Here is a 446,371-nt window from a genome sequence, read left to right on the forward strand (position 1 = left end):
TTATTCCGTGGTACGAGATTTTACTGGACACGGCATCGGCAAAGTGATGCATGAAGACCCCGCTGTTCCGCACTATGGACCTGCAGGTCGCGGCCCCCGGTTAAAAGAAGGCATGGTCATCACTATAGAACCTATGATCAATACAGGTAAATACCATTCCAAGGTCGACGAAGACGGCTGGACTGCACGTACGCGTGATGGCTCGTTGTCTGCCCAATATGAGCATACGATTGCCATTACAAAGGACGGTCCCGTGATTTTGACGGATCAGGATTGAGTGGGATAACGGAAAATATTTCCGTTATCTTTTTTATTTCGTTAGATGATGGCGGGATAACGGAAAGATTTTCCGCTATTTTTGTTTGTAAGCTATTTCAGGCAGGTTGGCCATTCCTTTAAAGGAAAATATTTCCGCTATCTGAACTATTTTTGGTGTGATCTCCCTGATAACGGAAATTTCTTCCGTTATCGTTAAAACCCCATATGATTCCCGGAAATATTGGGATAATATTAGAAAATATATCGGAGGACGAACCATGAAAATAGGAATCATTGGTGCAAGCGGGAAGGCAGGAAGGCTGATTCTAAAAGAGGCAATTGACAGAGGACATGAAGTGACTGCCATTGTTCGTGATGCATCCAAAGTTCAAAACACAAAAATTGCAGTTTTTGAAAAAAATATCTTCGATCTGACATCAGAGGATCTTAGCCAGTTTGATGTTATTGTAAATGCCTTCGGTGCACCTATGGGGCAAGAAAATCAACACGTGGAAGCCGGTAGAGTGTTGATTCGTGCACTTAAAGGGGCACCCCTGACAAGATTAGTTGTCGTTGGAGGGGCTGGAAGTCTCTATGTGGATGAACAGAAAACCATTCGCGTCATGGAAACCCCTGAATTTCCTGAGGCCTATCTAAAAACAGCTGAGAACCAAAGCAAAAACCTGTCGGAATTACAAAAGTCGACTGGTTTTCAATGGACTTTTATTAGTCCTGCAGGTTTCTTTAACCCCGAAGGAAAACGGACAGGCAGCTATCAAAAAGGGGGAGACTTCCTTACCCTCAACTTAAAAGGGGAGAGCTACATCAGCTATGCGGATTATGCCATCGCCGTTCTAGACGAAATCGAGGATCCCCATCACATCAACGAGCGTTTTTCCGTTGTGGGGGAAGCAGAATAGGGTTCAACTGCCACTCCAACAAAAGATTTTTTGGTTTGATGTCACCTAACCGTCGAAAATAGGGGGAAAATCTATTACTTTAAAATGACATTATCATATGATATTAGTGCCAAATCCAAAAAATGAGGTGAGCTATTTGGGAATTAGACCGAGAAAAGCTTGTCCTGATGAAACGTGTTTTCAAGATCTTAAGGAAATGTTGCAAGATTTGGAAGGAAGATTTATTTCAGTTGCGCTTTCAGGCAGTTTTGAAACTCTACAAGGAAAGCTGTTTCGGGTTGATGAAGGAAAAATTATACTCGTTGGGTTATTCGGTTTACGAATTATTCCAATCTGTACGATCAGTTCTATCGATCACGGTCCTTTTGCTTATGTAGCAAATAGTGCAGATGATACCGTCTCCGTAATAAATACCGCAACCAATACGGTGTTCTCTTTGATTCCTGTTGGGGACACCCCTTTCAAAATTGCCATTACACCTGACGGATCCCGTGCCTATGTGACAAATCGGAACAGCAGTACGGTATCCGTGATTGACACGGCCTTAAACGAAGTGATCGATACCATTGAATTGGATCCTGCCGCCATTCCTAGAGGTATTGCGATTACGCCTGACGGAACCCGGGCCTATACAGCAAATCAAAACAACAACACGGTGTCCGTCATCGACATCACCGCGACACCCAATACAGTCATACAGGTCATTGATCTTACAGCTGTTGCCCCTCCTGCATTATCTCCTAACGGAATAGCAATTACCCCCGATGGTTCCCGTGCCTATGTTGCTAATACAGGCAATAGTATCGTATCTGTGATTGACATTACTGTTACACCCAATGTCCTCATACAAAACCTTGATATTTCTCCTGGTGGGGTATTTCCCGCTGGCATTGCCATCAGACCAGATGGTACCCGTGCTTATACCGCAAATGTTGGCAACAATACGGTGACCGTCATTGATATCACCGTGACACCAAATGTGGTCGTCGTTAATATTCCCCTTGTCGCCAACACTCCTCGTGCCATTGCTATCACACCTGACGGAACCCGGGCCTATACAGCAAATGAAAATACCTCCTCGGTGAGCACAATCCACTTGGGTTTGAATGAGGTCATAAATACAGTTTCACTTGCTCCAGCCGGAACAATCCCCCAAGACATTGCCATCACACCTGACGGAACTCGAGCATACACAGCAAATCAAGGAACTAGCAATGTCTCTGTTATTAACACAGCAACAAACACATTAATCAACGGCCCGATTGAGGTCGGAGAATCACCTATCGGAATAGCAATTACCCCAATCCTTATATGAAAAAAGCTTATAAGCCAGGTTATTAGCTATAGATAATCCTCCTTAAGAGAAAAGAAAGGAGGATTTTTTTAATGACTAAATGAAAAATAGTTAAGTCCAGGAACAATTAAATTTATAAACGTGACAGATTTACGGATTTAACTTATTATTTAGACAGTAAGTAAAATTCGTGGGAGGTGTCACGTTTATATGAAAGTATCTCAAACTGAAACCTTAAAAGGCTTTTCTCTTGGAGATGTAATACAGCGTCCATTCACAGGGGACCAAATGATGGTAGTAAGAGGGGAGGCTCCCAAAGGAGCCATTGTTGAAAAGCACTCCCATCCACATGAGCAGATGCTTTATGTTATTTCGGGTTCGTTACGGTTTCAATTAGAAGAGGAGGAGCAGGTGCTCGGTCCAGGTGAAATTGTACACATCCCATCAGGCAAAGAACATTCATTGGTATTTCTCGAAGATTCCCTAATCCTTGATGTGTTTTCTCCGATTAGAGAAGACATGCTGAAAAAGTTGGAGCAACAACAATAGTTCAAAGGGCGAACCAGCAAAACTGGCAAGCCCTTCATTTCTTTAAGAGGTGATAAAAATGAGGTTTCTCCTCCGGATATTATTTAGTGGACTCTCTCTGTGGATTGCTGACTTGCTAATCGACAGTATCAGCTTGCGGGGATTTGGCACAGCCGTATTAGCTGCGATTATCTTAGGGTTGGTTAATTTTTTTATCAAACCCATCTTAATCTTCTTCACCTTCCCGATCACCGTTTTAAGCCTTGGACTATTTTTACTAGTCATCAATGCAATTACCTACTGGATTGCTTCATTGTTCGTTCCGGGTTTTGAGATCTATAGTTTTTGGGGAGCATTCTTGGGAGCGATCGTGACGTCGGTGGTCAATGCGCTCCTCAATAGTTTGATTAAAGACCGGGATTAAGAACAGACTCGCGAAAAACAAAAGTCGGATTAAAAATCCGACTTTACCTAAATTCTTCCCGAATCCGGTCAATATCGTAGACCACGTTATCGAGCATCATTTTGATTTTATTATTGTCTGTCGTTTGATCGACTACGGCAATCGTATCGACATCAATTTCCACGCCGGCCTCATATACATTGCCATCGCGGACAATATAAGCCCCTAAGTTACTTTGGGCAACGATTCCTTTACTGCCAAAAAATTCAGCCCTCGGCATAAGATGTGGTTTCATCTAATCCCTCCTAGATTATCAATTACTCATAGTATAAATAACGATATTTCCGATAAATCTCCTGATCCACATCGGTTTGTATGACCTGTTCGATCATAGGATTCGATGTATCTAGCCTATCTTCCGGTATATCAGCAACTTGTACTTCAGGATCTTGATTGAGCTCATTTCTTTCCATGGATAATCCCTCCAATCTGTTCATTCCTAATCTATAAGGTGCCCAAATAGAGGATATTTATTTGGTGTAAAAAATTTTTTATGTTTAACATTCATTAATAGAAGGATTTCGCACGAATTATAGGAATATTAATAATATACCGATATGATGATAGGAGTTGAAAAAGTGGAACAGGAGATTTGTTTTGCAACAGCCAGGGATCTTGCACATGCAATACAAGACCGCAAACTATCAGCGCGTGAGGTGATGGAAGCTCATTTATCCCAGGTGAAACGGGTCAATCCACAAGTGAACGCCATTGTATCATTAGATGAAGAGAAGGCTATGCAAGCAGCCATTCAAGCAGACGAGAGACTAATGCGTGGGGAAAGCGTAGGGGCTTTTCACGGTTTACCCATTGCCATCAAGGACACACACAATGCTGCTGGTTTTCTCACCACCTGTGGTTCTAAGGCATTGCGCGACAACATGGCTACAAAGGACGACCTGATTGTCGAAAGATTACGCGGAGCAGGGGCAATAGTGATAGGGAAAACGAATGTCCCGGAATTTGCCGCTGGTTCGCATACTTTTAACGAAGTGTTTGGAGTGACGCGCAATCCGTATCATCCTTTGCGCACTGCAGGGGGAAGCAGCGGCGGAGCAGCGGTGGCAGTAACTTGCGGAATGATCCCTTTTGCCGATGGCAGTGATATGGGTGGTTCTTGCCGTTACCCGGCAGCTTTTAACAATGTCGTTGGATTGAGAACTTCACCTGGACGAGTACCGACATATCCAAAAGCGGCTTTATACTCTCCGCTTTCTGTCCAAGGACCTATTACGCGAAATGTTTCCGATGCTTTGTTTATGATGTCCGTCCTAGCCGGGCCTGACGCGAGATCTCCGCTTTCCATTGAAGAACCAGGGAAGAAATTTCTTGAACCCTTGGAAGCGGACATCAAAGGACTTCGTGTTGCATACTCTGTCGATCTGGGTGGTTTGATTCCAGTCGATGCCGCGGTTAGGAAAAATTTCGCAGAGCAGATCCAAATCTTTAACGATTTAGGGTGCAAAGTGGAAGAAGTCTGTCCAGATTTCTCGGATGCAGATGCAATCTTTCAAATTTGGCGTGCCTGGGAAATGGAAATGACATACAGCGAACTATTTGATCAGTACCAAAACCTGATGAAACCAAGTTTTGTCTGGAATGTGCAAAAAGGGCGTGTATTAAACGGTGTCGATATCGGGCGGGCAGAGAGACTGCGCAGTCAGCTTTACCATCGGTTACGCGAATTTTTCTCGCAGTATGACGCGTTTATCCTTCCTGTTAGCCAAGTTCCACCATTTGACGCGAATTTCGAATATCCAACAGAAATCAATGGCAACTCCCTTACAACCTACATTGATTGGATGCGTTCTTGTTACTACATATCTGCCACCGGAAATCCTGCGTTGTCTGTTCCAAGCGGTTTTACAGAGGATGGATTGCCTTTAGGTTTGCAAATTGTCGGGCCACACCGCGGTGACTTTGAAGTGTTGAGAATAGGCTATGCCTTTGAACAAGCAACAGGATATGGCAAGCAAAGACCAAAGCTGGCTCTATAGATTTTTTATAATATGTGAAAGGGTTGAACTCAATGTTTAAGTCAATGACCTTGTTTTTTGACAGAGCCGTACAACGTTACCTGCCAGATGCTTTTTTATTTGCAATTCTATTAACTTTAGTAGTATTTGTATTAGGAATTGGCTTTACCGAAAGCACTCCATTAGACATGGTAAAGTATTGGGGTGATGGGTTCTGGAATCTGCTTGCTTTTGCTATGCAGATGTCACTCATCGTTGTAACAGGCTATGTTTTGGCGAACAGTCCTTTCTTCGAGTCCTCATTGGCAAAGTTAGCGAATCTTGCGAAAACACCAGGCCACGCAATTCTTATGGTTACTTTTGTAACCGCTGTTGCTTGTTTGATTAACTATGGATTCGGTTTAGTAATCGGCGCCTTATTTGCAAGACATTTAATCCGCGCCGTACCGAAAGTCAATTATCGACTGTTAGTTGCGAGTGCTTACAGCGGCTATTTGGTTTGGCATGGGGGTCTATCGGGTTCCATTCCGTTGACTCTAGCAACTCCCAAACATTTTCTAGAAGATAAAGTAGGCATCATCCCGATCACCGAGACGATTTTTACAAGCTACAATATTTTTATCGTAGTCGTTTTGCTGGTTACCCTTCCTTTATTAAATTGGCTTTTAATGAAAAATACAGATGATCAAGACAGAATGGCAGAACTGTTATCTGAAAAAGAAATGGCTGCAGCGATTGAGCCGCCAACGGAGCCTGCAAGAGAAATGATTACGGGTGAACCATTATCTCCTGCTGATCGTTTAGAAAACAGTAAGCTCATTTCCATGATCATTGGTCTATTAGGTCTAAGCTTTATCGTCTATCATTTTGTTACGAAAGGACTAGACCTGAATATCAATATTGTCAATTTTATCTTCTTATTTTTGGGGATTCTGTTTCACAAAACCCCTCGCCGCTTCTTAAACAGCGTCACAGAGGGTGTAAAAAATGCCGGCGGAATCATCATTCAGTTTCCTTTTTATGCGGGAATCATGGGGATGATGGGTGCTTCAGGGTTATCAGCACTCATTTCCATGTGGTTTGTCGATATTTCCAATGAAGTTACTTTCCCCTTATTTACCTTTATCAGTGCCGGCTTTGTTAACTTATTTGTTCCATCCGGTGGCGGTCAGTGGGCAGTGCAAGGACCGATCATGATCCCTGCAGCGATGGAGCTTGGTGTTGACACAGCAAAAACGGCAATGGCCATTGCCTGGGGTGACGCCTGGACGAACATGATTCAGCCGTTCTGGACCTTACCGATGCTAGCTATTGCTGGACTCAAGGTAAAAGATATTATTGGATTTTGTGTGATGACTTTGATTTGGGGATTCATTCCGATTGCTATTGGGCTTTTATTCCTTTAAAAAACCATTGATTTACGAAAAGGAGGTACTAACCTAATGGAATCAACAATTAAACTTGATAATTGGGCAAATACCATGGAGTATTTCTTTGAAAAGGGATGGACAGATGGGTTGCCGATTGTTCCTCCGACGAAAGAACTTGTGGAAGCCATGTTATCCCACACGACGAGAGATCCGGATGAGATTGTTGCCATAGTTCCCCCCAGATGGGTCGGTGCAACGGTTCGTGATGTCGCGATTAATGCGGTGATGGCTGGCTGTAAGCCGGAGTATTTGCCAGTTGTCATAGCAAGTGTGGAAGCGGCTTGTGATGAACGGTTTAATTTAAATGGAATCCAGGCGACAACGCATGTTGTGAGTCCTTTAATGATCGTAAATGGCCCAATCCGAAACGAACTATCTATTAATTCTAAATACAATGTGTTTGGTCAAGGTTTTAGAGCGAATGCAACGATTGGGAGAGCGTTTCGCCTAGTATTAATGAATTTAGGCGGCGGGATTCCCGGAGAGACGGATCAGTCCTGTTTTGGACACCCGGGGAAGTTCTCCTATTGTATCGCGGAAAACGAAGAGGAGAGTCCCTGGGAGTCCTATCATGTAGAAAAGGGTTATAACGCTGAGGATAGCACAGTGACACTGTTTGGAGGAGAGGCCCCTCACAGCTGTTCCAACCATGTAAGCAATGATCCGTATGGGATCTGTATGACCATCGCCGACACCATGGCAACTCTTGGGAATAACAATCAATTGGTGTCAGGTGAAATCGTGGTTGTGATTGGTCCGGAACATGCGGAGACGATTAAGCAAAGCGGTTGGACAAAAGAGGATATTCGCTACTATCTCTATCAAAACGCAAGAAACAATATTGAAAAATTAAGGTTTTACGGAAGATACGGCAAAACATGGAATAAAAACTGGCCAAAATGGATTGATCGAGATAATCCTGAGGAGAGGGTTCCCGTTGTTCCTAAACCAGAAAACATCCATATCCTCTATGCTGGCGGACCTGCTGGCCGATTTTCTATTGTGGTTCCTGGTTGGGGAAGAATGGGCGGGCAGGCTGTTACCAAATTGATTCGAAAATAACTAAAAAGGAAGGTGGAAAGCATGTTTGAGGTTTACATTCCTACAGGACTTGCGGAAACGAAATTAAAATTTCCATCCCCCCGTTTAGATACACTGGACGGAAAGGTCCTCGGGCTACTAGACAACGGAAAATGGAATTCGAAAAAACTTTTAAATGAAGTGCAAGATATCCTGATCAAAAACTACAACATCAAAGATGTGATCAAATGGAAAAAGCCCAATTTCTCCGCGCCAGCGAATCGGGATATGCGTGAGGAAATAGCTAAGAAATGCGATTTTGTTGTGTCAGCAATTGGTGACTGAGGGTCCTGCACTTCGTGTTGTATACACGATGGGGTTGGACTTGAAGAACTTGGTGTACCAGTTGCTGCAATTGCCACCACCGTTTTTTCCAAAGAAGCGAAGAACTCTGCAAACATTCTGAGGATGCCAGATTTTGTTACGGTAGAGATTACACATCCGTTATCAACCTTAACGCAGGAGCAAATCCGTGAACGAGCCTACGAAGCGGTGCAAAGCATTGTGCCGATCATTACGGGGCAGGAGGTTGATCTGAGGAAAGAGACTGGTGAAAAAGTTGAAAAGCTAGTAAACACAAACCATTCCGATAACAGTCAAAACGTTGAAAGCTGTGCAGATGAGTGAACGGTGTAAGTCCAAGGTGTCCGTGTGACACCTTTTTAATTTAACTAATTTTTGTCTAACCCTTTGGACAAATTAGGAAATGATTCCTAATCATTTAAAAGGGGAAATGGACGTGGAAAAAGATTTGTCCTATGGCAGTGATTACAAATATTTACCGGTTACTTCCATACGAAGTGGGCTTGGAGTAGAGGTAAGACCTGATATTTATTGTCATACCATTCAGATTGTGAATATCTGTTTGGTTGGCGATCCAAAAACAGAGGACTTTGTCTTGATCGATACAGGAATGCCAAAATCTGTAGATGAGATCATCTCTGTAGTCGAAGGGCGTTTTGGTTCGCAAAGCCGTCCCAAAGCGATTGTTTTAACACATGGTCATTTTGATCATGTTGGGGCTGTTGTTGATTTGGTCAAGGAGTGGAATGTTCCTGTCTATGCCCATGAGCTGGAGATGCCTTATTTAACAGGAAGAGAGAGCTACCCCGAACCAGACCCAACAGTAGAAGGAGGGATGGTGGCAAAGATGTCACCGATTTTCCCAATTGAACCCATCAACTTAGGAGATCACGTTAGACCCCTTCCATCTGACGGAAGTGTTCCTGAGCTGTTAGGCTTTCGCTGGATTCACACGCCAGGACACTCGCCGGGGCACATCTCTTTATTTAGAGAAGAGGATCGCTTGCTAATCGTTGGAGACGCATTTGTTACGGTGAAACAGGATTCCCTCTATAAAGTGCTAACACAAGATTTTGAGATAAATGGACCACCTAGATACCTGACCACCGATTGGCAGGCCGCTTGGAATTCGGTAAAGAATCTGCAGGCCCTAAATCCAACGGTTGCTGTTGTTGGACATGGGATGCCTATTTCCGGGGAGGTCTTATCCAATAGTTTGGAAAAACTGGTAAAGGAGTTTGATCGGATCGCCATCCCGGATTACGGAAAGTATGTGCAGTAAGGAAAAGACCATCAGTTCGAATTGCTGGTGGTCTTTTCCATGATTCCAGTTAGATTTTTTATAAACTCACGGGTTGCGGCGCTCATAAATTTTTCTTTTCGATAAACGATCCCGATTTCTTTTTGCGGGGTAGGCTCGTGAATAGGGATGATCCGTATTTGACTTTTATCAAGATTGGTTAAATATGATTTCGGTAGGATCGTCGCCGCGACGTTGCCCAACACGATGTCTACTAACGCATCTAAGGTTGTCATTTCAAAAATGGGGCGGAATAAGAAGCCGGCTTTTCTCGAGGCTTCATCAATAAGCTGCCTGACCAAGAATCTAGGAGGCAGCAGCACCATGGGGATGGTCTCTAAATCCCTTAATTCCACAGTCGAATGGCCCGCGAGTTGATGGTCAACTGAAACGGCTAAGGATAGCTCCTCTGTAAACAACGGGATCCGTTCTAATTGTCCATCCTCCAAAGGTAAAAAAACAACACCAAGGTCTAATTCGTTCTGCAAAAGTCTCCGTTTGGTCTCCTCTGTTGAGAGTTGGCTGATGGTTATTTTGATATTGGGATACTGTTTGTGAAAAAGAATAACCGCCGAGGTAAGAAGATGGTTCAACGAGCACCCAATGGTAATTTCGCCTTGCTGCAGTCCTTTCAGTTCTCCTATTGCTGCTTTTGCCTGTTCGATGGTATCGACAACCTGTGTTGCATACTTCAAAAGCACACGTCCCGCTTCGGTCATCATCACTTTTTTTCCCACCCGATCAAATAGGGGAAGTCCAAGCGCATCTTCCAATTGACGAATTTGTTGGCTTAAAGTAGGTTGCGTAATATTTAAGGTTTCCGCTGCTCGAGTAAAGTGCAACTCCTTACACACAGCGATAAAATATTCAAGTTGCCTGATCTCCACGCTTACAACCCCTTAAAATGATAGATGATATCTATCATTTTAATAAAATATTACAATTTGATCAATGATTAAAAAGGGCATAGAGTGAAAGATAGGAATTAGGAAAAAGGAGGGAACCTTTTGCATCGAGCTTATCTTTTTCTATTGTTATGTAATTTACTATGGGCGGGGAACATTATTTTCGGAAAATTAGTTACGTCTGAATTAACACCACTATGGATCACCTTTCTGCGTTGGTTTATCGCAATTCTTATTCTTGTTCCGATCACCCAGTTGCTAGAGCGGCCGAATTGGATGGGCATCTTGCGAAAGCATTGGAGGCCATTAGCTTTGATGGGGATCTTTGGAGGCATTCTTTTTAATGGCTTAACTTACATAGCGATTACGTACACGTCACCAACCAATGTTGCCTTGATTAGTGCCTTGATGCCCGCTTTTATTATGATTTTTTCTGTTTTGTTTCTTCATGAAAAGGTTGGGATAACTCAAATACTCGGTTTGGCTCTCTCCTTTTTTGGAGTGGTTTTCATCTTGACAGGCGGGGCACCTTATCAGGTTTTTCAAACCCAATATAATTTAGGCGATTTGTTGATGCTTGTGGTTGGTTTATGTTGGGCGATCTATTCTATCTTAGCAAAAAAACTTTCTCACGTGACACCCTTAACAGCGACCACGATTTCCTCTTGCTTTGCAGTCCTGTTTATGCTGCCGTTTCTCCCATTTTCTCCGGTAGATCTTGTTCAAGTCACGACAATGGGCTGGGTGGGGATCCTATACATTGGCATCTTTGCCACTGTAGGCGCCTTTGTTTTATGGAATATTTCAGTCTGTGAGCTAGGTGCGAGCAAATCCAGCATCTCCATGAACCTGGTTCCCGTTTACACAGGAATTCTAACGATTTTCCTTGGTGGACAACTGGCGGTCTCGCAGGTGATCGGTGGATTAATTGTGTTCGGAGGGATGATACTAACTACAAATTTAGTCCAGTTTGGTCTGGTACACAAGAAGACTGTCCGAAATTTACATAATAGGGTAGGGTAACCCCCAATATGGTGTGGTATTTAGAGAGGTGGGCCAATAACGGAATTTTTTTCCTTTATTGTCTAGAATCTGAGAAAAAGATGATCAATAACGGAAAATATTTCCGTTATGAGGCCGCAAATGGGAATTTTACCATAGTCACCAGCCAAATAACGGAAAATATTTCCGCTAAAACCATAACTTAAACCTCAAGTTCCCGAATAACGGAAAAATCTTCCGCTATCTCAAAACGGGCAGGTGCATAACAAAGGTCGTACCCTGTCCCACCGTACTTTCTACAGTGATGGTGCCGCCATGTGCCTGAACAATCCACTGGGCGATCGATAATCCCAGGCCAGTTCCGCCATGTTCACGGGAACGTGCTTTATCGGCCCGATAAAAACGATCAAAGATCCGTTTCTGTTGATCCGGTGCAATTCCGATTCCCGTGTCTGTGACCGCGATGCGCAATGCATTTTCACTGGCTTTCTCAACTTGAATAGAAATCTCTCCCTCTGTTGGAGTGTAACGAAGGGCATTATCCAACAGAATGTAAAATAATTGCCGCATTCGTTCCGAGTCCGCATACATCGTAAAATCCCGTTCCAGATTCAGATTCAATCGAATATTTTTCTTTGCTGCCAAGTGTTGAAAAGATCTCATCAGTGATTCAAGCAGTGGACGAGTTTCTACAGGTTCAACGACAATCTCAATTACACCGGAATCGACACGGGCCAAGGTGAGTAAATCCGTAAGCAGCTTTTCCATCCGTTCCACTTCATCTTGCAAATCATCGAGAACCTGTTGAGAGAAATCGGACATCTGTTTCTTTTCCTCAGCTGCCAGCACCTCAAGGGAAGAGTGGACCACACTCAAGGGTGTCCGCAGCTCGTGCGAAGCGTCGGCAACAAACTCTTGCTGCCTGCGGAATGCTTGCATGATCGGGTTCATTGCTTTTCCCGCCATGAAATAACTAATTAATGAAGACAGTCCAAGAAAGAGGATGGACAAGCCAAATAATATCCAAAGCAAACGATCCATAATATGTTTCTGCTCGGAAATGTCTGTACCCGCAAAGGCCGTGCCAAGAAAATCTCCGTTATCAAAAACCGGCTTGCCTGCCAGCACGAGATGGATGGTCCGATCACCGGCTTTCAAATGAACAAATTGAACATCCTCGACCTGCGTTGCTTCTTGCACCAACGTATATAACCGGGACGGTTCGAGCAAAAAGGAGGGAGCATCCGCTTTTACTAGTTCACCATCCCTGGATACGAGGAAATAAAACGAACGGGAAAACTCCGATTCATCAAATGAATCATGATCCTCGATCTTTGGTTTTTTGCGCTCCTCCCATTTCAAAAAATCTTTCGCGTGATCCTCTGCCTCCTCGTGGGCTAGCTGAAGCACCTTTTCTTTACTATCGTGATAAAGGAATTGCGAGAGGATGAAATAACTGAGTGCTGTAAAGGTGAACAGGAAAAGGGTCATCAGCGCCGTATAAATTATGGTTAGGCGTTTCTTCGTGCTTTTAAACAATGTTCACACCTCCAATTTATAACCGACACCCCGAACATTTTGAATGAAAGGTGGATCACCAGGATTTTCTAGCTTTTTGCGGAGCAACTTGATATAAGCATCAACCGTGTTGGTGTTTACCTCATTGTCAAAACCCCAAACCCGGTCAAGAATAATCTCCCTCGTCAGTACTTGTCCCGCATTTCGCATCATTAATTCCAACAGTTGAAACTCTCTTGGCGTAAGATGAATCTTTTCCCCGTTCAACATCACTGTATGTTCCGTACAATCAAGGATTAAACCTCGCACTTCAATCACATCTTTTTGGATGGACTGGCCGCTCCTTCGAGTAAGGGCACGGATCCGGGCAAAAAGCTCCTCGAAAGCAAAAGGTTTCAACAAGTAATCATCCGCACCTGCATCAAGCCCCTTTACCCTGTCATCCAACGCATCCCTTGCGGTTAGCATCAAGATTGCACCATTATAACTTTCTTTTCTAAGTTGAAGACAGACATCTATTCCATCTAGCTCCGGCATCATCCAATCGAGAATCAACAAATCATAGGTTGTCAAACTGGCATAATCATAGGCATCTTTTCCGTTAGTTACCCACTCTACGGTATGGTGCTCCTTTTTCAGCATATGGGAGATCAAAGTACCTAAACGCCGATCATCTTCAGCTAATAGGATGTGCATAACCTATTCACCTTCTTTCTATAATTCTAGTTTAGCCTCCAATTCTGAAAAAAGAATGAATGTTTCATAACATTTTTTCACCTTTTTTTCAGAAAAGGGGGGTAGATTCTAGTTAAGACAAAACGAGGAGGTTCACGATATGGCAAATAAAACATGGATCAAATGGGCTGTGGGTTTGGCAGGTGTAACATCTTTTGGTGCATTTGTAGGTGCTTTAAATCAGGAAAATGGAGTGATGCTTGCTCCTGCTGCAAATGCAAACCAAGCTTTCGATCAGACCTATGACAGTGACCCGGTTCAAGAGGAATGGATGAACGATTGGAACTACGAGGATGATGACCATAACGGCGATGAAGACGAATACTACGAAGATGATGACTATGATGAATATGAAGATAATCATCATGAAAAGAAAAACTATGATCGCCAAAAGCGAGTGTTCGCACAAAGTCAAACAAGTGGAAGAACGAGGGCATCATGAAATTCCATGCGATGAATACCACTTTTCAATTGGCTGGGTTGGAAAAAAATCAGGCAAAGCGGATTAAAAACTGGTTTTGCTATGTAGAAAATAGACTTAGCCGGTTCAAACCAGATAGCGAGCTATCCGCGCTCAATCAAAGTCAAGGGAAACGATTTCTAGCTTCAACGCTGTTGTATGAGGTGGTGGAACAAGCTGCTCGTTACTATAAGGAAACCAACCATCTCTTTCATCCCTTTCTCGGAAAAAACCTGGAATGGATCGGTTATGATCGGAGTTTTGAGCATCTGACAGTGGCGGAAGATCGGAATGAACTGGTGCCACCCATTCCAGGCAATTATCTCACCTTGCATCCTGATATGAGATCCATTTCACTAGCTCCAGGGATCTCTGTTGATCTTGGGGGAATTGCCAAGGGATGGAGTGTAGGGAAAGCCCAACAATGGCTGCAAAAAGAAGGTCTAGCAAGCGGCTTAATTGACGGTGGAGGGGATATCGCAGGATGGGGGGAGGAAGGGACTTGGACAATCGGTGTTGCTGATCCCTATCATATAGAACGTGATCTCGTTCAATTACAAATGAAAAGGACATTCGGAATCGCAACGAGCAGTACGATCAAACGGAGTTGGGTAAATTCGCGCGGTGAAAAACTACACCACCTACTTGATCCGATGACAGGGCGTCCCTCACAGTCAGATCTTGTACAAGTGACGATGGTTGCCCCTGATGTGTGCACGGCAGAAGTTTATGCCAAGACGTTCCTTTTGCTTGGTCTGGAAAAAGGAGTCCCCTTGATGAAAAAGAATAAACCCCATCTTGCATTTGTCACCGTTGATCAAAATAAAGAGGTTTTTGTTAGTGATAACATCCATGATTATGCGATAGTGAAAGGAGAAGACAAAAATGAGTGAAATTCTTTCCGTCTGGACCACAAGCCGAGCCCTTGGTTTAAGCGCCTATCTGCTCTTTTTTCTATCCATGGCGACTGGCATGATGCAAAGTATGAAAGGTTTGTTGCCCAAATACCGAGCTGCTCTCCATGTTACCCATCAAAGCGCAAGCTGGTTCGCTTGGATTTTCACCTTAGCACATGCCTGGGTTTTGATTTATGACAGTTACGTCGGTTTTACATTGCAGGATCTGTTCATCCCATTTTATAGCAAGTATGAAACCTGGGCCATGACCGCCGGGATTTTGGGTTTTTATCTCATGCTCATCCTCATCCTGTCAACGGATCTCATGAAAAAGATCGGAAAGAAATGGTGGCGTTCAATCCATTCGCTTTCCTTTCTAGGATTTGCTCTTTCTTTAGGCCATGGTCTTTTGTTTAGTGCAAAAGCAGGCACCCCGGTAAACAATCTTTATGTTTTGACATTTTCAATCTTAATCGTCATGGGACTTTATCGGTATTTCCATGCAAAGCGACTTGCTAACCAGAAATAGGAAGAAAGGGTTAAATTGTATATAATAAAACTAAAATCCAAGGAGCGGGTAATGATGACATCACAATTAACACCTTTTATTTGGATGGACGGAGAAGCAAAGGAGGCGCTAAAATTTTATGAAAAAACTTTAGAGGCTAAAATTGTCTTCAAAGAAACATTTGCGAAATCCCCAGATCCTGAAAAACAAAAACTCCCAGCTGATTTTAAGGAACGGATTGCACATGCCGTGTTGCGGGTGGGAGATTCTCAACTTTTTGTCGCTGATATGATACCTGATCAGGCTTCTGAACTAGAAGGATCGAAAACAACGATCTGTGTTACAACCTCTGATGCCGAGAAAGCAAAACAGTTTTTCGAAGCCTTACAACAAGGAGGTCAAGTGATGATTCCGTTAAATAGAACTCACTACAGTTCTGCCTATGGCGTTGTGAAGGACAAGTTCGGTGTAACGTTTCATATTTTAACTTCTCGGCGTTAGTGGTTGGGGGAAAAGTGGAGTTGGCAGGAATACAGGAATGAAAGAAGAATTTTCCGCTATAAAGAGAATTTGAGAAAAAAAGATCAAATAACGGGAAATTCCCCCTTATTTGATCTCTTTAACTGTAATATACGTTTCAACTGTACGATAACGGAACTTTTTTCCGCTAAGGCCCGAAGTTTATACTAAAAGTGCTGCATAGCGGAAATTTCCCCGCTATACACTCACTTCCTTTTTCCCCATCACCTCAAGCGGTTTGAAATCCGGCAGTCGCAGACAAACGATACTGGCTAGAATTAATAAACCCGCTGCGCCGCCAAACGCTAACATATGGGTCCCATAAACCTCAAAGCCCCATCCAGCAACAAAGACCCCTACGGCTCCGCCGATCTGGTGAATAAAATAACTCCAACCATATAACACACCCAAATGCCGCAATCCGTAAATATTTCCGAGAATTGCCGAAGAAAGAGCATTGCTTCCCGCCCAAACAAGACCTCCAACAATAGAGACGGCATATAATTGCCAGGATGACATGACAAGTACAAGGGATAGGAAGCCAAGTCCACGGAATCCATAAATAAGGGAAAGCATGTAATGTTTCGGAATACGGTCAGATAGTTCACCCAATACTAGTGTACTTCCCACGGCAACCAGTCCGATTAATCCAATACCAAAGGAAGCAGATTGTTCATGGAATCCGTGGTCGGTCAACATGGTTACCCCGTGCGAACCGAGGAGATTCATACTAAAACCGCAGACAAAAAGTCCCAAAGAAATCTGCCAATATGGACGGGTGAATAGGCCATCGGTCCATTTCTCCAGTTTAATCATTTCCGCTTGCGGCTTTTTATTGTTTTCGATTATTTGTCCGGGAAGCAGATCGGTATTCGGCGGAGCCTCATCCCGAATAACAAATAAGGCAGAGGGAACAATCAGCACCACAAATACGATCGCAAGCAGCAACAAGGTGTTTTGCCAGCCTACCCAATCAATGAGAAACGTAAAAGCCGGGGTCATAATCGCAATCCCACCCATAGAACCGGTGGCCAAGCAAAAAAGAGCCTTTCCCCTTTGCCTGGTAAACCATCTGCTAACAACGGGAGTCACAGCGATCGGACTTGTAAAAGCCAGCCCCAATGAAAGGAAAATACCATAACCAAGTGTGAAGTTAATCAGACTCGTGGTAGAAATGGTCCAGACAATCGAGCCAGTGATCAACGCCACTCCGACCAAGAGGACAAACCTTGTTCCATATTTTCCGACTAAATACCCAGCTAGTGGCATCCCGATCCCGTACACTAGCATCCCTACGGAAATAATAGAAGAAAGTACGGTTCGACTGACCCCCAAATCCTCCAGCATCGGCTTAAAAAAGGGACTTGCCCCAAGTCGTGTGCCTACTGTTAATAGGGTTATCAACGCCGTGATCACAACAATATTCCATCCAAAATACCATTTGCCCGCAAGTTTCATCTTATTTAACCACCCATCAAAATGCAAAAATGTATATATTTTTAAAAATATTATAATACGTGTAGTTCCGAAATAATAAGACATTTATGCTATGGGGGCTATAGGTATTGCTTATACCTTATATTTCATAAAATTCTATTATTTTTTGGAATATCTTGTCCATTCCTCAATAAAAAAGTCTTAGCATTAGGTCTCCGCTTATTTATCGCTATTTTAACAACTAATCAATTATAAACGGAAATTCTTCGATTATTTTTCCATTAGCCTCTTTTTATCCCTTTTCCCCAAAGGAGTGTAAGGCAGTTGATCAAGAAAGCTAATCTCTTTTGGGATTTGGTATCTAGCCACTCTAGCCCGCAACCATTGTAAAAGCTCGTCTTTTGTAAGATCAGCATTTTTTTCTAGAACAACATAGGCCCGGAGTCTTTGACCAAACAGGTCATCCGGGACTCCAATCACTGCCGCATCTTCCACCTGTGGGTGGGTAATGAGCACTTGCTCGACTTCTTTCGGATAGACATTTTCCCCCGCAGAGACAACCATGTCGTCGACACGACCGCACCAAAAATAATGCCCTTTTTCATCCCGGTACCCCAAATCCCCGGTTTTGATTGTGGAATGTTCTCGATTTTTCATTAACCATTGATTCTGGATGTAAAATTGGCCTACTTGCCCTACGTCGACTACATTCCCCGTAGAATCCACGATTTTCACGCGGACCCCTTTTATTCTTTTTCCAATGGTGCTCGCCGCATACCTTAGATCCTGTGGCGTGGCGATCATGTTTAACCCCGCTTCGGATGTACCGTAGAGGTTATATAGGACGTCTCCCAACTCGTTGAAGACTTCCTCCACCAGTTTCGGATTGAGCTCAGCACCACCGGAGGCGATGCATTTCAGTGAGCGTAGATCCACGACATCCTGTTTTAATAATTTATGAACCATGAGGGGGACTACTGTCATCACTTCAACCTGATGTTCGCATATCAACGAACAGGCTTTGGCAGGATCAAATCGGCGAGTTATTACCACCTTTTTCCCCAAAGCGATAAACAGTAACAATACCGCAAACCCATACCCATGATAGATTGGTGTAGCGATATAGGCTGTTTGGTAGTGTATGAGTTTAAGTTTAGAGACTAGTGCAAAAAAAGGATGTAGATAACTGAAGACGGATGGTTGATGCACAGCTGTTTTAGGAGATCCCGTCGTCCCGCCAGTAAACAAGACGAGTTTCCTTTGGGAGGTTCTAGGTAGTTTTTCAATAATATTGGTTTGCGGCAAGTCGTTGATGTCCTGAGAACTTAATCCATTGAAGCGACCACACTCGGTATCATACACAATAAAATCAAATCGATGGCGATCCATTAAAACGCTTAACTGTTCTTTACTCATTTCAACATTCAAAAAATAAAGATCCGCCCCTAACCGGGAAACAGCGAAAATCGCCTTGATTAACGAAGCATGGTTTCGACACAGCAAACCTACTTTTTGCCCCTGTTGGATTTGATAGTTTTCTTTTAAGGCTATAGCCAGCTTTTCTGATTGAACCCATAGTTGTTTATAGGTAAGCTCTTCTTGATCGTCTACTAGGGCAATGTGTTCCGGATACGATTTAAAGGCAAAATAGAGCAAGGCCATTAAGTTGATTCCGCATTTATAAAGGGCCAACAGCAACCGTAACAAAGAGAGAGGAGAAATCAATCTTATCAAGGTTATTTTCCTTTCTTCTTTAAAATCTGTGGAAGCGATCTCTCTAAAATTCCCCGAAATAAAATCGATGCCCACTGGCCAAAAATCAGCCACCATGGTTTATAGCTTCTGCTTTTGGTGTACATTGACTTGCCGATGATTTTTGCGACATGTTCAGGCGTCATAGCGGGAAAGCTTTGATAGGCGGCAGTTGGGAAAATCATTGGCGTCTTAACCAAGGGCAAATAGATAGATGCCGTGGTGATTCCCATCTCATTTAACTCTGGGGCAGCAGAGCGGAGCCAAGTATCAAAAGCAGATTTAGACGCCTGGTATGCTGCCCAATAAGGAAAAGGGGGTAGCATCACGTTGACTGTGGAAATGTTAATGATTTGCCCTTGATTTTTTTGAAGTTGAGGGATGATGGACAATAGCAATTGAACAGGTGCAAAATAATTGATCGCCATTGTTCGCGTAATGTCATGGTAACGGTCAAGGGAATCTTTGATCGGTCTGCGAATCGATTTCCCCGCATTGCTTACGACGATATCCAAACCATGAGGTAGCTGCAGAAGAAAATGGAGGAGTCGCTCCATTTCTTGTTGACTCCTTAGATCTGCAGCAAACACGCTCACCTTTGCGCCCTTATTTTCTATTTCTTCTTTTATAGTAAGAAGTTTCTTTTCTCTTCTCGCAACTAGAATTAGATGTACCTCACACTCTGCCAATAGATAGACCAATTGTTCCCCAATCCCAGAGCTTGCCCCCGTAATGAGAACCGCCTTTCCTTTAAGTTTGCTGGAGAGCTTATCTTTATTCAAATAGGTTGGTGGAAAAAGGACGTTTTCCAATAGACTGTACTTGTGCATAAGGGCCTCCGAAAGAGGTTTTACTTTAACATTATCATATGGAAAGGGTGGGTGGGGAATCAATATGAGAAAATTCCCCACCTTATTCTACACACCAACATCACAAAGTTAGACCTGGAAAAAATTATGGTAAAATGGACACGATAGAAAAAAATTCGGGAGTGATTAATATGAAATATCGAATCCTTGGTAAAACAAACCTGAAGGTGTCCGTCGTGGGAATTGGGACTTGGCAATTCGGGGGTGAATGGGGAAAGGATTTCAACCAGACTGAGGTAGATGCTATCCTCGGACGGGGGAAGGAACTAGGAATCAACCTCATCGATACTGCGGAATGTTACGGGGATCACCTGGCGGAGAAATTTATCGGACAGGCAACAAAAAAGGATCGTCAGGACTGGATTATTGCCAGTAAATTTGGTCATCATTTTCATGGGTACCAGAATCGTACCAATCATTGGGGTGCACAGGAGGTCCTGAAACAATTGGAAGATTCCTTACGTGCCTTGCAAACAGATTATATCGACCTCTACCAGTTTCATTCAGGGAGCAATGAGTCGTTTGACCAGGATGATCTTTGGACAATGCTGGACAAACAGGTTCAAGCGGGAAAGATTAGACATCTCGGAATTTCCATTGGTAAAAACGATAACATCCACCAGACAGATGCTGCTTCGAAGTTCAATTCGGAGGTCATTCAAGTGGTTTATAACCGTTTGGATCGGGCGCCGGAACGAGAGGTTTTGCCATCCTGTGAAAAGCAGAATTTGGGTGTGTTGGCGCGCGTTCCGTTGGCAAGCGGCATTTTGTCGGGCAAGTATAAGCCAGGGACTGTGTTCGGGGCGAACGATCAGCGTTCTAGGGTGGAACGTCAGGATATCTTAGCAAAGCAGTTAAAAGAGGCGGAAGAGATCAAGCTTAACGAGGTGCCGGAAGGGGTTGACATGGCACAGTGGGCATTGGCTTGGTGTCTAAAAAATCCTGTTGTTACCTCGGTCATCCCCGGTTGCAAAAATGTCGCCCAGGTGGAGTCGAATGCGAAAGCTGCGGATTTAGTATGAAACGTGCCTTAGTCCTATTCTTGACCCTTTTCCTTGTTGCCTGCGGGCAAGGGATAGAGCCCAATATGTCTAGAGAGGTCAACGACTTTTCGTTTACTGCGCAGGATGGGACCACAAGATCATCGCAAGACCTAAAAGGAAAATGGTGGATTGCCGATTTCATATTTACTAATTGTAAAACGGTCTGCCTTCCGATGACGGCGAACATGGCCAAGCTTCAGGACGAAGCGAGCAAACAAAATTTGCCTGTGGAGTTCATATCTTTTAGTGTAGATCCTTCGTTCGATACACCCGAGATTTTGAAGGCCTACGGTGAAAGATATGACGCTAATTTCAGCAATTGGAGTTTTTTGACCGGCTATGATTTTGAAACAATTAAAGAGTTGTCCGTGAAGTCCTTTGCCTCGTTATTGGATGCACCGCCACAAGGCTCCGATCAGGTCACGCATGGCACCAGCTTTTTCCTGGTTAATCCGGAAGGAAAGGTGATCAAACGATACAGCGGGATCGATGCCAAGGAAATGGACGTCATCCTAGAGGATCTAAAGAAAGTTCTTTAAGAGGAGGAACGAAACAGTGTCCAGAAAATACATTGACTTAAACTGTGACATGGGGGAAAGCTTTGGCGTATACAAACTGGGCATGGATGAAGAAGTCATCAAACTGATCTCTTCGGCAAACATTGCCTGTGGTTTTCATGCGGGGGATCCTAATGTAATGGACGAAACCGTGCGGAGAGCAAAAGAATATGGGGTTGGCGTGGGCGTTCACCCAGGATTTCCCGATCTCATTGGTTTTGGCCGACGAGATATGGATATTACGAAAAAAGATTTAATGAACATGATCATTTATCAAATCGGTGCTCTAAACATCTTCTGTCAAAAACATGGTGTACCGCTCCAACACATCAAGCCGCATGGAAACATGAACAATATGTGTGATCATAATAAAGAAATGGCCACACATATTGTCGATGCCGTGCTTGAAGTGAAGCCGGATCTGCCCATTTATGTAAAGCCAAATTCAGATTTGCATCGTGTCGCCGAGGAAAAGGGACTGCCTTTTGTCCTCGAAGTCTATGCGGATCGAGCGTACAACAATGACTTGACCCTTGTTTCGCGAAAAATCCCGGGGGCAGTAATAACGGATCCCCATACTGTTGCCGAGCAAGCTGTAAAAATCGTCACAGAAGGAAAGGTCACCTCGATTACAGGGGAGGAAATACCCTTACAAGGGGAAACCATTTGTGTCCATGGCGATACCCCAGCCCAAATGGAATTGATCAAACTTTTACGGTCGAAATTGGCGGATGCCGGGGTCACCATTTCCTCATTTACCAACAGAAAATAAAGAAGCGAGGGGACAGTTTTTTCCTTTTCCTTTTTCTGTCCCTTCGCTTCAGTCAGTACTGCTTTCTAAAAAGTGAAAAATCTCCACCGATCCTTCCATCCTTTGTTAGATTTTTAGGGATTTGATGAGTTTTTTCAAGGACCAAGTGAAAATCGTAATCAATTGCTTTCTTACATCTATAAAGTACAAAAACTAAAAATACAATCTGTAATACACCGATCAGTAAATTAGTTGTAAAGATGTAACCAAGGGAAAGAATCAATTGCGCCAAAAAGAGCTTTCCATCTGTTAAAAAAATCGCAACGGCAAAGGTAAGAATCGCAAAGGTCAAAATGAGTTGAGTAGATAGCATCGTTTTACGCCTCCTTATTTTTAGATGTAGTTCCGTTCCTTTTTCCCATACTCTGACTTTGTAATTGCGGATAACTTAATTCAGCTCCTAAACCACCCTCATTCACCATCCGCTCTATGCCCATATCACAACCACATTTTGTAGTGTTCGTATTGTTCATTTTGTATCCCTCCTTGGCTCTATCATCTAATAAATCAAGATCTTTCACATTGATTTAGATCAAATCCAACTTAATAATACGGAATATCTTCTTGCACTAACCTGGAATACGATACCAATATGTTGGTAATGGCTTTTGTTTCATAGATTGAAATATTCAGCTATAGGCTCCAAAATAAGGTTATCGTATCTGGTAAATAGAGGAGGCCTTCTTTATTGGAAATTTTGTTGAGATGCACCACAAGTGAGAGGAGCGGAGGAAGTGGGCGACCGATACCTAGTTGGCATTGACCTTGGTGGAACCGCGATCAAAATGGGAATCTGCACCATTGACGGTCAGATCCTTGGAGAGCTGGAGCGACCAACACCGAAAGGATCGTATGTAGATGTTTTGAAGACTTTCCGGACCATGGTGGACGAACTGTTGCAGGGGCTAGGTCTGACAAAAAATCAACTCACTGGAATAGGGGTAGGTGTACCTGCTTTTTTGGATGTTAAAAAAGGGTTTGTCTACGAGATTGTCAATCTAGGCTGGAAGAACGTCTCTTTAAAAGAAGAACTTGAAAAACTTTTCCAACTCCCTTGTTATGTTGATAACGATGCGAACACTGCAGCATTGGGAGAAATGTGGTTGGGTGCCGGTCGCGGTTCCAACGAACTGATCTGTCTCACAATTGGAACAGGGATCGGCGGCGGTTTAATTTTAAATGGACATATTTATCACGGGGCTATCGGTATGGCTGGGGAAATCGGTCACCTACCTGTTCGTCCCGTTGGTGGACGTCCTTGTAATTGTGGGGGGCATGGGTGTCTAGAAACCGAAACATCAGCCTCAGCGATGGTTTACTATGCAAAAGAAGCAGCTACTAAACCAGGACGGTTAAAGGAACTATCGGATAAAATGGGGACGATCACCGCCAAGGATGTGATTGAGCTAGCTAAACAAGGAGATCCAGCTTCTATTCAAATCCTTGATCAGGTAAGCTATTATTTGGGACTTAGTCTGGCACAGTTGGCAAATGTGCTAAATCCGCAGAAAATTATCATCGGCGGTGGCGTCTCAAAGGCTGGCCATTTCCTTTTGGATAGGGTGCGTACTCATTTTATCCATTTCGCTATTAAAAAGATTGGAGAATCAACAGAAATTGTTACGGCTGAACTTGGAAATCAGGCAGGTTGGCTTGGTGCGGCAAGGTTGGTACAACAGAGGCTGGAATAGTTGAATACAGAACAATATAGAGGACATTCTTTATTTTTAAAAGAATGTCTTTTTAAAATTAATAAAATTTATTGACTATTAATAAAAATTGGTGTATTTATATAATAATTGCTATTTTGGCTGTATGGTGTATACACCACGTAAAGAAGAATCTATTAATCTCAATTTGAAAAAGAATAGGTGGTACAACAAATTGAAACTAACAAACCCGATTAAAAAGGCGACTCCCTTATACCAACAAGCCTATAAAGAAATTAAGCATGCCATCTTAACAGGAAGAATAAAACCTGGAGAAAAAATAGCAGAAACGATTCTGGCAGATCAACTACAAATTAGCAGAACTCCCATTCGGGAAGCGTTCCGCCTTTTACAAACCGAAGGTCTTTTAATTGTTGATCATTTTAATACTTGGGTTATGGAGCTGAGCTTGGATGATTTCGAGGAACTCAGTACCTGTCGACTAATCCTGGAGAGAGAAGCCATTCAAATAGCCATTCACTGCATTTCAGAGGAGGATGTAAGAAGGTTAGAAGTATCCATTGAGCGATCGGAGGAGGCTTTAAATAAGGGGAATCATTTAGAAGCACTTGAATTTTTCAGTGAGTTCCATGCTATTTTGGATTGCGCCGTCCCTAACCGACGATTAACTCACATGTTGGAACAGATCCGATCATTTTTACTTTTATATCGAGCAAGAACCTTGGTATTTTCCGACCTGAATCATCTAATTGTCGAAGAACACCGCGTCATTTTTGAAGCAGTGAAGCAAAAAAACTTGGAGAAAGCGATGAAAGCCGTGGAATACCATCTCCGCGGTGATGTTGAACGAACCAGGGAAATATTTAATCAAATGATTTAACGCCAAAGTGGTCTGCCTACATAGTTAACAATTAAACAGCTTGAAAGGGGGTTTGATCACGAGCTCTTGCGAGCGGAGAATAGTTAAAAGATGCCATTACCTCCATCTAGAAACGGCAGAATATGCGTTTGATCTGTGTCCATAAGAATTGTAGAGAAACTAGGAGGATTGGAAATGAAAAAGTGGTTTTCCACGGTTTTAACTTTGATGCTGCTCATTCCTTTAATTGCATGCGGTGGCCAGCCATCGACAACACAGACAAGCAACACGCCACCCACACCAGAAAAGCAACAACCTGCAGAACAAAAAACAGATGAAACAAAGCCGAGTGAAGAAAAGAAACCCGGGTTCCCAGAAAAATCGATGTCGTTTATAGTCCCCTATGCAGCGGGTGGAGGAACTGATTTGATTACAAGATCGCTGGCAAAGGCAGCTGAGCCAATTATGGGTCAATCGATTGCAGTCATGAATAAACCTGGCGGTGGTGGAGCCGTGGGGATGACAGAAGGCTCCTTGGCCAAGCCCGATGGCTATACCGTTACGATGATCACGGTTGAATCTACGATTCTTCCACACCTTGGTTTGGCTCAATTTTCGTATGAAGATTTTGTCCCGATTGCCCAGGTAAGTTTTGACCCATCTGTTGTGACAGTCGCTGCCGATTCCCCATTCGAAACGATCACGGATTTTCTTAACTATGCCAAAGAAAATCCAGGCAAGGTAAAAGTCGGAAACGGGGGAGCCGGTGGGATTTGGCACCTGGCAGCAGCGTCCATTGAGCAAGCGGCAGGAGTAAAGTTTAATCATGTCCCATTTGACGGTGGCAATCCAGCAGTAACTGCCTTGCTCGGCGGTCATATAGACGCTGTTACAGTCAGTGCTGGAGAAGTATTAGAACAGGTGAAAGCCGGGAAATTAAAACCATTGGCCGTATTATCGGACGAACACATTAGTGCGTTCCCAGATTTGCCAACGTTTAAGGAATCCGGTATAGAAGCCACTCCATTGGGTTCCTGGAAAGGGATCGCCGTACCAAAGAATACACCAGATGACGCTGTGAAATTCCTCTCAGACGCTTTCCTGAAGGCAGCGGAATCCGATGAATTTAAGGATTTCATGGAAGCTGGAGGATTAGAAAGGGTAGTCAAAGATGCTGAAAAGTTTAGTGAGAAACTGAAAAGCGACGATGCCTACTTCAACAAACTGGTTCAAGACCTTGGACTAAAGAAGTAATTCGTTTTTGAAAGAACAAACCATCTTTTAATAGAAAGTAAAACCTGTGATCTACCTTTTACAGGCTCTTTCTTTCCCCAGAAGAACAGGAGGAGAAACAGATGATATTGGTAACTGGCGGATTCGGGCTCGTCGGCTCAAACTTAGCAAAGTGGATGAAACAGGAATTAGAGAAAAAGGAGGTTCAGCATGCTAAAATTAATTAAAGCGGATTATTTGTTCGACAGTATAGAAGGTGCATTCAAGCCTGATCCAATGGTTTGGGTCAATGGGGATCAAATTGAAAAGGTGAGTTTCGGAACTGAACCAGAGTTTAGCGATTATGAACAGGTTGACTTGACAGGGTGCACCCTCCTACCTGGATTTATTGATGCCCATGACCATTTATCCTTGTCTCCGCAACTAGAAAACCATCCAAAGTTGATGAATGATCCTGATCCTCTTTTAATGTTAAGAGGGATCCAGAATATGAAATACGATCTGTCCAAAGGGATTACAACTTCCAGGTGTTTAGGGGATAAAAATTTCATCGATATCTATCTTCGTGATGCTGTTGAACAGGGAATTGTCGATGGGCCGCGAATCATTACCTGCACAAGGGGGATTAAAGCCTCCCATGCACATGGTTCTGTTGGAACAGTTTTTAATGGGGTCGAAAATATCCGCCAAGCAGTACGTGAAAATTTACTGCGTGGTGCCGATTTTATCAAACTTTTTATCACCGATACCATTCGAACATCCGAATATTTCCCTTATTATATGAGCGTCGAAGAAATTAGGGTGGCTGTTGAAGAAGCGCACCGCGTGGGGAAAAAGGTAGCGGTTCATGCAATTGGTGGTGATGGTCTGACGCATTGTGTAGAGCAGGGGGTCGATGTCATTGAGCATGCCTATTTTGCTAGTGACCAACAAATAGATTTAATGCTCAAGAAAAATTCTTGGGTTGTTTTAACACCAAGCATTTTCTTTAATGACAATCGTTGGACTACGGTTCCTCAAGCCGTTGCGGAAGGCTTTTACCGGAACAGAGAAGAAGTACTAGAGCGCCATCAAGCAATCATTCGATCTGGAATGAAGTATGCGGTGGGAACCGACGCAACCCACGGGGAACTTCATGAAGACGTGATTTTCCTTGTAGAAATTGGTGAAAAGATTTCTCGTGCACTGCAGGGCATTACCATTCATGCAGCAGAACTTTGTGAACGTGAAGATCAAATTGGTTCTATCAGTCCTGGTAAAAAAGCAGACCTCGTTGCCATTAAAGGAAATCTACAAGAAAATCCCGCCGCCCTCCGTTCCATTGACTGGGTAATGAAAGGCGGAAAAACCTATCTGCAAAAGTAAAAGGACCATGATTCGGGGAAATGACCTATATGCACACTACGTCAAAGACTCCAACAGAACTTTTATATTGAAAAAATAATATAGGAGAAAGCTGGTACCACTGCAATGGGTACCGGCTTTTTGTTTTTCTATGAATAAATACCTACAACGTTTTACTGAAAATAGTAAATTATATTTATATACAGAATTTATAGATATTAGTAGAGTTAAATTATACATAACCTGTCAGACACCCTGACATTCATCGTTGCAGAAGATCAACGAAATGGAGGTATTTTCATGATTAAACAGGCACTTGAGGCGCGTGAAGCAGCAGGTAAACCGATTCAGGTTGGGTTTGTAGGTTCCGGACGGATGGGGACGGGGGCGATTGTTCAGATTGGCCTAATGAAAGGAATGCGGACAAGTATTATTGCCGACCTTAACGCAGAACGAGCAGTGCGCGCTTATGAGCTTTGCGGATATAAAGCCGATGATGTGGTTGTCACCAATCGCTTATTGGAAGCAGCAGATGCGATACGAAAAGGTAAGCCTGTGGTTACCCAAGATGCGGATTTGCTCCCCCAATTAGAGGTGGAAGTAATCGTGGATGCGACAGGGAGCCCGGAACTTGGGGCGCGGATCGCATTCAAGTCGATTCAAGCACGCAAACATATTGTTATGCTGAATGTGGAAGGCGATGTCGTGGTTGGCCCGCTTTTACATAAGATGGCAAAGAATGCAGGTGTCGTCTACACGGTTTCCTCAGGGGATGAGCCTGGCCTCATCGCTGAATACTTTGATCGCTATACAGGGCTTGGCTTTGAGGTCGTTGCTGTGGGGAAGACACCTACAAGTCTAGGTACCTTTGATCGCTACGCAACACCGGAAAGTCTCGCTGAGGAGGCCCAGGAATTAGGTGTCAATCCACACTTTCTTGTAACTTTCCGCGATGCTACGAAAACGATGATCGAGATGGCGAGTATCTCGAATTACACCGGACTTGTTCCTGATGTGCGGGGAATGCACGGCCCAGTAGCAGGGATCTATGAAATACCCGAGTTGTTCCGGTTAAAAAGTGAAGGGGGGATCCTTAATCGCCGCGGTGTCATCGATTATGCCAGACCACTTAAGACTGAGGATGGACAGATTGATTTCCTGAGAAGTGTAACGCCTGGAGTATTTTTGGTTTTACATACGGATCATCCACAAATCCAGGAGGATTTTAAATATTTCGATGTCATAGGAAAAGATGGATATTACATCATGCACACCCCTTACCATCTGGTAACGAATGAAATTCCACTTTCCATTGCTTCGGCAGCATTATTCCAACATCCAACCATTGTTCCTGAGAAAGGACTGTTGACAGAAGTTATCGCTGCCGCGAAACGCGATATGAAGGCCGGGGAGACCATCGATGGGCAGGGTGGATCAACATTATACGCTTTGAATGATCATTACCATATCGCCAAAGAGGAAAGATTAGTTCCATTTGGCCTTCTTCCAGGAGCGAAATTACGTTGTAACGTCAAAAAGGACCAAGTCATCACCTACGATATGGTCGATCTGAAGACCGATTCAATGTTATACCATTTACGCCAGCTACAAGATGCGGGACTCTAAAAGGGGGGATTGTTTATCGCCGGCCCGGAGAAAATGATCAAAAGAATTGGACGGACAACACTTGCTAGGGAAGTCGTGAGCCAGCTCGCTGAGTTAATTTTAAAAGGGGCTTGGAAAGCTGGGGAACAGATCCCTTCGGAAAAAGAGCTGGCAACAAGCTTTGGAGTGGGGCGGTCCACCATTCGGGAGGCTTTGCAATGCTTAGTGGTTATCGGAATACTCGAAACTCGACCTGGTGGACGTTCTTATATCCAAGAACCAAACTCGGAACTTCTTTCTGGCGCTTTTCACTGGGGATTACTATTAAGCCCACGCAATTTACATGATCTGACCGAGGTTCGAATCCATGTCGAGGTAGAATGTGCTGGACTGGCTGCGGCAAGACGCAATGAGCAGGATCTGGCAGCACTGCATGCTGCACACCAAAACGTGATCTCTGATAAAGCAGATGACGTCCGTTTTATGGAAGCCGATAACCTCTACCATAAGCGGATTGCCGAAGCTAGCAAAAACCTGATTTATGTCAATCTGGTCGGGACCATTCAATCCCTTGTGCGATTATGGTACCCTTCCGTCTATAAGATTGCCGATACAAAAGATTTCACTTTACTAGAACACGAAAAAATTTATGATGAAATCTGCTCCGGGAATGTACAGGGGGCACGGGAAGCGATGCATATTCATCTCGAATCCGCTGCTAAGAGACTTGGTCAAGTCCTTGCCCAGCAAGATCCCTCCTCATGACTAAGATCTCGTCCCTCAAGAGTTGAAAGATACCCATCTATTTCAATTTAGGAGGAACTAATTTTATGAAAAAATTTCTTTTAGGATCAGTAGCCATTTCTCTTTTAGGAACGGTTCTCGGATGCAGCAGCGACACCAAGCTAGCTGCCCAGCAGCAACCAGCCCAAGCCGGTTCCGCAGCTACCCCAAGCGCGCCAGACAAAACATATACTATTAAGTTAGGGCATGTTTTGGCGGAAACACATCCCTACCAAATTGGTGCAGAGAAATGGAAGGAATTAATTGAAGAAAAATCGAACGGCAAGATCAAAGTAGAACTCTATCATTCTTCCCAGTTGGGGGGAGAGCGCCAATTGCAAGAAGGAGTACAAGCCAACACTGTTCAGGCGGCTCTGATTGGATCTACCCTTGGGATGCTGGAACCTGCCTTTTTGATCAATGACCTGCCTTTTGTTTACGAAAATGCTGAAGTCGCTCGAAAAAATCTAGACGGTGAATTAGGAACAAAATTGTTCTCCCTGCTCGATGATAAAGGGATTAAAGGATTGGCTTGGTGGGAACAAGGATATCGAAATGTAACCACGACGGATAAACCCGTGCGAAAACCTGAAGATTTGCAGGGATTAAAAATCCGCGTACCAGAAATCGAAACGTATATCGATACCTTTAATACATTGGGGGCGAATGCCGTAACCATTCCCTTTGCTGAATTGTTCTCAGCGATGGAACAGGGGATTGTAGATGGCCAAGAAAACCCAGTGGCACAGATTTTCACCTCTGCTTTCTACGAAGTGCAAAAATATGTCTCGTTAACCGAGCATTTCTATGGCCCGGCTGCCCTAATTATAAGCCAGAAGTTTTATAATAATCTGCCTGAAGATTTGCAAAAGATTATCGATGAAGCATCGATTGAAGCCAGAGATTACCAAAGACAGGTTGTAACCGATCAGTCCGACCAATATGTCGCAGATCTGAAGGCAAAAGGAATGACCGTCATTGATGATGTGGATAAGGTGGCTTTTAGAGAAGCGACTAAGTCTGTTCATGAAAAGTATGCATCGAAAATTGGGCAAGATATTTTAGATTTAGTGAAACATTAAATGTCCCAAAAAGGTATTTAATCCATGTAAACAGCGCCCTAAAAAAAGGTCGCTGTTTTTATTTTGACTCCGACTAAGCCTCAAGTCTTAGTCAAAATATACCTCAAGCTCAATTATGGTGGATGGCATTTCCCGGTAAGATAAAAGCATGAAGCCGAAAGGAGCAAAAAATATGATGAAAAAATTCCTGTTATTCGTTCTAGGTTTAGTGGCTTTGGCGGTTTTGCTGGCCAACCTGGGACCGATGGTTTTGTTAGCAGTAGGGGGGTGGTTGCTCTACGTAGTCTTTAAGAAGTTCCTGAAAACAGAGTCTACTCTCAAAAAGATTGGTCTTGTGGTCATCGGGTTAATCGTAGTTTGCATCACCCTCTCCAACATCTATGCAGTAATTGGAGTCGCCGCTGCTTATGTTCTTTACATGATTTATAAAGAGTGGAAAAGAGAACCGAAAGAAAGAGAGTTTTCGGATGATCCCTTTACCAATTTTGAAAAACAGTGGGCTGAATTGAACAAATTATAATTTTAAAGGAGTGTTTTACATGGCAAACCTATTTACCAGAATAAAAGATGTGATTTCTGCTGATTTGCATGAATTAGTCGAAGAAAAAGAACGAAAGAATCCACTTGCTGCTTTAAACCAATATTTGCGCCAGAGTGAACAAGAGACTGAGAAGGTTCGTAAACTGGTAGAACGTCAATACCGCCTTCGTGAGGAATTTAACCGAGAGTATCAGGCAGCAAAAGGGATGGCTGAGAAACGCTTTAAGCAAGCGGAAATTGCTCAAAAAGCGGGAGAAGAGAGCATGTACCAATTTGCCATGAAGGAATTTGAAGAATATCAAAACCGCGCTAACCGGATGAAGAGCCTCTGTGACGAAGCCGCCCAACAACTTGAATTGCTAGAACAGAAATATGAAGAAATGAAGCATCGTCTGAAGGATATGCGATTGAAGCGGATGGAGTTGATGGGTCGGGAAAACATTGCCCGTGCTGAACATCAAATCAGCAAGGTGATGGAAGACACAGCGGATAAATCCTATTCGCGATTCGCCGAGCTTGATCGATACATCGAAGACATCGAGTTCAAAGTAAACAGCGCTTACTATCGTAGTACCTTTGACAGCAAAATCGCACAGCTGGAAAAAGAAATGAAAAACCAAGAAAAGGTTACTGTTCAGGAATAGATTTATGATATTCTAGAAAAAGGCGCAGGTTTTGCGCCTTTTTCTAGCGAAAAGAAATCCTTAAAGGGCTATTAAGCAAGATCGGAAGGAGGAGCTCACAATGTTTAATCGTCTATCAACCGAACTGGTAAATATGATTCTAATCATCGGGGTTATCCTTCTTATTATAGAAATTGCCTTTTTCCACGGAGGATTAATTTTTTCCCTCTTTTTCTTAGGTTTGATCACTTATTTCGGATGGAAAAAATACCACCGTTTTTGGGCAAAGATTATCTTCTGGATAGGAATTATCGGCCTTGTCATAACGATTCTCAATATGATGGCCGTACGGTTTATCTTGGTGGCAGCTATCATTCTTTTTTTAATGAACTATTACCGTTTAAGAAAAAATCCCGAACGGATCACGCCGCAATTCCAGGAGATGAATACCGCTGATTCCGAACCGTTATTCAAGATGAAACCGCTGTTTCGCTGGCCTTTTTTCGGTGATCAAAAAACAACGGAGTCTGTTTATTCATGGCAGGATATCAATATCCATGGGGGCTATGGAAATCGAATTATCGATTTAAGCAATACCGTACTTCCGGATGAAGCGATTATTTCGATTCGGCACTTTGTCGGAAACGTTGAGATTTATGTCCCATATGAAGTGGAGGTCAGTATTCTTCACAGTTCATTGATGGGCCGTGCACAAATCTTTGGTCATCAACAAATTAAGGTTTTTAATCAATCTTTTTTATATCAAACCGAACAATTTCACCAAAACAAACCGCGAGTAAAAATTATTACTTCGATATTGTCAGGCGATCTTGAGGTGAAAAGGATATGACCATTTTTCTCAGGCACATACTGATTGGAATTTTGGTCGCCTTTTTTACAAGTCTCATTATCCTTTTGACCACCTTTGTGACTTTCCCTTTGGAAAATTGGTCTGATTTATGGGAGAAGAATCTATTCGATTTCCCCTACATTGCTCTGACTTTGCTGTCTGTCGCGGGAGTCGGGATGTTTTTCGGCATATTTTATGGACTGTTTTGGTCAGGAAAGATCCGCATGATCAACCATCAATTAGATAGTCTGCTGAAAGGGCAGCGACTCGATCCAGAACAAACGGAACCGATCACAGAACTTAAATCAATCCACAACTTAATACACCAAATAGATGAAAAACAAATGAAGCAAGCGGAATTATCCCAGCAGCTAGCAACCAAACGGGCGGAAGAACGAGAGAAAAGCCTGCAAGAAGTCGTCGTGCAAGAACGAAACCGGTTAGCAAGGGAACTCCACGATTCTGTCAGTCAACAGTTATTTGCTGCTTCGATGATGATCTCGGCAATGAATGAAACAACCCAGCTTGGGGAACCAAGGATCAACAAACAGCTGGTGATGATAGAAAAGATGATTCACCAATCCCAACTGGAAATGCGGGCTTTACTCTTACACCTTCGTCCCGCGGCTCTAAAGGGGCGAACGCTGCAAGAAGGAATTCAGGAATTGCTAAAGGAGCTTGTGCAAAAGGTTTCGATGGAAGTGGAATGGAAGATGGAACCCATTCACCTGGAGAAAGGGATTGAAGACCACCTGTTTCGGATTTTGCAAGAGGCTGTTTCTAACACGTTACGCCACGCAAAAGCGAATGCACTGCACTTGTTGTTAATTGAACGCGACGGGTACATTATTATGCGCCTAATTGATGACGGGATTGGTTTTGATGTGAATAAAGCAAATAAACCAAGTTCATACGGATTGCAAAATATGCAGGAACGCGCCCTCGAAATTGGCGGTCAATTCAAGATTGTCAGCTTGGAAAATCAAGGGACACGGATCGAGGTAAAAGTGCCTGTGATGAAAACCAAAACCGAAATTAAAGGAGGTTAGCAAACACATGATTAAGGTATTAGTTGCCGACGACCACGAAATGGTTCGGATCGGGGTGTCTGCCTACTTGTCCGCACAACCGGATATTGAGGTCATCGCAGAGGCCGATGACGGTGACCAAGCTGTCGAGCAGGCCCTCCAGTTAAAACCGGATATCATTTTGATGGATCTGGTAATGAAAAGAATGGATGGGATTGAGGCGACTAAACAAATTATGGAAGTAAACCCGCAGGCAAAAATCATTATCGTCACCAGCTTCCTTGATGATGAAAAGGTCTATCCAGCATTAGAAGCAGGGGCAACGAGCTATATTTTAAAAACCTCCAAAGCTGATGAAATTGCCAAAGCGATCCGCGCGACACACCAAGGCCAAACCGTTTTAGAACCAGAAGTTACCGGGAAAATCATGAACAGGATGCGTCAAAAAAAGGGGAATGAACCACATACCCATTTAACTGAGCGAGAGCAGGAAATCCTTTTATTGATCGCTGAGGGTAAAAATAATCAGGAAATCGCAGACCAATTATTTATTGCTCTAAAAACCGTGAAAGTCCATGTCAGCAATATTTTAGGAAAGCTTGGTGTAAACGACCGGACCCAAGCTGCCATTTACGCATTTAAGCATGATTTGGTTGAATAATAGGCTGCCGAAATGACCGGCGGCCTATTTTTTTAGATTTTCCTGGGCAAGTCGAACCATCTCTTTGACCATATTGCCCCCAATTTTCCCGCCAATTTTCCCCGCGTCTTTGGCCTCAAGATGTCCGTTGTATCCTTTTTGTAAAGGAATACCCATTTCCTTCGCCACTTCATATTTCACTTCACTAGGCTGATCTACATCAATGCCATCCTTTTTCATTACAGCAGTTTTCCATTGATCAAGTGCTTCTCGAGCGCCAGGAACAAGCAAGCGATTGCGATTTGTCATGGTTGCCTCCTTTTTTATATTTAGAATTCCCTTTGGGGGAACAGGTATCCAGAATGTGATTTCTTCCTTTGGTTAAATTAAATAAAAATCGGTTTTGAAGGAGCGATCGACATGAAAAAAATCGCCGCAATTTCCCTCACCTTCCTCCTTTCCTTATCCTTATTGGGCTGTAATGATGATCAAGAAAAGGCAAAAGGGGAGGCTAAAAAGACTGAAAAACAAACGGTTAATGGAGCGCGTGTCACAGCAAATAAGGAGAAAGACCGTCTAGTTTTCAACCATGCTGCTTCGATTAAAATAAAAGACCAATTACAGGAAGTACCCGGCCTCGATGACCCGATTGTTGTAGTTCACGGAAAAGATGCGATTATCGCTTATCATTCCAAAGGAAATCCAAAAAAGATTGAAAAAGACGCGCAGAAAAAATTAAAAAAGGATATGCCAACATACTATCTTCACTTTGTTTCTGACCGCACTGGTTACGAAAAGGTGAAAAGGCTGTATCACGATACCATTGAGTCGGAAGGAAGACCGATCGAAAATTTAAGTGATCACTTTAATGGCATGATTCCTAAAAGGTAAGAATAAAAGCCCAGACCGGGCTTTTTATTTTGGGATGATTCCGATTTCATTTCCAAGACAAAAGAATGATTGACCGATTAAACCACCAACGGTAAGATATAACGAGCAGAGGGAAGAGGAAACAGAGTATTTGTGGCTTAAATGAACGGGGATTGAGCGGGCAGAAATACATCTGTTGTTTAATTTTGGCGAAATCAGTTGGGAAGAGTCGAAAGAATTACGAGGATGTGCCAACTATATTGAAAGCGTTATCTTGCCTAAACATGTAAAATGGAACTATAAATCTATATAGGACACGATAAACAAGTCATCCTTTTTAAATTTAATATAGAATGAATAGTGACGGAGAGTGAGATCAATTTGAAATCTATTACAGTCGGAAAGTTAGCGAAAAAGTTTTCATTAGAAGTTTTAGCAGGGGAGAATCATTTGCAACGGGAGATTACAAAATCGAAAGCACATCGTCCCGGGTTGGAATTTGTCGGGCATTTTGATTTTTTCCCAACGGAACGAGTCCAGGTGCTAGGAAAAAAAGAGATTAATTATTTACATAAGTTAACCGTTGAAGAACGAAAATTGCGCATTGGCAATATTGTTAAATACCACCCACCATGCTTTATTGTGACCGCGGAGCAAGAAGGATTGACTTACTTAAAACAATATTGCATTCAGGAAGGCATTCCATTGTTACGTACAACCGAAGCGACTTCTGTATTTATTGCAAAACTCGATGCCTACATGGTCACGGCTTTGGCCCCGGAAATTGCCATCCACGGCGTTTGTGTCAACGTCTCTGGAATTGGCATTTTACTGCGTGGGAAATCGGGTGTCGGCAAAAGCGAAACTGCTCATACTCTCGTTCGCCGGGGTCATCGATTGGTAGCTGATGATATTGTTGTGTTAAAGAAGCTCAGCCGCCAAACCTTGCTCGGCACACATAATGAGAAAAATAAAGAGTTCCTTGCCCTTCGCAGTGTAGGCTTATTAAATGTGGTAAGGCTCTATGGGATTAAGGCCTTTCAAGATGAAAGCCGTATTGCCCTCGACATTGAATTGGTCAAATGGGAGAAAGATTCTCTCTATAACGAACTGGAATTAGAACCCAAATATACCGAATACATGGACGTTCGGGTCCCACATATTCAGATCCAGCTTCAGCCCGGCCGTGATGTCGCCGGCTTAATAGAAGCTGCAGCTAACAACTGGTACCTGCAGCAACAGGGATACAGTGCCGCAGAGGAATTTATGAAACGGTTAGAATTAGAGGAGGAGTAAATGGCGAAAGTAGAATTACAACAGCAAATTCCTGAACAGTCTCGGGTCAGTATTATTCTGCTTGTTTCGGGGATCATTCTTATTGCTTCAAGTTTACGTGCGCCAATTACCGCTGTTGGTCCCTTGGTTGGGGCCATTGTGGCCGACACGAACTTATCCAATGCACTGGTAGGCCTGCTTACGACTCTGCCACTGCTAGCCTTTGCTGGACTTTCCTTGCTTGCTCCAAAAATCGCTCATCGCTATGGGATCGAATCGACATTGTTGATGGGCCTTGTCATTCTGACACTAGGGATTGTTATCCGTTCTCTGGATTCCATGGTTGCCCTGTTTTTGGGAACCGCCATTCTAGGGCTAGCCATTGCAACCGGCAATGTACTGCTACCTAGCCTGATCAAACGTGACTTTCCTTATAAGATTGGACTGATGACAGGAATCTATACCTTATGTATGAATGGTTGGGCAGCGATTGCATCAGGAGTAAGCATCCCCTTGGCAGAGGGAACAGGTCTAGGTTGGCGAGCTGCCCTCATGTGTTGGGCCCTTCTTTCGGCCATCGCTGTTATCGTTTTCTTCCCGCAGACCCGCTTTCGACACACCGTATCGATCCCAACGAGATCACAGACCGGACGCCTGTGGAAATCAAGTCTTGCTTGGCAAGTCACACTTTTTATGGGTCTGCAGTCCATTGGCTTTTTCTCCATGGTCTCTTGGCTTTCGGAGATCCTTCACGAACGAGGGATGGATATAGCCTATGCGGGCTGGTTGCTTTCTTTTATGCAAATCGTCAGCCTTCCTGCATCTTTTATTTTTCCTATCCTCGCGGCAAGGTTTACAAATCAACGATTACTTGTTGTCCTAATCGTCCTTTTCCTGCTTATTGGCTATGGGGGGATTCTTAGCGGCGGAACATCCTGGTTGCTTCTGTCGATTACACTAATGGGCTTCGCCCAGGGAGCGGGTATTAGTCTGGCACTTACTATGTTCGGACTTCGTACCTCCACACACCAGCAAGCTGCCGAATTATCCGGAATGGCCCAATCTATCGGGTATCTATTAGCATCTACCGGACCCGTCCTATTTGGATTTTTGCACGATTTGACACATAGCTGGACAGGATCCATCCTCATCCTCGTCTTCGCAGCTATATTACAGCTGATTACAGGGCTTGGGGCGGGCAGAAATGTAAAAATCCCTGTAGAGGATAAGGCGATGGGAGTTTAAGGCGTTGGTGTATACGATAGCCGTCGTTTAGGAATAATAGCTGTAAATCTCTCAAAGGAGAATTCCATGGAAGATAAAAAGCAAACAGCGGATCTTACACAGGTGTTAGAGGTTATAAACGCAAAAGGCGATCAAGACGAATTAGAGGCCATCGTAGAAGAAAAAGAAAATGTTAACAAGAAATACCAATACCCACATTCCTAAAAGTGGGTATTTTTTTTGAACTTCTATCAATCTTCCTAGCAAAATGATAATATTGAAATATCATAATCTTGTTTACGAGAAAGGTGGTATTTATTTATGGATAAACAACAAATCACCCAAGCTGCCGAGGTATTATTTGAGGCTGAACGGCAGCGCCGTGAAGTGGAGCGGGTTTCTCTTGAGCATCCATCTATGGATGTTGCAGACGCTTATACGGTAATGGAAGCATTGATTGCTAGAAAGGAAGATGTCGGGCAGAAGGTGGTAGGTTACAAGCTCGGTTATACAAGTAAGGCGATGCAGGAGCAAATGGGAGTTGATGATCCTATTTATGGACTGCTATTTGATTACATGATGATGAAAAATGGCGAGGATTTAGTATTTGAACAACTTATTCACCCAAAATTAGAAGCAGAGATCGCCTTTGTGATGAAGAAAGATTTGCAAGGTCCAGGGGTTACCCGCGAGGATGTTCTTGAAGCTACGGATTACGTGACACCTATATTAGAAGTGGTCGACAGCCGTTATTTGAATTATAAATTTAAAATGGTTGACGTTATCGCTGACAACAATTCGGGGGCCAGAGTAATTGCCTCTCAAAGCAAATTCCAGGTTCGTGACGTGAATCTGCCGGAAGCAAAAGTGGTCCTTAAGCAAAATGGGAGCGTGGTCCAAACCGGTTCGGGCACGGATGTTATGGGACATCCAGCCGATGCCATTGTGTGGTTGGCTAACTACCTGAGTGAACATGGGCGTAAAATCCAAGCAGGGGACTTTATTATTTCCGGCGGGATGACCAGAGCGATTGATCTAGCTTTACATGATCATATTGAGGCTGATTTCGGCTCGTTAGGGATTGTTGAGTTTAAGATCGTTTAGAGGAGAAAAGGGACGGGTCCACAACGGGTAAATAGGGGAGAGTTTAGACTGTCGATGAAGATCATAACGCCTCTTAGAATCCAAGTGATTGATCTTCATCCGGGTTATGAAGATCAAAAAGCATCTTAGAATCCAAGTGATTGATCTTCATCCAGGTTATGAAGATCAATACGCCTCTTAGAATCCAGGTGATTGATCTTCATCCGGGTTATGAAGATCAATACGCCTCTTAGAATCCAGGTCATTGATCTTCATCCGAATTATGAAGATCAAAACGCCCCATCTCACTCCTCATCCTTCAGCCGCTGACTCTGCAGCTTCCGAATCATCCGTGTCGTCCATTTGCGCGGGAGAAAACGGACACCGAAGGTGCTCAATTTATTTTGCAAGCCGGGAATGATTAGCGATTTTCCTGAAAGAAGACCCTCGTAAGCAAGCCTAGCGACCTGTCCCGGATTCATCAATACTCGTTGAAAAGCTTTAGTCTGACGAAATCCGGCGCGCTTTTCAAACTCGGTAGAGGTAGGGCCTGGACATAATGCGGTAACACTCACACCCGTTCCCTCCAGTTCACTGGATAAAGCCTCTGAAAAAGAGAGGACATAGGCTTTGGTAGCATAATAAACAGACAAATAGGGGCCGCCAGGCTGAAACGATCCGGTGGAGGCAACAAATAGAATGCGGCCATTGCCTTTCTTAACCATCACAGGCAACAGGCGTTTCGTAAGGGCGGTGAGGCCCACGATATTAAGCTGTATCATCTGTGCTTCCTCTTCCCAAGAGGTTGAGAGAAAAAGACCAAACACCCCAAACCCAGCATTATTGACGAGTATATCAATTTCAATACCATTTTCTGCAAGCCAACGGCATAGCTGATCTACACCGTCAAGTACTGATAAATCCAGTGGCAACACCATAATCTCCGCTTCATATTCCTTTTTTAATTGGACCGCGAGATCAAGCAACCTATTCTTCCGCCTAGCAACCAGAACAAGTCGGTAGCCATCTCTGGCAAACAGTTTTGCCAATTCTTCACCAATTCCACTGCTGGCTCCCGTGATTAAGACGATTTGTGGCATATTACATCCCCCATGAAAAATATTATCAACAAAGGATACCATTTCCACCTCCCCTTCGAGAAATCCTTCTACTTTTCTTTACAGGAAGAATATGGTACGTTTGAGGTGGAGGGAGACTAAACATGAGGCAGCTTCGTTTGTATCTGGAGTTTTCAAGGAAAGCGTTTCAACGTTCAGCCGCATATCGATTTGATGCGTGGACACGCCTGTTTTCCAATGTCATTTTTCTATTTATGTGGGGCTTCATTTGGTTTGCATTATATAGTGGAAAAGGGGATGTCGAGGGCGTCAGCTTTGAATCGATGTTGAGCTATATTGTGGTCAGTCAGATGCTGCAAGGGGTTCATGGTGCCGGCACTCCGTTGTGGGAAATTCAGGAGCGGGTGCGAACCGGAGATATCGCGATGGAGATGATGCGCCCTTACGATTACCCAACAAGAAGCCTGTTTTCAGATTTTGGCAATATTGCTTTTCACTTTCTTACGGCAGTGTTGCCGTTGTACGTCGTTTTATTCGCTCTGTTTGATCTACAAATACCAACTTCTATGTCCCAGTGGATCCTTTTCCTTCTATCAGCCGTATTGGGCTATTTGATCCGCTACAGTGTAGAGTTGACCTTTGGATTATTGACGTTTTGGCTAATGGAAACGGGTGGGGTCGAAGATATTTTCTATTTTTCCATTTCCCTATTTTCTGGTTCAGTGATTCCTCTATGGTTTTTTCCTGACTGGCTGGAGACATTGGCCTATTTTCTTCCGTTTCAAGGTATCTTTTTTGTTCCAAATTCCATTTTCGTTGGACAGCTGACAGGACAGGCGTTGATCGAGGCTATGCTGATGCAGGGGATCTGGCTTGTGGTTTCCTATGTGATTTTACGCTGGGTTTGGTCAAGAGCAGCCCTGAAAATTGTCGTCCAAGGAGGATAAATTTATGTCATTTTCGTCCTGGGTTCGCGGAACCCGGCTTTATTTTCATATGGTAGCTGCCAGCATCCGTGCGCAAATGCAATACCGGTACGGCTTTTTCATGAACATCTTAGGATGGGCAATGAGCTATGCAGGGACAGCTGTTACGATGTGGGTGATGCTCTATTCCTTTCAATCCCTTGAAGGATGGAGTTTTTGGCAATTGATCTTTCTGTTTGCCTTAGCCGTCCTTTCCTGGGGAGTTTGTGTGATCTTTTTCTTCCATTTTCGCAGTCTTGATCAATATATTTTGAACGGCACCTTTGACCGGTTCCTAGTTCGACCGATTCACCCTTTCTTTCATTTCATGGCGATGAAGTTTGATGTGGGAGCATTTGGACAGCTTCTATTTAGCATTGCTGCAGTTACACTTGCTTACATTCAGCTCGGTCTCGATTGGCCATTTTGGAAATGGGGTGTTTTTACTTCGGCGGTGATTGGCGGGACACTTATTCAGGGAGGCATTCTGGTGCTCATATCAGCTATTGCTTTTTGGACAACACGGTCGGAACGTTTTTACTGGGTTGTGATGTTCCCCGCCAAAAGCATGATGAACTATCCGCTTTCCCTTTATCCTCGCGCGATACAGTGGGTGGTTACATTTATTCTTCCGTTTGCCTTTGTGAACTACCTACCGGCCTTGCTATTACTGGATAAACCTCATCCTTCCTTTTCTTCCTATTGGGGGGCATTTAGCTTCGCGGTGGGATTGGTCTTTTTTTCGATTTGCTACCAGATCTGGATGATGGGCCTGAACCGATACAAGAGTGCAGGGTCGTAATGTTGAAAGGAGTCTTTGAATCGTGGGGATTATTGATGTAAACCATTTATCAAAGCAATACTTCATTGCCAAGCGTCAAGAGGGGATGTGGGGGGCAGTGCGTAGCCTCTTTCATCGTGAATACATAACGAAAACGGCCGTTGAAGATGTATCATTTTCCATTGAAGCGGGGGAAATGGTTGGTTATATCGGACCAAATGGGGCCGGAAAGTCAACAACGATTAAGATGCTCACTGGGATTCTAGTTCCTTCTGCTGGTGATGTGACTGTGGGTGGCCTCGTCCCGTATCGGGAACGGCAAAAAAACGCCCGCCAGATTGGAGTCGTTTTCGGCCAACGGAGCCAATTATGGTGGGATTTGCCTACGATTGAATCATTTGAACTGCTGAAACAGGTTTATGCGATTTCTGATCAACAATATCGAAAAAACATGGATACTTTCACAGAAATCCTACGTTTGGATGAATTTTATCAAACACCTGTGCGTCAGCTTTCCCTTGGGCAGCGGATGCGTGCCGATATTGCCGCATCCTTATTGCATGATCCAGCTATTCTCTTTTTGGACGAGCCAACGATCGGCTTGGATGTAGTGGCAAAAGAAAGGATGCGGACCTTTATTCAAGAGATGAATCAAGAACGGGGGATTACCGTGATCTTGACTACGCACGATATGGCTGATATTGAAAGGCTGTGCAAGCGAATGATCCTGATTGATCAAGGGCGGGTCATGTATGATGGCGGGTTGTCCAAAATTCGCGATCGTTTCGGGAAAAGCAGAATTCTGATCGTCGATTTGGAAAAGGATACGCAGTTGCAGGTGCAGGGAGCGGAATTGATCCGAAGTGAGGGGAACCGCAAGTGGCTGCGCTTTAATCGTGAGGAAATAACAGCGGCACAACTGATCCAGCAGGTGTCTATTCAGGCCGATATCCAAGACCTCTCCCTTGAAGAACCGGAAATTGACTCAATTATTCGTCAGATGTATGAAGAGGGGCTGTCAGTGGGGTAGCTAGCGGGGGGTTACCCCCCTAATTTTTTATAGATGCGATCTTTTTCCTCGGGGATAATAACTTTTTTCTCGAAGAGTTGATCAATAATCGTCTTGATATCATTCCCGTACAAATCTATCCCGGAAAAACCGATTCTTTTTATTTTCAAGCGTCTAGACACAGACAGCAAAAATTCACGAACATACTTTACCTCTTCATGCGTCAAAGGGCGACCCTCCCAATGGATCTGCTCCTGGTATGGAAAAGGAATTATTTCTCCCATCGAACTAACCTCACATATCTAGAATCTTCTATCTATAGTCTAATAGTATCCTCCCAACTTGTTCTGGTCAATCTAAGGGTGGAGGTGTTCTTTCATGCTTGAATTACAAATGATCCTTAATCGATTAAGTGAATTAGAGAGGCGTGTACAGATTCTTGAATCATCACAAAACTTTTCGCCATCCTATGGGCAGCAACAGCAGATGGCCTATCCCACCTATCAGGAGCAAATCATCGCTGTGCGGAAAAATGAGAACGGAAACATTATCGCCGTCATGACAGACCAACAGCGCATCTTGCAATATGATCAGGCACTTGCTGAGGCAAAAGCGGGAAAGCTTGCCCATGTAGACGTGTTTCATAAATATGGTCGAGATATCCTTCGTTCGGAACCAGATGGAATCAAGGAGAATAACCTGGACAATCTACCTTTGTTTTAGTTGATAACGGAAAAATATTCCGTTATCATGGGAAAACAAAGCAAATCTGAGCGATTAGCGGAAAGATGTTCCGTTATGTTTGTTTATTCTACCGTTTGGAGCCTAGTAAACCTACAATAGCGGAAATTTTTGCCGTTATCCTCCTATTTTTCAACTGAAAATGATTAATAACGGAAAATTTTTCCGCTATACAATTAATTAAACCTACAAAATGGGACAACTATCCCATCAGATTAGATAAAACAAACTGTTTAAAAAGGGATTAGATCCCTTTTTTTCAATAAAAGAGGAGACCAAACCAATGAAAGTCATTTTTCTTGACCTTGACGGAGTCATGATTACAGGATCTAATCAGAAACTTAGCAGCGAATATGATGGATATGTGTTCACACCCACAAGTGTCGAGCACCTGAAGCAGATAATCGACCAAACGGGCGCCTTCATAGTCGTTACATCTACCTATCGAAAAGCGGGGTTTTCCTATTTAAAAAAGATGTTTGAGGCAAATGGGATCACGGAAGGACTCATCGGTCAGACGCCCGTCCTCGCCTACCACTCACGGGGCAGGGAAATCCAACAGTATATCGATGAATCACAGCTGGACCCATCCTTAACGGTAGAAAAGTTTGTCATCATCGATGATCATGATGACATGGGAGAGCTCATGCCCTTTCTAGTCCAGACCAAGTGGCACAGCGGCCTTGATGAAGAAGCGAAGAACAAAGCGATACAGATGTTACTAGATTAAAAGGAAAAAGGTGTTTTCATTGCAAACCTATATTGTTGTGGGGGCGGGGATTCTCGGTGCCTCCACTGCTTATCACCTGGCAAAAGCGGGTGCACAGGTGACCTTGGTGGATCGCCAGGATGAGGGACAAGCGACGAATGCCGCTGCGGGAATTATTTGCCCATGGCTTTCGCAGCGCCGCAACAAGGCCTGGTACCAACTCGCAAAAAATGGAGCACGATACTATCAAACTCTCATGAATGATCTGCACGTGATCGGCGAAATGGATACCGGGTATAAGCAGGTAGGGGCGATCAGTTTGCATACAGATCAAGCTAAACTAGACAAGCTGGAAGAAAGGGCCTATCAGCGGCGTCAAGACGCACCGGAAATTGGAGAGATTACACGGCTAACCACAAGTGAGACAAAAAAATTATTCCCCCCACTTGCGGAAAAATTCAGTTCCGTCCATGTGAGTGGAGCCGCTCGAGTCAACGGCGGAGCGATCCGTCAGGCTTTAGTGAATGCAGCTAAAAAACACGGGGCTAATTTCCTTCGCGGGGATGCTACCTTGGTTTGCGAAGGCAGTCGGGTCATTGGCGTGCAGCTTGAGGGGGAGGTTCTGGAATCCGACCAAACCATTATCACCACAGGAGCCTGGACCAATGACTTGCTCCAACCACTTGGAATCCCGCCCTTTGTCCATTTTCAAAAAGGACAGATTGTCCATCTTCGAATGCCTCGTGCGGATACAAAAGCATGGCCTGTTGTAATCCCGCCCACTGATCAATATCTTTTGGCTTTTGAACACGGGCGTGTCGTAGTAGGAGCAACACATGAAAATGACACAGGTTTTGATTGCCGGGTAACCGCTGGCGGAATCCATGAGGTTTTTCAAAAGGCACTAGAGGTTGCCCCGGGATTGGCGAGCGCCACGGTGCTGGAAACAAGAGTGGGTTTTCGTCCGTTTACCCCTGGATTTCTTCCGGTTATTGGAGCTTTGCCAGGATATGAAGGGCTCCTCCTAGCTAACGGGTTGGGTGCATCTGGGCTGACCATGGGGCCGTATCTGGGGTCCGAACTGGCCAAACTTGCCCTCGGGGCCCCCACAGAAATCGACCTCAACTTATACGACGTAGCGGGAGCAATCGGTCCTTAACTCTCCAGCAAAGCCCTTTTCGCTAACAATTTGAGTACAGAATCGTCCATCGGCGGATTGTGCAGCCCAGCCCTTACATCGCGGTACCATCTTTCCAATGGGAGGGAACGCGACAAGCTTGCCCCTCCGACGATGCGCATGGCCGCGTCAACGATCTCAAGCGCGGTGTTGGTGGCAACTTTTTTCGCTAACGCGCGCTCCGGTTGCAGCGCGATGCGTTGGTCCGGATGTTTGTCCCACCTGTCAGCGACGGAATAGAGTAGCGTTCGCGCGGTAATCAATTTCTCTTCCATGATTCCGATTTGACTCTCAATATGCGGAAGTTCAGCGATTGGACCAGGAAGACTGTTCGGGCGATAATTCTGCGCGTAGTTCACAGCAAAATCACGTGCGGCGTAAGCTATTCCTAGGTAACAGGCGGGGATATGGAGCAACCACCCATCTCCGTCGCTTTTGGTTTCTGACTTTTTCCGAAGAAGCGCGTCACTTGGTACAAAGACATGATCAAGCAGCACATCATGGCTGCCAGTGGCCCTCATTCCAATCGTGTTCCAGGTCTCCTCGATGCTTACCCCGTCCTGTTTGCGTACAAAGAAGAGGCCGACTTCATCTTCGTCCGCCATATAAGCTGAAACGATAAATTGATCAAGTGCAGGACTTAAGGTACTAAAACTCTTCCGACCCGTAATCAGCCATCCTCCCTCCGTCTCTTCTACAACCGTTTCTGGCCTACCGCCCCGTGTGGGGCTTCCTGTTTTCGGTTCACTGGAAAAATGGTTAATCATCGCCCCCTCCGCGACAACATCCCGACAAAAGCGTTCAAACAGCTCTTCTGGCCAATCCCTGGTGTAGCGATAGTGGTGAACCAGCCCAATATGCCAACCAACCGCAAGGGCAGTAGAGCCATCTCCGCGCGCCAACCGTTCTTGTGCGAGGACCATTTCGTACAAGGAAATCTCATCACCGCCATATTTTTTCGGAACCGTCAACTTAAGATAACCTGCTTCCTTCAGCCCCGCAATATTATCAAAAGGGAAGGACCCTTCCAGATCATGTTTCGCTGCCCTGCCGGCAAATACTTCGGCTAATCGTTCAACCATAGCGACAAGTGCTGCTTCCTTTTCATTCCGCACAAAATAATCGATATTTTTCATGACTTTCTGACCACCTTTCTATAACTATTATAAACAAATTCATCCTAGCTGCAGGGGTGCATTCTCATCTAAAGGAAAATTATTCCGCTACTCTGGTAAAATAAAAAGATAACTCGTTTTGAAAAGGTGGTTTCATATGATTGCAAAACATTGTACCGTATATCCGATTATCGTACCTACACCATACAACTTAAAAAGCTTTAATTTTTATCTGGTTGAGGAAGCCGGTTCACTGAGCTTAATCGATGCTGGGGTAGATACCGTAGATGCTTGGGAACTTCTAAGGCAAACCTTAACAAAACACGGATTTGCGTTTTCAGACCTAAAGCAAATCCTCGTTACACATAACCATCATGACCATATCGGATTAATTAATCGAATTTGTGCCCAGCAGGCGGTCCCAGTCTATGCTCACGCCGAAGCAATTCCAAGGATGAAGCGGGATCCAAAGTTTCTTACGATGAGGATTAAGTTCTTCGAACAGCTTTATCGTGAAATGGGATGTGGTCCCATGGGAGAAAAGCAGATTGAGAAGTTAAAGGAAGCTGTTCATAACAATCAGCATCAGATGATTCGAACTGACATCCTCCCATTCACTGGATCCGATTCAATTGGTGATTTCCAAATCATCGAAACACCTGGGCATGCTCCTGACCATGTTTCCTTCTTTGATCCAAAGAAAAAGTGGCTTTTTGTCGGGGACCATCTTATCCAGCATATATCCAGCAATGCCATCGTTGAACCTGACCAACAAGGACAACGGATCCTTACGTTAATTCAATACAAAGAATCCCTGCAAAAATGCCTAACCATCGATGCAGAGATCATCTTTCCCGGTCATGGCGAACTGATCCGCAATCACCAAGAACTGATTCATCGGCGGTTAACCCGAATGGATCAAAAAGCAGAAAAGATGCTGGAGTTGCTTGCAAGTGGACTTTCCACTGCCAATCAGCTTGCTCAAACCTTGTACAAGGGAAAATATGAAAGTGAATTTTCCTTAGTCATGTCAGAAATCATCGGTCATCTCGATTATTTGGAGGCAAATGGCAGGATTCAAAAAGATCAAAAGGATGGGGTCTGGCAATATTCGCCATTAAATTAATGTAACCTACAGCCCCTGTTAAACGTCTACCTTATATATTAGGAGAGGGGTATCAATCCATGAAAAAGGCAATTCTAGCCTTCACTGTAATCACAAGTTTGTGTACGTCAGGTCTGCCGGCATCTGCTGTGACGGATCCTGTGACGACGATTTCCCATTTTGAAGCAAACAGCCTGATCACGTCCGATGGGTCTTACTGGGTGTGGGGCGGGCAACAATCTGTCCCGACACAAGTACACGGGATCGATGATGCCGTAGAATCGTTCGAGAGCCAACTGGTTAAAAAAGAAGATGGGTCGATCGTATTCGTCGAGCGGGACCTGTATTTGCCATCGGACATCACCGTACATCCCGTTCCAGGACTCAGTAATATAACTTCTGTCCATGCCAGTTGGAATGAACTTCTAGCGACTGATCAAGAAGGACGGGTGTTTGTCATTCCCTACTCAGGTGGACGTCCAATTGCGTCGACAATCGGTAACGTAACTCAAGTAGAAGGGATCGATCAGGTAAAAGAAATCTTCAGCTTTTACGAGGTAGATGATCATTACAATCACACCATGCGCTGGATTTTCCTGAAAAAGGACGGCACCTTGTGGAGAAATACGTCGGGGTTAGAAGGATTTGAGCAGGTCCGCTCGTTATCAGGCATCATTGAAATTGAAGAAAATCTTGCGTTAAAAGAGGATGGAACCGTTTGGTCTTTTCCCTTAAGACCCATTTCCTCCAATGACCCTGTGAAAGTCGAAGGTCTGCCAACCATCCAAAAAATTGCAACAGATGAAAGAAGTAATGCGGCGATCGATCGGGAGGGGAAGCTTTGGTTTTGGGGTGCCACGCTAACAGGTTCTTCGGATGGTACCCAAGTGCATTTTCAATCAAAACCCGTGCGGCTAACCGGTATTCGCAACGTTGCTGAAGTGTATTTTATCGAACGCACACTGATTGCTTTGACGAATGATGATCAACTGTATGCTGCTTCCATCAACCGCGAAAAGATGCCTGCCAATGCTAAGTTTGAGCAGCTTACCTCTGGCGTGACAGAACTTCAACCCAGTACACGACATTTGATCCTACGAAAGTCGGACGGCACCTTATGGGGTTGGGGAGTGAATAAAAATGCACAGTTAGGATTTGGCGATTACGAATTTATGTACAATAAGCCAGTACCCATGCAGCCTCCTGTGACGATTGTGCTCAACGAAAAGTCCGTTTCTTTAACCAATGGCGTAATTATTCGTAACGGCCAGGCCTTTATCCCGCTTCGATCCGTCTTTGAACAATTAGGGGCAATTCCAACGTGGAATGCAGCGAATCGGACGGTCACAATCGAACAGAAAAAGAATGGAACACCGCCAATTCGGATCGTCGTCAATTACACGACTGGGAAAACCCTCGTAAACGACCACCCGATCATGCTTGCTAATGATCCCTTTATTATACAGGGAATTTCTTATTTGCCACTTCGCTTCATTAGTGAATCGCTTGGAGCAAAGGTCGACTGGATCAAGGAGCAGCGAAAAATCGTGATTACAATGTGATTATGAAATATTTGTTACATAAAGATAGATTGGTAAATGATGTGAATTTCATCACATAAGAAGTGAGGCTCCTCCTTTATACTGCTAATAAACAATAGTAAAGGGGAAGGGCCCCTATGAAAAGCACAATCTTTCAATCCGCACCCGTACCAATGTTGCTTTATAAAGAGAAAATTTTATACGCCAATCCTGCCTTTATCGAATTGACTGGGTACCCCGAAAACGAAATCTATAAAATCGATTTATGGGATTTCATAGAAGAGGAATCGAGAGAAATCATTCAAGAGGCGATAAAGAATCGTGCTTTAAACCAGATGCCTAAAGCAGAGTACCAGTTTAAACTTTATACTAAGTCAAAAGATACCCGATGGATTCATTTAGTCGCTACAACCATCTTACTAAATAACGAATACATCGGGTTTGCTACTTGTTTTGATATAACGGAGCAGAAGCACCTTCAGGATCAATTGAAATTAAAAGATCTGCTTTGGACCAATATCTTTAACCAACATAGTGCGATTATGCTGCTCGTCGACCCCGAAGCAGAAGGAACCATTGTTGATGCAAACCCCGCTGCTTCACAGTTTTATGGTTACTCCATTGATCAACTGAAACAAATGAAAATCAGTGAGATTAATGTCCTGCCTATTTCACAAATAACTCACAGCTTGCAAGAGGCAAAAGAAAATCAAAAGAAAGAATTCCGCTTCAAACATCGCCTTGCCAACGGGGAGATACGGGATGTTCAAGTCTATTCCAGCACTATTCTCGGTATGGATAAAAAGCTTCTTTTTTCCATCATTCACGATATAACAGACCAAGTCATCTATGAAAATGAACTCGTTCATCTAAATAAAAAATTGAAAAAAATCTCATCACTAGATGGATTAACCGGAATTTATAATCGCCGGGCTTTCGATCAGTTTATCCTTCATAGTTGGCAGGGATGCAAGCAACTTTCTTTAATCATGGTGGATATTGATCAATTTAAAAAATACAACGATACCTATGGACACCTGCAAGGGGATGAGTGTTTGAAACAAGTCGCGGAGGCATTGGTGAGTTCAGTCCAACGATCCGCGGATTTGGTGGCAAGGTACGGAGGGGAAGAGTTTGCCGTCATTCTTCAAAATTCAAGCAAAGCGGGTGTATTGCATGTTGCCGAAAAACTGCGAGATCAGGTCGAATCACTGCGTATCCCACATTCAGCTTCCGACGTGAGTGAGTTTGTAACGATCAGCCTTGGTGTTTGTCATGCCGAATCGGCTGACTCAATTGAGGATCTGATTGTAAAAGCCGACCAGGCCCTTTACCTTGCCAAAAATAGAGGACGAAACCAGGTGGTGATGTATGAAGAAACGGGATGATTGAAATAGCGGAAAATATTTCCGTTATTTCAATCATCCCCTAGCCAGCCTTTTTTCTTAAACCACCAAAACATGCTTATCCCGATAAGCGCCATGAATGCGAGCACGAGATAGTATCCATAGTGCCAGGACAACTCGGGCATATTCACAAAGTTCATCCCATATACGCCAGCAATAAATGTTAAAGGAATGAAAATGGCCGAGATGATCGTCAAGGTCATCATAATGTTGTTCATCCGATTGGAATTCAGCGATATATAACTGTCCCGAATATCTGACGTCACATCGCGATTCGATTCAACCATCTCCGCCAGCTTTAATAAATGGTCGTAGATGTCGGCGAAATACATCTTTTGTTCTTTCGGTATCTCAATCCTTTCCGAATTTAAGATTCGATAGAGAAGGTCTCTCATTGGAAAAACACTTTTCCTTAGCCGATGCAGATCTCTTCTGATATCAAACACTTCATTCATCAAAGCCCGATTCGACTTTTGCTCCAGCTGCTGGATCTCGTCTAGTCGATCCTCGATTTTATATAGAATGGGGAAGTAATTATCGACTATTTTATCCAACAACAAATGAAAGACATTCACCGGTTTCATGTTTTCAAGGTTTTCCCCATTAAGCACCCGCTCCCAGGTTGTTTCCAATTCTGCAGATGTTTTTATATGAAAGGTTACGAGATAATTCTCCGCAAGAAATACATCCACTTCCTCTGGGCGAAGGGTAATCGGGTTGAGTCCGTCCACCACAAAAAACCGGTACCCTTCATAATAGTCCAATTTGGGGCGTTGCAGAAATTGAAAACAATCCTCAATAGCCAGTGGATGAAATTTAAAATAGGTGTGCAAAATTTTCGTTTCCACATCTGTAGGAAAATGGAAATCCACCCAATACCAAAGAATGTCGGGATTTGTTAATTTTTCAACTGGCATATCAGTGGCCAACTGGCCATTAGTACTTATTGCTAATGTCCTTATCAAGCTATGACCTCTTTTTGGAGTTTTAAAAGATAAAATTCCCATTTTCAGACAAGATATGCCTATCGAACAAAGACTCGCAAATCCTTTCTTTTTTGATCAAGCAAGATCAGATAGACGACATCAAAGAAAAACGTACTGATATAGAAAAACATCAACAAGGTAGAAGTGGGGTAGAGAGAATAGCACAAAAAGGACGCCCCGATCGTTCCGACTAGTTTAAAAATGGCAATATAGATGGATTGCCCCTTTAGGTGGTTTCTTCTAAAGAGCATCAAGATAAACAAGATTGACATCATAAGATTTAAGCCATAGGCAGAAATGGCAGTCCCAAATTCAGAAAACTCCAGTTTCATCGTATAATGTATGCCAAATGATAGAACCAAGGTGACCACCGCGGTTGGGACAAATAGTTGCTCCGAGAGCGGTTTAGGCAGTTCACTCTTTGAGTACTTGATAAATTGATAAAAAATAATCAAATCCAATCCAAACCAAATAGAATTAATATAAACCTGTCCGTAGTCGAGGGGAAACAAAAAGGAATAGATAAACTCCCATGTCGCGTTCCCGCAAAGGGCAGCAAAAGGCATACCACAGCTTTTATCTTTAAACCCTTTATAAATCAAGACCAAGTAGGTAAGAATCCAACCCATACCCATTACCATTTGTAAAAATATTTCCATTTCAAAAGGAAATACATGTGCTCTGACCACATCCTCGAACCCCTTTATATAAGGTTATAGTAGATTATACAAACCAGGACTGATTTTCATTACTTTGAATTTTTCCAAGCGAAGGTATTGCCTAAAAACAAAAAATACTATATGATATAAACAAGGTATTAACCTTGCAAAATACGTCTAAAAAGGAAGCCCCTTTACGAACCCGTATAAAGCTTGGTTACCGATTTAAAATGTAGAATTTAAAAGAAAAACTGAGAAAAATGCGAAACTCTGGGCGCTCAGAGGTTACAAGTATTTGAAGCCAGTTATATCACTCCTATTCATCATAGGGAGTGTTATGACTGGCTTTTTAAATTTCCACAAGAATATTGGAGGTAAAAAAGATGAGTACACTAATTTTGGAGAAAAAACGACCTTTCATACAAAATCAACCAGGATTTAAGATATCTACCCATCCGGAACATGATCGTTTGTACCACATCCAATTGGATGATGCTGTAGTTGCTGAATTTTTCCAGGCGACAACCGATGCCATGCCGCAAAGATTGCAGTATGTGCCCTATGCAAGATTATTGATGTCCCATAAACTCAATGAAATAGCAGGTGAGGGTTTTGCCGAAGCGCTTCGGGGGATTGTTAATGACCGGGAAAGCGGTGGATTTACCATTGGGGTGCAAAATCAGACAAGCAATCCGGATGATTTTGTCCGCTTCGGAACAGCCATCTCTCATTTGATAGGAATTCCCAACCTGGATGCCATGACGGGCACCTTTTATGCAAGATTTACGGTGAAGGATACAGACAGCAGTGATTCCTATCTACGGCAAGCATACCGTCTTTTTACTCTACACACCGATGGAACGTTTGTTGATGAACCCACCGATTGGCTATTAATGATGAAAATGCAGGAACAGCATGCAAAAGGTGGGGAATCTCGCATCCTTCATCTTGATGATTGGGAGGACCTAGAGAAGTTCTCCCGCCACCCACTGGCAACTTATAAAATGACCTATAAATCACCACCAAGTAAAAATGTCGAGCAAGTGATCCAACGCCAGACGTTCTATACACGAAACAACAAGCCTTGTATGTGTTTTATTGATCAATTCGCTCACCCAGAAACCATGGAGCAGGCCGTTTATTTAAGTGAAATGTCTGGGTCACTTGAAAACAGTCCGGCAACCAAAGCCATGCCGCTGCCGATTGGTGACTTGATTGTTCTCAACAATCATTTCTGGATGCATGGAAGGGCGCCATTTGAGAAGAATCCTGAGTTATTCCGGGAGCTCATGCGCCAGCGTGGTGTTTTTGCAACAACATAATAGTGAGGGTGCTAATTACCTTCTATCCATCAGACAATAGCGGAAATTTTTCCGCTATTTTTGATTTCCGGACAGATTCTAACCAAATAAAGGAAAATTTTTTCGTTATTAGAGAGCAATGAGAAGGTATTCATAATCTAGTTGCCAAGATACTAGCTCTCTCCTAAAATAAAAAGCAGGTAAAAAAGTAGAGGGAGCAATTCGGAATGAAAAAGGAACTGGAAAATACGATTATCCAAAATTATCAACGGGATGAAGGCATGATGATCCTTGTCTTTGCCCAGTGGTGTGTGAATCATGGGTTGAATCCTCAGGAGATATACCTCAAAGCATACCCAACACAAGGGAAAAATCAACTGTTAAGCCAAATGAATGAACTTACCGTACCAAAGGAAGAGGCCGGGGAAATTCCTGATCAAACCCTTCTCAATGTTCTTTCGATGTTTGGCAATGAGGATTTGGCTTTTGTTGTCTCCGGGATTATTGCCGAACGGAAAGAATAAGCGGGATATAGTGCCATGTCCTCTTCCTGGTGTCATATAAATAAAGGAGAAACCTATATTCCTCGCGAAATTAGTCCTTATCGATAAAATTGAAGGGAAGTGCAGCACGTGCCTCCATATACTGATCAAGAAAATGGGGTATTCCACTCGGTCTGTCCGTTGGACTGCCCGGACGCTTGTGCCCTCCATGTTACGAAGAAGGACGGAAAAATCGTCAAGGTCTCAGGAAATCCCGATCATCCGATTACAAAAGGCACCATCTGCCATAAGGTGCGGCATATGGCAGACCGAATCTATCATCCTGAACGTGTCCTTCACCCTTTGAAACGAGTAGGGCCAAAAGGAAAAGGGGAATTTCAGCGGATTTCGTGGGAGCAAGCGATCACTGAGATTGAAAATCGCTATCGAAGCATTATACAAGAACATGGTCCAGAAGCAATCCTTCCTTACAGCTATTATGGAAATATGGGGTTTGTGAACGCCGATGGGATGGATCGTAGATTTTTCCACCGCTTGGGATCAAGCCAGCTTGACCAAACGATCTGTAGTATTGCTGGAAACGTTGGCTACAGCTATACCATGGGGGTAACAGGTGGAATCAGTCCTGAAGAAACGGTCAAATCGAAGTTAATCATCGTTTGGGGCGGAAATCTGGTCAGCACAAATATGCATCAGGTCGTCCTAGCCGAACAAGCCAGGAAAAACGGCGCGAAAATCGTTGTCATCGATGTTCACAGGAACCAAACGGGAAAGTGGGCAGACTGGTTTATTCCTATCCATCCAGGAACCGATGCTGCTTTAGCGCTCGGGATGATGCACCTCCTGTTTGCTGAACATTTGGTTGACGAAGCATTCATGGAGCAATATACGTTTGGATGGAAGGAATTGCGAGAGCACGTAAAAGAATATCCACCTGAACGGGTATCCCGCATCACCGGCGTACCCGAGGAAGACATCATCAAACTGGCCAAAATGTATGGGGAGATCTCTCCTTCTTTTATTCGGATTGGAAACGGACTCCAACACCATGACAACGGCGGGATGAACGTTCGTACCATTGCTTGTCTGCCTGCCCTAACCGGACAATGGGCCCTTGAAGGTGGAGGAGCAGTGAAAAGCAATGGCTGGTACGGGCAGGTGAACTTTTCCGCCTTGCAAAGACCTGAATTAAGATCAAATAAACAGGCAAGAACAATCAATATGAACCAGATTGCTGACGCCCTATTGGACCTGAATCCCTCCATTCATGCCCTATTCGTCTATAACAGCAATCCGGCGGTAGTCGCGCCAAACACAACCAAAGTCCAACAAGGCTTAATGCGAGAAGATCTATTCACCGTGGTTCATGATCTGTTTATTACGGATACAGCTAAATACGCCGATCTAGTGCTACCAGCGACTTCCACTTTCGAGAACACCGATTTATATAAATCCTACTGGCATCACTATATGCAATTGCAGGAGCCCATCATCCCGCAGCAAGGGGAAAGTGTCTCGAACTTTCAACTATTCAAAAGCTTAGCCAAGGCGTTTGGCTTTGATGAAGAAGCATTCGATGATACAGAAGAGGACCTGATTGAACAGGCCCTGGATTTTCCATCCAATCCCTATTTGCAGGGTGTGACATTGCGAGCATTGAAAGAAAAGGGTTGGGTCAAACTACATATGGAAGCAGGAAAACCCTTCCTAAAGAAACTGCCAACAACAAGCGGAAAAATCGAGCTATATTCAGAATCGATGAAAAAAAAGGGAATGCCTCCCTTACCAACATATGTGCCACTAGAAGAAGGGTTTGATACGGAGTCAGATGTTAGAAAGGATGAACGTTATCCCCTGATGTTTGTCACGCCGCCAAACCATCAGTTTCTGAATTCAACTTTTGCCAACGTAAAAAAACATCAATATCTGGAGAAACAACCACTACTGCAAATTCATCGGGTAGATGCTGCCAAAAGGGGAATTATTGACGGTGATCTCGTTCGAATTTTCAATGATCGCGGCTACTGTGTTTTACCGGCAAAAGTATGTGAAGATATGCTGCCGGGCACACTGATTAGCCAAGGACTATGGTGGGGCGGGGAACTTCAAAACCGTGTCAACCATTTGACCTCCACCCGAGTAGCCGATATGGGTGGAGGAGCCACCTTCTTTTCTACTACGGTCCAAGCAGAGAAAACGGAGGAAACCTAGCTATGGAAAGCCGTTGAGGCTGGATTAGGAAAATCCCGAATGTTCTATACTACAAAAAATAAACAGCACGAACCCTCACCATGATTCAAATGCCCTTGACGGAAGGGCAAGAGGCCCGATGGAAGTTTGGAAACATCGTTAGGAGGGTAGCGGTCACGCACCCTCCTTTTTTAACGCAAAGAAAACATTTATCAATCAATTTAATGAGTAAGAAGAAATTTTATCGATCCTTAATTTTTAAGCACGCAATTTGCCTGCATTTTGTTATGATAGTACTGTTTCAAATCTAAAAGGAGGTGTTAGAAGTTGGAAGGCGATTTTATTGTTGGACTTTTAAAGTTGATCCTTATTAATATTGTTTTAAGCGGTGACAATGCCGTGGTTATCGCCTTAGCCTGCCGTAATTTGCCAGCCCATCAACAAAAAAAGGCCATTCTTTGGGGGAGCTTCGGGGCAATTGGGCTAAGGATTGTTTTGACTTTTATTGCGGTTTGGCTATTGCAAATTCCTTTTCTGCAAGTTGCCGGCGGGCTTTTATTGATCTGGATCGCAATTAAATTATTAAAGGGCGATGGTGAAGAGGAACATCTTAAGGCTGGGACAAGTATGGCTGCAGCGATCAAAACCATTATTGTTGCCGATTTCGTTATGAGTCTTGACAACGTATTGGCCGTAGCTGGTGCAGCCGGCGGGAACTATCTGTTAATTATCCTCGGATTGGCGATCAGTATTCCTTTGATCATATGGGGCAGCCAGCTATTGATGGCGCTCATGAGCCGCTTTCCCATCATCGTATTATTGGGTGCCGCGCTATTAGGGTACACAGCAGGTGAGATGGCATTGACAGATAAGGCCGTCGGGCATTTCATCGAAACGGCGTTCCCAATAGGGCATTACATACTTCCAATTGGTCTGGCAATTCTGGTGGTCGTCGTTGGAAAATTATTAGGCAGAAAAAATAGCACACTTGTTGATCAAAATTAAAAGCCCGAGGGGGCTTTTTTGGATTGAGAGGATTAGGTGGTTGCAAAGTTGCAGCAGCCATCTTTTTTTGCTAGTTAGGGTATAATGAAAAAAGTGATGACAAATTTAGGAAGGGCGTGAAGTAAGTGAAAAAGGTCGCGATTTTGGCAACAGGGGGTACAATTTCTAGTGCTGCAGATAGCAGAACGGAATTAATCAATTATAAATCGGGTACGTTTACAGGAGATGAAATTATAAATCAAATCCCGGAACTACGCGAAATTGCCGACGTCCACATAGAGCAGACCACCAATTTTAGCAGTATGGAAATGACCGCGAAGGAATGGACGATTTTACGGGAGAAGGCCCTCCATTACTTAAATGAGTTGGATTTTGATGGTGTGGTCATTACACATGGAACAAATACGATTGAGGAAACGGCCTATTTTTTACATCTCACCTGCAATGTCAGCAAGCCTATTGTCATCGTTGGCTCCCAGCGTCCGCTTACGGGCCTAAGTTCAGACGCCCACTTAAATGTATACAACGCAGTAAAACTGGCGGCGAGTGAGGATGCGGTCGGAAAAGGCGTATTGGTAATGATGAACGACGAAATTAATAGCGCTAGAGAAGTCACCAAAACCAACACCGTCCGTTTAGAAACTTTTCAATCGGGACAACTTGGCTTTCTTGGGTATGTAGATAATGATGGGGTTTTCTTTTATAGACAACCCACACGTATACATACGGCACAATCCCAGTTTAATGAACTTGACACACAGGAATTGGATCCAGTGGAAATCGTCTATTCTTATGCCGGTGCCGATGGCAATCTGATCCGTTGTTTGATTCCAACCGGGGTGAAAGGGATCGTCATCGCTGGAACGGGGACAGGAAGGTTTTCTTCCAAAGAACTGGAAGCCCTCGTTGAAGCGAAAAAACAGGGGATAGCCGTGGTGCGAAGCAGCCGTGTCGGCAATGGCCGCGTAATTCCCGAAGAGCAGTATGAACCATATGGTTTTGTCTCGGGAGATAATTTGTTGCCGCAAAAAGCAAGAATATTGCTCATGCTGGCGCTAAAAGTAACAAAGGATCCAGTGGAAATTCAACGGATATTTGATACTTATTAACATCCTTCAGAATAAACGTTCACAATTCCATAATTTGACCCTATAACCATCCAATTCTATAATAGAGTTGTAGTTCAATTGTCTTTAAAAGGGGTGTTAAAAGTGAGCAAAAAAGTTCTGATTGTCACTGGAGATGCGGTTGAAGCACTTGAGATTTATTATCCTTACTATCGTTGTTTAGAGGAAGGATTCGAAACGGTCATCGCTTCACCAACGAAGAAGACCCTACATACTGTTTGCCATGATTTTGTACCAGAAAGTGAAACATATACGGAAAAACCGGCGTATCTTCTTGATTCCCATATGGCCTTTGCCGATGTGAAGCCGGAGGAATTTGACGGATTAATCATCCCTGGGGGAAGAGCACCAGAATATATTCGTTTGAATGAGCATTTGAAGCCAATTGTGAGTCACTTCTTTACAGCAGGGAAGCCGGTTGCATCGATTTGCCACGGTTCCCAGGTTCTGGCACTTATTGGCGACCAGATCAAAGGAAGAGAAATGACAGCCTACCAGGCATGCCGCCCAGATGTGGAAGCATGTGGTGCAATCTATCAAACGAACACCTTGCACGTCCATGAAAATCTCGTTTCCGGGCATGCTTGGCCAGATCTTCCTGGATTTATGAGAGAATTTATTCGCCTATTAAAATAGTAATCTTAAACCCCTGATTCCCCTAGTGAATCAGGGGTTTTTTCTATTTAAATCCCAATTATAAAAGAGAATAATAGTTCCATTGTGTAGAATTCTTAGAATTGAACATACAATAAGAGTGTGATATTTTAAAGCTAAAGAATAAATGGATGAACTAACCTAAGTCGATTGATTGTAGGAAGTGATCGCATGATTGGGAATGTCAAACCTTTAAACAAGCTTGATAAACAGAAAAGCATTGAGCAAAAAACGCAGGCAGTGAAGTGGGTAGGGGTCATTTTATCAGTCGTTATATTTTTACTTCTTGTTTTTATGTTGCCTAAAGAACTCCACCGTGAAGCGAAGCTGGCCATTGCCATGACCGTTTCGGCGATTGTTTTGTTTATTACCGAGGCATTTTCATATGGGCAAATCTCATTGTTGATTATTCTATTCACGTGTTTTACTCAGATTGTTTCCATCGATACTGCCTTAAGCGGTTTTTCTTCAGGCGCGATCTTCCTCATTATCGGGGGAATGATGATTGCCAAAGCCGTCAATGACACTCCCTTAACACAAAGGATGACTTATTACGTCCTACAGAAGTTTGGCAGCACAACATCGCGGGTGTTGGCCGGAATCATCCTCATTTCCCAGGTGCAAGCATTTTTTATTCCGGCGACTGCAGTTCGAGCAACATTATTGCTGCCTGTTGTCATTTCGCTGCTCAAAACTTTTGACCATCAGTTAAATCCGAATATTCGCAGACAGTTCATGCTGGGCGTTGCATATGGTGGAAACATAAGTGGAACGGCAATTTTGCCTGCTGCAATTGGGAACGTCCTAGCCGTAGAGATTTTAAATATCTATCTCGGAACGTCGATCTCTTATTTTGGTTGGCTATTGTACGCTTTACCTATTTGGATTCTACTGATCCCAACCATCTGGTACATCATCCGGAGGGTCTATCCAGCAGAGAGCCAAGAAATTCAAGGGATTAGAAAGGAAATGAAGGAGCAATTGCAAGGGTTGGGAAAAATTAACGTAAGAGAAATCCGTTGTTTGATTATCTTAGGGATTACTGTTTTATTATGGATGACTGAATCCTTTCATCATATGCATCCAGCTATTCCAGCTATTTTTGCTGCAGTTGTCTTAAGCTTGCCGAAAATCGGGGTAACAACATGGGAGAATGTGATCAAAATCAATTTGGATACGGTCTTTGTTTTGGGTGCTACCCTTTCGTTAGGGACCATTCTGAATGAAACCGGTGCGATTCAATTTCTTGGGGGATTCTTGCAGGCTCAATGGCTAGTTGATAGTATGCGTCACTCTCTACTAGCGGTCATTTTGGTCGTTATAATCACGCAAATTTACCATTTAGGTGTGTCTAACGTCTCGACAGCGATCGTCACATTGTTGCCGGTATTGATTGGCATCGCTACACAAATTGGAGTAGATCCCGTATACATTGTCTTTGCGGCGTCCATTACCTGTCTACATGGGTTCATTCTAGTCATAGAAACAATGCCAAATATCATCTCGCAAGGAAGCGGTTATATTACCCAGAAAGAATTTATTGTTCCTGGAATATGGGCAACAGTGGCTTCTAGCCTAATCACGGTGATTGTTGCTGCAACTTGGTGGAAATGGATTGGATTTATGCCATAAAGGAGATATATTGCGGGCTTCTAGCTGCAGTCAATATCAATTTCCAGGCAAGCGGGCATAAAGAAGTTGTCCTGTAGGAGAGTAGAGGATTCAGAAAGATGTCTATGATACAAGGAAAGCCACCCCTTCATATTAAAGAAAATGGGCTGCACATGAAGTGCAGCCCTATTTTTTAACGGCTCATCGCATCCTTTATGACATCCTCACCAATGATCGGATTGTATTCGTCATACACGGGCTTTAGGAAGTCTCTAAACTTTTGGATATCCTCTTTAGATAGTTCATTAATTTCTATTTGACCACGTTCTTGAAGTTTCTTCAGGGCAGCTGCATTCAACTCCGCAGCTTGACTACGGGCAAAATCAGTCCCTACCTTTACTCCTTCTTCTACAATCTTTCTAGTCGCATCGTTCATGCTGTTCCAAAATTTTGTATTAGTCAGTAAAGCATAGTCAACACGGGTATGACCCATGATGGTCATATACTTCTGCACTTCATCAAATTTTTTCGACTCGATGTTACTAAATGTATTTTCCTGGCCATCTACTGTCCCTTGCTGAAGTGCTGTATATAATTCATTGAATGGAATGGAAACAGAACCTGCACTAAGAGTAGAGTAGAGCTTCTCTAACACCTGACCTCCTTGCGTTCTAAACTTTAAGCCGTTAAAGTCCTCAGGTGCCTTAATCGGCTTTTTGTTATTGGTAATATGCTTTGGACCATTCGGCCACATTCCCATTCCAAGGGCTCCATCTTTTTCCAAACGTTTAAAGATTTCTTGCCCTTTGGGTCCATCCCAGAAAGCATTCGCCGCTTCATCACTGGAAAAGAGGAACGGCATTGAAGGAATATTGAAGCCGGGATCGTTACCAACCAATTTTGCCATGTCAGGAATAATAAATTGGGCGTTATTGGCTACGAGATTTTGATATTCATCCTTGTCACCAAAGAGAGAACTGTTAGGGAATACCTGTACTTTGATCTTGCCCCCTGAAGCCTCTTCGATCGCTTTTTTCATCGCTAGGGCTCCTTGATGCTTAGGCGTATTTTCTGCTACCACGTGGGAGATTTTAATTGTCATTTCTTGGATATCCGCGCCCGCCTCTTTGGCAGGTTCCTTCGCGGGTTCCTTCGCGGGTTCAGGGGTAGAACCACCCGAATTTGCCGGTGGGGAAGAAGACCCACCGCCATTTGACGCTGGCTCGCTGCTGCCACCGCAGGCTGTTAAACTGGCAGCTAATGCAGCAGACATAAATAACATGGAAAACATTCTTCTCTTTTTCATTTTGAATCCCCCTTATTAAATGTGGTATAAGTTGATACAAAACGAAAGATTTCTGTATGATCCGGCTGTCCGCCTAAGTCATCTTTCGCTTGTGTATACGTGTCGTAAAGCAGCTTCATGAGTGGTGTTGAATCACCCATATGGTCCAACAACTCTTTGGCAATACCGATGTCCTTCTTGTGCAGTTCGAGGCTAAACCCGGAATTAAATTGTCCGTTAAGGATGAATTGCGGGAACTTATAATCTGTAGAAATGCTCTTCCCGGAACTGTGATTGAAGACATCAACCCCAATTTTTGGATCCACGCCAAACTGTGAAAGAATATGTACGGCTTCACAGGTAGCCAGCATGTGGGCAGCAGATAGATAATTATTTAACGCTTTAATCAAATGGCCCGAGCCGCTGGAGCCGGTATAAAAAATCTTTTCCCCCATAGTTCTTAAAAGATCATAATGATCGGTGAAAACTGTATCTGGCCCTCCTACCATAATGGTTAACTGACCATTTATGGCTTTTTTCACGCCACCGCTGACAGGTGCATCCAAGAGTTGGATTCCGAGTACAGCAAGTTCTTCGGCATTGTTTCTCGTATCCAAGGGAAAGGAGCTGCTCATGTCGATAATCGTTAAAACTTCCTTCCGATAGCGGTATGAAGAATAAATCGTTGTAAGCTGTTTAATTACTTCATTAACAATTTGAGAATGTGGCAGCATCAAGATGATGGTGTTCGATTGGTCGACAATATCTGAGAGGGTAGAGGCAATCGCTCCAAACTCCTGTAAAGAGGAGGAAGCGTTTTCATTTTTATCGTAACAACGGATCTTGTACCCATGCTCTAACAAGCGTTTGGCCATCGGAAATCCCATATTCCCTAGTCCGATGAAACCAATCGTCTTACCCATAGTTATGTAATTCCCCTTTCATTTCTGTGACAATATAATCGAATTTTCCTATTTCCAAAACATCCTCCACCTCCAATGAGAGTCACAAATCAAAAATCCAACTTAAATATACCAAATATTTAATATAATGTGAATATAAATAATAAATATAATCAACCAAAATTTCTATTTATTTATTTGTGAGAATTTAGTATATTGGTAATACGATCATTCGGTTGTCTAAAAATCAAGGGAAAGGGGTAAAGAGGATGGGGTTTAGGTGGCTTCATAAGGTTGAAGAGTATTCAGCTGGGATCCTCTTTTTAGGGGGGGTCATTGTAAGTCTGTATTCCGTATTTATGCGTTATGTATTAAATCTTCCACCTGCTTGGTCACTGGAAATTTTCGAATTATTAATGGTCTGGTCAATCTTTATTGGCTTTGGGATCGCCCTACGGGAAAATCACCATATTGTCATTGATCTGGTTTATGATAAACTTCCGTATGCGGTAAAAAGAGCTGTCTGTGTTGTAAGCAATTTCATCGGTGCAGCATATTGCATATTTATGACTGTCACAGGGATAAAAATGATAGCGCTTGCACATGAGCAACAGATTGTAACAATTGATGTAGGAATCCCGATTTGGGTTACATATCTGATTATGCCCGTTGGCATGGCCTTGTTGGCCCTCTATTTTATCTTAAAAGGAATCTATGCAATCAAAGGGGATCGAACGGAGATTATCGGTCATTTAGGACACGACATAGCCCCGGACGGAATATTGGATGACAAAGCCAAGGGAGGACTGCATCTTTAATGAACCCCACTTTCGTTCTTTTTTTTACATTTGCCATTCTATGTTTGATCCGAGTACCAATTGCAATTAGTTTAGGTTTATCTAGCATTATCGCCCTAACGTTGATTGATTTTACACTCTATCCCGTGATCCAAAAGATGTTTAGTTCCCTTAATTCAGCAACTTTGATGGCGATTCCAGGATTTGTTTTTGCCGGGATCATCATGTCAAAAGGGGGAATCTCTTATTATCTAATCGAATCCCTTAAATCGTGGGTAGGCCATATTCGCGGTGGTTTAGCCGTTGTAACAATCCTTGCCTGTATGATTTTTGCCGCGATTTCCGGATCAAGCCCAGCTACCGCTGCAGCTATTGGTAGCATCATGATCCCGGGAATGGTGAAAGCTGGGTACAGTAAAAAGTATGCCATGGGATTAGTAGCCGCCTCTGGAACCCTGGGAATCCTCATACCACCATCGATTCCACTAATCATTTATGGTTCCGTCGCCGAAGTGTCGATTGGTAAATTGTTTACAGCCGGGATTCTTCCTGGTTTGTTGTTGGGTGGCGTTTTATTAATTTCAGCGATTATTCATGCTAGAATCAACAACTATGGCCGTCTTCCAAAAGAAACAATGGAGCAGCGATGGAAGAAGTCTGGGAAAGCAATCTGGGGATTTGCGCTACCAGTTTTAATCCTCGGCGGGATCTATACAGGGATCGTGACACCTACCGAGGCTGCCTTCGTAGCCAGTTTTTACGGTGTGATCGTATCTGTCTTTATCTACAGGGAAATGAATTGGAAAAAGTTCATTGAGGTAACCAAGGAATCGATTAATATTACAGCCATGATTTTCTTAATTATTGCTTCCGCTATGATATTTGGGATGTTTCTTACAACGGAACAGATTCCACAAGATTTTACCGCGTGGGTTGAATCCCATGCAGCCAATAAATGGATTTTCATCATTGCCATCAACCTAATGTTCTTTATCCTCGGGATGTTCCTCGAGGCGATCGCTATTATTTTAATTACACTGCCGATTCTTCTGCCAGTACTTACCATGTTTGATATCAATGTGATTCATTTTGCGATTATCATGACGATTAACATGGAATTAGCGATGATCACGCCCCCCGTGGGCCTCAATCTGTTCGTCGTCAGTGGTATCTCAAAGGAAAAAGTCGGTGCTGTTGTCCGAGGAGTGCTTCCTTTCTTCGCACTTATGATTTTAGCTTTGGTGCTCGTTGTGATATTCCCAGAGATTTCGCTGTTTTTGACTAAGTAAGTGATTTTTTGAATGATGAAAATGGATAACGGAAGAATTTTCCGTTATCCATTTTTTTTGAATTTATACATCCCTCCCGCTGCAGTCTTAGTAGGATCCAGCTGGTAGGTGGTTATTGGAGGTAGGGCTCCGATTTGATTCGAACCGAGAGGACGTAAAACATGTGTTTTACGAATCGGGGGATTAGGGACAGGGTGAGCGAAAAAATAAAGGGACCTGTCTCAAATCAGGCGTATTTGAGACAGGGTGAACAGAAAAACACAGGGACCTGTCTCGATCCTGTCCGCGCCCCCAAGCTATGCTATGACTTTCTGCCCTTGGCTATCTCTTCATGGAGCCCAGCAACCACTTTCTCAACCTTCATCACACCTTGGTTTCCCTCTTTCCGTTTTCTTACCGCCAAGCTCTGATTTTCCATCTCCTTATCTCCAATCACAAGCATATAAGGGATCTTCTGCTTTTCTGCGTCTCTTATTTTCAGGCCGACCTTTTCCGCCCTGTTATCGGCTTCAACCCGTATTCCCGCTGATTGTAATCGAGCTCTTACCTGATTTGCATAAGCAGTATGGGAATCGGCGATCGGGAGGATTTTAGCTTGAACAGGGGATAGCCATAAGGGAAATTCCCCGCCATAATGTTCGATTAAGATCGCCATAAACCGCTCTACGGAACCAAAGATAGCCCGATGAATCATGACCGGTTGATGCGGCTGGTCATCTTCGCCCACATACGAACAATTAAACTTTTCCAGCATTTGAAAGTCTAGTTGAACTGTTCCGCACTGCCAGCTTCGTCCAAGAGAATCCAAAATATGAAAGTCTATTTTCGGTCCATAAAAGGCTCCGTCACCAGGATTGATTTGGTAGTCTAACCCTTTGGTCTTTAAGACTGACTCTAGCGACGCCTCAGCCTGTTCCCATATTTGCAAAGATCCCATATACTTTTCCGGCCGAGTAGAAAGTTCCACTTTATATCGAAAGCCAAAATGTGAATACAGATCATCAATTAAATCTAGGATCTTTTCAATCTCCGATTCAATTTGCTCCGGACGAACGAATAAATGCGCATCATCCTGTGTAAAAGAACGAACTCTTAACAATCCATTCAGTGACCCAGAGAGTTCATGACGGTGAACCAACCCCAGTTCGGCAAAGCGGATCGGTAATTCCCGGTAACTTCTGCGTTTGCTATTAAATATTAGGATCGCCCCAGGACAATTCATCGGTTTAATTGCATAATTCTGATCATCCACGTGGGAAAAATACATATTCTCATGATAATGATCCCAGTGACCCGATTTTTCCCATAGATCTTGCTTCATCATAATCGGAGTTTTGATCTCCGAATAACCTGCTTCCAGGTGTTTACGTCTCCAGAGACTCTCAAGCTCATTGCGAATGACCATCCCATTGGGCAAGAAGAACGGCATCCCCGGCGCCTCCTCCATTGAAATAAACAACTCCAATTCCTGACCTAATTTGCAGTGACTAAATTTTTCTGCTTCCATTCTGATTCTGCCTCCTTGTTTTCTAAAAAAAAAACCGCACACATCCCAATAGAAGGGACGAGTGCGGTCGTGGTACCACCCTAATTCAACAAAACAATCGTTTTGTGCTCGACAAGATAACGGATTGACCGATTATAGATAATCTGCTGAATCAATTCTCCATATACAAAAAACCGCACACATCCCAAAATAAGGGACGAGTGCGGTCGTGGTACCACCCTAATTCCATAAAACAAAAGTTTTATGCTTGGCAAGATAACGGATTGACCGATCATGGATAATTTGTTTCAACATTTCCCCATAATAGCTCAAAGGTGGTAAATCATTCCGTTTTCCTCAGGGTTCGCAGCCAATGACCCTGTTCTCTGAACAAGAAAACAAGAATGATTCATGTCCTTCTCATAGCTCATTATATATTGATCGTAATTTTAGTATAGGCCTTCAACAAAGTCAACAAGGAAAATCAAAAAAGGAGGAACGGGTATATGGTATTTACACCAGAAATCTTTACCGCTCCTTTTTATCTAACAAGCAAAAGGCAGTCTCAAAAATTAAGGAACAGACTTTTAATCAGCAACAATCTATATTAAAATAGATGTTAGCACTCACACACGATGAGTGCCAACACCATTACCTAATAGAACTCTTTTATCAGCCATATGGAAAGGAGCATTTTCATGGAAAAGAAGCAATTTCAAGCAGAATCAAAAAGACTACTGGAAATGATGATTAACTCCATCTACTCGCAGAAAGAGATCTTTTTAAGAGAACTGATATCAAACGCGAGTGATGCCATCGATAAAATTTATTACAAGGCCTTAACGGACGATTCATTAACTTTTGATAAAGACAGCTACTACATAAAGGTGATCGCTGACAAAGAAAACAGAACGCTAAAAATACTGGATACCGGAATTGGAATGACCCAGGACGAGCTTGAGAATAACCTTGGTGTGATAGCCAAGAGTGGATCTCTGGCCTTTAAAAAAGAAAATGAAGCGAAGGATGGTCATGATATTATCGGTCAATTCGGGGTAGGGTTTTATTCCGCTTTTATGGTGGCAGATGTGGTCACTGTGATTACCAAGGCTTTAGGCAATGATCAGGCCTACAAATGGGAATCCACTGGAACCGATGGTTACACCATTGAACCGTACGATAAGGATTCGATCGGCACTGAAATTATCCTCAAAATCAAAGAGAACACCGAAGAAGAAAACTATGATGAATACCTTGACGAATACCGTTTAAAAGCGATTATTAAAAAGTATTCAGACTTCATTCGCTACCCAATTAAGATGGATGTTACCAACCATCGCTTAAAAGAGGGAAGTGACAATGAATTTGAGGATTACAAGGAAGAACAAGTCATTAACAGCATGGTTCCGATTTGGAGAAAAAACAAGAGCGAACTGACGACTGAAGACTACGAAAACTTTTATGCAGAAAAACATTATGGTTTCGACAAACCACTCAAGCATATCCATATCAGTGTGGATGGGGCTGTAAGGTACAACGCGATTTTATATATTCCGGAGAATATTCCATTCGATTACTACACAAAAGAATTTGAAAAAGGCTTAGAGCTTTACTCAAATGGCGTATTAATCATGAACAAGTGTGCTGACTTGGTTCCTGATTACTATAGTTTTGTCAAAGGGATGGTAGACTCGGAAGATTTATCGCTCAACATTTCTAGAGAGATCTTGCAGCAGGATCGCCAATTAAAACAGATCGCCAAAAACATTAAAAACAAAATCACCAGCCAATTGCAAAGCATGTTAAAGGATGAACGTGAAAAGTATGAAACCTTCTATAAATCCTTTGGCCGACAATTAAAATATGGGGTCTACAGTGATTATGGCAGCAACAAGGATGGTTTGCAGGACCTCTTGATGTTCTACTCCTCGAAAGAGAAGAAATTGGTTACCCTTGACGAATATGTTTCTAGCATGCCGGAAGAACAAAAGTACATTTATTATGCCTCAGGGGAATCGATCGAAAGAATTGATAAAATGCCGCAGACCGAACTTGTTGCCGAAAAAGGGTATGAAATTTTATATTTCACCGAAGATATCGATGAGTTCGCGATCAAAATGTTGATGAACTATAAAGAAAAGGAGTTCAAATCAGTTTCAAGCGGTGACCTCGGGATTGATGCTGACGAAAATAAAGCGAAGACCGAAGCTGAGCAGAATGAAAACAAAGACCTTTTCGAGTATATGAAAAATATTTTATCCGGCAAGGTAACGGATGTGAGGGTCTCCAATCGGTTAAAAACCCATCCCGTTTGTTTATCAACCGAAGGAGAAGTAACGATCGAAATGGAAAAAATCCTCAAATCCATGCCTGGAAATCAGGATGTTAAAGCGAATAAGATTCTAGAAATCAACACCGACCACGGAGTATTCCAATCCCTCAAGGCAACTTTTGAAAAGGATAAAGATAAATTAAATTTATACACCAATCTTTTGTATAACCAGGCTCTTCTTATCGAAGGATTACCGATCGAGGATCCCGTTGATTTCACCAATGATATTTGCAAGATTATGGTGTAATTCATTTGAAAAGTCTCAGGCTTAAAACCTGGGGCTTTTTTACGTTAATCTATCATTTCCCTAGTCCTATTTTCGGAACAGAAGCGAGCGGCATGTAAAGAGTGAATAGCGGAAATTCTTTCCGCTATTTTTCGTATCTCGCTAAATTTACTTAATATTTGATAACGCAGTCCCTATATTATCGCCTGTGATGGACCAATGGGAAGTGTTCCAAACTGCTTTTCGATGATTTATTAAAATGAGCTGGGGTGATTCATGTTTCACTGCCAATTCATCAGCAATTTGATTCGATACCGGCCGCGACTCAATGACTTTTACAATTACATAATTGACATTGGGCACAGCATCATCGGCCACAAATCTTTGACATTCTTGCCAAGCATTTGCACTGATCGGACAGGTAGTACTATGCTTCAAAAGTAAAACAGGGTCTTGATCTGATGTCTTAATCACTTCCGACCATTCATCAAGCGTATGAATCTCTTTCCACTCTGCCATCGAAACCATTCCTTTCCTTCCAAAACCTCTCCTTCTTAAGTATAGGCTATGTTATGATATATAACAAATATTGATCATTCAATTAAGGGATTCTTATACAACCTGGAGGAGAAAATGAATTGGCTTTTACCAGCACCAAAATCGGTCAACAAAACAGGAGATGAATTTGTGCCACATCTGTGGCGATATATTCAATTCCCAAAGGAACTAACCACCGCGGTAAATGAAGTGCTGCAATTGGCTAAGGAAAAGTGGGACACTTCATTTATCAAAAAAAATCGAGGGTCAGATGATCAAATCTATACATTTTGGCTTGGTACCCTTGAAGATCCGATTGGCATGCAACAAACGAGAGAGGATAACCAGATTCCATACGACAAACAAGATGCCTATTTTCTACATGTTCAAAGGGAAGGGATCTTTGCCTACTCAGCTTCGTTGGCTGGATTATTCTATGCACTACAAACCTTGAAGCAAATAATCATACAAAATAAATGGTATGAACAAAAAATAATAGACTGGTCTGATCTTCTATGGCGGGGAGTCCATGTGGATTCAAAAGGAGAGCGTCCCGGATATGAAGGACTAAAAAAGACTATCAAAGAATGGAGTCATTATAAAATCAACTTGGTTTTATTCGAGTATGAAGCTACCTTTCCTTATATACGGCAGCCCGAAATTGTGGGGCCTGATGCCTATACAACTCACGAAATAGAGGAACTTCAACAGCTTGCAAGGGATCATTTTATAACTATAATCCCATTGGTTCAGTCAATCGGACATGTGGAGTATATCCTGCAAAATCCCCATTATGCTCTTCTTCGAGAAAACGGGGAAATTACACAGTTTTGTTCAAGTCAAGAGTACGTTTTTCAACTTATCGGTGAGTTGATTGAGGAGGTAGCAGAGGCACACCCCAACAGCCCATGGATCCACATCGGCGGAGATGAAGCGTGGTATCTTGGGGGTTGCACAGATTGTGCGGATATCGCAGCAAAACATGGGGCAGCTCGGCTTTACATTGATCATATGAATAAAGTAGTACAACTGGTAAAGGATACCGGAAAACGACCAATCATTTGGGATGATGTCCTGCGTCGCATGGAAAATCGAGAAGAGATCGAGCGACTTGACCGATCCTGCATCATTCATTATTGGGATTATCAAACCTGTGGAAATCCCTTAAATACGGATTGGATTCGGTACCTGCAATCGCTAGGATTTCAGGTCATAGGGGGAGCGGCTATGCGTGGGGCCTCCGGGATGGATTCATCTTGTCCAAACTTCAAACAAAGATACCGAAATGTAAAGGATTGGGGTTTTACTGCAAATCGTCTTGCGCTCCCGGGTGTCATCGCAACCTCGTGGGGAAGATATGGCACCTTAAAACCACTTATTGAACCGTTTGACTTAGGATGGTATGGGGCCTTAGCTGCTGGAGAGCATTTTTGGAATACTAAGGGGATCCAAAAGGACGATTTTAATCAACGCTTTGATCAGGTTTTCCTTGGTGGAACCAATCATGATTTTCCAAAATGGCTCAAACGCTTTGAAAAGGGATTGCCGTACAAATCAACTTGGTTTGATCGTAGATATGCCGTATCTGGGAGTCTCTCCGGAAACTTTTTAAGCTTGCTGGATCTCATGTGGAAATGGCGCTCAGAAGAACAATTTTTTTCCCGTAAATTGGAACTCTTGGAAGCACGCTTGTATCGAGTTGAGGAAGAATTGTTTCCAGATTGGGAACGTTGGCGGATGTCTGACAGGACCGAAGAACTAAAAGATCATATCTTAAATTTTGCTTCTGAGCTTCATCCCGCTTTAGTGGATATCGTTGGACAACGTTGGGCAAATGAGTATATCCGAGCTTTTACGCAAAAATATCTGTTTCGGGTGGAAAACCTCTTCAAATCATTTGTTCCTCCAACCCCTCGCCAGCCTGAAACCCTAGTAAAAATAGGCACAGATTATGGCTGAGATTAATGATTAGGACCTGCCGGCGGCAGGGAAGACGGATACACGAGCTGGGTTTGGCAACCTTTATGTTATAATGTCGTATGTTGGGGATTTTTCCCTTTTGAGCGGTCCCTTGATACCAACAACCGGAAGGAATAGCGGAATTCTTTTCAGTTATTTTAGAAGCCAACCAAACAGCCCCTGTGAAAACTATCACTGCACATTCGTCCAGCACCCTTTACACTAGAAAAAAAGCTTTAGAGGGTGTTTATGATGAGAAACCTTATAAGATGGACCTTGCCTTTGAGCATGATGGTCCTTTTTTTCCTATTAGTTCAGCCCAGTGTTACGTTTGCACATTCCGCCTTACTTGAATCCTATCCGTCTAAAAATAGCCATACCGATCAGTCTCCTTCAGAAATTCGCTTAAAATTTAATGAGCGGCTAGAAAAGGGGCTATATTACATTCATGTGTTTGATGGGCAAGGCAAACCTGTGACGGATCAGGAAACGAAAATGAATCAGGATCAAACAGAAATTAGTCTTGGTCTCCCGTCATTAAAGGACGGCGGTTATACCGTTTCTTATCAGGTTATTTCTGCGGACGGACATCCGATTAGTGAAGCATATCTTTTATCAGTAGGTAGCGTGGGGGATCAATATGACTCTTATCGCTATATCGATTCAACGAAACACGCCGGGCCTTTATTGGCTGTTTTTAAGGTGTTTTACTATCTTTCATTCCTAGCTTTATGCGGTTTTATTTGGTGGAAATACTTTTATCCTATCCGCGACAAGGAAAGCCTAGATCACTTTGATAAGTGGCTCAAGTATACCAGGAGAACCTATTTCTCCTTCTTAATTCTAATTGGTTTCATTCAATTCTCAAATGTGTTAGAGGAGTTTGGGGATGAAGCCTTGCTGGCCTTTTTTCAAACGGCCTTTGGTCTTGCCTGGTTAGGGGCTTTTATTTTATTGATCTTGGCAAGTTTTCTCTTAGGGAAGAATAAGGGGTTTGACTTAACCTTTGCGACTCTTTTATTGATTGCGGAGGGAATTAGCGGACACGCTGTCACTTTCGAGCCAATATGGCTTTCTGTCATTTTCGATATCGTCCATATAGGTGCCGCTTCCATCTGGGTTGGTGGATTGCTGTATCTTCTTTTCTGGGGCAAGGAACTTGGAAAAGAACGGGCGGCTTATTTACAACAACTGTCTAGACTGGCATTTTGGAGTATCGTCACTCTGATTGTCAGTGGTCTAATCATGACCTTTATCTTTATTCCAACCCCTTCCTTTTTACTGCATACGAACTGGGGAATTTTAATTCTTGCAAAAAGCATATTGGTTCTTCTGGTTATTTTCGTCGCAGCGAACATTCGCAAAGGAATGTCATCGAAAGAGGAAGGAAAACTTAATGGTTGGCTGAAATGGGATTACCGAATCCTAACGATAATCATTTTTCTTGTCGCTGTTTTGACAGATGCCAGCCCCATCCCATCGAATGACCCACTTATATGGAGAGAAAGACAGGCGGTAGCGATGGACATGGAGATTACGCCAAATAACCCAGGGGTTAATAATACATTTAACATTTCGGTAACGACACTAAAAGGAAAGTCAGTCAAAAATATCGAACTACATCTAATTCATCGTGGCGATCAAAACATCGCTCCGATTTCCGTCCCCTTGAAACATTTGGCACAAAGTAAAGCAGATTCAGACAGATATTCTTATTCAAGTGTTGGTCCATTTCTTTCTATCTCTGGGACATGGGATGTGGAGGTCAAGGTAATGGATCAAGACGATAATTGGACGGTATTCAAAAAAGACATGACGATTTATCCAGTTAAAAAAAATAACTAAAATTGCTAACAGTAATGACTCGAATTTGGACTTGCTCCATAAGGGTCATTACTTTTTTGGCTCAAATCCCTAACGCGTTGATGTTGCTTTCCTTTAAACGACTAAAGTTTTTCTTGTAAAATAAATAAAGGATGTTTAAACTAGTGACATGAGATAGATTGGGATAAAGACTTCTAAGAATAACAGAGGCGGTGGTTTTCATGTTGGAATTGTATTTAAATCGTCCAAACGAAATGGAATTACGAGATGTTGAGGATTTGACGACGCCAACAGGCGATGAAGTAAAAATCCAGTTTCGTTATGGCGGTATTTGCGGATCGGATCTACGAGTCTATCAAGGAAAACTTGCACATGCTGCCTATCCACTTCGGCCGGGTCATGAATTAGTAGGAACCATTATTGAAGCTGGTGAAACAGCTTCCTATACGGTTGGAACGAGGGTTGTTATACTGCCCAACACCTACTGTGGTGAATGTGAATGGTGTCTCAAAGGAAAAACAAACATTTGCCAGCATAAGCAATCATTGGGAGTCAATATCAATGGCGGTTTTTCGGAGCAAATGGTGATATCGTCCAAATATGTATTGCCCATTCCAGAAGACCTTCCGTTTGAACGTGCCGTGTTAATTGAGCCCTTTGCTGTGGTGGTCCATGCCTTGAAAAAGGTCAAGATTGAAAAAGACACGACCGTTGCGATATTCGGTTGCGGGAATGAAGGAATGCTCGCAGCAGCATTGACCCATCATATGGGTGCCAAAGTTACAGCAATTGATATTAACCCAGCGAAATTGGAGCTTGTCAAAAGCTTAGGGGACATTCGGGCGTTACAACCTGATGAGGTTCAAGGTGAGTGTTTTGATGTGGTGATTGAAGCCGCTGGGACAAAAATCACAGTCGAACAAGGGATCGAACTGGTGAAAGCCGGTGGCGATATGATTCTTATTGGTTTCGCTCCTGAAGCCAATTTACCCGTCATGCGCGTGGTGCGAGGGGAACTCACATTGCACGGGACGATTATTTATAATTTTCCTGCAGATTTCGAGCAAACTATCGAATATTTACGAGATCCTTCCTTTAACGTAGGACCGATAGTTTCTAAAATCCTGCCATTAGCTAAATACCAGGCGGCATATGACATGGCTCTCTCAGGAAACTACGGAAAAATACTATTTGATTTCAATAAATAAATATATAAATAGGGGATAAAGAAATGAAAAAGATTGTTAATGTACTCGTTACTGGCTGTTTGCTTGCACTTGTTGGCTGTTCATCGAATTCCACTACTCCAGCACCAAAGGCGGAGGAACCATCTGACACGAAGGAGAACCCAGAAGCTGCTGCAGCACCAACAGATGTTAAGGTAATGAAGCTCTCTGTTGTAACCTCTAAAGATCGCTCCCTCACACAGGGACTTGTTAAATTTGGAGAAATCGTTGAAAAAGAAACCAACGGGGCAATCAAAGCCGAAGTCTATCCGGACGGACAGCTCGGTGGGGACCTCGCTGTATTCGACGCCTTGAAAATCGGTACGATCCAAGGCTCCACGATGTCCACAGGACCAATTGCCACAACGGTGGAAAGCTTTAACGTATTTGATCTTCCATTCTTATTTAAAGATGAAGTAACTGCTTATAAAGTTCTCGATGGTCCAATTGGACAAGAATTATTAGATCAATTACCAGCCGTTGGGGTTATTGGTTTGAACTACTGGGAGAATGGATTCAGACACTTGACCAATAACACAAGAGAAGTGAAAAGCGTAGATGATATCTCGGGATTGAAGATTCGAACCCTAGAAAATAATCTTCACATCGATATGTGGAAGGAATTAGGTGCAACACCGACACCTATTCCATATACTGAACTTTTCACAGCACTGGAGCAACGCGTTGTTGATGGACAGGAAAACCCGGCAGGAAACGTAACTACCGCTAAATTTTACGAAGTGCAAAAATACTTAACAACAACTGGTCACGTTTATAATGCCAGTGTATTCATGCTAAGCAAGAAATTCTGGGACACTTTGACGGATGAAGAAAAAGAAATCGTGAAGAAGGCGGCTGCTGAAGCGCAAACATATCAACGTGAATTAAACCAGAAAGAAAGTGTGGAAGCCATAGACTTCCTGAAAAAAGAAGGCATGGTTGTTACCGAGCTTAGTTCGGAAGAAAAACAAAAGTTTGTTGAAAAACTGCAGCCAATCTACAAAAAGTACGCACCCACGTTTGGTGAAGATCTGGTTAACAAACTGCTAGAAGCGAATAAATAAAAGGAAGGGGCCACATTTTGGCTCCTTTTTTGTTTAGCGGAAAAAGTTTCCGTTATTCTAGGTGATTGGATCGAAATGGGACAAATAACGGAGTTTTTTTCCGTTATAGGGAATCCTTTAGTTATTGCAAACGACTTCAAAATTTAATAGCGGAAATTTTTTCCGTTATCTTAACTTTCAAACCCTAAACTTAAAAGTTAACGGAAAATTTTTCCGCTAAAATCAGTCCATGGGTTAGAAGGAAGCGCTGTAAATTTCTGCCCCTATACAAATTACAGTTAACAAAACAAACATTATGTTAGCTTTTCACTGAACATAACTACCACCTTGACCATCTATGCTTACTCCCGTATTCTGAGTGAAGGAAGGGGGATCATTTTATGACTAGCAAATCAGCTCATGTTTCGTTATGGACCAAAGAATTCATTGGGATCACAATTTCCAATTTATTTTTATTTTTGAGCTTCCAGATGTTGATTCCTACGCTGCCGGTTTATGTGGAGGAGAATGGGGGCGATGAATTAGCTATTGGTCTGGTCATTGGCATCTTTACAATATCTGCCTTATTAACTCGTCCTTTTGCGGGAAAAGGGTTGGACACGATCGGCCGCAGGAAAATCCTGACCATCGGGATGATCATTTTTGTGCTCTCGGTTGCAGGATATTATTGGTTTGCCACCGTTTTTCTAATTCTTGCTGTGCGATTTATCCATGGAATCGGATGGGGAATGGCAACGACGACGCTTGGAACGATGATTTCTGATATTATCCCCGCAGAACGGCGTGGGGAAGGAATGGGGTATTACGGTTTATCCAGCACCCTTGCTATGGCACTTGCCCCCATGGTGGGAATCTGGGTCATGAATGAATTTGGTTTTGGCGTCCTATTTTTGATTGCCACTATTTTCGGTTTGCTGTCGATTATCATTTTCTTATGGGTCCCATACCAAGAGCCGCCAATTAAAAATGAACAAGTAGTCAAATCCTCATTTTGGGAAGGGCTTGTTGATCAAAAAGCACTGTTTCCCTCTCTTCTGGTCTTGCTCTTAGGTGTCACCTATGGCGGGATTGTCAGTTTTATTACCTTGTTCGGAGCAGATGTAGGAATCAAAAACGTAGGTTGGTTCTTTTTATTTAATGCCTTAATGGTAATGATTGTTCGACCGGTAGCTGGGAAACTGTTTGACCGTAGAGGGCATAAGTGGGTGTTATATCCTGGGGCCTTTTTTACCATCACTGGATTGATTCTGCTTTCTTATACCACAACCGTTGGTACACTTATCGCTGCCTCTGTTTTTTATGGCATCGGGTTTGGCGCCATTCAGCCTTCTTTACAAGCCTGGACCATTAACCGTGTATCTCCGCAGCGGCGGGGTGTAGCCAATGGGACCTTTTTCTCCGGATTTGATCTCGGAATCGGGGTCGGTGCGATGCTTTTAGGAATTGTCGCCAGATATACCAGTTACGCGATGATGTACCGCATTTCGGTGGTCTTAATGGTCATTTATCTGCTCGTATACAGCTATCATCTCATACAGGGTAAAAATAGAGAATCCAATCAAAAGGCGTCCTGATAAAATTTTTAAAATAATATGGTAAAATGAAAAGGAAGAATCTTCAAACGGAGGGGACCCAATGTCATTTTACCAACTATTAGTACCAAACCAAATTCTATATGGGGATGGCTCTTTTCAAGAACTAGGCAAACAAGCAAGCTTGTTAGGAAAAAAGGTACTGCTGATCAGCGATCCGATCATGGATAAAATAGGGAATGTCGCACAAACCGAGGCACTTCTACAGAAAGAGGGTATTTCCTATGCGAAATATCTAGGCGTGGACACTGAACCAACGGATCTTCATGTTGAGGAAGCCTTGACACTATGCCAGAAGGAAGCATGTGATGTAATAGTTGCAGTAGGCGGAGGGAGTTGCATCGACACGGGGAAAGCCGTAGCGGTGATGATGACGAACGAAGGCAAGCTCAATGATTACGTCGGAAACAAAAAATTGTTCACGGAAAAACCACTCCCACTGATTGCCGTACCCACTACAGCAGGGACAGGCTCTGAAGCGACAAAAGTAACAGTCATTACCGATACGATAACGGAAGTTAAAATGATGATTTCCCAACCAGAATTACTGCCACGTGTAGCGATCGTTGATCCACTGCTCACCATTTCCTGCCCGCCCTCGGTGACTGCGGCAACGGGAGTAGATGCATTATGCCACGCGATCGAGGCTTACATTTCCAGACGATCACAACCTGTAACGGACACACTGGCCTTAAAATCAATTGAATTGATCATGGGAAATTTACGTTTTGCTTATAACCAACCTGACGATCTCGATGCCCGAGGTCATATGTCATTGGCTTCCATGCTTGCAGGGGCTGCATTCTCTAATGCCTCGGTAACACTCGTTCACGGGATGTCTCGCCCAGTTGGTGCGCTTTTCCATGTTCCACACGGTGTATCGAATGCGATGCTTCTGCCCGCTGTTCTCGAATATACCAAGGAGTCCGCAGTAGAGAAACTGGCAGAGATCGGCAGTCTAATTAAACCAGAATGGAAAAAACTATCCAATCAAGAGCTGGCGGATATCGTGATTTTGGAAGTGAAGAACCTTTGCCAGGATTTACATATACCAAATATGAAGACCTGGGGAATTGACAAGGAAAATTTCCTACAGGTTATAAACAAGATGGCCGCCGACGCTCTCGCCAGCGGTAGTCCTGGGAATAACCCACGGATTCCCTCGCAGGAAGAAATCGTTCAACTTTACCAGGTTTGTTATGATTATGATTTCAGTCTATGAGCAATGATGTGATATAATCAATTTCTGTAAACTTTCAACATGAGGAGCAACAAGATGAATCAAACAGAACAATGGACTTCAAAACTAGGCTTTATTCTCGCCGCTGCTGGTTCAGCGATTGGGCTCGGGGCCATCTGGAAATTCCCCTATGTAGCAGGCACAAGCGGCGGGGGAGCCTTTTTTATTATATTTTTGGTATTCACCCTATTGGTTGGGTTACCGCTATTACTGGCTGAATTCGTAATCGGGCGAAGTACTCAGCAGAATGCCATCACCGCATATAAAACAATCGCCCCTCATTCACACTGGCATTGGCTAGGATATCTTGGTATTGCTACAAGCTGTATATTGCTTTCCTTCTATAGTGTAGTAGGAGGGTGGATCGTTCTCTACCTATTGCATAGTTTGGGCGGTTTACTAGTACAAGGTACCCAATATGATCAGTTGTTTCAACAGATGATTTCCGATCCCTGGATGGCTGTTGGCGCACAATTTATTTTTCTTTTGTTAACGATTCTCGTTGTAGCGCGCGGGGTTCAGGAAGGAATTGAAAAAGCCAATAAATACATGATGCCAGCTCTATTCATTTTATTTGTGATCTTAATTTTTCGATCCCTAACATTAGAGGGGGCAATGAAAGGCGTCACCTTTTTCCTGTATCCTGACTTTGGGAAACTAACTTCGGAATCCATCTTATATGCGATGGGACAATCTTTCTTTTCCTTAAGCGTAGGTGTGTCTGTTATGGTGACATACAGTTCATATCTTGCCAAAAGCGAAAGCTTGCCGCGTTCTGCGTTGACGATCGTCGGTTTGAATCTGCTGATTTCACTATTGGCGGGGCTTGCTATCTTCCCGGCTGTCTTTTCACTTGGATTGGAACCCGCAGCAGGACCAGGGCTGTTGTTTATCGTGTTGCCATCTGTATTTGCCAAACTCCCACTGGGTGGTGTCTTTCTCACTGTTTTCCTGGTGCTCTTCCTTTTTGCGACACTAACTTCGTCTTTTTCCTTAGTGGAAATTACGGTCGCCTCTCTAACAAAAGGGGATCGAGCAAAAAGAAAGAAAATCACTTGGCTTACCGGGATGTTCATTTTCCTTTTGGGGATTCCATCAGCCCTGTCCTATGGAATTTGGAGTGATGCCACGATTTTTGGAAAGATTATTTTTGATGTTGCAGATTACTTAGTTAGTAACATCCTCCTCCCGCTTGGCGCACTGCTCATTGCGATCTTTGTTCCACTAAAGATGAAACGGGAAGTACTGCTTGAAGAAATCACCGCTGGGTCAAAAAACGGAAGACGCTTCTTTGCTTTGTGGCTCTTGCTTCTTCGCTATATTACACCGATCGCGATTATCATCGTTTTTTTGGACGTGCTCAATGTGATTTAAGAGGTTCCATTCGGCTTTGCCGATGGGACTTTTTTTGTATATAATACGGATTCAAGAAGCATAACAGGATCTAAAAAGGAGCATCAGTTTATGAAATATATTGGCTATGTCGGGACTTATACAAAAGGGGAGAGTGAAGGAATTTACTCTTTTACGCTTGATACGAAAAAGGCAATTATCTCTGAGCTAAAAGTTGCAGCAACATTAGACAACCCTACCTACCTTCATGTTGGCCAGAATAATCTATATTCCGTGGTGAAAGAAGGAGAGAGCGGGGGTGTAGCTTCTTTTTCCGTGGACCGAAAATCCGGAGAACTGACACCATTGAATCGCCAGGTAACCCCCGGTTCGCCGCCTTGTCATCTGAGTGCAGATGTCCAAAATCAATTTTTATTCAGCGCGAATTATCATAAGGGTACCGTGGAATCTTATTTGATTAAAGACGGGCAGATCCAGCCGCGTGCTGACGTTGCACACCACGAAGGGTCAGGTCCAGACCCTCGACAAGAGAAGCCACATACCCATTTTGCTGCCCTGACTCCAGATGAAAAATTTCTTGTGGTTGCAGAATTAGGAAGTGACCAATTAAATACCTATCAGGTTGGCGAAGACGGAAAATTAACCAGCGTGCATCGTTTAGCTGTTCGTCCCGGCAGTGGGCCGCGGCATTTGGCTTTCCATCCGAATGAAAAATATGCCTATCTCCTTACGGAATTAAGTTCAGAGATCATCGCGTTACACTATAAAGCAGAGGACGGAAAGTTCGTTCCGTTTCAAATACTCTCAGCCATTCCCGATGATTTTCAGGAAAACAACCAGGCAAGTGCGATTCATATGTCAAAAGACGGCCAATTTCTATACACTGCAAACCGTGGACATAACAGCATCGCCGTTTTTCGTGTTCACCCAGAAACGGGGGAATTACAATGGCTCGAACACGTTTCAACGGAAGGAGATTGGCCGAGAGATTTTGCCCTTGATCCTTCAGAAAAATTTATTGTCGCCTCCAATCAGAACTCCAACAACCTCGTCCTTTTTGCAAGGGATTCAGAAACAGGGAAATTAACCAGACTTCATTCAGACGTTTCCGTACCAGACCCTGTTTGTGTAAAATTTTTGCCGAGCACTGATGAATAGCGGAATGGTCTCCGCTATTCATTTTTTGATACAGGAATTCCAACGGAAGTCCAACCCTCCCCGTATCAATCCTTGGATAAACATGCAAGTTATACCATGAAATTGGGAACCGTAAAGAAAAACCTGTAATCCAATCGAGGGGTGTTTCTACATGTTCTTCTTTCGTAAAAAGCGGGGAGTCTCCCAAAACAAGCAATCCAGCGAATCATCCCCGGATCTAAAATACATTCCCTCATCGAAAAAAGAAATGGAAATGGTGATTAAATCCGTACTGCAAGATGATACAGACCTGGTGATTAAATCCCTGCAACACCCTGGGAAAGAACTTACCCTTTTTTATTTCTCAACCTTAACAGATCGCAAAATTATACAAAAATCTATATTGTCTGTCTTACAAAATTTACAGGCCCCATCTCCAAGCCTGGAGGAAATAGAAGCGAGCCTTCCCATAGGGGAAGTACAGGTAACTGAAAGCTTGGATCAGGTCATTCAAACTTTGCACAATGGGTGGACATTACTTCATATTGAGGGGAAGACGAACGCTCTTTTAATCAATACCTTTGGGATGAAGGAAAGGGGTTTAACTACACCCGAGAACGAATCCCATGTATTCGGTCCACAAGTCTCCTTTAATGAATCATTGGCAACGAATACCGGATTGATCCGAAAATATATCGCTAGTCCGAAACTCCATAATGAAAATTTAGAAGTTGGGAAAATCACTCGAACAAAGGTCTCCATGCTGTATATAGAAGGAGTGGCCTCAGAACAAAATGTAAATACCTTAAGACAGCGGATTACTGAATTAGAACTCGACCAATTAATCGACAGTTCAATGTTGGTCCAACTCATTGAGGATAATTCAATGAGTGTTTTTCCCCAAATGATGTTAACAGAACGGCCTGATCGGGTCAGTGCCTTTTTGTTGGAAGGGAAATTGGCTGTCCTTGTAGACGGAAGCCCTTATGCAATTGTCTGTCCAAGCACTTTCATCGAATTTTTTCAGACATCAGAAGACTATTATGTACGTTGGAATATGGCAACCTTTGTCCGTATGCTGCGGATGATCGCGATGTTCTTATCCATTTTTTTTACACCAGTTTATGTGGCGTCCTTGACCTTCCACTATGAAGTCATTCCCAGTGCCCTGCTCGTTCCGCTTGCCCAGTCGCGAGCGAAAGTACCTTTTCCGCCGTTATTCGAGGCATTATTACTGGAATTGATCATCGAATTTTTGCGTGAAGCAGGAGCACGGCTTCCTACCAAAGTAGGACAAACGATGGGTATCGTAGGCGGTATTGTTATTGGGCAAGCAGCCGTGCAAGCCGGGTTTACGAGCAATATCTTGATTATTATTGTAGCCCTTGGAGCGTTATCCTCATTTACCACACCAAGTTATATGATGGGGACTACGATCCGTATCATTCGATTTCCGATGATTCTCCTTGCTGGGATTTGGGGTGGATTTGGGATTATGTTCGGATTTTGTTTTCTTTTAATCCACCTGCTAAGACAATCCAGTCTTGGAAGCCCTTATTTGGAACCGTTTTATCCCATCCGCTTGCGCGATTTACAAAATAGTGTGGTCCGCATGCCATTCCCCTTTTTTTCTAAGCGAATGGTTCTTACTCGGGCAGAGGATAAAGGGAAATTCAATGCAAAAAGGGCAAAGCAGAAAAAAGATATAGACGAATAGGCTGGAAACCAATCAGGAGCGCACATTATGGAGATCACCGTAAAACCTAAGGCAAATCTATTATTTAGCAGCTATCTTTTACTTTTTGTGATTGTTGGAAACCAGGTGGGGATAGGGGTCATGGGTTTTCAACGGATCATCTTTAGGGAGGCGGGACATGACTCCTGGATCTCCGTGATCATCGCTGGAATTTCCACTCATTTGGTCGCCTGGGTGATGCTGAAGACGTTAGATCTCTATGGATCAACCGATCTCTATGGGATACACGAAGACGTTTACGGGAAGTGGCTAGGACGAATTTTCAGTTCTCTTTATATTGCCTTTTTGTTGATGGGTGCACTAATTGTCTTGCGCAATTACATTGAAGTGGTGCAGACTTGGATGTTTCCAGATGCGCCTGCCTGGCTGTTCGCTGTCCTCCTGCTCTTTTTAATGGTTTATGGAGTATCGGGAGGCATTCGGGTGATTGTCGGCTTCTGTTTTCTCAGTTTGTTCTTTACCATTTGGATGCTTCTTCTGCTGATATATCCTTATCAATACGCTGAATGGATCTATCTTAGCCCGGTAATGGAAGCTAGCATGATTCAACTGTTAAAAGGCGCAAAAGAAATGACTCTGACTATTGTCGGATTTGAAATCCTTTATTTTATCTTCCCCTTCCTTAAGGAAAAAGAGAAGGCAGGCCGTTATACCCATTTAGGGTTACTCCTAACTACCTGCTGTTATCTGTTAATTATGATTGTATCTACGATCTACTACAGTGAGGATCAAATCCTGCAAGCGATCTGGACAACCTTTATGATGTTCAATGTCATTCAGCTCCCCTTCCTAGAACGGTTTGAATTCGTTGGGATCTCTTTATGGATCTTAGCCATCATGCCCAACCTGCTTTTGTACACCTGGGCAGCCACACGGGGGATGAAACGAATTTTTCAGTGGAAGCAAAAGCACGCCCTTTATCTTTTTACCATCGTCCTCTTTGGTGTCTCCATATTCTTGAACACCAGGTTAAAAATCAATGCACTAAATGACTTTAGCGGTAAATTTTCTTTTTATATTGTCTACGTGTATCCATTTATTCTCTTTATCATTGCCTGGTTCCGCAAATGGCTCAAACGTAAAATTTAAAAAGGGGGGGAAGGAGGTGAAGAGCATAGGGAAACCAGGTGAACACCAAGTTTTTAGTACCTTTTTTCTTTTTTGGGTAATCATCGAATCACAGATTGGAATGGGAATTCTTCAATTTCAGAGAAAAGTAGTTCAGGTTGCCCATCATGATGCCTGGATTTCCGTTCTGATCACAGGGGGGGTTATCCATGTTGTGGTCTGGTTTATGATTCGTACATTGGCCAAGTACGAATCGGCTGATTTATACGAAATCCATCAACATGCTCTAGGGAAATGGATCGGGAACTTATTAAGCATTCTTTACATGGCATACCTACTCCTGCTAGGGACCTTGGTCCTTCGGTCCTATATTGAAGTGGTCCAAACCTGGCTTTTTCCAGAAATACCCACCTGGTTATTATCTAGTTCCGTTTTGCTCCTGACCGTGTATGGGGTACTTGGGGGAATTCGGATCATCGTTGGTGTTTGCATCCTGAGTTATCTTTTTTCAATTGCACTGTTGTTTTTTCTTGCCTATAACTTACCTTATGCCGATTGGCGATCCTTATCTCCAGTAATGGAAGCAAACTTCCAGGAATTGATCATAGGGGCCAAACAAATGGCATTTACCGTCGTTGGCTTTGAAATCATTTACTTTGTCTATCCATACCTCAAGGAAAAGAAAAAGGCAGGACGTTATACACAAATGGGAGTACTGTATACCACCCTTATTTATTGTCTGGTATTGGTCCTTTCCATTGCCTTCTTTAGCGAAGGGCAGATCAAGAAAACGGTCTGGCCGAGCCTATCTTTGTTTAAAATCGTTCAAATTCCTTTTTTAGAACGATTTGAATACGTAACTGTCTCTCTGTGGTTGTTGGTCATCGTCCCAAATCTACTACTATATTTATGGGCAGCTACACGGGGAATGAAAAAGGTTTTCCACTGGAACCAAAGAAGGTCCGTTTATCTATCAGCAGCTCTCGTCCTTGCCATTTGCCTCCTGTTGAAAACAAACCTGCAGATTAAATTCTTAGGGGAATGGGCGGGGCAGCTATCCTTATATTTAGTCTTTGTCTATCCAGTAATTCTCTACTTCATCGTTCTGATTCGAACCCGCAAGCAGAGGAAAGAGGTGAAATAAATGAAAAGAAGGATCGGTGCCGCGGGGCTTAGTCTATTTATTTCCGCGACCCTGGTGATAACAGGCTGCGCACAGCAAAAGATTTTAGACAAAATGGGGCTGTCTGTTGTTATCGGGTATGACCGCGTTGATAAGGATCGGCTCCTCGGAACCAATGTATTGCATCAATTTGATCCTATGGCTTCGGAAAGTGTTCAGATCGTTGCGAGCACAGCTTACACCAGTAAAGGAACACGGGACAAAAGCAACTTGGAAATGGCAAAAAAGGCAGTATCCGGACAGCTCCGGGTCACTTTATACAGTGAACAGCTTGCCAAAGAAGGGATTATTAATTTAGTAGATACATTGGCCCGTGACCCGACCATTGGGGCGAGGGTGTTTTTGGCCATAAGCAAGGGAAGAGCGCATGATATTTTAAAACATCGGTACCCGGAATTTGGCAATATAGGAACCTATATGTACCAAACGATCAGCCAAAATATTGAAGGAGAATCGATGATTTCTCCAACTCTGCACGATTTCATGCATGATTATTCCAGCGTCGGACGCGATACTATTCTTCCATATCTGGAGCAGCGGGGAAAAGAAGGAAATGAATTAGTGATAAGTGGGGCAGCTTTATTCCAACAGGATCGAATGGTCGGCGTGATTCCCACCAAGGAAGTTTTCTATGTCAAGCTTCTACGAGATCGATTCCAGGCGGGAAGTATTGAAATTTCCATTCCACGTGAAGTCCTGGGAAAATACATGAAGGTAAGCCAGAAAAAAAGGGGAAACGATCCCATTTTTCTTGTCCTTGATACATTATCCAGCAGCTCAACATTCAAGCTAGTTGATAAAAACAGACCGCAAATCAATACAGAGATAAAAATCACTGGAAGACTACAGGAAGTTTCCGAAGTTGTCGATTTAAGCAAACCAGAGATCATCCATAAAATTGAAAAGGCGATCAGCCAAGCCATGATGAATGAGGGCAACAAAGTGATTGCCAAATTGCAAAAACTGGAGACAGACCCCATCGGTTTTGGCGAGATCTACCGATCCTCTGTCAGACATTCCAACCTCACCCGTGATAAATGGTATGAAATGTACCGAGATGCCAAGCTTAACTTGAAAGTAGAGATGACGCTCGTTCGTACCGGCGTAATAGAATGACACCCTCGAAGATTCGAGGGTTATTTTTTATGTATTTTTACTTACCTTTATACTAAAATCAAATAATAACCAAAATATGGGGGAGTTTATGTCATGCAAGAATTAGGGAATCTTCTAAAATACATATTCTTAGGTTTATTCCAGGGTTTTACTGAGCCCATCCCTGTTTCATCAAGCGGGCACCTGGTCATTCTGCAAAAGTTCATAGATTTGAGTATTGGTTTGGATTTTTTGATCCTAGTCAATTTCGGTTCTTTAATCGCTGTACTGATTATTTATCGTGAGGATATTCTACGATTCATTCGAAATGGGCTCGGTTATCTTTTCAAGAAGGAAGAGGGGCTAAAGGAGGATTTTGACTTCATCCTTTATCTATTAATTGGAACGATCCCTGCTGGTGTCCTTGGTCTTTTGTTTGCGGATTTTATCGATGAAAAACTGGACCAAATCTGGATGATTGGGGTGACTTTAATCATCACCGGGATCGCTCTTTGGATCATTCGCAATCGGCGTGGGAGTAAAAATGACGGCCAACTTACTGTTAAGGATGCTGTCATCGTAGGTCTTGCCCAAGCGGTTGCGTTGATCCCAGGCATTAGCCGATCGGGAGCAACGATTGTCGCAGCGATGCTGCTTGGCATGAAACAGGAAACCGCCTTACGTTTTTCCTTTTTGCTTTATATTCCTATTAGCTTAGGAACGATGATTCTCTCGGTAGACACACTAATGGAAAAGAACCTTTCAGAAATTTGGCTCGGCTATTTATTGGCCCTCTTAGCCTCGATCATAGCCACCTATGTATCGTTGAAATGGTTTATGAACATCATGGCAACTGGGAATCTGAAATATTTTTCATATTATTGTTTTTTGGTAGGGGGACTTGTACTGGTATTTCTGTCAACTTGATGTATCCACAGACCGGCTATTTTAGTCGGTCTGTCTTTCGTCTTTTCAATTCATATTGCAGGAAAAAATGGAAATCTGTCGAAATTTAATTGAAACATGATATAGACATGGAGGAAATCTATGTTAGTCAATTTCAAGGACTTTTTGGTCAACATTTTTATGATCTTTTCCCCATTAGTGTTTTATCCTTATGTGTACAGAGCGAAAAACAACAGACCATTGTTTCAAATTCTCGTATACATCCTTTTCTCGTTGGCCTTATTTACAACCATGTTATTTCCTTTAAACCTGAACGGGTTAATCTATGATTTTCGTTCCATCCCGATTATTATTGGTTCCCTGTACGGCGGAGCAACCGTTTCGGTTCTATTGTTTATAACCCTCGGTTTATATCGTTTTATTTTAGGAAATCCTAACAACCTATTCTATATCCTTGCGGTCCTGCCTAGTTTATTTATGGTTCTTTATACATCGAAAAAGTATAGTACCTTACGGTTATACCAAAAAACAATCGTATCTGTAGTACTATGTACAATGATGAAATTAATGACATTCACATTCTATTTTATCATGATTCAGAACCTTGAAATCCTTGCGGAAAGCTTAACAGGGTCACTGCAAACCTATGTTACTCAGGCGATCATTATTGGTGTATTTGTGTACTTCATGGAAACTTTAAATAAATATTTTCATCTGCAAGACGAAGTATATAAAAGCGAACGAATTAAAACGGTGAGTGAAATGGCCGCTTCTGTTGCTCACGAAATCAGAAACCCGCTCACAACCGTGAAAGGATTTATTCAATTATTAGGGGAGCCAGATATAGACAAGGAAAAAAGGGAATATTATCAGAAAATATGCCTCGAAGAGCTAAATCGCGCAGAACTCATCATCACTGATTATCTCTCCATTGCAAAACCGGACCCAGAAGTGATTGAAAATATTAATGTGAACGAGGAAATAAGTTACTTATCCAGTGTGCTTCAGACCTATGCCAACTATTATAATATTAAAATGCATTTGGTATTTTCGGTGGATCCCGACCTGCACATCATGGGTGATCGTTATAAATTTCGCCAGGCCTTAATCAATATCGGCAAAAATGCTATTGAAGCGATGCAGAATGGGGGAATGTTGGAAATCAAGGCAAATCAGGTAAACAGGAACGTTGTCCTAAGTATTAGCGATACGGGAGTCGGAATGAGTCCGGAGCAAGTCAAGAGACTTGGAACACCCTATTACTCAACGAAAGAGAAGGGGACAGGTCTTGGTACCATGCTCTCATTCGTTATAATTAAGAAGATGAACGGGAAGATCGATATTAAAAGCAAAATAGGGAAGGGCACGGAATTTATATTTATCTTTCCTAAATCCTATTAAAACTGGAGAAGTAACATGGAGAAAACGATTAGGGAGCAATTATTCGATTGGGCAGATCAAGACTATCAAAAATTTTCCGCAGCATTGGTGCCAAATATAGACAATATTATAGGTGTTCGAATGCCGCAACTTCGCAAATGTGCCAAGGGAATAGCTAAAGGTGACTGGCGAGCTTATCTTGAACAGGCCGAATGTCAGTATTTTGAGGAGGTTATGCTGCAGGGGTTAGTCATCGGGTATGTGAAAACAGATGTTGAAGAAATCCTTCATTATGTAGCAGAGTTTATCCCGAAAATTGATAATTGGTCGGTTTGTGATAGCTTTTGTACAGGGCTAAAATTCACTAAATTGAACATGGAACGCGTATGGGAATTCTTGCAGCCTTATCTGACTTCTGAGAAGGAATATGAGCAGCGTTTTGGAGTTGTCATGCTTCTTGACTATTACATTAACGAAGATTACATAGACCAAGTTTTAAAATGCCTAGACACCGCCAGACATGAGGGATATTACGTAAAAATGGCGGTCGCATGGGCTATATCCATCTGTTACGTGAAGTTACCGAAACCTACGATGGCCTACTTAACAAGCAATACACTGGATGATTTCACCTATAACAAAGCTTTGCAAAAAATAACAGAGTCCTATCGCGTGGACGAGGAAACAAAAAAAATAATCCGCAGTATGAAACGGAAAAAATGACTTTTAAGTCTGGACCATGTTATGAAGGACAATTATCGAGCCTGAAGCCATACGAAATGTCCTTCATACGTCGATCTGCACCTATTATACAAACGTGCGGTTGAATTTTTTCAAAAGCTCCCCAAAGATTTTTCGTTCTTCCTCCGGCCACTCTTTTAAAAGCTCCGATATTCTTTCAAAGCGAGCCTGCTTATATGCTTTAAATTCCCTTAATCCTAGTTCTGTGATTTGCAGGGCATAGGCTCTTCCGTCCATCGGATTAGGAATACGCTCCACATAACCTTTTTGTTCGAGGGCAGCGGCTTGTCTGCTCACAGTAGAAATATCCAAATGAAATTCATCTGCCAAAGCTTTCACCCCAGATGATCCATGTGATGTGATTTGATGTAATAGGAGATAAGCGGAACGGTCCAGTTTACCGATTTTTTTTTGTGTGGAAATCGACGTCACCCGTCGAATGAGGATTGCTAGTTCAAGCTCAATCGTTTCCAAAGCCAGTTTGTCCATTTTTTAACCTCACAGTTATCCTTTTCTTACCTTATCATACCATATCGGGAAACATGGAAGCCATGAGAGAGATAACGGGAAATTTTTTGTTATTGGCAACTTGTCCTAGATAGTAAACACATTCAACATATCTTTACATTTTCTTAACATAAGCTCAACAATTCATTTACATACGGCATGTATAGTATTGTACGTAAGCTTTACACCACTCAAAAGACAAACAAATAAAGAAGGGGTTATTCCATTGAGACAAAGAAATTGGAGAACGGAAGGTTTTGGACGAGGGATTACCTTGTTCTGCGCGGCCATCTTAATACTGATTACGCTATCCATTGTCTATTTTATTGCCTCCAAAGGCTTATCTACGTTTTTCCTTAACGGAGTAAGTTTAACTGAATTTTTGACAGGCACCACCTGGAACCCGGATGCGGATCCTGGGAAATTTGGGGCTTTGCCTTTTATTATGGGTTCCTTTCTTGTAACAGTAGGTGCAGCGCTGTTAGCAGCGCCACTGGGAATTGGGGCGGCCATTTTTATGGTCGAGATTCAGCCGGGGTGGGGGCAGAAGATTTTGCAACCTGTCGTTGAGCTACTGGTTGGAATCCCATCTGTTGTCTATGGATTTGTTGGTTTAAGTGTGATTGTGCCATTCCTAAGAAATAATGTGGGCGGACTAGGATTTAGTCTCTTGGCTGGAATCTTGGTTTTAACCGTCATGATTTTGCCGACTGTGACAAGCCTTTCTACAGATGCCATACGGAGGGTTCCACGTGATTTAAAAGAAGCTTCTCTCGCTTTAGGCGCCACGAGATGGCAGACCATCTGGAAAATTATCATCCTACGTTCATCCCTGCCTGGACTGTTAATGGCCATTATTATGGGTATGGCCAGAGCGTTTGGGGAGGCATTGGCGGTGCAAATGGTCATCGGTAACACCCCATTGGTCCCGAAATCACTGCTGGAACCGGCTAATACCTTAACCAGTGCGATTACACTAAACATGGGGAATACCATTGCCGGATCAGCCTATAACAATGCACTATGGTCGATGGGATTGCTATTACTTTTAATGACGTTCGTATTTATTTTATTGATCCGCTATGTTGGACGAAAGGGACAGATGTAATATGAATCCAAAAACAACCGATCGCATCGCGACATTTGTTTTATATACTATAGCCTTTCTCATTGTTTCCGTTTTATTCGGATTACTTGCTTATATCCTTTACCACGGGTTTCAACGGATAGATCTACAGTTTATTACCAGTCCACCTGAGACGATGAAAGCAGGGGGAGGGATCGGACCACAACTATTCAATTCTCTTTATTTACTCGTTCTGACCCTAATCATCACGATCCCACTAGGACTCGGTGGAGGAATTTATCTTGCTGAATACGCTCCAAAAAACAAAGTGACGGATGCCATCCGTCTAAGTATCGAAGTCCTATCATCCCTTCCTTCCATTGTGGTTGGACTGTTTGGGCTGATGGTGTTCGTAAACGTCATGGGCTGGGGATTTTCGATTCTTTCTGGTGCTTGCGCTTTGACTGTTTTCAACCTGCCGTTGCTCGTTAGGGTCGTGGAAGAATCCCTTCGCAGTGTACCTAGAGAACAAAAAGAAGCCAGTCTTGCGATGGGAATTTCCCACTGGACAACCATTCGCAAAGTATTATTGCCCGTTGCCTTGCCAGGCATTATTACAGGGACGATTCTCGCATCTGGAAGGATCTTTGGAGAAGCGGCTGCTCTTCTTTTTACCGCCGGGATGTCTTCACCTGATCTCAATTTCTCTGATTGGAGCTTCACCACACCAGTTTCACCGCTCAATCCTTTCCGACCTGCGGAAACGTTGGCAGTCCATATCTGGAAGGTCAACAGTGAAGGGCTCATTCCGGATGCCAGAGCGGTGGCCGATGGGGCTTCAGCCATTCTTGTCTTGACCGTTTTATTCTTCAACCTGTTTGCCCGTTGGTTTGGTCGCTGGATTTATAAGCGATTAACAGCTTCTTAAGGAGGGAAAGTATGGATTCTTTACAAAAGAACGGATTAATAACGGAAGAACTCAATGTGTATTACGGAACAAACCATGCCGTTAAAGACATTAATTTAACTTTCCCTAAGCATACGGTCAGTGCGCTGATTGGCCCCTCCGGATGTGGGAAGTCGACTTATCTGCGCTCCTTAAATCGGATGAATGATTTGGTGGAAGGGACCCGGGTGACCGGAAAGATCTGGTTTGAAGGACATGACATCAATGACCAAGGAGAGGATCTTCAACAGTTGCGCCGCCGGATTGGGATGGTCTGGCAAAAACCCAATCCATTTTTTAAATCAGTCTATGAGAATGTGGCCTTTGCGCCGCGTTATCATGGGATGAAAAACCTCGATGAAATTGTGGAGAGCTGCTTGCGGAAAGCTGCGCTGTGGGATGAAGTGAAAGATCGGTTAAAGGATTCAGCCCTTGCGCTTTCCGGTGGTCAACAACAGAGATTGTGTATTGCACGGACGTTGGCATTAGGACCTTCGGTGTTATTGTTAGACGAACCAACATCAGCACTTGATCCGATTTCTACGGCAAAAATTGAAGAATTAATGTTTGATCTTAAAAAGGATTATACGATTATTATGGTGACCCATAACATGCAACAAGCGGCAAGGATCTCTGATCAGACTGCCTTCTTCCTGTTGGGTGAGTTGATTGAGGTAGATCAAACGAAGCGGCTTTTTACCAACCCGAAACAAAAAAAGACAGAAGACTATATCACCGGACGATTTGGGTAAGGGGGTCATACGATGCAGTCTACACCAGTGGTAGAAGTAAAAAATCTCAATCTATACTATGGTTTAACCCAAGCGCTATTTAATATAAATCTTTCCTTTGAAAGAAATAAAGCAACCGCACTGATCGGACCTTCCGGTTGCGGGAAGTCTACTTTCCTTCGCACCCTGAACCGAATGAATGATTTGATTCCAGGGGTGCAAATCCAAGGGGATATTCAAGTCAATGGGAATAATATATATCATTCGAATACAGATATCGTTCACCTACGAAAAAACGTGGGAATGGTATTTCAACGTCCCAATCCTTTCCCTATGTCGATTTACGATAATGTGGCATACGGATTGCGCATCCACGGATTGAAGGACCGCAAAAAAATCGATCAAATTGTTGAACAGAGTCTACAAAAAGCGGCTTTATGGAATGAGGTAAAGGACCGACTCCACACCCCGGCAAAAGGGCTTTCAGGTGGTCAGCAACAGCGTCTCGTGATCGCGCGTGTCCTTGCCGTCGAGCCAGAGATTATCCTCATGGATGAACCAACTTCTGCGCTTGATCCCATTTCAACGGCAAGTGTAGAAGAATTAATCCAGGAATTAAAGCAGAATTATACCGTGATCATCGTTACCCATAACATGCAGCAGGCAGCACGTGCCTCGGACTACACCGCCTTTTTCCTGAATGGAGAGGTAGTGGAATATGGTGCAACAGATCTGCTATTCACATCACCTAAGAATAAGCGTACGGAAGATTATATTACAGGTCGATTTGGATAAAGGGAGGAAGCGAAAATGAGCGCACGATTATCTTTTCATGAGGAATTAGAAAAACTTCATCAAAACTTGTTAAAAATGGGAACGATGGTAGAAGAGGCGATTCATTTATCTGTTAAGTCACTAGCAGAGCGAAACGAAGATCTGGCCTTACAGGTTATTCATCATGATGACGAGATTGATGGGCTATACCTTGATCTCGAAAAGGAATGTTTCCGTTTAATCGCTTTGCAGCAGCCGATGGCTGGTGACCTTCGGCGAATTGCTACGGTACTCAAAGTTGTCACGGACCTAGAGCGAATGGCAGACCACGCAGTAAGTATTGCAAAGGCCACTGTTCGTTTAAAAAACGAACAGTATGTGAAACCACTGATTGATATTCCGAAAATGGCCGGACTGGCCCAATCGATGGTACGCGATGCACTTAAAGCATACATCGATCAGGATCTTCCTAAATGTTATCAAATCGGAAAAGAAGATCATCAAGTGGACGCTCTGTACAAGGAAATATATAATGAATTGATAGGCATCATGCAAGAGAAGCCAGAAACGGTAAATCAAGGAACCCAATTTCTTTTTGTCGCCCACTATTTGGAACGAATTGGCGATCATGCGACAAATCTTGCGGAATGGGTCATTTACTTGGTAACAGGGAAATTAGAAGAATTAAATGACTAAATCAATTTAAAAACAGGGGTAATCAATCCATGGAGAAAATCCTCGTAATTGAAGACGAAGTATCGATCTCTACCTTATTAAAATTTAATTTGGAGAAATCGGGATATACCGTTGTAACAGCCATGGATGGGAAAACAGGACATGACCTGGTTTATAGTGAAAAACCCGATTTAATCCTTTTGGATCTCATGCTGCCGCAGATGGATGGGATGGAAGTTTGCAAGCAGCTGAGGATGGCAAAAAATAATACGCCGATCCTGATGCTTACAGCGAAAGATGAGGAGTTAGATAAAATTCTAGGCTTAGAATTAGGGGCAGATGATTATTTAACGAAACCATTTAGCCCAAGAGAAGTGGTGGCAAGGGTAAAAGCCATCTTGCGCCGAACCAAGCATATGACCGTCCCTGCAGAAAACGATTCAACTGAAGATACAGTGATTCAAATTGGACCACTAGAGATCCATCCTGAAAAGTATGAGGCACTCTTTCATTCAGCAAAATTAGAGTTAACACCAAAAGAATTCGAGCTGTTGCTTTATCTTGCCAGAAATCAAAATCGCGTCTTGACTAGAGAACAATTGCTTAATGCCGTATGGAATTATGATTTTCTAGGAGATTCGAGGATCGTCGATGTCCATATTTCGCATTTAAGGGAAAAGATCGAGGCGGACACGAAGCAGCCAAAATACATTAAAACCGTGCGCGGTCTAGGATATAAATTCGAGGCAGATCATGCAGAGCTTTAGTTTCCGATTAAATACCGTCATCATCTCCATCATGGTCGGGACATTGCTCGGACTGGGTATTTATGTGGGAAATTTGCTTGAGAAGGTATACTTCGAGACTGTTTCCACTCGTTTAGCCCAAGAAGCAGCCTTGATTTCTACCTTTATTGATAACCATCATCCTTTGGATTCTGCTGAGCTGCAGCCCATGGTGATTCGTTTTGCAAAAGCCGAGGATTCGCGCATTACGATTGTATCGAGGGATGGAACCGTACTGGCCGATTCAGAAGTGGATCCTAGAACAATGGAGAACCACTCAAACCGCCCTGAAATTTCAGAGGCCTTGCATAACGCAGAAGGAACTGCCGTTCGTTTTAGTTCAACATTAGGCCAGAGGATGGTTTATGTAGCACATGCTTTTGACAACCCCGGAGGTCAACGAGGGGTTGTTCGTGTTGCCCTTTCCGTTTCAAGAATTAATGGATTTATCCATCAATTATGGGTCAGTCTGACACTTGGGATGGCTGCTGCCTTGATCATCAATATCTTTGTCAGTCTGTTTGTCTCTCGTCATATCACAAGGCCTCTTCAAGAGATCACGGAAGTGGCCAGAAAAATCACGGAACGAAAATACGAAACAAGAGTCGTAGGCAAAAAGGTGGGTGGAATCGATCAGCTGGCCAAAGCGATTAATTTTATGGCATCCAGTCTGCAATCACAAATGTATGAGATCAAGGTGAATGAGGAGAAGCTTTCTGGCATATTAAAAAACATGTTCAGCGGAGTGATCCTAATTAGTGAATCCCGTAGAATTTTGCTTGCCAATGCGGCAGCACAGGAGCTATTGGGACACTCGGAAAGAACTTTGATCGGTAAACTTCATATTGAGGCTGGATTAAATTATGGGTTGAGCGAAATCATTGATCGCTGTTTTAAAACAGGGGAGAGAATCCGCGAAGAAGTCCATATCTATTATCCCGAGGAACGCATTGTCGACTGTAATTTAGCCCCCTATACTTCAGAACACGGAGAAGTGAAAGGAGTGGTTACAGTCCTGCACGATATCACCGCGATCCGTCGTTTGGAGAAAATTCGAAGTGAATTTGTCGCCAATGTTTCACACGAATTGAAAACACCAATTACCTCGATTAAAGGATTTGCAGAGACCTTACTGGACGGAGCAATGGATGATCCGCAAGTGCGTCGAAACTTTCTGGAAATCATCTATACCGAAAGCGAAAGATTGCATAGGCTTGTAAATGATCTTTTGGATCTTTCCAAGATTGAACAAAGAAAAGTCCCTCTTAGAAAAGAACAGGTTCGTATCTATGAGCTCATTTACGATATTTATCAGCATCTTCAAGAAAAAGTCAACCGAAAAAAGATTGAATTTCACTTCCCTAGCCAACACGATATAACAGTAGAAGGTGACAAAGACCGTCTTCATCAAATATTAGTTAACCTAATCGACAATGCGATCTCTTATACTTCGGAGGATGGCACTGTTTCAGTAGATGTGGTAGACCATGGAAACGAGGTCGAAATATCAGTAGCTGATACAGGTATCGGCATTCCACTAAGGGATCGGGAGCGAATTTTTGAGCGCTTTTACCGGGTAGATAAAGGCCGATCCCGTGAATCTGGAGGTACGGGATTAGGGCTTGCGATCGTCAAACATTTAGTCGATGCCCATCATGGAAGAATCATTGTGGAAAGCGAGGAAGGGAAGGGATCCCGTTTCCGCGTTTTCTTTCCTAGAAATACCAAGACCTGAATCCTCGTTAGGAGTATCAGGTCTTTTTTTAATGCGCCACAAAGAATACGCTTACAATTTTTTTACATTTAATTTACATTCACTTAACGATTGCTCAATATCCAGTCCTTATAATACAACCTTAGTATGTCATCTATTAGCTATCCCAAATAAAAACAGGGGGAATCACATTGAAAAGGTTTAAGTACATATCTATAGCAGTTTTTTCGGCTCTCAGCCTTGCGCTAACGGCTTGCGGTGGCGGGAATTCCTCAACGGGCAGTTCGAATTCGATCACAGCGGTCGGCTCTACAGCCTTACAGCCTTTAGTAGAACAAGCTGGGAAGAATTTCATGAATGAAAATCCCGGAATCTCTATCCAGGTTCAAGGTGGCGGAAGTGGAACAGGGCTATCACAGGTAGTCTCAGGTGGAGCAACGATCGGTAATTCGGATATCTTCGCCGAAGAAAAAAAAGAAATTGATGTGAATGCACTCGTTGACCATAAGGTCGCAGTGGTTGGTATGGCAGCCATTGTTAGTAAAAATGCCAAAGTAGACCAATTGAGCAAACAACAATTAATCGATATCTTTACAGGTAAAATTACAAATTGGAAAGAAGTAGGCGGAGATGACCAAAAAATCACCTTAGTAAACCGCCCCGCAAGTTCAGGAACCCGTACGACTTTCTTTTCCTATGCTTTAGATAAAAATCAGGAAGCACAAGGAATTACAGAAGACTCCTCGGGAACGGTCCGCAAGATTGTCTCAGAAACACCGGGAGCTATCGGTTATGCCGCTCTTTCCTATATCGATAATACAACAATCAAGGCGATTAAGCTGGATGGGGTTGAACCAACGGTCGAGAATATCACAACCAACAAATATCCCGTATGGGCCTATGAACATATGTACACCAAAGGAGAACCAACTGGAGATGTAAAGACCTTCCTAGACTATGTTCTTAGCGACAAATTCCAACAGGAAGTGGTGCCGCAGGCTGGATATATTCCTGTTTCGGTCATGAAAGTAGACCGTGATGCTTCAGGAAATGTTACAAATAAATAAGTAAAAAAAGGAGGATTAGCTTCAGCGATCCTCTTTTTTGTCTTTTCTGTGACAGAAATTGTGGCAAAATCTAGTCAATTAGATCTATTTATGGCTGTCAGTGATCGTTATCACATTTTTTATTTAACACCTTTATTATCATAAAAACTGTTGAAACATAAACATTTTTTAAGAGACATAGAAGAAACAGGAGAATGGAGGATTACCATTGCTTACACAAAAAACAATCGACATTATCAAATCAACAGTTCCTGTACTTGAAGTCCATGGTGAGAAAATTACTACTCGCTTTTATCAACTACTTTTTCAAAATAACCCCGAATTGCTGAATGTCTTCAATCATGCCAACCAAAAGCAAGGAAGACAGCAAACCGCATTGGCAAACGCCGTTTATGCCGCTGCAGCACATATTGATCATTTAGAAGAAATCATCGAAGATGTGAAGTTGATTGCCCACAAACACCGCAGTCTCGGAATTAAACCTGAACAATATCCGATCGTAGGGAAAAACCTGCTCGCTGCCATTAAAGATGTTTTAGGGGATGCAGCGACTGACGAGGTATTGAACGCCTGGAAAGACGCTTATCAGGTCATTGCAAATGCCTTTATTTCGTTCGAAAAGGGACTATACCAGCAAGCTCAAGAAGTCGAAGGTGGTTGGAGTGATTTCCGCAAATTTGTGGTAGATAAGAAAGTAAAAGAGAGTGAAGTCATTACTTCCTTCTATCTAAAACCGCAAGATGGGGGAGCACTTGCTTCATTTCTTCCTGGCCAATACATTAGTGTGAAAGTGCAAATAACTGGAGTGGAAAATTCCCACATCCGTCAATACAGTCTTTCGGATGCACCTAGCAAGGATTACTACCGTATCTCTGTTAAACAAGAAAGCGGGAATGATATAAAGCCCGATGGAATGGTATCAACTTATCTACACCAGCAGATTAAAGAAGGCGATATCCTTGAAATCAGCGCACCTGCTGGGGTATTTACACTTGATGAACACAACGATCGACCGGTCGTTCTACTAAGTGGCGGTGTAGGGCTAACCCCTTTAACCAGTATGGTAAACACTTTAGTAGAGAAATACCCTAAGCGCCCTGTAACTTATATTCATGCCGCAATTAACGGCAATTTCCATGCCTTTGCACAGCATATGACAGAGCTAGCATCAAAGAATAAGCAGCTTAAAAATTATTTCGTTTACGAAAGACCTACAGACAATGACCGCCGCTTCCAAAGCTTTGATAAAGAAGGGTTTATCACCATCGATTGGCTACAATCCATTCTTAAATCCAATCAGATGGATTTCTATTTCTGCGGACCAACCCCTTTTATGAAAGCTATGTATAACGGCCTAAAACAATGGGGAGTAGAGAAGGAGCACATCCATTTCGAATTCTTCGGCCCAGCAGGGGAATTGGAGGAACAAGCAGAAGCAGTTCAGGTAAGATAGTGGAGAAGGGAACGAGAAGAAACTAAAAGTGTTTCTTCTCGTTTTTTTGTGTTGTCAGATGGAGAAGTTTGGTGTATTGATTAATATATACCAATCCGGAAGGATGATCCGCCAATGCAAATCCGACACAGTACTACTAAAGATATCGAATCAATCGTAGAAATCTGGCTGAACGGGTCCATTGTTGCGCACCATTTTATCGATCCAAACTACTGGCATTCAAAAATTGATGATATGGCACAAATCTATCTCCCGATGTCTTTAACCTATGTTTTAGAAAGGGATGATAGACTTATAGGCTTCGTTTCGATGATGGATGATTATTTAGCTGCTTTATTCATAGATCTGAGCGAACAAAACAATGGCTACGGGAAATATTTATTAGAATACGTAAAAAGCATAAATCAAACCATCCAATTAAAAGTATACCAACAGAATAAGAATGCAGTTCGCTTTTATTTGAACAACGGTTTTTTTATAAAAGACGAATTGGTGGACGATCAAACGGCGGAAAAAGAATATTTGATGACATGGGCGGCCAGCGGCGGTTTGAAGTGAATTAACGGAAATTTTTCCCGCTAATTGTGATAAGTTAATTTAAATTGGTCAAATAACGGAAAAATTTTCCGTTATGATTGGTTGTAATCGTTTACGATGATGTGGTTTTGTTAAATAACGGAAAAAGTTTCCGTTATTTAAACGAGATCAACATTAAAAATTAAATAGCAGAAAATTTTTCCGTTATACCAGGCGCGAAATTCCACAGTAAAAATGCTGAAATCACCTCGAAAAGAGGGTCTCGACATAATTTCGTAAAATACGAATTTGATGAAATTATAGTAGTGATAAAAATAAAAAGCCAATAAACCTGACTTTTTCCTCAACAATATATGTAGTTGCGATTTTGTAATATGTCTATGGTGATCTTTCGGATATTCAACTAGATTTTAATATTTTCTATAATTGAAGTTTTTATCACTTCAATCGTATCTTTCACTTCACAAACAACCTGATCAAAGATCTCGTTTAATTCACTGCTTAACCCTAAATGAAAATCAATCTGAAATGGCTCGATCCCGATCATAACTCCCTTTTTTTCTTCATCAAGGGTCCTAAGGATCTCTAAAACATGTAGATTATGCTGTGAAATGCCTGGATGAATCGTTACAATCTCACTTAGCGGTATAACACTGACTTCCCCAGTCTTCTTACCAGTAAAAGCTGCATCAACTACAATAAGAAACTCTGCACCGATCATACGCTCAAGGCAGTATTCCAAATCCGTTTCACCAACTTCGTAATCCACCCATTGATCCTTTGACATTTGTTTAGCAAGTGCTTCCACAACATTAATTCCAATCCCGTCGTCCATCATCAACCGGCTGCCAATTCCTATTACGACAATGGGCTTCATCCCAATACCTGAATGGTTATCGGTTCTTTTCCTGGCTGATAGACATGTGTGGCACAAGACATACAGGGATCAAAAGACCGAAGAATTCTTCCTATTTCAACAGGGTTTTCCGAATTTTGAATGGTTGTACCCAGCAGCGCTTGCTCTGCGGTACCCGGTATGCCGCGGACATCTCGCGTGGAGAAATCCCAAGCTGACGGGGTGATAATTTGATAAAAAGATATCAATTTGTTTTCGATCTTAAGCCAATGTCCTAATGCCCCTCTAGTTGTATCCACTAATCCAGTACCTTCAGCATGGTCTGGAAGCTTCCATACCTGTTGCACCGGACCCCTGGGGTAATCTGATCCAACAATATACTTAGTATTCCGGCAATTTCCTTGGCCTCTAATGCTCTTGCAATCGTCCGATCCATCGCAGAAATCCCTCGGCGATACTCACCGCTCAACCACAACCGCGCTAGTGGGCCCACTTCAAATGGGAGATTATTATACCTTGGGGCTTTAACCCAGGAATAGGCACCTTTCTTATCCATATTCGGAGTCGACATCGTTTCAAGCGGCTTATAGGAATTCATACCAAGAATAATCGATTTCTTCTTTAATGTGATCTCTATTAAAAGGATGAACTTGCTTATTCAATTAAACAAGCGGGTCTACATAAAGCGTACCAAGGTCCTTGTAGCGGTCAAATGCACCATAGCTCATGAGATTGCCGGGACCTTTTCCCATATGAAAATAATCATCATAATACTTTGCGATGAGATAAACGTCCGGTACCATTTTTTCTTCGATAAAAGCAGTTATCGTTTGCAAAATAGACTTCATGCGTACGATCTGGTCCGCGTTTGGCGGTGTGCTTATGCCTCCTACAAACACCCCATGGTTATGAGGTGCTTTTCCTCCAATTACGGCCAACATTTGATGAGCTAATCGGCTCATTCGCAGTGACTCAAAGTAATGATTAGCCAACTGTTCATTAACTTTCTGCGGTAAGCGAAAATCCCCATGATCCACTTTAAAAATCGAGCTTACATCAGGCAGCTTGACATAATCTGGGATCGTGTATTGATAAGTATGCCGAATATGATTCTGCAGAAACTCACAACAATGAAGGGCATCTCTTAAATATCGGCCGAGTGCCGTCACCTGCACACCGAGTGCGTCCTCCAAGGCAAGCGATGACGCAACCGAATGGGCCGTCGAACAGATTCCACATATTCGCTGGGTAAGATAAATCGCATCAAAAGGGCTACGTCCAACCATCATTTGCTCAAATCCGCGAAAGATACTTCCCGTTGTTTTCACTTCAATAATTTTATTTTGTTCAAGCATAACATCAATCTCCATAAAACCACTAATCCGTGTCAATGGATTAATTACAACTCGTTTTTTCATGCTCTACTCCCTTGTTATGTCGTAGGAGATAAATGGTCCCATTTTATCGGGGAAACCAAATTGTGAACAGCCAATACAGGTACTTGCTCCAATCGGCCAATTCACATATCCATCCCACTTACGCGTAGGACAATCGACCCGAGTCACAGGTCCCCGGCAACCAAGTTTAAATAAGCAGGTGGGTTCCCCTAATGTTTTGGCGAATATTCCTTTGTCAAAAAAAGGCCTTCTCGGGCAGCGATCATGGATAAGCGTACTATAAAACAATAAGGGGCGATCCATATTATCTAACTCCGGGACGCCATTCATCAATAAATGTGCCAGCGTGCCCAAAAACCAATCAGGGTGGCAAGGACATCCTGGAAGCTTAATCATGGGACGTTTCACGATATCGGAAAGCCCCACACATTCTGCAAGGTTTGGTTTAGCTGCGGATGGTCCTCCATCGACCGCACAAGCGCCAACCGCTATCACGTGGGATGCTTTTTCGCCAAGCATTTTCGCTGCCTGTAAGGCCGTAAATGGCTTTCCCCTCCATCGGCCTATAACATTGTAGAGGCCGTTGTTTTTGGTGGCAACAGCCCCTTCGACCGCAAGAATAAACTCCTCGTCCAGGACGCTCATCAATCGTTCAATAGCCTCCTCCCCTTCAGCTGCCATCAAGCTGTTGCTATAAACAAGATCGACCATTAAAGTGAGCATATATTCCAGATTTGGGTTGAATCCATTCATCAGGGAAATGATATTTCCGGAACAGCCGGTTAGCTCTAACCAAACTAGTTTTTTCTTCTTTAATTGACCATTTTGGATACGCACATTGGCTTGCTCAGTTAATCTGCGAACGATTGCCTCATTGCTCATGTCCTCGGGTGGCAGTACATGATGCGGATCAATCATTAGACTAACCTCCCTACTGGCTTTAAGGTTGAAAGAATCCACTGCTGACCAGCATGACACGACGCAAATTCAGCAGTTAAGTCTTTACCTGCCGGCAGTCCAAAATGCGATGCCGCTGACCATGCCTTATTATTCGTGACATCATAAACGATCCCACCTACCGCTACGTAAGCGGGATTCCCATTCCTCCCTGTTGCGTTTGCTAATTGTTCACGTGTGATGGTAGGAAGATTTTGCGGCACTGTTTGAGGCGTTGTTTGATTCATATGAGAAGGAGGCGCTGGTTGGCTGGGTTGTGGTAAAGTAGGCGTAACCGTCGAAGAGATTTGCTGCTGATCCAACATGTTGGTTAGAAAGTGAAGAAGGGAAACTTTATTCCATAATTGGTTTAGCGTTAGATTTTTTGTATGATAGTCTTTTGTTGAATACAACATCCGAATTAAGTATTGAATCTCATCAAATGTAAGTTGAATCTGCCTTCTAACCAACTCTAGTTCGTTTTCATTCATATTTTCCATTCCTCCAATTGGGTGTCGATTTTCTTATGGGCTATCTTATTCGGAAGAAGGATCATGAGTGTTTTACTTAAAAGTTGTGATGGTAATGGCCGGACTGTGTTGATGATTCGCATCGACTAGTTTTGATTCAATTTGCTGGATCGATCGTCTTAGATCTGCTGCATCCATTAATGTTTGTTCAAAGTCAAGCATACAGTTCGTTACTCCCAATTTCTGCACATATTCCCCCCATTGTGTGATGGAACGCTCAATAGACTCCAATATAATCTGAAGTTGTTGCATCGCAAGACCAGCTTCAGTGAAATGCAGATTTTCTTTACACACCTTCATCATCACTCCTTCCTAACAGATTCGTGGTAGCGGTGTGCCTGAAAGCATTCCCAGATTACGCGTCCCTCCAAATGGTGTCTTAAGCCATACATTCCCGCTTCCAGTCTGAACAGTCCCAATCCTACCGGCTATCTCTTGATCTGGAAATTGGCGGAGAAAGCTAACAATCTCATCGGCCTCTTCTGAAGCAGCAATGATTAAAACCTTGCCTTCATTGGCCATATAATAAGGCTCCATCCCAAGAAGCTCCAAAGCTCCTCTCACACGCGGACGAACCGGTAGAAATTCTTCTTGGATCATCATATCCATCTTCGTTTGAAGGGCGATTTCCTTTAGTGTTGTGGCAATCCCTCCACGGGTTGGGTCCCGCATAAACCGAACACTATGAAAACGCTTTAACAAAGCGTATATCATTTTGTTCAAGGGCCGACAGTCGCTTTGTAAAACTTCCGAGAAGCCAATCCCTGCTCTTTCACTTAAAACAGCAACAGCATGTTCCGCAATCCCCCCATTAATAAGGATACAATCCCCAGGCTGGATCTGATCAAAGCCAAGCCTTCTCTCTATGGGATAATAACCAATCCCTGTTGTATTAATATAGATTCCATCCCCTTTTCCTCTTTCAACGACTTTAGTATCCCCAGCAACAATCCGAACACCTGCATCCCGAGCTGTATGTGCCATGGATTGAACGATTTTCTTCAGCCGTTCGATGGATAATCCTTCTTCCAATATAAAACCAGCAGTCAAATACTGCGGGATTGCACCACTAACGGCGAGATCATTCACTGTTCCAGCAATGGCCAATTTTCCAATGTCCCCACCCGGAAATTCCAGCGGATCGATTACAAACGTATCGGTACTAACCGCAACTCTCCCTGACATGTTTGGAAGGATTGAGGCATCTCCTTCCTCTTCCAGGAACTCGTCTTGGAAAGCGGTTCTAAAAACATCTTTTACTAGTTGATTGGTTAGGCTGCCTCCATCACCATGGGATAAGAGTATCTTCATTCTTCCCTCCGCTAATACGTTATCTTTTCTTTTCCTCGCTCAAACTGATAATAGGTAGAACAGGTTCCTTCTGAGGAAACCATGCAAGGTCCAATTGGGTTTTCGGGTGTACAGGCTTTCGCAAAAAGTGGACACCCAAATGGAGTTTCTTTACCTTTTACAATTTCACCGCAGCGGCAGCCTTTGATCCCTTTCGTTACAGGCCTATCTACAGGAAGATTAGTTAAAGCATCATAGGATTGGTACGCCGCATTCATTCTCAGACCACTGTTTGGCAGGATTCCAAACCCTCTCCACTTCACAGAGTCTACCTCAAATATTTCCTTAAGCAGTTCCTGTGCTTTTTCATTCCCATTCTCGCGGACCATTCGTGAATAATTATTCACGACAGAACGTCTCTCCTTGTTCATCTCGAGAGTCAGCAAATAAATAGAGGTCAGTAAATCTATTGGTTCAAATCCTCCAATCACTGCTGGTTCGTTCAAAGATTCTAGGAGATTCCACCCTTTTCTCCCAATGATTACGGAAACATGCCCGGGTAAAAGAAAACCATCCAACTGATGCGTTGGGTCCTGGATCAACGGTTGCAAAGCGGGAGGCGTTAATTTATGGGCGGAATAAACGAAATAATTTCTAACCTTTTCCCTCTCTGCTTTTCTAATACTTAATGCAATGCTGGGCACGGTGGTTTCAAATCCTACCCCTAAGAAGACGACCTGCTTTTGCGGGTTTTGTCTCGCAATCTCGACAGCTTGTGAAGGGGAATAAACAATTCTTACCTCTGCACCATCGGCCTTTTCCTTATAAAGATTGGAGTACGATCCTGGAACCTTCATCATATCCCCAAAAGTCGCAACAATCGTGTCGCTTCGTTTTGCAAAAGCAATCATTTGGTCCATATCGGATTGGTCTGTTACACAGACTGGGCATCCTGGACCACTTACTAAATCTACGTAATCCGCTAAGACTTCACGAACCCCTGTCTTGGAGAAGGAAACCGTGTGCGTCCCGCACACCTCCATAAATCGAAGCTTTCTTCCTAAACGCTGTTTTTTTTCTTCAAGCACAGGTAGCATCTTTTGGCACAAGCTAGCAAATATGTCCTTATCCCGATAAGCCATCCCCATCATGCTTCGTCTAGCCACCCCTTCCATATTTCAATACTTTCCTTCGCAAGTTCCTCATCAACAACTTGGATGGCTTCTCCCACATGGACGAGTACATACTGGCCAACCTCCACGCGATCTAATAATGAGATTCCAACATCAATATGACTTCCTAAATAGTCAACTTTTGCCTGCCACCCGGATGAACCGATTTCAATGATCTTCGCTGGAACGGACAAACACATGATGATGCCACCTCCACAAGGCCGAAACGGCTTGCCCAAGGGCAATTCCGCCATCTCCAGCCGGTATTTTCTGGTGGGTATATACCGTAAAGCCTACCTCCTTTAGACGTTTTTTCGCACAGGAAAGCAGATAACGGTTGTTCCAAACCCCACCACTTAAGACCACGGACCGAATTTCCGTTTTTTTATAGGCCTCAAGTACACCGAAAATAACCATCTCAACAACCGTATGATGGAATTTCTTGGCTATTTCTTCGATGGGAACCGATAACATAAGATCTCCCAAAATATCCTTAATAAGTTGACCTACTCTCCACTGGCCTGCGGAATACGCAAAAGAATAATTCCCCTTCCCTAAGCAACCTGTTGAACTCATTTCTGCCCTTTCACCCAAAAGGACAGCTGCTTCCCCATCGTATGTACTCTCTACACAAATTCCTAAGAGGGCTGCCACCGCATCAAATAGTCTTCCCGCACTGCTTACCCTTGGGCAAGGAATTCGTCCGTCTAATTGGGCCAAGAGAAACGGAAGCTGCTCTTTTACATCTGGGAAAAGTTGAAGCGCCCAATGTTTAGTAAAAAACATGTCTTGTTCAAGTTGATAAAGTAAGGACATTGCCATCATCCATGGGTAGCGAATGGCCGCTTCCCCACCAGGAAGTGCTAGTGGTTCGAGGTGGCACGCACGCTCAAATTTCAGGTAATCGCCTGTCAAGATCTCAAAGCCCCATAGATTACCGTCCCTCCCATAACCCGTACCATCTAGAATACAACCGATAACAGGTGATATAAGTCCGTGCTCTGCCATACATGCTGCCATATGCGCATGATGATGATAAATGGGAAAAAGGGGGTAATCCTGAAATTGATCAAGCGCCTGCTGAGTAACGATATAACCCGGATGTGGATCATAGGCAATGATTTCGGGTTCGACTCTAAGAAGCTCTTGAATGTGCTGTACACCTTCTCTCCAGCAGGTCAATTGTTCCTCATGCTCTATCTCTCCCAAATGTTGACTAAGAATCGCGCGGTCGCCATGCAAAATACAAGCCGTATTTTTCATCTCGGCGCCTACCGCTAATACGGTTGGAATTTCCTTAACTCCAAAGGGAGGTAACGGAAACGGAATGGATTCAGGGACATATCCACGAGAGCGGCGAATGAAGCTGATCTGTTCATCAACCACCTGACAGACCGAATCTTCAACACGAACCCCAATCTCTCTGTTATGTAGCAGGAAATAATCTGCGATTCCATCCAATTGTTGTAGGGCTTCTTCATTTGTTCTGGCAATGGGTAGCCCACTTTGATTTCCACTCGTTGCAACAAGAAAGGATAAAGAATCAGTAAATAATAGAGCGTGCATTGGTGTATAGGGCAGCATAACCCCTAGGCGTTGATAACCTGGAGCTAAACTCTCTAGGGGAAGCCATTCTTTAAGAAAGGGCTTGGGTCTAAGTAAAACAATCGGTGCTCTTCTGCTGGCAAGTAATTCTTGCTCGGCCTGTGTTAATTCAAAATTTTCTTCTACCGTCTGCAAGTCGCGCACTATAAGGGCAAATGGTTTACGCGCTCTTCGCTTCCGATTCCTGAGTTTTTCTACCACTTTACGACTCGCTGCATCGCATATCAAATGAAATCCGCCAATTCCCTTAACGGCAAGGATTTTGCCTGTAAGTAGAGCCTTTTCCACATTCCTCTTCCAGTCTCCTGACACCAAGACATTCTTGTTATTTCTTAATTCTACAATGGGACCACACGTAGGGCAGGCAATTGTTTGTGCATGAAAACGGCGGTTACTTGGATCTTCATACTCTTTTCTACACGGTTCACATAGAGAAAAATCTTTCATTGTGGTGACCGGCCGATCATATGGAATTCCTTGAATGATACTGTATCGAGGGCCGCAGTTGCTACAGCTTGTGAAGGGATAGTTGTAGTATCGTTGAGAAGGGTGTGTGAGGTCTGATATACATTCGGAACATACGGCCAAATCGGGTGGAAAGGAATAGCCTGAAATACCTTCTGCTTTACTTTCTTTAATTCGGAAACAATTGTCGTTAGCTAAAGGTAACAAACTCTGTTCTATGCTTTCAATCTTTGCAGGTTCCTTTGTTTGCACCTCCAAATCACGAATGAAACGATTGATTTGTTCTACAGTTCCTTCTACTTCAATCGAGACGATTCCTAACTGATTACAGACAGAACCTGTGATTTGATGTTTATTCGCAACCCGATATACGAGGGGACGAAAGCCAACCCCTTGAACGGTTCCACTTACAAGCAGCTGTCTTCTTTCCTTTGTAGAAGCCAACGGATCCACGATTCCATCCCCTCTCCGTTGGAAGCTGACACTTTGAAAATGGGTGCACTTGGATTGCATTTTTGAAATGTACTCAAAAACTGGTCCATATCAAAATTCACATATGGAAGCAAATCCAATTTGTTAAGGATAACAGCATCAGAGTATGCAAAAACGCTAGGATATTTCATCACTTTGTCTGCACCCTCCGTGATACTCAACAAGGAAACACGAAGGTTTTCCCCTAAATCAAATTCAGAAGGACAGACCAAATTTCCTACATTTTCGATAACCAGGAGATCCAAGTTGTTTAAATCTAAGCTTGCAAGTGCACGAGAAATCATTTGTGCATCCAGATGGCACGCCCCATGCGTATTTATCTGGGCTACATTAACACCAAATGCTGCGATCCGCTCTGCATCAAGGGTAGTAGCTACATCTCCTTCGATGACACCTATTCTTACATGTTTTTTGATATATGGAAGGGAGGATTCAAGCAAAGTCGTCTTACCTGCACCTGGCGAACTCATCAAATTAATCATAAAAACCGAGTGTTCACGCAAGATCTGACGGTTCTTGTCCGCGATGATTTTATTTCCTTGCAAGACTTGTTGTTTTAGGGTAATCTGCTTCATCCTATTCTCCTTCAAAATAATCAATAAAAAAATCTCTGCCTTCTCTTTCCTCCGTTTCGAGTACGGCCTCTTGCGCTAGAGTCTTTTGTTTAAGCTGCTCGAACGCAAAATGCAAGGCACCTGCCATTACAAGACTCTCTGTCCCGAGAACCAGCTTAATCTTGGAAACCGTCTCCATCCTATTTTCCCTTGCTGATTTTTCAATGATTGACAATATGCTGTGCATTAGGCTAATTTCGTGCATCGTATCCTTCACCCTATTCAATATATGTCTTAATTTTTCGAATTATGAGATGTGTGTTATCCTAAGCTTATCTGAATTTTAAAAAGGGTCCACAAAAACAAGGACAGACTAGAGCGGGTGATTACCGCTTTAATCTGTCCTTTTGACAAACTCTATACTTTTACTTTCTGCAATCGTAATGCATTTAAGACAACGGAAACCGAACTCAGTGCCATGGCTGCGCCAGCTACCCATGGTGCTAGCAACCCAATCGCTGCAATTGGAATACCTAAAGAATTATAGGCCAATGCCCAAAATAGGTTTTGCTTGATATTGCCCATGGTCTTTTTACTCATAGAAATCGCGTCAGGGATACTGATTAAATCGCCTCGCATGATCGTAATGTCAGCTGCTTCCATTGCTACATCGGTACCTGTACCCATCGCAATGCCGATATCAGCGGTAGCCAATGCAGGTGCATCATTAATTCCATCGCCCACCATGGCTACTCTTCTTCCTTCTGCTTGTAATTGTTTAACGACTTCTGCCTTACCTTCCGGTAGTACCTCGGCTCTCACATGATCAATGCCGACTTCTTCGGCAATCGCCTTAGCCGTACGTTCATTATCACCGGTAACCATAATGACCTGAATGCCCAATTTCTTTAATCGTTCAACCGCTTCTTTAGAAGTTTCTTTAATGGTATCTGCTACGGCCACCAAACCCGCATATTTTCCGTTAATTGCCACCAACATCGATGTTTTCCCAGACGTTTCCAACTCATCCATTTTGGCATAGGCATGTGTAGCATCTACGTTGTATTTTGCCATCAATTTACGGGTTCCAATTAACAGTTCATTTTGTTCCACGACAGCGCGAACCCCAAATCCCGGAATGGCCTCAAACTCCTCGACATCGGGAAACCCAATTCCTTTTGCTTTGATTCCTTCCACAATAGCTTCTGCTAAAGGGTGTTCAGAGTTCTTCTCGGCACTTCCGACAAGACGTAAGAAGGTATCTTGCTCCATGTTTTCTACAAACACATCCGTTAATTCAGGTTTACCTTTGGTCACCGTTCCGGTTTTATCTAAGATCATGGTATCAATCTGTTGTGTACCTTCCAAGTGCTCTCCACCCTTAAACAGGATACCTAATTCCGCCGCACGTCCAGAACCCGCCATGATTGAAGTAGGGGTTGCTAAACCAAGTGCACAAGGACATGCAATCACAAGAACGGCAATCAATTTTTCTAATGCATTGGCAAAATCACTAGGAGTCACCCAAATATACCAAATTAAAAATACGACAACGGCAATAGCTACAACAATTGGAACAAAAATCCCAGAAATCTTATCGGCTACACGTTGAATGGGGGCTTTCGAGCCCTGGGCTTCTTCGACTACTTTAATAATTTGTGCAAGAGCGGTTTCTTTACCAACCTTGGTTGCTTTGATTTTCAAGCTGCCGTTCTTGTTGATGGTTGCTCCGAACACACTGTCTCCCGGCTGTTTATCAATCGGAATACTTTCTCCAGTCAACATCGATTCATCAACCGTAGACTGACCCTCCATTACTTCTCCATCGACGGGAACTTTTTCACCTGGTTTAACTACCACAATATCGCCTAAGATCACTTCTTCAACAGGCACTACGGTTTCTACGTTATTTCTAATCACTACTGCAGTTTTTGCCTGCAATCCCATCAGGGTTTTAATCGCTTCTGATGTGCGTCCCTTAGCTAAAGCTTCAAACAATTTCCCTAACAGGATTAAAGTAATTAAGATAGCACTGGTTTCATAATACAGTCCTACACCACCATGTCCGTGCGGGTTGCCGATCGTTTGAATGGTAAGGTATAAGCTGTAAAAGTAAGCAGCAGAAGTACCAAGAGCCACGAGAACATCCATGTTCGCACTACCGTTTCGTAATGCTTTATAGGCTCCCTTGTAAAACTGAGCTCCAATAATGAATTGCACTGGTGTGGCAAGAGCAAATTGAACCCATGGGTTCATCAAGATGTCCGGCACCCAAATGAATGAGGTCCAGGAAAAATGTGCGACCATCGTCCATAATAAAGGAAGTGATAGAATAGCAGAGACAATGAATTTCCTTTTTTGTTTGGCTATCTCCTTTTCGCGGTGATCCCCTTGATTACTGCTGTCTTCTTTTAGCTCGGCTTTGTAGCCAATCTGTTCAACTTTTTGTATCAGATCTTGAACACCAACCTCTGCTGGAGAATACTCCACATAGGCGGTTTCTAGGGCAAGATTGACATTGGCCTTATGAACCCCTTTTACCTTATTTAATCCTTTTTCAATTCGATTGGCACAGGCTGCACAAGTCATGCCTGTAATTTGGAATTCTACTGTTTCCTTTACTGTGCCATACCCTAGCTGTTCAATTCTTTGTTCCAGGTCAGCAATGCTTACTTTGTCTGCATCATATTGAATGGATGCACGTTCCAAAGCTAAATTGACATTCGCTTCTGTTACCCCGTCGACTTTGTTTAATCCTTTTTCAATCCGTATCGCACAAGCTGCACAAGTCATCCCTGTAATTTGCAAGGTGGTTTCATTTGTTTTCATGATCCTTCATCTCCTCATTTCGGTCGATCACATCTTATGTAATTATAGTATACCCCCCTACCCTATATTGTCAACTATGTTTTTAAATATTTTTTAATGTTTTTTTTATTAACTTTCCTCTTTACTTATAGAAAACCCCCATCCAAGATGGGGGTCTTCGTTAAGCAACATCATATCCTTGATCTTCGATTGCCTCTTTAATCGCATCCAGTGATAATTTGCTTTCATCATAGGAAATGGAAACTGCTTTTCCAGCTAAATCAACCTTTCCTACCGCTCCTAATTTCTTAAGAGTTCCTTCAATAGCGTTTACACAATGGTTACAGGACATTCCTTCTACATGTAATGTGATTTGTTTCATCTTCCAACACTCCCTATTTCATTAATTTATTCATCGTTTTTAGTAATTCATCAATCACTTCATGATCACCAGCTTGAATTCGTTCAATGACACAGCTTTTCATATGGCTTTGCAATAACAATTTTCCTACGCCATTTAAGGCCGATTGGATCGCTGCGATTTGGTTCAGGATATCATCGCAATAAATATCCTTCTCAATCATACCCTTTACCCCGCGGATTTGACCCTCAATCCGGTTTAACCGAGTGGTTAAATTCGATTTTACTTTATCTGAATGATGACTTTGCCTATCTCCTTCAATAGAACAGCAATGATCATGATCTGCTGTCATATCCTGATGGTCTTTACCAGATTCATCAAGATATTTTTCCACATAGACCACCTCCTTAATTCTTATTATCTTTCTTTAAATTCATTTTACTATACCCCCCTATACTATGTAAAGAAAAAATAAAGGTTTTCCACTCTTTGTGGATTACCCTATTATTGTCTACTATCGGATAAAAGTGATTCCATTTGGCGTTTCTCACACTTTTTGATTCGTTATGACTTATATTCAAACCCCTTTGTACCCTACACCCCAAACCGTTTTAATGACTGAATCTACATCCACCCCATGCTTTCGGAGCTTCTCCCGAAGATTCTTGACATGTGAATCGACCGTACGAGTATCTCCCATATAGTCTGGGCCCCATATCATTTCTAACAGCAATTCACGGCTATATACTCTTCCTACGTTATTCATAAATGTATGTAGGAGCTCAAATTCCTTGGGTGTCAACTCAATGGGTTGCCCTTGATAAATGACTTTATGGGTTTCCGGGTTTACTGTAATCCCATGAGGATCGATTCTTGAATGTTCCGGTTTACTCACTCTCCGTAACAAAGCTTCCATTCGAGCTGAGAGTTCTGCTTCTTCAAATGGCTTAGTCAGATAATCATCTGCCCCCATTTTTAGCCCTTTTACCTTTTCCATTGTTTGATCACGCGCAGTTAGCATGAGGATCGGAATTTGACTAAACGATCGGATTCTTTGGCAGACCTCCCATCCATCAATCCCGGGCATCATAATATCTAAAATAACCATATCAAAGCCACCTTGTTTAAATAAAGACAGTGCCTCCTCCCCATTTGCTGCGGTTTGAACCTCATACCGGTCTTTTGTCAGGTACAATTTCAGCAGCTGACGCATGGGCGCTTCATCATCTACCACAAGGATTCGAAAGGATCCCTCCACATTATCACTCCTTTAAGTGAAGTTCTATTGCGGTAAAAAGGGCAACTGGGATTAAAGATCCAATTGCCCTTTTTATTTTACTATAGGTCTTTCATCTTGTTCCATTGAACACCATTTCCCATCATCCCTGCGGGGCCGCCATTCGAATGACAGTAGTTATACATTTCTTTATAAGATTCTTCAGACATTCCCGGATGCATTTGTTTCATAAATGGAAGCATCTCTTCAAAAAAGTTTTGGTCTGGAACATTCGGAGTTACATTCTCTGCCGCCCAAGCTGCTCCAATGCCACCCATTAACAGTAATGAAGCTACAATCCCACCGAACAAAAACTTTTTCATTTTCATTCCCTCCCCACAAAGTATCTTTGCTTACAACTTCATATTAAAATAAAAATGTGGAGAATGTGTGCAGAAGATATGAACAAATTGTGTTTCTCTGTACCTTTATCTAGGATGACTGATCACTAAATAATCTCCATTCTTCATTTTTACAACATCTGCTTTCAAAGCTTTAGCGATATCTTGAGTCATCTGCTTCTGATCTTCTTCATTAGCAGCCAAGAGAAGTAAAGGATTCCCACCTAACACCTTTTCTTTTTGCAAGGTCACAAAGGCAATGATTTCGATATTTTTACTCATAGCTCCTCCTTTTGAGGGATCCTGCATTTTTTATTCCTTTCCGACGAGATTCGTCTGCATGACCGAATGGCTCTTTTTGACACTTTCAAGTAAGGGTGTATTTTTCACCGATTCAATGAGTTTGTTGACGTCATGAATAATAGGGACAAATGTAATAATAATACGCCCTTCTGCATACTCTTTCCGGGTGAAACTATATCTTTTAACTCCTAGAGCACGAGCAGCATCAAAAAGAATAGCTTGTCTTTGTCCAAAGTTATCCAACGCAATACTAAAATGTCTTTCACGAGGGTAAATGACTACAGCTATTCCTTCCTTCTGAAATAGGTTTTGTCCATTTTCAGTTCCCAAAAGATTGGTAACATAGAGATCATCTACAAATAGTTCTGAATCCCTCACTTCAATTTTCCCTTCACGAACATCTGCAATATCTCCAATGGATTTCCCTTTCGAGTACCGTTTAATTAAATAAAATACAATAAAACCTACAATGGCCCCAATCAAAATTTCTAGCGTAACCATTTTGGTTTTCACCAACAACATCGTAATGGCGGTCATGAAAGAGACAATAAGGGAAATATAATTCCTTGCTTCAAACGTTTTGGCTATTCCGTCGATATAGGCATCCCCTCTTTTTGTGAACTCTGTGTTTTCCAGATCTTTTAAACTGTCTCGCTCTGCCTTTCGAACATCACGAAACTGTTGTATTGCCACAGTTAAGAAGGTGATTGCTGTAAAATTCTTCGTTAAAAGCGCAGGTAACGCAACGGCCCCCACCGCTGCGGCAATAAAACCAACAAAAAGATTAATCAGGTAACCATTTGGATAGGAAGGATACTGACGTAAATCTGCCTTTAATGAAAATAATCTAGCTAACGTTCCTACAATGGTCGCGGTAACGATTACAATTATGTATTCTTTCGAGAGCATTCCATCACCCATTGAATTCACCTCACAAGTCTCTGACATCCATTTTATTCCACATTGGAATGAGTTATATACCTATTAAGAGCAATGATAATTTTTTCTGTGGTGATTGGTACGCGGCCCCGTTCTTGGTCATCACTTGGTACACTTCGATTTGAAGTGCATCTTGTTGGGTTCAGGAAGTGTCTTCCATGCGAGAAGATGTTAAATCATATACAGGCGATGCTTCAATTAATGGAACCAAATCGACATCAATGAATCAGAAATTTCAACAGGTTGATTCACTAAACTTCACTCATCTTGGCATGCTTATTGTATTCCAATCTTTCAAATAGACTTTCCAATGATTATCAATTGATTATCAATGGTTCTTACTATATTATGAATAAGTAGATTTCCTATTAATTTCATCCTAAGGTTAATATAAATACACTCTCAAGGAGATGAGTTTGAAGTGGCTAAGACATCTCTTATTATTAAGTCAAAACGTGAACCAAAATTCCCAGTTAGAGCTTATACCCGTTGCGAACACTGCGGGCGTCCACATAGTGTTATTCAGAAATTCAAACTTTGTCGTATTTGCTTTAGAAATTTTGCGTATAAAGGTTGGATTCCAGGAGTTAAAAAAGCCAGTTGGTAAATTATTTCTAGGGGGTAAAATCATGAAGGTAAGACCGTCTGTTAAACCTATTTGTGAAAAATGTAAAACGATTAGAAGAAACCGAAATGTCATGATTATTTGTGAAAACCCTAAACACAAGCAACGCCAAGGTTAACCATTAAAAAAGGACAATCCGATCGCTTAAGGGTTGTCCTTTTTTTTTCTAATTACTATTCGAGGGGATTTTGTAAAGCTAATACTTTAACATAATTCAAGTTACCTCAGCGAAAAATAACTGGGTACCAACTAGGTACCAAACATTATATACGGAGGTTAACCATGCCAGTTTTAACAAACACAAAAACCCCTACCGAATTTGCTAACTGTATTGAGGCTTGTATTAGATGTGCTCAGGCATGCGAAGAATGTTTCAACGCTTGTTTAAACGAAACTGATGTACAAGCAAGAACTAGTATGCTAAAAATGCTAAATGATTGTGCTGATATCTGCTTCCAAGCAGTTTCTATGATGGCACGAAATAGTACCTTTGCTAAACAGCACTGTGAACTTTGTGCTGCTATTTGTGAGGCATGCGCTGTTGATTGTGAAAAGTTCAAAGATGCACACTGCCAAGAATGTGCACGTTTTTGTCGTGAATGCGCAGAAGCATGCCGTAAGATGGCTGGTTTAGTAGCAGTTTAATTAACCCTTATAAACATAAGGAAATCCCCCTAATAATTAATTAAGGGGGGTTCTAAAATCCCTTTTAGCAGTCTTCCTTCCCTCCATATTTTTTACCAATTCCTTTTCTGCTTTAAAATACTTCTTCTATCTCTTCATCAGCAAATCGTTCCTTTAGTACCATCAGTGGATGATTGAAAACTTTGCTCTTTTTATAAGTTGAAGATATGACGAGCTTTCTTTCCTATCCTTATGGTAATAAATATTTGTGTAGAAAGTTTTTTGGTGTTAAAAGATTTTATTGAACTTCATTTTGCCTATAGATCACCATCTATATAACTTCAACTAGGTCACCCATCTCATTATAAACATAAATATAGTTATTACCATCAAACTCCGTATCGCAATTTACACAGTACCAATGTTTAATAGCAGGAATATAATTAGTTTTTAGACGGAACCTGCAAGCAGGACAATGTTTATATTCAGCAAACCTTTTCATCTTTGACATCACCAATTCCTCCTTGTCATAGTCTTTAATCTTCCTTTTTCACACATTTATTGTAAATAAGATATATGAGGAGAAAATGAAAAAATAGTGACAGAATTGTGACTATGACAGTTAGCAAGAACAGAAAAGTAATTGAAAGCTCACCTAGCCTTATATGCTCCAATATGTATAGCTATCGCTGATCCCCCACAATATTAGAAAAATGCCAACTCCCTGTTGGATTCGTTTCCCCCATTTTTTCGCAGTCTTGATCGAAACTCGATCCAATCCAAAGCCAACATATAGCTTGATACATTGCAACACCTCCTATAGAGAATGTGTGCAGAAAATATGAACAAACTGGGGATCCTGTAAAAATACAATTCTCTCTTAGACCCAGTTAATTAATGGAAGACGGACAAAAAAAGTCGTCCCTTTTCCTTCTATACTTTCTACCCAGATCTCTCCCTTATGCATCTCTACGATTTTTTTGCAAATCGCTAAACCAAGCCCGGTTCCACCGGTTTCTAGGGAACGTGATTTTTCCACTCGATACAGTCTTTCCATGATGAAGGGCAGTTCATCTTTAGGAATGCCCGGTCCCGAGTCCCGAATTTGTACTGTAATATGGTCTACGTCTCCCCCATATCTTACCTCGATGATTCCGTTTCGTGGCGTGTATCTTCTGGCATTCTCCAAAATATTGATAAACAATTGTTCTAATCGCTGTGGGTCCCCTTCGACAATGGGTTTCGTTTTGGGCGACTGATATTCAAGTGCAATTCCCTTTTCATCCATGGAGGATTCAACAAAGGTGAGGACATTCGTTATTACCTCTTCAAGGGATAATCGTTCTTTTCGAAACGAAAAATCCCCCTGTTCCATTCGGGCTAGTTCAAACAAGTCCTGAACGAGTCGCTGTAGCCGTTTGCTCTGTTCATGAATAATCCCGATATATTCTTTTTGCTCTTCCTTGGAAAGTTGGGTTTGTAGGACAATTTCAGAATACCCCTTAAGATAGGTAAGCGGTGTTCTTAATTCGTGCCCAATATCTGCCAGAAACTCATTTCTCTGCTTCTGATAAAACTGAATTTCCTTTGACATGTGATTGATGGAAGCTGCTAATTGAGACACTTCATCTTCACCCGTAACAAGGATCCTCGATTGGTACCTTCCTTTTGCAATTTCTCCTGTTACCTTTTTCATTTCTAAAAGGGGGCGAACCACCATTCGAGAAAGAATAAATAGAATCCCCGTTACGATAATGACCGTAATCCCCCCAATCCCCAATAGCATGCCTTGTAAAATACCAATTGCCTCTCGAATGGGGGCTGTAGGACTAAATAAGACCACCGTTCCAATCTCCTTACCATCACCTAATATAGCTGATCGTGATACCAAAAAGGGCTTTGTCCTCCAATCTTGTTCTAGAGCATATTCCTCTTGTAGATTTCTTTGAGCCGCTTCTTTTAGATATGGACGGTGTAGTGGAGTAATGGTATCTGAACTTCCTAATACTTCTCCCTTCTCATCCAGGATCACAACCATAAACAAAGATCCTTGTTCCATGCGAACAACATGGTCAATGGTTAAGCGATCAAAGTGATCGCTAAGTACGGCTGCATGGCTATGTGCCCGTTGCACGAGCTCTTCTGTCGTATGTGATAGATAAAAAGTAAGAAAGAGGGAGTATAGGATGTTCCCCAACGCTAACATGACCAACAGAAAGACGGATAAGAGCAGTAGACCTAACTTTACAGCAACGTGAGTACGGATAAATTGAAATAATTTCATTATCATTAGAACTTACCCTTTCATTAAGCGATCGAGCATTCGTTCAAATTCCTCGTCATTCAATTCCCCTTTGGCGTAACGTTCACGGAGAATACGGATCGCCTCATCTTCCTGTGATTGCTTAGGAGGCTTGTCTGAATTTATCCACCTGATCATCATATAGATTCCTAAAAGCAGTAATCCCCATTGCAAAAACATCCAAAGGAACATTGGAATCCCAGTAAAGCCCATATGCATCATAAATAATCCTCCTCGTAAGTTCCCTTACATGAATTTTATTTGTCTGTGCTCAGTCCTCGTTTTTATCCATTCTATCACTCCTTTATCTTACAAAAAAAATGTGGAGAAATTATGTTGATATGAACAAATTTTAGGGAGTCGAAATGATATTATTACAAACAATTTTACTGAATATTATTTTTAAATCTTTCTCCATAATTTCTTCACAAATTTGTTTTATTATCTTTTCAAGGTTTTAAACATGAACACAGGGTTATCTTTCTACTCGGGATCCCACTTTTATTATTTTAAGTGCTAGAGTGAAATATTATAGGTAACCGTTCTCTTTCTAAAAATGTTCAATGGAGAGTGAAATGATGCAAATGAAATCCTGGATTAAAGTTTTATCCGTTGGAGCTTTATCAGCAACATTAGTTGCCTGTACGAATTCCAACACTGCACCACCTGCGCCCCAACAACAGGCAACAGCAGCATTGTCTGAGGCAACAGATGTTAACGTGGTAACGAAAAATACGTCTAGGGTTCTAGGAACCAATGCTGAAGAAATCTCTATTTCGACATCTAATATAATTTGGCCAGCTACCACGGCGGGAACGAAACCAAATGTTGTTATTGTAGCTCCACAAGACAACTGGCAAATCCAGTTGGTTTCTGTGGATTTGATTCATCATCCAAGTGATGGTCCTCTTCTCGTGACCAACCCATCTTCTATATCAGAAACGGTGATGAATGAACTGAAACGTCTAAATCCAAAAGGAGCCCAAGACGGAACCCAAGTGATTGCGGTTGGAATGGATGTGGCAGCGATTAAACAACTTTCCGAAGCAAAGTTTAGTGTGAAGGAAATTAAAGGGGACAACCCGGATCAAATCGCTACTCAAATTGATGACTATTATGCTTCGGTTAGTGGAGCACTTCCCGAGTCAGTGATCGTCTCAACGTCTGAACAAATCGAATTTGCAGCACCTGCCGGTAACTGGATTGCGCACATGCCTGAACCGCTTTTGTATGTAACGAAAGGTCAGATTCCAGCGGAAACTAATCAAGCTTTAACCAAACGAAATGGAAAAGCTAATATTTATTTACTTGGTCCTGAATCTGCCATAAGCAAGAATGTAGAAAACGATTTAGGCAAATACGGGAAAGTCACCCGGATTGCAGGCGATGATCCCTATACCAATGCTATTGCTTTTGCCAAATTCAAAGACCCGAATACAGGGTTTGGCTGGGGGATTACACAACCTGGACATGGTTTATTACTCACGAATAAGGATCAATTAAAAAATTCTATTCCCGCGGTAGCCTTTTCTCATCGTGGAAAACATGCACCAATGCTCCTTTCGGACACAGACGCAGCTCCAAAACCACTATTGACTTATCTAAAGGAATTAAAGCCATTATTCCAGAAGGAACCAACGGATGGACCATATAATCACCTATATATCGTAGGTGGAAACGATTCGATTTCTAATGACCAGCAAGGGAATTTAGATCATCTGATTGAAATTGAATCAGCTAGTGGTGAGGGTCATGGAGGGCACGGTGGACATAGTGGAGCTTCAACCGAGATGCCACCAAATCAACAAGTTCCAATGAATCATGGGAATATGGACCATGGTAGTACGATGGATCAAAGTCAGCATTAAATCGCTCCCTTTTTATAAGGGAGTTTTCTTATATATATAAATGGAAAGGTCCCCTTCTCTTGATTGATATTCTATGGTGAGCAAGCATATCTGAAGAAGGAGGTATTCGGAAATGAAATCAGCCATGATCATGGGATTAATCGGTTTTACTGCATGTGGTATCGGAATGTTTTTGGTAGATTGTAGGCATGGTTATTAAAGGGTACGAAAAAGCAGTATATTCCGCTGGTTTTTCAACATTGGGTGGTTCCTACACGTCTAACAAGGAACCACCTAACTTAAATCTTTTATCTAGGATGACTGTTCACCAGCTAATCTCCATTTTTCATTTTTTCTAATCAGATTCCAATAGATCAACAACCTGCAAGCCGCTGACACTGGTGTGCTGATAATTCCCTTCTATTAAGCGTATTATTTTTTAAAGCTTATTCCATTTGGAACGTGGCCAACAGGAATGGTAGAAACAACCTTATTGGTTTGGTTGTCAATGACACTTACCGTGTCATCAAACATATTCGTAACATATACAAATTTGTTATCTTCACTAGTAGTTACACCATGGGAACCCTTTCCCGTTTCAATGGTGGCCACTACTGTCTTTGTGGTTAAATCAATTTTGGTTACAGAGTGGGATGGTTCTTTTTCTGTTCCTTGGTTTGCAACAAAGGCAAACTTATTATCTGGTTCTATATATACTTGAGCAGGCCCTGCTCCAACAGGGATTTTTACCATTTTATTTGTTGAAAGATCTACGATAGCCATAGCGTTTTCAGCATTTAACGTAGCTACTAATGTATTACCATCGGTCGTAATCCCAGTCGTTACAGGTGCTTTACCTACTGTTATTTTCTTACTCTCATGTAATGTGAATAGATCGATCACACTTATTGAATCTTCACCCATATTGGCAATGTAAGCAAATTTACTGTCATTAGAGATTCTAAATCCGTGTGGGTTTTTTCCAGTTGGAATGGTTTTTACCACTTGGTATTTCTCTGCGTCGATAACCGATACGGTGTTGTCTTCATTGTTTGCTACCAATGCGTATTTCCCATCTTGAGTAAAGACGATATGTGCCGGGTGATTGCCAACCTCTACCCTACTAATTAGTTGGTTAGTACTTATGTCAAAAAATAAGGCAAATCCCTTCATTTCCATGGCTTGCTCGTTTGAATGACCATGGTCCATATTCCCCATGCTTGGGATTAATGTAGCTCCCAATACCTTTCCATCAGGGGAAACTTGTACATTATGGACAACTCCATTTTCCTTTATCGTATCCATTACCTTATTTGTTACCGCATCCACCCTTGAGATGCTTCCACCTTCGTTGGCGGTGAAAAAGCTTGGAACATCTTCCCTATTAGAAAATGAAATGGTATTCGCTACAGGATTAAATCTATTATCTAAACCAAATAGTTGGGAAATGATGGGTGCTGGAACCATCATACGATCTTTTATCATTTGGAAAGGGAGTTTGACCATTGTTCCATTTATTTTAATTGCCATGCTTTCTTCAAGATTCATCATGGGAACTGGAATCGCGAGCCCTTCTTTATCTATAGATACCATTTTCTCTTTGTGGTCCCAGGATACTTGGGCACCTAATCTTTCTGCAACTACTCGTAAGGGAACGATTGCCATATTTTCTTGGTTATTCCAGAGTGAATCTATTTCACTATGCACCTTCTCATTGTTCAATACCAATTGAATGTTTTTCCAATCAGCCATCATTTCTTTTTGACCTTGATGATGCTGCATACTTTGAAGCATTGTGGAAGTCCCCATATCCATGGAGCCCATTTGTTGAGCCTGGCCATTATGACCCATTTCTGCACTGGCCATTCCACTTGTACTAAGTAACGAAGCTGCTAAAAATCCAGATAAAACCAATCTATTCATTTGCTTACCTCCATCTATTATGAATTTCTTTTTTAATGTACCAGCAAGTTGTGGAGAAAATATGGAGAACAGTAAGCATATTTTACCAAATATTAAAACGGTCAATCCACATTAGGAAGCAATATGTGAAAATCCCACTTTATTAATGTCCACAGGAAAGAAAAATAGCCTATATCTTAGATTAGTAAATAAGATACAGGCTTTTCTTCCGCATAAAAGGGTCTATATATTAAATTTTTGAAGCCCTAGTTCTACATCAACTGCATAGTTGTAATACACGTTGGATCATTCTTAAAAGTAGAAAGCTCTGCCTCTACCGTTTTCCCACCGTGCTCAATTTTTGTTCGGAATTCTTTATCTCTGGGTAGCCATACATCGATAAATCCGTTAGGTTGTGATTTCAGAGTTTCATTTATAATCACGTTGCCTTCTGTGTCTTCAATGTAAACGGTGAACTCTTCACTCTTAAATTCTCCTTGACAACCTGTCAAGCTATGATTCGTTCAGTCATGGGTTTGGCTGACGTAAGGTGCAATAGAAACAAAAAACTCGTCTTCAGGCAATGCATAGACTAACTGACTTCCGTCCGTGTCTGTGACAGTGAGTTGCGCGGATGTGACTGAGGCATTCTCGGCTTTCTTGTTACCAACACTGTAATCATTCACTAGTTCTTTAACATTTTTCGTTTCAAGGATTTTTGCGGAACTTTCTTGATTTGTATTTCCACCACTACAAGCTGTCAAGGCAACGGCAGCCAATAAAGTGATAGCATAGATTTTTAATTTCATTTAGGATTCACCACCTTGTCCAATATTTGGGTATAATAACACTTTCCCGTTAAAGTTTCATTTAAATGTAACCAAAATCTCATTTCCCTAATTTCATCACTCCTTTATTTTACGTTTTATACTATCCGTGAGGTGTGAAGAAATTATGAAGAAGTGGTGAATAAAATAGGAATCTCTTCATAGAAAAAAACGGTGAACTAAATCACCGTTTAATGTATTGCAGGAGCCGACTCTATATAATTCCCTTGCGTACTTTCAGAGGTCTTTAATCTTTTTATCAAAATACGATTGATTCGGAAGTTATCAACTTCGGAAATAATAAATTCGAAACCGTCAAACTCCACTCTTTGATTAACCTTTGGAGGTGTCTCTACCTGCGAATATACCCATCCGCCAATGGTGTCGACATCTTCATTTCCAATTTTAAACCCGAAGAAATCATTGGCCTCTTCCAAAATCAGTCGACCATCGACGGAATACGAATTATTGCCTAAAGTCTCAATGGACTGACGTTCTTCATCAAATTCATCCTGGATTTCCCCCACGATCTCTTCGATGATGTCCTCAATCGTTAAAAGACCAGCTGTTCCGCCATATTCATCGATGACGATGGCCAATTGTGCCTTTTTCTTTTGCATTTGCTTTAATAATGCGCTGATCTGCATCGATTCGGGAACACGGATTACAGGCCGAATTAATTCTTTAAAGTTCTTTTTCCCTTTGGTGATGGCAGCAAATAAATCTTTAATATGGATAAAGCCGATAATATTATCTTTATCGGGATTACATACTGGATAGCGGGTCATCTGCTCTTTTAAAGCAATTTCTAAATTATCTTCAAATGAATGTTCAGCATACAAACAGACCATATCTGTACGCGGAATCATCACTTCCCTAGCATTCCGTTCAGAAAAATCAAAGATGTTATCGACTAGAGCAAGTTCTGTATTGTCGATATATCCACTCTTGTGACTTTCCTCCATTAAAATTCGAATTTCTTCTTCCGTATGTGCTGCTTCGTGTTCAGTGGCCGGCTGGATGCCAATTAATCGAAGGAACCAGTTTGCTGTTCCATTTAAAAACCAGATAAACGGATACATTATTTTATGGAAGACAATCAATAGCGGTGCCGTCCACATGGTTACGCCTTCAGATTTTTGAATCGCCATAGACTTCGGAGCCAACTCACCTAGCACAATATGAAGGAAAGTAATAATCGAAAAAGCAATGATAAAAGAAACGGTGTGAATCACTACATCTGAAAATCCAAAATTCTGCATCACCGGTTCAATTGCTTTCGCAATCGCGGGTTCTCCCACCCAACCTAGTCCAAGAGAAGCAAGGGTAATTCCCAATTGGCAAGCTGATAAATAAGCGTCAAGATTACTTGTCAGTTTTTGTGCATATTTTGCCTTTTGATTCCCTTCAAGAACTAAACTTTCCAGTCGGCTGCTTCTTACCTTCACCATCGCAAATTCTGCGGCCACAAAGAATCCATTCAATAACACAAGAAGAATCACAAGAAATAGATTAAACAACAACGGGTCAGGGTCCAAATAATTTCTATTTACCCGAATTGCTGGGTAAATAGTACACCTCCTTTAAAGGTAAGATTATAATTATATATCTTTATTTTACAGGATTTCAATTCATTCTTCAAAAGGTCATAAAACGTCAAATAAACCGATTTTGGTTCAAATCAATCGGTTTCTAAACAACTTCCTATTGGGAGGAATTATTTTAAGCCTACAAGTGGTTTCTCTTGGTATTACGCGATTGATTCTTGTACTTTATGAGATATAAAACAAGTAAATTTAAGCTGTAAAGGATGGGATAGGAAACGCCCGATAAGAAATACGTCCACCCCTTATATTTATAAACCCCGTATTTACTTAAAAACCATTCAAAAAAAAGTGTAAGCAAAGACCATCCAATCAATAAATTAAACAGTAATAATCTTTTTCTAAATCCAATAATGTCGGCGAGAAATAAAAAAATATAAACGGTTGGAGGATATAAAAACAAATAAATGAAGGCATCACCAAACGTGAATTTTGGAGATAATACATCATATAGATCGTATGGCGGCACAGATAGCAATTGGTCCACTACAACCCCTAAAAATAGATTGAAGACAAAAATATAAAAAATTTGCGGTACATTAAAGCGTAGAGGAAGAGATGCTGCGATCGTTAAAATACATAAGGAAATCCAAATGATCAACCATTCTCCCTTATCTAACTGAAAAAGAACAGTCATACGCTACCTCATTTCTTCTTTCTTTATCAGTCCGCGAAACCATCGCATAAAAATTAGACAGAGCGCAAAAATCACTCCAATTTTTATTAAAGAATATCCCTCGTTCCAATTTCGAAATTCGATAAAATGAAGAAATCGATAAATCTTCTCCAATCCAACCATCAAAACAAACCACCAAATAAAAATGATGAGTTTTTGAATGGCTCGAAATTTGGGATGGAATATGAATACCAAAACCCAAATAAGAAGGCAAGGAATAAAAATAATCCTGTTTAATTCAAGAATCCAAAACACAGTAGGTGTCTCGCTTAGGACGATCCGTTTCGTGTTTAGGGTTAGTATACTAAAACCAATGTGAAAAACCGTAGAAATAAAAAAGATATTTCCCGTTATTTCAAAGATAGAGGTATATTTTCTTAATAAAAAAATGGAAAACAGAGCTAAAACATTCAGACAAACAAGAACCACTATAATGGCTACCATATAAACCAACCCGTCGATGAGATCTTGTCCTATTTTATGTTAAGTTCGGAATGATTATCCAACGGGCGGCGGTCATAGCGAAAACTTTTCCCTCTACTTCAGTTGATGTTTCCGCTATTTCCTTTGCATGGACTACTAGCTTCGCCCCTTAATATTTTCTCCCCCCAAAGACCATTTTCTGCTACCTGTAAGCATTAGCAATACGCAAATTGAAAGTAGCGCTAAGTCAAACTCATACCCCCGCATTTGCGCATTCCCAAAAAAGCCAACATCGAGCTTGACCATGAAGATGGCTCCAAGCATGATGAGGCCAAACAGAAAAGCGGAGATTCTGACAAAGAAACCGAGAAGGAGGGATAATCCGGCAAGGGCTTCGATCATTGCAGTACCGTAGGCAATTACAGCGGGCAGTCCTAAATGCTGTGTAAAGGTCTCCACCACTTGATCCATGGTAAAGAGCTTTTGTACACCGTGAGCGAGCATGATCACAGCTAGTACTACTCTTACGAATAGCAGGCCCCATTCAGCTTTTTGCTCCATTATAAAAATCAACCCCTTTCAAGATATGGATATGTCCCATAAAGGCTGACAAGTCCTTTTTTTAATCTTGAAAGGGGAAGCTTTCTTTTAATCCACAATAAGCCGGGAATCCACAAGCCTTGGTACTACTGGTAAAATTCCTGGTTGAGCGGCATAACAGATGGCCTTACTATAACCTAGTTCCTTAAGTAGACTGGCTGTCGCAGATTTTTGAAACGAAGGGAGTATGTTATCATTCTGGCTTTGATAGAACAGATACGCTGTGCGTGCTGAATCAGACAACGTCCAATTCTCTAGGTCCGCCTTAACTAACTCAGATATTAAGTACCCGGCCCCAAGGAAATCTTCAATCGAGAAATTCCCCATGGAACCGGCGCAAATGATGACTAGTGAGCTGTCATCCGGATCATTTCTTATTTGTTTGGCAACCTCAGCACCATTAACAATGGATGAAGTATAGACACGTTTTGCTGTACTAGCTTTTTTAATTGCCACGGTTCCATTCGTTGTTGATAAGATAAGGGATTTCCCAGCAAAATCTGCTTGGATCAACTCAAGCGGGTCGGGATTGATAAAACCTTCCAAGGGGTAACCAGCGAGTTCCCCCGCTACTATACATTCGTGACCAAAGCTTTCGTAAACCGCTAATGCCTCTTCCCCATTGATCACGGGAAAGACCTCTTTTATTCCATGGTGCAGCGCTGCAGCAATAGTTGATGTTGCTAGTAGCACATCGATAACAACAGCCGTACAATGAGTAAGTTTGGAGGGATCTATTTCTTCTTTTCGTGTTAAAACTTGGATCTTTCGCATACAACCCCCTCAAATTTCCTTACTTTTACTTTTCCAAAAGATATTGCACAATAGATTCGTGTAAGGTTTCTGAGCTTTGGAAGTGTAGACGGGAAATCCGTAGTTCTTTGTACCAGCGTTCGAGTGGAACATCTCTGGTAAAACCTGCCCCCCCATGGATTTGCAGGACTCGATCCACTACTTTTGCTGCTGTTTCGCTGGCATTTAGCTTAGCAATTTTAGCAGCGTGATCACGGTCCTTTCTTTTTTGGTCCATTTTTAAGGCAGCATTCCACACGGAAAATCGGGCTGCTTGCAATTCTGCTTCAGATACAGCAAACATTGTGCGAATCGTTGGATATTCAGACAAAGGTTTTCCTCTTGTGATGCGCAAGGAGGCATAGTCAATACCAATTTCCAAAGCCTTTTGGGCAATCCCTAAATAACGGGCAGACATCAGCACCTGGGAACTCGTCAGCCATTCTTCAAGCAACTGGACTCCATCCCCTACCCCTCCAATCCGTCTTGTGTCCTCCAATTCCAACTGTTCAAAGAATAATTCGTGACTTAACTGAACATCCAGTAAAACCTGTTCTCTTTTCCCGATTGGATCTTTGCGATCTAAAAGGAATAGAGTCGGTTTGCGCTCTCCAGTTTCCGTTATACTTTGAACCAACAGGATACCAAAATCCGCATGCTCCACATTCGAGACATACGACTTTTTCCCCCGAACAAACCACTTCCCGTTCTTTTTCTCCGCGTAACAGGTTAAGTTATCAAGGTTATTGCTTTCCTCTGGCTCCCAAAGGGCGATATAGCAGCCATTGCCTGATTGAATGGATGGTTTCACATACTTTTCAAATAGTTCTGGCATGCATTCTCTTAAAAAACAGGGCAAGTCTTCTCCAAATGCCCCTGCACCTGGTTGTTGTAACCCGAATCGATGCTGCACGACCTCTTCCAGGACCACAACCTGTTGAAAATAGGATAATCCCGCCCCGCCCCATTCGCTTCGAGTACCAAACAGCCATAACCCTCTTTCCTTTGCCTTCATTTGCAGCTCGTTCACAACTGGCGTGGGCAATTGCTCGATTGTACTTCCAGCATCCTGTTCAAAAGGAACAACATACTCTCTCGTAAACGATCGCACTGTTTTACGTAACATTTTTAACTCATCAGATAGTAACAACTCTTCCATTGAAATTCCCCCTCCCGTGAGAAAAGAAGATCAACCTCCCCCAAGGTAACCTTCTCTTCTATACCAATTCCTTTTTCATAGCTTTATAGCTTTGCTCCATCAAATTTTGAACACCCACGCCCAATTTTGCGAATCTCTCATCATGAATCTCGCCTCTCCTCCATCGGGCATAAATTTGCTGTAAGACAGCAGCAACTTTGTAAAAAGCAAACGTAAGATAGTAGTCTATATGAATCAGATCTCTCCTGCTCTTTTGAGCATACAACTCAATAAATTCTCGTCGGCTGATAAAACCGGGATTTTTTGTAATCGAGGTGAGTCCGGTTTCCGCCTCACCAGTTTCCGTCCAATAAGCAAGGGCTACTCCCAAATCCATTAGTGGATCGCCAACTGTACACATCTCCCAATCAAAAACAGCGACAACTTTGCTTGGGTCGTGTGGAGATAACATCATATTATTTAATTTGAAATCGTTATGAATCATCGTAGCAGGTGGTGAGGTCGGGATGTTATCCACCAACCATTTTTCAATCATCTCTACACCAGAGAGTTCCTCAGATTTTGCTGCTTGGTAGCGTTTGATCCAACCATTGACCTGCCTTTCCAAAAAGCCTGCCGGACGGCCAATCTCTTCTAACCGTGCTTTTTGTATGTCAACGTCATGCAGCATAACAAGGGTGTCTACCACTGCTTCCGAGATCACACGACAGGTTTCAGGCTGATTAAATTGCGGGGGGAGAGTATCATCTAATACAAGCCCCTTTTTTATTTCCATAATATAAAAATGCTTCTCCATCACCTGTGGATCATCACCATATAGATAAGGCTGTGGAGCTAAAGGGTAAACAGGGTGAAGTTTTTTTAGAATTCGATATTCCCGTTCCATATCATGGGCTTTCGGTGGGACTTGGCCGAAGGGAGGACGCCTCAGAACAGCCTCCCACGAGCCGATCTGTACCTTATAGGTCAAGTTCGAATACCCGGCTGAAAATGGATGCACTTGCAATGGATCATTACTTAGCCCATTGATATGGAAGCGAAGAAAACGTTCGACCATCTCCCAGTTGATTCCGTTTCCTGCATGAATGGATACGGGCTCTTCGTGACCCATGCTGCCTACCTCCCTGCTTGATAAGCCTTAATCACTTGTCTCGCAACCACCATCCGATGAACTTCATCCGCCCCATCATAAATCCGGGCAGCTCGAGCCTCCCGGTAGAATCCTTCCAGTGGTGTATCCGCTGTAATGCCAAGTGCCCCATGTACCTGAATGGCCCTGTCAATGACATCATGTAGCACTTTTGCTCCGTAAAATTTAATAATGGAGATTTCTTTACGAGCTTGATCACCTTGGTCCATCTTCCATGCCGCATGCAAGGTCAACAGACGAGCAGCATCAATTTCGGCAGCAGAGTCAGCAATAAAGTTCTGGATGGTTTGGAAATCGGCCAACTTTTTCCCGCGAGTCTCCCTTTTTAGCGCATAATCAACCATTAAATCCAGGCTGCGTTTGGCTACGCCTATCCAACGCATAGCATGCGTGATCCGGCCTGGTCCAAGCCGATATTGAGCTAATTTAAACCCTTCGCCGCGGTTGCCTAGCATATTTTTCGCAGGTACACGACAATCGGTATAGCGGACCTCACAGTGCCCCCCGGCAAAATGATCGCCCATCACTGGGACTTCACGGACAATTTCAAAACCGGGATTGTCTGCATCCACCAGGAACATGCTGTACTGCTCGTGTTTTGGCGCGTCTGGATCGGTTCTGACCATGACAATTGAAAAAGAGGATCCTATGGCACCGGTCGTAAACCATTTATGGGCGTTGATTACCCATTCGTCGCCATCCTGCACAGCCGTAGCTTGAAGCATGGTCGGATCTGAACCCGAGACTTCCGGTTCCGTCATCGCAAAGCAAGAACTAACCTCCCCGTTTGCCAACGGGATTAAATACTTTTGCTTTTGTTCCTCCGTTGCCACCTGCCACAGGATTTCTGAATTCCCGGCGTTAGGCGCCATTGAACCGAATATATAGGGAGCAATCGGACTCCGCCCGATAATCTCCGAAAGCAGGCCAAGAGAAACAAACCCCATGCCCATTCCGCCGACTTCTTTGGGCAAATGGCCTGCCCATAATCCCAAATCTTTTATCTTTTGCTGCAAAGGCTTTAAGATATCATTTGGCAAACCGCGATGGGGTACCATATATTTTTCATTCGGATAAACATATTCGTCCATAAAAGCCGTTGCCTTCTCAATCATTTCTTGTTGCTCTCTGGATGGACTAAAATCGAACATTTTCTTCGCTCCTATCTCATATAAATTCCACCATTTATATCAATGGTTGCGCCCGTAATGTAGGAGGTGGCAGAGTCACATAAAAACATTACGGCGTTTACCACGTCTTCATTTTTTCCTACTCTCCCCATCGCCGCTGTTGACGCCATTTTATCTAAAATGTCCTTGGGGAAATCAGCAATCATCGGGGTATCAAACGGTCCCGGTGCCACCGCGTTAACCGTCACTCCATATGGAGCTAATGCTTTGGCAAACGATTTGGCTAAAGAGATGATCCCTGCCTTGGAGGCCGCATATGGTGCAGACACGGCAGCCCCGCCTGTGTGTCCAGCTATTGAACTGATATGGACAATTCGTCCATAATGCTGTTCTTTCATCAGATGCATGACTGCCTGTGAAACGAAGAAGGCCCCTTTTAAATTGATATCCAATACCCGATCCCACAGTTCTTCCGTTACCTCTTCAATCGAATCATAGGGACAAATCCCTGCCGCGTTAATAACAATATCAATCCGCTTGGCTTCCGTGGCAATCTTTTTGACCCATGTCTCTACCTGGTTTAACTGGGTAATATCCACAACTTTTGCGTGAAAGTTGGGTTCATCCCTATAAATCAGATTTAATTGTTGAATAGATTCCTGCTGATAATCTGAGGCAAAAACAATAGCGCCAGCCTTTAGAAATTGTGCGATTAAGCTTTTTCCAAGGCCGCCTGCACCGCCAGTGATAACGACTACTTGATCTGAAAAATTCCAACTTGCCATCTTTCGCCTCCCAATCAGTTTAGACTCCTAATGCAGTCAATCCCCCGTCGATCATTAAGGTATGTCCCGTCACATAATTGGCCAAATCAGATGAGAGATAAAGCACCCCACCCACGATTTCATCTGGATTCCCCAACCGTTTGCTAGGTGTTCTGGTCACAATCCGGTTTAAAAATTCTTCATTTTTCACGGCATTCGCGATCAACTCCGTAGCAATATATCCTGGTCCAATCGCATTAACCTGGATATTATATTTCGCCCACTCACAAGCCAAGACTTTGGTCATCTGAACCACTGCGCCTTTACTCGATGTATAAGGAGAGGAATTGGTGATGGCCACAAATCCGCCAATAGAAGCCATGTTGACGATTTTCCCATGGCCTTGCTTGATCATTTCCTTCCCTACTGCTTGGCACATGAAGAAATAGGATTTCTGATTGAGGTCCATGATTAGATTCCAGTCTTCTTCCGTTACCTCTTCTGCCGGCTTTCTGCGTGTAACACCGGAGTTGTTAACCAACACATCGATCTTTGCAAAGTTTTGTTTAACGGTGTCCACGACCTTTTGAATTTGCCCCAGGTCAGAAAGATCGGCAGGAATAACCAATGCCTTCCCTCCCCGGTCACGAACCAAAACAGCCGTTTCTTCTAATTGTTCCTTGTTCCGGCTCACCAAAACGACATTTGCCCCAAGCGATCCGAAGCCAAGTGCGATACTTTTCCCAATCCCCCTGCTTGCACCGGTTACGATAACCACCTTATCTGAAAAATCCAGCTGAAAGTTCATTACACCACTCCTTTTACGCAAGTTTCGAACGGAGATAACTAGCAATATCCGTCCCTTCCGCTTTGCTTTGTCTCGGTTCTTTAGCAGGCAAAGAATCTTTTTGATACGATTTCCACAGGACGCCAACAGGCATGGAAGGCGGAGTAATTACCCCGACATAATCCTGTGCATTAGATGCAGGTGTTTCAATATAGTTAATCTTTTGACGATAGAAGTCATAACCTTGCGCTTTGTTGAAAACAACACATGGACTGAAGATATTGATCAAAGAAAATCCCTCGTGTTGGACTCCCTGGGCAATTAAGTTTTCAAGATGCTTGGCATCCCCGGAAAATCCCTGAGCAACAAAAGAGGCACCCGAAGCCCATGCCAACAATAACGGATTAATTGGCAAGTCAGCATTCCCGAAAGGTGTCGTGGAAGACTGATACCCTAGCGGGCTTGTAGGGGAAGTCTGCCCTTTGGTATTTCCATAGACACCATTATCCATGACGACATAGGTAATATTTAAGTTCCTCCGCGCTGCATGAACCAGATGCCCTACACCAATTCCGTATCCATCTCCATCCCCGCCGGCTGCAATGACTGTAAGATCCGGACGGGAAGCTTTAACCCCTTGGGCGATTGGTAAGGACCTGCCATGTGTTCCATGGATGGCATATCCCCCATGGTAATGACCAATCTTTCCGCTGCAGCCAATCCCGGAAACTAAAACCGTATCCTCCGGTTGAATATTCAGGGACGCAAGAGCCCTATGCATGCACTTTAATACTGAAAAATCACCACATCCCGGACACCAAGTGATAGGGTTGCCATTCATATAATCCTTTGCAGTGACTACTGTATCTGCCATTTCCATTACCCCCTCGTTAATTCTTTTTGAGCAGACAAAATACTAGTTACCGAATCCTGGAATTCTTCCAATGTATAATGCTCTCCATTATAGCGAAGAAGAGAATGAATCTGTCTATCAACTAGGGCAGATTCAATCATCGAACGAATTTGTCCAGTCGCATTATATTCTGCAACAATCACGGTTTTTGCCTCGGAAAGTGCATTCACAATACTTTCTACAGGAACCGGGTGGAGTTGACGGAGCAGAACCCCTTTATACTGTTCTGGTTGACGTTTTACAAGATTTTCAATCAGTTCACTCATGGAACCGGTTCCAATAATCGCGACGGGTGCATCCATGTTTCCAATAATCGATAACGGTCGTTGATACTCGATTTGATCTGCCTTGTGCAGTCGTCTTAAGTGGTGGGTCTCACGCACTACCTTAAAATCCGGCTCCATAAATCCCTTTTCATCATGCTCATCCCCGCTAGCCACATAACCGCCGCCTTTGATCCCTGGAACAGTTCTTACAGGAGGTGCCCCATCTACTGAATGGAATCTTGCATAATCCTCAATTGGCAATGATTCTAATAGTGTTGGTCCGCGGTCCACGGTGACACTGCGAATCGCCTGCTCAACAGCAACCCATGGAAGGGAAACTCTGCGTACAGCAAGATCGAGGTCAAGCGCAAGAATGACCGGACATTGATAATAATCTGCTAGATTTAAAGCCTCTTGAATCACAGCGATACAGTCTAGAACATCGGTGGGTGTGAGGATGATCCGGGCAAACTCCCCGTGGCCAGCATAACGTAAATGCTGCAGATCACTTTGTTCCGTTTTCGTCGGCATCCCCGTAGATGGACCTCCACGTTGATTATCAATGATTACTAGGGGAATCTCAGTTGCGCCAAGGTAACTAAGTGCCTCTGTCATTAAAGCAATTCCTGGACCGCTACTCGCAACGAAAGTCCTCTCACCAGCATAACTAGCACCAGCCGCTGCATAAATGGCAGCCATTTCGTCCTCTACCTGCACCGTTTTACCACCGAGCGGCGGGAGCCATTTTGTAAGGTTTTCCAAGATTTCAGAAGCCGGTGTGATTGGGTATCCAAAATAATGGCGTACATCTCCAGCAATCGCTCCCAGTGATAAGGCATCGTTTCCGGAAATCGTCACAAGATCGGATAGTTTGTTGGTTACAGTGTTCCCCTTATTCTTGAACTGGCCTAAAATATATCCGCGATGTGCCAAGTTTTGATTTAATTCACCTGCAAAGTGCTGGTTGATCGAATCCTCAAGGAGGGGGAATGGGATCCCGAGGTACCCGGCAATCACCCCGAGACTCCAGACGTTAAATCCTAGTTTAGGTGTTTCCCCGCGGTTCTCCTCAGGTACCATTGTAGTGTTCATTGAACCAAACAGCATGGCTGAATCAGCCATTCTTGGTAAGTACCGTTTTGCTCCTTCGTCATCCCAAACCACAGCAATGTCGATCGTTTCGATTCTTGGAGGTGGAGCTTCCTCCCCTTTTTCAGAAATATAAATCTCAAATGCGGTGTGACCTCCTCGAATAATCGTCGAAAAATCTCTCCATGCCCGATGGGTATACCCTTGGGATCGCATGATATTAGAAAGAATTTCTCCCGCTGTTTCAATTCCTTGACCCGTCAACCCAAATAACGCAGCAGTCTTCATTTGTAGCCCCCCAATTCGTCTTCGTTTTACACCAAACTGTGCATCTGGTATCTGATACATCAGTTTTAATAAAATAAAATTACTCTCTAATACACTAAATTATAATTAAATCAAACTGGACAGTCAATAAAAACTAATTTGCCTTGATTGAATTTATAGAATATTTACGAATAGTCGGCAACTGTATACAGTTTAATCTCTTCGATATGCTCCTCCATAAGTCTTTGGGCTTGTGGGATGTCTAGTTGATACATGGCCTGCAATATCTTTTTATGCATATCATTGGCCTGTGTAGGACGATCGAAATTTTTGGCGATAATGATTCCAAACCATCTAATTTGGACTTCTAACGTATCCATAAATGTAATCAAGCGTTTATTCCCCGAGTACTTAATTATTGTTTGATGTAAATTTCGATCCGCAATGAAAAATCGCTCGCGATTTCCCTTTTGTATCTCCTCTTCGGCTTCCTCAGCTTCATCTAACAACGATTCTAGCACTTCTTTAGGGATCATCGGTGCAGCCAATTGCACAGCTGTTCTCTCCAGGGATTTGCGAACATCATAGATTTCGATGATATCATGCACTTTCGGCGTATTGACATAGGTTCCGGAGCGCGGTCTGACTTCTACGAGCCCATCTTGCTGCAAACGATTAATGGCATCCCGCAACGGTGTCTTGCTCACACCAAGCTCCTCCCGCAACCTTTCGTAGCTTATCCTAGATCCGGGAGGCAATTGGTTTTGCATAATTTTATCCCTCAAATAAAGATAGACACGTTCATGTAAATTGCTATTATCAAATTCAATGTGCTTTTCCATCCTCATCAATCCACCTACTCATTTTATGCTACTATAAAAATACCATTTTATTTTCCTTACGCATAGGTAGCAGCCTAAATTAGCGGGAAATTTTTCCGTTAAAGACCCTGTTTGAATCAAATACTCCTAAATACGCTTTTACCGGTACAATGATCCATCCCACAGATACTTTTTCATAATTTCTTCATCCAACTCCACGCCAATTCCCACTCCTCTAGGAATTGCAACATGTCCTTTCACAGGTGTGAGCGGTACAAGATGCGTAAAAGGGTTGTCCATAACATCCCATTCTACTGGTTCAATATCTTCCCCATCCATCTTGCTCCAGGGTGGTAAGCATGCATGCGAAAATAAGGTGTACAGTCGCGACAATGCCCCGTCAAACGTGTGTGGGGAGGTTCGAAGCCCGAAATCACGGGATAATTGTAAGGTATGCCTAAACCCATCAATCCCATCTTCATGAGCGATATCCGGTTGAATAATATCCATCGCCCCAGCACGCAGAAGTGGAAGAAATTCGGCAGTACTTTTCAGATTCTCTCCACCAGCTACAGCAACAGATAGGCTAGAACGCAGTTGCGCGTACTCAATAACCTCGTTCATCGGAAGCGGTTCTTCAAACCAGAGAAAGTTTGACCAACTAGAAAACGTTCGTTCCCATCTTCGAGCAGTGGCCAAATCATAGCTTTGATTTGCATCCAAAATCAGTTTGCATTGGCCTTGAAGCATGTCCTGAATATGCATAATATGTTCCAGATCCTGCTGAAACGGTCGCCCTCCCACTTTTACCTTTAGCTGACCAAATCCTTGGCCTATAGCCTGGTCCACGAGATTCGCAGAATGCTGGATCCAGTCCTTCTGCTCAGTGTAAGATTGAAAAGATGCATACACTGGCACTGTCTCTCTCCATTTTCCACCCCAGAGATCACATATAGAAAGACCCGCATACTTTGCCGTGATTTCCGACAAGGCCATGTCCACGCCTCCAGCTATCCTTTGGTGCCATTTTTTTATGTATTGAACAATTTTCCTCCGATCTGTTGCCTCTTTCCCCATCAAATAGGGAATGATCCTTTTCTCAAAGCCCAGTTTCAAAGAAGGCAGCCAGTCAGTACATTCCCCCCAACCGGAGATCCCCGACTCAGTTGTGATTCGAAATAAAAACACCGTACGATATTCTTTATAACCATTAGCATCCCCGTATGGCTGTGACAACCGATAAAATAAAGGGAATGTCTCTACTGAAACGATTTTCAAAAATTCTCCCCCCTTCTTTCCATTTTATGAAGATAGTATGAGTTCCAAGGTTTTCCTTTATGCCCGCATAAATTGTCCAACTTTTGGAATAATGGAGACGTAAACTAACTAGGGAAGGTGATCAGTTTTGGGTTGGAATGGATGGCCCCTGGATCGCGTATTTATTTTCGCATTGGGGTTAATGTTTCTTGTGATTTTTGTACAAGTCACCTTGTTTCATTATCGCCAAAATTTCCGCCATTGGTCGATGTGGATTCCAGTCACAGCCACACCGGTATTTGGCCTTTGTATGGTTCTCTTTTCTTTTTACAATGTAACATGGTTGCATTTTTTGTTGACTGTCTTGTTGTCTGTTGGGATTTTGGCAGGTGGTTACGGCTCCTACATGCACGTCCATGGCATCGGACAACGTGTAGGCGGCTATGAAATGCGCAATGTCCTAGTTGGTCCGCCGATCGCACTGCCCTCCATGATCACGGCCACCAGCTTGTTAGGGCTTATTGCGTTGTACTGGGGGGGATAAGAAAGATGTCAGAGCATAAATTACATTATCCCGACTTTAATGTGCTGAATGCGGAAGAACATTGGGATCCCCATACTCGAGAGATTGTTGATAAACGTTTAGAAACCCAAACGTTTTTCCCACCTCAGTTCTTAACAGAACAAGAAATCGAAACCTTATTCCACCTGTGTTCGGTATTGTTAGATGATCAGCGAAAACCGGTTATTGCCTTTGTTGTTCACCATTTTGACTCCACCTTAAAGGCCAGTATCGGTGAATCACAACGGAAAATTGGTGTCCCTGAACAATCTGTCCTGATTCGCGGTGGGCTGACCTTGCTTAATCAAGTCTGCAATGAACGTTATGGTGGAGCTTTCCATACGATTGACGAAAATCTTAAAATACAGGTTGTGGGCGAACTCATGCAAGGGAATTTATCTGTGCCTTCCAACGCGCAAAGTGTACCTGCAAAGGATTTTGCAGATAAAATTTTAAGTGTCTCCGTGGCCGCTTATTATTCTCATCCCACGATCTGGTCGGAAATCGGGTACGCCGGGCCGGCTTATCCTCGCGGTTATGTTCGCTCGGAGTTGGGATTAACTGATCCATGGGAGGCGAGAAGAAATGTCGAATAGCAACGATCCTGTCACACATCATATTGACCACTACCAGGACCATCGCTATAGTGACCTGAATCAGCGGAAATATAAAGATGATGCAGATGTATGCATCGTTGGGGCTGGTGCAGCTGGAGGGGTTCTCGCCTATGAGTTGAGCAAATCTGGGCTGAAGGTCGTTGTGATTGAAGCCGGGCCCTATTGGAATCCACAAACAGATTTTGCCAGTGATGAATTGGCGATGACCCATCTCGGTTGGCAAGACACACGGATCGTCAGCGGGGGGCAACCGTTGCAGCTTGGCCACAACAATTCCGGAAGAGGGATTGGCGGAGGGACAACCCACTTTACAGGGGTATTCCTGCGTTTTCATGAAAGTGATTTCCGCACCAAAACCGAAGATGGGGTTGGAGAGGACTGGCCTCTTACCTATCACGATCTTGAACCCTACTACGACAAAATCGAAAAAGAAATAGCCGTCTCCGGGCCCAAGCATTTTCCGTGGGGATCCTTTCACGGTCCCTACCCATATCCGGAACGCGAACCGCTTAGCGCCAATGCAGAAATTTTTCGTATCGGCTGTGAAAAGCTTGGAATCCGCAGTGTCGTCGCACCCCTAGCGATTAATTCGGCACCCTTTGACGGTCGTCCCCCATGTATAAACCGGGGATTTTGTAATCAGGGATGTATGCCAAATGCAAAGTTTAGCACCCTGGTCTTCCATATTCCAAAGGCCATTCAAGAGGGTGCGGAAGTCATAACCGATAGCATGGTCACGCAAATTTCGGCCAATAAAGAAGGACGAGTAACAGGCGTAACCTTTATCCACGATGGGCAGGCTTATGAACAGAAAGCACGGGTTGTTATTTTAGCTAATTTTGTGATAGAAACCCCGCGCTTATTGCTTAACTCGGCGAATGCAGCTTTTCCAAACGGGTTGGCGAATTCCAGCGGGTGGGTCGGAAAATCAATCATGGTCCACAGCAGTAACGATGTTTATGGAAAGTTTCCGGAGGAAATTCGCTTATACAAAGGCACTCCTGTATTGGCAACAACACAGGACTTTTATGAAACAGACCCAGACAGAGGATTTGCTAGGGGATACACGTTGCATGCCCATGGATCACGGCCCGTCGAGATGGCCAAGGGGATTTCCAAGGCAGCTACTTTATGGGGACAGAGCTTGCGAAAAGCGATGCTCGATTACAATTTCTATGGAAGGGTTACACTCGTCGGCGAAGTACTTCCTAATCCGCTCAATCGGGTGATTCTTTCAGAGGAAAAAGACGAATATGGCATGGCCCGGGCCCATGTTTCCTTCTCTTACGGAGACAATGACAATCAGTTGATTACACATGCCGTAGGCAAGATGAAAGAAATTATAGAGGCCGCAGGAGGCAATCCGGAATTTGTTACCGATGATACCGCACATATGATGGGGGGATGCCGCATGGGCAATGACCCAAACACGTCAGTCACAAACAGCTTTGGGCAAACCCATGATATTCCCAATCTATTTATTTGCAGTGCGAGTGTTTTTGTCACATCGGGAGGCGGAAATCCAACGAACACGGTGATGGCTTTAGCCGCTAGGAGTGCTGACTATATTATTGACCAGCTGAAACAGCAGATATTATAGAGAACGAGCTAAATTAGACGAAGAATTTTCGGTCAAGCTCCGGAAATTCTCCGTCTATCAAACCAAGCTGCTTACTCCGGTTATTTTAGAAATCACCCAATGATCTTCTCAATAAACCGTTCTAAGTTAGCAACACTCGTTATTCTCTTATTACATTCCTCACTACTTAAACACATATAATTCCCGACGGCTTTATAGTAATCCGGAGAATTCCCTATCCGGGCTTTGCTAACAGCAGAAACAAGGGCAACCTCCCCAAACCCGTTACAGAGACAACATACATCCTTCTTATTTGCAGGAGTAAGCTTGCCTTCGATACCAACAATCTCACCATGATAAGGATATACTATAAATAATTTATTCATAGAGATATCAAGCCAGCTGTAATAGGTTAGCGAATGGTAATCAATCGTCGTTAAATCAGGTACCTTAAGCTTTTTATTTTTGGAAAACTGCTTTCTAATCTGTTTTTCCGTCAACTGTGGAAATTCAATAAGATAAGGGGCTAAAGAAGCGAGATACTGCTGAAAGTCCTCTGCTAGTTTCAAAGAAGAGAATCTCTCGAGTATTTTCATTTGCTTTTCAGTTGCATCCGAGAACATTTCCATTACTTTCGATTCCGCGCTGCCTCGAACCGCTTCGACCACTTGGGGATCGCCGACAGTCTTGATGGTATGCTGCAGGATTCCTGCTTGTTTTTTAATCATATTATATTGATGATTCATAATAAATGGTTCTAACATAGCTTTCCCTCCTAACCGCTCGCTTTTATTTTAGGATAAAAGCCACCTTTTTAAAATGCAGAAAATAACTAAGAAACAAATTCGCCATATCAACGCAAAATGCACTGACAATCTTATCCCAAGATCACCAGTGCACCATCCCTTATGCTTTGATTTTCGTATACACAATTTTTTTGATTGTCTCCACCGATAGAAAATACTCATCAGCCAATTCAGGAATCGAGCAGCCATCTTGAAAGGCCAATTTTATTGCATGATTTCTCTCATCAATTGACTTTCTCCCACCAGAACGTGTGCCCCATTTTTCGTGAGAGGATTCCGGTTTGGGAATATAGATCGTTTCTCCCTGCACATACTTTTGAATTTCAAGTATCAATTTCTCAGGCAGGATTGCAGTTGCTTTCACATATTTCATTTCAGCCAGCCCCTTATTTTTTAATTAAAAGAAAATAAGGTGCAAAGCCATCATATCAGAAATAAGATCTGCTTGATTGGGCGATTTTAAAGATTATTGTTTCACCCCATGCAAAGGATCGCCTCCAATACTAGGCTTTGCATGAGTCGCTGCAGTCTCTGGCATGTTTATCTGGTTTGCCATATTGACCACCTCCATTCGTTCTCAACTGATTACAATATTATATAACAGAAATCTCCTCGTTTCATCAATCTTAGTGATAATTCCCACTCGTCACGGAAAAAATAACTTAAAGTTATGCAAAGGAGAGTGTACTAAATGTGGACTATTTTTTGGCAAGCGCTATTACTTGCTTTCGTTGGCACAATCCTAGTTCGCTTGGGTGGACGAAAATCGGTTTCCCAAATGACCACCGCCCAGCTTGCCGTATTGCTGGGGCTAGGGACCATTTTAGGATCAGAAGTGGCAGGCAAAGGATTAGCGAAAACCATATTGGCATCGGCCACGTTTATCGGTTTTCTTGCCCTTGCCGAATGGATATCTTTGCGCTCTAACCGAGCAGAAGGATTGATCAAGGGAAAAGCCATCCCAGTAATCATCAATGGAAATCTGGTTGTCAGCAACCTAAAAGCCCTGCGTATGTCTGTTGATGATTTGGAAAAACGTCTACGGATGGCCGGAATATCACGTATTGAGGATGTCAAATCAGGAACGATTGAAGATAATGGAGAGCTCGGTTATGAATTGATGCCACATGCAAGGCCCGTGACAAGAGGAGACTTGGAGAAAATTCTTAAAGCCAATTTTCCTCAAGCCATTATACCTAGTGAAACAGCGAAAGATAACATTTTTACCGAAGTAAATCAAGGATCACATGATTACGAGGTTCCCGAGCAACTTCATTAAGCGAAATGTCTCAGCCTCCTTCTTCCAATCCGCCTTTTCTGGTAAAATATAGTTTGGGACTAGTAAAGCCCATTCAGCAAATACAAAAACCACAGAAGAAGAAGGAGGTTGGCCATGGCTCGCGAATTTAGAGAACAGATCACGGAGCGTTTGGAGTCAAAATTGGATTCTCTGCCGTGGTACGTCATGGAATTTATCCATCATAAGCAACTAAAAATGTCCCCTGCTTCCCTACTCAATTACGTCCATGATTACATAATCTTTTTTGACTGGCTGGTCATAGAAGGGTTTCACCCTGGACCAAGGGAAAAAATTTCCTTAGAGGTTCTGGCCAAGCTGAAATTACAAGATATCGACAATTTCCAACGCTTTCTAATGCTCAACCGGAAGAAATCCGGCTCAAGTAAAAGCATTTCAAGCGCAACTATTAATCGCAAACTATCCTCTTTAAAAAGTCTATTTCATTATTTATCACAGATTGCCGAAGATGATCAGTTTAATCCTTATCTTAGAAGAAATGTAATGGCAAAAGTTGAAATGACAGGGGAAAAGATGACGCCGGCAGCCAAAGCAAAAAAAATTGAAGGAAAAATCTTGCGGGGCGAAGAAATGAATCAATTTCTGCAATTTGTTTCTCTTGATTACCCAAAAGCAGTTGCGGAAAATAAAAAATTGGTTTCTTTTCACGAAAAGAACAAAGAGCGTGATGTTGCAATGATCAGTCTGATCCTTGGCAGTGGGATGCGGGTATCTGAAATTGTCGGACTGGATCTTGAGGACATTGATCAGAGCTCTTGCACGGCAAGGGTCATGCGCAAAGGCAACAAGGAGGACTCTGTTCCGTTTGACAATGTCGCTTTGCAGGACCTGTTAAGTTATATCGCCGTTCGTAAAGAAAAATATAAAGTAGACAAATCGGAAAAGGCCCTCTTCCTATCCTACCCGATTGGCCCTGTTGGGGTTTCAAATAGAATGACCACAAGAGCTGTCCAGCAGATTATTAAAAAATATGCCAAGGCATTTGGAAAACCCTTGCTTTCCGTTCATAAGCTGCGTCACTCCTTTGCAACGGAACATTTCGAACGGAATCAGAACCTGCCAATTTTGTCAGAAATATTGGGCCATGAAAGTATCGAAACGACTGGCGTATATAATCATCTATCACAGACCGCCAAGCGCGAATCGGTAAATCGTCTAAATCGTTAAAACTGGGGCATTTGTCATAGCGGAATTTTTTCCGCTAACCTCCGGTTATTTAATGTACCCTCTTTGCTTTAATTTCTTAAGATGGTTCTCAACTAATTGATCGGTGTCCATCAGGTAGGTTTCCTGCAAGATATATAGCATTGTAAAGCAGCATTGTGCAATATGTAAAAGATTCAATCCACAACCAAGGTCAATTTCGTGCTGGCTATTTTGCACCTTCTCCCCGCTTGCTCCGCTAAATTTTCCTATCCATTGGGCAAAACGTCCAACAGCCATGGAAATATTCAGCACCGTACTGTCCAATGTAACGCCTGGAATCACCACACGTGGTAGACTCATCACCCGATACCCGTCTTCCGTCACATGAAAAATGACTTGTTCTCGTCGAATCTCTTCATTTAAATAATTTTTTCGTCGCAATTTTTCTAGATGATCATCCAGCAAATTTTGCAAATCTAAAGCAACTGCACTTTCTAATACAAAAGTAAGAGAGATGCAGGTCTGCGCCACGTCAATCAATTCTGCTGCGACTTCATGCAGCGCGTTACGGGCGAATGGGGTACCCTGCTGTTCTCTCCAAAGTAGGATCGCTTCACTAAGCTCTCCCTGTTCTTCAACTAACTTTCGAAAAGTAGATTCTACTGATGGTACTAAACCATTTAAACGGGGTAAAGCAATCTGAATCACCAAATGCACGCTCCATTATCCATCATTTCTCTTCGTTCTCTTTTTCTGCTTGTTCTTTTTGGGCTAACTCCATCATCTTTTTCATCAAAATATGCTGTGGCATATGCATCAATTGTTCAATCGGAACCTTCAATTGTTCAGATAGTTTGATGGCGGTCTCCGGAGAAATTTGTAAAGGTTTCATGAATTTTATCCTCCTATCATCGTGTTTCTCCATTCTATTTTATTATACCCTAATATGTTAAACCTCTGGGATGTAAATTTGCTTATTTTTTTATTGAAAGTCCAATCTTAATCATTTACCATTATCCAGCTAGACTGCCTAAGAAGGTAGCCTAGCTTCTTCTTTTTGAGTATATTTTTCCATTTTTTGGACCAGACTAGTATTGATTAATTTAAATGGTGTGAGGTGGCTTACAAATGATAGAATCGACATACCATCCAAGGGATCGATTTGTTCTGATTCCTTATAAAGAAAGCCAGTTTGTGGTCTATGATTCTTTGCTTGAACAGCCCATTGGGCAACCACATGCATCCATTCACCTGGGTCTTGATATGGCTACGCATTTAAACCGGAACTCACCTATGGAAAGATAAAAACGCTCTGTTTGTTCTAACAGGGCGTTTTTTGCTAGACAATTAACCAAAATACGAAACTCCTAACCTATGCCTAAAACATTTGTCCTCCCCCTGAATACTATAGGGATGAAACCAGAAAGGGAGGATTGCCGTGAAAAAACACGAGGCACATGCCATTTGCCGCAGGTACAAGAACTATTGGTGTACGATGAGAATGAGAGATGGGCGGGTCTACACCGGGGTTATCGATGATGTTGATCACGATCACGTTTATCTATTGGTTCCGCGTGATGATTGGATGAGGGAAAGTCCGGAGAAGAGTAAAAAAGATCAACGTCAATTTTATGATTATGGATATGGTTACGGTTATCCCTCTTATTATCCTGAGTCACCTTATTACGGTGGTTACTACCCCTACCCCCCTTACCCTTATTACCCCCGTCGCCGCTTCAGAAGAATCGCTCTTCCTTTAGCCTTCTTAACCGGAATTGCACTGGGAAGGAGATTTTTCTAGTAGGTTCAAAGGCAATAGGCGGAATTCTCCGCCTAAGCACCCAAAAATGGACAGGCTTTGGATCTGCTAAGCCTGCAAAAACTCCAATAATTGTTGGGCCGCCTCTTTCCCCTGCTGGATGCAATCTGGGATCCCCACTCCCCTGTATCCGGCACCTGCCAGGTAAACGCCAGGATACGCTTCTTTCATCTGCTGGTGGAGTAGTTCTAAGCGTTGCAGATGATTTACTTCATATTGCGGCATGGCCTTTTCCCAACGATTTACCCGGGTAAAAATCGGGTCAGCGGTAATTCCCATAATTCTTTTTACTTCTTCTCGAGCATAGGATACGAGGGCCTCATCTGAAGAATATACCTGATCCTGTTCCTTGGAATGTCCAATATAACAACGCAGTAAAACCCGATCCTTTGGGGTAGTTTGCGGCCACTTGGAAGAAGTCCAGGTACAAGCTGTAATCTTCCGCCCCTCATTACGGGGAATGACAAACCCGGATCCTGCATCAAGGGGATATTCAATATCCTCTTGTTTATAGGCCAATGCTACGTTAGCTACAGATACATAGGGGATATGGGAAAGCAGATCTTTTTCTTTTACCCCGCTTAGCATTTTTCGTGCAGCGAATGCAGGTGTTGCTACAATTACTGCATCAGCAGCAAGCACCCCATCCGCTGTCTTGATTTCATATTGTTTCCCCTTGCATACGACTTCAAGGATTTCCTGATGCAGACGAACATCCACCTCGTCCATAACCTCAACAAGGCGGTCCACCAAGGTCTCCAATCCATTTTGATAGGTTAAGAACATACTGTTTCTAGCCTTCGCCGGAAGTGTGGATGGTTTTTCAGCTACAGGCTTCCTGGGGCCAGCCTTTCGACTGAGAAGCATTCCCTTAATGATACTATGATATTTTCTTTCAATTTCTTTAAATTGAGGAAAAGTAGCTTCAAGGCTGAGATTTTGTGTGTCTCCAGCGTATATACCAGATAAAAGAGGTTCCGCGATATTTTCCGCAACTTCTTTCCCCAATCGCCGTTGCAAAAAGCCACCAAGCGATTCATCGCCCTCCTCCTTCCGCGGAGGAATCACCAAATCCATGGCTGCTCGTAATTTCCCCAACGGAGAAATTAGACCCGTTTTCACAAAGGGACCTAACTTGGTAGGAATCCCGAGAACCAATCCTGGGGGCATTAAATGCAATTTATTATGATGCATGATGTAATTTTTACGAGCTGCAGGATTAGTCCCCACCAGCTCGGATTCCAATCCAAGTTCCCGCGTTAAATCCATGATCGCCGTTTTTCTGGCAAGAAAGGAATCGGGCCCTTTCTCGATCACAAATCCATCAACATGATCTGTCTCGATTTTCCCGCCTAATCTTTCGCCCTTCTCCAACAAAATTAAGCGGAATGGCAACTTTTCTTCTTTGATTTTTTTTTGCAAATAAAATGCAGCAGTTAAACCAGTAATTCCACCACCAGCTATTACAATCCATTTCTGGTTCAGCGACATATGATCTATCCTTCTTTATTTAAGTCTTCGCCAATTCCTGCAAAATGACGTTTGACAAGCATTCTATGTAAAGCGGATCTGCGTTTAAGGAAGCCGTTCTTTCCAGATGAATCTCTAATTCCTTCGCCAGCTTCTGGCATTCAATATCGATATCATACAAAACTTCAAGATGGTCGCTCACAAAACCGATTGGACAAATCAGAACCTGTTTGACCCCTTCTTTTTGCAAGGATACCATACGTTCTAAAATATCGGGTCCAAGCCATGGTACAGCGGTTTGGCCAGCACTTTGCCAACCTGTTTCCCAGTGTTTCAAACCTACTCTTTGCGCAATAACCTCCGCAGTTTCTCTTAACTGCTGTGGATATGGATCTTTCATTTCGAGAATTTTCTCCGGCAAACTATGTGCAGTAAACAAGACCTTCACTTGCTCCTTAGCCTTACCTGGAAATCTCTGTAGAACCTCTTCCACACGGTTAACCAATGCTTGTATGAAATCAGGGTCAAGATGATAATCTTTGACTAGTGACAGCAACTCTATACCATAAGTTTCCGCAGCTTCTTTTGCTGTCTTATGATACGTTCCTACACTCATCATCGAATAATGTGGGGCCAGAACGATTCCAATCGCCTGTTTTATACCATCTTCTGCCATTCGCTTGATCGCGTCTTCTATAAAAGGTGCTGCATGTTTCATTCCCATATAGGCAACAAATTCATGGGGAGATTTTTCATTCAGCCTTTTTTCCAAGTTGTCAACCTGTGCTCTAGTAATTTCCAATAAAGGGGACAACCCGCCAATGGCTTGATAACGATCCACTAATTCCTGCAATCTTTCCGGAGTGGGAGGATTACCCCGACGAATGTGTGTATAATAGGCTTCTACATCGTCTAAACTGGCTGGCGTTCCATAGGCCATGACCAATACCCCGATCTTTTCCTTCGCCATTGTAAGATCCTCCTCTCTTATTGTTTATTTAAAACGGAATGGCTGTATTCATGAACATAGTCTGTCAATCGTTTTAACATATCACCTGGTACCTCGGGGAAAATCCCATGTCCCAGGTTAAAGACAAAGCCAGGTGCTTCGAGCCCTTGGTCAATAATCTCCTTGGCTTTGCTCTCGAGTTTCGACCAAGGGGCAAGCAACATCGTTGGATCGAGGTTACCTTGAATTGCATGGTTATTTCCAATCCGCTTTCGTCCTTCACGGATCGAAACCCGCCAGTCTATACCCATAACGTCGGCGTCCAAATCATTCCACAAAGGGAGAAGTTCCCCAGAACTGACGCCTCCAAAATAAATTTTTGGAACAGGTACCTCTTTTAGTTCCTGAAAAATTCTTTTCATCGTTGGATATACATATTGTTTATAATCTTCAGGAGCTAATGCTCCTGCCCAGCTATCAAATATTTGTACAGCACCCGCACCAGCAGATATCTGTGCTTTTAAATAGGTGACAATCATCGAACCAAGCTTCTCCATCAGCCGGTTCCAAAGTTCAGGTTGTCCATACATCATCTGCTTTGTACGAATATAATTTCGAGAAGGACCCCCTTCCACCATATAGCTAGCTAACGTAAATGGAGCACCTGTGAAACCAATCAATGGTACTTTTAATTCTCTGGCGAGGATCTGTATCGTTTCCAAAACATAGGAAAGATCCTCCTCAGGTTCAATGTTACGAAGACTTGCGATATCGTCCGCATTCCGAAAAGGGGTTTCTAATATAGGACCTCTCTTTTCAATGATGTCATATTTTACACCCATCGGCCCTAGCGGAACCATTATATCTGAAAATAGAATCGCCGCATCCACACCAAGTTGTTGAACAGGCAGAATGGTGACCTCTGCACATAACTCGGGGATCCGACAAATTTCCAATAAGGTATGCTTTTTTCGAATTTCTCTGTATTCCGCCTGGTAGCGACCTGCTTGTCGCATGTACCAAACCGGCACATGTTCAATTTCCTGCTTTAAACATGCTCGAATAAACGTATCATTAAAAGACATTCCGAACGAGCCTCTTTTCTGTCTATTTTTGTCCTTCCCCATTATGCCGTTTTTAGTATCATTTAACAAGCCTTTACCACACCTAACTGTGACAGTTTTGGTAAATTTAAGACCTGCGAAAAAGAGACGACCATGTTCCCATGGTCGCCACGTTTTGCATTTGTTATTCATAATTTCCTGTTCTTGTATCGTATGGGCCAGGATTTTTTATTACCGGAGGCTGAACTGCTGTTCGTTTGATCGTCCGGGTCTGATGCAGGTTAGTGGCAGCCGAGGCATGCGTACCAATTGCTTCTAGTTCCTGAAGGGAATCTACACGGTTGCTTGGATTGTCTTTCATTAGACCCACCCACTCCTTCAAAAGAGTATTAAGGACAGTCGTTACCTGCCTGACATTGGTCCAGTTCCAGCTCTGTTCCGGTCCATCCAATCAGTTCTAAGCTGATTGTTATTCAGGTTGTTGCCCAGCCGGCTCACTCCATCGTAATCGTAATAGTAGTTATAACGGTATAGTGAATCATCATTGGGTGTTAAATCATTTACATGACCATTATATTGATTCAAGTGATACCGGCCATTGTATTGGTTTACATCAAAATTCCGATTCGCCGTTCCACAACCTGCCAAAACTCCTATGGAAAGACAGCCCACTATAGCCAAAGGCATCAGTTTCCCTAAACAGGTACGATGTTTGGGCATCTTCAAGGCTGACAAGCCACCTTCCGTTCATGGCTACTCCAACCACTGTGGAAAACGTTTTTGGAGTGCATTTATAGAATGTGTGGCCATTAGAAATTTATGATTGTTATTGATTGGTTAATTAAGCCCCGTAATCAGCCTGTAATTTTCTCCGAACAAGATACTCAATCTTCAAATCTTGATAGGTCCGAAAACGAACGCACCTTTTATAGTCCCCTTGGCAGAATTGTTCCAACAATTCCGGTTCCTGTTTGAGATCCTCACTCGTTGCGTCACAATGGATTTGCGTCATAAAAAATTTAGTATGTTCATGATATAGAGGACAATTGGCCATCATTATTCCTCCCGCCCCAATAGTAATGACCCCATTATTGCCCAATTTTATTAAATATATACCAAAAATAAACCTAAAAATATGTTCCCATTGAACATAACCCCCTAGAAAAGATCTTAGGTTTTCGTTATAATCGGATATTGGAGGGGAAACCATGAAATACTCTTTTGTTTATGACCCGAGAATAGAAATGGATATGCCTGTCATCCATGAACCAATGGAGGAATGGACCTCTGAAGAAATGGCACACTTTAATGAGCAGGCTATGTCCATTACCGCTCAAATCCCAGCGAAAATTCTGGAATTTGATAAACGATACATGAAAAAATATGATGCACTGGAAATTGATCCAGAACGCTTCTTTGAGATTATGGATGATTTAAATGAGCTTTCAGGGAAAATTAGTGAGTTAAACGTGTTGTACCTTCGTCTTGAGGGGAAATTTCTTCAAACCGGCGGGCATTTCTAAAGTCTTGGTGCATACTCAGGGTATGCACCAAGACTTTTTTATTAATTCCCTGCTTTCCGACATATATAAATGATTCTTGGTGATTCCTCTAATTGATAGTTACTTGCATCATAATCTCCAAAAAGCTGCACGATTTCTAGCCCATTCCGTTGAAGCATATGTTTAAGTTGGTCTATTCCATACAACTTCACTTTTTCTTCATATTGTCTGGAATTCTCCCCCATTTCCTGGATAATGATCTTTTTCTCCACAAACTGTTCGTTGATCGAGCGATATTGCTTAATCATTAAGTCTCCTTGCTCCGTTTCCGAGTAGGGGTTAATATGCTGACGCAAATAACCAGGATTTAGGTAATCGAAGACGAAATACCCTCCGGGTTTAAGAGCTCTACTTGCATTTCTAAATACCTTCTCATTTTCCTCGTCCTCGGAGAAATATCCAAAACTGGTAAATAGATTAACGACGTGATCCATCTCTTCGTTAAAATGGACTTCACGAACATCCGCCCTCATATATAGGATATTCATGTTCAAAGATTGTTTGATCGCTTCGGCCAATAATACGGCTGATAAATCTACGCCAACCACTTGTAAACCAAGGGATGCCAGCCAACGGCTATGGCGTCCTTGCCCACAGCATAGATCTAGGACTTTTTGACCTTTTGAAACGGGAACAAAAGAAATTAACTTTTCCAGTTCCTGCGTCGCTTTTCTCTCATCACGGTGCGCATAGATTCTAAGATAATCCTCTTGAAAAGACCGTTCATACCATTCAGACATATCCATGTTCCTTTCTATTTTCGATCAAATTGGACAGAGCCTCAGGTAAATGAGAGTATTGAAAAGTAAAACCGTTACCTACTGCTTTCTTGGGAAACACTTTCTGTCCCTTCAAAAGCAAATCAGCCATTTCCCCCAATGCCATCCTTAATGCCAGTGCCGGTGTCCGGAGCCAATGTGGACGCTTCAATATTTGAGAAAGTTGTTCCCCAAATTCATTCATAGTGACAGGGGTTGGAGCGGTAAAATTGACGGCCCCAAATATTTTCTCTTGTTCCATGCAAAACAACAAAAGATTAACCGCATCGTCTATGTGGATCCAGGAAAGCCACTGATTTCCCTTGCCAATCGGCCCACCTATGTAAAAGCGATAAGGATTAAGCATTTTCGGCAGGGCCCCGCCTTTTAAGCCAAGAACTATCCCAAATCGCGCTTTAACAACACGAACGCCATTGACTGCCATCTGATCTGCCTCTGCTTCCCAAGTCGCAACAACTTGTGCAAGAAAATCCTGCACATCTTTTGAACCAGATGATTCCTCTGAAAAAATTTGCTTGTCTGAATGACCATAAAACCCAACAGCAGATCCGTTAATGACCGTTGGGGTTTGAATTGCGCCATTGGCAATCATTTCAGCTAGGCTACGTGTTGTTTGGATTCGACTTTGTTGAATTCTCTTTTTAGCCTGATTTGTCCACCTTTGGTTGATGGTTTCTCCAGCTAAGTTCACAACCCCATCAACGATCAAGGGGCATGAAGGATCTAGAGGTTCGAGCGTCCCTGTCCTCGTCATATACTTCAGATCCCGTGATAAAATGACCACCTCATGACCCACATGCCTGCATTTTTCACGTAATGCCGTTCCAATAAAACCAGAACCTCCAAGAATTGCAATCTTCATCCCGACACCCCTCATTAAAGCGCACTCCCCTTTATATTAAAGGATTGGTAAAAAAAAACAAAGAGGCTATCCCATATGGACGGCCCCTTTGTTGGTTTAACCTTACTCGTCATCTTCATAATCATGTGGACGTAGGAACGTATAATTCAGATAATCTTCTGGATCATCACCCTGAAAACAGAGATCACAAACTCCGCCGGACAATTCAGAAAGTGTGCCACAGCATGAACATCTATCCATTAGACATCCCCCTTGTCACGTGACCTGATCTTCTCTAGTTTATGGAGAAAAGACAGAAACAAGTAAGGTAATTTTAGGGATTAGCAATCTCTTCACTTTAACCAATCACAAGGTTTACCAAGCGGTCTGGAACAACGATAAGCTTGCGTATCTGTTTTCCTTCCAATGCTTCTTGGACACTAGCAATCTGCATAGCCTTCTCTTTCATGCTTTCTTGGTCCAAACCTTTTGGAATCAACAAGCGATCCTTGATTTTCCCGTTTACCTGAATGACGATTTCGACCTCATTATCAACAGTCATCGCCTCATCATAGGTTGGCCATGGTTCATAAGCCAAGGTATCCTGATGACCTAAACGGCCCCATACCTCTTCTGCAATATGAGGAGCTAACGGGGAAAGCATCTTAACAAAGGATTCCATCGCTTGTTTTGGCAATTGGTCTTCTTTATTCGCTTCATTCATCATGACCATTAATGCACTAATCGCTGTATTAAATCGAAGGTTCTCCATATCATGGGTAACCGCCTTGATTGTTTTGTGAAGAACACGATTAAAGGATTCACTTCCTCGGTGGTTTCCAATCTTTGTATTTAAACTGCCATCCTCTTGCATAAACATCCGCCATACACGGCTTAGAAAGCGATGCGCCCCTTCCACCCCATTATCATTCCAAGGCTTGGATGCTTCAAGTGGTCCCATAAACATTTCATAGATCCGTAACGTATCTGCACCATATTTTTCCACAATATCATCAGGATTAACAACGTTCCCCCGAGATTTGCTCATTTTCTCATTGTTTGCCCCAAGGATCATTCCCTGGTTGACAAGTTTCTGGAACGGTTCCTTTGTTTCTACGATCCCCAGATCATAGAGAACTTTGTGCCAGAATCGAGCATACAGCAAGTGCAATACGGCATGCTCAGCGCCCCCAATATAAAGGTCTACGGGCAACCAGGCTTTAGCCTTTTCCTTGGAACAGAGCTCCTGATCGTTATGCGGGTCAATATACCGAATATAATACCAGCAGCTTCCGGCCCATTGCGGCATCGTATTGGTTTCTCGTTTCGCCTTCATTCCTGTTTCCGGATCAATGGTATTGATCCATTCTTCGATATTCGCTAATGGAGATTCTCCTGTTCCGGATGGGCGAATTGCATCTGTTTCTGGAAGCAGGAGAGGTAATTGATCCTCAGACACTGGCTTCATCGTACCATCTTCTAAATGAAGTATCGGAATAGGTTCACCCCAGTAACGCTGTCTACTGAATAGCCAGTCCCGTAAACGATAGGTTATTTTCTTTTTTCCCTTCTTCGTTTCTTCCAACCAGGAAATCATTTTGCTGATCGCTTCTTTGTTCCCTAATCCGTTTAGGAAATCGGAATTCACATGTGGTCCATCACCGGTAAATGCTTCTTCTTCCACGTTTCCGCCAGCTACAACCTCGACGATTGGCAGGTCAAATTTCTTGGCAAACTCCCAGTCACGTTGGTCATGTCCTGGTACTGCCATGATTGCTCCTGTTCCGTAACTAACTAACACATAATCTGCAATCCAGATTGGCACCTTATGGCCATTCACAGGGTTTATGGCATATGCGCCTGTAAATACCCCTGTTTTATCTTTGGCAAGGTCTGTTCTTTCCAGGTCGCTCTTTCGAGCAGACATGTCGATATAATCTTTAACTGCTGCCCGCTGTCCATCTGTCGTAATTTTTTCAACCAACTTATGTTCTGGTGCCAAGACACAATAGGAAGCGCCAAACAAGGTGTCTGGGCGTGTTGTAAACACCGTTAAAGCTTGATCAGGCTGACCTTCGATAGGAAAATCAAGTTCCGCACCTTCCGATTTTCCAATCCAGTTACGCTGCATTTCCTTGATGCTTTCTGGCCAATCTAATTCCTCAAGATCCTCTAACAATCTTTCGGAGTAAGCTGTGATCTTTAGAACCCACTGTCTCATTGGTTTGCGTATAACGGGGTGTCCTCCGCGTTCACTTTTCCCATCAATGACTTCTTCATTCGCTAATACCGTTCCAAGGGCTGGGCACCAATTTACAGGAACTTCATCAACATAAGCTAGTCCCATCTTGTATAGCTGTAAAAAGATCCACTGGGTCCACTTATAATACGAAGGGTCTGTTGTGGAAATTTCCCGGTCCCAATCGTATGAAAATCCTAAAGATTTGATTTGACGACGGAAATTATTAATGTTGCGAATGGTGATATCCCTTGGGTGTTCCCCTGTATCTAGGGCATGCTGCTCCGCAGGCAGTCCAAAGGCGTCCCATCCCATCGGATGAAGAACTTGATACCCTTTCATCCTTTTATAGCGGGAAACAATATCTGTAGCTGTATATCCCTCAGGATGGCCTACGTGAAGACCTGCGCCAGATGGATAAGGAAACATATCCAACGCATAAAATTTGGGTTTTTGTGGATTTTCCACAAGTTTAAATGTTTTTTCCTCTTCCCAGTAGTTTTGCCACTTCTTTTCAATGGCTTGATGATCATAATGTTTGATCGAAGCATGTTCCGAACGCATGAAGAATCCTCCATTATTTTTAATAATTCTAAATAAAAAAACCACCCATCCCCGGCTAAACACAGCAAGGGACGAGAGGTTGTCGTTAACTCCCGCGGTACCACCCTAATTAGTACTAAAGTACTCACTTTCAAATCCTTAACGCGGACTAACGGCAGAATCATTCAGTTCGATTTCTGCAGCTCCAAGGTGAGTTCGATGCCGGGCTGGGTTGACTTGCACCATCCGTCAACTCTCTGGATCCATCCGATTCATTTACTAATCCTCTTCATCACATTTGCGCAAAATTTGGATAAAAACTAATAGCTACATTTTATGGTTTTTTATGTAGAAATGTCAATATTGTTTTCCTAGAATAGTACTTTTATCGACAGAATTTCTTGTTTTTATACGAAAGGACATGGAGGGTGTGGGATTTTGTCATCTTCTGCGCTTTCCCGGGAAAAGTGTTCTAGAGAATAGGCATTGCTCCTAATTCTTTGTTAGAATAAACAAAGATAAATTGAGAGGAGATTCGGGTTATGCATACCCTTGAAAATATTAAATCAAGTATTTTAAAAATCGAACCAGTTTTCGGAAGAGAGTTGCTTACAAGAGTAGAAATAGATTCTTTACCACATATCCTTCAGGAAAATGAAACGATCCGCGGAATTGTTACTGGCATTTTTAAAAACACGGATGGAGTGTTGGTTGCCACTGAATTCCGCCTCATTCACTTAACTCTAAATTCATGGACACACTTCCCTTATCAACGTATTGAATCAATCACATCCTCGGTAACTAAATTCAATGACGGAAAAACGCTAGATACTATTCATCTGCTTTTTGCCAAGGGGAAGGTCGAGATTCGCCATGTCCCTTACGATACCGAATCCTTTCTGAAACTTGTTAAATATTATATCGCGCTTAAGGTGCATGATCCGCGATTTGACCGACCTTCTTCAACAACCACAAAACAACAAAAACAAAATAAGCCCACAAAAAATAGAGGAAGACTCCTTCTTATTTTATCCCTAATCGTCGTAGTTTTGGGTGGTGCTTATGGTTATTTTGCGATGCAAAATGACGAAGATCGAGATGGTCTTTCCCTCGGCTTTACGCCCACACAGTTTCAGCAAAGATGGAATCAGTCGGCTGAGCAGGTTGGCAGTCATTTTAAAATGACCAATGTAAATATTGTCTCTGATCAAGAAAGCCAATCTTTCACCTATTTCATTACACCTAGTTTAAAGATTTCCGGTATTCTTGAGACAGATGAAACTATCCAGAAACTAATGTTATTAGGCCAAGGTGAAAGCGAGCTCCCCCTAGCCATTGAACAGGTTATTGCCGTAACGCAGCCAGAGTTATCTACAGAGCAGCGAACCCAAATCATCAAAAAACTAGGTGTTTCAAACACCTCAGTAGAACGGGAAGACAAACGGGTTACGCAAAACGGAATTCGGTATGCTTTGTTCTATCCTGAGAAAATTGGAATTGTTTTTGAGGCAAGCGCCGTAAAGTAGGCCAATTTTTTCGTGCTTTATGACTATTTATGCTCTTTTTTGTGGTATAATAGAGAAATAAGCACAAAGGAGTGGATATAGCTTGCTAACCTATTACTGCCTTGTATGCGGTAAGTTAAAGCAAGGCGATGCCAACCGTGTTGAAATTAATGTATGTGAAGAATGCTCTTCTGCGGATTCGGAAGAAGGAGAAGGTATAGTCAAATAACGTCCTTCTTCGGACTTGGTGAGAAGAAGTTACCCCATCCCCGGATGGGGTCATTCTTTGTATAGAAGAAAATATACATATATGACGTAAGAAAAAGGTGGTATTGAGATGTCGAATTGGTTTGCATTTTTTATCGTTTTTTGGATGATTATTTTAATCTCCCTTGTAGCCATCGGGGGGTATTTTATGTTCCGCAAATTTCTTAAATCGATGCCAAAACAAGATGGGAAATCAGACTTGGACTGGCAGGATTATTATATTGAAAATTCGCAGCATCTATGGACTGATGATACGAAAGAGCTTTTAGAAGAATTAGTCCAACCCGTTCCCGAGCTATTCCGTGATGTGGCACGTCGCAGCATCGCCGGGAAAATTGGAAAACTAGCCATTGAAGAAAACGCTCCAGAAATAACTCAAGATCTTGTGATTAAGGGCTATATTCTAGCCACCCCTGCAAGAGACCATAAATGGTTGGTTGCTCATTTGCAAGAAAAACAAATAGACTTTACTCCCTATGAAAAACATCTAAAACTTAAAATCTAAACTGAAAGCCCCTTACCGTCGCAACTGCGAGTTAAGGGGCTTTCTTCATTTCTAACGTTTATAAAACTTTTTATTAATCTTCATTTTGATTATTGAAAATCCACAAGTATTCTGCAAGCTGAAGGACACTCATTAAGGCAGCGGCCACATAAGTCAGAGCTGCTGCTCCAAGGACACGGCTGGCTCCGCGTTCTTCATTGTTGCGGATAAAGCCCAATTTGACCATGATTCCTTTGGCACGGCTACTTGCATTAAATTCTACAGGAAGGGTAATGACCTGAAATAAAACCGCAACACTAAACAAAATGATCCCTAGCATTAACAATCCCTGTATTTTAAATAAGAACCCTCCAATCAATAGCAGGGGGGCAATCCCAGAGGAAAAGTTCACGGCCGGAAAAATTCTATGTCTTGCAACCAGCATCGGATAGCTTACCTTATGCTGAATCGCATGTCCGACTTCATGGCAGGCAACAGACAGGGCGGCGATTGAATTGCCAAAATACACAGGATCTGATAAATGTACAGATTTCGTTAACGGATTGTAATGGTCTGTCAAGTTCCCCGGAACATGATAAACCGGGATATGTGACAGCCCGTTCGCATCAAGCATTCTTCTGGCTGCCTCGGCGCCAGACATTCCCGAAGACGTTGGCACCTGATCATATTTTTTAAAAGTCCCCTTTACACGAAAGGATGCCCACAGGCTTAATCCAAACGCAGCTAGTATAAGAATAGTAAACGGGGTAAAAAACATTCAAAATCCTCCTTTATCGTTTTTCGTTCCTTTATTTTAAACTTGTTCTAAAAATATTTACGAAAAAGAGCAGGAAGAGTTTCAACAAATTTTAATTATTTAGGATAAAAATGTGCTAGGCGAGTCACCATTTTGTTCCGCCCAAATATCTTATAATGTGACGTCAAACAACAGGATGATCTTAACAACGATCACCCCGTCAACATGATTAAGTTTTTAAGGAGTGGACCACATGAATGAATTTACCCCTGATTATTCTTTCACAGGGAGCCGTCAAACCCCAACTTCCCCATATGGAATGTATGGAGCGTCTGCAACGCCTCAATATCCGTATGGGATGCCTGCCTATCCGCCTATGCAACAGCAACAGCCGCAGCAACAGCCGCAACAGGTTTTCCCGCCACAGCCGAGTGGAGCATATATTCCAGGAACACCTGGAGCTTCGCAAGGTGTTCAGGTGCCTGGTATGTTGCCTATTGAACAATCCTATATCGAAAACATTTTACGCTTGAATAAAGGAAAATCTGGTACTTTTTATTTTACTTATGAAAACAACAATGAATGGAACGCCAAAGTTTACAAAGGAGTAGTAGAGGCGGCTGGAAGAGATCATATCATCCTCAGCGAACCATCCACCGGAAAACGCTACTTGTTATTAATGGTTAACTTTGATTACGCCGAGTTTGACGAACCCTTAAATTACGAATACCCCTTTGGTTCCGCTCCTCGTCCGATAAGACCTCGCTAATCAAAGCGGTTATAAACCAGCGCCTATTGAATGGTGCTGGTTTATTAAGGTTTAAGAACGACTTTTATACAATCGTCTTTCTTTTCATCAAAAATTTCATAAGCAAATTCTGCCTTTTCTAACGGCAGCCTATGTGTAATAATGTCGGTTGGATCAAATGTATTATCCTTAATCATCCGATACAACTCAGGTATGTAATGGATGACGGGTGCCTGACCCATTTTCAATGTAATGTTTCTCGCAAACAGATCCCCCAAGGGAAATCCATTATAACGGGAACCATACACCCCTACGAGTTGAATCGTTCCTCCCTTTCTTACTGCCTGAGAGGCAATTTTGATCGCCCCCATGGTTCCACCCTGAAGTTTCAGCGCGGTTTCTACTAGCTCCAACGGAGACATTTTCCCATCCATTCCTACGCAGTCAATGACAATGTCTGCCCCTCCCTGGGTCATTTCTTTAAGATGATTCCCAATGTTCTTTTCTGATGTAAAATCAACAATCTCCACTTGATTCACTTCTTTGGCATGTTCCATCCGGTACCCGATATAGTCGACAGCGATTACCCTTTTGGCCCCTTTTAACCAGGCAAACTTTTGGGCAAGTAGTCCAACCGGACCACACCCAAGAACAATCACGGTATCCCCTGGCTTTACCCCGCCATAATCCACTCCCCAATAGGCGGTGGGGATAATATCGGACAAAAATAACAGCTGTTCGTCTTCCAGTTCACAATCCTCAGGCACACGAAACGGAGTGAAATTCCCATACGGAACACGTAAAAATTCAGCTTGTCCTCCTGCGTAGCCGCCAAAGGTTTCAGAATAACCAAAATAAGCGCCAGCATCTCCATGTGGATTCGAATTATCGCATTGGCTTTCCAACTGATGTTGACAATAGAAGCATTGACCACATGCGATCGTAAAAGGTATGACCACCCGGTCACCCTTTTTTAGGCGAGTGACATCTGGCCCAACCTCCTCCACGATCCCCATGGGCTCATGGCCAATAATAAAGTTTTCCGGCATATTGGGGACATTTCCATGAATCAAATGCAGATCAGAACCGCAAATTGCGGTACTCGTGATGCGGACAATGATGTCGTCTCTTTTTTCGATGGCAGGGTCAGCTACTTCTTTTATCTTGACATCCTTTATTCCTTGATAGGTCAGTGCTTTCATCTTTTTCACTCCTTCAATTGTGCCTTAAGGCAGGTTATAGGACCTTCACCTTAGTATCTTCCATCCTTAACAGGAGATACTAACTTCAGGAACCACAAGAGCCATCTCTTGAGGAGGTAGTATTCAATATGGCAATTATCAATATTTTATTGATTGGTTTCTTAATTCTAACGACGGCATTTTTTGTGGCTGCTGAATTCTCCATCGTTAGGGTAAGATCAACCCGTATACAGCAATTGGCTGAAGAAGGAAACAAACAAGGTTTAGCCGCAATGAAAGTGATTAGCAATTTAGACGGCTATTTATCCGCATGCCAATTAGGTATAACGATTACAGCTTTAGGACTTGGATGGGTCGGTGAACCGACCATCCAACGAATTTTAGACCCACTTTTTGTCCGTTTGGGCATGTCACCGCAGCTATCTGTGTTGATTTCATTTATCATTTCCTTTAGCTTAATCACTTTTCTCCATGTTGTTATTGGGGAATTGTCACCAAAAACCCTCGCAATTCATAAAGCTGAATTAGTCAGTCTATGGACAGCCCAACCATTAATTTGGTTTTATAAGGGGCTATACCCAATTATTTGGCTCTTAAACGGTGCCGCTCGACAGTTCACTTCGCTTTTTGGGTTAAAGCCAGCCAGTGAACATGACATCGCCCATACCCAGGAAGAAATACGCACAATCCTAAATCAAAGTTATTCCAGCGGCGAAATTAATAAAGAAGAACTGCGTTATATGAATAATATTTTTCAATTTGATGACAGACTGGCGAAAGAGGTCATGGTACCGCGGACAGAAATAGCAATCCTCGATACAGACTCCAGCATGGACGAGCATATTGTAACGATCAGAGATGAAAAATACACCCGCTTTCCTGTCGCCCTGCATGGGGACCGTGACCATATTATCGGTTTGGTCAACACAAAGGAGCTTTTCCACGCGTTTATCGATGCTAAGCTGGATTCAATTGATCCTTTTGTCCATCCGGCCTTAACCGCGCCAGAGACCATTCCGATTCGGGATTTATTAAAAAAAATGCAAAAGCACGGCAACCATATGTGCATTCTTATCGATGAATATGGAGGAACCGCCGGACTCGTTACGGTGGAGGATATTCTCGAAGAGATCGTTGGGGAAATTCGAGATGAATTTGATCAAGAAGAAGAACCTTTAATAAAAAAATTGGAAGATCAGCGGTTTATTGTAGACGGAAAGGTTCTCGTTGATGATATTAATCATCTGCTGCATAGTGACCTTGACGACAGTGAAGTGGATACCATCGGCGGTTGGGTCTATACACATGCCCCAGAATTGAAGGAAGGGACAAAATTTCACGATGATGAAGTCGAGGTAACGATTCTGGACGTTGAAGCGCATCGTGTAAAAAAGGTGGAGATTCAAAAAGTCGACCGGGAATAATTAGACCTCGCCTGCTCCTTTCACAAAAATGTTTTGATGATAAAATATTAGCATTTGTAAATTTCCCCGAATCGTCTATAATTGTAATTTAGATGAAAGGTTTAGTAGATTTAAGATGGAGGATGTACCGGATGTATACAATAAAACCCAATCGCGCGAAACTTTTAATTTCATGTAATGATAGGCCAGGTATCGTTTCAGCGGTATCTCGTTTTTTGTTGGAGCACAAAGCTAATATTGTTCAATCTGACCAATACACTACAGACCCCGAAGGGGGAATATTCTTTATGCGAGTCGAATTTGACTTGCAGGATTTCGATTCTACATACCCTCTAATTGAAAAAGACTTTTCCAGCGTGGCACGCGACTTTGATATGGACTGGAAGCTCGCTAATCCAAATAAACGAAAAAGAATGGCCATTCTTGTTTCCAAAGAAGATCACTGTTTGATGGAGTTGCTTTGGAGGCAACGTGCAGGAGAAATACCCGTCGATATCCCCATGGTTATCAGTAATCATGAAGACACAAGGGCAGCCGTTGAGGCCTACGGGATCCCTTTCTACCATGTGCCTGTCACCCGTGAAACAAAGAAGGAATCCGAGCAGAAGATCCTTGAGCTATTAGAAGGAAAAGTTGATTTCATCGTCCTAGCTCGTTATATGCAGATTTTGTCATCCGAATTTGTAACACATTATCCTAACCAGATTATCAATATTCACCATTCCTTCCTCCCTGCTTTTATTGGCGCCAACCCGTATAAACGTGCCTTTGAACGCGGAGTGAAGTTGATTGGGGCAACTGCCCATTATGTCACGGATGATCTTGATGAAGGACCGATTATTGAACAGGATGTATTGCGCGTAAACCATCGTTATTCTGCTGATGAATTAAAAATTACCGGCCGCCAAGCTGAACGAATTGCTTTAGCCCGCGCAGTTTCCTGGCATATCGATGATCGTATTTTAGTCTATGGAAACAAAACTGTTATCTTTTAAATTTTTTTAGGAGACAATGTCCTGATTTTCATGATAATCTTACAGGTAGATAAGGAGTGATTCGAATGTCTACGGAGTTATCTGGAGTCCAGGGCAAGGATGTTTTCCCCTTACGAAAGTCGGAAAATATGTCCACCGTTCCTGAACCCAATGGTACCACCTCCCCGTTTCAGGAGTTAGTGGACAAGCATTTGGATGAAATTGCCCGTTCACAAGTGGCATTTGCCCAGTACAAGCAACAAGGACGTATGGATCTCGCCCAAGGAGCGCATAATTGGGCGGAAAAACAGCGGGCAGCCCTGCAATATTTAGGGGTGAATAAAGAACTTTTCAACCCTCAGATTGACTTAACAGACCGTTTTGTATCGAAGCATTCCATTCAGGATGCTGCGGTTTATGATTATACGAAAGAAGGAAATAACGTTCGTTCAGATTATAAGCAATGGATGGCAAAAGTGGGTGCAGCCTACGAATCACTCTCATTTCCAGCAGCTGCTTTAACAAGTCGAAATGAAGTTCCACAGCAAGCACCCGCTCAGGTGAAACCAAAGGAGTTGCCTGTGCCGAAGATTTGGGAATCCGTTCCGGAACGAATTAAAGGCTACCTGCAGAAGGTTGCTGAGGAAGTGGATGTGGATTTGCATTTATTGGCAGCCCTCGCCAAGCAGGAATCTGGCTTTCAAGAAAATGCCCGGAGCAGGGTTGGCGCCATTGGTCTTTTTCAACTGATGCCGAGCACCGCACGGAGTTTAGGCGTAAATCCCTATGATTCCTACCAGAACGCTTTAGGCGGTGCAAAATACATTAAAGGCAAGCTTGATAAATACAACGGCGACATCAAACTAGCATTAGCTGCCTACAATGCAGGCCCTGGCCGCGTTGACCGCGCGATTACAAAAGCCGGCACATCTGACTGGGATACCGTATCTCAACGTTTACCGAAAGAAACCCGGAATTTTGTGCCAAAGGTGTTAAGTTCTTTTACGTAGTACATAAACAGAGGATAAATTTTATTATATTTTGAAAAATCTGATTATAAAAGACTCAATAGCGGAAATTATTTCCGCTATTTTTCATATCCAATATTTTGTAAACGATTACAATTGATGATAGCGGAAAAAATTCCGTTATTCCCTCTAAATCATGCTGAAAAAATGAATAACGGAAAATTTTCCACTTAAATTGGCGGCAAGGCCCATAGGCTTCCTACCCCCTTGCAAGCCACGCTACCAAACGATGATTCCTTTGTTCTTCCGTCAACTCTGGAAAAACCCGATTTTCTTCAACCAAATCATATAATCTTTCCAAAGGTTCTCGCTTGTCCTCTTTCTTTTTCTTTTTATCCTGCAGGATCTCCCATATTTCACGGACACTATCCAAAGCATGGATGTCTTGCTTCTTAAAAAAGTGGGCCAACCGTTCTACATCTTCAAGGAATTCGCCACCAAAACGGTCTTCCAAACGATCCGCTAGTAACGCGATTTCCACTTCATACATTGGACGCTCACGATTTTTTTCCTTCCCGATCCACGGTGTTTCCAAGATCACCGGCTTGTCTTTTGCAGCTTCATGGTGCACGATATATTTTAAAGCCTCGAACCCGATCAATCCAGAGCCCACCGGGGCATGGCGATCTTTTGCTGCTCCGCGGAAATTTTTACTATCATTGATATGGAAAACAGCGATGCGATCAATCCCAATGATTCGGTCGAACTCATCTATCACCTCGTCAAAATGGTGGACAATATCATAGCCAGCATCATGTGTATGACAGGTATCAAAGCAGATGCTTAGCTTATCATTATATTTTACCTTATCAATAATTGAAGCCAGTTCTTCAAAACTTCTACCAATTTCCGTTCCCTTTCCAGCCATTGTTTCCAAGGCGATATGAACATTCTGGTCAACTTCCAGTACTTCATTCAATCCTTCCGCAATACGCTGGATGCCGTATTCCGGATCTTTATCTGTATACGCCCCTGGATGAAGGACAATGTTTTTCACGCCCATATATTCTGTTCGCTTGATTTCTTGGCGCAAAAAATTAACTGCAAGTTCAAACGTATCATCTTTATATGAACCAAGGTTAATAATGTATGGTGCATGAACCACAATCTCTGTGATCCCATTTTTCCCCATCAATTCTCTGCCTTCAGGAATAAACAGATCCTCCATCGGCTTTCTTCTCGTATTTTGCGGAGCCCCCGTATACACCATGAAGCTAGTAGATCCATAACTTAGAGCCTCTTCCGTGGCATTTAACAATCCTGTTTTAGAAAATGATACATGAGATCCTATTTTCAACATCCTACTCACCCTTCCTTCCGTTCCCTTTCTATTGTAGCAAAGATCAAAAGTTCAAACAAAAATACCCCATGCGGGGTATTTATTTTAATACATAATTGATAAAAGCCTTGGTACGTTCTGATTTCGGGTTCATGAAGATCTCTTCCGGTGTGCCGGACTCGGTAATTTCTCCCTGGTCCATGAACAGAATTTTATCTGCCACTTCTTTGGCAAACCCCATCTCATGGGTTACGATGATCATCGTAATCTGTTCTGCTGCAAGTTGTTTAATGACTTGTAAAACCTCGCCTGTCAGTTCGGGATCAAGCGCAGAAGTGGGTTCGTCAAACAGCATAATCTCCGGGTTCATCATGAGCGCCCTGGCAATGGCAACTCGCTGCTTTTGGCCGCCTGACAGCTTACTGGGATATACATTCGCCTTATCTGACAGACCGACTTTTTTCAGGAGTTCTGTACTTCTTTGTGCAATTTGGTCACCCTGTTCCCCCTTCACATATTTCGGGGCAAGCTCCAAATTTTCTTTAACCGTAAGATGGGGGAAAAGATTAAAGTGCTGAAAAACCATTCCCATCTTTGAAGTAATACGCTTTAATTCTTGATGATTAGCGTACACACCCTCTTTAACTAGGTCCTGACCGCCTACAGAAACACTGCCACCATCAATTTGTTCAAGATGGATCAGGCTCCTAAGCATCGTACTCTTCCCTGAACCAGAGGGGCCAATGACTGCTACGACCTGATTTTTCTCTATCTCAAAGGTAATATTTTTAAGAACATCAAGATCCCCAAAAGATTTTCTTAGATTGGACACTTGAACAATCGACAATTTCCCCACTCCTTTATTCGAATTTCAATCTTCTTTCCAGCTGTTTGAAAACCCATGTCAAGATGAGAGTCATCAACAAATAAATAATCCCAGCAACGAAAAAAGGAATAATGGTAAAATCGCGATTAACGGCCGTTTGGGCAAAGTGGAGTAATTCCGGGACAGCAACAGCGTAAAGCAGTGCGGTATCTTTCACAAGTGTTATCGATTCGTTGGAAACGGCCGGCAAAGCCACGCGAAACATTTGTGGGATAATGATTTTCCTCATCGTTTGCCAGCGACTGAATCCTAACACTTGTGCAGCCTCATATTGACCTTTATCGATGGCTAATAGCCCCCCACGAAAGATTTCCGCAAAATAAGCTGCGTAGTTTAAAATAAACGCTAAACAGGCTGCTACAAAACGATCTAAGACAAGGTACTCCCCAATCAGCGGAAGCATTGGCAGCCCAAAACAGAATAAGAGGAGCTGCAGTAAGAGCGGGGTTCCCCGCATGATATAAATATAAAAATTGGCTAGCCAGGCAACCGGCTTAATGGCGCTTTTGACCATTAAAGTGATTACAAATCCTAAGGGAATGGAAGCAATAACAGCGATCAAAAAAAGCAAGATCGTCATCTTTGCCCCTTCCAACATTGGGATCGTGATGGTAAACAAGTAGTCCATGCTCATCATCTTATGCTCCTAAGGTTTACTAAAAACAAAAGCGGATCAAATAGAGATCCGTTTTTGTTTTACATATTATCCTATTTATTTTACTTTAAAACCTTATCTTCGCCAAACCATTTTTCCGAAATCTTTGCCGCCGTCCCATCTTCGTTCATTTTATCAAGAGCAGCTTGTAGCTCATTCAATAAAGCTTCATTCCCTTTTTTTACACCAATCCCATACTCTTCAGGTGCAAGTGACTCATCTAAAATCTTAAATGTTCCTTCTTCTTTGGACATATAGTATCTAGCCACAACTTCGTCGATGACAACCGCATCAGTACGTCCAATTTTTAAATCGCTTAATGCCATGACGTTGTCTGCATATTCGGTTACAGATTTAATTTGTGATTTGATTTCATTGGCATCCAATGCATCAGCTGCAGAGGATAAAGATTGTAGCCCAACTACTTTACCAGCTAAATCAGCAAGCTTCGCAATTTCTGAATCGGCTAGTGTAACAACAACTTGCGAATTTTTAAGATAAGGCTTTGTGAAAAGAACTTTCTCTTTTCTTTCATCTGTTATGGTGTACCCGTTCCAAATTAAATCAATCCGACCGCTATTTAACTCTGATTCTTTTGTCTTCCAGTCAATCGGTTGGAAAACAGCTTCATAACCCATTTGTTCAGCAGCTGCTCTCGCATAATCAATATCGAAACCAACAATTTCGTTTTTCTCATCGCGGAATCCCATTGGAGCAAACTTATCGTCAATTCCAATCGTCAACTGTTTACTTTCACTGCTAGCACTTGCATCTGGTTGATCAGTATTTGCACTAGAGTTTGAATTGGAGCTAGAACATCCGGCAAATACGGAAAGAATAATCCCAAATACTAAACAAAGCATACTAAACCTTTTCACTGATGTTTCCCCCTGATCTTATCTATTTAATAACCTCCTAGATTCTATCCTTTATTACGCTAAATTGCTAATTCAATAATAGAATAAATTCTTTATCATTAACGTGTTTTTCACCTGTTTTTAATAAAATCCAACGATTATCTCTGTTTTTCTTCAATATTAAAAGGGATCTTGATTGATCCCTTATCCTTTTAATCTTTTACACCTTCATTTCTGCATGTTGCAGTTGTGCAGTTTCTACCTGAATGGTGGTATGCATAATCTTAAATTTTTCCTCGATTCTACGAATAGCTTGCTGGAGTATCACCTGTGCGTCCTTGTCATCTTCAATTAAGAGATGGCAGGTAAGGGAGTCCAGCCCCGAGGTAATCGTCCATATATGAAGATCATGAACATCACGAACCCCTTCAATTTCTTCCAATGTTTTCTTAACCTCTTCCTGATCAATGGTGATCGGTGTCCCTTCCATAAGAATGTGGACGGAATGAGTTATGATTCCCCAGGCCCCTCTTAAGATTAATAGCGAAACGAGCACACTGATAATTGGATCAGCTACATACCAGCCAAAAAGCAGCATCACTAGACCAGCCAAAATCGCCCCGATGGACCCCAGCGCATCTCCTAAAATATGAAGATACGCGCTTCGTAAATTCACGTTGTTCTTTACATCGCCTTTTCGCATCAAGGCCCAAGCGCTTATCAGGTTAGCTAGTAATCCCACAGCAGCAATCACCATCATTGACCCACTGGCTACAGTTGGTGGCTCGAGAAAACGCCCATAAGCCTCCCAAATAATGAATCCAGCAATGACAAATAGAGTCACCCCGTTGAACAATGCTGCTAAAATTTCAAAACGATAAAATCCGTATGTTTTGTTCGGAGAAGCAGGACGTGTGGCGAACCAGAAAGCAAACAGGCTTAAGGCAAGTGAGCTCGCGTCGCTTAGCATATGTCCCGAATCAGATAACAAGGCAAGGCTGTTTGTAAATAATCCCCCAAAAAATTCCAAGAGCATAATACCTGTCGTAATAATTAATGCAATAACTAGCCCCTTCTTATTCCCTTCCCTAATATGGTCATGAGCATGCCCATGATGGTGATGGTGCCCGTGATCATGTGCGTGATTGTGATCATGATGATCGTTATGATCATGATGAGAATGCATTCTTCCTCTCCCCCTAATCGTGTGTAGCGTGATGAATCATTTGTTTTAAGACTGTAATTACATGCTCGTCATCATAGGTATAGTAAAAAGTCTGCGCTTCCCTACGGTTTTTCACCAATCGCAAGTTTCGTAAAAAGGATAATTGGTGGGACACAGCCGATTGGGATAAATGCAGCACCTCTGCAATATGACCTACAGAGCATTCCTCCTGTGAGAGGAGGTACAATATTTTTATTCGAGTCGGATCTGAAAGAGCCTTAAAGGTAAGAGCAACTTCCTCAATCGTTTCTTGACTTAGAAATTCATGCTTATTCGCATCCATAACAAATTCTCCCCTCCCTCTCTCATTTATACATGAGCATCTGTTCATATATGATAACGTAAATATACCTAATTTTTTCTATTTTTTCAAGTCAAAAAAGAGAGCTACCGGATCATTGATCCAGCAACTAAAATTCCGGCAAATCAGCCAAATTGTTTCCTTCCTTATGAACTTCCCCATCATGAATCTCCCATCGCCCATCAGCATGAAGATCTGTCAATGAGTCGAGTTCACCTCCTCGAGCCATTTGTTGTGCCTCTTCCAACGTAATCATCCTATGCTCATCGGTAAGAAAATGGGTAATGAAACCATTCTCCTTTTTAACGGCAACCAGTTTTTCAGTCATGAGAAACCTCCAACTTTTGATAAGAATAAATCAAAATTAGTATACCCCCTTAAGCTTCAGCTCTTTCTTATGTTATATTGATGAAAAGCAATTACTGGAGGTACTCAATATGTCTGAAATGGATCGTTTAAAATGGGACAGCAAGTATAGGGATAAACTACTGAAGGGAATCGCCGTATCTGAACCATGTCCGCGGCTGAAACAATTATCATCATATCTTGCGGGAGGCAGTGCCTTGGAACTTGCTTGCGGAATGGGGGAAAACAGCTTTTACTTAGCACGGAAAGGTTATCGGGTAACAGCTTATGATGTCTCCCCTGTAGTTATAGATTTTATTAGAGCGCAGGCTAAAAACTTTTCTATTACCGCTGAAGTTATGGATCTAGACCATTGGAGTCCTGATTTAGAGCAGTATGACCTAGTGGTCATAACGAAGTTTTTAGACCGCCGTCTGTTCCCTATTATTAAATCAGTGATTAAACCAGACGGACTATTTTTTATGGAAACTTTCTATCATTCAACTGCTATGCGGGATGAATATAAGCTGCTGCCAAATGAATTGCAGGAGCGGTTTGGAGAATGGGAAATTCTCTTCTTTGAACAAGACCCCGGCACCGGACTACAGTCTATATTGGTGCGGAAACCCTAGTGGAATAAACTTCCGTGGTCTTTCGTTTCGTGCCCCCTGGTTGCCTATACCTTATCGCTTCTCTTTACCCACTATCCCTTTCTGTCAGATCTGCCGTGGGGATTCTTGTCGAGTACCACCGTTTGACCATACCTTCTTCCCGTTCCCTTTAACCACTATCCCACTCCTACAGGTTCTGTCAAAACGACTTTGTCGAAAAAATCTCCTTTACACAAGAACGTTTGTTTGTTATTGTTTAAATAGAATATACGTTCTTATCTAAGGAGGGGTTTTTAATGGATCAGCTCAGCCTAGACCAATTTCAAGATCGTTTTCATTCGGAGGAAGTCTGTGCCGACTACTTATTTCAAATGAAGTGGCCAAATGGGTTTGTTTGCCCCAAATGCAGCCATCGGCATTTTTATCGAATCACTACCCGCCGTCTTCCCCTCTATGAATGTGCTGAATGCCACCATCAAGCGTCTTTAACCGTGGACACGATTATGGAAGGAAGTAGGACCACCTTACAAAAGTGGTTTACTGCCATCTTTCTGTCCTCCCGCCCTGCTCCTGGGATCAATGCGGTACAACTGAAAGAGATCATCCAAGTCACCTACAAAACATCCTGGTTAATCCTTCATAAGATCCGTCGGGCCATGAGTACGTCCGATGCTTCCCATCTATTGTCCGGCATGGTACAAGTCCATGATGCCTGCTACGGCCACCCCTACAACATATATCACCAGACCCATCCCAAAGAGCATTTTCTCCTCGTTGGTACATCCCTGAATGAACAAAAACAACCCACCTATATCAAAATGAAGCTCCTGATGGAATCACCAAGAGAAAAATTTATTCCGACGGCAGAAAAAAAGTCGTTTGCAGAGAGGTATATCGAGGCAGAGAACTCTGAAGTGGAATATATTACGCAGCGACTCAAGCCGCGCAGACTCAAGATGGGATATCCTTATTTCAAAAGGGCTTCCCAGTGGATAAACGACACCTTTCATGGGATCGGCGTTCGCCATTTGCAGGCTTATTTGGACGAGTTTTGCTATCGGATCAATCAGGCACTGGAACAAGCACCTATATTCCAAGGTCTTATTCAGCTATGTGCTACAACAAAAAAGGCAAACTACTGGAAGATCACAGGAAGAAGGAGGAAAAACAAAAAGTCCAACCTCATGCAATGTGTAACTCAAAATTAATTCTCATCGACCATAAGAAAAAGAAATAAGAAGATCAAAAAAGAGGCGTTAAATAACAGACTCCCCATATACGACAAAATCAACAACCTACCAATCAAAGAGATCTTCCTGATTGAAAGGGATAATGAACAAAGGCGAGCAAATTAACATATCCACCAGCTCTATCTTCCTCCCTGATGAAAAGGGATAGTGAACACAATAAACAAAAACAATTTAGATCGTCCCCTAGGAAACACCCCATACGCTATCCCATACGCTATTACATGAGATTGGTAGCCGCTTTACCCAAAAAAAGAAAGGATAGCATCCGCTATCCTCACTGCTTATCCATGTTGTGCCATGAATTTTTTCATAAAGTCACTGAAAGCCAGACAGCTTTCATATGGTACCGCATTATAGGCGGAAGCTCGGCAACCTCCAACTGATCGGTGTCCGTTTACACCAATGAATCCTTCCTGTTTTGCTTCGACAAGGAATTGTTTCTCCAATTCTTCACCTTTTACACGGAAGGTAATATTCATTAGTGAACGGCTTCCTGACTCAGCGTGACCGATATAGAACCCACCACTTTGATCAATTACATCGTAAATCAGATTTGCTTTCTCTACATTTTGTTTGGTAATAGCCTCTACCCCACCGGACTCTTTCACCCAGGATAATACTTGTCCTAGCATATAAATACCAAAAGTTGGAGGAGTATTATACAGCGAATTATTTTTCGCATGGGTCTCATAACGTAACATGGTTGGAATATTGTTGTTTGCCTTTTCCAACAAATCCTTACGAATAATGGCTACGGTCACACCCGATGGTCCAAGATTTTTCTGAGCACCAGCATAAATCATGGAAAATTTGCTGACATCTACTGGTGTTGACAAAATATCACTGGACATATCCCCAATTAATGGCACGTCCCCAGTATTAGGATATTCCTTCCACTCCGTACCGAAAATCGTATTGTTGGAAGTCAAATGAATATAGGCATCTGAAGGTTGATACTTCAGTTCATCAATCGACGGAATACGGCGATAATTTTCTTCCTTCGTGCTTGCTGCCTCGTAGGCCTCACCAACACCTAGTATTTTCGCTTCTTTGAGCGCTTTTTCTGACCAGGATCCAGTCATGACATAAGCGGCTTTCTGTCCTTGTTGTAAAAAGTTCATGGGTATCATGGAAAATTGAAGGCTTGCACCTCCCTGAAGGAAAAGTACTTCATAGCCATCCGGAATTCCCATAAGCTCCTTCAATAAAGCGATTGCTTCATTATGCACAGCGTCATATGCTGCACTGCGATGGCTTAATTCCATCACAGACATTCCAGTTCCCCTAAAGTCAAGCAATTCAGCCTGAGCTTTTTCGAGAACAGATAGCGGCAACGCGGATGGACCTGCATTAAAGTTATGTGCACGATGTAGGGTTTGTGGCATCTCTCTCACTCCTATTATTTCTAATGGCTTATGGTATTTATCTTAACATTGTATACACCAAACAGGAAATAGTTTGGATTAAAAATTAACATTTGACAAAAATTAAGATTAAATCGTTCTGTTTTACAACTTACAAAAGGGGTGTAATATAATAATGGAAAAAACCAAAATTAGATCCACCGAGTGGCTGATCATGTTGGCGACCGTTATCCTCGGCATTATTGGCGCTTGGTTAGTTGGCACACTTTTAGCTTAGTTGCGATAGGGCTAAGCAAAAACCGATGATAGAGCAATCATCGGTTTTTTCCCCGACGCTATTTCAATCCTTGTTCTAAATCCTCTAGCAAATCTTCCACATCTTCGATTCCAATCGACACTCGCACCAATCCATCTGTAATGCCAAGCTGGGCTCGTCTTTCTGCCGGAATCGAAGCGTGGGTCATTCTAGCTGGTACCGAGATCAGGCTCTCAACAGCCCCCAAGCTCTCTGCCAAAGTGAAAATGTTGACTCGATCCAGTAATCTTTCTGCTCTTTCAGCACTGCCTACATCAAAAGAGAAAGTTCCGCCGAATCCTCTTGCCTGTTGCTTTTGGATATCATGCCCGGGATGCCCAGGTAATCCTGGATAGTAGACTTTTACGATATCCGAGCGTTCACTCAGCCACTGGGAAATCCTTCTCGCGTTTTGTTCGTGTTCTTCCATCCGTACACCAAGTGTTTTCATTCCACGAAGCAAAATAAATGAATCCTGTGGACCAAGAACCCCACCTACGGAATTTTGAATGAAGTGCAGATCTTGCCCTAATTGCTCGTCCTTGACAACCACTAAACCGGATACAACATCACTGTGTCCACCCAAATATTTGGTCGCACTGTGATAGACAATGTCTGCACCGAGGCTAAGCGGGTTTTGCCAATAAGGGGTCATGAACGTATTGTCAACAATCAACTTCAACCCCTTTGCCTGGCATACTTCGCTAATCGCCCCAATGTCGGTCACATTCATGAGTGGATTACTTGGTGTTTCCAGCATCACTGCCTTGGTATTATCCTGAATGGCTGTCTCGACTTTTGCCACATCCGTAGTATCCACAAAGGTCACCTGAATTCCTAAACGGGCAAACACCTTGCTTAGTACGCGGTAGGTTCCACCATAAACATCATCGCCGCAGACGATATGGTCGCCTTGATTAAACAGCATAATGATGGACGAAAGGGCTGCCATACCAGAGCTAAAAGCAAATCCACGAACACCGCCTTCAATATCAGCAATATATTGTTCCACGGCATTCCTAGTCGGGTTGCCTGTGCGTGAATACTCATACCCTTTGTGTTTACCGATTGTTTCTTGTTTATATGTGCTTACTTGATAGATTGGAAATACAACAGCTCCTGTTTGCGGATCTCCATCCACGCCACCGTGGATTAGCTTTGTTTTCATTCTCATGTTAGATCCCTCCTTGATAAATCTTTTTACTCAAATAACGCTCACTGCTATCTGGGAATATGGTTACAATATTCGTTCCAGGCTTCGCTTTTTGCGCTTCTTGCAGAGATGCATAAAGCGCTGATCCGGAGGAACTTCCAACAAGCAATCCTTCCTTCTTAGCAAGCTCCGCTACTAGATCAAAGGCATCTTTGTCAGAAACGGTATAAATCTCATGAAAATACTCCGTTTCCATAAACGGTGAAAGGAATTCCACCCCAATTCCTTCGGTTTTATGTGGTCCAGGTTCTCCACCTGCGAGAATAGATCCCTCCGGCTCGACAATTACTGTTTTTAATTGAGGGTTCTGTTCCTTCAAATATTTCGCTACCCCCATGAAGGTTCCACCAGATCCTGCCCCTGCTACGAACACGTCCACATTGCCATCCATTTGTTGCCAAATTTCCGGTCCTGTCGTTTTATAATGGGCCATCGGATTTGCCGGGTTAGCAAATTGCTGCGGGCAGTAGGCGCCGAGTTCCTTTTCCAATTCCTTCGCCTTTTCAATCGCCCCTTTAATCCCTTTTTCGGTCGGGGTGTTCACCACTTCAGCTCCAAGGGCACGCATTAATTCCTGCTTTTCCTGAGAGAATTTCTCAGGAACAACGAAAATAACGCGATATCCTGTCCCAACAGCTGCCAACGCAACTCCGATCCCTGTATTCCCAGCTGTTGGTTCGACGATCGTTCCGCCCGGTTTCAACAATCCTTTTTCTTCCGCGTCACGAATTAATTCTACACCCAATCGATCTTTAACACTTCCGCCCGGATTGTAAAACTCCAGCTTGGCAAACAGCCGAACTCCATCCGGAAGAGGAAATTGGGTCAATTCAATGATAGGAGTATTCCCAATTAATGATTTCACACCTTTATGTACTTGCATTTTATAACCTCTTTCAGTCCAAATTGTAAAATTTCCATATTATAGATTGCCCAAATTTACAAATCAAATTATATCACAATGAAAGCGCCTGTGAAGGCGCTTTACATTACGTAATAATTTTTTCTTAATCCGTAGGCTCTTCATGATCCCTACATGAAAAACAGGTGACTCCCTCAGGCTCAACCACTCCATTAAAAAATCCATCGGTACAATAAACCTCACGTCCGCAATCCTTACAAGTCCCAACGAGTTCTCTCACCCTGATTCCTCCTTCTTTAATGAGTCTGTGTACTATATTTTAACATATTGAAAAAAATCAAACGAGAAATATTTGGACGTGCAAGGATATGTGACCAATTCCTCTTTTCCATTTCGTTAATTTATGTATAATGAAGGGATAATAGATAAAAAAATGGATTTGAAGGGGATTTTGTTGAAGATAAAGAAAAAGATAACAAATCATCGTTTGATCATATATATAACATTGGTTATCTTGCCTTCCCTATTACTTACCCAGGCCCTGGTTTTTTGGGATAAGGAGAGGGCAAAGACTGAACTATATGAAGAAGCCCATCGTGCAGCTAGTTTACATGCCATGTATTTGCAAAGTTTTATTAGTGAAACAATTGGTAGGATGGAGTCCTTAGCCCTCCTTATCACATCGCAAAACGGGGAAATGGACCAGATCATGGGGATTATCACTAAAGTCCATCACCAAGATCCTCGTTTTTCGGGGTTTTATTGGGTTCAACCATCAGGAGAAATCCTTATTAGTTCAAATCCAATGAACAAAGAAGTAAATCTTCTGGACCGCAATTATTTCCAAAAGGTCCTAGAAACCGGTTCCACTTATGTCTCGAAGCCGCATGTAGGAAGGGTAACAGGGCGAATTATCGTATCGATCGCCACTCCTATCGTATCGGAAAATGAAATAACAGGGGTTTTAGTTGGGAGCCTTCGTTTAGATGCCATTGAACGCTACTTAAAACAGTTTGCCGGAGAAGAAACCATTCAAGTTCGGGATGAAAATGGACAATGGTTAATTATGAACTCAGACACAGCAGCGGATATCCCCACTATTAACGCGGAGGTCAACACACAGCGAGTCTCCTGGATTGTCAGGGCGGGAATTCCTGATCTGTCAAGAGAATGGTATATCCAAAGTTACCTGTTTTATTTCTTTGTTACCTTAATTTTAATCCATATACTCTATACATTAATGAAATACCAATGGTTGAAAAGGCAACTTAAACTGGAGAAATTGCAAAACGATGCGCAAAAGCTGGAGTTGATTGGAAGCTTGGCGGCGAGTACTGCCCATGAAATTCGGAATCCTTTAACAGGGATTAAAGGACTAACAACCTTATTGAGTGAAAAATATGACGACGAAAAAGACCAATTTTATTTTTCAATCATTCAGCAAGAAATCAATCGGATCAATGCCATCGTCTCTGAACTTCTCGTACTTGGAAAACCCACCATTCAAACGGTGGAAAATTATGATTTACATAGCATCCTTTCGGAGATAACGCCAATTATTGAATCGGAAGCCAATTTATATAATGTTGAGCTTCATATCCAAATGGTGGAAGAGCCATTACCGATTACCTGTTCGAAGGATCACATCAAACAAGTCCTTTTAAATATCTCAAAAAATGCTTTGGAGGCAATGCCAAACGGAGGTTGCTTGACAATCACCTCTGGGCTGCAGAAGGATCACGCAAAAGTCGAAATCTCGGATACAGGGAACGGGATTCCTCCTGAAGTAATGGAAAGGATTTTTGACCCATTCTTTACTTCGAAAAAAAATGGAACAGGCCTCGGACTTGTCGTTTGCAAAAGAATTCTGGATATGTATGGAGGAACTATTTCTATTACAGGTACTTCCGAAAAAGGAACAAGTGTTGGAATCACTTTACCGCTTACTAAAGAGAAGGATTAAAAGGACAACCCACAAACTGGCCTTTTTATCGCAGATCATAGATTTCCTGTCCACGTACCTTCTTGGGCTGTCAAATAACGGAAAAAATTTTCCCTTATTCATATTTCTAATCTTAAATATGGGCAAATAGCGGAAAATTTTTCCGTACTTATGGAAAATTCCCCTCAAAACAGTCTAATTTAACCGTTTTAACGGAAATTTTTTCCGCTATTGCATCCAATTTCCTTAGATTATTACCTTTAACGGAACTATTTTCCGTTATTCAAATTTCCCCGCCTATACCATTCAAAGATAAACCCACCAAAAATTCCCCCGACGATCACAAACTGGCTAATCATAAGCAATGATTCATCCTTATAGTAGAGCATTAGCAAAAAAGCCCCCACGGCATGCAAAACAAGAAAAGTTTGGACGGCACGGATAAAAGAGAATTTGGCTGTAATCCAAATGAAACCTAGCAAACTGATCATGACCGGCAGTAATTTTCCAAGCCAAGGGTTTTCGAACAAAGCAGCCAGCATGAACTGTGGAATCAAAAACAGAAACATTGTACCGCCGAAAAGCAACGTTCCTAAGAGTGATAGATAATCCATCACAGTCATTTTCCCACTGCCTACATCCTTCAGATTGGAATCCTCAACAACCATTAAGTCATCTTGGATTTGATCAGCCTGAAGAATTCCATCCCATTTGCTGACATAAATATCACTTTTCCCTCCAGCTAGAGTTCTATTTACTGTTTCTTGTTTTATTAACTCTCCACCGTATCGCTGGGTTAAAAGGGTGCGAAATGTGGAATCAGGCGCCAATCTTTCTTTCCCAATCAAGTAAAGAGTTAAGGGAATTGTTTTTTGGGGACTCAACCCACCCTCGCGGTTAAATGCAGCAATCTGAATGGGGTAAACCGGCTTCTCAGTTTTAAAAGTAAATTCTACAGGCTTAATCTCCCCTTCTTCTTTTTGTTCCCCTACATTCTCAACATCCATGAGGACAAAATACCACCCTTTTTGGATATAGTTCTCTATAACAAGGCTGTCCACCCAAGGAAGTGTGAACTTGTTTTCTTTTGCCCAAACCTTCAACGATTGCGTATCCTTTGCCTGTATGGTGACTGTGCGATAAATACCCACTTGCTTTTCTTGGATAACCGATACCCCGGACCCGGCAGGACTACCCTCTTTATTCCCTGTAGTCCCAGGAAAACGAGGCAATGAAGCCTTTTCCTTCAAATTCTTTTTATATTCGGTCACTCTTCCGAGCGATTCAAAAAGCGCCCAAGATGCCTCTTCAATCTTAGGGGGTGATGGAAAAGGCATGACCCAACCAAAAGAATTAACCTTCCCCTCATTGACTTGGTAGCTCATCTTCACAGCAAGTATTTCTGATCGATTGGATTGATCCCAATAAAGGGCTGCCAACATATGCTCTGATCTTACATTTGTCTCAGAATCAGAGACCAAAACACCACATGCCACGGCTTGGTTTGCCCAGATAAAAAAGGAGATGAAAATCCCCATCCATATTTTCAACTTCTCCCCTCCTTTCAAACCCGTTTAACTCTTTTGACGTATTTAAGCCCAAAGGGGTTTCAACTGAAAATAGATAAATGCAAATTCCTTAGTAACAAAAAAGGACTTCTGAAGGCAATTGCCTCCGGAAGTCCTTATCTCGCTTAATCTTCCCCTGCTCCGATAATCACAAGAAGAATAAACAGAACCAAAACGATGACGAAGAAATCATTATCAAAAACCCCTGAAAAGCTGCTCATAGATAGATTAACACTCCTTTAAATTGTTTTTACCATGTTCATATGAATGAATTAATCTTCACCAGCACCGACAATTACAAGCAGGATGAAAAGAACCAGAATGATCAAGAAACCTTCATCATTAAATAGTCCAGAAAAGCTACTCATAGTGAAACACTCCCTTTGAGTTTTTTTCTTACAAGATATACATATGTATTACCCCTCTTGTGTGGGTGGGCGTTTGCCCCATACCTGTGTAAAATGGGCTCCTGCCCGATCAAATATCGCTTGAGGAAATGGACAAACAAGTCGAATAGAGATATAATATAATCCTTATAAGGAAAATTCCTGAAAAGGTGGTTTCTTATGGAAATCAAACACTTTCAATCAGCCAGTGAAGAAAAGGAATTTCGTCAAATTAAAGAAGTGCTTCCACAAGTGAAATTGAAAGCAGACTATAACCGTGAGATTTTAGATATCGGGGTGGAGATACCATTCGGGAATCAGATCTTCATTCTGCTTAAAGGGGAACAGACTAATCATTGCTATGAATTGATTACCCCTGATTGCCGATTTTATGAGGGGTTGCGAACATTGACAGAGGTTTTGGAAAAGTTGCAGATAGAAATAAAAGGGTAATGTGTCGATATTCGTCACGAAATGACGAGTGAAAAAGGTCGAAAATAGGTGGATTTTCCGTTACTATAAACTAGTATGATGTTTATTACAGTAAAGGAAGAAGGCGTTACAGTGATATCAGAACTTAACATAGAATGTGAAATACAAAGATTAAAAGAACAGCTTGAATTGACTGCTAAAGAAAATAACTATAATTTTCAACACCCGCAAGTGATTGACCTTAGTCAAAAGTTGGACAAGCTAATCACCCTAGTCATGAGGAACCGTTGGCATAATACTTAATTGCTCCGCATTATACCAATTCTTGCCGCCCCTTTTTATAAATAAATATATTGTAACCAATAAAATAGGTGATCATCATAAAGATAAACAATCCGGAAATTGGGTCAATCATTATTGTTGGCAAGAGATCTGGATTGGGAGTTTGACCTTTCTGATATTCCAGCAAGTGGGTAAGACTTTGGATCGTTGGAATTTTCATCACTGCACGAACCAAAACAATAACAAGAATAATAAAACTGATATACGGACTATTCTTATAATAAAGCCCATCATTTTTCACATAAAACCGTGTATGTTTAACCGATAAGGTAAGAAATGCTAACCCTATAAGGCATCCCAATCCAGCAAAAAAAAGAAACTTTTGATCAAATGGACGAATGATAACGAGAACTAACATCGTGAACAGTAACAAAACCAAGCGCATGCAGATTGTGACCGGTCGATAAATCTGCATCCCAACCGCCCGTTTTACTTTTCGGTAAATCACAAAACCGAGTAAGATGAGAAACAACCAAAAGAACATTAAATCCCCTCCCCTATATAATAAGAACCAGGACGTCGAAATGATTCTTATCCTGGTCACCTCATAGATGAATTCTTATTTTTTTTCTAATCCCAACGTATACCCACCCCGCGAGAAAGAACATGCCAACTAACCATAGTAGACCTCCTTTCCCAAACCCTTGAGACCATAAAGTCACAATCGACATCGCTGTTATGTGTATTGTTAATAAAACAAACAGCGTTCTTAAAAAACCATCTTCTCTACTTCTCAATGGAAGAGGGTAGAGATGGAACCAGAAAGAATCCAATCGTGGCCATACTTGATAAAGCTGAAATCCATTAAGCAAAAGAGCTAGGACAGATATAAGCAATGAAATATAAAGCGGAACATGCCAAAACATCAAAGCTGTGCTAATCATGGTGAGTCTGATATAAGGATAGAATACCTCTTTTTCCCGGACTAACGATTTTAGATAGAAGTAAAAATAGGTAGATCTCGGTTGATATGGCAATCGAAGAAACTGAAAGCGGAGATTTCTTCTATGCGCCATTGTCGTTTGTTGCTCTGGTGTTTCCATGAACCAGTGTATGTAGGAGTAAAATGATGTTTTTTTCTTCCTTTCCACTTGGAGCAAGAAAGTCCAGTTATAGTTCTCTTCTTTTCCTTTCCTCCAAGAAAGAAAAGCAATGATGAAGAGGACAGTCAGATCCACAACCCAATAAAGTGGAATCACCTGAAAGATTTGCAAACAAACGATAAGATTCAAAAGAAAACGGATCATTTTATATCCAAACAGTAATAATGGCTGCTGAGCCCTCATTTCCTGCCTTGCAAGGATTAAATTCCACAACAAGAGAACCAAAAGTGGGATCAAAAAAGGCAGGATTTGCCCGCTACCAGCTAGGTAGATCCCTAAAAGTGGTGAAAGCAGTGCTAGGAAGGCAAGCAATTGAATGGAATAAATGAAGAAACTGTAGATCACGGCCTTGCGAAAATAGGTTCCCATTTGGTGGTGAACAGGGCGCAAGAAGATTAGGTCTGCTTCTTCAAGAAATGTCCGTGGCCGACTGCGTGCGAGTAACCAGGCAAGAAAAAACGAGAGAATCCAACCTAGCGGGAAGCTGCTAGGCAACTGTCTTGTTAAATACTGGTATAAAAAAGCCAATCCGATGAGCAACAGAATTGGAAAGTAAACATACCCCATGACAATGATCCGCAGGTAGCGCATTGCATCTTCCCAGAAGCCCCATAGGCGCTTTTTCCACAATTGATTTAAATCAGCCATTTCTTTGCACCTCTGTCACCGTTAGGAAGATATCCTCTAAAGAAGCCCTTTCCATACCTGTTTGTTGACGTAAATCAGCGAGCGTCCCCCGAAGTACGACCCTTCCTTCATGTAAAAGGATCAGCCGATCACAGTACTGCTCTGCTGTAGCTAAAATATGGGTGGACATCAAAATGCTGGCCCCTTCTCTTTTTTTCTTTTCGAGCATTTGCAGGAGCGACTGAATCCCCCTGGGATCAAGACCAACGAAAGGTTCATCGACAATATACAATGCGGGATCAGTTAAAAAAGCATTGATAATCATCAGTTTCTGCTTCATCCCTTTCGAAAAGGTGGAAGGAAACCAGTTCACCATCCTTTCCATGCGAAACTCCTGTAAAAGCTCCTTTGCCCGTTTTTCAAAATCAGACTGATTAAGCTGATAGGCCATCGCCGTTAATTCAAGATGTTCCCATAAGGTTAAATGCTCATAAAACAATGGAGTTTCAGGGATATAGGACATCCTTGAGGCATATTCCGCAGGGGAATCCTTTCGTTTCATTCCTCCCAGTAAAATCGTGCCTTCAAAGGGATCCAACAGTCCCAATATATGCTTAATCGTAGTACTCTTCCCCGCTCCATTCAGGCCAATCAGCCCTACCATTTCATGTGACTGAATATCGATCGAGACCCGGTGCAGGACAGGTTTTCCTTTCATATAACCACCGGTTATCTCCTGAACTTGCAAAACTGGATGTCCCATTCCACTCCTCTTTTCTTCTAACGATAATCTTATTGTACCTGAGGGATATTTTTTGAGCAATTCGGTCAACAGCATGAAAAGAACCCCTCATGCTAAGAGGGGTTTGTGTGCGTAGCCAATATAGTATTTTTTACAATGGTCTCACTACTACCTTCTCCACCAGTTCCCTCCATGTATTACAAAACGTCCATTTTGGAAATTTTTCCATAACCACTTAATCAAAAGAAGCTTAAATATTCCCCTTGTTGTAGGGATTAAGCACAAAAAGCCAATTAGATCTGTGAAGAATCCAGGAGTAAGCAACAGTAACCCACCAGCTAATATCACAACCCCGTCCAGCAAGGCATCACCTGGAATACCTCCGTGCTGCAGTTCTCTAATGGTACGTTGCCAGACTTGCAAACCTTGTCTCTTAGCTAACCAGGCACCTAGCATACCTGTGAAGATGATCATGAATAAAGTGGGTAACCAACCAAACGCTTTTCCAGCAGTGATCAGCCCCCAAATTTCCATGGTGGGTATGATAATTAGAATAGCAATTAATATTTTCATAGATTCTCACCCCTGTTCTTCTTTTCTTTCATCTTAACAAAGGTTAGACAAAGAAAACAATCACAGACATGAGGCATTTAGAAATAAAGGAAGATCTTTCCGTTATTCATGGTTTTGATGGTAGCTTCAACCAAATAACGGAAGAATGTTCCGTCACCCTTATTGGAAACGCTTGCATACGGTGAAATACAATTATAACGGAAAATTCCGTTATTTAGCTAGACGGCTTCCTCGGCCCGATGTAATTGGGTTGAAGCAGTAGCTAGAATCAAAGTATCGCGAATTTTAATCAAACCATTTCCAGCACAATGTTCGGCCTCGCTCAAGATGAGTTCTGTTGTCGTATTTAATAAGGCAGCAAGCTCTTCCGCTTCAACGATTCCCAAATTCCAAACAGTGTCTAAAAACTCCATTCTGAACACGTTTGATTCCTCCTAATAGCTTGTCCTATTTATTCTTAAATTTCACTATAATCGATCCGACATGAAAATGTTGTCATATTTTGCGTCATTTAAAAATTTTTTGCCTATTTTTCCTAAGATTATGTTGTTTACCCAAACCAGTCCTTTTCTTGTTCCATATAATAATTGAGCTAAAGCTTGGTTTGAAGCGAGCTCTATATTAGATCATCATGAGAGAGGATGAAGTGGAATGAATTTCAAAAACATGTTGAAGAAAATTAATGAAAAAAGCAAGAAGCCTTGGAGTATGGATAAAGTAAAGTCTATAGCCAAAGGATATTCAAAAAAGGATTTAAACAAGGGGAAAAACATTGATAGTTTAATTGAGGATGTCGCCAAAGCTGCTGGAATTAAAATTTCCGATGAAAAATTGGCCGATGTGAAGAATAAGGTCATGAAAAACTTAGGAAAAAAATAAGCCCTCCTATACCATCAGCAAAAAAAGAGGTCCTAAAAGCACAAAAGCTTGAAGGACCTCTTTTTTTATTAGCTGTACTGTGGTCTCATCTTCGAACGCTTGTTAACGTGTTGATCCGCACCCAGAGCTGCAATCGCTCCATCTGCAGCAGAAATGACTGCCTGTTTTATCGGGGTCCTACGCGCATCCCCACCAGCGAACACTCCATCAACACTGCTACGCAAATATTCGTCCACATTGACGTAACCTTCTGAATCTCGGCTAACTGAGTCTTTTAGGAAATCTGTTCCAGGTTTTAGGCCTGCCAAGTAAAGGAAGACGCCGTCGACATCCCAGGTATGTTCTTGTTTTTGGTCATCCAAAATAAATAATTTCTCAACTTTATTGCTTCCGGCAATTTCTTTTACACGGTGTTTAAAGTAGATTTTCACATTGGATTTCCGTTCTAGATCAGAGTAGTCTACTTCCCCTTTAAATTGGCTGGTTGGAACTACAACCCTCACCTCTTTACAGAATTTTGAAAGGGCTTCTGCTTCATGCACTGCTTCTTCAGTGTCACCTACAACGGCAACAACACGATCTTGGAAGAAGGCAGCATCACAAGTTGAACAATAGCTGACGCCGCGTCCAGTATATTCTTCTTCCCCTTTAATTTTATTTAACGGTGCTTTGGCCCCTACACCAATAAAGACACTTTTCGTCTTAATCGTTCCTTCAGGAACTTCAAGTTTTTTAATTTCATCATCAGAAAAATCAACACTAAGTACATTGGATCGTACAAAGGTAGTGCCAAAATCTTTAGCTTGTGCCTGCATCATCTGTAATAACTCTAACCCTGTCACTTCCCCTCTGATTCCTGGATAGTTGGCAATCTTATGGGTGATAGCCAAGGTTCCGGATGCTGGCGATTTATCGATAACGAGAGTTTTCAGTTTTCCTCGGGATGCATAAACAGCAGCTGAAGAACCAGCAGGTCCCCCTCCGATACATACAAGGTCCCATGTTTCATTAAGAATTTTTTGGTCCATTGGAGAGAAAATCTGATCTTGATTAGGTTGTTCTTCTTTTTGCTCTGCTTTAGGCTCATCAGTAATTCCCAGGTAGGCTTTCATTTTGTTTGGTCGATAACCAATAAAAGCTTCTCCGTCAATAAACGTAACGGGTGTAGAAAACATCCCTTTTTCATGTAGGTCATTAAAATACTCGGGGTTTTCCGTTACATTTCTTTCTTCATATTCAATATTCCAGGATTTCAATTCATTTTTTATTTTTTCGCAGTAAGGACATCCAGTACTACTATATACGATTGCTTTAGCCATAATCCTTCACTCCTTAAATACGTTTATCTATTACTAACTAATACTAGTTTATAATAATTACAAATAAAAATCAAGATCTTTATGTACTTTAGTGTATTCTTTTTCTCAAAAATTAAGCAGAAGAACCACACTGTGGTCTGTTCCCCTATGAAAATATTAGTAAATTGATCCCAGCCACAAGCACTATGCTGTAAGCAAGCCGTTGAATAAATTCTTTCGGCAATCGTTCAAACCACTTTAAGCCAATGGATACGCCAAAAAGAACTGCCAAGGAGCCCAGCAGGATATATAGAGAAAGTTTCGGTGTTACATCACCGTTCAGCCCATGCATAATTAACGTAAATAGATTGCTGAGGAAGAAGGTCACCTGAAGATTGGCATTATAATTGCGTTTATCCTGATAGAACATAAGAAAATACACGACAAAAAAAGGTCCACCAACCGCAAAAGCCCCACCGACAAATCCTCCCGCAAGCCCAACGAGGACCGGAAACAGCAAATGATCGGAAAACGGCAAACGGCTTAGTTCCTTTTTAGGTCTTAAAAATAAATAACCAACAAGTCCTAGCAAGACAAACCCTAGCCACTGTTTCATCATTTCTGATGTGCCAAACTGGCCGATAAAGAAAAAAGCAAAAATCCTTCCTACAAGTGCCGCGCACAGGATAGGAATTAATTCCTTCCAACATATAAAGCGATAGTATTTAATAAGAATGCGGATGGAAATCAGAATCGTCAATCCCAGAATGAGAAGAATGCTATCCTTGACAGTTAATATAAGAGAAAGCAAACCCATTGAGAAAAGTCCAAATCCAAAACCACTTGATCCCTGAATGAAGCTGCCTATAAAAAGAATGATTAGTATGTATACTAGTTCAATTGACACGTAATATCCCCCATTTACTAAACAGGTTTGTCTATTTACCTTCATTATACTACTAAATACTGGAAGCATAAATCTGTATGATTTTCTTTTTTCTTCAAAGGATAATAACAAGTCTAAGACAAGGGAGAGAAAACGATTGACGACACTTTACACGACTCTAATGATTATCATAGCTGCCGTATTGCTTGTTGGACTGATTCTCTCTATACGATACGGAAACAGACAGAAAGTACACGATCACGGTGTAGACCCAAGCATTAAAAGGAATCCTATGGCAAAAAACCCCATTGTATGGGCCTATATCTTTGGCGCTGCCCTTTTTTTTCTATTAATATGGGTGTTTAAAATGTATCATAATGCCCCATTTTAGGGAGGTGAAATCATGGATAAACAAAAATATTATATATCTGTTCAGTCAAAAGAAATATTTTCAGATCCAACCATCGATGAGTGGGAATACGAAATCGAAGCAACAGAAAATGAGGTAACTATTCTCCAGGAATTGTTTAATAAAATGCAGGAAAAGGATGGAGACACCTTTGTCCCTTTGATCACACCATATGTCCCGTATCATGACGATAAACCAAATGATGATTATAGTGACGCTTTAATCCAAACTTATCGTTTTATCCATAGGGTAGGCACACCCGAGGCAAAAGAACATATTGAAAGCATGGGAATGCTAGGTAATCAAGCGATGCCAGATAACACCTTTGGTTAAGAAAGATAAATCAAAAGGGATACCTCAAAACAATTGAGGATATCCCTTTTTGATTATACAACTTTTAGGGTTTCTTCCCGAATCAAACCTAACAGTTCATTTTTTAAATCAAGAAACTCTGGAGATTGTTTAACACTAAATTCTCTTGGGCGATCAAGGGGAACCTTGATATTCTTTTTCAGCCTTCCGGGTCTAGCTGTCATTACATAAACAGAATCACCAAGAAAAATAGCCTCTTCCACATCATGGGTAATAAATAGAATTGTCTTCCTGGATTCTTCCCATACTTTTAAGAGAATTTCCTGCATGATCGTACGAGTTTGTGCATCTAAGGCGCCAAACGGTTCGTCCATCAGCAAAATTTTCGGATCATTAGCAAGGGCGCGGGCAATCGCCACCCTTTGTTTCATTCCCCCAGATAGTTGAACAGGATAATGCTTTTCAAAGCCTTTTAACCCAATTAGGTTTAAATAATGTTGGGCTGTTTCAAGTCTTTGCTTTTTAGGAACACCCTTTAATTCCAAACCGAAAGAAATATTATCCTCAACAGTCAGCCAGGGATATAGGGTATAAGATTGGAAAACCATGCCGCGATCGGGTCCGGGTTCTTTCACTTCTTTCCCATCAAGGAGAACTCGTCCCGAAGAGGGTTGTTCAAGTCCTGCAACAATTCGTAAAATCGTTGATTTCCCACACCCGGATGGTCCAAGAATCGTAACAAACTCCCCATCTTTTATGGAGAAAGAGGTTTGGTCCAATGCAACCATTTCACCGGCTTTCGTTGGAAAAACCTTTCCCACTTGATCAATGATTAGTTTTGCATTATCCATCCTCTACCCCTCCTTTCTCATCCAAGAGAATGATGCACGGTATAAAACCTTAAATAACAAGTCGATAATCATACCTAACAAACCGATAATGATAATGCCCACAATGATCTTTTCGGGTTTTAAAAAGCGGGAAGCTTGCATGATCATGAAACCTAGTCCGCTGGTAGCCCCGACGATTTCTGCCACAACGAGGTAGGTCCAAGCCCATCCAAAAGTAATTCTTAAAGTATCAACGATTCCTGGTAATGATGCAGGCAGGATAACCTTCCTAAAGATTTGGCCTTTAGAGGCACCCAAAGTATAAGAAACCTCAATTAGGTCGTTTTGAATATTTTTCGTTACGTCCATGACCATAAGTGTCAGTTGAAAAAAGGTTCCGAAGAAGATAACGGCCATTTTTTCAGCTTCCCCTAAACCAATCCATAAAATAAATAACGGAATAAATGCAGATGCTGGCATATAACGAATAAATCCAATGATCGGTTCAAAAGCACCTTCCATAATCCTTAATGAACCCATTAGCATACCAAGCGGTACACCGACTAAAGCAGCAAAGAAAAATCCTAAAGCAACCCGGCTAAAACTAATTCCAATGTCGGATAGAATCTCTCCATCTATAAACTGGTTGATTGCGGTTTTCCATATAATATCAGGTGCAGGCAAAAACAATGGATTAACTAACCCGCCATAGCTAAGCACTGACCAGAACCCAATGAAAGCAACAAAAGAAGCAATTCCTGCCGCAATATAAATGCTTCTTGGGATCTCCTTGTTCGGCGTAAACAATTTACTAAACACCGTCTTCCTCCTCTCACTGTTTTCACTATTCATTAGTATTGAAAAAAAGATGGGCCCTTCGCAGGGCCCTCCCTATTAAAGTCCTTGCACAAATGTTGGGTTAATAATTTCTTCCGCGCTTGGTGCACTATCGATAATTTTTTGTTCTAAATAAAAATCGATATCATTTTGTGTTGATTGATAAATAGGTCCTTTGTTATCAGCTGTACCAAACGATTTTTTGTTCTCATCCAAATTGAAGAATTTTAAGCCTGAGGCAGTACCTGTGAATTCTTTTTCATCTATGTTTAAACCTTTAGCCATAATAGAAACAGCGTCTTGTTCATTTTCTTTCCAGTAATTCATTGCATCAGCCATTGCGGCAACGAAAGCTTTAATTTCATCTGGGCGTTGATCTACAATTTCTTTTCTAAAGCCAACTGTATCCACAATAATTCCAGGCAGATCCTTTGTGGTTAGCAATACCTTACCATTTGCATTAGCACCTTTGGATAACCATGGCTCCCAAGTTACTGCAGCATCTACTTTTCCTGCGGTAAAAGCAGCCCCTGCATCACCAGCAGACATTTGAACCATTTCTACATCTTTATCTGTTAAACCAGCTTGTTTAAGGGCACTAAGTAATAACAAATGACTAGTCGATCCAAATTCAAAAGCCACTTGCTTCCCTTTTAAGTCAGCGGCAGAATTTATGTCATTTTTCACAAGAATTCCGTCTCCACCATAAGAGTCATCAAGGATCCATACAACTTCCATCGGAACACCGGAAGAAGCGAGAGTAGTTTGAACATCCAAAGCAGTAGCCATACCATCAAGCTTTCCACCTGCAAGAGCTTGTTTACGTTCAGCCAACCCCTCGATAATAGATAATTCGACATCTACTCCATGTTTCTCAAAGAAACCTTTTTCTTTTGCAATAAATAAAGGTCCATACCCTGTCCATGTAGGTAAGGTTACTTTCAAAGGCTCTTTTGTTTGTTGTTCTTGCTGCGACCCATTGCTTGCCGCAGAAGAATCTTCATTTCCTCCCCCGCCACAAGCGGTTACACCTAGCAATAGTGTTGCAGATAATAAGACATGCATCCATTTTTTCATTTTTGGACTCCCCCATTTTTATATAATTTCTTTTATTGCTTGTATAAAAGCATGAATGCCTTCTTCATCCCCAATAGAAACGCGCAAGGAATGTTCCAGCCCATAACCCGTTAGTGTTCTTACGATAATTCCACGTTCAGCAAGGGAATCGAATATTTCTTGACTATCCCTGCCCATATCAACGAAAATGAAATTTCCGTTTGTATTGATGTACTTCCATCCAACTTCGGTAAACAGCTCATACAACTGTGTTTTCCCTTTTTGATTCAATGCTATTGCTTGTTCCACATGTTCTTGATCTCTCAAGGCAGCCAGCGCGCCAGCTTGGGCCACGGCATTAACATTGAATGGTGGCCGAACATGGTGGATGGCATCCACAACTCTTGCATCCCCTATACCGTAGCCGATTCGTACGGCGGCCAAAGAGTAGATCTTCGAAAAGGTTCGCACAACAAAAACAGGAAAACCTTTATCAACATATTTTACGGATGATGAATATTCTTCGGAGTCTGCGTATTCATGATAGGCTTCATCGATGATAACCAATACGTTAGACGGAACTTCTTGAAGAAATGCTTCTATTTCGCTGTCTGGAATTATCGTACCCGTTGGATTGTTAGGATTACACAAAAAAATTAATTTAGTTTTTTCTGTAATCCGCTCCAGGATAGCCTTTAAATCAATCGACAAATCAGGCTTCATCGGGGCAAAAACTGGTTTTGCACCCATTAAATGAGTTGAAGCTAAGTATTGGACAAAGGTAATTTGTGGAATGATGACCTCATCCTCAAGTTCCAAAAAAGTCTGCGCAAGAAGAACTATCAAATCATCTGCCCCATTGGATAAGAGCAATTGAGATTTATCAATCCCCTCCATGCGAGAGATTTCTTCTTTGAGTTCCTCCCCGGTTGAATCTGGATATAGGTTCAATTCCAATAGGGATTTTTGCATTGCTTCGATAACTTTTGAGGAAGGCCCTAACGGACTCTCATTAAACGAAAGCTTGTACACCTTATCCTTATTTAAAACTTTCTTTAAATCTTCAATTGGCAAGTCTGCAAGTTGACAAGTATAAGGAGTAAGGTTTGGATAAACGTTTCTGACAAGTTTCTGTAGTTGCAAATTGATTTCCTTCTTTCTCCTCATGTTTTATTTGCATTCGGTTCCTAGACTGTCTGCCTGGATAACTGCCTGAATAACCATCTCCGGGGTAACGGTAAAAGGCATGTTTGCCATATCTTCAATCTCTACAGCAACGCTTCCGAATTGTTGAAGCTGTTCTTCGGTTAAAGAAACAATCCCCATATCCTTCAAGGTGGTTGGTAGCTGAATCTGTCGGTAGAAAGAAATTAATTCTCTGATTTCAGAATCTTCCTTGCCTTCTAATACAAGTTGGGACAGGATTCCAAAGGCAACAATTTCGCCATGATAAGTCTCATGGACTTCTGGAAAGATCGTTAACCCGGAATAGATGGCGTGTGCCGCAGCGGTCCGGCAAGCATCACCACCATACCCACTCACACTGCCGCTGATTAAAATAATGGCGTCAATGACATCATTCAAAGCAGAGGTTACCTGACGATTTCGAGCAGATTCTATGGCGCTTTTACCAAATTCTAGTAGAATTAAATAGAGTTCATTCGCTATTTTTACAGCAGTTCGAACAAGTGCGGTCGGTACTGATTTTTGAGATGATGCACGGGATTCGAACCATTTCGCCAGAGTATCACCAATTCCAGCAATGAGAAATCGAACAGGCGCATGAGAGATAATTGTTGTGTCAACTAAAACCAAATCAGGTGCTTTAGAACGTCGACTAATCTCTGTAAAAATACCCTCATCATTATAAATGATTGAAATTTGAGTAGCAGCTGCACAAGTTGCTGCAATCGTTGGAACAGCAATTAACGGAAGATTAGTAGCGTAAGCTACAGCCTTCACGGTATCTAGTGCTTTCCCACCCCCAGCAGCAATTAAAAACTGTGGGCCTACTGATTCAACAAGTTGAATTAATCTATTAATTTCTGTCCAAGAGGATTCACCACCATACCATTCGGTATTGCTTACGATCCCATTTTCCTCAAGACTTCTCAACATTTTTTCTGAAATAGTGGACAAGGCTGTCTTCCCGCCAATAATTAACGCTTTTTGTCCAAACTTTTTTGCATGCTGACCTATTGTCTCAATGACATCGCGTTGGCGAATATAGCTAGCTGGTCCTACTGTTGACTGCATCCTAAAAATCACCATTTTCTTGATTAATTATAAAGTTTCTTGTCATTTTTATTCACCCTGACTATTCTATGGGAGAACATTTTAACTGTCAATGTTTATTCCCTAATAGATGTTATCATCTTGTTTAACATATTTTGCAGATGTAAATAACTGCTTTCGCAAGAAAAATCCAATCAGACAAATAACCAGAAATACAAGCACAAAATAGATGCCATACCGATGAAGGACCGTCCCAATTTCTTCGATATAATTTCCAAACAAGCGGCCCGTCATAAATAACAAAAGGGTCCATAGAAATCCAGTTGAATAGGAAATAACTGCGTATCTCCGAAAAGTCATTTTATTAATTCCAACTAAATAGGGAATAATATGTCTTACGACAGGAAAAAAATAACTGATAAATAGTGAAAGTGAACCATATTTCTCAATAAGCAACTGCGATTTAAGTAAATATTTATTGTTTTTTCTTTTAATTACCCTATCGAGAATAGGTGCTCCAAGCCAGCGACCGAGAAAATAACCAATCGACAGCCCGGAGGCTACACCTGCATAGGTAACAAGAAATGACGGGATTGGTTTTAAAAGCCCCAGAGTGGTGACAAATCCCCCAGTCATGACAATTACTTCATCAGGGATTGGCATCCCCACAATTCCAAGCCAGAGACAGAAAAATAAGGCAGGATATCCGTACTGATGAACTAGCTCAATAAGCGTGGAAGCATCCATGTCTTTTCCTCCTTTCTCGATTCTTTACTCACTTTGTACACAGATAAACAAAGGCTGGAGGAATATTTAATGGCACAAAAGAAACGTCAATATCAGAAAAGTGTTTCTCCAGTTGAGGAAGCATTTGGCGAGAATATTGAAAAGCAATAAAGGTTCCCCCAGGTCTAAGGGATTGAACAACCGCATCTATTATACGATCACGGAGGGTTTGACTGAAATTCGCAAAAGGTAAACCGGAAAGAATACAATCCACCTGTTCCAACCCTAAATCACGAATATCTTCGAACAGATTTTCAGCGGAGGAATGAAAAGACATCTCTGGAAATAATCTCTCTAACCTAAGACGCATCTCCGTATCCTGCTCATAAATAATTCCATTAGTGGAGGACTTTTTATTTTGCTGAATAAGGCGGGTGAAAGCTCCCGTTCCTGCACCCAATTCAACGATACTCTGCGTGTTTTCCCAATCAACATTTTTTAGCATTGCGTTAGCCAGAAAAATAGAACTAGGAGTGACACTGCCTACGCGCTTAGGTGATTTTAAAAATTTATAAAAAAACGTCATTTTGTCTACAATCATAGTTTTTACCTCTTTTTCAGCCTTGAGTATAGAAAATGAATGGTAATTCTGTCATTCCTCTTTATTGCTGTCCAATTTAGAGACCACATAATAAACGATAAAAGTTATTTTACCATGGAATGATAAAAACAGCTAAAAAAATTTGCAAAAAACATCGAAAAACAGAGAAGAGCAGACTGCGAAAAGTCTGCTCTTCTCCGCTATTATTCCACATAGTGAAGTTTTTCTTCCGCTTCTTGTTTTACTTCTTGATATAGGGGTAGAAAAATATTAACTGTCGTCCCTTCCCCTATTTCACTAGTAATTGCTATTTTCCCATTGTGATCAGTGATAATTTTATAACAGATCATTAGCCCTAGACCAGTACCGGTCGATTTAGTGGTAAAAAAAGGTTCTCCTAACCTTTTTAATTGTTCACTGGAAACCCCGACCCCTTCATCAACAATTTCAATATGAAGTTGTTGAGCATCCACATTGCGAACCGTTATTTTTAAATTTCCGCCATTAGGCATAGCTTCCATTCCATTTTTAATTAAGTTAATAAACACCTGTTTTAAATGATTCTCTTCACAATTAACAAAGGAAGAATTGCTATCATTATTCATCTCTATCCTTATATTCTGCATATTAGCCTGAGGATCCAGCAACGCAACGGTGCTTTCCAAAATGTTTGCGACATCCTTTCGGTCAAAATGGCGTAAATGCGGTTTCGATAGAATTAAAAATTCACTAACAATTAAATTAATGCGATCTAATTCAGATAACATGATATCATAATACTTTTGATTTCCTTTGTCTGAGCTTTGTAAAAGTTGGACGAAGCCGCGCAAGGTGGTTAACGGGTTGCGAATTTCATGGGCAACTCCAGCAGCTAACTGACCTGCCACTGATAGTTTTTCCGATTTAATCAGCAGTTCATCAGTTTTCTTTCTTTCCGTTATATCCCTCGATACAATGACAATCTTTTCTACCCTACCGCGGTCATTTAGAATTGGCATGCCACGTGATTCGAAGGTAATCCACCCACCATTCACATGCGGCACACGGTATTCCGCTTGGCCAGGCGTCTTATCTACTACAATATCTTTAAAAACCTGTTTTACCCTCTCCCAGTCTTCAGGATGGACGGAAAAATAGCTTAGGTTATTTTCCTGAAATCCGGCAATACATTGGTGCGATTGTGTTGCATACAGTATCTTCCCTTGGGGATCTGCCAAAGCAATAAAATCCGATGTGTTTTCCGTGATCAAACGGTATTTTTCCTCGCTTTCACTGAGCGCCTTCTCCATGGTTTTCCTTCGGGTGATATCCTTGGCAATTAAGTAATAGCCCATTACCTTTTTCTTAATACGAATAGGAATACATTTCACACCAATCTGTACGTGTTTGCCATTGCAGTGGATGACTGTAGCTTCAAAGTGAGAAACAGTATCTTGTTTAATAATTTCCAAGTACTCGCCAGTTATTTCCTTGTCCTCTTCACTTATAAAAGAGGAAAAAGGTTTTCCTTTAACTTCATGAGTTGTATAGCCCGTTATATCCTCTATTAACGGATTTGCATGTAAAATAAAACCCTTAAGATCAATTTCACAAATAAGTGCGGAATTTAATTCGACAATCGAATGAAGCTTATCTTTGGTCTCAACGACCCTTTTGAAAAGTGTCCATAGAAAGATCCAAGACAAGAGAAGCAAAAAGATCAAAAAGAAATACAGCATAAGAAGTCCTTTCTTCCACCTTTCAGTTTGGTCCAACTAATTTTTCCCTAATAAACTATATTCGCCTTATCATAGGTGTATTTCCTTCTGCGAAATTTGTCTATTTTTGTATTTTAATAAAGAAACAGTTTTTGTCTTTGTAACAAAATATTCACAACATTCCATCCGGCTATAAGTTTTTTGTGATATAATAAGTATAGGTTTAATAATCAATTATTTTGAATGGGGAGGCGATTAGATTGCAAGGAAGAGTCTTTTTATTTGTAGGTCCTGACGGTTCTGGACGAAATACACTTGCCAATGCAATGGGAATTACTTTCCACATTCCTCGAGTCGTCTCTTATACCACTAGGCCGAAAAGGCAATATGAAACACCAGGGAGAGATTACATTTTCGTCACGGAAAAGGAATTCACAGAGAAGGAACAAGCAGGAAACTTTATTGAAGCCGTTCGTTCTGATGGCTATTACTACGGCATTAAGAAGGAAGACTGTGAGCGCTTTTTGCGTGAGCAAGGGGGCTTCTATGCTGTTTTAAGCCCTGCAGGGTGTGAAATTTTCAAGAAATTATTCCCAAATGTCGTGACCATTTTTGTATACGCCGATCGTGATACAGTTACCGAACGACAACAACTGCGTGGTGACGACAAACAAACGATTGAGCGACATCTTCGCCATTATGATAACGTTATGAATTATCAAGGGGAGTGCGATATTGCGATTGCAAATTATGATCTGGCAAGTACAGCACAAGAGCTAACAACAAGAATTGAGAATTTCTTAGGAATTGTCCACGACCCAGACAGTAAATATTAAAACTACAAAATAAAAAGGGCACCGAATGGTGCCCTTTCATTTTTAGTTCTCGATGGTTTGAAATTCGTTAGAATAACCGAGGGTAACAGAAATTTTTCGGCCATACTCGCGGACTAGTTTCGCCGTATCTTCAAGCCTTTCCTTATTCATGCGGGTAGTCGGGCCAGACACGGAAATTGAAGCGGCTACCTTTCCTGTATAATCCCAAATGGGTGCTGCAGCACAGGAGATGCCAAGTTCATTTTCCTCTAAGTCAAAAGCATAACCCTGTTTTCTTACTTTTTCCAAATGTCTAAGAAGCTCATTTTCAGTCTTTAAAGTGTATGGTGTATGCGCATGCCATTCACATCCACTGAGAACCTTTGTCAGAGCCGCAGGTGGTAGAAAAGCAAGAATTGCTTTCCCGACACCTGTACAATGAACAGGCACACGCTTACCGATTTGACTATGCATGCGAATGGTCTGATTGCCTTCCACTTTTTCAATGTAAACCACTTCATGCCCATCGAGGACTACAAGGTGGATCACTTCCCCGGTATGATCAGCAAGATCCTGCAGGTAGGGATAGGCAACCTTGCGGATATCAAGATTGTTTAACAACCGAGATGATACCGCTAGCCATCTATAACCTAGTTTATATTTTTCAGTGTTACGATCCTGTTCCACATAACCAAGATGAACAAGGGTATTTAGGACTCGATGGACCGTGCTTTTATACATCCCGAGCTTCACTGACAATTCTGTAATCCCAATGCCGTTCTTTTCCACACTCACCTGTTCAACAATTTGAAAGGCTCGCTCCAGGGATTTAACACCTTCTTCCATCTTCTCCCCCCTTAAGAGTGCTGGAAAGGGTTTCTTAACAAACCGTAAGATTCTTGTACTTGGCTGCCAGATCTGTTATGTTCATCTGTAACCTTGCTACACCGGTTTCCAAGGCAGCTTTTGCAACGGCTAAAGCTACATTTGGCGCAACGCGTGGATCTAAACTGTTTGGAATTACGTTTTCCTCGGTAAGCTCTGCCTCTGAAACTAAATTTGCAATGGCATAAACAGCTGCAACCTTCATTTCCTCATTTATGCAGGATGCTTGAACATCTAGCGCACCGCGAAAGATACCTGGGAAAGCCAGAACATTATTAACCTGATTAGGATAGTCAGAACGCCCCGTTCCAATAACTCTAGCACCCGCAGCGATTGCATCCTCGGGAAGAATTTCAGGATCAGGGTTAGCCATGGCAAAAATAATTGGTTGGGGATTCATAGAGAGAACCATTTCCTTGGACAAAATACCAGCTGCAGAGACACCAATAAATACATCTGCCCCAACGATTACTTCTTTTAGTTGACCTTTTAATTTTTGTTTGTTTGTCATCTCCGAAATCTCAATCTTCGTTTCATTCATTCCTTCTTCTCTGCCTTCGTATATCGCGCCCTTGGTATCACACATAATAATTTGCTGTAACCCCATTGAGTGAAGCAATTTGACAACCGCTATCCCAGCAGCTCCACCGCCATTAACAACCACCTTTACTTCGTGCAAATTCTTACCAGCAAGTTTCAATGCATTTATTAGACCAGCTGCCGTAACGATTGCTGTTCCATGCTGATCATCGTGGAAAACCGGGATATTCATTTCTTCTTTTAGACGTCGCTCGATTTCAAAGCATGCTGGTGCTGCAATATCTTCTAAATTGATCCCGCCAAAAGTAGGTTCAAGCAATTTGATCGTCTCAATAAGTTTTTCCGGATCAGTTGTATTCAGGCAAATAGGAAAAGCATCAACGCCAGCAAATCGTTTGAACAAAACTGCCTTCCCTTCCATTACAGGCATGGCTGCCTCAGGACCAATATTTCCTAGTCCCAGCACTGAGGTTCCGTCACTGACCACAGCTACCAAATTCCCTTTGATCGTATAGTCATAAACGAGGTCCCTCTGCTTGAAAATTTCCCGGCAAGGTTCTGCAACACCTGGTGAATAGGCTAAACTAAGATCTCTTGCACTCTGTACAGATACTTTTGAATCAATACTAAGCTTGCCTTGAAAAGTGCGGTGAAGTTCCAATGCTTCCTCTTTCAATGCCATTGTTAAGGACACCATCCTTTTAAATTTTCATCTTGTTCCATATTACAGAACAACGTTCTATTAATTAAACTATTAATAAAATTCTATCATTTAAGCCGAGGAATGTAAACTTATTATTTCTGAAACTTTAAATTTAATTGATAATATGGATTATTGGGTTGTATTTGATTATAATGTTTAAAAAGAAAGGTGGGAAATCTTACGTGATGAATTACGATTCTTTATACTATCCATATCCCTCCCGAAGACATGCTGTCTTTGCCCGCAATGGGATGGTTGCCACTTCGCAATCCCTTGCTGCCCAAGCTGGGCTCGATATTCTCCGAAGCGGTGGCAATGCTATTGATGCTGCCATTGCTACGGCTGCATGTTTAACCGTAGTTGAACCTACTTCCAACGGGATCGGCGGTGACGCCTTTGCTATCGTGTGGACCGAAGGTAAACTGCATGGATTGAATGCAACTGGTCCTTCACCCGGATCTATTTCAATCGAAAAATTAACAAAAGCTGGCCTTAAAGAGGTTCCCAAACATGGAGTAATTCCTGTCAACGTTCCCGGTATTCCATCTGCGTGGGTGGCATTATCTGAAAGGTTCGGGAAACTCCCGCTGACACAAGTTCTACAGCCAGCTGTTGTTTACGCAGAAAAGGGGTTTCCCGTATCTCCTCATGTTCATTCCCTCTGGAAATCGTCTTTTGAGATGTTTTCTAAACTAAAAGGGGAAGTGTTCCAGCCTTGGTTTGAGGTATTCGCACCGGAAGGCAGAGCTCCTCAAATTGGAGAGATATGGAAGTCTCCAGGCCACGCAGAGACGCTCCAATCCATTGCAGAGACTAAAGGGGAGGCCTTTTATCGAGGTTATCTAGCGGAACAAATTGATTCCTTTATGCAAAAGCATGGCGGGTTTCTAAGCAAAGAAGATTTAGCAGCCTATAAGCCAGAGTGGGTGGATCCGATAAAGGTTAATTACAGAGGGTATGATGTTTGGGAGATCCCGCCAAATGGACAAGGCCTTGTTGCTCTATTAGCTTTGAATATTTTAAAAGGCTTTGAATTCCAAGAAAAGGATTCCATCGATAGCTATCACAAGCAAATTGAAGCTATGAAATTGGCGTTTGCTGATGGTTTACGATATATTACCGATCCGAGGTATATGGGAACATCAGTAGAAGCATTGATGTCCGAAAGTTATACCGAGGAAAGGCGCAGATTAATTTCTGACACAGCAAGATTACCTGAGGCTGGACGTCCTCCTGCGGGTGGAACAGTCTATTTGGCCACAGCAGATGGAGAAGGAAACATGGTCTCCTTTATCCAGAGCAACTATAATGGCTTCGGGTCAGGGATCGTCATTCCAGGGACTGGGATTAGCCTGCATAACCGTGGGAAGGATTTTTCGATGGACCCCTCTCACGCCAATGCGTTACAGCCTAATAAGAAGTCCTTCCACACCAATATTCCTGGGTTTTTAACGAAGGATAATGTCCCAATTGGTCCTTTTGGAGTAATGGGTGCTTATATGCAACCACAAGGGCATGTTCAGGTGATCATGAACACAATTGACTATGGGCTCAACCCACAGGCTGCTTTGGACAGTCCGCGTTGGCGTTGGATCGAAAACAATGTGGTTGAAGTTGAACCCCATTTCCCTGATCACATTGCCCAAGCATTAATACGGAAGGGACATCACATTGTCAAAGCATTGAATGTCATGCCATTTGGACGTGGACAGTTGATCTGGCGAGACCCGCAAACAGGTGTCCTAATTGGAGGTACAGAACCTCGAGCAGACGGAGTAGTTGCTGCATGGTAAATTAACGGAGAGTCCTTTCGGCAACAACAAAAAATTCCCGTTTAATAACGGGAATTTTTCTGTTTAATAAATCGACAGTCTGTGTCGGTCAAACCTTCTACAGGCTATTCCCCCAAAAGATAAACCTTTACATTCTGCTTGCCAAATGTCCAGGCTTTTTTCGAGGTTGTTGGGAGGAAGATGTCAATCCGATTGCCTTTTACCTTCCCACCTACATCAGAGGCAACAGCGTACATTCCACCAGAAGGTAACACATCAGAGGAATACCCTTCGATAAAAACTTTTGTTCCTAATGGAATAACTTTAGGGTCAACGGCGATTGTCCCTAATTTAAGAGGATTCCCAAAATAATCAACAGCACCCCATTTCCCATTCTCAGATGGTGCTGAAGTGTAAGCTGTTGAAATAGCAGTAATCACTTTTGAGTATTCAGGTAAGGACTTTTTACTTGCCATTGTGATTTTTGCTGTTTTATTCTGTTGTTTTTCATTTTTTTCCGGGAGGTTAATGGTTTGCCCCGGTTGTAAATTCAATGCATCCACGGTCGGATTTTCCTGTTGGAGTTTTGCCAATGAGATCTGGTGGGTTTTAGAGATTTCCCACAGGGTATCCTTTTCTTTTACCGTGTAAGAAGCGGCAAAGGTTGGTGTAGCCATAGCAAATAAAGATATGGTGACACCAATGGAAATCACCCGCTTTTTCCATTTATTCATTTTTATGATCGACTCCTTTTTTGCCTACGAGGTTAGTTGTCGGATTCGGGTTAAGGAGTAACCCTACGCAAATGAGCGATTCACCCCAAACGTCTAAGACGTACAGAATCCCCCGTACTTATTTTTGGGTAAAGTTTCGGCTTATGGAAGTCTATCATGAATTTAGATACTGGAAAAGACACAAAAACTGGAAAAGTTTTCTTCAGAAAATTAACCAATGAGTGATTCTAAAGCTCGCTTAACCCCTTGCTGATTGTTTGATTCCGTTATAAGATCTGCGGCAATCTTGACTTTCTCCGGTGCATTCTCCATTGCTACACCCATCCCGGCGAAACGGATCATGTCAATATCATTGTAATAATTCCCAATCGCAATGACGGTATTTGAACTAATATTTAATCTTTTTGTCAATGACGCTAAAGCAGTCCCTTTTGTTGCTTGTTTGTTCATAACGTCAATAAAATAAGGCCCGCTACGAAAACATTGAACCTGATAGGGAATTAATTGCTGTGGTAGCTCTTCGTATATTTGATCAATTTCCTTTTCAGAACCATATAAAGTTGCCTTCAAAATAGGTTCAGGCAATTCTTCAAGTTGCTCCAATATTACCGGATTCACCATATATTTCTTATACATATCTGCAATCTCTGCATGATGCGGAATGGTATACATCTTCTCCATTGCTGTAACGTCAATATGTACATGTTTATTGTTTAATATTTCCAGAATATTTTCAAGGTAATCTGGATCAATAGCCTTGATCGAAACAGCATCCCTTGTGGGTGTATGGTAGGTGACAGAACCATTATCCGTTATAAGATAGGAACCCACCCCAACCATTTCCGCAACTTTCTTGGTGGGTTCAAGTGCACGACCTGTACATAAAACAATTTCTAGCCCCGCCTCTTCCAAACTTTGTAACAACGCCCTTGTTTCCCCATCACATTCATAATGATCATTTAATAAAGTACCATCTATATCAAGGGCAATCAGCTGATATTTCGATTTCATTTCTCCACTCCTAAGGACTTTTCTTTATTATAACATGATTTAAAACCAACGCATCTGCATTTAGTTTACATAATATAAATTATGTAAATTAGATACTTCCAGTAATCCAACAACAATTTTTCAGGTATTTAAGGCACAATAAATTCAAGGCTTGTTAGAGGAGGAATTGCCTTTGCTTACGCCAGATCAATTGTCAAAGTTGCGTTCCATATTGCTTGCAGAAAAGGAAGATTTGCACCAAAGACTTGATGCAAATCAGCATTTTGATACTGAATTCGCTCTAATCAAAGAATCTTTGGATGAATTATCAAGTTATGATAACCATCCAGCTGACCATGGAAGTGAACTGTTCGAAAGGGAAAAAGATATCGCGCTAAATGAACATGCAGAAGAACAGCTGCAGGATACCATTATGGCCCTTGAAGCTATGGATAAAGGTAAGTATGGCAAATGCCAGGTCTGTGGCAAGGACATCCCTGTAGAGCGGCTTATGGCATTACCGACAACAACCCGTTGCATTGAACACACACCAAATAAGGTGACATCCGATGATCGTCCGGTCGAAGAAGAAGTATTAACCCCACCATTTGGCAAGTTTAAGTACGATGAAACTGATGTATCTATGTATGATTCGGAAGACGCTTGGCAGGAGGTAGCCAGATACGGAACATCTGAAAGCCCTTCGGATTTCCAAAATCACGGAAGATTTGATTATGATGAAATGTATATCGAATCCGATGAACCGGTCGGGTACGTGGAACCGATTGAAGGTTTTGCCATGGCTGACATGTACGGAAATTATATCGGTGTCTCCAACAATATTATACACGAAGCCTATGAGGCAGAGTTAGATGAGGCAAATATTATGTCTGCTGTGGGTGGGTTAGGAACCGAAGACCTAGAAATTGATGAAGAACTAAGAAAATAGAAGAAAAACTTTCCGTTATTCATGATTTTGGACCTAATAACGGTTAAATAACTGAAGTATTTTCCGTTATTCCGGTTTAAGGGTTATTTAAGTGATTACTTTAGTTAAATAGCGGAGAAGTTTTCCGCTATTTAACCTTTTTTTCTGGAACTATCCCAAATTACGGAAAAGTTTTCCGCTATATGTAAAGCTACTATCGAAGCCCTTTCCAAGCTTTCCCTTACCGGGACTACAATATCTCAGCAAATCCGTCGTATTCCAGCATGTTCTAACTTTCCTAGGTTTAATAAACCCTACCAACCTTCAGAGGCACGATCTTTTTTCAACCACTCGATTAGTTCTTTTTCCCGTGCCTCACTCATCTTCGCCGAAAATTCAGGCGTCCATTGATAAAACCCTGCCCCATTCTTCTGACCATATTTTCCTTGATCAACCAATTGACGCATGCTTGCAAGAGAACCATCCTCTTTGCAAAGGTCTGGGAACAGATAACTGGAAATCGCGTGAAAAACGTCCAATCCACCCATATCAGCTGTCATGAATGGTCCTGTAACAGGTAATCGGCGACCTAGGCTGTATCGAACAGCATCATCTATATCCTCCATGCTTGCTACACCTTGTTCTAGGATATACTGAGCCTCCCTAAACAAAGCATATTGCAGGCGGTTTCCAATCGAACCAAGGATGTCCTTTTTTACCAAAATTGGTTTTTTATTCATTTTCTTAATCATCGCCATCGCTCGATCGACGGTTTGATCTGTGGTTTTTTCTCCTTTGACTACTTCCACAAGCGGAATTAAATGGGCGGGATTCCAAAAATGAGTCACAATCGTTCTTCCTGGTTCTTGGGTATTGATAGCAATAGCTGTTGGGCTTAATCCCGAGGTATTGCTAGCAAGAATAACATCTGACGAACATTGCTGATCGAGCTTTTGGAAGAAATCCTGTTTTAACTGCAATATCTCTGGAATAGCTTCAATAATAAAGGTTGCCCCTTCCAGTGCTTCTTCCCAATGAACCGTAAATTGAATTCGTTCTCTCGTTTCGACCTTCTCCCCCTCGGTAATAGCCTGATTTTGCAGCAATATCTCGAGCTTGTCCCTAACCCCACGCTCTCCGTTTGCAATATCCTGTTCGGTGTTTCCCCAAACTTTAACAGCTAGTCCAGAGAGAGCCGCAGTCAGGGCGATGGAATGTCCCATTGTTCCTGAACCCAATATGGTTAGTTTTTCTTCTTTCATCCTTATTCCCCCTTTATCTTTTACTTTTCAAAGAACCCCTGATAAAACTGTCCGATCCGGTGTATGCCTTCCTCCAACAATGAGCGATCACCAGCAAAGCAGACACGGATTAAATGTTTCCCTGAAGGGCCGAAAACACCGCAAGGTGCAACAGCCACCTTCTCTTGCTTTAGTAGCTGTATGGCAAAATCGCGAGCTGTTACCCCAGTTTTCGAAATATCGATCAGAATATAAAACGCACCTTTTGGCTTATTATAGTCAATTTCATACCTGTCTAGGATGTCACAGGCGGCATCGCGTTTTTCACGGTATTCCTTCCGCATGGTTGTCACAAATTCACTTGACCCATCTAGCGCAGCCTCACCAGCTTTTTGAGAGATAGAAGATGCGCAGGTTGTGACGGGTTCCTGCAATTTACACATGAGATTGAAAAGATTTTCCGGAACAAGCGCATAGGCAAGGCGCCAACCCGTCATCGCATAAGCCTTGGAAAAGCCAAAGATACTAATGATTCGGTCTTCCAGCTCAGGTGCCAAGGACAATGGACAAATATGTTCGCCCTCATAGATTAATTCATCGTAAATTTCATCGGAAATAAGATAGATATCATGTTTTTTAGCTAGCTCAAGGACGCCTAGCCAAACTTCTTTAGTAAAGACGGCACCTGTTGGATTACTAGGCGAATTAATAATCATGGCTTTTGTATACGGGGTAATTCTATCCTCCAACGCTTGTAGATCAGGAAGGTATCCATCTGCTGCGTTTGTTGGGTAATAAACCGGAATCGCACCTTGCATACGAACTAGACTTTCATAATTGGGGTACGTCGGATCTGGAATCAGTACTTCCTCGCCCACTTCAACCAGGGACAGTAAAGCAAGATTTAACGCTGCGACGGCCCCCGCCGTGATGATAATCCGTTCTGTACCAACCTGAACCTGATAGTCTCGTTCCATTCGTCGAGAGATGGCTTCTCTCAATGAAAGCAATCCTGCATTCGAAGTATAATGAGTATACCCCTCTTCCATCGCACGAATGGCTGCCTGCCTTATATGTACCGGGGTTTCCGCAGCGGGCTCGCCGATCTGGAGCTGAATGACATCTGACATCCCTTCCGCCATATTCATAATTTCCCGAATACTATTCATAGGAATTCTTTCACGACTTTTCGCAAAACTTTTCATGTTCTTCTCCCTAAAAATTAATTTTATGTATCTTTTAATATATCATATTTAGAAATACAAAACCTCAGTTTCCACTCTCTCTTGTCCGAATAGTCCACAATATCCCTACTCCAATAAGGATTAACGCAGCACCTCCATATGTAAGCCATAGACCATTCTGCAAACGGATCACGGCATAGCCAAGAAGTGGTCCCAGTGCTGCCCCCATATCGATCATCATAGAATAAATGGTCATGAAAACGACTGTATTTCCTTCCTTGGCTGCATCTGAAGCAATTGCATCGATCAAGGTAGTGAGCGCTGTGGCGGATATGAGTAGCACGATCACGATTGGGAGCCAAATTAGCAATGGGACTTCAAGGGGAATGAGAGAATATGTGATTCCTGCGATGAAAAGAAAAATGACTAAATAAGGCTTTCTCCCCTTTTCTCCGTCTGACCATTTGCCTATATTCGTTGCCAAGAAAGGTTCCCATGTCCATCGAAAGGCTTGGAGAAGACCTGACAAGGCTGACCCAGCAACAACGAACCCTAGCATAGCAAGCTCAAAATGATGATATTCAATTACATAGCTTAAGGTGGAAGTAAGAATCCCCTGAAAAAGCATGGCAATCAACAAACCGCTAACTACAGCCTGCATGACTTGGCGGGAGAAAAGCCAGGTCTTGGTTTCCTGATTCCAATGCAATTTTTTCCTCGATTGATTGGTAACATGGGAATCTTCAAACGAAATAAAAAGAAATGGGATTGCCAAAAACGGCGTAAAACCGAATAGGAATGTGACACCCGTAATCCCCCAGGTACTTGCAAGGAAGCCCCCAAGAAGCATGCCGAATAAACTTCCCAAGCGATACAGCCCATTATACGTTCCCATCCATTTTCCTCTATTACTGTCCTCAGCACAAAGAATGACAGTAAAATATCCCCCGAGCTTTAATAATGACCAGGCCATCCCCCAAATACAACGGAGAATAAACCAAATCCAAAAGCTGTTCGCTAAACCATACCCAACCGTTGCTGTGACCGAAAGAACGATGGCAATCAAAAGGCCTTTGCGAAGCGAGAGTCTGTGATAGAGCCACCCAACCAGTGGATTCATCGGCAGCCTCACGAAGCGATTCACAGACAATAAAATCCCAACCTCAATTAGGGACTGCAATCCCGCCTCTTTCCAATAAATAGGAAGCACAATGTATAACATCGAATCTCCCAAAAGGCAAAAAGCAGTTATGAGGGAAACGGTCACCACAGGATGTTTCCACTTATCCATCATGCTATTCCCGACCTTCTTTAAGTCATTTCCTACAATATAACACCATTTTTCCAATTGTAAATATTCAATATTTATTGCACAGAAAAAATTTTAAAATTCATTCACATCTTCCTTGAAACCTTTTTGAAATCGACTCGTCTATTAAGATAAGTTCGAATAAATTGCCAGGAAAGGAAATGATTCACATGGGAGTTTTTCGTAATCATCCTATTAAGCTTCTTCTTGCCAGTTCCTTAATTTTAACATCCCTGCCTGCCTACGCTGCAGAACCTGCTACACTTCCTGCTAATCCAAAGGTTTCGGCACAGGATAACCAAGCTATGGAAAATGCTAAGGTGTCCAAAGATAAGGCACTGCAAATTGCCAAAAAAGGCATTGATATTCCTGCTGACTATACACAACGAAACGTTGAATTTCAATCAAAATGGTGGGGCAGTAATTCTCCCGCCTGGGTATTTTACTGGGATCACCAAGGCCCCGATTACGGCAGTATCCAAGTCGTAGTGGATGCCAATAGCAGTAGCATCTTAAATATCGATATGTACAAAAATGAATATGACCCGAATGCTACCTATCCGCCCAAGGTTGATCTCGGCAAAGCAAAAGATTTGGCCATGGAATTTATTATGAAACAATTCCCGGATAAGAAGGATGAAATCGTTTATGATAATCGATTTGAACCGACTAAACCACCATTACAAGGGAGTGTTATCTATCCCGTTACGTATAAGCGAAAAGTGAATGGTATTCTCTTCGATAATAACGAAATTCGCGTGAATATTAACGGGAACGGTGAAGTCACCGGGTTCAGTTATCGTTGGAGTGACGATATTCAATTTCCTGCTGCAAAGAATGTGATGAGTGAGGAATCTATCACCAAACTTTATGAGGATCAGTTAGACCTATCCCTTCGGTTAATACGCTATTGGGGTCCGAGACAAAAAAATGATACAGATCCCATCGCTTATGTTCCGCAAACATTCGATGGTACTGGCTATTATGGACAACAATATTTTCGGGCAACAGACGGGGCACTTGTAACCCCTTGGGGTGATATGATTCCCCAGACACAATTAGGACTCGAGCAGATCTCCGACAAAAAATTAGGGGATATGCCCGCTGGTAAAACCCTGACTCAGGAACAGGCACTTGCTGCTTTAAGAAAACATTTTTCCCTGCCAGAGGACTCAAAGATCATCAACGCAAGCTACCGTGAAGAAAATATCGATAATCCTGTTTCGGTATGGGACTTTAATTGGGAGCAAAATGTAAATGGAATTACTCGAGGCTGGTCCTCCGCTTCGATTGATGCGGTAACAGGAAGAGTCCTGAACTATAATAATTCAGATCAAGTTTATTATGCAAAGGAAGAAGGCAAAATCCCTGCAAATGAAAAGACGTCTCCGAAAATTTCTAGAGAAGAAGCACAAAAACAAGCAACTGAACTAGTTAAAAAATTAAATCCAGATATAGCAAATCAAATTTATTTTGTGAAAATGCCTCCAAATCCTTATCAAGAGGCAAATCCGGGAATTTTCTATTTTTCCTTTGCCGTCCTACAGCACGGTGTAACCCTGGAAAATCAAAGCATAGGGGTTAGTGTTGATTCACAAACAGGAAAAATTGCCAACTATTGGTTTGACCCCTACAATTTAAAACTGCCTAAGGAAGCCCCTGTGGTTGTTAATAAGGAACAAGCAAAGAAAACCTATATGGATATGGTTGAATTGAAATTAACCTATATATTACCGCAAGAGAAACCGAGCATCTACAATAAACCAGGTAAATCCAATACGGAGGCTATGCTGGTGTATGAAGCGCGAATGAAAAATAGCGGAGAACCCACTTTCCTTGATGCCAAAACAGGCTTATGGACCAATCGGGAAACCAAAAAACCGGTGAGCACTGCGGAGACCATCTCCGATATTAAAGGCCATAAATACGAGAAAGAACTACGATTGCTTCTTCACTATAATATATTCGACATAACAGATGGCAAAATAGCCCCGGAAGAACAAATTTCGCGTGGTGAAATGATTAAAATGCTCATGCTCGTACAAAACAACGGTTATCCAATCTGGTATGACCCTAATCGCGCAGCAACCTTTAGCGATGTTTCCAAGGAGTCTGACTACTTTGGTTACATTGAAAATGCCGTACAGCAAAATCTGATCGATGGTACGAAAACAGAATTCAAACCAAATGAAAAAATTGACCGCGAAGAACTGGCCAACTTAATCATTAAAGCATTAGGGTACAGCAACTTATTGGAAGTGCCTAACCTGTTTAACAATGATCTAACCGACACCGCTTCGATGGAAAACCCTGCGGCCGCGACTTTGGTTACAAAATTGGGAATTATGGATACTGCAAGCAAAGCCTTCAAGCCAGATGAAAAAGTTACCCGTGCGGAAGCAGCTGTCGCCTTTTACCACTTTCTTAGTAAAAGAAACCAGGGTGGAGCGATTAGATATTAGAAAAGTGTTTTCTCATAGCGTTGAAAATAGTCCTTCATAATTTCTATGAAGGACTATTCCTATTTGAATTTATCCTTTATAACTCGTTAAAGGAATTGATAAGTTTATTGATTCACCCTATTCTGAAGCTCATTAATAATCAGTTGCATAACCTCACCATTTAAACCACCCTGCTCCTGCACAACCTGTTGAATGACCTCTTCAACTGCTTGATCTCCCAATTTTTCTGCCGCTTCCTGAACTTGAGGGTCCTGCATGACTTGTTGCACGAAATTGACTGCAACCTTCGCACTTACTTTTGCGGATTCCATCAAGGCGTTTTGTAGCTCCTGATCGTTCATAACGTTTTGTGCCACATTACTCGCTAATTGTCCAATTTCTTTGCCGGCATCCTTTAAGATCTCGACATCTTTATCTGATAGCACTTCTTGCCCATTCATCGAGCATCCAACAAGGCTTAAACTGCCGACCAAGGCCAAAGCTAAAGCCATTGATAACTTTTTCATGGTTTCCCTCCATTCGAGTCTTTATACAATTATTTACGAAGATTATCCATTCATTGTTTCAATAAATTCACCGACACTTTCTTATGCGGAAAATTACATCCTTTGAATATTTCCCTACAGTTCATTGCACCCTAAAGAAATATTAAACAACTTTTTGAGGTGAAAGTGCATGGGGATGAAGACGCAATTCGGAAAAATTTTCACTGGTTTTCTTAGTTTCACCATTTTTTTAACAGCTTGTTCTGTGAACCACCCCCAGGAAAAATTATCGGTTCAAGAAGTTCAAAAAGCTGATCAAGTAAATTTGACTAGTATGAAGATTGGCGAGGATGTTTCAGAGCCGTCCATCCGAACCATTCAATCAGGTAATGACCGTTTGATTTCTGTAGAAGATTTTTTTAAAACTTTGGATTTTCGATCCGCATGGGATGAGAACCAGAAGGTGTTGAAAATCGGTGATTCGGATGTCCTCTATGCCATTTATCCTGAGCGTAGTCAGGCGGTCGCTGAGGATTCCTTGGTTGAACTTCCGCAGGCACCACGTGTCATTAACGGACAGGCTTTTATGACACCTGACAGCTTGGCTGCTATCATGGGGACCTCTGTTACATGGGATTCCAATCATAACCTAGCTGTGCAACCCATTGACGATAATCGTTTAACAGATGAAGGAATGGAAGTATTGGGGCTTCCACAAATCAATGAAGACAAGATCGTAACGAAATCTTTAAACTATAAGGGCGTACCCTATCTTCGCGGTGCAGATCCGTATCCTAAATCCAGGCGCTTCGACTGTTCGTCCTTTGTCCGGTATTTATACAGGGACTTTGGCGTTCATTTACCAAGAACCGCCCGGGCCCAAGCACGAAAAGGTATTCGTGTGAGTATGAAAGATCTGCAAAAGGGTGACCTCCTCTTCTTTTATACCCCTGGACGTTTCAAAAGCAACAAAATTGTCGGACATGTCGGGATGTATATTGGAAGAGGAAAAATGATCCACACCTATGGAAAACCCGGCGTTACCATCTCACCTGTCCATGGATATTGGCAGACCCGCTTTCTATTTGCCAAACGACTGGCAAGGTAATTTCCTAAACAGTTGCCTAGACAGATCTCTCTAAGATACCACGGAGATCTGTCTTTTATTTTTGGAACTATTTACAAAATTTTTAATCGGGAGTTTAATAAAGGATGAGTATTCCAGAAAGAAGGGTTGTGTTCATCTTTGAAATTACCTTATTCCCTCTTTGAAACGTTTCTTGTTTCCCTACTGGGTGGATTGATCTTTTATTTCTTAACCATCCCATTAGCTTGGCTGTTGGGACCTTTGACCGCTACGATGCTTTGGAAGCTATTGACCAAAAGAAAGTTATGCTGGCCATCAAAATTTCGTGATCTCGGAATGATGGTTTTAGGTTATATGCTAGGATCCTCTTTTACTTGGGGAACGCTTACACAAATTACCTACCAATTGCCATCCATGCTAATTGTCACGATATTAACCATCGGCTTTAGCTTCTTCATGGGCTATTTAGTTGTCAAAGGGGCTAGGGTCGACTTCGTTAGTGGAATCATCGGATCAGTACCAGGCGGTTTGTCACAAATGGTCATTCTGGGAGAGGAATTAAAAGGGGTCGATACTACAATTGTAACCTTCATGCAGACCTTTCGCCTAATGATTGTCATCTTCACAGTGCCCTTCATTCTTGGTCACGGATGGTTAGGGGAAATTGGACTGCGGACTGAGGTCACTCCAACCGAAGTTAAATCGTCTTTTCTTTTATCATGGTATGCATATCCAATTTATTTATTTATTGTTTGGATCGGAGCCCGATTGGGAAAGAAAATCGGCTTACCTACCGCACCCTTACTGGGGCCGCTGTTGCTAACTGCCGGATTTGTTCTTGCTGGGATACAGGCGCCCCCATTGCCTTCTTTCATTATTTTGTCCGCTCAAATTTTGGTAGGTGCATATATCGGGTTAATGATGAATTTCTCAAGCCTCTCCAACTGGAGGAGATTTGCTCCCTATACAATTTTTTCCTGTTTTGCTCTTGTAGGCTTTTCCTTGTTGTTGGGCTGGCTAATTACCTTATTTTATTCGATGTCGCTTTACACTGCGGTTCTCGCCACGACACCTGGGGGCATTGCCGAAATGGGAGTTACTGCTCATGAGGTAAATGCTAATTTATCAATGGTCGCAGCATACCAAATTTTTAGAGTTCTTTTCATTCTTTTTCTTGTTCCACCCTTTTTAAAATGGTTTATTAATAAAGTTCGAGCATCTAGTATGGCCAAAATCGGTGAGCAAAGAATGGAAAAAACGAGGATCTAAAAACCCTCGTTTTATTTTGCTTCTTCTACCAATTTTTTAAATCGCTTGGCTAATTCTTCAGGATTTCCAAATCCAATGATTTGATCTGTAATCACTCCATCTTTGGAAATGAAAAAACTTGTGGGAACCGCTTGAATTTGATATAGCTTAGATGCCTGTCCTTTCTCATCTAGCAGGACTGGAAAAGTAAATCCCATTTCATCACTAAACGCCTTCGCCTTTTCAACGGAGTCATTTTCAGTAAGGTTTACAGCGTAGATTTCCAAATCGTCCTTGTATTCCTCGTACAATCGAACAAGTTCTGGACCCTCTATTCTACACGGCCCGCACCAGGATGCCCAGAAGTTAAGTACCACAGGTTTTTGTAAATTTTCTAAGGTATAAGTTTTTCCGTCTAAACCTTTCAACTCAAATCCAGGGGCTTGTTTTCCTACCTGCTGTGCAAAGCCTTGACCTTGCTCTGTCTCTGGAGCCTGTGTCGTTTCATTATTTTCCGATGCACGATTCATGTACAAGATCACTGTCAAAACGACTGCAACAGTGAGAATGATCGTCGTAGCTTTTCGCAATGTCACTCTCTCCTCTATTTAAAACAACGTTCCTATTTACTTGTTACTTCTATTTCTGCCCACTCTTCATAGCACTTAATCACGGAACACATATCTTCATTACCAAACCCGTTGCTAATCGCCATTTGCAGCATTTGTCTAACTAGCGATAAAACAGGAACAGGCAGCTTCAATTCGGCCGCAAGATCTGTAGCCAATGTTAGATCCTTATGCATGAGAGCTGTTGCAAAATGTGGACGGAAATCACGGCTAATAATTTTTCCAGTTTTATTATCTACCATTCCGCTTCGTGCACCGCCACCGCTTACAACCTTTACAAATAGCTCTGGGTCAATCCCTGACTTGGTAGCCATAATCAAACTTTCCGATAATGACAACAAATTGATGGCTGCAAGGGTGTTATTTGCGAGTTTCATATAGGAGCCTGCACCGTTCTCCCCCATATGGAATGAGGCTTTCCCCATAATTTCAAATAATGGAGCACATTTTTCGTAAACTTCACTCTTCCCACCTACCATGAAGGTAAGAACTCCCTCAATCGCTTGTGGTTCACTTCCAGTAACAGGGGCGTCTAACATTTCTACCCCTTTTTTCGCTAATTCAGCCGCAAGTTTCTTGCTTGTCTTCGGAGAAATCGTACTGCTGTCTACAACAATCAGTCCTTCATTTGCTCCCTCAAGGATTCCATTTGCTCCCAAAACAACCTGTTCTACAGCAGAATCAGCTGTCAGCATGGTGAAAACAACTTCGCTTTGACGAGCGACATCTGCTGGAGAATTCGCAAATACCGCGCCTTTTGCAATTAATTCGTCTGCCTTTTCCTTTGTACGGTTATAAACAATGATTTCATAGTCTGCCTTTAATAAATGGGATGCCATTGGCGCCCCCATTGTACCCAATCCTACAAACCCAATTTTTTTCAATTAGATTCTCTCCTTTCTATTTTAAACCAAAAATTGAAATCTCATTCTATTATACCTCAAAATGGTTATACTTTAATAGATCCCCCATTGAACGGCATACCGCCTAAAAATCGCCTTTCAAACCGTCATAAAACAAAAAAATATACGAAGGAATATATAATATGCCTTTACGAGGAGGAATTGATGTGGGACATTCTCACGCAGCAAGATATCAGGTAGATAAAAAGCTCTTAGCGTCATCGAGCGGATCTCTCCACATTGGAAAAGATCTATCTTTGCAGCGGACTATTTTCCTTTATCAAATCTCGGGGCGAAAAGGGATGATTCCCGAGGAATATGTACGAAGAATTGCCGATGTATCGGGGGTTTCCGATGAAGGGTTACTGCATATTCTTGATATAAGTCCATTAAATCAATCGGTATTTGTAGTGCTAGAAGCACGCTCAGGTCATCCACTAGCCAAGATTCCTACTGAAAAATGGTCCCTTTGGAAAAAGATTAAATTGGTCTATGAAATCGGAAAAATTATACAGCGCTCCCAAGAACTTCGGATCCGTGGCTTTTCCGTAACCGCAGAAAACATTTGGATATCTGAAGGGGAACCGGCAATTATTAATTATTGGTCAGAAGGGGATGTACAAGGCAGAGGGAAAAACGGACTAGTTTCACTCTTCTATCAATTACAAACCGATTCTCTGGAAATCCCTCTCCAGTCACAGGATATACTTCACCATATTTCCGAATCGCTTGAAAATGAATCGCCGGCCGTGCGGGAAAGAATTCTTCAGGTTTGTCATTCATCCCTTTCTGTGGACCATCCTTTGGCTACAGTCATCCAAAAATTTGGGGAGTTATTGTCCCTAAAGGAAAATGATAACCGTCCTCCTTCCCCTACTCAAATGGATGATCCGGTGCGTCAAGAAAAGGAACATCTTCACCTTCACCCAAAGGAACGGGCTGGGAAAAGAATTCGACTCGTTGGAGGAATCGCAGTAACCCTTGCTTTATTCGGATTAGCCGGTTATACCTGGTCTCTGCTAGCAGAAGATCCTGATCCTACAAAATCTCAAGCGTTGGAAGCAGCCCCTTCATCACCGCAAGAAACGCAGTATAATGCGGAGGAACAGGAACAAGCCCCCCCTTATGAACTAGAAAATCCTGTAATCATCCAACAAGGTGCTGCCTATACCAGTCCAGCAATGATCGTGCCAAACCTAAAAAAAATGAAAAAAGAAGAGGCGGAACAAACAGCACTTGCTCATGGATTACATTATCAATATTTTCTGGAGTATGCCAATTACCCAGAAGGCCATGTATATAAACAAAATTTAAATGCTGGAGAAACTTTTCAAGAAGGAGACACCATTTCTTTCTGGGTGAGTAAAGGCCCTGCACCTGAATCCCCGTAGCAGACCTAATAAAAAAACGTTCCCTATTCAATTTCCCTCCTGTTTGTTAAGATAGTTACTATGAACTTTGGAAGATTCATAGACAGACATACAGGAGGGGAAACCATGTTATGGAAGGCCTTTGATCCTGCTCCTGTTCCAGGAGAAATCAAGAATTGGCTTGCAGACAATAACATCCCATTAATCTTTGGACCGATTTTGCTTCGGCGTGGCGTTGATAGCGTTGATCATCTTCACCACTTCTTTCACGGCACGCTTGCCGATACAACACCCAGTACGGCCTTTGGAGCGCCAATTTATCAAGCTGTAGACCGCTTAAAATCAGCCTTTTATCAAAAAGAACGAATCGTTATTGTTGGCGATTACGATGCGGATGGAACAACTGCGGCCACCGTTGTAATGACTGTACTTTCCGCTTTAAAAAACCACTATGGTTTCGAAGTAGAATATCTAATTCCTGATCGCTTCTCTGAGGGCTATGGTCTGAATGATGCAAACCTGCCAAGACTACTAGCGATGAATCCCAATCTTGTGATTACAGTCGACTGTGGTGTTTCCAGCGATAAGCAAATAGCCGAATTAAAAGCAGTCGGCATAGATACAATTGTGACAGACCACCATGAACCAAAGCAAACCTTCCCCCAACACGCATATGCCGTTGTTCACCCGATGGTAACAGATTACCCGGATCATGGAATTTGTGGTTGTACAGTCGCCTATCAACTGATGAAGGCAATCTGGGAATGCCAAGGAAAAAACCCACCAAAATGGGTTACAGAGGATTTACTTGATTTAGTCGCTGTGGGTACCGTCTGCGATATTATGCCACTGAGAGGTGATAATCGGATATACGTTCGCCTCGGTCTAGAAAAAATAAAACAGGGACAAAGACTAGCATTTCAACTTATGAAACAAAAACTGGGATGGAAACAAATAAACACGAAAACTTTGGGTTTTTCGATTGGTCCCAGAATAAATGCGGCTGGGAGAATGAAAGATGCAGATCCCGTTGTCCATTTACTGCTTTCCCAAAATCCTACATACTGCAATAGTATCCTAGAAGAACTAGAAAAGCGAAACAATGAACGCAAAGCAGCACAGGAGCATGTTGTGGAAATTGGCATGCAGCAAGCGGAGAGCTCCCCTTATCAGCACGTACTCGCAATCATCGATGACTCCTTTCATGAAGGAGTGGTAGGTATTGCTGCCTCCAAAATCGTGGAACGATTCTATAAACCAACCTTTTGTCTTGCGCGTCACGAGGGAAAAATTAAAGGATCTGCCCGTTCCATCGAGGGTGTCCATTTATTCCAATTGATGGAGAAATATCAACATTTCATTGGCAGCAAATGGGGCGGACATGCCACAGCGGCCGGACTTACCTTTGATGATGAAAGTACAGTCGATGACTTCTTCCACGCATTAGATGCCGAACTAGCCAGCTATCCGGAGGAAGTTTGGCAACGGGTACATCGCTTTGATACGAAACTAGACATGAATAGTCTGCCAGTGGATCGTTTTTTTGAAGTATTAGCTAAATTGGAGCCGTTCGGTCAAGGATTCCCAGCTGTACAATGGGCCATTGATGGCACCTTGCTGCCGGGTCGCCAGTTAAAGGAAGAGCAAAAGATTGGAAAATTGCAGGTCGGTGCTTTGCAAATCCCTTTTGCTATGTGGTCCAATGCTTCCAGAGCTTCCTTTCATCGACAACAGACGTACTTTGGAAGCTTTGAATATAGTGATTATTGGAATGGGATGCAAATCGTACCACAATGGGTTATGTGAGATCTCATGAGGCTAGCACACATGTTTAGGATCAAAATATCCAACACTAAGACCTGAAGGAGCTATGATTCCTATTTATAGAAAGGGAGGTTCCCCATGAAGCGTGTGTTTCAAACAGGTCAAAGAGTAGAACATAAAACCCTTGGTGAAGGAACAGTCACTGAGCACTCTCCGGCATCTAGCCAGGTTGAAGTAGGATTTTCTGAATTAGAAACTTACTGGGTCCATGAGGATGAATTAAAATTAGAGTCATAAGCGGTCCATTTATGGGCTGCTTTTCTTTTATTTTCAGCAAAACTCTTTTCAAATCGTTACCAAAATGGCAAAATGTATGTAATTCGTATATTTCAGACAGAAGAATGAGAAGGAGAAGGATCATGGGGAATATAATTCATGTAGAAAATGTTTTTTTCAAACGTGATGAACGAATGATTTTATCGGATATCCATTGGGATGTAAATACTGGGGAGCACTGGGCCATGATCGGTCTGAATGGTGCCGGAAAGACCACCCTATTAAAAATGATCAACGGCTATATGTGGCCTGTAGCAGGTACCGGTGCTACGATTGAAGTGTTAGGAAAACGTTTTGGCTCTGTTGATTTACGCGAACTGCGCAAGTCTATTGGATGGGTCAGTACGTCTTTGACAGATTCCATTTCTCCCTCTCATACCGTGATTGATGTTGTCATGAGTGGGAAATTTGCCACCTTCGGTCTCTACGATTCCGTAGCCAATCAGGACAAAGAGAAGGCTATGGTCATTCTAACCAAACTTGGTGCAAAACATACTGCAGAGCGTCGCTTCGGGGTATGTTCTCAAGGGGAAAAACAAAAAATCATGATTTCCCGGGCCTTAATGGCCAACCCCAAACTATTAATTTTGGATGAACCATGTACTGGTTTAGATATATACTCCCGCGAAAATTTACTGCTTGCCATTGATGCACTAGGGAAACAGCCCAATGGGCCGACAATGATTTATGTTACCCATCATATTGAAGAGGTCTGTCCAATCTTTACACATGCCCTAATTATGAAAGAAGGCCAAGTTGTAGCTGCAGGCACAAAGGACAAGGTGATTACCGATACCATCCTTTCCGATGGACTGGGACTTCCCCTGGAAGTTGAGTGGAATCTGGGACGAGCATGGGTCAAGTTGCGTGAGGAATTGGAAGTCAGGAGCTAAGTTCAATTTTGGTTTTGGGAAGCGGACAGTGGATTCCAAAAGGATCCTCTGTCCCTAACCATGTGCTCCAGAATCGATGTTAAGTGCAGATTTGCCAACTAATCGCGTTCAACCCCATCCAAATGGGTCACTGACAATTCAGCATAGGCCACACCTTTTTGAATTTGGATCATCTGATGCAATTTGCGCAGCTGCTGTAAAGGACCTTTTACTACAAGGATTTCAAGACATTGATCGTGATTGAGGTGCACGTGCATCGTGGAGATGATCTCGTGATGGAAATCATGCTGCAGTTCCATTAGATAAAGAGGTAAATGACTAATGTGGTGGTCATAAACCATCACAATGGTTCCAGCTACAACCTGATCTAGTTTCGTCCAATCTGTATCCAACAGAGACTTTCTGACAAGGTCACGAATCGCCTCCGAACGGTTAGTATAACCCTGTTTTGTTATTTTCTCATCAAACTGTTTCATCAACTCGTCGGGCATGGAAACCCCGAAGCGAACCAACGTGTCTTTTTCTTTTAATTCCTTTTCCTTCATAGCACCCTCCATTTCATCCCAACCCAAAATGCTAATTTTCCCCAAATACTCGCGCCAAAAATTTCCGCAAATAAATTTACTTCTTAAATGTAACAAAGTGGCACATTTTTTGTAAATAGGGCACAAATAAACACCCAGTCTCTTTATGACTGGGTGTTTATAAAATGATGCTATTTCGCATTTTTTAGAATGATCTCTAAATCTGCATTTAAAGTAGTCGATTGCGCATCGCTGTTCAAGTTCGTTTTTACCCGGTCCATTGCTTGTAAAGCCTTTGGATCTGTCACCACAAGAACACGAGTATTTTTTCCTACCAAATTTTGAATCGTACTGGGATTGTCCTGAAAGTTCGTTCCTTTAACCCCATCAATACTGTTCGCAATTTTATTTTTAGTTCCCAATTCCCCACGGTTTTTTCCGATAATCACTGTATTCCCAAGAATTAAAGCCTTTGTTTTCCTTGACCCACCGTGATTGATATAGCTTTCAAGCTGAGTCGAAACGCCATTACCATGAAGAGACTTGGTGGATTCCACATTTATTTTATGTTCTGCTTTGGCATGATTACTTTCCACATTCATCTTTGCATTATTTCCTTGATACCCACACCCGCTAAAAATTAACGATGCACATAGTAATGAGGTATAAGCTAACGACTTCATCTTTACACCACCTCTAAGTTGTTGTTCTGTCGTTTGTTTCATCTATAAAAACATCGCCCTGTTGATTTACCTCCATATAAGAAACATCTTCAACAGACTCAATCCCTTTATCCTTTAAGGTGCCCATTAACCATTCTTTCGATTTACCGTACTCTTTGAGTTTTTCCTCATCGATTTCCCCATCAATAATTAACTCAATGGAAGGTGTAGATTTCGTAGGTTTCAAGTTTAGATCCTGAGGGGTTACCGGGATATGTTCTGCTTTTTTCAAAATCGAAAGGCTGCCATCTGTTTCCATTACCGCATATTCAATTTCGGCAAGAGAGAAAGCATCTTTCTTTCTTAGCAACATTCGTAAATTATCCAAATCAAGCCGAAGCTTTTTTAGATTATTTTCTAGGATCTTTCCGTTTTTGATTACGATTTTTGGCTCTCCTTCCGTCAACTTTCTGACTTTCCTTGATTTCTCCGCTATATAAGAAGCCAAAATCGTTAATCCGCTTAAAAGTCCTAAAGCAAGCATGGATCTACCCAAGGAAATGTGAGGGTCAGCCAACACACCTGCGGCGACATCACCTATAATTATTCCGGTTATGTAATCAAAATAGGTAATGTGTGAAATTTGCTTTTTCCCCTGAAGCCTAGTCAATAAAAGCAGGCTTAAAAAAATCACCGGAACTTCCCAAAACAACTCCAGCAATGCTTTATCCAATATCATCCCTCCCAGATTATTATCTGCAATTAAACAAAAAAAATGACCACCCTCTATGGGGTGGTCCGATTATTTAAATGAAAGGGGGTATCAATTGAATTAATTTAAATGTACCATAGTTTTATTAAAGCTAAGTAACCAAGCTGTTACAGTTATGTTACAAAAATTAGATAGTGTCTAACAAGAGGAAACTAATGTCGTAATTAAAATGCACAAAGTATGGCCGATTCTCATCACTAAATATCAGTAATTTAGGTTCAGATGTGGGACTGAGGAACAAAATTAGTTCCTCTGCATAAAGGTCCATCCATTGATTTTTAATCATGACAGGTGGTTCCATGGGGATCTTTACTAAGTACCCATCGTTAGGTTCAATCTTCAAATCAGATACCATGCCGGTGATAGTATACACCATATTTTTTATCTCTTGTTGTACTTGAGGGGTATTGACGATGTGTTTAACAACCTTGCCCCGACTAACATCAAACACTTCAATTTCCGAGGCTTCAGCGACTTGTCCAAAAAGTTGTAGAATAAAAACGAGGGTTAAAAGGATAATGCAAGTTCTTAACAAGAAAATCACCTCAGGGATAGTATTTGTTACTAAAATAAAAAAAGACAGGGAGATTTCTTCCTGTCCAGATCCGATCAATTTATTTGAGGAGGTATTCCCTTTATTCCTTAGGCTCCTGCAGCAATAATCACTAACAGGATAAACAAAACAAGAACAATTAAAAACTCTTCGTCGTTAAAAAGACCACCTGCAAATAGGCTCATTCCCTCTCCCCCTTTCCCCATGAATGTACTTTTATTTTATGAGCCCCTGATGATTATGCTTGTATAGCTGTCTAAATCCAGAAAAATTTAGGCAAAAAAGGGACCAGCCTTTTAGGCTCGTCCCATTGCTTCATATCTAACGAGAGTTTTAACATTAACCAAAACCCCTGCAGTTCCTAGAAATGAAAGCCCTACCTCTCTTTCATCCTTACGGCTCCGAAGACCGATCCAGGGGAATACTATATCCATAAATAATACTAAGTCAGCCAGGAAAAATAACTATGTGAATTACATCATGTGATTTATATGGGGTTTTTGTTAACTTGGAGAATGAAGTGAAGTCAATATCTTATTATACCTTAACCTTTAAGAAATTGCAAATTCTGCTCTCAGCAAGGTGGAACGCCACAATAATTTCTTTTTATGCGGCGAAATTGACTAATTATGCGTTTCTTTTTTAATATTTACGTGGTTTTGATGCAAGCCTAAATCTGATTAAATGTGCAATTGGCCTTATCAGCATTTCCTAAAGATTGAATACTAGGCTGCCGTAAAGACCCTTTAGTAGTCCATTCTAAATAGTTTACTTTCACTGTTATGACGGGATTAATCCAAGTAACCTCCTTGCTTCTTTCAGGAATATTAGTAAAAGGTTTTGCTTCGATCTTTAGTTTCTCAACAATCTGAGTGATATTTTTCCAATCCTCTTGTGTCAATTTTCCCGTCCCCGCATGCCCAATGTACCAAAGTTGTCCCTTCTCATCGTAGAGTCCAAGTAAAAGGGCGTTGACCATACCCGCGCGATAAGTCACTCCACCAACTACCGCATAAAGATCCTTAATTACCTTTTTCTTCTGCCATCGTTTATCTTTGCCAGCAATCGCATAATGACTTGCAAGGTCTTTGATAACAATGCCTTCCATACCATTTTGTCTAATCACTTCAAATAAAGCATCGGCATCGGAATAGGTCATGACCAGTTGTGCATAATCCTTCGGCATAATAATTTTTGAAAGCACATCGATTCTTTCTTTCAAGGGCCTCTGATTAATCCACTGACCGTTATAAAAAATCACATCAAAAATCATATAAGTAATTTTCACGGCCCTTTGCGCAAGTTTTACCTGCTCCATCCTCCGAATCCCATCACGTCGCATCACCTCGTGGAAGGAGGGTTTCCCATCCTGACCTAGTGCAATGATTTCCCCGTCCAGAATAACAGAGTTCGCCGTACAAAATGACTTTACATCTGCTATTTCAGGATAATGGAGTGTGCGCTCATTGGCTTTCCGGTTAAAAAGCCGAACCTTCTGACCATCGTAATATGTAAGAACACGTACACCATCCCACTTTACCTGTGCAATCCATTGATCACCGTCAGGCAGTTCTTCTGTAGTTATCGGCTCAAATGGAATAATGGGTTGTAGTTGCATGGAAAACTCCTAATTTCCTTCTTTTTTGACTATTATAAGTGAGGTGTGCATCGGTTCCTGTCTTGGCGGACTCAGAAGCCGTTATTTGCATAAAAATCTCCATAATTGACCCTAAAATCTCGATATAGCGTCTCCTCTGTCCGGAACCCCATAAAAGATGATCTTTTTTTCAGAAATAGCGTCTCCTGAGTCCGGTCTGAACGCTGTCCCCATAGTAGCACCTCAACCTTGCTCAAAGCCCTCCTCGGGGATCTTGACATCTTCTCCAGTACCCTGATAATTTTCTATGGTCGCATCAACGGTTCCTTCCATATAGACGTCAGACACCTGTTCATGTGTCACGGCCAACCCGTTTTCAAGCTCCGAACCAGATTGGTAATCAGTTACCTCATAATTTTTAGCTGCCAACTTATCGTTTGTTGCAATTTTTTTATTTTCCACATCAATGGCTCCCTTCAAATAGGAAATCTCTTTATATACTGTCCCAATGATTACCACTTTTTATGTATTTGTCTAGAAGCAAGCATTATCACTTTTCACAGATTGACATTTCCCCTTTTCATCAGTAAAATAGGTCCATAAAAGTATAATCGCGGCAAAGATGGTTCAATAGTACCTGTATTCTCTTTTCAGAAAGCGACCTGGGGATGGTGGAAGCCCGGGAAAAGACACAGGGAAACGGCAAACCGGAGCTGTAGACAAATCAAGGTGGACAAGCAAACATTGCCTGTCAACTAGGGTGGAACCGCGGGTGCAACAGCTCTCGTCCCTAGGCATCATTATGCCTTTGGGATGAGGGCTTTTCTATTTTCATTAAAAAATAAAGGAGTAGGACAGAAACATGAGTGTAACTATGGATCAAATTGTGGCTTTAGCAAAACATCGCGGCTTTATTTTTCAAGGCTCCGAAATATATGGTGGGCTGGCTAATACATGGGATTATGGCCCACTTGGCGTAGAACTAAAGAACAATATTAAGCGTGCTTGGTGGAAGAAATTTATCCAGGAATCCCCTTATAACGTTGGTCTTGATGCAGCAATTTTAATGAACCCAAAAGCATGGGTGGCGTCAGGACATGTGGGAAACTTCAACGATCCAATGATCGACTGTAAAGAATGTAAAGCACGCCACCGTGCCGACAAATTAATTGAAAATGTGTTGGCTGAAAAAGGTATCGAAATGGTTGTTGATGGGCTTTCTTTCGAACAAATGGCCGAATTAATCAAAGAACACAACGTTGCTTGTCCAGACTGCGGTGCCCATCAATTTACCGACATTCGTCAATTCAATCTAATGTTCAAAACCTTCCAAGGTGTAACAGAAAGCTCGGCCAACGAAATTTATCTTCGTCCAGAAACAGCACAGGGGATTTTCGTAAACTTTAAGAACGCCCAACGAACCATGAGGAAAAAGCTGCCATTCGGAATTGGACAAATTGGAAAGAGCTTCCGAAATGAAATTACTCCTGGGAACTTCACCTTCCGGACTCGGGAATTCGAGCAAATGGAACTCGAATTCTTCTGTAAACCAGGAGAAGACCTAAAATGGTTTGAATACTGGCGTAATTTCTGTCATCAATGGCTGCGTTCCCTTGGGCTAAAAGAGGAAAGCATCCGTCTTCGTGACCATTCCGAAGATGAACTTTCTCATTACAGTAATGCAACAACGGATATTGAATTTAAATTCCCATTTGGCTGGGGCGAACTGTGGGGAGTCGCTGATCGGACAGATTATGATCTTAAACAGCATATGGAGCATTCCGGCGAAGATTTCCATTATATTGATCAAGAAACAAATGAAAAATATGTTCCATATTGTATCGAGCCATCACTGGGTGCAGATCGGGTAACATTGGCCTTCTTCATTGATGCCTACGAAGAACAACAGTTGGATGGCGGCGACAGCCGTACCGTCATGCATTTGCATCCTGCAATTGCACCTTTCAAAGCAGCAATTTTTCCTTTATCGAAAAAATTATCCGAGGGGGCACAAAACGTATTCCAAGATCTAGCCAAGCATTTCATGGTTGACTACGACGAGTCCGGCTCCATCGGAAAAAGATATCGCCGCCATGATGAAATCGGAACACCTTTGTGCATAACCTATGATTTTGAATCTGAGCAGGATCAACAGGTAACGGTACGTGACCGTGACACAATGGAACAGACAAGAATGCCGATTAGTGAACTGAAAGCCTTTATCGAATCAAAAATTCAATTTTAAACCAAATAAAAGACACTCTAGCGGATAGAGTGTCTTTTATTTATGAAATCGGGAACCGATGAATAAGATGATTCCCTCGATTTTGCAGCATGGTTAAAGAAATTAATTTCCAAACAATGTGAATTAGGATAACAAACAAGATGTTTTCTGTGAGGATGAACAAGACCGCTAGCAAAAAACCTATAATTCCAGCAAAACAAGCGTTCATCCATCCGCGTGGGAGGTAGATCAGACCATAAAGTAAAGAAGAAAGCCCTACCGCCCAATCGAGGTGTGCAGTGATCATGCCTACTCGATCAATAATATAGTAACGGAAAATCAATTCCTCAAAAAATCCCGAGCTGAATGCTAACAAGATAATTCCGTACCATTTAGGAATGGATGCATAATAGTTTGTCTCTTCCATGTAAAAACTTGTTCGCTGTGTCTCTCTCGGAATTGAGTTGTATACAATACGAAAAACGATTAACAAGACAACCAATCCAGTTATACTTAAAATCGTAGCAATCGCAAGATCCCCTAGGTCCCATGAAATCGGAATCGGAGTGAATATTCCACGCTGCCGCTCAAGCGAAACGATCACGAGAAAACAGACACCCATCAGTAAAAAATACAGAAACCTTTGATGCAAAGGTTCATCAAACTTAAAATATGAAAATAACCCTTTCAATATGTATTCGATTGCTATGATCGTCCCAACTAGTAATAGAATATCAAAAAGAATCATTCCGTCCACCTTTTGGATTAGTTAGTCTTTTCTGATGCTCTTATTATAAACTGATTCGACCGGAATAAATGTGGAGATTTTATGAACCCTTACTTTTGCCAAGTGGCTCAAGGTCCGCACCTAATACCTCTAAAGCTGACTTAGCCAAGGCTTTTTGCCCATCTTCTGTCGGATGGAAATCATAGCTCCATACTCGCACAAAAGAAAGCTGCTTCCCTTCAAACTCTCCATGTGCATCGGCCACAAAAATTCCGGAAAGCGGGTCTTCCAATGTTTTTATGGCTTCATTTGCTGGCATAATGACCTTTTCATTTAGATTATGTAAATACTGCAAAGCTGAAACATTAGGGAAGGGGTTATACAGATTAAACAGGACAATCGGGGAATTAGAATGCTTGCGAATCTCCTTGATCGCTGCTTGCAAATTGCCCTTGATTCCTTCTGCGCGTTTTCTTGCCTCTTTCAATAATTCTTCGAGTTCATCCTGACTAGGTTGATAGGATGGATCTTTTTGAAAGCCTTTAATTAATTGGCTGGATGCGTCTATTAGATCATTGCTGCCGATGGTGATCGTAATAAGATTAGAATGCTTAATGGCTGTTTGATACTGCATGGTTTGGATAGCATCTAGCAAATCCTTAGAAGTCGATCCGGTCACCCCAAAATTTTCTACTCTCGCATGATCACTCATCAAATAGGGAAAGGCTATTTTCGAGGGTTCTAGCGGTTTTTCATTTAAAAATAAACCAAAAGTCAAGGAATCCCCCATAGCTGTAATCCGTATCAAATCCTGATATTTCCAAGTATCTTTATTAATTTGCTGCTGTGTTGGTCTTTTCTTGAGTTCCCCATTCATCCTATGATCTGCTAGATTCCGTATAAATTGAATAGCCTCTGCTCTTGTTAGTCTCCCATCTGGATCAAATCCCTGAATAGAACGATCGGATCGTCCTTTGGAAATTCCACTTTCCAATAGAAACACGATCGAGCCATCCGTATCGTAATTGAATCCTTGGGTTGCTGTAATAAGTTGCGCAACCTCTTTGCGCATGATGGGGTCTTTTACATTCCCCTGAAGAGGTAAACGAAACTGAGTAGCCAACTGATAGTAGGGAGTAAACCAATCCCCATTTGGATCCTGTCCCTCGATCATTCCAGCCTCTGGAAAACTACGAAGCAGCATCACAGCAAATTCCGATTCTGTTACCGTTTGGTCAGGTCTAAACCGATGATCCGCATATCCTTTAACAATCTCGGAAGATAGAGCCCACTCTATCGTTTCCTTGGCCCAGTGATTTTTCATATCAATGAGTGTATCCAAGGATTCTGCTTGAACTGGAAGATTACAAAGAAAAGTTGCAAAAATGAAACTGACTAACCTTTTTTTCACAAGGATCCTCCCTCTTACACTACTTTCTATACGGGTTTTAACCCCTTTAAAATAGTTTACAGCAAGCTGCTCAACATTTAAATCCCAAACAGAAAAAGGCCGACACGAAAAGTTCAAGATTTCGTGTCAGCCACTAGTGCTTTTTATTTTCTTTTTCTCATAATATCATACGCATTTACAGGCCGATCAACTTTGAATCGAACTCTTTGCAATGGCGTATTAGCCACGCTGATTTCATTTCCATCTTCGTCCCATATCTGCGTAATTTTTTGTTCAAAACGATCCCGTTTAGGCCCAATCATTTCAATTTCCTGACCAATTGCAAAACGATTCCGCTGTTCAATCGTTGCGATCCCTGTGTTCTCCTCATAATCCAGGACAATACCAGCAAAATCGAACTGGGCCACCTTTGGCGGAGTGCCGAAAATCTGGTCCACATCTGTTGGAGTATGATAGTAAAAACCTGTTGTAATCGGACGATTTGCTGCTTTTAAAATTTCTTCCATCCATTCCTCGTTAAATCGGTAGTTTTCGGGCTCTTCATAATAAGCGTCAATTGCCCTCCGATAGGCATTCACAACCGTTGCCACGTAATGGATGGTTTTCATTCGCCCTTCAATCTTAAAACTATCCACCCCAGCCTTGATTAGATCTGGGATATATTCGATCATGCATAGATCCTTTGAACCCATCGTATACGAATCATCGTCCGGGGAGATGGGCTCCATCCCGTCTTCTCCATCCTCAAACAAATCATATTTCCAACGGCAGGATTGCGCACATCCCCCGCGATTAGAATCACGATTCGTCATATGGTTGGAAAGCACACAGCGCCCCGAATAGGAGATACACATGGCCCCATGGATAAAGGATTCTACCTCAATATTGACATTTTCTTTAATCTTGTGAATCTCATCCATGGTGCACTCCCGGGCTAACACTACCCTTTTTACCCCTTCTTCAGCCCAAAACTTTAGTGTTTGCCAATTAGTTGTAGAGGCCTGGGTACTCAAATGAATTTCTAACTCAGGCGCTGCCATTGCACAGATTTCAATAATCGCAGGATCCGCAATAATCACGGCATCTACCCCGATCTTATAAAGGGTCTGGAAATATTCTTCCATCCCCGTAAAATCCTCATTATGGGCAATAATATTTGCCGCGACAAACACTTTGGCGCCATGACGATGGGCAAATTCAACGCCCTCTTTTATTTTCTCATAACTGAAATTTCCAGCCTTTGAACGCAGGCCAAATTTTTCACCGCCAATATAGACGGCATCCGCACCATACATCACAGCAAACTTTAATTTATCCAAATCTCCAGCTGGGGCCAATAATTCAGGTTTCTTACGTGTTTGAACTGCCGTAACCAATTCTTTTCCTCCTGACTTAATAGACTTGTTCCTTAAAATAAAATCCTGTTCCAAGCGGACGTGTCTCTGGTTGAATCCTTTTTATTTCTTCCATCCATGCTGAATCTACACCACGGTTCGGATCTTCCATAAGATCGTCAATAGCCCGGCGATAAACAGAAACAACGGTTTCGTTGTACTCCGCTGACTTTAAGATTCCATCTATCTTTAAGGCATCAAAGCCATGCTGTATAAATGTCGGAAGTTGCTCTATCATACAGATGTCCTCTGCACTCATCACATGTGTCCCTTGTTCATCTTGAAAAATGGGATAATTGGCATCATCCCGGTTATCTTCTTTAATATATAGTGGAAGATCCAACTCTCTTCCATCCTTTCGATGATCCATATAATTGGACACTAGACTTCTTTTTGAATGAAAGATACAAGTCATGCCATGGATTTGGACCTGCACTTCATGCGTTGTATTTTGCTTTACACCAATGACCTCTTCAAAAGATAACTCTCTCGCCAGTATAGCCCGTGAAGCCCCTTTTTTTCCCCAATAGTTTACTGTTCGATAACTAGTTGAAGTCGTTTCCGTACTCCAATGCAAAGGAATCGTTGGAGCGTTTTCGCGGGCTGCCATAAGCACCGCCGGATCTCCAAAAATAATGGCATGTACGGAGAGCTCTTGCAGTTGTCCAAGATACGATGCGAGCTCTTCCACCAAATCTGGGTGAAATAGTGTATTTACAGACACATAGACCTTTTTATCAAAATGGCGTGCGATCTGCATCGTCTCTTTAATCATGGAAGAATCAAAGCTGCCAGGCATCCTTAAGGAATAACGGGCTTGTCCAATTTCAACCGCGTCTGCCCCAGCCTGAAACAATCTTTGTACTTCTTCAACAGATCCCGCACTGACAACTAGTTCGGTTTTATTTGTCATTCGCCTCATCAACCTTCTACTTAAGATTAAGTCGTACACTTTACAATACCTAATGATGAGTCTATTTGACTGTGATAAAATTCACAGCCTAATAAAATAGAAGACCTCCCACATTAATGACAGAAGGCCTTCTAAGATCGTCTGATCTCTTTGATTAATTGGCATACGATCATCCCAATGCCTATGGAGCTTAAAAGCCATATAATGAAAAGCCCATCCATGGACCATTCCCCCCACTTTATGATATGCGAAGATTCCAAAACGGTATAGATTAATACACACCTTAATTAGATTCTACTGTCCCAATATGTTGAAAAATGGTATAATAAAGTAAATTTAGAAGTGAGGAGTTTTGAAAATGAAGGCAGAAGTTCTTTTTGAAGCATTATCTGATATTCGAGGGCGAACCTTAAAAATAGTGCAAGATATACCAGAGTCAAAATGGAATGTCATTCCTCCCGGATTTCGCAACCATGTACGCTGGCATCTCGGTCACATTTTAGTTAGCCAAGAAAAGATGCTTTTTCTTTTGAACGAAGAGGCCTCCTCGATTCCAGAAGGGTTTAGCGAATATTTTGCAGGGGGAACAGATCCTTCAACATGGGAGAGTCAAGAAGGATTGCCGGAGGGAGAAGTCATTCTTCAATTACTTAAGGAGCAACCTAAGCGGATCAAGCAAACATTTACTGAAAAATTGCAGCAGCCAATGGTACACCCCTTTACAAGTGCCACTGGAATTACATATAACACGGTTGAAGAAATGCTTCATTTTTCCTTATACCACGAAGGGATCCATGCAGGGATCTTAATGGCCATGAAAAAAATAATCTAAGCAAAAAGCCCTTAATCGGGCTTTTTCTTTATCCAAGCTTCGTATAGTAGTTGGCATAATGGGAAGCAACAAAAGAATAAGGCTTAATCTTTGGCTGGTAGCCAATGGAATGAATGACATTCATCATTTCACTGACATAGATACTTGTTTTATTTTTCGACCCTTGGCCAATATCGAGATGGCATTCTTTCGTTAACGATGCCCCGGGATAGTTCGCAATGATTTCCATCATTTGCTGTTCTTTGTCATCATCAAAATAGGAAGCAATATGCCCAGTTAGATTGGTTTCTGTCGTAATTTTTTCTTTCAATTCCATCTTTCGATCCTTAACTTTTCGATAACAAGCCCAAACCCCTTTTCCCATGCGCTGAATCACAATCCCCGTGACAAAGGTGGTGTGATTTCGGTACACTTGGGAATCAGTTCCAATCATAAAGCGAAATTCCCCATGTGGATCTATACTCATGAACCTTAATACCCGCTGAAAGACTTCTTCCAGGGTCATGCTTTTCTCTGAGGTGTTCTGAAAACTGAAGTCATGAATGATAAAAGGTTTTGCCTGCTTCATCTTTTTATCACCTACATTCATGTTGCTATTTTTCGTTTCCTTCTTCCTCACTTCTTTTGGATGAATCCTTATGACTGTACCTATAATCTTCCCATTTCGTTGATCGGTATAAGGGAAATAATCCCCTTTCATTTTTCTCTCTTTTTTATTATATTCTGCAAGTGCGAGCATATCACGGCATATCCAACATAAAAAAGAAAAAACACCGTATAGGATAATCCTAATCGGTGTTTTTTAACTCTACAATGCCCTGGATAAAAGATCCATAATGTGAACAGCCTCCATCTGACCATCCAATCCTGCGCGGTGAATCCCCTGTTTCATTTGCAATAAACAACCTGGATTTGATGTGACGATATAATGGGCTTTGGTATTTTTTACATGCTCCATTTTGTCATCCAGAATATCCATCGACATGTCAAAGTTGGTTAAATTATAGATTCCTGCAGATCCACAACAACTGTCAGCATTTTTCAACTCAACAAATTCAACTCCTGGAATACTGCGGAGTAGACTACGCGGTTGGTTTCGCACACCTTGACCGTGAGCCAAGTGACATGAATCCTGATACGTGATACGGGCATTCAATGGCTTGTTAAAGGTAAGCGGAGGAAGTTCTGCCAACAGTTCATTCGCATCCCTTACCTTGGAAACAAAACGAAGTGCCCTTTCCATCCATTCCGGATCATCATGGAACCAATGATGGTATTCTTTCAAAGCTGCTCCACAACCCCCGGCATTGTTCACAATGTAATCCACGTTTGCCTTTTCAAATGCCTCGATGTTCCGCTTGGCCAATTCCACTGCACCTGGCATCTCTCCTGAATGGGCATGTAGCGCTCCACAACAGGCCTGCTCCTCTACAAAATAGATTTCACATCCTGCTTTACTAAGTAGTTTAGCTGTTGCCTGGTTTGTTTCATAAAACATGACATCCATGATACAACCAGTAAACATCCCAACCGTATATGCTTTGTTCCCTTCAGGATTCATTCTTGTTTGTCGGGATTTTCTTTCCCGTGGGGAGGCAATTTGGTCCACCGCTTGTTGCATTTCAGCCATCTCCCGGGGCAGAATACGCATTAACCCCGTTTTTGCTGCCAAAGATTGTAGTCCACTAGCCTGCGCGGCCCATAAGGCCGTTCCCAGTAGCTTCATTCGTTTCGGATGTGGAAACAACTGTTTAAAGACCAAATTTTTAACGAAGACATGTTTAGGATTAGTTTGTTTTTCATTTTCCACGACGACTTCCCGTGCCGTTTCAATCAGACTTCCGTATGGTACACCTGCTGGACAAGCAGTTTCGCAGGCGCGGCACCCTAAACAGGCAAACATATTTTTCTCGAACTCCGCATCAATGGGCAGCTGTTCTTTGGCGACACCTTTCATCAAAGCAATACGTCCACGAGGACTATAAGACTCCAAACCAGTCTGTCGATAGGTCGGACAGGCCGGAAGGCAGAATCCGCAATGCATACAGTTTAAGATTTCATCCATGTTAAACTTAGATAACAGACCGTTTTTTGTTGCATTCGATTCACATGCTGGCTTGAAATCTTCCAGTTTCATTTCTGCACTCATTTTTTCACCACCAATCTTCGGCGAGTGCTGCTTGGGAACATCTTTCCAGGGTTCATAATGTTATTCGGATCGAAAGCCTCTTTTATCCGCTTCATTAATTCAATTCCACCTTCTCCAACTTTTAGGTGGAGATAATTCATTTTTGCAGCACCAACCCCATGTTCTCCCGTAATCGTACCGCCAAGCCGTAAGGCTGCTTCGAATATCTCTGCAAACGCCTGCTCAACACGATGAATTTCTTCTTGATTCCGCTCATCTGTCATACAAGTAGGATGTAGATTCCCATCCCCTGCGTGGCCGAAAGTACAAATATCAACCTGGTATTTCTCCGCAATGCGTTCTACTTCCTGAACGATTTCTGCCAATCTAGAACGGGGAACAGTGGCATCTTCAAGAATGGTGGTTGGGCGCAAGCGGGACAATGCAGACAAAGCAGCTCTACGGGCAGCCAACAGTTTTGCCCCTTCTTCTAATGTATCTGCCACTTTCACTTCGACTGCCCCTTCTTGCTTGGCAATCTCGGCGATTTTCTCTATGTCCCTTACAACGACATCTTCAGGTCCATCTTGCTCGATTAAAAGCATGGATTTCATATCTAAAGGCAAATTAAGCTTGGCAAAATCATCGACCACTTTCATCGTCCCTTGGTCCAAAAATTCCATAGTAGCAGGTACAATTTTATTGGCAATGATTTTTTCAACCGTTTTAGCGGCATCGACAAGGTTTGCGTAATAAGCAACTAAAGTCCGCTTGGTCTCGGGCAGTGGAACAAGCTTCAAGGTAATTTCCGTGACAACGGCCAAGGTTCCTTCGGATCCAACAAGTAAGCGGGTCATATCATATCCCGCTACGTCTTTCACATTTTTACCACCACAACGCATAATTTCACCGGTTGGAAGAACATATTCCAGCCCCATGATATAGTCCTTTGTTACCCCGTATTTTAACCCGCGCATTCCGCCAGCACATTGTGCCATATTGCCACCAACAGTCGAAATCCGCATGCTGCCTGGATCCGGTGGATAAAATAAACCAACAGCCTCTACTGCACCATGTAAATCTGCTGTCACTACGCCTGGACCAATGGTAGCGGTTAAATTTTGTTGGTCAATTTCATAAATTTGATTAAACCGATTCATGTTAAGCACTATTCCACCATGAACAGGAATGGTACTAGCGGCAAGATTCGTTCCCGAACCGCGAGGAACAATCGGGATGAGATGTTCGTTTGCGAGCTTAAGAATTTCCGCCACTTCCTGCGTTGTTTGCGGTATAATTACCGCATCTGGCATCGATTGAAAGATTGGGGTTGCATCATAAGAATAGGCATATAATTCATTCGGACTATCCAAATACCATTTTTCCCCAACAATCGAAATAAATTGCTGCTTCAATTCAGGCGTAATTAACGTTTCCTTCTTCACTTCACTCTGTATGTTTTCCAATATGTACACCCCAACTTTCTACAATTCAGGTCATCTGATGATTACCTTGAGTCTATCATATTAGAAAAAAGTTGTATACGATGAACTAGGTGGTCTTAAAAAAGAAACGTAGTTTTTCCACAACCTACCAGTGACAAGTTATTCTTGTTATGATAAATTAATAGTCGTCCTCTTGCTTCAGTGTTTAGGCAACATGTTTCTTGACAGGACGGGGAAAAATATCGTAAGATAAACATGCTTTTAATTTGCGCTCGTAGCTCAGCTGGATAGAGCGGTGGTTTCCGGTACCACGTCTGCCGGGGGTTCGAATCCCTCCGAGCGCGCCAATAACATACATATCGCTCCTGCGATGTGCGTGGCATCTTTATTGTTTCGAACCTTAGATGTATAACGGGATTCTAATATTTAGTCTAGGACACTGTGCCCTACCATGGGGTTAGTGGAGCAGATTGTGCAGAAACCCACCTGCGAGAGCGGGTTCATGAAACAAATTGGTGTTACGGCATAGGCGGGGTTTATATTTTATCATGGCGGTCGTGGCGAAGTGGTTAACGCATCGGATTGTGGCTCCGACACTCGTGGGTTCGATTCCCATCGATCGCCCCATTAAAAATGCTGGTGTGGCACAGTTGGTAGCGCACTTCACTCGTAATGAAGGGGTCGGAGGTTCGAGTCCTCTCACCAGCACCATTTATATTCGTTCCTCCAACGTCGATTCATCTCCTTGCTGGAACGAGATCGTTGTACCCGAAGGGTGCACCATTAGTAGTTATTCTGACTACGTCGAATTTTCACCTTGCTAGAATAACATCAGTAGTCCTCGAAGAGGGCACCATCTGAAAGCAATCCTACTACGTCGAGTATTCATCTCGCTGGTTTGCAATCGTTGTCCTTTAGGGCACCATCTACGTTGATATGTTACATAAATCCAACCCTTGTATATCAAGGGTTTTTCTTTTTATCCCACTCACTTGTTGGTAAACCCGAGCAGCAAGCATCTAGCAACTTGAAGATCTTTCATCCCTATTTTTTCCTGTGATTGATCTTCATCGCGCCTTTGAAGTTCAATCCTTCCTTCTCTTTGCCCTTGATTGATATTCATCCAGCCTATGAAGTTCAATCCTTCCCTATTTTTTCCTGTCAATGATCTTCATCGCTCCTATGATGTTCAATCCTTCCCTATTTTTTCCCATGATTGATCTTCATCGCGCCTTTGGAGTTCAATCCTTCCTTCTCTTTGCCTTTGATTGATATTCATCCAGCCTATGAAGTTCAATCCTTCCCTCTGGACTTTTCTCCTCTATTTTTTTCTAGCGATAAAACTTAAAAAAGGAATAAACCCAAAAAACCTTCCATCTTCAACTCTTTGTGAAGCTTCCGCTTTCAGTGCCTTGGCAGTTTCCTCACTGATTTGACCAAATTCAACAAGCCGTTCGATCCCCCGTTCGAGAAAATTAACCATATAATCGGGTTTTGTTGCTAAGTAACCGTAGCTTTGAACAACCAAATTATCAAAGCCCATCGACGAGATAAGTGCAGGAAGCCTGCGTACCAACCAGATGTCATAGCAATTATATTTCTTCATAATTTCAATACAGGCTTGGAGTGGATCATGCTCCCCAATCGCTACAGATCTAAGGCTGTAGTCTCCATCAAAGATGACCAGTTGGCCACCTTTTTTCAGGACGCGATAGGCTTCGCGTAAAAACAGCTCCGGGGAAGAAACATGGCATAAAACGGTGTGAAAGACAACAGCATCAAAACTCTCACCCGGGAAAGGAAGTGATTTCCCGTCGCCGACTAGATAAGTTATATTTTCATTTTGAGTTAAAGACTTCGCTTTCTCTACAAAAATAGGGGACGGATCAATTCCAATGACCTCTATTCTATCTCGTTGTTTAGCAAGCTCACGTGTAATTGCCCCAGTCCCGCACCCCACATCCAAAACCCGCATTCCATCCACCCATTTGACTTCAGACAAATACGTATTAATTATTTGTTTCATATGGGGATCCGCAGCTCTGATTTCCAAGCTATTACTCAATTTTAATTGGACATCCTCATTTAATTCAGAGATGTTTGTGTATGGATCTGACATGATACCTCCTCAGAATAACTAAAGTAAACATCACGAAAACACTGTCGATACATTTTCCACATCTTCAAGATTCATTATCGTGTCTGCAATGTCTTTCGCCTGTTTCTCAGATATGACCTTCCCCGCAAGCCCTAGGAATTTTCCTCTTAATTCTAGCTCACCCGCTGGATTTTCTGGATCCCCTTTGGGCGCATGAGTTTCTTTCGTCAATTTCGTCCCATCAGCATAATGCACGGTAACCCGCGAAGGCCATAAATTGGGGTAAAGAGCATCAAGCGCAGGGTCTACTCGTAAATTCACTTTTTCCGTCAGGCGACGAATCTTTGGATTAAAAAGGTTTTCTTCCGTAAATTCATCCAGACCTGTTTTCCCTTTTACAAGCATCAAAGCAGCCGCATAAGGCAAACTGAATTTCGATTCAAACACCGAGCGTGGGTCTGGCTTATCCGTAATATTCAAAGCGACTTGATAGGTTTCTACCACCACTCGCTCTACTTCCTCTATTTTTGAACCGTTCTCCCGGAATATCTCCTGCACACAGTCAAGGGTAGGATGGATATGCCTACAGCAAGAATGGATTTTATAAGTGTTTTCCATAATCTTATATCCTTCTCCAAGCCGATGAAATAAAAGTTCCTCCTTCACCTCTTTAACCAATCCCGCAAAAAAACCGCGGCGTCCCTCCAAGATCTGGCTTGCAGCGGTAAACTGTTGTTTGGCCAGAGCAGCAGCGAGCAGACCGTTACTGCAAGCCTTCGCAGGATGAAGCTGTTTGCTCATCGCCCCATCTTCAATAAATTCCCACAATCCCGCAGCTTGCGTACCGGCGCTCCCCAATGCATGGACCATCTCATCCACAGATAGACCCAATAGTTTTCCAACGGCTACGGTCGCCCCAAACGTCCCTACCGTACCCGTGGTATGGAAGATTTCATAGTGGGAAGGGCTGACTGCTTCCCCAATCCGAATAGCGACTTCAAAACCAAGTGCCACTGCTTCTATTAACTCCCGTCCGGTCGCCTGTTTCCATTCAGCCACAGCAAAAGCTGCTGGAATAATTGACGCGCCAGCATGGAGAATAGAAGCCTTGTGTACATCATCCAATTCAAGAATATGGGATGCTCCCCCGTTAATAAGAGATGCGTAGTGGACCGATGTCTTCTCAAAAGTGACAAAATTAGTTGATTGGGGCAACCCTCCAAAAGTATTTAATGTTTCCGAAAGGATCTTAGCGGGTTTTTCCAGCCCCCCTGCAATGGCCGAGCCTAACCAATCGAGAATGGCCAGTTTTGTTGCCATAATGGCATCTGCAGACATTTGTTCATATCGATGCGAAATCACATATTCTGAAAATCTGCGTGAAAATGTCATCGTTCCTCCCCTTCCTGATCCAAGTCTGTTATGTAGTTCCTACTCATTTTAGCATAATTTTTAGAATATATTAATAATTTTATAAAACAAATGTAATAGGCATAAAAAAAGCAACTATTTAACCCAATAGCTGCAAGATTGACTGTAATGAACCGAAATTTTCTTAACGAATAAGTTTTTCCAACTCTTTAATTGTAGGGAGGTCTTTAAAATGGTTAACCTGAATGGTTCCGTTTTCTCCCTGGTAAGAAGGGATCGTCCAAATCTTTTGATCCACAGCCAATTGAAAGTCCGCCATAACTTGCTTTATATACGACGGATTCTCAAGTGCTCCCTCAAATGCAGCTGGACTTAGTCCTACTTTTTTTGCAATCTGAGATAAAATCTTTTTATCCTCAACAGACTCGCTATTTTGCCAAATCGCCTCAAAAATGGCTTGCTGATAAGCTTCATATACTCCTTGTTCTTTCGCATACTTCCCGCCAACATGCGCCAAAAATGTTTTAGCCTTTTTATTGGGAGGTTGTATTTGCAATCCTAGCTGATCCAAGAGTGTTTGAAGAAACTTTTTCGCATTTTCCCCGTATCCCTCGGGCTTTGCAGGTGGATGTGCATCTGCAGGCATCTCCCAGGCTCTCCAATCCAATATTCCCCCTTCTTTTGCCAACGGTTTTAGAGACACCGTCTCCGTATAGCAAAATGGTCAGTTATAGTCAAAGAAGATGGTTAAGTTCATTTTTTCTCCCTCTCTATCTTATTTTGAACACAAGATTTCACCAATTATTATTATTCACAGGCCACCCCGTCGTGATTCCCATCCAATCGGTGGTCCCCATAACCCGCACGGACTGAGGCTTCCATAAATGCAGTGGCTTCTTCACTGTTTGCAAAATCCTTACAATCCTTATCATTTGCGAAATCTTCTTTCGTCCACTTTTCCTCATACTTCTTCTCCATCCATAAAATCTTTTTCACTCCATTTTACACCAATCTTTTCCCGGTTTGCTTAGACGACTCACTTCTCTATTCGAAGAAATTTCCCCATCTTTTGAAACCTAAAATAAGGCAGAAACGCATTTCAATTGCAAAAACTCCTTCACAATTTTGTCACATGATGCTACTATGGTTCTAACTAAACATACCGTGTTTTTTAGATAGATAATGTAATACTTGGGAGATGTTCAGATGAAACCACAACCGATTAGTCAACCAAACCTGCCACCCCTCTCTATGAAATCAAGATTGATTCATTTACGAGGGTATTTTCTTTTTTCCTTAGCTTTGCTTTATGTTTGTTTTGTCATCACAGAAAAGATTCCGGCTTCTTTAGTCATCACATTAACCTGGATGACGTTTATTATTTCCCTGCCCTTTATGTCTAAATTACCGAGATTATTAACGATCATCATGCTAACCCTAGGGCATGTTTTATTTTTTATCTATGGCGGAGATTTTCAGTATTGGCAGGATGCTCTTTTTCAAAGTTTACCTTTTGTAGCTTTGTTCGTTTCGGTTCCATTGCTTTCGATTCCCCTTCGGGTGGGTGGGTACATCGAATTTATTGTTACCTTGATGCATCGCTTTAAAGAGCGGCCAGTCTTTATGCATGGTGTGGCTTCCTTATGTTCGTTCCTACTATCCTGTTTTATGAATCTGGGTTCCATTCGAATTATGGATGATCTGTTTGGCAAAAGCTTTCAGCATAATCAGGATCGTTTTGTAAAAGCCGTGATGCAGGGTTTTTCCTTATCAGCCATGTTTTCACCTTATATTGCAGGGGTTGCCATTGTTCTTTATTTGCTTGAAGTACCGATCATATCATTTTTGCTATTGGGGATCATTCTGATTTTACTAGGCGTAGCTGTATCCATTATCTTAACCTATATGGATACGCGTAATTCAGAAGAAATACATTCGAAAACAGATACGGTTGAGGGAAAAGCGGACCTTCGAATAGGCGGGCAATTACTCATTGCTTTTATAGCCCTATTTATGACCATTATTTTAGTAGATCATTTTTTGCAGATTAATCTGGTCATCATCATTAGCTTAATCGCTTTTACCTTTCCATTTTTATGGACAATACTCATCAAAAAACAAAGACAATTACCTGATCAATTAAATAATTATCGCAAACAGGTTATTCCAAATGTACACAATGAATCGGTCATGATTGTTTCGGCATCCTTTTTTGCCCAGATGGTTCGATTGACTCCGTTTCCAGATTATTTAGGGGAAGGATTTGCTCTAATCAATCATTTTTCCTTGGTTCTAACGCTAGTTCTAATGCTTGCTTTGATTCTAGGACTATCTGTCCTTGGTGTTCATCAAATCCTTCCTATCACAATTTTTGCCAGTCCTTTTTTTGCTGAAGGTATTGGCTTACAGCCGGTGTTATTAGCGCTTGTATTGGCTACTGGCTGGGGAATGTCAAGTTTAATGGCACCGATCTCAGCTTTAAATATCTTATCCACCCAGTTATTTAGGCTATCCTGGCGGCAATTGGTAAGCTGGAATGTGCGGTTTGTCTGCGCCGTTTCGTTATCGGTTATTTGTACAGTTTACCTGCTTCATTTCATCATCTAAGAGAAAGAAGGCATCACATTGACTACGAGAAAGATCTATCTAGCCTTGACGTTCGGCATGTTGTTGTGGGGAATAAATATTGTTCCCGTAAAAATTATGGTCAACTCCTTCCCACCCGCTGGCGTCACAGCCATTCGTTTAATGCTGGCTGGGTTCTTTGTTTATCTTTTATCCTGGAGATCCGAACCATTCAGACGCTTAACGGCGCATGAGTGGTTCTATTTACTTGTTGCAACTGCTTTGGGAGTCAGTTTGCATCAGTTTCTTTTAGCCTTCGGACTAACGCAGACTGCTGCCACGAATGGTTCTCTCATTCTAGCGCTGAACCCCTTAACAACGGTTCTCTTGTCTTTTTTATTTTTAAAAGAAAAATTAACCCGCTTAAGAAGTATAGGGATTATATCTGGTTTTATCGGAGTTTCCATTACTATTCTCCAAGGCTCGGACTCTCTGATTCCAACAGTTCATCTCGGTGATTTTTACGTTTTTTTGGCCATGCTGACACAATCCCTAAGCTTTCTTGCAGTCAGACAGGTGGCAATTAGTGTTCCTGTCAATCAAATAACGGCCTACACGTTATTTCTTGGCGGTGTATCCTTAGCTATTGTAGGGCCTATCTTTGATGGTGGAACGACCATTATTGGCATTGCTAGTCAAATATCCTTAGGCATGTGGTTATTAATCATCGCGTCAGGCCTTCTTTCCACTGCGCTGGGAGGGATGATTTGGAACCGCGGGATTCAAGAATTAGGACCGGGGCAGGCCGCGATCTTCATCAATATGACACCTTTTTACGGCTTATTGGGAGCTGCTGTTTTTCTCGGGGAAACCATTCGTTTAGCCCATGTTTTCGGATTTGTGTTTATTGTGATAGGGGTTTTCCTTGGAAGTGGTTGGTTTGAACTCAATCGTGCAAAAAGGCTAAATCAAAAACAAAGAAAGGGAGTCCCCGTAGCCTAGGGATTCCCTTTCTTTTATTGAAGCCCACATACCTTCTCCATCTCTTCAGCAAAACGATGGATGTTCTCTGATGTCGTATCAAAGGATGTCATAATCCGAACCACCGATTCTTGCTCCGACCATACATAAAAAAAATGGCTTTCCTGCAGTACTGGGATATATTCCGAAGGGATCATGGCAAAAATGGCGTTAGCTTGAACTTCTTGGGTAATTTGAATTTGTGGGATCTTTTGCATTCGCTTGGCTAATAATGAAGCCATTTCGTTTGCCTGTTGTGCATTTCTCCTCCACAAATCATTTTTCAGCATGGCCAGAAATTGAGCGGATATAAAACGCATTTTCGATCCAAGCTGCATCCCTTGCTTGCGGATATACTTAAATTCCTCCGATAGGCCGTTTCTTAGGAAAACGACAGCCTCGCCAATCATCATCCCATTTTTCGTCCCCCCAAAGGAGAGCACATCGACCCCAACATCTGTGGTGATGTCCCGCAGCTTGCAGCCAAGGCTGGCCGCAGCATTCGCTAAACGCGAACCATCCATATGTAGGTATAACCCGTGTTGATGAGCAAACTCAGCAATTGCCATCACTTCCTGAGGGGTATACAACGTCCCCATTTCCGTTGTTTGTGAAATGGAGATGACCTTTGGCTGAGAATGATGCTGTTCACCAGTAGCCTCCAAGTAATCTCCCAGCTGTTCAACATTTAATTTACCATTACCCGAAGGAATAGGAATGAGTTTGCTGCCTGTAAACTTCTCTGGCGCACCACATTCATCTGTATAAATATGGGCAGTTTCTGCGCAGAGTACCGCATGATATGAACGGGTCAAGGCCTGAAGGCTTAACACATTCGCTGCCGTTCCATTAAATACAAAATAAACCTCACTTTGTTCACCGAAATGCTCTTTAAATTTTTCAATCGCCTGTTCAGTATATGAGTCCTTTCCATAAGAGCCAACATGTCCAGTATTGGCTTCAATGATGGCTTGTAATACTTCCGGATGAATTCCCGCATAGTTGTCACTCGCAAAACTTTTTTTATTCATTTCATCGACCTCCCTTTTTCACTATACATCATTTCCTTCCTTTTTCAATTTTTTACGGCACATCAGACGAGAGCGCTGATTGGAGAAAATTAGTATGATCTCATATAATAGTGGTATATGTAATTGAAAAGGACAAGGAGTGATTTACTTGAGTATGGAACTTGCCACATTTGCTGGAGGATGCTTTTGGTGCATGGTCAGCCCCTTTGAAGAACAACCAGGAATTATTAAGGTAGTATCCGGTTATACCGGTGGAAGAACGGAAAATCCCACATACAAGGAAGTATGCTCGGACACCACGGGACATTATGAGGCAGTGCAAATTACCTTTGACAATTCGGTCTTTTCTTACCAACGATTGTTAGATACTTTTTGGCAACAAATTGACCCTACAGATCCAGAAGGTCAATTCCATGATCGTGGAACCTCTTATCGTACAGCCATCTTCTATCATACGGAGGAACAAAAGAAATTGGCCGTCGCTTCAAAGAAAGCCCTTGAAGAAAGCGAGAGATTCGATAAACCGATCGTCACGGAAATCTTGCCAGCATCAACCTTTTACCCGGCTGAAGAATATCATCAGGATTACCATAAGAAGAATGCTTTCCGGTATGCCCTCTATCGTCAAGGATCTGGTCGTGACGCATTTATTAAAAATCATTGGCCGATGGATCGCTCCCATCTTCGCGACCATCTGACAGAAATGCAGTACTACGTTACACAGGAAAACGGAACCGAACCGCCTTTCCGAAACGAATACTGGGACCATAAAGAAGAAGGAATTTACGTCGATATTGTTTCTGGTGAGCCTTTGTTTAGCTCTTTGGATAAATTTGATTCCCATTGCGGATGGCCCAGTTTCACCAAACCAATTTTTTCTGCAAGTGTTAAAGAAAATGTGGATTTAACCCACAACATGGTCCGTACAGAGGTGCGAAGTAAAGAGGGAGATTCCCACCTAGGACATGTATTTAACGATGGTCCTAAACCTGCGGGATTGCGCTATTGCATTAACTCTGCAGCACTGCGTTTTATTCATAAGGAGGATCTTGAGGCTGAAGGTTATGGAGATTTTAAAAGATTATTTAAAAGATGAAATGGATAACTAGATTGGAGGGATGAGGCGTGAAGCAGGAGGCACTACTGATTGTGGACATGAGCAATGACTTTGTAGATGATCAAGGTGGACTTAGCGTAGGGAAACCAGCCCAGAGTATAGCCTCTTACATTTTGGAACAAGCCAATCGTTTTTTGCAGAATGGTGGTGTTGTCGCGGTTTGTATGGACGCCCATCAACCGGATGACCTCCATTTTACCCGGTGGCCCGTGCATAATGTTGTGGGAACTTGGGGCTCGAAGCTTTATGGGGAATTGCAGGATTGGTTTGAACGCCACCAAGACGAACAGAACGTCCTCTATATTCCTAAAGAAAATTATAATGCTTTTTTCCGCACGGATTTGGAGGAACAGCTTTGTTCTCGAGGTATTCAAAAGGTTCACGTAGTTGGCGTTTGCACCGATATCTGTGACTTTTTGACGATCGCGGGTGCGGATGCTTGCGGTTTTCAGACAGTTATTCATCGCCAAGGTGTGGCTACCTTTACTGAACAACAAGAATTATTCCTGGAACATATGAAAACCTGTTTTCATACGGAAGTTGTTTAATTAAAGAAGGCTATTATTAGGAAGGCTTTTTAGCCCGCCCCGCTCACCTGTTCTCTCCGAGTGCGGGTGGGCCCCTTATTGTCGCCGTATGCTGCTGATCAATGCCAATTCAGACCTATTATCGACTATGGCGGTGCGATTTAAGCTAGTCATTCTCCGTTATATCCAATTTCCAGACTTTTTGTTTACATAATAAAAATTATGTTACATCACAGTCTGGTTTCTCCCCTGATTTTTCGCCCGATAAAGTGCCTCATCAGCAGCAACTAATAATAGATCGATGGATGCTGCCGACTGCGGATAAGCGGCTAACCCGATTGATACAGTAATAGGAACCCCCGTGGGCGAAGGAGAATTTTCCAACCGATCACGCAAACGTTCTGCAAAGTTTCTAGCCCCTACTAAATCCGTTTTAGGGAGAAGAATGATGAATTCTTCTCCCCCTAATCTGCAACATAAATCACCCGCTCGAACCTCCTCCTTCATAAGGTGTGCTAAAAATTGAAGGACATGGTCCCCCATTTGATGTCCGTATGTATCATTGATTTTTTTGAAGAAATCAATATCAAGTAAAACAAGTGAAAACGAAATTCCTTGCTCCACCCATAATTCCATTTGTTTGTGCATCGTTCGCCGATTAATTAAGCCTGTCAATTGATCGGTCTGTGCCTCATAGATTAAGTGGTCCACCCGTCTGCGAAGATGGTGTGTCATAATATCATGCAATTCCTTTAATTCCTTATAAAAATAGGGAACTTCCGGGATACGGGTAGCTGAATTTCCATTAAGTAAATGCGAAGCATACACACTAAGTCTACGTAGAGGACGATAAATCTGATTAGAAATCCACCATGACAACAAGAGAAGGCAGACGAAAAAAGGAAGTTGGGTTAAGATCATTTCTTTTAATAATGTCCAGGTGGGCTTTAGCGCTATTTCTGTTGGTGTTTGTGATATGACTCCCCATCCATTTACAGGTACTGTCGCATATCCCGTTAACACATCGATCCCACCATTATGGATCACCCGTTGAGAGCCGCTTTCTCCTTTCAGAATTTTCTTCACAGCTGTGTTTGATGAGACATCTTCCCCTAAAATTTCTACCTTTGGGTGGTAGATCAAATGCCCCTGGTTGTCGACAACATAGACAAAAGAACCGTCTTTATAAAAATGCTGGCCTAAAACCTGGTATAGAAAATTGGGTTCTTGTAAATTGATCGTCCCGCCTACCACTCCAACCCTCTTTCCATTGAGATCGGTTATTGGTATAGAAATAAAAATGAACATCTTCCCTTGAATAGATTGAAAAGGCTGCGATATATAGGGCTCTTCTTCCTGCAGAACAGAGTTCATTTCCTTAGCGAGAGATTGCTCCCCTTTCATTCCAGCATAGGGAACCGTCCGCAGGATGCGACCGTTCGTATCCGCTACAAGCAAACTGTGAAAGGTGTTGTTCATCCGAATTAGGTTTTTTAATTCACTATCGAGAAAAAATTTATCGTCCATATGTTCGGCAAGTTGTCTTGCAGTGATTAGCAAGGTATGCTGTGATGAACGCAACAGCGAATCCGTAACAAGGGCTAACTTCGCAGCATAGGCCTCGTTCATATGTAATGTGTTCTGTATGATAGATTTTCGGGTCACTTGATAGCCAACTATCATATGAATGAGAGTCATGCAGACCATAACAATGGTGACAAAAGAAATAATCACGAAACGAAGAGAAAGACGATGAAACATGGAATCTTCCTCCTTCCTTCAAAAATACCAAATATTTGAAACTATAGTATAAGTATACCTTATTCTATTTCATTCTGTCTTTATTAGGCAGAGGAAAAAATAGAAATATTTTGCTTTTCATAGAAATTGTTTATTTATTATTTTATAATACTAGTAAATTATTAATACTCTGACTGCCGTGGAGGAACTTCATGCTTAATGTCCAAAATTATAACGAGATAAGGGAATACCTAGTGGGTAACGCTATCGTTGACGAAGGGTCCAGCTGTGTTATTGAATTCCTTCGAGGAGGCGTTTCCAATACGGTATTAAAGATTGGTACAGAGCGGGAATCTTATGTGCTTAAACAAGCCCTGCCTAGACTTAACGTTAAAGAGGATTGGTTTGCGGATGTCAGAAGAATTATCACAGAAAAAGATTGCTTAAAATGGTTAAATCATCTCGTTCCTGGACATGTGCCTCAATTGATCCATGAAGATGAGAAAAATTTGATTTATATCATGGAGTTTATTTCCGCACCAGGAACTTGGAAGAACCATCTATTGGACGGGCTTTTGGACTTCAGGGTTGCCGAGGCTGTGGCCAAGTCGCTTGCTGCCATCCATTCTCTATCTGCAAATGAGCCCAATATTCGAGACCGCTTTTCCAATAAGGAGATCTTTACCCAATTACGCATCAATCCTTACTATCGACATTTAAAGGGAAAACATCCCATGCTAAATCGAATTATTGATGACGTGTCAGAACAGTGTTTAGCAACGAGTCAATGCTTAGTTTCAGGCGATTTCAGCCCCAAAAACATTCTAGTCGATGGGCCAAGAATCACTCTATTAGATTTTGAGGTGGCCCATTTTGGGGATCCGTCCTTTGATATCGGTTTTCTTTTAAACCATTTGTTGCTGAAAAGTGTAAAAAACAAAAGATACAAAGAAAGCTACCTAAATATGATGGTTTTGGTATTAGAAGAATATTTCCGCCACACCCCCAACTTCTCCAGGAAGGACCTTGAAGAATCCACCATTCGCCAATTGGCTTTATTATTCTTGGCCCGAGTCGATGGAAAATCACCTGCTGAATATATTACTTCGGAGGCAGATCGGATATGGATTCGTAAATTTAGTTACGAAGTGCTAGAAAGTAACATTAAGACGTTACACGAGCTTAGCCAATTATACGAACAAAAAACAAGGAGTGTAAACCAATGAAAATAGCAGAAATACGAGCGAGACAAGTTTTTGATTCAAGAAGTAATCCTACTGTCGAAGTAGATGTCATTCTTCAATCAGGTGCTATGGGGCGTGCTATTGTTCCCTCAGGTGCTTCTACGGGTATTTACGAAGCATTAGAACTACGTGATCAGGACCCTTCCCGCTATATGGGAAAATCCGTATTTCAGGCGGTAACCAATGTAAAGGATATTTTGGCCCCACAATTGATCGGTATGGACGCTAGTGATCAAAGAGCATTGGATAATCGAATGATTCTATTGGATGGAACGGAAAATAAAAGCCGATTAGGAGCAAACGCAATATTGGGGATCTCAATGGCTGCTGCTAAAGCATGTGCTAATCAATTGAAAATGCCATTATACCGGTATCTAGGCGGGGCACAGGCACATCTTCTCCCCATGCCGATGATTCAAATCATCGGAGGAGGACTACATGCCGACTCCGTAATCGACCTGCAGGATTTCTTGGTGATACCGGTCGGAGCAGGGTCTTTTAGTCAGGCCATGGAAATGACCTATAATGTGTATAATGCAACGAAAAAAGTGTATCACGAACATAACTTAGATATCTCTGTCTCTGACGAAGGAGGGTTCTGGCCAAGGTTTTCATCGAATGAACAAGCGATGCAGATTCTAACCCAAGGTATCCAGTACGCAAACTACATCCCCGGTCAGGATGTAGCCATTGCCCTTGATGTGGCGTCTTCCCATTTCTACAAAGACCAAAAATATCACTTTGCTGCCGAAAATAAAGAAATGACAACCGAAGAGTTTGTCGATATTCTTGAAAGCTGGGTAGATAAATATCCCATTATTTCTATGGAAGATTGCTGTGCAGAAGACGATTGGAGCGGTTGGGAGCTTGTCAGCAATCGGTTGGGCCAACGTATCCAACTAATCGGGGATGACCTGTTTACGACTAACATTCAGCGAATTCAAAAAGGTGTTGAACTCGGTGTTTGTAACTCTGTTCTAATTAAAATGAATCAGATCGGAACCTTGACAGAAACCCTTGACGCCATCGAGGAAACGAAAAAAGCCGGATATCTGCCAGTTGTGTCCGCCCGGTCAGGGGAAACTGAGGATACCACGATGGTTGATTTATGTCTAGCGACAAATGCAGGCCAAATTAAAGTAGGATCCATTGCTCGAAGCGAGCGTCTGGCAAAATATAATGAGTTGCTGCGGATCGAAGAAGAACTTGGGGAAAGCGGGATTTTTGCCAGAAGAGAAGTTTTCAAAAATATCCTGAGTTAATGAAAAGGTGACCTTTCGGTCACCTTTTATTTCTAGTGTTTCTTTCTTGTACCAACATATTGTGCTTTTTCATCGTCTTTCGCTTGACGTGCATTAAACTCTACAGATACCTGTAGGTCTTTTGCGACCTTATCCATGGTATTCAAGGCTGTTTTCATGTCTTTTTGAAGTACTTCCTTGTCTAAATGTAAACCGCTATGATATTTCGCTTCAGTAATGATCACATCGGCAATTTTTACTCTGCTGCCTGATTCTTCGATTCTACCTGAAACAGAATTCACGCTAATTCGAAGATAGGTATAATAGTCCAATTTCGAGGAGTTGATCGGAAAGTCATAAGCTGCATAATGCCAATCCCACATCGCCCCGCGGTTAAAACCGTTGTTTAACAAAATTTCTTCCAAATCTTCAAAATCAAATTCCATTCCTACCAAATTCGTTTCTATTTTCTTCATGTTATTTCCCCCTTCTCCTCTACACTTTTAACTCTATCAGGGTCACAAAAAGACATCTGTGTTTTTGATCACAGATAGAGCTTAAAGATACCAAGTGTTTAAAATGTAAATAAATGCAATCATACTTATTATGGCTAATACAAGTGATATGATCGCCTTATGTTTACGGTGCTTAACAAATTGAAGAACGGCATAACTGACAAGTCCCCCAATCTCCAAAAAGAACAGCGAGCTGAGAATAAATAATCCCCCACTCAATTGGGACAAATCAACTGTATTCATATTTCCCCCTAGGAAAGAAGTATTCTATTGCATTGTAAATCATCTAATCTTTTTTTTCCAGCCTCTGTGCGTAAATCCAATTCATTCGCAATAATCTGAAATATGGCAGGGGGAAACAAGATCACTACAACTTTATTTTTTCCTTAATCCGATCGATCGCCTCGTTTAATTGCTGCGTGGGAACAGATAATGAAATTCGGAAATAGCCCTCGCCGTTCGGTCCGAAGGCTGTTCCAGGCGTAACAATGACTCCGGTTTGTTCTAAAATCCGATTGACAAAATCAGCGGAAGTGAATCCTTTGGGGACAGATGCCCAGATAAAGAAACTGGCTTTTGGTTGATTTGCAACAATACCGATGGTCTGCAAGGCTCTTAGTACGGCTTCCATCCGCTCCTGATAAATCAAGTTATGCGTGGCAATACAAGTTTGATTGCTCTGCAAAGCGAAAGCAGCAGCTTTCTGAATAGGTATAAATTGACCCGTATCTGTATTTCCTTTAACAATCGATAAAGATTTTAACATCTCCCTGTTTCCGACTACATACCCGATTCTCCATCCCGTCATATTGTATGTTTTCGAAAGAGACCCAAATTCAACTGCTATATCCTTAGCACCTTTAACCTGAAGAATGCTCGGGGCCTTATACCCGTCAAATGTTACCATGTTATAAGCAGAATCATGGGCAATGGGCACCTGATGTTCTCGGGCAAAAGTAACGGCTTGCTGAAAAAATGGGAGATCAACAGTTGCTGCAGTTGGATTCCCTGGGTAATTTAAAAACATCAATTTAGCCCGTTTAAGTACATCTTCCGGAATATCGTCAAAAACCGGCTGAAAATTATTTTCTTCCTTTAAAGGCATCATATGTGGCTTCCCATTGGCCAATAAAGTAGCCATTCGATAAACAGAATAAGAGGGATCTGGAATAAGCACGAAATCCTCTGGATCAATCATTGCTGGAATAAGATGGGCGATCCCTTCCTTTGATCCAATTAAAGCAAGGACTTCTGTCTCTGGATCCAATTCCACTTGATATTGTCTTCTATAAAAATCGGCCACAGCCTCCCTGAATTCCCGACATCCGGAGTAATCCGGATAACGAAAGTTTGCCGGATTATTCATTTCTTCCACAAGCTTTTCAACAATGTGTTTAGGAGTCGGCAAGTCTGGATCGCCGATCCCCAAGTCAATCACATTTATCCCAGATTTGATTAATTCTGCTTTCTTTTTATTTATTTGTGCAAACAAATAGGGTGGGATTTGCTCTAGCCGCTTTGATTTAAACGATACCAATTTTTTTCCCCCTCGATATAAATTATTCTATTTTTCCCTCGATTCTAATTATAGTCACTTCCCATTATTTTTTATATATCCTTTTGGAAATTTTATATAGCCATTGTTTCAAATGAGAACTTTACGAAGCTCTTGATGATCAGGTATGATGATATTTATATGAAAAGCAGATCCACAGGAGGAACGAGCAAAACATGAGTCTTTTAACTGTCGAAGACCTCAGTCACAGTTTTGGTGATCGAGTTCTGTTTAAAAATGTATCTTTTCGCCTGCTGGCGGGAGAGCATGTTGGATTGGTAGGTGCCAATGGCGTGGGGAAATCTACGCTAATGAATATCATTACAGGACAAATTGTGCGCGATAGCGGTAAGGTCGAATGGACTCCACGTGTCCAATATGGTTACTTGGATCAACACACGAAATTAACTCCCGGAAAAACCATCCGTGATATTTTGCGAGATGCCTTTTTACCGCTGTTTGAATCGGAAAAAGAATTAATGGTCATCTCGGAGAAAATGGCAGACGCTGATCCGGACCAACTTGAAGTTCTGCTTGAGGAAATGGGCGACATCCAAGAACGTCTAGATGCCAGCGGATTCTATATGCTGGATGTAAAAGTTGAAGAGATGGCGAACGGACTTGGCTTGGACGCCATTGGACTGGATCGTGATGTTGCCGCACTTAGCGGTGGACAGCGAACCAAGGTATTACTCGCCAAACTATTGTTGGAGAAACCACAAGTCCTGCTTTTAGACGAACCAACCAACTATCTAGATGTTGAGCATATTGGCTGGCTAACAAATTATTTGAAAGAATATCCCTATGCCTTTCTTCTGATCTCACACGATACAGAATTTATGAATCAGGTTGTCGATGTCATTTACCACTTGGAGTTTTCCAAGTTGACACGTTATAAGGCTAATTATGAGAAGTTCCTAGAAATGGCAGATATTAACAAACAGCAGCATATTGACGCCTACGAAAAGCAACAGGAGTTTATCAAAAAACAAGAGGATTTTATTCAACGAAATAAGGCTCGCTATTCCACCTCTGGAAGAGCGAAAAGTCGTCAAAAACAACTCGATCGAATGGATCGAATGGATCGACCGGAAACTGCTGCGAAGCCTACCTTCCAATTTTTAGAGGCGCGTTCTAGTGGAAAGATCGTCTTTGAGGCAGAGGAAATGGAAATTGGCTACACCTCTTCCCTGTTGCCTAAGATGAATATTAGCATCGAACGCGGGGACAAAATTGCCATCGTTGGTTGCAACGGCGTAGGGAAATCCACCCTATTAAAAACAATTCTTGGCAAGGTTAAACCTTGGAGTGGAACAACGTATTTGGGAGATTTCCTTTTTCCGGCGTATTTTGAACAGGAAGTAAAGGTCGGTGGAATTACTCCTTTGGACGATGTATGGAATGAGTATCGCCATTTGGACCAACATCAGGTACGAGGTGCCTTGGCCCGCTGTGGGCTAAAGAACGAACATATTAATCGTCCCTTGAATCAATTAAGCGGAGGAGAGCAGGCTAAAGTCCGCTTATGCAAACTATTGATGCGAGAAAGTAATTGGCTTTTATTCGATGAACCCACCAACCACCTTGATGTAGTGGCTAAAGAGGAACTAAAACGTGCATTAAAAGAATATAAGGGCACTGTTTTACTTGTTTGCCACGAGCCAGAATTTTATCAGGACTGGGTAACAAAAGTGTGGAACGTTGAAGAATGGTCAGAGCAGAAACAAGTTCGTTAGTTTATTGAAGAGGACTGGGAATCCAGCCCTCTTTTCTTTGTTTAGAATTTTTTATAGTGTTTTTTGATGTCCTCTCTAAATACAAGTCCGTGTCCAGGTTTGTCCCATACATGAACCTGTCCATTTTTTAAGACAGGAAGTTCTTCAAAGAAATCATCCAGCCAGTTCATATATTCGATATAGATTGCATTCGGGACAGCACAGCACATTTGCACGGACAATTCCCAGAACAAATGTGGCGTGACCTTAATTCCCCAAGTGTCTGCAGTGTTTGCTACACGCATCCATTCCGTAATCCCACCAACCCGTTGCACATCAATTTGCAACACATCGGCTGCCTGCTGCAGAATCAAGTCCTTAAACCCAAAGCGGCCGTATTCTGTTTCCCCCGTAGTCACTCTCATATCTAAAGTTTTGGCAATTTGCGCCAATCCACTGATATCATCGGCATGCACTGGCTCTTCATACCAAAATACGCCCTGTTGCTCCAATTCTCGTCCCAAGATAACCGCTGTTGCTACATCCAACCCTTGATTCGCATCCACCATGACCTCTAGCCGATCGCCGAAGGTATCACGAACAGCCTTTACCCTTTTGACATCCTCACGCCAATTCGGCAGACCCACCCTCATTTTATAAGCGGAGAATCCTTGTTCCAAATAATTATGAGCTTCTTGCAAAATCTCCTCTACAGAATAGGAGAGCCATCCTCCTCCTCCATAAGCCTCCACCCGATCGGTATAGGCTCCAAGCATCTGCTGGATCGATTGACCGGTTGCCTTTCCTGCGATGTCCCAAAGGGCTTCATCTATGGCAGATATCGCATAAACCGCAGCGCCTTTTCTCCCAATAAAATTTAACCCCCACCACAGCTTCTTCCAAATCTTTTGTCGGTAAATCGGATCTTCGCCAATCACCAAATCTTTAATCTCGTGATCAACTACCGCTTTAAGGGCATGGATCCCCCTGCCTAGTGTTAACATATATCCCGTTCCCGTAATCCCTTCATCCGTATCCACTTCCACAATGACTACATCCCTGTTTCGTAAAGTAAACGTTGAAACCGCGATCGGTTTCGGGAATGGGACAGAAACAAGGGTAGTGCGAATATCAGTAATTTTCATCTAAGAACCTCCTGTGGTGTAGTCTTGCAATTTGTACTACTTTAAGTTTTCGATAAGGTTTATGGATATTCCTTCTCTCTTGTGGATTTAGATTCAAAGCGTGATGAACATCACAGATGTTGAGATTGATTATCACTATAATTTGAAATATAAACTTGGAAAAGGTGGGATGGTCCAGATGGCTACTGCACGCATTGAAAAAAATGAATTAATCCTCGAAGCAACATTAGACGACCTACATGTCATCACTAAAGAAGCCGTGAAAAACATTGACATGTATAAAGATGAAATTGCCGTCATTTTTGAGAAGATGCCTAAATTTGATTATAAATACTTTTGTTTCTATGCGTATTCCACATATAAGCTACTTGAAACTGCTCTTCAATTCGATTGCGAGGAAGTAGGACATTTTCGACTCATTGCACCCGAGGAATTTTATTTTGCTTTTTACGGGATGATCACGGCACTTTATCATGAGCATTGTGAGCAAGTAAAAAGCTGACCTCATCGGTCAGCTTTTCCTTAATGTCCTCCACAGCCACAGCCGCCACCGCCGCAACCGCAACCTCCCTCATCTAAATCACTTTCCTCAGGAAGGCGTCCTAATTCAATTGTTTTTGTCACATATTTTGTTAAGGTCTTTTGGATTGTACCTAATTCCTGTTGAGCGTACATAAAATCCCTAGTGATCGGATTTTCATAAAGCTGGAAACGTTCTTCTTCGAAATCATCGATTTCCTGCTGTGTTAGACGAAGTCCTTGATGTTGTTTTTGATGCAGCATTCGCTGTCTGTCTACCAAACTATTGTACTGTTCAAGTGCCTGGTCGTTCATTAGGAACTCCTCGATCATTTGCTTGAATTCGGCAAAAGCGGGCTGGTTTATAACCTCCCGACATAAATCTTCCATCTTGGCATTGATGACGTCCATATCTAATTTCGGTCTCATTCAAACCCTCCAGTTATGTCATTTACCTTAAGGATAGCACTTTTCCAAGGAAAAAGTAGTGATTGATGTCATATTTTTTCTGGTCTCATATAAAAAAGTTCATCACAATCCCTAGCTTCCTTCATCGTCTTGATTACAGGGTCAAGTGGTGTCGGATACACCTCAAGATAATCTACTTCCCCCAACTCACCACGAATTGGGTACGCCAATTGCTCTGTTTCAATACTAAATTCAGATTTTACACCGGGTTTGTTTCCCCGCGGGTCAACCCTGAACCAATTGTCCCGCCCCGCCAGATATACGGCATTTAACCCATGCAAAGCATAGCCGGAATCTGGTGTTCCAAGACGAGTAACTCTCTGGTAGCAAAATCCTGCAGGAATTCCCATACCTCTAAGAAGTGCAGCAAGAAGATGTGCTTTAGCAAAACAAATCCCTTCCCCCTTCTCCAACGTTTCAGAAGCTGTAATAGTCACAGTTTTACTTTTTAAATCAAACGAATGTTGAATCACATCCCTCACAAATTGAAAAGCAAGTCTTGCCCTTTCCTCATCAGCAGCCGCGATCCCCACAATTTCATCGATTTTTTGTTTGATTATAGGATGATAAAAATTAATAATATCTGATTGCTCCAAAAAACGGGACATTTCCTTTGACCGAAGAGTTAAACCCACGTTATCTTCCTCCTTTTAACGTTCCTGCAACCTTACTTTCCCTCCCAAGTGAATTTCATCACAACCTACTCCCCTATGAAAGTTCATTTCTTCCATTCTATTATAGTAAGGCTATGTGAAAACGATCGGTGAGATACATCACAAAAAGGCCATCCCATTGGGATAGCCTCTATATAAAATAAAGCAATTTTAGGTATATCTGTTTCCAGTGTGGGAGGATTCCTTTTTCCGATTGGAGCGCATTCCTCCTGATCCAGCCGGTTTCCTTCTATTCCGCTGATCCCCTTTCGAACCACGGTTAGAATAGCCACGATCCCCTTTGCGGTCAACCTCGATCTTTCTCTTTTTCATACGCAATGGGGCTTCTTCCGTTAATTTGACAGGGGTCGAATCAGGTTCCTTCGTCAACAATTTTAAGGCAGCAGAAAGTAATGTTACCGAATCTGTTTCATCAAGCAGTTGTTCTGCCAATGTTTTATAGGTATGATATTGGCCATCTTCGATTATTCCCATGATCTTATCTATTGTGATGCGCTGTTGGCCCTCTAAAGCCTCAGAACGCGTTGGAATCGGTTTACGCTCCATCTTTCGGTTGGTTACCTTTTCGATCATCTTCAAATGATCAATTTCTCTTGGCGTGACGAAAGTAATCGCCATCCCGGTCTTCCCGGCACGCCCTGTTCGACCGATGCGATGAACATAGCTTTCCGAATCCTGTGGAATGTCAAAATTATAGACATGTGTGACGCCACTTATATCAAGCCCTCTGGCTGCTACATCAGTTGCCACTAAAACTTCGATGGTTCCCTCCTTAAAGCGGCGCAATACTGTATCTCTTTTAGCTTGATTCAAGTCCCCATGCAAACCTTCCGCTGCATACCCGCGTTTATTAAGTGCTTCCGATAATTCGTCAACGCGACGCTTGGTTCTTCCAAAAATAATGGCAAGCTCTGGTGAATGAATATCTAACAAACGACAAAGCACATCAAACTTTTGTTTCTCCGGCATTTCCATATATTGCTGCGCAATATTAGGGACTGTAACTTCCTTTGGCTTAATGGAAACAATCGCTGGTTCCTTCATAAATTTCTGTGCAATTTCTTTAATTGGCTTTGGCATTGTCGCAGAAAACAATAGAGTTTGCCGCTCATCTGGGATCTCCTGCAAAATCATCTTAATATCATCAATAAAACCCATATTCAGCATTTCATCTGCTTCATCCAGCACAACCATTTTGATGTGTTGCAAACGAATTGTTTTGCGGCGCATATGATCCATAAAACGCCCTGGAGTAGCCACAATTATTTGCGGTCTTTTCTTTAATGCTCTAATCTGCCGATCGATATCTTGTCCGCCATATATAGGAAGGGCTCGCACATCTAGATATTGTGCGATCCTATTGATTTCCTCGGCAACTTGTACTGCCAATTCCCTTGTGGGAGCAAGTACAACAGCTTGTATATGTTCTTCTTCTACGTCTACACGCTCTAATAAGGGAATCCCAAATGCTGCTGTTTTCCCTGTACCTGTCTGTGCTTGCCCGATAAGGTCCTTACCTTTTAAAGCGATGGGAATGGTTTGGTCTTGGATTGGCGAAGCTTCTTCAAAGCCCATATCACCCAATGCACGTACAATCTGATGATGGAGGCCAAATTCAGAAAAGGTGGTCAAAATTTCCAACTCCTTATTTACTATTTCATTTTTATCTTTATCTTTAGAGTCCACAAAAAAAGGGGGTTTATTCCACTTCGGAATTCCCCTTGTTTTCTCCCGGACAGAATCGAATAACGATAAGAATACCATTTTTAGAGATAAAATGCAAATAAAGATGGATTTCCCAAATGTGTGATTATGAAACTTTGCAATTGTCCAAACTTCAAAACTCATTTAAAATGGTCAGGAATACATAGGATAGGAAAGGGGCATGTAACATGCATAGTCCAAAGATCTTAGTCTATCGGCCTGACGAAGTGGAATATTATAAGGAAATTATTGAAAAACAGGGTATTACAAATATTTACACCGCCTCTACGTTAGAAGAAGCCAAAAGCCAACTTCCTACCACAGAAGTGATTTTGTGCTGGCAGTTCCCTTTAGAGTTATTGGAAACTCCTGAGGCTTCCTCGGTAAAATGGATTCAATCCATGGGTGCAGGTGTTGATGATCTTGTCAAACATCCTTCCATTCCCAATGACATTCAAATTACACGCATTGTCGATCAATTTGGAACACCCATTTCTGAATTTGTATTTGGATATATGCTGTACCTGGCAAATGACATCGCCAGAACACGCGAAGAACAAGCCAAACGTCAATGGACACCTTTTCATGCTCAATTATTATCTGGGAAGAAAATCGGAGTGGCTGGTTTAGGCAGTGTTGGTCTCGAAATCGTACGAAAAGCCCGAGCATTCGATATGGAAGTTTTTGGACTTAGTATGTCAGGGGCAAAAGCAGACCGCGTGGATCATCACTTTGGCCCTGATCAATGGAAATCCTTTGTTCAGGAGTTGGACTACTTGGTTCTTACTTTGCCATTAACTGAACAAACTCGTTGGTCTGTCAATCGAGAAGTGCTTCTTTCCATGAAACCTGATGCTACCCTCATCAATGTGGGGCGTGGGGCACTCGTGAAAGAATCCGATCTAATTGAAATCCTGCAAGAAGGACATCTAAAGGCAGTGGTTTTAGATGTATTTGAAAAAGAACCCCTCCCCATACAGCATCCTTTTTGGACGATGCCGAATGTGCTGGTCACCCCACATTTATCGGGGCCAAGCACACCAGAAGGTGTCGGTCAATTCTTTGTCCAAAATCTGCAAAAATATGTGGAAGGAAAACCTTTGCAAGGGGTTGTACGTAGAGAGTTTGGTTATTAGATCTTATGGAGGTGGTCATCCTTATGGATAACCACCTTTCTTTATGGATTTGGTTTGCTCCATTCCTTGACAAATATGGATCATCGTATTAGCTTTAATTTATAAATAAAATAGATTTATAGATAGGATTAGGGAAGTGGAAAAATGTAATGTCCATTTTTACAGTTATGTTTGCGATGGGAACGATTCTCGGCTTTGTGGGAGCTGGTGGATCGGGATTTATTATTGCCATTTTAATTACCTTTTTTCACATTCCTGTTCACACAGCTCTGGCTACTGCCATGGCAGCCATGTTTTTGACGATGATTTCTGGAACAATCAGTCACTACCGGGAAGGAAATGTTGACCTTCGAGTTGGGCTTACAACCGGTCTGTTCGGTGCATTGGGCGCTTATGTCGGAACAGGGATCGCACATCTTATCCCAGCCTCACAATTAATTTGGCTGACAGCCTCTATGCTTGTCTTGTCTTCTTGTTTAATATGGCTTCGTACCCGTTCAGCGCGCTTTTCCAAGCAAATTTCAGTTGAAAACTCGACGCCTGTACCATTGTTTCTCATCAAAGCAGTAGGAATAGGAATAGTCACTGGTTTAATGTCTGGAACCTTTGGCATTGGCTCTACTCCATTTATTCAATTGGCACTTCTCTTATTTATGGGTAGTTCTTTACAAAAGGTTTCGGGGACAACAATGATGATTATATTGCCAATTGCCCTTTTTGGTGCGATTGGATACAATCAAGCGGGATATTTGGATATCCCTTTACTAATTAAGGTGGTATGCGGAACAATGATCGGTTCCTATATTGGAGCAAAGTTTACCAATATCGCACCTACCTTCGTGCTTCGTTTTGCCATGATCACTACACCGTTGTTAAGCGGTCTACTTCTATTAGGTAGTTGATGATAAAGGGGTACCTTCACGGTACCCCTTTTTTCTCGTGTAAATATTCCTTAATTGATTAATTTTAGGAATTATCTTATGATTAAATTAATGCCTCTCTTTTAATAAAAGAAACAGGTTAATTTAATTTCAATTATCGGAGGGATAGACTTGTCGGAAACGAATACACGTGATGCAGGAACCATTGTTTTGGACCGATTTGAAAAAGTGGCTCAGTTGACTTTGTCACGGGCTAGTGCATTAAATGCAATGACATGGGAAATGTACCAACAATTAGAGGAACATTTAAAAAACCTTGCTGAAGATCCAAATGTTCGCGTTCTGGTCATTCGCGGGGAAGGTGAAAAGGCTTTAGCAGCTGGAACAGATATTAGCCAATTCAAGGGTTTTACAGGACAAGATGGCATTAACTACGAAAAGCGAATCGACAAAATTATGGATTTGTTATTTAAATTCCCTAAGCCGACCATTGCAGCGGTACAAGGCTATGCCGTTGGCGGCGGGATGATGATCTCTGTGGGATGTGATTTGCGCTACGCAGCTCCAAAAGCACGATTCGGTGCACCGATGTCCCGCACGCTCGGTAATTGCCTTAGTATGACCAACTACCAGCGCCTTGTAAAGGAATTTGGAGCGATGCGTACCAAAGAAATGCTCTACACTGGCCGTTTAGTATCAGCCGAAGAGGCATCCAACATCGGATTCCTGACCGCTATTTACGAAGAAGAAGGCTTCTTTACCAAGGTTCTAGAGATTGCAGATAAGATTAGCCAGAATGCCCCACTTACCATCGGTGCAACAAAAGAAGCCCTGATCAGACTAGACCAGCATGATGAGTCCCAGTTACCTGCATTCGGGGATATCATTGAAAAGGTATATGGAAGCCATGACTTCGCAGAAGGTGTTGCAGCATACGTAGAAAAGCGCCCTCCTGTATGGCGTGGAGAATAAGTTAGGAAAAACCCGGTGCAGAAATTCACCGGGTTTTTGCTTTCTTAATGATAACAGCAAAAATTTCTCGCTATTTCCCATCACATCCCTGATGCAGCCTCTGCCTAAAGGAAAAGTCACGGTTTTGTCATCATTATTGGTGATGAACCTCACACGCATTGTTCCTCAATCCAGGCTATCATTTAGATAATAAATTGAAACAGGTGATGGATCATGAACAAAACAACAAGGAAATGGTTATGGATTGCCCTTTCTTCCCTGACCACCTTTTTTCTGATGAAAAATTCTTTTGAGTTTCCCTTCGAATTTTCATTTGATCTGCGGCAAGTCCCATTAATCCTTGGTTGTTTATATGTGGGATATCCCGCTGCATTTCTTGGCGTCTTAAGTATTTTTGTTTTTCATTATTTTTTGTATTCAGATCTATTTTTAAATCCATTTGCAATCACTTTAATTTCTATCTTCGCTCCGTTTATTAGTCAATCTTTTCATGAGCTTTCTTTAGAAAAAAAAATGTATACGGCTACCAGTATTGCAATGGGTTCAGCATTTATCACCTTTTTAACTGCCGTACCATTCACCTACCTTTTTAAAGAAATGGATACTGTCCTAGGATTTATTTTTGTTCAAGGCGCCACTACAAGTATTGGTTTAGTCATCATGGAGCTAATTCAATTTCATCGGGATGAATACAAAATAAAGGCTACGCATATAAAAGTCTAGCAAAAAAGAGGATGGATTTGATTTTTCCATCCTCTTTTTTAATTAAACCCTTATTTTAAGGTCTTGTTCTAGCTCCGCTTGTTGTTCCGATTTATAAAATTCATTCATTCCAGAGAGTATTCCAACTGAAACTAGCGCTAAGATCAAGATGGCCAAAACGACTACTGCAATACCATAATATAACATTGTACCAAACTCCTTTTATACAGTTTTAATAGTTATAATGGTAATTAAATTAGTCAAAGTTGGCTGTGATGGGTATCACGATATTTACGTTATTGGAACCTTTTTGGTTTTGTACATTTTCTCCTTGGTAAAGTGTTATTGAATGGGAGGTAATTTTGTTGATTTCGTCTTCTTGGATTCTTGTCTAGCCTCCGTTTAAGTAGTGTCAGGTAGATAAAATAGGACATGCAAAGGAACACGATGAAATAAGAAATAATGGTAATCACCAAAAAAGATCCAAGTAGGTGGGTGTATTGGTTGACTTCGTAATAAAGGAAGGCGACAACATAAAGATAGACAATCGGTGAAAAAGCAGCAAGAATGGAGACCACAAGGAAATAAGGAGCATATGTTTTTAATTTTTCATAGCGAATTTGCTGCATGGGAAATTCGATAATAGATCTTTGTTCCGATATCCCTTTCATCATATCCCCCTCCCTGACAAGAAGCTTATATACATCTTTATATTAAGCGGATTTTGGTGATTTGTAATTGATTTAGATCAATCTTTGAAAAGAAAAAGAGGCTTTTTATCATAGCCTCTTCCTTTAATACATTTAAATTTTTGCAGAACTTAGCCAAACATATCGATTTAATGGAACGAAATCTACCACAAAGCCATTTTTTTCGTAGATCTCTTTAAGATCTGTAATCAATTCATAGTATTCGCTGTTTAAATCATACATTAAATTCATTTTCCCCTGCATTTCCACTCTTTTAAACAGAGCTTCTTTCGCCTCGGCATTCTCATAAGCCGTATCAGCAAAAACAATTCGTCCTCTGGGATTCAGAAAACTTTTCATTAAGGTGATTGCTTGTTCTTTTTCAGGCAGCGTTAAATGATGAAAAGCATAAGTACTGACAATCCCATCTACCCGCTCTTGCGCAGCAAGTGGAATATTCAAAAATGTGCCGTCGCGTAGGTCAAGCTGCAATCCTTTTTCCTCGACCTTTTTACGCATTTCTTCTGATGGCTCTACACCAATTACTTTATACCCCGCTTGAATCAATTTAGTAGACAGATTGCCAGTCCCTACACCAAATTCCAGAATCGTCGCAGGTGCTGCAGGAAGCCCGTCAATCACTTGTTGCAGAATGACCTCGTAATCTTCAAAAACCTCGTTATATTCTCCGTGTTGATCATAGACAGTCTGATCGTACTCCTTTGCCCATTGATCAAACAATTCATTAAAGTTATGACTTTCCATTTCCAATAAACCTCCTGATTAATTCCATAGTATTCGGGTCGGTATTATATATTTTATAATATTTATTGGAATTTGGATAGATGGCTTTTGTAAAATCATTAACAACAGGCGCTCCTATCCAATTGCTTATTTTAAAAGACAAAAAAGGCGGCACGCTGCCGCCTTTTTTAACTAGAATGGCTATTCCTTTCATTTATGATTAACTCTACGCTTTCCGTTTCTTTCAAGCGTTTTTGTCTAGTAGAAATCCAGATCCCCGCACTAATGAATAAGAAACCAACAATATGCTGGGTTAATAACGGCTCTCCAAGATAAACGATAGAGCCAAAAACTGCTGTTATGGTAATCACATTTAAGAAAATAGAGGCGCCTCCTGCTCCCAACCGATGCAAACACATATTCCAACCGATAAATCCAAGCGCTGTCAAGACAGCCGAAGCCAAAAAGATTTTAAACCAGATGAACCCATTAAATGTCAAAACGGAACTCATATCCTGAGTTAACGGAATAATTGAAAGCAGCAACGCTCCCAATAAATACGTATACATATTTACTTGTACAACATGCATTGTATCAGCCAACTTGCGGAAGTAGATAAAACTGAAAGCTTGTGTGGCCATGGAAATCAGTAGCCATATATCACCTAAGGAAAATGAAAAGGTGGAAAAACCTTTGAAAACAATGGAAAAGATCCCTACAAATCCTAAGAAAATACCGATATAATGGCCCTTACTTAATGGCTCTTTTAACAATAGTGCCGCAAAAAGGGTTGTCGTCAGCGGATTCAATCCTAAAATCAAAGCTCCATTCGCCGCTTGCGAAAGCTCCAATCCCAATGCTAACGTAATTTGATGAAGGAAGATTCCGAAAAAACTAGCGATAAACAGATACAACCATTGTTGTTTCCCTTTTGGAACGGTAAACCCATAGCCGATCGATAATAAAACTAGAGTAATCGCGCAAAAAGCCATCCTAAGATAGGTCAAAACGAGCGGTTCCACCTGAAAAAGGAGCGATTTGATTAAGACCATATTGTGTCCCATAGCAATCGTGACAAATGTTGCAAAAAGGTAAGCACTTCGTCTTGACTCTAACAACCTTATTTCCCCTCCACTTTGTGAAAAGATATTTATCTATGTGAAATATATTAGCCTGCTTCTCTAACTTCTCTCTTCCTTCTAGCTAATCCTGCTACGTAGCCTCCACAAATAACGAGGGTCACTCCCGTAACAACAAACACGAACCCAATTCCGACAAAAGAACCGACCAGCCCACCAAGTAGCGGGCCAATCATCCCTCCTAACTGGTTTGCGCTGGTTGTTAGACCAAAGGCACGCCCTCGAAAATCAGGATCCGTATTTTCAACAACGATGGCATTGATTGACGGCAAGGCACCCGCGATAAATAGACCAAAGATAAACTGGATGATGCTAAATTGCCATATATTTGTTGTAAAATATTGGGTCATATTGACCATCCCCGAGACCAATAATGATATGCTTAAAATGATAAAAAACCCTTTCTGCTGGCCCTTTTTTCCCCAGTATGGGGCAGCCAGGATTCCCGCAATGCCAGTAAGGGAAAATACGATCCCTGAGGACAATACCGCCCCCTCCAGTTTTCCCTGAAGTTCGGCAACATAAAGGGTAATCAATGGTTGTAAGGCCATATTGACGACTTGAATCAAGAATAAAAAGATCAGCATCCGGAATATGATTTTATTGTGCCAGGCCATTTTCATATCTTCCCAGACATGAGTGGGTTGATGATTTGACAAAGATTTTTCCTCAAAAACAAAAAGCCAAACAGTCAGGGTAGCGATTAATATAACCAATGAAGAAATCACAAACGACATCCGCATTCCGAACAGCTCAGCAAGGACCCCACCGAGTAATGGTCCAAGAATTGTTCCTGTTGCTCCAGAGGTTTGCATAATTCCTAGTCCCCACCCCATTTTATTCTCCGGGATAGTCGTTGCCACAATCGCCATCGATGCAGGAACAAAACCACTGGCAAATCCTTGTAATAAACGAACAGCTAATAGTTCCCATGGGTTTCGCACTAGCGAAGTTAAAAGATAGACAACACCCAAGCTGATCCCTGCCCGAATGACCATCTTTCGTTTGCCAGACTTATCAGCTCGTGCTCCCCAGATCGGTGCCATGATTGCACCCACAAGAAAAGCAGAGGAAAAAATAACCCCGGTCCAAAGCTTGACCGATTCCTTCGTGACCCCTATATCCAGAAGAAACAAAGGCAAAAAGGGGACGACCATGGTATAACTTGCACTCGATAATAAAACTCCAAACCACAAAATCCATAAATTCTTCTTCCAAGATCCTGAGGTAGCTTCTCTCCTATTCATCCTTCGGCTCACTTTCTTTTTTATGAAACAATTTCCCTTTCACAAGATTTCCCCTTTTGTAATAAAAGTACTACCTATTGTATGATTTATCCTGCTTTACTATTTAACATTACTGTACTATGATTAAGGGAAAATTAAAAATAATTTTTTTACCGGAGAGTGGGAGAACATTGTTGATTCGCGCAAAACTATCTCAGGACAATTCGGTAAGGGGCTATTCAATTAGATTAGTCTTACCGAGGGGTGATTAGAACATGAAAAAGACTTTCCAAATGGGTATGAAAGAGGGATTATTTACCACTTGGCAATTAGGGAAAATTATCTTTCCTATCTCAGTCCTAGTTGCTTTACTTCAGCATACGCCAGTAATGGGATGGATCACCGCGATCTTTTCCCCTATTATGAATTTGTTTGGCCTACCCGGAGATGCCGCAATTGTGCTTGCCCTTGGCAACCTAGTAAGTATCTACGCCGCAATTGGAGCGATTCTCACCTTAACCCTTACTGTAAAACAAGTGTTTATCCTTGCTGTGATGTTGAGTTTTTCTCACTCACTATTTGTGGAATCCGCAATTGCCGCGAAAATTGGTGTGAAAGCGTGGCACATGGTTGTTGTTCGGTTATCCTTAGGATTTGTTGTCGCTTGGATTATTGATCTGCTCTGGCGTGGGGGACAAGAAATAGCGGAATATGGAATGATTCCTGTACAACAGCAGCTAGAAGGTTGGTTTTCTATCACTACACACGCCATTGAAAGCTCATTGATAGGCATCTTTCAGATCGCTATCATCGTCATTCCAATCATGATCGGCATTCAGTTTCTAAAGGACCTGCAGGTCCTTCCCATCTTAGCTAAAAAAATGACACCTTTCACCCGCATTCTTGGGGTGTCTGAAAAAACCGGTGTTCCTCTAATGGCAGGGTTAATCTTTGGAATAGCATTTGGTGCAGGAGTCATTATCCAAGCAGCAAAAGAGGAGCGACTCACCAAAAAAGATCTTTATCTTGTATCCATTTTCTTAGTGGCTTGTCACGCAGTAATCGAGGACACACTTATTTTTATTCCCTTGGGGATTCCAGTTTTACCATTACTCCTTATTCGTCTTTTCACCGCCATCTTGGTTACTGCAGGAATTGCCTGGTTTTGGTCGCGCATTGATGCGGATCGCAGTACTAATAAAAAGCCTATACAGAGGCAAGCATGAGAAAAGGAGGGATGACTTATCCCTCCTTTTCTGTCATTTCGGCTAAAACCTTGCTTAGCTGGAAAATAAACCGAGAGCTAAACAAGGAGGATCAATCATGTTTCGTTTGATTACTGTTTTCATAATTTGGATGGTCATAACAGGATGCAGTGCCTTTGGTTCTGATTCTTCCATTGGTTTGATCGGCGGTATCACTCCCGATAAGGTAGCAGAACTGATCAAAACCCCCGAGGTAAAACAAGCCATGGTCGATGTTATGTCCTCTCCCGAAATGCGGGAGCAAATGGTAGCGCTTTTATCAAGTCCGGAAATGAAACAGGTGGTTCTCGAAGCCATGCGCACACCGGAAATGCAGGAAACTATGAAAACAGTGATGAAAAGTCCAGAAATGCAAAAGATCTTTTTTGAAACAATAAAGTCCATCGATATACGTGATATCATTCAAGGGTTTAGAAAATAACTTTACGGAACAATAGTTACTGGGCAATGAGCTTCATGGACAACACCATAACTAACACTTCCCAATATCTTCCCGAAAACAGGCCCTACTCCACGAGATCCCATAACGATTCCTCGGACATTTTCTTTGCGCGCTTCCTCACAGATTTCAACTTTTGGAAGCCCTACTCGAATTTTCGTTCGATACGAAATGCCTGTCCCCTCTAGCAATTTTGCGACTGGATCAAGAATTTCGTTGGCAAGCTGCTGTTGATATTCTTCTACATCCTTTTTACTGAAAAAGATTTTTACGTTCACTGTTTCAATATTGGGTTGGACATTAAGAAGAATAATTTCATCACCCATCGCTTTAGCAATAGGTATTGCGTATTCTAATGCTCTTTTTGCATGTTCTGAACCATCCACCGGAACCAACAGATTTGCCATCTGCCTTCCCTCCCTATATATTGTTACTTCCTACTTGGATCATATCAGATTAATAGGTTATTCCATAGACTTTTTGCTAAAATCTCACGAAATGTACAAATAGATTTTATTCTTTTCCTTTTTCTCTCATGTTTTGTACAATATAGGGAGAATAGGAGGGATAAATATGAAAGCAATGGTTATTGAAAAGTTTGGAGAGCCATCTGTATTTCAACTAACAGAACTGCCACAACCGGAAGTCACACCAGGGCACGTTCTAATACATGTGAAAGCATCAAGCGTCAACCCAGTGGATACAAAAATTCGAGGAGGTTTCATCAAAGCTTTTGCACCCGATTTTCCAGCCGTTTTGCATGGAGATATGGCAGGCGTTGTCGTCGGGGTCGGTGAAGGTGTAAACGAGTTTAAACCGGGTGATGAAGTTTATGGCTGTGCAGGTGGTTTTAAAGGGACAGGTGGCGCCTTAGCGGAGTATATGTTGGCCGATGTCCGTTTGCTTGGCCATAAACCAAAGAACTTAACGATGGAGCAAGCTGCTGCTCTACCACTAGTTGGGATTACTGCTTGGGAAGCCCTATTTGATAAGGGCCAACTAAAAACCGGACAACATGTCTTGATCCATGCTGCAGCTGGCGGTGTAGGTCATGCTGCCATTCAGCTTGCAAAGGCAGCAGGTGCAACGGTATATACAACAGCTTCTTCCAAAGAAAAACTGGAGATCGGAAAACGCTTAGGGGCTGATTATACGATCAATTACCGGGAAGAAAGTGTCGCTGATTATGTTCAAAAATATACAGCAGGCAAAGGGTTTGACATCGTCTTTGATACTGTCGGTGGGGAAAACTTGGATCGTTCCTTTGAAGCGGCAGCACTTAACGGACAAGTTTTGTGCATCGCTGCCCGTTCTACACACGATTTAACACCCGTTCATTCTAAAGGTCTTTCCCTTCATGTCGTGTTTATGCTGTTAAAGATCCTTCAACCTGAACTTCGTCAGCATCACGGACAGATTTTAAAACAAATGAACAAGATCATTGAAGAAGGCAAGCTAGTGCCTTTAATTGATCCGAAGAGCTTTACGTTTGAACAAGCTGCAGAGGCACATGCCTACCTTGAATCCAATAAGGCATCTGGCAAAATTGTTTTGACGAATAAGTGGTGAAATAAAAAACCGGGCTAAGCCCGGCTTTTTATTTTACTGTTTTTAATTTATTGCCTTGATCCTTCCGGATCACCCCAACATTCAACATGGTTTAATCCCTTGATATTTGTCACATGAAACTGTGGATCTTTTCCCAATTTCTTTTGCCCAAGATAATCCTGCAGGACCATTATAGCAACCTTTCCGAGCATAACGATTGCCGCTAGGTTTGTTAAGGCCATAAGTGCCATAAATAAGTCAGCAAGGTCCCAAACAATGCCTACTTTTGCGACCGAACCGAAAAGCACCATGCCAATCACCGCAAGACGATAGATGAACAGCCAACCTCTGCTATTTTTAATAAATTCAATGTTTGTTTCACCATAGTAATAATTACCGATAACAGAACTAAAGGCTAACAAGAAGACAGCAACCGCAGCAAATCCCCCCGCCCAAGAACCAATATGTGTGCTTAAGGACGCTTGTACTAATTCGATGCCGGTCAGCCCTTCCGTGCTGTAAGCATCTGATAAGAGAACGATAAAAGCTGTTGCACTACATATTAGAAGGGTATCCACGAATACGCCAAGCGCTTGGATTAGACCTTGTTTAACAGGGTGGCTAACATCCGCAGCAGCTGCAGCATTTGGGGCGCTCCCCATCCCTGCCTCATTGGAGAAAAGCCCTCTTTTAATCCCCATCATTACTGCAGCACCCATCCCGCCTCCGGCAACTTGTGTAATGCCGAAAGCACTTTTAAATATTAACAAAAACGCTGCTGGTAGTTCAGTCACATGGGTAATCATGATATAAATAGCAAGAAGAACATAGCCGCCAGCCATGATTGGAACCATGAATTCAGTGGCCTTAACAACCCGTCTTATCCCACCAAAAATGATAAAACCTGTCAAAGCAGCAAGTATTAGACCTAAAACGAATCGATTTATGTCATAAGCATTTTCTAAAGCTAAGGAAATTGTATTGGCTTGAACAGAGTTAAAGACAAGACCAAAGGAAATGGTAATCAATACGGCAAATAAAACACCCATCCAGCGCTTATTAAGACCCTTTTCCATATAATACGCCGGACCTCCGCGAAACCCAGTTTTATCCTCAATTTTATATATTTGGGCAAGTGTTGCCTCAATAAACGCAGAGGCGGATCCAATTAAAGCTATTAACCACATCCAAAAGACAGCACCAGGTCCACCCGCAGCAATAGCGATCGCTACGCCTGCTAAATTTCCTGTCCCAACTCGCGATGCGGTACTAATGCAGAAGGCACCAAATGAAGATACTCCTTTTTCCTTTTTGGTCGCGTCCCCAGCACCTTCACCAAGGAGTCGGACCATTTCTCCCACCATTTTAAACTGGAGGAATCTTGTCTTAAGCGTGAAAAAGGTACCTACCAAAATTAGGGCAGCTATTAAAATATAAGACCAGAGAATATCATTGCTTATTGTTACAATTTTTTGTAGAAACTCCATCTTTTAACCACCCTTCCTATTTTAAGATACCTCAATCAAAAAATATAATACGAAGTGATTACAAAGTTTCACATGCACATATAACCAATCGCTCCTCTTATACACCTACAAAAAAATAAGCAGCAAAATAAAATTGCTGCTTATTTCCTTCAATTGTTCTATCTGGTTGGATCCTGCAGTAAATCAGCACCTGCGATCCCTGGATGAGTCATTTCATAAGGGTCTAAAATAACATCGAGTTCTTCTTCCGTCAACACATTGTGGAGCAGGCACAGTTCACGGACTGATTTTCCGGTAAGAATCGCCTCTCTCGCAATCCGCGCTGCCGCTTCATAACCGAGGTGAGGGTTTACTGCAGTGATGACACCTACACTCTTTTCTACATATTCCTTTAAGCGTTCTTCATTGGCTTCTATTCCAGCCAGACAGTAATCAGTAAAGACCCGGAACACATTATTCATAATGCTAATCGATTGAATTAGATTAAATACGAGTACAGGCTCCATGACATTTAGTTCCAGCTGCCCTGCTTCAGAGGCCAAGCAGATCGTATGGTCATTGCCAATCACCTGAAAAGCTACCTGATTGACTACTTCTGCCATTACTGGGTTCACTTTTCCAGGCATGATAGAAGAACCAGGCTGACGAGCAGGCAAATTAATTTCATTTAAGCCAGCACGTGGACCTGAGGCCATAAACCGTAGATCATTGGCAACTTTTGACATGTTCATCATACAAACTTTTAAAGCTGCCGATACCTCCGTATAAGAATCTGTATTCTGCGTTGCATCGACCAGATGCTCTGCACCTGTCAAAGAAAGTCCGCTGATGCTAGCAAGATGCTGTACAACACTCTTAATGTAATTGGGGTCCGCATTAAGTCCAGTTCCTACAGCTGTTGCTCCCATATTGACCTCGTACAGATGCTGCCTTGACTGCTCAATCCGTTTCATATCTCTTGCAAGCACCCGACGATAGGCTTCAAACTCCTGCCCCAGACGGATCGGCACCGCATCTTGAAGATGGGTACGCCCCATCTTAATCACATGATCAAATTGCTCGGCCTTTTTCTTAAACATATCATGCATGCTCATCATTGTTTCAAGCAGTTTTTCCAACATGTTTAATGTTGCAATATGAATCGCTGTGGGAAAAGCATCATTTGTCGATTGGGACATGTTTACATGTGTATTCGGACTGATTTCTGCATAGTTCCCTTTTCGATCTCCAATCAACTCAAGGGCCCGGTTGCCAATCACTTCGTTGGTGTTCATATTAATTGAAGTTCCCGCACCGCCCTGGATGGGATCAACAATAAATTGATCATGCCATTTCCCTTGAATGATTTCATCGGCTGCTTTCACAATGGCTTCTCCAAATCGCTTGTTTAGCCGATGTGTTTCCATATTTGCCAAGGCTGCTGCTTTTTTCACCATTGCCATTGCAACAATTAAAGATTCGTGCAGTCTGTACCCTGTAATTGGAAAGTTTTCTACTGCTCTTAAGGTTTGAATTCCATAATAAGCCTCATTCGGAATTTCCTTCTCTCCTAGAAAATCCTTCTCTAGGCGAAACCCATTCGTATCCATGATCTAACTCCCAACTTTCTTTTAAATATTGGACTTCACGACCATAGTTAGATTATACCATTTTAACTAATAAATGATTCTGTTTTCTGGGAAGTTGAGTGTCCTTTGCGTAAATGCATGTAAGTAAAAAGAGCTAGAACAGTCCCTATAAATGTAATGGAAGCATTTAATTGATAAGTGAATCTCGGACCAAACTGATCAATCAGATAACCCCCCAGAGAATTTCCTATGATCCCCGCCAAACCTAAAAAAGTAGCCGTCAAAACTGCGGTTCCTGTTGACTGCAGCTCTTGTGGAACAATTCTTGTCACATAACGTAACGAAGCGGCAAAAAATAAAGTAAATGTAAGGCTTTGCGACATTTGCAGAAAGATGAGTGTTGTGGGATGATCTACGATACTAAATAGCAACCATCTACATGTGTAAAGTAAAGCAGCCAGGACGAACATCGATAATTCACTGAATCGGCGAAAAATCAGGGACATACATAAAAAAACTGGAACTTCGCTCATCGCCGAAACTAAAGAGGCTGCTCCTATTTCCATTTTCGTGGCACCTAAACTGTTCATAAAAATAGAAAACATACTTTCATTGATTCGTGCGGGAATGGAAACAATTAAGGTTAAAAATAAAAACCATAGGAGGCTCGTGTTTCCAAAAAGCCTGGATAACTCTCGTCTGCTAATCTTTGCTTGACGGTTACTACTATCTTCTAACCCCAAGCTAGTCATGATCGTCAAAGTAAGAAGTACCGCATATATCAAACCTAAATAGCCAATTCCGCAGTTTCCTAAGGCCATCCCTAGAGCCAAGGCAGTCAGGGAAAACCCAACAGAACCCCATAATCGAATGGACCCGTAATTTAACCCCCTCTTTTGTGCATAGGCAATGATAAGGCTATCACTTAGAGGTTGGATCGGCGTCATAAAAAACATAAATAATAGCATAAAAAACCAAATAGGATAAAAAGAATCTGCTGAAAAAATACCGATACTCGCAAGCAATGCCAACACCATAATAAGAAGAAGAACCTTTTTCACGGTTTGACGCCTGTCACTGACGTAACCCCACAGAGGTTGGGCGAAAATTGAGATAAACGGCCCAGCGGTAAGAACCAAGCCAATCTCGGTCGGGGATAATCCCTTATCTTGGAAATATAAGGGGATAAAAGGAGCTATACAGGCCATTGAAGCATAAAAGAGAAACGTATAACTAGATAAAAAGATCATGACTGAGCCTCCGGTGTCATCATAAATATGCAAATTTAATAATAATCATTGTACACGAAAAAGAGCGTCAATTCCCATAAGAATTAACGCTCTATCAACTCTATTTAAATGATCCCTTTTTCACCCATCAAACGAATCTGCTCTTCCGTCAAACCAATTTCTTTTAAAACTTCAATATTATGTTCACCCATTTGGGGACCTAACCACTTGACCTCCCCTGGTGTTTTGCTAAGCTTTGGTACAATTCCTGGCACCTTCATACTGCCTACATCCGGATGACTCACTTCAAGTATCATTTCCCGAGCTTGGAAATGAGGATCCTTCATCATGTCTTCTGCATTATAAATCGGTCCCGCAGGAATCCCATTGTTATTTAAGACATCTAGACAATCGGAAAGGTTATATTGGTTCACCCACTGAGAAATCATTGAATCAATCATATCCACATGTTGGCTCCGGCGATCGTTGGTTAAAAATCGTTCGTCACCAACCAAATCCGAGCGATCCATCACTTTCAACAGTCTCTGAAATATATTATCGCCGTTTGCCGCAAGCACAATATACTTTTCATCCTTTGTTTGATATATATTTGACGGGACAATTCCAGGCAATACGGATCCCGTTCTTTCCCGAATGACACCTTTCTTGTCATATTCCGGAATCATACTCTCCATCAAACTGTAAATCGCCTCGTATAAAGCGACATCAATTTCCTGTCCCGTTCCTCCGCCCTGTGCGTCACGGTGATACAGAGCCATCATGATCCCAATTACAGAGTACAGAGAGGCCACGGAATCCCCGATGCTTATCCCGACTCTCGTTGGAGCACGGTCAGGATAGCCTGTAAGGTAGCGTAATCCGCCCATCGCTTCTCCAATGGCGCCATACCCCGCACGGTCACTATAAGGGCCATCCTGGCCAAATCCAGAAATATGGCAGGTGATCAAACGAGGATTAATCACATCTAAAGTCTGTACATCAAGCCCCCATTTCGCAATCGTTCCTGGGCGGAAATTCTCGATCAGCACATCTGTCTCTTCCAAAAGACGTTTAATGATGTCCATCCCTTCCTCGGTTCTCATATCTACGGTAATACATTTTTTGTTACGGGATTGGACATACCACCAAAGAGATGTACCGTTATGCAATACCCTCCAGTTTCGTATCGCATCTCCGTTCTTCGGTAATTCAACCTTGATCACTTCAGCACCAAATTCCGCCAATATTCTAGAGGCAAAAGGACCGGCAATTAAGGAGCCCATTTCTAACACTCGAACACCAGCTAAAGGTAACTTTTTTTTCTCCACTGATTCATCACCACCAATGATAAGATTTATTTCACTGCGCTGCCAGACTTCCGAACCTTCCATATTTGACTGTCCATCGGTTTTTGAAATTCCCTACTTAATGCATCTGACGCTCTAATTAATCCGTCTATTTGAATACCTGTTTCAATTCCCATGTTATGAAGCATATCCACAAGGTCTTCTGATGAAATATTCCCTGTAGCGCCAGGGGCATATGGACAACCACCTAATCCTCCAACACTGCTGTCAAAGGCAACGATGCCTGCATGAAGACCCGCGATCACGTTGGCCAATCCGCGACCATATGTATCATGGAAATGAAGTTCAAAATCAATTCCCGTGAATTCCTTCCTAATCTTTGTTACCCAGTCATACACCTGTGCTGGACCCGCAATACCAATTGTGTCACATAAGCCAATGCGTTCGAATCCGTTATTCACTAACTGATCAACGACCTGAAGAATTCGATCCAAACCCGGATTTCCTTCAAACGGACAACCGAAGACCGTAGATAATGAAGCCCTTATTTTAAACCCATCAGATTTAGCGCGAGCGACTAAATCCTTTAATTCCGTTATGGAGTCCTGTGTTGTGCGATTCAAATTTTTCCGGCTATGCGAATCAGTTGCAGATAAAACAAAAGTTACACCATGAACCCCGCTTTTTATTGCTCGTTCGTACCCCCTAGCATTTGGAACAAGTGCGAAAAGAGTTGCAGGCAAATCTTTAACCGCTTCTAGTACCTCTTCCGCATCCGCTAGATTTGGGGTCCATTTGGGATGAACAAAGGAAGTAGCTTCAATTTCCTTCACACCTGCCTGGACGAGATTTTTAATTAAGTTAATTTTTTCTGCTGTAGGTAAATTAATAGGCTCATTTTGCAGTCCGTCTCTTGGACCTACCTCAGTAATTCTCACTTTTTTTGGCAAATTCATAACACTACCTCCCTATTATTTTCCTGGAAATCTTTTGAAGCAACATCTAACTACTTAGTCCAAAAATGAAAGACCTGTTAAAAGATGATTTAAATCTGATAGAACATGGTTTTTCATTAATTCTTCTGCCTTGTCTGCATCCCGGTTCACAATGGCTTGAAAAATCTCCTTATGTTCTGCTAGAAAGTAGGAACGAAACCCGATTTTGCTATTAATTCTCCGATATCTTAAAATTTGTGTTCGAATCTGTTCCATCATTTGTTGTAAGGGTGGATTTTTACTACTTAGGATGATTACATCATGAAAATAGGTGTTCTTCTCAATTACCTTTTTTAAGTCTCCCATTTCAAGAAAATGACTGGCGAGAAGCAAGCTTTCTTCGATACCAGACAGTTCTTCTTTGGATATATGTGCCACTGCTTTTCGGGCTGCTAACCCTTCTAGAGCCGCTCGACATTCAAATAAGCCAGCCATTGTTCCTTTACTAAGCGGTGTCACCTCCGCCCCCTGTGAAGGAATAAACGTGACCAATCCTTCCCTTTCTAGTCTTCTTAACGCTTCGCGAACCGGCGTCCTGCTTGTTTCCAATTGATCCGCTATTTTCGCTTCTGCTAACTTTTGTCCGGGCAAAAATTCTCCGTTTACAATCGCATTTTTAATAGAAAGATATACTTGTTCGTAGAGGTTTCTTTTCTTAGGTTCGAGCCCTGTTTGCATTGTTTCGCCTCCTTCCGCTATCTAGTCGCATACAATTTTTATAACTGTATACAATCCGTCATGTGGTATACATAAGTAATTATAAGTTGGTTATTATATAATTGTCAATCTTGTTTGTATTTTATAAATACTTAAATCGCATTTTAATTAATATATCCTCCATCTGTGCTACTCCAAAGGTAGATCTTAGATCCACCGAGGAACTTATTTCGAAACAGAAAGACTATCCTATCCCCTTCTATCCTTGAGGTTATGATGACAAAAATACCCTTTAGAATATGTGAAAATGGTCATCACTGGGGTTATGATGACCAAAATACACTTTAGAATATATGAAAATGGTCATCACTGGGGTTATGATGACCAAAATACACTTTAGAATATGTGAAAATGGTCATCACCGGGGTTATGTTGACCAAAATACACTTTAGAAGATGTCAAAATGGTCATCACCGGGGTTATGATGACCAAAATCCCAAGTTAACCAAGCATCTGTGATAGATTTTAGCCTAAAAATATCCCCCCATATCCCAACGTCCCAGCAATCACAAATGCTGGATGTACCTTTTTCCATTGTAACGCTAGGTAACTTGCAACAAGTAAAAAGAGGGTGTGCCATATACCTGAACCTTCAAAAGCGACTACAGTGAATTGAACCGCCAACATTCCTAACATGATTCCAATAGCCGGTAATACAAATTTACTAATCTCTTTAATATAGGGGTTATCTTTTAAATGGTTAAGGAATTTATACAATAAGATCATTGCTAAGGAGGAGGGTAGGACGGTGGCAAACAATGCGAGAGCCACCCCTCCAATACCGGCCACTTCATAGCCGACGTATGCACCCAATTTGGTTGAGATCGGGCCAGGAAGGGCATTGGCGATCGCCAGGATATCCCCGAATTCCTTAAGGTTCAGCCACTTGTAATGATCAACAACCTCCGCCTGATAGAGGGGAATAGATGCCGGTCCCCCGCCATAGCCTAATAAATTTGAAATAAAAAAGGCCCACACAAGATGTAAAAAACTCATTTTCCAACACTCCGATTCATTGTAGGATGTTGGCTTGCCTTGCGATATTTTCTATTTTGATAAAATATTTTAGTACAAGCCGAAAGAATGAATAGTGTAATCACAATGGCTGGATGTACCCCTAAAAGTTGAAGCAGACCGAGCGAAATGAGAATCATCACGATACTCAATGTCTTCCCTAATCCCTTCCAGGATTTTTTCAAAAACTCATAGGCCATCAATCCCAACATCATCCCGATCACCGGACTTACAGCGATAATCATCCCCATTACAATCGAGGATTGGTTAAAAGCATAAAGCCCGCCCAAGATGAAAATTAAGAGAAACGCAGTCGGCATGATATGGGCTAATAAGGCAACCATCGCACCTATCGCGCCTCCCACCCGGTAGCCAATGTAGGTTGCCATTTTGGTTGCAATCGGTCCAGGAAGCGCATTGGCTAAGGCAAATACATCGGTAAATTCCTTATCATCCATCCAATTATATTTATCAATAGTTTCATACCGTATCAAAGGAATGACAGAAGGCCCACCTCCATAGCCAAGGATCCCCGTTCTGAAAAAACTAACGAACAAATCTTTAAATGACATCCCATCACTCCTTTGCTTGTAAAAGATTGCATTTCCTCTTACCCAACCTGAATGAATTCATTTCTACTTTTTAAGGTTGACAGAACGCTTAAGGCTGCTAAAAAGCTAGTTTTTGGATTATTTGGCATCGGATCATTTTCAACTTGAAGTTTCAACCTTCCAAATGATCCGGCTGCTTCAATACAATGGCTATTTTTTGCGACACCGGGATCTGAAATAATTTTTACATTGGTTTTATCTGCCCCCAACCCCACTAGTGACAGGATGATTGACACATTTATATTTTGTGGAAACAAAGCGATAGCCTTTGATGCGGAGCCCTCAAATAATATGCTTTCGGAGTCCAAAGGGGCACCTGGAAGTGCTTGCGGTGGTTTTCTTGTGGTGATTGAAACTGAGTCTAATTGTCCGACTGACATCGCCGCTTTTAAGACATCTAATCCTCCGATGGCACCTGAGGGCAAGTAGATTTTTGTCTTCTTGTCTTGACATAGCTGTCTTAATTGCTCATAGAAGGCAAGTTCAGCAAGTGCACCCACACTTATAATCAGGAGATCCTTTCCACTTTCCAAAATGACAGGAGCATAATCTTTTACGACATAAATATTCGCGGCTTCAATGACCAAGTCAATATCGGATTGCAACAAATCACTTACGGACGAATAGGCATTCGTTACAAATTCAGAGGCAATTTGATTTGCGTGATCATAATGTCTAGAGTACACTCCTTCAATTCGGCTACCTGGAAGAAGTCCATTTATGTTTACACTTTGGAGGACGAATTTGCCAATATTGCCGCATCCAATTAATCCAATTTTCATCTTTCAACTCCTCCTTCACACGATTTTATAGCGGATTTTTGGGTTGTAAAGTACCTAATTCTTATGCTGGTTAATTTGTTTGTTATGACAAAATGGGTCTGAGAAGAAAGATGAGCCTTGGCTGGAACGAATCCAACCTAAGACTCATCTATCCCCAAGGCAATACAGTACTGCTAATCGCGCCTTTTGCCCCTTTTCCAGCAACCGTTTTCATAGCATAGTCAACTTCCGAGAGACTAAAAGTATGAGTACATAATTCATTTAGAGGGTATTTTCCAGAAGCAATGACCTCAATAGCCATTTCCACGGATTGATAACCGTGCCCCCGCACACCCTTCATAGTAATACACTTCTTAATTAGTTCATCGCTGTAAAACTCGGGGATCGGTTTATGCTTATATCCGCCTAATAGAATAGTTCCTTTATGTTTCACCACATTGATTGACGAAAGAATCACGGAGGCACCGCCTGCAGAACAGTCAATGACAAGATCCGCCATCTTTCCTCCGGTAATTTCATGTACCCGCTCTACTAAATCGACCTCTTGCACGTCAACCGTATGGTCTGCCCCTATTTTTTTTGCAACATCCAAACGATCCTTATCAGCGGACAAACCACTAATAATTACCTGATCTGCTCCTGCTGCTTTGGCTGCCATTGCACAGGATAATCCTAGTTGCCCTGGCCCTTGGATAACCACTGTTTTTCCAACCCCCGCTCCTCCGTCAATGCACGCCCATTCAAAACCATTACTAACGGGAAGGGCTAAAGCTGCCTGATCGGCAGGAACATACGTTGGTTGTTTATGGAGAACTGTATTGGGATGCAAATACATATATTGGCTATAGCCACCATAAAGGGCAGGTGCGGTCGAAATTGGTGAACACCCATATCGATAGGATCCACGCCATAAATCCGTTTCGGGACACATACGAAACTCACCCATTCGGCAGAAGTGACAAGCCCCGCATGGAATATACTCTTCCAGGGTAACACGGTCGCCTTCTTTTACCCCCCAACGTTTCGCTGCATTCTTCCCGATTTTTTCAACGTGCCCGATTACATGGTGCCCCAAAATGCGAGGATTTTTTGTATTTTGATATAGAGGCCAGTCAGTTCCACAAACCCCGACTGCCTCAACTCGCAATATTCCATCATCTGCGGAAACTTTCGGCATCTCAAATTCCCTGATCTCTGTCATTAAACCTTCAAAAGAGACCGCTGCCAGTACTTTTTCAACCATATTCCCCCTCCTTTTAAATGTGGTTAATAACCCAATGCCATTCCACCAATACGAGGATCCGTACCACCGAAATACGTACCCAACTGCCTGTTCACTTCAATCAACTGAACACCACCATTATCATATGGTGGAAGGTAATTGATACGGTGACCCTTCGCCTCCAATTCTCTATATAAAAATGGATCAAATCGAACCTCCATCCGAAGTTCAAATGGGTTTTGCAAATGCACCGGATCTGTACCAGGGTAACTATACCATCTTGGGTATTCAGCCGCCTCTTGCACATTGAGTTTATAATCTAGTAAATTCACAATCACTTGGAAATTCCACTGCGGCTGCTGATCCCCACCAGGAGTTCCCCCTACGAAGCAAGGGTCATTATCCTTAAAAATCATATAGGCATTCAGAGTATGCATAGTACGTTTGTTCGGTGCCAGTGCATTGGGATGTCTCTTATCCAGGGTGAATCCCCGGCCTAACCTTTGATTCAATATAATTCCAGTTTCTTCTATCATTTCACAGCTTCCAAATTCTACTCCGGATAAACTATGAATATAGGAAACGCAATTCCCATCTTTATCAGTGATTGCCAGATACGTGGTGTCTCCATTTTCGTGTTCCACAAATCCGTTGTAATGTTCCATGGCTGCATTTCGATTGATTAAATTTCTTTGCTTATTGGCATAGTCCTTGGAGATCAGAAGATTATAATCAAAAGGAACAAACCTTGGATCACCGCAATATTTCAGCCGGTCTGAGAAGGCTAATTTCTTAATCTCTACCATTAAATGAATTAATTCTGGAGAGTCCATTCTCATTGAGGCCACATCATAAGCCTCTAGCAAATTTAACGATTGAAGGACAATAAGTCCTTGTGAAGGTGGTGCAGTTTGAAAAATGTCATACCCGCGGTAGTTGGTGCTAATAGGAGTGCTTAACTCTGACTCATGTTGTTGAAGATCTTTATATTCTATTAACCCTCCATTCTTTTTCATATGGTTGGTTATTTTCCCAGCAATTTCACCTCGGTAAAAATCATGTAATCCATTTTTACATAGAGTCCGTAAGGTCTTTGCCAAATCCTTTTGAATTAGAAGAGATCCTACTTCAGGAACCTTTCCATTGGGTAGAAATATGGAAGACATAGCTTTCGAATTCCTCAACAGGTGTTCTACTTTTCTAATCCGAAATTGTAAAAGTTCACTTACTCGAAACCCATTTTCTGCTGCATCAATGGCAGGTTTCATCAATTTTTCTAAGGGGAGTGACCCCATGCGCTGATGGATTGTCATCAGCGCATGAACTTCTCCGGGTATAGAGCTTGATAATACTCCTCTATAAGGCAATTTTTTGTACCCTTGCTCCCGAAACCATTCAATACTAGCCTTTTCTGGAGCTGCTCCACTTCCATTAAGGGCATAAACCTGGTTCGTTGATGCTTGGTATAGTATTCCATAAGCGTCTCCACCCACCGTAGTCATTGCAGGAAGAGTTACATTTTCCATAAACGCGACAGCTATTGCAGCATCAAATGCATTTCCGCCTTCTTTCAAAATTTCCAATCCTACCGTCGCAGCTAATGGCGAAGCAGATGCAACCATCCCATTATTTCCAATCGCCATGGGTCTATATTGTGTTCGGTTAGGTAGACGACTGAGCAATCTCGCCATAACTATTGTCCTGCAACGTATGCTTTCGGACGTCCTTTACCTAACATTGTTTGAAAATAACAAGGTTCTACACTGTCATTGACAAATCCATGTAAAACATCTGGCGGACACCAAATGCAATCCCAGGGTCCTAGTTTTTTTTCCACTCTTTCCCCTTGTTCATTCTCCATGAAGAAGGTGCAATGGCCCTGAAGCATAAAAAACACTTCCTCTACTTCATGTGTATGTGCTGCTGCCCCTTGCCCTGGGGGAACATACATAATACTAAGGGTAAATGCCCCTGCTGGAATCGCATTTACGTCAGAGTTCGCTGACGCTCCAGCGCCGATAAACCGATGCTGCGCTCTTCTGAAACCTTCAATTTTCGTATCTTCAAATGCGAACCAATCTGGTTTTCTCGTTGCAAACGTTGCAATATGTTTATCCAAGATTACCTCTAATTCCTCTTTTGAATAATTTAATGCCATTTTCTATTCCTCCTTTATGTGGTAAGTGATAGATTATTGATTTTTAACAGGTACTCCGTATTTGAGCTCCTCAAATATTTTTGTCCTGAATGTCTCATTCTTTGGAAGAACCATTGCCGGAGCATCTACGATGTGATAATTGGATTGAAGAGATGCAGGATAAGTTCCTTTCTCCAGGTCTGCCATTGCACGCAGCAGCATCCTCCGTAATGCGATAATGGCTGCATCGCTTAACCCCAGACGTTCATTCGTACGGTCAAAGATGGCTCCTTGGCTTTCCTGCATGGCAGCATCCTGTGTACCTACACCTTTAATTCCAGAAAAAAGCTTTCCACTGGTTTGCAACCCACGATCAATCAAGTAGTCATTTTCTTTATTCTGAACAGGATAAAATGTTCCTGGGATAAGATCAGTATGAATGCCAAGTCCCTTTTTAAAATTTTCGATTTCCTGTTCAGTTAGTGCTCTTGTTGGATGCCAGTTTAGACACCAGTTCATGCAAGTTTCGTCATCTATCGGTACCCATACATGGCCATTTCTCGGTTCATCTGAATAAGGGCACACCATCTGGAAGAATGGCATTAAAAACGCTGTCGTTCTCCAATAGGTTCCATATTCACCTGCATCACGTCCAGCCCCCATTAAAGCACCAAAATCGGTTTCAAGTACGACATATTTGGGTGCTGCACTGTTGGTGATAAACTTCTTGATATCACTTGCTCCCGAGACATTATAATCAAATGCCCCTTTATGCAGGATAGAGATATGACTAGAATCAAGCCCACCTTCCAGAGCTTGGAAGAAGTTTGACTGTTGGATCCGTTTCGTAACAAAAACCTGACTTTCATCCACTGTATTCCATATTAAATTTGGAAAAGGGGGTTCTTGGTCTTCCGGTCCCATATAAGTCCAGATCACGCCACCGCGTTCAATTGTTGAGTAGGACTTAATTTTCACCTTACTCTTGAAATTGCTTTCAGGCGGTTCCGAAGGCATATCTGTGCAATTTCCCTGCGTGTCAAACGTCCAGCCATGATAGGCACATTGCAAACCACAACCTTGATTAACACCAAAATAAAGGGACACCCCTCGATGAGGACAACGTTCATCAATAATTCCAACCACACCTTTTTCATCTCGGAACGCAACCAAATCTTCATTTAGTAATTTGACACGAACAGGTGGACCACCTGGTTCTGGGAGTTCCGAGGACAGGAGAGCCGGGAACCAATATAATCGAAGCAGTTCCCCCATTGGTGTACCTGGTCCAGATTTAGTCAACATTACGTTTTGTTCCCTTGATAACATTTTTTCGCCTCCTTAACATCTCCTCTATTATTTAAACTAATTATACTAATCAGAATTTATAAAATAAAATACCTTTTGTTTATACTTAAACCTCAAAAATTTTATGATAGACACTAAAAAGGATGATACTTTGTCAGATTTAGCCCCTTGTGTGGATGTGCCAAAAACATCTCCCCATAAATCAAATCTCCATACCTTGTACAGCGGCACATCTCTATGCTTCCGCTCGTGCCCGAATCCAACATATAAGTGGAAGTCTTGCTGAAAGTTTCATTTCCCCAATGATCTTTACCAATTAAAAACGATAGATCATACTTCTCTTGTTCAATAAACGGTTGAAACCGGGTTGACTTTTCAATCGCCGCCATATACACATCGCGGCCGCGTGCATTGGTAAAACAGCTGAATGCCATATGTTCAGATACACTCTCTTTTAAGAGCGCATATAGGTCCTGCCCTTCAGGATTTATAACTAGTGTTCTCGAAACTTTCGTCCCGGTACGGACTATCTCATCGTCCTCAACAAGCCTAATCCCAGATTCAATACTTAAAACTAAACGATTCGGCAGAGAAAATTTCGCTTCTATTCGTTCAATAAAAGGAATGATTCTAAATATCTCGCTTATGGATAATAAATCAACAATTTCACCATAATGTTTGTACAAGAGATGTTTCATATTTTCTATACTAATTACTCTAAACTCTTGCAATGCTTGGTTAACCCATCGAAGCGTCTTATCAATAGCCCCTGCTGTGATTTTGGAAGCCAGTACCGTATATGGAACCTCTAATGAACTTAATTCCGCTTGCCAGGCGTATAGCTCATCTGACCAATAGCGAATAGATCCCAAATTTAATGGTTTGATTGTCTTAACTAGATCTTCAACTCGGTCTTCAATCGCAATCGTACCGTTTAAAAGTCCTTTAGTTAAATCTTCGAGATAATCTCCGCCTTGCTTGATTTGTTCAAGTACAATGATTTTCTCAGAATCTCTTTGATAAATAACAATGGACTGCTGCCCCTGTTTTAATGCTGGGATTCCCGCGATTTCCTGGACAAGAATGGGTGAGGCAACAATTAAGACGTCTATTTTTCCCTTTTCCATTTTGGTATCTAGACTTTCATATCTTTCCATCGGGTCTTTAAATTTGAAGAGCTGTTGAATAAGTTCAGCTTCAAACGGAGGATCGCTAGTGAGTATCCCCCGAGCCAATCTAATCGCCTCTTCTCTCGAATATTCAAATCGCTCAATTACGTTTGACCGATGAATTTGCCAGCGTTTCCACTTTTTTCTTTCACACAATGAAGATTGATCAGACAACATCCTTTCCAGGTTCTCTATGGAACGCATAGTTCGATACCTCACTTTCTGTTGTTTCATCGTTTAGTACCTTTGTTCATTAATCTGAACATCTTGCGCTTTATACTTCTTAGCTTTATTGATGAACAATATCACTACCGTGATTGCGAATCCAATCAAAGTGTTGAACATATCAGGAATCATGATTAGAACGGAAGCGATAGATAAGATTATCCGGTTCACCATGTTCACATGGCCATATAACCAACCACACAGGGCACCTGCCAAAACTGTACATCCAATAATTGCAATGGATACATGAAGAATAATATTGAATAGGGTCCCTTCCATTAAGAAAACTGGGTTATAAACAAAGATATAAGGAATAACAAATGCTACAATCGCCAGCCGCATGGAGGTTAAACCCGTTTTCATCGGATCCGATCCTGAAATCCCCGCGGCCGCAAACGCTGTTAAGGCGACTGGAGGTGTAACAGCCGACATAAGTCCGTAATAGAGGACGAAAAGATGCGCAGCTAATGGGTCAAGACCCATTTTTACCAATGCAGGACCTGCCATGACTGCAAGCACCAGATAAGCAGCCGATGAAGGAAGCCCCATCCCTAAAATAATGGAAACAATCATCGTTAAAATCAAGGCAATAAAAAGATTTCCGCCAGAGAACAAATCAATCAGGACGGCCAATTTTACACCAATCCCAGTCAATCCGATAATCCCCATAATAATACCTGCACAAGCACATGCCGTTGCTACGGCCATGATTGCCCTACCCGATTCTTCCATTGCGTTCAGAACAGATTTAAAATTGAAGTTAACATCTTTTTTTAGCAGCCCAGTTACTATAATGGCCAGAATCGCATAGAAAGCTGCCTTGTTTGCAGAAAAACCTTGAAAGAGTAAAACCACCAAAATAATTAGTGGAAAGAGATACAAGTACCCTTTGATAAATGTTTTTCTTAAGCTTGGGACCTGATCTTTTTTCAATGGTTTTAGCCCATTAGCTTTTGCTTGAAAAAACACAGCAATCCCAACGGTTATAAAATATAATAGTGCTGGAATTAAGGCAGCAATGATAATTGTTTGATATTTGATTCCTAGGACATCTGCCATCAAAAATGCGGCAGCTCCCATAACTGGCGGTAAAATTTGTCCCCCGGTAGAAGCAACTGCTTCTACAGAAGCTGCAAATTGTGGGGTATACCCGTTCTTGATCATCATCGGGATGGTAAACACCCCTGTTGTCGTGACGTTTGCCACTGAGCTTCCGGATATCGAGCCCATCATTGCACTGGATGTGACAGCCGTTAATGCAGGGCCCCCGGTAACTCTACCAGTGATTGAATAAGCGAGCTTAATAAAAAAATCCCCTGATCCTGTTTGGTTTAAAAAAGCACCAAATAGGATGTATAAGAAGATAATGGTTGCCGAAGTTCCTAATGCTAACCCATAAATCCCGTCAGAACTTGTGTACATATAGGTGAAAAAACGGTCAAATTCAACACCGTTATGCCCTAACAAACCTGGGATCCATGGCCCCAAAAAAGCATAAAAAATAAATACGATGGTAATAATCGGCAACGCCCAGCCCAAAATACGTCTCGTTGTTTCCAGGATCAAGATAACCGCAATAATTCCTAATAACACTTCAACTTGATTAATACTTCCATAATTCATAAGAATGTCATCGTAATATAGAAGTATATACCCACCTGTCCCTATTGCACCCACGATCAAGAAAACATCGATGATTTTTTGGGATGTCTTTTTGTTTTTACTTCCGAATGTACAAATAAAAACTAGAATGCTGACCAGAAGCCAATGAACAGATCGTTGAAGCAGACCGGGCAAGGATCCAAAATAGGCGGTATAAAGATGAAATAATCCTAGGATTGTTGCTATACATACGATAAAAAATGTCTTTCGTTTAAAGAGTTGCGGAATACTCATCCGTCCACTTCCTCCTTTATATATTCATAGACTCTCAGGGTCTCCTAGATGATTTCTTGACCTTATTCCCCCTAAATCCTGAGAGTCTACATCGCGGTGCAAAAAATAATAAGGATAATTCCACACTTCAAGCTTTGATTAATCCACTTTAATACCTTTTTCTTCAAAGTATTTCTTCGCACCGGGATGCATTGGGATTGGCATTTTTGCAGCCAGCTCTAGGGAGGCGGAACGGGCAGCCGCATGATAGGACTTAACATCTTCTAAATTTTCAAATACTGCTTTCGTAAATTCATAGGCAACTTCTTCCGGTACATTTTTATTGGCAATGATTCCCGAAGGCAATCCAATGGAAGGTATATCCTCTGTTTGGCCATCATAGGTTCCGGCTTTAATCACACTATCCGTGTAAAAGCTTGTTGCTTCCAGCATCTTTTTCCTAATGTCTTCATCAACTGGAATGACTTTCACATCCTTAGAAGTAGACATTTCTACAACAGAGGGTACAGGGTGACCGGTCATCGCAAAAAGAACATCAGCGTTGCCGTCGCGAAGTGCTTCGGAACCCTCGGCATAACTTAGGTACAGGGGCTCTATGTCCTTTTTTGCATCTATTCCTGCTGCATCTAAAAGAGCTAATCCCATAAGTAAGGAGGATGTAGAGGGAGGCCCAACAACTACTTTTTTCCCTTTGATATCACTAATTGACTTTATTCCGGAATCTGCTAGGACGAAAATCCCCATTCTGCTACTGTCCATAATAGTGAACATACCTACTATGTCCTGGTTACCTTCCTTCTCAAAAGCTTCCACACCGTTAAAACCATAGTAGGCAGCATCATTACTGGCAAAGCTAAATTCATTTTTCCCGCCCCCTACCAGGCGAACATTTTCCAATCCCCCATTTGTTACGGCAGCCGTCATTTCAAGCAGACTAGATTCTTTGTTCACAAGATTAGCCATTCCAGCCCCCACCGCAAACCAACTTCCAGCCTGACCTCCGGTTGCCATCGATACCCTTGTTTTGCCTGACTCGGACTTTTGTTCTTGAGCTGTTTTCTCGCTTACCTGTGATGAACAAGCGGTAAACGCCAACAAAAGCAAACTAATTAGCCCTGACTTCATCAATTTTTTCATATACATCCCCCCTAGAATAGTAATCATTACATTCTGAATATTCATTTACCTAATCTTACAATTGGTGAGGGTGTAAGTAAAATACCGAAAATTTTATTATTATTTAAAAAATTCTTATACCTGAATATTCTATATTATATGTTGAACACCTTCTTCTTTGTTTGATATAATAGTTTTATGGATCAAAAAGGGGGGATAACAAATGAATACAGAACAACTACATACGTTTTTAGTTGTTTGTAATTGTTACAACTTTTCTGAAGCAGCTAAGATCCTTTTTGTCCCACAACCTACCGTTTCCAATCGGATTCAATACTTGGAACAAGAACTCGGCGTCAAACTTTTCATACGCGGAAAAAGAGGGGTTACTCTAACCGAAGAGGGTGAAACATTCTTGCCTTATGCACAACAAGTGATTAATGTGATAAATACGGCGATGAGCGTTTTGAAGCCTTCCCACGAAGAAAACAAAATACGTATTGGAAGCACGATTCCATTTACCTATCCTTTAATCCTAAAGAAAATCCAAAAGCTAAGCTCGACATACAAAAATTTAGAAATTGTTTTATTAAATGTCGATCAATCCGTGATCCTTGACAAATTAACCTCAGAAGAAATTGATACAGCCTTTGTTATTGAACCTATTTTCCAAAGAGGGATTGAATGTCATCGTATCGGAAAAGAGAATATCCAGGTCATTCTTTCTCCACAACATCCCCTAGCACATCTTGAACGCCCCCTTGAATTAACAGATCTTGACAATGAAAACTTCATTATCTATGAACCCTATAGTGAGATCTTCAAATCCTATGAACTTATCAATTTTATTAAAAATGGGAAATTGTTGACAAACCAAATTGGAGTGGTTAAGCAATTAATTACACAGGGGAGCGGGATTGGCCTTTTGCCACCCTTTACTATTAGACAGGAAAAGACACGCGGGGAATTAATCCATTTACCATTAAATATTGAATATGATACCATCGAGTATTATCTTGTTTGCCGAAAAAACGAAAGATTTTTTGAAGATATTCTATTTACAGATATGACAGCAGAAATGGCGAAGGATATTTAATAGAAATTTTCCCATTTACATCTAAATTAATATATAATATTAATATTTACATTATTAGAAATTGGGGGACAACCTATGGACTCGAAAGTATACCAACTCAAATCAACTTTAGATGAGATGGAAATTATTGATCTTAGCCAAACTTTGGAAAATGACATCCCTGCCGTACCTACGCACGCGAGATTTTTCCATAACCTAGTTCATTCCTACAAATATGGACATCGCAGCTGCCACTATCAGTTAGTTATGAGTGAACATTCCGGTACACATGTAGATTCACCCTTACATTTTATTTCAGAAGGGCCTTATCATTATGGGATGGATGCCGTACCTTTAACTACTTTTACGGGTCGAGCTATCCGTGTATCTGCAACCGAGATTGGGGAAAATGGATTGTTTACCAAGCAGCACATGTTAGATTGGGAAAAGGAGCATGGTCCAATCGAAGAAGGGGATATTGTTCTGATTCGCTTTGGGTGGGATCAATTTTGGAAGAAAAGACCTGATGATCAACAATTTATGAATAATTGGCCAGGGGTCGCTCAAGATGCAGCACAATATTTCGTGGATAAAAAGGTGAAGATGGTCGGGACCGATGCGATTGCCATTGATGTCTTTGAATCAAAAGAAAATCCCACCCATCATACCCTATTAGGAAACGGCGTGCTAATTATGGAGAATCTGAACAATTTAGATCGGCTTCCTACATATTCTTATTTCATGGGCTTCCCATTGAAGATAAAGGATGGGTCTGGTTCACCGATCAGGGCGATTGCTTTTGTTTCTAAAGATTAAAACCGGGCATAGCCCGGTTTAACTATTTAGCGGAAGTATTTTCCGCTATTGATTATTTTAGATCTGATCACGATGCAATAACGGAATTTTTTTCTGCTATCCAATTGTGTAATCGTTTACAAACTCCTTAGTTACTCCTTTAACGGAAATATTTTCCACTATTCTAGCATTTTTTATCAAATGTTCAAGGATAGCGGAAATTTTTTCCGTTAAACTCTTAGCCGAGCGGGGATCGCTATTAGTATTCAACCAGTTTCCCATATATTTCCGGCCTGCGATCTCGGTAAAGAAAACGCTTCTTGCGTGCATTATGAATTTGGTTTAAATCTATTTCGGCAACAAGAACCCCTTCTTCTCTACCAAGAATCCCTTCGACCTCCCCAAATGGGTTAGCCAGAATAGAGTGCCCAGTAAAGTGATGGTGTTCTTCATCCACACGTCCTGTGAGACATGCCCCTAAAATATACAATTGATTTTCATAGGCCCTCACCTGGATTATACTCTTCCATATTTCTGTCAATTGGATAGACGAACCATTGGGCACTAATATAATATCCGCCCCATTCAATCCCAAGGTTCGAGCGACCTCTGGAAAATCTCGATCATAACAGATCATGATTCCAATTTTTCCATATGGAGTCTGGAAAACGGGATAATGATAGCCCTGCCGCATGTAAAACTTTTCCCACCCTGTCATCGACCATGCCACATGCGTCTTCCTGTATAAACCAGTGATATTCCCTTCATCATCTATTAGACAGGATGAATTATAGTAGATTCCTGGACTATCCAATTCAAAAAATGGGACACTAATATAGACCTTGTGCTTTCTTGCCAGCTGACGAAAGCCATCGATTGTAGTTCCCTCTATTGACTCTCCTAACTCAAAATAGGCTGGATCACAATGGGAGGTGTGTGAAAAATAACCGGTATTAAACATTTCCGGTAAGCATATTAATTTTGCTCCCTGGCTAATAGCTTCGTAGACAAGAGACTTTGCTTTCATCCTATTTTGCTCCACCTCGCCAATGATGGAAGCCATCTGTACGGCAGCGACCTTTACTTTCAACCTTCCCACCGTCCTTATGTATATTAGTAGAAAAGCCGTAAGGAATCCATCCTTAACGGCTTTCTATCAATAGTTATTGGCTAGCTAAAACTTGAGTTGGAACAGATACCCCTAGATCCGTACTTACCGTTGTAAGATCTTTAAGTAAGGCAACAGAATATGGAATTCCCTGCTCACGGTTAATCTTTTCCATGCGGGATTCAGGTTCTCCTGGAACAAGGATTTCCTCAAATCCAATTGCTTTTGGTGATTGATGCATGAGATCGATCGCGTCATCAACCCGTTTCTTAAATTCACTCGGATCCATAAAACAGTCGATCCGTACAGCCTGCATCGTATGCCCGGTATTTTGAGCATTGGTAAAATCCTGATAAATATCCTTTATTTCAAGCCCAAATGAGCCGCCAGGTAAAATACCCGAGAGGAGCCCAATAACAAGGGCCATCCCATATCCTTTGTAATCGCCAACTGGACGAAGAGTCCCGCGCAGCGCCTCCTCTGGGTCTGTCGTTGGACTTCCATCAGGCGCAAGGCCCCAGGTTTCAGGAATGGCTTGCTTCTTCTTTGCCGCTACGAGAATTTTCCCCCGCGCGACTACACTATGTGCCATATCCAGCACCAAGGACTCATGACGATCAGCTGGAATGGCTACTGCAACTGGATTATTGCTAAGAAGGCTTTGGGTCCCCCCCCATGGCGCCATAACATTACTACCTGCCGTCGTCGTGATTCCAATCATATCTTCTTCTAATGCCATTCTTGCAAAATGTGCTGCCGCGCCGTAATGATTGCTCCCCCTTACGGAAACATAGCCTGTACCAAATTGTCGAGCCTTTTCAATGGCAAGTTTCATTGCGTGAACGCCAACGACCTGACCCATGCCATTGTTTCCATCCATTAAAGCCGTAGCTCCGAATTCCCTTACCACCTCAGGTTTTGCCAATGGATTTACTCCTTTTAGCAAAAGCCTTTTAATGTAAATTGGAAGTCGAATCAACCCATGTGAATAGATTCCGCGAAGATCTGAAGAGAGCAGATTGTCAGTGGTAATTGTTGCATCCTCTTCACTCATTCCCGTAGCGGTAAAAAGCTCAACCACCCATTTATAAATATCCGGATAAAAAATTCGTATCTCTTCCATGCTACTCACTAGGCATATCCCTCCAACTTAATTAGTTATTTGAAATATTCTTTTCCACTTCCGAAGATGCTGATGCCTGACGGTTTTTAAGGTACTTTCGAAAAGCCAGAATTTGTGGAAGTATCACAACGAGAACAATAAAAATTAAGATCCCAAGCGATACGGGACGTTTTACAAACATCAACAAATCCCCATTGGAAATACTCATTGCCCTGCGGAAATTTTGTTCAAGCAGCGGCGCTAGGACTAAAGCCATCACAGTAGGTGCCAATGGAAAACCATATCGCTGCATTAAGTACCCAATAATCCCAAAAATGAAAAGTAGACTTAAATCAAATACATTATAGTTTATTCCATAGACCCCTAAAACAGAAAAGGCAACTACCCCTATGTACAGTGGAACGGGTGGGATTTTTAATAAAGATGCGAATACCCCGACTAACGGTAAATTCAATAATAACAGCATAACGTTTCCAACATACATGCTGGCAATAATAGCCCATAGCAAGTCGGGATTGGTTTGAAACATCTGAGGACCAGGCTGCAGTCCATACATCATAAAGATAAACAGTAGCAAAGCGGTCGTAGCCGAACCGGGAATACCAAGTGTAAATAAAGGAACGAGCGCTCCACCAACCGCCGCATTGTTTGCCGTTTCGGGACCTGCTACCCCTTCAATGGCCCCTTTCCCAAACCGCTCAGGATTTTTAGATAACCGCTTTTCGGTTACATAGGAAACAAAAGAAGCAAGGGAAGGACCAATTCCAGGCAACACCCCTATTAAAAATCCCATTACAGACCCACGTCCATAGGCACCTGCTGACCTACGCCAGTCATCCCGGGTCATCCAAAGAGAACCCTTAATTTTTTGAATTTGCTCTGTTTTCGCCCCCTTAGGCTTAGCTAAATTGATAAAAGCCTCTGGTAAAGCAAAAAGGGCTATCGCCACAAGAATAAAGTCAATTCCATCGGATATATTTGGGATCCCGAAAGTATACCGCGGGACTCCTGACTGCATATCCAGCCCAACCATGGCAATGGCAAGTCCAAATAATGTCGCAATAATGCCTTTCAAAATTGAACCTGTTGTCAAATTAGAAACCATGGACAATGCCAGTACTATCAAAAGAAAGTATTCTGGTGAACCGACATGGTATGCAACCATAGCCAGCAAGGGGGCAAGAAGCATCAAAGCCAATGTGGAAAATGTTCCTGCCACGAAAGAACCTATTGCCGCCGTAGATAAGGCCGGGCCTGCCCGTCCTTGTTTAGCCATCTCATATCCGTCAAGCGTTGTAACAACTGAAGCTAATTCACCTGGGGTTCGCACCAAAATCGCTGTCGTTGATCCCCCATACATCGAGCCGTAGTAAATCCCTATTAGCATAATCAACCCGCTGATCGGATCCAAACCAAACGAGAGTGGAATGAGAAGGGCTATCGCTGTAATGGGGCCAATCCCTGGAAGCACTCCAGTTAATGTTCCAATGAACACACCTAGAAAGGAGTAGGCCAAGGTTTGAAGGTTTAGAATCTGGCCAAAGCCAGATGATAGATTCGATAATAGATCAGCCAAGCTTCATCACCTCCTAACTAAATGGTCCAGTTGGCAGATAAACAGCCAAAACTTCATTAAATAATAAAAACACAATCAGGGGAAACACAACGGCATAGGTTAAATTACGTTTCCAATGTTTCTTGTCCAAATACATGGATAAGCAAAAGATAAATAGAGCCGTAGAAAGAACGTACCCGAGTGGAGAAAACAGAACAAAATAGGCAAGAAGCATGACCAAAATTACACCTAGCCTAACTATATCCTGTGGTGCTTCCTCCTCTTCTTCCTCAGCCTCTCTTAAGATGTTCTTTTTTTCTTCGAGAGGCTTTTGTCTTGCTTCAATAATCCCCTTAATCATTAGAGCAGCTGAAGCCAACGCCAGTAAAATCCCTATAGTTATTGGAAATACCTTGGGTCCGATCACAGCCTGTTTAAAAGAGGAGGGAGGGATCTGTGTCCCAAAGTAAATAAAAAGTAAGGAAAAGACCAAAAAAAGTCCACCAGAAACGCTATTACGGTTCAAGGTACAACTCCTTTCTTGAGACAAACTTTTTAGCCAGCCCTCCCTTTTGAAGGGAGGGGGCTTTGGTGAAACTAGGTTGAAAATTATTGCTGAATTTGTTTTGTTTTAATTAAGCCTTGTTTAATCTCTTCTTGTGTCTTTTCAAGGTACTTGGCAAACTCTTCGCCCTTCATGAAGGTAATTTCCCACTGATTCTTCTCAGCAATTTCCTTCCAGGTTGGAGTTGTCATTGCTTTTTCAATTGTATCCTGCCAGAACTTTACAGCTTCCTCAGGCATATCTGGAGGACCCATAACACCGCGCCAGTTCCCAAGGGATACATCATATCCTGCTTCGATGGCAGTCGGTACATCTTTCACCGGACCGGCTAATCTGTTTTCACTCATGACAACCAGTCCACGGAAAGTACCGGATTCCAGCAAACCGCGGAATTCACTCACACCAGATATTGCCGCTTTAATATCTCCGTTTAAGACGGCATTGGAGATCTCGCCACCGCCTTCATAAGCCACAAAGTTGATTTGACTTGGGTCTCCACCAGCTTTATCAACCAAAAGGGCAAACGGTAGACGGTCATCCCCAGAAGCTCCAATTGGAACAGAAGCAGGATCTTTCACTACAGCATCCAACAAATCTTTTATGGTTTGATATTCAGAATCCTTACCAACGGCAACCATGAAATATTCGGTCATTAACCGAGAAATCATCGTTACATCTTTGAAGCTATATTCTGAATCCCCCCGTAAATAGTTTGACATGATTGGTAGTGAGGTTACACTGATCTTAAATGCATCCCCTTTACTTTGTGTCACTAATTGTGCAAGAGAAACAGCACCTGTTGCTCCATTTTCATTGACTACAGGAATCGGGAAATCGACCAACTTTTCCTTTTCAAATGTTTCTGCCAAGGATCTCGCTGTTAAATCCCATCCACTTCCCGGTGTACTAGGAGCGACGATGGTCACGGGTTTCTTTTTCGAATAAATTCCTTCCTCTTTTTTCTCTTCCTTTTTAGGCTCTTCAGTTTTCGCTGGTGCTTCTGGTGCCTTCGTTTCCGGTGCAGGTGCGCTACTTGGCGCGCTGGAACTGCCGCCACATGCTGTCATTGCGAGCATCAGTACAAACACCAATGGATAAAGCAGAAATTTCCTCATAGACAACTTCCTCACGACAAAATCCCCCTTTTTGGTTACCTTTATTGAACTTTCTTTACTTGTTTTGATGGTGCAGGATATAAACGGCTTGATGGACCTGCTTTATAGACAGCGCTTTCTAAAGAATGGTTCACAATCCGTTCTACCTCAGGTGTCACGGCCATTAAGGCATCAAAATCCACACCCGTTTTGATTCCCATTAAATGAAGCATATGTACCAGGTCCTCCGTTGCCACATTCCCTGTTGCATCCGGGGCATATAAACAACCGCCAAGCCCCCCAATCGCCGCATCAAAAGAACGGACACCGGCCTGCATTCCGGCCAGAATGTTAGCCAACGCCATCCCGCGCGTATTATGGACATGAAGATTAAACTTCACATCTGGAAAGCGAGATTTAAGTTTAGACATTGTTTCATAAACCAAACGCGGAGCTGCTACGCCAACCGTATCAGCCACACTAATCGTGCGAATTCCCATTGAATAGTACGCCTCAGCTACATAGAGCACCCGCTCAAATGGGACATTCCCTTCGAACGGACAACCAAGCGCTGTTGCCATTCCACCTCGTACGTTGACCCCATGCTGCTTCGCCAATTGAACAACCGGCTCATGCCCCTGCAAAGTTTCGTCTACACTGTGATTGGCATTCGAACGGCTGTGAGATTCGGTAACGGATTGCATAAGCTCCCATTCATCTGCTTTCATTTCAACGGCCCTCTCCGCTCCGCGCAAGTTCGGTACCAAAACACTGTAAGACACTCCCGGCTGACGATCAATACGGGCCATCACCTCTTCTGCATCACGAAGCTGTGGAACAGCCTTCGGATGTACTGCGGAGGTCACTTGAATCGCTTTAATGCCGGTTTGTGATAGCTTATTAATCAGCTCCACCTTGATGTCTGTCGGAATAAACTCCGTTTCCATTTGAAATCCGTCCCGTGTTCCAACCTCTTTCACTTCCACCTCATCTACCAATTGATCCCATAGTCCCATTAAATAATCCCCTCCTTCTCCAACTGCTCTATTTCTGCACTAGTAAGTCCCAAATTTTGATACACTTCGTGATTATGCTCACCAAGGATGGGACCCGCTCTTCGGACTGAACCTGGGGTTTTGGTAAATTTAGGAGCGACACCTGGCACCTTGACCTTTCCTAATGTAGGATGATCCACTTCAACAATCGCATCACGAGCAACATACTGAGGATCTTGGAAGATATCCTCCATGCTGTAGATCTGTGACACAGGGACCCCATTTTCATCACAAAGATGTTGAATGGATTTCGCTGTGTGTTCACTGAACCATTTCGCGACGATTGAATTAACCTCCTCACGACGGGCAACACGTGCTTGATTCGTTGCAAAATTTGGATCTGTTTTCATTTCTGGCCGGCCAATCACTTCTGCTAACCGATGGAATGTCCGGTCCGTACTGGTCGTCAGGGCAAGCCACTTCCCATCGGATGTTTGAAAAGTTCCTACCGGTGCAGAATTGCTAAATTCATTTCCGGCACGTTCCTTAATAATTCCTAACCGGTCGTAAGCGGTTACGTTAGCTTCCAGAATCCTGAACATCGATTCAAATAAAGAGGCATCCACCTCCTGCGCTTCCCCGCCTTTTGCATCACGGTGGTAAATAGCAGCCAACGTTCCTAATGCGGCAAAAAGTCCAGTGACATAATCAGCTAGTGGCATAGGTGGTGACAGCGGCGGTCTGTCAGGAAAACCATTCATATAGGTATAGCCGCTAAATGCCGTTGCCGAAGTGCCAAAACCAGCTCTCGAACTGTATGGACCGGTTTTCCCATAGCCACTTACACTAGTAATGATGAGGTTGGGATTCGCTTCCCTCATCCGTTCGATGCTAATTCCCCATTTTTCAAGTGTCCCAGGCCGAAAATTTTCTAGTAAAACATCATAATCTTTTAATAGCTTTAAAAATAAGTCTTGTCCTTTTTCTTTTCGCAAATCTAGCGTAATGGATCGTTTATTACGGGCCAATGCAACCCATGCCATGGATTCGGACGCTTCTGTCGGCTGCATGCCTCGTAAAGCATCGCCAATCCCTGGGAGTTCCACCTTGAGCACCTCCGCGCCATAGTCCCCAAGAAGGGAAGCAGCAAATGGCGCAGCAAAGACCGTAGCAATATCCAATACACGCACCCCAGCGAGAGGGCCCTGTTGTTTCTTGGACATACGTCCACACATCCCCCTTTCGTTTTATTCTAATTTATTACTATAATTATAATATAATACAAATTATAAATTTTTGGAATTTTTATTTGAAACTTTTTGCGTTTAAAGTTAATTAGTTAGTCTTTAAAATACTCTACATGAAAAATTATCCTCTGAACCATTTCATCTATGGTTCCCAACCTCTTTCTAGTCCTTTAACTAAGGCAAGTAAAGCCTCATTGCGAGGTACGGGAACACCTACTTCCCTCCCAGCACGAACCACAGCCCCATTAATAAAGTCGATTTCAGTCCGTCGTTTTGCTTCTGCATCCTGGAGCATAGAGGGCTTGCTTTGACCACCGTTCTTTAATAACGTATCAATTCGATTTAATCTCTCATCTAGCTCTATCGAATATCCCTTGGCTTGGGCTACTCTCACGGCTTCTTCTGCCACCTGATGCAAGAATTCCTTCTGATAAATTAGCTTGCCCGTTGTTAATCTGGTAAGTGCCGCAATCGGCAGAACAGCCGCATTTAAGATGAGCTTTTTCCAAATCTCAGTTTTAATCCCGGCTGTTACCTCTGTTTGGAGTCCCGCACGATTTAATAGTACCCCTATTTTATCAGCACGCTCCATTTCTCCTTCGTCCGAATAGGGTCCAATATATGTCTGACCTATAACTGTATGAGTTAAATGACCTAACTCAACGGTCTTTACGCTGTCATAACTTAACCCGACAACAATTTGTTCCGGATGAAAGATCTCCGCCAATCGTTCTCCATTCCCCCATCCGTTCTGTAAGGTAACCACCGTCGTGCTTCGTGTGACCAATTGCTGAATCAACTTGGCAGCTTCAAGTGTATCTTGGCCTTTCACATAGATGAAGACGGTATCCACTTCTCCAAGCTGATCTGGGATGCTTGTAGCCGGCACATAAACTTTTTCAATTTCTCCTTTCCTTTCTAGTAATAACCCCTCGTTATTAATTTGGGTTACAAGTGGTTCAGACGTATCAATAAGTTGAACTTCTTCTCCCGTTTTAGCTAACCGTACGGCTAGCATTCCTCCCATTGCACCTGCTCCAACTATTAGAATCATTTTTACCTCCGTAGTTATTCTATTTATGCTTCGATTATTTTTCGATTAACCAACAGTTTCATTTCCGCCACTGTCACAATTTCACTTGTCTGTTTTTTGACTTCTTGAATCACGGTGACAATCCCGCCACGAGAATTCCGTTCAAGCAGATCGATAACCCGTAACTCAACTTGGATCGTATCTCCTATAAAAGTTGGATTGGTAAAACGGACCCTTTCCATACCATAAAAAGCTGCAATAATATCCGGTTCAAATTGAATTAAACCGGTTGCAACGGAAAGAACAAGCATTCCATGGGCTATTCTCTGCTGGAATGGTGTATTAGCCGCATACTCTTTATTTGTATGAAGTGGGTACCAGTCTCCGCTAAATGCAGAAAACAAAACAAGATCCGTTTCCGTTATGGTCCGTCCCCTTGAGGTCCATATTTCACCGATCTCGTATTGGTCAAAGTATCTATTAAACATGAATTCTACCCTCCCGATTTGAAGGTTAACCCCTTCTTATTGAGCTGTATACCCGCCATCAATAACAACTGCTTGCCCGGTAATTCCTTTTGCCTTGTCGCTTGCAAGATAAGCCGCATAATCCGCAATTTCTTGAGTAGAGAGTAGTCTTTTTTGCGGAACGAGAGGATAAATGACTTCTTCCAATACTTTCTCCAATGGAACTTTTCTTGTTTCGGCCAAATCTTTCAATTGATTAGATACTAGAGGAGTAGAAACATAACCGGGGCAAAGGGCATTCACCGTGATTCCATAGGTTGCACCTTCCAGTGCCGCCACCTTCGTTAACCCAATGACACCATGTTTGGCGCTATTATAGGCAGCTTTCCCAGCAAAACCTACCAAACCATTAATTGAAGCCATATTAATTATTCTTCCAAATCCTTGTTCCTTCATGATAGGAAAGACTCTCTTCATTGCCATAAATGGAGCCGTTAACATAACCTTCAACAACCACTCGAACTTCTCTGTGGGAAAATCGGAGAGAGGAGCTACAAATTGCAGCCCCGCATTATTGACAAGAATATCCACTCTACCAAATTCTTTCATCGTTGAATCTATGGTTTTGTGAATCTGTTCTTCATCCGTAACATCACAAGTCAACCCTAGACTTATAAAGCCTTCGCATCGAAGTTGTTCTGCTGCTTTTCCAAGTTCAAGCTGATTTAAATCACAAAGAACGACCTTTGCCCCTTCCTGAGCAAAGGTACGGGCGATGTCCAAACCGATTCCACTAGCGGCCCCGGTGATTAGCGCAACTTTATTTTCCAATAGTTTTGCCATTTATTTCCCTCCAAGAAATTGTGCCTATTCTTGCCGGATTTGTTTTTCACCTTCTGCCACTCTACCGATTTCACGAATCATATCGACTGCATTCGCATTTTCTAGAGAGGACAAGTCCCCCGTTTCTTTATTCAAGAAAGCTGCACGGATGGCCCGGCGCATCACTTTTGCATTTCTCGTTTTGGGCAGATCGGGAACAAAATAAACCTCCTTCGGCCGCAACGCCTTTCCTAGACTGACCGCAACTATATTCAGAAGTTCCTTTTTTAATTGAGGGGTAGGAGTCTTGTCTGGTTTTAATACGACAAAACAAACAGCAGCTTCACCTTTTAAGTCATCCGGAACTCCAATCGCCCCAGCTTCCAAAACAGCATTATGATTTACCAAGGCCGACTCGATTTCAGCTGGTCCAACTCTTTTTCCAGCCACATTCAGCGTATCATCAGAACGCCCTGTAATCGTCCAGAATCCCTCATCATCCAAGATCACCCAATCTCCATGCACCCAGGTATCCGGCCATCGGTTCCAATAGGCCTCTTTGTAACGCTCCGGATCTTCCCAAAAACCATTTGTCATGCCCACCCATGGCTGTTTGATAACCAACTCTCCCACCTGGTTAATTACATGCTTCCCTGATTCGTCATAAACAGAAACAGCCATCCCAGGCAATGGCGAGTTAAACGTTGTTGGGGCAATCGGCTTCAATAAGACATTCCCAAGAATTCCTCCTGATATTTCCGTCCCTCCCGAATAATTGAAAATCGGCACCCTCTTATTTCCAATCTTTTCAAATAACCATTTCCAAGGCTCTGGATTCCAAGGTTCTCCTGTTGACCCAATGACCTGAAGACAGCTTATGTCATGCTTTTGCACCCATGACACATCATATTTCATTAGCGAGCGAATCAAGGTAGGGGATATACCCAAATGACTTACCCCATGTTCAGCTATCAGCTTCCAAAGGCGATCGGGCTCTGGATACTCTGGCGTTCCTTCATACAACATAGCGGTGGCTCCATTGACCAAGGCACCAAAAACCAAAAACGGCCCCATCATCCATCCCATATCCGTAACCCAGAACAAAGTATCTCCCTGTTTAACATTCATGCCCATTCCTGCATCAAACGCAGCTTTCAAAGGAAAACCAGCATGTGTATGGACGGTACCTTTGGGTTTTCCAGTCGTACCTGAGGTGTAGAGCAGCATCAAAGGATCCTCAGAAGACATAACTTCCGTATAGTCAATAGGCTCAGAACTTTCAAGTTCCTCCCATTTGACGTCCCTTTCTGCTTGCCAAGAAATCTCTAATCCCAAACGACGAACGACGATCATCTTTTCTACGGAAGGGGCTAGCGCAGCAGCACGATCGGCCTCTTCCTTCATCTTTACAACTTTTCCTCGGCGTAAAAATCCATCGGCCGTGACAAGAACCTTTGCCGACGAGGCATTTAATCGGGTCGCAACAGCTTCTGCCCCATATCCGGAAAAGGCGGGACTAAATACTGCTCCGATTTTTGCAGCAGCTAACATGATGACAACGGTTTCAGGAATCATCGGCATGTAAATAGAGATACAATCCCCTTTTTTTATTCCTTCCTGCTTTAACCCTTGGGCAACACAAGCTACCCAATCACTTAATTGTTTAAAGGTATATTTTTTGACACTTCCGTCATCCCCCTCCCAAACGAGGGCACATTGCTCGGACGTACCAGGATCGTGAGACCATTTATCCAAGGCATTATGTACAACATTGATCTTTCCGTCCGTGAACCATTTGGGCCACTCCATTCCTCGGGATAAATCGAGCGTCGCTGTGTAAGGTTGAAACCATTCAATGCCCAGTTCTTTAACTGCTTTATCCCAAAACCAGGCGATATCATGAACAGATGCTTCGAAAAAACGATCATAATCATCATAACCAAGCTTTTGCATCCACTGATAAAGTCGAGTGGATTCTATCAATTCCTTGCTTGGGAACCAGACTGCCTTTGTTTGCATGAATACTCCTCCATAACCATTGCCATTTTTTAGACCGGATAGACCGGGTGTTTTCGTTCTGAGAATACAAGTTTTTTAGAATGATACGCCTCAAATCGCTTGACGAGTTCTTCACGCATGGAGTTTGGAGATATAATGCCATCAACCACCATTTCCGAAGCTAGACGATAGATGTCAATATCTTGCCGATATTCCTCCCTTTTTTCCTCGATAAAAGGTTTCCGCTCATCTTCAGGTAGTTCTGCGATTTTATTCGCATACACTGCATTGACTGCTGCTTCCGGTCCCATTACAGCAATCTGGGCTGTTGGCAGAGCTAAACAACAATCCGGTTCAAAAGCAGGACCGGCCATTGCATACAAACCTGCACCATATGCTTTACGAACGATGACAGAAATTTTCGGAACCGTAGCCTCGGCCATCGCCGAAATCATTTTCGCACCATGACGAATGATACCGGCTCGTTCTACTTTTGTGCCAATCATAAATCCTGGTACATCGACGAGGAACAAGAGAGGTATATTAAATGCGTCACAGAGTGTGATAAACTTTGCCGCTTTATCTGCCGTATCATGAAACAATACCCCCCCTTTTACCCGTGGCTGATTGGCAATAATCCCCACTGCCTTTCCATTCATACGAGCCAAACCGGTGATGAGTTCGCCGGCGAATAGTTTCTTCATTTCAAAAAAAGAACCTTCGTCTATAATTCTCTCAATTAGCTCGTACATATTAAAAGGTGCGTTTTGATTGGTCGGGATAATCTCTTCTACCGTCTTGTCGAACTTCTTCGAGTCCAGTGCTTGGCGAACAGGAGGCTGTTCGGAAAAGTTTGCTGGAAAATAAGAAAGATAGTCTCTTGCACAGGATATCGCCTCTTCTTCACTTTTTACCAGAACATCTCCGCAACCCGATATTGAGCAATGCATTTTAGCTCCACCCATTTCTTCTAGAGACACCTTCTCACCAATAACCATCTCCGCCATCCGTGGTGAACCGAGATACATGGATGCATTGCCATCAACCATGATCACAATGTCACAGAATGCTGGTATATAAGCACCTCCCGCCGCGGATGGTCCAAATAACAGGCAAATCTGTGGAATTTTACCAGACAGCTTCACCTGATTATAAAAGATCCGTCCAGCCCCGCGTCTACCGGGAAACATTTCAATCTGATCAGTTATACGAGCCCCCGCTGAATCTACCAAATAGATCAATGGAACTCTCATCTTCTCGGCAGTTTCCTGGATCCTTAGAATCTTCTCTACCGTTCGAGAACCCCAAGAACCCGCTTTTACTGTGGAGTCATTGGCCATGACACAAACAGTTTGACCATTTATTTTACCGATGGCCGTAACTACGCCATCAGTAGGAAGACCTCCATCCAAGCAATTGGCGAACAGAGCATCTTCTAATTCAAAACCAGGGTCAAACAAGAGGTTTAGTCGGTCACGGACAAATAATTTATTCTTCTTGGCATTGCTTTCATGATATTTCTGTGGTCCACCTTGCTTTATACGATTTACTCGATCCTGCAGCGTTGACTCTACTGTTTTGAATTTATCGCTCATTCCATACTCCTCCGGGTTTTTTGGCTATAAATTCTATCCACTTGCCTGGAAAGGGCCTATTTAAGGTTATTCCAGGATGATAAGGACATCTCCTTCATTAACAAAATCCCCTTCATTCGTCTTGATTTCCTTGACACGGCCAGCAACCTCCGCGGCAATGGGAATTTCCATCTTCATCGACTCCAAAATCACTACATCCTGCTCTTCTTCAACTTGATCCCCCGGCTTAACTAGTACTTTCCAAACGTTTCCAGCCATATTGGCTACGATCTGACCCATTTGTCTCCCTCCCTTATTTAGATCCCTTCCACTTCTGCTGCCTATTACAATGAGTTCCTTATTCCTGTTTTACCTCTTATAGATACTTCGTTATGAAATCAGTGGTTGTATCTCCAGCGCGAAAAGCCTCACTTTTCGCAATCTCACGTAGTAGCGGAATATTGGTCTTAATTCCCTCTACCTGGTAATCATGTAACGCCTGTTTGAGTCGTTCGATTGCTTCCCCCCGGTTTTCCCCTTTGACCACCAGCTTCGCGATCATCGGGTCATAAAATGGTGTTACCACCGATTCTTCACGCACGGCTACTTCGTTGCGAACTCCCAGTCCTTGAGGGGTTACCCATTTGGTGATCTTTCCAGGGGAAGGAAAAAAGGTTCTTGGATCTTCTGCATAGATCCTTACCTCAATCGCGTGACCCTCAAACTTTATATCCTTTTGACTAAGCCGTAACGATTCCCCCGAGGCAATCCGAAATTGCCATTCGACTAAATCTAATCCGGTAATTTCCTCCGTAACCGGATGCTCAACCTGCAGTCGAGTGTTCATTTCTAAAAAGTAAAATTGCTTGTTTTCATCGACTAGAAATTCAACTGTCCCCGCATTGCTATATCCAATCGTTTGGGCTGCCTTTACAGCGGTTTCACCCATTTTCTGACGTGTCACAGGATCTAAAAACGTAGACGGCGCTTCTTCTAGAACCTTTTGATGGCGGCGTTGAATCGAACATTCTCGTTCCCCAAGATAAACCGTATTGCCCTGGTTATCCGCAAAAATCTGAATTTCAATATGCCTGGGATTCACTATGAATTTCTCAAGATACATAGCCCCATCACCAAAAAAATCATTTGCCCGTTTTTGGTTGCCTGCGAAAGCCTTACGGATCTCTTCATCACTTCGAACGATTTGCATCCCAATTCCTCCACCGCCAGCAGAAGCTTTCAGCATGACTGGATAACCGATTGCATGGGCTGCCTGAACGGCTTCTTCCACATCCAAAAGCGGGTGGAAAATACCTGGGACAACAGGAACACCTGCCACCTCCATGGCACGCCGTGCTTCGATCTTACTTCCCATTTTGGCGATGACATCTGGGGATGGGCCAATAAAGACAATTCCTGACTCCACACATCTGCGTGCAAATATCGCATTTTCTGATAAAAGTCCGTATCCAGGATGAATCGCTTCGACACCGGTCGCTTTGGCAATCTCAAGAATCTTATCCAATTTTAGATAGCTTTCTGCTACGCGCGGCCCTCCCACCAGGTACGCCTCTTCCGCCATCTTGACATGTGGCGCTTCCATATCTGCTTCCGAGTAGATGGCGACGGTTTTAATTCCCATCAACTGGCAAGTCCTTATAATCCGAGCTGCGATTTCCCCCCGGTTTGCTATCAAGATTTTTTGGAACATGGACATTCCTCCTGCCGCTGTCGTTTGCGAACTACGTCATGTTGCCTCCGTTCGGCAAACAATATAGTTGTCTTTTTAGGCATACCGACCAATTCCTCTAACCCTTCCACAATTTTGACACCAAACCGATCTTCAAAGCGCTTCCAGAATTCCTTTGGCGTTGCCGCACAAGCTGTTATTTTCGCCGGATACTCTCGATCATCTACACGATGGGAGAAATCATCAGGTTAGGACTATGTAGGTCATTGGTCTTCAATATTTTTCTTGATTCAGGACGGCAATCTCTCCGCATTAAAAATTGAGCCAAATGGATCTGCTCCAGATGAATTCCCCTTTCCTTGAATGTAGCACCACTCCTAGCTGTCATTGATTTACCCATAATTTTTACACTACAGTTAAAGTTCCCACTATTTATTTTAATTAGATTATAACAAAAATATTTATAAAGCTAAAAATATTTTAGGATTTTCTAAAAGAGAATAAGGAGAGAACGGCTCCTACTATTGCTCCCGCTTCTATCGCACTCCTCTTTATTCTCAATATCACGCATCTTGGTTACAAAAGGATCGCAACAATCTAATAGTTGAATTTGAGTGAACATCAGTGATTCCGTTGTGCCCCATGACTGGCCTCGGCAACGACCGAGGATTCCTCCGTAGCTATACAAACCACGATCTGTCTCCCATTGACCAGAAAATGATGGGCGAATCCTATTGGAATTTCCATGATCCGATCGTATTCTCGACATCCGGTCTGCTAAGGACTCGCCTAAAGAACTTTCCTCGTTCTCGTCAACGGAAATTGTTTGGCAAGTTGAATATCAAAGAAATACCCCATTATTTAAGCAGGATTTTCTACTTTCGGGATATTAATATGCAATTTTTCAGATTTTTTTGTATGATATAAGTTGTAAAGGGATTGGATGAAGAAGATGTCGAATCAAAATCCAGTGATTAACGAAACTAACCTTCTACTAAAAAATTTGATAGATAGTTCTCATGATGGAATTACAATTGCTGATGAAAACAGGAAAATCATCTGGTATAATAAAGCATTTCATCGCTTGTCCGGGTTAACTTCACAACAAATAGATGGCTATATTAGCTACCAACTCGTCGGAAAAGGCTTTCAAGAAACCTCGACTGTTAAGGAGGCCATTCACTACAGAAAAGTAGTGACTAGATTTATTAAATATTCAAGCGGCTTAGAATGTCTGGTCACTTCTAGTTTCTGATTACGAGAAAAAATTTTAATAGACTATTTATCAAAGAATACGATGACACAGTGTGCAGATTTATTGAAGATTTATTTGTCTACCCTTACACGAAAGAAACAGCGCTATGGGCTGTGAAGTGAATTTTCATTTCGGTAAACTTCAAATGAATGAAATGGAGGTAACCATGAGCAACGACTTTGAACTACTTGTCCAGAAAATCAATGAAATCCTTCATCAACAGGGGGAACTGAGTTCAAATCATCATTCTTTAGAGCCTGGTACATCAATCGTGGGTCCGAAGAGTATGATCACTTTCGCACTCAATCATCAGACTTGTCTTGCTTATCCTGTGGAGTCCGTTTCCGGGCCGATTGCTCAATTCATTTCCCTGCTTATCACCATGAATGAAAAAGCTACTGATCAACATTCGAAACATGAATCTTTCCTTTTAAAGGCAATTAATGAACCTTACACCCCAGGATTAAAAGCGGAATTGGAAATTCTGGGGTATTCAACAGATCTTACTTACTTGCCACTACTAATAAACTTTGACGATCCTGAGCAAGAATGGCGAGCAATTGTGGACGATTATTTTGCAAAACAATTTATAAGTGCCATTACAAATGGCACCGGCTATTACCTTATTTCATTGAAGGAATTTTCTATAGACCTTGAAGATAAGAAGGCTATAGAAGAACTAGGTATTGGATTAGTGGAGATTTTACGTGAAGAGGGATTTGATAAGATGACATTATCCTTTACAGAGCCCGTCAACACTATCAAGGATTGGAAATCATCCTTCGGGCAAGCCGAGACAATCATGAGAGCTGGCCAATTTTTCCACCCAGAAGAGAGAATCTTCTTCACATGGAATACTCCATTAGAGGTAATGCTATTTAACTTGCCAAAAGAAGACAGACGTTCTTTTATTCAATACGTTTTAGGAGCGAAAGAAAATGATACCTTTGATTCCGAAATGTATCGAACTTTAAAAGTTTTCCTTCAAGAAAACTTAAATATTAGTGAAACCGCAAGAAAGCTCTTTATCCATCGTAATACCTTAATCTATCGCCTGGAAAAATTCACTGCTGAAACGGGGCGGGATATCCGTAATGGAAATGAAGCCTTTTTGGTATATTTAGCTCTACTTCTCGAAAAAGGGCTACAGCAAAGTGACTAAATATAACAAGAAAAGTTTGTATAATCTGTCAATAGAAAACTACTAATTAAGGCTTTACAATAATATATAAGGAAATCACATAAAAGAGGAGGTTAAGAATGGCTGGTATTAAATTTAATCACATCAAAAAATCGTACGGAAATAACGCTTTAACTGTGAAGGATTTCCATTTAGATGTTCCAGATAAAGAATTTTTGGTACTTGTTGGTCCGTCTGGTTGTGGGAAATCAACAACACTTCGAATGATTGCTGGATTGGAAGAAATATCTGAGGGTGAACTTTTCATTGGGGATCGTATGGTTAATGATGTAGCCCCAAAGGATCGAGATATTGCCATGGTTTTCCAAAACTATGCGTTATATCCGCATATGAATGTATACGACAACATGGCCTTTGGTTTAAAGCTTCGTAAATTTTCTAAAACCGAAATAAACAAGCGTGTAAAAGAAGCAGCAAAAATCCTAGATATTGATCATTTACTAGACCGTAAGCCGAAAGCGCTTTCAGGTGGTCAAAGACAGCGTGTTGCTCTAGGACGGGCGATTGTCCGTGAACCGCAGGTATTCCTAATGGATGAGCCTTTATCCAACTTAGACGCAAAACTCCGTGTGCAGATGAGAACTGAAATAAGTAAGTTACATAAACGATTGGAAACCACCATTGTCTATGTTACACACGATCAGACCGAGGCAATGACCATGGGTGACCGGATCGTCGTTATGTACGACGGCATCGTTCAACAGGTGGCAACTCCCCAAGAAATCTACAACTATCCCGCGAACCGTTTTGTTGCCGGATTTATCGGATCTCCTGCAATGAATTTTCTCAATGGATCTTTAATCGAGGATAACCAAAGTCTTTACTTTAAAAACGACTCTATATCTATCCAGATTCCAGAAGGTAAGGCTAAGATCCTTCGAGCACAAAACTATGTAGGGCAAGAAGTGATTTTTGGAATTCGCCCAGAAGATATCCATGATGAATTGATCTTCTTAGAATCAGCTCCAAAAGCCACGTTTACCTCTACTATTGATGTCGCCGAGAATATGGGTTCTGAGTTGTATTTATACCTAAACACAGGTGAAAACAATATTACCGCAAGGGTAAAAGGAAGATCGGAATTAAAAAGAGGCCAAAATGTAAAATTGGCATTCGACATGAATAAATGCCACTTCTTCGATGCAAAGAGTGAGGTGGCTATACGATAAAGTCAAATTGTGATTTATTTAAAAACCGGGCATAGCCCGGTCTTTTATTGCTGTTATTGGTGATTATCCCAGATAGACTTGGATTCGGACAGGAACCACCCACCCTCTCTTAACCTCAATCAAAAAATCTCCCTTAATCCTTAATCTCCCACCTGAATTCCCTCCAAAAATAAGGGCAATTCATCCCAAATTTCGTCAGAAATTGGTTCACAAGCAGCTCGAAAGCACCCTTCAACCTCTTCCGCAGATGAAGCGCCAATCAGCGTGCAGGCAAATTCAGGCTGGCGAAGACTGAATTGCAGGGCCAAGCTTAGTACGTCAACCTTCCGATGTCGACACCATTCATGCACCTTGAGCGCAGCAGCCACTTCAGCCTGAGGCGGTGTCCAACGTGGTGTGCCAATTCCCAGCGGATCACGTCCTGATAAGAGACCCATTGCTAATACAGCCCCATTAACAACACCCACTCCTTTTTGCCGAGCATAGGAACATACTCCCCTAATGGCACTTTGACGAAGCAGCGTATAATCATTGACAGAAAGTACCATATCTAACTGCGTTGAATCAATCGCCTGACGAATCAATTCATGACTCTGCACACCGATGCCAATCGCTCGGATTACGCCCTGACGTTTCAAGTCTACCAACGCTTCAAGGGCTCCCCCACTAGCCAAGGCCAAATTGAGATGTGGAGGCAACGGATCATGAATCAACGCAATGTCTAAGTAATCAACCCCAAGCACCTTCAAACTGTTCTCGATGCTCCAATAGGCAGCATCGGCAGAATAATCCTGGTAACGTTCCCGATGTGTTCCCACCTTGCTAGAAAGATAGAAACGATCTCTTGGTACGCCACGCAGCGCTAATCCCATCCGTCTTTCCGCTTCAAAATAATAAGGGGAGGTATCAAGCCAATTCATCCCAAGTTCTAATCCTTTTTCAACGGCAGCCACTCCTTCTGCATCTGAAACGGCCCCGAAAATTCCACCAAGACCGGCCCCCCCTAAACCCATAAGGGTTGTCTCCATGTGTGTGTGACCTAACCTTCGTTTCTCCAAAGGGTGAGGAGTTTTCATTGTGTCGCATCCTTTCCATCGCCATATAATTCTTCCACTAAACTGGTATAACCTTCAAAAATTCAATTAGTAAAAAGATAGTCTGGATTATCGAACAGTTCTTTTAAAACGAGGGCTCCGGAACCAATCAAATTGGCCATCTCCCCTAGTTGTGAAAATTTAACCCGCATCCGCTGTTTGGGAACAGGAAGTGCTCGAAGCCTAACGTGCCGCTCAATTTGTTCAATTAACCGGTCACCTAACAGACTCATTTCTCCATGGATGATGACTAACTCTGGGTTAAGTGTGTTAGCAAGATTAGCAATACCAACCCCAAGGTATTTCCCCAGATCGTAGATGGCCATTTGCTCAACAACTGTATCGCCTTGTTCGATTGCCTCAGCAATAAGCTGAATGGAGAGGTCATCTGGAGATTCTACCATTTCTTTTAATTTCAATGTTCTTGATAGATTCTTAGCCACCTTTACTTGTAATGCGTTAGATGAGGCAAATACTTCCCAACAACCCTCGTTGCCGCATTGACAAGCTGGTCCATCCATTTGAATCGTGGTATGCCCAATCTCTCCAAAGCTATTATCGATTCCACGGACAATTTGCTGATTGATGATAATCCCAGCCCCGATGCCAACATCTGTTTCAAGACTGACAAAGGTTTGAATATCTTTTCCATCTCCAAACATTTTTTCGGCTAAAACTAGATTTCGGCACTCATTATCTACCCAAACAGGGGTTTGGAACTTCTCAAATAAACTTTCTCCAAGACTAAAATCATGTAAGTTCTCAAAGTTCGTGGCGGTGATGATTTTTCCTGTTTGTGTTTCTACCAATCCAGGACAACCAACACCAATGCCGCGAACCAGAATTTCCAACGTATTTGCCTTCTCGTTTAGTTCTTCTACCATTTCATAAATTTTGGCTAGAATGCTTGATTTTGATTCCTTTTTCGTTGTTGGCTTATTGATCTTCCACAGGGTATTGGCTGACAAATCGATTAGTGCTGCCTCTATGAAACGAAAACCAAGATGCAAGGAAATAATGGCCCCGCCTTTGGAATTAAAGGCAATCAGCTTTGGACGTTTTCCTCCCTGATCGGTGGATGTTCCAATCCCGCTTACTTTAATGAAACCTTCCCCTATTAATTCATCAACCAAGGAAGAAACGGTAGGACGACTTAGTCCTAATTCCTTTGAGATCTCCGGCTGTGTTGTTTCCTCAAGATTTCGGATCAATTTTAGAATGCCAAGTTTGTTAATTTGTTTAACATCTGTCTTCCTTGAGATGATTAGCATGATGTTTGCACTCCAATCTTTACGTTAAGAAGGGGGACCTTTGAAAATTGGGGTCAGACCTCTGTCGAAATTTACTGAATCAGCTATCTACTCTTTGTAATAGAAAATCTTTGGTTCGATAAATTTCGACAGAGGTCTGACCCCATTACTTTAGTCCCCCTTGATCTACTTCTACTGTTCAGCTTTTTGTTGCAGCTGATCTAAGGCCTCTTGTGGTGTTTTTTGACCAAGAAGGGCCTCTTGGACCGCTTTGATCGTTTCCAGACGCATTTCCGTAAATTTTGGATCCGTTAATGGATAAAACTTTGCAATTGGAAGCTGTGAGATGAATTGCGCAGTCAAAGGATCCTGGTTGGACATGCTTTCTCCTGCAGCCTTCGTGGCTGGAAGCATGCCTTCAGTTTTCATAAACTCTTCATATCGTTTATCGTCATATAGGAAATCAAGGAATTTTCCAACCGCATCGGGATGCTTGGTACTCTTAAATACCATTAGAAAATCTTCTACCCCTAGGTTAAAAGGTTCTTTCCCTTCATTTGTAGGAATCGGAGCTACCCCATACTGTAAATTGGGGGCATCCTTTTTCAAGATCGTAGGCAAGAAATTGGCAGTGATCATCATACCAACCTTTCCTGCGCCAAATACCTTTTGCAATTCATCCCGATTAATCGCTGTAGGCTGAGGGTTCGTTACTTTATCCTTTTGAACTAAGTCGGCTAAGAACTGGAGACCTTCCACATTTTCAGGTGTGTTCAAGACCCACTTGCCATCCCTTTTCCAGTCCCCGCCATTCCCCCAGATAAAATAGGAGAAATAGGCTTGACCTTCAAAGGTTGTCATTGGTACTCCAAACCCGTCTACACCTGTCTTTTCTTTAATCGTTTTCGCAGTTTGACGAAGCTCTTCCCATGTTTTGGGCGGCTCAGAAATGCCTGCTTGTTCAAAAAGCTCTTTATTATAGTATAAACCACGAATAGATGCGAGAAGTGGAAGTCCATAGGCTGTACCGTCTAACTCTCCTGCTTGGTAGAAAGATTCATAGAATTTGGCTTTTAATTCTGGTGAAATGACTTCATCCAAAGGAAGAAGCAGATCGTCACCAGCATAAGCGGCATAATGATTCAAGTTAAGAATATCAGGCGTTTGGTTTGTGCTGACCATGGTATTCACCTTTTGTTCTAGAACATCCCATCCTACGATTTGCAGGTTTACCTTAATGTCGCTATTCTCTTTTTCGAAGTCTTCTACTACCTTTTGCAGAAACGGTCCTGTTTCATTACTATATTGGGCAGCAACAAAGGTGATTTCCTTCTTTTCTCCACTGCTTGAAGAGGGCGTACTGTTTGTTGGTTTTGCCTCTTCTTTGGGTTCACTGCTGGAACAAGCCATAAGTAGGGTGGACATTAGCATAAATAGCGATACGATTACCCCCATCCATCTGAACGGCCTCATCTTCTTCATTCTCGATTCCCCCTCATTCGAATTCGTTTGGAATACCGATTTGCAGGCTTTTTCTCGTACAACCGCTACAGGCAATCACCCCCTTTAAGCTGTGTGAGCAACTGCATTACCTTTTCTTCGACCAATCCCCCTGCTTCAGGAAGGAGTTGACTCGTCCTTGCCGTCTTAATTTCATAACCGCCCTCTTTAAACGCACACTCTGTTGGTACGTAACCGATATAGTCATTGGCCAACCCAATGATCATCGTATGGGAAAAGGGGGACTGCATCTTGATTTCTAATCCGAACTCGACGAAAAACTCACCAGGTAAACTAACCATGGCTAGATTTCCTAATTGAACTACCTGTAATTCAGTTTGAACGAACGGTTCCGATATTTTAGAAAGGGCAATGATTTCCTTGGCATACGCCTCTTCCGGCACCCCATCAAGGAGGGAAGGGATCTTCCCATTCACCCTTTCAAGTAAGGCAGCAGCCTGTTCCACCTGTTCATGAGTAATCGTCCGTCGAGGCAGCTTGATGGGCTTCGTGATAGCTTGAAGCTCGACATCTGTTTGGTACTCTATTCCTGCGATGACCTCACAAACCCCTGTGGCTAGTCGTGATCCAATTCTCTCCGCTTCCTCAAATCCTCTTCCTTGATAGGGATCCCGCACATTGATGTGATTGATATTCCCCTCTGCTCCGTTCGCAAAAAGAACCACCACATCCTCTCCAAACTGCTGTTGAAGAGCCCGCGTCAACCCATCGATGTAATCCCTGGAAATGAGCCAATCTTTCCCTACTAAAATAGCAGAGTGAAGCGTAAAGTTCACAACTAGACAGCGAATTCTCTGTTGCACATCCTGTATGGAAATGACAAACAAGTCGGGATCAATTGGCCCTGCCGGACAATCGACTTCTATCGGATCTAATCCTTCCCAATTCATTCTCAGGGTTCCGTCCTTCATCCAGATCCGTCGGTTAAAGCTAAGCGAGTCCTCGTTTCCTTTCCCTACGCCAAGCCTTGCTTCCCACGTACTTGCCAAACAAGCAACGGCACCACCGACTAGCTTTTTCTCCAACTCTTCAAGATAGTGGACAACAAGTGGATCGTAATCATTTTTAAAGGATTCCATGACATCAGGACCCGAATGCGTGTGTGTCGCAAAAAGCACGATCTGCTGCGGGAGAACCCCCGTCCGTTGATGAATCTTCGCTTTTATTGTTTGTACAAAAGGACCAAAAACTCCCACGATATCCAACCCAATAAATAATAGTTCGCTTTCTTTTTCCTTTAAATAAAGAAAATTCGCATATAGAGGATCATGAACACCCCTTGAACGGTTATCTTCCCGTACATTCCCTCCTAGTGGTGTTCCAACCACAGGTGTAATATCCACTCGACAGCAAGCTGCCCTCATCTAGTGACGACCTCCCCGGATAGATGGATGTGATCCACTCCATGTCTCGCCTCATACATCACGACCTTTAATTCCTTGCAAACTTCCCCCCCTGCTTCGACCCACTCCGCTGATTGGTTTCGAATCGCTTCATTGAGACCGTCTTCTCCCTTGTCCGGACGGCTAGTAAAGGGTTCAACGGCCATGGTGTAAGCATTTCCGTACCAAGGATAGCCTATGGTTCCGCTGAATTCTTGCCAAACCCAAAGATGTGAAAAATCGGTTACTGGCCAGACCATCCCGATTCCCACCCCGAGGCGCCGGTTTGTCAGGGCAAACCATCCTGATGTAAAAGAGGTAGCGTAAAACATATCTGTAGATGAGGTTGTCGGACTGGGAATCTGACGAAGATCGATGGGCCGGTTCTCTTGATCCGTTGCAAAGGGCCAAACAAACCGTTTCCCGGATGGCATCCGGTTCCTTTCATTAGGCATTTCCGAAGTTAAAATCTCGCAAGGCGGTAAGTCCAGGATACATTCTTCCCCAAGAAAAGGCGCCCCAAAGCTCGGATGATGACCCCACATGTAATGCATGCCTGTTTTCCCAATATTCAGGATGGTTTCACGGATGAACAGAATTGGCTTCCCGCTTTCTAAACGAATTCTTTTTTCCAGAATAAAAGGGGTTCGTAAAGTTTGGACCGTGAATAGCACCTCCACAACCTCGGGTTCATCGAAGAGTACTCTCGCCTCCCAAGCGCTTGAGGCCACCTCCCCATGCTGTCCTAAATGGGCCCCTCGATAAAACGAAGGTCCGCTGGCCGAAGGAAAAATCTCTTGCCATCCCCCATGGTATTGATCCATAAATACCCCTTGCGGATTCGAGATCGATGGCGTGTGATTAGGATGGCTTATACCGATTGGGGATCTCCAAAGGAAATCGACATCTTTAGGTTTATAGAGCAGTTCAAAAATATCCGTTCCTTTATCCAAAAAAAGGGATATCCGGATGTACTCATTCTGCATCACCAGAGTACGAATTCCCTTGTAGGTGGTCTGGGGAGCGATTCGGCAGCCATAATGCCGATCCGTGTTCAGCCCAATCATTTATTCATGCCTCTAGCTTCAATTGGAATGATTTCCTCGATTTCCCCTTGACGAATAGCAACCAATTCATCAGCCAAGTTCACGGTCGGGCAGACATGGTTTGGGATGATTTCGACTCGGTCCCCAATGTTTAATTGGAGTTCAGGTGGTGTCAGAATAACGCCGTGTTCTTCAGAAAGCCAACTAACCGTTAACCCCGGGATCGTCTTCACCAGCCCATGCCCCTCGGTATAGAGGCTCTTATCCGATGAAAGAGTCTTCGAGCCTGCATCGACAATTGCCCGTTCCAAGGAGGGTCTGCTAACAACCGTTGCGTAGATAGTCAAAGCACAATCCTCTGGAGAAACTAAGCCCAAAGCTACCATCGTAGCATCGTGAAAAACATAGGTCCCAGGACGGATTTCTGTAATTCCCTCAACTTCATCGCAGTAAAATGACGTCGGAGATGATCCTACACTAATTTCCGGAATATCGATTCCCAACTTTTCCAAAGCTTGCCTTTTCGTTTGTACTAAGAGTGAACCTTCTTGTTTGCTTACCTCGATTTGTTCTACTTTAGACTTCGCCTTATACGAATGTCCACCATGTGTCATAAGCCCTTGGATCTTGATATAGGGAAGCTTAAGAATTGACTCGATCAAAGCTACCGTTTCATTTCCTGGTTCCCTTCCGCAGCGGTTCAGTCCTGTATTGACATCAATATAAATGGGTAAGGCCCTGCCTAAGCGTTCACCTACAATGGAGATTCCGGCGGCTACCTCGAAACTATCAAGGGACAGAATCACATCGGTATCCTGAGCAAGCTTCTCTAACCTTTTTAATTTCTGTTCCCCCACGATTGGATAAGCAATCAAAATATTAGTAATTCCATACTTACGCATCACTTCAGCTTCACCCAGTTTGGCAACCGTAATCCCGGAGGCTCCCATTTCCATCTGCTTTAGGGCAATGTGTGGGCTCTTATGGGTTTTGACGTGAGGGCGTAAACGGACCCCAGCCTCCCGTGCCTTGTTGGCCATGTTCTCGATATTTCTTTCCATCTTTTCTAGATCGACAACCAATGCCGGTGTATCAATATGCTCGATCATTTTTGATCTCTCCCTTCGTGTTAGTCCTTAACCCCACCCGCAGTAAGTCCACTGATCAGGTATTTTTCAATCAAGAGGAATAGAATCACAACCGGAACGATGGCAACGAGTGAGGTGGCAAACACATACTGCCATTGCACATCATACATCCCGAAAAAGGCATAAATCCCCACCGTTAAAGGCTTCATCTCTTCTGTTGAAATAAATGTAAGGGCCACTGCAAATTCATTCCATGCCGCGATGAAAACGAAGATCACGGTGGTGATTATCCCCGGTAGTGCCAACGGAAGAATGATTTTGCGAAGGGCTTGTGCTTTGGTGCATCCATCAAGCCAAGCTGCCTGCTCTAATTCATAAGGAATCGTAGAAAAATAGCCGCTTAGAATCCAAACCGCGAAAGCTTGATTAAATGCAGCATTCGTCAGTACTAATCCCCATACAGAATCCATTAATCCAAACCATTGAATCTCACGGAATAAACCCACCAGCAGGACGATCGGAGAAAACATTTGCGTGATCATAATTAAGTACATGTAAAACTTCTTTCCAGCAAATTTCATTCTGGCCATGGCATACGCAGCTGGAATCGCACAAATCAGGGTTAGCACCGTCGCTCCCCCGGCGACGATAAGGGTATTGAGCAAATAATCAGAGAGAGGCACCTTCTCCCAAATGTCTAGAAAGTTGGTGAACACCCAATGCTGGGGAAGAATGGTTGGTGGGATCGAATAGACCTCTTCTTTACTCTTCAAGGATGTAAGAATCATAATTACATAGGGGAATAACAATACCACAAATAGTAGATAGGCTAAAACCGGGTTAATTATTTTTTGGAATTTGCCTGTTTTCTGCATTTACTGTTCCCTCCTCAAGGCAATCGTCACATACAGAATGGAAAAGACGAGGAGGAGAAGAAAGCTGATCACAGAAACAGCTGCTGCTTCGCCCATTTTTTGTGACATGAAAGCAAGCTTGTATAAATAGGTAATGATCGTGTCAGTCTGGTTGACGGGGTCCCCTTTGGTCATCGACCAGATAATTGGGAAGGAGTTGAACACATAGATCGTATTTAAAACGGTACTAATTGTCAGCGGTTGTCTAAGAAGAGGAAGTGTTATATGCACAAATTTGCTCCATCTATTTGCTCCGTCTACACTAGCGGATTCATACAAGTCTGCTGGTATCGCTTGTAGACCGGATAGAATGACAAAACTGGTAAAGGGGATGGTAACAAAAATCCCCACGCCGATCATTACCGGAAAGGAAATGGAAGGGTCAGCTAACCAATAAATATTTTCGTCGATAATATGTAGCTTCATCAAGATCAAGTTGAAAACACCATAGTTGTAATCCAAAATATATTTCCATATGACGGATGTGATGATTAAAGAAACAGCCCAGGGAATGATCAAAGCCGATCGTACCAATCGACGGCCGGGAAACTCCTGATTCAGTAATGACGCAATTCCTAAAGATAGCAGCGTGCTAATCCCTACAACACCAACTGTCCAGACGAGGGTGTTCTTAAGTACTAGTGGAAACGTAGGATCATTTAAAACATTGGAAAAGTTCCCCCATCCAATAAAGCCTTTTTTCAAACCAGAAAGACTAATCTTCGAAAACGAAATAGAAAACAATTCGTAGATCGGAAATATAATGACCACTACGATTAAGATGAGACTTGGCAGCAACCAAAGATAAGGTACGATCAATTGGCTCTTCCGTTGTTTTGGAACCTTCTTTTTGTTTGTTAAGGCTAGCTTAGTACCTGCTTCGATTTTTTCTAGATTCATAGTTCCCCCCCGTTTTTCCGACTTACGGATGGCAGAGTTAGAGGAGTAACCCCCTCTAACCTTCTATTTCTTGACAGCGATAACATCAATCTCTACTTTTATGCCGAGAAGCTGACTCCCTACCGTCGTTCTAACTGGATACGGTTCCTGAAAATATTTCTTATACACTTCGTTAAATGCATGAAAGTCTGCCAAATCACTAAGATGGACGGTGCTTTTTACCACATCGCTCATGCTTGCACCAGCCTCTTCTAAAATATGTTTGATGTTTTCCAATACCTTTACCGTTTGTTCCTCGACTGTTTCACCGACCACCTTTCCTGTTTCCGGGTCAATCGGACCCTGGCCTGCCGTAAAAATCAGGTTGTCAAATTGAATCCCTTGGGAATAAGGACCAGCAGGTACCGGTGCTAAGGTTGTTTTAAGCTCTTTTTTCATTATTTCATCCTCCTTATTTGGCGTTTATTTGACCAAACCACACCATTCAACCATGGTCAGGGCATATAGTTTCACAAGATTAAAGAAGTCCTCCACATCGATGTATTCATCGGGGGCGTGGGCATTGCCTCCTTTTGGTCCCCAGATCACAGCAGGCGTTTGGCTATGCAGATTAAACATGAAGGAGTCACAGGCAAAAGGCGCACCCTGCACAGGCAGTCCGTCCGGATATACCCTTGATGATATTTGCGAAAGCACTTCAATCGAAGGGTGATTTTCAGGGATCCCTGTTGCGGGAAGAAAACGAATTAGTTTTTCAATCCTCGCTGGCATTTGCTGTAGTAGTGGTTCGTCTATCGCCTTCTCCTGATAAAAACCTACAAAATCCTGAAACAATTCCTCTTCCGTTGTCCCAGGGTAGCACTGTATCCATACTTCGATCGTGCAGGTGCTTGGCACCCGGTCACATAGTGGCACCCGGTCACATAGTGGCAGATTTGCTGGTCCAGCCTTCACGCCTTGTACGTATGCAGGTAGTCCTGGATCCTTTGCAAACCATTTAGAGGTGGATCGCTTTGCTGCGTGGTAAGCTTCATATTGGTGAAATATATCCAAGAATTTCGCGGCTGCAAAGACTGGGTTGGCAAGCGCTTCTCCGCTAAAGGAACGGCCAGCTCTCCCCTTAAAGGTGATGCGAAACATGCTCCCCCCCTGATTCTCCGGACAAATTGCCAAATTAGACGGTTCAGGAACAATCGCTAAATCAGCTTCATACCCCCGTAAACGACAGGCTAGTGTCCCATTTGCTCCACCGTATTCTTCATCTACCACCGTCTCAATGAGAACGTCACCCGCCAAGGGGATTTGCAGTTCTTTGATCAGCTGCAAAGCCATCATCGCTGCTGCCATCCCGCCTTTCATGTCAAAAATCCCTAACCCATACTGCTTGCCATCCATTACAGCTCCGCTATAAGGGTCTTGCGTCCAAGGGTCATCTCCTTGTGGCACAGTATCCACATGACCAGAGAATAGGAGCGATCTGCCTGAACCTTTTCCCCTCATTCTAGCTACCACATTCGGTCGATTTTCATAGTTTCTTTCCCCTAAATAAGCCGGATGGGTAAGTAGCTCCTCCACCTCGGTCGGTAAAAACCGATCCAACTCACACCCTAGTCCGCTTAAAAATTGGTAGATATGTTCCTGCACTGCTAGTTCATCCCCGTTTGGATATCGATTCTGACTGGGAATAGAAACTAAACCACGATTAAATTCCAAAATATAGTCTCTATGCTCATCAACCCAACGGCAAATATCCAAATACATACAAGCCTCCCCCTATCTTCCCTACTCTTGGCAAATTTGTCCTCCGTCTACAACCAGCTCTGTTCCCGTAATAAAAGAGGCTTCGTCAGAGGCCAAAAAGGCAAACGCGTTGGCGACTTCGTCTACTTTTCCATACCGATTGAGCGGGATCTTGCTGGTATATTCACGCACGGTTTCCTCAGACATGCCACCTTCCAAGGCTAGTTCGGTCAAGATAAATCCAGGACAAACAGAATTCACTCGGATGTTATAGGGGGCTAGTTCTATCGCCATGGATTTTCCTAACAAAATTACCCCTGCTTTCGTCGCATTGTAATGAGCTAAACCAGGTTCTCCAAGGATTCCATTGGTTGATCCCATGTTCACAATGGCACCGGACTTTTGCTCCTTCATCTCTCTAGCGACGATTTGTGAGCAGAGAAAAACACCCGAAAGATTAATATTTAATGTCGCCTGCCAATTTTCGTCGGCAATTTCTAAAAAGGGTTCAAATCTCGCTATTCCTGCATTATTTGCTAAGATATCGATTTTCCCAAATTTCCCTTTTGTAAATTCAACCAATGTCATGACCTTATCCCTTTTGGTCACATCGGTTACAACACTATGTATTTCCCCAAAGCTTGTTAATTCCTCTTGAGCCTGTTCCAAGCGCTTCGGCTCCACATCACAAATAACGACCTGTGCCCCTTCCTGGAGAAATTTCTTGGCAATTGCTTTTCCAATACCTCTCCCGCCCCCTGTCACAATAGCCGATTTTCCTTGTAATCGCATGGACTATACCTCCTGCGTTAGTTTGTAAAGTTTCCTTTCTAACTAAATAATAATAAATAGACCACCGATAGTCAACAGAATATTAAGAAATTTGTGATATATATTTCGAGTAATATGTACAAAAAAAGGGACGAGCGTGAACTCATATTTTACGCCCGAGCCCTATTCTATCCAAGCCTGAATTACATAACTCCTCGTAACACGATACTCTTGATCTGTGTGAATTCCTCCAAAGTGTACAGGATTCCTTCGCGCCCTATACCACTCTTTTTATAGCCGCCGAATGCACAGCAGATCGGTCGATAAACCGTGCCTCCATTGATTGAGACAACACCTGCCTGAATTTTATTGCCTGCGTCCATCGCCTTAGTAATGTCTCTTGTAAAAATCGATGAATTTAAACCAAAATTGGACTGATTGACAATTTCGATCGCTTCTTCTTGAGTTTCAAAAGGCATCAGTGCAAACACCGGTCCAAACATTTCCATATCCTTCGCAATATCCATATCTTTTGTCACTTCGAGAACCGTTGGCTCGATAAAAGCCTCGTTCACTCGTCTACCTCCAAGGATTAACTTTGCCCCTTGCCCAATCGTATGCTGAATTTGCTCTTCGACTTTGATCGCCGCCCCTTCATTGATCAACGGCCCGACATCTGTCCCTTGTTCTAGCTGGTTGCCTATTCGCTTAGTAGAAAGGATATCGACTAGCTTAGCTTTAAAATCTTCATAGATTGATTTTTCTACTAGAATACGCTTGTTAGAACAACAAACTTGACCTGAGGCAAGTAGCCGTCCTGCGATGGCGAAGTCGACCGCTGCATCCAGATCCCCATCCTCACAAACGATCGTCGCATCATTAGCCCCTAATTCAAGGAATACCCTAGAAAGGTTTTTCGCTCCATTTTGCGCAATCATTGTACCTACTTCTGTACTTCCTGTGAAACTCACCGCTTGGATGGATGGGCTTTTTGCCAGATAGTCACCCACCTCTTCCCCATAACCTGTAACCACTTGCAGCACATTTTTCGGTACCCCTGCTTCATGTAAAAGTTCTACCATACGAATAACGGTAAGCGGGTCATCTTCTGGTGGCTTAACGATAAAGGCATTTCCCGATGCCAATGCTGCTCCCGCCTTAAAAGAAAATAACTCAGCTGGAAAGTTAAAAGGGATGATCCCCACCACTACTCCAAGAGGTTCCCTCTTCGTGATCATTAAATCCTTTTCCAAACCAGGTTGGATTTCTAAAGGGATCGTTTGGCCGAAAAGACGCTTCGATTCTGCAGCAAATCCATCAAAAATAGCCGCGGCTGTTTCAATTTCCCCTTCTGCTTGGACTAAAAGTTTCCCGTTCTCGGTACTTAAGAGACGGGCCAATTCACCCTTATTATCCCTTAACATTTGACTGAACCGATTTAAAATCTCCACACGTTGGTATACGGGTGTTTGCGACCAAATTTTTGCTCCCAATTGGGCAGCTTCGATTGCCTCCTGTGCATCTTCTACCGTAGCTGCTGGAACTGTATCAATCAGTTCTTGTGTAGCCATGTTCCTGACTTCAATGACTTTGCCGTTTGCCGAATCTCTTTTTTCCCCATTAATGATCATCTGCATGTGAAACTCCTCCTTAAAGGTAATTATGGAATGGATTAATCAGCAAATTCATATGTGACGGATCCGGTAATCCCCGTTTTCACCCGAAACAGCCCGCCCGCTGATGGTTGTTCTTTCAAGGAGGCTTCGTCTAGCCCGCGGCTTGCTGTTGTAATATACAATTCATCCAGCTTTTCCCCTCCAAATACACAGGAAGTGACCTGCCCGACTGGAAGTTTGATAGAGCCAATCCGCTCTCCTGTATCTGGATTCCAGCGGGATACTTGATAGCCGCCCCACTGCGCAACCCACAACATTCCTTCAGAATCAATCGTCATCCCATCAGGAATTCCCTCCCCATCAGGAATCGTCACGGCAATACGCTTATTAGAAAGTGCACCCGTCTCCAAATCGAAATCAAAAGCAACGACCTGTTTCGTTGGCGAATCAATAAAATACATCGTCTGATTATCCTTTTCCCAGGCAATTCCATTCGAAATAGCAACCCCATCTAATACCTTGGTAACAGACAGATCCCTATCCAGGCGATACAAAGAACCTGTAATATTTACCTCTGCATCCTCCATCGTCCCCGCCCAGAACCTTCCAGCCGCATCACATTTCCCGTCATTAAAACGATTGCCTGGAAAATCAGCTTCTGGATCAACAATAGCCGTTAATTCCTTTTTTTCGAGATTTAATGCATAAAATCCGTTTCTCGTTGCTAACATAAGACCGCCAGATTTACATGGAACGACCGCACCAGCCTCAATTCCCACATCAATCGCCTCGTCTTTGCCCGTTTTCGGATCAAAAATATGGACTTTTTGCTCGACAATATCAACCCAATACAATACTTGTTTTTTCGCGTCCCAACTGGGGCCTTCCCCTAACGTGGCTTTTGCATCAAAAATTAATTCCAGTTCCATTTGTTTCTCCTCCTTCTACTCTATTAAACTTTATTACTTAGCAAGATCTTGATTACTGATGGGTCTCTTTGCTCCATAATTTCAAAGGCCTTCTCAATCTCATAGAAGGAAAGACGATGGGTTATTAATTCTTTTGCTTTCACCTTGCCCGATTCATATAGTTTAATCACCGCTTCCCAAACCCCAGGGCTGCCAAGGGAACCATGTATCTCCATATCATAGGTAACCAACTTATCGACATTGATGTGTGCATGTTTTCCCCCACACAATCCCATTAAACAAACACGTGCACCCGGTACGGCATATGAAAAAACACTCTCCACAGCGGCTGGATTTCCCGTTGCTTCAACGATGGCCGTAAAAGATTCGATGGGTTCGTTATCTTTAAGGATGCCTAGGTTTATCATTTCGTCAGCACCTAATTGCTGCCCCATCTGAAGCCTATTTTCCCGCAAATCGAGCAAAGTTACCTTATGGGCCCCAAATGCTTTTGCCATTTGCACGGATAATAGACCGACCGGTCCTGCACCAATCACTAAAACGTGGTCATTTGGTGTTAATTTAAGTTTCTCCACCCCCCGATAAGCAACAGCAGAGGTTTCAATGAGTGCTGCCTCCTCAAAGGAAATCGATGGGTCAAACTTATGTAATGCGTGTGCAGGGTAAACCATATACTCAGCGCATGCCCCGTCCTTTCCCATGACACCATTTTCAACTCGATCAGGGCAAAGATTGTACCTTCCCTTAATGCAATAGTCACATCTTCCGCAGGCGATAGTCGTTTCCCCTACAACCCGGTCTCCAATAGTAAATCCTTTAACATCACTTCCTATTTGTACTACCTCACCAGCCCATTCATGCCCTGGAATAATAGGAAACGAAGCCTGGCCTGTTTTGAAATAAACCATAGAACCTTCATAAATTTCCAGATCCGTTGCGCAAACACCTACACAGTAGACTCGAATTAAGACCTCCTGTGCCCCAAATTTAGGGATGTTAACCTCCCCAACCTGGACTTTCCTTGGCCCTTCAATGAATGCAGCTTGCATCGTTTGAAGTGCTTGCATATCAATCACCTCATTTTCTGATTTATTCCTGATACGAAACGATTGTACTGTTTTGGTTCTTATCTGCCATCTCTACTAATCCCTGAACAATCACCGCATCGGAAATCGTTGATAAGGGCTGTTTACCATTCATGATGCATTCTTCTATAAAGTATTTCGATTCATAATAAAATAGTTCTTCATATTTCGGATAAGCTTTGCTTAGAGTCCCAATAGCCCTATTGTATTGAATGTCTCGCCAAGAATGTGTTGCGGATCCCTCTGTCCCCAGTATTTTTACCATATAAGTAAAAGGATTCGAGGAGTCATCATCACACGCAAAACTTGAGAACAACACAGCATGTGCACCGTTTTGCATTTCTAATGTAATAACCGCCTGGTCTTCACGATCGAGCTGTTCATAATGCAAATTAGATGTTAAACAGCTAAGTTTTTTTGGAATCCCTAGTAAAAATAAAGTGGTATATAAATGGTGTGTCATAATTTGGCGAATCACCCCAGGATAATGGGATGCTAGTTCCTCACTATGATAAATGTTAAATGTCATCCAGGCGCTGCAAATTTTCCCAAAGGCCCCTTCATTCAAATACTTTTTCATCTTAATTACTTCTGGGTGGTAAATATAATTATGAGCTGGGAAGCAAATTCGATTGGCCTCCTGCGCTACTCGCTCCATTTCTTTAATTTGTCCTACTGTCATTGCTACTGGTTTTTCAATCAGGACATGTTTCCCTGCCTGTAATGCCTTTATAACATGCTCGTAGTGGTGTTCAACAGGGGATAATACATAGACTATATCGATATCCTCTGACTGAAGAAGCGCGTCGATATCTAGATAAGCTTTCACATTCCATTCCTTGGATCTTCGCTGCACCAAATCCGAATTCACATCCACAATCCCACGAAGTTCAACTTGCGGTAATTCGGAAATTGCCAACTGATGAAGTTCTGAGATAGCCCCTACACCTATAAACCCTACACCATACATCTTGATTCCTCCCCCGTTATTTTTTCAAAGTTCCCATCACGTTGGTTGCAACGGCAATAATGAGAACAATACCTGTAGCGAGTTTTTGCCCGTCAGCCCCAACGCCGAGTAGGTTTAATCCATTAACTAGAACTCCCATCAGAAGAACACCTACTAATGTTCTTCGCATACTTCCTATTCCACCGAACAAAGAAGTTCCACCAAGAATTACTGCGGCAATGGGAGGAAGCTGTAAACCAACCCCTGCTGTCACTTGAGCACTGCCGATCCGACCTAGCATAAGCAAACCAGCAAACGCGCATAAAATACCGCATATCGTTAAAACCCAAATTTTATATTTATCGACGTTAATTCCAGACATCCTTGCTGCTTCTTCATTACCACCAATAGCGTAAATATTTCTGCCAAACACGGTCTTTCGAAGAACAAAATCACTTGCAACAAAAACAAGAATGAATATAACAACAATAACGGGGATTCCGAATACTTTACCTGCACCAAACCATTGCATACTGTCGGGAATTCCATATAACGGTTGGGCCCCCGAAAACCACAGCATAACCCCCTCTATGATAAACATCATGGAAAGCGTTGCCATAAAAGAAGGGATTTTTAGCTTAGCCGTGGCAAAACCAGACATGAATCCAAAAAGGGCACCTGTAAGCAATCCGCAGAGTATCGCTACCCAAACAGGTAAAGCAAACGGCATAAGATAACCACCCGTAGCAACGGCGCCCGCGATGATTCCACTTAAAGGCATAATGCTTGCAATACTTAAATCAATTTCAGCCATAATGATGACATAGGTAACCCCAATGGCCATAATTCCAATAATAGATACTTGCCGCAAGATATTGACAATATTATTTACCGATAAAAAATGGGGGGATAAAATACTAAAAAGGATGATGATAAAAACTAAACCGGTAATGGGGCCCGCGGTCGTATAATCTATTTTTTTTAATGCCCTGCGGAATGAACTTTCTTCCACCTGCAAATCATTCGATAGGGTCTTTGGGTCTGTTGAAAATTGCATATACTACCCAACCTCCTTCTGTACAGCAGATTCCTGGAATGTGCTTTTCATTATATTTTCCTTCGTAATTTGTGTACCCGAAAGCTCGGAAACTATTCTCCCTCGACTCATGACCAATACCCGATCAGACATCGCAATTAACTCTGGAAGTTCAGAGGAAATAAATAGGATCGCCAGACCTTGTTCCGCCAGATCGCTCATAATTTTGTAAATTTCCGATTTAGCCTTAACATCAATGCCGCGTGTTGGTTCATCCAAAATTAACACCTTACAATCTGTGCAAAGCCATTTTGCTATAACAACCTTTTGCTGATTTCCCCCGCTTAGGTTCTTTACTCGAGCGTCTTCTGAAGCCATTCGAATATTTAGTTTTGATACGTATGTTTGCGTCTTTTCCCTTTCAAGTTTTCTACTCAAAAATCCATTAACTAAAACGTCCTTGATGGTTGTCAAACTAATATTTTCCTTGACGCCTAGTAATCCAACAAATCCTTCCTTTTTCCGATCCTCCGTAACCATCCCAATCCCATGATGAATGGCATCAATCGGTTGCCGAATCTCGACTATCTCGCCGTTTAATTCTAATATTCCAGTATCCTTGGGGTCTGCCCCATATATTGCCCGCGCCAGCTCCGTTCGACCCGCCCCTTTCAAACCAGATATCCCTAGGATTTCGCCACGGCGTATTTGAAGATGTATATTTTCAAACTTTCCTTTACTACTGAAATTAGAAACCTCCATTATAGGTGGCCCTATCCTATTTTTCTTCGCGGGATATATTTCTCCGATTTCCCCTTGTTCAGTTCCTGTCATAAGAGAGATTAATTTTGTTTCCAAATCCGGATCATTTTTGTCCAAATTAATCGTATTGATTTGGTTTCCATCGCGAAGAATGGTGACACGATCCGAGGTTGCGTATATTTCGTCTAATTTATGAGTAATAAATATGATCCCTTTTCCTTGTTTCTTTAAGTTTTCCATCGTATAAAAAAGCCGCTTAACTTCATTTTCCGTTAATGCGGAGGTTGGTTCATCCAGCAAAATAATATCTGTATTCATTGAAAGCATTTTCGCAATTTCGATCATTTGACGGTCTGCAATACTCAGATTTGATACAATCTCCTTCGTTTTAACAGACATGTTTAGTTCCTGTAGAATTTTCGCACTATCTTGGTGAAGCTTTTTATAATGAACCATGCCCCATGTAGTTCTAGGAAGTCTTCCCAGATAAATATTTTCCGCTACATTTAATTCTGAAACCAAGCTGAGCTCCTGATGAACCATGCCAATTCCTAGCAATCTAGCTTCTTCCGTATTGGCAGGTTTCACCTTTTGGTTCTTGACATAGATATCGCCAATATAATCTGTATGTATTCCATCGATAATTTTAATCAGGGTACTTTTCCCAGCACCGTTCGCACCTAAGATGGCGTGAATTTCGCCTTTTTTTATCGTTAAATTAATATTCTCAAGGACAGTAATTCCATTAAATTGTTTTCCCAGGTTTTCGGTATACAGCAAATACTCGTTCGGGGAACTTTGCTTCATGTTAACCTCCTTCAGCTGTTCGGTCACGCACTACGCGAATAATCCTTCTTATGCTATTCAACTATCTTTAAAGTTCGTCTTGAAGTTAATCAGGAAGCTCTATCAAGATTGATTGATAGAGCTTCCTTCTTTATTATTTACCAGACTTTCTGCTGCGAAATCATGTCTTCGACGTTAGCCTTATCAATTAATTCAGTTGGTACCCATACATTTTCATCAACCTTTTCCCCGTTCAAATGTTTTATAGCAGCTTTCATTCCATCGCCAAGCATACTCGGTAATTGCAGGAAGGTTCCATAAATTTCTCCGGATTTAATCTTTTCAGCAGTTGAAATTTGTCCGTCCATCCCAACCATGATTAAATCCTTATTCCTTCCTGCTGTAGTAGCTGCTTGTAACGCTCCTTCGATCATCATATCGTTATGCGCAATAATTCCATGAAGCTCCGGATTTGCGGTAAGAATGTTTTCTGTTACAGTAGTTGCAAGGGTTGATTGGAATTCACCATTTAAACTTGCCACGAATTTAATTCTCGGGTCTTTCTCTAAAATATTATGAATTCCTTTTCCTCTTTCAATCGCTGCAGATGACCCCGGCGTTCCTAACAATTCGGCAATTTTATATTCTTTCACATCTGGATATTTTTCTTCTAATCCTCTAAGGAAAAGCTTTGCTGCATTTTCTCCCATCTCTTCATGATTCGTCCCTATATGTGCTACAATTTCAGCTTCTCCTGAAGTGATGCTCCGGTCGACAGTAAATACCGGAATTCCGTTTTCATTGGCATATCTTATCGCCGGTATAACCCCTTCAGTCGTGATAGGGATCACAACGATCGCATCAACTTTCTTTACGACCATATCCTCAATATCCTTGTTCTGTTTTGCTTGATTGTTTTCCCCATTGTAAAAAGGCGCCCCTACATCTAATTCCTTGGCCGCCTCTTCCCAAGCCTTTTGTGCTGCTACGAAAAAGGTAAATTCTAATGAAGGAACAGAGGTACCAATGACAAACTTCTTTTCTTCCTTCTTATCAGCAGCAGGCTGAGCAGGCTGGCTAGTATTATTATTCGGAGCCTGACTAGTTTCAGTGCTTCCCTGCTGAGGCGAGGAACCACATGCAGCTAAAAGAAAAACTAACATACTTACTATGAAAAGGCTTACATTTCTTCTGAACATCTTTCTCTCCCCTTTTTTCCATATTAAATATTACAAGGCTCTTTAAAACATCTTTCCCCCTCCCAAATTCTGAATATTTATTCTAATAGCATCTTAACAGTTTGTATCCAAAGTAACGCTAGAATGATTTGCCCTTTTTCTGTTTTAATTAGTCTAGTAATCTTAATTTTTTTGCTGTGTAATCTGTTTTTTTTTGACATAAAAATCCATAATCTACATAAAAAAGCAAAGTAAAATTAACATTTTACTTTGCTTGAGCAATCAGACCTTGTGCGACTCTTTCTGATTTTGGTAAAAATAACTGAATACATGTCCCCTTTAAGGGTTCACTTTCAATCCACATGACTTGCTCCATGCGGTAGAAGATTTGTAAGCGTCTAATAACGTTCCTAATACCTAATCCAGTTGTATCCGATTGCTTTGTTTCTTGATAGGTATTCCTCATAATTTGACAGACCGTATCTTCGTCCATACCAATTCCGTTGTCGACAATTTCAACCTGAATAAACTCTATTGATTCAAATATTCGGATGGAAATCATTGCACAAGATTCATAAGACTTGATAGCATGAACGAAAATATTTTCCACAAGAGGTTGTAACGTAAAACTTGGGATTCTGATATCTAAACAATTTTCATCAATATCCGTGAGAATTTGAATCTGGTCTTGAAACCTTGTCTTTTGGATTTGCAGATACTGATTAAGGGCATTCACTTCTTCCTTTAACGTGACATCACTTTCAATTTTCCTCAGGTTGTACCTAAGCAACCTGGAAAGTGCATGCATTAGTTCCTCTGTTTTTTCAGCTTTCTCAAAATAGGCCATTCGAGATATGATGTTTAATGTGTTAAATAGGAAATGCGGGTTAATCTGACTTTGTAAAGTCTTTAATTCCATTTCCTGCAGAAGGCGTTTATATTCTTCCTGACTTTTCACCTCCTGCAACAATTTTGTGATATTTTCTCCCATCACCTTATAGGCGTTCATTAGTAGTCCAATTTCATCTTTACGAACCGTCTGAAGATCGCTCACATCAAAATCACCTGAAGATATTTTCCTTGAACGGTCAACTAATTGCTTAATTGGTTGGGAAATACCACTGTAAATAAATATTGAGAAAAAGATGCTTAAAAGGATGGAAACTAAAAAAGTAGTTTTACCCATCGTTTCAATAAGTTTCCGGCTATTGGTAATCTTAACGATTTGTTCCCGATAGGAAGTAAGTTCAAAGCTGATGAGGTTTTGCGTATATTCCACAATGAAATGAGAAATCTTCGTAGCCTCGATATAATGTGGTGTGTATTCATTTACCTTTTGATTTTGATAAAAATACAGGGTTGCATTCACTTGCCGAATAAACTCAGCTAATAAATTTTTCAGATTCTCCACGCGGTAATGACTACGTGCAGATATATGAAATTCCGTATCTAATAGACGCCTACTTCTTTCAAGATCTTGCAGCTGCCTTAGTAATTCTTCCTCCTGAACCTTGTACCCCCGATCCAAATATTGGTTCAATGTATTTACAATTTTTTCTGCACTTATAGCTAAATCATTGACACGCATAAAGCTTTGGACAACTATTTCATAGTTTTTCAAATGTTGACCAACTGTGTAGTTAATAATGTAAATAAGTGTGTTGAATATAAAAGCTAACGCTAAAAAACACAGAAGCAATTTGCTATGAATCTTAATCAGATATCCCTCCTTCTTCGCTTTGCTTCTTTTTCAAATACTCTTTTAAGTTGGATCTTTCAACGATGTCTATTGCGGTGTGGTTAAGAGAAGGAATGGTTTCTCCATTTAATACAGACCTCATTAGATCAATCGCCCTATACCCAATAATAAAGGATCTTTGTGCAATGACTGCTGTAATTTTCCCTTGTTCAAGCAGCTCTAATGTTTCAGGCATATCATCGAATGCAATAATCGGAATCTTCCTCTCTGGAAAATATTGTCCTATGGCCTCCGCTATACCTGGTCCATCCAGTGCACTGACTCCAAACATGAGATTGATTTGTGGATATCGATTAAGCATTTCAAATGTCTGGTTCATCGCTTCTATTTTATTAATTTGCGAATTTACAATAGAAACTATTTTAATATCCGGCTGATTTATCAATGCATCTTTAAATCCTTGTATTCTTTGGGTCATATGGGCGCCATAAGCATTTCCTGAGATAATCCCAATATTAAGAGAACCTGAAAAATGTTGTTTCACATATAATCCTGCTTGAAAACCCGCTTCATAGTTGTATGTTCCGATAAAACCTATTCGCTTGCTTTCAGGCACATCCGTATCAATAGTAATTACAGGAATCCCCGCATCTATTGCCTTATTAATAACCGGGACAAACTCCTGATCAAGTCCTTGTGTAATAATCCCATCAACACCTGAAGCAACAGCACGTTCTATAATTCGAATATGTTCAGCAATACTTGCTTTATCCGGCCCTTGAACATCGATCCAAATATCATCGTCAGCAGCAGCCTTGGCCCCTCTCGTAACTACCTCCCAATAAGGATGCCCCGCCCGTTCAGTTATCAAAACCACTTGTTTTTTAGACAATGGCTTATCATTCTCGGTCAGTTCATTTCTTGCTTCAACAGCCAATTTCCAAGATTGATAATACGAGTTTCCCAACAGAACCATGCTAACCAACAAAAAAATTAAGATATTGATATAAATGAATTTTATAAAGTTCATTACCCCACTCCTACAAAGATCGATCTGTTGGATTCCTGCCCGTTATTTTTTTAAAAATTCTACTAAAATAATTCGGGTCATTAAAGCCCGTTCGATAGGAGACCTCCTTCACGCTTAAATCCGTTTGTTTTAATAGTTTTTGCGCCCTATTAACACGTAATTCTTGAATATATTCGGAGAAATTTTTATGGAAATTCTTCTTAAACCATTTACTAAAATAATAACTGGAAAAATTAGCAATATCTGCTACCTCATCTAATTTTAGATCCCTATGATAATTCGAATGTATATAGTTCACTACCTTTTCTTGTAAAGTATGGGAACCTTCAATTTCAGAATGCGCTTTCTCAAATGCATAATAAAATTGTTCTCTATTCCTTGCTGGCGCACTGATTACCCAAGCAATTTCTTCGTTATATTTTTCTTTGAATAACATCAGGTTTTCATTCAGATAATCTTTTAATTCTTCTCTTTGTGAATTGGATTGCTTATGGAAAAGAAGGAAAACATGATAATTTTGATAAACTTCATCCAAAACGAGTGAAAACGTCAAATCCCATAAATCCCTTAACTCGTTTAACCTTTTCTCAACCATCCGATCCTCATATTTTAATAGGACTATTATTGCTTCATCTTGGTCGACCTTAAATAGTTGAATAAGAATATCAAAATCATTCTGATCCAGTGATCTTCTAGCTACCCCCAAAACTAAATCCCTTTTTAAGTAGTAATCCGTTAAACCAACCCTTTCTTTATTATGTATCTTCTCATTTCGTAAGTTTTTTTGTTTTTGGACTTCCTTGATCATTTCATTTACAGAATCAATCACCTCACTACGGCTAGCTGGTTTAACCAAATATTTTTTCACCCCCAGTTCAATCGCTTTTTGTGCGTATTCAAAATACTCATGGGCAGAAATAATTGTCACCTGGACCTTTGGATACATTTCTTTCACTTCCTTGACCAAGTCCAAACCATTTATTCCGGGCATCCGGATGTCAATTAACATAATATCCGGTTTGTACTGATCTAGAAGCTTAAATAACTGTGATCCCCCAGTTGCAGTATAAATCTTTAAGTCAGGAAAACGCTCGTGAAGGATCTTTTCTAACGCCAATACTTCTATCGGTTCATCATCAACGATAAAACAAGTTTCGGTCATTGGGATCCTCCTTTGAAATAGCTTTACTCTCATAATTCACATTTAATTTTACCTTCATTTCTATTATTTTCAAGTTTCAGAATTAATTAACTAAAAGTGCGTTCTAAATGACATAATAGCCTTACAACTAGGAAAGAAAAAACAGGTCTACCTACTATTAATTTAACTATTTTATTGAAGGACGATAAAAAATAAAGGACAGAGCTTAAACACTCTGTCCTTGTTCATTGCATTCTCCTGCGAACTTATAAGTTATTGTACCAGTTATCCCAGTTTTTACTCGGAACAAGCCGCCTGCATGCGGTTGTTCTTTCAACTGAGCCTCGTCAAGGCCGCGATTTGCAGTCGTAATATACAATTCATCCAATTTCTCCCCACCAAATACACAGGACGTTACCTGTCCAACAGGGAGGCGGACTGAACCAATTCTTTCGCCAGTTATAGGATTCCAGCGGGAAACTTGGTATCCACCAAAATGTGCAACCCACAGCATTCCTTCCGAATCAATGGTCATTCCATCAGGGATTCCCTCACCGTCAGGAATTGTTACAACTGTACGCTTATTATCCAGCTCCCCGGTTTCTAAATCGAAATCAAAAGCAACGACTTGTTTCGTTGGCGAATCAATAAAATACATCGTTTGATTATCCTTCTCCCAAGCCATTCCATTCGAAATGGCAACCCCATCTAATACCTTTGTAACGGAAAAATCGGAATCAAGTCGGTACAAAGAACCTGTAACGTTTTCCTCCGCATCCTCCATCGTCCCCGCCCAGAACCTTCCAGCCGCATCACATTTTCCATCATTAAAACGATTGCCTGGAAGATCGGCTTCTGGATCAACGATTGCTGTCAACTCTTTCGTTACTAAGTCTAGTGCATAGAATCCATTTCTCAAAGCCAAAATTAAACCGCCTGATTTACGGGGAACTACTGCTCCAACTTGTTGACCTACGTCAATACTTTCATCTTTTCCTGTTTTCGGATCAAAAATATGTACCTTCTGTTCAATAACATCCACCCAATATAAGACTCTCTTTTTGGCATCCCAGCAAGGACCTTCCCCTAAAGTTGCTTTAGCATCCAAGATTAACTCGAGTTTTTCCATTCTACATCCCTATCCCTTCTATAGGTTAATCGAAAACGGTTCCGGACGGCTGCAGTAGCTTCCAATTTCGACATGTATCCCTTTACTTGAAGCGTCTAAAAAAGAATGCATGACATCAAGAACATGGTAAGCGAGCTCCCCATTGGCTCGGTGTGAGCGGCCCTCTCGAATGGCGTTCGCCATATCGGAAGCGCCTATTCCTCGACTGTTTTCGGTCATTCCAAACACTAAAGGGATTTCAGACCACTCTGTTTCTCCTTGACGCTTTATAAAAATAGGTCCCCCGAAGGTATTTGGATCTGGAACGATCAAAGTCCCTGCTGTTCCATAAATTTCAATCCGGGGAAGTTGTGTTCCCCACACATCAAAACTTGTAATGATCGATCCAATGGCTCCATTATCAAATTCCATTATCCCTGCTATATGAGTTGGTATGTGAACAGGTACTTTTTCACCCTTTCTTGGTCCACTCATAATTGTTCTTTCTGGAAATGACGCTTTCGCTGAACTTGTTACGCGACGAATAGGTCCTATTAAATTGATCAAAGCAGTCAAGTAATACGGACCCATATCAAACATAGGCCCCCCTCCTTCTTCATAGAAGAAGTCTGGATTAGGATGGAATATTTCCGGTCCTCTCTTCAACAAAAACGCGTTAGCTGCAATAGGTTCCCCAATCCACCCTTCATCGATTACTTTCCTGCATGTTTGAATCCCCCCTCCAAGGAAGGTATCAGGTGCTGAACCGATGTATAATCCATTGCTTTTTGCCATGTGTAAAACCTTTTGTCCCTCATCACGAGTAACTGCCAATGGCTTTTCAACGAAAACATGCTTACCCGCCTCAAGAGCTTGCAAACTTATAGGTGCATGAGCCCGTGGTATGGTTAGGTTAATTACCATTTCGATTTCAGGATTTGCTATCAGTTCTTCTGGACTGCAAGCCAAGGGAATATTAAAATCCATAGCCCGAGCCTTGGCACGTTCCAGATCAATATCTGCCAGAGCAATGACTTTCATGTTTTTAAAAGTTTCGGTTATATTTTTTAAATAGATGCCACTAATCATCCCACAGCCGATAATCCCTACTTTTACATTATTCATACTCATTCCCCCATTCCTTACTTATCCCAATCAATACCTTATTCTTTCACAGCACCTCCAGCCAATCCTTTGACAACTTTTTCTTGAGAAATAAAATAGACAAGAAGAACTGGAAGACTTGCGAGAGTAAGTGCAGCCATTAGTCCTGGAACATTTACGGAAAATTCACCATAGAAGTTTTGTAGGCCAAGAGGTAGTGTCATTTTTTCGGGACTAGTTATTAATACAAGCGCGAAGATAAATTCCGTCCAAAGGTGGATTAAATTGTAAATAAATACTGTTGAAAGGGCAGGGCCCATCATAGGTAGTATGACACGCCAAAATACGCCAAAATGGGTACAACCATCGATTTTAGCCGCATCCTCAAGCGCTTGAGGAATTTCTTGCATGAATTGGGTCAGGATAAAAATTGAAATCGGTATACTAAATGCTATATAAGGTCCAATTAAGGCAAGCATTGTATCATAAATTTCCATTTTTTGAGTAAGCATAAAGGTTGGAATTAAGGTAGAGTGTATCGGAAGCATCATACCCGCAATAAATATCAAAAACAAAGTTCGATTAAGACGAAACCGCATTCTGCTTAATGGATAACTAGCTAATGCTGATATAAACACTACCGTTACTACGGAAATGACACTAACTAAAATACTGTTTACGAAATATTGAGTTAATCCCATCTCAAGCACTGAAAAATAGTTATCGAAGCTAATGGAAGTAATAATAGAAAATGGAGCTTTAAAAAATTCTTCCTGTGTCTTTAGTGATGTAGCAACCATATATAAAAACGGATAGCCTGTAAATACAAGAAGAAATAATGCTAAGACGTACAGAGGGAATTTTTTTGCTAAAAAAATCATAGGTAACCACCTTTCTTCCTCCTCTGGGTTTCCATAACCTGGATAATAGCCACGACGATAAAAGCAATAAAAAACATCATAAAGGCAATTGTACTTGCGTATCCCATGTCAAATATTTGGAACGCTTGCTTAAACATATAGGTCCCCATCAATTCCGTAGCGTTATTCGGCCCACCGCCAGTCATGATGTAGAACAAGTCAAATGTCTTAAGAGAACCAACAATTGCTAGAATGGATGAGGAGACAATCGTTGGCATCAAAAGTGGGAATGTAATATGAGTAAATTGCTTCCATTTGTTAGCTCCATCAATCTGTGCAGCCTCATAAAGTTCCTCTGGAATTCCAACAATACCAGCTTTAAATAGAATCATATAAAACGGAGCGAATTGCCAGACAATGACAAGAAGCACAGACCACATGGCTGTTGATTCTTCACTTAACCAAGCTACTTGCCACTTTTCAACTCCTAACATTCGAAGTAATTGATTCATCGTTCCATTAATGGGATCGAACATAAATACCCACAATAAACCAATCGCCACAGTTGACATGAGGAAAGGCATAAAATAGATTGTATTAAAAAGTTTGATCCCTCTTATCGGTGCAAATAACATTAATGCCATCACTAGCCCCAGCGGAATCTGAACAAAGACTGAAATAAAAACGACTAGAAAATTATTTTTTAACGCAGTCCAGAAGATCTGATCATTAAAAAGTTCCACATAGTTAGCAAACCCAATAAATGTCTTTTCGGATTGCATTGAATTCCATTCATGAAGACTATAGTTAAAAGTAGCAAAGATTGGATAAATGACATAAATCGCATAGATAATAAAAGCTGGAGCAACAAATAGGCTGATGGTTAATAGCTTATTCCATTGATTTCTCTTTACTTTGACAGATGTGCCGACCTTTACTTGTGGCTTTGCATCTATTTGCAACTCTTTCTGCACATGCTCTCCTCCTTTTCTTGGCTGTTGATAGAAAGTAAGGGGAGAGTATCTCCCCTTAAGATTATTTATCCAATATTGTTTTAGCCTTAGCCTCCATCTGCTTCGCAGCTTCTTCCGGTGTCATCGATTTACCAAAGATTGCTTGGGTTGTATCCTTATGCAATTCGGCCAACTCTGGTGGAATGGTTTGATCATACGGGAAGTGGACAGCGTTAGCTTTTTCTAGTTGTTCAGCTAGCTTCTTAACAATTGGGTCTGAATAATTAACTCCATTAATGGTTGTTACATAACCAGTTCTATCAGCAAAGGCTTGTGCAGTTTCCACACTTGTCAAATCGTTAATAAATTCAACGGCTAAATCTGGATATTTGGAAGTGGATGAAACTGACCAAACCGGAGATGTATTAACTCCTAGGTTAGTCGGGTCACCCTTGCCTCCAGGAATGGATGGGAATGGGAAGAAATCTACTTTCTTCTCATATTCAGGGTTCTCATCCCTAATATTGTTGATGAAAGAGTTTGAAATCAATAACATCGCAGCTTGTCCAGAATACATTAGTTGACGTCCTTGTCCAGCATCCCATGGAACACCATTAAATCCAGGGTTGAAGGCTTCCATATCCACTAATTTTTGAATATATTCGCCAGCTTTCACATATTCAGGGTCATCAAATCCTCTGCCGTTACGATGGAATGCATCAAGGAACAATTTTTCACTTCCGATACGATCTGCAAAATACATTAAATAATAAGCTCCAGGCCACTTCGTTTTGTTAGCTAAAGCAATGGGTATAACATTGTTCTTTTTTAACGTTTCAATTGCATTGACAAGCTCATCCCATGTTTTAGGTGGTGTCAAATTATATTTGGCGAAAATCTCTTTGTTATAATAAAAATGCGTTAAACTTATTGCAAGCGGCAAACCATAAACTTTGTCATTAAATATTGTGTTATTAAGGGCTAATTTGTTGAACCTGCTTTCGTCAAACTTACCCGTAATATCCAAAACATTTCCTGCTTCGGCAAATGCCTTCAACCATCCGCCACCCCAAGAGACAAAAATATCTGGTGGGTTTCCTCCGGACATCGACACTGCCAGTTTCTGCTTGTAGGCATCATTTGGGATACGAAGTGCTTTTAATTCAACATCTGGATGTTTTTCTTCGAACTTATCAACTGTTTCAAGGAATATCTTTTCCATTTCACCCGGATCTTTGTACCAAAATTCCAGCACTTTTTTCTCTCCACTTCCAGCAGGTTGTGTCGCTGGAGCCTCTTGTTTGGTTGGTTTACCTGCTGCAGGTTGAGATGCTTGCTGTGAAGCACCACCGCCACATGCGGCGAGTGCCAACATCGATAAAGCTGTCAGTGATGTTAGTAACTTCTTCATCCTTATTCCCCCTTTATTCGTTTATATATCAAGATTTACTTGATACCGATGGAATGGTTTTGTTTAAGATAATCAATACTTATTGAAATACTCTGTATGGCAGATCTCTTAGTCCGATCTTGTTCCACAACCCACCACTCTACTTGAAGTTCCTGCCCCTGAGCTATGATAGAGGATAAATCTACCCCACCTGTGCCTAATTCGGCAAAAAACCTTTCGTCATCTGTGGTCATATCTTTCAAATGTATAAGTGGAGTACGTCCAGCGTATCTTTGCATCCATGCTACCGGATCATGTCCAGAACGAGTTAACCAATATACATCCAATTCCGCTTTGACCCAATTCGGATTTGTTTCTTGTAGAATAATTTCCAATCCCGTAGTTTCACCAAATGGCACTAGATCAAAATCGTGATTATGATAACTAAATGTTATCCCTACTTCTTCACACTTTTGGCCCATTTCATTAAGTTGCTCGGCTAAATGTTGATATTCTTCTTTACGTCCCCGTCTTTCTGGCGACAATGAAGGACAAATGATGTGCTGACTTCCTAGGATTTGCTGGGCCTCTATCCATTCATCCAAGTTACTTTCCAATTGGGCTAAAGCAATATGACTTCCAGCAGCACGCAACCCTAATCGATCAATCACTTTACGCAATTCATAAGGTTCCACTCCCCAATAACCTGCAAATTCGACCCCGTTGTAGCCCAGTGCAGCCACTTGCTCAAGTGTCTGAATAAAATTATCGGAACATTCAGTTCTAAGGGTATACATTTGCACGGCAACAGGTATTTGCTTCATTAATGACCCTCATTCCTTTATAAATTTAATTATCCAAAGCGTGTCCCGGCAAATCTAATGGAAAAGGAGCTGGCTTCTCGCAACTGCTTTCCACCAACACATGGTTACCAGACCTTGAAGAGTCAAGAAAAGCATGCATAACGTCCAATACATGATAGGTTAAATCACCATTCGCCCGGTGAGGTCTCCCGCTTATCATCGCGTGTGCCATATCTGCAACCCCTAGACCTCGACTGTTCTCAGTAAAACCATGTGTTAATGGTACTTCAGACCATTCTGTACTTCCTTGCCTGCGAATGAATACAGGTCCACCAAAGGTATTTGGATCCGGAACAATCAATGTCCCTTGGCTTCCGTAAACTTCAATCCGTGGTACTTGAGATCCCCAAACGTCAAAGCTCGTAATGATGGTTCCAATTGCACCAATGGCAAAATCAAAGATTCCCGCTATATGCGTTGGTGTTTCGACTTGTATTTTTTGTCCAAATTTAGGTTGACTTGTAATGGTACGTTCTGGGAAGGTAATTCTCGCCGACCCAGTTACTCGGCGAATAGGACCAATCAAATTGATCAATGCCGTTAGGTAATAAGGCCCCATATCAAACATGGGACCTCCCCCGACCTTATAATAGAAGTCGGGATCCGGATGCCATCTTTCGTGTCCATGGTTCATCATAAATGCCGTGGCAGCAACCGGTTCACCAATCCAACCGTCATCAATTAACTTACGGCAGGTTTGAATCCCTCCACCAAGGAAGGTGTCAGGTGCACCCCCTATTAATAATCCTCTTTCCTTTGCTAGTTTAATAATTTTTTTGCCATCTTCACGACTTACAGCCAATGGCTTTTCCACATAAACGTGCTTTCCGGCTTCTAGCGCTGCTAAACAAACTTCAGCGTGGGCTTTCGGGATAGTAAGATTAATAACAATTTCAATTTCTGGATCGGCCAGCAACTCCTCTGGTGAGCAGGCCTTTGGAATATTGAATTCTGCCGCTTTCGCCTTGGCACGTGAAACATCCAAATCCGCACAAGCAGCAATGTCCAAAATGTCAAAAGTTTGTCCCGCTTTGAAATAAATTCCGCTAATTGTTCCGCACCCAATTACTCCAACCTTCACTTTATTTTTCAATGGTTTCACCCCCTATAATTTCAAAATTAGGATTTAAAGCGAATGGGGATACCTAGCTTTTGCTCGACGTAATCCCTGCATATGGTCAAACTTTGAAGCGGAGTACTTGTTGATTTATCAATTTCTACCGTTAACCAGCCTTCATAATCGATTTCTTGCAAAAATTGAACGACCTTAGGGAAATCCACAGGACCCAGTCCTAATTCACAAAAGATTGGTAGAGCTTCCGTACCAGATAGAATGGGAAATTTCTCGATGTCTACCTCTTCAGGCGTTACATCCTTTAAATGCACGTAAGCAATTCTGTCCTTATATCTACGCATAATCTCGACAGGATCCATTCCTGCTTTATATAAATGAGCTGTATCCGGACAGAAGAAAACATATTTCGGATCCGTCATTTCCATAATCGCGTCCAATTCATTTTCATTTTGGATTTCTGTTCCCAAGTGTGGATGCACACAAGCTTTTACACCCAGGTCGTAGCATCTCTTTGCGGCCTCGTTTATAGTTTGGGCGGCTACTTTCAACTCATCTAAGGTGGTACCTCCTTCCGTTCTTGGTCCTTTTGGCCCAAATACGATCCGATCACTTCCATTCGCTACAAGAAATTTTGCAACCCGGGTATTGTACTCTATAACCTCCTGTTGTAGAGCTTTATCGGAAAATCTACCGCCACCGTATAAAGCGGATAATGTAAAGCCATGATGACCTAGCAGGTCTCTGAATTCATCCAACCGATCTTCATACTGAAGGGCAATATGTGTAAAGGTTTCACAAGCCTGATAGCCTAAATTAGAAGCCTCCTTAAGACCTAACAAAAAATCATCACGCCAAGTAATTAAATGACTAGAAACTTTCATTTTTGACATTAATAGGACCCCTTTTTAAAAAATTAATAGTTTTTCGCCAAACTCATTTGTTCCAACTTTACCCAACTTCTCGTTTCAACCGATTTTTCAACAGCCTCAAGGACAGCTTGATTCCTTACTCCATCCTCGAAATTTGGGTTAGGGCTATACCCTCTGCTGATTCCATTCATCAATTCCTTCATTAAATTAATAAACGTATGCTCATAGCCAATAATATGACCAGCAGGCCAATAGGCACCCGCAAAAGGGTGATGTTCTTCCGTGCAGTTAATCGTACGGAACCCTTGCAATCCTGGCTCATCGTCAGCCAAGTAAACTTGCAAATTATTCATATTTTCCAAGTCCCAGCGGATTGAACCTTTTTCCCCATTGATTTCAAATCGATTGCCATTGCGGTTTCCCCCAGCAAATCTTGTGGCCTCAAACACACCTAAAGCACCACTTTTAAATCGGGCTAAGAAGGCTGATGTATCATCCACATCAACTTTACCCTTAGATCCAGCCTCAAGCTTTGCATTCAACCCCCCAGTCATTTCTCCAATTGGACGCTCCTTAATAAACGTTTCCATCATCCCGACTACTTCATCAAATTCACCTACTAAAAAGCGTGCCAAATCTAGAATGTGTGCCGCAATATCTCCGTGGGTGCCAGAACCGGTTACTTCCTTTCTCAATCTCCAAACGAGTGGAAAGTTTGGATCCATAATCCAATCTTGCAGATATGTCGCCCGAATGTGGTAGATTTTCCCTAAACGGCCTTCCTGAATTAATTTCTTGGCAAATTGTACAGCAGGAGCAAAACGATAATTGTGGCAAATCATATGTACTACATTATTTTTTCTAACTGCATGAAGCATCCGCTGGGCTTGCTCTAGATTCATCGCTAAAGGTTTTTCACAGATCACATGTTTCCCTGCTTCAGCAGCAGCAATGGCGATCTCAGCATGCGTATTGTTTGGAGTTACAATATCGATTAAGTCTATATCCTTGCGCTCAATTAAGCGCTTCCAGTCTGTTTCATATGAAGCCCATCCCATTTTGTCCGCTGCTACCTTTACTTCCACTTCATTTCTACCAGCAACAGCCTGTAAAACCGGCTCGACCTCCGTATCAAAGTAGAAGGGTAAGTCACGGTAGGCATGGCTATGAGCTTTCCCCATAAATCGATAACCGACCATCCCTACTCGTATTTTTTTTGCTACGCCCACCAGATTTCACCAATCCTTTCTTTAATAATCAAATTTTTGAGGAATGTAGATGCTTTCATGAACCCCTCATCAACTGACATCAAGCTATCTTCATGTTCAATACTAATTACACCTTCGTAACCCACTAGCTGAAGAGCACTTATAATTTGTTTCCAAGTTTCTTCTCCGTGTCCATACCCTATAGTACGGAAAACCCAAGACCGATTGATCTCATCCCGATAGCTCTTCGTATCAAGAACCCCGTTAGATGCTGTATTTTGGTTATCAATACCAGTATCCTTAGCGTGGAAATGATAGAGTGCTCCAGCTTTCGCTAGTTCTTTAATTCCAACAATAGGATCCATATTTTGCCAGAACAAATGACTGGGATCGAAGTTGACTCCAATACTGTCACCACACTCCTTGCGAAGCCGTAACATCGTCTCTGTATTGTAAACCACAAATCCTGGATGTGGTTCTATCGCTACTCGCACACCGTGCTCCTTTATGAATGCGTCCTGTTCTTTCCAGTAAGGAATAACTTTTTCCTTCCATTGCCATTCTATTACCTTCAAAAAGTCCTCAGGCCATGGGCATGTTACCCAGGAAGGATTTAAAGAATGTTCTGATTCACCGGGGCAACCTGAGAATGTGATTACCGTTTTCACACCTAATTTAGAAGCTAATCGAACTGAATTCTGGAAATCCAAGTGATGTTGGCGTGCAATTTCTTTATTCGGATGAAGCGGATTCCCATGGCAGCTTAAAGCACTTATTTCCAATCCACGACTTTCAACTGCATGTTTAAACTGCTGAAGTTTCAATTCGTCTTCCAGTAGTGCGACCGGATCACAGTGAGGTTTTCCTGGATACCCCCCCGTTCCAATTTCTACTGCCTGCAGACCACTAGCAGCCACATGATCTAGCATTTCTTCCAAGGTTTTTTGTGCAAATAAAACAGTGAATACTCCTAATTTCATAACGCACACTCCTTTATTAGGTCATCGAATAAACAAAGTTTTTCTAAATCATAGTTGCTCCACAAGACTCTCTAATTACAAGATCACCCTTAAGAATAGTAGATCGCCTAACATAGCTTTCTTGATTCATTAGATCTAGCAACGTCTCCATTGCTCGTATTCCGATAAGAGACGCAGGCTGTGCAATCGTTGTCAAACTAGGTTCAAAAATTGAGGCCATTTTTATATCATCAAACCCTACTACTGCCACATCCTTGGGTACCTTCCAACCGATGCATTTAATCGCTTTAATCGATCCAATAGCCATTTCATCATTTGCAGCAAATATTGCAGTTGGTGGTCTTTCTAAGGTCAGTAGTTTTTTCGTTAGTTGATACCCCGACTCCATCGTGAAATCACCCTCGGCTACTAATGAAGAATCTACCTCCATCCCATGGATTATCATGGAATTATAGAATCCTTTAAGTCTGTCCCGGTTTAAAATGATTTCCATTGGACCAGATAGGAATGCAATACGCTTATGCCTTAAGTTAATCAGGTGTTGGGTCAATTTTTCAGCACATCTGATATTATCAATGGCAACAGTGGGAACATTCGATCCTTCTAAATATTCACAAGCTAATACAACAGGGTATTGATTGGAAATTTCCTCAAGATATTCCCGTTTCATTCTTGCTGTTAGTGAAATCACCCCGTCTACTTGCTTTTGTTTTAGAAGATCGAGATACGCATACCCCTTCGATTGATCATTTTGGGTGTCTCCAAGAAGCACCTGATATTCATACTTACTAGCAATTGTTTCAATACCTAGTAAGACATTTGAAAAGAATGAATTCGTAATACCAGGAACGACAACAATAATGGATTTTGTTTCCTTTCTACGAAGTTGTCTTGCCAGAATGTTCGGCTGGTAGTTCAGGGTTTTTATGGCTTCTATTACCCTTGACCTAGTTTCAGGTTTAACACGATTCGTATTCCCTATAACCCTTGAAACTGTTGCAACGGAAACATTTGCTAGCCTTGCAACATCATTAATCGTTGCCATCTTACAATACCTTTCACATGCTATTTTTTGAACATTAAAAATTAATCTATAATCAGAATATATCACTATTTTAGAATAATGTAAACCATTACACCAACTTTATTCTTCGATTAAACTATGCGTCAGTTTTTTTAAAGATAAATACATTTTGCGTTTTGTTAACATTTAATTAATAACTTATCATAGTCTTATACTAGTAAGCTAAGGAGGCATTATATGCTTGTACAGGACCATAAACCAATTTATAAAAAGCTTAGATGGGGTGTTTTGGGTTGTGCCAATATTGCAATAAAGTCAGTTATTCCAGCGATCCAACAATCAGAGACCGGCTATGTTCTAGGAATTGCTAGTAGAAACCTAGAAAAAGCTCAGGAAACAGCCGATCATTTCCAAATTGAAAGAGTCTACTCTGATTACCAAGCGTTATTACAAGACCCGGAAATTGATGCAGTCTACATCCCATTGCCTAATCATCTTCACTACGAATGGACGATAAAAGCTGCACAATATAAAAAACATGTCTTGTGTGAAAAACCTCTCTCATTAAATCTAAAAGAAGCGAAAGAGATGCTTATTGCTAGTCAGCAAAATCGGGTGTACCTTGCGGAGGCTTTCATGTATGCCTATCATCCCCGCTATACTAAAATCAAGGAAATCATAAACTCCGGAGATATCGGGGAAATTCGTGGAATCCATGGTACATTCACCTTTAACAACGCATCCGATGTCAATAATGTTCGCTTTCAATCACAAATGGGTGGAGGCGCTCTCTATGATGTGGGTTGCTATCCAATTCACGCTGCCCGATTTCTTTTAGAAACAGAACCAGAAGCGGTTACCGTTCATGCCTTCTTCTCACCTCAGCATGATCACGTCGATATGATGGCTTCTGGATTATTAGAATTTCCCAATGGAATAAGTCTTACCTTTGATTGTGGCATGTGGGCTGATCGTCGAAACACCTTACAAATTCTAGGGACAGAAGGAAGAATTGAGATTCCATCAGCCTTTATTTGTCGATCACACGAAGATTCGAGGTTGCTAGTATTATCCAAAGGAGAAAAACAAAAAGAAATACTTCTCCCCTTCGTAAATCAATATACTCTACAGGTTGATCAATTTGCTCTAGTGATTCTAACAGAAGAGCCTCCTCTTATTCCAACATCCGATTCTGTTCGAAACATGCATGTTCTTGAGGCTTGCTTGAAATCAGCCAAAGAAAGATTGCGCGTTACACTTTAACTATTAAAGGGTGATATTTCCTATGAAAATGACATCAGTAAAAGGTTTAAAAAAAGAATGCTCCCAGTTAGTTCTAGGTACAGTTTTTTTCTCCTTAAAAAATTCGCAAATCGCCTTTGACATATTGGACTCCTATTTTGAGCAGGGTGGAAATACGATTGATACGGCCCACGTTTATGGTAAAGGACAAAGCGAAAAAACCGTTGGTATGTGGCTGAGTTGCAGACAAATCCGTCACGAGGTGATCATACTTACCAAAGGTGCACATCATGATGCGAATGGACCTCGGGTAACACCAGAAGCAATTACCTATGATTTAATGACAAGCTTAGATCGGTTAAACATTGATTATATAGATATCTATATGCTGCACAGAGATAATCCGCATGTTCCTGTTGATGAAATTATGGACTCTCTATATGAACATCAACAATCGGGATTAATTCGCACAATAGGCACTTCGAACTGGACCTATCAACGGATTGAGGAAGCCAATAACTATGCCATTCGCAAAGGCTATCCAGGCTTCGTTGTCAATAGTCCGAATCTAAGTCTTGCAAAACCAAATGAACCAAGATGGCCTGGGTGTATCTCGGTTAACCAGGGGTATATAGATTGGCATAAAAGAACCCAGCTTCCGCTGTTCTCTTGGTCCTCCCAGGCAGGTGGATTTTTTACAGGAAAATATTCACCAGATAATAAGGAACACCCTGACATGGTTCGGGTCTATTATAATTCTGATAATTGGGAGCGACTAAGACGAGCTAACGAACTAGCTTATCAGAAAGGAAACGGAATTACAGCCAACCACATCGCACTAGCCTATGTTTTAAATCACCCCTTTCCAACCTGCGCTTTAATTGGGCCAGAGAAAACCTCAGAACTGGAATCGAGCTTAAAAGCAATAGAAGTTGAATTGTCAGAGGATGAAATGAAATGGTTAGATCTCAGATGTTAAACGATAAGATTTTTTGCCAACTGGTTACTTCCAGTGGCTTTTTTCTTTTCAATAAAAACTGATTTTGAAATGCTCCTGCTAAACCCCTTCCAATTATTGATGCCTACTAGTGCTTTCCCAGCTCGGCCCCCCCTCAATAAACTGACCACCATCCACCTTTATAACCGCCCCGACTATGTATTCTGCGGCTTTTGTGGCCAAGAATACTGCTGCTTTCCCTAAATCCTCAGGTAATCCCATACGTCCTAGAGGCATACGTTCACCCATCGTTTTCATTTGTTCATCGCTATACCAAGCCCGTTCTCCAGGCGTGTCTGTCCATCCCGGTTCAAGGATGTTAACCCGGATTTTATGCCACATAAGTTCATTGGCAACTGTCATAACAAGATGGTGTGATCCTGCTTTTGCGACATTATAATCAATCGCTTCTTTAAAAGGAGTGCGTGCATGTGGGGATGAAACATGGATAATAGTCCCCTGTTTTCCCTGATCCACCATCCGTCTTGCAACCACTTGAAGGGTGTGAAATACTCCAAAGATCCCAATTTCAACAGTCTTTTGTAGGTCTTCAAATTTCGTTTCAAGAATTGAATTGCGCACACTGGCAACTGCATTGGTAACGAGAATATCAATGGGACCCAAATTGGATTCACAGGCTTCCACCATTTCTATGACTTGAGCACGCTCTGCTACATTGGCGCGAACTGCAATGGCACGCCTACCTAAAGATTTAATTTGATTTACTAGTTGTTCCGCATCACCTCTAGAATTACTGTAGTTAATACAGACATCAGCTCCAGCTTTTGCTAACTCCAAAGCAATCCCCGCGCCTATTCCTTTTGAACTTCCTGTGACAAGCGCCACTTTATTAACGAGCATCCCTTTTTCCAACAATAAATTTCGCCTCCTCTATGATTTACGCCAAATAAAATTTTAAAAAACATACGATATTAATATTTCTGATAATGTTAATTATTTAGTATTTTATAATTTTAATCTAACACTTGAACGATACTTTGTCCAGAGGATAAACAAATTATTTTATAGTCCGCTGTTTACTGAATTTCCCCAAACTTTTTATATCTTTTAAACAAAGTAATGGTAAAATATAGGTAAATTCAGTCTGGAGGTTTTATTTGTGCAAGTAACTGGAGATCAACATCTCGTAAAAAGAATAAATAAATCAATTGTTTTAGAAACCATTCGCAGAAGATCCCCCTTATCCAGGACACAGATATCCGAATTTACCGGATTAAATAAAGGTACGGTTTCTTCTTTAGTTAATGAACTTATTGAAGAGAATCTTACTTTTGAGATTGGACCAGGCAAATCAAGTGGTGGTCGAAAACCGGTTATGCTTCTTTTTAATAAAGATGCTGGTTTTACGATTGGCATAGACCTTGGGGTTAACTATATTATTGCGATCCTTACAGATTTACAAGGAAATATCGTTCAACAAAAAAAAATAGGCATTCAAAACGACAACTATATAAACATTACGTCTTCTTTAAAGGATTTAATCCGTACTTTAATCCAAGAAGCCCCACCCTCTCATTATGGTGTTGTTGGAATAGGGATTGGTGTTCCTGGGATTGTAGACGCTGAAGGTTTTATTCTTCTCGCTCCAAATTTAGGCTGGGAAAATGTTGATTTAAAAATGATATTAGCAGAGGAATTCAATATCCCCTTTTTAATTGATAATGAAGCAAATGCTGGAGCCTTGGGTGAAAAACTATTCGGTGCTGGAAAACAAACCTCCAATTTAATTTATATTAGTGTAGGGATGGGGATTGGTGCCGGAATTATCATTAATAACGAATTATACCGAGGCTTATCGGGATTTTCTGGTGAGGTTGGTCATTCCATTATTGAAGTGAATGGAAGAAAATGTAGGTGTGGGAATCGCGGGTGTTGGGAGTTGTATGCCTCAGAAAACGCACTATTTCAGCTTGTTAAGTCACTTCCAAGCTATCCTTTTGGATTGAAAGAGAGGGAAATTGATATTGACCAATTAGTTTATCTTGCCAATGGTGGGAATCACGAAATTATTCATTCGTTTAGCCAAATTGGGGAATATTTGGGACTTGGAGTTACAAATATAATTAACTTATTTAATCCTGAGCTTATAATCCTGGGCAATCAATTCACAATAGCTGAGAATTGGATCACGAATCCACTGCTACGCACTATTGAGAGTAGAGCCTTACCTTTTAGTAAAAAAAGAGTCACCATTAAATTCTCTACACTCGGCATAAAATCGGGTGCTCTAGGGGCCTCCTCTTTGGCCATTAACCATTTCTTCTCCAAGATGACTGTATCCGTGGAATAAAATTTATAAATAGGATAGGAAATCTTTAAAAAACTGGGAGGAATCAACGTTGCGAAAAGTTGACCATGGTGTATTTATCTTGATTACATTTTTATACTGGTTTTCGCTTTATATTTATGTACCTATACTAACACCCTATCTAGAGTGGATGGGATCCAGCTATACCTATATTGGCATAGTACTCGCCAGTTACGGAATCATACAAATGCTTATCCGGTTACCACTAGGGATATACTCAGATTACTTAAAAGTACGCCGCCCATTTATTGCACTCGGATTTATAACAAGTGCAATAAGTTGTTTTGGATTTGTTGTTTTGCAACAAGCCGAATGGGCCCTTTTATCCCGAGCCATCTCTGGTATTACAGCCTCTACATGGGTTGCATTTACCGTTCTTTATTCCAGCTATTACGCACAACAGACCGCCAAAGCTATGGCAAACATCCAGTTTGTGACGGTTGTTACCCAACTAATAAGTATGGGGTTAAGCGGCTATTTAGTCAGTAAAATGGGATGGCATGCTCCATTTTGGCTTGGCGGAATCGTTGCCTTGATAGGTCTTCTCCTTACATTTTTTATCAAGGAGCCTGCCGAAGGTGTCAGCAGACCTCCAATACAACTTAAGGAATTGGCTTTAGTCTTAAAAGATTCCACGCTAATAAAAGTATCTATATTGTCTATTCTAGCCCATGGAATTCTTTTCGTAACCACGTTTGGCTTTACACCCTCGTATGCCCTTACTATCGGAGCAAGCGAACAGGATCTTAGTCTTCTTATCTTGTCCTTTATGGCACCACATGCGATTGCCGCTTTACTTGCTGGAAGGGTTTTTGTGGCTCACTTAGGAAAATGGGGAACATTAATACTAGGGTTTCTAGGCAGTTCCATCTTTTCGTCACTAATTCCCATAATGCCTTCCTTAGGATGGTTATGCTTATCCCAAGCTTTCAATGGGTTTTTCCAGGGAATTATCTTTCCCTTATTCTTAAGTATGGCCATTGAATCTATTGAATCTGAAAAAAGAGCGACAGCAATGGGTTTTTATCAAGCGGTTTATTCACTTGGCATGTTTATGGGACCTTTTTTAGCAGGTTGGTTGATCGAGCATTTCGGATTAAATAGTGGATTTCAGGTCGCTGGTATTTCAGGGCTTATCGCTCTTGGTTTCTCTATATATTGGGCCAAACAGTACAGAGATAGTTTAGTAATTAACCAAAGTAAAAGTGTACAAAATTAGGCAACTATTAAAATGAAAAAAATCGCTTGTTACAAACAAGCGATTTTTTTCATTTATTCTATTCTGGAAACATTGCAGATTTACCTTCCTCTTCTCTGCTGATCTTCTGCTGCCAGATCATACGGATAGGATACTTCTAATTCACTAGCTTGATTCAAGCGGTTCATCTGCTGATCGGTCAAACTCCAGCCAACTGCACCCAAGTTATTTTCTAATTGTTCCATCGTCCTTACTCCAATAATCGGTGAAGTAACCACGGGGTTTTGCATCACCCACTTTAAAGCAATCTGTGCTGGGGTCTTTTCCGCTTCCCTTGCCACATCATGAAGTACATCAAGCACCTTCCATGTGTGTTCATTATTATACCTATTCCACGACTCACCCCATCCTTTTTCTTCCGCAATCTCTACCCTTGTTCCTTGAGGCGGCTTTTCCATTCCTCTCTTAAATTTCCCGCTTAACCAACCGCCTTTCAAGGGACTCCACGGTATCACACCAATCCCCTCGTTTTCACATACCGGAAAAAGCTCCCACTCTGTTGCCCTCGATAAGAGATTGTATTGTGGTTGGAGACAACAAAAAGTTTCCCATCCTCTACTGCGACTAAGGTCAACTGCCTTCTGCAGTTGCCAGCCCCTAAAGTTGCTAACACCAATGTAGCGCACAAGCCCTTTACGAACTAAATCGTTTAGTGTACTAAGCGTCTCTTCTAAAGGTGTCTTTGGGTCCCAAGCATGGACCTGATACAGATCAATATAGTCCGTACCTAGTCTTTTCAAGCTTGCTTCGATACCAGAAAGAATATGTTTTCGACTTGTTCCTACGTCATTAGAACCTTCTCCCATCGCAAACCGAACTTTTGTAGCAACAATAAAATCGTCCCGATTTTTTGTTTTTAACCAACGTCCTACGACCTCCTCAGATGCCCCTCGAGTATAAACGTCTGCAGTATCAATAAAATTCCCACCAGTTGTAGCAAATCGATCCAAGATCTTGTGGCTATCATTCTCATTAGTTTCTCTACCAAAAGTCATCGTGCCCAAGCATAATTCACTTACCCTTATTCCTGTTTTGCCAAGATAAGACTGTTTCATAATTTGCCTCCCTGTATTTAGATTTATAAATAAGGTCATACTATTCTGATATTTCTATATAAAGTTACTTAATTCCTATTTATTTCTCTAAAATATAGTGTTTAAAACCAAGCCTACTGATGGAAGAACCTCCCATGGAGGCATCTGATGATCTAACTAACTAAATCTATTCTCCTCGGGATCATCGGTTTCCAGAAAAAATCTCTATCACTTCACTGAAAGAAAAATAAACTAACCTTCCTGGAAAACGAGTCTGTTATTCATCAAATTCTATCCTTTTGTCGAGCCAGCGGTCAATCCCTCAATAATAAGCTTTTGTAAATAAACAAAACCAATAGCAACAGGAACTACAATAACAACTGAAGCTGCCATTAATCGTCCCCAATCTACGGTCCATAGACCCATTAATAAGGACAATCCAGGAGTTAATGTACGAAGTGAATCATCTGATATAAACGTATAACCCAAAACAAATTCACTCCATGCATGAACAAAGGCATACAATCCTGTAGCAACAAGGGCAGGAAGTGATATAGGCAGGATTATCCGAAAAATTACACCAAAACGTGTACATCCATCAATGAAGGCTGATTCCTCCATATCAATTGGAATACTATCAAAAAATGACTTAAGCATCCACGTTACAACAGGAATGGTAAAGGTTGTGTAAGTGATAATCATCGATGCATAAGTATCTAATAGATTAGCCTTCATCATGAATACGTATAAGGGGATAATCAACATAACCACAGGCGTCATTTGAGCAATTAGCATTCCAATACCAATGGCTCGAATACCAGGAGTTTTACTCATTCTACTTAGTGTATAGGCAGCAAGAAGTGCGATAAACATAGATATTAGTGTTGTCATTGTTGAGACATAAGCACTGTTCTTTAGATAGGTGCCGAACTCTGATTCTATTAAGACGGATTGATAGTGCTCAACTGTAGGATTCATAGTTATGAATGTTGGGTCTTCTGTTCTAACTTCAGAATCAGGCTTAATGGACGTGGAAAACATCCATAGTACCGGAAAAATGGCATAGATTGAAAAAAAGATAAGCATAATGTAAGTTATAATTTTTAGGATTAACTTCTGCCTTTTTCTAGATTTAAACAATCGAACTCCAACCTCCCCCGTTATCCATTATTCTGTTTCTTCTCAACCTTAAAATAAGCGATGATAATACCAATTAGGATCAAAATCATGATAGAAGACAATGCAGACGCCTGTCCAAAATGGTACTTTTCAAAAGCTTCTAAATAAGTTGTAATAGCAAGAGTTTCAGTAGCGTGAAGTGGACCACCTTCAGTTAACAACCAAATAAAGTCAAAATTATTAAAAGTCCAGATCACATGGAGAATAATAATAACAGCTGATACCCCTTTAAGAGAAGGTAAAATAATATACCAAAAACGTTGCCAGATACCTGCACCATCGATTTCAGCTGCCTCAAGAATTTCCTTCGGTATGGATTGTAAACCGGCTAATAATGTGACTGTGTAGAAGGGAAATGTTCTCCAAACATTAACAAAGATAACTGCAAGCATGGCTGTTCCTGCGGTACCTAACCAGTTAATGGATTCATCTAGAATCCCAACCTTTACCAGCATTACATTAAAAATTCCAAAGTCGGGATTTAAAATCCAACGCCATGTCATTGCCGCTACAACAATGGGAACTAACCACGGGATAAAAATTATTGCACGAAAAAACGTCTTTCCACGAATGTTTTGGTTTAATAGAATGGCGGTTACAATTCCAACAATATATTCTCCAATCACAGAACCAAAAGTCCAAATTAAACCTTGGTAAAGGTATTGGTAGAAAGTAGGATCTGATAGAGCAGAAATGAAGTTATCAAGAAATATAAAAGCTTCTGCTTCCGGATTTAATAAATTGACACTATAAAAACTCATCTTAAACACTTCAATGAACGGAAGAACAAATAGAATGATCAGAAAAAAGATAGCTGGAAGCATAAATAAATAGGCAACACCATGTTTTTTTATGTATTTTTTTGGACGATATGATAAGTTTAACCTTGATTCTTCTTCCAGTCTCGGTTGCATTCTTACCCTCCTTGAACAATCTTTATGGAGTTACAAGATGTGAGCCTCGCGGCCCACATCTTGTATGTTTATTAGATAGATATTTTTTATTTGGCTGGGCTTTCACTTAATTCTCCATTTTCCTTTAACGAATTGTTAATTTGTTCACCAAGCCATAGAGCAATTTCTTCAGGGCTTTCTTCCGTTAATAAAGATTTTTGGATTGAGTCAATCATCGGTTGAATAATCCCCCCCATCGAAATACCGGGGAACGAGCGACCTTGATCGAGGAGTTTATTGAACCCTTCACCCCATTTTCCATCTTGTACAACGCCCGTATTTGGTGATCTTCCTGGATTAACCAATTTCTGTGTCTCCTCGCTTAACCACCATGTCATAAAGGTAATCGCTTCTTTTTTATGTTCTGATCCCTCAAATGTTGCAAAAGAACCTACTTCCATAAATGTAGCCGGTACAGTGTTATACGGCGGGGCGGCAATCTGAACATCTTTCATGCTCTCGGGTTGTTCTGCCTCATAATTTTTTATCCAGGGACCATTCACAGTCGTTGCCACCCTTCCCTGGGCGAAATTTGTATCTAGTTCACGGTAACCCCAACTAGCAGAATCCTTATTAATCACACCATCTTTTAACATTGTTTTGTACAGTTTATATACTTCTACTGCCTTTTGAAGCTCTTCTGGGTTTTCGGCCCAAAGATTACGGTATTTTCCGTCCGGCATTTGATGAGCGATATCAGTCCCACTCTGCCAGAAGTATACAATTAATTCTTGTGGGGCACGGGCCGATTGTCCAGAGATCCCAAAAGGAGCGACTCCTTGCTCTTTTAGTTTGGCGGAAAGCTCGAGCAATTCATCCCATGTTTTTGGTGGTTCAGTTACTCCTGCAGCCTTAAGTATATCTTCATGATACAGAAAAGCTCTAATCCCTAATTCTGATGGTACAGCTACAATTTTTCCATCTACGGATAAGGTATCCCAAATGTTTTGTGGGATCTTCTCCTTTTCCTCCCATTTATTAATATCCTCTGTTAAATCCGGTAAAATTCCCATGCGATGGTAGGATACTAACCATTCGTTTAAAACGTCTGCCACATCCGGTGGATTCCCTGCATTTGCTGAGGTAATAATCTTATCTTTTGCTTGCTCGAGTGGAATGGATTGTGGCTTAACTTCAATATTCGGATGCTCCTGATTAAACTTTTCAATGGCTGCATAATGATTTTTATGCTCCTCATTATTCGCAGACATTGACCACCAGAGATCTAAAACTACTTTTTCTTGTTTCTCTACTGAGTTTTCCTTGGTGTTATTCGTTCCACTCTTATTCGTCTCGGAAGAGCTTGGCCCACTAGATCCACAGGCAGATAGCAAAAGAGAACTAGTTAAGAAAAAACCGACCAGTAGAGAGTATCTTCTTTTGAGTTTCATTCTTTATCCCCCTTCATAGGAAAATATTGCTTATTATTTCTTATAATAAATGCAAATATTATTCAAAACAATGATAATTATCAGTTAATATATGGTAATATCTTGCTTTTTATCTTAACTTCAATTCACCCACAGAGTAGATGTCTTTTCCTTCACGAAATCTTTCCGGAGATGTGCCGACCATTTTCCGAAATACTTTGCAAAAATAATTTCCATTCGAAAAACCTACACTTCGCCCAATTTGTTCAACGGAATGTTCTGTCTGATTGAGAAGTTGTACAGCTTTTTCAATCCGGACTTTCCGAATATACTGAGCTGGTGAGAGCCCCACAGATTTTGAAAATAACCGAGCAAAATGATATTTTGATAAACGGACTTCACAAGCCAAGTCTTCAAGCCTTATATCCTCACTAAAATACTTCTCAATATAGCGAATGGCAGTCACTATGGGTGCAGGCTTTTGTTCGGGCGGAGCATATAAAGAGGCATTCACCGTTCGATAACATTCCATCACGAAGGCATAAACCAAGGAAGAAGCAATAAACTTATCTGTGATGGTTTCTTTTACAGCACCTTCATAGATCTGATTAAGTTTCTTTATTACTGGTGAATCCGTATTTATTTTGAGTATATGACCGCACTGTTTTTGCAGTTCCCTCCACTTTGGCATTAAATTGTTTTCAAAAAAAGTAAGATAAATAAATTCCCAATGAGTATCATTATCCGAATAATAGTAATGATGATCCCCTGGTATATTGACCAAAAAAGCTTCCCCAGGGCTAATTTTATGAACCACCCCATCAATCTCCAGTCTACCTGCACCTGAAAGAGTGTATTGAAATAGGCAACTATCTGGGTCTTTTCTATTCCGACCATCCCAGTTGTATCCTTGATAGGTCTGAATTTCCCATCCTACAGATCGGAGCTGAACAGGCATGTCCGACACTCCTTCAATAAAACGAAAACCATAGGAATGCTGTTGTCCCCTCATTTTCTTAAACAAGATTTTACCCTCCATATGAATAATTTTATCATTGATGTTCATTCATCTCGATTTTATTATACTTAATAGGAGCAATATTTTACATAATTAAAAATTATTTGCCTATTAACAAGGAGGTGTGGCGATGTTGAAAATAGCTATGATTGGTGCTGGAAGCGTTGGATTCACGCGTAGATTAATGATGGATATCTTAGCTGTAGAAGAATTCCGAGATACAGAATTCCGCTTTATGGATATTAATCAGGAAAACCTATCAATGGTTACTAATTTATGTAGGAAAATGATTCAAGATAATGGGCTTAATGCAACAATCCATCCAACAACCAACCGCATAGAGGCTGTAACAGATGCCGATTATGTCTTTTGTTTTGCTCGAGTAGGCGGATTGGAAGCATTCAAACACGATGTTGAGATCCCCTTGAAATATAGAATAGATCAGTGTGTTGGGGACACATTAGGTCCAGGTGGCGTTTTTTTTGCTATGAGAGCCATTCCCGTACTATTAGGTATTGCCGAGGATATGAGAAAGTTTGCTAAACCTGGTGCCCTTTTACTCAACTATACCAATCCGATGGCTATGAACACATGGGCAGTTCGACGCGCTGGAGGAGTACCCATAGTGGGACTTTGTCATGGCGTTCAAGGGGGGCACAAGCAAATTGCAACGGCTCTTGGACTACCACCTGAGGAGGTTGACTTTATCTGTGCAGGTATTAACCATCAAACCTGGTATATTCAAGTAACTCATAAAGGAAAGGATATGTTGCCTTATCTCCTCGAGTGCTTCGAAAATCACCCTGAGCTCTCACGAGACGAAAAAGTTCGTATAGATGTCCTTCGTCGATTTGGCTACTACTCCACTGAGTCGAACGGACATTTAAGTGAATATCTACCTTGGTACCGTAAACGTAGAGAGGAGATTGATCGGTGGATCAGTCAAACCCGTTGGATTAATGGGAGGACGGCTGGATATTTACACCATTGTGTTGAAAAAACGGATGAGTACAAGGTAATGTACCCCAAGTGGATGAGCGGTGAAGCCGAATATATCAAGTTGGGTGAGCGATCTGACGAACATGGTTCCTATATAATTGAAGCGCTAGAAACAGGACGGACCTATCGTGGTCATTTCAACATTGAAAACCGCGGATTAATTACTAACCTCCCTAACGCCAGCACGATTGAAATTCCTTGTTATGTTGATCGTAACGGGATTCAGCCTACATGGATAGGTGAGCTACCACCACAGTGCGCGGCAACTTGTAGAGCCAGCATTAGCGTACAGGAAATGGCTGTAGAGGCTGCACTAACAGGGAATAAAGAATTAGTAAAGTTGGCGGTTCTCCATGATCCACTGACAGCTGCCGTTTGTAACACGGAGGAAGTTTGGAAAATGTGCGACGAGATGTTTGAAGCACTGGCTCCTTGGATGCCACAGTTTAATGGGGAGGGCAAAACGTGGAAGGATATCCCTCAACCTTTAGGTGGGACCTACCGTTTTCCACAGCCTGCTGTTGGATGGCAGCCCCCTGCTTTAGTAGGTGAAGCCAAACATATCGGTTCTGGCAATCTCTCTGTAGGACATCAAGATAATTAGAATTAGATATAAGCAAGTCCAATTTTATCATTAACCAAAAAGGCGCAAGGAATAATATTTTCTTGCGCCCCATTGATTCTCTGAAGTATCCTCCATCACCATTAAGCTCCCTACCCAATTTTCGACAAATCCTGACCAGGTTCAAGTTCCTTCCCTAAAACTCCGAAAAACTCAAAAATATTGTCACAACTCAAACCTAAATCTCCAAATGGACCTTTGATTGCCGAGGTAATATCAACTGCGGAACGAAATGCAGGCATATCATAAACCGTAATGACTACGTCACTTGTTCTTATAAGGTGTTTTTTTTCTAAAATAATCTCCCCGCGTTCACGGTTGATATGAACTACCTTCCAGTTTCTCAACTTATGCTGAACGATATATTCTATTTTTTCTATTAACTGTGTCATTCTTATTCTATAATATCTTGTTTGCAGACTGGGATTTCTTACTTTTTCCCCTGTTTCCTCTGAAGTTCTCCAAATGCCAGTTAATCTTCGTAAAAGCACTGTTAACACCTTCCCTAGTTCAATTTTTATCTCGATGTCTGATAGATATATTACTTTTTACGGTTTTTTGTTCACCAGGCTCTAATACCTGCAATCCGGTTAATTTTGGAGGTAATTTTAAATTCGGTGCATTTGTAACCCAAGTATAAGGTTCTGGGCAAATAAAGTCTTGGTATCCATCACCATTGTATACAACCCAATGTTTAAAATTCTCATCCCCCTGATACGTAATTTCTAAATTAGTTTTCCTATCAAAAATCACAGCATGATTAGGTTGACCAGATAAAAAAACATCATCTAGCGGTTTTCCCTTCAACACCACACCTCTCCGAAGATCCTCGTGAAAATCAGAAGTAAACAATTCACCTGTAGGAAGTAAGCGATTGTTTAGCTGCCATTGTTTCTCCACAGATAGGGAGAAGGTAATATCGTCAAGGGTGGCATTTCGTGCGATTGGAAAACGAAAGGTGGTATGGTACCCTAACCCCCAAGGAAATGGTTGATTACTTTTGTTAATGATTGTTGCTTCCTTATATATAGTGTTTTGATCCAGAATGTAGGACATCTGAATAATAAAATGATGAGGAAATTGCTCTTGAATATGAGGATACCGATTAGAATCTAATTCAGTTAGAATAACTATCTTCCCATCCTGAACCTTTGTTTCTTTAAGCTCCCAGTTAAGTGAATGTACAAATCCATGGATATAATTGTTTTTATCCCTTTCATTAATTTCAAAATGATAGGTTTGTTTTCCGAAAGAAAAAGTTCCATCTGCAATTCTATTTGGTGGAAATAAAATGGGTATTCCATAGAGTCCCGGATTATGCAGGAAGGCCACTCTAGTTTGAGGAATTCGTAATAATTCCAGATTGACTTTTTTATCCCTTAGGGATATAAGATTACTTCCCCAGCTTGGAATTAATGTTAGCTCCAGATTCTCATTTGCAGCAAGAATCCCTTCCTCTTCCAAAAAAGAGATCTGTTTGAAATAGGGTTGCAATCTATTTGCCACCTTTCTATGGTATAAAAGCTTTATCACCATTTTATTTTATATTATATTACGAATAATTAAATAATTAAACCTAAACTTTTCATTTATCCTCTATTCAATGAATTTCCAAAATGGCTTTCTTTTCGATTAAGAAATGAATTGCTATGTTGGTTTTATACATGCTAAAAAAACCGATGATTTACGGTGGAGAAACTGATATGATTAGTGTGATGTAGATAACAAAACATTCAAAATGTTACAACAATAAATTACATTGAATTGAGTGGAGGTAACATATAAATGGGTCTCGGAAAAGAACTACGATTTTTACTCCTCACGACCGTTATTTTCTCTATTATCAATTCTTATGTTACCATTTTTATCAATCTTTACATTTGGGAGAAGTATCATCAAATTTCCCAGGTAGCATGGTTTAATATCACGATGCTCATTTTTTGGGGAGTAGCTTTTACCATAGCGGGGAAAATTTTTACTGTCTACTCTTTGCAGGTAACGATGAGAATTGCCTCGTTAATGGCGCTCACCGCATTTTACTTTTTGTTGGCTTTCCCTAATGCCTCACCCTTCTTATGGAACCTAAGTATTGGAGCTTCGGTAGGATTTATGTGTGGTACCTATTTTATGTCACAAAATATTTTTATCTCCTTTTATGGGAAAGGAGAAGAGTTAAATACCTATTTTTATTTATACACAATCGCTCAACAATTTTTATCGATTTTAAATCCCATCGTTTTTGCAATAATTATTAAATTGTTCGGTTATGCTACGTCTTTTATCATTGTGTTTTCCGTTGTATGTATCCTCTTTATCTTAACTTTTTATATTCCCAATGTTACTCTATCGAAGGAAGACAAAGAAAAGCCTTTTTTCCGTGTGCAAAACCCTTGGATGCAAATGCAAAAATTAAGATCCTTCCTTTCTTCCTGCTTTTTCATGGGGTTTTTGTTGCAATTTCAGCTATTATTTACTCAATTGTATACCTTTCATATTTCCGAAAACAAAATTATCATCGCTGGGTTAAATGTGCTATATACCATTTTAACGATTGGCGCTTATTTTTTTGCACGTAAAGCACACATTCCACATACCCGTCAATTACAATGGGGTGTAGTTCTAATGGGAATGGCTTACCTACTAGCCATATATCCCGAACCATTGAACCTGGTATTGTTGAATGTTTTTTCAGCAATCGGATATTTCTTTTTGATTACAAATTGGAATTCAAATCAATTTAACTATATGAGACAATTCAAATCGACCACTTTAACAAAGGTTATAATTGGAAGAGAAGTAATTCTAAATATCGGCAGAATCATCATGTTATTGCTCATTGCACAGGTTAAAGAATTTAGTGGGCTGACCTATCAGGGAATGATCATCTTTATTTTAGCGTGTATAGTGGTGCTTTTTTTCATCGAACAAAAGCGATCAAAGGTGGAAAAAAAACAAACGAGTTCAGGCGTATCACTTTGATCAAAATATACCCTTTTTTTCGATAGCTCGTGCGTGCTAGGCTGTCGGTCATACGGTAAACCCAAATATACAATGACATACAAATCTGATCTTTAAAAGAAAACGCCATTCATGAAAAAAATAGGAAGACGTTAGGGTTGGCCTAGTCTTCCTATTCCCAGATAGTATTATTTCAAATGATTAATTAAACTCACATCCCTTTTGTTTTAGCGTTTCATCTACCCATGACTGATCTAAGGTACCATTACGGATACTTTCCATCATCACTCGCTCGAGCTCTACTTTCTCTAATGCCTTTTTTAGTATATTCTCCGCATCTTGGGCTGGAATGACAACAAGACCATCATCATCGCCAATAACTATATCTCCGGGATTAACCACTACACCATTACAACTGACTGGTACATTAATCTCGCCAGGGCCATCTTTATAAGGACCACGCGGTTGCAGGCCTTTTGCATAGACTGGGAATCTTAGTTCCCAAAGTCCCGCACGATCTCGCACAGCACCATTAATAACAAAGCCTTCGTAACCCTTCGATTTTGCGTATGTAGCCATAAGTTCGCCAGTGATGGCGTTTGTCAGGTCACCGCCGGCGTCAACCACGATTACATCACCAGGCTTGGCCATTTCTAGTGCCTTATGCATCATTAAATTATCAGCCGGGGAAACTCGCACGGTAAAGGCGGAACCCGCCATGGTTAATCCCGGTCTGTGATACGCCTTCATCTCCCCCCCAATGGAAGCGGAGCGCCCCATCACATCTGCAGTATTTGATGTAGGAATCTCCCGAAATTGTTCAATTAATTCCCTTTCTAACCTTTTGAAATTTGAAAAAACTCTAAAGCCAACATTACTCATTCTTTATCACCTCTATTAAGAATTTATTGAATTATTTAATCTATTTTACCATGTTTTACATTCCAATCCCATAAGAGGATTCAGCAAAATAAGTCCTAAGTACGCCTTCGTGCAGTTTAAGCGAAAATCTATACCCCTGGAACCACAGCTACACTTGAAAAATCTATCCTGGTTTTTTAATATAGATTTGAATTCAAAAGTCCAAAAACCAAAGGTGACCCCAATGGAAAGAATCATTTTAAATCCTGAAAACGAACATGTAGCAAAGTTGATCCAGTCGGATCAAAGATTAGGTCAATTAATTACTTTCCTTGGAACCGTCTATATTCCTTTACGCGAAGATCCATTTTTATCTCTTATAAAATCGATTGTAGGACAGCAAATTTCTGTGAAAGCGGCGCAGACAATTTTCACCCGAGTTTTGCAACTTGTCGATGAACTGACACCACAATCAATCTATGATCTTTCGGAAGAGGAACTGAGACAGGCTGGGGTTTCAAAATCCAAAATAACCTATATGAAAAGCCTGGCTGAGAATGTCCTTTCCAATGACATCAACTTCTCTGTCTTCCCCCAGCTTAATAATGAAGAGATTATTAAATTGCTAACCAAAACAAAGGGAATTGGTAATTGGACAGCGGAGATGTTTCTGATATTTAGCTTAGGACGGATGGATGTGCTTTCTGTTGCAGATGCGGGTTTGCAGCGCGCAGTGAAATGGTTGTATAACTTGGACCGGAACTTGGATGGCCGAAAATGTATGAAGGAAATGTCTGTTCACTGGAATCCATATTACTCAGCTGCTTCTTTCTACCTTTGGGAGGCGATAAATCGAGGCTATGTTGATCGGTTTGACACACTTGAACAGGCACGAAATCGGAGTAGTTCATAATAACGGAAAATTTTTCCGCTATCTGCGATAGTTAGCTTCTAAAATGAGGATTAGCGGAATTTTTTTCCGTTATTTGGGTTGGAGGCCTTCTTGTAAACGATTGCAATTTGGCATAGCGGAAAAGATTTCCGTTATTTGGTTGGTATTGGTCCAAAAAGCTGTGATAACGGAAAAATTTTCCGTTATCACGAGGTAACTTCACCCCCGTGTGGTGTTCAACCACATCACGTCACAAGGCTTTCACCAAAAAAAGACCCGAAACCACCACACCAAGGCGGTGATTCGAGCCCCAACTGCACTATTTAAGATTAAAAGCTTCCCTTACACTATTCATTACCCTTCGTTGACGCTCAATATATCTCCAGACCCAGAGAACCAAGTAGACAGTCGCTATGATATAAAGACCAATAACAACCATGTTGGTGGAAACCCAAAGATAAGCAAGAGCCAGCAATAATCCGTTAAATAAGTGGGTGATTGCAGTATGAGCATTCGATGGTACAAGATCTGTCATTTGTTTATCGTAATATAGGTTAGCATATTTGATTGCCTTCCAGGTAAATGGCAAAGATAAAAATCCCAGGTAAATAGTGTTTGGCACATCTGAAAACGTCGGCAGAATAGCAATCAGAAGGTAACCAATGATGAAAAGGGCAATCAGTACATTTTTCGCTGATTTTCTTCCTATTCTCACAACCAGTGTTTTTTTATCAGACTTAATATCTGAATTCGCATCCTGGAATTGATTAATAAGCAGGACGTTAACAATAAATAAAGATAAGGGTAACGAAACCAGAAATACTTCCAACGAATAATGATGTGTTTGGACATAATAGGTCCCTAGCACAATCAATATGCCGTAGGCTGTGGCGATTAATCCTTCAGCAATTCCCGGCCCCATGTTAATAAAGCTGAATTTCCCTTTCCCACCGGTGTAAAATACACCAGCAGCTAACCCAAAAATAACCAGAGGGATTAACCCCCAACCGCTAGCAAACACCAAATAGATCCCAATCAGAGCGGCCAAGGTAGATAATAAAATTCCCACAAAACCCATTTCCGCCTTGGAAATTAACCCCATTTGGATAACCCGCGAACCCCCTGTAAAAGGACGAATTCCCTCGATGTTCTGGGCATCCCGTTCGGCGTCTTTCCAGTCATTGATGATGTTTGTCCCCGCCTGGATCATCACGGCGCCAATGAACGTTAAGACGAATAATAGGAAATTGAACTGCGCATCCAAAGCATAAGCCATTGCACCACCAAGGATCACCGGAACGCTGGATGCCGTAAGGCTTAGCGGCCTTACAGCTTCCTTCCAGGCACGAGCCCGTGCCTTAACATCGGCCCATGCCTTAGTTTCTTGTTTTTCCTCAGAGGTGAAAATCGTCGGTGGATGACCATTTAAAATATCTGGTACATAACGATATTTCACCAAGCTTGGAACAATTTTGATAAAGTCAAGGCGATCCAAAGCCCCTACCTGATCGAAATTTGCAACAATCGGTGATTTGACCTTTACTAGTTCAATCGCCTTGGCACGTTCTTCTTCTGTTTTAACTATTTCAGCCCGGCCAATGATTTCACATTCTGTTGTCTCCACAAAAGGGGTCCCATCACTTTTCATAAGAATAGCAGTTTCCGGGATATTCACCCATTGGATGATCTTCGGATCCCCTTTCATGGAAGAGACATATATATTGAAATCTTCATCTACCGCAAAGTGCATCATCCGGATCCGCGGCGAACCCATATTAGATGTCCCAATCGCAGCAATTTCCACGGTATTTAAAAACTCCAGCACCTGTTCTTTTGAATACGACATTCCTGTTCCCTTCCTTACAATAACATAGTGAAAAACTATATCATTATATCACTTTTCTTGTCTTCGCTCATGTCAATTATTTCCGTATATACCTGCCGATGGTGAATGCGATGAATATCCAACATATTCTGATCCACGACTTCCTTTGCTAATCCGACAAGATGTGCATGATGGGTAAAATAAATCACTTGCACTTTGGAGGAAATTTCCGCTAAGATCCGGAGAGTTTCCTTGCTCCGTTGATCATCGAAGTGAACCAGGATATCATCCAAAATCAAAGGCATCGGTTCGTTTTCCGTGGCATATTTTTCCACATTGGCGATACGCAAGGCAAGATAGAGTTGATCTTGTGTCCCATCACTCATTCCTTCCACCCCAACCTGTTCACCGTTTTCCCGAATTCCCACGATAACAGGAGTATCCTTGCTGTCAAACCCAATACTTAGTCCAGCAAATGACCCGAGCGTTAAACGGTTGAATAAATAACTAGCACGTTGAAGAATAGGGTGCTGATTTTTCTCCCGAAAATCATCAATCGCTTTTCTTAGAATGGATGCGGCTAATTGGTAACGAATGTATCGACCCGATTCTTGACGCAGACTCGCGATCACCGTTTCTCCTTCTTCGGCAGCAATTAATGCTTCCTGGGATTCCCCATTTAGCTTTTCAAATTCGTATTTGATAACGCCATATTCTTGATCTAAGCGTGATTTTTCTTCGTTTTTACTTCTTAGAAGATCTTCCCTCTCTTTTACGAGTTGTGGAAGAAGGTCCCGATCCACGTGGTCCGTTTCCTCAATCAGCTCCTGAATCGTTAAACCGGCGCCATTTTCTAATAATTGCTGTTCTAGTAATGTTAATTGCTGTTGTATTTGACAATAAGCTTGTGATCGCTCTTCTGCCACCTGCAGTTGTTCCTCCTGCTCACAACTGGCCTGGGTTACCAACAGATGCATTTTGCTTTCCAGAGCAAGCAGATTTTTCTCAAGCTGCTCAAACTCCTGCTTCTTCTGTGTTAGTTGGTCAATCCTATGTTGTTTTCTTTCCACGTCCCGCTGAGCTTTCTGCAATGCAGCATACAGCTCTGTAACAAGATGCTCGACAGAATGAAAATCTTGTCCGTTCCATTCTATTTTAGCCAAAAACTCCCTCGCCTGATCTTCGAATTGTTGAACAGCCATCCGTTTCTGTTCCAACACCCATTGATTTTTCTTTTGGTGATCCACCCGGGCAAATAGTTCATCGTGAATTTGGATATATTGAGCGGCCATCTCAACGGTCAAGGTCTCAGGCATACTTGTCTTACTGATGGCCCCTGTCCAACTCTTGCTCCACCCTTTGATCTTTTCCTGCGCCAGGTCGTAATCCTCCCTCGATCTTCTCAGTTTTTGGGAAACTTCTTCAACCCTTCGATTGAGATGCTCTAGATCGTTTCGGCGTTTTTCATTTTCCGCAAGGATCCTTTCACCTTGCCTAAGAAGGGCGGATAAAGAAGCTCCCTGTACTGACAGATTTGACTCGTGTTCAGATAAAAGAGAAACGAATAAAGCACGATTGTCCTCTAATTTAAGTTGGCTCTCTTCAACAGAGTGTACAAGTTCCCGCCATTGTTTAATCAACAGCAGGCGCTCCGCGTGCTTATAACACCAACCCTTCATTTCTTTCGGGCTTAATGGTTGAATCCCCGTTTTCCTCCATAATTCCTGCCACTGCTCATTCCAACCTGCAATATCCTTTTCCCTAGCTTCAAGTGCCTCATAAAGACTGTTCAAGGCTTGTTCCTTTTGTTTCTTCATCTCAATCAGGTGTTCATACCGTGCAACCCTCTCCGCCTCAATGCGCAGAAGATCTGACACTTCATCCGCTTTTTCCACGGCATGCTGATAAGCAATATCTAATTTCTCAGAGGAATAGGCTTGTTCCCCTTTTATATCCGGCTGCCTATCCAACCAAGACCGACGAATGAGCTCCCATCCCTGCTCCCGTACTTCACGTGATTGGAGTAGCTCCTGCTCGGTCGGGACCTGTCCTTGCCTGGACATATCCTCTAATTCATCTTGAATTTCTTTTTGGACACAAGCTAGTTCTTTAATCTTCTGATTTAACGTATTCTTTTCCGACAATAGCTGTTGTTGCTGTTCCTGAAAACCATCCAGAGTCTCTGACAATGGAATAGAGATCCTCTCAGCTTCTTCCACAGTGCCAGACCAGAGTGGATCCTTCTCAATTTCCAGTTCGATTTCTCGTTCAAGGGAACCTTTAGCCTTCTGCTCCTTTTCTAAATTGGCTTCCGGATCTCCTAGTTTGCGGATATCTGCCACTTCCCGTTCGAGTGGCTGTATATCAACCACTTCCCCAATGCTCCCGCGTTTATGCGCCAGCTCTTCAAGTTCCTCGGAGCGCTCACGAAGCTGCTTTTCTGAATTACTCAACTGTTGTTCAAGCACATAATATTGCGAGGCCAGCTGGCGCATTCTTTCTTTATCAAACAGTTGTATCCGCAATTTCTCCAGTTGTTCCCGTGGACCATGGTATTGAAGCTGTAACAGTTTGTCCTTCATCTCGTCCTCAAGCAGACGGTTTTCCGCCTCTAATTGGGGAACACCGGCTCGATCGGTTCGGTAGTTTGACAATTGCTGGTGCAGATCCACAATGAGATCGGCATGTAAGATGAGTTCCTGCGGAATATCATGTTCTAAAATCTGTTGCTCTAATTCTACGATTTCTTTTAGCAAACGCTCTTTTTGATCCCGTTCTAAAGCCAGCTTGCTAGAAAGATCCATGCGCTGAACAGTAAATTCTGCAGGAAGAACGACCACTTGTCCGAGTGCATTCAATCCTTCAAGCAAGGTTTTCCTTTTTGCAATGAACGGCAAAGACCAGAGGATCCTCTCCAGTTTTGTCTGTTCTTTCTCCTCCGCACGGATTTCCTGCTTAAGAGAAAGAAGTTCTTTTTCTTTCATAGAAAGTTGTTTTTTCAACTCTAACCATTTATTTGCACTTAATGATGCGGCTTTGGTCTTCTCTTTTAGCTTTTTATGTTCACTAAGGAGCTGGTTAATGATGGGTTTGGAAGCCTTTGGGCTGAACAGATTGCCTGTCGCTTTATCAAGTTTTATCAGCACTTGGTTCAGATGATGAATTCCGGCTGCTGCTTCAAAAAGGCTTTCTCCTAGGTTCCCTCCCCCTCTTAGAAGACTTTCACCACCCATGCGCAACGTTTCGTGATTTAATGCAAACATCGAAGTAAACGCCTCTTTGGAAACTCCCCCAAGAAAGGATTGTAAAGCCGAATCCTCCATCGGCTGCTTGTCAGCAAACATTAATGTATTTTTATTCCCTTTTCGTCGATAGAAGGAACAGCGTCTTCCATCAGAACATTGAATCGTCCCGCCGATTCTTAACTTGTTTGGCATATGAAAAAATGCATCCATTGTATTGGCAGGAATCTCATAAAACAGGTTGGTTAATCCTCGAAGCAGGGTACTCTTCCCAGCTTCATTGCTTCCATAAAGAAGATGAAACGTTCGATTGGTATCTCCAAAGGAAATGCGGTAATCCGTATAACATCCGAAAGCCTCCAGATGGATTTCCTCGATTCTCATGGGTTACCCCCTTCTATTTTAAAATCTGGGAAATAATGAGCTGCTCAATATCCTTCAATTGATTTTTAATGAAGCCCGTATCCTTAATCTCTTCGTTTTCTTCTTCAAAAAACTCAGGTGGAAGCTTTGCTCTTAATGGTTTAAGTTCCTCTACCAATTCTTCCAGAAGGACATCCTGTTCCCGTAACGATTCAATATAGGTTAAAAGATGTGCTAGTGGCGTGTTTCCCTCTAGCAAATCATCCAAATTTTCTACTGGTTTTGTTTGAATTTTGATTTTTTCTACCCAAAGATGACCTAAGCTCGAATCGGTTGCTATCGCCCGAATACTATTTACCGTTTGTTCGATATCTTCATTTAAATCCTGGTGCACAGGGGTGGACCCAGTGAGCACAATTCGCAAGGCTAACAAGCGTTGTTCTGCAGCCTGGATTCGTTCTCTTACGGCTTGGTTCACCTGGTCATAGACTTCAGATAGTTCACTGGCATCCGTAATGTCCACTTCGCAAAGGTCCCAACGCAAAACATCTAAGGATCGATGTTCTATACTGAGTTCTTCCTCTACGCGGATCAGTGAACACCCTTTATCCCCTGTTTCCTTTATGTGCCTTCCTTGTATATTCCCTGGAAAAAGGATCCATGGATTTTCACTGATTAATTCCCGCTTATGAATATGACCTAAGGCCCAATAGTCATACCCCTTATCGATCAGGTCTCCTACTGTACAAGGGGCATATGATTCATGTCCTTCACGACCGTTTAAACTAGTATGTAATAAGCCAATATTAAAATAACCTTCACAAGGCATTGGATATTGATAGACTAGATTCTCCGTGACTGATTGCATCGCAAAGCTCTGACCATGGATCGCAACCTTCAATGGCTCGATAAAATACGTTTGTGCCGATTCAAATGAAAATACATGGACATTCTCTGGCAACGGGATTTGCTTCGTGATTCGGCTGGCTGCATCGTGATTGCCACGAATAAGATATACAGGGATGGAAGCTTCGCGAAGCCTTGACATTTGTTTTGCAAAGAATAGGCCGGTATTAAAATCAGGCCAGTTTCCATCATACAAATCCCCTGCAATCAGAAGGAAATCGACTTCTTCCTCTAAACACAAGTCAACCAAACGAACAAATGCTTGACGTGAAGCACCGCGAATCGTTTCTACCGGTGCCCCCTCATAGCGTTCCAGCCCCCGAAGTGGACTGTCCAAATGGATATCGGCTGCATGAATAAATTTCATTGGCCCCTCCTAGTACGAATTTATAGCACACGAACATTTATTCCTATTATAACATAGTGAATCACTGTAGAAAACAAAAAAAGACCAGCCTTATCTAGATTCTAGAACTGGCCAATCTTTTTTTCCTTATTAACGTAACTTTTCTACTTCCTCAAACATTTGTTTCACTAAATCTTCGCCAAGTTCTTTGGAATACTTATCAATAACAGGCTTAATTGCCTCTTGAATTCTTGCTTTTTCTTCAGGGGATACTTCGTTAACCTGCATCCCGGCTGCCTTCAGATTCTCCAATGATTTAACATTTTGTTCACGATTCAACTGACGCTCAACTTTTCCCGCTTCCTTTGCAGCATCTTGCAAAATTTGCTTTTCCTCGTCAGAAAGCTTATCCCAGAATGGCTTTCCAGCCAAGAAAATAAATGGCGTATAGACGTGGTTTGTCACGCTTAAATAGGTCTGAACCTCATTAAATTTATTAGATTCAATCGTTGGAAACGGGTTTTCCTGTCCATCAATCGCCTTGCTTTCCATTGCTGTAAATACTTCAGAGAACGCCATCGGTGTTGGGTTGGCACCTAATTGCTTAAATACATCCAAATGGACCTGGTTTTGCATCGTTCGAATTTTCAACCCTTCAAAATCCTCAAGCTTGGCCACAGGATGCTTACTATTGGTCAAGTTACGGAATCCATTTTCCCAATAAGCGAGACCAATCCATCCCTGTTCTGGCAGTTTATCGAGGACCGCTTGCCCAACCGGACCATCCAAAACAGCATCTGCTTCTTCTCCCGTATTAAAAACGAACGGAAAGTCAAAAATTCCAAATTCTTTTACTGTCGGCGCGAGTGGTGAAGTAGATATGACAGTCAGCTCCTGTAACCCACCTTTGAGTGCTTCTGCCATCTTTTGATCATCACCAAGGGTATTACTATAGAATAGGTCTACCTTAATTTTTCCGGCTGTTTTTTCTTCGACAATTTCTTTGAACTTTCTAGCACCAAACGCTTCTGGGTGATCTTCGTTTAGTCCAATTCCCAATTTAATTTTACGGTCTTGGATCCCACTCGCTGTATCATTGCCCGATGCTGGTTGTGCTGAAGTTTTGTCGTCTTGTCCGCCTCCGCAGCCGACAGCAGTAACTAGCAAACTAGAAATAACCAAGAACGAAGCAAGTTTTCTACCCTTTTTTAACATGTTCCCTTTTCCCCCAAAGATATATATTTATTTAAATTCAGTCCCGTCACAAGATTCGTATACTTGTCGACAACAATCAGTATAATTGAAATTATATAATATGTAAATGTTTTTATTTACTTAATTGTATGTGATTTCTTGACTAGTTCTATTTTCAGAATTACTATGTAAAATATTACGTCAGGAGGGATTCCCTTGGAAATCTGGATCGCTTTATCACCTGTTTTACTCATTTTTATTCTCCTTTTCGTTCTTAAACAATCCTCGGTACGGGCAAGTTTATGGGGGCTTTTATTTGTCGTGCTAATTACTTCTTTCGTCTCATCATTCCATCTGGATTTAGCACAGATGGGATCATCCATCATCAAAGGAACCCTCATTTCCGCTATTGTTGCCTATGTACTTCTCTTTGGGATTCTCCTCTTTCATTTGATGAACGAAATGGGATCGATCAAGGCGATTGCCTCCTTCATCTCGCAAATTACTCCTGACCCTATCCAGCAAGTTATCCTTTTAGTGATTGCTTTTTCCCCGTTTGTTGAATCGGTTAGTGGATTTGGCATTGCGATTATTGTGGTGGCACCTATACTGATTGAGTTAGGATGGTCTCCCAAAAAGGCAACGATATTGTCTTTACTTGGATTAAGCGCGGTACCTTGGGGGGCATTAGCAACTGGGAGTGTCGTTGGAGCATCCCTTATTGGGATACCGTTGCAGCAATTAGGCATGGGAACAGCCATATTGACAGCGCCTACCTTTTTCTACTTTGCCATACTTGTCGTTTCTATCGCAGGAGGCTGGGGAGAGGTAAAAAGGAAAGGATGCGAATTATTTCTGGTGTGCGGAACTCTTGCTCTGGGCATCTGGTGGTTTAGTGCCGAAGTTAGTGTGGAATTAGCCGGTGTGCTAGGTGCTTCGGCAGCAATGGCCGTGCAGATTCTGTGGATTCAATTTTCCAATAGAAAGATTAAGCACACAGAATCACACTCCCAATCGTCTGCTGCTTTGGGTGACCAACAATCCATTGCGAGGGCCATATTCCCTTATCTGTTTTTAATCATCGTTCTGTTAGTATCTCGGTTGATCCCACCTGTTGAGGAATATTTGCTATCGACATTCGTGATCGATTTACCGAATTACTCGTTTCAACTTTCGTTGATGTATTCACCAGGATTCTCAATCCTGCTAACCTGTGTTTTCACGGTCTTGTTCTATAAAATTCCCAAGCAGGTTATGAAAAAAGCCGGTATTCTTACGATGAAACAATGGATTCCTGTTACTCTTTCAACCATTGGATTCGTGGCTATTTCCGAAATTATGTCCAATGCCGGAATGATCACTATGTTGGCTAACACCTCGGCCGCAACGTTTGGATCGGCTTTTCTGGTGTTGTCTCCCCTCATTGGGGGAACCGGAGGCTTTTTAACAGGGAGCAATACGGGATCGAACGCGATGTTCATAAAACTTCAGGCCCAGACTGCCGGGCAATTGGGCCTCCCACCAGACTTATTTGCTTATGCCCAAAACGCGAGTGCCTCCCATATGACAATGGCCTCCCCTTCCCGTGTTCTACTAGGGGTTTCTGTTACAGGTGTTCATAAGGAGGAAAGCAATATTCTAAAGGTCATTGCGCTGATTGCCTGTGGCTCCTTGCTTGTAATTTTGGGAGGAATCCTTATTCTATATTAGAAGGGGCAGGATTCACCAAATGTTTAGGTTTTTTCCCCTGCAACCCATCGATGAGGTTCGCCGCGGCCAGCTCAGCCATCCTCATTCTCGTTTGGATGCTGGCGCTGCCAATGTGTGGAAGAGCCACCACTTGTGGTAGCGATAATAGAGGATGGTTCAAGGGAACTGGTTCCTCTTCAAATACATCCAAACCGGCAGCCCAGATCTTATGGCCAACCAATGCCTCATATAAAGCATCCTCATTTACCACACCGCCCCGCGAGGTATTGATGAGGGTCGCTGTTTTTTTCATCCATGAAAGCTGCTCTCGATCAATTAAGTTTCTTGTTTCTGGTGTATAAGGGGTTAGTACACAAACAAAATCGGATTGGCGCAGCAAGGTTTCAAAATCCGTATAGATCACCCCAAGCTGCTTCTCGGCTTCCATGTTTCTGCTCCGGTTATTGTAGAGAATATTCATCCCAAATCCAACAGCCCTTCTTGCAACCGCCTCGCCAATTCGCCCCATACCGATGATTCCAAGTGTAGTCCCATAAACATCCTGACCCGTAAGCTGAAAGGGCGACCATGTTTGCCATTTTCCATTTTTTAAATAAGTGGACGATTCCACGATCCTTCTCGCTGTTGCCATTAATAACGCAAAAGTAAGATCCGCTGTCGTTTCCGTTAAAACACCTGGGGTATTCGTCACCATGATTCCCTTCTTAGAAGCTGCTGCCACATCAATGTTATTGTAGCCTACAGCCATATTGCTAATAATTTTCAATCGATCGGCCCCCAGCAGGAGCTTTTCTTCTATTGTTTCTGTTAACAAGCATAAAATTCCATCAGCTTGCTCAAGTTCTTTTTCTAATCTTTCCTGTGGCACAGGAACCTCTTCTTCCTCCCACATGGAGACCTTGGCAACCTGTTCGATTTTTTCTACAATGGGATCTGGTAATGACCTGGTGATAAATACGCTATACATCCCATACATCCTTTCTAGAGTTGTATGATCCTAGTATATGCCTAGACCTTGACAACAACTACAAAGGAAGTCTCTTAGCCAAAAAGGGTTAACCCTTCAGATTCTGTAAATGATCCAGACAGCGCCTGGCTGTTGTCATTGGACCTGTTAGAATTGGCACAGAGGACTGAATTTGTTTGGCAACATGGGCCATGCTATATTGCGATAGGACGATCGCTTCGACTTTTCCATCCAATTCCACGATCATTTCGCGAATCAACGCATCATGTTCTTCCATTCTCCCCTCGAAGAGCAGACGCACAGCATCCGAATTTACAATCGATTCAATCTGAAGGTGCGGATTTTTCTCTACTAAATAATTTTTCAAAACAACAGGCGTCTCCTTAACCGTAGAGATCAGTCCTATTTTTTGATAGGCTAAAGCCTCATCCAGCATCGCCTCATCTGAACGAAACAGTTTCTCTTCATGCAGCGGCTGCAATATTTTTGTTACATCATTAAACGCTGAACAGGTTAGTTGGATGGCATCTACCTTTGACTCCGTTGCCATCTGCAACAGCTTGGAAAAACGCTGAATAATCGGTACAGTTAATTTTCCTTGCTCTTGAACCATAGGAAGCAGTCCAGTATCCATGAAGTGCAGCAGTGTAACCTCAGGTGCAACCTCGCGAAATGCTTCTTCTATTGGCGTAACCGAGGCAGTCATGGCATGGATTAACGCTAGTTTCATCAACCTAATCACCCTTTTTTATTTGATTAATATCAACTGCTTGACCTTATGATTGTAAAAAAGGTATAGTACAGTAAAAATTTAGGACAGGAATAGAAAACGATGATCTACCATATAACCTATATTTCTAACGGGCTAAGTGTAAAAGGTTATTTGGGAATCCCAAATAACTTTAACCTTCCCATTAAAAAATTAGAAGAAATACCGCAATTGCAGTTTCCCATTACAGTGTTTACACAATCTATTATACAGGAACAAGAGCAACTTAGTTGGGCAGAATTTCCAGCTATTTTATACTGTCGAGGAGGAATGGGCAGCTTTGGACGTGTGAAAACCCATTGGATTGAGACTTTTTGTTCGATGGGATACGTTGTCTTGGCTCCCTCTTACCGAGGGAACGAAGGGGGGGAAGGACGAGATGAATTTGGTGGAGCTGATACCGAGGATGTTCTAAGTGCCTATCATCTTTTACAGAATCTACCCTTTGTCAATCCAGAGCATATCTCCATGATGGGTTTTTCTAGAGGGGCCATTAACGCTGTACAAGCTTCCGTTCAGCTCCCACTGCTTCATAAATTAATTCTGTGGAGTGGCGTTTCCGACTTGTCGCAAACATATGAGGAACGAAAGGATTTAAGAAGAATGCTAAAGCGCGTGCTTCACGGGACACCTGCTAGGAATCCACAAGCATACCAACAGCGCTCCCCCATTCGGCTGGCTGAAGACATTCCTTGTCCGGTGCTCATCATTCACGGGACGAAAGACCAGCAGGTTGATTATAGCCACGGACTTCATATGTATCAAAAGTTGAAAGAGCTGGGAAAGAAGGTAGACTTGCATACTTATGAGGAGCAGGGGCATTTATTTCCCTACTCGATTCACGAACTGGCATCCAAACGCTTAATACAATGGATTGAAAAAGGCTGATTTACTAAAGGTGGTTTTCCAACCTTTCATAGATCAGCCCCACTTCCTATTTCCCAAGAAAAGAATTCAACATCCAAACATGCTTTTCTAAGCTTGAATGGATAGCCAAAAACATATCCCCAGTCGTTTCGTCATTCGAAGACGCTGCAAGTTCCATCCCCGCTTTTAATTCCGAAATCATCTTTGTGAAGTCATTAACAGTAGCTTGTACCATTTCCGTTGGTGATTCATTCCCTGTAGCCTCCTGAATGGAAGCAAGCTCCATGCACCCTTTCATCGTAGCAATCGGTTTTCCGCCCAGTGATAGTAACCGTTCTGCCAATTCGTCAATATGCTGTGCCGCTTCATTATAGAATTCCTCGAATTTAGCATGGAGTGTGAAAAATTGCTCACCTGTCACATACCAGTGAAAATTATGCAGTTTGATGTACATGACACTCCAATTTGCCACTTGTTTATTAAGCATATCGGTTATATTCAATCGGAAACACCCCTTGTGATATTTTCAGGGATAGTTTTTCCGGTGTGGAAAAGAATTACTCTTTCATTTTAAAATCTTCCTGCCCATATGGTAAAATTATACTGCAGAAAACGATACCATTGAGGAGGATTCCTATGACCCCATTTATCAAGCAATTAGATCGCTATGCTGAATTAGCAGTCCGTGTGGGAGTGAATGTTCAACCAGGTCAAACTTTAGTTGTAACGGCCCCCTTGACTTCGGTCGATTTCGTTCGAATGGTTGCTCGAAAAGCCTATGAAGCGGGTGCTAAAAATGTACATTTTGAATGGAACGATGATGAATTAACAAGAATCAAATACGACATGGCTCCAAATGAGGCCTTTAAAGAGTTTCCAGCGTGGCGAGCCAAAGGGTTTGAAGAAATGGCGGAAAATGGCGCTGCTTTCCTTTCGATAATTGCCTCCAATCCAGACTTATTAAAAGGGGTGGATCCCGAGCGGATTTCCAATGCGAACAAAGCATCTGGACAAGCTATGCAAGGATTTCGAAGTTACGCCATGGCAGATAAAATAAGCTGGTCTGTGATCGCCGTCCCTTCACCAGCTTGGGCTGCCAAGGTGTTCCCTGATTTGGATGAAACGAAGGCAGTTGAAGCTCTCTGGGAAGCGATTTTTAAGGCAACCAGAACGGATCTAGATGATCCAGTTGGGGCCTGGAAAGATCATACCTCCACCTTGGATGATAAAGCAAAGTTCTTAAACGATAAGAGATATCGGTATTTACACTATGAAGCACCAGGAACAAAACTATCCATTGAGCTTCCCGCGAAACATTTATGGGTAAGTGGCGGCAGTGTAAATGAAAAAGGAACCACTTTTGTCGCGAATATGCCGACGGAAGAGGTATTTACAACGCCTCTGCGCGGTGGAGTCAACGGGGTCGTATCAAGCACCAAGCCTTTGAATTATGGAGGAAATTTGATTGAGAATTTTTCGCTTACCTTTGAAAATGGAAAAATTGTCGACTACACCGCTGAAAGTGGCTACGAGACCCTAAAACGGCTGGTCGAAACCGATGAAGGCTCGCAATATCTAGGTGAGGTAGCTTTGGTCCCACACCAATCGCCAATCTCAAACACGAATCTTATTTTCTTTAATACATTGTTTGATGAAAATGCCTCCTGCCATTTGGCAATCGGGAATGCCTATGCATTTTGCCTCGAGGGTGGAAAAAGCATGTCTAAAGATGAACTTGCGGAAAATGGTTTAAACGCAAGTATAACGCATGTAGATTTCATGATTGGTTCTGCGGAATTAAATATTGACGGGGAAACTGCAGACGGGAAAAGAGAGGCGTTATTCCGAAAAGGAAATTGGGCAATTTAGAAAACTTGTAGATTTGAAGTCAGACCTCTGCCATAATTTATCGAATAGGCTCTAACTCATAAAATTATAAGAGTTTTTGATTCGACAAATCCCCGACAGAGGTCTGACTCCTTCATCAAGTAGACTTATTCAGTTTTCCACTTCTTCAACCAGTCCTTGATCAACTGTTTCAACTCGGGATCGACAGGTTTTTTCACCTGATTTTTATAGTCATTTAAAATCGCTTGAATGCGTGGTTCAAGATCTGTCTTTCGTAAAACATAGGTCATATCTTGTACAAGATGCGCCTCACATTTCCCTTTAACCAGTTCACAGATTTCCTTTGTTTGATCGATTTTTACCTGTACGTCTTTCGTCCCCGTTACCGCTAGTACTGGGCAGTTAACTTCTGAAAGGTATTCACGCACATTAAACTCCGTGTGTTCACGGTACCACTTCGCGTTAATATCCTTACCTTTAAAATCGATGACGGATCCTTTAGAATTGTTAATTTGATGTACCAGCTGTTGGTTTACTTTTCGAAATTTCTTTTCGACCTTTAATATACGCAGCATAATTCCCTGCATCCCTTTTGTATTCCGTATGTCTTCTATCATTTTCCCCCGCTGCCATGCTATTGTCTTGGCAAGTGGCTCTGTTGATGGGGACAAAAGAATCATTCCTTGTACCGGATGTGTTTGATTGATCACAGGTGCGATTAAGCAACCTTCATTATGACCAAGCAAAATCAGCTGGTGGGGGTCCAACTGGGGGTGTTCTTTTACGAATTCGATCATAGCTTTGGTATCCTCCACCAAGTCAAAAAAGCCGGCAGCCAGATACTCCCCTTCGCTTTTTCCAACCCCCCGTTTATCGTATCGAAGAACCGCAAAGCCTTCTTCAGCCAGTAATTCACTTAGCTCTTTAAATGCATTCATCGGCATGGTCTCTGTATTCCCATCCCGATCGACGTCACCGCTTGCGTGAAGCAAGACAACAACCGGATAAGGAGCCTGCTCACCTTGAGGGATCGAAAGTGTTCCTGCCAACCGATATTCCCCCTGAATTTCGACCTCTTGTTCAATGAAATTCATATATACGTACACCCTCTTTTTTCTCATGGAAGTCTATTTTATCTATATTAGGTTAACTTAGGAGAGATCGCAACCTAATGATAAGTAGAAAAGACACATGAATCTATGTTCCATGTGTCTTTTTACCGTTCACATCATCTTATTAATTTTGAATTACACGAGAATAGTACTTTTTATTTTTTAAACGTACCTTGACTGTCATCCTTTTCCCTTTAGGATCATCATTATTTTGTTCACGATAACAATCCAGACAAAGTTCTTTATACTCTTCTTTTTCAAAGTTGCTAAGTGTGATTCCACACTCCTTGCAATTATCTCTAAGCATTTTATCCATCTCCAGTTCCTACTGTTCCTATATTTTTCTTTATATTATATATATTTTTATATTATACATTATATTATTTATAAATACAAACCTAGACACCCTTTCATTTCCTTAGTACCATCCTCGGTAGTCATTTACTTACCGGAAATCCCCTTCTCTTGAGATTGAGATACCGGTTAACCCAAACAACAACGTAATCAGTGGGCTTAACAAACAGAAGAAGGCAAAAGGCATATAGGCTATAGTTGGTACACTTAACGTGCTTGTTAAAAACACTCCGCAAACGCTCCAAGGTACAAGGGGATTTACGACTGTACCAGCGTCTTCCAGCACCCTTGACAAATTTTTCGGTTTCAATCCCGATTTCCTGTAGTTATCCTGGAATGCTTTACCTGTCAATAGAATAGATAAATATTGTTCCCCTAATAATAAATTAATTCCGATTGCCGTTGCAGCAGTTGCACTGATGAGAGAAACCGTACGGGTAAGATGCTTTGCCCCTTGCATGATGGCATTAATAATACCTAAATACTGAAGAAGCCCCCCCATACTGAGTGCTAAAATAACAAGGGAGATAGAAAACATCATACTTTCCATCCCCCCTCTTGTGAGAAGGGTGTCCAGGTCGGAAATCCCTGTTCCCGATTTATAACCGGAGAACAACAATTGAAATGCTTTGGTCATGGTCCAGTTATCTTGAACAATGAAAGAGATGAGTAATGCTAAACTTATACTAGAGGACAAGGTAATGATTGCTGACATTTTTTTTAAAACAAGCAAAACTAAGATAAGGATCGGTAACAAGGAAACCCACGAGACAAGTCCTGTACCCACAATATCCCGCTGAAACATGGAAAGCTTGGCAATTTGACTTTTTGAAATTGTAGGCGACAAAACCATGTACAATCCAAATGATAAAACAAACGCAGGAATCGTTGTCCACAGCATATTTTTAATATGTTCAAACAAATCCACATGAACGATCCCCGATGCCAAGTTTGTTGTATCCGATAAGGGTGACATCTTATCACCGAAAAAAGCACCCGAAACAATAGCCCCCGCCATCCAGGCAGGATTGATTCCAGCAGCCGTGCCAATCCCGAGAAAGGCAACCCCTACAGTAGCAGCAGTCGTTAAAGAACTTCCAATGCCCATTCCAACCACTGCAGTTACAGCAAACACAACAGCGAGGAAAAAGTGCTCAGATACTAATTGTAAACCTAAAAATAAAAAGGTTGGAATTGTCCCACTTGCCATCCAGCTGCTAATAAGCATCCCAATAAAAAAGAAAATATAAACCGCTTGAAGTCCGGCTCTCGCCCCTTCAACCATGGCTATTTCAAGGTTTTGGATCGAATGCCGTTTGGCTAATCCATAAAGCAGTAAAAAAAGAATGCATGTGATGATTGGAATGTGTGGAACTAGTTCCATTTTGGTAATCATCGTACTCATTCCCAAAAGGATCAAAGCCACAATGAACCAAGCCTCAATGGGCTTTACCTGTACACCTTCTTTATTCATAATGAACCCCCTGATATCCCTGCCACATCGATGTGTAACATTTATCACACCGAAGCATTTCTGTTTAAACGCTTTTTTGTAATGAAGTATTTCTTCATAACTATGTATTTTACTCATAAACAAAGAAACCATCAACTATTAGATCAATGGAAAAAGAGGGGAAGCCCCCCTCTTTTTTCTTATAGGCCATTATTCCTTTTCGATCGCTTTCAAGATTCCCACTGTAATCAAGCCTGCTAAAAAGGAATCGAGAATCCGTAGCTCCTGACTGCTTAGAAACATCAGACTGTTAAAAACAACGATAAAGAGGAAGAGGGTAAATAGATCCCACTCCATTTGCTCTATTATTTTGTGTCGCATTTTTTGGCCCCTTTTTCTAACAACGTCTCTTTTGTATATTAGACGAAATACACCTTAAAATAGTAACAAGGTCCTATTATTTTTTTAAAAAGAGGGGCAATTTAGGCTAAATCAGTCTTACTTTCAGCTTTTTGCGAACACTATTGATAAACCAAATGCCTTCTGCCTTTTCCAAATCAGTATGCAGAAGCACCCTTTCATGAAGTTCGCCTTTTCGAAGTAATTCTTCGCGATAGGTTCCTGGCAAAAGGCCTGATGTGAGGGGGGGCGTATAATTTACACCGTCTATTTGCACGATCACGTTGCCCAATGTAAACTCTGTAATTTCCCCGGATTCATTCCACAATAGTGTATCGAAAAGGGCTGGATCCTCCATTCTCCGCTCGTTATAAACCGACCGTTGCGTTGTTTTATGAAAAAGAAATAGGTATTTACTCTGGACAGGCTGTTCTGCGAGTCGGACGAGTAATTCCTTCGTATGGTCTTGCTGAAAGGGGTTACCTTCGACGCTTATCTTTCCAAATTTGTTAACGAGCAGACGAACGCGATAGGGTTGCTTGTAATCCTCTTGTTTATATTTTTCCAATTCTGTTCGCACCGCGACTCGATCATAGGAAATCCCGAAATAAACTGCCGACTTCTCCATTCGATCGAGGTGCTGCTGTAGAAGAAAATACTCCCCTTTCTCCAGCAAGATTGTTTCAAGCAGTTCAAAATCTGAAGTTGTTTTTGTGAGCAACTTAGTCTTATTAATCACTTCCTCGTATTCTCCTTTGACGGTGGAATCCCAAGTAATCCCCCCACCAACACCAAATTCCGCTTTGTTTTTCCTGGAATCAACCAAAACCGTGCGAATGGCTACATTAAATAAAGCATTGCCATTAGGCTCGATAAAACCAATGCTTCCACAATAGACACCTCTTGGGCTATCCTCCAGTCTTTTGATATGTTTCATGGTTTCAATTTTCGGCGCCCCGGTTATCGACCCACAAGGGAATAAAGCAGTAAAGATGTCTTCTAATTGAATTTCAGGACATAGTTTTCCTTCAATGGTTGATGTCATTTGAAAAACGGTGGGATATTTTTCAATCTCAAACAGACGAGTCACCTCAACTGATCCAGGTAAGCAAATTTTCCCCAAATCATTTCGCAGCAAGTCTACAATCATAAGATTTTCTGCACGATCTTTCTCTGATTCATAAAGCCCAGCAGCTTGTTTTTCATCCTCTGTAAGGTATCGACCTCTTGCAGCCGTCCCTTTCATTGGTTTTGTGATAATCTGGTCGCCTTTCTTATGAAAAAACAGCTCAGGTGAAGCAGATAAAATTTGATAAGGACCTATCTGAAGATATGCTCCATACTCTGCTTGTTGATTTTCATTCATCTTTTGGTACAGGCCAGTTGCATCCCCGGTGATCCGCGCATGCATCCGCAGGGTGTAATTCACCTGATAGGTCTCCCCGCGAGATATAGCTTCATGGATAGCCTGTATGCTTTGTTGATATCTCTGAGGATCGGTTGCCGGCCCCCAGTCAGATACTTCGAAGTCTGCGGATCTGGCTGCGATTTGGCTAATCTGAGGCTTCGTATATATACCAAAGAATACCAGAGGTAGATCGCTTTCAACCTGGTTTACCACATAGGAAGGATCAAAGGCAGGTGCTGCCTCGTAAGATAAATATCCAGCTGCATAATAGCCTTTTTGTACCCATTGTTGAACCTTTTGCAGTGCAGGAATGACTTCATCTATTGAAACCACGGAAACGATATGGATCGGCTCACTAAATTCAATGGGTTGACGATGGAAATCGAAGTGCATCGTGTACATTTTTGTTTTGCTCCTTAATCAATTGTTTGCGCACGACGTTGAATGGGCATGCGATCACAAACATTTCAACTTCATTTAGGGCGTTACGATAAAACCTACGAATCTATTATATGGAAGAATTATACCTTACGGAAATGAAATTTGGTTCAAAGGACTCTTTGAAAAAAATTGAAATCTAGGAAAATGGAGGGTAAGATTTAAATAGACTACTAGAATTGGAGTTGATCCGCAGAATGTTGATAAGAAAAACAGCAGCCCTTCTTTTGTCATTATCGCTATCGGCAACGGCAGGTTTAGCTGCTGCTGAAGTTCCTACAAAAATTCAGGTGAAATATGATCAATTAGAAATCCTTTTCCCAGATCAAGAACCTATTCTTCGTAATGAACACACACTCGTTCCAATACGGCCTATTGCTGAATCGCTAGGGTTTCTCATAGATTGGGATCCAGCCACACAGATGGTCCACTTTTCAAGAAATATCGATCAAGTTTCCTTGCAAATTGGACAACCCATTGCCGATCGAAATGGTGAAAAAATTGAATTGGATGCACCCGCCATGGTAATACAGGAACGAACCATGGTTCCCCTGCGATTTATTGCAGAAGCCCTAAACTATCAAGTGGATTGGGATGGACAGGAGAAGATCGTGCAAATTTCAGAGCGTTCCGTCGCGTCACCGACCGTGCCAAATTCACCGTCAGCTGAATTGCCTGATGAATCTCCCATTAGTGATTCAACTGTTCAATTAGGCAGTGATGTGCTGTTTAATCATTTCTATGAACTCATCAAAGGGAAAAAGGTAGGCTTGGTGACCAATCAAACCGGTGTAAACAGTCAAGGAATCAGTACGATGGAAAGCTTATGGAAGGAGTCCGAGATCCAATTAACTGCCCTATATGGACCCGAACATGGAATAGACGGGAAAGCCCGTGCCGGTGCCTATGTAAAATCTTACGAACATCCGGAATATCATATCCCGGTATATAGCCTATACGGAGAAACCCGCACGCCAACTGAAGAAATGTTGAAAAATATCGATGTATTGCTATTTGATGTACAGGACGTTGGGGCGAGATGGTACACTTACATGTCTACTTTAAATTATTGTATGGTGGCGGCCAAGAAATATGATATACCGGTAATCGTCCTCGACCGCCCAAATCCAGTGGGGGCAACGATCGTTGAAGGGCCTGTGGCAGAAGACCCCTTCCTTACTTTTGTCGGGGTAGATAATCTCCCAATGTCCCACGGCATGACAGCAGGGGAACTTGCTTTATTCTTCAACCGAAAAATTGACGCAGACGTCACCGTCATCCCGATGGAAGGTTATAAGCGTTCTATGCTCTTCCAAGATACCGGGCTGAATTGGATACCTACCTCACCGATGCTGCCTACGTTGGAATCTGTCTTTGGCTACATGGCAACGGGTCTTGGCGAGGGAACTGGCGTCTTTCAATCGAATTTCACTTGGATTGGAAGTAAAGCACTCGATGCAACAGGTGCGGAGAAGTTTGCCAACCTCTTGAATGGAGCCAATTTGCCGGGGGTCATCTTCAAGGCAGAGGTCAAAGGCACTGCTGGCGGAGCAACCCTCGAGATCACCGATCCTTACAAATTTAACCCGGCCAAAACCGGAATTTACGCCTTAGCCTATGCCCGCATGCTAACCAATTTTGATGTACCGAAAAGTGGAAAAACCGTCGTCATGTTTGACAAAATCATGGGAACGAGCAAAATGGGAGAATACCTGGAGAAAGGGCTCACCCCACAAGAAATTGAAGCGAAATACAAGCTGGGGCTTGAACAATTCAAGAAACTTCGGAAGAAATATTTGATCTATGGTGATAAACCGTATAAGGTAAGTAAGCCGATTTCCTCGGATTCATATAAATAGATGGGATTGGGATATTAACGGAAAACTTTTCCGTTATTGTTGTAAATCCTTAAGATAATGGACTAATAGCGGAAAATCTTTCCGCTATTAGTCTTTTTCAACTTAATTTTAGGACGACTACCTTTCAATAACGGATTTTTTTTCCGTTATCCGCCGATTTATAACCAAAAAACGATAAATAGCGGAATAATTTTCCTCTATTCAAACCCTCAGTCTAAACCACAATTTTCTCCACCTCTACCCGATTAGAAAAAAACACGGCACCACCACCCATGTCGGCCAAACGACCCGGTGTGAGCGTATTAACCAAACGCTTTGTACCCGCTTGATCCGACCATAGGCCTTGGGTAACTGCGGCACCCGGAAGGACGGTTTCAGATACCCATGCTACGAGTTCACACTCTCCACGATCATTGTAAACTCGAACCTTCTCCTGATGAGTAATGCCTCTCTTCTGTGCATCCTCTGGATGAAGATAGAGATAAGGACCTTTTTCCATCGACACATGCTTTTCCTGTAGCGAAAAGGTTGTATTTAAAAAATTATGATTTGGTGCCGTTACTAAAAGCAGTGGATAAGTATCCGGTTCTTGAATCGGGATGTAAGTCGGTAAGGCGGGATACCCCATTTCTTTCATTTGCTCTGAATACAGTTCAATTTTTCCACTCGGGGTAGTAAATCCGTTAGGCAGTAACGGTCTTGCCTGCCGATCCAATTTCACAAAATGATGTTCTTGAAGCTCTTCCAAAGTTATACTCGTAAGATACGGGTTCTCTGGATAATTAAGAAGATCAGTAATAATCTTCTCTTCGCTCTCTTTCAACACTTCATCCTCAAATCCCATCGCCTCAGCTAGTAAACGAAAGACTTGCAAATTAGACTTACTCTCCCCATAAGACTCAATCACGGGGTGCTGCAAATGAAGATAATGATGCCAATAGGATGTATAAAGATCCATGTTTTCATAAGATGAAGTGGCCGGCAGGATAAGATCGGCATACCGGGCGGTTTCTGTCAGAAACAAATCATGAACAACGGTAAACAGATCTTCCCTTTCAAATCCTTTTCGAACCTTGTTTCCATCAGGTGCTACCACCAACGGATTACTGTTATAAACATATAACGAATAAACTGGAGGATCTAGCTCTGTCAAGGCTTCCCCGATCAAGTTCATGTTTATCAACCGTGTTGGTTTTTCCTGTAAATCTGGTCTGGTGAGTACTTGATTGTTTAAAGCAGAAAATCCACCATTCTCTCTTGTTGCCCCGCCCCCGCGATATTTCCATTGTCCAGTCAATGCTGGAAGACAAGCTAATGTGCGGGCAAACATTCCACCGTTGTCATGATGTTGTGGTCCATTTCCAATCCGAATATAGGAAGGGGTTGTGCGAGCATATAGTCGGGCAAGCTTATAAATATCCTCCACAGGAACCTTGGTTATAGCAGAAACGGACTCCGGGTCATATTGCTTAACATGTTCCACCAATTCTTCTGCCCCTACTGTATATTCAGATAGAAATCCCTCATCCACAAGTCCTTCGGCAAATAGGATATGCATCATTCCCAAAGCAAGTGCAGCGTCCGTTCCGGGCATAATTGGGATAAACCAGTCCGCCCACCGTCCCGTCTGATTTTTATGGACATCTATAACGACAATCTGTGCTCCTTTTTTCCTCGCCTGTTCAGCAAATACGACCTGGTGCATATTGGTGCTTACTGCATTACATCCCCAGATGATCACCAATTTGGAATGAACGGTATCCTCTGGGTCAACCCCGAAACTTCCTCCCATCGTAAAAGAAAATCCTGTATTGCCAGCCACATTGCAAATCGTCCGCTCCATTCGGCTGGCTCCCAAGCGGTGGAAGAATCGTTGCCCGGCACCAAGCATATTAATCCGTCCCATATTCCCGGCGAAAGAATAAGGTAGGATACATTCTGCCCCATGCTCTGCAAGTAAAGTTTTCCATTGATCTGTAATCAGCTGTATCGCTTCATCCCAATCAATCCTAATAAACTCCCCAGACCCTTTTGGACCCGTTCTTTTCAGCGGATATTTTAAACGAGAAGGGTCATAGAGACGTGTAGGCAAGTTTCGAACTTTGTTACAGATTGCCCCCTTTGTAACCGGATGGTCAGGGTTCCCTGCAACTTTTATTATTTTTCCATCTTTTTTATGAACCAGCAGTCCGCAGGTATCCGGACAATCCAACGAACAGACTGATGGAAATACACCGTCTTTTTGTTGTAGATAACTTGACATTTGGGTCTCCCCTCCCCTGAAATAACAACCCGTTTGCTACTATTATACAAAAAAACAAAGCATTTGAATGAAAAAAAGGCGATTATACAACAACCGCCTTAATGAATATCCTTCTTTTTAAATCTTCCGCCTTTAATGTCATGAATATTTCCAATCGCCAGGAAGGCAGAGGCATCAATATCTTCTACAATCGACTTTAATTTGGCCTGTTCTAAACGTGTAATGACGCAAAAAATCACCTTTTTATCATCACCGCTATACCCGCCTTCCCCATTTAAATAGGTTACACCTCGACCCAAACGGGCAGATAGCGCATCGCCGATTTCCTGGGAGGAATCACTAATAATCCAGACCGCTTTTGATTCGTCAAAGCCTTCAATCGTAATATCGATCATCTTGTAAGCAATATAATATGCTATAAGGGAATACATTGCTCGATCCCATCCAAATACAAATCCAGCACTTCCTAGGATAAATAGATTAAAAAACATCACCACTTCGCCTACGCTAAAAGGTGTCTTTTTATTAAAAAGGATCGCTATAATTTCCGTACCATCTAATGAACCCCCGTACCGTATGACCAATCCCACACCTATTCCAAGAATGATTCCGCCAAAAACGGATGCGAGGAGAAGATCCTCCGTGAGAACAGGGACAGAGTGTAATAATGACGTCCCGATAGACATCAGAATAACACCAAGCAATGTGGAAAGTGCAAAGGTTTTCCCAATTTGTTTATAGCCTAACATAAGAAAAGGTAAATTAAGGAACAAGAGGAAGATTCCGAGTGTAAATCCAGTCAAGTGAGATAAAATAATCGAAATACCGACTATTCCACCGTCTATAATATTGTTTGGCACAAGGAAAATTTCAAGCCCAACTGAGACAAAAGTGGCGCCAATAAGAATTCCAATGGCTCTTTTTAAGAGTTTAGTTTTGGCAAGTTTTCGGTGCTGAAGATTGGGTTGTATTTCTTCCATCCATTCACACTCCTAAAATTTGAATGATCAATTAATTATAGCACAAATAATCATTCCTTCGCTAAGCTCTGCCATGATACAATATGTTTAACGTAAATAAAGACTGGAAGGTGTTTCTTCATGCGCATGTTGCTGCTGTTTTTTGGAATTGTATTTTTTGCTGTAGGTAATCTCCTATTTGCCGTCCCAAATCACATCATGAATGGGGGAATGACCGGATTAAGCCTCATGACCTATTATATATTTCATACCAATATTGGTCTGAATTTATTCCTATTTAATCTTCCACTTTTTCTTATTGCCTTTTTTTATTTTCGGGAATTATTTTACAAATCAATTGTCAGTATGATTATTCTTTCCTTAGTTGTCGGAATTTTACAAGACTACCTTATCCCTTATGGAATCCATAATATGTGGATCGGAAGTATTGTTGGTGGTTTTTGGATGGGAATCGCCTTAGGGATTCTAGCAAAGTTAAACGCCAGTTTGGGCGGAGGGTCACTAGCCGGGAAGATGCTCCATCAAAGATATGGTTTTTCCCTTAGTGCCTCTATTTTTATCGTGGATTCCTCGGTTTTTCCTCTTAGCGTCTTTGTTATTGGGGCAAGAGAAACGATGTTTTCTATAATTTTAACCGCAACAAGCGCCATCGGTGTATATTTAGTCGGTAAAATAAGCGAATGGATTCATGTAAAAGAAGAAAGTGCTCCTACTTTGGTTGCGAAATAGGAAAAAAGCCTATATCCAAATCACATTGGATATAGGCTTTTAATTATTGTTGACCCTTCTTTACCATTTCCGCAACAGAGACAACTCTCTTGGCTTGATGTGCTACGGCTGCCTGTACATCTTCTACCAAATTCCCATTTTGGTCAACTGTGACACTTGTTCCATAAGGGTTACCACCTGCGGCAAAAATGGATGGATCGGTGTAGCCAGGAGTTACAACAAGAGCTCCCCAATGATACATGGTAGTATATAATGACAAGATTGTCGCTTCCTGACCGCCATGAGCGTTCTGTGCAGAGGACATTGCACTAACAACCTTATTAACCGTTTTTCCGTTAAACCAAATCCCACCCGTTGTATCTAAGAATTGTTTCATCTGCGAAGCCATATTTCCAAATCTGGTTGGGGTACTGAAGATGATCGCATCAGCTTCTACAATATCATCTGGTGTCGCTACTGGAATATCCTTTGTTGCATCAACGTGTGCCTTCCAAGCAGGATTCCCTTCAATCGCAGCCTGTGGTGCAAGTTCCTGTACTTTCAAGATCTTAACTTCTGCACCTGCTTCTTTTGCTGCTTCAGCCGCCCACTGTGCTAACTGATAGTTGGTTCCTGTTGAACTGTAGTAAATAACCGCTAATTTAATAGACATTGTTCATTCCTCCTATTGAGTATGTATTCAACAAAGCTAGAGATAGCATTTACCATTCATTGAATTAATAAAACTAACTTTATGTAAGTATAATACTTTAATTCACTTACTTTTGTCAAGAAACTTTTGAAATATACTCATAGGTGTGGAATTGTATTTTGGATGGATAATGACCTTGAGACTAGTCCGCTACTATAAACTTTTTTAAAAAAGAGGAATCGTGATCATCGGAAACATCCGACCCACAATTCCCCTTTAACTAAGCTAAATTTTATTGAATGGTCACCTTTGCCCCATCTGATAAAAGCGTCTGTCCCGCTTCTACAATCTTGTCTCCCTCATTCAAGCCAGTCTTGATTTCAATTTTGTCACTGGTTTCATTTCCGGTTGTAATTTCTACTTTCTTGGCGGTATCGCCTTCAATTTTGTAAATAAATTTCTTTCCTTGCTCTTCTATGACTGATTTCCGCGGTACAATGAGAGCTTCCTTTTGCTCTTTTGCTCCCTCAAGTCTTACGTTAATAACCAAGTCTGCCTTTAGCTCGTGTTTGTCATTCGAAATCTCAATTTCCACCGGATAAGCCTTCACTTGTTGGTTCATTACTGGGCTAATTGAACGTACAGATGCCTTGATGTTTTTTCCCATGGTGGGAATCTCAATGTCAACGGTATCTCCGACTTTGACTTTGGTAATCTCGTTTTCTGCAAGATTCACTTTGGCTATCAAGGTTCCAATATCAACAACCGTTACAACCGCCATCTGCGGAGAGGCCATTTCTCCGATTTGCGCATCAACCGCTGCTACAATCCCAGATATCGGTGATGTAACCGTTGAATTCCCCAAATTTTCCCGTGCGGTTTGTAGAGCCACCTTCGCTTGATTGACTGAAGCTTGGGAGACTTGAATAGATGTCTTTTTCTCTGCATTCGTCAAATTTAGCTGTGCATTATCATAGGTCACTTGCGCATTTTTCAAAGCGGTTTGAGCTTCTTCCAGTTGTTTGGAGGCAACCGCCCCAGCTTGGAATAGTTCAGACATACGCTGTTCATTCGTCTTTGCATCCTTCAAGGCCTGCTCTGCCTGTGTCAAGCTGTTATGGGATTGCTCAATGCTCTGCTGAACAGTTGTTGTACTTTGATTTAATCCCGCAACTGCCGATTGATAGGCTGCTTCAGCTTGTTCCACCGCATTTTTTAAATCGGTTTGATCAAGGGTGTACAAGACTTGCCCTTTACTAACTTGTTGGCCCATTTGCACGGGTAAAGTCATTATCTTCCCGGCAACTTTAGGGGCCACCTTCACCTCTAAATTAGGACTTAGCTTGCCGGAAATCCCCGCTTCATCGGCAACATTCCCCTTTTGCACAGCGGTAACCTGAACAGGAACCGCCTCTTCCTGTTCAGCCTGGGTGTTTGCCGCCGGATCTGTCTTAGCGCAACCCGAAGCTATAACTAGGGAAAGCGCTAGTGTAAACATCATCCACTTTCTCATCGTTTCTCCTCCACTTCCTATATATTAAGATTCGTCTCGGGCGTTTCTTTACCTTTACCTTTTCCTTTGTTTTTTCTTCTGCTTCTGCGTTGACGGAATTTCAATCCAAGGTCATCAAACCAAGAATAGACCACTGGAACAAGAATCAGGGTAATCAGAGTTGAAAAGCTGAGACCAAAGGCAACGACAATAGCCATTGGTGCCTGACCTTCATTTCCTGAACCACCGCCAAATGCTAAAGGAAGAATAGCCAATATCGTAGCAAGTGTCGTCATAATAATTGGGCGCAAACGGATTGGACCTGCCTTAAGCAAGGCTTCGTTACGAGGAACCCCTTCTTTGCGCAAGGTGTTCACATAGTCAATTAAGACGATCGCATTATTTACCACAATCCCAATCAGCAAGATATAACCAATTAAAGCCATGACACTTAACGATTTTCCAGTCACTAAAAGTCCCACAACGACCCCAATAAACGTAGGAGGAATCGAGAACATGATGATAAATGGACTAAATAAGGATTCAAATTGTCCTGCCATAACCATATAAACAAGGACTATCGAGAGTAACATTGCTAACCCTAAGCTCATAAAGGATTCGGCCATATCCTCACTCTGTCCGCCAAATTCAATATAATAACCTTCTGGAAGATTGATTTTGTCTAAACGCTCCCCAATCTCCTTACTAATCGTTCCTAAATCACGCCCTTGGATATCGCTTGTAATTTGTACTTCTTTCGTCTGATTAGCACGTTTGATCGTTTGTGGAACATCTTTCTTGACAATATCGGCAACGGATGATAGAGGTACATTCGCTCCACTTGCTGTCGTAATACGGAGACGTTGGAGATATCCAATATCCTCTTGATATTCCTTAGGCAACGTAATTTTCACGTCAATTTCATCTTCACCTGTCCGATACGTGGTCACTTTTTGACCTTGGAAAGCAGTGCGTGCCACGTTTAAAACCTGTGAAGTATTTAGCCCGTATAAACTGGCCCTTTGGGGATCAACCACCACTTGGAATTCTTTTTGCTGTGCATCCAATGAAGTTTCAACGTTAACGGTTCCCTCTACTTTTCGTACCTCACCCGCAATTACTTGACTGATGTCCTGAAGAACATTGAGGTTGTCACCGCGCAAACTAACTTGCACAGCGGCTCCTTCCATCCCTCCACCAGACATCTCCTTGACAACAATTTCAGCATCAGGAATAAAATTCAATTTGCTTTGCAATTCAGCAACGACCTGTTCCGTTGAACGGGTTCGCTGTTCTAAATCGACCAAAAAGCCATACATTTCAATTTTATTGCTGGAGGCCGCACCGCCAATAGGACCTGATGCTCCACCACCAACCGAGTCATAAAGCATATCAAATTCTGGAGTTTCCATAATGACCTTTTCCACTTGCGAGGCCACTTTTTCAGTTTCGGAAAAGACCGTTCCTGATGGCATTTCCACACTTACGGTGAAAACCCCTTGGTCCATTTTCGGAATAAACTCCATACCTACCATCGGGAAAAGAGCAATTGCCCCAACAAAAAGGGAAAGTGTCAAAGCAAGTACCGATTTGCGGTGTCCTAAGGCCCATTCCAAGATTCTGCGGTAGGCACTTACCATTTTCTCAAACCCAATGTTGAACCAAACGGCCGGATTGATTCCACGATAATTTCCAGACCGGTACAAAGTCTCATCAGGAACTTTCTTTAGCAGTCTGGCACTCATCATAGGTACAAGCATTAAGGAAACAAGCAAGGCTGCAATGTGTGAAAAGATAACCGTTAAGGCTAACGGCCCAAATAGCTCAGCCGCCAATCCTTCAACAAAGATAATGGGCAAGAATACTACAATCTGGGCTAATGCTGAAGCCATGACAGCATTCCCCACTTGCTTCGATCCTTCTTTCGCTGCAGTCAACATACTTTTTCCTTCCTGACGGAATCGGAAGATGTTTTCCAGGATAACGACTGCAAAGTCTACGAGTGATCCTAAGCCCAACATTAACCCACTTAGTGATATAAGGTTAATGGTTTGGCCTGTAAAATACATCATTGAAAAAGTTGCAATGACCGATACAGGAATAACAATGGAAACTACAAGCGTTGAACGCACACTGTTAAGGAATAGGAAAAGGATCAGAACAGCGAATAGTAAACCAAGCACCCCGTGTTCTGCAACACCGAAAATCGAATCGTTGATGTATTTGGAATTATCCATCGCAACGGTTAATTCCATACCTTTCGGCAATTCTTCTTTTAGTTGATCGATTTCCTTCAGAACATTGTCAGCAATCTTAACCGTATTTCCTCCTGATGCCTTGGTAATCGATAATCCCAAGGTCGGCTCCCCATTAAAATACCCGGTCTGGGTAATTTCACCATAGCCGTCCTCGATTTCTGCAATATCCTTCAATAAAATACTGCCACCAGCTACCGTAATAGGAGTTAAGCCAAAGTCTTTTACTTTCTCAAATTCCCCTTGAACCCTAATATTCAGGTCTGAATTCCCTTCTTTTACAGAACCCGCTGATCCTGATAGGTTCGTAGCCTGAATAGCTCCCCGAACCTGGTCCAAGGTAATTCCATAAGTCTGCAGCTTATTAGGATCCAGGTGCACATTAATTTCACGGTTTAGTCCGCCCATAATGGAAAGCGATGCAACCCCATCAATCCGCTCAATCCGTGATTTAATATTATCCTCAGCAAAATTCTTCAGGACTGTTAAATCCTGATCACCAGTTAAAGCCACAATAATGATCGGCTGACTGTTTGGATCAAGTTTTAGAATCCTTGGGGCTTTAGCAGTATCTGGCAACATCCCACGAATTTGATCCACTTTATCTCTCATGCTCAAGGTCGCCTGATCAAGGTCAGTTCCCCAATTAAACTGTACAATAACCTGTGATGCGCCTTCTACGGAGTTAGAGGAGATTTTATCTACGCCCTCAACTGAACCCAAGGCTTCTTCAATTGGTTTGGTTACCAAATTTTCTACCTCAGAAGGGTTTCCTCCATCAACACTGGTAACAACCACTGCTACCGGAAGGTTTAATTCCGGATAGAGATCCACGGCCATCTTCGGGATGGAAATGGAGCCAAAGATAACCATAGCAATGATAACCATCCAGACGGTTACTGGCCTCCTAATGGAGAAATGGGAAATATTCATTACTAGTCACTTCCTTCCTGCGTATGTATATTTTGTTTCATTTCAAAAAGCTTTTGCAAAATCTGAAGAGAATCATTTAATTGAATGAGTTCTTCATTAGATAATTGTCTGAATAAATCGGAGAACAATTCTCCAAAATATTTTTCTTGAATCACAGGATATTGCTCTAATTTTTCTTTGTCTTTGGTTAGAGCAACCCAAACCACCCGCCTGTCCTGTTGATCGCGCTGCCGTTCCACCAAGCCATTTCGCTCTAATCGGTCGACAATCCCGGAAACAGTACTATTCGATAAGTCTATCGCTTTACTAATTTCTCCAATCGTCTTTGGGGTGTTCCGAATTACATCGAGAACAATTGCCTGTGGAACGGTAATTCCACACTTTGACAATTCATGGGTAACGATGGATATAAAAGCTTTGTTATTTTCCATTAATAACCTGGGTATGTTCTCCATGATCTCCATAAATTTCTAAACTCCTTTTAAATAAATCCCCGAGAAAATATACTTCCTACAAGGTAACATCATACTTTGCCTAATAGTTCGCGTCAAGAAATATTTGTGTTAAAAAATATTAAATTTCTATAAAGTTATTTGTGGGGAGGAAATAAAAGCATGGTGCCTGTCAGATAATAAAGTTTGGAAACTAATTTAAAGTCCGGGAGGTCCTCATGAGACTGTGGATAATTCGATTTTTGCTCGTAAACATCTTTATTTTCAGCCCATTTTCCTGGAATTGTATTCCTTTTCCTCAGCCCTTTGCAACTGCAGCACAGGATACGCCAACAGTAGATAACCAAAAGAAAGGAACAGAAACCTATCGCTACCGATCTGGTCGTCGCAGCTTTCGGCCCACACCGACCCCAACACCAGCTCCAGGTTACAGGGCCCCGACACGAACTACTCCAAATTATCAAACTCCACCAAGAAGAACTGGATTTTTTGGGGGATTAGGATCGTTTTTTGCAGGTGCATTTCTAGGGAGCATGCTGTTTAGCCCTTTTTTCGGCGGTGGCTTGGGTCACTTTTCCTTCCTTGGCTTGATCATTGATGTTCTGGTTCTTTATCTCATTTTTAAATTGGTCAGGAGACTCTTTCGTCGGACATAAAATAGAACTATCATAGATTTCTAGTGAAAAGATCATCTATAATATAGAAAAGAAAAGGAATATCATACCACTGCGAAATTCAATGATAGAGGGTTTATTCATGAAAATCAAATTGATCCGGCGATTTTTTATCATTCGTTTAGCCCTGTCTTTTATTTTCGATTATTGGAGAATTGTTTTTTTGAAAAAACGACTAGAAGGGGATCAGTTGGAAGAGGCCGTAAGCCGTGTTTCCGCCAATGCCGGCAAACGGATGCGCAATACGGCCTTTCGTCTAGAAGGGATTATTGTTAAAGTAGGGCAGTTTTTAAGCACGAGGGAGGATCTCTTACCCAAGGCATTCACAGAGCAATTAACCGATCTTCAGGATACCATGCCACCTGTCCCCTTTTCGAAAATGAAACCATATATAGAAAAGCAATCGAATCACCGTTTAGATTTTATTTTTGGTCGATTCGAGGAAAATCCGGTCGCTTCTGCTTCGCTTGCGCAAGTTCATAAAGCCATATTAAAAGATGGTTCTGTAGTTGCTGTCAAAGTAATCCGACCGAATATAGAGAAAATCGCAAAGGCTGATTTGGATTCACTTGGTCTAATGGCTAAAATAACGAAACTATTCCCTTCCTTGCGGAGAAAGATGAACTTCGTCCAGCTACACCAGGAATTTTCGGAAACCATCCTGCGTGAATTAGATTGTCGCCAGGAACTAATCCATTTGCAAAGATTTGCAGCCATGTTTGCAAATGACTTGAGAATAAAAATTCCTTATGCTTATGTGGAATATACAACAGAGCGGATACTTGTTATGGAATTCATTGAAGGAACCCGGGTTACTGAACTTCCTAAACTTCATTCTTTAGAAGTCGATGCCACAGCAATCGCAAAAACATTGCTTGAAGCTTACTTTTTGCAACTTTTTGTTTACGGCTTCATCCATGTAGATCCTCATCCAGGAAATTTACTTATCCTTTCAAATCATCAGATCTGCTTTCTAGATTTTGGCATGGTCGATGAGCTAGATTCAGAAGAAGTGACCTTATTTCGCCGGCTGTTCCAAAGTATCCTTTTAGGGGATCTGAATGTGATAATGTCCACACTTAAGCAGCTGGGCTTTGTTACCCAACAGGCAAACCAAGAGGCTGTCCGATCCGTTATTCGGCATATGCTTGATCGCTTTTCGGACGTAGATCATCCAAGTGATGCTACCATAGGACTCGCGTCATTGCTTCGAAATAACGATCTTCAACTCCAAGCGAAATATATGTTTTTACTGCGGTCAGTGGGATTTATGCTGTCCACGTTAAAACGATTGGCTCCAAACATCCCAATCTTCGAGTTGCTCATTCAAGTTGGGCCAGTGGTGTTTAGCAGAGTAAGGGAAAAATAATCAAAACTAGCGGAGTTTTTTTCGTTATGCCTTCACCTCTTTCATCGAAAAAGAACCAACCCTCCCGGATTTGGTTCTTTTTTTATATATGATCACAGTGCAAACATTGACGAAATTAATTGCTACATTTATTATTGCTATAGCATCTAATTTTAAAAAGGAGGGAATTGCTTGATTCTGGATGATTCATTAGGATTTATTTTAAACAATGCCGGGCGGAAGGTAAGTCAGCTGCTTTCCCTTCGTTTTCAACCCTATGACATTACAACAGAACAGTGGACTTTATTAAATCGGTTGATTGAAGAAGATGGGATCAGTCAGAAAGACTTAGCGAAGCGTGTGGAAAAAGATCAGACAAACGTTACAAGAATTTTAAATCAACTGGAACGGAAAGGATTAGTAGATAGAGAAACCAATACCCAAGACAGACGTTCCTTTTTAACTTTTGTGACAGAAAAGGGAAGAAAATTAAACGAAACGCTCATTCCTATTGAAAACCAAGTTGTAAATTCCGTGTTAGAGGGACTTACGAAGAGTCAGGTTAAGGAATTAGCAAGAACTTTGATTCACATCACTGATAAGGCAAATTTCCACATCCAGAACGGAGCGAATTAAATTGAAACAAGAAACGATATGGAATCGTGATTTTATTGGTATTTGGCTGAGCAATTTTTTAACTTTCATGACCTTTTATTCCCTTGTAGCTACACTACCCATTTTTGTAATTGATATTTTAAAAGAAGGAAAAGAGCAAATTGGACCAGTTATGACCTCCTTCCTCCTCGCAGCTGTCCTATCTCGTCCACTTGCTGGAAGATGGCTCGATCAGTTTGGTCGGAAGAAAATTTTAATCGCCTCCCTAGCCTTATTGCTAGCCTCAACCGTTGGCTATCTGGCAGTGAAAGGCTTTTTTATTTTGCTCGCGCTGCGTTTTTTGCATGGTCTGGGTTTTGGCGTCGCAACAACTGCTACCGGCTCAGTTGCTGCTGATTTAATCCCAGCAAAACGAAAAGGGGAAGGCATTGGTTATTATGCTCTTTCTATGAATACAGCCATGGTGTTTGGACCTTTTCTTGGACTTACACTTGTCCAAACCTTTAGCTTTTCGGTGTATTTAGTCGTTATTTCAATCTTTTCCATTGTTTCCTTTTTAGTCGGAAGTATGGTTAAAACACCTATAATTGCCGAAAGCAAAAAAGAGAAAAAATCTCTCCATTGGAAAACCTTCATAGAACCGAATGCTGTCCCTATTTCCCTGGTTAGTCTCCTTTTATCTTTTGCCTATAGCGGTCTATTAACATTTATTCCGGTCTATGCCCTTGAACTTGATTTAAGTTCTTATGCTGGCATGTTCTATCTTGTCTATGCCGTTATGATGCTGGTCACAAGACCTTTTACAGGTAGAATGTTTGACCGATTTGGCGAGCATGTCCTCGTTTATCCGTGCATCATTTTATATGCTATCGGATTAATCGCCTTAAGCCAGGCAACAACTCCATTCTGGTTTTTATTCTCTGGGGCCATCATTGGTTTAGGCTTTGGTACCTTGTTCCCTTGCGTTCAAACCATTGCCATCATGGCTACACCGCCAGCTCGCAGCGGACTGGCAACCGGGACATTCTTCTTGTTTTATGACATTGGAATCGGTGTTGGTGCTTCCATCCTTGGGACGATTGCCTCTGTAACGAATTATCAGGAAATGTACCTGATTTCTGCGGTGCTTGTTGCTGTTACAGCCCTTGTCTATTACGCGGTTTACCATAGATCCGCTTCGAGGAAAAAGGTGGAGGAATTGCAGCTCGACGTTTAGGATAAAGTTAAGGGCTATTCAATTGAATAGCCCTCCTTTTTAATTTAAGCAGATTTATTAATGGCTCTTTTTAAGGTTGTTACAATAAATTGGAAATCCTCTTCAGTTATCGAAAGCGGCGGTGATAAGGCCAGAATATTGCTAAATCCTACTACGGTATCTCCATTTTTCCCAATGATTAAACCATTTTCTTTACAGTCAGCAATTATCCTAGCTAATCGATCCGGGTTTGCTGGCTCCCTAGTATCCTTATCCTCGACCAACTCAATTCCCAATAATAAGCCCATTCCGCGAATATCTCCCACATTGGGATGCACAGCTATCTCTTTCATTTCCTCCCGTAACCGCTCTCCTAAAATACGTGAACGTTCAACAAGGTTTTCCTTTTCATAAATCTCCAAATTTTTCAACGCCAAAGCACAAGCAGCAGGATTCCCACCAAATGTATTTACATGCCGCAAATAACCAAATTCCTCTGAATTCTTAAAGACCTCATAAATATCCTTACGTACAGCGGTCGCAGAAAGGGGTAAATAACCGCTTGTAATTCCTTTGGCCATTGTTACAATAGCCGGTTTTACAGGAAAATTCATATGACCAAAGGGTTTCCCAGTACGTCCAAACCCACAAATGACTTCATCCATTATCAAAAGTACACCATATTGATCACAGATCTGCTGCACCTTTTCCATATACACGGGGTGTGGTACAATAACTCCTCCGCCAGTAATAATTGGTTCCATAATTATACCAGCTACTGTTTCCTTTCCTTCCCAAATAATCATTTCTTCAATGGCTTCGGCACAATGGAGGTTAAATTCCTCTATGGTCTGACCTGCTGGACGACGATAGCTGTCCGGGGGTCGTACATGTAAAAAACCAGGGACCAATGGCTCATATTTATACTTTCTTGGCGATTGACCTGTTGCAGCCAATGCCCCCATGGTATTTCCATGATATCCCCTATAACGTGCAATAAATTTATAACGGTTATATTCTTTCTTTTCCTGAAAATATTGACGAGTAATTTTAAAAGCTACCTCGTTTGCTTCTGACCCACTGTTCGAGAAAAAGATCACATAATCCCCTCGCAACCATTCATTTAATTTTTCCGCTAATGCGATAGCGGGTAAATGGCTTTGGGTTAAAGGGTAATACGGCATTGTCTTTAACTGTTCGTATGCTACTTCGGCTAATTCGGTACGTCCATACCCTACATTTACACACCAAAGTCCTGACATACCATCTAAATATCTGTTACCATGAATATCGGTAATCCATGCACCTTCAGATTCTACAATTACCATTGGATCTTTGGTTTCTCTGTAAGGGGTCATATGATGCCATACAAATTTTCGATCCTTTACTAGTATCTCATCCTTATGGTTAGTCATCCCAGTCCTCCATATTTGTTACTGTGATCCTATGCTATTTAACAGACTGAATTCGATCGTATAGATCTCCCCAAATATCTTCATATTTCTTGGCTACAGCAGCCCCAGCAGGCATGAACTTTTCTTTCTCCGGTTCAATTATAGTCATCCCTTTTTCTTTCAACTCATTTACAACCTTTTCCTCGGCAGCGATTGTAATCTCATTGTTATACTTACCGGCCTCTTTAGCAGCATCCATCAAAATTTGTTGTTGCTCAGGTGTTAGTTTCTGATAAACAGAATCACTAATTGATATCATAAAGTTTGCAATAATATGGCCCGTTAACATTAAATAATCTTGCACCTCGTAAAAGGCGGATGAATCGATCGTAGTAACAGGGTTTTCTTCACCATCTACAACACCTGTTGAAAGAGCAGTGTATAATTCGTTAAAATCAACGGGAGTTGCTGCAGCCCCCATAGCTGATAATCCGTCTTTTTGTATAGCAACTTCCGGAACTCTTATTTTCATCCCATTTAAATCATCAGGTGTTTTAACTGGTTTATTAGCCGTTAAGTGACGTGTTCCATAATACCAAAATGGATCTAGTACTCTAATCTGCCTCTCCTTTAACAACTCATCCGTCAATTCTTTACCAATTTCCCCATTCATGACCTTTAAAGCATGATCCATATCTCTATATACATAAACAAGTGAGCTAATTTGTAATTTCGGGAAAATTGTTCCATATGCACCAGCCACGATTACTCCCATATCCTGTGATCCCAATGATATTTGCTCAAGCATATCTTTTTCATTACCAAGTTGTGAGGAGGGAAAAACCTGAACTTCTATCGTACCATTTGATTTCTCTGCGACGATTTCAGCAAATTTTTTTGAAGCTAGATCGACTGTGTGGTCCACTGGCAAAGCGTGCCCTAGCTTTAAAACTACCTTTTCAGTCGGTTGACCCGTATTGGAGTCATTGCCTTGGCTAACTGTACTTTGTCCGCAACCAGCTACCATAACCAAAGAGAACGCTAACAAACCAGCAAGACACTTTTTCATTAATTGGTCACCCCTCTCAGATGAATAATTCTTTATTTTTCAGTACTATCTTCCCATCAATTTCAACCGTCGCATTTTTCATTACCATATCGTAATGTCCTTTGGCTTCAACCACGCCGCCAATGTAAGCATTGGTCCCTAATGCAATATGAACGGTTCCAAATACTCCTTCGTCACTTAGCATACTATTTTCTAACTCACACTCCGGATTCAACCCAATGCCAAATTCTCCTACCTTGTAAATATTTCCGAGTTCATCATCTCTTTTTTGTAAAATTCCCTTAAACTTCTCCGCTTCCTTTCCACCTTCAATCGATACTGCCCTTCCTTCTTCTATTGTTACAATTACCGGGGTAGTCTCAATCAGACCGACACCGGGAATACTACCATCTATAATAAGTGTTCCTCTACCTGTTCCCTCTAAAGGAGCAATACTTGATTCAATACAATGTGCTGCCGAAATATCTTTGGTATTAGCAAAGCCTGTTAAAGCTCGGCCATTTCGCCCCTCAATGGAAACCGTAAAATCTGTACCCTTTTCAGTAGTAACACGAACCAACTTTCCATTAGTTAACAGTTCTTGTAATCTCTCAGCTTTTGGTCTCAATCCAACAAAATCGGCGGTTAATCCCTTGCTCAACAATATATTTTCGTGTGCTTCGGGAAGGATCAAAACACGGGCTCCAGCTTCCTGTGCTTCAAAACGAGCACGTGTATGGGCAATATTGTACCTAGTTGGTGCGATGACGACATTCACATTCTTCATTGCAGCGGCTACCGCTTCAGGTAAAGCTGCCCCGTGAGTATCACGTGTGACCATTGACATAATGATTGGTTCTGCCTTCAGAGAATAAGCGACCGATGCCAAAGCAGGTGCTATATCTTCCTGAGTTGAAAAATCGGTTAGAATGAGAACCTTTTCTCCCTCTTTCACTCCTGCTAATACCTTTACTAATGCTGTTGCCGTTTGAGACATTAAAACTTGTTTCATGATAAAATCCCTACCTCTCTATTATTTAAAATTTAAGAAAACACATTGTTAGGATAAGAATAGTCTTGGTATAAAGGTTACAATTTGTGGTATGAACGTAATTAAGATCAACACACCGACTAAAGGAATAAAAAACGGAATCGTTGCCCTGATGACCCTATCTAGTGGTACTTCAGCAATTTGGCTTCCTAAAAATAGGCACAAGCCTACTGGCGGTGTAATTAGACCTATGGCAAGTGCTAATGACATGACAACTCCAAATTGAACTAAATCAATTTGAAAAGCATTTAATGTCGGCAAAAGAATAGGAACTAAAACAATCATGATGGCTGTGGCATCCATAAAACAACCTAATAATAATAAAAGGGCCAATAACATAATCCATATAATCAAAGGGTTATCGGTTAAGCCGAAAAATGCTTGTGCCATAAGCTGTGGGATCTGCATTTTTGCGAGCATAAAACCAAAAGGAGAAGCTACCCCAATAATTAGTAGAATAGATCCAGTAATAATAGAAGTCCGGAGAAAGATTTCATAGAAGTCTTTCCACTTTATTTGCTTGTATACTACCGTTCCAAGAATTAACGCATATAATACAGCCATTACCGAAGCTTCAGTAGGTGTAGCGATACCTAAAAAAATTCCACCCAAAATAATTGCAGGGGTTAATAAAGGAAAGAACGCTCTTTTAAAAGTAATCCAAAGTAATTGGGAACTAGCTCTTTCTTCTCTAGGATAATTCCGTCGAACAGCTAAAACATAAACTAAAATCATCATACTTAGTCCCATCAATATCCCAGGAATTATTCCTCCAAGGAATAGTGCACCTGTGGAGACAGAAGCCAATGAGCCATAAAGAATAAAGTTAATACTTGGCGGAATGATTGGCCCTATTGTTGAAGAAGCTACTGTGACAGCGGCAGCAAATTCTGGATCATATTTTTGATCTTTCATTGCTTTAATTTCGACTGTCCCTAAACCCGCTGTATCAGCAACAGCAGCACCAGACATTCCAGCAAATACCATGCTAGCAACTACGTTAGCGTGACCTAATCCCCCACGAATATGTCCTACGAGTGCTTTAGCAAAATCAAAAATTCGATTCGTAATTCCCCCGATATTCATCAATTCTCCTGCTAAAATAAACAAGGGAATTGCCATAAGGGGAAATGAATTAGTCCCTGCTATTAGCCGCTGTGGAAAAATAATTAAATCATTATCTCCTAAGAGAAATAGTGTTATCCCTGTCGACGCAAGCACAAAGACAATTGGAATCCCCATAACGAGTGTCAAACCGAATAATAGAAAAACTAATAACATAAACTACACTCACCTTTTATCAATATTTAATATTGGCGGTATTGAATTAAACGAAGCAAAATAAACAAACACCCTATGGGAACTGCCGAGTACACGTAACCCCATGTTATAGGTAATGAAATAGCTGAAACCGTAGCCATTTTTAGTGATAACATAGTCCCTTGGTAAATTAGGATTAGTAACATCCCTACTACCAAAACTCCTCCTAAAGTAGAAAACATTTTTTTTAGGGAGGGCGGCATCCTATCTAGAAAAAAATCAACTTTTATATGCGCCTTTCTTTTTATTCCAGCGCTTGCCCCAAAAAATACTAACCATATCATTAGAAAACGTGCCAATTCTTCAGCCCAACTTAAAGGGGAATCTAAGAAGTAACGTGTAAAGACTTGTAATGATGTAACAATTACAATTAAAGAGAGAACGACTACACATAAAACTTCTTCTAGGTTTTTAAAGAGTTTTCCCATCACAATACCCCCCATTCAATTCTTGTATAAAGATTCACCTCTTACTTCCCTTTAAATTGGGGTTGTTGTTTTTGGAAGAAAGATTCGATAGCATGTTTATGATCCCATGTTGCCTGACACTCAATAAAGCGGTCTAATTCCATTGACATAGCCTCACCCCATGTCATATCCAAAGTCTTTTGGATTGCATCCTTTGCTTTTCGTACGGCTATTGGTGCCCTAGAAGCAATTAACTGTGCCCATTCCATCGATTGTTTTAGTAGTTGGTCGTGTGGTACAACGGTATTGGCCAAGCCCATCCGGTATGCTTCTTCTGCTGTAACAGTCCGTCCCGTGAGTATAATGTCCTTTGCACGAGCTTCTCCTAACAAGCGAACCAACCGGTTAGTACTTACTACTAAGCCAACTTTTACTCCCGCAGCACATAATTTTGCCCGCTCTGACATAATCCGAATATCCGAGGCAAGAACTAATTCAAACCCTCCCCCGAAAGCATAACCGTTGACTGCTGCAATAACTGCCTGTGGCATTTCATTTATAATATCGTAAACACGACAATCTTCTTGGAGGAACTTACGCACTGTTTCATTTGTTAGTTCCCCTTCTTCATTTAGATCTGCACCCGCACAAAATGCTCGGTCCCCATCTCCCGTTAAAATAATGACGCGAATATCCGAAGTTTTTAGTTGTTCCATAAAGGGTATAAATTCCTCACGAAATTCCTTCGTGAGAATATTCATGGGAGGGTTGGTGATTGTAATGGTACAAATAAGTCCTTGGGTTTCAGTTTTAATCAGATGATTCACTTTTAAATTCCCCTCTCACGCAATCCCATTTTGACGCATCCGCTTAATTTCCTCATTTTCAAATCCTATTTCTTGTAAAATTTCCTCAGTGTGTTCCCCTAGTAATGGAGCAGGGCTTTTAATTTCCCCTGGTGTTTCGGATAACTTGACTGGAATTCCAAGCGCTTTTATGGATCCTGCAATGGGATGCTCTAGATTGGTAACCATTTTTCTAGACAATGTATGTTCATCACATAAAGACTCAGCATACGTTTGAATAGGACCAGCCGGAATACCTGCATCTTCAAATTTCTCCATCCAATAAGAACGTGTCTGGTTCTTCGTCTGCTCCTCCACAAGAAGAATCAACTCTGATAGGTTTTTCAATCGAACCGTTCCATCAATAAATCGTTCATCATATGGCAAGTTTGGTAATCGGATAATCTCACAAAATTTAGGCCAATGATGCGGAGCATCTGCTCCTACCGTAAAATACCCGTCACTAGCCTTAAAAGCCTGATAAGGGGTTGAAATCCGATGACCACTGCCCGTTGGTTGGGGAATTTGACCAGAATACCAATACTCCGTACTCTCCCATACAGACATCGCTATACCCGCTTCGAAAAGAGATGTATCAACATACTGCCCTTTTCCTGTATGCTCACGAGCTAATAAAGCAGTCAAAATCCCATAACAAGCAAACATACCTGCTCCTAAATCGGTAATTGGCAAACCGCATTTCACTGGATTGCCACCTCTCTCACCAGTGACACTCATAATACCTGTCATCCCTTGGGCAATTAAATCATAACCTCCCCGATTCGAATAAGGTCCGGTTTGCCCGAAGCCTGAAATGGAACAATACACGATACGAGGATTAATTCCGCTTAGGGTTTCATAATCTATCCCGAGGCGTCTAACCACACCAGGTCGGTAGTTTTCTACGACCACATCAGCGGTAGTAGCTAATTTATGAAATAATTTTTTCCCCTCTTCTGTTTTTAAATTAATAGTCATTCCGCGTTTGTTGCGGTTCACGGATAAGAAAGCACCACTCTCTCCGTTAACAAAGGGAGGACCCATTTGTCGTGTGTTTTCCCCTTTCCCCGGGGGCTCTACCTTGATCACATCTGCACCCATGTCGGCCAACAGCATGCTGCAATAGGGTCCCGCCATCACTTGAGTTAAATCGATAACTCGAATATTTTTTAATGCTATCACGCTTTAATCACTCCCTTTTTTTCAAAGCAGCTTTAATGTTTAATATTCAGTCATCTATATCTAAAGCAAAGTCCATGCCAATATCTTAATTATCAGAAAAAAGTCTTTTAAACCTGTACACAAAAAGGATGACAAGAATTTGTCACCCTTTTTCAACGCCTTAAAATTTGCTTATTTAATTTTTTAAATCGCATTTTGCAAAATAGTTATTATATGCTTTTAACTAATAGGCTCATAAATTCAGGTAATAAACGGCTTTGCATAATGCGAATGCATTTTTGCATTTTGCAAATCGTCATTTTGTAATTTTATTTAGTTTTCTATATAAAGTAGCCAAATTAATCCCTAATGCATCAGCAGCTTTTTTCTTTCCTTCTAAATCTGAACCAAATTTCTCTAAAGCCTTATATATCATGTTTGTTTCCATAACCGCTAAAGACATAACCGTATCCGATTGGATTTCAGTGGCATTCACAAAGTTACGTATTCTCTCCGGAATATCCTCTATTTTAATCCAATGGTGATTTGCCATATGTACAGCATATTCTACCGCATTTTGTAATTCTCTTACATTACCCGGCCACTGATATTCCATCAGACTTCTTTCTGCTTCTTTAGTAAACCCTCTCACTTGCTTTCCCGTGATATTTGCATAATGCTCAACAAAATATTGCAGGAGCAAGGGAATATCCTCATGTCGCTCTCTTACTGGAGGAAGATTCAGAGGAATAACATTTAATCGATAAAATAGATCCTCTCTAAATTCCCCTTTGCTAACCATTTTCTCCAAATTTTTATTGGTTGCAGCTATAATCCGGACATCAATTTCAATCGCTTCATTTCCACCTATCCGTTCCACTTTTCGCTCTTCCAGTACACGCAAGATTTTCACCTGCAAATGAAGAGGCATATCTCCAATTTCATCTAAAAAAATAGTCCCTCCGTTTGCCATTTCAAATTTTCCAGGTTTACCGCTTTTCTTTGCACCTGTAAAAGCGCCTTCTGTATAACCAAACAATTCACTTTCTAGTAAATGTTCTGGTATGGCGGCACAGTTAATTGCGCGAAAGGATTTATTTCTACGTTGACTTTCTGCATGAATCGAACGGGCAAAAAGCTCTTTACCTGTACCACTCTCGCCAAGTATAATAACTGTTGCATTGCTATAGGCGATTTTCTTAGCCTTAACTTTTACCTCGGTCAAGGCCGGACTGTTACCTAGAATACAGTCAAAAGTAGATGTGTCATTTTCAGATAACATATTAAAGATATATTGTTGGACTGTACCCAAATCTTTAAATGATGTAACCGCACCAATTATGTTCCCGTCATTACTTAAAGGGGTTGCACTTCCTACAACTCTTACCTTTTTCCCATTAATTTCGCAAGAATATTCTTCGTCATTAAAACCCCTTCCAGATAAAAGGACGCTATTAATAGGATGGTTAGGCAAAAAAAACTCTAATTTTTCTCCTATAACCTGTTCTCTTTTCAAACTGAAAATTTTTTCACCAGATCGATTTAGTTCTATTACATGTCCATCCTTATCTACAGCTAAAACCCCTTCATACATCGACTGTATAGTTACGTTTAGCATTTGAGACAATGATAGATATTCCTCGAGTAATGACTTTGCTGCTATTTTACTACTAATTAAATCAGCCATTTTCCCTATGTAATTGGATAAAATTTCATGTTTTTCTCTTAATTCTTCCTTCTGAACATCATTAAATGCAGTTAAGCTAATAACTCCAACAGCTTCCCCTTGGTGCATCAAAGGGAATGAAAGATCAAATTTTTCAGGGCAATCCCCCCATAATGAGCAAGGCCGACATAGTTCATGGAATCCTGGTTCAAAGTTATAAATAGCTTTTTTGGATGATAGAACACCAGAAACAATAAAACCTCTTACTGTTTCCCCTACCCTAGCATGGCTGCCTCCACCCGTTGAGGCTACAACAGTTTTGTTTTTATCATATATAATTACTTCAAGGTTAAGGACAGATTTAATGGCTTCTGCAACTAACTTAACGTCCTCCTGCAACGCGAACAAAACGGACCTTTCCACCATCCTTTCCTCCTTAGAAAAAACTATTATAATTATTTTAACATACCATTATATATAATCTAAATATTTTGTTATTTTTGTGAATTAATGTTTAAAGAAGATTTAGTTGGCGGAACGCTTTTCTTTCAACATTATATAAAAATGATAGCAGAAATACCCCGCTATCATTTATTATCGGATTTAAATTTCGTAATCTCTACGCATCCTTCCAAACACGCAAAACATATCCGCCGCACCCACACTGATCAATCATTCTAAAATGGATATGATCTTTAAAATGGAGTGTCAACACCTCGGACAGATATTCCGTTGGATCACCTAGTCCACCGGGGGTAACTAGGTTTACAAAACATCCGACCTCTGTTTTTTCTATCGCATCAATACCATCTTGAATAATTAATTCCACATTATTTTCATATTCTCCATGTTCAAGGTCAATCGACCAGTCCTTTTTCAAGATAATCCACCTGCTTTCATTATATTGGATTACGAACTTTTAGGGAGATCTTTGCAAAAACTGCACTCTCCTGGGTAATCTTTTAAAAGTCTATAAAGAATTACCGTATGGACAATAATCACAAAACTAATTATAAAAAAGATCAATTCATTCCCCATTTCTTATCACCTCAATTTTATAACGAGTAGCCTAACAAATGAAATCCCTATTTTTTTAATTTAATCATACTTATTTTCTTTAGATTTTCACTTGATCTAAATCAATCGTTCAACATAAAAAACCACCTTTATGAAAGGCGGTTTCTATTCACTTTATCCCTACCTTTTGCTCTTGAAGCACGGTTTCAAGCGGAACATAGGTGTAATCATGTGCATCCGCTACAGCTTTATAGGTTACTCTTCCATCGATCACATTTACTCCTTTGGCAAGTGCCTTATCATCCAAAACTGCCTGCTTATGCCCTTTATTTGCGATCTGTACTCCATAGGGAATGGTTACATTTGTTAAAGCAATGGTGGAAGTCCGTGGCACGGCACCAGGCATGTTCGCCACCGCATAATGGAGAACGCCATGCTTAACATACGTTGGATTGCTATGTGTTGTGATGCGGTCTACTGTTTCAATAGATCCACCTTGATCGATGGCCACATCAACGATGACGGACCCATCCTCCATCTGCTTAACCATCTCCTCCGTGACCAAACGGGGGGCTCTGGCTCCGGGAATCAGCACAGCACCTACAAGCAGGTCAGCTCTTTTTACTGCTTTAGCAATATTATACGGATTAGACATTAGAGTTTTCAGGCGGCCTTGAAATTGATCATCTAACTGCCGCAAACGGTCTGCGTTAATATCCAGCAAGGTGACACTTGCCCCTAAGCCAATTGCCATCTTGGCTGCATTCGTACCAACGATACCACCACCTACAATCACCACTTCTGCTGGTGCTACTCCTGGCACTCCGCCAAGTAAAACCCCTTTCCCCCCCTTTGACTTTTCAAGGAACTGGGCACCAATTTGGATCGACATGCGACCGGCAACCTCACTCATCGGCATCAAAAGCGGAAGAGATCGATTCTCTAACTGAATCGTTTCATAAGCGATGGCTACTACGTTTTTATCCACAAGAGCTTTGGTCAGTTCTAACTCCGCCGCAAGATGCAGATACGTATAAAGAATTAACCCTTCCCGAAAATAGGCATACTCCTCCGCAAGTGGCTCTTTTACCTTAATAACCATATCAGCAGCCCATACTTCTCTGCCTGTTTCCTTAATTTTTGCACCTGCTGCTGCATACTCTTCATCGGAAAACCCGCTTCCTAATCCTGCTTTGGATTCAATCCAAACTTCATGTCCATTTTGAATAAATGCAGCTACACCTGCAGGGGTAATTCCAACGCGGTTTTCATTATTTTTTATTTCCTTTGGAACGCCAATGATCATCCAAACTCAACTCCCGGTTCGAGATTTTAGCCATGTTCTGCTTCTACTAGTATTATAAGATATAAATGAAATCGCTTTATTTATGAAAAAATAAAAAAAGAGAAGCTCTATTTCGTGGATTTTCACAAAAAGATATCCTTCTCTCATAGAGATTTTCCTAATTTTAAAAGCTTTATGTCAAGAAACATGGAAAATCGTTGATTCGGATCATCAAGATTTAACTGCGCAACCTCCGCAATACGCTTCAACCGGTATGCCAGCGTATTGGGATGGATATGCAGGACATTGGCTGCAGCATTAACTTTCCCCGCACAATCGAAATATACTTCCAATGTGTGTAGAAGATCCGATTGATTTTCTTTATCGTATTGCAATAGCTTCTCCAAACGATAATTTTGGTGCTGTTCGATGAGATTTTTTTCTAGAACCAGTGGTATAAACCGATATAAACCCAATTCGGGATACCCCGATATCCCTTCTGTTTCCTTTGGCAATAATTTCTTCATACGCAATACAGCCATCGCTTGCTGATAACTTTGTTCCACACTTGCAAAGGATTGATAGGCATTCCCAAAGGATCCAGCCATCACCACATTACCGAAACGCTCGCGAATCTTCATTTTCATTTCCTGTACAAAGTAACACGCTGCCTGATGAAAATCGCTCGTCGCTTCGCGGTCCCCTGCCATTAGTATGAATCTATTTTGACTGGTTACCCAAAGCGGAAAAGAATGAAGCGAAAATGTATCTCTAAGATTTGTCAAAAGATAGGAAATTTCCTTTTCTAATGATTGGTACTTAGCCGTATCACATTCAAATACAAAGATAGAAAAAATCTTGGGAAGTTTAATTCCGATATCCTCTGCCCGCGTTAAAATTTCGTAATGGGATTGGACCGTTCCAAGCAGCATCTCCCAAAAGAACTCTTTTCCTTTTTCTTCTTGGATTCGCCTTCGCACCTGTCGCTGATGAAGCCGTGGCATAGCCGCCCTAGAAGCCATGCGCAGGATCTTAAACTGCTCCTGACCCAAAGGCTCGTTTACTTCCTGAACCCAGATATAACCTAAGACACTTTGCCCCTTACGAACGGAAATGGCCACTCTTGTGCCTAATCCCACCTCGTTTTTTGCCTGAATACGTATAGGATCATCACAAGTCATTAAATCCTGAATCACGCCATCCTGCCATAAACGGTTTAAGACAGGTTCAGGAACTCGCCTGCCCATAATCGTCTCTCTTCTGGCCTCGTCAGTCCAGTTCCCGTGTGTGCTGTATGCGATCAACCGATGTTTCGCATCCTCAATTGTGATCGGATTTTTTAACTTTTCGCTAATCATCTCAACTAAATCATCCAGGTCAACCGTTTCCGGATCATGAAACAGATTTTCAGTCATGGCCTTCTCCCTTTACTCCAGCCTTATGTACCTTCATTATATAGGAAAATAAACAAAAAAATCCTGTACAATACAAGATTGGTACAGGATTTTTTCGGGTTAGACTGCTGCCTTTTGTATTTTATTTTCCAACAAGTTGGCTTGAATCAAACGATTCCGTACCTTAATACCGATCCAGCTGGCCAGGAATGCTTTGATCAATCCAACGACTATAAACGGGTATACTCCTCCAGCCATTGCTTCTGGCCAAGACAAACCAAGGACAAATTTTAATTGCGTCGCACCAATAGCCAATGTGATAACCATTCCTACAATATTGGCGACCAAAGCCATTGTTAAATTAAATTTCGTTCGTTCAAGAATATATCCCGTGATATAAGCCGCAATAATAAATCCGAAAATATATCCACCTGTTGGTCCAAGCAATACATGTACCCCACTTTTCGCCTCAGCAAAAACAGGTAGTCCGACAGCCCCCAGCGCTATGTAGCAAAGCATCGCTACCATCCCAAAGCGACTTCCAAGGATCGTCGCCGTTAGCCCTACCGCCAAAGTTTGCCCACTAATCGGTACAAGCGGCAAAGGTATCTCTATTTGCGCAAGTACGGCAGTAATCGCCGCAAACATGCCACTAAGAATCAGCATTCTAAGTCTTGATCTTCCCTGTTGCAAATACATTCTCCTCCCAATTGTTAACTTTTATATGTAAATAAGTTAACATATAAAAAAAGAAATGAAAAGATAAAAATATAATTACATATCCATGTATGTGCAGCTCTGTAGTAGCGCCCGAAGTAATACCCCGGTCCGATCACTGTTACTGATATAACATCTCACTAAAACAGCTTCTAAATAAATTCCGTCTTTGTATTTTCTAAAAATCCATTCATTGCTTTCTTGGATAAGATTTGATATTTTAAGAAATAGATATAGTAGTATCAATATCTCATTTATTTTTGTTCCTATATATGAACCAGTTTCATAAATATGAACAACCCTTTCCAAAATTTTCTTTTCATACCTTTGAAGGAATGGTGCAGCATGTCAACCGTTGAGAAAGTCTTTAAAATTCTTGAATTGTTAGGTAGCGGTCCACATAGCTTTACAGAAATTCAAAAGCGTCTTCAACTGCCTAAGAGCACAGCCTGGAGCCTGCTTTCAAGAATGGAGTCTTCAGGGAGTATTGAAAAGGATGAAACAGGCAAATACCAATTAGGGCATTTGATCCTTCGCCTTGGCCTAGCTATGTATAACAATTTGAATGTGAAAATTCAAGCCGAGCCAATCATGGCGAAAATGGCCCAGGAAACCAATGAGATCAGTCATCTATGTATTTTAGATAAAAGTAGGATGGACGTCGTTTACATCGCCAAGATAGAAGGCCCTTCTTCCATCCACATCAAAACATCCGTCGGCTCGAGCAATCCTTCTTATTGTACGGCTGCTGGAAAAGTGTTCCTCTCCCACCTCTCACATAGAGATCTCGAGGATTATCTGCAAAACATTACATTAATCAGCTATACCTCTAACACGATAACGAAGAAAGAGGATTTAATGTTGGAGCTTGCTGACGTTCGAGAAAAGGGCTTTGCTATTGATCGCGGGGAACATATTGAGTATTCAACCGGTATCTCTGCCCCTGTTCTCGATCATCAAGGAATCTGTATTGCGGCATTAAGTATAACCGGTTTTACCGAACGAATGCTGGAACAACAGGAATCCTTCATTCAACTTGTTAAACAATATGCCAGTGAATTATCCCACTTGATGGGATATCCACATAAATAACATTAATCTAAAGGATGATGACAAAAATGAAGATCACAAAATTAGAAACTTTTATCGTCCCTCCTCGCTGGTTGTTTTTAAAAATTGAAACCGATGAAGGGATTGTTGGTTGGGGCGAACCTGTCATAGAAGGACGTGCAGCAACGGTCGAGACTGCTGTTCAAGAACTTAGCGAATACCTAATCGGAAAAGATCCTCTTCGCATTGAAGATCACTGGCAAGTGATGTATCGGGGTGGATTCTACCGTGGAGGCCCGATTCTTATGAGCGCCATTTCCGGGATCGACCAGGCTTTGTGGGACATCAAAGGGAAATATTACAATACTCCGGTTTATCAATTATTAGGCGGCGCTTGCCGGGATTCGATTCGGGTATATTCCTGGATTGGCGGGGACCGTCCAAGCGATGTTGGTGAAGCAGCGAAAAAAGCGGTCGAAGCTGGATTTACAGCTGTTAAGATGAACGCAACAGAAGAGTTGCAAATTATTGATTCCTATGAAAAAGTGGACCAAGCTGTTTCCCGGATTGCAGCGATTCGTGAAGCCGTTGGTTATAATGTCGGAGTTGGGGTTGATTTCCACGGACGTGTACATAAACCAATGGCTAAGATTTTAGTGAAAGAGTTAGAATCCTTCCGTCCGATGTTTATTGAAGAGCCTGTGCTTCCTGAAAACAATGAAGCCCTACGTGATATCGCAAATGCGACACATATTCCGATTGCTACAGGTGAAAGAATGTTTTCTAGATGGGATTTTAAAAAGCTCTTTGAAGATGGATATGCCGACATTATTCAGCCTGACCTATCCCATGCTGGCGGAATTACCGAATGCAAAAAAATCGCCTCTATGGCTGAAGCTTATGACGTGGCCTTGGCACCTCACTGCCCACTTGGCCCGATTGCTCTCGCTTCCTGTTTACATTTAGATGCCACCTCCTATAATGCCTTTATTCAGGAGCAAAGTCTCGGCATCCATTACAACCAAGGCAGTGATCTGTTAGATTACCTTGTGGACCGCAGTGTATTTGAATACAAAGACGGTTATGTGAACATCCCTCAGGCTCCTGGACTAGGGATTACAATCAACGAAGATCATGTACGGAAAATGGCTGAACAGGGACACAATTGGAGAAATCCTATTTGGCGTCACAAAGATGGTACGATTGCAGAGTGGTAATTCACACCAAACGATATGAAACTCTCGTTAAAAGTAGCTTTTGAAACATAAATAAGGTATACTTGTTTTACCTACTGCTAAAGGTCAAAATCTTCAAAGGTAGGCTCTGGAATGACACTCAGTTTCACCCTTGCTGCTTCCGAATCTTGTTTTAGAAGAAGGATGTGCTAGCAATGACAATAGGACGAATGAATATTGCGTCTAAACATACGGTAGTTCCACGCGAGGAACTTCATTACGTTGAAGCGAATGGTCAAGTGGTCAACTATCAGTTGAGTGAAGAAGAGTTGGCGAAGTACAGAGCATTGCCATCAATTAAAGAAAAGAAGTCCGTTTTCATCATTCCTATGCGTAAGAAGATGTAACGAACATTTAACGGCTGCAATTTAGAGGTGGTTCTAAACCACCTCTTTTTATTTATCCTTTAAGCCCTTTTGAAAAATTCCTTTACAACAGGGAGAATTTTCATTCCTTCATGTGCCACCTCTGCCACCTCATCATACCTCACACTAATTCCCTTGCTAACCAAATGGTCGCGAAACATCCGCACCCGGTCAATCCGAGTATTCCCAGCACCTTCAATAGGGCGATCAAATTTCGGATTAAATACTGGCAAAGCCAAATCTTCCTTCCCTACAACAAGTTGAACGGGGACTTGTTGGATCAACTCCAGCTGAACAGTTAATTCCAATACTTCTTCTGTATTACCAATCCCAAAAGGCCAGTTCAAATTTTCATCCAGGAAAGTAAACCGACCAGGGGCACCAATGGAAACACCCTGCAGACGATCTGGATGCAAGTATAGAAATCGATGGACAAATTGCCCGCCGCCCGAAAATCCATGGAGTAAGAATTTCTCTGTTGAAATTTTGTACCTCTTGGCCAATTCATCTATCATTGACAGGAGAATACGATCAAAGCGGAGATCATGAAACTTGATAAACTTATAATTTTCTTTGTCATGTGGCTCAATAATCCCTGCCGGAAATAGAGGGGCCAAAATAATTGTGCCCGTGTCTTCAGCGTAGTCCTTAAAAGCACTACGATAGCTTTGTGCAGCCCGCTCATTCCCATGAATAATAACAGCCAGAGGATGAACCCGATTAGGATCCTCCCCATAGCACTTCGGTATATACGTATAATAAGAAAACCGTTGGTCGTACAGACAGGCATATGCGGGGATCGAGCCTGTTTCGACAAGATAGCTTTGATTCATTCTTCCACACCTTTAGTATTTAATTTAGTTCTTTACTTGTGTCGCAACAAACGTCTCATGAAGGATATGAATCATCTTGTTAATTTCCTCTTTGTTGATAACTAGTGGTGGAGCAAAAACGAGTGTATCAGATCCTTCGAAAGTAACACAACGACAGATTAATCCTCGATTCGCAGCCTCCGCCACTATTTTCGGGGAAAGCGGTGATTCAAATCGTTCGCCAGTGGCTTTGTCTTTAACAATTTCTATTGCTCCAACCAGACCTAAGCCTCTCACTTCACCGACTATATCAATTTCCTGTTGTAACCACTGGAAACCTTTTAACATTTCTTGCCCCATCACCCTGGAATTCTCCACCAGATTTTCACTTTCAATGATTTCGATATTTCTCAGAGCAACTGCACACGCAACGGGATGCCCACTATAAGTAAATCCATGGAAGAACGTATCTTTCGAGAGATTGATTAACTCAGAATGAATTTTTTCAGAAATGACCACTCCTCCAAGCTGTGCATACCCACTCGTAATCCCTTTCGCGATCGACATAAGGTCAGGCACTACGCCCCAATGTTCCATGGCGAACATCTTTCCAGTACGTCCAAATCCGGTAATTACTTCGTCTGCGATAAAAAGAATATTATATTCATCACAGATTTCTCTTACCCTTTGAAAATAATGAGGGTCCTGTGGAATATGCACCCCACCGGCACCTTGAATAGGTTCAGCAATAAAGGCAGCAATTGTATCTGCACCTTCAGCCTCAATCATATCGCGCAAGGATTGCGTTGAAAACGCATCAACATGAAGGAAATCTGGCAGAAGACCACCTGACATCGCGTGAAAAACCGGAATCCCTGTTGCACTTGTTGCCCCCATCGCGACACCATGGTATCCACGTTTTCTTGAGATAATCTTTTTCTTTTCCGGTTGTCCTTTTAGATTCCAATAGTGGCGGACAATTTTAAAAGCCGTATCGTTGGATTCGGAACCTCCGGATGTATAAAAGATTGCGTTCAAATCTCCAGGGGTCATCTCGGCAATTTTTGCAGCTAATAGAATCGCGGGTTCATGGCTGAAAGTTGCAAAGGAAGAGCTATATCCAAGTTTTTTCATCTGCTCCAAAGCAACTTGACCTAATTCCTCTCGTCCATGGCCTACATTTACATTCCACAAGGAAGACATTCCATCAATTAATGTCTTGCCGCTGATATCCTTAAGATATACTCCTTCTCCATCGGTGAAAATAAAGGCTGGCCCATTTTCCTGTTGTTGACGGATGGAAGATGTAGGATGCAAGTAATGCTTCTTATCTAACTCTCTTAAATACTTAATATACTCCTCAGAAATGGTCATGAAAATCGCTCCTCTTCATATATTATATTTTTTTGAAAACGTCACTTAAGTAAGTTTGGAACAATGAGCGACAAAGTTGGGAAAAAGGCTATGATAAAAAGCATCCCAATCATTGCGATTGTAAATGGCAACGTTGCTACCGTTACCTCTTCAAAACTGAGTCCACTAATCGCACAAGCCACGTTCAGACTATCTCCAACAGGTGGTGTAAGAAATCCAATTTCTGAAGCCAAAATCATGATAATTCCAAAATGAACGGGATCAATCCCAAAATGGGTAGCAACTGGAAGTAAAATGGGTGCCAGCAAAATAATAGCGGATAATGTTTCCATAAACATTCCTACAAATACGAGAAAAAGTAGGATAAGGGTTAAGATAATCCATCTTTGGTCTGTTAAAGTTGTAAGAAATTCGGCAATCGTCACGGGTACTTTCTCTAAAACCAGAATTCTGCCATAGGTTGAAGCAGTACCGATAATGATCAATATAGTTCCCGAGATTAATGTCGCTCGTTTGAATAGTTCTAACAGATCTTTCATTTTGATTTCCTTGTATACAAAGAATCCTAGAAGGGCACTGTAAGCCACGGCAACACCAGCTGCTTCCGTGGGAGTGAAGATTCCTCCATAGATTCCTCCAAGCACCACAACAGGCATAAATAACGTTAACTTTGCTTCAGAGAGGAATTGCCGGACCTCTTTCCAGTCTATTTTTTGATTTGATCCTGTATAACCTCTCTTTTTCGCCATCACATAGCTTAATCCCCATAAAACTATAGCAAGAAGAAGACCTGGTATAACACCTGCCATGAAAAGAGATTCAATAGAGGTACTAGTGATAACCCCATAGATAACCAACGGTATACTTGGCGGGATAATAATACCTAATGTTCCAGCCGATGCGACAACAGCCGAACTATATCCAGCATCATATTTTTCTTTTACCATCGCGGGAATCATAATCCCACCGATTGCCGCCACTGTTGCAGGACCTGATCCACTTAGTGCTGCGAAAAATGTACAGGCTAATATGGAAACTGCAGCTAATCCTCCCGTGTAGTGACCGACTAAACTTTTAGCAACATTAATTAGCCTACGGGACATTCCCCCAAACTCCATTAAAACGCCTGCAAATATAAACAGAGGAACTGCCAAAAGTGCATACGTATCAATCGTAGAGAACATGCCTTGGGCAATAATAACCAACGGCATTTTTTGAGTAGCCCATAAGGTTAAAATCGATGATATTCCTAGGGCGAAGGCGATAGGAACATTGATTAGCATAAGTAGAATAAAACTGCCAAATAACATCAAGATCGCCAATGTTTTACACCTCACCCTGGATTGAACTATTGGTTTGCTTGGCATAGCCTGTAAAACTTCTACAAATATGCTGTAAAACTCTTACTGTCATTAACAGTGATCCAATCGGCACAGATAAATAAACTAAAAACATAGGTATTTTATTGGCTGGTGAAGTTTGCATTGACGTATACAAGTGACTCATTACCTGATAACTATAGATATCTAGAAAGATGAGAAAACCAAGCCAACATAATAGTGCGATAAACTGAATGATGAACTTGGCCGTTTTAGGTAATAGGTTAACAAAAAAACTAAAGCGAACGTGTCGCTGGTATTTCACGGCATAACTAGCACTCATATAGACAAACCAAATGAAGGCATATCGGGATAATTCCTCTGACCAGGCCAAGGGATTGTCAAAGACGTAGCGCATAACTACTTGAATGATCGTAAGGATCGAAAAGATCGTTAAGAAAATTGCCGATAAATAAGTTTCTACATGGTCATCTAAATACTGTAATGCTGACTTCAAGCATACCTCCCCTTTCTTAGGGCTTGTTGTTTTCAATTTTAACAAGCCCTAAATATTTATTCCTACTTCAGGGAATCCAAGGCAACGGTGTTTTCGGCCGCTTCTAAAACCTTGATTAACGTTTCTCTTCCAACTTCATCAGCATATTTACTATAAATTGGCTTCACCTTTTCAACCCAAACCTGCTGCTGCTCTGGAGTTAGGTCCGTAATGACTGCTCCTTCGCTTGTTAACTTTTCACGGTACATATCATCTACTTCTTTATTTAAGTCTCTAAGGTACCCAATCGCTTCTTTCGCACTATCCCTTATAATTTGTTGATCCTCAGCAGATAGAGATTCCATAAATCCTTTGTTAATAACAAGTGGTTCCGTATCATAAATATGGGATGTCATCGTAATGTACTTGTTTGGTTCATGGAATTTCATACTATAAATCAACTGGAGAGGATTCTCTTCTCCGTCCACAACCCCTTGGGATAGTGCCGAAAATACTTCGGTGAATGCCAATGGGGTTGGACTGGCTCCGATTTCTTTCCAAAAGGCCATATGTAGTGGAACTTCCATCGTTCGCAGTTTAATTCCTTGAATTTGGTCAGGGGATGTGATTGGACCGTTCTTCGTGGTCAATTGCCTCCACCCATTTTCTCCAAAACCGAGCCCAATAAAGCCACTAGATTCTAAACCTTTAAGCAATTCTGTGCCCACTTCTCCATCCAAAACCTTGTATGCGGTTTCCTTATCTTTAAAAATAAAAGGAAGATCAAACACCTTAAGTGCTTCGGAGAAATTGGATAACTGACCGACAGATGGAGCCGAAATAGTGATACTCCCCATCTGCACACTTTCAGTAATTTCACGTTCTCCACCCATTTGTGCGTTGGGGAAAATCTCAACAGCAAATCTTCCACTCGATCTCTCTTCCAATAATTCCTTTAATTTTAAAAACATCTTATGTTGTGTTACATCTTCGGCCAGTACGTGGGCAATCTTAATTTCAATTTTTTTATCGTTCGAAGCAGATGGTTGGCTTGATGGAGCAGATGAATTAGCCGGGGGACTGCTTGCGGGCTCACTGGTATTACCACTTGAACACCCTAGTGCAGTAACGGCTGATAAAGATAGAGCAAGTATTGCGGAAAACCACTTTTTGTTTCCTTTTCTCATACACATTCCCCCATTGAATAGATTTTGCATTCTTTGAACTCCCCTTTTAAATTTAGACATTATTTATGGAATACCAGCTGATCTGGTAATACCACTAGGGTTAACGGTTGGTCTCGATAGCACCTGATTCTTCACAACATTGATTTCTTCTCGAAATAAATTCATATGTTTATACATCAAGTCCACAGCCTGTTCTTCATTCCTATCTATGATTGCCTGAATCATTCTCCAATGCTGTGACTGTGCTGTATTCACCACATCAATGAAATTATTTGTATAACTGGTTAGTGTAAAAGAGGATTTCTCGGTCATTTCAAAAAAGGATCGGACGAGTACTGAATAGATCTGATTGCGAGTAGACTCCGCTAATGCAAGGTGAAAATTTAAATCCCCTTCAATAAACTCCAGAACAAATTCTTTTCTTGATTCCAAATGAGTAACGATTTGATTTAATTTGTTTATATGCTCAGGGCCAGCCATTCGAACAGCTCTTCGAATAATAGAAACCTCTAAGTCCTCCCTAACATCCAAAATATCCTCCAAAGACGCATCGTATTTTTGAATTAATCTTTGGAAGGAATCCCCAACAATATTTTCCTTTAGGCGGGTTACATAAGCACCCTTCCCCGGTTTGACATCTAAAAAACCCTTTTGCCGAAGAATCGTAATGGCCTGTCTGATCACATTTCGGCTCACCCGATACTCTGTTGTTAATTGTCTTTCGGAGGGAAGCTTCTCACCCTCCTTAAACAATCCTGCTAGGATTTTGCGTTCTATATCCGTAGAAATATCAATATAGAGCAAATTTCTCCCTAATTCCAATCGTCCAGCTCCTCTCACCGATCACTTTTGGAAATACTGGTGATACCACTGTTTTATAATATTAATAATATTATATTAATTTTGCATTTTCAATACACTGTTTAAAATAAAAATTCCTATAAAAAAAGGAACCAAGAATTTGGCTCCTTTATCGTTCGCTATCTTCCATCTCCTTCAATGTCTCTTTAATCCCCTCTTGATACGGAGTCCGTGGCAGCTTCCCTATGTATTGCTCATATTTATCACCCTTTAAGATGACGGGTTCTTCGTTTAAATAATACATTTCCAAATACTCGCGCATAAAACGGTCAAATAAACCAACGAATCGAATCATATTTTTTGTGACCGTTGTGATCTTTCTATTGTAACCTGTATATTCTTTTACCAGCTTGGCTATTTCTTCTCCTGTAATCGTTCCTGCTCCTGGAATATTCCAGTTTTGACCGTATGCTTGATCATGAAGTGATAAATCCACTAAAGCCTTCGCCCCATCAGGTGTATAAAGATATTCTCTGGCAATCTTTTGATCGCCCACATACATCGCTTTTTTATTTTTTAAAACTGCATCAAACAGGTAGTTAAGAAGTGTATTTCCCGCATCGGGACCATAAAAATCCGGAAAATGTGCAATCAGCACAGGTACACCTGATTGCTTTGCCATCGTTTCCAGTTGGAGACGAATTTTCCCCTTCTTTGTATGTGGTTGTTTAGGATGTTCTTCGTCGATTGGTGCTCCATTCGCTCTGCCATAGGCATAAATATTATCAACTATAGCTAATTTCAACTGACGTTGTTTAGCAGTTTCTAAAATGTTATTCATTAACAGCGGTTGTTTTTGCTCCCATTCTGGATAGGGAATATTCACCGAATGGTAGATATGATCCACATCGGCAGCAGCTGTCAGAAGGTCCTCCTTTTCAAAAACATCCCCTTTAAAAACCTGGATCAAATTGTTTCCTTGTGCCAACTGCTCCAATTTTCCTTTATTCCGTGCAAAAGCTACGACTTGAGTTCCTCTATCCGCCAATTCTTTAACAAGGGCACTCCCTATGCCACCCGTTGCACCCAACACCAACGCTTTTTTCATGCAATCCCCTCCAGGAATTTTGGCAATCTTCTATCACATCTTATTCTGCTTCTTGTTTTGCGAAAAAACATTAAGAAAATTATATGTTCTGCCTGATTTCAAAAGCGATAACCTATGTCCTCTCCCACCTTACCAATAAAAGCTGTCTTTCTGCCAAGTTTCGCGAGTACTGTAAGGACATTAGCTGGTGCCCCCCCGGGGTTTGATTCATAAAGGGTATTGCCTTGCTCCGTATTACCATGGGGAGTAAAATCTATAAGTAGTTCCCCGATTGCCACCACGTCAAACATTCTTACCCCTTCTTTCCCTAAGGTAAATCAATCAACATGAAGGAAGCACCTTGTGAAGACGTTAAATCCAAGTGTGTCAGATCAGTGATTCTAGCAGCATCTCGCCGCTTAAGTTGATATCCCTCATTTAAAGACAGGTTCCCTTCAATCACAAACACATAAATTTTCCTTCCATGTTCTTGATTAAATACCACTTTTTTATCAGCACCCAAATCAGACATATAAATAGTCAAATCCTGATGTATATAGGCTATATTCTCTGACTTCATACGATGGGAAACGACTGGCAATAATCTATTCTTTGTCGCCATTTGGTCATATTTTTTTTGCTCGTAAGAAGGAGTAATTCCCTTTTCCAAAGGTTGGAACCAAAGTTGTAAGCTATTGGTTACCTCATCAGACGATGAATTTATCTCTGAGTGTAAAATGCCTGTTCCAGCGCTCATTCGCTGAACCTCACCTGGCTTCAGAATCTCGCTACCGCCTGTATTATCTTCATGCTTTAATTGACCTTTTAAAATAAAAGTAACAATTTCCATATCACGATGCGGATGAGTCCCAAACCCCTTTTGCGGTTGTATATAATCATCGTTAAATACGCGAAGTGGACCAAATTGGAGGTTAGAAGGGTCATAATAATCTGCAAAGGAAAAACTGAAGTTACACTGCAACCACCCATGATTTCCCGAGTATCTTTCTTCTGCTGGATAGATCTTTATCACAAATACCCACCTGCCTTTTTAGAAATAAAAGCATTTTCACACTTCATACATGTATATTGATGTGTTATACTTACTTTTGTCAAGTATCTAAACCGTAAGTAGGTGATTTTGTGAATCATTTATATATTAGACATACCGTTGGAGGTAGACTTCTTCTGGACTCTATAAGAGACAACTTGGATTATGAACTCCAACAGGCTGATGGAATATGGAAGTTTATTATAGATATATCGGATAAAGCGATGATAACGAACATTTTACAAAATCGCCACGAACTGAATATCTTCGTGGTTACCGAGGGGCAACCTGTACAAAAATCATGGTATTATTCTAAAGATGGTTTAGTGGAGTACAATCATGAAACGGGAAAAATGAACATCTTAGCCGATGTTAAAATCGATTATTCCGTTTAACAGTAACGGAGTAAGTATCCCCTGTCTCATTAAAAACACTGCACCCAAAAATTCATACAATAAAAAATAAGCGGAGTATTTCCGCCTATTCCCCTTGAAAGCATCTAAAATCGAGATTATTTCAAGATTAGACGGAAAAACTCCGCTTATTTTCTTAAAAGTAGTTACATGTTTGAAATTAAGCGGAAGTTCTCCGCTTAGATGGACCGATAGTTCTGATCCGTCTTACCAAGCGACCCAACCACCATCAACTGGTAAAGTATGTCCAGTCACAAAGTTAGACATATCCGATGCTAAGTAAAGCGCTGCACCAGCAACATCCTCTGGTTGTGCCACTTTTCCCATAGGGATTCGGCGAATCACATCGTCGTAGAATTCTTTATCCGCTAAAATGGGTTTCGTTAATGGAGTTTCAACAAAAGTAGGAGCAATGGAATTCACCTGGATATTATAAGGAGCCCATTCGATTCCCAAAACTTTTGTTAATTGCACCACTCCACCTTTACTTGTACAATAAGCTGCCCGCTTATATAAACCAACAAGCCCCATCTGTGATGCAATGTTGATAATTTTCCCGTTGCCTTGCTTGACCATGTGTTTGCCTACTTCTTGACAGCAGAAGAAAAGGCCTTTCTGGTTCAAGTTCATGACGCGATCCCATTCTTCTTCGGTTACATCCAAAGCATAATTCAGGACATTTGTTCCTGCATTGTTAACAAGTATATCTATTCTTCCAAAACGCTCTATAACTTTGCTAACCATATTCCGAATATCAGAGACATTGGAGGCATCTGAAACCACGGTAAATACCTCGACATCAGGATAGGATTCCTTTAGTTTTGCTTCCGCATCTCTTAATGCCTCTTCTCTGCGCGCTGTAATTGCCACCGAACATCCGGAATTACAGTAGGCTTCCGCAATAGAAAAACCGATTCCCGCACTTCCTCCAGTAACCAACGCCACTTTTCCTTGTAAATTTATCTTTTGCATGGTTTCCCGTCCTTTTTTTATCTGCGTTTTATTTAATCGGTGAAAAGTTTGCTGCATTCATTAATTTTGATTCCTGCTTCAATAGCATTGGAAACGCCTTCGGAATAAAGTTTTCAAGCCATTCTGGATCACTGTAAAGAGCCTTTCTCTGCTTTGCGCGTTCATCAAGGCTTTCCCATTCCCAAATATGGACGATTTGATTTAATTCACCAATCTCAGTATAAAAGAATCCTATTAATTTTTGGTACTTAGAAATAATAGGGTAGCCAACTTCCTCAAAGTGCTTAAGATATTCATTTAAGTATCCTACTTGAATGGTATATGTCCTCATTTCATAATACATAGAAATCACTCCTAACATTGATTTGGAAAGGACAAGCTCCGTATAGAGCCCGTCCTTTTAGTTTTTTATGAGTTTCTAATCTTATTAACGATCTCTTCGCCAAAGGAATTTTTCTTGTAGAATTCATCATAGATACCTTTGGTCGCATCAATCATTTGATTCTTAAAGTTTTCATCTGGAACAATAATCTCCAAGCCCTTTTCTTTTAAGAATTCTTTATCTTTGGCTTCATTATCCCTATATAATTGCCACTCATATGCAGCAGACTCCGTCATGGCATCCTGAACTACTTTCTGTTGCTCAGGTGTTAACCCATCCCAGAATTTCTTGTTCATAATAATGTTATGTGGTAAAAAGATGTGATTGGATTCTAACACATGGCTTTGAACCTCATACCAAGCATTAGCCCGCAACGTAGCATATGGGTTATCTTGTCCATCAACAACATGTTGTTCTAAAGCGCTGAAGACTTCGGAAATTGGCATCGGCGTTACCGTTGCACCAAGTTCTTGACCTACTGCAATCATTTGTGGAACGTTTGGCATTCTCACCCTATATCCTTTGAAATCCTCTATTTTTTCAAGCGGTTTGTTGCTAGAGAAGACTCGGAATCCATTGATTCCATATCCCAGCAATTTCACACCCGTATTTTCTTCAATTTGCGCAGCAATCTCTTGTCCAATTTCGCCTTTTAAAACAGTTTGCGCATGATCAAGATCCCTAAACAGGAAGGGAAGGCTTAAAGTCGATACCTTCGGTACTTCAGGCTCGATAATAGCGGAGATAATGGCAACTTCCAGGGTTCCGGCACGAACACTGTCATACATTTGTTCCTCTCCACCCAACTTACTGTTGGAATAGATGTCTACCTTTAATGTACCATTTGAATTTTTCTCAACTAAAGTTTTAAACTTTTCATTCAGGGCAATATTAACCCCATGATCATCAGCATACCAGTTCGCAACCTTGATCGTTTTGGTTTCCACTTTTGGTGCAGAATCGGAACCCTCTGCACTTCCTTCTGATGTACTAGAGGCACACCCCGCTAGTAACATGGAACTGGACAAAGCAAGACCTAAAACACCTGCTGTTAATTTTTTCATATGACTCTCCCCTTTTTTCTCTTATATGTTTTGAATCACTTGTAACCTTAGACGAAATCGATAACTTGTCTTTTTACGTTTTCTAGATGGTGGATGAGTAGTTGCCTTGCTTTTTCAGGATTTGCCTCATTTATCGCTTGAAAGATTTCTATGTGTTCCTGTAGTACAACTTTCGGTTTCCCAGGAATAAGCATGGCCTCTGATCGTGCGGCTTGAAGTCCATCTATACAAGCTTCCGAAATCATGCGAAGTGTGGTAACCATCATTGAATTATGGCTTGCCTCCACAATGGCCATATGAAAATCATAGTCTTCCTGAGCGGCGACTTGATTCGTACAGACAGAATTCTCCAACCGTTCAAGCGCTTGTTTTATATTTTCCAGGTCCTGTTCATTTCTTCTTTCAGCAGCAAAGAAGCTAGCTTGTCCCTCAAGACTTTGACGAAGTTCCAACAATTCCAACAGATCTGTTCTTTCCTCGCGAAAGGTTGCGTTTAAAAGGCGGAAAAGTTCTGCTTGAGAATTCTGCAACAGAAAGACGCCTTTACCAGACTGAACTTCCACTACTCCCTTAGCTTCAAGAATACTAAGCGCTTCTCTCACCGTTCCTCTAGAAACATTTAGCGAACTTGCTAACTCCCTTTCCGAAGGGAGCTTGTCGCCTGGTTTAATGATACCGTTTTCAATGGAATCCTTAATTCGCTCCACGATAATATCTGAAACCCTTTGCTTCTTAATCGGTGCATAATCCATATCAGTCCCCCCTTATGGTCAGGTGGTTAGCTGGTAAGACCATCCAACCGATTGATTTAATTATAGCAAAAGACAGATAGGGTTTTCAATAGCCAATTATTAAAATCTTATATAAGTCCCTGCTAACTGTGAATTTTTATTCAATTTAGAAGAGGTGTATACAAAAAAAGAAGGTTATTATCCCTCCTGTTTGTCAAAGCAAGCTATCTTCTTTCAGATACTTAATAGGTACGGCTAGCCCCACTATTCCCTCTTGCCCAGGTTGCTCGACAGTAGCAAAAACGACAGCGATCACCTCGCCCGCCTGATTAAATACGGGGCTTCCGCTGTTTCCTTTATAAATTGGCGTTTTGATCATCAAAACAGGTTTGGCAATTCCTTGCACATCAACCATTCCCAAGATCTCGCCCTCATTAGCGATTAAAGGAAAACCAAGTGGATTCCCAATAAAGTAGACTTTTTCTCCCTTTTTCCAAGAATAATCATAATTTGGTGTCAGTGTGGCAAATCCTTCACCGTCCACCTTAAGGACCGCTAAATCTAATTCAGGGATTGCAGTTTGCACCTTGGGAATCTGTGTAGACCCATCGGCAAAATGAAGGTAAAGGCCTTCTGCATTTTCAATCACATGATAATTCGTAACCACAATACCAGTAGAATCAATGGTAAATCCAGTTCCTTTGCGGTCCAAACCAACGACCGATACGACAGCCTGTTTCTTTTTACTAATCTCCTCATTTTGATAGAGGTGGTAGGAAGTACGAAGGAATTCCACCGCATTCCACTGGATCATCGCCGGCCAAAAAGTTAATATATTTAAGAATAGGGCTATCACTACAAGAACCGTCACCCCTCGGGTTATCCGTTTCTTCCACCGCGACCTTTTTACCCGCATTTCTTCCCATTCATGCTCTTCCTGATCTACCAAATCCCAGTCTGGCTCACTATATTCTTCCTCTTTCCGCTCATCCGTCATGGCTATACACCCATTTCCCCCTCATTTTGGAATCCTCTTAAAAAGTATCTTAGCATAAAACAAGGGGGAAAAATTCCTGTTAAAATGTTACGATAGATAAAGAAGTACAAATAAAGGATGAATCCCATGCTTAACAAAGCTCAGAAAATACTCGAACAATTTTTTGGATATTCTTCATTTCGTGCAGGTCAAAAAACAGTGATTGAGAATCTCTTGCATGGCCACCATACCCTTGCTACCATGCCAACTGGCGGAGGGAAATCGCTCTGTTATCAAATTCCCGGACTGGTTTTAGACGGCACAGCATTAATCATTTCCCCTTTAATATCCCTTATGAAGGATCAAGTGGATAGCTTACTCACACTCGGTATTTCTGCAACATACATAAATAGCTCGCTCGAATCGAAAGAGCAAATAGAACGATTAAAACAATTAAAAGCGGGCGCCTTTAAATTTGTCTATGTAGCACCCGAGCGCTTCGAGTCCTATGAATTTATCGAAGCCCTGCAAGCGATCAAAATTTCGTTAATTGCCTTTGACGAAGCACACTGTATTTCCCAATGGGGCCATGACTTTCGTCCAAGTTATCGATCCATCGTTCCCAATCTAAGAAAGCTTCGGCAACAACCTGTTAAGGTTGCGCTTACCGCTACGGCCACCGGAGAGGTCATTGCTGACATTCAGGAACTCTTGCACATTCACCCGAAACATCTAGTTAATACCGGATTCGCCAGGGAGAACCTACACTTCCACCTGGAAAAAGGGGTAAATAAAGAAGATTTCTTATTAAATTATGTCCGTTCACATCCTAAGGAATCTGGGATCATTTATGCTCCAACACGAAAAATAACGGACCGAATCTACCAATTATTTGTTGATAAGGGAATTCAAACTGCTCGTTATCATGCTGGTTTAGCTGAGAGTGAACGACAGCTTGCACAAGAACTGTTTATTCGCGATGAAGCCCCGTTAATGGTAGCAACCAACGCCTTTGGTATGGGGATCGATAAATCCAACGTTCGTTATGTGATACATTACTCCCTGCCAATGAATATTGAAGCCTATTACCAGGAGGCGGGACGTGCCGGACGCGATGGTGAACCAAGTGATTGCTACTTGCTGTTTTCTGCCCAAGATATCCAACTGCAGAAATTTCTTATTGAACAATCCCAAATGAACGAGGAGAAAAAAGAAAGGGAGTATGCCAAATTACAGGATATGGCGAATTACGCCTACACCCGTCGCTGCCTTCAACGTTATATCCTTGATTATTTTGGTGATGAAAAGGGTGAAGAAAATTGCGGCCGCTGCAGCAATTGCTGTCAAGAGGGGGAATTAAAAGATCTCACCAAAGAAGCCCAAATGATCCTGTCCTGTGTGAAACGAATGGGCGAACGGTTCGGGGTTTCCCTTACGGCAAAGGTATTAAAGGGTTCCAAAAACCAAAAAGTATTGGAGTTTGGGTTCCAAAATCTAAGCACCTACAATTTGCTCCCCCACCTGACAGAGAAGGACATTACCAATCGGATCAATTATCTTGTGGCGGATGGATATCTTTCGATTCAGGATGCTAAGTTTCCAACCTTGAAACTGACACCGTTGGCCTACGATGTATTAACCGGGAAAGCGGAGGTTTGGGTGAAAGTAAAAGCTAACGAAGCCGCAAAAGATGCGAGTCATAACGAGGAATTATTCGATATATTACGCGGACTGCGAAAACAAATCGCAACGAAAAAGAATCTTCCACCTTATCTTATTTTCTCCGATGTCAGCTTAAAGCAAATGGCTCAGGTTCTTCCTGCACACCCTTGGGAAATGCTAAATATCTCTGGGGTCGGAGAAAAGAAATATGAGCAGTATGGGGAAATCTTTTTACAAACGATTCAGCAATTTGTTGAGGAACAGGGGATTGCAAAAAATCATGGTACGGCTACATCACTTCCATAAGATAGAGCAGGCTAGAATGCCTGCTCTATTGCATCTTTATTTCCTTTCGGCGATGATCTCTCCTGTTTTGGCATCTATAGCCACTTGAACCGCTTCTCCCATTTTTGATGGCGAACCTTTTTCAAACTTCACCACTTCCAGGAGCCAAACTGGGCGTTCCTGGTTTTCGTACCGATTGGTCAGTTGGGTAAAATTGACCTCTACGGCAATCCCTTTTTCTTTATAAAATTCAAAGACACGATCTCGCGCCTCCCACTCCGTCATCACATCGTTGGCAATAAAGGTTAAACTGGATAAATTTTGACCCCAGGAGGCTACCTTAACGATGACGTCAAATTGTCCCCGCTTATTCTCCAACTCCTTCCCTGTACCCTCTGGCACATAATATCGTTCAAACCCATAAAGAACGTGAAACGATTGAAGGGGTGAATCTTCTTGTAGCTGTGGATCCCATTGACGGGTGACAAAATTGACTCTTCCTTTCACCACTTGTTCGTCTTCCTCCATTACTGATGGTTTTTCTAAAGAGGCAGACACTAGCTGATGATAATCTCCTTCTTTTTTAAGTAAAACATAGACTGTATCCCCTTCTTTCGGAGGACGCTTCCCTTTAAATTGCGAAAGGTGAATTTCACTAATCTCATAGTTAAGCGTTACATAATCCCCATAAAACAGGTCTCGCGGGTCCACGGGGGCTGTTTTTAAATGAACTTCTTCCCCATACCATTCCACTGCATAGTGTGAAATAGCCATCCCAAGCAATACCAACACTTGAAGGAAGATGATCGCAATAAATTTCCTCAGCATGTCTATTCCCCCCCTTTCGTCATCCAACGGTCTCTCCTGCGTAAAAGCCAGTGGATGACAAACAGCATTATGCCGCCAAGAAGAAAGAACAACGATTTATCCAGGAAGTCCCAGGCCAGTTGAATATATCCTAAGAAACAGCTATACATAAACAAAATGACGCCCATTTTCGACTTCCAGCGATGCTCTTCTTGATCGCCGTAATAGATCAAAAGAAGAGAAAAGACGAATAAAATCAAAAGGTATAAAAGATCCCCAAAGGGAAGATAAAACATCGGTAAGAACAAGACCACTGGGACAAGCTTGCCTTTTTCCCAACCACTTTTGTATACAGCAAGAATCAATAGTCCTAAAAATAAAATCATATAGGCAATCGGATTAGCTAAGAAATCGGTATGATCACGCACATCGCTTTGTGCGAACACCATAACCGATGCAAAGATCACTCCAAACGTATGGGACCAGAAAAGAAATCCCCCGGCCACGGACCTTTTCTCCAATAAGAGCCCTACAGCGTAAAAACCGATGGGTATAATACTCAACCAGGACCATGCGATATCATTGCTAAAGATCAAAAATACTATCTGAATACCTAGCAGAAAAGATAATAACCAACCAACCAAGGAATGTAAGGTTGACCATGCGTAGATACCTAATCCAAATAAAGTAAGTACCAAGATCAACCAACTTGCTTCCCCAAAGGAAACCATCGCATAAACCTGACCGGTGAATAAAATCACGGCGGTGATAAAGTAAAAAAAATTTCTGCGATATAAGTACAACATCCCCAAGCCCGCTAAAGCCCAAATGGCAAACACCCGAGCATCATAGGCAATCAAATGAAACATTTGTCCAATGAGAATCATGCTGGCACCGAAGGTGACAACCCCTAATCCTAACAATCCTTGCCCAACCCAGGGATGACCTTTGCGGTATAAGGTAAACCCTGCTGAATAAAAGCCGAGCATCGTGATTAAAAGAATAACGAATCTTGTGATTTGCGACATCCCATCCCAATTGGATGCCACAAAGGTCAGTAAACTTAGTCCTACCAAGATTGATGCAAAAATCGGCAAAAAAGAAATCATACGATGTTGTTCAGGATATAATTGTAAAATTTTCTCGTATTGTTCGTGGGTAATTATTTCCTTGTCAACCCATTCTAGGCCTTCTCGCCGAAGCCATTTCTGTGACATTGTGATCCCACCTTTACCTTTTCGTTTAACGAATTGATCTTACCTTTCATTCTACAGATTTCCATCAATTACAAAAGTACCAACTTTTTTTGGTACCCCCGAAAAGCGGTCAGACCCCAGCCCAAATTGGTCGAATATAAAATGAGGCTACCTTGCTACATACCGTTCATTTTAAATGGATTCGACCAATTCCGACTAGGGCCTGTCCCAATTAATAGATAGTCTACTTTTCAAGAATCTGCAAAATGAGTGGCTTCAGTTGAACAATTCTTAGATCCTTGGGCCTTTCGGGCGTGCCTGTAAGAAAGAAGGGGACATAGGAATCTATTTCATGAAACGAACCGTGTGCGCCTCCTCCTACATGTGTGGGAGAATCCGTCCCTTTCATTTCATAGCCCGGTTTACTCGTTACCACCAAATAATCCCCTTGATGGGAGTGTAGAGCGGCATAAATTCGCATAAAAGCATCGGGATAGGCACCGTAATCAAGATGCTTTCCTTGTTCAGCAATTCGAACATTCAACACATTTTTATTTCCTTGTATATCCCATTTTTGCCCATATCCATCCGTGTAACTCGTCCCCTTCCGAACACGCATTACGTCTGAAGAACCTCCACGCCTAACCTCAATCCAAGGTCCATTCTTCCAACTGATGGTATCCAGTCTGGCATCGGTGGAAAGAAGATCTGCCAATTCCTGTACTTTTATGTTGGGCTTTAGCGAATAAATGTAAGACATTCTTTCGTTGACAGCCAATGCCAACTCATCATTGGAACGAATACCCTCTAAATCTACAATACGGTATCCGGCAAATAATTTTTCCAGATCTATAATGGCTTCCTTTTCATCCCCAATGATGGGTGTTACACCACTATCCCCCATGATGATGATAGTATGGTTTCGAATCGCCTGTTCCCAACTCCCAAAGGCATTTAACACGGCTTGTAATTGCATGTCAACTTGAACAACAGAATTCACCAGATTTTTACCGTATTTATGTGCTTCATGATCAAGATCCGGCATGTAGACAATGGTAAGAGCGGGTAACCTTTGTTGTTGAATCAGGTTCACAAGGTGTTTCGTAGAGACTTCGTTATTAAAACCATAGTATTTGAAATACTGGTTGTTAATGGAACTGTTTTGATAGTGATGAAACGTTCCTAATACAAAATATGTGGTCGCGTTGGTTTCCATATTCTTAAAGGGACCCGGAATTTGCAAGGTTTGTTTTTGCCGTCCACGATAGACAAGATTATTTATAGATGCCGTTGCGATGCCCTGATCTTCTAATTCTTCATGAATGGTTTTCACATTTTTGCTTAGATGTGTGTTATTTAGGTGAAATAATCCATCTTCCATTACCTGCTTTACACCACTCTTTACAATAGCCGGAACCCCGTCTCCATAATGAATTAAACGATTTTCGCCCTTATTGTACCAACGTAGTGCGGGAATATGATGCTGATCAGGGTATGTTCCTGTAAGTACAGTACTGTCAATCGAAACGGACATGGTTGGAAAGGAACTGACCATCTGATTCGTGTAAAATCCATATTCCTTTAAAAAGGAGAAAGCTGGAACCTTGTTTTGCTTCATTAATGTTTCTAAAGGCTCTATCAATAAAGAATCGACGATAACCAGAATGACTTTTTTCTCTGCCGATTTTGTATTTATTGATGAAAGTCGAAATGGATCGGGTTGCTGCCCGCAGCCCACCATTAGCAAACAAAAAAACAGAATAATGATGCCTCTTATGTTTATCAACTACATCACCTGAATTCCTTTTCCTGTTAGGATTTGATATTTCAGGATCTTTTATCCAAAATGTGTACTCTATTCATCTCAATTGTTTCTATTAAATCCAATTTTTTGTATACTTAAACTAAACTACATGAAAGGGTCGATGGAGGATGATTCCAAGTTTTAGAATTGATGATAAAGTGGCCATTATTACAGGAAGTGGTTCGGGAATTGGGAGGACGCTGGCCTTAAGTTTAGCTCATGCCGGGGCACACATTGTGGTAACCGAACTCCCTAATCGCCTTGAGGCCGCTGAAGAAACAGCAAGAGAAATAAAGAAACTGGGAAGACAAGCCCTTGTTGTCCCGCTGGATGTAACAAATTTGCAAAGCATCGAACAGATGGTAGAAACAACCCAAAGGGAATTTGGAAAAATTGATATTCTCGTAAACAATGCTGGGATTATCATCCGTAAGAAAGCTACCGAGGTTTCAGAACAGGACTGGGATCGCGTGCTTGATATCAATTTAAAGGGAGTATTTTTTACCAGTCAAACTGTAGCAAAAGTCATGATCCAACAAAAAAGCGGTAAGATCATTAATATGTCCTCTATTAATGGGGTCATCGGATCACCGGAGAGAGCCTCCTATACCGCAAGCAAGGCTGGGGTTGTCAATTTAACGAGGACATTAGCGGCGGAATGGGCTGAATTCGGGATTAACGTAAATGCAATTGGTCCTACCTATTTGCTAACGCCACTGACAACCACCCTTTTTGAAAATGAAACCTTTAAAAAGCAATATCTAGATCGCCAGCCGATCAAAAGATTTGGCACTCCAGAAGATCTGATTGGGACAACGATCTATTTGGCTAGTCCAGCCTCAGACCTCGTTACAGGGCAAACGATTATGGTAGATGGTGGATGGACGGCTGTATAAGTGGAAGAAACCTCTAATGAAACGGGTACTGTGCACCCGTTTCCGAAGATAAGGGATCTGTGGTCCGCAAAACTAAAGGACCACTCTCCCCTTCTCAAGTCAAGAAATGATCCCAAAGCTATGTTAATTATTTACAAGAAAATTGATCATAATCTCTACAAGCTCCCTCGGTGCTTCAAACATACTCGTATGACCGCAACCGCTCATTTCTACTTGCTTGATATGTTCATCATGAACCGAAAAGGTCCTTTCTTTCGGGATAATAAGATCCTGACTGCCTGCAAGCAGTAGTACCGGAATTTGAAGTGAACCAAGAACATGATTACGATCGGGTCTTTCCCTCATTCCAAGCAGGCACCCTATAGCTGTACTGGGACTTGTCTTTATGCCAATTTCAAAAGCCCACTTCGTCATCACATCGCGGTTTTCTAGCCGGTCCGGGGCAAAAAATTTAGCAATAAATCCTTCAAGAAAAGTCCCCATCCCCTTTTCTTCAATGGTATTTATACTTTGAAGTCTAGCTTCCTTTCCTTTATCAGTATCGGAGAGCGCTGTAGAATGGATGAGTGATAGACTTTTTAATCTGTCAGGATATTTCTCAGCAAAGGCTAAAGAAACATAACCACCCATAGAATGGCCAAAGATGTCTACCTTATCAATCTCTAAAGCATCTAGTAAATTTTGAATATCCTCTGCCATTTCCTCCATACTAATGGCTGCATGTACCGAAGTATGTTGTGACACACCATAACCTCTTAAATCCGGAGCAATCACTCGATATTTTTGAGATAGTAACGGAATGACTTCTTTCCACGAATCCGAACTACAACAAAAGCCATGCAGTAGGACAATAGGGTTCCCATCACCCTGCTCTTGATAAGATAGCTTACGACCACATAGATCCAGAACCTTCTTCATTCTTCCTTCCCCTCTCAAACTATGTCAGCTCAATTATAACATGGAATATTTTAAATAATAGAAACGCAATCTATTTAAAACCTTTTAATGGAATAAAACCAGTTTTTATGATTATGCCTTCAATTAAAAGGTATTAACATGTATAATTCGTATTACAGTGTTTTTTGCATGATTTATATGTAGGGGAGTTTTGACCATGTTAGAACAGGAAAAGGCCCTTGTGGTTTTTAGCGGCGGCCAAGATAGCACAACATGTCTTGCTTGGGCCTTAGATCAATTTAAAGAAGTGGAAACTGTCACTTTTAATTATAATCAAAGACATAAACAAGAAATTGAGTGTGCGAAGGAAATCGCTGCTTTTTTTAATGTAAAGCATCATATATTAGATATGGGACTGCTTAATCAGTTAGCACCAAATGCGCTCACTCGAAGTGAGATCGAAATTCAAAAAGGAAATGAGGGCGAACCTCCGAATACCTTTGTCGATGGGAGAAATTTATTGTTTTTATCCTTCGCTGCCATTTTAGCCAAGCAGATTGGGGCCAGACATATCGTCACAGGTGTTTGTGAAACTGATTTCAGCGGATATCCCGACTGCCGGGATATCTTTATTAAATCCCTAAACGTTACCTTAAATTTATCGATGGACCACTCTTTTGTTATCCATACTCCACTCATGTGGCTAGACAAAAAGGAAACGTGGAAGCTGGCCGACAAGCTTCATGTTTTTGATTTTGTCCGAGAACATACCCTTACTTGTTACAACGGGGTAATTGGCAGCGGATGCGGGGAATGTCCGGCTTGTGAATTGAGAAACCGGGGATTACAGGCCTATTTGCTAGAAAGAAGTGAGGATGAAAAATGTTAAATGATGTAACCATATGTAAAATTTTTACCTTTGACGCGGCCCATCAACTGATTGGTCACAATGGAAAATGTGCAAACCTGCACGGACATACGTATAAATTAGAAATCTTTTTGAAAGGACCGGTTGTTGGGCCTGATTATCCATCTGAGGAAGGTTTTGTGATTGATTTCGCTGAGCTCAAAAAGATTGTCAAAGAGATGGTATTAGATCGGTTAGACCATGCATTTTTGGCCAAAGGAAATGAACCGATCATTGAAACATTGAAGGAAACTAACTCTAAAATTGCCCTTATGGGATTTCGTACAACAGTTGAAAATCTATCGGCTTATATTTGCTATCTATTGAAAGAAGCTGGACTTCCTATTTATTCTGTGAAACTGTGGGAAACCCCAACAGCATGGGCACAAGTTATGGCATCGGATATCCCTGAAAAGGGCCCTTTTTACCGGGTGAATGGGGGATGTGATTATGAGTAGAGTGCCTGTGTTGGAAATTTTTGGACCAACGATTCAAGGTGAAGGTGCAGCAATTGGCATGAAAACGATGTTTGTTCGCACAGCCGGCTGTGATTATTCGTGCTCTTGGTGCGATTCAGCTTTTACCTGGGATGGATCTGCGAAAGACCAAATCCGAATGTTAACACCGCAGGAAATTGTCCTTGAGTTAGACTCTCTTGCTGCGAACAATTACAGCATGGTGACGATTTCCGGGGGAAATCCTGCCCTGATTTCGGAGCCAATGGAAAAGTTGATCGATCTTCTCCGTGATCGTCAGGTCAATATTGCTGTAGAAACCCAGGGGACCCGCTGGCAAAATTGGTTTAACAAGGTGAATATCCTAACAATCAGCCCTAAACCTCCAAGTTCCGGGATGGATACCGATTGGGGAAAACTGGAACATATTCTTGCACATAGCAAAGACCCCCTTATTTCACTGAAGGTGGTCGTTTTTAATGATGAAGATTTTCTTTACGCTAAACAAGTCCACCAAAAATATCCGAAAATCCCCTTTTATGTTCAGGTAGGAAACGAAGATGTTACAGAAGAAGGGGATATTTCCGGACGCTTACTGAAAGGGTTAGAATGGCTATTTCAAAAGGTCATTGATGACCCTGAGATGAATGAAGTACGAGTACTCCCCCAACTCCATGCCCTAATTTGGCACAATAAAAGGGGAAAGTAACAAAACCAACCTCCCCTCCGAAAGATCAGGGGAGGTTTTTTGATAACTTTACATTACCATGCCATATATTCCGGTTCACTTAGGATCTCTATCTTATCATTTTGCTTTGCTTCCTCCAATAAACTTTCCGAAATCCAAATTTCCTTCAGATGGAGGGTGGTATGGATTCGAACCAAACGGACTTTGCTCATATCGAAGACATTAGAGGTTTTAATCGCAGCTTGTACAGCCAATTCAGCCGTTGGTAGAAACATGGGAAGCTTTGCTACGGTAGTCACTGTACTGGTAATCGCATTTGCATACCCTTTTTCCCACTCGATTTGCTCAAACAGCCTGCGCGTGGTCACATCTGCGAGCCCCATTCCGTTAGCATTTCCATGGGTTTTTTCAGTTAAACCTAAGACAGCAATCCGTGTGACTTGTGGGCCGCCACTAGCATATGGTGTCCCGAATCTTCCCGTTATATTAGGGTCCATACCGCTTCCAGAAATGTCTTTGCCCAGTTCATTGACAACTAACACATCAATTGGATCAAACATAATTCTGGGCATCAGAGATTTTGCTTCAAGGAGCAAATCAGGTTCCACTTCAAACATCTTTTCCGCTGGCACGGCAATGATTTTTGCAGGACGGTCATATGCATTTTCTAGGATCCCCAGGCCAAATATAATTGGCGACTTTTGTAAGGATATTCGTGCCATCTCCGGCACATGTTCCCCCATATACTTAAAGCCGTACCCATGCGCTTCATTTGCACCCTTTTGTTTCCCTAAACCGATAGTGATCATCTTTAAAAGTCCACTTTCATAGGGTCCACGGAATGCTGTATGCGGTTTAATCCTGCCTATCACGATGATCTTGTCAGCTTCGTAAGCATTTTTATCCATAAAAACAGGGAGTCCCTTTGGCAATCTTCCCACTTCCACAACATCCATACTGGAAATGATCGGGGCACCAACAAACTCCTCTGTTACCCCTAACTTTTCTAGCACATCCAACTGTCCCTCTGCTGTCGCACCTCCATGGCTTCCCATGGCGGGTACGATAAAAGGACTGCCCTCTACTGATTTAACCGCATTCACGACTTCTCTTGCAAGGACAGGAATATCAGCAATTCCCCTGCTGCCAACGGCAATGGCGACGCGATCCCCCTTAGAAATCCGTGACAAGACCCCCGTCTCTTGTATGGTTTGGTGCACAGCGTCAACTACGTTTTGAATTTCCGGTGCATGAAAGTTTTGTCTAATTTTCACCATTTTAGGAATGGGAACTTGTTTGACTAATGATTCGATTACGTCCATCCTTATCACCATCCATTTTCATATATATTTTAATATAGGATATAGATATTTCCTTTTGTATTTTCAGACATATCTATCGATATTTATTCTATCATAAATTTCTTTTTGAAATGAAGGTTTCTATGAAATAAACCACCAAGCTATGCTTGGTGGACCACAACACTGTTTGTTCTTTTACGAATATTAATGACCAGTCCAGAAGCTACCAAACACGAAATACCAGCTAAAAGGAATGCTAGCTCATAATCTCCGAAAAGAGAGTACAGTAACCCTCCGCCATAAGCTGCAGTTGCTGCTCCAAGTTGATGGGAAGCCCAGATCCATCCGAAGACGACGCCGCTTTGTTTGCCAAATTTATCGTTGCATAAACGAACGGTTGGTGGTACGGTAGCCACCCAATCCAACCCATAGAACACTATAAAAAGAATAAAATAAAAGTTAGAATCCCCTAAGGCAAATGGAAACAGCATCAGCGAGAGGCCTCGTAAACCATAATACCAGAATAATAACCACCTGCTATCCCAACGATCCGTAAACCAACCAGAAGCCAAGGTTCCTGCAATATCAAAGATCCCCATCACAGCTAGCATCCCTGCAGCTCTCACCTCAGGAATTCCTACGTCGATACAGGCTGGAATAAAATGTGTGCCAATCAGTCCGTTTGTGGACAGTCCGCAAACAAAAAAACTAATCGCTAGCAGCCAAAATTCTTTGGAACGTACGCCTAATTTTAAACCAGCCCAAGCTACGGTGAAAATTCCGCTGTTAGCCGGTGCTGGACTGTCTTCTATTCCCACTGTTTCATCCGCACCATACGGCAGTCGCCCCACATCACTTGGTTTGTTTCGCATAAATCCAAACACAAGGAGAACCAACACAAGGGAGGCAATGGAAGTAACCCAAACCACGGCCTGCCACTGATACTCGGATACAATTTTGGCAAAAAGCGGCAGGAAAATAAGCTGTCCAGTTGCTCCACTAGCAGTAAAGATGCCAACAATAAATCCTCTTCGCTCCTTAAACCACTTGTTGGCAATGACAGCTCCTAAAACAGAAGAAGTTAGCCCTGCCCCTAATCCTACTACCAGTCCCCACAAAAGGGTCATATGCCATTCTGCCGTCATGAAAGACGACACACCTGTACCTATCGACAAGAGCAACAAGGCGAAGACCATAATCGGCTTGACCCCATACCGCTCCATCAGTGCAGCAGCAAAAGGACCGCATAATCCATATAAAATCAAATTAATAGCCAAAGGAAAAGTAACCGCTGAACGCTCCCATCCAAGGGATTCCTCCAAGGGAACAATTAAGATCCCTGGTGTTGACCTTACACCTGCTGAAATAAGTAAAGTGAGAAATGTTATTGCAACAATGATCCAATAAATCGAACTACTTTTTTGCTTTGTTTCTATTTCATTCACTAGAGGTTCCTCCCAGAAGCTTTCTTTCAATTTGGTCTATTATTCTGCATAAAATTAATATTTCCTTCTTTCGGTAGCGATTATCGATTCGATTTCGCTTATAAAGCATATGTAAATTCTGTATTTAGATGAATAGATTCATCCCTTGCAGAACTTTGCAAAAAAGAGAATAATATAACAAAAGAAAAAGATTTACATTATAAAAGAGTGGAGAATAAAACCAACATGAATAAGCTGAGATTAAAAAAATGGATGGGAAAAGATTCATCTTTACTTCTTTACGTTTATACAGCACCCATTCTTTTGTACGTCATTTCTCAATTTGCGGAGATTCCATACCTTCGCGCTGTTATAGGAATCACGACCCTTTTAGCGTTGTTGCTTTCCCTCTCGTATGCAAAAGGGCTCTATCTCACCTCCGGGATCCTTTTCCTGGTAGCCGGTGGGGGGTTATTTGGGTATAATCAATTGCCCTTATCCAGCCTAATCTTGTATTTTGATCAGATGCTAGGATTGCTCTCCTTATTTTTTGTGCTGCCTTTCATTAATTCCATTATTCGGGTCGGACATTACGATAAAAACCTGAGTATACTATTACAGGATAAAGTCACAAGTTTAGGAAAGTTTTATCGCCGCAGCTTTTTCGTTACACATATCCTAAGCCCTTTGTTGTTAATTGCAACACTGCCTTTAATTAAGAACTCGTTAAATGTCACATTGAAGGAACTACCAGGCGATCGATTTAACAAATTTTGTGTACAAAGTATATTACGTGGTTACACGCTTGCTCTTATGTGGAGTCCGATGGAAGTTCTTGTAGGCACAACGCTCGATATTACGAAATCCAAATACTATTTAGTCATCCCAATTATACTTTTCATTGTGATCACCGCTGTACTTTGTGATTGGGCAATGTCCTCGTTCCGTTTTAAGGGGATTGAATTGCCAGATAAACCTGGAAAAAGGATTTCCTATAAAACAGTATATAAAAAAATTATCCAGTTAATCAGTATGCTTCTGGTGCTGGTTTTACTGGTTACCTGGACTGAACAAACTTTAGGAAAAGGGTATCTTTTTTCGGTCGTTTTATTAATCATCCCCGTATCCGTTATATGGGCCGTATTGATTGGCAAAAGCAAGAGGTATACAGATGTCACACTGCCGTATTGGAAAAAGGGAACTAAAGGGTTGTCCAATTATTTTTTTATGTTTACTAGTGCAGGATTCTTTGTACAGATGCTCTCCAAATCGGAGTTATTAACCTATCTGGAACCTGTTTTTACTTTAGCATCGGAGAAAACATTCTTGTTTTATTTATTGATCGGGGGATACTTTCTCCTTTCCGCCTTCTTAGGCTTTCACCCGCTTGTTACGTTGACCTTAATTGGGGAATTGCTACAGCCCGTTCTGCCGCATGTTCAAGTCATTCCACTTACGGTTGTCCTGATTACAAGCAGCCTGGCGACTGCAATGTACAGCCCTTATAATTTATCGGTATCGATTATGTCAGACTTATTAAAAGTGAATTCTTACCGGATCGGCTACTGGAATCTATTATTCACCTTGTTCTTTATGCTGTTAAGCATAAGTATAGCCTACTTGTGCAGTTACCTTTATTAAGGAAAGCTTCAATCGAAGCCCATTCGAAGAAGTCTATACTTTCCTATTCGGTAAAGTATGATAAAATCTGAGGAAAGGAAGGTGAATCCTTTTGAGCAAATTTATTCTTTTTTCACTCCTATGGTGGATTACAGGAAGTCCCTTTTTGGCCATTCTGCTGCTGCTGATTATTTTTTATTTGATCGATCGCCGGTATGTTGGAATTTTCCCTAGTATTACGCGTCCGATCCAAAGAGCGAGGAGAATGGCAAGATTAAAAGAAGAACTTCGTTTAAACCCCCATCACACCGGAAATAAATTAGAATTAGCGAGAATCTATCTTGAAAAGCGCCAATACCAGGAAGCACTATCCTATTTACAAGAAGTCTATGAGAAAATGGAGGATGCACCGGAAATTCTCTATGAGCTTGGACTCTGTCATCTTAAAACAGGGGAAATCGAAAAAGGGGAAAAGATGATTCTCGACGCCTTGCGTGGAAATCCACACGTAAAATACGGGGAACCGTATTTGGAATTGGTGGATGTTTTCAGTAAGAGAAATACAGAGAAAGCATTTTATTACTTACAGCAGATTCGAGCGATCCACTCCTCCTCTGTAGAAACATATTATCGGTTAGGAAATCTATATATAACCATGGGGCAGCGATCGGAAGCAAAGGCAGCCTTTGTTGAGGCTGGAGAAATATATCGAGGTCTTCCTAAATATATGCGGCGAAAACAGAGAAAATGGGCTTGGCTATCGAGCTTGAAAAAACTGTTTTCCTAGGAGGGGTGAAATTGTTACGTGTAACTACAGACAAAAACAACATCCTTCAATACACCCAAGGAAAGATGACCTTAAAAGAAGATCTGATCGTCACTGAACATCCAGTCACACTGAAAATTAACGGAGTGGAATTTGCCACCCTTGTATGTACACCGGAGTATATGGAAGACATGGCAATCGGATTTCTGGCCTCAGAGGGTGTCATTTCAAATTACAATGACATAAAGGACATTTGGGTACAGGAAAAAGAGGGATTCATCCATATTAAAATAGATGCACTTGATCCGAACTTCCAATACTTAAGCAGTAAGCGCTATATTGCTTCTTGTTGTGGGAAAAGCCGCCAAGGATTTGTTTTTTTTAATGACGTTAGGACTGCCAAGCGGATTCAAACTACAGATGTCAATTTATCCTTTGAGGATTGCTTTCGTTTGATGAATCAAATGCAGGAAGAGGCAACTACCTTCTCTCAAACTGGCGGAGTACACAATGCGGCCCTCTGTGACCGAAACCAGGTCCTGCTTTCGCGGATGGATATCGGACGGCACAATGCACTGGATAAAATCTATGGCTACTGTATAAAACACCAAATTCCTATGACAGATAAAATCATCGTGTTTAGCGGAAGAATTTCTTCTGAGATTTTGCTTAAGGTGGCGAAAATGAGGTGTGAAGTCATCCTCTCCAAATCCGCTCCAACCAGTTTGACGCTAGAATTGGCGGAAGACTTGGGAATCACTACCGTTGGTTTTATTCGAAATGAATCGTGCAATGTTTATACACATCCAGAACGTTTTCTTGAATATAAGAATCTACGGTTGCAAGACTTGGATAAGTAAATAACAGCTCAAATCCCCATCTAGTGTATAGGGGGGATTATTTTTATGCTTTCATTACTGGTTAACTATAACGGGGCTGCCCATGAAAGTTCAGTTTTTAATGACTTTCTGGATAGCCCCTTTATACAAACTCTGAACCTATTTTAATTCTGCTAATACTTCTTCGATTTTTGCCAGTTCAGATTCTATTCCTCCTCCACTTAAGTACCAAAGCGGACCATCTAAATACACGATTCTATTGTTTTTGTAGGCTTGCGTTTTCTTAATAATTTCATTTTCCATATCAGCTTTGATGTTAGATTCACCGCCAACAGCCGCTGTGCGATCGATTACAAATAATACTTGTGGATCAAATTCTAATATGGCTTCGAAACCGAAGTTTGAACCGTGTGAAGAAGATTGGATATCCTTTGTTACAGGTTTAAAGCCGTATTTGTCATATATGTAACCGTAACGAGAGTTTGTTGCGAAACCAGATAATTTACCTTCGTTATACATCGTTACTAATGAAGTTTCATAGTTGCCGGCTAATGCCTTAATTTCTTCTAAAGCTGAATCGAAATTTGCAAGATATTCTTTAGCTTCCGCTTCTTTATCGAACATTTTTGCTGCCACATCAACAGAAGCTAAAAATGTGTTCCAATAATCATCTTGCGAAGTACCAATGAATACAACAGGAGCGATTTGTTTTAATTCTTCATAGTATGGGGCTTGACGACCAGAAATAAAAATAACATCCGGACCAATCTCTGCGATATCTTCAAATAGTGGTTCTTTTAACGTACCAATGTTTGTATATTTATCACTTGAATAGTCTTGAAGCTGAGCTGGTAGAGCAGAATCTTGAGGAACCCCAACTATCCCTTCTACTCCAAATGCATCTAGTGTATCTAAGAAACCATAGTCAAATACTACAATTTTTTCTGGCATCTTATTGAATGTAACTTTTTCAAAGCTAATCGTGCCTTTTTCTTCATTTTCTGTTGAAAAAATGGTTGGAGATACGTTCATTGGATATGAGCCTTGCTCATCTGTGGCTGCTGCATCGTTTGTAGCTTGTTTTTCAGCTGCGGTATTTTCATTTGCTTTTGCTGTTGTAGAGTCCTCGTTAGACCCACAAGCACTAAGCATTAACATTGCAGCCGTAGCTAAAATTGAACTAACTAATTTCCATTTTTTCATTCTGTCTTTCTCTCCTTTTATTTTTCATTTTATACTTCTTACACAATAATAATAATTATGATAATCATTATCATTGATAATGATTATCATAATTACCGAGAGATTAAGTATCGTCAATATGATTTTGGAAAATTATTTCTATTTTTAGAATCAACAACAATCTTACGTATGTGAATTGAAATATACACAGATGCGACATCCATTTTGTTCCTGAATGGGAATATCCATATCGTATATATCGCGCAGTGACTCAGAATTAATAATCTCATGCGTTGGCCCATTTTTCACAAGCCTTCCATTTTTCATTGCGACAATGCGATCAGAATAAACAGACGCAAAATTAATATCGTGTAATACAATGACAACTGTTTTGCCTAGTTCATCAACAAGCCTCCGTAAGATTTTCATGATTTGAACAGAGTGCTTCATATCCAAGTTATTTAAAGGCTCATCTAGTAATATGTAGTCTGTGTCCTGCGCAATAACCATCGCAATAAACGCACGTTGTTTTTGACCGCCAGATAATTCATCTAAAAACTGATCTTGCATTTGGGTTAAATTCATATAATCAAGTGCTTGATTAACAATTTTTTCATCCTCTGCTTTAAGGCGTCCTTTCGAATAGGGATAGCGACCAAATGAAACAAGCTCACGTACCGTTAATCGAACATTAATATAGTTCGCTTGCTTTAATATCGAAACGCATTTCGCAAATTCAGTCGACTTCCATTTCCTCACATCCTGTTGATCAAGTAATACTTCTCCTGTATCTGCATCTAATAAACTACTTACCATGGAAAGAAGTGTAGATTTACCCGCACCATTCGGCCCGATAAACGATGTAATTGTCCCCGGTTCAATTTTTACAGATACGTCTTCTACAACAGGCTTTTTCCCAAATCGCTTCGTTAATCCCTTAATTTCAATCATCCTGCTGACCTACTTTCTTTTAATAATAGGTAAATGAAGTAGATGCCACCGATAAAATTAATAATGACACTTAATGTTGTACGCAATTCAAAAATATGTTCAGCTAGGAACTGGCCACCGACTAATGCAATAATACTAATTAAACTGGCACCTAAAATTAAAACAGAGTGCTTATAAGTATCAAAATATTGATAGGCAAGGTTCGCCACGATTAACCCGAAGAACGTAATTGGACCAACTAGAGCTGTAGATGTCGCAATTAAAAACGATGATAGTATTAAAATATTCATGACCATACGATCATAGTTGACGCCAAGGTTAATGGCATTCTCACGCCCTAGTGACATAACATCAAGTGTATCCATAATGATATAACCATAAATAAATGCAATGAATAAAATAGTACCAGCAATATATAATAGATCAGCCTTTACACTTGTAAAGCTTGCAAATAAGCGGGTTTGCAGACTTAAATATTCCACTGGATCAATCATGACTTGTAAAAATGTCACTAGACTTCCTAATAGTGTTCCTAAAACCATTCCAATCAGAAGAAGTAAATAAACAGGATATTTATCCGCCCGAAATAAGAAACGATATAAAATCAGTGCAAATAATACCATTGCGATAATCGCTACACTAAAATTCAGATATTTATTTAATACCCAAATTGACATTGACCCTGCAAAGAAGTAAATGACCGTTTGCACAACTTCGTACATCGAGTCAAGACCGATCATTGAAGGTGTTAAAAGACGGTTATGTGTAATGGTCTGAAATACGACTGTTGCATACGCAATCGCAGCCCCTGTTACAATCATTGCTGCAACACGAATCATACGTCTTGGAAACGCATAATCAAAACCACCTTTTATATCATAAAATGCAAAGAACAAAATACTTATTATGGCTAATACTCCTAAAAAAATTAACTTCGTACTATTTTTTCGCATATGCTCTTCCCCTAAACAACATAATTAAGAAGATCACACTACCGATTACTGCCACAGTTACGTTAACTGGAATCTCATAGGGGTGAATAACAATACGTCCAGTAATATCACAAACTAATAGAAAAGCAATCCCCAATACTGCTGTATGTGGAATGGTTTTTCGTAAATTATCACCCAAATAAAGAGAGACAATATTAGGCACTATTAAACCTAAGAATGGAATAACCCCAACAGTCAGTACGACCGTGGTAGATATAATCGCAACAAGAATCAGGCCTATATTTAAAACAAACTTATAACTTAAGCCCAAGTTCTTCGCAAAATCCTCTCCCATACCTGCGACAGTAAATTTATTCGCATAAAGATACGCTAAAATAACGGCTGGAACACTCACATATAACAGCTCATAGCGGCCTGAAATTATTAATGTGAAACTCCCCATTAACCAAGATGAAATATTTTGAATAAGATCTGCTTCATAGGCAAAAAATGTCGTAATCGATGATAAAATATTTCCGTACATAATCCCGATTAACGGAACGAAAATGACATCTTTAAATTTAATGCGATCTAATATTTGCATGAAAATGAATGTTCCAACCAAGGCAAACACAAAGCTAAATAGGACTTGCTGCATATATCCTGCTTTTGTAAAAAATAGCATGGAGATTAAAATCCCCAATTTTGCTGAGTCTAGCGTTCCAGCAGTCGTTGGCGATACAAATTTATTTCGGCTTAAAGATTGCATGATCAATCCAGCAATACTCATTCCTGCTCCCGCCAATATAATCGCCATTAAACGAGGCAGACGACTGATTAAGAAGATTTGCGTCTTATCCGAGCCCCAGTCGAACAAGTCACTTACCTTGATATCAATCGCGCCTACAAATAACGACACACATGAGAGCGCTATAGTTGCAATGATTAGTATCCACAATTTCATTTATGCAGTCCTCTTAACGTATATATTTTTAGCACAAATGTTGATAATAATTATTATTCCCAGTATAAATCAATAAAAAAATTTGTGTGCAAACTTTGCCCTGCTCCCCAAATAGATGAAGTTTGATGTTCCATAACGCCTCCTTATTGATAACGATTATCATAATTAACTATGTAAATGATATCCAATATCATTCTCAATGTCAACAACGAAACACTCTATCCTTATTTACTCTCCCTCCCCCGGTACTTGTCACTTTTTGTCGATATGAATTACTAGAAAAGTGTGGCATCTTGTCATACAATTTAACTTGTGTGTTTTTATCCTATTAAAAAGGAGTTATAAAAGGCTGATGTACTACTGTCTCACCTGTAATAAGATTCATCAACATGATATGTCAGCGGAGAAAATCTTTGAATCAGGTTATATCCTTGTGAACGATACCAAAGTGCCCTTAGGAATTTGTAAAGCGGAAGATAGCAAAAAAAAGAAGAGAAAGCTGCAGTTCAACAAGTTATTCTCATCTTTTAATCCTCTTATAATTAAGAACAGCTAGTTAAGGGTGAAAATACCGATTGGATTTTCCTCGATACCACATATTATCATGCTTAATTGTAATAGAAAGCCCAGTGGATCAACCACTGGGTTTCTATTTAAGTTCCTTTTATCTTGTATATTACTCTTTATTCCGAATTCCATTGAGAATGATATCTACCATAATCTCAATTTCTTGTTCATCATCTAAATTCATTCCTTCATCAGGGAAAATGACGAATTTAAAAAAGACATAGCCAACCATCATGGAAACGAGTGCGCGGGTTACTGTTAAAGGGGGGAAGTTTCGTATTTCTCCGCTTTGAATTTTGGAACTAACAAACGCCTCTGCCAATTTTCTACCCACACCGAACAAATTTTCCACAACAGCTCCTCTTAACTCTTCATGAAATTGCATTTCCTGGATAATGAGCCGGATCTGACTCCAATTTTTCTCAATGATTTGTAGACGGTTTTGGTAAAGCTGTTTTAGCAGATCATCCAAGGGTAGGTCGGAACCCATCAACTTCCTTACATCCTTCAACAGAAGAGGTGAAGCAAATCGCAGCATGATGGGTGCAACCAAACTGATCAAAATATCTTTTTTGGTTTTGAAATGGCGGAAGATGGTCCCTTCTGCCACCCCTGCTTCCTTAGCTATTTCACTTGTGGAGGCCGCATGAAACCCCTTTTCTGAAAAAAGCTTAACCGCCGCTTCCATAATTCTTTTCTGCTTCTCCGTTAGTTGGTCCTCATCCTTTAATTGATTAAGGAACCTACCCATTAGTTCATCCGTCGAAAGCTCTTTCTGCATATCATGCATCTTAATCGATCCTCTTTCTAAATTTTAATATAGCTACGAGACAAATCAGTACGGTAAAACTAGATAGAATCAGCGTTTCATCCCATAATGAATGCAAACTAACCCCTTTTAGAAAAATCCCTCGAAGAATCTCTAAAAAATAAGTCAAAGGGATCGCCCCTCCCAGCCACTGAACAACCATTGGCATAGATTCGCGGGGGAAAATGAAACCCGACAATAATACGCTTGGCAGTATAAAGGCGAAAGACATCTGCATGGCCTGAAGCTGTGTTTTCGATACAGTAGAGATAAGAATACCAATGGCTAAAGTCGTAATCAAAAATAACAGGCTTAATACAACAAGTAAAATAATGCTTCCCTTCACTGGAACGCCAAACCAGGAAATTCCTGTAAGTAATACCAGACAAAAAGAAAACATGCCAATTCCAATATAAGGGACTAACTTCCCTACGATTAATTCAAGAGGGCGTACGGGTGTAACGACCAATTGCTCCATCGTTCCCCGTTCTTTCTCCCTTACCAATGTAAACGCGGTAAGGATCGCGGTGACATTTTGCATAATTAAACCAATAAGAGCAGGAATATTAAACACCAGACTTTCCATATTGGGATTATATAGGACTCGCGATTGCAGAGTAATTGGCATCTCGACCGGACCAAGTCCTTGTTTCTCCAGTTTTTGTAGTTGAATGGAAGTCGATTTGTTCTGGATGAGAAGCTGAGCATTAGCCAACGCTGTTCGTGCCGTGTTTGGATCGGCACCGTCTATAAGCAGCTGTAGCTTAGCTTCCTTACCAGTGTCTAGCAGGGTGCTATAATTAGCAGGAATAACCAGTGCTACTTTTACTTTGCCCTCATCGATCGATTGTTGCAATTCCTCGTACCCTTCGATCTGGTACAGGTAATCATAGTATTCCGTATTGACAAACTGCTGTACAAGCTCTCGGCTTTGGCTTGATTTGTCTTGATCCCAAACGCCCATCGGGAGATGATTGACATCTGTATTCACAGCATAACCGAAAAGAAAAATCATCAAGATGGGCATCACAATAGCAATGGCTAGAGAAGGCGGATCACGACGAATCTGCAATAGCTCCTTGCGAATGATTGATTTAAATCGTATGAAGCTATATCCCATCCGTTCGCGTCCTTTCATATCTCATCCACCCTTCTCCCTGGTTCCTGTTCATGTTCCACGAGATGAATAAAGATTTCCTCCAGGTTTGGAAGATCAAATCTTTCTTTCAGCTCCTGTGGAGTCCCTTCAACCAGTAACTTACCGAAGAAGATAAAGCCGATCTTATCACAGGTTTCTGCTTCGTCCATATAATGTGTACTAACCAAAATAGAGATCCCTTTTTTGGACAAAGAATGGATGACATCCCAAAAGACTCTTCGAGAAAGTGGATCTACCCCCGCTGTCGGCTCATCTAAAATCAAAATTTCCGGTTCATGGACAAGCGCGCAGGATAAAGCCAGGCGCTGCTTCCAACCCCCTGATAAGGATCTTGCCAGTTGTCTCTCTCGTCCAGTTAATCCGGCCAGTTTAATCAATTCTGCCTTCCGGTCCTTTGCCTTTTTTCCCGTAATCCCGTATATTCCTGCGTAAAAATCAAGATTTTCTTCAACTGTTAACTCTTCATATAAACTAAACTTTTGTGACATATAGCCAATGTGATGCTTTATAATCTCCGCATCTTGAATGACATTGTAACCGAGAACCGTACCCTCTCCCTTAGTTGGTGTCATCAACCCACACAACATACGAATGGTTGTTGATTTTCCTGAACCATTTGGACCAAGAAAACCATATATACATCCTTTTGGAATGGTAATGCTTATATCATCCACGGCGCAAAGAGAACCGAATTTTTTGGTCAGATGGCTGCATGTAATAGCTATTTGCGTATTCATCATCACTGTTCACTCCCTGCTATGGATACATCTGCTGGCATTCCTGGACGAAGCTGATCCCAGCCTTCTTGTAGTTTAATGGTCACAGCAAATACCATCTTCGTCCGTTCATCCGGAGTCTGTACATTCTTAGGAGTAAATTCGGCCTGTTCGCTAATATGTTGGATTACTCCCTTGAAACTTCTTTCAGGAAATGCATCAACGGAAATCACAGCCTGCTGATTGACCACTACATCCCCCAGCTTCGCCTCCGGTACATAAATCTTCACTTCCAGCTTCTTTTCTTCAAGCAAAGACATCAATTGATAGGAGGGTTTGACCACTTCACCGAGTGATACGTTTTTTCGTATCACCGTCCCATTTGCGGGACTTACTATTACAGCCGTTGATTTTTGAATCTTAACCTGCTCAAGTCTCGCTTCGGCCTGATCTCTTTGTGCGATCAACTGCTTAATCTTATTTGCTGTGGCGCCTTCCTTTAATAAGTCGAATTGGGCTTCTGCTGCTGATTTTTGCGATTTCGCTGCCTGGATTTGAGCCTGGATCGCTTCCTTGTCACCTTTTGTCATTTGCAATTGTGCTTGTTGCGACTTAATCTGTGCCTGTAATTGACTGGCCTTTGCAGAAGCTTGATCGACTACCTCCTTTTGCGCGTCTACTTTTTCTTTACTCTCCACACCCTTAGCAAGCAATGCCACTAACTTCGTTAGCTTGTCCTGTTCATACTTCACGGTCGATTCAGCCCCTTGAAGCCCAGCTTGTACTTGCTCCCATTGGGCCAGACGCTGTTGTTCGAGTTCATGTAATTGTGTTTGTTGTGCCTCAAGCTGATTAATTTGAGCTTGATTTTGTTCAATCAGAGAAATTGCCTTCTGAAGCTCTTGGTCACGTGCACCTGCCTCAAGTTCTTCAAGAGAAGACTGGGCATATGCCAAAGAAGCTTGTGCCTCCTTTACTTGCTGCTCTAAAACCCGTTGATCCAAACGGGCAAGAAGATCCCCCTTTTTTATCTTTGAACCTTCCTCCACTGGAACCTGTTCCAATGTGCCTCCGATTTCTGTCAAAATAGGAATTTCTGTTCCTTCAACAAAGCCTTGATAAACACTACTGTTCTCCTCTTTATTTCCACAGCCAGTAAGAAGTAAGACAAAGCTGAACAAGAATAAGGTTAATCCAAATTTCTTCATAACTTCCCCCCCACCCTAAAAATGAGTGATTACTCACTTTAAAGTTAAAGGAGGGTTCAGAAATTGTCAATATCAAAAAAGCCTACTACATGGTTAGCAGCAGGCCCTTTAGCTATTTATTTGTTATTTTTTCAATTCTATCCTGGGAGTATCCCAGCAGATCTTTCAGGACATCCTCGGTATGTTCCCCTAGCACAGGTGGCGGTGTCGGATTTCCCCTATCCATATTCGTGTACTTGATCGGTGAGTCTATAACTTGAAAAGATCCATAGGCAGGATGTTCAACTTTTTTTACGAGTTCCCTTGCCATGATCTGTGGGTGACCAAGAATCTGTTCAACATTCAAAATTGGCGAATGAGGGATATCTTGTTCCTCGAATACGCGGGTCCAATAAGAAATTTCCTTTTCTATTAAAATCTGTTGCACCAGATCAATTAATAGATCCCTATTCTTTACCCTTTGCTGATTGTTGGCAAAACGCGGATCGATTAGCCATTCCGGTTTGTCAACCGCTAGGGTGAATTTCTTCCAGAAATCCTCCGTATAAACCGCAAGTACCATAAATCCATCTTTTGCCTGGTAGGTTCCATAGGGAACGATGAATGGATGATGAGACCCAATGGGTTGATCAGACTTCCCTGTAATATAGTATTTTCCGGCATAATACCCTAACAAGGAAACAAGGTTGTCTAGCAAGCTAATGTCTGCACGTAGCCCTTTACCCGTCTTTTGTTTTTCTACGATCGCTCCCAAAATGGAAATCGCTCCATATAAACCACCGACCAGATCACCAATCGGCAGTCCGCACCTCATTGGTGAATCGGGTTCTCCCGTCAGGCTCATTACCCCGCTCATGGCCTGTACCATAATATCGTAGCCGGCTCTCTCCCCGTATGGACCCGTTTTTCCAAAGGCTGAGATCGAACACTGAATCATTCCTGGATTCAATTCCTCTATGACTTCCGATCCAAATCCCAATTTATCCATCACACCAGGGCGAAAGTTTTCCAATAGTACATCGCATTTTTTGATTAAATCGAAAATAACTTGCTTGCCCGCTTCACTTTTCACGTCGATAGCAATACTCTTTTTATTACGATTAATACTTAAAAAGTAATGGCTTTCCCCTTCTTGGAATGGCGCAAAATGACGCGTTTGATCGCCGAACCCTGGCTTCTCCACTTTGATGATTTCGGCCCCAAGGTCACTTAGTATCGTAGATGCAAATGGACCTGCCAAAGTCTGACTGAAATCTAATACGCGAATATGGGAAAGCGGGCCGTCACGTTTAGAGGTTTCCGAAATCTCCATTCATCTATCTTCTCCTCTCTAAATGGGGTCAGAACTCAGTCGACATTTATCGAATAAACCACGAAATGGGTTGGAAACTTCCATTCTATTAAAGGGATAATTTTTTATCGATAAGTTCCAACCGAGGTCTGACCCCTATTTATTAGAATTAGAATGCCCGCAGATATTGTGTAGGTACTTCCAGTTTTTGTTCTAATTGAACCGCTGCGTGAATCGCCCAGTATGGATCAGCGAGCATCCCGCGTCCAACCGCAACCATGTCAGCCTCTTCATTTCCGACCACGGAATTGGCTAACTGGTAATCTTCCAGCTTTCCTACGGCAATGACAGGTACTTGAAGATTTTCTTTTATTTCTCTGGCAAACGGAAGCTGGTAACCAGCATGTGTACCAGGGCGACCATGCGGTCCCATTCCGGCTTCTTTTAAAGAGGCTTCCCCACCTGAGCTGACATGGAAAATATCAACTCCTGCCTGCTGATATCGCTTACAAACATCTAAGATATAAGGAACATCATATCCACCTTTTACGTATTCTCTTGCTGAAACGCGGATAATTAAAGGCATCTCACTTGGCATCTCACTTTTCACTGCCTGAATGACTTCCACACCAAATTTGGCCCGATCTTCCCCATATTCATCTGTTCTGTCGTTGATGAAAGGAGAATGGAACTGATGGATTAAATATCCGTGTGCTCCATGCAACTCAATGGTATCAACCCCGGCCTTAACTGCACGCCTTGCTGCATTCCTAAACTTCTCAACCATTTCTTTTACTTCATCAGTTGTTAGGGCTTTCGGTTGTTTAAATGTTGAATCAAACGGTTTGCTCGTAGAAGAAACAGGTACAGGTGCATCCTGAGCCTTACGACCGGCATGGGCAATTTGAATGCCGACTTTTGCGCCGTACTGATGACAGCCTTCAATAATCCTTGAAAAAGCCGGGATATGATCATCAGACCAGATCCCAAGGTCAAAATCTGTGATCCTTCCATCGGGTTCTACATCTGTCATTTCCACAATAATAAGACCAGTTCCACCTATTGCTCTTGATGTATAATGGACAAAATGCCAATCATTTGGTTTTCCGTCCTTGGCAGTAACCGAATATTGACACATCGGGGGCATCACAATGCGGTTTTTCAACTCCAAACTTTTAAACTGATATGGTGTAAATAAATTGGGCATTCCTCTTTCCTCCTTCTCCTATCTCGATATGAAAATATTGCCACAAGTCAAGAATACACTAAAAATTTGAATGTTAAAAGCTTACGAGTAAGCGGAACACTTCGTCCAGCCGTAGTTAGCAGAAATTATTTCAGTTATTTTTATTTATGTCAGATAAAATGTAAAGAAGGGAAAAGTTATCCGCTATAGCTGAAATCGTTTGCAAATAAAAGGATCAACTTATAAAGGAAATTATTTCCTCTATTAGTGGGTTCCAATTCGTTCATCATTGGAGGGCAGTTGCTGTGGCATATCTTGTTTACCCTGATTGACCCATAAATTAATGAGGATGAACAAAATGACAATAGCCCAAAACCACCATTTCTTCCAAAAAGGTTTCTGCGTTTCCATTCATTATCCTGCCTTTCCAAAGAGAGTAGGGGTGGTCATTACTGACCCACCCCTCTCAATAAACCGTGCATGCGGACCTACGCACACGGCTTTGACACTACATATTTCTTACGA

Annotated in this window: 445 protein-coding genes, 3 tRNA genes, 1 other RNA gene, 3 pseudogenes, 1 riboswitch and 2 other annotated features (1 of these 455 only partly in view); of the genes and pseudogenes, 170 read left to right on the forward strand and 282 right to left on the reverse strand. The window is 41.8% G+C overall.

Translation table 11 applies throughout. The annotated features are described in order from the left end of the window. The 5 genes from map to J2Z37_RS04845 form a co-directional block, all read left to right on the forward strand. Positions 1–277, forward strand: partial view of a type I methionyl aminopeptidase gene (gene map / locus J2Z37_RS04825; RefSeq protein ID WP_209809097.1) — the final stretch only. Its footprint begins 473 nt before the window's first position; only the last 277 of its 750 coding nucleotides appear in the window; its start codon lies off the left edge, out of view; it ends in the stop codon at positions 275–277. Positions 278–536: 259 nt separating this feature from the next. Further along, the gene (locus J2Z37_RS04830) at positions 537–1,178 is read left to right on the forward strand and encodes an NAD(P)-dependent oxidoreductase (protein WP_209809098.1); all 642 of its coding nucleotides are present in this window, start codon (positions 537–539) and stop codon (positions 1,176–1,178) included. 136 nt (positions 1,179–1,314) lie between these two features. Then, complete coding sequence (locus tag J2Z37_RS04835; protein ID WP_209809099.1) at positions 1,315–2,493, forward strand: beta-propeller fold lactonase family protein; 1,179 nt, start codon at positions 1,315–1,317, stop codon at positions 2,491–2,493. 189 nt (positions 2,494–2,682) lie between these two features. After that, entirely contained in the window at positions 2,683–3,021 is a 339-nt protein-coding gene (locus tag J2Z37_RS04840) for a cupin domain-containing protein (RefSeq protein ID WP_209809100.1), read from the forward strand. Between the two features lie 58 nt (positions 3,022–3,079). Beyond that, positions 3,080–3,424, forward strand: coding sequence for a phage holin family protein (locus tag J2Z37_RS04845; protein ID WP_209809101.1), 345 nt, complete (start codon positions 3,080–3,082; stop codon positions 3,422–3,424). A 43-nt stretch (positions 3,425–3,467) separates the two neighbouring features. Here the strand turns inward: J2Z37_RS04845 and J2Z37_RS04850 are convergent, their stop codons facing one another. Both J2Z37_RS04850 and J2Z37_RS04855 read right to left on the reverse strand, forming a co-directional pair. Beyond that, positions 3,468–3,698 carry a hypothetical protein gene (locus J2Z37_RS04850; RefSeq protein ID WP_209809102.1) on the reverse strand — a complete coding sequence of 77 codons (231 nt, stop codon included), beginning with the start codon at positions 3,696–3,698 and terminating at the stop codon, positions 3,468–3,470. A gap of 22 nt (positions 3,699–3,720) precedes the next feature. Continuing rightward, on the reverse strand, positions 3,721–3,876 hold the full coding sequence (locus tag J2Z37_RS04855; protein WP_209809103.1) for a hypothetical protein: 156 nt from the start codon (positions 3,874–3,876) through the stop codon (positions 3,721–3,723). Between the two features lie 165 nt (positions 3,877–4,041). On the opposite strand from J2Z37_RS04855, the gene J2Z37_RS04860 reads away from it, so the two are divergent. The 5 genes from J2Z37_RS04860 to J2Z37_RS04885 all read left to right on the forward strand — a co-directional run bounded on the left by J2Z37_RS04860 (position 4,042) and on the right by J2Z37_RS04885 (position 9,534). Continuing rightward, entirely contained in the window at positions 4,042–5,460 is a 1,419-nt protein-coding gene (locus tag J2Z37_RS04860) for an amidase (RefSeq protein WP_342453780.1), read from the forward strand. 32 nt (positions 5,461–5,492) lie between these two features. Next, the gene (locus J2Z37_RS04865; protein WP_209809104.1) at positions 5,493–6,845 is read left to right on the forward strand and encodes a short-chain fatty acid transporter; all 1,353 of its coding nucleotides are present in this window, start codon (positions 5,493–5,495) and stop codon (positions 6,843–6,845) included. 36 nt (positions 6,846–6,881) lie between these two features. Then, a complete protein-coding gene (locus tag J2Z37_RS04870; protein ID WP_209809105.1) occupies positions 6,882–7,931 on the forward strand; it encodes a hypothetical protein in 1,050 nt (349 codons plus the stop codon). 21 nt (positions 7,932–7,952) lie between these two features. Then, complete coding sequence (locus J2Z37_RS25720; protein WP_273701390.1) at positions 7,953–8,576, forward strand: UGSC family (seleno)protein; 624 nt, start codon at positions 7,953–7,955, stop codon at positions 8,574–8,576. Positions 8,577–8,688: 112 nt separating this feature from the next. Next, on the forward strand, positions 8,689–9,534 hold the full coding sequence (locus J2Z37_RS04885) for an MBL fold metallo-hydrolase (RefSeq protein ID WP_209809108.1): 846 nt from the start codon (positions 8,689–8,691) through the stop codon (positions 9,532–9,534). An 11-nt stretch (positions 9,535–9,545) separates the two neighbouring features. On the opposite strand, the gene J2Z37_RS04890 is transcribed toward J2Z37_RS04885, so the two are convergent. After that, positions 9,546–10,439, reverse strand: a complete 894-nt coding sequence (locus tag J2Z37_RS04890; protein WP_209809109.1) for a LysR family transcriptional regulator — start codon at positions 10,437–10,439, stop codon at positions 9,546–9,548. A gap of 120 nt (positions 10,440–10,559) precedes the next feature. On the opposite strand from J2Z37_RS04890, the gene J2Z37_RS04895 reads away from it, so the two are divergent. Further along, entirely contained in the window at positions 10,560–11,480 is a 921-nt protein-coding gene (locus J2Z37_RS04895; protein ID WP_209809110.1) for a DMT family transporter, read from the forward strand. Between the two features lie 219 nt (positions 11,481–11,699). Here the strand turns inward: J2Z37_RS04895 and J2Z37_RS04900 are convergent, their stop codons facing one another. Beyond that, positions 11,700–12,998, reverse strand: coding sequence for a sensor histidine kinase (locus J2Z37_RS04900; RefSeq protein ID WP_209809111.1), 1,299 nt, complete (start codon positions 12,996–12,998; stop codon positions 11,700–11,702). Between the two features lie 3 nt (positions 12,999–13,001). Next, positions 13,002–13,673 (reverse strand): response regulator transcription factor, encoded by a 672-nt coding sequence (locus J2Z37_RS04905; protein ID WP_209809112.1) that lies wholly within the window; start codon positions 13,671–13,673, stop codon positions 13,002–13,004. Between the two features lie 139 nt (positions 13,674–13,812). On the opposite strand from J2Z37_RS04905, the gene J2Z37_RS04910 reads away from it, so the two are divergent. Genes J2Z37_RS04910 through J2Z37_RS04925 form a run of 4 tightly spaced genes read left to right on the forward strand, consistent with a single transcriptional unit; the run spans position 13,813 to position 16,077 of the window. Beyond that, on the forward strand, positions 13,813–14,154 hold the full coding sequence (locus J2Z37_RS04910) for a hypothetical protein (RefSeq protein WP_209809113.1): 342 nt from the start codon (positions 13,813–13,815) through the stop codon (positions 14,152–14,154). After that, a complete protein-coding gene (locus tag J2Z37_RS04915; RefSeq protein ID WP_209809114.1) occupies positions 14,151–15,065 on the forward strand; it encodes an FAD:protein FMN transferase in 915 nt (304 codons plus the stop codon). The genes J2Z37_RS04910 and J2Z37_RS04915 overlap by 4 nt, the downstream gene beginning before the upstream one ends. Then, positions 15,058–15,597 (forward strand): ferric reductase-like transmembrane domain-containing protein, encoded by a 540-nt coding sequence (locus J2Z37_RS04920; RefSeq protein WP_209809115.1) that lies wholly within the window; start codon positions 15,058–15,060, stop codon positions 15,595–15,597. Before J2Z37_RS04915 ends, J2Z37_RS04920 begins: the two co-directional genes overlap by 8 nt. Before the next feature lie 54 nt (positions 15,598–15,651). After that, on the forward strand, positions 15,652–16,077 hold the full coding sequence (locus tag J2Z37_RS04925) for a VOC family protein (RefSeq protein ID WP_209809116.1): 426 nt from the start codon (positions 15,652–15,654) through the stop codon (positions 16,075–16,077). A 216-nt stretch (positions 16,078–16,293) separates the two neighbouring features. Here the strand turns inward: J2Z37_RS04925 and J2Z37_RS04930 are convergent, their stop codons facing one another. From J2Z37_RS04930 to J2Z37_RS04940, 3 genes are all read right to left on the reverse strand, one after another. After that, a complete protein-coding gene (locus J2Z37_RS04930; protein WP_209809117.1) occupies positions 16,294–17,553 on the reverse strand; it encodes an MFS transporter in 1,260 nt (419 codons plus the stop codon). 249 nt (positions 17,554–17,802) lie between these two features. Further along, positions 17,803–19,239 carry an AMP-binding protein gene (locus J2Z37_RS04935; RefSeq protein WP_245203583.1) on the reverse strand — a complete coding sequence of 479 codons (1,437 nt, stop codon included), beginning with the start codon at positions 19,237–19,239 and terminating at the stop codon, positions 17,803–17,805. Positions 19,240–19,268: 29 nt separating this feature from the next. Continuing rightward, positions 19,269–20,114, reverse strand: a complete 846-nt coding sequence (locus J2Z37_RS04940; protein WP_209809119.1) for an SDR family NAD(P)-dependent oxidoreductase — start codon at positions 20,112–20,114, stop codon at positions 19,269–19,271. A gap of 170 nt (positions 20,115–20,284) precedes the next feature. On the opposite strand from J2Z37_RS04940, the gene J2Z37_RS04945 reads away from it, so the two are divergent. Genes J2Z37_RS04945 through J2Z37_RS04955 form a run of 3 tightly spaced genes read left to right on the forward strand, consistent with a single transcriptional unit; the run spans position 20,285 to position 22,525 of the window. Further along, positions 20,285–21,175 carry an aldo/keto reductase gene (locus J2Z37_RS04945; protein ID WP_209809120.1) on the forward strand — a complete coding sequence of 297 codons (891 nt, stop codon included), beginning with the start codon at positions 20,285–20,287 and terminating at the stop codon, positions 21,173–21,175. Further along, a complete protein-coding gene (locus J2Z37_RS04950) occupies positions 21,172–21,735 on the forward strand; it encodes an SCO family protein (protein WP_209809121.1) in 564 nt (187 codons plus the stop codon). The genes J2Z37_RS04945 and J2Z37_RS04950 overlap by 4 nt, the downstream gene beginning before the upstream one ends. 16 nt (positions 21,736–21,751) lie before the next feature. Next, a complete protein-coding gene (locus J2Z37_RS04955; protein WP_342453781.1) occupies positions 21,752–22,525 on the forward strand; it encodes a LamB/YcsF family protein in 774 nt (257 codons plus the stop codon). 52 nt (positions 22,526–22,577) lie between these two features. Here J2Z37_RS04955 and J2Z37_RS04960 read toward each other — a convergent pair whose 3' ends face one another. Further along, complete coding sequence (locus tag J2Z37_RS04960) at positions 22,578–22,877, reverse strand: hypothetical protein (protein WP_209809122.1); 300 nt, start codon at positions 22,875–22,877, stop codon at positions 22,578–22,580. 4 nt (positions 22,878–22,881) lie between these two features. After that, the gene (locus tag J2Z37_RS04965; RefSeq protein WP_209809123.1) at positions 22,882–23,085 is read right to left on the reverse strand and encodes a hypothetical protein; all 204 of its coding nucleotides are present in this window, start codon (positions 23,083–23,085) and stop codon (positions 22,882–22,884) included. Between the two features lie 213 nt (positions 23,086–23,298). Between J2Z37_RS04965 and J2Z37_RS04970 the strand changes: the two genes are divergently transcribed. The 12 genes from J2Z37_RS04970 to J2Z37_RS05025 all read left to right on the forward strand — a co-directional run bounded on the left by J2Z37_RS04970 (position 23,299) and on the right by J2Z37_RS05025 (position 34,842). Next, complete coding sequence (locus tag J2Z37_RS04970; RefSeq protein WP_209809124.1) at positions 23,299–24,255, forward strand: ROK family glucokinase; 957 nt, start codon at positions 23,299–23,301, stop codon at positions 24,253–24,255. Between the two features lie 193 nt (positions 24,256–24,448). Next, positions 24,449–25,114: a GntR family transcriptional regulator gene (locus J2Z37_RS04975; protein WP_209809125.1), complete on the forward strand. Its 666-nt coding sequence runs from the start codon at positions 24,449–24,451 to the stop codon at positions 25,112–25,114. 174 nt (positions 25,115–25,288) lie between these two features. Continuing rightward, positions 25,289–26,347 (forward strand): tripartite tricarboxylate transporter substrate binding protein, encoded by a 1,059-nt coding sequence (locus tag J2Z37_RS04980; protein ID WP_245203584.1) that lies wholly within the window; start codon positions 25,289–25,291, stop codon positions 26,345–26,347. 189 nt (positions 26,348–26,536) lie between these two features. Further along, complete coding sequence (locus tag J2Z37_RS04985; protein WP_209809126.1) at positions 26,537–27,691, forward strand: metal-dependent hydrolase family protein; 1,155 nt, start codon at positions 26,537–26,539, stop codon at positions 27,689–27,691. A 279-nt stretch (positions 27,692–27,970) separates the two neighbouring features. Next, entirely contained in the window at positions 27,971–29,296 is a 1,326-nt protein-coding gene (locus tag J2Z37_RS04990) for an NAD(P)H-dependent oxidoreductase (protein WP_209809127.1), read from the forward strand. Positions 29,297–29,305: 9 nt separating this feature from the next. After that, positions 29,306–30,040 carry a FadR/GntR family transcriptional regulator gene (locus J2Z37_RS04995; protein WP_209809128.1) on the forward strand — a complete coding sequence of 245 codons (735 nt, stop codon included), beginning with the start codon at positions 29,306–29,308 and terminating at the stop codon, positions 30,038–30,040. Positions 30,041–30,105: 65 nt separating this feature from the next. Then, on the forward strand, positions 30,106–31,140 hold the full coding sequence (locus J2Z37_RS05000) for a TRAP transporter substrate-binding protein (RefSeq protein WP_209809129.1): 1,035 nt from the start codon (positions 30,106–30,108) through the stop codon (positions 31,138–31,140). Positions 31,141–31,315: 175 nt separating this feature from the next. Next, complete coding sequence (locus J2Z37_RS05005) at positions 31,316–31,660, forward strand: lmo0954 family membrane protein (RefSeq protein ID WP_209809522.1); 345 nt, start codon at positions 31,316–31,318, stop codon at positions 31,658–31,660. A gap of 19 nt (positions 31,661–31,679) precedes the next feature. Continuing rightward, positions 31,680–32,324 (forward strand): PspA/IM30 family protein, encoded by a 645-nt coding sequence (locus tag J2Z37_RS05010; RefSeq protein ID WP_209809130.1) that lies wholly within the window; start codon positions 31,680–31,682, stop codon positions 32,322–32,324. A gap of 100 nt (positions 32,325–32,424) precedes the next feature. Then, a complete protein-coding gene (liaF, locus tag J2Z37_RS05015) occupies positions 32,425–33,153 on the forward strand; it encodes a cell wall-active antibiotics response protein LiaF (RefSeq protein WP_209809131.1) in 729 nt (242 codons plus the stop codon). A gap of 89 nt (positions 33,154–33,242) precedes the next feature. Further along, a complete protein-coding gene (locus tag J2Z37_RS05020; protein WP_342453782.1) occupies positions 33,243–34,202 on the forward strand; it encodes a sensor histidine kinase in 960 nt (319 codons plus the stop codon). 7 nt (positions 34,203–34,209) lie between these two features. After that, the gene (locus J2Z37_RS05025; RefSeq protein WP_209809133.1) at positions 34,210–34,842 is read left to right on the forward strand and encodes a response regulator transcription factor; all 633 of its coding nucleotides are present in this window, start codon (positions 34,210–34,212) and stop codon (positions 34,840–34,842) included. Between the two features lie 24 nt (positions 34,843–34,866). On the opposite strand, the gene J2Z37_RS05030 is transcribed toward J2Z37_RS05025, so the two are convergent. After that, the gene (locus J2Z37_RS05030) at positions 34,867–35,130 is read right to left on the reverse strand and encodes an alpha/beta-type small acid-soluble spore protein (RefSeq protein ID WP_209809134.1); all 264 of its coding nucleotides are present in this window, start codon (positions 35,128–35,130) and stop codon (positions 34,867–34,869) included. A 111-nt stretch (positions 35,131–35,241) separates the two neighbouring features. Between J2Z37_RS05030 and J2Z37_RS05035 the strand changes: the two genes are divergently transcribed. The 5 genes from J2Z37_RS05035 (at position 35,242) to J2Z37_RS05055 (ending at position 39,294) form a co-directional block, all read left to right on the forward strand. Continuing rightward, the gene (locus J2Z37_RS05035) at positions 35,242–35,712 is read left to right on the forward strand and encodes a YhcN/YlaJ family sporulation lipoprotein (protein WP_209809135.1); all 471 of its coding nucleotides are present in this window, start codon (positions 35,242–35,244) and stop codon (positions 35,710–35,712) included. A 360-nt stretch (positions 35,713–36,072) separates the two neighbouring features. Further along, positions 36,073–36,987 (forward strand): HPr(Ser) kinase/phosphatase, encoded by a 915-nt coding sequence (gene hprK, locus J2Z37_RS05040; RefSeq protein WP_209809136.1) that lies wholly within the window; start codon positions 36,073–36,075, stop codon positions 36,985–36,987. After that, positions 36,988–38,211 (forward strand): CynX/NimT family MFS transporter, encoded by a 1,224-nt coding sequence (locus tag J2Z37_RS05045; protein WP_209809137.1) that lies wholly within the window; start codon positions 36,988–36,990, stop codon positions 38,209–38,211. It abuts the gene before it with no gap. Positions 38,212–38,277: 66 nt separating this feature from the next. Then, the gene (locus J2Z37_RS05050; RefSeq protein WP_209809138.1) at positions 38,278–38,415 is read left to right on the forward strand and encodes a hypothetical protein; all 138 of its coding nucleotides are present in this window, start codon (positions 38,278–38,280) and stop codon (positions 38,413–38,415) included. Between the two features lie 96 nt (positions 38,416–38,511). Further along, complete coding sequence (locus J2Z37_RS05055; RefSeq protein WP_209809139.1) at positions 38,512–39,294, forward strand: 2-keto-4-pentenoate hydratase; 783 nt, start codon at positions 38,512–38,514, stop codon at positions 39,292–39,294. A 284-nt stretch (positions 39,295–39,578) separates the two neighbouring features. Here the strand turns inward: J2Z37_RS05055 and J2Z37_RS05060 are convergent, their stop codons facing one another. Then, positions 39,579–40,373, reverse strand: coding sequence for an SDR family NAD(P)-dependent oxidoreductase (locus tag J2Z37_RS05060; protein WP_209809140.1), 795 nt, complete (start codon positions 40,371–40,373; stop codon positions 39,579–39,581). 122 nt (positions 40,374–40,495) lie between these two features. Here J2Z37_RS05060 and J2Z37_RS05065 point away from each other — a divergent pair, with 122 nt between their 5' ends. The 3 genes from J2Z37_RS05065 to J2Z37_RS05075 are packed head-to-tail and all read left to right on the forward strand — an operon-like array spanning position 40,496 to position 43,128. After that, positions 40,496–41,299, forward strand: coding sequence for an ABC transporter permease (locus J2Z37_RS05065; protein ID WP_209809141.1), 804 nt, complete (start codon positions 40,496–40,498; stop codon positions 41,297–41,299). A gap of 4 nt (positions 41,300–41,303) precedes the next feature. Beyond that, positions 41,304–42,119: an ABC transporter permease gene (locus J2Z37_RS05070; protein WP_209809142.1), complete on the forward strand. Its 816-nt coding sequence runs from the start codon at positions 41,304–41,306 to the stop codon at positions 42,117–42,119. 22 nt (positions 42,120–42,141) lie between these two features. After that, entirely contained in the window at positions 42,142–43,128 is a 987-nt protein-coding gene (locus tag J2Z37_RS05075) for an ABC transporter ATP-binding protein (protein ID WP_209809143.1), read from the forward strand. A gap of 11 nt (positions 43,129–43,139) precedes the next feature. Here J2Z37_RS05075 and J2Z37_RS05080 read toward each other — a convergent pair whose 3' ends face one another. After that, the gene (locus J2Z37_RS05080; RefSeq protein ID WP_209809144.1) at positions 43,140–43,334 is read right to left on the reverse strand and encodes a hypothetical protein; all 195 of its coding nucleotides are present in this window, start codon (positions 43,332–43,334) and stop codon (positions 43,140–43,142) included. Between the two features lie 151 nt (positions 43,335–43,485). Here J2Z37_RS05080 and J2Z37_RS05085 point away from each other — a divergent pair, with 151 nt between their 5' ends. The 3 genes from J2Z37_RS05085 (at position 43,486) to J2Z37_RS05095 (ending at position 45,716) form a co-directional block, all read left to right on the forward strand. After that, the gene (locus J2Z37_RS05085) at positions 43,486–43,830 is read left to right on the forward strand and encodes a DUF3892 domain-containing protein (RefSeq protein WP_245203585.1); all 345 of its coding nucleotides are present in this window, start codon (positions 43,486–43,488) and stop codon (positions 43,828–43,830) included. Between the two features lie 301 nt (positions 43,831–44,131). Then, positions 44,132–44,578 (forward strand): HAD domain-containing protein, encoded by a 447-nt coding sequence (locus J2Z37_RS05090; RefSeq protein ID WP_209809145.1) that lies wholly within the window; start codon positions 44,132–44,134, stop codon positions 44,576–44,578. Positions 44,579–44,597: 19 nt separating this feature from the next. Beyond that, positions 44,598–45,716, forward strand: a complete 1,119-nt coding sequence (locus J2Z37_RS05095; RefSeq protein ID WP_209809146.1) for an NAD(P)/FAD-dependent oxidoreductase — start codon at positions 44,598–44,600, stop codon at positions 45,714–45,716. Here the strand turns inward: J2Z37_RS05095 and J2Z37_RS05100 are convergent. Further along, a complete protein-coding gene (locus tag J2Z37_RS05100) occupies positions 45,713–46,870 on the reverse strand; it encodes an acyl-CoA dehydrogenase family protein (protein ID WP_209809147.1) in 1,158 nt (385 codons plus the stop codon). The genes J2Z37_RS05095 and J2Z37_RS05100 overlap by 4 nt on opposite strands. Positions 46,871–47,006: 136 nt before the next feature. Here J2Z37_RS05100 and J2Z37_RS05105 point away from each other — a divergent pair, with 136 nt between their 5' ends. The 3 genes from J2Z37_RS05105 (at position 47,007) to J2Z37_RS05115 (ending at position 50,883) form a co-directional block, all read left to right on the forward strand. After that, positions 47,007–47,975, forward strand: coding sequence for an MBL fold metallo-hydrolase (locus tag J2Z37_RS05105; RefSeq protein ID WP_209809148.1), 969 nt, complete (start codon positions 47,007–47,009; stop codon positions 47,973–47,975). Positions 47,976–48,034: 59 nt separating this feature from the next. Further along, on the forward strand, positions 48,035–49,516 hold the full coding sequence (locus J2Z37_RS05110) for a stalk domain-containing protein (RefSeq protein WP_209809149.1): 1,482 nt from the start codon (positions 48,035–48,037) through the stop codon (positions 49,514–49,516). Positions 49,517–49,632: 116 nt separating this feature from the next. Next, the gene (locus J2Z37_RS05115; RefSeq protein ID WP_209809150.1) at positions 49,633–50,883 is read left to right on the forward strand and encodes a sensor domain-containing diguanylate cyclase; all 1,251 of its coding nucleotides are present in this window, start codon (positions 49,633–49,635) and stop codon (positions 50,881–50,883) included. 29 nt (positions 50,884–50,912) lie between these two features. On the opposite strand, the gene corA is transcribed toward J2Z37_RS05115, so the two are convergent. Then, on the reverse strand, positions 50,913–51,866 hold the full coding sequence (gene corA, locus J2Z37_RS05120) for a magnesium/cobalt transporter CorA (RefSeq protein ID WP_209809151.1): 954 nt from the start codon (positions 51,864–51,866) through the stop codon (positions 50,913–50,915). 59 nt (positions 51,867–51,925) lie between these two features. After that, complete coding sequence (locus J2Z37_RS05125) at positions 51,926–52,576, reverse strand: transmembrane-type terpene cyclase (protein ID WP_209809152.1); 651 nt, start codon at positions 52,574–52,576, stop codon at positions 51,926–51,928. A gap of 353 nt (positions 52,577–52,929) precedes the next feature. On the opposite strand from J2Z37_RS05125, the gene glaH reads away from it, so the two are divergent. From glaH to J2Z37_RS05160, 7 genes are all read left to right on the forward strand, one after another. Further along, entirely contained in the window at positions 52,930–53,868 is a 939-nt protein-coding gene (gene glaH / locus J2Z37_RS05130; protein WP_209809153.1) for a glutarate dioxygenase GlaH, read from the forward strand. 206 nt (positions 53,869–54,074) lie between these two features. Beyond that, positions 54,075–54,371, forward strand: a complete 297-nt coding sequence (locus tag J2Z37_RS05135; protein ID WP_209809154.1) for a hypothetical protein — start codon at positions 54,075–54,077, stop codon at positions 54,369–54,371. 108 nt (positions 54,372–54,479) lie between these two features. Then, the gene (locus tag J2Z37_RS05140) at positions 54,480–56,561 is read left to right on the forward strand and encodes a molybdopterin-containing oxidoreductase family protein (RefSeq protein WP_342453783.1); all 2,082 of its coding nucleotides are present in this window, start codon (positions 54,480–54,482) and stop codon (positions 56,559–56,561) included. A 306-nt stretch (positions 56,562–56,867) separates the two neighbouring features. Then, a complete protein-coding gene (locus J2Z37_RS05145) occupies positions 56,868–57,545 on the forward strand; it encodes a TerC family protein (protein ID WP_209809156.1) in 678 nt (225 codons plus the stop codon). A gap of 125 nt (positions 57,546–57,670) precedes the next feature. Beyond that, positions 57,671–58,654: an asparaginase gene (locus tag J2Z37_RS05150; protein WP_209809157.1), complete on the forward strand. Its 984-nt coding sequence runs from the start codon at positions 57,671–57,673 to the stop codon at positions 58,652–58,654. A gap of 102 nt (positions 58,655–58,756) precedes the next feature. Continuing rightward, the gene (locus J2Z37_RS05155; RefSeq protein WP_209809158.1) at positions 58,757–59,308 is read left to right on the forward strand and encodes a DJ-1/PfpI family protein; all 552 of its coding nucleotides are present in this window, start codon (positions 58,757–58,759) and stop codon (positions 59,306–59,308) included. Between the two features lie 189 nt (positions 59,309–59,497). Beyond that, positions 59,498–60,958: an SLC13 family permease gene (locus tag J2Z37_RS05160; RefSeq protein ID WP_209809159.1), complete on the forward strand. Its 1,461-nt coding sequence runs from the start codon at positions 59,498–59,500 to the stop codon at positions 60,956–60,958. Positions 60,959–61,130: 172 nt separating this feature from the next. Here the strand turns inward: J2Z37_RS05160 and J2Z37_RS05165 are convergent, their stop codons facing one another. Further along, positions 61,131–62,243 (reverse strand): DctP family TRAP transporter solute-binding subunit, encoded by a 1,113-nt coding sequence (locus tag J2Z37_RS05165; protein ID WP_245203587.1) that lies wholly within the window; start codon positions 62,241–62,243, stop codon positions 61,131–61,133. After that, positions 62,240–63,145 (reverse strand): NAD(P)-dependent oxidoreductase, encoded by a 906-nt coding sequence (locus J2Z37_RS05170; protein WP_209809160.1) that lies wholly within the window; start codon positions 63,143–63,145, stop codon positions 62,240–62,242. The genes J2Z37_RS05165 and J2Z37_RS05170 overlap by 4 nt, the downstream gene beginning before the upstream one ends. Positions 63,146–63,393: 248 nt before the next feature. Here J2Z37_RS05170 and J2Z37_RS05175 point away from each other — a divergent pair, with 248 nt between their 5' ends. Together J2Z37_RS05175 and J2Z37_RS05180 are read left to right on the forward strand one after the other, a co-directional pair. Then, positions 63,394–63,942 (forward strand): TRAP transporter small permease, encoded by a 549-nt coding sequence (locus J2Z37_RS05175; protein ID WP_209809161.1) that lies wholly within the window; start codon positions 63,394–63,396, stop codon positions 63,940–63,942. Then, the gene (locus tag J2Z37_RS05180) at positions 63,942–65,210 is read left to right on the forward strand and encodes a TRAP transporter large permease (RefSeq protein ID WP_209809162.1); all 1,269 of its coding nucleotides are present in this window, start codon (positions 63,942–63,944) and stop codon (positions 65,208–65,210) included. Before J2Z37_RS05175 ends, J2Z37_RS05180 begins: the two co-directional genes overlap by 1 nt. Before the next feature lie 301 nt (positions 65,211–65,511). Here J2Z37_RS05180 and thrS read toward each other — a convergent pair whose 3' ends face one another. Further along, positions 65,512–66,717 (reverse strand): threonine--tRNA ligase, encoded by a 1,206-nt coding sequence (thrS, locus tag J2Z37_RS05185; protein WP_209809163.1) that lies wholly within the window; start codon positions 66,715–66,717, stop codon positions 65,512–65,514. A gap of 189 nt (positions 66,718–66,906) precedes the next feature. Beyond that, positions 66,907–67,129, reverse strand: a binding site (T-box leader). Between the two features lie 265 nt (positions 67,130–67,394). Between thrS and htpG the strand changes: the two genes are divergently transcribed. After that, positions 67,395–69,275, forward strand: coding sequence for a molecular chaperone HtpG (htpG, locus tag J2Z37_RS05190; protein ID WP_209809164.1), 1,881 nt, complete (start codon positions 67,395–67,397; stop codon positions 69,273–69,275). 147 nt (positions 69,276–69,422) lie between these two features. Here htpG and ytxJ read toward each other — a convergent pair whose 3' ends face one another. Further along, positions 69,423–69,773, reverse strand: coding sequence for a bacillithiol system redox-active protein YtxJ (gene ytxJ / locus J2Z37_RS05195; protein WP_209809165.1), 351 nt, complete (start codon positions 69,771–69,773; stop codon positions 69,423–69,425). Positions 69,774–69,887: 114 nt separating this feature from the next. Here ytxJ and J2Z37_RS05200 point away from each other — a divergent pair, with 114 nt between their 5' ends. The 15 genes from J2Z37_RS05200 to J2Z37_RS05270 all read left to right on the forward strand — a co-directional run bounded on the left by J2Z37_RS05200 (position 69,888) and on the right by J2Z37_RS05270 (position 89,297). After that, positions 69,888–71,750, forward strand: coding sequence for a family 20 glycosylhydrolase (locus J2Z37_RS05200; protein WP_209809166.1), 1,863 nt, complete (start codon positions 69,888–69,890; stop codon positions 71,748–71,750). 252 nt (positions 71,751–72,002) lie between these two features. Further along, positions 72,003–73,595, forward strand: a complete 1,593-nt coding sequence (locus J2Z37_RS05205) for a copper resistance CopC/CopD family protein (RefSeq protein WP_209809167.1) — start codon at positions 72,003–72,005, stop codon at positions 73,593–73,595. A 200-nt stretch (positions 73,596–73,795) separates the two neighbouring features. Continuing rightward, positions 73,796–74,782 carry a zinc-dependent alcohol dehydrogenase gene (locus J2Z37_RS05210; protein WP_209809168.1) on the forward strand — a complete coding sequence of 329 codons (987 nt, stop codon included), beginning with the start codon at positions 73,796–73,798 and terminating at the stop codon, positions 74,780–74,782. Positions 74,783–74,805: 23 nt separating this feature from the next. Then, positions 74,806–75,864, forward strand: coding sequence for a TRAP transporter substrate-binding protein (locus J2Z37_RS05215; RefSeq protein ID WP_209809169.1), 1,059 nt, complete (start codon positions 74,806–74,808; stop codon positions 75,862–75,864). 380 nt (positions 75,865–76,244) lie between these two features. After that, positions 76,245–77,438: an MFS transporter gene (locus tag J2Z37_RS05220; protein ID WP_209809170.1), complete on the forward strand. Its 1,194-nt coding sequence runs from the start codon at positions 76,245–76,247 to the stop codon at positions 77,436–77,438. A 61-nt stretch (positions 77,439–77,499) separates the two neighbouring features. After that, positions 77,500–78,678 (forward strand): iron-containing alcohol dehydrogenase, encoded by a 1,179-nt coding sequence (locus J2Z37_RS05225; RefSeq protein ID WP_209809171.1) that lies wholly within the window; start codon positions 77,500–77,502, stop codon positions 78,676–78,678. A 54-nt stretch (positions 78,679–78,732) separates the two neighbouring features. Beyond that, positions 78,733–80,070, forward strand: a complete 1,338-nt coding sequence (locus J2Z37_RS05230) for a sodium-dependent transporter (RefSeq protein ID WP_209809172.1) — start codon at positions 78,733–78,735, stop codon at positions 80,068–80,070. 90 nt (positions 80,071–80,160) lie between these two features. Continuing rightward, positions 80,161–81,207, forward strand: coding sequence for a lactonase family protein (locus J2Z37_RS05235; protein WP_209809173.1), 1,047 nt, complete (start codon positions 80,161–80,163; stop codon positions 81,205–81,207). A gap of 151 nt (positions 81,208–81,358) precedes the next feature. Next, positions 81,359–82,903: a spore germination protein gene (locus J2Z37_RS05240; RefSeq protein ID WP_209809174.1), complete on the forward strand. Its 1,545-nt coding sequence runs from the start codon at positions 81,359–81,361 to the stop codon at positions 82,901–82,903. A 27-nt stretch (positions 82,904–82,930) separates the two neighbouring features. Then, complete coding sequence (locus tag J2Z37_RS05245) at positions 82,931–84,031, forward strand: GerAB/ArcD/ProY family transporter (RefSeq protein WP_209809175.1); 1,101 nt, start codon at positions 82,931–82,933, stop codon at positions 84,029–84,031. A gap of 16 nt (positions 84,032–84,047) precedes the next feature. Next, the gene (locus J2Z37_RS05250; protein ID WP_209809176.1) at positions 84,048–85,154 is read left to right on the forward strand and encodes a GerAB/ArcD/ProY family transporter; all 1,107 of its coding nucleotides are present in this window, start codon (positions 84,048–84,050) and stop codon (positions 85,152–85,154) included. Further along, complete coding sequence (locus J2Z37_RS05255; protein WP_209809177.1) at positions 85,155–86,309, forward strand: Ger(x)C family spore germination protein; 1,155 nt, start codon at positions 85,155–85,157, stop codon at positions 86,307–86,309. 93 nt (positions 86,310–86,402) lie between these two features. Beyond that, positions 86,403–87,215 carry an undecaprenyl-diphosphate phosphatase gene (locus J2Z37_RS05260; RefSeq protein ID WP_209809178.1) on the forward strand — a complete coding sequence of 271 codons (813 nt, stop codon included), beginning with the start codon at positions 86,403–86,405 and terminating at the stop codon, positions 87,213–87,215. A gap of 159 nt (positions 87,216–87,374) precedes the next feature. Next, positions 87,375–88,595, forward strand: coding sequence for an ATP-binding protein (locus tag J2Z37_RS05265; protein WP_245203618.1), 1,221 nt, complete (start codon positions 87,375–87,377; stop codon positions 88,593–88,595). Between the two features lie 15 nt (positions 88,596–88,610). Then, complete coding sequence (locus J2Z37_RS05270) at positions 88,611–89,297, forward strand: DNA alkylation repair protein (RefSeq protein ID WP_209809180.1); 687 nt, start codon at positions 88,611–88,613, stop codon at positions 89,295–89,297. An 84-nt stretch (positions 89,298–89,381) separates the two neighbouring features. Here the strand turns inward: J2Z37_RS05270 and J2Z37_RS05275 are convergent, their stop codons facing one another. Further along, entirely contained in the window at positions 89,382–89,804 is a 423-nt protein-coding gene (locus tag J2Z37_RS05275) for a MarR family winged helix-turn-helix transcriptional regulator (protein WP_209809181.1), read from the reverse strand. 244 nt (positions 89,805–90,048) lie between these two features. Between J2Z37_RS05275 and pstC the strand changes: the two genes are divergently transcribed. The 10 genes from pstC (at position 90,049) to J2Z37_RS05325 (ending at position 99,591) form a co-directional block, all read left to right on the forward strand. Further along, a complete protein-coding gene (pstC, locus tag J2Z37_RS05280) occupies positions 90,049–90,930 on the forward strand; it encodes a phosphate ABC transporter permease subunit PstC (protein WP_245203588.1) in 882 nt (293 codons plus the stop codon). A gap of 1 nt (position 90,931) precedes the next feature. Beyond that, entirely contained in the window at positions 90,932–91,816 is an 885-nt protein-coding gene (gene pstA / locus J2Z37_RS05285) for a phosphate ABC transporter permease PstA (RefSeq protein ID WP_209809183.1), read from the forward strand. Between the two features lie 11 nt (positions 91,817–91,827). Further along, positions 91,828–92,586, forward strand: a complete 759-nt coding sequence (gene pstB, locus J2Z37_RS05290; protein ID WP_209809184.1) for a phosphate ABC transporter ATP-binding protein PstB — start codon at positions 91,828–91,830, stop codon at positions 92,584–92,586. A 12-nt stretch (positions 92,587–92,598) separates the two neighbouring features. After that, positions 92,599–93,360: a phosphate ABC transporter ATP-binding protein PstB gene (pstB, locus tag J2Z37_RS05295; RefSeq protein ID WP_209809185.1), complete on the forward strand. Its 762-nt coding sequence runs from the start codon at positions 92,599–92,601 to the stop codon at positions 93,358–93,360. 15 nt (positions 93,361–93,375) lie between these two features. Next, complete coding sequence (phoU, locus tag J2Z37_RS05300) at positions 93,376–94,035, forward strand: phosphate signaling complex protein PhoU (protein WP_209809186.1); 660 nt, start codon at positions 93,376–93,378, stop codon at positions 94,033–94,035. Positions 94,036–94,064: 29 nt separating this feature from the next. Further along, complete coding sequence (locus J2Z37_RS05305) at positions 94,065–94,781, forward strand: response regulator transcription factor (protein ID WP_209809187.1); 717 nt, start codon at positions 94,065–94,067, stop codon at positions 94,779–94,781. Continuing rightward, positions 94,768–96,534 (forward strand): two-component system histidine kinase PnpS, encoded by a 1,767-nt coding sequence (gene pnpS, locus J2Z37_RS05310; protein WP_209809188.1) that lies wholly within the window; start codon positions 94,768–94,770, stop codon positions 96,532–96,534. Before J2Z37_RS05305 ends, pnpS begins: the two co-directional genes overlap by 14 nt. A 170-nt stretch (positions 96,535–96,704) precedes the next feature. Beyond that, positions 96,705–97,580, forward strand: a complete 876-nt coding sequence (locus J2Z37_RS05315; protein WP_209809189.1) for a phosphate ABC transporter substrate-binding protein — start codon at positions 96,705–96,707, stop codon at positions 97,578–97,580. 208 nt (positions 97,581–97,788) lie between these two features. Continuing rightward, positions 97,789–99,033 (forward strand): NO-inducible flavohemoprotein, encoded by a 1,245-nt coding sequence (gene hmpA / locus J2Z37_RS05320; RefSeq protein WP_209809190.1) that lies wholly within the window; start codon positions 97,789–97,791, stop codon positions 99,031–99,033. A gap of 114 nt (positions 99,034–99,147) precedes the next feature. Further along, positions 99,148–99,591, forward strand: coding sequence for an N-acetyltransferase (locus tag J2Z37_RS05325; RefSeq protein ID WP_209809191.1), 444 nt, complete (start codon positions 99,148–99,150; stop codon positions 99,589–99,591). 382 nt (positions 99,592–99,973) lie between these two features. Here the strand turns inward: J2Z37_RS05325 and J2Z37_RS05330 are convergent, their stop codons facing one another. The 20 genes from J2Z37_RS05330 to J2Z37_RS05415 all read right to left on the reverse strand — a co-directional run bounded on the left by J2Z37_RS05330 (position 99,974) and on the right by J2Z37_RS05415 (position 114,877). Next, positions 99,974–100,447 (reverse strand): hydrogenase maturation protease, encoded by a 474-nt coding sequence (locus J2Z37_RS05330; protein ID WP_209809192.1) that lies wholly within the window; start codon positions 100,445–100,447, stop codon positions 99,974–99,976. Continuing rightward, positions 100,444–100,773, reverse strand: a complete 330-nt coding sequence (locus J2Z37_RS25420) for a nickel-dependent hydrogenase large subunit (protein WP_342453784.1) — start codon at positions 100,771–100,773, stop codon at positions 100,444–100,446. Before J2Z37_RS25420 ends, J2Z37_RS05330 begins: the two co-directional genes overlap by 4 nt. After that, entirely contained in the window at positions 100,725–101,024 is a 300-nt protein-coding gene (locus J2Z37_RS25730; RefSeq protein WP_280922157.1) for a nickel-dependent hydrogenase large subunit, read from the reverse strand. Before J2Z37_RS25730 ends, J2Z37_RS25420 begins: the two co-directional genes overlap by 49 nt. Before the next feature lie 64 nt (positions 101,025–101,088). Further along, on the reverse strand, positions 101,089–101,844 hold the full coding sequence (locus J2Z37_RS25735; RefSeq protein WP_280922158.1) for a nickel-dependent hydrogenase large subunit: 756 nt from the start codon (positions 101,842–101,844) through the stop codon (positions 101,089–101,091). A gap of 3 nt (positions 101,845–101,847) precedes the next feature. Next, entirely contained in the window at positions 101,848–102,741 is an 894-nt protein-coding gene (locus J2Z37_RS05340) for a hydrogenase small subunit (protein ID WP_245203589.1), read from the reverse strand. Next, entirely contained in the window at positions 102,741–103,250 is a 510-nt protein-coding gene (locus J2Z37_RS05345; protein WP_209809193.1) for a cytochrome b5 domain-containing protein, read from the reverse strand. The genes J2Z37_RS05340 and J2Z37_RS05345 overlap by 1 nt, the downstream gene beginning before the upstream one ends. A gap of 72 nt (positions 103,251–103,322) precedes the next feature. Beyond that, on the reverse strand, positions 103,323–103,592 hold the full coding sequence (locus tag J2Z37_RS05350; protein WP_209809194.1) for a hypothetical protein: 270 nt from the start codon (positions 103,590–103,592) through the stop codon (positions 103,323–103,325). 9 nt (positions 103,593–103,601) lie between these two features. Further along, positions 103,602–104,600: a hydrogenase expression/formation protein HypE gene (gene hypE / locus J2Z37_RS05355; RefSeq protein ID WP_209809195.1), complete on the reverse strand. Its 999-nt coding sequence runs from the start codon at positions 104,598–104,600 to the stop codon at positions 103,602–103,604. Positions 104,601–104,611: 11 nt separating this feature from the next. Continuing rightward, on the reverse strand, positions 104,612–105,730 hold the full coding sequence (gene hypD / locus J2Z37_RS05360) for a hydrogenase formation protein HypD (protein WP_209809196.1): 1,119 nt from the start codon (positions 105,728–105,730) through the stop codon (positions 104,612–104,614). Continuing rightward, positions 105,727–105,951 (reverse strand): HypC/HybG/HupF family hydrogenase formation chaperone, encoded by a 225-nt coding sequence (locus J2Z37_RS05365; RefSeq protein ID WP_209809197.1) that lies wholly within the window; start codon positions 105,949–105,951, stop codon positions 105,727–105,729. Before J2Z37_RS05365 ends, hypD begins: the two co-directional genes overlap by 4 nt. Beyond that, complete coding sequence (hypF, locus tag J2Z37_RS05370) at positions 105,920–108,274, reverse strand: carbamoyltransferase HypF (protein ID WP_209809198.1); 2,355 nt, start codon at positions 108,272–108,274, stop codon at positions 105,920–105,922. The genes J2Z37_RS05365 and hypF overlap by 32 nt, the downstream gene beginning before the upstream one ends. Further along, on the reverse strand, positions 108,229–108,888 hold the full coding sequence (gene hypB, locus J2Z37_RS05375) for a hydrogenase nickel incorporation protein HypB (RefSeq protein ID WP_209809199.1): 660 nt from the start codon (positions 108,886–108,888) through the stop codon (positions 108,229–108,231). Before hypB ends, hypF begins: the two co-directional genes overlap by 46 nt. A gap of 1 nt (position 108,889) precedes the next feature. After that, complete coding sequence (locus J2Z37_RS05380) at positions 108,890–109,132, reverse strand: hydrogenase maturation nickel metallochaperone HypA/HybF (protein WP_209809200.1); 243 nt, start codon at positions 109,130–109,132, stop codon at positions 108,890–108,892. 152 nt (positions 109,133–109,284) lie between these two features. Continuing rightward, a complete protein-coding gene (locus J2Z37_RS05385) occupies positions 109,285–111,696 on the reverse strand; it encodes a heavy metal translocating P-type ATPase (protein ID WP_209809201.1) in 2,412 nt (803 codons plus the stop codon). A 160-nt stretch (positions 111,697–111,856) separates the two neighbouring features. After that, positions 111,857–112,057: a copper ion binding protein gene (locus tag J2Z37_RS05390; protein ID WP_209809202.1), complete on the reverse strand. Its 201-nt coding sequence runs from the start codon at positions 112,055–112,057 to the stop codon at positions 111,857–111,859. 13 nt (positions 112,058–112,070) lie between these two features. Continuing rightward, positions 112,071–112,388 carry a metal-sensitive transcriptional regulator gene (locus J2Z37_RS05395; RefSeq protein WP_209809526.1) on the reverse strand — a complete coding sequence of 106 codons (318 nt, stop codon included), beginning with the start codon at positions 112,386–112,388 and terminating at the stop codon, positions 112,071–112,073. Positions 112,389–112,613: 225 nt separating this feature from the next. Further along, positions 112,614–113,294 carry a response regulator transcription factor gene (locus J2Z37_RS05400; RefSeq protein ID WP_209809203.1) on the reverse strand — a complete coding sequence of 227 codons (681 nt, stop codon included), beginning with the start codon at positions 113,292–113,294 and terminating at the stop codon, positions 112,614–112,616. An 80-nt stretch (positions 113,295–113,374) separates the two neighbouring features. Beyond that, positions 113,375–113,635, reverse strand: a complete 261-nt coding sequence (locus J2Z37_RS05405; RefSeq protein WP_209809204.1) for a Protein suppressor of variegation 3-7-like — start codon at positions 113,633–113,635, stop codon at positions 113,375–113,377. 105 nt (positions 113,636–113,740) lie between these two features. Beyond that, positions 113,741–113,935 (reverse strand): capping complex subunit for YIEGIA, encoded by a 195-nt coding sequence (locus J2Z37_RS05410; RefSeq protein WP_209809205.1) that lies wholly within the window; start codon positions 113,933–113,935, stop codon positions 113,741–113,743. 30 nt (positions 113,936–113,965) lie between these two features. After that, positions 113,966–114,877, reverse strand: coding sequence for a YIEGIA domain-containing protein (locus tag J2Z37_RS05415; protein ID WP_209809206.1), 912 nt, complete (start codon positions 114,875–114,877; stop codon positions 113,966–113,968). Between the two features lie 439 nt (positions 114,878–115,316). On the opposite strand from J2Z37_RS05415, the gene J2Z37_RS05420 reads away from it, so the two are divergent. From J2Z37_RS05420 to J2Z37_RS05430, 3 genes are all read left to right on the forward strand, one after another. Beyond that, positions 115,317–115,502, forward strand: coding sequence for a type Z 30S ribosomal protein S14 (locus tag J2Z37_RS05420; RefSeq protein WP_209809207.1), 186 nt, complete (start codon positions 115,317–115,319; stop codon positions 115,500–115,502). A 22-nt stretch (positions 115,503–115,524) separates the two neighbouring features. Continuing rightward, positions 115,525–115,638, forward strand: coding sequence for a 50S ribosomal protein L36 (gene rpmJ / locus J2Z37_RS05425; RefSeq protein WP_209809208.1), 114 nt, complete (start codon positions 115,525–115,527; stop codon positions 115,636–115,638). 164 nt (positions 115,639–115,802) lie between these two features. Continuing rightward, positions 115,803–116,165 (forward strand): four-helix bundle copper-binding protein, encoded by a 363-nt coding sequence (locus J2Z37_RS05430; protein WP_209809209.1) that lies wholly within the window; start codon positions 115,803–115,805, stop codon positions 116,163–116,165. Positions 116,166–116,475: 310 nt separating this feature from the next. Here the strand turns inward: J2Z37_RS05430 and J2Z37_RS05435 are convergent, their stop codons facing one another. From J2Z37_RS05435 to J2Z37_RS05445, 4 genes are all read right to left on the reverse strand, one after another. Further along, the gene (locus J2Z37_RS05435) at positions 116,476–116,655 is read right to left on the reverse strand and encodes a hypothetical protein (RefSeq protein ID WP_209809210.1); all 180 of its coding nucleotides are present in this window, start codon (positions 116,653–116,655) and stop codon (positions 116,476–116,478) included. Between the two features lie 172 nt (positions 116,656–116,827). After that, complete coding sequence (locus J2Z37_RS25740) at positions 116,828–116,950, reverse strand: hypothetical protein (protein WP_280922159.1); 123 nt, start codon at positions 116,948–116,950, stop codon at positions 116,828–116,830. A gap of 74 nt (positions 116,951–117,024) precedes the next feature. After that, complete coding sequence (locus J2Z37_RS05440; RefSeq protein ID WP_209809211.1) at positions 117,025–118,434, reverse strand: sensor histidine kinase; 1,410 nt, start codon at positions 118,432–118,434, stop codon at positions 117,025–117,027. A 6-nt stretch (positions 118,435–118,440) separates the two neighbouring features. Then, entirely contained in the window at positions 118,441–118,668 is a 228-nt protein-coding gene (locus J2Z37_RS05445; RefSeq protein WP_209809212.1) for an SHOCT domain-containing protein, read from the reverse strand. A gap of 356 nt (positions 118,669–119,024) precedes the next feature. On the opposite strand from J2Z37_RS05445, the gene J2Z37_RS05450 reads away from it, so the two are divergent. Beyond that, on the forward strand, positions 119,025–120,314 hold the full coding sequence (locus tag J2Z37_RS05450) for a cell wall-binding repeat-containing protein (RefSeq protein WP_209809213.1): 1,290 nt from the start codon (positions 119,025–119,027) through the stop codon (positions 120,312–120,314). Between the two features lie 411 nt (positions 120,315–120,725). On the opposite strand, the pseudogene J2Z37_RS26220 reads toward J2Z37_RS05450, so the two are convergent. The 16 genes and pseudogenes from J2Z37_RS26220 to J2Z37_RS05525 form a co-directional block, all read right to left on the reverse strand. Next, positions 120,726–121,658, reverse strand: a pseudogene (locus tag J2Z37_RS26220) (YncE family protein); the annotation flags it as partial. A gap of 42 nt (positions 121,659–121,700) precedes the next feature. Beyond that, a pseudogene (locus tag J2Z37_RS26225) lies at positions 121,701–122,216 on the reverse strand (copper amine oxidase N-terminal domain-containing protein); the annotation flags it as partial. A gap of 251 nt (positions 122,217–122,467) precedes the next feature. Next, entirely contained in the window at positions 122,468–123,004 is a 537-nt protein-coding gene (locus tag J2Z37_RS05460) for a CueP family metal-binding protein (protein WP_209809214.1), read from the reverse strand. A gap of 209 nt (positions 123,005–123,213) precedes the next feature. Continuing rightward, positions 123,214–124,542: a hemolysin family protein gene (locus J2Z37_RS05465; RefSeq protein WP_245203591.1), complete on the reverse strand. Its 1,329-nt coding sequence runs from the start codon at positions 124,540–124,542 to the stop codon at positions 123,214–123,216. Between the two features lie 208 nt (positions 124,543–124,750). Continuing rightward, positions 124,751–125,263, reverse strand: coding sequence for a hypothetical protein (locus J2Z37_RS05470; RefSeq protein WP_209809216.1), 513 nt, complete (start codon positions 125,261–125,263; stop codon positions 124,751–124,753). Between the two features lie 618 nt (positions 125,264–125,881). After that, positions 125,882–126,286 (reverse strand): DoxX family protein, encoded by a 405-nt coding sequence (locus J2Z37_RS05475; RefSeq protein WP_209809217.1) that lies wholly within the window; start codon positions 126,284–126,286, stop codon positions 125,882–125,884. Positions 126,287–126,373: 87 nt separating this feature from the next. After that, the gene (locus J2Z37_RS05480; protein WP_209809218.1) at positions 126,374–127,099 is read right to left on the reverse strand and encodes a 2-phosphosulfolactate phosphatase; all 726 of its coding nucleotides are present in this window, start codon (positions 127,097–127,099) and stop codon (positions 126,374–126,376) included. Positions 127,100–127,124: 25 nt separating this feature from the next. Then, positions 127,125–128,276, reverse strand: coding sequence for an acyl-CoA dehydrogenase family protein (locus tag J2Z37_RS05485; RefSeq protein ID WP_209809219.1), 1,152 nt, complete (start codon positions 128,274–128,276; stop codon positions 127,125–127,127). Positions 128,277–128,334: 58 nt separating this feature from the next. After that, on the reverse strand, positions 128,335–129,387 hold the full coding sequence (locus J2Z37_RS05490) for a phosphotransferase family protein (protein WP_209809220.1): 1,053 nt from the start codon (positions 129,385–129,387) through the stop codon (positions 128,335–128,337). A 5-nt stretch (positions 129,388–129,392) separates the two neighbouring features. Next, positions 129,393–130,577 carry an acyl-CoA dehydrogenase family protein gene (locus tag J2Z37_RS05495; protein WP_209809221.1) on the reverse strand — a complete coding sequence of 395 codons (1,185 nt, stop codon included), beginning with the start codon at positions 130,575–130,577 and terminating at the stop codon, positions 129,393–129,395. A gap of 11 nt (positions 130,578–130,588) precedes the next feature. Next, the gene (locus tag J2Z37_RS05500) at positions 130,589–131,341 is read right to left on the reverse strand and encodes an SDR family NAD(P)-dependent oxidoreductase (RefSeq protein WP_209809222.1); all 753 of its coding nucleotides are present in this window, start codon (positions 131,339–131,341) and stop codon (positions 130,589–130,591) included. 19 nt (positions 131,342–131,360) lie between these two features. Further along, positions 131,361–132,128, reverse strand: a complete 768-nt coding sequence (locus J2Z37_RS05505; RefSeq protein WP_209809223.1) for an SDR family NAD(P)-dependent oxidoreductase — start codon at positions 132,126–132,128, stop codon at positions 131,361–131,363. A 13-nt stretch (positions 132,129–132,141) separates the two neighbouring features. Continuing rightward, a complete protein-coding gene (locus J2Z37_RS05510) occupies positions 132,142–132,981 on the reverse strand; it encodes a thiamine pyrophosphate-dependent enzyme (protein ID WP_245203592.1) in 840 nt (279 codons plus the stop codon). 5 nt (positions 132,982–132,986) lie between these two features. Next, complete coding sequence (locus tag J2Z37_RS05515) at positions 132,987–134,723, reverse strand: 2-oxoacid:acceptor oxidoreductase family protein (protein WP_209809224.1); 1,737 nt, start codon at positions 134,721–134,723, stop codon at positions 132,987–132,989. Between the two features lie 104 nt (positions 134,724–134,827). After that, complete coding sequence (locus tag J2Z37_RS05520) at positions 134,828–135,484, reverse strand: GntR family transcriptional regulator (protein WP_245203593.1); 657 nt, start codon at positions 135,482–135,484, stop codon at positions 134,828–134,830. A gap of 138 nt (positions 135,485–135,622) precedes the next feature. After that, positions 135,623–136,741: a mandelate racemase/muconate lactonizing enzyme family protein gene (locus tag J2Z37_RS05525; protein ID WP_209809226.1), complete on the reverse strand. Its 1,119-nt coding sequence runs from the start codon at positions 136,739–136,741 to the stop codon at positions 135,623–135,625. 127 nt (positions 136,742–136,868) lie between these two features. On the opposite strand from J2Z37_RS05525, the gene J2Z37_RS05530 reads away from it, so the two are divergent. Genes J2Z37_RS05530 through J2Z37_RS05540 form a run of 3 tightly spaced genes read left to right on the forward strand, consistent with a single transcriptional unit; the run spans position 136,869 to position 139,499 of the window. Continuing rightward, on the forward strand, positions 136,869–137,264 hold the full coding sequence (locus J2Z37_RS05530; RefSeq protein WP_245203594.1) for a hypothetical protein: 396 nt from the start codon (positions 136,869–136,871) through the stop codon (positions 137,262–137,264). 5 nt (positions 137,265–137,269) lie between these two features. Continuing rightward, positions 137,270–137,878 (forward strand): gluconate 2-dehydrogenase subunit 3 family protein, encoded by a 609-nt coding sequence (locus J2Z37_RS05535; RefSeq protein ID WP_209809227.1) that lies wholly within the window; start codon positions 137,270–137,272, stop codon positions 137,876–137,878. Further along, entirely contained in the window at positions 137,868–139,499 is a 1,632-nt protein-coding gene (locus tag J2Z37_RS05540) for a GMC family oxidoreductase (protein ID WP_209809228.1), read from the forward strand. Before J2Z37_RS05535 ends, J2Z37_RS05540 begins: the two co-directional genes overlap by 11 nt. A gap of 92 nt (positions 139,500–139,591) precedes the next feature. Here the strand turns inward: J2Z37_RS05540 and J2Z37_RS05545 are convergent, their stop codons facing one another. Next, the gene (locus J2Z37_RS05545; protein ID WP_209809229.1) at positions 139,592–140,242 is read right to left on the reverse strand and encodes a FusB/FusC family EF-G-binding protein; all 651 of its coding nucleotides are present in this window, start codon (positions 140,240–140,242) and stop codon (positions 139,592–139,594) included. Positions 140,243–140,384: 142 nt separating this feature from the next. Further along, positions 140,385–140,657, reverse strand: coding sequence for a CD3324 family protein (locus tag J2Z37_RS05550; protein WP_209809230.1), 273 nt, complete (start codon positions 140,655–140,657; stop codon positions 140,385–140,387). Between the two features lie 318 nt (positions 140,658–140,975). Between J2Z37_RS05550 and J2Z37_RS05555 the strand changes: the two genes are divergently transcribed. Next, entirely contained in the window at positions 140,976–141,563 is a 588-nt protein-coding gene (locus tag J2Z37_RS05555) for a DUF421 domain-containing protein (protein ID WP_209809231.1), read from the forward strand. 114 nt (positions 141,564–141,677) lie between these two features. Continuing rightward, positions 141,678–142,769: a tyrosine recombinase XerS gene (gene xerS / locus J2Z37_RS05560; RefSeq protein ID WP_209809232.1), complete on the forward strand. Its 1,092-nt coding sequence runs from the start codon at positions 141,678–141,680 to the stop codon at positions 142,767–142,769. A 45-nt stretch (positions 142,770–142,814) separates the two neighbouring features. Here xerS and J2Z37_RS05565 read toward each other — a convergent pair whose 3' ends face one another. After that, positions 142,815–143,456: a nucleoside triphosphate pyrophosphohydrolase family protein gene (locus J2Z37_RS05565; RefSeq protein WP_209809233.1), complete on the reverse strand. Its 642-nt coding sequence runs from the start codon at positions 143,454–143,456 to the stop codon at positions 142,815–142,817. Between the two features lie 22 nt (positions 143,457–143,478). Continuing rightward, entirely contained in the window at positions 143,479–143,640 is a 162-nt protein-coding gene (locus J2Z37_RS05570; RefSeq protein ID WP_209809234.1) for a YycC family protein, read from the reverse strand. Between the two features lie 236 nt (positions 143,641–143,876). Here J2Z37_RS05570 and J2Z37_RS05575 point away from each other — a divergent pair, with 236 nt between their 5' ends. Both J2Z37_RS05575 and J2Z37_RS05580 read left to right on the forward strand, forming a co-directional pair. Continuing rightward, positions 143,877–144,053 carry a hypothetical protein gene (locus tag J2Z37_RS05575; RefSeq protein ID WP_209809235.1) on the forward strand — a complete coding sequence of 59 codons (177 nt, stop codon included), beginning with the start codon at positions 143,877–143,879 and terminating at the stop codon, positions 144,051–144,053. A 133-nt stretch (positions 144,054–144,186) separates the two neighbouring features. Next, positions 144,187–144,549 carry a hypothetical protein gene (locus J2Z37_RS05580; RefSeq protein WP_209809236.1) on the forward strand — a complete coding sequence of 121 codons (363 nt, stop codon included), beginning with the start codon at positions 144,187–144,189 and terminating at the stop codon, positions 144,547–144,549. Between the two features lie 66 nt (positions 144,550–144,615). On the opposite strand, the gene hemY is transcribed toward J2Z37_RS05580, so the two are convergent. The 6 genes from hemY to J2Z37_RS05610 all read right to left on the reverse strand — a co-directional run bounded on the left by hemY (position 144,616) and on the right by J2Z37_RS05610 (position 149,062). Further along, entirely contained in the window at positions 144,616–146,058 is a 1,443-nt protein-coding gene (gene hemY, locus J2Z37_RS05585; RefSeq protein ID WP_209809237.1) for a protoporphyrinogen oxidase, read from the reverse strand. A 19-nt stretch (positions 146,059–146,077) separates the two neighbouring features. Next, on the reverse strand, positions 146,078–147,007 hold the full coding sequence (hemH, locus tag J2Z37_RS05590) for a ferrochelatase (protein WP_209809238.1): 930 nt from the start codon (positions 147,005–147,007) through the stop codon (positions 146,078–146,080). A 17-nt stretch (positions 147,008–147,024) separates the two neighbouring features. Then, positions 147,025–148,071, reverse strand: coding sequence for a uroporphyrinogen decarboxylase (hemE, locus tag J2Z37_RS05595; protein ID WP_209809239.1), 1,047 nt, complete (start codon positions 148,069–148,071; stop codon positions 147,025–147,027). A 163-nt stretch (positions 148,072–148,234) separates the two neighbouring features. Beyond that, a complete protein-coding gene (locus J2Z37_RS05600) occupies positions 148,235–148,432 on the reverse strand; it encodes a hypothetical protein (RefSeq protein ID WP_209809240.1) in 198 nt (65 codons plus the stop codon). A 20-nt stretch (positions 148,433–148,452) separates the two neighbouring features. Further along, positions 148,453–148,776 carry a hypothetical protein gene (locus J2Z37_RS05605; RefSeq protein ID WP_209809241.1) on the reverse strand — a complete coding sequence of 108 codons (324 nt, stop codon included), beginning with the start codon at positions 148,774–148,776 and terminating at the stop codon, positions 148,453–148,455. Positions 148,777–148,891: 115 nt separating this feature from the next. Continuing rightward, positions 148,892–149,062, reverse strand: a complete 171-nt coding sequence (locus tag J2Z37_RS05610) for a hypothetical protein (protein WP_209809242.1) — start codon at positions 149,060–149,062, stop codon at positions 148,892–148,894. Between the two features lie 196 nt (positions 149,063–149,258). On the opposite strand from J2Z37_RS05610, the gene J2Z37_RS05615 reads away from it, so the two are divergent. Further along, entirely contained in the window at positions 149,259–149,573 is a 315-nt protein-coding gene (locus J2Z37_RS05615; RefSeq protein ID WP_209809243.1) for a hypothetical protein, read from the forward strand. 41 nt (positions 149,574–149,614) lie between these two features. On the opposite strand, the gene J2Z37_RS05620 is transcribed toward J2Z37_RS05615, so the two are convergent. From J2Z37_RS05620 to leuS, 4 genes are all read right to left on the reverse strand, one after another. Continuing rightward, the gene (locus J2Z37_RS05620) at positions 149,615–150,352 is read right to left on the reverse strand and encodes a class I SAM-dependent methyltransferase (protein WP_209809244.1); all 738 of its coding nucleotides are present in this window, start codon (positions 150,350–150,352) and stop codon (positions 149,615–149,617) included. Then, a complete protein-coding gene (locus J2Z37_RS05625; protein ID WP_209809245.1) occupies positions 150,345–151,253 on the reverse strand; it encodes a TIGR01777 family oxidoreductase in 909 nt (302 codons plus the stop codon). The genes J2Z37_RS05620 and J2Z37_RS05625 overlap by 8 nt, the downstream gene beginning before the upstream one ends. A 102-nt stretch (positions 151,254–151,355) precedes the next feature. Next, on the reverse strand, positions 151,356–151,493 hold the full coding sequence (locus J2Z37_RS05630) for a hypothetical protein (protein WP_209809246.1): 138 nt from the start codon (positions 151,491–151,493) through the stop codon (positions 151,356–151,358). Positions 151,494–151,590: 97 nt separating this feature from the next. Next, entirely contained in the window at positions 151,591–154,035 is a 2,445-nt protein-coding gene (gene leuS, locus J2Z37_RS05635; RefSeq protein ID WP_209809247.1) for a leucine--tRNA ligase, read from the reverse strand. A gap of 64 nt (positions 154,036–154,099) precedes the next feature. After that, positions 154,100–154,316 (reverse strand) — a binding site (T-box leader). A gap of 240 nt (positions 154,317–154,556) precedes the next feature. On the opposite strand from leuS, the gene J2Z37_RS05640 reads away from it, so the two are divergent. Further along, the gene (locus tag J2Z37_RS05640) at positions 154,557–155,540 is read left to right on the forward strand and encodes a hypothetical protein (protein ID WP_209809248.1); all 984 of its coding nucleotides are present in this window, start codon (positions 154,557–154,559) and stop codon (positions 155,538–155,540) included. Positions 155,541–155,856: 316 nt separating this feature from the next. Then, a complete protein-coding gene (locus J2Z37_RS05645) occupies positions 155,857–156,291 on the forward strand; it encodes a DUF2621 domain-containing protein (protein WP_209809249.1) in 435 nt (144 codons plus the stop codon). Positions 156,292–156,364: 73 nt separating this feature from the next. Here the strand turns inward: J2Z37_RS05645 and J2Z37_RS05650 are convergent, their stop codons facing one another. Beyond that, a complete protein-coding gene (locus J2Z37_RS05650) occupies positions 156,365–157,048 on the reverse strand; it encodes a zinc metallopeptidase (protein ID WP_209809250.1) in 684 nt (227 codons plus the stop codon). 232 nt (positions 157,049–157,280) lie between these two features. On the opposite strand from J2Z37_RS05650, the gene gerQ reads away from it, so the two are divergent. After that, positions 157,281–157,796, forward strand: a complete 516-nt coding sequence (gerQ, locus tag J2Z37_RS05655; protein WP_209809251.1) for a spore coat protein GerQ — start codon at positions 157,281–157,283, stop codon at positions 157,794–157,796. Between the two features lie 44 nt (positions 157,797–157,840). Here gerQ and J2Z37_RS05660 read toward each other — a convergent pair whose 3' ends face one another. Beyond that, a complete protein-coding gene (locus J2Z37_RS05660) occupies positions 157,841–158,977 on the reverse strand; it encodes a zinc-dependent alcohol dehydrogenase (protein WP_209809252.1) in 1,137 nt (378 codons plus the stop codon). Between the two features lie 128 nt (positions 158,978–159,105). On the opposite strand from J2Z37_RS05660, the gene J2Z37_RS05665 reads away from it, so the two are divergent. The 3 genes from J2Z37_RS05665 to J2Z37_RS25425 all read left to right on the forward strand — a co-directional run bounded on the left by J2Z37_RS05665 (position 159,106) and on the right by J2Z37_RS25425 (position 162,385). After that, positions 159,106–160,401 carry a hemolysin family protein gene (locus J2Z37_RS05665; RefSeq protein WP_209809253.1) on the forward strand — a complete coding sequence of 432 codons (1,296 nt, stop codon included), beginning with the start codon at positions 159,106–159,108 and terminating at the stop codon, positions 160,399–160,401. A gap of 131 nt (positions 160,402–160,532) precedes the next feature. Next, positions 160,533–161,396, forward strand: a complete 864-nt coding sequence (gene purU, locus J2Z37_RS05670; RefSeq protein ID WP_209809254.1) for a formyltetrahydrofolate deformylase — start codon at positions 160,533–160,535, stop codon at positions 161,394–161,396. 65 nt (positions 161,397–161,461) lie between these two features. Further along, complete coding sequence (locus J2Z37_RS25425; RefSeq protein WP_245203595.1) at positions 161,462–162,385, forward strand: lytic transglycosylase domain-containing protein; 924 nt, start codon at positions 161,462–161,464, stop codon at positions 162,383–162,385. Between the two features lie 217 nt (positions 162,386–162,602). Here the strand turns inward: J2Z37_RS25425 and J2Z37_RS05680 are convergent, their stop codons facing one another. The 7 genes from J2Z37_RS05680 to J2Z37_RS05710 all read right to left on the reverse strand — a co-directional run bounded on the left by J2Z37_RS05680 (position 162,603) and on the right by J2Z37_RS05710 (position 167,934). Then, entirely contained in the window at positions 162,603–163,703 is a 1,101-nt protein-coding gene (locus tag J2Z37_RS05680; protein ID WP_209809255.1) for a deoxyribonuclease IV, read from the reverse strand. 79 nt (positions 163,704–163,782) lie between these two features. Further along, a complete protein-coding gene (locus J2Z37_RS05685) occupies positions 163,783–164,529 on the reverse strand; it encodes an amino acid ABC transporter ATP-binding protein (RefSeq protein WP_245203596.1) in 747 nt (248 codons plus the stop codon). Between the two features lie 13 nt (positions 164,530–164,542). Continuing rightward, positions 164,543–165,202, reverse strand: a complete 660-nt coding sequence (locus J2Z37_RS05690; protein ID WP_209809256.1) for an amino acid ABC transporter permease — start codon at positions 165,200–165,202, stop codon at positions 164,543–164,545. An 83-nt stretch (positions 165,203–165,285) separates the two neighbouring features. Continuing rightward, the gene (locus J2Z37_RS05695; protein ID WP_245203622.1) at positions 165,286–166,086 is read right to left on the reverse strand and encodes an amino acid ABC transporter substrate-binding protein; all 801 of its coding nucleotides are present in this window, start codon (positions 166,084–166,086) and stop codon (positions 165,286–165,288) included. Positions 166,087–166,300: 214 nt separating this feature from the next. Then, complete coding sequence (locus J2Z37_RS05700; protein ID WP_209809258.1) at positions 166,301–167,266, reverse strand: cation diffusion facilitator family transporter; 966 nt, start codon at positions 167,264–167,266, stop codon at positions 166,301–166,303. 13 nt (positions 167,267–167,279) lie between these two features. After that, positions 167,280–167,588: an ArsR/SmtB family transcription factor gene (locus J2Z37_RS05705; protein ID WP_209809259.1), complete on the reverse strand. Its 309-nt coding sequence runs from the start codon at positions 167,586–167,588 to the stop codon at positions 167,280–167,282. A gap of 127 nt (positions 167,589–167,715) precedes the next feature. Next, a complete protein-coding gene (locus J2Z37_RS05710) occupies positions 167,716–167,934 on the reverse strand; it encodes a DUF3892 domain-containing protein (RefSeq protein ID WP_209809260.1) in 219 nt (72 codons plus the stop codon). Between the two features lie 109 nt (positions 167,935–168,043). Here J2Z37_RS05710 and J2Z37_RS05715 point away from each other — a divergent pair, with 109 nt between their 5' ends. Beyond that, the gene (locus J2Z37_RS05715) at positions 168,044–168,583 is read left to right on the forward strand and encodes a class I SAM-dependent methyltransferase (RefSeq protein WP_209809261.1); all 540 of its coding nucleotides are present in this window, start codon (positions 168,044–168,046) and stop codon (positions 168,581–168,583) included. A gap of 275 nt (positions 168,584–168,858) precedes the next feature. After that, the gene (locus J2Z37_RS05720; RefSeq protein ID WP_209809262.1) at positions 168,859–169,770 is read left to right on the forward strand and encodes a transposase; all 912 of its coding nucleotides are present in this window, start codon (positions 168,859–168,861) and stop codon (positions 169,768–169,770) included. Positions 169,771–170,093: 323 nt separating this feature from the next. Here the strand turns inward: J2Z37_RS05720 and serC are convergent, their stop codons facing one another. The 4 genes from serC to J2Z37_RS25745 all read right to left on the reverse strand — a co-directional run bounded on the left by serC (position 170,094) and on the right by J2Z37_RS25745 (position 173,826). Beyond that, positions 170,094–171,197, reverse strand: a complete 1,104-nt coding sequence (gene serC / locus J2Z37_RS05725) for a 3-phosphoserine/phosphohydroxythreonine transaminase (RefSeq protein ID WP_209809263.1) — start codon at positions 171,195–171,197, stop codon at positions 170,094–170,096. Positions 171,198–171,511: 314 nt separating this feature from the next. Further along, a complete protein-coding gene (locus J2Z37_RS05730; protein ID WP_209809264.1) occupies positions 171,512–172,645 on the reverse strand; it encodes a bifunctional cystathionine gamma-lyase/homocysteine desulfhydrase in 1,134 nt (377 codons plus the stop codon). A 1-nt stretch (position 172,646) separates the two neighbouring features. Further along, on the reverse strand, positions 172,647–173,567 hold the full coding sequence (gene cysK, locus J2Z37_RS05735; RefSeq protein WP_209809265.1) for a cysteine synthase A: 921 nt from the start codon (positions 173,565–173,567) through the stop codon (positions 172,647–172,649). 124 nt (positions 173,568–173,691) lie between these two features. Next, the gene (locus tag J2Z37_RS25745; protein WP_342453785.1) at positions 173,692–173,826 is read right to left on the reverse strand and encodes a hypothetical protein; all 135 of its coding nucleotides are present in this window, start codon (positions 173,824–173,826) and stop codon (positions 173,692–173,694) included. A gap of 225 nt (positions 173,827–174,051) precedes the next feature. On the opposite strand from J2Z37_RS25745, the gene J2Z37_RS05740 reads away from it, so the two are divergent. Next, entirely contained in the window at positions 174,052–175,509 is a 1,458-nt protein-coding gene (locus J2Z37_RS05740) for an ATP-binding protein (protein ID WP_209809266.1), read from the forward strand. 248 nt (positions 175,510–175,757) lie between these two features. On the opposite strand, the gene J2Z37_RS05745 is transcribed toward J2Z37_RS05740, so the two are convergent. The 3 genes from J2Z37_RS05745 to J2Z37_RS05755 all read right to left on the reverse strand — a co-directional run bounded on the left by J2Z37_RS05745 (position 175,758) and on the right by J2Z37_RS05755 (position 177,424). Next, complete coding sequence (locus tag J2Z37_RS05745; RefSeq protein WP_209809267.1) at positions 175,758–177,038, reverse strand: DUF2330 domain-containing protein; 1,281 nt, start codon at positions 177,036–177,038, stop codon at positions 175,758–175,760. Positions 177,039–177,181: 143 nt separating this feature from the next. Beyond that, positions 177,182–177,277, reverse strand: a complete 96-nt coding sequence (locus tag J2Z37_RS05750; protein WP_209809268.1) for a YjcZ family sporulation protein — start codon at positions 177,275–177,277, stop codon at positions 177,182–177,184. 51 nt (positions 177,278–177,328) lie between these two features. Next, positions 177,329–177,424, reverse strand: a complete 96-nt coding sequence (locus tag J2Z37_RS05755) for a YjcZ family sporulation protein (protein WP_209809269.1) — start codon at positions 177,422–177,424, stop codon at positions 177,329–177,331. Between the two features lie 198 nt (positions 177,425–177,622). Between J2Z37_RS05755 and J2Z37_RS05760 the strand changes: the two genes are divergently transcribed. Then, entirely contained in the window at positions 177,623–177,895 is a 273-nt protein-coding gene (locus J2Z37_RS05760) for a hypothetical protein (RefSeq protein ID WP_209809270.1), read from the forward strand. Positions 177,896–177,973: 78 nt separating this feature from the next. After that, positions 177,974–178,177 (forward strand): aspartyl-phosphate phosphatase Spo0E family protein, encoded by a 204-nt coding sequence (locus J2Z37_RS05765; protein WP_209809271.1) that lies wholly within the window; start codon positions 177,974–177,976, stop codon positions 178,175–178,177. A gap of 10 nt (positions 178,178–178,187) precedes the next feature. Here J2Z37_RS05765 and J2Z37_RS05770 read toward each other — a convergent pair whose 3' ends face one another. The 5 genes from J2Z37_RS05770 to J2Z37_RS05790 all read right to left on the reverse strand — a co-directional run bounded on the left by J2Z37_RS05770 (position 178,188) and on the right by J2Z37_RS05790 (position 181,683). After that, positions 178,188–178,700, reverse strand: a complete 513-nt coding sequence (locus J2Z37_RS05770) for a CcdC protein domain-containing protein (RefSeq protein ID WP_209809272.1) — start codon at positions 178,698–178,700, stop codon at positions 178,188–178,190. A 61-nt stretch (positions 178,701–178,761) separates the two neighbouring features. Further along, the gene (locus tag J2Z37_RS05775) at positions 178,762–179,967 is read right to left on the reverse strand and encodes an ABC transporter permease (protein ID WP_209809273.1); all 1,206 of its coding nucleotides are present in this window, start codon (positions 179,965–179,967) and stop codon (positions 178,762–178,764) included. Beyond that, positions 179,960–180,709, reverse strand: coding sequence for an ABC transporter ATP-binding protein (locus J2Z37_RS05780; protein ID WP_209809274.1), 750 nt, complete (start codon positions 180,707–180,709; stop codon positions 179,960–179,962). The genes J2Z37_RS05775 and J2Z37_RS05780 overlap by 8 nt, the downstream gene beginning before the upstream one ends. Before the next feature lie 147 nt (positions 180,710–180,856). After that, positions 180,857–181,261 carry an FxsA family protein gene (locus tag J2Z37_RS05785; RefSeq protein WP_209809275.1) on the reverse strand — a complete coding sequence of 135 codons (405 nt, stop codon included), beginning with the start codon at positions 181,259–181,261 and terminating at the stop codon, positions 180,857–180,859. 218 nt (positions 181,262–181,479) lie between these two features. Continuing rightward, complete coding sequence (locus J2Z37_RS05790) at positions 181,480–181,683, reverse strand: hypothetical protein (RefSeq protein ID WP_209809276.1); 204 nt, start codon at positions 181,681–181,683, stop codon at positions 181,480–181,482. Positions 181,684–181,927: 244 nt separating this feature from the next. On the opposite strand from J2Z37_RS05790, the gene J2Z37_RS05795 reads away from it, so the two are divergent. Then, positions 181,928–182,140 (forward strand): stage VI sporulation protein F, encoded by a 213-nt coding sequence (locus J2Z37_RS05795; protein ID WP_245203623.1) that lies wholly within the window; start codon positions 181,928–181,930, stop codon positions 182,138–182,140. A 68-nt stretch (positions 182,141–182,208) separates the two neighbouring features. Here the strand turns inward: J2Z37_RS05795 and J2Z37_RS05800 are convergent, their stop codons facing one another. Further along, positions 182,209–183,459: an FAD-dependent oxidoreductase gene (locus tag J2Z37_RS05800; protein WP_209809278.1), complete on the reverse strand. Its 1,251-nt coding sequence runs from the start codon at positions 183,457–183,459 to the stop codon at positions 182,209–182,211. A 145-nt stretch (positions 183,460–183,604) separates the two neighbouring features. Beyond that, on the reverse strand, positions 183,605–184,345 hold the full coding sequence (locus J2Z37_RS05805; protein WP_342453786.1) for a sulfite exporter TauE/SafE family protein: 741 nt from the start codon (positions 184,343–184,345) through the stop codon (positions 183,605–183,607). Positions 184,346–184,481: 136 nt separating this feature from the next. Between J2Z37_RS05805 and J2Z37_RS05810 the strand changes: the two genes are divergently transcribed. Beyond that, positions 184,482–184,715, forward strand: a complete 234-nt coding sequence (locus tag J2Z37_RS05810; protein ID WP_209809280.1) for a hypothetical protein — start codon at positions 184,482–184,484, stop codon at positions 184,713–184,715. Between the two features lie 12 nt (positions 184,716–184,727). Beyond that, a complete protein-coding gene (locus J2Z37_RS05815) occupies positions 184,728–185,066 on the forward strand; it encodes a hydrolase (RefSeq protein WP_209809281.1) in 339 nt (112 codons plus the stop codon). A gap of 53 nt (positions 185,067–185,119) precedes the next feature. Here the strand turns inward: J2Z37_RS05815 and J2Z37_RS05820 are convergent, their stop codons facing one another. From J2Z37_RS05820 to J2Z37_RS05855, 8 genes are all read right to left on the reverse strand, one after another. Then, positions 185,120–185,896 carry an ABC transporter ATP-binding protein gene (locus J2Z37_RS05820; RefSeq protein ID WP_209809282.1) on the reverse strand — a complete coding sequence of 259 codons (777 nt, stop codon included), beginning with the start codon at positions 185,894–185,896 and terminating at the stop codon, positions 185,120–185,122. A 3-nt stretch (positions 185,897–185,899) separates the two neighbouring features. Further along, the gene (locus J2Z37_RS05825) at positions 185,900–186,694 is read right to left on the reverse strand and encodes an ABC transporter permease (protein WP_209809283.1); all 795 of its coding nucleotides are present in this window, start codon (positions 186,692–186,694) and stop codon (positions 185,900–185,902) included. A gap of 75 nt (positions 186,695–186,769) precedes the next feature. Then, complete coding sequence (locus J2Z37_RS05830; protein ID WP_209809284.1) at positions 186,770–187,789, reverse strand: ABC transporter substrate-binding protein; 1,020 nt, start codon at positions 187,787–187,789, stop codon at positions 186,770–186,772. Positions 187,790–187,807: 18 nt separating this feature from the next. Then, positions 187,808–188,911 (reverse strand): histidinol-phosphate transaminase, encoded by a 1,104-nt coding sequence (gene hisC, locus J2Z37_RS05835; protein WP_209809285.1) that lies wholly within the window; start codon positions 188,909–188,911, stop codon positions 187,808–187,810. Positions 188,912–188,938: 27 nt separating this feature from the next. Then, positions 188,939–190,024 (reverse strand): iron-containing alcohol dehydrogenase family protein, encoded by a 1,086-nt coding sequence (locus J2Z37_RS05840; protein WP_209809286.1) that lies wholly within the window; start codon positions 190,022–190,024, stop codon positions 188,939–188,941. A 102-nt stretch (positions 190,025–190,126) separates the two neighbouring features. Then, entirely contained in the window at positions 190,127–190,750 is a 624-nt protein-coding gene (locus tag J2Z37_RS05845; protein ID WP_209809287.1) for a DedA family protein, read from the reverse strand. A gap of 28 nt (positions 190,751–190,778) precedes the next feature. Continuing rightward, complete coding sequence (locus tag J2Z37_RS05850) at positions 190,779–191,330, reverse strand: class I SAM-dependent methyltransferase (RefSeq protein WP_209809288.1); 552 nt, start codon at positions 191,328–191,330, stop codon at positions 190,779–190,781. Between the two features lie 203 nt (positions 191,331–191,533). Continuing rightward, positions 191,534–193,015: a PAS domain-containing sensor histidine kinase gene (locus tag J2Z37_RS05855; protein WP_209809289.1), complete on the reverse strand. Its 1,482-nt coding sequence runs from the start codon at positions 193,013–193,015 to the stop codon at positions 191,534–191,536. A 272-nt stretch (positions 193,016–193,287) separates the two neighbouring features. Here J2Z37_RS05855 and J2Z37_RS05860 point away from each other — a divergent pair, with 272 nt between their 5' ends. Beyond that, a complete protein-coding gene (locus J2Z37_RS05860) occupies positions 193,288–193,863 on the forward strand; it encodes a guanylate kinase (RefSeq protein WP_209809290.1) in 576 nt (191 codons plus the stop codon). 42 nt (positions 193,864–193,905) lie between these two features. Here the strand turns inward: J2Z37_RS05860 and J2Z37_RS05865 are convergent, their stop codons facing one another. Together J2Z37_RS05865 and ystJ are read right to left on the reverse strand one after the other, a co-directional pair. Beyond that, on the reverse strand, positions 193,906–194,688 hold the full coding sequence (locus J2Z37_RS05865; protein WP_209809291.1) for an IclR family transcriptional regulator: 783 nt from the start codon (positions 194,686–194,688) through the stop codon (positions 193,906–193,908). A gap of 34 nt (positions 194,689–194,722) precedes the next feature. Next, on the reverse strand, positions 194,723–195,949 hold the full coding sequence (ystJ, locus tag J2Z37_RS05870) for an NADP-dependent malic enzyme (protein WP_209809292.1): 1,227 nt from the start codon (positions 195,947–195,949) through the stop codon (positions 194,723–194,725). A gap of 206 nt (positions 195,950–196,155) precedes the next feature. Between ystJ and J2Z37_RS05875 the strand changes: the two genes are divergently transcribed. Next, positions 196,156–197,763 (forward strand): gamma-glutamyltransferase family protein, encoded by a 1,608-nt coding sequence (locus J2Z37_RS05875; protein WP_209809532.1) that lies wholly within the window; start codon positions 196,156–196,158, stop codon positions 197,761–197,763. Between the two features lie 104 nt (positions 197,764–197,867). Here J2Z37_RS05875 and J2Z37_RS05880 read toward each other — a convergent pair whose 3' ends face one another. Together J2Z37_RS05880 and J2Z37_RS05885 are read right to left on the reverse strand one after the other, a co-directional pair. After that, positions 197,868–198,476 carry a 3D domain-containing protein gene (locus J2Z37_RS05880; protein ID WP_209809293.1) on the reverse strand — a complete coding sequence of 203 codons (609 nt, stop codon included), beginning with the start codon at positions 198,474–198,476 and terminating at the stop codon, positions 197,868–197,870. A 7-nt stretch (positions 198,477–198,483) separates the two neighbouring features. Further along, positions 198,484–198,628: riboswitch (cyclic di-AMP (ydaO/yuaA leader) on the reverse strand. A 58-nt stretch (positions 198,629–198,686) separates the two neighbouring features. Then, positions 198,687–199,487 carry a Cof-type HAD-IIB family hydrolase gene (locus J2Z37_RS05885; RefSeq protein ID WP_209809294.1) on the reverse strand — a complete coding sequence of 267 codons (801 nt, stop codon included), beginning with the start codon at positions 199,485–199,487 and terminating at the stop codon, positions 198,687–198,689. 172 nt (positions 199,488–199,659) lie between these two features. Between J2Z37_RS05885 and J2Z37_RS05890 the strand changes: the two genes are divergently transcribed. Then, positions 199,660–200,415, forward strand: a complete 756-nt coding sequence (locus tag J2Z37_RS05890; protein ID WP_209809295.1) for a TraR/DksA C4-type zinc finger protein — start codon at positions 199,660–199,662, stop codon at positions 200,413–200,415. Between the two features lie 293 nt (positions 200,416–200,708). Here the strand turns inward: J2Z37_RS05890 and J2Z37_RS05895 are convergent, their stop codons facing one another. The 3 genes from J2Z37_RS05895 to J2Z37_RS05905 all read right to left on the reverse strand — a co-directional run bounded on the left by J2Z37_RS05895 (position 200,709) and on the right by J2Z37_RS05905 (position 204,113). After that, positions 200,709–201,656, reverse strand: coding sequence for a 3-hydroxyacyl-CoA dehydrogenase family protein (locus tag J2Z37_RS05895; RefSeq protein ID WP_209809296.1), 948 nt, complete (start codon positions 201,654–201,656; stop codon positions 200,709–200,711). Between the two features lie 20 nt (positions 201,657–201,676). Beyond that, positions 201,677–202,840: a pyridoxal phosphate-dependent aminotransferase gene (locus tag J2Z37_RS05900; RefSeq protein ID WP_209809297.1), complete on the reverse strand. Its 1,164-nt coding sequence runs from the start codon at positions 202,838–202,840 to the stop codon at positions 201,677–201,679. Between the two features lie 64 nt (positions 202,841–202,904). Continuing rightward, entirely contained in the window at positions 202,905–204,113 is a 1,209-nt protein-coding gene (locus tag J2Z37_RS05905; protein ID WP_342453795.1) for an MFS transporter, read from the reverse strand. Positions 204,114–204,298: 185 nt separating this feature from the next. On the opposite strand from J2Z37_RS05905, the gene J2Z37_RS05910 reads away from it, so the two are divergent. Beyond that, a complete protein-coding gene (locus tag J2Z37_RS05910) occupies positions 204,299–206,590 on the forward strand; it encodes a YcdB/YcdC domain-containing protein (RefSeq protein WP_209809299.1) in 2,292 nt (763 codons plus the stop codon). Between the two features lie 104 nt (positions 206,591–206,694). Here J2Z37_RS05910 and J2Z37_RS05915 read toward each other — a convergent pair whose 3' ends face one another. Further along, positions 206,695–207,096 carry a hypothetical protein gene (locus J2Z37_RS05915; protein ID WP_209809300.1) on the reverse strand — a complete coding sequence of 134 codons (402 nt, stop codon included), beginning with the start codon at positions 207,094–207,096 and terminating at the stop codon, positions 206,695–206,697. A gap of 169 nt (positions 207,097–207,265) precedes the next feature. Here J2Z37_RS05915 and J2Z37_RS05920 point away from each other — a divergent pair, with 169 nt between their 5' ends. After that, positions 207,266–208,183 carry a C40 family peptidase gene (locus J2Z37_RS05920; RefSeq protein ID WP_209809301.1) on the forward strand — a complete coding sequence of 306 codons (918 nt, stop codon included), beginning with the start codon at positions 207,266–207,268 and terminating at the stop codon, positions 208,181–208,183. Between the two features lie 138 nt (positions 208,184–208,321). Beyond that, positions 208,322–209,431, forward strand: a complete 1,110-nt coding sequence (locus tag J2Z37_RS05925; RefSeq protein ID WP_209809302.1) for an AbrB family transcriptional regulator — start codon at positions 208,322–208,324, stop codon at positions 209,429–209,431. An 11-nt stretch (positions 209,432–209,442) separates the two neighbouring features. On the opposite strand, the gene J2Z37_RS05930 is transcribed toward J2Z37_RS05925, so the two are convergent. Then, on the reverse strand, positions 209,443–210,000 hold the full coding sequence (locus tag J2Z37_RS05930; RefSeq protein ID WP_245203598.1) for a TlpA family protein disulfide reductase: 558 nt from the start codon (positions 209,998–210,000) through the stop codon (positions 209,443–209,445). A gap of 32 nt (positions 210,001–210,032) precedes the next feature. Further along, entirely contained in the window at positions 210,033–210,923 is an 891-nt protein-coding gene (locus tag J2Z37_RS05935; RefSeq protein WP_209809303.1) for an NAD(P)-dependent oxidoreductase, read from the reverse strand. 185 nt (positions 210,924–211,108) lie between these two features. Between J2Z37_RS05935 and J2Z37_RS25980 the strand changes: the two genes are divergently transcribed. The 4 genes from J2Z37_RS25980 (at position 211,109) to J2Z37_RS05955 (ending at position 215,304) form a co-directional block, all read left to right on the forward strand. Further along, entirely contained in the window at positions 211,109–212,332 is a 1,224-nt protein-coding gene (locus J2Z37_RS25980; protein ID WP_209809304.1) for a PASTA domain-containing protein, read from the forward strand. Positions 212,333–212,437: 105 nt separating this feature from the next. Further along, on the forward strand, positions 212,438–214,117 hold the full coding sequence (gene recJ / locus J2Z37_RS05945; RefSeq protein ID WP_209809305.1) for a single-stranded-DNA-specific exonuclease RecJ: 1,680 nt from the start codon (positions 212,438–212,440) through the stop codon (positions 214,115–214,117). A 96-nt stretch (positions 214,118–214,213) separates the two neighbouring features. Next, the gene (locus J2Z37_RS05950; protein ID WP_209809306.1) at positions 214,214–214,372 is read left to right on the forward strand and encodes a hypothetical protein; all 159 of its coding nucleotides are present in this window, start codon (positions 214,214–214,216) and stop codon (positions 214,370–214,372) included. A gap of 122 nt (positions 214,373–214,494) precedes the next feature. Then, positions 214,495–215,304 carry an ABC transporter ATP-binding protein gene (locus tag J2Z37_RS05955; RefSeq protein ID WP_209809307.1) on the forward strand — a complete coding sequence of 270 codons (810 nt, stop codon included), beginning with the start codon at positions 214,495–214,497 and terminating at the stop codon, positions 215,302–215,304. 98 nt (positions 215,305–215,402) lie between these two features. On the opposite strand, the gene nikR is transcribed toward J2Z37_RS05955, so the two are convergent. From nikR to J2Z37_RS05990, 6 genes are all read right to left on the reverse strand, one after another. Next, complete coding sequence (nikR, locus tag J2Z37_RS05960) at positions 215,403–215,849, reverse strand: nickel-responsive transcriptional regulator NikR (RefSeq protein ID WP_209809308.1); 447 nt, start codon at positions 215,847–215,849, stop codon at positions 215,403–215,405. Between the two features lie 170 nt (positions 215,850–216,019). Continuing rightward, positions 216,020–216,511, reverse strand: coding sequence for a hypothetical protein (locus J2Z37_RS05965; protein WP_209809309.1), 492 nt, complete (start codon positions 216,509–216,511; stop codon positions 216,020–216,022). A gap of 13 nt (positions 216,512–216,524) precedes the next feature. Beyond that, positions 216,525–217,223: a DUF421 domain-containing protein gene (locus J2Z37_RS05970; RefSeq protein ID WP_209809310.1), complete on the reverse strand. Its 699-nt coding sequence runs from the start codon at positions 217,221–217,223 to the stop codon at positions 216,525–216,527. 166 nt (positions 217,224–217,389) lie between these two features. Next, positions 217,390–217,797: a hypothetical protein gene (locus tag J2Z37_RS05975; RefSeq protein WP_209809311.1), complete on the reverse strand. Its 408-nt coding sequence runs from the start codon at positions 217,795–217,797 to the stop codon at positions 217,390–217,392. A gap of 688 nt (positions 217,798–218,485) precedes the next feature. Continuing rightward, a complete protein-coding gene (locus J2Z37_RS05985) occupies positions 218,486–219,433 on the reverse strand; it encodes an ATP-dependent DNA ligase (protein WP_209809313.1) in 948 nt (315 codons plus the stop codon). A gap of 222 nt (positions 219,434–219,655) precedes the next feature. After that, positions 219,656–219,874, reverse strand: coding sequence for a YozQ family protein (locus J2Z37_RS05990; protein WP_342453787.1), 219 nt, complete (start codon positions 219,872–219,874; stop codon positions 219,656–219,658). 400 nt (positions 219,875–220,274) lie between these two features. Between J2Z37_RS05990 and J2Z37_RS05995 the strand changes: the two genes are divergently transcribed. Next, positions 220,275–221,657, forward strand: coding sequence for a glycine--tRNA ligase (locus tag J2Z37_RS05995; RefSeq protein WP_209809314.1), 1,383 nt, complete (start codon positions 220,275–220,277; stop codon positions 221,655–221,657). A 40-nt stretch (positions 221,658–221,697) separates the two neighbouring features. On the opposite strand, the gene J2Z37_RS06000 is transcribed toward J2Z37_RS05995, so the two are convergent. The 4 genes from J2Z37_RS06000 to J2Z37_RS06015 form a co-directional block, all read right to left on the reverse strand. Next, complete coding sequence (locus J2Z37_RS06000; RefSeq protein WP_209809315.1) at positions 221,698–222,384, reverse strand: CPBP family intramembrane glutamic endopeptidase; 687 nt, start codon at positions 222,382–222,384, stop codon at positions 221,698–221,700. Positions 222,385–222,463: 79 nt separating this feature from the next. After that, on the reverse strand, positions 222,464–223,774 hold the full coding sequence (locus J2Z37_RS06005) for a GDSL-type esterase/lipase family protein (protein WP_209809316.1): 1,311 nt from the start codon (positions 223,772–223,774) through the stop codon (positions 222,464–222,466). Between the two features lie 143 nt (positions 223,775–223,917). Then, complete coding sequence (locus tag J2Z37_RS06010; RefSeq protein WP_209809535.1) at positions 223,918–225,069, reverse strand: peptidase U32 family protein; 1,152 nt, start codon at positions 225,067–225,069, stop codon at positions 223,918–223,920. 97 nt (positions 225,070–225,166) lie between these two features. Further along, positions 225,167–226,081 carry a peptidase U32 family protein gene (locus J2Z37_RS06015; RefSeq protein WP_209809317.1) on the reverse strand — a complete coding sequence of 305 codons (915 nt, stop codon included), beginning with the start codon at positions 226,079–226,081 and terminating at the stop codon, positions 225,167–225,169. 358 nt (positions 226,082–226,439) lie between these two features. Here J2Z37_RS06015 and J2Z37_RS06020 point away from each other — a divergent pair, with 358 nt between their 5' ends. Beyond that, positions 226,440–226,913, forward strand: a complete 474-nt coding sequence (locus J2Z37_RS06020) for a DinB family protein (RefSeq protein ID WP_209809318.1) — start codon at positions 226,440–226,442, stop codon at positions 226,911–226,913. A gap of 28 nt (positions 226,914–226,941) precedes the next feature. Here J2Z37_RS06020 and J2Z37_RS06025 read toward each other — a convergent pair whose 3' ends face one another. From J2Z37_RS06025 to J2Z37_RS06035, 3 genes are all read right to left on the reverse strand, one after another. Next, the gene (locus J2Z37_RS06025) at positions 226,942–227,652 is read right to left on the reverse strand and encodes a ribonuclease H-like YkuK family protein (RefSeq protein WP_342453788.1); all 711 of its coding nucleotides are present in this window, start codon (positions 227,650–227,652) and stop codon (positions 226,942–226,944) included. Between the two features lie 69 nt (positions 227,653–227,721). After that, entirely contained in the window at positions 227,722–229,062 is a 1,341-nt protein-coding gene (locus J2Z37_RS06030; protein ID WP_425340308.1) for a (Fe-S)-binding protein, read from the reverse strand. Next, complete coding sequence (locus J2Z37_RS06035) at positions 229,059–230,498, reverse strand: FAD-binding oxidoreductase (RefSeq protein WP_425340312.1); 1,440 nt, start codon at positions 230,496–230,498, stop codon at positions 229,059–229,061. The genes J2Z37_RS06030 and J2Z37_RS06035 overlap by 4 nt, the downstream gene beginning before the upstream one ends. A 256-nt stretch (positions 230,499–230,754) precedes the next feature. Here J2Z37_RS06035 and J2Z37_RS06040 point away from each other — a divergent pair. From J2Z37_RS06040 to J2Z37_RS06055, 4 genes are all read left to right on the forward strand, one after another. Then, positions 230,755–230,833: transfer RNA gene (locus J2Z37_RS06040), tRNA-Arg, on the forward strand. Between the two features lie 12 nt (positions 230,834–230,845). After that, positions 230,846–231,026: non-coding RNA, 6S RNA (ssrS, locus tag J2Z37_RS06045), on the forward strand. 11 nt (positions 231,027–231,037) lie between these two features. Continuing rightward, positions 231,038–231,113: transfer RNA gene (locus J2Z37_RS06050), tRNA-His, on the forward strand. An 8-nt stretch (positions 231,114–231,121) separates the two neighbouring features. After that, a tRNA-Thr gene (locus J2Z37_RS06055) sits at positions 231,122–231,197 on the forward strand. A gap of 277 nt (positions 231,198–231,474) precedes the next feature. On the opposite strand, the gene J2Z37_RS25750 is transcribed toward J2Z37_RS06055, so the two are convergent. From J2Z37_RS25750 to J2Z37_RS25755, 5 genes and pseudogenes are all read right to left on the reverse strand, one after another. After that, positions 231,475–231,609 (reverse strand): hypothetical protein, encoded by a 135-nt coding sequence (locus tag J2Z37_RS25750; RefSeq protein WP_280922161.1) that lies wholly within the window; start codon positions 231,607–231,609, stop codon positions 231,475–231,477. A 198-nt stretch (positions 231,610–231,807) separates the two neighbouring features. Then, positions 231,808–232,605, reverse strand: a complete 798-nt coding sequence (locus J2Z37_RS06060; RefSeq protein ID WP_209809319.1) for a methyltransferase domain-containing protein — start codon at positions 232,603–232,605, stop codon at positions 231,808–231,810. Positions 232,606–232,635: 30 nt separating this feature from the next. Continuing rightward, on the reverse strand, positions 232,636–233,976 hold the full coding sequence (locus J2Z37_RS06065; protein ID WP_209809320.1) for an MmgE/PrpD family protein: 1,341 nt from the start codon (positions 233,974–233,976) through the stop codon (positions 232,636–232,638). Positions 233,977–234,139: 163 nt separating this feature from the next. Next, positions 234,140–234,667: pseudogene (locus J2Z37_RS06070) on the reverse strand (DsbA family oxidoreductase); the annotation flags it as partial. A 95-nt stretch (positions 234,668–234,762) separates the two neighbouring features. Beyond that, entirely contained in the window at positions 234,763–234,951 is a 189-nt protein-coding gene (locus tag J2Z37_RS25755) for an excalibur calcium-binding domain-containing protein (protein WP_342453789.1), read from the reverse strand. Between the two features lie 210 nt (positions 234,952–235,161). On the opposite strand from J2Z37_RS25755, the gene J2Z37_RS06080 reads away from it, so the two are divergent. Together J2Z37_RS06080 and J2Z37_RS06085 are read left to right on the forward strand one after the other, a co-directional pair. Beyond that, a complete protein-coding gene (locus J2Z37_RS06080) occupies positions 235,162–236,562 on the forward strand; it encodes a hypothetical protein (RefSeq protein WP_209809322.1) in 1,401 nt (466 codons plus the stop codon). An 18-nt stretch (positions 236,563–236,580) separates the two neighbouring features. Next, a complete protein-coding gene (locus J2Z37_RS06085; RefSeq protein WP_209809323.1) occupies positions 236,581–237,522 on the forward strand; it encodes a DMT family transporter in 942 nt (313 codons plus the stop codon). A 14-nt stretch (positions 237,523–237,536) separates the two neighbouring features. On the opposite strand, the gene J2Z37_RS06090 is transcribed toward J2Z37_RS06085, so the two are convergent. Beyond that, positions 237,537–238,571: a threonine aldolase family protein gene (locus J2Z37_RS06090; RefSeq protein WP_209809324.1), complete on the reverse strand. Its 1,035-nt coding sequence runs from the start codon at positions 238,569–238,571 to the stop codon at positions 237,537–237,539. A 154-nt stretch (positions 238,572–238,725) separates the two neighbouring features. On the opposite strand from J2Z37_RS06090, the gene msrA reads away from it, so the two are divergent. Both msrA and J2Z37_RS06100 read left to right on the forward strand, forming a co-directional pair. Next, complete coding sequence (msrA, locus tag J2Z37_RS06095) at positions 238,726–239,667, forward strand: peptide-methionine (S)-S-oxide reductase MsrA (RefSeq protein WP_209809540.1); 942 nt, start codon at positions 238,726–238,728, stop codon at positions 239,665–239,667. A gap of 29 nt (positions 239,668–239,696) precedes the next feature. Next, complete coding sequence (locus tag J2Z37_RS06100; protein ID WP_209809325.1) at positions 239,697–240,236, forward strand: cysteine hydrolase family protein; 540 nt, start codon at positions 239,697–239,699, stop codon at positions 240,234–240,236. Between the two features lie 204 nt (positions 240,237–240,440). Here the strand turns inward: J2Z37_RS06100 and J2Z37_RS06105 are convergent, their stop codons facing one another. Then, positions 240,441–241,976 (reverse strand): sensor domain-containing diguanylate cyclase, encoded by a 1,536-nt coding sequence (locus J2Z37_RS06105; RefSeq protein WP_209809326.1) that lies wholly within the window; start codon positions 241,974–241,976, stop codon positions 240,441–240,443. 191 nt (positions 241,977–242,167) lie between these two features. Between J2Z37_RS06105 and J2Z37_RS06110 the strand changes: the two genes are divergently transcribed. Continuing rightward, positions 242,168–243,181, forward strand: a complete 1,014-nt coding sequence (locus J2Z37_RS06110; RefSeq protein ID WP_209809327.1) for a phosphotransferase family protein — start codon at positions 242,168–242,170, stop codon at positions 243,179–243,181. After that, the gene (eno, locus tag J2Z37_RS06115; RefSeq protein ID WP_209809328.1) at positions 243,178–244,461 is read left to right on the forward strand and encodes a phosphopyruvate hydratase; all 1,284 of its coding nucleotides are present in this window, start codon (positions 243,178–243,180) and stop codon (positions 244,459–244,461) included. The genes J2Z37_RS06110 and eno overlap by 4 nt, the downstream gene beginning before the upstream one ends. Positions 244,462–244,493: 32 nt before the next feature. Here eno and J2Z37_RS06120 read toward each other — a convergent pair whose 3' ends face one another. From J2Z37_RS06120 to J2Z37_RS06130, 3 genes are all read right to left on the reverse strand, one after another. Further along, positions 244,494–244,916, reverse strand: coding sequence for a YugN family protein (locus J2Z37_RS06120; protein WP_209809329.1), 423 nt, complete (start codon positions 244,914–244,916; stop codon positions 244,494–244,496). An 81-nt stretch (positions 244,917–244,997) separates the two neighbouring features. Beyond that, positions 244,998–245,198 carry a hypothetical protein gene (locus J2Z37_RS06125; RefSeq protein WP_209809330.1) on the reverse strand — a complete coding sequence of 67 codons (201 nt, stop codon included), beginning with the start codon at positions 245,196–245,198 and terminating at the stop codon, positions 244,998–245,000. Between the two features lie 124 nt (positions 245,199–245,322). Then, positions 245,323–246,492, reverse strand: coding sequence for an LL-diaminopimelate aminotransferase (locus J2Z37_RS06130; protein ID WP_209809331.1), 1,170 nt, complete (start codon positions 246,490–246,492; stop codon positions 245,323–245,325). Between the two features lie 194 nt (positions 246,493–246,686). On the opposite strand from J2Z37_RS06130, the gene J2Z37_RS06135 reads away from it, so the two are divergent. Then, the gene (locus J2Z37_RS06135) at positions 246,687–248,246 is read left to right on the forward strand and encodes an ABC-F family ATP-binding cassette domain-containing protein (protein WP_209809332.1); all 1,560 of its coding nucleotides are present in this window, start codon (positions 246,687–246,689) and stop codon (positions 248,244–248,246) included. 41 nt (positions 248,247–248,287) lie between these two features. Here the strand turns inward: J2Z37_RS06135 and J2Z37_RS06140 are convergent, their stop codons facing one another. Then, the gene (locus J2Z37_RS06140; protein ID WP_209809333.1) at positions 248,288–249,370 is read right to left on the reverse strand and encodes a mandelate racemase/muconate lactonizing enzyme family protein; all 1,083 of its coding nucleotides are present in this window, start codon (positions 249,368–249,370) and stop codon (positions 248,288–248,290) included. Between the two features lie 103 nt (positions 249,371–249,473). Here J2Z37_RS06140 and J2Z37_RS06145 point away from each other — a divergent pair, with 103 nt between their 5' ends. Next, positions 249,474–249,872 carry a hypothetical protein gene (locus tag J2Z37_RS06145; RefSeq protein ID WP_209809334.1) on the forward strand — a complete coding sequence of 133 codons (399 nt, stop codon included), beginning with the start codon at positions 249,474–249,476 and terminating at the stop codon, positions 249,870–249,872. 20 nt (positions 249,873–249,892) lie between these two features. Here J2Z37_RS06145 and J2Z37_RS06150 read toward each other — a convergent pair whose 3' ends face one another. The 3 genes from J2Z37_RS06150 to cshA form a co-directional block, all read right to left on the reverse strand. Continuing rightward, the gene (locus tag J2Z37_RS06150; protein ID WP_209809335.1) at positions 249,893–250,318 is read right to left on the reverse strand and encodes a YlbF/YmcA family competence regulator; all 426 of its coding nucleotides are present in this window, start codon (positions 250,316–250,318) and stop codon (positions 249,893–249,895) included. 68 nt (positions 250,319–250,386) lie between these two features. Continuing rightward, positions 250,387–250,992, reverse strand: a complete 606-nt coding sequence (locus tag J2Z37_RS06155; protein ID WP_209809336.1) for a transglutaminase-like domain-containing protein — start codon at positions 250,990–250,992, stop codon at positions 250,387–250,389. Between the two features lie 189 nt (positions 250,993–251,181). Next, positions 251,182–252,663 (reverse strand): degradosome RNA helicase CshA, encoded by a 1,482-nt coding sequence (gene cshA, locus J2Z37_RS06160; protein ID WP_245203631.1) that lies wholly within the window; start codon positions 252,661–252,663, stop codon positions 251,182–251,184. 260 nt (positions 252,664–252,923) lie between these two features. Between cshA and J2Z37_RS06165 the strand changes: the two genes are divergently transcribed. The 4 genes from J2Z37_RS06165 to J2Z37_RS06180 all read left to right on the forward strand — a co-directional run bounded on the left by J2Z37_RS06165 (position 252,924) and on the right by J2Z37_RS06180 (position 256,447). Continuing rightward, positions 252,924–253,871, forward strand: coding sequence for a D-2-hydroxyacid dehydrogenase (locus tag J2Z37_RS06165; RefSeq protein WP_209809337.1), 948 nt, complete (start codon positions 252,924–252,926; stop codon positions 253,869–253,871). Between the two features lie 149 nt (positions 253,872–254,020). Next, a complete protein-coding gene (locus tag J2Z37_RS06170) occupies positions 254,021–254,773 on the forward strand; it encodes a sulfite exporter TauE/SafE family protein (RefSeq protein WP_209809338.1) in 753 nt (250 codons plus the stop codon). A gap of 150 nt (positions 254,774–254,923) precedes the next feature. Next, the gene (locus J2Z37_RS06175) at positions 254,924–255,724 is read left to right on the forward strand and encodes an enoyl-CoA hydratase (protein WP_209809339.1); all 801 of its coding nucleotides are present in this window, start codon (positions 254,924–254,926) and stop codon (positions 255,722–255,724) included. A gap of 213 nt (positions 255,725–255,937) precedes the next feature. After that, the gene (locus J2Z37_RS06180; RefSeq protein WP_209809340.1) at positions 255,938–256,447 is read left to right on the forward strand and encodes a LytS/YhcK type 5TM receptor domain-containing protein; all 510 of its coding nucleotides are present in this window, start codon (positions 255,938–255,940) and stop codon (positions 256,445–256,447) included. A gap of 42 nt (positions 256,448–256,489) precedes the next feature. Here J2Z37_RS06180 and J2Z37_RS06185 read toward each other — a convergent pair whose 3' ends face one another. From J2Z37_RS06185 to J2Z37_RS06205, 5 genes are all read right to left on the reverse strand, one after another. Continuing rightward, positions 256,490–256,633 carry a hypothetical protein gene (locus J2Z37_RS06185; protein ID WP_209809341.1) on the reverse strand — a complete coding sequence of 48 codons (144 nt, stop codon included), beginning with the start codon at positions 256,631–256,633 and terminating at the stop codon, positions 256,490–256,492. Between the two features lie 89 nt (positions 256,634–256,722). Further along, complete coding sequence (locus J2Z37_RS06190) at positions 256,723–257,097, reverse strand: Yip1 family protein (RefSeq protein WP_209809342.1); 375 nt, start codon at positions 257,095–257,097, stop codon at positions 256,723–256,725. Positions 257,098–257,229: 132 nt separating this feature from the next. Continuing rightward, positions 257,230–257,880, reverse strand: a complete 651-nt coding sequence (locus tag J2Z37_RS06195; RefSeq protein WP_209809343.1) for a class I SAM-dependent methyltransferase — start codon at positions 257,878–257,880, stop codon at positions 257,230–257,232. Positions 257,881–258,047: 167 nt separating this feature from the next. Next, positions 258,048–258,977, reverse strand: coding sequence for a DMT family transporter (locus tag J2Z37_RS06200; RefSeq protein ID WP_209809344.1), 930 nt, complete (start codon positions 258,975–258,977; stop codon positions 258,048–258,050). A gap of 50 nt (positions 258,978–259,027) precedes the next feature. Next, positions 259,028–260,245 (reverse strand): MFS transporter, encoded by a 1,218-nt coding sequence (locus J2Z37_RS06205; protein WP_209809345.1) that lies wholly within the window; start codon positions 260,243–260,245, stop codon positions 259,028–259,030. A 254-nt stretch (positions 260,246–260,499) separates the two neighbouring features. Between J2Z37_RS06205 and J2Z37_RS06210 the strand changes: the two genes are divergently transcribed. Together J2Z37_RS06210 and J2Z37_RS06215 are read left to right on the forward strand one after the other, a co-directional pair. Beyond that, on the forward strand, positions 260,500–261,450 hold the full coding sequence (locus J2Z37_RS06210; RefSeq protein WP_209809346.1) for a nucleoside recognition domain-containing protein: 951 nt from the start codon (positions 260,500–260,502) through the stop codon (positions 261,448–261,450). A 97-nt stretch (positions 261,451–261,547) separates the two neighbouring features. Further along, positions 261,548–261,910: a hypothetical protein gene (locus J2Z37_RS06215; RefSeq protein ID WP_209809347.1), complete on the forward strand. Its 363-nt coding sequence runs from the start codon at positions 261,548–261,550 to the stop codon at positions 261,908–261,910. A gap of 2 nt (positions 261,911–261,912) precedes the next feature. On the opposite strand, the gene J2Z37_RS06220 is transcribed toward J2Z37_RS06215, so the two are convergent. Beyond that, on the reverse strand, positions 261,913–262,335 hold the full coding sequence (locus tag J2Z37_RS06220; protein ID WP_209809348.1) for a universal stress protein: 423 nt from the start codon (positions 262,333–262,335) through the stop codon (positions 261,913–261,915). A gap of 166 nt (positions 262,336–262,501) precedes the next feature. Between J2Z37_RS06220 and J2Z37_RS06225 the strand changes: the two genes are divergently transcribed. Beyond that, a complete protein-coding gene (locus tag J2Z37_RS06225; protein WP_209809349.1) occupies positions 262,502–263,497 on the forward strand; it encodes a zinc-dependent alcohol dehydrogenase family protein in 996 nt (331 codons plus the stop codon). Positions 263,498–263,544: 47 nt separating this feature from the next. On the opposite strand, the gene J2Z37_RS06230 is transcribed toward J2Z37_RS06225, so the two are convergent. The 16 genes from J2Z37_RS06230 to J2Z37_RS06305 all read right to left on the reverse strand — a co-directional run bounded on the left by J2Z37_RS06230 (position 263,545) and on the right by J2Z37_RS06305 (position 282,280). Next, the gene (locus J2Z37_RS06230) at positions 263,545–264,963 is read right to left on the reverse strand and encodes an alanine/glycine:cation symporter family protein (protein ID WP_209809350.1); all 1,419 of its coding nucleotides are present in this window, start codon (positions 264,961–264,963) and stop codon (positions 263,545–263,547) included. A gap of 158 nt (positions 264,964–265,121) precedes the next feature. Beyond that, positions 265,122–266,552: an aspartate ammonia-lyase gene (gene aspA / locus J2Z37_RS06235; RefSeq protein WP_209809351.1), complete on the reverse strand. Its 1,431-nt coding sequence runs from the start codon at positions 266,550–266,552 to the stop codon at positions 265,122–265,124. Between the two features lie 62 nt (positions 266,553–266,614). Next, positions 266,615–267,781 (reverse strand): MFS transporter, encoded by a 1,167-nt coding sequence (locus tag J2Z37_RS06240; RefSeq protein ID WP_209809352.1) that lies wholly within the window; start codon positions 267,779–267,781, stop codon positions 266,615–266,617. Positions 267,782–267,885: 104 nt separating this feature from the next. After that, positions 267,886–269,088 carry a CaiB/BaiF CoA transferase family protein gene (locus tag J2Z37_RS06245; protein ID WP_342453790.1) on the reverse strand — a complete coding sequence of 401 codons (1,203 nt, stop codon included), beginning with the start codon at positions 269,086–269,088 and terminating at the stop codon, positions 267,886–267,888. A gap of 26 nt (positions 269,089–269,114) precedes the next feature. Then, positions 269,115–270,023 carry a hydroxymethylglutaryl-CoA lyase gene (locus J2Z37_RS06250; protein ID WP_209809354.1) on the reverse strand — a complete coding sequence of 303 codons (909 nt, stop codon included), beginning with the start codon at positions 270,021–270,023 and terminating at the stop codon, positions 269,115–269,117. Positions 270,024–270,077: 54 nt separating this feature from the next. Further along, positions 270,078–270,740 carry a GntR family transcriptional regulator gene (locus J2Z37_RS06255; protein WP_209809355.1) on the reverse strand — a complete coding sequence of 221 codons (663 nt, stop codon included), beginning with the start codon at positions 270,738–270,740 and terminating at the stop codon, positions 270,078–270,080. 504 nt (positions 270,741–271,244) lie between these two features. Further along, positions 271,245–271,775 carry a chromate transporter gene (locus J2Z37_RS06260; protein ID WP_209809356.1) on the reverse strand — a complete coding sequence of 177 codons (531 nt, stop codon included), beginning with the start codon at positions 271,773–271,775 and terminating at the stop codon, positions 271,245–271,247. Next, positions 271,772–272,365: a chromate transporter gene (locus J2Z37_RS06265; RefSeq protein ID WP_209809357.1), complete on the reverse strand. Its 594-nt coding sequence runs from the start codon at positions 272,363–272,365 to the stop codon at positions 271,772–271,774. The genes J2Z37_RS06260 and J2Z37_RS06265 overlap by 4 nt, the downstream gene beginning before the upstream one ends. Before the next feature lie 38 nt (positions 272,366–272,403). After that, the gene (gene nadX, locus J2Z37_RS06270) at positions 272,404–273,186 is read right to left on the reverse strand and encodes an aspartate dehydrogenase (protein WP_209809358.1); all 783 of its coding nucleotides are present in this window, start codon (positions 273,184–273,186) and stop codon (positions 272,404–272,406) included. Positions 273,187–273,334: 148 nt separating this feature from the next. Next, positions 273,335–274,429 carry a zinc-dependent alcohol dehydrogenase gene (locus J2Z37_RS06275; protein WP_209809359.1) on the reverse strand — a complete coding sequence of 365 codons (1,095 nt, stop codon included), beginning with the start codon at positions 274,427–274,429 and terminating at the stop codon, positions 273,335–273,337. A gap of 23 nt (positions 274,430–274,452) precedes the next feature. Continuing rightward, entirely contained in the window at positions 274,453–276,099 is a 1,647-nt protein-coding gene (ggt, locus tag J2Z37_RS06280) for a gamma-glutamyltransferase (RefSeq protein WP_209809360.1), read from the reverse strand. Positions 276,100–276,101: 2 nt separating this feature from the next. Next, on the reverse strand, positions 276,102–276,566 hold the full coding sequence (locus tag J2Z37_RS06285) for a cupin domain-containing protein (RefSeq protein ID WP_209809361.1): 465 nt from the start codon (positions 276,564–276,566) through the stop codon (positions 276,102–276,104). Between the two features lie 33 nt (positions 276,567–276,599). Then, entirely contained in the window at positions 276,600–277,874 is a 1,275-nt protein-coding gene (locus J2Z37_RS06290; protein ID WP_209809362.1) for a Rieske 2Fe-2S domain-containing protein, read from the reverse strand. Between the two features lie 113 nt (positions 277,875–277,987). Continuing rightward, positions 277,988–279,256, reverse strand: coding sequence for a hypothetical protein (locus tag J2Z37_RS06295; RefSeq protein ID WP_209809363.1), 1,269 nt, complete (start codon positions 279,254–279,256; stop codon positions 277,988–277,990). 3 nt (positions 279,257–279,259) lie between these two features. Continuing rightward, positions 279,260–281,143, reverse strand: a complete 1,884-nt coding sequence (locus J2Z37_RS06300) for a TRAP transporter permease (protein ID WP_209809364.1) — start codon at positions 281,141–281,143, stop codon at positions 279,260–279,262. 138 nt (positions 281,144–281,281) lie between these two features. Further along, positions 281,282–282,280 carry a TAXI family TRAP transporter solute-binding subunit gene (locus tag J2Z37_RS06305; RefSeq protein ID WP_209809365.1) on the reverse strand — a complete coding sequence of 333 codons (999 nt, stop codon included), beginning with the start codon at positions 282,278–282,280 and terminating at the stop codon, positions 281,282–281,284. 202 nt (positions 282,281–282,482) lie between these two features. On the opposite strand from J2Z37_RS06305, the gene J2Z37_RS06310 reads away from it, so the two are divergent. Both J2Z37_RS06310 and J2Z37_RS06315 read left to right on the forward strand, forming a co-directional pair. Continuing rightward, a complete protein-coding gene (locus J2Z37_RS06310) occupies positions 282,483–283,355 on the forward strand; it encodes a LysR family transcriptional regulator (RefSeq protein WP_209809366.1) in 873 nt (290 codons plus the stop codon). Between the two features lie 75 nt (positions 283,356–283,430). Further along, positions 283,431–284,150 carry a cyclase family protein gene (locus J2Z37_RS06315; RefSeq protein ID WP_209809367.1) on the forward strand — a complete coding sequence of 240 codons (720 nt, stop codon included), beginning with the start codon at positions 283,431–283,433 and terminating at the stop codon, positions 284,148–284,150. A gap of 238 nt (positions 284,151–284,388) precedes the next feature. Here J2Z37_RS06315 and J2Z37_RS06320 read toward each other — a convergent pair whose 3' ends face one another. The 15 genes from J2Z37_RS06320 to J2Z37_RS06390 all read right to left on the reverse strand — a co-directional run bounded on the left by J2Z37_RS06320 (position 284,389) and on the right by J2Z37_RS06390 (position 300,147). Next, positions 284,389–285,219: a carbon-nitrogen hydrolase family protein gene (locus J2Z37_RS06320; protein WP_209809368.1), complete on the reverse strand. Its 831-nt coding sequence runs from the start codon at positions 285,217–285,219 to the stop codon at positions 284,389–284,391. A 73-nt stretch (positions 285,220–285,292) separates the two neighbouring features. Further along, positions 285,293–286,360 carry an Ldh family oxidoreductase gene (locus J2Z37_RS06325; RefSeq protein ID WP_245203633.1) on the reverse strand — a complete coding sequence of 356 codons (1,068 nt, stop codon included), beginning with the start codon at positions 286,358–286,360 and terminating at the stop codon, positions 285,293–285,295. A gap of 31 nt (positions 286,361–286,391) precedes the next feature. Next, positions 286,392–287,936 carry a tripartite tricarboxylate transporter permease gene (locus J2Z37_RS06330; RefSeq protein WP_245203600.1) on the reverse strand — a complete coding sequence of 515 codons (1,545 nt, stop codon included), beginning with the start codon at positions 287,934–287,936 and terminating at the stop codon, positions 286,392–286,394. Positions 287,937–287,949: 13 nt separating this feature from the next. Then, positions 287,950–288,441, reverse strand: a complete 492-nt coding sequence (locus tag J2Z37_RS06335) for a tripartite tricarboxylate transporter TctB family protein (RefSeq protein WP_209809370.1) — start codon at positions 288,439–288,441, stop codon at positions 287,950–287,952. Positions 288,442–288,524: 83 nt separating this feature from the next. Then, on the reverse strand, positions 288,525–289,610 hold the full coding sequence (locus J2Z37_RS06340) for a tripartite tricarboxylate transporter substrate binding protein (RefSeq protein ID WP_209809371.1): 1,086 nt from the start codon (positions 289,608–289,610) through the stop codon (positions 288,525–288,527). A gap of 26 nt (positions 289,611–289,636) precedes the next feature. Beyond that, complete coding sequence (locus J2Z37_RS06345) at positions 289,637–290,590, reverse strand: hydroxymethylglutaryl-CoA lyase (protein WP_209809372.1); 954 nt, start codon at positions 290,588–290,590, stop codon at positions 289,637–289,639. Further along, the gene (locus J2Z37_RS06350; protein WP_209809373.1) at positions 290,590–291,792 is read right to left on the reverse strand and encodes a CaiB/BaiF CoA transferase family protein; all 1,203 of its coding nucleotides are present in this window, start codon (positions 291,790–291,792) and stop codon (positions 290,590–290,592) included. The genes J2Z37_RS06345 and J2Z37_RS06350 overlap by 1 nt, the downstream gene beginning before the upstream one ends. 166 nt (positions 291,793–291,958) lie before the next feature. Continuing rightward, a complete protein-coding gene (locus J2Z37_RS06355; protein WP_209809374.1) occupies positions 291,959–292,870 on the reverse strand; it encodes a ketopantoate reductase family protein in 912 nt (303 codons plus the stop codon). Between the two features lie 23 nt (positions 292,871–292,893). Further along, a complete protein-coding gene (locus tag J2Z37_RS06360; protein WP_209809375.1) occupies positions 292,894–293,337 on the reverse strand; it encodes a MaoC/PaaZ C-terminal domain-containing protein in 444 nt (147 codons plus the stop codon). 36 nt (positions 293,338–293,373) lie between these two features. Continuing rightward, positions 293,374–294,159, reverse strand: coding sequence for a 3-hydroxybutyrate dehydrogenase (locus tag J2Z37_RS06365; RefSeq protein WP_209809376.1), 786 nt, complete (start codon positions 294,157–294,159; stop codon positions 293,374–293,376). A 24-nt stretch (positions 294,160–294,183) separates the two neighbouring features. Then, positions 294,184–296,157 carry an AMP-binding protein gene (locus J2Z37_RS06370; protein ID WP_209809377.1) on the reverse strand — a complete coding sequence of 658 codons (1,974 nt, stop codon included), beginning with the start codon at positions 296,155–296,157 and terminating at the stop codon, positions 294,184–294,186. Between the two features lie 29 nt (positions 296,158–296,186). Then, on the reverse strand, positions 296,187–297,731 hold the full coding sequence (locus J2Z37_RS06375) for an acyl-CoA carboxylase subunit beta (protein ID WP_209809378.1): 1,545 nt from the start codon (positions 297,729–297,731) through the stop codon (positions 296,187–296,189). A gap of 66 nt (positions 297,732–297,797) precedes the next feature. Then, positions 297,798–298,010, reverse strand: a complete 213-nt coding sequence (locus J2Z37_RS06380; protein ID WP_209809379.1) for an acetyl-CoA carboxylase biotin carboxyl carrier protein subunit — start codon at positions 298,008–298,010, stop codon at positions 297,798–297,800. Positions 298,011–298,086: 76 nt separating this feature from the next. Continuing rightward, on the reverse strand, positions 298,087–299,421 hold the full coding sequence (locus J2Z37_RS06385; RefSeq protein ID WP_209809380.1) for an acetyl-CoA carboxylase biotin carboxylase subunit: 1,335 nt from the start codon (positions 299,419–299,421) through the stop codon (positions 298,087–298,089). A 600-nt stretch (positions 299,422–300,021) separates the two neighbouring features. Next, a complete protein-coding gene (locus J2Z37_RS06390) occupies positions 300,022–300,147 on the reverse strand; it encodes a hypothetical protein (RefSeq protein ID WP_209809381.1) in 126 nt (41 codons plus the stop codon). Positions 300,148–300,352: 205 nt separating this feature from the next. Here J2Z37_RS06390 and J2Z37_RS06395 point away from each other — a divergent pair, with 205 nt between their 5' ends. The 3 genes from J2Z37_RS06395 to J2Z37_RS06405 all read left to right on the forward strand — a co-directional run bounded on the left by J2Z37_RS06395 (position 300,353) and on the right by J2Z37_RS06405 (position 303,025). Beyond that, complete coding sequence (locus J2Z37_RS06395) at positions 300,353–300,655, forward strand: PAS domain-containing protein (protein ID WP_209809382.1); 303 nt, start codon at positions 300,353–300,355, stop codon at positions 300,653–300,655. Between the two features lie 166 nt (positions 300,656–300,821). Next, positions 300,822–301,817 (forward strand): PucR family transcriptional regulator, encoded by a 996-nt coding sequence (locus J2Z37_RS06400; protein ID WP_209809383.1) that lies wholly within the window; start codon positions 300,822–300,824, stop codon positions 301,815–301,817. A 98-nt stretch (positions 301,818–301,915) separates the two neighbouring features. Continuing rightward, positions 301,916–303,025, forward strand: a complete 1,110-nt coding sequence (locus J2Z37_RS06405) for an ABC transporter ATP-binding protein (protein WP_209809384.1) — start codon at positions 301,916–301,918, stop codon at positions 303,023–303,025. 140 nt (positions 303,026–303,165) lie between these two features. On the opposite strand, the gene J2Z37_RS06410 is transcribed toward J2Z37_RS06405, so the two are convergent. The 32 genes from J2Z37_RS06410 to J2Z37_RS06565 form a co-directional block, all read right to left on the reverse strand. After that, on the reverse strand, positions 303,166–304,038 hold the full coding sequence (locus J2Z37_RS06410) for an aldo/keto reductase (RefSeq protein WP_209809385.1): 873 nt from the start codon (positions 304,036–304,038) through the stop codon (positions 303,166–303,168). A gap of 125 nt (positions 304,039–304,163) precedes the next feature. After that, positions 304,164–305,390: an ROK family transcriptional regulator gene (locus J2Z37_RS06415; RefSeq protein WP_209809386.1), complete on the reverse strand. Its 1,227-nt coding sequence runs from the start codon at positions 305,388–305,390 to the stop codon at positions 304,164–304,166. A gap of 171 nt (positions 305,391–305,561) precedes the next feature. Then, entirely contained in the window at positions 305,562–306,851 is a 1,290-nt protein-coding gene (locus J2Z37_RS06420) for an ABC transporter substrate-binding protein (RefSeq protein ID WP_209809387.1), read from the reverse strand. A 65-nt stretch (positions 306,852–306,916) separates the two neighbouring features. Then, positions 306,917–308,254, reverse strand: a complete 1,338-nt coding sequence (locus J2Z37_RS06425) for a hypothetical protein (protein WP_209809388.1) — start codon at positions 308,252–308,254, stop codon at positions 306,917–306,919. Then, a complete protein-coding gene (locus J2Z37_RS06430) occupies positions 308,251–309,339 on the reverse strand; it encodes a DUF4432 family protein (RefSeq protein ID WP_209809389.1) in 1,089 nt (362 codons plus the stop codon). The genes J2Z37_RS06425 and J2Z37_RS06430 overlap by 4 nt, the downstream gene beginning before the upstream one ends. After that, the gene (locus tag J2Z37_RS06435; RefSeq protein ID WP_209809390.1) at positions 309,336–310,427 is read right to left on the reverse strand and encodes an alanine racemase; all 1,092 of its coding nucleotides are present in this window, start codon (positions 310,425–310,427) and stop codon (positions 309,336–309,338) included. Before J2Z37_RS06435 ends, J2Z37_RS06430 begins: the two co-directional genes overlap by 4 nt. 20 nt (positions 310,428–310,447) lie before the next feature. Beyond that, positions 310,448–311,281 carry a carbohydrate ABC transporter permease gene (locus J2Z37_RS06440; RefSeq protein WP_209809391.1) on the reverse strand — a complete coding sequence of 278 codons (834 nt, stop codon included), beginning with the start codon at positions 311,279–311,281 and terminating at the stop codon, positions 310,448–310,450. Then, entirely contained in the window at positions 311,282–312,220 is a 939-nt protein-coding gene (locus tag J2Z37_RS06445; RefSeq protein WP_209809392.1) for a carbohydrate ABC transporter permease, read from the reverse strand. Between the two features lie 63 nt (positions 312,221–312,283). After that, positions 312,284–312,658, reverse strand: coding sequence for a RidA family protein (locus J2Z37_RS06450; RefSeq protein WP_209809393.1), 375 nt, complete (start codon positions 312,656–312,658; stop codon positions 312,284–312,286). Positions 312,659–312,682: 24 nt separating this feature from the next. After that, positions 312,683–313,981: a M20/M25/M40 family metallo-hydrolase gene (locus J2Z37_RS06455; RefSeq protein WP_209809394.1), complete on the reverse strand. Its 1,299-nt coding sequence runs from the start codon at positions 313,979–313,981 to the stop codon at positions 312,683–312,685. Positions 313,982–314,002: 21 nt separating this feature from the next. Then, positions 314,003–314,752: an SDR family NAD(P)-dependent oxidoreductase gene (locus J2Z37_RS06460; protein ID WP_209809395.1), complete on the reverse strand. Its 750-nt coding sequence runs from the start codon at positions 314,750–314,752 to the stop codon at positions 314,003–314,005. Between the two features lie 182 nt (positions 314,753–314,934). Beyond that, positions 314,935–316,368, reverse strand: coding sequence for an aldehyde dehydrogenase family protein (locus J2Z37_RS06465; protein ID WP_209809396.1), 1,434 nt, complete (start codon positions 316,366–316,368; stop codon positions 314,935–314,937). Between the two features lie 35 nt (positions 316,369–316,403). After that, entirely contained in the window at positions 316,404–317,276 is an 873-nt protein-coding gene (locus J2Z37_RS06470; protein ID WP_209809397.1) for an SMP-30/gluconolactonase/LRE family protein, read from the reverse strand. 23 nt (positions 317,277–317,299) lie between these two features. Beyond that, the gene (locus J2Z37_RS06475) at positions 317,300–318,343 is read right to left on the reverse strand and encodes a zinc-dependent alcohol dehydrogenase (RefSeq protein ID WP_209809398.1); all 1,044 of its coding nucleotides are present in this window, start codon (positions 318,341–318,343) and stop codon (positions 317,300–317,302) included. A gap of 22 nt (positions 318,344–318,365) precedes the next feature. After that, positions 318,366–319,331, reverse strand: coding sequence for a Gfo/Idh/MocA family protein (locus tag J2Z37_RS06480; RefSeq protein WP_209809399.1), 966 nt, complete (start codon positions 319,329–319,331; stop codon positions 318,366–318,368). Between the two features lie 16 nt (positions 319,332–319,347). Beyond that, positions 319,348–320,367 carry an ABC transporter permease gene (locus J2Z37_RS06485; RefSeq protein ID WP_209809400.1) on the reverse strand — a complete coding sequence of 340 codons (1,020 nt, stop codon included), beginning with the start codon at positions 320,365–320,367 and terminating at the stop codon, positions 319,348–319,350. Between the two features lie 3 nt (positions 320,368–320,370). Next, positions 320,371–321,915, reverse strand: coding sequence for a sugar ABC transporter ATP-binding protein (locus J2Z37_RS06490; protein ID WP_209809401.1), 1,545 nt, complete (start codon positions 321,913–321,915; stop codon positions 320,371–320,373). 137 nt (positions 321,916–322,052) lie between these two features. Further along, positions 322,053–323,093 (reverse strand): substrate-binding domain-containing protein, encoded by a 1,041-nt coding sequence (locus J2Z37_RS06495; RefSeq protein ID WP_209809402.1) that lies wholly within the window; start codon positions 323,091–323,093, stop codon positions 322,053–322,055. Positions 323,094–323,337: 244 nt separating this feature from the next. Next, the gene (locus J2Z37_RS06500) at positions 323,338–324,693 is read right to left on the reverse strand and encodes a sensor histidine kinase (protein WP_209809403.1); all 1,356 of its coding nucleotides are present in this window, start codon (positions 324,691–324,693) and stop codon (positions 323,338–323,340) included. Between the two features lie 91 nt (positions 324,694–324,784). Next, positions 324,785–325,801 (reverse strand): substrate-binding domain-containing protein, encoded by a 1,017-nt coding sequence (locus tag J2Z37_RS06505; protein ID WP_209809404.1) that lies wholly within the window; start codon positions 325,799–325,801, stop codon positions 324,785–324,787. 10 nt (positions 325,802–325,811) lie between these two features. Continuing rightward, entirely contained in the window at positions 325,812–326,963 is a 1,152-nt protein-coding gene (locus tag J2Z37_RS06510) for a response regulator transcription factor (RefSeq protein ID WP_209809405.1), read from the reverse strand. 205 nt (positions 326,964–327,168) lie between these two features. After that, positions 327,169–328,071: an SMP-30/gluconolactonase/LRE family protein gene (locus J2Z37_RS06515; RefSeq protein ID WP_209809406.1), complete on the reverse strand. Its 903-nt coding sequence runs from the start codon at positions 328,069–328,071 to the stop codon at positions 327,169–327,171. 18 nt (positions 328,072–328,089) lie between these two features. Then, positions 328,090–329,175: a Gfo/Idh/MocA family protein gene (locus J2Z37_RS06520; protein ID WP_209809407.1), complete on the reverse strand. Its 1,086-nt coding sequence runs from the start codon at positions 329,173–329,175 to the stop codon at positions 328,090–328,092. A 38-nt stretch (positions 329,176–329,213) separates the two neighbouring features. Next, positions 329,214–330,035: a carbohydrate ABC transporter permease gene (locus tag J2Z37_RS06525; protein ID WP_209809408.1), complete on the reverse strand. Its 822-nt coding sequence runs from the start codon at positions 330,033–330,035 to the stop codon at positions 329,214–329,216. Further along, positions 330,032–330,988, reverse strand: coding sequence for a carbohydrate ABC transporter permease (locus J2Z37_RS06530; RefSeq protein ID WP_342453791.1), 957 nt, complete (start codon positions 330,986–330,988; stop codon positions 330,032–330,034). The genes J2Z37_RS06525 and J2Z37_RS06530 overlap by 4 nt, the downstream gene beginning before the upstream one ends. Positions 330,989–331,049: 61 nt before the next feature. Continuing rightward, a complete protein-coding gene (locus tag J2Z37_RS06535) occupies positions 331,050–332,378 on the reverse strand; it encodes an extracellular solute-binding protein (protein ID WP_209809409.1) in 1,329 nt (442 codons plus the stop codon). Positions 332,379–332,413: 35 nt separating this feature from the next. Next, positions 332,414–333,181 (reverse strand): sugar phosphate isomerase/epimerase family protein, encoded by a 768-nt coding sequence (locus tag J2Z37_RS06540; RefSeq protein ID WP_209809410.1) that lies wholly within the window; start codon positions 333,179–333,181, stop codon positions 332,414–332,416. A gap of 25 nt (positions 333,182–333,206) precedes the next feature. Further along, positions 333,207–334,313: a Gfo/Idh/MocA family protein gene (locus J2Z37_RS06545; protein ID WP_209809411.1), complete on the reverse strand. Its 1,107-nt coding sequence runs from the start codon at positions 334,311–334,313 to the stop codon at positions 333,207–333,209. Between the two features lie 26 nt (positions 334,314–334,339). Then, complete coding sequence (locus tag J2Z37_RS06550) at positions 334,340–335,185, reverse strand: sugar phosphate isomerase/epimerase family protein (RefSeq protein ID WP_209809412.1); 846 nt, start codon at positions 335,183–335,185, stop codon at positions 334,340–334,342. Positions 335,186–335,208: 23 nt separating this feature from the next. Further along, positions 335,209–336,363, reverse strand: a complete 1,155-nt coding sequence (locus tag J2Z37_RS06555; protein ID WP_245203636.1) for a Gfo/Idh/MocA family protein — start codon at positions 336,361–336,363, stop codon at positions 335,209–335,211. Between the two features lie 20 nt (positions 336,364–336,383). Beyond that, positions 336,384–337,352 carry a sugar phosphate isomerase/epimerase family protein gene (locus J2Z37_RS06560; RefSeq protein ID WP_209809414.1) on the reverse strand — a complete coding sequence of 323 codons (969 nt, stop codon included), beginning with the start codon at positions 337,350–337,352 and terminating at the stop codon, positions 336,384–336,386. Between the two features lie 43 nt (positions 337,353–337,395). Beyond that, entirely contained in the window at positions 337,396–338,397 is a 1,002-nt protein-coding gene (locus J2Z37_RS06565; protein ID WP_209809415.1) for a LacI family DNA-binding transcriptional regulator, read from the reverse strand. A 216-nt stretch (positions 338,398–338,613) separates the two neighbouring features. On the opposite strand from J2Z37_RS06565, the gene J2Z37_RS06570 reads away from it, so the two are divergent. Both J2Z37_RS06570 and J2Z37_RS06575 read left to right on the forward strand, forming a co-directional pair. Further along, positions 338,614–339,639, forward strand: coding sequence for a Gfo/Idh/MocA family protein (locus J2Z37_RS06570; protein ID WP_209809416.1), 1,026 nt, complete (start codon positions 338,614–338,616; stop codon positions 339,637–339,639). 22 nt (positions 339,640–339,661) lie between these two features. Next, entirely contained in the window at positions 339,662–340,597 is a 936-nt protein-coding gene (locus tag J2Z37_RS06575; RefSeq protein ID WP_209809417.1) for an aldo/keto reductase, read from the forward strand. A gap of 93 nt (positions 340,598–340,690) precedes the next feature. On the opposite strand, the gene J2Z37_RS06580 is transcribed toward J2Z37_RS06575, so the two are convergent. Then, complete coding sequence (locus J2Z37_RS06580; RefSeq protein WP_209809418.1) at positions 340,691–341,491, reverse strand: SDR family NAD(P)-dependent oxidoreductase; 801 nt, start codon at positions 341,489–341,491, stop codon at positions 340,691–340,693. 244 nt (positions 341,492–341,735) lie between these two features. Between J2Z37_RS06580 and J2Z37_RS06585 the strand changes: the two genes are divergently transcribed. Together J2Z37_RS06585 and J2Z37_RS06590 are read left to right on the forward strand one after the other, a co-directional pair. Continuing rightward, a complete protein-coding gene (locus tag J2Z37_RS06585; RefSeq protein ID WP_209809419.1) occupies positions 341,736–342,926 on the forward strand; it encodes an ROK family transcriptional regulator in 1,191 nt (396 codons plus the stop codon). 49 nt (positions 342,927–342,975) lie between these two features. Further along, entirely contained in the window at positions 342,976–344,163 is a 1,188-nt protein-coding gene (locus J2Z37_RS06590; RefSeq protein ID WP_209809420.1) for an MFS transporter, read from the forward strand. Positions 344,164–344,243: 80 nt separating this feature from the next. Here the strand turns inward: J2Z37_RS06590 and J2Z37_RS06595 are convergent, their stop codons facing one another. From J2Z37_RS06595 to J2Z37_RS06615, 5 genes are all read right to left on the reverse strand, one after another. Next, the gene (locus J2Z37_RS06595) at positions 344,244–345,257 is read right to left on the reverse strand and encodes an aldo/keto reductase (protein WP_209809421.1); all 1,014 of its coding nucleotides are present in this window, start codon (positions 345,255–345,257) and stop codon (positions 344,244–344,246) included. 270 nt (positions 345,258–345,527) lie between these two features. After that, entirely contained in the window at positions 345,528–346,109 is a 582-nt protein-coding gene (locus J2Z37_RS06600) for a carbohydrate ABC transporter permease (protein ID WP_245203601.1), read from the reverse strand. 287 nt (positions 346,110–346,396) lie between these two features. Further along, on the reverse strand, positions 346,397–347,329 hold the full coding sequence (locus tag J2Z37_RS06605) for a carbohydrate ABC transporter permease (protein WP_209809422.1): 933 nt from the start codon (positions 347,327–347,329) through the stop codon (positions 346,397–346,399). An 86-nt stretch (positions 347,330–347,415) separates the two neighbouring features. After that, positions 347,416–348,759: an ABC transporter substrate-binding protein gene (locus tag J2Z37_RS06610; RefSeq protein WP_209809423.1), complete on the reverse strand. Its 1,344-nt coding sequence runs from the start codon at positions 348,757–348,759 to the stop codon at positions 347,416–347,418. Positions 348,760–348,868: 109 nt separating this feature from the next. Further along, positions 348,869–349,804 (reverse strand): AraC family transcriptional regulator, encoded by a 936-nt coding sequence (locus J2Z37_RS06615; protein WP_209809424.1) that lies wholly within the window; start codon positions 349,802–349,804, stop codon positions 348,869–348,871. Between the two features lie 82 nt (positions 349,805–349,886). Between J2Z37_RS06615 and melA the strand changes: the two genes are divergently transcribed. Next, positions 349,887–351,359 (forward strand): alpha-glucosidase/alpha-galactosidase, encoded by a 1,473-nt coding sequence (gene melA / locus J2Z37_RS06620; RefSeq protein WP_209809425.1) that lies wholly within the window; start codon positions 349,887–349,889, stop codon positions 351,357–351,359. Positions 351,360–351,469: 110 nt separating this feature from the next. On the opposite strand, the gene J2Z37_RS06625 is transcribed toward melA, so the two are convergent. Beyond that, positions 351,470–351,877, reverse strand: coding sequence for a hypothetical protein (locus tag J2Z37_RS06625; protein ID WP_209809426.1), 408 nt, complete (start codon positions 351,875–351,877; stop codon positions 351,470–351,472). A gap of 10 nt (positions 351,878–351,887) precedes the next feature. Beyond that, a complete protein-coding gene (locus tag J2Z37_RS06630; protein ID WP_209809427.1) occupies positions 351,888–352,871 on the reverse strand; it encodes an aldose 1-epimerase in 984 nt (327 codons plus the stop codon). A 291-nt stretch (positions 352,872–353,162) separates the two neighbouring features. On the opposite strand from J2Z37_RS06630, the gene J2Z37_RS06635 reads away from it, so the two are divergent. Then, positions 353,163–354,356: an MFS transporter gene (locus J2Z37_RS06635; RefSeq protein WP_209809428.1), complete on the forward strand. Its 1,194-nt coding sequence runs from the start codon at positions 353,163–353,165 to the stop codon at positions 354,354–354,356. A 180-nt stretch (positions 354,357–354,536) separates the two neighbouring features. Here J2Z37_RS06635 and J2Z37_RS06640 read toward each other — a convergent pair whose 3' ends face one another. After that, positions 354,537–355,217, reverse strand: coding sequence for an RraA family protein (locus J2Z37_RS06640; RefSeq protein WP_209809429.1), 681 nt, complete (start codon positions 355,215–355,217; stop codon positions 354,537–354,539). 223 nt (positions 355,218–355,440) lie between these two features. Here J2Z37_RS06640 and J2Z37_RS06645 point away from each other — a divergent pair, with 223 nt between their 5' ends. Next, positions 355,441–356,109, forward strand: a complete 669-nt coding sequence (locus J2Z37_RS06645; protein ID WP_209809430.1) for a DNA-3-methyladenine glycosylase family protein — start codon at positions 355,441–355,443, stop codon at positions 356,107–356,109. 298 nt (positions 356,110–356,407) lie between these two features. Here the strand turns inward: J2Z37_RS06645 and menA are convergent, their stop codons facing one another. The 4 genes from menA to J2Z37_RS06665 form a co-directional block, all read right to left on the reverse strand. Further along, positions 356,408–357,934, reverse strand: coding sequence for a 1,4-dihydroxy-2-naphthoate octaprenyltransferase (gene menA / locus J2Z37_RS06650; RefSeq protein ID WP_209809431.1), 1,527 nt, complete (start codon positions 357,932–357,934; stop codon positions 356,408–356,410). Positions 357,935–357,969: 35 nt separating this feature from the next. Next, the gene (locus tag J2Z37_RS06655; protein WP_209809432.1) at positions 357,970–361,539 is read right to left on the reverse strand and encodes a YhaN family protein; all 3,570 of its coding nucleotides are present in this window, start codon (positions 361,537–361,539) and stop codon (positions 357,970–357,972) included. A 13-nt stretch (positions 361,540–361,552) separates the two neighbouring features. Then, positions 361,553–362,791: a metallophosphoesterase family protein gene (locus J2Z37_RS06660; protein ID WP_209809433.1), complete on the reverse strand. Its 1,239-nt coding sequence runs from the start codon at positions 362,789–362,791 to the stop codon at positions 361,553–361,555. A 129-nt stretch (positions 362,792–362,920) separates the two neighbouring features. Beyond that, positions 362,921–363,985, reverse strand: coding sequence for a TRAP transporter substrate-binding protein (locus J2Z37_RS06665; RefSeq protein WP_209809434.1), 1,065 nt, complete (start codon positions 363,983–363,985; stop codon positions 362,921–362,923). Positions 363,986–364,180: 195 nt separating this feature from the next. Here J2Z37_RS06665 and J2Z37_RS06670 point away from each other — a divergent pair, with 195 nt between their 5' ends. Next, a complete protein-coding gene (locus J2Z37_RS06670; RefSeq protein ID WP_209809435.1) occupies positions 364,181–365,674 on the forward strand; it encodes an L-lactate permease in 1,494 nt (497 codons plus the stop codon). On the opposite strand, the gene J2Z37_RS06675 is transcribed toward J2Z37_RS06670, so the two are convergent. Then, entirely contained in the window at positions 365,661–366,641 is a 981-nt protein-coding gene (locus tag J2Z37_RS06675; protein WP_245203602.1) for a 2-hydroxyacid dehydrogenase, read from the reverse strand. The genes J2Z37_RS06670 and J2Z37_RS06675 overlap by 14 nt on opposite strands. A gap of 88 nt (positions 366,642–366,729) precedes the next feature. Further along, on the reverse strand, positions 366,730–367,371 hold the full coding sequence (locus tag J2Z37_RS06680) for an aspartate/glutamate racemase family protein (RefSeq protein WP_209809437.1): 642 nt from the start codon (positions 367,369–367,371) through the stop codon (positions 366,730–366,732). A 102-nt stretch (positions 367,372–367,473) separates the two neighbouring features. Here J2Z37_RS06680 and J2Z37_RS06685 point away from each other — a divergent pair, with 102 nt between their 5' ends. Then, on the forward strand, positions 367,474–368,298 hold the full coding sequence (locus J2Z37_RS06685; protein ID WP_209809438.1) for an alpha/beta hydrolase family protein: 825 nt from the start codon (positions 367,474–367,476) through the stop codon (positions 368,296–368,298). Positions 368,299–368,344: 46 nt separating this feature from the next. Here the strand turns inward: J2Z37_RS06685 and J2Z37_RS06690 are convergent, their stop codons facing one another. Next, positions 368,345–368,764, reverse strand: a complete 420-nt coding sequence (locus tag J2Z37_RS06690; RefSeq protein WP_209809545.1) for a Dps family protein — start codon at positions 368,762–368,764, stop codon at positions 368,345–368,347. A 149-nt stretch (positions 368,765–368,913) separates the two neighbouring features. On the opposite strand from J2Z37_RS06690, the gene J2Z37_RS06695 reads away from it, so the two are divergent. Then, positions 368,914–370,146: an aminopeptidase gene (locus tag J2Z37_RS06695; protein ID WP_209809439.1), complete on the forward strand. Its 1,233-nt coding sequence runs from the start codon at positions 368,914–368,916 to the stop codon at positions 370,144–370,146. Positions 370,147–370,271: 125 nt separating this feature from the next. On the opposite strand, the gene J2Z37_RS06700 is transcribed toward J2Z37_RS06695, so the two are convergent. From J2Z37_RS06700 to pabB, 5 genes are all read right to left on the reverse strand, one after another. Further along, positions 370,272–371,219, reverse strand: coding sequence for an alpha/beta hydrolase (locus tag J2Z37_RS06700; protein WP_209809440.1), 948 nt, complete (start codon positions 371,217–371,219; stop codon positions 370,272–370,274). 142 nt (positions 371,220–371,361) lie between these two features. Continuing rightward, complete coding sequence (locus J2Z37_RS06705; RefSeq protein ID WP_209809441.1) at positions 371,362–371,553, reverse strand: hypothetical protein; 192 nt, start codon at positions 371,551–371,553, stop codon at positions 371,362–371,364. A 129-nt stretch (positions 371,554–371,682) separates the two neighbouring features. After that, positions 371,683–373,065, reverse strand: a complete 1,383-nt coding sequence (gene nhaC / locus J2Z37_RS06710; protein WP_209809442.1) for a Na+/H+ antiporter NhaC — start codon at positions 373,063–373,065, stop codon at positions 371,683–371,685. Positions 373,066–373,254: 189 nt separating this feature from the next. Beyond that, a complete protein-coding gene (locus J2Z37_RS06715; protein ID WP_209809443.1) occupies positions 373,255–373,425 on the reverse strand; it encodes a hypothetical protein in 171 nt (56 codons plus the stop codon). A 106-nt stretch (positions 373,426–373,531) separates the two neighbouring features. After that, positions 373,532–375,253, reverse strand: a complete 1,722-nt coding sequence (gene pabB, locus J2Z37_RS06720; RefSeq protein ID WP_209809444.1) for an aminodeoxychorismate synthase component I — start codon at positions 375,251–375,253, stop codon at positions 373,532–373,534. Between the two features lie 233 nt (positions 375,254–375,486). Between pabB and J2Z37_RS06725 the strand changes: the two genes are divergently transcribed. Next, complete coding sequence (locus J2Z37_RS06725; protein ID WP_342453792.1) at positions 375,487–377,148, forward strand: exo-beta-N-acetylmuramidase NamZ domain-containing protein; 1,662 nt, start codon at positions 375,487–375,489, stop codon at positions 377,146–377,148. A 214-nt stretch (positions 377,149–377,362) separates the two neighbouring features. Here J2Z37_RS06725 and J2Z37_RS06730 read toward each other — a convergent pair whose 3' ends face one another. Continuing rightward, positions 377,363–379,411, reverse strand: coding sequence for a molybdopterin-containing oxidoreductase family protein (locus J2Z37_RS06730; RefSeq protein WP_209809445.1), 2,049 nt, complete (start codon positions 379,409–379,411; stop codon positions 377,363–377,365). A gap of 98 nt (positions 379,412–379,509) precedes the next feature. After that, positions 379,510–380,391: a YitT family protein gene (locus J2Z37_RS06735; protein ID WP_209809446.1), complete on the reverse strand. Its 882-nt coding sequence runs from the start codon at positions 380,389–380,391 to the stop codon at positions 379,510–379,512. 120 nt (positions 380,392–380,511) lie between these two features. Between J2Z37_RS06735 and J2Z37_RS06740 the strand changes: the two genes are divergently transcribed. Then, positions 380,512–381,120 carry a YitT family protein gene (locus J2Z37_RS06740; protein WP_209809447.1) on the forward strand — a complete coding sequence of 203 codons (609 nt, stop codon included), beginning with the start codon at positions 380,512–380,514 and terminating at the stop codon, positions 381,118–381,120. A 43-nt stretch (positions 381,121–381,163) separates the two neighbouring features. On the opposite strand, the gene wrbA is transcribed toward J2Z37_RS06740, so the two are convergent. From wrbA to J2Z37_RS06760, 4 genes are all read right to left on the reverse strand, one after another. After that, a complete protein-coding gene (gene wrbA, locus J2Z37_RS06745) occupies positions 381,164–381,772 on the reverse strand; it encodes an NAD(P)H:quinone oxidoreductase (RefSeq protein WP_209809448.1) in 609 nt (202 codons plus the stop codon). 271 nt (positions 381,773–382,043) lie between these two features. After that, on the reverse strand, positions 382,044–383,264 hold the full coding sequence (locus J2Z37_RS06750; RefSeq protein WP_209809449.1) for an efflux RND transporter periplasmic adaptor subunit: 1,221 nt from the start codon (positions 383,262–383,264) through the stop codon (positions 382,044–382,046). Positions 383,265–383,281: 17 nt separating this feature from the next. Then, positions 383,282–386,431 (reverse strand): efflux RND transporter permease subunit, encoded by a 3,150-nt coding sequence (locus J2Z37_RS06755; protein ID WP_209809450.1) that lies wholly within the window; start codon positions 386,429–386,431, stop codon positions 383,282–383,284. A gap of 2 nt (positions 386,432–386,433) precedes the next feature. Beyond that, positions 386,434–386,895 (reverse strand): MarR family winged helix-turn-helix transcriptional regulator, encoded by a 462-nt coding sequence (locus J2Z37_RS06760; protein ID WP_209809451.1) that lies wholly within the window; start codon positions 386,893–386,895, stop codon positions 386,434–386,436. A gap of 206 nt (positions 386,896–387,101) precedes the next feature. Between J2Z37_RS06760 and J2Z37_RS06765 the strand changes: the two genes are divergently transcribed. The 4 genes from J2Z37_RS06765 to J2Z37_RS06780 all read left to right on the forward strand — a co-directional run bounded on the left by J2Z37_RS06765 (position 387,102) and on the right by J2Z37_RS06780 (position 390,736). Continuing rightward, on the forward strand, positions 387,102–387,539 hold the full coding sequence (locus J2Z37_RS06765) for a hypothetical protein (RefSeq protein ID WP_209809452.1): 438 nt from the start codon (positions 387,102–387,104) through the stop codon (positions 387,537–387,539). Between the two features lie 100 nt (positions 387,540–387,639). Further along, positions 387,640–388,926, forward strand: coding sequence for an ABC1 kinase family protein (locus tag J2Z37_RS06770; protein ID WP_209809453.1), 1,287 nt, complete (start codon positions 387,640–387,642; stop codon positions 388,924–388,926). A gap of 171 nt (positions 388,927–389,097) precedes the next feature. Beyond that, entirely contained in the window at positions 389,098–389,541 is a 444-nt protein-coding gene (locus J2Z37_RS06775) for a MarR family winged helix-turn-helix transcriptional regulator (RefSeq protein ID WP_209809454.1), read from the forward strand. Position 389,542: 1 nt separating this feature from the next. After that, complete coding sequence (locus J2Z37_RS06780) at positions 389,543–390,736, forward strand: MFS transporter (RefSeq protein WP_209809455.1); 1,194 nt, start codon at positions 389,543–389,545, stop codon at positions 390,734–390,736. A 44-nt stretch (positions 390,737–390,780) separates the two neighbouring features. Here J2Z37_RS06780 and J2Z37_RS06785 read toward each other — a convergent pair whose 3' ends face one another. The 12 genes from J2Z37_RS06785 to J2Z37_RS06840 form a co-directional block, all read right to left on the reverse strand. Continuing rightward, positions 390,781–392,130 (reverse strand): aspartate aminotransferase family protein, encoded by a 1,350-nt coding sequence (locus J2Z37_RS06785; RefSeq protein WP_209809456.1) that lies wholly within the window; start codon positions 392,128–392,130, stop codon positions 390,781–390,783. A gap of 34 nt (positions 392,131–392,164) precedes the next feature. After that, complete coding sequence (locus J2Z37_RS06790; protein WP_209809457.1) at positions 392,165–393,178, reverse strand: sialic acid TRAP transporter substrate-binding protein SiaP; 1,014 nt, start codon at positions 393,176–393,178, stop codon at positions 392,165–392,167. 16 nt (positions 393,179–393,194) lie between these two features. After that, on the reverse strand, positions 393,195–394,169 hold the full coding sequence (locus J2Z37_RS06795) for an aminopeptidase (protein WP_209809458.1): 975 nt from the start codon (positions 394,167–394,169) through the stop codon (positions 393,195–393,197). A 48-nt stretch (positions 394,170–394,217) separates the two neighbouring features. Continuing rightward, positions 394,218–395,489 carry a TRAP transporter large permease gene (locus tag J2Z37_RS06800; RefSeq protein WP_209809459.1) on the reverse strand — a complete coding sequence of 424 codons (1,272 nt, stop codon included), beginning with the start codon at positions 395,487–395,489 and terminating at the stop codon, positions 394,218–394,220. 26 nt (positions 395,490–395,515) lie between these two features. Next, positions 395,516–395,956, reverse strand: coding sequence for a TRAP transporter small permease (locus tag J2Z37_RS06805; RefSeq protein WP_209809460.1), 441 nt, complete (start codon positions 395,954–395,956; stop codon positions 395,516–395,518). Between the two features lie 41 nt (positions 395,957–395,997). Beyond that, positions 395,998–396,762 carry an enoyl-CoA hydratase/isomerase family protein gene (locus tag J2Z37_RS06810; protein ID WP_209809461.1) on the reverse strand — a complete coding sequence of 255 codons (765 nt, stop codon included), beginning with the start codon at positions 396,760–396,762 and terminating at the stop codon, positions 395,998–396,000. Positions 396,763–396,777: 15 nt separating this feature from the next. After that, on the reverse strand, positions 396,778–397,962 hold the full coding sequence (locus tag J2Z37_RS06815) for a CaiB/BaiF CoA transferase family protein (protein WP_209809462.1): 1,185 nt from the start codon (positions 397,960–397,962) through the stop codon (positions 396,778–396,780). A gap of 295 nt (positions 397,963–398,257) precedes the next feature. Next, a complete protein-coding gene (locus tag J2Z37_RS06820; protein WP_209809463.1) occupies positions 398,258–400,030 on the reverse strand; it encodes a sigma-54 interaction domain-containing protein in 1,773 nt (590 codons plus the stop codon). Between the two features lie 196 nt (positions 400,031–400,226). Next, a complete protein-coding gene (locus tag J2Z37_RS06825; protein WP_209809464.1) occupies positions 400,227–400,487 on the reverse strand; it encodes a CGCGG family putative rSAM-modified RiPP protein in 261 nt (86 codons plus the stop codon). A 306-nt stretch (positions 400,488–400,793) separates the two neighbouring features. Next, a complete protein-coding gene (gene ald, locus J2Z37_RS06830) occupies positions 400,794–401,930 on the reverse strand; it encodes an alanine dehydrogenase (protein WP_209809465.1) in 1,137 nt (378 codons plus the stop codon). Positions 401,931–402,073: 143 nt separating this feature from the next. Continuing rightward, on the reverse strand, positions 402,074–403,324 hold the full coding sequence (locus tag J2Z37_RS06835; protein ID WP_209809466.1) for a PucR family transcriptional regulator: 1,251 nt from the start codon (positions 403,322–403,324) through the stop codon (positions 402,074–402,076). A gap of 99 nt (positions 403,325–403,423) precedes the next feature. Next, positions 403,424–403,996: a biotin transporter BioY gene (locus tag J2Z37_RS06840; RefSeq protein ID WP_425340309.1), complete on the reverse strand. Its 573-nt coding sequence runs from the start codon at positions 403,994–403,996 to the stop codon at positions 403,424–403,426. A gap of 351 nt (positions 403,997–404,347) precedes the next feature. Here J2Z37_RS06840 and J2Z37_RS06845 point away from each other — a divergent pair, with 351 nt between their 5' ends. The 3 genes from J2Z37_RS06845 to J2Z37_RS06855 all read left to right on the forward strand — a co-directional run bounded on the left by J2Z37_RS06845 (position 404,348) and on the right by J2Z37_RS06855 (position 406,652). Further along, a complete protein-coding gene (locus J2Z37_RS06845) occupies positions 404,348–405,112 on the forward strand; it encodes an IclR family transcriptional regulator (RefSeq protein WP_209809468.1) in 765 nt (254 codons plus the stop codon). A gap of 26 nt (positions 405,113–405,138) precedes the next feature. After that, the gene (dgoD, locus tag J2Z37_RS06850; RefSeq protein WP_209809469.1) at positions 405,139–406,287 is read left to right on the forward strand and encodes a galactonate dehydratase; all 1,149 of its coding nucleotides are present in this window, start codon (positions 405,139–405,141) and stop codon (positions 406,285–406,287) included. A gap of 173 nt (positions 406,288–406,460) precedes the next feature. Further along, a complete protein-coding gene (locus tag J2Z37_RS06855; RefSeq protein ID WP_209809470.1) occupies positions 406,461–406,652 on the forward strand; it encodes a hypothetical protein in 192 nt (63 codons plus the stop codon). A 59-nt stretch (positions 406,653–406,711) separates the two neighbouring features. Here J2Z37_RS06855 and J2Z37_RS06860 read toward each other — a convergent pair whose 3' ends face one another. The 9 genes from J2Z37_RS06860 to J2Z37_RS06900 all read right to left on the reverse strand — a co-directional run bounded on the left by J2Z37_RS06860 (position 406,712) and on the right by J2Z37_RS06900 (position 414,779). Beyond that, positions 406,712–407,503: an alpha/beta hydrolase family protein gene (locus J2Z37_RS06860; RefSeq protein ID WP_209809471.1), complete on the reverse strand. Its 792-nt coding sequence runs from the start codon at positions 407,501–407,503 to the stop codon at positions 406,712–406,714. A gap of 24 nt (positions 407,504–407,527) precedes the next feature. Next, positions 407,528–408,856 (reverse strand): aminotransferase family protein, encoded by a 1,329-nt coding sequence (locus J2Z37_RS06865; protein ID WP_209809472.1) that lies wholly within the window; start codon positions 408,854–408,856, stop codon positions 407,528–407,530. 41 nt (positions 408,857–408,897) lie between these two features. Next, a complete protein-coding gene (locus tag J2Z37_RS06870) occupies positions 408,898–410,178 on the reverse strand; it encodes a TRAP transporter large permease (protein WP_209809473.1) in 1,281 nt (426 codons plus the stop codon). A gap of 4 nt (positions 410,179–410,182) precedes the next feature. Further along, a complete protein-coding gene (locus tag J2Z37_RS06875) occupies positions 410,183–410,692 on the reverse strand; it encodes a TRAP transporter small permease (RefSeq protein WP_209809474.1) in 510 nt (169 codons plus the stop codon). Between the two features lie 62 nt (positions 410,693–410,754). After that, positions 410,755–411,858, reverse strand: coding sequence for a TRAP transporter substrate-binding protein (locus tag J2Z37_RS06880; protein WP_209809475.1), 1,104 nt, complete (start codon positions 411,856–411,858; stop codon positions 410,755–410,757). Between the two features lie 63 nt (positions 411,859–411,921). Continuing rightward, positions 411,922–412,680, reverse strand: coding sequence for a FadR/GntR family transcriptional regulator (locus J2Z37_RS06885; RefSeq protein ID WP_209809476.1), 759 nt, complete (start codon positions 412,678–412,680; stop codon positions 411,922–411,924). 148 nt (positions 412,681–412,828) lie between these two features. Continuing rightward, positions 412,829–413,767, reverse strand: coding sequence for an SDR family NAD(P)-dependent oxidoreductase (locus J2Z37_RS06890; protein WP_209809477.1), 939 nt, complete (start codon positions 413,765–413,767; stop codon positions 412,829–412,831). A 98-nt stretch (positions 413,768–413,865) separates the two neighbouring features. Then, positions 413,866–414,057: a PfkB family carbohydrate kinase gene (locus J2Z37_RS06895; protein WP_209809478.1), complete on the reverse strand. Its 192-nt coding sequence runs from the start codon at positions 414,055–414,057 to the stop codon at positions 413,866–413,868. A gap of 17 nt (positions 414,058–414,074) precedes the next feature. Then, complete coding sequence (locus J2Z37_RS06900) at positions 414,075–414,779, reverse strand: pirin family protein (RefSeq protein WP_209809479.1); 705 nt, start codon at positions 414,777–414,779, stop codon at positions 414,075–414,077. A 176-nt stretch (positions 414,780–414,955) separates the two neighbouring features. Here J2Z37_RS06900 and J2Z37_RS06905 point away from each other — a divergent pair, with 176 nt between their 5' ends. Next, a complete protein-coding gene (locus tag J2Z37_RS06905) occupies positions 414,956–415,192 on the forward strand; it encodes a hypothetical protein (RefSeq protein ID WP_209809480.1) in 237 nt (78 codons plus the stop codon). 225 nt (positions 415,193–415,417) lie between these two features. On the opposite strand, the gene J2Z37_RS06910 is transcribed toward J2Z37_RS06905, so the two are convergent. The 5 genes from J2Z37_RS06910 to J2Z37_RS06930 form a co-directional block, all read right to left on the reverse strand. Continuing rightward, entirely contained in the window at positions 415,418–416,182 is a 765-nt protein-coding gene (locus tag J2Z37_RS06910) for an SDR family NAD(P)-dependent oxidoreductase (RefSeq protein WP_209809481.1), read from the reverse strand. 28 nt (positions 416,183–416,210) lie between these two features. Beyond that, positions 416,211–416,525: an NIPSNAP family protein gene (locus J2Z37_RS06915; RefSeq protein ID WP_209809482.1), complete on the reverse strand. Its 315-nt coding sequence runs from the start codon at positions 416,523–416,525 to the stop codon at positions 416,211–416,213. A gap of 65 nt (positions 416,526–416,590) precedes the next feature. Then, positions 416,591–417,628: a TRAP transporter substrate-binding protein gene (locus J2Z37_RS06920; RefSeq protein ID WP_209809483.1), complete on the reverse strand. Its 1,038-nt coding sequence runs from the start codon at positions 417,626–417,628 to the stop codon at positions 416,591–416,593. Positions 417,629–417,675: 47 nt separating this feature from the next. Continuing rightward, a complete protein-coding gene (locus tag J2Z37_RS06925; protein WP_209809484.1) occupies positions 417,676–418,380 on the reverse strand; it encodes a FadR/GntR family transcriptional regulator in 705 nt (234 codons plus the stop codon). A 193-nt stretch (positions 418,381–418,573) separates the two neighbouring features. Then, the gene (locus J2Z37_RS06930; protein ID WP_209809485.1) at positions 418,574–419,356 is read right to left on the reverse strand and encodes a S1C family serine protease; all 783 of its coding nucleotides are present in this window, start codon (positions 419,354–419,356) and stop codon (positions 418,574–418,576) included. A gap of 126 nt (positions 419,357–419,482) precedes the next feature. On the opposite strand from J2Z37_RS06930, the gene recQ reads away from it, so the two are divergent. Continuing rightward, positions 419,483–421,303, forward strand: a complete 1,821-nt coding sequence (gene recQ, locus J2Z37_RS06935) for a DNA helicase RecQ (RefSeq protein WP_209809486.1) — start codon at positions 419,483–419,485, stop codon at positions 421,301–421,303. Positions 421,304–421,339: 36 nt separating this feature from the next. Here recQ and J2Z37_RS06940 read toward each other — a convergent pair whose 3' ends face one another. From J2Z37_RS06940 to J2Z37_RS06950, 3 genes are all read right to left on the reverse strand, one after another. Beyond that, a complete protein-coding gene (locus J2Z37_RS06940; RefSeq protein ID WP_209809487.1) occupies positions 421,340–422,110 on the reverse strand; it encodes a GDYXXLXY domain-containing protein in 771 nt (256 codons plus the stop codon). A gap of 2 nt (positions 422,111–422,112) precedes the next feature. Beyond that, positions 422,113–423,306, reverse strand: a complete 1,194-nt coding sequence (locus tag J2Z37_RS06945) for a DUF2157 domain-containing protein (RefSeq protein WP_209809488.1) — start codon at positions 423,304–423,306, stop codon at positions 422,113–422,115. Positions 423,307–423,529: 223 nt separating this feature from the next. Continuing rightward, the gene (locus J2Z37_RS06950) at positions 423,530–425,071 is read right to left on the reverse strand and encodes an alkaline phosphatase family protein (RefSeq protein ID WP_209809489.1); all 1,542 of its coding nucleotides are present in this window, start codon (positions 425,069–425,071) and stop codon (positions 423,530–423,532) included. Positions 425,072–425,217: 146 nt separating this feature from the next. On the opposite strand from J2Z37_RS06950, the gene J2Z37_RS06955 reads away from it, so the two are divergent. Then, the gene (locus J2Z37_RS06955; RefSeq protein ID WP_209809490.1) at positions 425,218–425,985 is read left to right on the forward strand and encodes an SDR family NAD(P)-dependent oxidoreductase; all 768 of its coding nucleotides are present in this window, start codon (positions 425,218–425,220) and stop codon (positions 425,983–425,985) included. Positions 425,986–426,108: 123 nt separating this feature from the next. Here the strand turns inward: J2Z37_RS06955 and J2Z37_RS06960 are convergent, their stop codons facing one another. Beyond that, entirely contained in the window at positions 426,109–426,903 is a 795-nt protein-coding gene (locus J2Z37_RS06960; protein WP_209809491.1) for an alpha/beta fold hydrolase, read from the reverse strand. Positions 426,904–427,099: 196 nt separating this feature from the next. Between J2Z37_RS06960 and queC the strand changes: the two genes are divergently transcribed. Genes queC through queE form a run of 3 tightly spaced genes read left to right on the forward strand, consistent with a single transcriptional unit; the run spans position 427,100 to position 428,953 of the window. Beyond that, positions 427,100–427,771, forward strand: a complete 672-nt coding sequence (gene queC / locus J2Z37_RS06965) for a 7-cyano-7-deazaguanine synthase QueC (RefSeq protein WP_209809492.1) — start codon at positions 427,100–427,102, stop codon at positions 427,769–427,771. Beyond that, positions 427,765–428,247 (forward strand): 6-pyruvoyl trahydropterin synthase family protein, encoded by a 483-nt coding sequence (locus J2Z37_RS06970; RefSeq protein WP_209809493.1) that lies wholly within the window; start codon positions 427,765–427,767, stop codon positions 428,245–428,247. The genes queC and J2Z37_RS06970 overlap by 7 nt, the downstream gene beginning before the upstream one ends. Beyond that, positions 428,240–428,953 (forward strand): 7-carboxy-7-deazaguanine synthase QueE, encoded by a 714-nt coding sequence (gene queE / locus J2Z37_RS06975; RefSeq protein ID WP_209809494.1) that lies wholly within the window; start codon positions 428,240–428,242, stop codon positions 428,951–428,953. Before J2Z37_RS06970 ends, queE begins: the two co-directional genes overlap by 8 nt. Before the next feature lie 53 nt (positions 428,954–429,006). Here queE and J2Z37_RS06980 read toward each other — a convergent pair whose 3' ends face one another. Further along, positions 429,007–430,254, reverse strand: a complete 1,248-nt coding sequence (locus tag J2Z37_RS06980) for a nickel pincer cofactor-dependent isomerase, group 22 (protein ID WP_209809495.1) — start codon at positions 430,252–430,254, stop codon at positions 429,007–429,009. A 140-nt stretch (positions 430,255–430,394) separates the two neighbouring features. Next, positions 430,395–431,678 carry an MFS transporter gene (locus J2Z37_RS06985; RefSeq protein WP_342453793.1) on the reverse strand — a complete coding sequence of 428 codons (1,284 nt, stop codon included), beginning with the start codon at positions 431,676–431,678 and terminating at the stop codon, positions 430,395–430,397. 225 nt (positions 431,679–431,903) lie between these two features. Between J2Z37_RS06985 and J2Z37_RS06990 the strand changes: the two genes are divergently transcribed. From J2Z37_RS06990 to fdhD, 3 genes are all read left to right on the forward strand, one after another. Continuing rightward, on the forward strand, positions 431,904–433,298 hold the full coding sequence (locus J2Z37_RS06990) for a hypothetical protein (RefSeq protein ID WP_209809496.1): 1,395 nt from the start codon (positions 431,904–431,906) through the stop codon (positions 433,296–433,298). A gap of 91 nt (positions 433,299–433,389) precedes the next feature. Beyond that, the gene (locus J2Z37_RS06995; protein WP_209809497.1) at positions 433,390–434,064 is read left to right on the forward strand and encodes a tetratricopeptide repeat protein; all 675 of its coding nucleotides are present in this window, start codon (positions 433,390–433,392) and stop codon (positions 434,062–434,064) included. Positions 434,065–434,129: 65 nt separating this feature from the next. Further along, positions 434,130–434,903 carry a formate dehydrogenase accessory sulfurtransferase FdhD gene (fdhD, locus tag J2Z37_RS07000; RefSeq protein WP_245203644.1) on the forward strand — a complete coding sequence of 258 codons (774 nt, stop codon included), beginning with the start codon at positions 434,130–434,132 and terminating at the stop codon, positions 434,901–434,903. Positions 434,904–435,041: 138 nt separating this feature from the next. Here fdhD and J2Z37_RS07005 read toward each other — a convergent pair whose 3' ends face one another. The 4 genes from J2Z37_RS07005 to J2Z37_RS07020 all read right to left on the reverse strand — a co-directional run bounded on the left by J2Z37_RS07005 (position 435,042) and on the right by J2Z37_RS07020 (position 438,911). Continuing rightward, positions 435,042–436,085 (reverse strand): siderophore ABC transporter substrate-binding protein, encoded by a 1,044-nt coding sequence (locus tag J2Z37_RS07005; RefSeq protein WP_209809499.1) that lies wholly within the window; start codon positions 436,083–436,085, stop codon positions 435,042–435,044. 162 nt (positions 436,086–436,247) lie between these two features. Beyond that, positions 436,248–437,015: an iron ABC transporter ATP-binding protein gene (locus tag J2Z37_RS07010; protein WP_209809500.1), complete on the reverse strand. Its 768-nt coding sequence runs from the start codon at positions 437,013–437,015 to the stop codon at positions 436,248–436,250. Further along, positions 437,012–437,968, reverse strand: a complete 957-nt coding sequence (locus J2Z37_RS07015; protein ID WP_209809501.1) for an iron chelate uptake ABC transporter family permease subunit — start codon at positions 437,966–437,968, stop codon at positions 437,012–437,014. Before J2Z37_RS07015 ends, J2Z37_RS07010 begins: the two co-directional genes overlap by 4 nt. Beyond that, positions 437,955–438,911, reverse strand: a complete 957-nt coding sequence (locus J2Z37_RS07020) for an ABC transporter permease (protein ID WP_209809502.1) — start codon at positions 438,909–438,911, stop codon at positions 437,955–437,957. The genes J2Z37_RS07015 and J2Z37_RS07020 overlap by 14 nt, the downstream gene beginning before the upstream one ends. 352 nt (positions 438,912–439,263) lie before the next feature. On the opposite strand from J2Z37_RS07020, the gene J2Z37_RS26095 reads away from it, so the two are divergent. Beyond that, positions 439,264–439,467, forward strand: coding sequence for a DUF3973 domain-containing protein (locus J2Z37_RS26095; protein WP_209809503.1), 204 nt, complete (start codon positions 439,264–439,266; stop codon positions 439,465–439,467). A gap of 120 nt (positions 439,468–439,587) precedes the next feature. Here the strand turns inward: J2Z37_RS26095 and J2Z37_RS07030 are convergent, their stop codons facing one another. From J2Z37_RS07030 to J2Z37_RS07060, 7 genes are all read right to left on the reverse strand, one after another. Beyond that, complete coding sequence (locus tag J2Z37_RS07030) at positions 439,588–440,268, reverse strand: TetR/AcrR family transcriptional regulator (RefSeq protein ID WP_209809504.1); 681 nt, start codon at positions 440,266–440,268, stop codon at positions 439,588–439,590. A gap of 1 nt (position 440,269) precedes the next feature. Beyond that, positions 440,270–441,424 (reverse strand): ABC transporter permease, encoded by a 1,155-nt coding sequence (locus J2Z37_RS07035; RefSeq protein ID WP_245203603.1) that lies wholly within the window; start codon positions 441,422–441,424, stop codon positions 440,270–440,272. Next, entirely contained in the window at positions 441,421–442,185 is a 765-nt protein-coding gene (locus J2Z37_RS07040) for an ABC transporter ATP-binding protein (protein WP_425340311.1), read from the reverse strand. The genes J2Z37_RS07035 and J2Z37_RS07040 overlap by 4 nt, the downstream gene beginning before the upstream one ends. Then, entirely contained in the window at positions 442,185–443,369 is a 1,185-nt protein-coding gene (locus J2Z37_RS07045) for an HlyD family secretion protein (protein WP_209809505.1), read from the reverse strand. The genes J2Z37_RS07040 and J2Z37_RS07045 overlap by 1 nt, the downstream gene beginning before the upstream one ends. 112 nt (positions 443,370–443,481) lie before the next feature. Beyond that, positions 443,482–444,681: a CaiB/BaiF CoA transferase family protein gene (locus J2Z37_RS07050; RefSeq protein WP_209809506.1), complete on the reverse strand. Its 1,200-nt coding sequence runs from the start codon at positions 444,679–444,681 to the stop codon at positions 443,482–443,484. 148 nt (positions 444,682–444,829) lie between these two features. After that, the gene (locus J2Z37_RS07055; RefSeq protein WP_209809507.1) at positions 444,830–445,867 is read right to left on the reverse strand and encodes an NADH:flavin oxidoreductase/NADH oxidase; all 1,038 of its coding nucleotides are present in this window, start codon (positions 445,865–445,867) and stop codon (positions 444,830–444,832) included. A gap of 243 nt (positions 445,868–446,110) precedes the next feature. Continuing rightward, positions 446,111–446,257, reverse strand: a complete 147-nt coding sequence (locus J2Z37_RS07060; protein ID WP_209809508.1) for a hypothetical protein — start codon at positions 446,255–446,257, stop codon at positions 446,111–446,113. Between the last annotated feature and the right edge of the window lie 114 nt (positions 446,258–446,371).

The organism is Ammoniphilus resinae, assembly GCF_017873965.1.
In the GTDB taxonomy this organism is placed as follows: domain Bacteria; phylum Bacillota; class Bacilli; order Aneurinibacillales; family RAOX-1; genus Ammoniphilus_A; species Ammoniphilus_A resinae.

What these genes read in the sequence shown, in the direction of transcription:
- J2Z37_RS06685 (WP_209809438.1), top strand. Translation starts at nt 367,474, where the DNA reads ATGATCTACCATATAACCTATATTTCTAACGGGCTAAGTGTAAAAGGT.
- J2Z37_RS05875 (WP_209809532.1), top strand. Translation starts at nt 196,156, where the DNA reads ATGAATTACGATTCTTTATACTATCCATATCCCTCCCGAAGACATGCT.
- J2Z37_RS06010 (WP_209809535.1), bottom strand. Translation starts at nt 225,069, where the DNA reads ATGTATGGTGCGGATGCCGTCTATATTGGCGGTGAAAAATTTGGCCTG.
- hemH (WP_209809238.1), bottom strand. Translation starts at nt 147,007, where the DNA reads ATGGCGAAGGAAAAGATCGGGGTATTGGTCATGGCCTATGGAACGCCA.
- J2Z37_RS06680 (WP_209809437.1), bottom strand. Translation starts at nt 367,371, where the DNA reads ATGAAACTAGCGTTAATCCATGCCATGACTGCCTCGGTTACGCCAATA.
- J2Z37_RS05995 (WP_209809314.1), top strand. Translation starts at nt 220,275, where the DNA reads ATGAGTGTAACTATGGATCAAATTGTGGCTTTAGCAAAACATCGCGGC.
- liaF (WP_209809131.1), top strand. Translation starts at nt 32,425, where the DNA reads ATGTTTAATCGTCTATCAACCGAACTGGTAAATATGATTCTAATCATC.
- J2Z37_RS05240 (WP_209809174.1), top strand. Translation starts at nt 81,359, where the DNA reads ATGTTCTTCTTTCGTAAAAAGCGGGGAGTCTCCCAAAACAAGCAATCC.
- J2Z37_RS05210 (WP_209809168.1), top strand. Translation starts at nt 73,796, where the DNA reads ATGTTGGAATTGTATTTAAATCGTCCAAACGAAATGGAATTACGAGAT.
- J2Z37_RS06250 (WP_209809354.1), bottom strand. Translation starts at nt 270,023, where the DNA reads ATGAATTTGCCAAAAAAAGTGAGAATTACTGAGGTAGGTCCAAGAGAC.
- J2Z37_RS05845 (WP_209809287.1), bottom strand. Translation starts at nt 190,750, where the DNA reads ATGGATGCTTCCACGCTTATTGAGCTAGTTCATCAGTACGGATATCCT.
- J2Z37_RS06495 (WP_209809402.1), bottom strand. Translation starts at nt 323,093, where the DNA reads ATGTTCAGAAGAAATGTAAGCCTTTTCATAGTAAGTATGTTAGTTTTT.
- J2Z37_RS06290 (WP_209809362.1), bottom strand. Translation starts at nt 277,874, where the DNA reads ATGTTATCAAGGGAACAAAACGTAATGTTGACTAAATCTGGACCAGGT.
- J2Z37_RS06150 (WP_209809335.1), bottom strand. Translation starts at nt 250,318, where the DNA reads ATGAGACCGAAATTAGATATGGACGTCATCAATGCCAAGATGGAAGAT.
- J2Z37_RS06800 (WP_209809459.1), bottom strand. Translation starts at nt 395,489, where the DNA reads ATGTTATTAGTTTTTCTATTATTCGGTTTGACACTCGTTATGGGGATT.
- J2Z37_RS06735 (WP_209809446.1), bottom strand. Translation starts at nt 380,391, where the DNA reads ATGGAAGAAATACAACCCAATCTTCAGCACCGAAAACTTGCCAAAACT.
- J2Z37_RS05345 (WP_209809193.1), bottom strand. Translation starts at nt 103,250, where the DNA reads ATGAATGAAAACGAACTAGAGTTGGTTAGAAGGCAGATTCAACTTACA.
- J2Z37_RS06305 (WP_209809365.1), bottom strand. Translation starts at nt 282,280, where the DNA reads ATGAAAAAATTGATGAAGTCAGGGCTAATTAGTTTGCTTTTGTTGGCG.
- J2Z37_RS06535 (WP_209809409.1), bottom strand. Translation starts at nt 332,378, where the DNA reads ATGAAGAAGTTACTAACATCACTGACAGCTTTATCGATGTTGGCACTC.
- J2Z37_RS05230 (WP_209809172.1), top strand. Translation starts at nt 78,733, where the DNA reads ATGAATCAAACAGAACAATGGACTTCAAAACTAGGCTTTATTCTCGCC.
- J2Z37_RS06360 (WP_209809375.1), bottom strand. Translation starts at nt 293,337, where the DNA reads ATGTTTAATAGATACTTTGACCAATACGAGATCGGTGAAATATGGACC.
- J2Z37_RS06715 (WP_209809443.1), bottom strand. Translation starts at nt 373,425, where the DNA reads ATGCGACACAAAATAATAGAGCAAATGGAGTGGGATCTATTTACCCTC.
- J2Z37_RS05175 (WP_209809161.1), top strand. Translation starts at nt 63,394, where the DNA reads ATGGGGTTTAGGTGGCTTCATAAGGTTGAAGAGTATTCAGCTGGGATC.
- J2Z37_RS06705 (WP_209809441.1), bottom strand. Translation starts at nt 371,553, where the DNA reads ATGGATAAAATGCTTAGAGATAATTGCAAGGAGTGTGGAATCACACTT.
- J2Z37_RS04990 (WP_209809127.1), top strand. Translation starts at nt 27,971, where the DNA reads ATGATTAAACAGGCACTTGAGGCGCGTGAAGCAGCAGGTAAACCGATT.
- J2Z37_RS25750 (WP_280922161.1), bottom strand. Translation starts at nt 231,609, where the DNA reads ATGAATATCAATCAAGGGCAAAGAGAAGGAAGGATTGAACTTCAAAGG.
- J2Z37_RS05660 (WP_209809252.1), bottom strand. Translation starts at nt 158,977, where the DNA reads ATGAAAGCACTGACCTATCAAGGAATAAAGGATGTCAAGATAAAAGAA.
- J2Z37_RS06600 (WP_245203601.1), bottom strand. Translation starts at nt 346,109, where the DNA reads ATGTTTATCGCACTTCTTGCTGCCTATACACTAAGTAGAATGAGTAAA.
- J2Z37_RS06855 (WP_209809470.1), top strand. Translation starts at nt 406,461, where the DNA reads ATGACAATAGGACGAATGAATATTGCGTCTAAACATACGGTAGTTCCA.
- J2Z37_RS05385 (WP_209809201.1), bottom strand. Translation starts at nt 111,696, where the DNA reads ATGAAAACAAATGAAACCACCTTGCAAATTACAGGGATGACTTGTGCA.
- J2Z37_RS06230 (WP_209809350.1), bottom strand. Translation starts at nt 264,963, where the DNA reads ATGGAGTTTCTACAAAAAATTGTAACAATAAGCAATGATATTCTCTGG.
- J2Z37_RS06760 (WP_209809451.1), bottom strand. Translation starts at nt 386,895, where the DNA reads ATGGAGATCATGGAGAACATACCCAGGTTATTAATGGAAAATAACAAA.
- J2Z37_RS06410 (WP_209809385.1), bottom strand. Translation starts at nt 304,038, where the DNA reads ATGGGTTTAGGGGGGGCCGGTCTTGGTGGAATTTTCGGGGCCGTTTCA.
- J2Z37_RS04865 (WP_209809104.1), top strand. Translation starts at nt 5,493, where the DNA reads ATGTTTAAGTCAATGACCTTGTTTTTTGACAGAGCCGTACAACGTTAC.
- J2Z37_RS05165 (WP_245203587.1), bottom strand. Translation starts at nt 62,243, where the DNA reads ATGAAAAAGAGAAGAATGTTTTCCATGTTATTTATGTCTGCTGCATTA.
- J2Z37_RS05435 (WP_209809210.1), bottom strand. Translation starts at nt 116,655, where the DNA reads ATGTCAAAGATGAAAAGGTTTGCTGAATATAAACATTGTCCTGCTTGC.
- glaH (WP_209809153.1), top strand. Translation starts at nt 52,930, where the DNA reads ATGAGTACACTAATTTTGGAGAAAAAACGACCTTTCATACAAAATCAA.
- J2Z37_RS06140 (WP_209809333.1), bottom strand. Translation starts at nt 249,370, where the DNA reads ATGAAAATTACTGATATTCGCACTACCCTTGTTTCTGTCCCATTCCCG.
- J2Z37_RS06405 (WP_209809384.1), top strand. Translation starts at nt 301,916, where the DNA reads ATGGCTGGTATTAAATTTAATCACATCAAAAAATCGTACGGAAATAAC.
- J2Z37_RS05800 (WP_209809278.1), bottom strand. Translation starts at nt 183,459, where the DNA reads ATGGCTAAAGCAATCGTATATAGTAGTACTGGATGTCCTTACTGCGAA.
- J2Z37_RS06145 (WP_209809334.1), top strand. Translation starts at nt 249,474, where the DNA reads ATGAACATCACAGATGTTGAGATTGATTATCACTATAATTTGAAATAT.
- gerQ (WP_209809251.1), top strand. Translation starts at nt 157,281, where the DNA reads ATGAATGAATTTACCCCTGATTATTCTTTCACAGGGAGCCGTCAAACC.
- J2Z37_RS06980 (WP_209809495.1), bottom strand. Translation starts at nt 430,254, where the DNA reads ATGGACGTAATCGAATCATTAGTCAAACAAGTTCCCATTCCTAAAATG.
- J2Z37_RS06275 (WP_209809359.1), bottom strand. Translation starts at nt 274,429, where the DNA reads ATGGTTGAAAAAGTACTGGCAGCGGTCTCTTTTGAAGGTTTAATGACA.
- hypD (WP_209809196.1), bottom strand. Translation starts at nt 105,730, where the DNA reads ATGATGGGGATGGCTTATCGGGATAAGGACATATTTGCTAGCTTGTGC.
- J2Z37_RS05415 (WP_209809206.1), bottom strand. Translation starts at nt 114,877, where the DNA reads ATGGGTGATGGAATGCTCTCGAAAGAATACATAATTGTAATCGTTACC.
- leuS (WP_209809247.1), bottom strand. Translation starts at nt 154,035, where the DNA reads ATGCGTTCGGAACATGCTTCGATCAAACATTATGATCATCAAGCCATT.
- J2Z37_RS05470 (WP_209809216.1), bottom strand. Translation starts at nt 125,263, where the DNA reads ATGACTGTTCTTTTTCAGTTAGATAAGGGAGAATGGTTGATCATTTGG.
- J2Z37_RS05540 (WP_209809228.1), top strand. Translation starts at nt 137,868, where the DNA reads ATGTCGAATAGCAACGATCCTGTCACACATCATATTGACCACTACCAG.
- J2Z37_RS06960 (WP_209809491.1), bottom strand. Translation starts at nt 426,903, where the DNA reads ATGAAGAAGGTTCTGGATCTATGTGGTCGTAAGCTATCTTATCAAGAG.
- J2Z37_RS06595 (WP_209809421.1), bottom strand. Translation starts at nt 345,257, where the DNA reads ATGAAACAGTCTTATCTTGGCAAAACAGGAATAAGGGTAAGTGAATTA.
- J2Z37_RS05775 (WP_209809273.1), bottom strand. Translation starts at nt 179,967, where the DNA reads ATGGCTGATTTAAATCAATTGTGGAAAAAGCGCCTATGGGGCTTCTGG.
- J2Z37_RS06645 (WP_209809430.1), top strand. Translation starts at nt 355,441, where the DNA reads ATGGAAAGAATCATTTTAAATCCTGAAAACGAACATGTAGCAAAGTTG.
- J2Z37_RS06945 (WP_209809488.1), bottom strand. Translation starts at nt 423,306, where the DNA reads ATGTCACAGAAATGGCTTCGGCGAGAAGGCCTAGAATGGGTTGACAAG.
- J2Z37_RS05640 (WP_209809248.1), top strand. Translation starts at nt 154,557, where the DNA reads ATGCATACCCTTGAAAATATTAAATCAAGTATTTTAAAAATCGAACCA.
- recJ (WP_209809305.1), top strand. Translation starts at nt 212,438, where the DNA reads ATGTTATGGAAGGCCTTTGATCCTGCTCCTGTTCCAGGAGAAATCAAG.
- J2Z37_RS05630 (WP_209809246.1), bottom strand. Translation starts at nt 151,493, where the DNA reads ATGGATAGATGTTCATGCTGTGGCACACTTTCTGAATTGTCCGGCGGA.
- J2Z37_RS06570 (WP_209809416.1), top strand. Translation starts at nt 338,614, where the DNA reads ATGCTTGTACAGGACCATAAACCAATTTATAAAAAGCTTAGATGGGGT.
- J2Z37_RS04830 (WP_209809098.1), top strand. Translation starts at nt 537, where the DNA reads ATGAAAATAGGAATCATTGGTGCAAGCGGGAAGGCAGGAAGGCTGATT.
- J2Z37_RS05215 (WP_209809169.1), top strand. Translation starts at nt 74,806, where the DNA reads ATGAAAAAGATTGTTAATGTACTCGTTACTGGCTGTTTGCTTGCACTT.
- hemY (WP_209809237.1), bottom strand. Translation starts at nt 146,058, where the DNA reads ATGTCGCTGAACCAGAAATGGATTGTAATAGCTGGTGGTGGAATTACT.
- J2Z37_RS06615 (WP_209809424.1), bottom strand. Translation starts at nt 349,804, where the DNA reads ATGAACATCAATGATAAAATTATTCATATGGAGGGTAAAATCTTGTTT.
- J2Z37_RS06300 (WP_209809364.1), bottom strand. Translation starts at nt 281,143, where the DNA reads ATGAGTATTCCGCAACTCTTTAAACGAAAGACATTTTTTATCGTATGT.
- J2Z37_RS06915 (WP_209809482.1), bottom strand. Translation starts at nt 416,525, where the DNA reads ATGTATTATGAAATGAGGACATATACCATTCAAGTAGGATACTTAAAT.
- nikR (WP_209809308.1), bottom strand. Translation starts at nt 215,849, where the DNA reads ATGAAGGAAAAGGAATTAAAAGAAAAAGACACGTTGGTTCGCTTCGGG.
- J2Z37_RS05615 (WP_209809243.1), top strand. Translation starts at nt 149,259, where the DNA reads ATGAAATACTCTTTTGTTTATGACCCGAGAATAGAAATGGATATGCCT.
- J2Z37_RS05105 (WP_209809148.1), top strand. Translation starts at nt 47,007, where the DNA reads ATGATTGCAAAACATTGTACCGTATATCCGATTATCGTACCTACACCA.
- J2Z37_RS06025 (WP_342453788.1), bottom strand. Translation starts at nt 227,652, where the DNA reads ATGCTCGCACTTGCAGAATATAATAAAAAAGAGAGAAAAATGAAAGGG.
- J2Z37_RS06170 (WP_209809338.1), top strand. Translation starts at nt 254,021, where the DNA reads ATGTCCATTTTTACAGTTATGTTTGCGATGGGAACGATTCTCGGCTTT.
- J2Z37_RS04950 (WP_209809121.1), top strand. Translation starts at nt 21,172, where the DNA reads ATGAAACGTGCCTTAGTCCTATTCTTGACCCTTTTCCTTGTTGCCTGC.
- J2Z37_RS05555 (WP_209809231.1), top strand. Translation starts at nt 140,976, where the DNA reads ATGTGGACTATTTTTTGGCAAGCGCTATTACTTGCTTTCGTTGGCACA.
- J2Z37_RS06310 (WP_209809366.1), top strand. Translation starts at nt 282,483, where the DNA reads ATGAATACAGAACAACTACATACGTTTTTAGTTGTTTGTAATTGTTAC.
- ggt (WP_209809360.1), bottom strand. Translation starts at nt 276,099, where the DNA reads ATGGCGAGATTGCTCAGTCGTCTACCTAACCGAACACAATATAGACCC.
- J2Z37_RS06420 (WP_209809387.1), bottom strand. Translation starts at nt 306,851, where the DNA reads ATGAAGAAGATGAGGCCGTTCAGATGGATGGGGGTAATCGTATCGCTA.
- J2Z37_RS06480 (WP_209809399.1), bottom strand. Translation starts at nt 319,331, where the DNA reads ATGTATGGTGTAGGGTTTATAGGTGTAGGGGCTATCTCAGAACTTCAT.
- J2Z37_RS06030 (WP_425340308.1), bottom strand. Translation starts at nt 229,062, where the DNA reads ATGAGTGCAGAAATGAAACTGGAAGATTTCAAGCCAGCATGTGAATCG.
- J2Z37_RS05620 (WP_209809244.1), bottom strand. Translation starts at nt 150,352, where the DNA reads ATGTCTGAATGGTATGAACGGTCTTTTCAAGAGGATTATCTTAGAATC.
- J2Z37_RS05750 (WP_209809268.1), bottom strand. Translation starts at nt 177,277, where the DNA reads ATGAGCAGCTTTTCAGGGGTTTTTGATAATGATTTCTTCGTCATCGTT.
- J2Z37_RS06240 (WP_209809352.1), bottom strand. Translation starts at nt 267,781, where the DNA reads ATGATCTTTTTATCTAGTTATACGTTTCTCTTTTATGCTTCAATGGCC.
- J2Z37_RS07015 (WP_209809501.1), bottom strand. Translation starts at nt 437,968, where the DNA reads ATGCGAAAAAATAGTACGAAGTTAATTTTTTTAGGAGTATTAGCCATA.
- phoU (WP_209809186.1), top strand. Translation starts at nt 93,376, where the DNA reads ATGAGCGCACGATTATCTTTTCATGAGGAATTAGAAAAACTTCATCAA.
- J2Z37_RS06955 (WP_209809490.1), top strand. Translation starts at nt 425,218, where the DNA reads ATGATTCCAAGTTTTAGAATTGATGATAAAGTGGCCATTATTACAGGA.
- J2Z37_RS06740 (WP_209809447.1), top strand. Translation starts at nt 380,512, where the DNA reads ATGCGCATGTTGCTGCTGTTTTTTGGAATTGTATTTTTTGCTGTAGGT.
- J2Z37_RS05085 (WP_245203585.1), top strand. Translation starts at nt 43,486, where the DNA reads ATGCTTGAATTACAAATGATCCTTAATCGATTAAGTGAATTAGAGAGG.
- J2Z37_RS06180 (WP_209809340.1), top strand. Translation starts at nt 255,938, where the DNA reads ATGAACAAAACAACAAGGAAATGGTTATGGATTGCCCTTTCTTCCCTG.
- J2Z37_RS06490 (WP_209809401.1), bottom strand. Translation starts at nt 321,915, where the DNA reads ATGAAGCAAAGTTCCCCGAACGAGTATTTGCTGTATACCGAAAACCTG.
- queE (WP_209809494.1), top strand. Translation starts at nt 428,240, where the DNA reads ATGAGTAGAGTGCCTGTGTTGGAAATTTTTGGACCAACGATTCAAGGT.
- J2Z37_RS05135 (WP_209809154.1), top strand. Translation starts at nt 54,075, where the DNA reads ATGAAAAAGGAACTGGAAAATACGATTATCCAAAATTATCAACGGGAT.
- J2Z37_RS06755 (WP_209809450.1), bottom strand. Translation starts at nt 386,431, where the DNA reads ATGAATATTTCCCATTTCTCCATTAGGAGGCCAGTAACCGTCTGGATG.
- J2Z37_RS06805 (WP_209809460.1), bottom strand. Translation starts at nt 395,956, where the DNA reads ATGGGAAAACTCTTTAAAAACCTAGAAGAAGTTTTATGTGTAGTCGTT.
- J2Z37_RS05410 (WP_209809205.1), bottom strand. Translation starts at nt 113,935, where the DNA reads ATGAGTAAAAATATCGAAATCATTGCCTTTGTGACCTTGCAAAAAGAA.
- J2Z37_RS05265 (WP_245203618.1), top strand. Translation starts at nt 87,375, where the DNA reads ATGATCTTTTCCCCATTAGTGTTTTATCCTTATGTGTACAGAGCGAAA.
- J2Z37_RS06540 (WP_209809410.1), bottom strand. Translation starts at nt 333,181, where the DNA reads ATGAAGCAAATACCTGTTGCCGTGCAAATGTATACCCTTAGAACTGAA.
- J2Z37_RS05480 (WP_209809218.1), bottom strand. Translation starts at nt 127,099, where the DNA reads ATGCGAAAGATCCAAGTTTTAACACGAAAAGAAGAAATAGATCCCTCC.
- J2Z37_RS05485 (WP_209809219.1), bottom strand. Translation starts at nt 128,276, where the DNA reads ATGGAAGAGTTGTTACTATCTGATGAGTTAAAAATGTTACGTAAAACA.
- hypB (WP_209809199.1), bottom strand. Translation starts at nt 108,888, where the DNA reads ATGAAGCAGATTACCCTAAAACAACAAGTCTTGCAAGGAAATAAAATC.
- J2Z37_RS05235 (WP_209809173.1), top strand. Translation starts at nt 80,161, where the DNA reads ATGAAATATATTGGCTATGTCGGGACTTATACAAAAGGGGAGAGTGAA.
- J2Z37_RS05820 (WP_209809282.1), bottom strand. Translation starts at nt 185,896, where the DNA reads ATGGATAATGCAAAACTAATCATTGATCAAGTGGGAAAGGTTTTTCCA.
- J2Z37_RS06365 (WP_209809376.1), bottom strand. Translation starts at nt 294,159, where the DNA reads ATGGCAAAACTATTGGAAAATAAAGTTGCGCTAATCACCGGGGCCGCT.
- thrS (WP_209809163.1), bottom strand. Translation starts at nt 66,717, where the DNA reads ATGGAAGCAGAAAAATTTAGTCACTGCAAATTAGGTCAGGAATTGGAG.
- J2Z37_RS04960 (WP_209809122.1), bottom strand. Translation starts at nt 22,877, where the DNA reads ATGCTATCTACTCAACTCATTTTGACCTTTGCGATTCTTACCTTTGCC.
- J2Z37_RS06450 (WP_209809393.1), bottom strand. Translation starts at nt 312,658, where the DNA reads ATGAAAAAAGAGCTTAAAACAACCTTAGCACCGGTACCTGCTGGTCCT.
- J2Z37_RS05575 (WP_209809235.1), top strand. Translation starts at nt 143,877, where the DNA reads ATGATAGAATCGACATACCATCCAAGGGATCGATTTGTTCTGATTCCT.
- J2Z37_RS06445 (WP_209809392.1), bottom strand. Translation starts at nt 312,220, where the DNA reads ATGAATCTAGAAAAAATCGAAGCAGGTACTAAGCTAGCCTTAACAAAC.
- J2Z37_RS06375 (WP_209809378.1), bottom strand. Translation starts at nt 297,731, where the DNA reads ATGAGCGATAAATTCAAAACAGTAGAGTCAACGCTGCAGGATCGAGTA.
- J2Z37_RS06770 (WP_209809453.1), top strand. Translation starts at nt 387,640, where the DNA reads ATGAAAATCAAATTGATCCGGCGATTTTTTATCATTCGTTTAGCCCTG.
- J2Z37_RS06520 (WP_209809407.1), bottom strand. Translation starts at nt 329,175, where the DNA reads ATGAATAATGTAAAAGTAGGGATTATCGGCTGTGGGATGATTAGTGGC.
- J2Z37_RS06565 (WP_209809415.1), bottom strand. Translation starts at nt 338,397, where the DNA reads ATGGCAACGATTAATGATGTTGCAAGGCTAGCAAATGTTTCCGTTGCA.
- menA (WP_209809431.1), bottom strand. Translation starts at nt 357,934, where the DNA reads ATGTCGTATTCAAAAGAACAGGTGCTGGAGTTTTTAAATACCGTGGAA.
- J2Z37_RS06925 (WP_209809484.1), bottom strand. Translation starts at nt 418,380, where the DNA reads ATGGATTATGCACCGATTAAGAAGCAAAGGGTTTCAGATATTATCGTG.
- J2Z37_RS05065 (WP_209809141.1), top strand. Translation starts at nt 40,496, where the DNA reads ATGAGGCAGCTTCGTTTGTATCTGGAGTTTTCAAGGAAAGCGTTTCAA.
- serC (WP_209809263.1), bottom strand. Translation starts at nt 171,197, where the DNA reads ATGCCACAAACCCTACATCGTGCACATAACTTTAATGCAGGTCCATCC.
- J2Z37_RS05200 (WP_209809166.1), top strand. Translation starts at nt 69,888, where the DNA reads ATGAATTGGCTTTTACCAGCACCAAAATCGGTCAACAAAACAGGAGAT.
- J2Z37_RS05920 (WP_209809301.1), top strand. Translation starts at nt 207,266, where the DNA reads ATGGGGATGAAGACGCAATTCGGAAAAATTTTCACTGGTTTTCTTAGT.
- J2Z37_RS07030 (WP_209809504.1), bottom strand. Translation starts at nt 440,268, where the DNA reads ATGCATGATATGCAGAAAGAGCTTTCGACGGATGAACTAATGGGTAGG.
- J2Z37_RS06635 (WP_209809428.1), top strand. Translation starts at nt 353,163, where the DNA reads ATGGGTCTCGGAAAAGAACTACGATTTTTACTCCTCACGACCGTTATT.
- J2Z37_RS05405 (WP_209809204.1), bottom strand. Translation starts at nt 113,635, where the DNA reads ATGAAAAAGTTTTTGTTCGGTGGGATTGTAGCTTCATTACTGTTAATG.
- wrbA (WP_209809448.1), bottom strand. Translation starts at nt 381,772, where the DNA reads ATGTCTATTAAATTAGCGGTTATTTACTACAGTTCAACAGGAACCAAC.
- J2Z37_RS06345 (WP_209809372.1), bottom strand. Translation starts at nt 290,590, where the DNA reads ATGGGACTATGGGATCAATTGGTAGATGAGGTGGAAGTGAAAGAGGTT.
- J2Z37_RS06515 (WP_209809406.1), bottom strand. Translation starts at nt 328,071, where the DNA reads ATGGAAAAACTCGAGTTAATCTTGGATGCTAAAGCAACTTTAGGGGAA.
- J2Z37_RS05570 (WP_209809234.1), bottom strand. Translation starts at nt 143,640, where the DNA reads ATGAAACCTTTACAAATTTCTCCGGAGACCGCCATCAAACTATCTGAA.
- ald (WP_209809465.1), bottom strand. Translation starts at nt 401,930, where the DNA reads ATGATCATTGGCGTTCCAAAGGAAATAAAAAATAATGAAAACCGCGTT.
- J2Z37_RS05950 (WP_209809306.1), top strand. Translation starts at nt 214,214, where the DNA reads ATGAAGCGTGTGTTTCAAACAGGTCAAAGAGTAGAACATAAAACCCTT.
- J2Z37_RS06560 (WP_209809414.1), bottom strand. Translation starts at nt 337,352, where the DNA reads ATGAAATTAGGAGTATTCACTGTTTTATTTGCACAAAAAACCTTGGAA.
- ytxJ (WP_209809165.1), bottom strand. Translation starts at nt 69,773, where the DNA reads ATGGCAGAGTGGAAAGAGATTCATACGCTTGATGAATGGTCGGAAGTG.
- J2Z37_RS04945 (WP_209809120.1), top strand. Translation starts at nt 20,285, where the DNA reads ATGAAATATCGAATCCTTGGTAAAACAAACCTGAAGGTGTCCGTCGTG.
- J2Z37_RS05445 (WP_209809212.1), bottom strand. Translation starts at nt 118,668, where the DNA reads ATGATGCATATGGGCTTTACTGGGATTCCAATGTTCCTTTGGATGTTT.
- J2Z37_RS05700 (WP_209809258.1), bottom strand. Translation starts at nt 167,266, where the DNA reads ATGCATTCTCATCATGATCATAACGATCATCATGATCACAATCACGCA.
- hypE (WP_209809195.1), bottom strand. Translation starts at nt 104,600, where the DNA reads ATGAAGATACTCTTATCCCATGGTGATGGAGGCAGCCTAACCAATCAA.
- J2Z37_RS06430 (WP_209809389.1), bottom strand. Translation starts at nt 309,339, where the DNA reads ATGATTGGGCTGAACACGGATCGGCATTATGGCTGCCGAATCGCTCCC.
- J2Z37_RS07050 (WP_209809506.1), bottom strand. Translation starts at nt 444,681, where the DNA reads ATGGAGATTTCGGAAACCTCTAAACGTGACGGCCCGCTTTCCCATATT.
- J2Z37_RS06860 (WP_209809471.1), bottom strand. Translation starts at nt 407,503, where the DNA reads ATGAATCAAAGCTATCTTGTCGAAACAGGCTCGATCCCCGCATATGCC.
- J2Z37_RS05760 (WP_209809270.1), top strand. Translation starts at nt 177,623, where the DNA reads ATGGAAATCAAACACTTTCAATCAGCCAGTGAAGAAAAGGAATTTCGT.
- J2Z37_RS05550 (WP_209809230.1), bottom strand. Translation starts at nt 140,657, where the DNA reads ATGAAATATGTGAAAGCAACTGCAATCCTGCCTGAGAAATTGATACTT.
- J2Z37_RS07040 (WP_425340311.1), bottom strand. Translation starts at nt 442,185, where the DNA reads ATGATGAATACGCAAATAGCTATTACATGCAGCCATCTGACCAAAAAA.
- J2Z37_RS05765 (WP_209809271.1), top strand. Translation starts at nt 177,974, where the DNA reads ATGTTTATTACAGTAAAGGAAGAAGGCGTTACAGTGATATCAGAACTT.
- J2Z37_RS06060 (WP_209809319.1), bottom strand. Translation starts at nt 232,605, where the DNA reads ATGTCAGATCCATACACAAACATCTCTGAATTAAATGAGGATGTCCAA.
- J2Z37_RS05755 (WP_209809269.1), bottom strand. Translation starts at nt 177,424, where the DNA reads ATGAGTAGCTTTTCTGGACTATTTAATGATGAAGGTTTCTTGATCATT.
- J2Z37_RS06725 (WP_342453792.1), top strand. Translation starts at nt 375,487, where the DNA reads ATGTTGATAAGAAAAACAGCAGCCCTTCTTTTGTCATTATCGCTATCG.
- J2Z37_RS06700 (WP_209809440.1), bottom strand. Translation starts at nt 371,219, where the DNA reads ATGAATTTCATTGAACAAGAGGTCGAAATTCAGGGGGAATATCGGTTG.
- J2Z37_RS05850 (WP_209809288.1), bottom strand. Translation starts at nt 191,330, where the DNA reads ATGATTGTAGACAAAATGACGTTTTTTTATAAATTTTTAAAATCACCT.
- J2Z37_RS06285 (WP_209809361.1), bottom strand. Translation starts at nt 276,566, where the DNA reads ATGGCATTAAATTATTCAAAAGAGGAATTAGAGGTAATCTTGGATAAA.
- J2Z37_RS06125 (WP_209809330.1), bottom strand. Translation starts at nt 245,198, where the DNA reads ATGAATACAGTTGATTTGTCCCAATTGAGTGGGGGATTATTTATTCTC.
- J2Z37_RS04855 (WP_209809103.1), bottom strand. Translation starts at nt 3,876, where the DNA reads ATGGAAAGAAATGAGCTCAATCAAGATCCTGAAGTACAAGTTGCTGAT.
- J2Z37_RS06105 (WP_209809326.1), bottom strand. Translation starts at nt 241,976, where the DNA reads ATGTTTCATCGTCTTTCTCTTCGTTTCGTGATTATTTCTTTTGTCACC.
- J2Z37_RS05625 (WP_209809245.1), bottom strand. Translation starts at nt 151,253, where the DNA reads ATGAAGATTGCAATTCTTGGAGGTTCTGGTTTTATTGGAACGGCATTA.
- J2Z37_RS06255 (WP_209809355.1), bottom strand. Translation starts at nt 270,740, where the DNA reads ATGCAAACAGGGCTCGAACCTAAGAAAAGAAACCTCTACGAACAAGTA.
- J2Z37_RS06575 (WP_209809417.1), top strand. Translation starts at nt 339,662, where the DNA reads ATGAAAATGACATCAGTAAAAGGTTTAAAAAAAGAATGCTCCCAGTTA.
- queC (WP_209809492.1), top strand. Translation starts at nt 427,100, where the DNA reads ATGTTAGAACAGGAAAAGGCCCTTGTGGTTTTTAGCGGCGGCCAAGAT.
- J2Z37_RS05490 (WP_209809220.1), bottom strand. Translation starts at nt 129,387, where the DNA reads ATGGGTCACGAAGAGCCCGTATCCATTCATGCAGGAAACGGAATCAAC.
- J2Z37_RS07010 (WP_209809500.1), bottom strand. Translation starts at nt 437,015, where the DNA reads ATGATTGAAATTAAGGGATTAACGAAGCGATTTGGGAAAAAGCCTGTT.
- J2Z37_RS06795 (WP_209809458.1), bottom strand. Translation starts at nt 394,169, where the DNA reads ATGAAACAAGTTTTAATGTCTCAAACGGCAACAGCATTAGTAAAGGTA.
- J2Z37_RS05830 (WP_209809284.1), bottom strand. Translation starts at nt 187,789, where the DNA reads ATGAAAAAATGGATGCATGTCTTATTATCTGCAACACTATTGCTAGGT.
- J2Z37_RS06610 (WP_209809423.1), bottom strand. Translation starts at nt 348,759, where the DNA reads ATGAAACTCAAAAGAAGATACTCTCTACTGGTCGGTTTTTTCTTAACT.
- J2Z37_RS05450 (WP_209809213.1), top strand. Translation starts at nt 119,025, where the DNA reads ATGCAAATGAAATCCTGGATTAAAGTTTTATCCGTTGGAGCTTTATCA.
- J2Z37_RS06295 (WP_209809363.1), bottom strand. Translation starts at nt 279,256, where the DNA reads ATGAAACAACAGAAAGTGAGGTATCGAACTATGCGTTCCATAGAGAAC.
- hemE (WP_209809239.1), bottom strand. Translation starts at nt 148,071, where the DNA reads ATGTCTTTTAATGATACGTTTATTCGAGCATGTTTAAAGCAGGAAATT.
- J2Z37_RS05500 (WP_209809222.1), bottom strand. Translation starts at nt 131,341, where the DNA reads ATGGCAAGTTGGAATTTTTCAGATCAAGTAGTCGTTATCACTGGCGGT.
- J2Z37_RS06470 (WP_209809397.1), bottom strand. Translation starts at nt 317,276, where the DNA reads ATGGAACTGGAATTAATTTTTGATGCAAAAGCCACGTTAGGGGAAGGC.
- J2Z37_RS06970 (WP_209809493.1), top strand. Translation starts at nt 427,765, where the DNA reads ATGTTAAATGATGTAACCATATGTAAAATTTTTACCTTTGACGCGGCC.
- J2Z37_RS05030 (WP_209809134.1), bottom strand. Translation starts at nt 35,130, where the DNA reads ATGACAAATCGCAATCGCTTGCTTGTTCCTGGCGCTCGAGAAGCACTT.
- J2Z37_RS06325 (WP_245203633.1), bottom strand. Translation starts at nt 286,360, where the DNA reads ATGGAAGAGATACGAATTTTTTATCCGGATATTTATAAATGGGTGGTT.
- J2Z37_RS06940 (WP_209809487.1), bottom strand. Translation starts at nt 422,110, where the DNA reads ATGCTGAGGAAATTTATTGCGATCATCTTCCTTCAAGTGTTGGTATTG.
- J2Z37_RS05650 (WP_209809250.1), bottom strand. Translation starts at nt 157,048, where the DNA reads ATGTTTTTTACCCCGTTTACTATTCTTATACTAGCTGCGTTTGGATTA.
- J2Z37_RS05050 (WP_209809138.1), top strand. Translation starts at nt 38,278, where the DNA reads ATGGAAGATAAAAAGCAAACAGCGGATCTTACACAGGTGTTAGAGGTT.
- J2Z37_RS06460 (WP_209809395.1), bottom strand. Translation starts at nt 314,752, where the DNA reads ATGCGATTACAAGGAAAATCGGCTATTGTGACAGGGGGCGGGAGAGGT.
- J2Z37_RS05815 (WP_209809281.1), top strand. Translation starts at nt 184,728, where the DNA reads ATGGATAAACAAAAATATTATATATCTGTTCAGTCAAAAGAAATATTT.
- J2Z37_RS05055 (WP_209809139.1), top strand. Translation starts at nt 38,512, where the DNA reads ATGGATAAACAACAAATCACCCAAGCTGCCGAGGTATTATTTGAGGCT.
- J2Z37_RS05710 (WP_209809260.1), bottom strand. Translation starts at nt 167,934, where the DNA reads ATGACTGAAAAACTGGTTGCCGTTAAAAAGGAGAATGGTTTCATTACC.
- J2Z37_RS06895 (WP_209809478.1), bottom strand. Translation starts at nt 414,057, where the DNA reads ATGTTTGACGTGGTGGCAATCGGGGAACTACTTATAGATTTTACTCCC.
- J2Z37_RS06665 (WP_209809434.1), bottom strand. Translation starts at nt 363,985, where the DNA reads ATGTTAAAAAAGGGTAGAAAACTTGCTTCGTTCTTGGTTATTTCTAGT.
- J2Z37_RS06930 (WP_209809485.1), bottom strand. Translation starts at nt 419,356, where the DNA reads ATGACGGATGAGCGGAAAGAGGAAGAATATAGTGAGCCAGACTGGGAT.
- J2Z37_RS05100 (WP_209809147.1), bottom strand. Translation starts at nt 46,870, where the DNA reads ATGAAAAATATCGATTATTTTGTGCGGAATGAAAAGGAAGCAGCACTT.
- J2Z37_RS05780 (WP_209809274.1), bottom strand. Translation starts at nt 180,709, where the DNA reads ATGGGACATCCAGTTTTGCAAGTTCAGGAGATAACCGGTGGTTATATG.
- J2Z37_RS05350 (WP_209809194.1), bottom strand. Translation starts at nt 103,592, where the DNA reads ATGATGAAGGTGTGTAAAGAAAATCTGCATTTCACTGAAGCTGGTCTT.
- J2Z37_RS05010 (WP_209809130.1), top strand. Translation starts at nt 31,680, where the DNA reads ATGGCAAACCTATTTACCAGAATAAAAGATGTGATTTCTGCTGATTTG.
- rpmJ (WP_209809208.1), top strand. Translation starts at nt 115,525, where the DNA reads ATGAAGGTAAGACCGTCTGTTAAACCTATTTGTGAAAAATGTAAAACG.
- J2Z37_RS05180 (WP_209809162.1), top strand. Translation starts at nt 63,942, where the DNA reads ATGAACCCCACTTTCGTTCTTTTTTTTACATTTGCCATTCTATGTTTG.
- J2Z37_RS05115 (WP_209809150.1), top strand. Translation starts at nt 49,633, where the DNA reads ATGAAAAGCACAATCTTTCAATCCGCACCCGTACCAATGTTGCTTTAT.
- J2Z37_RS06370 (WP_209809377.1), bottom strand. Translation starts at nt 296,157, where the DNA reads ATGCAAACAAAGGCAGTCTGGTTCCCAAGCAAGGAATTGATAGAATCC.
- J2Z37_RS06690 (WP_209809545.1), bottom strand. Translation starts at nt 368,764, where the DNA reads ATGCTTAATAAACAAGTGGCAAATTGGAGTGTCATGTACATCAAACTG.
- J2Z37_RS07020 (WP_209809502.1), bottom strand. Translation starts at nt 438,911, where the DNA reads ATGAAATTGTGGATACTAATCATTGCAACTATAGCGCTCTCATGTGTG.
- J2Z37_RS06695 (WP_209809439.1), top strand. Translation starts at nt 368,914, where the DNA reads ATGACCCCATTTATCAAGCAATTAGATCGCTATGCTGAATTAGCAGTC.
- J2Z37_RS05505 (WP_209809223.1), bottom strand. Translation starts at nt 132,128, where the DNA reads ATGAACTTTCAGCTGGATTTTTCAGATAAGGTGGTTATCGTAACCGGT.
- J2Z37_RS06910 (WP_209809481.1), bottom strand. Translation starts at nt 416,182, where the DNA reads ATGCAAAAGATAAATTTACAAGGAAAAGTGGCGTTGGTTACTGGAGGA.
- J2Z37_RS05770 (WP_209809272.1), bottom strand. Translation starts at nt 178,700, where the DNA reads ATGTTCTTTTGGTTGTTTCTCATCTTACTCGGTTTTGTGATTTACCGA.
- J2Z37_RS06835 (WP_209809466.1), bottom strand. Translation starts at nt 403,324, where the DNA reads ATGACTGAAAATCTGTTTCATGATCCGGAAACGGTTGACCTGGATGAT.
- J2Z37_RS06090 (WP_209809324.1), bottom strand. Translation starts at nt 238,571, where the DNA reads ATGAATAAAAAAAGTTTTGCGAGTGACAACTATGCGGGAATTCATCCG.
- J2Z37_RS06315 (WP_209809367.1), top strand. Translation starts at nt 283,431, where the DNA reads ATGGACTCGAAAGTATACCAACTCAAATCAACTTTAGATGAGATGGAA.
- J2Z37_RS06080 (WP_209809322.1), top strand. Translation starts at nt 235,162, where the DNA reads ATGAAACCACAACCGATTAGTCAACCAAACCTGCCACCCCTCTCTATG.
- J2Z37_RS06015 (WP_209809317.1), bottom strand. Translation starts at nt 226,081, where the DNA reads ATGACAAATAAAACCGAACTAGTTGTCAGTGCGGGATCTGTTGAAGAA.
- J2Z37_RS05680 (WP_209809255.1), bottom strand. Translation starts at nt 163,703, where the DNA reads ATGTTGAAAATAGGATCTCATGTATCATTTTCTAAAACAGGATTGTTA.
- J2Z37_RS06000 (WP_209809315.1), bottom strand. Translation starts at nt 222,384, where the DNA reads ATGATTCTTTTTGATATTCTATTACTAGTTGGGACGATCATAGCAATC.
- J2Z37_RS06355 (WP_209809374.1), bottom strand. Translation starts at nt 292,870, where the DNA reads ATGATTCTAATAGTTGGAGCAGGTGCAATGGGAGGAATGCTAGCCGTA.
- J2Z37_RS05785 (WP_209809275.1), bottom strand. Translation starts at nt 181,261, where the DNA reads ATGAAAATATTAATTGCTATTCTAATTATCATACCCACCATGGAAATT.
- J2Z37_RS04920 (WP_209809115.1), top strand. Translation starts at nt 15,058, where the DNA reads ATGAGTGAAATTCTTTCCGTCTGGACCACAAGCCGAGCCCTTGGTTTA.
- J2Z37_RS05535 (WP_209809227.1), top strand. Translation starts at nt 137,270, where the DNA reads ATGTCAGAGCATAAATTACATTATCCCGACTTTAATGTGCTGAATGCG.
- htpG (WP_209809164.1), top strand. Translation starts at nt 67,395, where the DNA reads ATGGAAAAGAAGCAATTTCAAGCAGAATCAAAAAGACTACTGGAAATG.
- J2Z37_RS07055 (WP_209809507.1), bottom strand. Translation starts at nt 445,867, where the DNA reads ATGCCCAATTTATTTACACCATATCAGTTTAAAAGTTTGGAGTTGAAA.
- J2Z37_RS06120 (WP_209809329.1), bottom strand. Translation starts at nt 244,916, where the DNA reads ATGAAGAAAATAGAAACGAATTTGGTAGGAATGGAATTTGATTTTGAA.
- J2Z37_RS05900 (WP_209809297.1), bottom strand. Translation starts at nt 202,840, where the DNA reads ATGAAAAGTTTTGCGAAAAGTCGTGAAAGAATTCCTATGAATAGTATT.
- J2Z37_RS05440 (WP_209809211.1), bottom strand. Translation starts at nt 118,434, where the DNA reads ATGATAATGAAATTATTTCAATTTATCCGTACTCACGTTGCTGTAAAG.
- J2Z37_RS06605 (WP_209809422.1), bottom strand. Translation starts at nt 347,329, where the DNA reads ATGCAACCGAGACTGGAAGAAGAATCAAGGTTAAACTTATCATATCGT.
- J2Z37_RS05895 (WP_209809296.1), bottom strand. Translation starts at nt 201,656, where the DNA reads ATGAAAGAAGAAAAACTAACCATATTGGGTTCAGGAACAATGGGACAT.
- J2Z37_RS04925 (WP_209809116.1), top strand. Translation starts at nt 15,652, where the DNA reads ATGACATCACAATTAACACCTTTTATTTGGATGGACGGAGAAGCAAAG.
- J2Z37_RS06195 (WP_209809343.1), bottom strand. Translation starts at nt 257,880, where the DNA reads ATGGAAAGTCATAACTTTAATGAATTGTTTGATCAATGGGCAAAGGAG.
- J2Z37_RS05170 (WP_209809160.1), bottom strand. Translation starts at nt 63,145, where the DNA reads ATGGGTAAGACGATTGGTTTCATCGGACTAGGGAATATGGGATTTCCG.
- ystJ (WP_209809292.1), bottom strand. Translation starts at nt 195,949, where the DNA reads ATGGCATTGAAAGAGGAAGCATTGGAACTTCACCGCACTTTTCAAGGC.
- J2Z37_RS06675 (WP_245203602.1), bottom strand. Translation starts at nt 366,641, where the DNA reads ATGTATAGCGTATTTATCACCAGGTCATTACCAGATCCCATTGTAGAA.
- J2Z37_RS05395 (WP_209809526.1), bottom strand. Translation starts at nt 112,388, where the DNA reads ATGACAGCAGATCATGATCATTGCTGTTCTATTGAAGGAGATAGGCAA.
- J2Z37_RS05205 (WP_209809167.1), top strand. Translation starts at nt 72,003, where the DNA reads ATGAGAAACCTTATAAGATGGACCTTGCCTTTGAGCATGATGGTCCTT.
- recQ (WP_209809486.1), top strand. Translation starts at nt 419,483, where the DNA reads ATGCTTAACAAAGCTCAGAAAATACTCGAACAATTTTTTGGATATTCT.
- J2Z37_RS05225 (WP_209809171.1), top strand. Translation starts at nt 77,500, where the DNA reads ATGTCATTTTACCAACTATTAGTACCAAACCAAATTCTATATGGGGAT.
- J2Z37_RS05000 (WP_209809129.1), top strand. Translation starts at nt 30,106, where the DNA reads ATGAAAAAATTTCTTTTAGGATCAGTAGCCATTTCTCTTTTAGGAACG.
- J2Z37_RS05305 (WP_209809187.1), top strand. Translation starts at nt 94,065, where the DNA reads ATGGAGAAAATCCTCGTAATTGAAGACGAAGTATCGATCTCTACCTTA.
- J2Z37_RS06865 (WP_209809472.1), bottom strand. Translation starts at nt 408,856, where the DNA reads ATGACCATTTCTGAGGAGTATATTAAGTATTTAAGAGAGTTAGATAAG.
- J2Z37_RS05340 (WP_245203589.1), bottom strand. Translation starts at nt 102,741, where the DNA reads ATGATTGATCCGCATCATGTACTGCCACCCGAGGACATGAGCAATGAG.
- J2Z37_RS25425 (WP_245203595.1), top strand. Translation starts at nt 161,462, where the DNA reads ATGTCTACGGAGTTATCTGGAGTCCAGGGCAAGGATGTTTTCCCCTTA.
- J2Z37_RS04905 (WP_209809112.1), bottom strand. Translation starts at nt 13,673, where the DNA reads ATGCACATCCTATTAGCTGAAGATGATCGGCGTTTAGGTACTTTGATC.
- J2Z37_RS04910 (WP_209809113.1), top strand. Translation starts at nt 13,813, where the DNA reads ATGGCAAATAAAACATGGATCAAATGGGCTGTGGGTTTGGCAGGTGTA.
- J2Z37_RS05090 (WP_209809145.1), top strand. Translation starts at nt 44,132, where the DNA reads ATGAAAGTCATTTTTCTTGACCTTGACGGAGTCATGATTACAGGATCT.
- J2Z37_RS05260 (WP_209809178.1), top strand. Translation starts at nt 86,403, where the DNA reads ATGCAAGAATTAGGGAATCTTCTAAAATACATATTCTTAGGTTTATTC.
- J2Z37_RS05510 (WP_245203592.1), bottom strand. Translation starts at nt 132,981, where the DNA reads ATGGCAGATACAGTAGTCACTGCAAAGGATTATATGAATGGCAACCCT.
- J2Z37_RS06165 (WP_209809337.1), top strand. Translation starts at nt 252,924, where the DNA reads ATGCATAGTCCAAAGATCTTAGTCTATCGGCCTGACGAAGTGGAATAT.
- J2Z37_RS06400 (WP_209809383.1), top strand. Translation starts at nt 300,822, where the DNA reads ATGAGCAACGACTTTGAACTACTTGTCCAGAAAATCAATGAAATCCTT.
- J2Z37_RS06550 (WP_209809412.1), bottom strand. Translation starts at nt 335,185, where the DNA reads ATGTCAAAAATGAAAGTTTCTAGTCATTTAATTACTTGGCGTGATGAT.
- J2Z37_RS04850 (WP_209809102.1), bottom strand. Translation starts at nt 3,698, where the DNA reads ATGAAACCACATCTTATGCCGAGGGCTGAATTTTTTGGCAGTAAAGGA.
- J2Z37_RS05330 (WP_209809192.1), bottom strand. Translation starts at nt 100,447, where the DNA reads ATGAAGCCCATTGTCGTAATAGGAATTGGCAGCCGGTTGATGATGGAC.
- J2Z37_RS06385 (WP_209809380.1), bottom strand. Translation starts at nt 299,421, where the DNA reads ATGTTCCAAAAAATCTTGATAGCAAACCGGGGGGAAATCGCAGCTCGG.
- fdhD (WP_245203644.1), top strand. Translation starts at nt 434,130, where the DNA reads ATGACCTTAAAAGAAGATCTGATCGTCACTGAACATCCAGTCACACTG.
- melA (WP_209809425.1), top strand. Translation starts at nt 349,887, where the DNA reads ATGTTGAAAATAGCTATGATTGGTGCTGGAAGCGTTGGATTCACGCGT.
- J2Z37_RS06475 (WP_209809398.1), bottom strand. Translation starts at nt 318,343, where the DNA reads ATGCAAGCACTTCAAACGATGCAAGCTGCATTCATTGAAGGGCCAAGG.
- J2Z37_RS25740 (WP_280922159.1), bottom strand. Translation starts at nt 116,950, where the DNA reads ATGTATCAAGCTATATGTTGGCTTTGGATTGGATCGAGTTTCGATCAA.
- eno (WP_209809328.1), top strand. Translation starts at nt 243,178, where the DNA reads ATGAAAATAGCAGAAATACGAGCGAGACAAGTTTTTGATTCAAGAAGT.
- J2Z37_RS05160 (WP_209809159.1), top strand. Translation starts at nt 59,498, where the DNA reads ATGATTGGGAATGTCAAACCTTTAAACAAGCTTGATAAACAGAAAAGC.
- J2Z37_RS05690 (WP_209809256.1), bottom strand. Translation starts at nt 165,202, where the DNA reads ATGAGCATGGACTACTTGTTTACCATCACGATCCCAATGTTGGAAGGG.
- J2Z37_RS05955 (WP_209809307.1), top strand. Translation starts at nt 214,495, where the DNA reads ATGGGGAATATAATTCATGTAGAAAATGTTTTTTTCAAACGTGATGAA.
- J2Z37_RS06380 (WP_209809379.1), bottom strand. Translation starts at nt 298,010, where the DNA reads ATGGGTCAGATCGTAGCCAATATGGCTGGAAACGTTTGGAAAGTACTA.
- J2Z37_RS06990 (WP_209809496.1), top strand. Translation starts at nt 431,904, where the DNA reads ATGAATAAGCTGAGATTAAAAAAATGGATGGGAAAAGATTCATCTTTA.
- xerS (WP_209809232.1), top strand. Translation starts at nt 141,678, where the DNA reads ATGGCTCGCGAATTTAGAGAACAGATCACGGAGCGTTTGGAGTCAAAA.
- cysK (WP_209809265.1), bottom strand. Translation starts at nt 173,567, where the DNA reads ATGCAAGTACATAAAGGTGTGAAATCATTAATTGGGAATACTCCTATC.
- J2Z37_RS05430 (WP_209809209.1), top strand. Translation starts at nt 115,803, where the DNA reads ATGCCAGTTTTAACAAACACAAAAACCCCTACCGAATTTGCTAACTGT.
- J2Z37_RS05390 (WP_209809202.1), bottom strand. Translation starts at nt 112,057, where the DNA reads ATGAAACAAATCACATTACATGTAGAAGGAATGTCCTGTAACCATTGT.
- J2Z37_RS05880 (WP_209809293.1), bottom strand. Translation starts at nt 198,476, where the DNA reads ATGAATAAATGGAAAAAGCGGGTGATTTCCATTGGTGTCACCATATCT.
- J2Z37_RS05245 (WP_209809175.1), top strand. Translation starts at nt 82,931, where the DNA reads ATGGAGATCACCGTAAAACCTAAGGCAAATCTATTATTTAGCAGCTAT.
- J2Z37_RS06455 (WP_209809394.1), bottom strand. Translation starts at nt 313,981, where the DNA reads ATGTATTTGGATATTTGCCGTTGGGTTGATGAGCATAGAGACTATATT.
- J2Z37_RS05730 (WP_209809264.1), bottom strand. Translation starts at nt 172,645, where the DNA reads ATGAGAATGAAAACAAAGCTAATCCACGGTGGCGTGGATGGAGATCCG.
- J2Z37_RS06135 (WP_209809332.1), top strand. Translation starts at nt 246,687, where the DNA reads ATGAGTCTTTTAACTGTCGAAGACCTCAGTCACAGTTTTGGTGATCGA.
- J2Z37_RS06485 (WP_209809400.1), bottom strand. Translation starts at nt 320,367, where the DNA reads ATGCAATTTTCAACAGACCCAAAGACCCTATCGAATGATTTGCAGGTG.
- J2Z37_RS06350 (WP_209809373.1), bottom strand. Translation starts at nt 291,792, where the DNA reads ATGTCCAAGAAACAACAGGGCCCTCTCGCTGGGGTGCGTGTATTGGAT.
- J2Z37_RS04940 (WP_209809119.1), bottom strand. Translation starts at nt 20,114, where the DNA reads ATGCACAAGTACAGTCTATTGGAAAACGTCCTTTTTCCACCAACCTAT.
- J2Z37_RS05965 (WP_209809309.1), bottom strand. Translation starts at nt 216,511, where the DNA reads ATGAAGTCGTTAGCTTATACCTCATTACTATGTGCATCGTTAATTTTT.
- J2Z37_RS05515 (WP_209809224.1), bottom strand. Translation starts at nt 134,723, where the DNA reads ATGTATCAGATACCAGATGCACAGTTTGGTGTAAAACGAAGACGAATT.
- J2Z37_RS05365 (WP_209809197.1), bottom strand. Translation starts at nt 105,951, where the DNA reads ATGTGTTTGTCCGTTCCAGCGAAGATCATTGAAATCGGTTCATCCGGG.
- J2Z37_RS05270 (WP_209809180.1), top strand. Translation starts at nt 88,611, where the DNA reads ATGGAGAAAACGATTAGGGAGCAATTATTCGATTGGGCAGATCAAGAC.
- J2Z37_RS06660 (WP_209809433.1), bottom strand. Translation starts at nt 362,791, where the DNA reads ATGAAATTTATTCATGCAGCCGATATCCATTTGGACAGTCCACTTCGG.
- pstB (WP_209809184.1), top strand. Translation starts at nt 91,828, where the DNA reads ATGGATTCTTTACAAAAGAACGGATTAATAACGGAAGAACTCAATGTG.
- pnpS (WP_209809188.1), top strand. Translation starts at nt 94,768, where the DNA reads ATGCAGAGCTTTAGTTTCCGATTAAATACCGTCATCATCTCCATCATG.
- J2Z37_RS06655 (WP_209809432.1), bottom strand. Translation starts at nt 361,539, where the DNA reads ATGAGAATCGAGGAAATCCATCTGGAGGCTTTCGGATGTTATACGGAT.
- J2Z37_RS05910 (WP_209809299.1), top strand. Translation starts at nt 204,299, where the DNA reads ATGGGAGTTTTTCGTAATCATCCTATTAAGCTTCTTCTTGCCAGTTCC.
- J2Z37_RS25730 (WP_280922157.1), bottom strand. Translation starts at nt 101,024, where the DNA reads ATGAATTCCTATAAGCCGCTTGAAACGATGTCGACTCCGAATATGGAT.
- J2Z37_RS06785 (WP_209809456.1), bottom strand. Translation starts at nt 392,130, where the DNA reads ATGACTAACCATAAGGATGAGATACTAGTAAAGGATCGAAAATTTGTA.
- J2Z37_RS06425 (WP_209809388.1), bottom strand. Translation starts at nt 308,254, where the DNA reads ATGAGGGCAGCTTGCTGTCGAGTGGATATTACACCTGTGGTTGGAACA.
- J2Z37_RS05005 (WP_209809522.1), top strand. Translation starts at nt 31,316, where the DNA reads ATGAAAAAATTCCTGTTATTCGTTCTAGGTTTAGTGGCTTTGGCGGTT.
- J2Z37_RS05520 (WP_245203593.1), bottom strand. Translation starts at nt 135,484, where the DNA reads ATGGAAAAGCACATTGAATTTGATAATAGCAATTTACATGAACGTGTC.
- dgoD (WP_209809469.1), top strand. Translation starts at nt 405,139, where the DNA reads ATGAAGATCACAAAATTAGAAACTTTTATCGTCCCTCCTCGCTGGTTG.
- J2Z37_RS05610 (WP_209809242.1), bottom strand. Translation starts at nt 149,062, where the DNA reads ATGACGCAAATCCATTGTGACGCAACGAGTGAGGATCTCAAACAGGAA.
- J2Z37_RS06065 (WP_209809320.1), bottom strand. Translation starts at nt 233,976, where the DNA reads ATGACATTTTCACGCAGATTTTCAGAATATGTGATTTCGCATCGATAT.
- J2Z37_RS06020 (WP_209809318.1), top strand. Translation starts at nt 226,440, where the DNA reads ATGAAGGCAGAAGTTCTTTTTGAAGCATTATCTGATATTCGAGGGCGA.
- J2Z37_RS05495 (WP_209809221.1), bottom strand. Translation starts at nt 130,577, where the DNA reads ATGTTCGATTTTAGTCCATCCAGAGAGCAACAAGAAATGATTGAGAAG.
- J2Z37_RS04870 (WP_209809105.1), top strand. Translation starts at nt 6,882, where the DNA reads ATGGAATCAACAATTAAACTTGATAATTGGGCAAATACCATGGAGTAT.
- J2Z37_RS05905 (WP_342453795.1), bottom strand. Translation starts at nt 204,113, where the DNA reads ATGATGGATAAGTGGAAACATCCTGTGGTGACCGTTTCCCTCATAACT.
- J2Z37_RS04915 (WP_209809114.1), top strand. Translation starts at nt 14,151, where the DNA reads ATGAAATTCCATGCGATGAATACCACTTTTCAATTGGCTGGGTTGGAA.
- J2Z37_RS06440 (WP_209809391.1), bottom strand. Translation starts at nt 311,281, where the DNA reads ATGCAGAAAACAGGCAAATTCCAAAAAATAATTAACCCGGTTTTAGCC.
- J2Z37_RS06110 (WP_209809327.1), top strand. Translation starts at nt 242,168, where the DNA reads ATGCTTAATGTCCAAAATTATAACGAGATAAGGGAATACCTAGTGGGT.
- J2Z37_RS06765 (WP_209809452.1), top strand. Translation starts at nt 387,102, where the DNA reads ATGAGACTGTGGATAATTCGATTTTTGCTCGTAAACATCTTTATTTTC.
- J2Z37_RS05035 (WP_209809135.1), top strand. Translation starts at nt 35,242, where the DNA reads ATGAAAAAAATCGCCGCAATTTCCCTCACCTTCCTCCTTTCCTTATCC.
- purU (WP_209809254.1), top strand. Translation starts at nt 160,533, where the DNA reads ATGTATACAATAAAACCCAATCGCGCGAAACTTTTAATTTCATGTAAT.
- J2Z37_RS06730 (WP_209809445.1), bottom strand. Translation starts at nt 379,411, where the DNA reads ATGTCAAGTTATCTACAACAAAAAGACGGTGTATTTCCATCAGTCTGT.
- J2Z37_RS05475 (WP_209809217.1), bottom strand. Translation starts at nt 126,286, where the DNA reads ATGGAGCAAAAAGCTGAATGGGGCCTGCTATTCGTAAGAGTAGTACTA.
- J2Z37_RS06185 (WP_209809341.1), bottom strand. Translation starts at nt 256,633, where the DNA reads ATGTTATATTATGGTATTGCAGTAGTCGTTTTGGCCATCTTGATCTTA.
- J2Z37_RS04980 (WP_245203584.1), top strand. Translation starts at nt 25,289, where the DNA reads ATGAAAAAGTGGTTTTCCACGGTTTTAACTTTGATGCTGCTCATTCCT.
- pstB (WP_209809185.1), top strand. Translation starts at nt 92,599, where the DNA reads ATGCAGTCTACACCAGTGGTAGAAGTAAAAAATCTCAATCTATACTAT.
- J2Z37_RS06525 (WP_209809408.1), bottom strand. Translation starts at nt 330,035, where the DNA reads ATGATTTTTTTAGCAAAAAAATTCCCTCTGTACGTCTTAGCATTATTT.
- J2Z37_RS07005 (WP_209809499.1), bottom strand. Translation starts at nt 436,085, where the DNA reads ATGAAAAAATGGAAATTAGTTAGTTCAATTTTAGCTACGGCTGCAATG.
- J2Z37_RS05220 (WP_209809170.1), top strand. Translation starts at nt 76,245, where the DNA reads ATGACTAGCAAATCAGCTCATGTTTCGTTATGGACCAAAGAATTCATT.
- J2Z37_RS05795 (WP_245203623.1), top strand. Translation starts at nt 181,928, where the DNA reads ATGTTGAAGAAAATTAATGAAAAAAGCAAGAAGCCTTGGAGTATGGAT.
- J2Z37_RS05985 (WP_209809313.1), bottom strand. Translation starts at nt 219,433, where the DNA reads ATGCAACTACAACCCATTATTCCATTTGAGCCGATAACTACAGAAGAA.
- J2Z37_RS06880 (WP_209809475.1), bottom strand. Translation starts at nt 411,858, where the DNA reads ATGAGAAAAGGAAACAAAAAGTGGTTTTCCGCAATACTTGCTCTATCT.
- J2Z37_RS06790 (WP_209809457.1), bottom strand. Translation starts at nt 393,178, where the DNA reads ATGAAAAAGTGTCTTGCTGGTTTGTTAGCGTTCTCTTTGGTTATGGTA.
- J2Z37_RS06920 (WP_209809483.1), bottom strand. Translation starts at nt 417,628, where the DNA reads ATGAAAAAATTAACAGCAGGTGTTTTAGGTCTTGCTTTGTCCAGTTCC.
- J2Z37_RS06210 (WP_209809346.1), top strand. Translation starts at nt 260,500, where the DNA reads ATGAAAAAGACTTTCCAAATGGGTATGAAAGAGGGATTATTTACCACT.
- msrA (WP_209809540.1), top strand. Translation starts at nt 238,726, where the DNA reads ATGGAACTTGCCACATTTGCTGGAGGATGCTTTTGGTGCATGGTCAGC.
- J2Z37_RS05060 (WP_209809140.1), bottom strand. Translation starts at nt 40,373, where the DNA reads ATGCCACAAATCGTCTTAATCACGGGAGCCAGCAGTGGAATTGGTGAA.
- J2Z37_RS06505 (WP_209809404.1), bottom strand. Translation starts at nt 325,801, where the DNA reads ATGAACTTTATAAAATTCATTTATATCAATATCTTAATTTTTTTGTTG.
- J2Z37_RS06395 (WP_209809382.1), top strand. Translation starts at nt 300,353, where the DNA reads ATGTCGAATCAAAATCCAGTGATTAACGAAACTAACCTTCTACTAAAA.
- J2Z37_RS04840 (WP_209809100.1), top strand. Translation starts at nt 2,683, where the DNA reads ATGAAAGTATCTCAAACTGAAACCTTAAAAGGCTTTTCTCTTGGAGAT.
- J2Z37_RS05325 (WP_209809191.1), top strand. Translation starts at nt 99,148, where the DNA reads ATGCAAATCCGACACAGTACTACTAAAGATATCGAATCAATCGTAGAA.
- J2Z37_RS06555 (WP_245203636.1), bottom strand. Translation starts at nt 336,363, where the DNA reads ATGGTCGGTTATCGATTTATGGGGAAAGCTCATAGCCATGCCTACCGT.
- J2Z37_RS06190 (WP_209809342.1), bottom strand. Translation starts at nt 257,097, where the DNA reads ATGAAAGGGATATCGGAACAAAGATCTATTATCGAATTTCCCATGCAG.
- aspA (WP_209809351.1), bottom strand. Translation starts at nt 266,552, where the DNA reads ATGGATACGAATGGGTTTCGCCTAGAGAAGGATTTTCTAGGAGAGAAG.
- J2Z37_RS06465 (WP_209809396.1), bottom strand. Translation starts at nt 316,368, where the DNA reads ATGCAGATGATCATTAATGGGGAAAAAAGAGATTCGGCAAACGGCAAA.
- J2Z37_RS05045 (WP_209809137.1), top strand. Translation starts at nt 36,988, where the DNA reads ATGGCGAAAGTAGAATTACAACAGCAAATTCCTGAACAGTCTCGGGTC.
- J2Z37_RS06390 (WP_209809381.1), bottom strand. Translation starts at nt 300,147, where the DNA reads ATGGAAATTCCAATAGGATTCGCCCATCATTTTCTGGTCAATGGGAGA.
- J2Z37_RS05380 (WP_209809200.1), bottom strand. Translation starts at nt 109,132, where the DNA reads ATGCACGAAATTAGCCTAATGCACAGCATATTGTCAATCATTGAAAAA.
- J2Z37_RS07035 (WP_245203603.1), bottom strand. Translation starts at nt 441,424, where the DNA reads ATGAAAGGACGCGAACGGATGGGATATAGCTTCATACGATTTAAATCA.
- J2Z37_RS06215 (WP_209809347.1), top strand. Translation starts at nt 261,548, where the DNA reads ATGTTTCGTTTGATTACTGTTTTCATAATTTGGATGGTCATAACAGGA.
- nadX (WP_209809358.1), bottom strand. Translation starts at nt 273,186, where the DNA reads ATGAAAATTGGATTAATTGGATGCGGCAATATTGGCAAATTCGTCCTC.
- J2Z37_RS07045 (WP_209809505.1), bottom strand. Translation starts at nt 443,369, where the DNA reads ATGAAGAAATTTGGATTAACCTTATTCTTGTTCAGCTTTGTCTTACTT.
- J2Z37_RS05885 (WP_209809294.1), bottom strand. Translation starts at nt 199,487, where the DNA reads ATGAAATCGAAATATCAGCTGATTGCCCTTGATATAGATGGTACTTTA.
- J2Z37_RS06435 (WP_209809390.1), bottom strand. Translation starts at nt 310,427, where the DNA reads ATGATCGAGCATATTGATACACCGGCATTGGTTGTCGATCTAGAAAAG.
- J2Z37_RS06220 (WP_209809348.1), bottom strand. Translation starts at nt 262,335, where the DNA reads ATGGCAAATCTGTTGGTTCCGGTGGATGGTTCAGAACATGCAAAAAGA.
- J2Z37_RS05275 (WP_209809181.1), bottom strand. Translation starts at nt 89,804, where the DNA reads ATGGACAAACTGGCTTTGGAAACGATTGAGCTTGAACTAGCAATCCTC.
- J2Z37_RS06225 (WP_209809349.1), top strand. Translation starts at nt 262,502, where the DNA reads ATGAAAGCAATGGTTATTGAAAAGTTTGGAGAGCCATCTGTATTTCAA.
- J2Z37_RS05025 (WP_209809133.1), top strand. Translation starts at nt 34,210, where the DNA reads ATGATTAAGGTATTAGTTGCCGACGACCACGAAATGGTTCGGATCGGG.
- J2Z37_RS04845 (WP_209809101.1), top strand. Translation starts at nt 3,080, where the DNA reads ATGAGGTTTCTCCTCCGGATATTATTTAGTGGACTCTCTCTGTGGATT.
- J2Z37_RS05070 (WP_209809142.1), top strand. Translation starts at nt 41,304, where the DNA reads ATGTCATTTTCGTCCTGGGTTCGCGGAACCCGGCTTTATTTTCATATG.
- J2Z37_RS06890 (WP_209809477.1), bottom strand. Translation starts at nt 413,767, where the DNA reads ATGAAAAAAGCGTTGGTGTTGGGTGCAACGGGTGGCATAGGGAGTGCC.
- J2Z37_RS07060 (WP_209809508.1), bottom strand. Translation starts at nt 446,257, where the DNA reads ATGGAAACGCAGAAACCTTTTTGGAAGAAATGGTGGTTTTGGGCTATT.
- J2Z37_RS26095 (WP_209809503.1), top strand. Translation starts at nt 439,264, where the DNA reads ATGTACTACTGTCTCACCTGTAATAAGATTCATCAACATGATATGTCA.
- J2Z37_RS05915 (WP_209809300.1), bottom strand. Translation starts at nt 207,096, where the DNA reads ATGAAAAAGTTATCAATGGCTTTAGCTTTGGCCTTGGTCGGCAGTTTA.
- J2Z37_RS06260 (WP_209809356.1), bottom strand. Translation starts at nt 271,775, where the DNA reads ATGAGTTTTTTACATCTTGTGTGGGCCTTTTTTATTTCAAATTTATTA.
- J2Z37_RS06205 (WP_209809345.1), bottom strand. Translation starts at nt 260,245, where the DNA reads ATGAATAGGAGAGAAGCTACCTCAGGATCTTGGAAGAAGAATTTATGG.
- J2Z37_RS05720 (WP_209809262.1), top strand. Translation starts at nt 168,859, where the DNA reads ATGGATCAGCTCAGCCTAGACCAATTTCAAGATCGTTTTCATTCGGAG.
- J2Z37_RS04930 (WP_209809117.1), bottom strand. Translation starts at nt 17,553, where the DNA reads ATGAAACTTGCGGGCAAATGGTATTTTGGATGGAATATTGTTGTGATC.
- J2Z37_RS06510 (WP_209809405.1), bottom strand. Translation starts at nt 326,963, where the DNA reads ATGACCGAAACTTGTTTTATCGTTGATGATGAACCGATAGAAGTATTG.
- J2Z37_RS25735 (WP_280922158.1), bottom strand. Translation starts at nt 101,844, where the DNA reads ATGAAAAAACGAGTTGTAATTAATCCATTGACACGGATTAGTGGTTTT.
- J2Z37_RS05665 (WP_209809253.1), top strand. Translation starts at nt 159,106, where the DNA reads ATGGCAATTATCAATATTTTATTGATTGGTTTCTTAATTCTAACGACG.
- J2Z37_RS05840 (WP_209809286.1), bottom strand. Translation starts at nt 190,024, where the DNA reads ATGCAGTCAACAGTAGGACCAGCTAGCTATATTCGCCAACGCGATGTC.
- J2Z37_RS06640 (WP_209809429.1), bottom strand. Translation starts at nt 355,217, where the DNA reads ATGAGTAATGTTGGCTTTAGAGTTTTTTCAAATTTCAAAAGGTTAGAA.
- pstA (WP_209809183.1), top strand. Translation starts at nt 90,932, where the DNA reads ATGAATCCAAAAACAACCGATCGCATCGCGACATTTGTTTTATATACT.
- J2Z37_RS05255 (WP_209809177.1), top strand. Translation starts at nt 85,155, where the DNA reads ATGAAAAGAAGGATCGGTGCCGCGGGGCTTAGTCTATTTATTTCCGCG.
- J2Z37_RS06750 (WP_209809449.1), bottom strand. Translation starts at nt 383,264, where the DNA reads ATGAGAAAGTGGATGATGTTTACACTAGCGCTTTCCCTAGTTATAGCT.
- J2Z37_RS06265 (WP_209809357.1), bottom strand. Translation starts at nt 272,365, where the DNA reads ATGTCATTTAAAGATTTGTTCGTTAGTTTTTTCAGAACGGGGATCCTT.
- J2Z37_RS04985 (WP_209809126.1), top strand. Translation starts at nt 26,537, where the DNA reads ATGCTAAAATTAATTAAAGCGGATTATTTGTTCGACAGTATAGAAGGT.
- J2Z37_RS05705 (WP_209809259.1), bottom strand. Translation starts at nt 167,588, where the DNA reads ATGGATGCGAATAAGCATGAATTTCTAAGTCAAGAAACGATTGAGGAA.
- J2Z37_RS06415 (WP_209809386.1), bottom strand. Translation starts at nt 305,390, where the DNA reads ATGCTAATCATCTCAAGGAAGACAGATGTTAAACAAATTAACAAACTT.
- J2Z37_RS05110 (WP_209809149.1), top strand. Translation starts at nt 48,035, where the DNA reads ATGAAAAAGGCAATTCTAGCCTTCACTGTAATCACAAGTTTGTGTACG.
- J2Z37_RS05645 (WP_209809249.1), top strand. Translation starts at nt 155,857, where the DNA reads ATGTCGAATTGGTTTGCATTTTTTATCGTTTTTTGGATGATTATTTTA.
- pabB (WP_209809444.1), bottom strand. Translation starts at nt 375,253, where the DNA reads ATGTACACGATGCACTTCGATTTCCATCGTCAACCCATTGAATTTAGT.
- J2Z37_RS05695 (WP_245203622.1), bottom strand. Translation starts at nt 166,086, where the DNA reads ATGCTTTGTTTAGTATTTGGGATTATTCTTTCCGTATTTGCCGGATGT.
- J2Z37_RS05865 (WP_209809291.1), bottom strand. Translation starts at nt 194,688, where the DNA reads ATGGAAGAAGGTGTTAAATCCCTGGAGCGAGCCTTTCAAATTGTTGAA.
- J2Z37_RS05545 (WP_209809229.1), bottom strand. Translation starts at nt 140,242, where the DNA reads ATGTTAGAACCATTTATTATGAATCATCAATATAATATGATTAAAAAA.
- J2Z37_RS05715 (WP_209809261.1), top strand. Translation starts at nt 168,044, where the DNA reads ATGTCTGAAATGGATCGTTTAAAATGGGACAGCAAGTATAGGGATAAA.
- nhaC (WP_209809442.1), bottom strand. Translation starts at nt 373,065, where the DNA reads ATGAATAAAGAAGGTGTACAGGTAAAGCCCATTGAGGCTTGGTTCATT.